The following is a 461373-nucleotide window of genomic DNA, read 5'->3' on the forward strand; positions in this document are numbered from 1 at the left end:
TAGCGCTGATCGCTGTGATAATCTTAAGCACATTTTGCAGCGCGCTGCCGATCGTGGCGACATTGCACACCATAAAATCACCCCACCGCTGGAAACCTTGCTGAGTGACCTGATCGGTCACTACATTTTAATCCACAACGAAGCCCCTCCAAAAGCACTGCAACGGGCATGGATTGATGACATTTTTCTGCCGCTTTTGGTTAGCGAATAGGCTGGGTGTGCGATGTGTCTGGGTACGGTTGAACCGTGAATGAAAACCCGAATTGTTGCATTAAAAGCAACAATATTTTGCTTTCAGCCCCTCTAATCAAAGTCTGCGCAATCCCTTAAACTGAAAGCATTAGGTCTTTAACTCAAGAGGTTGCACTATGAATCGCTCCGTAGAACACAGTATCCCTGGGCAAGCCACATCGGATGGAGCCGGCGTTAAGCTCACTCGGTTGTTGCAACACACATTGCAACAGCGTTTAGACCCTTTTTTAATGCTTGATGCCTTTGGCAGCGATAATCCCAATGATTATATTGCCGGGTTCCCTAATCACCCTCACCGCGGTTTTGAAACCATGACCTATATGCTCAAAGGTCGTATGCTGCATCAAGACAGCAGCGGTAACGAAGGGCTGCTTGAGGATGGGGGCATGCAATGGATGAGTGCAGCGCGTGGTGTGATCCACTCGGAAATCCCTCAACAAGAAAACGGCGTTATGGCGGGTTTTCAGCTTTGGGTTAATTTACCTGCGGCCCATAAAATGGATGACCCGTGGTATCGCGACTTTCAGCGCGACGATTTGCCTAGCTACAGCACTGAACACGGTGTAGAAGTGATTGTGTTAGCCGGACAAAGCCAAGACACAAACGGTGCGGTTACGCGTCCCATTACGCAGCCTTTAGTGCTCGACCTGCACCTACCTGCTCATGCCCCGTTTTCTCATCCTGTTCCCGTTACTCATAATGCTTTTTTGGTGGTTTACGAAGGCACGGTCACACTCAATGGTCAGGAGTTAACCCCTCACCACTTGGTCATTTTAGCTAATGACGGAGACCACGTGCAGTTACACGCATCCCAGGACGCAAAAGTGTTGCTGGTAGCGGGTCAGCCCCTTAACGAGCCCATTGTGCAATACGGGCCATTTGTCATGAACACCAATGAGCAAATCCAGCAAGCATTACACGACTTCAGAGCAGGTACGCTGACTCGTTAACTTCGGCTTGCTCCATAAAACCGACCCAGTGCTTGGCAGGGTTGATTTTTGGTTACACATTGAACTCTTTCTCTTTCCTGTTAGGCTAACTAGGTGAATTGATCTTCTTGTACTGATACTGTTGTCGCCTATGATTGACCCCAACGCCCCTAGCCCTACCGCCCAAGCCGCACTACAACAAAACGGCCCTGCTATTTTGCATTTTTTGCAGCAGTACCCGCCTTTTAACCAAATGGAAACACGTCATTTACTGCATTTGGTAGAACATGCTTGGCTACGGTTTTATCGTAAAGGCACGACCATTACCGACGCGAACAACGAGGCAGAACAATACTGGTTTCTGATTCGGCAAGGCTTAGTCCGAGGGGAACGGCCCAACACCCGTTATCCAGATAACACGGAACGCTTTTTACTTACCGTTGGAGACAGCTTTCCAATCGCGGCCATTCTAAGTCAACGCTCAACACGTACGACCTATACCGCCCATGAAGACTGTTTCTGCTTGGTATTAAATGCGGCTGACTTTGTGAAATTGCTACGTATTTCTGAGCCCTTACGCTCCTATGCGATACGGGGGTTTAGTAGCCTGCTTTCTGAACTACAGCAACAAGCTCAAGAGCGTGCTTCGGCCCATTTAGGCGCTGATTATTCTATTCACGATGCGTTGCACTCGTTAATTGTGCATCAGCCCATTAGCTGTTATGCCGATCAAAGCCTGCACGAAGTCCTACAAAGCATGCAACAACATCAAATTGGCAGCATGGTGATTGTGGATGCTGACCAAGCACCGCTTGGCATTTTTACCTTACGAGACTTACGTCGCGTCTTGGCAGCCGACCCAGACAACCTATTTGCGCCCATTGGCGATTTGATGGTGGCAGAGCCCTTAACCCTTCCCCCCAGTGCTAGCGCCTTTGACGCTGCCTTGTTAATGGCGCAGCACCATATTGGTCATCTTTGTGTGGTCGAGAACAAAAAGCTGATAGGTGTTGTGTCGGAGCGAGATTTATTTTCATTACAACGTGTTGATTTAGTGCATTTAGCCCGTTCATTACGTCAGGCACCCTCTATACGCGCCTTACAACAAATCCGCACTGATATTCACCATTTAGTGGATAGCATGTTGGCTCATGGTGCCGACGCTGACCAAATTACCCAGGTGATCACTCAGCTTAACGATCACACCACCTCACGCATTATTGAATTAGTTCTGCGCCAGCATGGCAACCCAGCGCTTGAGTTTAATTGGCTAGTTTTTGGTAGCGAGGCGCGCGGAGAACAAGCGTTAAGCACGGATCAAGACAATGGCATACTGTTTTTAGCCGATACTCCCGACCAAGCCGAACAACACCGTCAGACATTATTGCCTCTAGCCGCCGACATTAATCAGGCCCTAGACCAATGCGGTCTTAGTCTGTGTAAAGGCAATGTCATGGCCAGCAACCCCAAACTTTGTTTGTCCTTAGACGAGTGGCAGGAGCGCTTTGACAGTCTTCTTACCCACCCTGACCCTAAGCATTTGTTGCAAGCCTCGGTGTTTTTTGACCTGCGCCGTGTATGGGGGCCCGATCTAGGCTTCGAGTTATTTCATCAGCAGCTTTTAGCCAAAACAAAAAAAGACGCCCGTTTTTTACGTCGCTTAGCCAAAGCTGCCTTAAATTACCCTTCGGCACCCAGCCAACTACGCCGTTGGCTGGCTCGCACTGTAGGTGCCAGCACCGATACCCACCTTGAGTTAAAGCGGCATGGCTTGTCGCCATTTGTGGATGCAGCTCGGGTGCTCGCCTTATCCGCGCACATCTCCGAGGCCTCCACCCTGCTGCGTTTAGAGCGTTTGGCTGAAAAAGGAATTATCAGCGCTAAAGACGCCGAAGTCTGGTCTGATGCCTACAGATACCTGCAATTACTACGCCTACAATTGCATCAACGCCAAGAGGCTCATCAACAACCGCTAACAAACACCTTAGCTTTGGATGACTTAAACCAACTGCATAGTCGGATGCTACGGGAAGCGCTACGTCAGCTACGCTATCTACAAGCGTTTCTTACTTATCGTTATAGGCTGTAGTGATGCACTGCTCTTGGTGGCAATTCCTCAAGCGGTATTACACCGCCTTTCAATCACAACGCACTGGCTTTCACCCTGATCGCTATGCGCAACAAGTCTTGAATCAAGCCGCGCCGCTTATTCCTGCCGATCAGCCCCTTGGGCACCCCGCGATGGTCTTTGATTTAGAAACGACCGGATTAGACACGCGCACCGATACCGTCATTTCCATTGGGGCTGTGCGCTTAACGGAACAAGGTATTGCGCTGGGCAACAGTTTTTATCAAGTGTTAGACATACAGGTCGATTTACAGGGCGAAAGCCAATTGATTCATGGTTTAACCCAGAAAGACTTAGACAAAGGTTGTGATCCACGTCAAGCGCTATTTGATTTTTTTCACTACAGCCAAAATCACATCTGGCTCGCCTTTCATGCAGAGTTTGATCGACGTATGCTAAAAAATGCGGTGTTACAGCATTTAGGGCTTATTATTGACCCACAACCCATTGATATAGCGTATTTAGCGCCCTTGCTGTTTCCCGAGCTCGCCACCAGCCACAGCAACTTGGACGACTGGCTACAGGTGTTTAATTTGCCTATCTTAGCGCGCCACAATGCGGCTGCCGATGCCTTAGCCACCGCTGAGCTCCTTATGATATTGATAAATAAAGCCCAACAACTGGGCTTTAAAACATGGGGAGAACTACAAAATGCGTGCTTGCAACAACGACAGATCCAACGTTTTTTGAGCTAATCACTTAGGGTTTACATCCCCTAGCTAATCCTTTTATCCACGCTACCATAAAGAAGCAGTCTGTAGCAAAAGTTCATAGCCAATAAATGAATTACAAGGAAAAGGACATGCAACACATTAAAATCTCCCCTGGCAAAGCCTTAGCTGAACAAGCAGAAATCGGACACAATCGCTGGCATCCCGATATTCCCGAGCTCACTAGCGTGAAACCAGGCGAAGAAATTATTCTCGAATGTCTAGATTTTTTAGATGCACAAATTAAAGACAACGATAGCGCCAACGATGTGCGCGATGTCGACTTAACACGAGCTCACCCCCTTACAGGTCCTGTACACGTCGAAGGCGCCGAGCCCGGAGACATTCTCGTTGTTGATTTGCTCGATATTAATTATGTTACCCCCATTGGTTTTTCTGGCGTATTTGCCAAAAACAATGGGGGTTCTTTTTTAGTAGATCATTTTCCCGAAGCCGACAAAGCCATCTGGAATCTCAAGGGTAAATACGCCACTTCACGCCATATTCCAGGCGTGCGCATTGGTGCTATGTTGCACCCAGGGCTAATTGGCACGCTCCCCTCTCACGAGCTGCTGCGGGAATGGAACCGACGCGAAGACGTATTGGTAAAAAAAGGCCAAGCCAACCCTCCACACAAAGACACTGCCGTCCTACGTGGTGTATCAGGTGCCGACTTTGACCGTATGGCCTCAGAGGCTGCACGCACCGTACCGCCACGTGAACACGGCGGTAACCTTGATATTAAAAATCTCACGGTAGGCACGCGTATTTATTTCCCTGTGTATGTTAAAGGTGCAGGCCTTTCTTTAGGCGATCTGCACTTCTCACAGGGGGATGGCGAAATTTCATTCTGCGGTGCTATTGAAATGGACGGTGCAGCGCATTTAGGCTTTGACCTCATCAAAGGGGGAATGGCTAAATACGGTATTACTTCACCTATCTACGTGCCAGGCCGTCACGATGTGCGCTATGACCAGTGGCTAACCTTCACAGGCATTAGCGTAGAAAATGATGTAAACCATTATTTAGATGCTACGGTGGCTTACAAGCAAGCCTGCCTAGCGACGATTGATTACATTACTCGTGTCACTGAACTCAATGCTAGCCAAGCCTACATGCTGCTTACCGCAGCCCCCGTAGAAGGGCGTTACGGTGGGGTGGTTGACTTACCAAACGCCTCTGCTTCGCTGGCTTTGCCTACTGGCATTTTTGATACGAATATCTTGCCCCAAGGGGCATTGAACGAGGCGGCCCACTATGGTCGTCCTGGGGTGCGCTGCACACTAAGCTAACTTCTTTCTCCCTCAGGCCTGCCTAATAAGCAGGCCTAAGCTGTTTCATGCCCATTTACGATTATTTTTGTTCATCTTGTTTTGAAACTAGCAGCCGTTTTTTACCAATGGCACAACGACACGAGCCCAGCTCATGCCCGCATTGCACCAACGGTCAGCTCCAGCTACAAATTACGGCGCCTCGTAGTCTACAATTTAAAGACAGCCTTATGCGTGCGTTAACCCCTCAACAACAACTTGCTGGCACCCAAGCTCAGGGGCCTGGCATGCAATCAGGCATACGTAGCTCTGTACTACATAACTGCAAAGGTCCGTCCTGTTCAGTTTGCGCCACCGCCTAGCTTCCGACTCCTTTATAATTAATCCCAAATAAATAAAGGAGCGCCTATGTCTTTTGCTGCCGTACTGTTTGATTGCGATGGTGTGTTGGTTGATAGCGAGCCGATTAGTTTGGAAATCTTACGCAAAATGGTGGGCGATTTAGGGTGGCAGCTTAGCCCCAGTGAATGCAAACGCCTTTTTTTAGGTAAATCCACCAAAGAAGAAATTCAACTCATAGAAAACCATCTCAACATCAAAATCGATCACGAGTGGCAACAAGCCTTTATCTTGCGTCGCAACCAAGCCTTACGCCAGCACGTAGTCGCTACCCCAGGTATTTATGATTGCTTAAAAGCCATACGTAAACAGTGGCCATTACACGTCGCTTGTGTTTCCGCAGCAGAAAAAAACAAAATTATTCTTCAACTTGATAAAGTGGGCTTAACGGACTTTTTTGATGGGCATATTTTTAGCGGCACTCAAGTCCTACGCAATAAACCTTATCCCGATGTGTATATGGCTACAGCGCAGTCTTTAGGCGTAGAACCCAATCAATGCGCGATTATCGAAGACAGCGTCACAGGCATCACTGCTGGCATCAGTAGCGGTGCCACCGTATTTGCTTATTGCCCAGACGATGAAAACCCCACTCCCCTTCTCGAGGCTGGCGCTCAGCATTATTTTAGGGACATGCGGCTATTACCAGACATATTGCAGCACCACACTAGCAGTAACCCCTAAATAGCGTTTAAAATCTGCACTTTGATGCTTAGGCATTTTAACTAGCTCACGCTCATATCAGTGGCGTGGGCTTTTTTACTATTAAACAGGTCAGAAATGAGTCAGGGGTCCGTCCACTATCCGTGGTTTAAGCGTGAAGACATTGATGCTTTTTTTGCATTATTCCAAAACAACATTGCTAATTTCATTATTATTGCGCTGGCTATGCTTGGCATGGGCTTTAGCCAAGACATCGTCTTTGGTAAAGTCTTGCCGGGTGCAGCTGTCGCGGTCATGACAGGTAACTTTTACTACGCTTACATGGCTAAGCGTTTAGCGCAACGAGAACAACGTACGGATGTCACAGCGTTGTCATATGGGATTAGCACCCCCGTTATGTTCGTGTTTTTATTTGGCGTATTGCTACCAGCAAAAACCATTACGGGCGATGCAGACCTGGCTTGGAAAATCGCCGCTGGCGCTTGTTTTCTAAGCGGCATCATTGAAGTGCTGGTATCGTTAACCGGCCGTTGGATGCAACGAAATTTACCACGCGCAGCTATGTTAGGGGCTGTGGCAGGGGTCGCCATGACCTTTATTGGTGGTGAAATGCTCTTTAAGACGTTCGAAATGCCTCTTTTAGGGCTAGTGGTATTAGGCATTATTATCGTGGGCATTATCGGTCGTGTTGTTATGCCTTTTCGCCTATCCCCCACCTTTTTTGCCATTTTGATTGGTACCGTACTCGCCTATACCTTACGTCAGGCCGACCCCAATAATATTCACGAAGGTTTAGAGCACCTTGGCTTTTACCCACCCATGTTTACCATGGCTGCCTTTGAAGGTATGGGTTTACTCTTTACCAGTATGGTGGGCGTGCTTACCGTGGTCTTGCCTATCACTCTTTACAACGCCATCGAGACCATGAATAACGTGGAAACCATGAAAGTGTTGGGTGATGAGTATGATGTACGTGAGTGTCAGGCTGTAGACGGCATCGGTACGGCTTTGGGTGCTTTGTTTGGTGGCCTGTTCCCCACTACCGTCTATATTGCCTCAGCAAGCTCCAAGTGGATGAATGCTGGCCGAGGTTACAGTATTGCTAACGGCGTGGTTTACCTTTTAGCCACTACCTGTGGGTTAATTGCTGCGTTGGCTGCCATTATTCCTGTGGCCGTGGTGTCCCCGATTTTGGTTTTTGTGGGTATTTCCATGGTGGCAACGGCCTATCAAGCCAACGCCAAACGCTATTATCCCGCGGTGGCACTAGCGATGTTGCCTTATTTTGGTAACTACTTGATGACTCGTTTTGGCAATAAAGCCAGTGAGGTCGTAGAAGGCATTTCTTCAGGCATTGTGCCTTTAGGCCAAGGCGCTATGTTTACGGCCATGATGATTGGAGCCATGACGGTCTGCATTATTGATCACAACTTCCGTCGTGCCGCTGTGTTCAGTTTTATTACCGCTTTCTTGTCTTTTATCGGCTTAATTCATGCTCCGCACCTAGGGTGGAATGCCGCGCCTGACTTCACGCTAGGCTACATTATTCTTGGTGTGTTTTTCCTTTACTTTACGGTAGTTAAACCCACCATCTTGCCGGCCCCCCCTGCTCTCTTTAGTTTACGCAGTGACGATGATGACCACCCTCAAAGTTCGCCTCGTAAAGATTAATAGCTAATAAAAACGCCCTACTAGGGGCGTTTTTTGTGATGGCTTGAGTCACCACTAATCGGTTTCATCATCTAAATGCATCTTGTGCACGATCCGATGAATGAGTGGTGCAGCCACTACGCCGATAAGGGCAGCAAACAGCACCCCCACAAACAACCCATAAAAAGCAAAAAACAACTTGCCGCCGTAGCTTTCAGGGTGAAACGCTGTGCCCATACCCCCCATAATCATTGAGCTATTCAGCAGTGCATCGTGAAAGTGAATGCTTTCAAAATACATATGCCCTAAGGCCCCAATTACAATAGTAATAAAGCTAATTAAAAATGCGGCAGCGATATGCCAAAAGCAACGCATCATAAAGGCTTTCGTGCTGATAGGGGCTTCTTGTTTAGATTCGTACATGAGAAAAAAGAATGAAATACATCATAGACTAACGTTTACGTGTTTATACCCCACTACCCTCATGGGTTGAGGGCATGCTAACCGAGTGCGCCGACTCCGACGACGCTTGCTGCTCAAGCAGCGCGGCTAACTCATCAACAGCCAGCTCGCGGCGAGCGCTCGCTACGTGTTTATGATGCAGCGCCGACCATTCGGGAAAAGCCCGTGCTTGAGTTAGGACTTCGGGAAGCTCGCCAGAACGCCAATTAATGGGCGTAGCGTTTTTTTGTTCTGTAGCGTGTAAAGAGGTCTGTGCCCGAGAGATAGCAATGGGTGTTTGCGCTGCGTGACCGCGTTGGGCTAAGGCATTAATAAGGGCCGTTTCACGCAAGGCCAAAACGCGTATGACACTATCGTCTACCGTTAATTCAGACTCGCCACGCCATTTGTTAATTAGTCGTTGCCCCCATTTGTCTACCCCTTGCCATAACCCACCTGCTGCGGCCCCAATTAACGTGCCTGTGCCTAGGCTTAGCCCAGCAGTGAGTAAATCAAAGGTAGCACCCGCCATAGCGCCAGCAGCCACCCCTTTACCGACTTGGATGCCGAGCTCTTTCATGACCTCTGGGTGAAAAAGATCTGTTTCCCAACGGCAGCCCTCAAGAGCAATATCACTGGGTAGGTAATCACGCGTGGTGAAATTAAAGCGACGCAATAATGACTTCACACAGGCCTCTTCCCGCAAACGGATTGTTTCATGAAGGGCACGAACATTTTGTTCTAAGAGCTCACGTTGTGATGGGCTGACTAGACGTAGCGCCGTTACATCGATGAGAAGCTCAGCTAAAAGACGCCACGCGTCTTTGAGTCGTTGTTGACGTTGCTGCTCTACATCCGCACTTAGGCTATGCAATTGCTGACTGTGACGTGCGGGCACTAAAAGAGCGAGCTTTTCATACAACTGTGCTTCGCCGTTTAATGCGGGGGCTACGGTATCAAACTCTGCCAAAGCATGTAGGCCTAAGGCCGCTAAAGCCGCCCGCCACTCATCAATGCGTTGGTCGGGACTACGAGTAAAGTTCAGTACCGGCAAAATGGGCTTACCCGCCATCACTAAAATTTTCAGCTCATCTTTATGTTTAGCTAAAACCGGATCACGCACATCAACCACATACAACGCTACGTCGCTGTGCAGAAGCTGACGCAAAACACGGGCTTCTTGCTCAAAACGCTCTTGGGCTTCGGGAGCTTGCAAAAAACGCTCGATATACTGCGGCGGATCCATGCCGTCGTGCTCTAAGGCTAATCGCTGTAGATAATCAAACAACGCCATGCTGTCTTCCATGCCAGGCGTGTCAAAAAGCTCGATCAGCTCATTGGAAGACAATCGTAAGCGCACCCCTTCCACATGACGTGTGGTGCCAGGGCTATTACGTACCTCACCAAAATGCGTATCACGTGTGAGAGTACGTAGTAGCGAGGTTTTACCCGTATTCGTATGACCGACTACAGCGAGTCGAAGCGGAGCAAACTCAGGATTCATGGTGATTGTGTAACTCAAAGAACAACGTGTTTATGTCTGTGTACACCGATTCAAAATCTGCTTTTTGTAAACGGGTGCGCCAAGCGTCTAATCGATCAGGGCCTTGGTTTGCATTGATTAAATACACAGAGGCAAAGTCGCTATAACTGGCGAGCTCGGCTAACCATGCCATCACCCCTCGGTCAGGGGTTTGGGCGGCATCGACACATAACACCACATGGGCATAGTGATGATGCGTTAACTGGGTTAGCAACTGGGCGCGTTGTTCACGGCTATCAACCAAACCCGCATCCTCCCAACCACTAGGCAACTCAAAGGGTGGCCAAGGTTGATCAGAGGGCAGCTCTATACCTATAACCTGTGTTTTAGCTGTTAGAGCAGGGCGTTGGATGGGCTCGGGGGCAAGCGCCACCTGATCCGCCCCCGCCACGGCATCAACCCCTACATATTCAGCCACAGGCAATAAGCGTGGGCGTAACTCTATCAAGCCGACTTGATCCGTATGCACACGCACCTGCCGCAGGTTTTTGCTTAAGTACCCATAACAGACCCCCAGAGCGACTAGACGAGGCAGTACACCATATGCCACCACACACCCCACTAGCCAACTGGACCACTGCACCTGTACGGCACTAGGCACAACCTGTAAGCCATCGCTTAAACGAATCATCTCGGGGCTGGGTGTACTAAAGCCCAACCAACTAGGCAGCCAACCTAAAGCCTGTACCACTAAAACAAAACTATCGGCGCTTAGAAGTGTGGTTTCCCAGTTAAAGCTATAACGCTTTGCGGCGAGCAGCACCAACACCGTCGACAACATGGTCAATAAACCTAACACCCAAGCGGTGTGGTTGATTACGCTTAATAACCATTGTGCTAAACGCTGTTTGGTTAATACATTTAAATAGGCATTAAAAAGTAGTGCCTGGTCTGGGCCTTTGACAATACGCTGGCTCAGCCAAAGCCACAATTGACTGACCCCTATGCCTGCGCGCTGTTCTGATCGTGTGCTAAAAAGCAAAGCAACTAACCACACCACCAAACTAAAAGTGGGTAAGGCTAACAGTGTCACCATAGCCCAGAGCACATTGACGCGCCCATCTACTGCATTGAATGCACCAAATGCGGCGCCAGCCCCAAGCACCATAAAAAGGGCAAACACAAACCAGAGGCACCAACGCATAAAGCGCCAAAGGTGCTGCTGTTTTTGCGGCCATTGTTCGCGCTCACTTAATAGCTGTGCACGCAGCAGCATCCGGTCTTCGAGGCTACCGCCAGCCGCAATAACGCGCCGTACCTCGACTGCATCCTCAATAGGGCCCCATTGGCTTTCTTTTAAGCGCACAGCCTCTAACAGCCAATACGGCACTAAATCCGATGTTTTTTTCCACATAGTTACTTACATTATCACGGGCTCGTTGGGTAATACATTTTGGTCCGTATCTCCTAGGGGCGCGTGGGTTTTTAAAATCAGCTCTATCTCATCAACGGCAGCAAGTAAGCCTTCTATATAGTCACCTTGGGCAAAGCGGCGTTCTAAAGCGCTACAGACTTGATGCCAGGCGGCGTTGCTAGCACTAATGCCGCGGTCGGCAATAATTTCAATCGCACGCTGATCTAACGCAATGTAGAGTAATACCCCACTATTTAAGGGGGTATCCCATACACGTAATCGCCCATATACCTCTAGTGCACGTAAATGGGCATTAGGCTCGTGACTTGGCATCACGGCCTCAATGGCTAAAATTAGTTCGCCGGTGTGACTGGCCTCGCTATTTTTAATGCGTTCTGCCACATGTGCTAGGACCTCTTCGTCAAAATGACGCCGACGTAGCCATTGCCCCTCTAGGGCAGAATAACCCGTGATTTTTTTGAAGGTAGTTTTCATCGTTTATCCTTTTACCAACCACCAGAAGCGCCGCCGCCACCACTGCTACCACCGCCGCCGCCACCAAAGCCGCCACCACCAAAACCACCACCGCCGAAGCCACCACCACCGCGACCGCCCCCAAAGCCACCCAAGCCGCCGCCTAAGCCTCCTAAGGTTGCCCCACGTCTGGACGCACGGCCCGAGTTCCCTCGAGAACGTGGCCCCATAAATTTACCCACTAAGGACAACATAACAGCGGCCATCACACAAACCAATGAAATTAATACACTGCCAAACGCAAAGAAGGTAAAAATTCCCGTAATTAGTGCCGCTGCTAAAGGAGGTAATACCCATGCAAATAACACTAAGGGAAACAACACAAACAGTGGGGGTGAGTCCTCGTCGTCCCAGATGCCGTCTTGGGTAGGAGGCGGGGGCAAATCCTCGCCTTGAACCAAGGCAATGAGCTGGTCTACCCCTGCATTAATGCCCGCCACATAATCATTTTGTACAAAATAGGGGGTGATGTACTCACGAATGATGCGGCCTGCTTGCAAGTCAGTGACGGCGCCCTCTAGACCATACCCCACCTCTATGCGTAAACGCCTATCGTCTTTGGCGACCACCAATAAAATGCCGTCATCGACTTTTTTGCGCCCCACACGCCACGCATCGTAAACACGGCGCGTGTACTGATCGATGGCTTCGCCCTCGGTGGTGGGTACCATTAACACAAAAAGTTGCGCACCCTTGGTTTGCTCTAACTGTTGCAAGCGTTGGGTTAAGGCTTGTTTTTCCGCAGCAGAGAAAGTGCCTGTGGTATCTACCACCCAATTATCTAAGGTAGGGATAGATGGTGTTTGAGCCCAGGCCACACTGTTTACAAAAAAACAGCACACCAACATCCACAAAAACAGGCTGTGTTTAATGAACTGCTGTGCACGATTGCTTGGTAGATAATGACTCATACGCCCCTCTATGCCTGTGATAAGTACGTGTTACTGTGCAGGTTGACTTGTAGGTAAATCAAACCGTACCTCTGGGTTGCGAGTGATTTCCGATTCGCGATCTACCCCGTAGTTTTCCTTTACTTTATAGCCAAAAATTTTAGCGGTTATTAGCGTTGGGAACTGTCTTATGTACAAGTTGTATTCTTGAACGGCTTGAACAAAACGCCCGCGCTCGGTAGCAATACGGTTTTCTGTGCCCTCAAGCTGAGTCATTAAGTCACGCACTAGCCCATCGCTTTTTAGTTGGGGATAATTTTCCGACACCGCCATTAAACGCGATAAAGCAGAGGACAGCTCACCTTGCGCTTGAGAGAAACGACGCATTAACTCGGGGTTATCTAAATCGTCCACTTTCAAATTGATTTGACCCACTTTGGCTCTGGCCTCGGTCACATCTGTCAGTACCGTACGCTCGTTAATCATATAGGCATTGACAGAGCTAACTAGCTTTGGCACGAGGTCAGCACGACGCTCGTATTGGTTTAATGTTTGTGACCACGCCGCCTTTACTTGCTCATCAAGGCGTTGTATGTCGTTATAACCACAACCGGATAACAGCACCGCCGTGATGCTTAACCACAGCCAACGTAAGTAGGTTTTCATAATCGCTTCCTATAAAAACAGGCGTCTTTCTGACGCATATCATCAAAGTAGTGTTTAGATTAAACGCCTGACACAGGCTCATCAAGCCAAAAATTATTAAGATTATGTGAGTTTTTATCTAACTCTTAGCTATTTAACGCTATAATAGTTTTTTGCGTAACACACCAATCATTACGTTTCTCTAGCAGGTCTTACCCTGCATTGGCATCTTCGCCATCAACCTCATTCTGTCAGCCTAGATTGGTATTACCTTTTTAGTAATAGGCTAGTCGCTGGAAATACTTTGAACAACAACACTACTTTTGCCTCTTTAGCATTGGCAGAACCTTTATTGCGTGCCATTAAAGACAGCGGTTATACCACTCCTACTCCTATTCAAGCTCAAGCCATACCGCATGTGCTGCAGGGCGGTGATGTATTGGCTGCTGCGCAGACAGGAACCGGTAAAACAGCAGGTTTTACGCTTCCCATTTTGCACCAAATTTTAAGCAAACCCGTAAAAAAATTAGCGGCGGGTCGTCCTCGCGCTTTAATTCTAACGCCAACGCGTGAATTAGCTGCACAAGTCGAAGAATCCGTACGTTTGTATAGCCGTCACACCGCGGTCAGCTCATTGGTGTTATTTGGTGGGGTCAATATTAACCCCCAAACGAATGCTTTACGTAAGCCTATTGATATTGTCGTGGCAACCCCTGGCCGCTTATTAGACCACGTGGGTCAAAAAAACATTGATTTAAGCGGTGTCGAAACCATTGTGCTTGATGAAGCAGACCGCATGCTTGATATGGGGTTCATTCGTGACATTCGCCGCATTTTAAAACTCGTTCCTGAACAGCGCCAAAGCTTACTTTTCTCTGCAACGTTTTCTGACGAAATTCGCGCACTGGCTAAAAGCTCACTGCGCGATCCCGTTGAAATTTCTGTCACTCCACGTAACACTGCCTCTGAGCTCATCACCCAAGAAATGGTGCAAACAGAACAGCGTCATAAACGTGATTTGGTAAGCCACATTATTCGTCAAAGCGGTTGGCATCAGGTTTTAGTCTTTTGCCGCACTAAACACGGTGCAAACCGCTTAGCCGATAAACTCAGCAAAGACGGTTTAAGCGCGGCGGCGTTGCATGGCAACAAAAGCCAAGCTGCCCGTACGCGTGCCCTAGCTGGTTTTAAAAACGGCAAAGTCGCTGTGCTCGTGGCTACCGACATCGCCGCACGTGGTTTGGATATCGACCAGTTGCCCTATGTGATTAACTTTGAGTTACCCCAAGTGGCTGAGGATTACGTGCACCGTATTGGTCGTACAGGTCGTGCAGGCAGCGAAGGCCGTGCTATTTCATTGGTAGATACCTCTGAAACTCGTCTGCTTAAAGCCATTGAACGTTTAATTAAACGCCCTATTACGCCTATTACCATCGAGGGTTTCACCCCATCCAGTGAGCCCGAACCTGTTGCGCCTAGCCACCCTGCTGCCGACGCCACCCGTTCGCGTAACCGTCGCCCAAACACAGCCGGCACGTCCTCTAGAAGCAAATCTCGATCAGGCAATCGTTCAGCGCCTAAACGCAGCTCAAGCACTGCGCCTAGAAATTTACAGCCTATCGAATAACACCATTTATTTTGGTTACGCCTCATCCGTCATCACGGATGAGGCTTTTTTTTAGGCTGCCCGCTAAAAAGCCTAAGGCTTTTCCCTAAATTATCCCTTATTTTTCAATCACCTAAGGAAAAAGGCGGAGCTATTCACGCCATTTATCCTATATTGACGTCCGCCGATTGCCACTATTATCTCAGTGACTAAGTGTTGCTTTAGTATCCAACTGAATCAATTGAGGCGTCTTATGCGAGATCGGTTTCTTTTTGTAGCGTTGTGCTTTGTGCTTGGCACAAGCCATGCCGCCTCACCTTCTCAGACTGATTCCAGCAGCACCCCGACACTAACAGAAAAGAATCCACTGCCTACCGGCCCACAATCCCTTTTTGACGATCCGTTAAAAGGCATCTTGGTCAATCGTACTGTCACAGTACAAGGGCATGAGTTCTACCACTATTTTTCTATGTGGTGGCAGCACCATGATGCGGCGAGTCAGTATTCGCTATCTGTTTTTGAACGACCTTCAGCGCGCTGGGGAAGCGAGGTTTGGGTAGAACACAATCGCGTCATTATGTTTAAAACCTTTCTGCCTCCTGCTCGTTCACAAACCAAAAAAATTAGCGAACAAGCCGCTGCCATTGTGTTTGAAAACATTGAAAACAATGAGCTCGAAAAGAGCCTTTTTAGTAGCGATGATTTAGGACCGGAGGAGATGTAAATGAAGCGAAAGAGACACCTATATAGTGGGCTGGTAGCTGCCATAGCGAGCACGCTCTGTGTAGGCATTAGCCAAGGCAGTGAGCTCATCTATTACCCACTTAACCCTTCTTTTGGCGGTAGTCCATTAAATGGCGCTGTTCTTTTAAACTCTGCCCAAGCCACCAACAAACATAAAGATCCTGAGATGGATAAGGATCGCTATGGCATTGATGAAAAACCAGCCATTGATCAATTTAATGAAACGCTTGAGCGCACCATTATTTCTCGTTTGGCTGCTTCGGCCAGCTCTAAGATCGTGGACGAATTTGGTAATTTCATCCCGGGTACTATCGAAACACAAAACTTCACCATTAGTGTGTCAGACCCTGGCACCGGGTTATTGCAAATCACTACGACTGACCGTATTTCTGGCGGGATGACAGTCTTTGAGGTGAGTAAAAAATGACCTACCTCAGCCAACTAAAAACCGCCTCTCTCGCACGTTTCGTAGGATGCCTGTTTGCACTTTCTTTGGCTGGATGCGCTGTTGTCCAAGAGCCAGTTGAAGTGGACACCGCCGCTCAGTTAACCCCTCCTACTCCTTCTACTAACGACTTGCTTCGCATGCCACCGCCCAGAGGCAAAATTATTGCTGCCGTTTATGGGTTTAGGGATCAGACCGGCCAATACAAAGCCTCGCCTGATAGCTCTTTCTCGACCTTAGTCACCCAAGGGGCCACCTCTATGTTGATTAAAGCGCTGAAAGATTCAGGTTGGTATACGCCTGTAGAACGCGAAAGCCTACAAGAGCTGCTAACTGAACGGCGCATTGTACGTGCGTTAGATGGCTCTCAGCCTGATGAAGCCCCAGCTATTTACATCCCTCCGCTTACTCCAGCCTCAATTTTAATTGATGGAGGCATTATTTCTTATGAGAGTAATGTACGCACGGGGGGCGCCGGTGCACGCTTTTTAGGCATCGGACTCTCGACTCAATACCGTGTGGACCAAGTCACTATTAGTTTACGAAGCACCGATATCCGCACCGGACAAATTTTACAGTCTGTGTCCACCACTAAAACGATTTTTTCTTACGAAGTACGGCCTAGTGTTTTCAAATTCGTGAACTTTAAAGATTTACTTGAAATTGAAGCGGGACTAACGCGTAACGAGCCTGCCCAACTTGGTGTGAAAGAAGCCATTGAAGCGGCGGTGATTCATTTAACCGTTCAAGGGCTCAAAGACGGGAATTGGCAGCTCAATCAAGAAAAAGATTGGAGTTCCGATGTGATCCAGCGTTACCTCAAAAACGATGATGTTTATCCGCTGCAACCTATTTAACTGTTTATGTAGTACGCACCGTATGACGGAGACCATATGGTGCGCTTAATCTTAGTCTCTGCCTTAAGGAGATTCAAATGAAAATCAAACCTATTATTGCTGTATTAGGTCTAAGCGTTGCTTTCGGCTCTAGCGCATTTGCTACAACAACGGCTGAGGTGTTCCAAGACGGCACCAGTAACAATGCCTTTGTGGAACAAGTCAATAACCACAGTACGACGGCAACTATCGGTGTGAATGGGGTCAATAACAAAACCGATATTATGCAAGACCACAACACACGCGCTACAGGTAGTGCCTATGTGACTGGCTACGATAACAAAGCGTATATCACTCAGTCACGCAGCCATGGCGTTGATGGCACCATCTTGGTTGAGAACTGGGGCGCTGACAATAAAGCAGGAATCACTACCACTCAGGTTCAAAACGGTACGGCGAAGATTGTTATTACAGGCTTTGGTGATACCGCTTGGATTAAGCAAACCGATTACTACGGCAGCACATCTAGAAACCTAGATGCAGCCATCTATCAGAATTGGGGTGGCGATAATAACGCCTACATCAACCAACGTGGTCATAACCAAGACGCCACCATCGTGCAAGCCGGCTACAGCAATGATGCCAGTATTTCACAAAGCGGTCGTGGTCCAAAAAACGTAGCTAGCGTTAACCAAAATGGTTACTCAAACGAAGGCCACATTAAGCAACGCGGTAGCGATCTTCATGCATCTGTAACGCAACATGGTTCTAGCAACCATGCGTATGTGACTCAGCGCTAATACGTCTAAAACGCAGCAATGTACCTAGAGGGCGGCAGAGTTTGCCCTCTAGTATATGGCAGTTTCATGCTCTATGTTAAAAACCCTAAACCTTTGTTAATAAAGGTAAAATCAAATTTTAATCTATGGTATATTTTAGAAAAAAACTATTTAGTCATAAAGCCAATGCACCCCCTGTTTGTTTACTTATATTTCATAGCTCGTAAATACCCAAAGACATACCTAAATTATTCTTAAAAAAACTCAAAGATTTCACGCAGGTGAAATACCACCTAGAGGGGTTTGTTATGACCACGATTATCGTGCTTGATCCTCATCCTATCTTACGTTTGGGGTTAATCCAGTTCTTAAAAGAAAATTTCGAGGGGACAACAGTAAAAACAGACGACTACCATCTTCTTCCAGAACAAAAAAAAGCCTCGCCCTGCGATCTGATTGTTTACACCTTAGGTTCCGAAGCCAACCCCACTAACCAATTAACGCTGCTCTCTAAAACCTACACCCCACGTTTTATTCTTTTATTGACCGAAGGTCAGCCTAGTTTACCGCCCGGTACCTGCAAGACGTATCCTTTAGTACGCGGCCTTATCTGTAAAAACTCCACACCTGAAATTCTCCAAGCCTCTATTCGTCTCGTTTTAGCGGGGGGGACGTGTTTTCCTCATTTCAATCAAAGCGAATCTGCTGAATCAGTAATAGGCGAAAAAGTAGTGTGTACTAGCTCATGGGGTACACCGGCCCCTACTGCATTACCTTCTCAACTCTTACACAAAGAATCTCAACTTTTAGGGCTCACCATCAGGCAATACGAAGTCTTAGTGCTATTAGGCCAAGGCCTTCCTTTGAAAAGTATTGCTAAAGAGCTCGACATTTCAGTTGCCACAGCGAAGTCTCATACCGAAACCCTTTATCAACGTCTAAAGGTACACAATAGCAATGCTGCCGTTTATACTGCCATCGCTCGCGGCGCTACCCTGGGTTGGGGCCCCACCCAATAACCCTTCAGCGCTAAACCACTTCCCATCTTTTCCTTTTTTCATGCTCCCACTCGTTGGGAGCTTTATTTTTTCTAGCGTATAAAAATGTTTTTTGAAACATTTTTGTATCAATATATGACTATCGCGACAAAATTTCTAAATTATTGTTAACTTGTCCCGTTAACATACCTCTGTTTTATTAAAGCTTTTTTACAAGTATCAATTAAGAATGAAAAACCTATCTATACGTACAAAATTGGTGCTAGCGTCCATTTGTACCGTAGTTGTTGCAATGGCAGCCTTAGCTTTTGCAAATCACCAGTCAGCACAAAACGCTTTTATTAATGAAGCCCAAGATAAAACCAATTTGGTTATTGATGGTACGGTTCATCAAATTGACAGTTGGCTTCAAAACAAAAAAAATATTGTTAAAGCTTTAGCCCCAGCAGCCTCCAGCTATTATCCTTTAGCTGTTCTAGATCAAGCCCGGGAATCCGGTATGTTTATTTCTTCCTATATTGGTTGGGCTAATAAGCGTTTTGTCACGTCTCCTGCAACGCGTATGGATAGCAGTTATGATCCAACCAGTCGCCCTTGGTATTTAGATGCGGTAGCGGCTGAAACAGAAGTCCTCACTGATCCTTATGTCAACGCCAGTGATGACACCATTGTGGTCACTTTAGCGTCACCCATTAAAAACGACAAAGGCGAAATCGTTGCCGTAGCGGCTGCAGATATCGGCATGCAAGAAATTGTGGATCTAGTACGCACCACTCAGCCCACTCCCAATAGCTTTGCTATGCTAATAGATGGTCGTGGTCGCATCATTGCGCACCCAAACAATGCCCTCTCGTTGCAAACCTTTGCTGAGCATTACCCTAAAACCCATGACATAGGGCTAGGTAAGTTGGCCCAAGACCAGGTGTCGTTTCGAACCACAATCGATAATGTTCCTTTCTGGATTAATGCCCGTCAGGTTCCAGGCAGTAGCTGGAGCGTAGTGATAGCTACGCACCAAGGGGATGCCCTCGAAACCCTGAGCACCATGCGTAACCAAGCCATTTTGACTAGTTTGATTATGATTGCCTTGGCTGCGATATTGCTTTCCATAGTGACTCGTGTGCTATTACGCCGCTTAGGTCTGCTCCAAGAAGCTCTCGAAGACATTGCCTCAGGCGAAGGCGACTTAACGCGCCGTCTTGATGAAAGTGGTAACGATGAACTGGCTAAAGTGGGCCAATCTTTTAATGTTTTTGTGCGTAAGATCAGTGGGACCATCAGTAGTATCCGCATGACGGCTGAATCCGTTAATGTGGCTTCGGCGCAAATTGCCGCAGGCAACACCGACCTAGCCGCTCGCACTGAACAAGCCGCTGCAGCCATCCAAGAAACCGCCAGCTCCATGGAAGAGCTAGCAAGCACCGTACGTCAAACCGCTGACGCAGGTAATGTCGCCGATCAAATTGCGAATAACTCACGGGCTGCTGCCATCGAAGGGGGACAGTTGATGGTCGAGGTGGTCGATACCATGCAAGACATTAACAACAGCTCACAACGAATGAGCGACATTGTAGGCGTCATCGACTCGATTGCTTTCCAAACCAATATCCTGGCGTTAAATGCGGCGGTTGAGGCGGCTCGTGCTAACGAACATGGGCATGGTTTTGCGGTGGTCGCTGGCGAAGTGCGCTCACTGGCCCAACGCAGTGCGCAATCTGCCCGTGAAATTCGTGACCTCATTTTAGCTAACGTCGACCGCGTTAATGCCGGTAGCGAGCTAGTCCGTACCGCAGGGGGAGCAATGGATAAAATTGTGACTGAAGTCCAACATCTCTCTGACATTATTGGTGAAATCAAAGTCGCTGCAAATGAACAGAACTCGGGCATTAGTCAGGTGGGGGTAGCAATTAATCAGCTTGAAGTCACGACGCAACAAAACTCCGCTTTGGTAGCAGAGTCCGCTGCCGCCTCAGCCAGTTTAAGCGCACAAGCGAATGCGCTTTCTCAAGCCGTGTCTGGTTTTAGAACTGAATCCTAACCTCGCTTCCACTTTTGTTAGGGATTGAGTTCTGCCCAGTTTCTTCCCCCGAGGAAACTGGGCTTTTTCTTTGCCCTTGGCGTTGTCTTGCACAACTTACATTGTCAGGTGCGCTAATATCGGTGAAAATAGAGCGATTCAATTATTTTTAGCGCTCTGCTCGCTTATTTCATCTTTTTCACATATCCATGTCTAACGCCCTCATCACCAAAGAGGTGGCGAAACGCCGCACTTTTGCCATTATTTCTCACCCAGACGCGGGTAAAACCACACTTACAGAAAAACTCTTGTTGTTTGCGGGTGCGATTCAAATTGCAGGCAGCGTCAAGTCGCGTAAAGCCGAACGTCATGCGTCTTCTGACTGGATGGATATCGAAAAGCAACGCGGTATTTCTGTTGCTTCCTCTGTGATGCAAATGGAATACCGCGACTGCGTCATTAACTTGCTTGATACCCCAGGGCACCAAGACTTCTCTGAGGACACTTACCGTGTACTTACAGCAGTCGATGCGGCGCTCATGGTCATTGATGCAGCAAACGGGGTCGAGCCCCAAACCATTCGTTTATTACAGGTCTGTCGGGCGCGCAACACCCCCATTATCACCTTTATCAACAAGCTTGATCGCGAAGTTCAAGAGCCGCTCGATCTCTTAGCCGAAATCGAAGAACACTTAGGCATGGACGCCATCCCTTTCTCTTGGCCAGTTGGTATGGCACGTCGTTTTGCGGGTGTGTTTAATATTCCTAAAGACCAAATGCATGTGTTTGATAGTTCTGCTAAAGATCATCGTGCCGAAAACGAAGAGCTTATTCCGGGTCTGCACAACCCAGAAAATGAAGCACGTTTTGGTGCTGAGTTTAAAAAATCCCAAGAGGAAATTGAGCTTATCCAAGCCGCTACCCCGGACTTTGATCTCGATGCCTTTTTAGCAGGCAAGCAAACCCCTGTGTTTTTTGGTTCGGCCCTCAACAATTTTGGGGTCCAAGAGGTATTAGACGCACTGGTCGACATGGCACCCGCCCCTGGCCCACGCGAGTCTGTACAGCGCTTGGTACAGCCCACCGAGCCCAAATTCACCGGTATGGTGTTTAAAGTCCAAGCCAATATGGATCCGGCCCACCGCGACCGCGTCGCATTTGTGCGCGTTAGTTCAGGGCACTTTACACGAGGCATGCGTCTACGTGTGGCACGTACTAACAAAGAAATTCGCCCTAATAACGTGGTATCGTTTTTATCTCAGCGCCGCGACTTAGTGGATGAGGCTTTTGCTGGTGACATCATTGGTATTCCTAATCACGGCGTATTACAACTTGGCGATGTCTTAACTGAAGGCGAGGTGCTTCAATTTACTGGCTTGCCTTTTTTTGCCCCCGAACTGTTCCAAACAGTCGAAGTCAAAGACCCACTACGCACTAAACAGTTGCGCACGGGTTTAACTCAGCTCGGCGAAGAAGGTGCCATTCAGGTCTTTAGGCCTTATCTCACCAGTGGCAGCCTATTATTAGGTGCTGTCGGTCAGCTACAATTTGAAGTCGTCGCTGATCGCTTAAAACATGAATACGGTGTTGATGCACGCATGGCTTCGTCACGCTACAACTTAGCTCGCTGGGTTACCTCAACCAACCCTGCCGCATTGAAAAAGTTTATCGAGACTAATGCCGCTAATATTGCTTATGATGTGGTAGATGCCGTAGCATTTTTAGCCAGCTCACCCGCCCAATTACGGGTAGCCCAAGAACTGAATCCTGATGTAGAGTTTCATGACATGCGTGAACACAGCGGGCAACTCTTTGGCTAAAAAAAGTTACAAGACTTCCCAGCACTGTTGGATTCTGTCACATGCAACAGGACGCAATTCAGTACAATAGTCGTATTCATTTAATTTTCAGTACCAATCCCTATCTATGTCTTGGCGTATTCTTCTTGCCACCTTATTACTCGGTATAGCTGCCTCGGTGTGGGGTGGGTTTCAACTGGGTAACTGGCTTATTGAGCACGGTCCTCTTAAGTCCGACGTCTTTGACGCCTACAAAGACCTCTACACGGTGCCTACTCTGGATGCAGACGGTAAACCTTATGTGCCTTCTCCGCCGCAACCTTTGGTGAGTGGGCGTTTGGCCGTACCCGACGACATCACGCCTTTAGACTGGGAAATCAGCCAAGACACCAATTTGCTCTCCGAGCGCCCCCCTATTGCTTTAGCTACTGCCAACCAAGGATTTACTACGGGCAACTTTAACCGCACCGCCGTCAGTCCCAGTGGGCTTCAAGGCATCGCTCAAATCAATAACACGGGCTCTCAGCGCGGCCTAAGCAATAATCCCAACACCGATGTGCTGCAGCCCATTGATATGGATGCCCCGCCACCACCGCCATCTCAAGAGGTCCAAGTCAACAACCTGCCTGTGCAAAAAAACCCCAATTGGCAGGGGGACTTTCAACGCGAGTTGGCTATGTGCGACTCGAAAAGCTTTTTACAGACGCCTAGCTGTAAATGGGATGCACGTAATAAATACTGCGGCCCAAACAATGCATGGGGCAAGGTACCCAACTGCCCACCTAAAGCCTTTTAAAAACAAAAAACCCCAAAATAAATTTTTGGGGTTTTTTGATGGCAGCGCTTATTCGGAAGGGGTGCTGCTTTGACTTTGTAGGTAATTTTGCAAACCCATCTTTGCAACCAAGTCTTGTTGCGTTTCTAACCAATCGATGTGCTCTTCGGTGTCTTTTAGAATATGAAGCAGTAAATCGCGCGAGACAAAATCACCCACACTTTCACAATGTTTAATGCCTTCGACCACTGTATGGCGCGCCGCACTTTCTAGCGATAAATCACAAGCTAGAATTTCAGGTACGTCTTCGCCAATACGCAGTTTGTGTAGATCTTGGAGATTAGGCAGCCCATCAAGCATTAAAATGCGATCAATGAGTAAGTCGGCGTGTTTCATTTCGCCAATGGACTCGTCGTACTCGACCTTGCCAAGCTTATCAAAGCCCCAGTGATTCAGCATACGAGCATGCAAAAAATACTGGTTAATAGCCGTCAGTTCGTTTTTTAACTGCTGATTTAAATACGCTATGACCTGTTTATCGCCTTTCATGGTGACCTCCTTTGAACATAATTGACTCATTATAAAGCAGTCTAAAACACTACAAGCTAATGAGAACTAATATCAAGCGTTCTGGAGGTGTATTAGGCGACGATTACGAGTAAGCCACCGCGGCTGGTAACACTTGTGTGTCATTGGCAGCAGGCCGTTGCACGCGAGAAATCTCGGTAGCATGCAACACGTTGTCGCTAGCCATAGCAGGCAGTAAGCTCATTGCGCTTTCAGCACAACGGCCACAATTTGTTGCGACACCCAAATCAAACTGAAGGTCGGCAAGCGTGGTGGCCCCATTGGCTACTGCTTCTTTAATTTGACTGTCAGTAATTGCGTTACAGATACAAATATACATGAGAATCATTATCATTCATTCATCGAATCTCGACAATAGCACTTAATTTATCTATTTTCAAGCCCAAACCCATTTCCGCGCACTCTGGCTTAGAATAGGAGCTTTACTCCCAAATGTGAGGGTGAAAACACTACTGCTTTGCGTCGCATTTACCCTACAATAACCACTTCATTCATTCCAAGGCTTAGGTCAAAACCATGCAAAGTTTCTCCGTAGCTGATACTGACTCCAAAACTCATCACCCATTGCCTACGATTAAAGATCGAATCCACGTCCATAAAGCGGTCTTACGGCTTACCGCCCTTTATAAAGTGATTGCAATTAGTGTCTGTGCGGTCGTTGCCCTGGTTTGGTATGGCCTCGTACAACGCACGCTTACTTTTGGGGCCGAGCTCGATTATTCAGGTTTAGAAGCCTTGGGCTTAGACGGTGCTTTAATCAAGCAATACAATCCATTTTTCTGGTGGACCGTCATTGGCATTTGCTCGTTATTGGTGTTTTATTTGCTCTTTCATTTTGTGCAATACACCCGCCAACGAGCGAGCCAAAAGGTAGTTAGCGCCGATCAGCTTGAATCCCTTTTACAGCAACTTTCCCCCAGCGCTATTCATGTGTTGGGTTGGTGTTGGGAAAATCGGCGCTTTCCTATTACAGTCGGTGTTTTGCAACATACTCAACAACAACTTGCTGCAAACCGTTACTCGTTGATTTGTTTAGCAAAAGATCAGGAGCAGCAGTTACTTAAACCGCGTTCTAGTGCTCCAAGTAAAGCAGAGGCCTTGCATCATCTTTAATTTTGTGGTTTATTATCACTCATGTCTATTGCACGCACGCCCTCTCTTTGCAGTCTTTTAGCTGCCGGTTCACACCGTGGCATTTCTGCGCGTGCTTATGCAATCACTCTCTCTCTACTGCCACTTCTACTAGCGCCCGGTTGCCGGGCCTAGAGTCTAGTGGCAGTCCGGCAGCCATATACCCAGCCACCTATTTGAACGCCGTCACCGGCTTTTCAAGTGTTAATGTGGTTTAGGTGGCGGCGGAAAGTCTTACTTTTCTGTCCCACAGGTGTATACAATGATTTCAAACCCAGCCTCTAAATACGTGCCCTTTAGTCCTTTTACTAAAGACTTCTCTGAGCGCACTTGGCCCTCCAAACGTATTACCCACCCTCCTATCTGGATGAGCACCGACTTACGCGATGGCAACCAATCCTTGATTGAACCCATGAGTGTAGCGAGCAAATTACGTTTTTTTGATTTGCTTATCAAAATCGGCTTCAAAGAAATCGAAGTCGGTTTCCCCTCGGCTTCCCAGACTGACTTCGATTTTGTACGTAAACTGATTGATGAAAACCGCATCCCAGACGATGTCACCATCATTGGTTTGACTCAAGCTCGCCAAGATCTAATCGAGCGTACTGCCGAGGCCATGGCTGGCGCTAAAACCGCCATGATTCACTTGTATAACGCCTGCGCGCCTTCGTTTCGCCGCATTGTTTTTAATATGGAAAAAGACCAAATTAAAAACATTGCCGTGACCGGAACTCGCCTTGTAAAAGAGGCCATCAAAGCGTATCCAGAAACGAAATGGCGTTATCAGTATTCCCCCGAGGTCTTTAGCACCACCGAGCCCGAATTTGCTCTAGAGGTGTGTAATGCCGTAACAGCCGAATGGCAACCCACCCCCGAAGATCCGATCGTATTCAACTTGCCCGCCACCATCGAGGCCACCACACCCAATTTATATGCGGATCAAATTGAATGGATGCACAATAATCTCGATCGCCGTGACAGCATTATCTTAAGTTTGCACCCTCACAACGACCGTGGCACAGGTGTTGCCGCTGCTGAACTAGGGGTTATGGCCGGTGCAGATCGTGTCGAAGGATGTTTATTTGGCAATGGGGAACGCACAGGTAACGTCTGCTTGGTCACCTTAGCCCTCAATCTTTACACCCAAGGGGTGCATCCAGGCTTAGACTTTTCCGATATTGACGTCATCCGTCAAATTGCAGAGGAATGCAATCAGCTACCGGTCCACCCACGTCACCCTTATGCTGGCGATTTAGTCTTCACTGCGTTTTCCGGTTCTCATCAAGACGCCATCAAAAAAGGCTTTGCACAACGCAAGCCAGATACAGTTTGGGAAGTGCCTTACTTACCGATTGACCCCGCTGACTTAGGTCGTAGCTACGACGCCGTCATTCGTGTTAATAGCCAGTCAGGCAAAGGCGGGGTGTCGTACTTGCTAGAACAAGAACACGGCTTGGTGTTGCCGCGTCGTCTGCAAATTGAATTTAGCCGTGCCATTCAACGTGTCACCGATTCCACCGGCAAGGAAGTCAATCCAGAACAAGTGCACGATATTTTCGTTAAAGAATATTTGCAAACCGATGGCCCGTGGAAGCTAGTCAGCCATCAAATTACGAGCCAGCCTAAATCCGGCGATCAGGCCCAGCAGTTTGAGATCAGTATCAACATGACTAAAAACGGCGAGCCACAGCAGTTTACAGGAACAGGCGAAGGGGCGTTGGCCGCGTTTATTAGTGCGCTTGATTTACCTATTCGTATTATGGACTATACCGAACACGCGATCGGAAGCGGTACTGACACGCGTGCTGCCACCTACGTTGAAATGCGTATTGGTGAAAGCCCAAGTGGCTTCGGCGTGGGCATCCATCAGGACATTTTAACCTCGTCCTTTAAAGCGGTTCTTAGTGCATTAAACCGCCATGCCTTACAAAGCGAAGCCTAAAGGCTACGCATAGGCTGCCATGAAAACTGGGCGTAATGCCCAGTTTTTTTATCGGATAGCACGGAAAACCGCGCCGTTAAGGGTGGGGACGATGCCCTTGCTACCACGGTGAGTCTGCAGGCTCCCACATCACATCCACCCCTGCTTTTTCGGCCTCACGCAACATTTCAAATAAAGGAAAAGCCCGCTGTTTAAAGCCTACGGCTTGAACAATATTGAGCTTTTGTTTAGGCAGGTCTTCGTCCTCGCGCTCTTCAGGCTCGACCGCATTGTGCATGGCCTCTTTTAAATTCACTAGGGCTGCAGGTAGTTGAGCTACCGTAAAGACGCCCCGAGGCGGCACTTCATCATTATCAAAATGCTTACCCGCTGCAATAAGTACCGGTAATGCATCTTTAGCTAACATCAAAATTGAACCTGACGCTTTGGAAACAAATTTAATTAACATCTGGTTTCCCCTCTTAGATAATTAAAGCCTGATTGTGAATTTATACGCTTTTTCACTGGCACCATACCACTATAAATGAATAGTTGGCCCGAGAAAACGTATGCGCTATGTAATCTTACTACTGCTCGTCTTACCGCTCACCCTAATGGCCGAGCCCTTAAGCTGTAGCCCCCCGACATTACAATCCGTGTGCTCCACCCAAGATCTAAGCCCTGACTCGGGCTCTGGCTTGTTCAGCATGCCTTTGCTTGCTTTTAATCCTATCCACCTACGCGATGGCAACAAGTACCTAAAGGAAACCGATTATGTCCCCCACCCCGCTGCGCCCGACCTTGAATTAGTACGGTATTACGACTCAATGGCTACTCACTATAGCGCGTTCAGTAGCCACTGGCAGCTTTCTTATGATATTCGTTTAGTGGAGCATTCAGAGGCTCCCCACATCGTGCTGCCTAATGGCATGCGCCTCAATCTATCCTCTGCATCTGGGCGTTTGACTCAGGCAGGCCACCAACGTATTTGGCACACCTCCCATAACGAAACCTGGCATTTTGACCGATTTGGTTGGTTACAACGTATTCAGCGTCCTCATACGCCCCCTCTGCATATTTATCGCTATGCTCATGGCCCTCTGCTGCATCGCATTCACTTCATCGAGCAAAGCCAACAACGTTTAATTTTTAGCTATGACTCATCTCAGCCTGCTTTGGTTCAAAAGGTCCAAACACCTGTCGGCGTCATTCATTACGACTACCAGCCACTGCCTGACTCTACGCTTTATCAACTCTATCAGGTGCGTTTTCCCGATCAACGTCGTCTTTACTACCACTACGAAGCCCAATACCAAAGTCAAAATGCTGGCCTTATTACTGGGAAAAGCATTCAGCTCCATCCACATGCGCCGCCTCGTCGCGTTCGCAGCTGGGTCTACAACACGCGCAAGCAAGCTCATTTCATGATGGCTGAAACCCCGTCTCAGTGGATACGACTGCATTTTCCTAAGGCGACACACCCTCATAAAACCCATATTGATAGCCCTCAGGGCCGAACCACCGTGCATTTTTCCTCGCACGCTAGAGGCGAAATAGAACGTGTTACAGGGGCCTTATGTTGGGCTTGTCCCCCCACATTCACCCAACACCCTCACCAGATTCAATTGGCTCATGCTCGCTTTGACCGTCAACTCCGCTGGTGGGAGGGCAACCCGCTAGGGTGGCCACAGCTGCGCTTAGAGTACGATGCCCGCCACCGCTTAACCGCGTGGTCTAGTGCAACGCTTGGGCCTACTCAACTACGCTACGATAAACACGGGCGAGCTCAACAAATGCATTACCCAAATGGTGATCGTCAACAGGTGCATTACTCTCATAGTGGGGCCGTACAACGCATTGATTATTACTCAGGGCACGACACCATGCAGACCCATTTACGCCGTCCCCAACCGCATCATTTACAGCTGCAGCAACCTAATGAAAAGGAAAGCTTACATTATTTAGTGTCAGGGCAGCTGCAGCAGCGCCAAGTAGACCGTTTTTTTTACCCTCCTCACAGCACACAGCGCCACCATTGGCATTACAAGGATCAGTTTGATTACGATGCCAACCACCAATTGCGTAAACATCACCTACCCGAAGGCGGAGCCTTGTATTACGAATGGAAAGGCTCGACATTGCACCGTATCTACTGGCAGAACACGGCAGGCCAGCACCGATTAGTCGCCCAGGCCGTTGCAGGCGGTTTGGCTTACGGTAATGGTCTATTGCGCCTAGAGGTATCGACGCCACGCTTTCACTGGCTCAGCCATACCCACCCCGACGCCCTATGGTGGCAACAGCTGCTAGTTAAAAATCCGCACGGCCTAATCTCAGCGCAGCGTCTTCACGCCCCCGCTCACTCAACGGCTGCTCCTGTGCATCGGGTTTTTTCATATAATGCGCAGCACCAAATCCATCGTGATGAAACCACTTCCTTGCAGTGGCATGCCGATGGCAGCTTGTCCTCTTCATCTGTCATGCCATCACCCAAAATTCAACGGGATGCGTCCGGTTTAGCCACTCAATACCAAGATCAATCACGACACTACATACTGCGTTATAACCCCATGCGTAGACTAAATGTAGTACTTGAGCACAATAAAACTGTACAAAAAAACAGCTATAATTCGGCGGGTTTTAGGGTTTATACACAACATTATCCACAGGCGCTCCAACAGTTTTTTCTTTATCACGAAAAAAAACTGGTGGCCGAGTTTACGGCCCCCTTCGAGGCCAAACTCCCTGTACATGCGGCTCACCCTATCTCAAGACGTTACATCTATTGGCATGACCAGCCCGTGGGCTTAATCGACTACGATCTAAACCCCACCGGAGAGCTATTAGTTATGCACAGCGATCACCTCGGCGCAGTACACACGATCAGCGACCAAAAACAGCAGCTACGCTGGGCGGCCCAATACGACACCTTTGGCAGGCTGCAATCCAGTCAAGGGGATCTCAACTTACATTTACGCCGAGCCGGGCAATACTACGATCTCGCCACGGGGTGGCATGTGAACGGCGTACGCACTTACCTACCTCAACAGGGGCATTACCTCGAACCCGACCCGTTAGGCCCCAGCCCATTTAGCCAACTGTATGGGTATGCCAATCAGCAACCCCTTAACCACACGGATCCATGGGGACTCGTGCTGTTTGCATTTGATGGTACGCGCTACGATGAACGCAGTGGTGGTGTGATTCATCAGCTCCACACTCAAACCACCGAACCCAGCTTTTATGTAGGGGGTCCAGGCCAAGCCGATGAGCTCACATGGGACGCCATGGTGGCGTACTCAGCTGACCGCCTTATACAGCAACAATGGCAAAACCTACTCAACTACTTGAACTCTATCCCCCCTGCCACCGCCCCTATCCCCATCGATATTATTGGGTTTTCTCGGGGGGCAGCATTAGGACGGCATTTTGCGAACCAAATCATTCAGCACAGTCAAAATGGTTTTTTTAGTTATACCGATACCTATGGAATGCAGGTTCAAGCCTGCATTCAACCGCGGTTTATTGGGCTATTAGATAGTGTGGCGCAATTAGGTCTATTAGGTAGTCGCAATCATTTATATGAATTCAGTGTGGCGCCTATTTGGCAATGGGTGGTGCATGCGGTTGCTTTGCACGAATACCGCGCGCTTTTTCCTGCTTTATTGATGGGCTCTGGGGTAAATCGGCAGGAAATTGGTTTGGTGGGCGCGCACGGCGATCTGGGGGGTGGTTACGCTAACCCTTCCCCCGATACACTTCCCTTAAGTCAGATAAGTTTGGAATGGCTTTTATGGCACGCCCAGGCCCAAGGCTTGAGCTTTCGCCCACACCCCACCCCAAGCGCTGACTACAGTTACCTACACGACGAAAGCACCTTACTGTCCCAAGACCGTGCCGTGGAACATCACGACTTTGCTTTTACCCCTGACTTAGGGGTAGGCTATACGCAAGACTATCACCCCACGTTAGGGCGACGGGTGCGCCAAGAGGTCAAGGCTTTTCTCTCTTACGACCTAAGCCCCTCCGAGCGCCAATACAACCAAAGGGCTAAAGTCGACTTGCCGGCTTACTATCGTTGGTTAGATCAAACTTTAAACTGGTCTCCAGACTGACAATACGGCCAAAAAGAGAATTTCCCTGCATTTCACGTTATTATTAAGCCTTATTGTGTGGGCATCATTCCTGTGCACCAAGCCAGGCCTGCCCTAAATTTTCGCTTATCTTCACTCAAAATACTTATGCTTGCTCAGCAACAACAACAGCTCAGCGCCTTATTAACGGCTGCGGTTCAATCTATCCTTCCCGACGCGACGCCTACTATCACTCTAGAGCGCCCAAAGGTCGCTGCTCATGGTGACGTCGCAACAAACGTGGCGATGCAACTGGCTAAACCAGCTAAGCGCAACCCACGCGAGTTGGCCCAAGGCATTGTGGATTATATTTTGGCCGATAGCGCGGCACAGGCCCTGATTGAAAGTGCTGAAATTGCTGGCCCAGGCTTTATTAATTTTCGTTTAACTCACGCTGCGCACCAAGCCGTGTTGGCGCCCATTTTTACCGAGGGAGCTCAGTTTGGCGACACGTCTGCCAGTACCGAACCCCTTATGGTCGAGTTCGTCTCGGCCAACCCCACAGGGCCTCTGCATGTGGGGCATGCGCGTCAAGCAGCTTTAGGCGATGCGATTTGCCGTCTGTTTAGCAGCCAAGGCTATGCCGTTAGCCGCGAGTTCTATTACAACGATGCGGGTAATCAAATTGATAATCTCGCCATCAGTGTCCAAGCCCGTGCTAAAGGCCTAGACCCAGAGAGTCCCGATTTTCCTGCTGATGGCTACAAAGGCGACTATATTCTTGAAATCGCCAAAGACTTTTTGGCTAAAAAAACCGTAGCCGCTGCCGATGGCGACCCTGTCACCGCCACGGCGAATATCGACAGTCTTGATGACATTCGCCGTTTTGCTGTAGCCTATTTACGTAACGAGCAAGACCTAGACCTCAAAGCATTTAATCTTGTTTTTGATAACTACTACCTAGAAAGCTCGTTGTACACCGACGGTCGCGTTGACGACGTGGTCGCAGCCCTGACTGCTGCTGGGCACACCTATGAATCAGAAGGCGCCCTATGGCTACGCACGACAGAACTCAATACCGGAGACGATAAAGACCGCGTCATGCGTAAACGCGAAGGCGGCTATACCTATTTTGTACCCGATGTCGCGTATCACGTGTCGAAATGGCAGCGCGGTTTTAAGCACGCCATTAATATTCAAGGTACCGATCACCACGGCACCATTGCGCGTGTGCGCGCTGGCCTTCAAGGGCTAAACCTTGGCATTCCTGCCGACTATCCTGCGTATGTGTTACATAGCATGGTCAAAGTCATGCGGGGTGGCGAAGAGGTCAAAATCTCTAAACGAGCAGGCAGCTATGTGACGTTACGCGAGCTCGTCGATTGGGTCGGTTTGGACGCCGTCCGCTTTTTCTTAGTAAGCCGTCGTGCTGACTCTGAGTTTGTGTTTGATATTGATTTAGCCCTATCAAAAAGCGAAGAGAATCCGGTCTACTACATTCAGTACGCCCATGCCCGTACGCACTCCGTGCTTCGTCAGGTCGGCGCTACCCACGAACAACTTAGCCAAGCTGACTTTAATTTGTTAAACGCACCTAGCGAGCTCAAGCTGTTGCAACGTTTGGCTGAATACCCCGCTATGCTAAGCCAAGCCGCCAAAGACCTTGCCCCGCACCAGGTGGCTTTTTGGCTGCGTGACTGCGCTGCTGACTTCCACACCTGGTATAACAGCGAGCGCGTTATGGGCGATGACACACAGTTAAAACATGCTCGTGCCGCACTTGCCGCCGCTACGGCCCAAGTTATTGCTAACGGTCTAGCCAAGCTAGGGGTTAGCGCTCCCGATAAAATGTAGTGATAATCCTATGGCCACCCGACGTAAATCTTCTGCAAAATCAAAGCCCGGCGGCATGGTATCCGGCATTGTTATTGGTCTAGTCATTGGATTAGCTGCCGCGGTGGCTGTTGCCTTGTATGTTACTCAAGCGCCTATGCCCTTTATGGACAAGGCCAGCCGTGAAATAGAGCAAATTCTTTTGCCTGATGTGCAGCACGCCCCCGATCCTAATAGGGGGCTGTACGGCAGCGCCCCGGCACTCGAAGGGCCGTTATTTGGTGGCAAAGAAGCTCAAATTGCAGAACAGCTCGGCCCATTACGCGCTCCTACGGTACCGGCCCCCACCACCCCACAACCTACTACACCAGAGCCAGACTCGTTGGGCAGCCTAATTGCACAATTACCTAATCCCAATACGGCTCCGGCTCCCACTACAGCACCGCCTCTAGCTCCTCCTAAGCCTTCAGCACCGCAGGTCGCTGTCGCACCCACTACCTATTATTTACAGGCCGGAGCGTTTCGCTCTGCCAAGGATGCTGAGGCCATGCGCGCACGTATTCTGCTTTTAGGTATGGATGCCTCTGTTCAGTCTGCGCCTTATAATGACGGTACAATTAATCGTGTACGCGTGGGTCCTTTTTCTGGTGTAGACGATATGAATAAAGCACGCTCAGTGTTGGGGCGAGAAAAAATTGAAACTTCTGTAGTACGTCCCTAGTCATATAAAGACTTACTACTCGCAAGACAGGAACTCACTTATGTCGTATTTATCTTTTTTTGGTCGTTTAGCTGCTACGGCAACCTTAGCTGCTAGCGTTTTAATTAGTCCGCTGGCCTCCGCCCTAGAACCTGCCCCTAACTCCTACGTTACGTTAGGTCAGGCCGTGCCTTCTGATAGCGTCGGCAAGGTCGAGGTGCTCGAGTTTTTTGCGTATAGCTGCCCTCATTGTGCTGTCATGGAACCCTTAGTCGACAAATGGGCCTCTACTTTGGGTGATGATGTGGTGCTTAAACGGGTGCCCGTCGCGTTTAATGCTGGCATGGGAGACTTACAGCGTGCGTATTTTGTACTCGAGGCCTTAGATCGCCTTGATCTACACCCAAAACTCTTTGCCGCCATCCACCAAGAAAAACGTCCCGTCTTTGACAAAAAAGCGATTCGTAAGTGGGCAGAGTCAGAAGGTATAGAGGGTGCCGACTTTGACAGCGCTTTTGATTCATTTGGGGTGCAAACCAAAGCCAATCGTGCGAATGATTTAATTCGTCTTTATCAGATTCAAGGCACACCAAGCCTAGCCATTGGCGGAAAGTACGTCACATCGCCGGCCTATACCAATAGCTACGAAGACACGCTACGTGTAGCAGAGGCATTGATTAAACAAAGTCAAACCAACTAAGGCTATTTTTTAGATAGCATTCACACCAAAGCGGCTCGTAAAGCCGCTTTTTGTTTTTTTAGGCTGACAAAGCCCAAGCCTGGGTAAGATCAGCAATTAAATCTTCGGGCTGCTCTAAGCCGATATGCAAACGCACTAAGGGTGAGGTATGCCCTTGCCAATACGAATGATGCGTCAATGTTTTGGTGTCTACCAACTGCACTAAGCTTTCAAAACCACCCCAAGAAAAACCAATACCAAACAAACGCAGGCCATTCACAAAGCGCACAGCACGCTCTGGATCCGTCGCTAATTGCACAGACAGTACCCCATTAGAGCCGGTGGCATCACGCAACCAAAGGGCATGACCTGGGTCATTGGGCCATGCTGGATGATAAATTTGCTGCACCTCAGGCCATTGGGCTAAGGCTTCACAGACTTTGATTGCATTGGTGGCAGACTCGCGCATGCGAATCGGCAAGGTACGTACCCCCCGCAGCGCCAACCACACATCATCCGCACTGACTGAGTAACCCAACGCATAATGGCACTCTTGGAGATGAGCCACCAAGTCAGTACGAGCGGTTACCACTGCACCCATTAAAAAGTCAGAATGCCCGCCAATGTATTTAGTGGCTGAAATCACCGCCACATCAATACCTAAACGCAATGGCTGATAATGTAGACCTGAACCCCAGGTGTTGTCGGCTACGGTAATAAGTCCATGCTCTTTAGCGAATGCACTGAGTGCAGGCAGATCGAGCATCTGCAGTAACAAGGATCCAGGTGACTCGACATATAGCATCTTGGTATTAGAACGTAGCGCGGCCTGAAATGCCTCGACCGTGGGCTCACAATAACTAACCTCGACGCCTATTTTTTTCAAGTAACCACTGTCTAAGGCGCGCACCGGTGCATAAGCACTGTCAGCGACCAGAATGTGGTCACCGTGTTCAACAAAACTTAACACCCCTAAGCTAATAGCGGCCATACCTGAAGGCACTAAAAAAGCATGCTTACCGTCTTCGAGTTCACAAAATACGTCCTCGAGGGCGCGATGTGTGTCCATACCCGCACGGCCGTAAACTACGGAACGACCGCCCTGATGCTGATTACTCATCGCTTGCTCGAGATCAGCCAAAGACTTAAAACGCACGGTACTGGTACGCATTGAGGGCATGGCTACCGGGGCAGCGCCTGTGTTTGGATCAAAGTTTGCCTGACCGACATGCTGTAAAACGGTTTGTAAATGGTGTTTGTTCATGAGTTACCTAATTGTGGCATAAAATTTATACACCCCTTGACTGTCCACTTGACGCTGGAGCTGCCCCTGAAAGTAAAGGCAGTGCAAGTGGGCAATCGCCTCACCCATAGCAAAAGTGAGTTGATGCATATCTAACTGACGTTTAAATAATACGGGGATTAAATCGGCCGCGCTACAGCCATCGGGAGCTTGGCAAGCTGCTAGTGTCTCTGTTAGGCGTTCTGCATGGTGGTGATGCAAATACTGGACTCGTTCATGTAAGCCATAGAATGGCTTACCGTGTGATGGCAGTACGAGCGTATCAGAGGGCAAATCCAAGTAATACCCTAACGAGTCCAAATATAACGCAAGCGGATTAGCCTCAGGCTCATAAGCAAAGACACTTACATTAGTAGAAATGGTGGGCAACACCATATCACCTGACACTAAGCAATTTAACTCGGCACAATAAAGCGCTATATGCTCGGGCGCATGCCCCTGCCCAACAATACATCGCCAGGCTCTACCGCCGATCTGAATCACCTCATTATGCATAAGTCGATTGAACTGGGCAGGTAAGGGTAAAACCAGATCGCTGTAATAGCTGCTGCGTTGTTTTATTTGCGCTTGCGCATCAGGTGCAGTCAAGCCATGTCGCGCAAAATGCAAAGCAGCCGCCTCACCGCCGGTAGCACCAAGCGGCGTCTCTGCAGAGACCGGACGGCTCCATAAACAAGCCAACGCATAATCACTTAAGCTCATAAACAAAGGGGCCTGCCACCGCTCGCACAGCCACTGAGCTAGTCCCACATGGTCTGGATGCATGTGCGTCACCATCACCCGCAAAATGGGCAAGCCCTGTAACTGTTCAGCCTCAATGTGTCGCCATAGATGCTGTACTTCGGGACGAGCAATACCCGTATCCACCAGTGTCCAGCCTTTACGACCAGCGATCTCATCTTCAATTAACCAAAGGTTGATGTGATCAAGCGCAAAAGGCAAGGGCATGCGCAGCCAATACACACCGTCAGCGATGGCTTGCAACTGGCCCGGATCAGGCTTTACGTCGCCTAAGGGGTAGCTCACGTTATTCTTTGTTTTCATCTCCGTATTCTCCCTGCTTGTCGGATAAGGTTCGTCATGTTAGTTTACGTTAACGTCAACTACTTTTAAGCACTATGAGTCAAAGAACTTGGTCAATATCAGATTTAGCAAAAGAGTTTGATATTACCCCACGTACGCTGCGTTATTACGAGGATCACGGCATCCTTAGCCCCGAACGCATTGGCCTACAGCGGCTCTACCACCCCCGTGATAGAACTCGTTTAAAACTTGCATTACGCGGCAAGCGCATGGGCTTTAGTTTGGCCGATATCTGTACCCTTATTGATATGTACGATGGGCCCGGCAGCACCTACCCCCAGCTATTGCATTACCAAAAGGTGCTGACCTATTACCAAACTAAACTGCAAGACCAGCTTCAAGACCTACAACAGACCTTAGCAGAAATCGAAGTACAGCAGCAAAACTGTGAACATCTGCTGAACCAAACCCATTCCGATTAACACTTAGGCCTAGCTCACTTATCCTTTGCTAGCTCTCAATGGCTCAACTCATGCAGCCTTTTGGTTGGAGACGACTATGAATCTGCCCGGACTACACTTTGAATTCAGCGAAGAGCTGATTATGTTGCGCGATACGGTACGCCACTTTGCTGACAAGGAAATTGCTCCTTTGGCTCAGGAAGTCGACGCCTCAGATCAATTCCCCATGCAGCTTTGGCCAAAGCTTGGTGAACTGGGTGTTCTAGGCTTAACCGTCTCTGATGACTACGGTGGCGCTAATATGGGCTACTTGGCTCATATGATTGCCATGGAAGAAATTTCGCGTGCTAGCGCCTCGATTGGGCTGTCGTACGGTGCACACTCTAATCTTTGTGTTAACCAAATCTATCGCAACGGTACAGCCGAGCAAAAAGCCAAATACCTACCAGGCTTAATTGATGGCACCCAAATAGGGGCCTTAGCCATGAGTGAGACCGGGGCGGGCTCAGACGTGGTCAGCATGCGCCTACGTGCCGAAGACCACGGCGATCATTTTGTGCTTAATGGTCATAAAATGTGGATCACCAACGGCCCGGATGCCGACACCTTAGTGGTCTACGCCAAAACCGATCCCGAAGCGAATCAACGCGGCATTACCGCTTTTATTATTGAGAAAGGGTTTGAAGGGTTTTCCGTGGCTCAAAAACTCGACAAACTTGGTATGCGTGGTAGCCACACAGGCGAGCTGGTATTTGAAAACTGCAAGGTTCCCAAAGAAAACATCCTAGGAGAATTAAATGGGGGTGTGCGTGTTTTAATGAGCGGCCTTGATTATGAGCGCGCCGTTTTAGCGGGGGGCCCGTTGGGCATTATGCAAGCCGTGATGGAGGTGGTGACGCCCTATATCCATGAACGCAAACAATTTGGCCAAGCCATTGGCGAGTTTCAACTTATTCAAGCCAAAGTGGCCGATCTTTATACGATTCATCAAGCCAGTCGCGCGCTGTGCTATGCCGTTGGCAAACGCCTAGACGACCTCGGTTCTGATCACTTACGCTCTGTGCGTAAAGACTGCGCTGCGGCGATTTTATTCAGCGCTGAAAAAGCCACCTGGATGGCTGGGGAAGCCATTCAAATCTTAGGTGGCAACGGGTATATCAATGAATTTTCCACCGGCCGCCTCTGGCGTGATGCTAAGCTTTATGAGATTGGTGCTGGCACCAGCGAAATTCGCCGTATGTTAATTGGGCGCGAACTTTTCAATGAAACCGCTTAACTCATAAATCGCATGAAAACCATTCCTTTTGCCTCTGATCACTCTGTTATTGAACCCGTTTTACGGCCTACGCCTAGTGCAGAACATGTGGCTCAGTTAATTCTCCAAGGCTTCAACCGTCACTACGCCCTGTTTAGATACAGTGCGCAGCGTGCCAAAGTCTTGTTTGAGTCAGGCAATTGGGATGGTATTCAGCGTTTATCGCGCGAACGTATCGAGTATTACGACATGCGCGTACGCGAATGCGCGGCTATTTTACGCCCCACCTTAAAAAACACCACGCTCACCCCTAGTGCCGATGACAGTCAACTTAGCCCAGAACAGCAGCAATTTTGGCAACAAGTAAAAACGAAGTTTGCGCATGCGTTAGCTGGGCATAAGCAGCCCGAGTGTGCTGAAACGTTCTTTAACTCTGTATCGTGCCGTGTCTTAGCTCGTACGTACTTTAACAATGATTTTTTATTTGTACGTCCAGCAATTGCCACTGGTTACATCGACAGCGATCTGCCGTCTTACCGCTCGTATTATCCGCTCGAGTCCGGCCTCATTTCCACACTGACCAGTGTGATCGCTGATTTTGGTTTAGCTGCCCCCTTTGCCGACCTACCTAGCGATGTGCGTTTACTCGCCCGTCGTGTTGTCCAAGAGCTACGCAAACGCCTACCTAAAGACCCCGGCTTTCGTATTGGGCCAGACTGCCAAGTGCAGGTCTTAAACACCTTGTTTTTTCGTAACAAAGGCGCCTATATCGTGGGGCGATTCATTAATCACTCTACTATTCACCCGTTTTCTATTCCCTTAACGCATACGCCTAGTAATCACATTGAAATTGATGCGCTATTAGATAACATCGATGACATCAGTACGCTGTTCAGTTTTACACGTGCGTATTTTTTAGTGGATATGGATGTGCCTTCGGCCTATGTGCAGTTTCTGCAATCGTTATTACCACGCAAATCAGCGGCCGAGTTCTACAACGCCATTGGTCTACAAAAACAGGGGAAAAACCTGTTTTATCGTGATTTTCTGCATCATCTGGGGCACTCTTCCGATCAGTTTGAAATGGCTCCAGGCATAGAGGGAATGGTGATGACGGTTTTCGCGTTGCCGTCTTATCCCTATGTTTTTAAAATGATTCGTGATCACATCCGCAAAAAAGGCATGGATCACGCCACCGTTAAAAGTCGCTACCTGTTGGTAAAAAAACACGATCGTGCTGGTCGCATGGCGGACACCTGGGAGTATTCGCAAGTTGCGTTGCCTAAACGCCGCTTTTCACCGCAGCTGCTACAAGAGTTACGCACAGAGGTAGGGTCTCAGATCGAAGAAACAGGCGATCTCATTATCTTGCGCCATGTTTATATCGAACGACGCATGTTACCGCTTAATATATACCTAAGTCGTGCTTCCGAGCACAACGTAGAGGCAGCGATTAAACAGTATGGCGATGCCATCAAAGAGCTCGCTGCAAATAATATTTTTCCAGGGGATATGCTCTATAAAAACTTTGGGCTCACCCGTTTAGGCCGTTTGGTTTTTTATGATTACGATGAAATCCAAACCATGGCTGAAATGAATTTTCGTGTTATTCCGCCTGCCCCTAACGAAGAGGCAGAAATGGCAAGCGAGCCATGGTACCCCATTGCCGCAAACGATGTGTTTCCCGAAGAATTTCGTTGGTTTTTACTGGGTGACACACGAATCCGCACCGCTTTTATGAAGCACCACGCCGATTTACTTAGTGCCGACTGGTGGAACCAATGCAAACAGCGAGTCATTCAAGGTCGCCTAGAAAATATTTACCCTTATGATTTAACCAAACGTCTGCCCCACCGTCGGGTAGACCAATCCCTTACGGATTTACCGCATTAGGAGTCAAACATGTCAGATCCTGTTGTCATTCTGTCTGCTGTCCGTACCCCGATGGGTGCAATGACCGGCAGTCTCTCCGGTCTCGCGGCTCACGAGTTAGGTGCTGTTGCTATCAAGGCGGCATTAGAGCGTGCTGCCGTTAGCCCCGAGCTGGTTGACGAGGTGTTAATGGGTAACGTGCTTCAAGCCGGCCAAGGTCAAGCCCCTGCACGCCAAGCCGCCATTGGTGCTGGCTTACCCGCCAATGCCCCATGTACTACCGTACATAAAGTGTGTGGTTCGGGCCTAAAAGCTGCCATGCTTGCTCACGACATGCTTAAAGCTGGCAGTGCTCAAATCGTAGTAGCGGGCGGCCAAGAAAGCATGAGTAACGCCCCTTATTTGTTGCTAAAAGGGCGTCAAGGCTATCGCTACGGTCACTCCACCGTGTATGACCATATGGCATTAGACGGTCTCGAAGACGCATATCAAGGCACGGCGATGGGTGTGTTAGCGGAAAGCTGTGCTGAAAAATATGCTTTTACGCGCGAAGAGCAAGATGCATTTGCCTTGGAATCTTTACGACGCGCCCGCGAAGCCACAGAAAAAGGGCATTTCAAAGCAGAAATTGCACCGGTGACGATCAGCGGCCGTAAAGGCGATACCGTGGTGGACACAGACGAAGCCCCCACACGCGCGATGCCCGAAAAAATCCCAAGCTTGCGCCCCGCTTTTAAAAAAGACGGCACAATTACTGCGGCCAACGCGTCCTCGATTTCAGATGGTGCGGCGGCTTTGGTCATCACCTTGCAATCTGTGGCCGATGCCAACCAACTCAAGCCGATCGCTAAGATCGTGGGTCACACGCAATTTGCACACGAGCCAGAGTGGTTCACCACCGCCCCTGTCGGCGCCATGCAAACGCTCTTAGACAAACTCGGCTGGACAGTAGCTGACGTGGATCTATTTGAAATTAACGAAGCCTTTGCTGTGGTCACCATGGCCGCCATGAAAGAGCTCAATATTCCTCACGATAAAGTCAATATTTACGGCGGAGCCACTGCGTTGGGTCACCCCATTGGGGCCTCAGGGGCGCGTTTAGTGGCAACACTCATCAACGCACTGCAGCAAACCGGCGGCAAGCGTGGCATAGCTTCGCTATGTATTGGTGGCGGCGAAGCCGTCGCTTTAGCCGTAGAACTCGTCGACTAACTCTAGGTTGACGCTCTGTGTCATAGACCCGACAGGCCACAAGCCTGTCGGTACAAAATAGAATTAAATGGGGTGGCAACACAGACATGAGCATACTGAAAAGTAAAATCCAACCGCGTTCTGAGGGGTTCAAAGATAACGCACAATCTATGGCAGCGCTTATCCAAGAGCTACGCCATATCCGTCAGGAAATCGCCCAAGGAGGCAGTCCACAAGCACGCGAGCGCCATCAATCTCGTGGCAAACTACTACCTCGCGAACGCGTGGAACGCGTATTGGACCCAGGCAGTCCATTTCTAGAGCTTTCCCCTCTAGCCGCCTACAATCTCTATAACAACGAGGCTCCTGGTGCGGGGGTGATTACAGGTATCGGTCGTATCCATGGCAAGGAATGCATGATTGTGTGCAACGATGCCACCGTCAAAGGGGGCACCTACTACCCCATGACGGTAAAAAAGCACCTACGCGCCCAAGAAATAGCCCAAAAAAACCGCTTACCTTGTGTGTACTTAGTGGACTCAGGCGGCGCCAATCTCCCCAATCAGGACGAGGTCTTTCCCGACCGCGATCACTTTGGCCGTATTTTCTTTAATCAAGCCAACATGTCAGCCCAAGGTATTGCGCAAATTGCTGCTGTAATGGGTTCGTGTACGGCTGGGGGGGCATATGTGCCTGCCATGAGCGATGAGTCCATTATTGTGCGCGACCAAGGCACCATTTTTCTAGCCGGTCCGCCCTTGGTTAAAGCGGCGACGGGCGAAGAAGTCAGTGCGGAAGACTTAGGCGGCGGCGATGTCCATACACGACTTTCTGGCGTTGCCGACCATTTAGCGGAAAACGACGACCATGCGCTGCAGCTAGTCCGCGAAGCCGTCAGTCGCTTAACGCATCAAAAACAGTTTCCCTGGCCCCTTAAAGCCGTTAAAGAACCGCTTTATGATCCCGCTGAGCTCAATGGCATTATTCCCAATGACACGCGTAAACCCTACGATGTACGCGAAGTCATTGCGCGCTTGGTGGATGGGTCTGAGTTCGAGGAATTTAAAGCCCGTTTTGGCACAACCTTAGTCACTGGTTTTGCTCATTTACATGGTATGCCGATTGGCATTGTGGCCAATAACGGGGTGTTATTTTCCGAGGCAGCGCAAAAAGGCACGCACTTTATTGAGCTGTGTTGTCAGCGCAAAATTCCTCTGTTGTTTCTGCAAAACATCAGTGGCTTTATGGTGGGCAAAAAATACGAAAACGAAGGCATCGCTCGCCATGGCGCCAAAATGGTAACTGCTGTGTCTACTGCAGCCGTGCCTAAACTTACCGTTATTATTGGTGGCTCTTTTGGGGCGGGGAATTACGGTATGTGTGGTCGAGCTTACGACCCTCGCCTGCTCTTCATGTGGCCTAATGCACGCATTTCAGTCATGGGAGGCGAGCAAGCCGCTAGCGTTCTGGCCACTATCCGCCGTGACAACTTTGAAAAGTCGGGCCAACCCTGGTCAGCCGCAGAGGAAGAAGCCTTTAAGCAGCCAATACGAGATCAATACGAACACGAAGGCAGCCCCTACTATGCCTCAGCACGTTTATGGGACGATGGCATTATCGAGCCAGCCCAAACTCGACGTGTGCTTGCGTTAGCTTTATCTGCCACCTTGAACGCCCCCATCGAAGACACGCACTTCGGTGTGTTCCGTATGTAATCGGGAGCCTACCACCATGTTTGATACCGTTTTAATTGCTAACCGCGGCGAAATTGCCTGCCGTATCGCTGCCACGTGCCAGCGTTTGGGTATTCGTACCATCATGATTTACTCCAGCGCAGACGCAGAAGCCTTGCATGTCCAAGCGGGCGATGAGGCTATCTGGGTTGGAGAGGCCGAACCTCAACACAGTTATTTGAATATTGATGCCATTATTGCTGCAGCTAAACGCACGGGGGCGCAGGCCATTCATCCCGGCTATGGGTTTCTAGCAGAAAATGCTCAGTTTGCGCAGGCGTGTGCCGACAACAATATTGTGTTTATTGGCCCCTCTGCCGCTTCCATTACCGCTATGGGAAACAAGTCGGCGGCCAAAGCGCTCATGGAAGCCGCTCACGTGCCGCTGGTGCCAGGCTACCATGGCAACAATCAAGACCCAGCCTTTTTGCAAGCTGAAGCCGATGCCATGGGCTATCCCGTGCTCATTAAAGCCAGCGCTGGCGGCGGTGGTAAAGGCATGCGCATCGTGGAAAAGCCCGAGCAATTCCTAGAGGCCTTATCCTCATGCAAACGCGAAGCCAAAAGTAGCTTTAGCGATGACCATGTGCTCATCGAACGTTACTTACAAAAACCCCGCCATATTGAAATACAAGTTTTTGCAGACCAACAAGGTCAAACAGTGCATTTGTTTGAGCGTGATTGCTCAGTGCAACGTCGCCACCAGAAAGTCATCGAAGAAGCTCCTGCTCCCGGCATGACGCCCGAACGCCGTGCCGCCATGGGCGCTGCGGCTGTTGCCGCGGCCCAAGCCGTCAATTATGTCGGTGCAGGAACGGTAGAGTTCATCTGCGAAGGCGACGCGTTCTTCTTTATGGAGATGAATACGCGTCTCCAAGTCGAGCATCCCATTACAGAACTGATTACAGGTCATGACCTAGTTGAATGGCAGCTGCGTGTTGCTGCCGGACAGCCCTTGCCCGTACAACAAAATGACTTACACATCACGGGTCATGCCTTCGAGGCACGCATTTACGCCGAAAACCCAGAAAACCAATTTTTGCCCTCTATAGGACGCATTGAAAAACTCGTGTGGCCCGAGCACCAAAGTTTTACGCGCGCTGCCGTTCGGGTTGACAGTGGCATTCGGGAAGGCGACAGTATTAGCCCTTTTTATGACCCCATGATTGCCAAAGTCATTGTGCATGGGCCAACGCGCGCCGCTGCTCTGCAAAGCCTGCGCCAAGTGCTAGCCAAGTCTTATATTTCAGGGCTACACACTAACCTGCATTTCTTATATCGGTTGGCTAGTGATGCGGCATTTCAAGCCGGAGACGTCGATACTGGTTTTATTGAGCGACGTCACTCGCACTTGTTCCCAACCTCCACTACTGTGTCAGGCCACCATTTAGCCATTGGCCTCGCTGCTATATTGCATGGCTTTGGTCTTTCTCATAGCGAGCAGACCCCCTTGGCAGCCGACCCCTGGGCAGTGAACGATTACTGGCGTCAGAACGATCTGCTGGATCGTACTTTTGTATTCGAGGTCGATGGACGACCCTACACCGTACAGCTTCAACGCGAGCACAACACATGGCTTATGCAGCACGAAGGCGAGTCTGCTACGCTGCGCTGGCAAGCTCAACGCTTAGCTAATGGCACACTGGAGCTGAACGTCGTGTGGGGTGACCATAAAAAACAAGCCTACATCTACGGTCACTCTCCACAGTTCGAGATTCGTACTTCACAAGACCAGCTCTACCTTCACTATCAGGACCCTCTTGCATTAACTGAGCTTGAAAGTGAAGACCAAGGCGGCGGTCTCAGCGCACCGATGCCTGGCAAGGTATTATCCGTGGCCGTTGCACCGGGGGACACCGTTGCGGCAGGACAACTTCTGCTCGTATTAGAAGCGATGAAAATGGAGCATTCCATTACCGCTCCTTATGGGGGGGTTGTTACAGAGTTGTTTTTTAACTCCAACGATCAAGTCACTGAAGGGGCAGCGCTATTAGCCATCGAAAAAGACCCTAGCTAAATTTGCACCACGGCCTAAATCAGCGTAAAGTTGACTAAACCATTGGTAGGGTCATCGGTTGGCCGTGTATTTTTTTGATGGTAATACATTCATGTTTGATATTTTGGTTTACTTGTTTGAAACCTACTATACCCCTCAAGCTTGCCCCAAAGCAGAGGTTTTGGCCCACAAACTGGCTGCTGTCGGCTTTGAAGACGAGGAAATTAGCGAAGCCTTAAGCTGGTTACATGGTCTCAGTGAGTCCGCTGCATTGCACGAGCCACTGAACGAACCGCGTCATGCCCAGAGCACACGCATTTTTACCGAGTACGAACACCAAACCCTAGGCCAAGAAGCCATCGGTTTTATTTGTTTTCTAGACAATTCTGGTGTGCTACCCCCCGCGTTACGCGAGGTCATTATCGAGCGCGCCCAAGCGCTTAATGAGTCGCCGGTTTCGTTAACCAAAATTAAGATCGTTGCCTTAATGGTGTTATGGAACCACGAAGCAGAAATCGACCATTTAATTTTTGAAGAGTTAATCACCGACGACGAAGAACGCTGGTCCCATTAATTTCTACTTATTCCACTAGAGCGGCAGCCTTGCCGCTCTAGTGCGTTCTAAAACAAACTAAAACGGTTGAGCTTGCTCGTCTAATAGCTCATACAGCAAGGCATCAGCCTGTTTATTTACCTTAAACACCCCAAAACGTGCGTCCTCATAGATCTCGGCTTTGCCTTCAGGAAAAAACCACGCATCGACTCCGTTCGGTAACCAATTGCCATACTGATACTGTAAACGCAATGGCACGGCTTGTTCAGGAAGGTGCTCGGTCGATGTAGAGCGTACCCATGTCGACTGTGCTGCATCCCACGTCCACACATCGCCGTTAAGCGAGTTTTCAAGGCCTACAAGCTGCGCAGCGGCCTGAGGGTATGGCTGCACATAGGCAACCACCCGTGTAGCTGTCACATCCTCATTCTCTAGCATAAGGACTTCGCTTACCTGGTCACTTAGAGCAAAGCGCAAGGCCATGTAATCCCCTTGCATCAGTGAGCGTGGATCCACTGGGGCAAGCGCTAAAATAACGGTTTCCCCTTTAGCTAATAACTGCTCTTTGCGCACCACATCCGTGACAGTCACTGCCATAATAAGCAGCCAGCCTCCGTATAAAAACCAAGTACTCCATCGCGATGGCGTTAGCGTTGGCGCTGCCGGCGTCTCTGCCTGACCCGCTTGTTCGGAACGCACATTAAAAACTAATACCCCCGCGCCAATGGCGAGTAACGCCCCACCTCGAGCTAAATCCCACGCTTTCACTGTTAAGGGTAAAGAAAGCTGGTAGTAATGAAGACCTAATGCCGCGGCAAATAAAACTAACGCAAACCAAAACAGGCGGTTCTGTTTCCAGACGTAGCTGATTACCCAAAGGCTGAGCGCAAGATTAGCCATAGGGGCTTGTGGCAACCAATAGACACTGAGTACGGCGCTAGCTGCCATCACCATTACACAAAATAGTGTGGATTGAGTACGGTAGAGGCTTAGCCCCACACAAACAGGTACCCACCAGGCCACCGCTTGATTAAAGCCTGGTGCAACCGCCTCGATGGAAAAAATGCTAAGAATCAACCAAAATAACGTGGCCCACCACAAGGATTGCACCGCAGGTAACCAAGCGGGCTGCAGTAATAACGCCACGCTGCAAAGCACCCAGGCGCTGACTAACAACCAAAAAATAATGGCATCTTGCCCCCACCATACTAAGTCCAAATACCACATTAGGCCGTAAAGCGCGAACCCCCAGATGGCCACAGCGCAGCTTAATCGTACTAAATAATTGTCTTGGCTGACTCCATACAACATGGCCGATAACAGCGAGAACGCTACCACCCAAAACACGGTACTGCTTGGGTTCTCGACCAAAACAAGCCCCATGAATACGCAACAGCTTAGATATAAAAACAAAGGTAAGTCCCGCAGCCACACTGCGGCTTGAGGGCGACGTAACAATACCCCCATCACCACAAAGGCCACAGGGATAAACCCATACGCCAAAAGAGTCGGGTCAATGCTCCACGCGCCCAGTAATAGCCAAGCAAATAAGACCACTACGATAGCTTGCGCCAAAAGCACAAAACCTCGTAAAAACCAAGGCTCACGCCCCCGTTTCAACAAGGAAACCAATGACTCGTCCTGTGACGCTGACTCGGTATTTTGCGCTAGGCTGTGTTGCCACTGTTGGCGTAAATCACGAATTAATACGCCCGCAAGAATCAACATGGGCAAAAATAGCAGCTCGAGTACCCAGTCACTTTGCGTAAACGTCTCAATCAGCCAACCCAAAAATGATACAAAAAAAGCAGAGTAAAAAAGTGCTAGGCTCCATAAGGCGCGGCGTTGACGACTAAGATAACTGCTGACTCCCCACAGCAGCGTGGCCACTGTTAAAAACTCCCAACGGTAGGAGTTCTGTGTCATGCACCACACCACTGTGCTGCCCACAACCAAAAGCAAGCTCAGTCTAAAAATCAATTGGTGGGGGTCATCCATACGCGGTGAAAAAATACGGCTCACCCCTAACCAAAAAAGATTTAAGAGCACAAAGAAAAAGCCCACCCAATGCACGGCATACCAACGATACCAGTTCAAACCATAGGTCTCATCCATATACAAAAACAGAGCCAGGTTTGTCAAAAGCATGACAAGCAGTATGATAAATAAGGAACCAAGCCCAAAAGCCCATGGCACTAGCAAGAGCGCCCACAGCGCAAACAGCTGCCAAGGATCGGCTCCGGTTTGATAACTCTGCCCTATCAGAGCCAATAATCCGCCGACAGAGATGGCTGCTAATACATGGATTAGGCTTGATAAGCTATACGCTGACCGATACGGTTCTGGACGGTGCCACGCCAGCCACCCGGCACTGAGCACGAATACGGCTACAGTGACCTCTAATAAAGCAACACGCCCCGCTTTGGGCCAGCTAAGCCAGTTAGCAGCCACCGCCATAATCAGCGCACTGCCTAACAGCAAGGTGGCAACAATCATTGCACTACGCTGTAAAAACTGAGACCAGCTTGGCAGGCCAAGAATGGATGGATTTAACCCTTTTACTTGCATAAAGCCTCTTACCCCTCGTATGATCTGCGCTAAGAACGCAGACTTGCTATGACGGTACACTACATGACTAAAACTCTAATCATTGCCGAAAAACCCTCTGTAGCCCTAGATATTTCTAGAGCCTTAGGCGGCTTCACCCGTGAAGGGGATTTTTTTGAAAGCGAAAACTTTGTGCTTGCCGCCAGTATCGGCCACTTGCTTAGTTTAATCGCTCCTAATGACCCAGTGCGAGGTAAATGGAGTTTTACACACCTACCTGTCATTCCCGATCAGTTTGAGCTGAACCCATCGGATAAAAAATCAGCAGAACGCCTCAAGCTTTTAGTAAAACTGCTTAAGCGTAAAGACGTCAGCGCCGTCATCAACGCCTGTGATGCCGGACGTGAAGGGGAATTGATCTTCCGCTATATTATGCAGTTTGCGAAAGTTAACAAACCCGTAAAACGGTTGTGGCTTCGCTCCATGACCCGCGAAGCCATTCGCGAGGCGTTTAATAATTTGCGTGATGATGACGAGCTCAAGCCCCTAGAGGCAGCGGCTCGCTCGCGCGCCGAAGCGGACTGGTTGGTTGGCATCAATGGCACGCGTGCCATGACCGCTTTTAACAGCAAAGACGGTGGTTTTTTCAAAACACCAGTAGGCCGTGTGCAAACCCCTACCCTAACCATTGTGCACGAGCGTGAAGAAGCCATTCGTCAGTTTGTGTCACGTGATTACTGGGAGGTGCATGCCGATTTTGGCGCCGAAGCCGGCTCCTACAGCGGTCGGTGGTTCAATCCCCAATTCAAAAAAGACGAAGAGGATGCCGAAAAACGTGACTCGCGTGTTTGGACTGCTGCCGAGGCCGAAGCCATCGTGCAAGCATGTGCCCACCAGCCAGGCAGTGTTACCGAAGAATCCAAACCGTCTAAACAACAATCGCCAGCCCTATTTGATTTAACGACGCTGCAACGCGAGGCAAACTCACGTTTTGGTTTTTCAGCGAAAACCACACTATCACTTGCTCAAGCCCTGTACGAGCGTCATAAAGCCTTAACTTATCCACGTACTGACTCGCGCTATTTGCCCGAAGACTATTTGCAAACAGTCAAAGACACGATGCAAGCCTTAGCCGGAGCAGAAACCCCCGCGTGTGCCAGCGTACAACCTTTTGCTCAGCAGGTCGTAGCGCAAAGCTGGGTGAAACCCAACCGCCGTATTTTTGATGATAAAAAAGTATCTGATCACTTTGCCATCATTCCTACGCTGCAAATACCGCGTGAACTCAGTGATGCCGAATTCAAAATTTACGAATTAATCACACGACGCTTTTTAGCGATGTTCTTCCCCGCTGCCGAGTTTAGAGTCACCACACGTATTACTCAGGTGGGAGCGCATCACTTCAAAACCGAGGGCAAGGTATTAGTGAACCCGGGCTGGTTAAGCATTTATGGTCGTGAGGCGCAACAAGGCGATGACAGCCTAATTCCTGTGAGTCAAAACGAAACCGTCAGCACCGATGAGGTCGAGGCGCGCGCGCTAGCCACCAAGCCTCCTGCGCGCTTTACCGAGGCCACCTTACTATCAGCCATGGAAGGCGCCGGAAAACTCGTTGATGACGATGCGCTGCGAGAGGCGATGTCAGAGCGTGGTCTAGGTACCCCAGCAACGCGTGCAGCCATTATCGAGGGCTTGCTTAACGAGGGGTATCTACGTCGCGAAGGACGCGAGTTATTGCCTACTGCTAAAGCCAAGCAACTCATGACCTTGTTGTCGGGTTTAGGGGTCCACGAACTCACCTCGCCCGAGCTTACCGGCGAGTGGGAACACCGTCTCAAACAAATTGAACAAGGCCAGCTCGAACGCGAGGCCTTTATGTCCAAAATTCAAAGCATGACTGACACCATCGTTCGTCGTGCTAAAGAATACGAACGTGACACGGTGCCTGGCGACTACGTTACTCTACAGACTCCTTGTCCGGTCTGTGGAGGAGTAGTCAAAGAAAACTATCGTCGTTATGCTTGTACCGCGTGTGAGTTCTCTATTGGCAAGCACCCTGGTGGTAAAACATTAGAAATCCCAGAGGTAGAAGAACTGCTAGAGCACCGCACTATTGGGCCATTAACCGGCTTTATTAGCAAAATGGGGCGCCCTTTTGCCGCGATCCTCCGCATTAACGCTGAAAACAAGCTGGAGTTTGATTTTGGCCAAAATGACGACGAAGACGATGAGGAGGTCGACTTTAGCGGCCAAACGCCGGTCGGCCCTTGCCCTAAATGCCAAAGCGCTGTGTTTGAACACGGGATTCGTTACGTTTGTGAAAAAGCCGTGGGGCCAAATAAAGACTGTGACTTCCGCAGCAACAAAGTCATATTGCAACAAGAGATCGACCGCGAGCAAATGCAAAAGCTGCTTGTAGATGGCAAAACCGATTTACTTGAAAACTTTGTCTCCAACCGAACTAATCGCAAATTTAAAGCTTTTTTAACGCGCGACAACAAGGGCAAAGTGGCTTTTGAATTCGAGCCCAAGGCAACAAAATCGGCGAAAAAAGCTACCAAAAAAGTAGCAAAAAAAGCCGCTAAAGCGACCAAGGCAGCAAAGAAAACCACCAAAACAGCGGCGAAAAAAGCCGCGAAAAAGGCGGCAAAGAAAACTTCTTCTACCACCTCATCATAAAGGACACCCATGAGCCAAACACACAGCTCAGGCCCTTGGCACGAAGTGCGCCGTTCTAACTTACATGGGAACGGCGTCTTTGCTAAACGTTTTATTCCAAAGGGAACCTACATTTTGGAGTACGAGGGCGTACACCTCACCCCCGAAGAAGCGGACGCCCAAGAGCCCACTGATCCTAATGACCCCTTTCATACGTTCTTTTTTGCCATCAGCAGCGGCATGATCATTGATGGAGGCCAAGAGGGTAATGACTCACGGTTCATTAACCATTCGTGTGAGCCAAATTGCGAAGGCCATGAAAATGAGCAAGGCGATCGTGTCTTTATCGTGGCGCTGCGTGATCTTGAGGCCGGAGAGGAACTGCTGTATGACTATGCTTTAACCATTGATGACAAGATCACCAAAACCCTGCGCGAGCAGTATGCTTGCTTGTGTGGGGCGCCGTCTTGTCGTGGTACTATGCTTGCCTTGCCTAAAAAAACCAAAAAACAAAAGAAAAAAGCCAAGCTAAAAAAATGGATTAAGAAAACTATACGTAAAGAATTACGTAAAGAGTTGCGCAAAGCCCTCGCCGAAGAGCAACCAGACGCTTGATAATTTTACACTTTACGTAAAAAAACAAACCGCCTATGCAAAAGCCCCGTTTTCTAGCGAAAACGGGGCTTTTTTGTTGTTCATGGCTTATTGGAATGCGGTCTCAATAAAACTACGTAGTTTTCTTGAATGCAATCGTTCTGGCGGCATATCACGCACGAGTTCTAAGGCCCTAATCCCTATATGCAAGTGTTGCCCGACTTGAGTGCTATAAAATGCATTTGCCATACCAGGTAGTTTTAATTCCCCATGTAACGGCTTATCGGACACACATAATAAGGTGCCGTAGGGCACCCTAAACCTAAATCCATTGGCCGCAATCGTGGCTGACTCCATATCTAACGCAATAGCGCGAGATTGAGATAGTCGTTGCACTGGCTCGCTGTGATCCCGCAGCTCCCAATTTCTATTGTCAATTGACGCCACCGTGCCTGTACGCATGATCTTTTTTAGCTCCCACCCATCTAAGCCTGAAATGTCAGCGACGGCTTGCTCGAGCGCAACTTGAATTTCAGCCAAAGGAGGAATAGGTACCCAAGTGGGTAAATCTGCATCTAGCACTTTGTCATCACGCACATAGCCATGCGCCAACACATAATCCCCCAAGCGCTGCGTAGTGCGTAAACCAGCACAATGCCCCACCATAATCCAAGCGGAGGGACGCAATACGGCAATATGATCCGTAATGGTTTTAGCATTTGATGGGCCAACCCCGATGTTGATTAAGGTGATGCCACTGTGGTTTTCACGCAATAAATGGTAGGAGGGCATTTGCGGCAAACGATTCGGTGATGCCCCTGAAATATTTCCGGCCGTATCCGTGACCACGCTCCCTGGCTCTACCAGTGCGGTGTAGCCCCCTTTGCCTTCAGCCAACATTTGCTTGGCCCACTCACAAAACTCATCCACATAAAACTGATAGTTAGTAAACAATACATAGTTTTGAAAATGGGCGGGCTGTGTAGCGGTGTAGTGGCGTAATCGATGCAGAGAATAGTCCACCCGTGGGGCAGTAAAAGGCGCAAGCGGCAAGGCTTCGCTTTCTTTGGCCTGCCACGTTCCATTGACAATGGCATCATCCATATAGGCCAAATCCGGTACATCAAAATGATCGCGTAAGGTATGCCCAGTCGAGTCCGAATAATGCATCTTTTGGCCTTCTTTTTCCCCCAAGCAAAAATGCAAAGGAATCGGTTGGCTAGACTCGCCCACCTCTACCGCTACGCCATGGTTTTTAATCAGCAAACCTATTTGCTCAACAAAATATTCGAAAAACAAATCGGGTTGGGTCACAGTGGTAGCGTATAAACCTGGCTCAACAACGTGACCATAAGACAACCGACTGTCTACCTCTTGGTAGGTGCTGACCCGAATGCGTATGGCTGGGTAACACGCCCTAAAACGTTTATTTTCTGGAAAGCCCTGTTTTATACAAGCAAGAAACTGCTCTCGAATATAGGCTGTGTTTCTGAAATAGATCTCCATTAATCGCTCTGTGGCAGCCGTTGCGTCCATAAACCCTTCGTAAGGAATAGCGGGTGGTAAGCAAACCATGCTCTCTTTTTCGTTTAGCTCCTGCATATACTATCCTTTTTATGTGCAAACCTATAAAAACACAGATATATAAAACAAAAAGTTCTATTTTTTAAAAATTTAAACTTCACTCGATACTAAAAGTATGTTCTAAAGCAACCTAAATAGGTATTCAGCCCTTTGCTTTAGCTTGTCATAATAAATATAAAAAAAGCATAACAACACCGATTAATTATTTATAAATGAGAAAGGCAAACCATGACAAACCGTACGCAATGCCATCACCTCCAAGTCGATAACGAGCTCTACCAGTTTATTCAAAATGAAGCCCTCGTTGACTCTGGTTTAGACGCCGAAGCTTTTTGGGCTGGGTTCAGTGAACTGGTTCATGACCTCGCGCCTCAAAACCACGCCCTATTAGCCAAACGCGATCAACTTCAAGCTCAGCTAGATGACTGGCACAAAGCCAACCCGGGCCCTATCAGCGACATGCCAGCTTATAAAGCTTTTTTGAAAAAAATTGGTTATCTGGTTGATGCCCCTGAAACGGTTAAGGTAAACACTACTCATGTTGACTCTGCGATTACCGACCAAGCGGGCCCCCAGTTAGTCGTACCCATTACGAATGCACGGTATGCTTTGAACGCCGCCAATGCACGCTGGGGCAGCCTCTACGATGCGTTATATGGCACCGATGCCATTAGCGAAGACAATGGCGCTGAAAAAACCGCGCAATACAACCCTGTGCGTGGCCAACGCGTCATTGAGTTCGCACGCAACTTTTTAGACCAAAGCATTCCTTTGACAGAGGGCTCACACAACCAAAGCACCCATTATGCAATTCAAGGTAATGAGCTAGTTGTTAGCCTAGAAAACGGCCAACTGGCTCGATTACAAGACCCTGCTGCTTTACTTGGCTACAGAGGCTCAGCCGACCAGCCTGAAGCCTTGATTTTCAAACATCATGGCTTGCACTTTGAAATCCAAATTGACCCCAGCGACGCGATAGGAAAAACCGACCCTGCTGGGGTCAAAGATGTGCTGCTTGAGTCCGCCGTTACCACCATTATGGACTGCGAAGACTCGGTGGCTACTGTTGACGCTGCCGATAAAACCCATGCGTATCGCAACTGGCTCGGTCTTGTTACTGGCACCCTAACGGAAACCATTCAAAAAGGCGAGCACACGTTTACACGCAAACTGAATGCAGACCGCGAGTACACAGACCTTAACGGGCAAACTCAAAAACTGCCCGGCCGTTCGTTGATGTTTATCCGTAACGTAGGTCACTTAATGACCAATCCGGCTATTTTGGACCAACACGGCCAAGAAATTCCTGAGGGCATTTTAGATGCCGTCGTGACTAGTTTAATTGCCAAACGTGACTTAGATCTTAAGCTTAACTCGCAAAAAGGTTCTATTTACATTGTTAAGCCCAAAATGCACGGTCCCGAAGAAGCTGCCTTTGCTGACACGCTTTTTGCGCGCACCGAGGACCTGCTAAAGCTGCCCCGCAACACTCTAAAAATGGGCATTATGGATGAGGAGCGCCGCACCTCCATTAACCTTAAAGCCTCTATTGCAGCGGCCAACGAGCGCGTCGCTTTTATCAATACCGGTTTCTTGGATCGCACGGGCGATGAAATTCACTCATGCATGCATGCAGGGCCTGTGGTTCGTAAAAACGAGATGCGCAATTTATCGTGGCTACCAGCCTATGAGCGCAATAACGTTCAAGTGGGTTTAGCATGTGGCTTGCGGGGCAAAGCACAAATTGGTAAAGGCATGTGGGCCATGCCAGACCTGATGGCAGCTATGTTAGAACAAAAGATTAGTCACTTACAGGCTGGGGGTAATACCGCTTGGGTCCCCTCTCCTACGGCTGCTACTCTCCATGCTTTGCACTACCATCAACTTGATGTACAAGCCATTCAAAAAGGCCTAGAGCAAGAGCACGTTGAAGTCTTGGATGAGATCTTAACGATTCCTGTCGCCACTCAGACAAACTGGAGCGCCGAGGAAATCAAACAAGAACTCGATAACAACGTACAAGGCATTTTAGGCTATGTAGTACGCTGGATTGATCAGGGCGTTGGTTGCTCAAAAGTGCCAGATATTCATAACGTAGGCTTGATGGAAGATCGTGCCACCTTACGAATTTCCAGTCAGCACATTGCTAACTGGTTGCTGCATGGTGTGATTACCGCAGACCAAGTCGATGAAAGCCTACAGCGCATGGCCGCCATTGTTGATGGTCAAAACGCAGGAGATTCGCTTTACCAACCCATGGCTGGGCACTTTGATACGTCGTACGCATACAAAGCGGCACGAGACTTAATTTTCAAAGGCTTAGAACAACCAAATGGCTACACCGAGCCGCTCTTGCATCAGTGGCGTTTAGAGCTTAAGAAAACTCAATAATTGCGTGGCCGCTTGTCGGTGATTTGCCCCTAGGTTGCACCTAGGGGCTTTTTTTATTTCACAACTTTTGCGGGGAGCCAAGTGGAAAGTTCAGGTACTGCAGCAGTCAATACTAATACCGCACATACCGCTAGTAAAAAAGGAAAGACTGAGCGCACTAGAGAAGCCATTTTTACATTAGTTTGCCCCATTACTACAAATAAGCCGGGTCCTACTGGAGGCGTAATAACACCTATTGTGGTCGCAACTGCACAAATCACCCCAAATTGAATAGGATCTATGCCAAGTTGTGTAACTACGGGCATCAAGATAGGTACTAAAACGATTAGTACACTAATACTTTCTAAGAACAAGCCTAAAAAAATCATGAGACCGATTACTAATAGCATAAACACAAAAGGTGATTCGGTAATAGCTGTAATAGCTGCAACTAAGCGGTCAGGGATACCTTCAAAGGCCAACACCCAACTTAGAAAAGTCGCCACAGAAATTAATATGCTGATAGTTGCGGTCAATACACAAACAGACAGAAATATCTCGTATAAGTCACGAATTTTTATTTCTCTATAAATAAAACAAAGTAGAAAAGCAATTAGAGAGGCAACTGCTCCTGCTTCGGTTGGTGTCATTACACCAGCCGATATCCCTACTACTACCACTACTGGAATTAAGGCTGGCAAAATACCATCTAAAAGCGTTTTTATAACAGCTTGTCTGTGCTCTGAGGATGGCTTCGTAGTAGGCACCTTGTCACTTTTCAAAGTGTAAATAAACACCACAAAGCACAAAGCCAAAAAAATAGCTATGCCAGGCAAAATACCGGCAATAAATAAGGGCGCTATGGGTTGTACAGCGACTACCCCATAGATAATCATCAACATTGAAGGGGGAAAAATTGGCCCCAACAAACCACCTGAAACAGTGACAGCAGCAGAGAAGCTTTTGTCATAGCCTCTTTTTTCCATAGCTGGAACCATAATTCGGCTCATAACCCCAATCTGGGCAATAGCTGAACCTAAAATGGAAGCAGCCATGGCGTTAGTCAATAAGTTGGCATAGGCCATGCCGCCGCGCAACCGACCCACTAATAGCTCAGCAACAGCAATTAAGCGCTGTGTTAAGCCACCTTTATTCATGACCTCTCCAACTAATAAGAATAAAGGGATGGCTAATAAACTATTAATTTCTAGTGCTCCATAAAGCTGTAAAGGTATTGCATCAATTAAAATAGCTAAATCGCTACTTATCATAAAGATAATACCAGCAGCCAGTATCGCACCGAATATAGGGAAACCTGTTAACAATAAAATAAAGAAAAGAGCTACAGTAATCATGGCTATCCTTCTTTATTTTTATTAAAAAAACGATTGATTACTACGATAAATTGGTGCCAACATAAGCAGCTTAATGCCACAGGGAAAGCGGCATAGGTATACCAGCGCGGTAAACCTGTAGTGCCGCTTTTTTCCATCTGCACATCGGCTCTAAGCACCCACTCCCACGAATAAAAGCACAAACCTATCATTAAAATAAAAAACAAAATTCCTGTTATGATTTCTGCTATACGCTTTTTTTCACTTTTAATCTGAGAAAGCAAAAAATCAATACTAATATGCTGTTTTTGTTGCGTAATATATGAAATACCAAAAACCGTAATAAAAATAAGAAACTGTACCGATATTTCCTCGGCCCAAAAAATGGGCGAGCTAAAAAAATAGCGCAAAATAACTTGCGCGATCATAATGGTAGTCAAAGCTAAGCCGAAAAAAACTAGCAATGCTTTTTCTATACGAGAGATAAAGAAATCGATACGATTTAAGGCAGATAGCATTACTGCACCTCCTCGTTCACCTCGCCCCATTAAGGGGCGAGTTTATTGATAACACTACTGCTTTAATGCTTTAACTTGTTCATAAAACTGAGCACGCAGTTCATTGTCTTTTAAGTAATGTTGATTCACTTGTTCACCCACTTCCTTAAAGGGAGTCAGGTCAATTTCAATCACCTCTGCACCGTCCGCTTTGGCTATGGCTAAGTTTTCTTTATCAGCCTCAATAGCACGCTCAAAGCCCCACTCTTCTGCCTCTTTAATGGCTTCTAATAATAGGCTTTGCTTATCTTCATCTAAGCGATCCCAGTAGCGTTTTGAGACTACAATAACAGCAGGAAAAGCCATGTGGTTAGTAAAAGTCAAATAGGGGGCTTGTTGATGAAATTTCATCCCTACTAATGCATCCAAATCCACATCGACAGCATTTAGCAAATTAGTGGTTAAAGAAGGTGCCACCTCAGAAAGAGGCATTGCTGTAGGCGCGGCTCCATTTGCTGTCCACCAATCATTAAATATAGCGCTAGGGAAAGCGCGTATTTTTTGCCCCACTAAATCGCTAGGCGCTTTTACAGGCTTTGTCGAAAGAACATGACGCATCCCAGCAAATGCATAACCTACACCTATCATGCCATGGGCTTCTAGATTAGCTAACATTTGTTGTGCCGCCTCGAGTTGAGTTGCTTGGGTCGCATGTTTCACGTCATCAAACAGGTAAGGCATAGACCAACCGATTAATGTATCGTCACGATTAGTCAACGCGCCTAGCGTTAATACACCTATAGGCATTGCCCCAGACTGCAGCAGGTTAATCATTTGCGCTTCAGAACCCAGTTTGCTTAGAGGGCTCACTTCAACTTTCATTGAGCCGCCACTTTTTTCCTGTACATTTTGATTAATTCGTTCGGCTACTTGATGCCATACATGGCTAGGCGGTGTGACATGCCCTAGTTTTAATGTTTGTGCATGTGCAGGTGTTGTAAAAAATAAACTTGCACTTACCAAAGTAGCACTGAAAAAAGATAGTTTTTGTATAAATTGAATCATGTCTCCGTCCTTTAAACGTATTGATCTCATTGACTGATCACTGTGACAGTGTGCTAATCCAAACAACGTTCTGCTGTCCAGCCATATAACCACTCAAGCGAGTCATAAAACTGAGCCTGAGTTCTCCCTTGCCATAATGAGTTTCTTACTAAGCGCTCTACTCCTTTAGCATGATAAATACGCCCCATTTCCCGTGCAGAATACAATACACGGGCTGTACGCGGAATTCGTACTCGCTGGTAATCAGCAAATGCTTTTTCAAAATTAAAGTCGTGTTTGCGTACGGCGCGCCCAAGTGTCACCGCATCCTCTAGCGCCTGACAAGCACCTTGAGCTAAGTACTGGGTCATAGGGTGTGCCGCATCGCCTAAAATTGTGATTCGTCCCTGTCCCCAAGACTCAACTGGATCTCGATCAGCTGTGGCCCACCGGCGCCAAGAGTCAGGCTTATCGAGCATTTGACGCGGCAGCTCATGAATACCCTGAAAATATGACAAGACCTCTTCTTTACTGCCGTCTGTAACGCCCCATTGTTCTTGTTCTCGACTATGGAAAGTAACAACTAAGTTATATTGGCGTCCCCCGCGCAAAGGATAATGAACCAAATGGCAATGAGGACCAGCCCAAACAACAGGTGCATTTTGCTGTAGCGCAGTGGGCATGTTGTCTACATCCACCACAGCCCGATACACCACATGACCCGTTACTCGTACCGCATCCCCTAGGGTTTTGGCCCGCACAACAGAGCGCACCCCATCACAGCCAATCAAAGCAGCGGCATGGTGGGGTTTTCCGTGTTGGTCTATGGCTACGACACCGTTCTCATCCTGATAAATGTCACGCACTTCAGTAGAGGTTCTAAATGTGATATTAGGGTGGTTTTGTACCGCTTCCAAAATGGATAGATGAATGTCAGCACGATGAATAACCGCATACGGATTACCAAACCGCTCTCTGTAGGGAACACCCACATCAATCTCAGCGATAGGCTCTGTACTAATCGCATCCATTAGACGAAGCTGATCGGTAAAAACCGAGCGCGCTCGTGCTGTGTCTCCTACCCCTAATGCATCAAGTGCTGCAAACGCATTAGCGCCTAACTGAATTCCAGCGCCTATTTCTCCAATTTGACTGGCTTGTTCTAATACCTCGACCTGAAGCCCTTCAAGCGCTAAGGCTTGAGCTGCAGCTAAGCCACCAATGCCACCGCCAATGATCACTACCTTTTGATCTGTGCCGAATCTCATATGGCCTCCCTAGGTAATAAAATCAGGCTGCTCTTTAGGCTGAGCACGCTGAAACGCCTCATGCGTAATAGCCTGTTGATAAACAGATACTAAACGAGGAAAAGCGCTTAAATCACAACCCATGCGCTCGGCATTGGCTAACTGTGGCACTAAACAGCAATCAGCTAGAGTTGGCTGATTTCCAAAACACCAAATCCCATGCCCATGCGCTTCGAGTAAACGTTCTGCCATAGCTAAACCGTCTTGTACCCAATGGGCATACCACTCGTCTCTCTGTACGTCTGTGAGCTTTAACTCGCTTTGTAAGTAACGCAACACGCGTAAGTTATTAATAGGGTGGATATCACAGCTAATAACGGAGGCGAATTCAAGAATCCGGGCACGTTGTATTACATCATCAGGCAACAACCGATACGTATCCGGGTATTTTTGATCTAAGTAATCCAAAATAGCCATAGACTGCCCTAAAACAAAACCGGCGTCATCTAAGGCGGGCACTGCTGCTGATGGATTCACTTTTCTTACATATTCATCTGCACGATTTGCTAATGTTCGGATGTTGACACCCTCGTATGTGTATTCCAACCCTTTTAAAGCAAGAGCGATACGAACTCGATAAGAGGTAGAACTATTAAAAAAACTGTAGAGTTTCACGCTCTGTCTCCGTTTACTTAACATCTACAACTAAATTACCCAGCCCATCTACACCAACACGCATTTGCTGACCACGCTCTACAGGGCCAACCCCCTCTGGAGTACCGGTAAAAATTAAGTCACCTGGCTCAAGATGAAATAAGGTAGATAAATAAGCCACGGTTTCTGCTACAGACCAAATAAGTTTATTAATATCGCTACGTTGACGATCTACACCATCTACTGTTAGCCAAATTTCTCCTTGCTCTAAGTGACCAATCTCACTGGCTGGATAAATAGGGCCCATAGGTGCAGAGTGATCAAATGCTTTACCAATTTCCCATGGGCGTCCCATCTCGCGCATTTTCATTTGTAAGTCACGACGAGTCATGTCTAGACCAACGGCATATCCCCAGACATGGTCGAGCGCATCAGTCACAGCAATGTTGGATCCCGCCTTGCCGATAACCGCTACCAACTCGGCTTCATAATGCAAGTTTTTTGTTTCAGAGGGGTAAGGGAAAGCATAGCTCTCACCGTGTTGAACAGGAACAACGGCATCTGCCGGTTTACAAAAGAAAAAAGGCGGTTCACGGTTTGGATCAAAACCCATTTCAATCGCATGAGCAGCATAGTTTCGCCCAACACAATACACGCGGCGAACAGCTATTTTTTGATCGCTATTTACAACAGGAACGGCAACTACTGCTGGGGGAGTAAATACATAAGTCATTTTTTTCCTCTGTTTTAAATTTATTCACGCAACTCACGATGCAAATTCAAGGCTTGCTGTACAGGACGATCGGAATAACTAAAAAGCACAATGTCCTCTTGAGCCTCTAAGCGCACTGCGCTCCATGACGGCACCACAAATACATCACGCGGTGTAAATGAAAACACAGCATCATCGATATAGACCACGCCGGCTCCTTCCACCACAGTAAATACCGTGGCATCCGTACTTCTATAGGTGCGCCCTTTAAAGCCTTTAGGTAAATACTGCATAAAAGTTGCCATCGTAGGCATGGCAGAGCCCCCTGTAACAGGGTTGATATACTGCAACTTGGCACCATCCCAGTCATCCAGCGCTTCAAATCGGTATAACTGATCTAACGCCTCGCGTGTGCGGTCGTATGGATAACTAAAAATAGGAGAAGTTGGGTCAGAAGCCTGATGTCGCACAGGGGCCATGTTATGCCCAAACTGCGTAAAGCTGAGTCCCTCTGGACGCTCTATAGGTTGAGTAGCCTGTCCTAGATTCTCAGCAAAGCCAGCATCTAAGTGCATTAGTAAAGGAATATCTAACCCATCAAGCCAAACAACAGGTTCGCCTCCCTCTTCTAGACTAGGGTTGCCATGGTCATGCCACTTCCATGATGGCGTAATAATAAAATCGCCTGGGCTCATGGTAGTTCGTTCACCGTTTACCGCTGTCCATGCCCCCTTGCCTTCCATCACAAAACGTAACGCAGATTGGGTGTGGCGATGACTAGGCGCTATTTCACCAGGCAAAATAAGCTGCAAGCCTGCATAAAGTGTTGAGGTAATGCTGGACTTTCCAGTTAGACCTGGATTTTCTAAAACCAAAACGCGCCGTATGGCCTCTTCGGCTGTAATCAGTTCTCCGGCTTGCATTACATAGGGACGTAACGCTTCGTATTTCCACAACGTCGGTACTGCCTTGGAATGAGGCTGAGCAGGTACTAAATTGCTTAACGATAACCATAGAGGTGCCAAATTTTCTTTGGTTAGTAATTCATAATATTCCTGTCTAGATGTCATCATGCACCCCTCCTTATCGCCTTACGCTTACATTAAGTATGTCTTTATTTTTTATAGTATGCGTTGTTAGATATGACAGGTAAAATTATATTTTTAACACTGGTATAACATAATGATCATAGGTACAGATTGGACACAACGTTTACGATTACGCCATTTAGACATTATTTTGCACTTAGCACAGACAGGAAATATCAGTCACACAGCTCAGGCATTGAACATGACACAGCCCGGCATATCACGTTGGTTAAAAGAAATCGAAGAAGACATTGGCCTAGTATTGTTTGAGCGTCATGCTAGAGGCTTACGTCCTACAGAAAACGGGGCGGTGTTGGTTCAACATGCTCGACGTATTGTCGCCAACCTCAATTTAACTCGTGATGATTTACTAGCGCGTCAAAAAGAAGGAAGCGGACTCGTTAATGTCGGGAGTACAGGCGCAGCCACCGTAGAAACAGTGCCTATGGCTATCTTAGAGTTACTTACGACCTATCCTAAAACGCGTGTCTCTATTTTAGAAGGCACGATGGATCAACTTATTAAAAAATTGTATGCCGAAGAGCTAGATATCGTAGTAGGCCGCTCAGCTCCTGAACTAGTAAACGACGATATTGACTATGAAACACTATATATGGAGCCACTACAGTTTATTGCACGTCCACAGCACCCTCTAGCACAAAAAACCACCATACAATGGCAAGATGTCGCTCAGTACCGTTGGGTTATTTGGCCTAAAAATACGCCTATTCGACAAGACATAGAACGTGCTTTAGTCGCTGATAAGCAGTTTTTACCCCATGATTATCTTGAGTCTAATTCCACCTTGATGAATATCACTTTATTAAATAACAGTGATTACATTAGTGTGGCGTCAGCGCGTACAGCTAAACGACTCCACCATTTGAACGCCATTAGTATTCTCAACTTGCCACTTTCTGGTTTTGGATCGGTATCGATGTTTTGGCGTATTGACGCCACGAGTCGCCTTGCTGTTACTCAAACTATTCAAGCCCTACGCAATGTTAGTCAACAATACCAAGATCGACTCAACCTCAACCACAACACTTAAATGATTTGCCCCTAGGTTGCACCTAGGGGCTTTTTTTTATTTAATCCCATTAAAAAATGAGTTGCTCAAGCTCGTCTGGTTTTTCTAAGAGGGGAGCACTGGCTCCGTAATACACACTCTGACCTCGGTCTAGTACCAAGGCCTGCTCAGTAATAGATAAGGTCATCCGTGCATGTTGCTCTACCATAATGACGGTAAGCCCTTCTTCTTGGATAAGTCGTTTAATAACGGCCAGTAGCTCTTGGACGATAATTGGCGCTAGGCCTTCCATGGGTTCATCTAATAACAACAATGTCGGGTTGAGCATTAATGCCCGGGCAATAGCTACCATTTGCTGCTCGCCTCCAGACAGCTGATTCCCCATGTTTTGACTGCGTTCTTGCAAACGCGGAAATAACTGATAAATGGTAGATAGATTCCAACGCCCCGGTCGGGCAATCACCGTTAAATGTTCTTCAACAGTCAATGAAGGGAACATATAGCGTTCTTGAGGTACCCACCCTATGCCAAGCTCGGCCCGTTGATGTGTGGGTACATTTAACAGCGAACGGCCTTGCCAATGAATATGCCCTCCTTGATGAGTATTTAAACCCATTAGAGCTAAGAGTAAGGTAGATTTACCCACCCCATTGCGACCCAATAACGCCAAGCTTTGCCCTTCGGCTAGACTAAACGATACGCCCTCTAGAATACGGGACTGACCATAGCCGGCATACAATGACTCGACTTCCAGCCACGGCTTAGACATGACTTTCTCCTAGATAAACTTCTTTGACGCGGGGGTCGTTAGCAATTTGCTCTGGTGTGCCTTGGGCAAAGCACTGTCCCCCAACCAACACCGTAATAAAATCCGCAAACTGAAACACTAAGTTCATGTCGTGTTCGATAAACAATACCGTTACGTCCTTGGGCAAGGCTGCAATAACAGTAAAAAGTTCAGCGCTTTCCTGAGTAGGAATCCCAGCGGCGGGTTCATCTAATAAAAGGATTTTGGGTTTGGTGGCTAAGGCTAATGCGATTTCTAATAAACGCTGTTTACCATACGGCAGGGCTCGCGTTAGCTCATGGGCTTGCTGTGCTAACTGCAGGGTAGTTAATAACAGCATGGCCTCATCAAGCGCCGCATGATGAGCCGTGGCGGGCTTAAACCAATGACGGTACAACCCATCACGCTCGCTAATCACTAATAACACCGACTGCAAGACCGTTAAGCCCGCAAAGAGCGTGTTAATTTGAAAAGTGCGCGTCATGCCCAAGCGAACCCGTTGGTGCTGAGGCAATGCCGTAATATTTTGATCGCCTAAGAACACACTGCCAGTGGTAGGGCTTAAAACGCCGGTTAACAAGTTAATAAAGGTGGTCTTGCCTGCGCCGTTAGGGCCAATAATGGCGTGACGCGCCCCCGCATTAAAACGCAGGCTAAGGTTGGCATTCGCCTGAAACGTGCCCCATGTTTTACCTAAGTTTTCGGTATATAAATCGTGGCTCATCGTTGTTCCTTTGCCTTTTTAGCACGCCAGTTTTGATACACACCTATCATGCCGCCTCGTCCTACCATAACAATGATGACGAGCAATAAACCAATCCAAAACTGCCAATACACTGGGTTAATACTGGCCACTTTATCCTGGACCAAAACAAACACTCCAGCGCCTAATAATGCGCCATATAAATGCCCGGCTCCGCCTAAGACCAACATAATTAAGACATCGGCAGATCGATGAAAGCTAACGGCATCTAAGCCGACAAACTGAGTCGTTTGCGCCATTAATGCGCCAGCCAAACCAGCTAGGCCTGCACTGATGGTATAAACAGTGCGTAAGCGACGCTGGACTGACACCCCAATTGCGGGCATGCGGTTCACCCCTTCGCGGATGGCAATTAAGCTTAGGCCAAAGGTTGAGTTCACCAAACGCTGCAACAGCAAAAAACTGAGCAGTAACACCACATAGCTGTAGACAAATGCCGTTTTGCCTTCGAGATCAAACTCGAATAAGCCAAACAAAGGGCTCATGCTAATGCCCCATAAGCCATCAATGCCACCCGTAATACTGACGGCTTTGTTAGCAAACTCGTAAAGCATTAAACACATGCCTAAGGTAACCATCAGGCGAGTCAGGTCTTGACCTCGTACCACCAAAAAGCTGCTTATCCAGCCTGCCACAGCAGCTACCGCTACACCAATAGCCAGACCCGACAACGGTTCACCCCAGCCATGCATAGAAAGTAAGCCCGCACTGTAGGCACCCAGCCCAAAGAAGGCAGCATGACCTAAAGACACCACACCGGCATAGCCCAACAATAAGTCTAACGACAAGGCGAATAAGCCCAAAATCATGACTTGCACGGCTAATAGCAAATAGCCTGGTGCGAAAAAGAAAGCCAACCAAGGCAATAGCCAAAACACCACAGCCGCGACTTGACGCTGGGTACGAGGGCCGCGTAGAACGGATGCGTTTTTGAGAGAAGTGTTCATCTTAGCTCCGTCTTACAATCAACCCACGTGGGAATAACAACAATAAAACCACCATCAGGCCATAAATCATAAAGGCACCTATATTGGGTGCGTAGTATTTACCCGCCACGTCAAATATGCCCAATACCAAGGCCGCGACTAGGGGCCCACGTATTGTGCCTGCGCCACCGACAGCCACCACAATGAGAAAATACACCATATATTTCATTGGAAAACTTGGGTCTAATCCCAGCACATCTACCCCCAAGGCTCCGCCCAAACCGCCTAAACCAGAGCCCAAGGCAAAAGTTAGGCTAAAGACCTGATGCACATTAATACCTAAGCCTTTAGCTGCGACTTGGTTATCTACGGAAGCGCGTATTTTGGCGCCAAACCGCGTGCGTTCAATGAGCAGCCATAATGCCAAGGTGATCACGCACACCACCAGAATCAAAAAGACGCGGTACACCCCCACACTAAGCCCGGCTAGATGTAGCTGCCCCGTTAACCACTCGGGTAGCTGTACAGAGCGTTGGGTAGGCCCCCAGACAAAGGTAGCCATGGCAACAGCCATAAAGGTGAGCCCGATGGAAAACAGCACCTGATCTAAAGGGGTAGCCTGATAGAGACGCTGATACAGCGTGCGCTCCAATACCCAACCGATGGCTGCCGCAGCAATGAACACCAGAACCAATGCCAATAGAAAGGGCACCCCCAGCACACTCAATAGCTGAATAAACAGATAACCCCCGATCATGGCAAATGCCCCATGTGCTAAATTCACAAAGTTCATTAGCCCCATAGTGACCGATAGGCCCACACTCATTAAAAACAATAGGCTGCCGTAGGCAACCCCATCAAACAACACACCAGCCAAGTTCAACAGCATGGTTGAGCCTCTTTAGTATCAAAAACCATTATTATTTCTTTCATGCTCAGCACGAGTAGTAGGCGTCAAGACATCTACGCCTGCTACTCGTGTGTAGTGTTATCACTCTACGCCTGGGTCTTTAACCTGATCAATTTGGTCAAACTCAACGTTCCACACCTGATCGCCTACTTTCTCACCACGACGGATATAGACGTTTTGCACTACATCACGTGTTTCAGGATCGATAGAAATCGGACCGCGTACACTTTCCCATGACAAACCTTTCATGGCTTCTAACAAGGTAGGGCCTGTGCTGTCGCCTGCTGTTTTCTCTAGAGCTTGATAGATGAGGTGCATACCATCATAGGCGCCTACAGAATGGAAGTTAGGTCTGGATCCCCCTGTGAGCTCTTGGAACGCTTTCACATACTCTTTATTTTTTTCTGAATCATGAGCGGCTGAGTAGTGATGACTACTCACTACACCTAACGCGACCTCGCCAATGCTGCCCATTAAATCATCATCTAATACGTCTCCAGTACAGATGAGCTGGATACCGTCATCCGCTAGCCCACGCTCATGGAATTGTTTAATAAAAGCGGCACCTTCGCCAGAAGGAACAAAAACAAATAACACTTCGGGCTTGCTGTCTTTCACTCGCTTTAAAAAAGGCGAGTAATCGGGGTTCATTAAAGGGGCGCGTATACTTTCAAGAACCTCTCCACCTGATTCCACAAAATTCTTCACAAAGACCTTTTCTGCATCAATACCTGGACCATAATCGCTAACAAAGGTCATGGCTTTCTTTAACCCTTGTTGAGATGCCCATTCGCTTAAAGGTTGAGTAACCTGGGGTAAAGTGAAGCCAGTACGCACGACAAAAGGCGAACGCTCGACCACAGCCGAGGTGGCCGCGGCCATCACTACCATAGGCGTTTTCGACTGGGTCGCAATAGGCGCTGCAGCATAAGCCAATGGCGTTAACGCAAAACCAGCCAACACATCCACTTTGTCACGCGTTACCATTTCCTGAGCGATACGACGCGTGGCATCGGGGGCAACGCCGCCATCATCGCGTACAATCACTTGTACCTCACGCCCAGCAACGGTGGTGCCATGCTGTTTCTGGTACAGTTCAATCGCCGCAGCGACTTGCTTTCCTGTCGAAGCAAATTGCCCTGACATAGAAATAATGACCCCTACTTTCACGGGATCTTTAGAAGCAGCAAAGCTAGTGAACGGCAACATGCCGCTGGTTGCAGCTAGAGCCGCCCCTGTCAGCACAACTTGGCGTCTACGCTGATCAAACAATTTTGTCATGTGAGTCTCCTCTCCCCACGGGGATTTACAAATCTAAAACCAAATAAGCACTGCGGGCTCGCGAACAACACACAGCCATCTGATTATTCGCGGCTTTTTCTTCATCAGTCAAGTATACGTCTTGATGATTGATTTCCCCTTCTAATACACCTGTTAGGCATGTGCCGCAGACTCCCTCCTCACACGACACCGGTACAAAGACATCATGTGCCTCTAGAACCTGACTAATGGTCTGATCGGCCTCAACGATAAAACGCTGACCCGTGCTGGCAATACGTACCTCGAACGGCGCCGCGCCATGATCCAGCGCGACCTCATTGTTAAAGTATTCTCTGTGCACGCGCTCAGGCTCAATGTGAGCTAAGTCAGCCAGCTCAACGACTGCTTGGATCAATGAACTTGGCCCACACACATAGACATGAGTGGTCGTAGCAACTGACTGCAGTAATTGTGGTAATACTAAGGGCTTTTCTGCGTCATCGCTAAAATAAAAATGCACTTTCTCTGCAAAAGGACTAGCACATAACACATCATAAAAAGCCATGCGAGCCTGAGTACGCGCTACGTAATGCAAACTAAAATCGATGTGCTGTTGGTGCAAGTGTTGTGCCATCGCTAATAACGGGGTAATACCGATACCACCCGCAATCAACATAAACTGAGGCGCGTCCACCAACTCGAAATGATTACGTGGCGTACTAATTGTTAAGCGTTGCCCCTCTTGAATAAAGTGATGTACCCCCGCAGACCCACCTCTGGACGCTGGGTCTAACTGCACGGCTATCACATAGCGATGTGTTTCACGTGGATCATTCACCAAAGAGTATTGACGGACTATTTCCCCACCAGGCACATGCACATCAATATGCGCCCCCGCCGTAAAGGCAGGCAACGATTCTGTTTGAGCAGGATGTAGCTCTAGACAAAGGATGCCTTCGGCTTCGTGATAACGGCGGTGTACAACCACCTCTAGTGTTTCGCTCATTGCCGTTAACCTTGTGCCGATTGATTTTCTTGTTCAATTAATTTATCTAAAAGGCGGCGGGCTTGAACACCACCTGCATCAATATTAAGCATGAGCAACCGGCGTTCGGGGTGCTGTTCAAGGTTTTTTTGTTGTGCTTCGAGAATGGCTAAATCTTCGGCAAAAATTTTACCTTGACCGTCCCGGATACTGGCCGTGAGCTCTGCATCATCCGCTTTAAAATTACGTGCCATACCCCAAAAATACCAATGACTGTTTTCTGTTTCAGGTGTCATAAAATCGACCACGGTAGCGCGAACGCGTTGCTCAGCCGGTGCCTCTTGCTTTCCCGTTCCTGCTAAAGCCACGCCCACGTCAATTAACACATGAGCGGGCGCATGGAAGCAAGACACCTGCCATCGGTCTACTTTTTGATTAGGGTCTAAGCCTGCTGCTTCCATGGCTGCCTGCCAAAAAGGAGGAGCAATAATATCTTCCATGTAGCGACTGGTCTGCACCACCCCATCGACCACAGCAGTTTTCACTGGCGTTTCATCGATTTCCTCTTGACCAATACTGTCTGCATGCACATAGGTTTCATGGGTTAAGTCCATGAGGTTATCAATCATGAGACGATAGTTACTTTTTACATGGTATAGCCCGCCACCAAATGCCCAATCAGGGCTATTGGCCCAATGCAAATCAGGAATTAAGTCAGCATCAGCCAAGCTAGCATCGCCCGGCCAGACCCAAATAAAACCATGACGCTCGACCACAGGATAATGCTTAACACACGGAAACCCACCTACCCGCTGCATAGGCATAGAGACCACTTTGCCATCACAGCCCATGACCAAACCGTGGTAACCACAGACCAAATTACCGTCTTGGACGTAACCCATCGATAAGGCCGCCCCTCGATGCGGACAAAAATCCTCTACGGCAGCGACTACCCCTTCTTTGCCTCTGAAAAATGCTATTTTTTCATTACAAATCATGCGTCCAAGGGGGGAGTGCTCAATCTCGTCGGGTGTACAAGCCACATACCAGGTATTTTTAGGAAACATTTCTCGCCTCTTAATCTCATTAACACGTATTCAGCACACTCATGTTCAGCACACTGAATGTCTAAATAATAGCGTTATTCGGATTTTTGAAACCACTAAGGTTTACCCTTGAAAGATACCCACGAAAAAGCCTCGTTGCTCCGCAACGAGCAACGAGGCTTTAACTACTACCTATTAGGCAAAGAATCGCTTAAACCAGTAAAGGAGTGAGGAAAAAAGAGATCAATACCGCCGTGGTGATTCGCATAATCAAACCAATTACCGCTGCACCCATAGCTTCTTTTTCCGTGAGATCAGAGGCTTCCGCCCACACCACAGGAATTTGCCCAAAAATAGAAGAAAGCGGTAAACCCGATGAGGCCAACACAAACGACCCCACTACCAAGCGCGGATCCAAAGTGCTTGCTATGGCTTGTAATTTACCCATGGCTAAAGTAGGACTGACTAATACGGCTAATACCCCAGTCTCAGCGTGTATTCCCAGTACGGACAAGGTGCTTTGCAAAAACTGATCAATAGGCGCCCACACCCCCATATAGTCCAATAAACCGATAACACAGAACACCAAGGCAACGGCGGGAATGAGAATTAAAAATAACAGCTCTACCCCTTCACGTGCCGCTTTAAATAACATGGGCACGAACTCTGTATCCGGCGTGAACTTAGGAATAGCAATATCACTTAATGGTTTTACATCTTTGTAAACAAAGCGCGATAACAAGAATGGGGAAATTAATAAAGGCCCAAAAATAGCTACCATGACCACAGCAAAGACGTTGACCCCCGCAAATGATAGCGCCATCATACCCAACATAAAGGTGGAAAATGACTGCTGCGATTGCACCATAGTGGCGACTGCTATTTTTTGTTCCGCCTTGGTAGCCCCGGCTTTCTTTAACAGAGGGCCTGAGATGCGGCCTGCCGCATTGATATCCCCAAAAATGTTGTAAACGCTAGGCACAATGACGGCGGAGTTCACGCCTATCAGCCGCATGGAGGGTACAAAAATACGCATCATGGCGTCGGTAAACCCCAAGCGCTCTAACAGCCTGCCGATAATCACACTAATAATGACAGCAATGCCGACTTCACCCGTTAAAAACACATCAACTACAACAGGCTTAGTGGTCTTTAAGACTTTATCAAAAGCACCCGCTAAAGTGCCAGGGGAAATCAAAAGGGTTAATAAACCTAAAAGCAAAAAAAACAAACCTACTTTTTCTATGCGCGTATAAGCTCTACGGCTTTTAATTAACGCGGGGGATAGGACTCGGTTATGCATTATGTCTCCTCCTTGCCTATCAAAGACAGGCACTGATCAGGTTTCTACCCATCAGGTGCTCTTTTGAAAAGCGCTCAGCATAGTCTTGTAAGTGCTGATTACCTAAAGCACGCACGGGTGTGGATGTTACTCTATCTCTAAACACCACTACCTCTACGCCTTCTAATAATTGCTCTAAGGCGTAAGCCAAAGGCATGCCATTTTCAAGTATTTCCAATACATGGCTATTGCCCACTAAAAAATTCAGCCCTAAAGAGCGTGCTGCATCGATTAGCTCATGACCTGGATAAACACGACTAATTGACGCTAACACTGTATCCACATCCGGATTTTCTTTGATGGCTTGGTATAGGTTCTCTTTACTAAATCCAGTATGAGGAAATATGTGCAGCACTTTATTCACTGGACTATTTTCATTTCCAATGTGAATACGCCCTTTGGTTAACAAGCTCGCCTCATGAATATCGTCACACGCTTTCAAATCGCGCTCATAACTTAATAAGTCGTGTTCCAACTCTAGTCCCATATGGGCATCTAAACGACGCAGCATGTCGCCTAAGGTTTTCACCTCGGGAAACACCTCTCCCACAAACACCACATTGCCATGAACGCCTCCATAAGAAATATCACTCTTAACCACTTGGTGCCCATGCAAATAAGCAATTCCTGGATGCAAGCCATGAAACGCCTCGTGGCACTCTAAGGCAGAAATGCCATAAAGATCCAAGTAATCTTTTAAGGTCACGCCTCCACAACTAGCCGCATCAGCAATGGGGTGATGCGCGACGATAGCATCCACTCCGGTCGCGCCGGCTAACTCAATCCCCAACTCGGTCATCGTCATGCAAACAGCAATTTTTTTTATTTTTTGCTCTGGGTTCCCATGAATTAAACCGGGTATTTCCAGAATTTTTTTCCCATAAATGCCAGAGTCCTTCCACATCACAAAAGGATGGTTTTCTTGAGCCGCCTCCTCGACTGAATCCACCATTCGTCCACCTGTAATGACATTTAATGCCGCCATTAAATCATTTACTGTTGTCATTTCTGTCTCCAAAAAAAAACGCCGGTACTCCTTGGTTGAATAACCAAAGAAGTACCGGCGGATATAAGCTCTTTTTTATTAAGGCCTAAAAACCAGCCAACACATTAGGTATTGATTTAAGCTGTAATATAACTTTCAATACAGTCTTTTAGATAAATAACGGTTAATGAAAGCTCGGATCGAGTATCATAATCTTTAAATAAAGATAAAATATCAAACCCGTAATCATTTTCCAGCAATTTAATGAATTCTTTTTTAAAGGACTTTACCAAATAGTTATCAGCTAAATCACTAACAATAGCATTTTCTTTACTAAGATAATCAAGGGCTGCAACGCGCTTATGATTGGCAAGAATTAATATTTTATCTTGAACTATGTCTATTTTCAGACTAATTACACCACCTGAAAAAATAGCCATGTTTACGCGATTGTAGTCTCTTGTAAGAGCTTGTTTTAAAACACCTATACTAGAGAATCGATCCTCTTTCATAAAATATTACTCTTAGTTAATTTATACTTAAAACAAGCCACAGTCTCTTAACATCTCCTCCTATTGACTTATTTTAATTTTTTACAAAATTCTTGTAAGCCAAACCAGCAAGTACAATGTCTTCTAATGCCACTCCGACTGCTTTGTAAATCACCAATTCGTACGATTCACTTGGTAACATTTTATTTGCTAGCACCTCGCCAACCGTATGTAGCTTTTCGGAACTATGCACATGAGAAGATAAAATCAAATCGCCTGCTTCTTTTAGGCTTTGCTCTTTAGATTCCACCACAATCATGTCGGCTTTTTGAATTACCGAGTCACTCAGTTCACGCGTAGTCGGTAAGCTAGAACCTACAGCGGCAATAAATGTATTCGACTTTAACCCGTTGCCCATTATGAGCGGAGTAGTAGCTCGTGTAGCCGTAACGATAATATCGGCATCGACTATCGCTTGCTCTGCTGTAGACGAGATCACAGTAGTGCGCAACTGATCTTGTAGGCGTTCAATTTTTTCAGCATAAGGCTGTCGAGTCACAATCTCTATTTGCTCAAAGTTAAACGCCTCTGCCATTTGTATAACATGCTCTGTACCTTGTGTTCCTAGCCCAAACACAGCGAGCTTTTTGGGGTTTGCACAAGCAAACTGCTGCGCCATTAGTACTGAACAGGCTGCCGTGCGTTTTTTTGTAATTTGCTCGGCATCTAATACCGCAAGCACCGCGCCCGTTTCAGTAGAAAACAAGATAATGACAAAAGTGAACCTACCTTGGATAGTGGTATAAACCTTAGCCCCCGCCACGCCCTGATTAGGTAAAACTGCTGCTAAAGTAGACAGCTTTACCCCTTGCGCTTCGATCCGTTGCCGAGCTAACTGAGCCGCTTGCTGCTGCTCAAGCTCTATGAACGCAGTCGCTAATAGATGGCGATTCATGGCGTCATCAGCTAATAAGTGACGAATCTGGAGGTCGGTTAAGTGAATCATAAGCGCTAACTACCACTCCACCGTAATATTGCCATTTACAAAGGTTTGGCACGCCATTCTATAACCTTGTTCTATCTCCTCTGTGCTGAGGTGCTTTTTTTCTTTGCCTTTTAAGGCATCCGTGTTTTCCAACCCAGCCACAATATGGCATTTACATGTGCCACAAATGCCACCACCACATTTAAATGGAATACCGCCTCGTTCACGAATCGATACGCGCAACAGATTACTGTTTGCCGGAGCACTCACCTTAAAACCATCATTTGTTGCAAAGGTAATTTCAACCATTTTTTACTCTCACATTAAATCTGACAAGGAACCAGCTCGGCCTTTATTGAGCCAAATTTTGTCAGGCCTTCTAACTCTTTCAAGGCCTCTTGCTCGGTGTCGAACTTTTCCATTTGACGGGTGGGAATATTATTCACTGTGCCGCCTTCACCCTCTTCAGTAATAATGACGCGGGAATCGGGCTCAATACGCGCTATAGAAAAAATAGCTTTGGTTTGGTCGTAAAACTTATATTCATAAGCGCTTAATACCGTTGTTCCAGGCCCTGGTTCCGTTTTGTATTCACCCGGTTTACTTGTTAATACGATATACATGGCTTCTCCTAAACCAACTCATCCAGATCTTGTTCGATCTCAATGTCTTCGTTAATCCAAAGCTGGCACATCAAACGATATCCTTGCTCTAGACGCTCTTCACCTAACTGTTTTTTTTCTTTCCAGTTCGCTACAGGCAAGTGCTCTGCCCCGTTTACAATCCGGCAAGCGCATTTTGCACAGCGCCCCATACCGCAACCGTAACGTAGATGTGGAAAAGGGAACTGACGTATTCCCGCCCGGACAACTAAATTTGTGTTTTCTTTGACTTCGTCTTGAAAGACTTCGCCACCTTTATGAAACGTTACTAAGGGCATGAATTCACCTAAAATCAAAAATTCACTGGGTGGAGTTGACCGTCTTAACCCACGCTCGTGGCAGTTAACTGTTCAGCGTTTTAAACGTTTTCAGCTACCGCCTGTTCATGCTGAAACGTGAACGCATCAGCATAAATAAAATCACTCTCTGCCCCGATGGCTTTGAGCTTAGTTTGTGCATCCGCAATCATGGCTGGAGCCCCGCACAGATAAAAGGCAAACTCTGAACCATCAGGATGGTCGGCACATACGGCATCCTGTACATAACCTCTGCGTCCTGACCAACCCGCCTCGGGCTGTGACAGTACTGGAATAAAACTAAAGTCAGATAAACGCTCGGCCCATGCATTAAACTCATCTAGCTGATATAAATCATGCTCGGTACGCATCCCCCAATACAAATAAATAGGGGGGCAGTCAGCATCATCTAATAACGACTCCAAAATGGCGCGTATCGGTGCAATGCCTGTTCCTGTTGCCACAAACACCATGGGACGCCAATCACGAGCTCGGTAATAAAAGGTGCCTAAGGGCAGCTCAACCTGTAAGGACTGACCTACCGCTAGCTGTGGTAATTGGTGTTGGGTAAATACCCCTTGCTCGACTTCGCGAATAAAAAGTCGCAGCTCATTATTTTGCGCTGTAGCGGTTGCCATAGAAAAACTACGCGCCCGTCCATCCTCAAGCTGAATATTCAGATACTGCCCCGGCAAATACGTTGCACGGGCTAAGTCTTCACCATGCAAACGAAGCTCTCGTACTCCAGGACATAACTCACGCACTGAACTAACGCGTAACGATAGGGCATGAACTTCAGGCAAACTATCAATGTGGTTTGCCAAGCTAATTTTGAGATTAGAGCTCACTTGTGCCTGACAGGCGGCCGCAAAACCATCGGCGTGCTCCTCGTCACTTACACTCATCGGCAAAAAGTCATCCTCGTAATGCACTTGGCCTTCAACAACTTTTATTCGACACGTTCCACAGCCACCAAACTCGCAGTCGCTATAAATCCGTATGCCTTGACGAGAAGCGGCTTCAAGTAACTTTTCCTCAGGATTCACCTCAAACACGGCTCCTGTTTCGATTACCTCTACCTGATATGCCATGCCCTGCTCCTATTACTTTTTAATATCGGCTTGAACTAATACTTCAAAACCTTGGCTAGCTAACTCATCAGCTAATGCTTGCAAGCCGGCCACACCTGCCTTGGTATCTTGCTCTCCATTGCCACCACTTAGGCCTATGCCACCGATTACCTCGCCGTTCACCACAATTGGGTAACCCCCAACAAATGCGGCAAATTTGCCCTCAAAGCTTAGCTGTATCCCAAATGCCTCATTACCTGGTAGGGCTGGTCCATCAGGAGGAGTCGTGAACAAATGGGTAGAACGCTTATGAGCCGCGGCAGTAAAGGCTTTATTCCACGCAATTTGTGGTCCAGTAATACGAGCCCCATCCATGCGCTCCAACACAAGAGGGAACCCGCCTTCATCCACCACGCAAACCGTTTCTAACACACCAATTTCTTTAGACTTAGCAATTGCTGCGTCAACCATCAAACGTGCTTCTTTTTGCTCTAAACGTAAAATCTTTCTCATTGATTTATCCTTTTTTTAAGAGTTGGACCGCCATAGCGTGTGCTATTAAATACCTCGGTACACTGTTTTTATCTGGGTGTAAAACTCTAATCCGGCACGCCCTGATTCTCTAAAGGTAGACGTACTGGACTGTTTCAGCCCTCCAAACGGCGCATTAATTAAGTTGCCGGTTGTGGTTCGGTTAATCTTTACCGTGCCTGCCTCAATGTCATGCACAAATCGGTGTGCATATTTCGGGTTTTGCGTCACGATGGCCGCCGACAAACCGTATTCAGTGTCATTGGCTTTTGCCAGCGCATCCTCATAATCAGTGACTTCAATCACTGCCACGACGGGCCCAAAAATTTCTTCTTTGGCTATGCGCATGTCTTGCGTGACATCAGTGAAAACCGTGGGCAATACATAAAAGCCATTTTCAAATTCAGAACCTTCTGGGCAGGCTCCGCCACACAACAATGTCGCCTCTCGTTTACCTATCTCGATGTACTCTAAGATAGTGTTTAGTTGAGACTCTGTGGCAATAGGGCCTAAATCACGGTTTTCTATGCCTGGGCCTAGCGTTAAGGTGCGTACTTTTTCTACGAGTTTTTTAGTAAATTCCGCTTTGACTGCACTATGCACCAATACACGGCTCGTGCCTGTACAAGCTTGGCCGCTTAAATTAAAGCCACCCTGAACCACTAGGTTCACAGCCAGATCAAGATCAGCATCTTCCATCACAATCAGTGGGTTTTTGCCGCCTAGCTCCATTTGCAAACGTGTAGTCATCTTGGCGGCTTTAGCAATTTGCTCACCCGCTGCTGTAGAACCCGTGAACGAAATGGCTTTAACTGCGGGCGACTCGACTAAGGTGGGGCCGACAGCCGAAGCACGTCCTGTGATGAAATTTAAAACCCCAGGTGGTATGCCTGCCTCGTCAAAGGCTTTGGTTAAGTAATAACCAGTTAATGGTGTTTCAGAAGAAGGTTTAAACACCACGGTATTGCCTGTGATCAAAGCGGGGGCTATTTTTCTAGCTGGAATAGAAATAGGAAAATTCCAAGGCGCAATAACCGTAGCCACCCCTAATGGTTCACGTTGGGTGTAAACCATCATCTGCGCATCATCCTGAGGGAAAGTCTCACCGGTATAGGTTTGCCCCTCAATCGCATAAAATCGCAACGTTTGCGCAGAGCGTAAAACTTCGCCTTTACTTTGAGCTAAGGTTTTGCCCTCTTCACGGGTTAAACCTAGAGCTATTTCATCCACATGGGTCTCTAAATAGGCAGCGGCTTTTTCGATGATCTGTGCCCGTTTTGAAATAGGCGTGTTTTTCCAAGCTAAAAATGCGTTTTGTGCCGCCTGTACCGCCGCCGCTGCATCTTCAGCGGTCGAAGCTTGAAACTGCCCCACATTATCTGCGGTGTCTGCCGGGTTGCCATTCGGAGCCAAAGCCCCTGATTGACTGGCTACCCATGCCCCATTGATGTAATTGTGAAAGACTTGATCCGTAATTAAACTCACTCTACCCCCCCATCGAAGCTGTATAAATGCAGTAGGGTAGCCACCTACCCTACGTAGCTGGTCACTTAAGCCGCTACCTCTAACTCCTCGAGGCTGATGCTTTCTTTGGCATAGTCGTTATATAAAGCCGTGGTGTAAAGCAAGCGCATTTCGGCGCCAATTTCACAGATGCGTAAACAACGCTGTTGCAACTCGACCGTATTGGCATGCTCTAGCACGATTTGATAACCGCGCTCGCCGTGAATCTCATCGGACACAATATGTAAGTCAAAGAACTCGACTTCCTCATCCGTAAAGCCATAGGTTTCACGTAGGGTTGGGGTTTGTTTACGGTAAATAGAAGGCACTTGTGACTCTAAGCCCACCACTAAGCCTGCTACAGCCACGATCGGATCTTCACGCATAGCCACGCTATAGCACCACGCTTGCAAAGCACGAGTGGTGGGGCTCATGTTATCTGGGTTTTCAATGCGCTCTCGGGTGGTACCGCACGCCTCACCAAAGCGAATTAACAAATCGGTATGACGGTCGCCGCCTATTTCCTCTTCGTACATATTGGCTAGCAAGAAGTCTTTTGCTTCTTCGTACTCAGCCGGAGTACGAGCGTATAAATAGCCCAAGTAATCCGCAAACGGCCCTACATAGTGATAGTGGTTTTCAGCCCAACGCGCTAAATGTTCGCGGGTCAGTTTACCTGTGGCCCACGCAATACTAAAAGGAGACTTATTAGCACTTTTGCCCTGAATCGCTTTTTCTAGGGCTGCGCGAAACTCATCGCGATTTAATAATTTCTGTTCCATGACCATTCCTTATTTCTGTCGGTGTATAAGCAGATACTCCAAGCATTAATGATCTATACCTGAAGCATTGATTAAATTGTATACAATCTACAAAAATAAGAACTAGGTACTATCCCTAAAAAAATGGGACCATTCAGAGATGGTCCCATTTTGATTAAAAAACGAATTAACTAGATGATGTGATTTTTCACTAATGTAAAAACACAAGCGGGGCTTGGTCTATAAAAGCAAAGCCTGTGGCATTTACAGATCTATGCCATCAATTAATGTGCGTTTCACTGTGTGTAAATGCGTACGCATACACTCTGCTGCCTCTTGAGGAGCTCGTGCCTGAATTGCCTGCAAGATAGCTGCATGTTGTTCACTATAGAGCTGCTGATTTTTGGTGTTAAGCGTCTGCTGCCGCAGCCGCCCCCACTCTGTCTGAGAGCGAGCCACCGATAAAACACGGTAAAAGTATTGCAGCAATTGATTGTGCGTTGCATCGCCAATGCGCTGATGCAAGGCACTGTCCCAGTGCTCCCATTCGTGCGGGGTCTGCGCTTGACGACCACGTTCAATTAAATCCTGCATGCTATGGATATCTTGGGTCGAAGCATGCATGGCTGCAGTGGCGGCTATAGCAGGCTCAAGCACTAATCGCGCATTCATTAAGTCAATAGGACTACTACCTAAAATGACCGCATCAGGCACCGTAAAAGATTCTATTTGAGAAAGCGTTTTATCCTCTTGAGCTCGGGGTAGTTGGGGGGCGGGCTCCCCCCCAAGTGCACGGAGAGAACCCTGAAGAGAAGGATGATCTTGCACCACTGTGCCACGCCCAGGGGTACGCACAATGCGGCCTTGTGACTCTAGCTGATCCAGTGCATCTCTTATGACACGACGGCTTACTCCAAACTCGGCCGCTAGCTCACGCTCAGGCTTTAGTTTATCGCCCACAGGGGTTTGCGCTAGAAGCTCATTAAGTAGACCTAAGGCATAATCAGCGCGTCGAGGAGTTGAAGAGGAAGTTGTCATAAAAACCTAACGTAATGAAGTCTCAGTTAGAGCGCAGTAATCAACATATTTACCGCATTAAAAATTAAAAATCCTGCAAACGCATAGCGCAGGTATTTGGGATTAATCGTATGGGCAATTTTAGAGCCAATAGGAGCAAAATAACCCGTTACTGGGATAAGTATGGCAAACGCTAAAAGGTTGACGTAACCAATACTAAACGGAGGTAGATTGGGATCGCCAAACCCCGAAGCAAACGCCCCTATAGTGCCAGGCAATGCAATGATCAAACCTACCGCCGCCGCGGTTCCTACCGCACGACGAATAGGAAAACGGTAATAGGTCAACAAAGGCACACTAAGACTGCCACCACCAATGCCCATTATAGAAGACAAACTGGCAACAATAATGCCATATACGCCACGCAACACACCGCCAGGAAAGGTGGACTCAGAACCTTCTTCGTGTTGGGGCGAAAACAACATATATAAAGCTAACAAGAAAGTGACTGCTGAAAACACAAAAGTTAGGGTAAGGGATTTGATAGAACTAAAGAAAAGCATCCCTAAAATGGCACCAACAAACAACCAAGGTCCCCATCCTTTAAGCAGCTCGACATCCACAGCCCCTTTTTTATAATGCGCCCGTGAAGAAGACCAGGCCGTCACAATAATAGTAGACAACGAGGTACCAACTGCCAGATGCATTCGGACCTCGGGGCTCACATCCATGAGAGTAAAAAGATAAAACATGGCAGGAACCAGAACAATGCCGCCCCCGACCCCTAATAACCCTGCAATAATCCCTGCTATGACGCCTGCAACGAGCATCGATGCAGCAAATAACAAGGTGGTCTCCATCGTCATTTCCATTTGGTATCTCTGTATAGTTAAAAAACAAACCAATGATACCAAAAAGGATCAACGGAACCAACTATTTTTCTTTTGTCTCAAAATACGCCGCTGCAGCGTTGTGTACATGCTGCGTTGCTAAGAGATTCGCCAACTCGGCATTACCAGCAATAACGGCATTCAATATTTGGGCATGCTCTTCCCAGTTATTACGTACACGTTGAATATTGCTAGGGGCAAATAAAAGCGTCGTGCGGTCTCTGAAACTGTTCGTTAGCTCTGTGAGCACATGGTTCTGTGCCATCGTGCCTAAATGTTCGTGAAATAAAGTATTTAATTGTTTAAGTTCAGCCAAGTCTTCTTTAGCTAACGCATCTTGGCCACGTTGTAAAATGTCTTTAAGTGCGTCTATAGTGGCTTCGTCTCGGCGCATCGCTGCAAGACGTGCATTCAACCCCTCGAGAGCAGCACGCACCTCTGCCAAGTTTTTCGCTTGGTGATCGGACAAGACCGCTACCGAAGCACCTCGGCGCGGCTCGATAGTCACAATCCCTTCGGCAGAAAGTTCGCGAAGCGCTTCTCGAATAGGAATTCTTGAAACGCCTAAGTCTTCGGATAATTTGCCTTCAATTAAACGATCTCCGGGCCTATACACACCATTTAAAATGTCTTCACGAATGCGGTCGCGAACAACGGTAAATAAAGGAGCATGTTTTTGACCAAGTTTTATCACCGACGTGTTCATCATTATTTAATCCACCAAGCTTGAAGCCCTAGTCTTAATAGCCCAAGCAAAAATATCAGAGAAATTCTATTATAATACGTCTCATTTCTGTCTACTAAGTTAGCCACGCAATCAATGATTTCGCTATCAACATTACGCTGCTAATTCCACAAAACCATAATAAAAACAAGCGCACATTTTTAGGGCTTACTACATGCCTCGCTCGACCAGAAAGGTAAAACCCTAAAAACATGAAGGGCCACAAAACCAAACCTAACAATAAGTCTTTCCATGTAAAAAGCCCAGCCAAAGCTAAGCTAATAATCGAGAGAATTGACCCCACAAAGAGGGTACTGCCTAGCGAAGGACGCAGTTGTACGGGCTTTAGGCTTTGCATAGCGATAGCAATTGCAGGCGCTCCTACCGACGTCAATGTGCCCATCATGCCTGAAGCCACGCCTAAACCACAAACATTCACCGCATTGGCTCTTACTTTGATTCCTGAAGCGCTCAAGAGCACAGCAATAAAAATAAAACCGCCAAACCATAGGCCTAACCACTCTTTAGAGAGCTGCGTCATTCCTACTGCGGCTAAGACGGTACCAATGGTGCGACCAACTAGTGCCCAACTGACTACAGGTATGACGATTTCGTGCCGTTCTCGAATGGCGGCAAGAAAAGAAACGCTGCCTCCTAAGACCAATAAACAACCTGGTACCATCTCTGGCGCTAAAATTACCGCTATTGGCGCAGCGAGCATCGCAAAGCCTACGCCCCCTACCCCTTGTAAAAATGCGGCTGTCGCGATAACCACAGCCATGAATGCATAGTTAATCACATCCTCGCCCATCATCTGCATTAGTTCCATTTATCCGGATCCTTTAATCATAAATAAAAACCAAACCCAAAAAACGGTATGCATTCTATTGCAGGTTTTCCCTAGTTTTGGCTTAAATGACTTGGTCTCATTTCATATGACATATAGTATACAATCTACAACTAAAAAATATGAACTGTTTTCTGGAGTAGACAAATGCAAGCGGATGTCGTCTTAAATGCAGCCCACTGGGCTTATTTATTAGGCGTAGTGGTCATTATTATCACCATGATGCTACGTACTAATGTGGTCATTCCTTCAGTTATAGGGACGTTGGTCGTTATCACCGCCATCACAGGTAATCCTATCCAAGGCATTGTTGGCATTTTTTCTGCCAGTTTTGTTGCCGCTCAAGAGTTGTTTAATATTTTCCTCGTCATTACCTTCATGACAGCCTTATTGAACTCTTTAAAACGGATGGGAGCAGACGTCAAAATGGTGGCTCCTTTCAGAAAGGTCATGACGAATAGCCTGTCTTCATACATCATGATTGCTCTGGCTACTTATTTCATTTCCTTATTTTTCTGGCCTACGCCTGCCGTACCCCTTGTTTCTGCTATTTTACTGCCAGCCGCTATTGCAGCGGGCTTACCCCCTTTAACTGGAGCAATGGTAATCGCTATTTGCGGTCAAGGCATGGCGCTTTCCTCGGACTACATTATTGGTGTGGCCCCTGGTATTAGCGCTCGCTCAGCCGGTGCAGCTATTAGCGCTGCAGCCATTGCAGACAAAGCTCTTATTCTCTCCTGGATCACTGGCGCTACCGCTCTGCTTTTGGTCTATTTTTTAATGCGTAAGCATTTCAAAAAAGCAGACCCACAACTTTTAGATAATTGGATGACAACGGCTACAGGTACTTCCTTGGCCACGGAAGAGGAAAAAGTTTCTCATCAGGGCACACATCATAAAGCAGAAATAGCCCAGGGCACTTCAGCACCAGTTAAAGGCCAACATAGCCCTTTAACCACTCCAGAGGAAAAGAAGTCACGCATCTTAGCTGTGGTTACACCGATCGCTTTTCTCGCGACCATCGCCATTATGTTAGTCCCCCGCCTTATCCCAGGGCTCCCTACTCTGCAAGGTGGTGAAGCCGCTGGTTTAGTGGGAGGGGTGGCCTTTTTAGTAATGATGTTGGCTACCTACTTTGCCGTGGGTTGGAAACAAATGTTTGAGGTCTGTCCCGATCACCTAACTGATGGTTTTGTATTTGCTTTCCGCGCTATGGGCTCTGTGCTTCCTATTGCTGGTTTTTTCTTCTTGGGTGCGAGCGAGGCCACAGCCGCCATCTTAGGCATTCCTGCTAATGAAGCACCAAGCTTACTTTTTGAGCTTATTTCAGCAGGCCAAAACTACATCCCTGAAAACCATTTAATGGTTGCTTTTGGTGTGCTCTTGGTTGGTATGGTCTCTGGTATTGACGGTTCTGGTTTTTCAGGCTTGCCACTAACCGGCACACTATCTGGTGCCCTAGGCCCAGTGGTAGACATGCCTGTAGAAACCTTAGCTGCTATTGGTCAAATGGGGGCTATTTGGACAGGTGGCGGCACACTCATCGCTTGGTCTTCATTAATAGCCGTCGCTGGTTTTGCTCGGGTTCATATCCTTGACCTGGTACGAGGCCTGACTATACCTGTGCTTATTGGTTTAACGTTCTCCACTATCTGTGGTGTGCTCTTTCTCTAAGAAAAGAGGAAAAACACATGGTACATAGCAAAAAAGCATTAGGTAAACATTGGGCAGTCTCTACAGGCAATATGCTTGCTGCCCGCGCCGCACAAAAAATTCTTCTTAGAGGGGGAAGTGCCGTCGACGCAGCCATCACGGCGGATGCCGTAATGGGGGTGGTAGAACCCATGGCTACAAGTATCGGAGGTGATGTCTTAGCCATTATTACTCTGGCCGGAGAAGACCCAGTCGCTTATAACGGTACCGGTCGCTCACCTGCCCTACTTACGTCCAAGCTTGTTTCTGAGCTTCCCACTCAACGTATTCCCGAGCGACATCCATACAGCATTACTACCCCTGGCGCGGTAAAAGGGTGGCATGACTTACATCAGCGTTACGGTAAGCTAGATTGGGAAGATTTATTTATTGATGCCATCCACTATGCTCAGGAGGGCTTTGTGGTCGCCGAGGTAGCTGCCCGGGAATGGAAGCTATTCGACTTCGTTTTACACACCGATCCCCATTGCGCCCAACTTTATAAAGCAGGCCATGCTCCTCAAGCGGGGACAATTTTCAAAAACCCCGAGCTCGCTCGGACCTTGAGACGCATTGCTCATGAAGGCTGGCAAGCTTTTTATCAAGGTGAGATTCCACAGCGTACCGAGGTAGCCATGGTACAAGTCAACGGTTTATTACGAGCTGACGATTTTGAGCGCCATCAGGGCTATTTCTGTAAACCGCTCTGTTTAGCGCATGCTGATTATGCTTTTTACCAATGCCCACCTAATACCCATGGCTGTGCCATATTAGACGCATTAGCCAATACGTCTTGGCAGTCTAGCTCCTGTGCTACCTCTGATACGTTAGCGCTAATTGACGCGACTCAAGCCGCCTTGCGTGATGCAGCCAAAACAGTGCATGACAGTGGTGGTAACACCGTCTGTACTGTTATTGTCGATAATGATGGTAACGCTATCACTCTTATGTCTAGCATTTTTAAGCGATTTGGCTCGGGGTATGTGGTGCCAGGCGCTGGCTTTGTCCTCCAAAACCGTGGTTTTGGCTTTGCTGAAGTCGGACATATCAATGAAGCAGGCCCAAACAAACGCCCCTATCACACCGTAGTGCCAGGGGCAGTGACTAAGTCTGGTCTTTTTCATTTAGGGCTGGGCGTCGTGGGTGGCTTAATGCAGCCTCAAGGCCAAATACAAATTATGCACCAGCTTTTCAGAGAGGGAACCCCTTTAGATGAAGCTTTAGCTCATCCTCGTTGGCGCATTGAAGGCGATCACCTTGTCGCTTTAGAGCCCACCATGGATAGCTCGCTACAATTAAAAATTCGACAAGCCGGCTACAAAGAGCCACCTAAAGGTGTGGGTGACTTGGCTGGACGTAGCGATTTTGGTGGAGCCCAAGCCATCCAACGTTTAGCCAATAATGAGTTATGGGCGGTATCAGACCATAGAAAAGATGGCGCTGCCCTTGCTAACTAATTAAGCGTTTTTATACGCAAATAAGGAGCCAAATTGAAACAGACGGCGGATTTCTACTAACGAGGGGATATGTAATACTTTCATTTCTTTGCGTACTTGTTGACGCTGATCCATATAAACAGAAAGCATTTGACCAACCGTTACATTAGAACCGTACATTTCGTTCATGATAAACCTCATACAAACCGTGAAACATGTATTTAGTATACCAAAAAAGCAGATTGGTATCAGGGTTTCCCCTTGTTTGTTGTGATTAGTATACTTTTTAAGCGCTACAGATAATTTGTTTCACGTGAAGCAATAAAAAACCTCCGTATTACGGAGGTTTTTCTTGATACTAAGGGCTATTTCTTTGGAGGCTTAATTAATGGTGCTCGGCTTAAGGCGTTGTTAGCATCAACCATTTTTTGCAATAACACCATAAATTGCTGCGCTTCTTCGTTAGTTAAGCCTGTAAAAATACGGTTTTCTAAACGGTAGATGCCGTCTTTAGCCTGCTCTAAAAGATCTATACCCTCTGCGGTTAGATGTAACTTGCGTTGCCTACGATTCTCAGGGTCTATATGGCGTACAAGCAACCCTTTTTCCTCTAAGCGCAAAGCCACACTAGCCGCCGTAGAGGTATCTATGGCCACTAAACCAGCTAAAGTCACTTGATCAATACCACTATGCTCTTTAAGAATACGCAATACGGCATATTGAATAGGGGTAATGTGGTTACCTAGCTCATCATGAAAAATAGAAGCAGCGATTTGATGAGCACGACGAAGTAGGTGCCCTGGCTGCATATATAAATGAGTCAATTGATGACGCTCAATCTTTTCTTGGCTCATAATTACTCTAAAAAAAGCAGACTGACTAGCTAGTCAGTCTGCTATGACCTAGTTAGGCACGAACCTGAGCAATCAGCTCGTCAAGAATTTGCAAGCAAGTGTCTAAATCGGATTCGGATATATTAAGGGCTGGCATAAAGCGCAATAAGTTCGGACGGGGCGAGTTAAGCAACATGCCCTCTGGGTCTCGATCACGAGCAGCAGCCACGATAGCGGGACCATCCTCGTTATCTAAAATTAATGCACGAAGTAAGCCCTGACCGCGTTCGCCTTTGAAGCCCCATTTGTTACTTAGCGCAATTAGACCATCTGATAGCTGTTGAGCACGTTCGTTAACGGATTCCATAAAGCCGGGTGCGGTAAGCGTTTTCATCACCTCGACCCCTACTGCTGTCATCACGGGGTTGCCGTTGTACGTTCCGCCTTGGTCGCCATGCTCAAAACATGACACAGACTCTTTGGCACACAGCGCGGCCAATGGCACGCCCGCACCAATACCTTTTGCTAAGGTCATGATATCAGGCTCAATGCCAGAATGCTGGTAAGCGAACAATACGCCGGTACGCCCCATACCACTTTGTACCTCGTCCACTATCAGTAGAAGACCTTTTTCATCACACAATGCCCGTAAAGCTTGCATAAAAGCAGGGTCAGCAGGAATCACACCGCCTTCGCCTTGGATGGGCTCGAGCATAACCGCAACCGTCGTCTCATCAACTAGAGCACGGACGGAATCAATATCATTAAGTTTTGCCTTGGGAAAACCATCAACTTGTGGAGCAAAAATGGTATCCCAACCGGCTTTACCTGAGGCCGACATGGTCGCTAAAGTACGCCCATGAAAAGAATGGTCAAAAGTAATTATTTTAAATGCGCCCTTGCGGTTTTTTTGGCCCCACTTGCGGGCTAGCTTGATGGCGCCTTCGTTAGCCTCGCCCCCACTATTAGCAAAGAAAACCCGATCAAAACACGAGTTTTGAGTAATGAGCTTGGCCAGCTCCATCATGGGTGCGTTGTAAAACGCAGGTGAAGGGTTCATCAGTTCAGCGGCTTGTTTGCACATGGCCTCCACCACATTCTTGGGGCTGTGGCCCAACGTGTTAACCGCCCAACCTTGAATCATATCCAGGTATCGCTTGCCATTGTGATCTTCGAGCCAAGAACCCTGGCCGCGCACAAAAACCAAATCTGGACGAGAGGTAATTTCCATCAGTGCATTTGCACCAACCTGATCAAATTGCATAACAGCGAACCCTGTAAAAAAGAAAACGTACAAGCAGTAATGGCTTTATCAAATAATTTTAGCGCATCAGCTCTGCTTTTGTGTGCATCTACACCATTCCCTCTAAATTCAGCTGCTGAGGTGTGGTATCGAACACAAGACAATCGGCTTCGGCGATGAGTTTTGTAGCGCGCACCCCTACTAAGCGTAAGCGCCGATGACGGATATCGGTACGGCGCAAGTTTTGTCTAGCGGCGTGCAAAATCTCATCACTGTTTACCACGGGATGCTCTAGCGTGATGTCGCGCGTTAGTATCGTGAAATCATCGAAGCGAAGTTTAATCCCTATGGTTTGAGCCCTGAATGCTTTTTCGCGCAGGTCCTGCTCTAATTGCTGACAAATACGTTCTAAAAAAGCACTTAAGGTCTGGCGATCACGTTGTACGTGCAGATCTCGTTCGAACGTACGCTCTCGGCTCATGGATTTGGGATCAGCGCTTAGAATAACAGGTCGGTGATCAATGCCTTGAGCCACTTCTTTTAGCCACTGAGCATAACTAAGACCAAAGACTTCTTGTAATAGAGCCGGATCAGCACGAGCGATATCGCCAATGGTGTGAATGCCTAATTGAGTCAGCTTAACTTGTGACTTTGGGCCTATGCCATTCACCTTGGAAACCGGCAGAGGCCAGATCAACGCCTCGATGTCGCTCTCATCAATAATACAAAAACCATTCGGTTTATTTAAATCGGACGCTATTTTAGATAATAGTTTATTTGGGCTAATGCCTATGGAACACGTTAATTGGGTTGCCTCCCACACGGCTTTTTGTAATTGCTGCGCTAATTCATGGCTGCTTTGATTTAATTCCGTTAAATCGATATAGATTTCATCAATACCACGATTTTCTATTCGATTCGATAGCTGAGCCACCGCTTGTTTAAATAAGCGGGAATAATACCTATAGGCAGTAAAGTCTGCAGGCAACAAAATAGCATGGGGAGCCAGTTGGGCAGCCTTCATCAAGCCCATAGCGGAAAACACACCAAAGGCCCGCGCCTCGTAACTTGCGGTAGTCACAACGCCTCGGCCCGTGTAATCCCCTAAACGGGCATACTGCCATGTGCCATCCGCGCGTCGTTTAGGTGCGGGTATATTTCGTCCTCCCACCACTAATACCCTGCCACGTAATTCGGAATAACGTAACAAAGCAACGGACGCATAAAACGCATCCATATCTAGATGAGCAATTCGTCGAGGCATTTGACTATTTATTGATATTTCTAAGCTCCACTTTATTTTTATATCATCTATGCTTAAGATTGACGCCTATTCCAAGCCAAGGCACTATGAAAAAAACCACTCTCGCTTTAAAGGAGCAACCTTTATGCATAAAAAACTGATTATTGCAGCACTTACCGCCGCTTTATTTGTTCCTGCTTTAGGGCAGGCAAAAACACTGCGCTGGGCTAGCCAAGGGGACATTCTAACGCTAGACCCACACGCTCAAAACGAAGGCATGACCATTGCTGCGAGCAGTTATGTATACGAGCCCTTAGTCGACTACGACAAGGACTTTAATTTAGTGCCTTCGCTTGCCGTTGAATGGAAAGCCGACTCAGACACGGTTTGGCGCTTTAAGTTACGTGAAGGCGTAAAGTTCCATGATGGGGCAGACTTTACTGCCGATGACGTGGTCTTTTCCATTAACCGAGCCTTGGCACCGACCTCTAATTTTAAAGCCTATGTGAATGGTATCAAAGAGGTACGCAAAGTCGACGATCACACCGTAGAGATTGAAACCGAAGGGCCAAACCCGGTGTTATTGCGTCAGCTCACCAACGTTTTCATTATGAACAAAGCGTGGTCCGAAGCCAATAACGCCACCGCCCCCCAAGATTTTGCTAAGCAGCAAGAAACCTATTCTGCCCGTCACGCCAATGGTACTGGTGCTTATAAGTTAGATTCACGTGAAGTCGATATTCGTACTACTTATGTAGAAAACCCCGACTGGTGGGGCAAAGACGCCAAGCAAGGCAACGTAACCAAAATCGTCTACACCCCCATTAAACAAAACGCGACACGTACTGCGGCGCTCCTTTCTGGCGAAGTCGATTTTGTCCTTGATCCGCCCGCCCAAGATTTACAGCGCATTCAGCAGCAAGCCAAAGTGGTTGAAGGTAACGAGTACCGCACCATTTATATCGGGCTAGATCAAAAAAGCCCCGAGCTAAAATACAGCTCGGTAAAAGGTAAAAACCCTTTCGCTGACCAACGTGTGCGTGAGGCCCTTTATTTAGCCATTGACACAGAGGCCATCAAAAAAGCCGTTATGCGTGGCTCCTCCTCACCCACTGGCACGATGGTAGCGCCACAGGTACATGGTTGGACCGAAGAGCTGGCCAAGCGCCCTGCACCGGATCTAGAAAAAGCCAAAGCCCTCATTAAAGAAGCTGGCTACGAGCCAAACGAGATCAGCTTTACCCTCGACTGCCCGAATAACCGTTATATCAATGACGAAGCCATTTGTCAGGCTGTGGTGGGCATGTGGGCTCGAGCCGGGGTCAAAGCTTCCTTAAACGCCATGCCTCGCGCTACGTATTTTCCTAAAGTTCAATCGTATGACACCAGCGCTTACCTCTTTGGTTGGGGCGTACCTACCTTCGATGCCCTGTATACACTTCAAAGTCTAATGCACAGCAAAGGCGAAGGCGCTGACGGTTCGTTTAACTTTGGAAACTATGAAAACGCAGAAGTCGATGCGCTTATTGATCAAATCAAAACAGAAACTGACGAGGCCAAACGCACCGAAGCCATTCATAAAGTCTTAAAAATTCATGCCGATGAGGTAGGTCATTTACCTCTACACGACCAAGTTATCCCTTGGGCTATGGCTAAAAACGTGAACGTAGTGCACCGTGCAGACAACCGTCTCACCGCGCACTGGGTGACCATTGATTAATCACTAAAAGGATTGTGGGCTTAGGCTGATCGTCTAGGTCCACAAGTCGCCCCCATATGTTGGTATTTATTATTCGGCGCTTAGTTCAAGCTGTGCTGGTTATGCTAGCCGTCAGCTTATTAGCGTTTATTTTATTTAGGTATATTGGTGACCCTGTCACCATTATGTTGGGTCAAGACGCAACCGATGCCGATCGCGCTGCGTTGCGCACCAGTCTTGGTCTAGATCAATCGGCTTTTGTGCAGTTTTGGCATTTTGTACAAAATGCTGTACAGGGTGAGTTTGGGCTTTCCTTGCGCCAAGGACAAAGTGTATCTGAACTGCTCAAAGACCGCTTACCCGCAACGGTAGAGCTTTCTGTGGTGGCTGCCATCATGGCATTAGTGGTAGGTTTGCCTTTAGGGGTCTATACCGCTTTAAAACGAAATGGGTTTATTTCTCAAGCCATTCTTGCGTTCTCTTTACTGGGCATTTCTTTACCCACGTTTTTGATCGGAATTTTGCTCATACTCGTGATGTCGGTGCAACTGGGCTGGTTGCCTAGTTACGGGCGTGGCGAAGTCACCTATATAGGTTGGTGGAGCACCGGCTTATTCACCATTGATGGCTGGCGCCATCTTATTTTGCCCGCTATTACACTTTCACTGTTCCAGCTCACATTAATTCTGCGCTTAGTGCGTTCAGAAATGCTTGAGGTGCTACGTACCGATTACATTAAGTTTGCCCGAGCCCGCGGTCTCAGCCAACGCGCCATTCATTTTGGTCATGCGCTGAAAAATACGATGGTGCCTGTCATTACCATCACCGGTCTCCAGTTAGGCGGCATCATTGCGTTTGCCATCGTTACGGAAACGGTTTTCCAATGGCCCGGTATGGGTTTACTTTTTATCCAAGCCGTTCAGTTTGCGGATGTGCCCGTTATGGCTGCCTACCTTTGTTTAATTGCTTTGGTTTTTGTCTGTATTAACCTCATTGTGGACTTATTGTATTTTGCGGTCGACCCTCGTTTACGTATCAGCATGAACAGAGGAGCCCAATAATGAGCCGTTTAGCACAATTTTGGGATAGCGACTTGGCATGGTCATGGCGTCATTCACCGGTTGCCGTCTTTGCCACCTTAATGACCTTAGTACTGTTTGTCAGTGCATTTGGTGCGCCGTGGATTGCGCCACACAATCCGTTTGATTTGGCTTCAGTTAATCTTATCGATGCGCTGCTGCCTCCGGCTTGGGAGCAAAACGGTCTCAGTACCTATTTGCTTGGCACGGACAGTCAAGGGCGCGACCTATTCTCCTCGCTCATGTATGGCACCCGTATTTCTCTGATGATCGGGTTTGCTTCTGTCTTTTTATCGATGGTGGTGGGCATTGCACTAGGTCTTATTGCTGGCTATGCCGGTGGCCGTATCGATGCTTTTATTATGCGCGTTGCAGATGTGCAGCTCTCTTTTCCGGCCATCCTCATTGCGTTGCTTATTGATGGGGTTGCTCGTGCTGCCGTTCCCCAAAACCTATTAGATGTGATTGCTTTCCCCGTGTTGGTCGGGGCCATTGCGTTGGCCGGTTGGCCTCAATACGCCCGTACCGTTCGTGGTTCTACCTTAGTAGAAAAAAACAAAGAGTACGTCCAAGCCGCCAAGGTCATTGGGGTATCAGGCCCTAAAATCATGTTCAACCATGTTTTACCTAATGTATTGGGCCCGGTATTGGTACTGGCTACTGTGCATTTGGCTACCGCCATCATCACCGAAGCCACCTTATCCTTTTTAGGCGTTGGGGTACCACCCACTTCCCCTTCCTTAGGCACTCTTATACGAGTTGGCAATGACTTCCTTTTTTCTGGTGAATGGTGGATCACCATATTCCCCGGACTAGTGTTAATTCTGCTAGTTCTTTCTGTGAACTTACTCGGTGACTGGTTGCGCGATGCGCTCAACCCACGATTGAACTAATATGAGCGCCTTACTCGAAGTCAAACATCTAAACGTAGAGTTCCCCACCCGTCGTGGGGTACTGACGGCTTTAAACGACGTGTCTTTTCACATTAATAGCGGCGAGGTCTTAGGCGTAGTCGGCGAATCAGGCGCCGGCAAATCCCTAACAGGCAGCGCTATTATTCGCCTCCTTGACCCGCCAGGCCGTATTGCTGGTGGCGAAATTCACTTTAACGGCAAGCGCATTGATAATTTGCCCGAAGAGCAAATGCGTCAGCTACGAGGCAAAGAAATCGGAGCCATTTTCCAAGACCCTTTAACCTCGCTCAACCCTCTCTACACAGTAGGGCAGCAACTGGTGGAAACCATTCAAACCCACCTTAACCTCAGTCAAAAACAAGCTCAAGAACGTGCCATCGAGCTGCTTGAGTCCACTGGCATCCCTGCAGCCCGCGAACGTATTAACCACTATCCGCACCAGTTTTCTGGCGGCATGCGTCAGCGAGTAGTCATTGCATTGGCTTTAGCTGCCGAGCCAAAGCTTATTGTGGCGGATGAGCCCACTACGGCTTTAGACGTATCCATTCAAGCCCAAATCATTGACTTACTGAAAAAACTCTGCAAAGAACACGGTACCTCAGTGATGCTCATTACCCATGACATGGGTGTGATTGCAGAAACCGCAGATCGCGTCGCGGTCATGTATGCCGGTCGTATTATCGAGGTAGGCCCTGTACAAGACGTTATTCAGCGGCCCTTGCACCCTTATACCGCTGGGCTTATGCGTTCTATTCCCGACATTCACCGTAGCCTGTCACGTCTAGAGCAAATCCCCGGCAGCATGCCACGTTTACATGCCATTCCAGCTGGCTGTGCGTTTAATCCACGTTGCAAAGAAGTGATGCCACGCTGTAGGGTTGAACGCCCAGAGCTCATCACCATCAAAGATCGCCAAGTCGCCTGTTGGCTGCATGAAGGAGAGCCCGCATGAGCACCCCCTTAGTTGAAGTTAATGATGCTGCGCGCTATTTTGATGTATCGCCGTCTTGGTTAGACCGCGTTATTTATCGTAAACCGCGTGTGTTGCTGCATGCGGTAGATGGGGTAAGCTTCACTTTACATAAAGGCGAAACTTTAGCCCTTGTAGGTGAGTCCGGTTGTGGTAAATCCACCGTTGCGCGTCTGCTTGCTGGTTTATACGACTTAACGCGGGGTAGCATCCGTTTTGACGGTATGGACTTAACCTCCATGAATCCCAGTCAAAAGCAGGCTATGCGGCGTCGGCTTCAAATGATTTTCCAAGACCCCTATGCCAGTTTAAATCCCCGTTGGCGTGTAGGTCGAATTATTGCCGAGCCACTTAACACCCACACGCAACTTTCTGCTCCAGAGCAAGCCGACCGAGCTGGGCAGCTGCTTGAACAGGTTGGGTTAAACCCTTCGGATAAAAATCGCTATCCCCATCAATTTTCAGGCGGGCAGCGGCAACGTATTTCTATTGCTCGCGCCCTAGCACTTAATCCTGAATTTATTGTGTGCGATGAGCCTACCTCTGCCTTAGACGTATCGGTGCAGGCTCAGGTCTTAAACCTCATGAAAGACCTGCAAAGCACCTTAGGCCTTAGTTATTTATTTATTTCCCATAACTTAGCCGTTGTCCATCATGTAGCAGACCGCGTCGGTGTAATGTATTTAGGGCGCATTGTCGAAATAGCCGATCGTAATACCCTATTCACCACCCCACGGCACCCCTATACGCAAATGCTCTTGGGCGCTATTCCTGATATGACTGGCACAGGCAAAGCGCGCATTCCTGTGGCAGGCGAGGTACCCAACCCCTTAAATCCTCCCAGCGGTTGCACTTTTCATCCTCGCTGCCCTTTAGCTAATGATCGCTGTAGGCAGCAAAGACCCGAGCTGTTGCAGCAAGGCAAAACCCAAGTGGCTTGCCATGCTGTCGAAGAGGGACGCGATTAAAAAAAAGCACTATTGGAAATCCAATAGTGCTTTTTACATAGGTGGCTACGTAGCGATTACGAAGCAAACTGATTTAAATGGCACGACAAAATATCGGCTATGGCATGATCATTTAAGCCACGAGCACGTAAATCGGCAGCAAGGGCTTCTACATCTACATTGACGATTTGACGCTGCGCACCATTTGGGCGTTCTTCGCGTTTGATACGAAAATTATAAGGATGCTCTGGCGTTGCATACACCTGGTAGCTCATGACCTCGTCCACATTATTTTGCGCATCAAAGGTCAATACCACTGGCTCAATATCAAAGATTTGAGGGGTATCAATGTATTCGGTTGCACAAATAATGACTTGATCGCCTCGCTGACACGTACGTGCAGCCGCCCCATTTAAAATACAGCAACGAGAGCCAGGCTTGCCATAAATGACATAGGTAGAAATACGTGCACCGCTGTCTTTATTCCAAATATCCACGAACTCCATTGGCAAAATGCCCGCTTGTTCGCAAATTTCAGGGTCTAAGGTGATGGAGCCGTGATAATTTAAGTCAGCGCCGGTAATAGTAATACCGTGCAACTTGGCTCGAACAATTTTTTTCATGAAAAATACACTTAATAGATAAAAGCAGAATTTGCTTTAATTATACGAGCTTATGCAAACTCGACCTATGCTCGTTTAACTATTTCACCACATTCAGTCTGCGGCTTAGTTCTAAATAGTTAAACTGATTACCGTCCACCTCGTTGTTTTTAGCTCTATCCCCTATGACCCCTATACTTATCAGTGCCTGCCTAGTGGGCCAGCCTGTTCGCTACGATCACAGCCACAAACGGATTGATCATACGCTGCTTGAACGTTGGCGCGAAGAAGGCCGCTTAATTCCTATTTGCCCCGAGGTCGCTGCAGGCCTACCCACGCCACGCCCCCCTGCCGAAATACAAAACAAGCGCAGTGGCGAGGACATTTTGGCCTTTCAAGCACGCATTATAGATTCGCATCGCCACGATCTAACGGCGGAGTTTATAGCAGGGGCACAGTTAGCTCTTGAACTGGCTCAGCGCCATCAAGTGCCGTTAGCTATTCTTAAAGAGAATAGCCCTTCGTGTGGTAGCTCTCGTATTTACGATGGCTCATTTACAGGCACCACCCTTTCTGGCATGGGTGTAACCGCCGCTCTGTTAACTCGTCATCGTATTCGTGTGTTTAATGAAAACCAGCTTGAAGAAGCTGCCGCTTTTTTAGCCCATTACGACGCATAGAGTATTAGCTTGTTATATATGGGCTTACCGGAGGGCCTATGCCTGTCCATTCACAGGCAACAGCACCTACACGTGCCAACGCCTACGAATCGTTGCTTTTCAAAGGGTAAAAATGTACCCAATCATAGATTAGATATTTGCCTCTGTATCAAAAATAAAAGACACGCTATGCTTAGCAAATTGAATTTGGCTATTTTTATTGTATTAACCCCATGAATTACTTTGCACTTATTAATTATATTGCAGTGATGTCTGTAACCCCAGGGCCTAACAACCTTTTACTGACGGCTTCAGGGGTTAACTTTGGTTTAAGACGCACCTTGCCTATGTGTTTTGGGGTTAGCATAGGCTGTGCTATTCAATGCTTAATTGCCCTTAGCACCTTTCATCTTTTATTCAGCTGGATAGAAGAGCTTCGTTTTCCCTTAGCTCTCATTGGCTGCGGCTACTTATTATGGCTTTCTTGGGCTTTATATCGATCATCAACGACAGAAAGCAAATCTCAGCTGCAACAACCCATGGGCTTTTGGCAAATGGCCTTATTTCAGTGGGTCAACCCAAAGGCTTGGCTAATGGCTATTAATATTGCTATTTTGTTTAGCTCAACTACCGCTAGTTGGGGGCACTATGTCAGCATTGCCTTAATTAATGCTCTGGCCAACTTTCCATGTATCTTTATCTGGGCTGCACTGGGGTCCAAGCTAAAACGGTTTCTCCAAGAGCCTAAACGTCTGCAGCTTTTTAATGGTTGTATGGCGTTATTGATGACCTTTACCGCCCTGTGGCTGTTAGCTGATGAGGCCGTTTTCTTCCTCGACACTCACCCTATTATTGCAGCCAAGCTGGTTTATTAACGTCTTACTATGCCTAAAAGCAAAGCTTAATGCTTAGTTGATTCATCGGAATGTTCCATGTGAAACCTTGTTCTATAGCGCATATGACCCAAGAACAAGCCCGCTCTCACAATTAAAAACGGACCGCCTTTTAGCGGTCCGTTTTGTGTGTCTCTTTAATTCAAGCATCGAATTAATAGAGAAGTTCATCACAATTACACATCAATATTTCCAGCTTGCAGCGCATGCGTTTCAATAAAAGCACGACGTGGCTCGACATCATCGCCCATCAATGTAGTGAAAACTTGATCAGCAGCGATTGCGTCTTCAATTTGAACACGTAATAAACGGCGCACAGTAGGATCCATGGTGGTTTCCCAAAGCTGTTCAGGGTTCATTTCCCCCAAGCCTTTGTAACGCTGCTTGCTAACGCCACGCTCGGCCTCGGCACGTAACCAATGAACGGCATCACGGAAGTCCTCGATGGCTTGCTCTTTACGACGCTCGCCTTCGCCACGCATTACTTTAGCGCCCTCGCCTACTAAGCCTAAGAAGGTCTCGCCAGCACGCTTTAAGGCTAAGTAATCAGAGCTAAGAATAAAGGTTTTATCAAACACACTGACACGGATATTGCCATGATGCAATCGGCGCACTATAACTTGCCACGTTTCGGTGTTTTCGTTTAACTCTGCATCCACTTTTACCAGATGCGGATTGGCGGGATCCACCAAGACGTCGGCTAACGTCTGAGCCGATTGTTGAGCGGACTGCTCGGAGCTTAAGTCAATTTGTACCCCTTCGGCTACCGCTGATAAGGCCTCGCTATCAAATAAGCGCCCTAAACGGGCAATTACCTGATCCGCCAGCACATACTGACGAATTAATTCCTCTAGGGTTTCACCAGTGATGAGTTCTGCGCCCTCGCGTGGTAAAACTGCAGCGTCTTTGACGGCTAAGCCCAACATAAACTGAGCTTCTTCTGCATCGTCTTTAAGGTAGCGTTCATCGCGACCGACTTTGACTTTGTACAGAGGCGGTTGGGCAATGTAAATATAACCGCGCTCGACCAGCTCGGGCATTTGACGGTAGAACAAGGTCAATAAAAGTGTACGAATGTGCGCCCCATCTACGTCCGCATCCGTCATGATAATAATGCGGTGATAACGCAGTTTTTCTATATCGAAATCAGGACCAATACTGGTACCTAGCGCTGTAATCAACGTCGTAATTTGCTCACTTGCAATAAGGCGATCAAAACGGGCTTTTTCTACGTTTAACACCTTGCCGCGCAGGGGCAGGATGGCTTGAAACTTGCGGTCTCGGCCTTGTTTGGCTGAGCCACCCGCCGAGTCCCCTTCCACAATATAGAGTTCAGATTTAGCAGGATCTTTTTCCTGACAATCAGCAAGCTTGCCAGGCAAACCTGCACCTTCGAGCACACTTTTACGACGCGTGACCTCGCGCGCTTTACGAGCCGCCTCGCGAGCGCGAGCGGCCTCTACGATTTTATTACACACCGCACGTGCATCAGCGGGGTTTTCCAACAACCACGTTTCCAAAGTACGGCTTACGGCTTCTTCGACCGCAGGGCGAACCTCGCTAGAAACGAGCTTATCTTTAGTTTGGCTGCTGAATTTAGGCTCGGGCACTTTGACTGACAACACACATGCTAAGCCTTCGCGCATGTCGTCACCTGTGGTGTCGACTTTGGCACGTTTTGCAATGTCGTTGTCATTAATGTATTTGTTTAGCGCACGTGTCATGGCGGCACGTAGCCCTGTCAAGTGACTGCCCCCATCGCGTTGTGGAATGTTATTCGTAAAACACAGCACGTTTTCTGCGTAGCTGTCGTTCCATTGCATAGCAATCTCAACGCCAACTAAAGTACCACCTGCTTCGGACTCGGTTGTGACCGAGAATACATTCGGGTGCAAGACGGTTTTGCCTTTGTTGATGTATTCCACAAAGCCTTTTACACCGCCTAAAAAGGCAAAGTCTTCTTCTTTACCTTGGCGCTCATCGACTAAACGTACCTTAACGCCATTATTTAGAAAGGACAGTTCACGCAAGCGCTTAGCTAAAATTTCATAGTGATAATTAATATCAGTGAATATTTCGTAATCGGCTAAGTAACGTACCAATGTACCACTGTGATCGGTATCGCCGACCACAGCTAGAGGGGCCTCCCGCTCGCCCCGTACAAAGCGTAAAGAATGCTCTTTACCGTTGCGCCAAATCGTAAGCTCTAGCCACTCGGAAAGGGCGTTTACACATGAAACCCCTACCCCGTGCAGGCCACCAGACACCTTGTAGGAGTTTTGATCGAATTTCCCCCCTGCATGCAGTTCGGTCATTACGATCTCTGCGGCGCTACGCTGCTCTTCGTCATCACGGTGAATATCAGTAGGGATACCGCGACCATTATCACGTACAGAAATACTGTTATCCGCATGAATAGTGACCACAATATCATCACAATAGCCGGCTAACGCTTCGTCAATTGCGTTGTCAACGACCTCAAACACCATGTGATGTAAGCCAGTACCATCGGAGGTATCACCGATGTACATGCCGGGGCGTTTACGAACCGCCTCCAGCCCTTTAAGCATCTTAATTGAATCCGCACCGTAATCGGGTTGGTTCGTTGTAGTTTGATCTGACATGAATTTATATTACCTGTAGTGAGTCATGCAGCTAGAGCTGTTCTAGCTAAGCGTAGGCGTGTAAAGAAAACTTCTTTTTTAGATACGCATGGGCATAACTACATATTTGAAAGCATCTTCTTCGGGTAGAGTGACTAATACCGATGCATTAGAGTCTGGCTGTACTGACCAACGAATATCGGCTGTCTTTGTATTTGCCAGAACATCCAGTAAGTAACTGACGTTAAAGCCCACATCTAAGGACTCAAACGCGTAATCTACCTCGAGTTCTTCTCGAGCTTCTTCTTGCTCTGCATTCGATGCTGAAATTTTCATTTGGTTTTCACCTAACTGAATACGTACGCCACGTAATTTATCAGTGGTGAGAATGGCTGCGCGTTGTAGGCTGCCCTGTAAGGCTTCGCGATTTAGTACAAAATGGCGCGTATAAGAGGTGGGAATCACTCGGGTGTAATCAGGGAACTTGCCCTCGACCAGTTTGGTGATTAATTCGACCCCGTCAAAATTAAAGCGCATTTGACCGGCGGCAACTTCAACCTGTACAGGGGCATCGGTATCGTCAAGTAAGCGCTGCATTTCCAATACGGTTTTGCGCGGCACAATGACTTCGTGCTTGGCATCGATACTTTGCGCTTCGATGGCATGGTGAGCAAGGCGGTGGCCATCGGTAGCCACGGTACGTACCAAGCCAGGCTCAAACACAAAAAGCATACCATTTAAATAATAGCGGATATCTTGTTGTGCCATGGCAAAGTGCACAGAATTCAATAAATGCTTGAGTGACTTTTGCGCCAAAGCAAACGATACATCCCACTGATCAGGCTGAACAAGGGTAGGGAAATCATCCGCAGCCATAGTTTGTAAAGCAAAACGGCTACGCCCTGACTGCACTAAAAGCTTGTTGTCCTCTAGGGTTAAGGACACCTCACCACTGCCTGGCAAAGCACGCAAAATATCGAGTAGTTTACGTGCCGCCACTGTCGTTGAAAGCATAGCGTCGCCTACCCCAAAATCAGCATGGGTAGTAATTTGCACCTCGAGGTCTGTGGCAATAAAGGACACACGGTTGCCTTCTTTACGCAACAGGATATTTGCCAAAATAGGCAAGGTATGACGACGCTCAACAATGCCTACAACAGTGGTTAAAGGCTTAAGCAGCGCATCGCGCGAGGCTTTTACAAGTAGCATAGTTATCCTTTTAATGTTTGTTCTAACACATGAAGTGAGTGATTAAGTTCATTGTCTGAGCGACGCGCCTCAGCAATCTTACGCACAGCATGTAATACGGTGGTGTGGTCACGTCCACCAAACAAATCGCCAATTTCCGGTAAGCTTTTTTGGGTTAGCTCTTTAACCAAATACATTGCTATTTGTCTAGGTACGGCAATATTGGCTGGACGCCGTTTTGAATACATGTCCGAGACTTTTATTTTATAAAAATCGGCCACAGTCTTCTGAATATTTTCTACAGAGATCTGACCATTCGACATAGACAACAGATCTTTTAATGCGTCTTTACAAATGTCGACGGTTAACTCGGTTTGCTCATGGAAGCGAGCGTAAGCCGCTACGGTACGTAGAGCCCCTTCGAGTTCTCGTACATTGCTACGCAAATGCTTAGCAATAAAAAAGGCCACTTCCTTTGGCATAGTCATGCCGTCATTTTGAGCTTTACGTAAAAGGATGGCGACCCGCATTTCTAGCTCGGGAGGCTCGATGGCTACCGTTAAGCCCGAGTCAAAACGAGAAATCAAACGACTTTCTATATTAGAAAGCTCTTTGGGGTAGGTATCTGAGGTGATGATAATTTGCTTGCGTTGCGCCACCATGGCTTCGAACGCATAAAAGAATTCTTCTTGGGTGCGGTTTTTACCGGCAAAAAACTGAATATCATCAATCAACAGTAAGTCTAGCGAGTGATAGTACTGTTTAAACTCGTCAAACGCTTTGCGCTGGTAGGCTTTTACTACATCTGATACATATTGATCCGCATGCACATAACGGACTTTAACCCCTCGGCCTCGACTAATGAGGGCATTGCCTACCGCATGGATTAAATGCGTTTTGCCTAAGCCTACCCCGCCATACAAAAACAAAGGGTTATAAGACGTACCTGGGTTTTCAGCGACCTGGAGTGCTGCGGCGCGAGCCAACTGATTGGCTTTACCCGTGACAAAGTTATCAAAACTAAGATCGGGGTTTAAGCGCGATTGCTCAGAAGGCGCGGCATGCGACGGTGTAGTCACTGGACTAGGTGTAGTGTAAATAGTGGGGATCGCATTCTGTTGATCGAGCTCGACGCTGTGCTCGTGTTGTCGAGCCTGTTGTAAACCCTGCGCCGTCATCATAGGCTGAGGCGCGGCGGTAGACTGAGCAAGTTCGAGCTGAAGCTCTATAGGGCGTCCAAACCATTCGCTAGCGATGTCTTGAATACGATGTGAAAAATTTTTACGTACCCAATCCAGTTTAAAGCGATTAGGCGCAGACATCCGCAGCACGGCAGTATCCTCTTCGAACTCAATAGGCTCTAGAGGCTTAATCCACGCGCTGATTTGTTGAGGAGGGAGATCCTGCTCTAGACGTTGTACACAAGAAAGCCAAAAATCGTTCATTTTTTTCACTATAGTAAACCTTAATTCTACCCTTACTCCACAGACTTATCCACAACCCCTGTGTTTTTATCCACAGCCCCTAATATGTCTTCTTCCTCCGCAAATGTGTCGCTTTAAGGTAAAATGCGCACCAACCCTATTGTTTTGGCCTTTTACTATTGACTAATCTAGTAAAACTTGCTGAAATAATAGTCTTTTGTAGATTTTCTGTTGCCAGAAACCTAGTTTTGTCGTCAAACCGCTTTTAGATTGGCTTTTAAAGTATCTTTAAAGGTTTTACGCGAGGGGCTTAGGTTTGGTCTTTTAGGCGTTATCTGGCGGCACTTTTATTTGTGGACTAACCATGAAGCGCACATATCAACCATCAGTTACCCGTCGCAAACGCACGCACGGTTTTCGCTTACGTATGAAAACCCGTGGCGGCCGTGCCGTACTAAACGCTCGCCGTGCCAAAGGCCGCAAGCGTTTAGCTGTTTAATCGGCAGCAGGTGCCACTAGGCACATACTGGACAGGTCGCATCAACCTAAATGCGTACTGACTATCCAGCCTCTGCACGACTACATCGCCCCTCCGAATACGCCTCCGCCTTAAAAGGCAGACGTATAGCAAGAGGGGCTTTGTTTGTTGTCAACACACCACGTCAATCTTCAGCAAGCGCTGACTCTGCTCGGCTAGGTTTGATTATCCCTAAACGCCTTGCGACACGAGCTGTAACGCGTAACACCATTAAACGGGTAATACGCGAAGCCTTCCGTTTACAACGCCCTCTTTTACCTCCTAACGATTTTGTGGTTCGTTTGCACACTAAAGTGCCAGACGTATCATTAAGACAGCTACGTGTATTGGTGCGAACGGAAATAGACAGCTTGTTCCAAAAGGCCAGATAGTGAAAACCATCTTAATAGGTTGTGTACGTTTTTATCAAATAGCGATTAGCCCTTGGTTGGGCCGTAATTGCCGCTACTTGCCTACGTGTTCAGCCTATACTATCGAAGCCATTGAGGTACACGGTGTTGTACGTGGGGTTTGGTTAGGTATGAAACGTATTGGTTGCTGTCACCCTTGGGGTCGTAGTGGCTATGATCCTGTCCCACCGAAAAAACACTAACTCTATTCACCTTTACTTCCAAGCCCGCCTATAAAACTTGATTAACAGCGTTTTAAGTTTTTTGGCTCGCTTAACCTTTGTATAACAGGCGCTATGGACATTCGACGCACCATCCTCTGGATGATCTTTTCCTTTTCGCTCCTGCTACTTTGGAACAACTGGCAAGAGCACAACGGCAAACCTTCTTTATTTGCTAGCACTCCTGTTGACCAAGAGCAGTCGCAATCTACTACGGCCTCTACTGATATTTCTGTACCGCAAGCCGCGACACAGACCTCAGCCGCCCCCGAGTTGCCCGCTAGTCAACCTACGGCTTCTGAACTGATCACTGTTAGCTCAGACGTATTAAAGCTTGAGTTTGATACCGTAGGCGCACAGCTCGTGCATGCCGAACTACTCAAGTTTGCGGTTCCCGGAGAGCCTGATAAACATATGGTGCTGTTGGATGACTCCACGTCCTCAGTTTACCTAGCCCAAAGTGGCGTAATTGGTGCACCGGCAGGCCAAGCCTACCCCACTCACCTTACCCCATTTAGCTTACTGTCCCAGCAAAAGAATGCCTCTACCGGTGACCTAGAGATCGTATTCGAGGCTACCTCGGACGATGTACGTGTATTGAAAACCTACGTCATCACTCAGGGCAGTTATGACATCCGTGTGGCTACCCAAGTTGAAAACCTCGGTGCAACGGCTATCACCCCGTCCATTTATTTACAGCTGACTCGCGATGGTAACAACCCACCAGATACGTCCAGACTGTACCGTACCTTCACGGGCCCTGTGGTTTATTCTGAAGAAGACAAATTCCAAAAAATTGGTTTTTCAGATATCGATAAAAACAAAGCGAAATACACCACAGCCAGTCCTGATGGTTGGATTGGAATGGTTCAGCATTACTTTGCCACCGCTTGGGTACCCGCCCAGGGGGTTGAGCGCACCAACCAGGTGTTACGTGTAGCTGATAATCTTTATGCAGTCCGTACTATTTACCCCATCGGTACGATTGAGCCCCAGCAATCGGCAACAGTAGAAGCCGACCTATGGGTTGGTCCTCAAGACCAACAAGCCATGGCTCAAGTCGCTAAAGGTTTAGACCTCGTGGTTGACTATGGTTGGTTGACGATTTTATCCAAGCCTTTATTCGCTATTTTGACGTGGCTTCACGGCATTATTGGCAACTGGGGCTGGGCTATTGTGCTCTTAACGGTACTGATTAAGCTGGTGTTCTACCCCTTATCGGCTGCTAGCTACCGCTCAATGGCAAAAATGAAGCAAGTCACCCCACGTATGCAAGCCATTCGTGAAAAGTACAAAGAGGACCGGGTTAAGCAAAACACAGCCATGATGGAGCTCTACCGCAACGAGAAAATTAACCCTCTTGGCGGGTGTTTACCTATGGTGGTGCAGATCCCCGTATTTATCGCTCTCTATTGGGTGTTGTTAGGCAGTGTAGAGATGCGTGGTGCACCGTGGATCTTGTGGATTCATGACTTATCGGCTCGTGACCCATGGATGATCTTGCCAGCGATTATGATGCTTACTATGTTCTTGCAGATTCGCTTGAACCCTACGCCACCCGACCCCCTCCAAGCCAAGGTGATGATGCTCATGCCATTAGTGTTTGGTGGCATGATGTTCTTCTTCCCTGCCGGTCTGGTGTTGTACTGGGTAGTTAACAATGCGTTGTCCATTGCTCAGCAACAGTACATCACACGCAAAATAGCCAACGCCGCCGAAGAGAAAAAAATCGGCTAAGCGCATTTGCTGCATCAAAAAGCCTCTGTGTCTAAATCCAGCACAGAGGCTTTTTTTATGGCCTTGTTAACACTAAGGCTTCTGCTAAAAACACACCTAATGCTATGATGACGGTTCTTTACTCTTCCCGCTTTTTATGATGTAGGCTTAGGGTTTTGATAGCCACTACCGCCTCTTTCTTGCCTCTTTGATGTCTATGAGCAGCCCTTCTACTTCTACACCTATTGCCGCTATTACTACAGCCCCCGGTCGTGGCGGCATTGGCATTGTGCGCCTCTCTGGTTCCGACCTTAAGCCTTTTATACAGGCCTTTTTTCATCAAGACTTAAAGGCACGCCATGCGCACTACCTGCCCTTTAACGATGCTTCAGGCCAAGCCATCGACGAGGGCATTGCTTTGTTTTTCCCTGGGCCAAACTCATATACCGGTGAAGACGTACTTGAGCTACAAGGTCACGGCGGCACGGCAGTACTACGCCGAGTGCTAGCACGATGCTTTGAAGTGGGCAATGCACTGGGGCTACGTCATGCCACGCCCGGCGAATTTACCCAACGGGCTTTTCTTAACGACCGCCTCGACTTGGCTCAAGCCGAAGCGGTGGCAGACCTTATCGATGCCTCTTCCGAGGCCGCAGCCAAAGGGGCCATGGCCTCTTTAAGTGGCGCCTTTTCTCAGCAAATTAATGCATTAGCCGATCGCATTATTCACCTACGCATGTTGGTAGAGGCCACCTTAGATTTCCCCGAAGAGGAAATTGATTTTCTGGAAAAATACCAAGCAGCCGATCAATTACAAAGCATTAATGACGATTTGCAATTATTACGGCGCCAAGCAAAGCAGGGCCAAGTCATGCGAGACGGCATGCATGTAGTTTTAGCAGGGCAACCTAATGTGGGTAAATCCAGTCTTTTAAACGCTTTAGCAGGCGATGACATTGCCATTGTGACTGACATTGCCGGTACCACGCGCGATCGCGTGACGCAGCTGATTCATATCGAAGGCATCCCTATTCATATTGTGGATACCGCTGGGCTACGCGACACCGATGATACGGTAGAAAGTATTGGTATTCAGCGCAGTTGGCAAGAAATAGCCAAAGCGAATGTCATTCTGCATTTACTGGATGCGCGCCGACCAGACGACACCTCTGACCAGGCCATCATGTCCAAGCTACCCAGCACTACCCCTACCTTACAAATTCTTAATAAGACAGATTTACTGCCTGCCGAAGCCACGCAGCACAGTAATGATAATGAGAATCAATTACACATATCTGCGCATACTGGTCAAGGTCTAGATGAATTGCGTCAACGTTTATTACGTATAGCAGGTTGGTCTCCCCATACCGAATCACCATGGCTAGCACGTGAACGGCATCTTCATGCCTTAGAACGTTGCGATGCCCATCTCCAGATAGCCAGGTTTCACGCTCAACATGACGATCAAATTTTAGATTTGTTTGCAGAGGAGCTTCGTCTTGCTCATAATGAGCTTTGTGAAATCACAGGTGTTTTCACTAGCGATGACTTGCTTGGGGAAATATTTTCTAGCTTTTGCATAGGTAAATAAAAACAGCGTTCTGTTTCACGTGAAACACGTACCGCTGCACACACCGCACACACCATCAAACAAAAGCACGCTTTTGTACTGCTTTATTCGTGTTTACCCCTAGTCAAAAGAGTAATAAGGGTTTGCTGAACGAGAGCAACATGAATACGTTGCTCTTTACTAATGGCAAACACATCCACTTGCGTAATTGTTAAGGTACGCCCAGAGCGTATCACTTTACCTACTGCTTCTAAATAATCCCCTTGGGCAGGAGCCAGCAAGTTAATTTTAAACTCTACGGTCAACACTTCAGCCCCTTCCGGCATTAAGGTGTAGCCGGCATAACCGCCTGCCGAATCAGCCACAGCACTCGTGCCTCCAGCATGAAAATACCCATTTTGTTGCGTCACCTGTTGGCTAAATGGCATGTGTAAGATGACCTCGCCGGGTTTAACGTCAATTAACTCCACACTTAAATGGTGCATTAAACCTTGACGTTCAAAACTTTGTTTTACACGTTGGAAAAGTGGATTATCGTGAGCTAATGGCATAGGTCTCCCTTTTATTTATCTAATGACTCATTTTCTGAACGTACCACACATACTCTTTGCCGCGCACCGGGTCAAACCCCAATTCTTGGGTAATAAAAAAAGCGCACCGTTCGTGCGCTTCTGCAGATCAAAAAACCAAAACTAAACCACAGTTAACACCTCATCGACATCCAAACGAGGGTTTTGTGGAAAATTTCCTTCAGCTGGGTAACCTACTGCCACAAGCATCACAGGAATTTGATGAGGCCCTAAATCGAAAGCCTGAGTTACTAACTCTGGAACAAATCCACTCATTGGCCCTGATACTAAACCTTGTTCTTCTGCCGCTAGCATTAATGCCATTGCCGCCAGGGATGCAGAGCGAAAGGCTTCATTATGTTGTAGCGTTGGGTTGTTTTCATGTGAAGCCTCTACTTTAGATTTCCACACCGCGGCATTGTCCTCGCTTAGCCCGGCTTTGTCTTTGAGTACCTCTAATACCCGATCAAATTGCGTATGAGACTCTAGCTCACCGCAAATAATAAAAGTAACCGGCGCATCAAGCACTTTTTGTTGATGATAAGCAGCAGCATGAAGCTTTTGTTTTGCTTCCGGGCTTTGCACAGCAACAAAATGCCAATTTTGTAGGTTGAATGCCGTTGGCGCTAAGGTAGCCAGACGCACTAACTCTTGTATTTGCTCAGCGCTCAAAGTTTTATCAGGGTCAAAAAAATTGGTAGCGGCTCGGCGTTGTAGAGCTTCGGTGACAGTTAAACGCATTATTTCCTCGATTAAAAACAAAATAGCCAACTGTCATCATAAACCCAGTCTGCGCTCTGCCATGATTAACAACACAGAATTCTTAAGGCGGCAACAGGCGCGAATTGCGTTACTTTCACCACACGCCCCTTTAACTTTACCGTAAAAAGAATTATTCTCATTATCATTGCAAATCTTAATTACAAAAGCCGTTACTTATTATGCCCAACACATTTAGACCGCTGCCCTCACGTTCTTCTTTACTACTATTGCTGGTTTTAAACGCCTATACAACGATGGGCCTGGCTCAAGGGGTAACGAAATTAGAAACAGTAACGGTTAGCGCTGAGACCGAGTTAAAACAGGCCTTAGGGGCTTCAACTATTGACGCTAGCGATATTAGCAAAAGCCCACCTACCAATGATTTAGCTGATTTAATTCGTACCCAACCTGGTATTAACTTGACGGGCAACTCCAGTAGCGGCCAGCGTGGCAATAACAGACAAATTGATATTCGCGGCATGGGCCCAGAAAACACACTAATTCTGATTGACGGCAAGCCCGTTTCATCACGCAATGCGGTGCGGTTTGGTTGGCGCGGTGAACGCGATACCCGAGGCGATACGAATTGGGTTCCCGCCGAGCAGGTAGAGCGCATAGAAATTTTACGAGGCCCTTCTGCTGCTCGCTATGGCAATGGTGCCGCCGGTGGAGTGGTCAATATCATTACCAAACCCGTAACCGATGAGCTCACTGGTTCCGCTTCGGTTTATTATAAAAAACCGCAGCATCGTGACGAAGGGGCTACGCAACGCTTAGGCTTTAATCTATCTGGTCCTATTACAGAACAACTAGGGTTTAGACTCTACGGCAACCTAAATAAAACGAATGCCGATGCGTTTGATATCAATAAAAAATACGCATCAAGCCCTCGCTTAGGCTCCAATGCGGGGACCTATGCTGCAGGGCGCGAAGGCGTGCGTAACAAAGACCTAAGCGGCTTACTTTCATGGCAAGCCAACCCAGATCATCGTCTAGACCTAGAGGCTAATATAAGCCGCCAAGGCAACATTTATACGGGTGATACTCAAAACACCAACAACGATCGTGGCACAGCAGAACGTCCCGGTAAACAGCTAGTTGACTCACACCTCGGTGCAGAAACCAATCGTATTTATAGACAAAGCTATTCACTGACTCATCGCGGTAATTGGACTGACACAACAGATAGCCTGAGCTACATCCAATTTGAAAACACCCGCAACACGCGTTTAACTGAAGGTTTAGCGGGTGGAACAGAGGGGCTGTTTGATACAGGAAGCCATGCCAACATTGACCTAAAAACACTGACAGCCCACAGTGAAATAACGACGGAGGTCAACGCGTTTACTGTGCCACAGGTTGCTACCGTGGGACTAGAGTGGGTCAGCCAGCGTATCAATGATCAAGCCTCTGATTTAAAAAAGACCAACAACATCCAAGGACCTAATCCCACCTATAGCGGCAAAGAAAGCGCTCGTATTTTTTCTATTTTTGCTGAAAACAATATGTACGTGACCGATGACACAGTGCTGACTCCTGGCGTACGGTTTGATCACCACAGTAAACAAGGCACGAATATCAGCCCATCGCTGAACCTTTCTCAGGCTCTTTCGGATAATTGGACATTTAAAGCCGGTATAGCGCGCGCCTACAAGGCTCCTAACCTGTACCAGCTCAATGACGAATACACGCTCTACAGCCGTGGTTTAGGCTGCGCCGGCGGTGGTTCAGGCGGCGGGTGTTTTCTTATGGGTAACCCCAACTTAAAAGCGGAAAACAGCATCAATAAAGAGCTAGGCATTGAGTACCTAGCTGACTCAGGATTAAGCAGCAGCTTGACGTATTTCCGTAATGACTACAAAAACAAAGTAGAAGCCGGAAACACCCCTCTGCGCCAACACACCACCCAAGTAGGCGCCAATGCAGCCATTGCTGATGTATACCAATGGCAAAACGTGCCAAAAGCCGTTATTCAAGGTTTAGAGGGCAATGTGAGTGTGCCTTTTGGCGATGATGTCTGGTGGAATACAAACTTTACCTACATGCTAGAAAATAAAAACAAAAGACTGGTGATTACTTGTCAGTGATTCCGAAGTTTACGATTAACAGTAGTGTTGGCTGGCAAATCTCTTCGCAATGGTCTGTTTTGGGGCAGGTAACGGTATACGGTAAGCAAAAGCCTCAGAAGTACGACTATCAAGGCTTAGCCGTGACAGGCTCTGCTGCGGACCAGATCTCGCCTTATGCTCTATTTAATTTTAGTAGCCGCTATGTGGTCAACAAAAACCTTGAGTTCACTGCGGGGGTCGATAATCTATTTGATAAACGTTTATTCCGTGCAGGCAATGCTTCGGGTGTGAATACCAACCCAGGTAATCCCAATATGCTCGCTGGCGCAGGGGCCTACACCTACAATGAGCCCGGTCGAAGTTTCTTTATCGAGGCTCGTGCGCGCTTTTAAGCATTTATTAACTTAAGGTAATAAAAAAGGCAGAGGATTACTCTGCCTTTTTTTGCTTATATTTTGTGGCCCATGAGCTCACCTAACTGAATAGGTCGCTCTGGTTGCCAAGACGACTGAAATGCATAAGAGGCCTCGGGAAAAAGCATCACTACCGTAGAACCGAGTAAAAACTGCCCCATTTCTTGGCCCTGCTCTAAAACTAGGCTGCCGTCGTACTCCCATTTATGTACGCCATCTAAACGCGGATTATTTACCACGCCATGCCATGCGGTTTTCATGCTCCCTACGACCGTTGCACCCACTAACACCATAACAAAAGGACCACGCTCGCCTTCAAAAACACATACCACTCGTTCATTACGTGCAAAGAGCTGGTCAATAGTTCGAGCCGTTAAGGGATTAACTGAATACAGATCGCCAGGCACATATATCATTTTCTTCAAACGGCCCTGGCAGGGCATATGAATGCGATGATAGTCTTTAGGGCTTAAATAAAGCGTAGCAAATACACCATTTTCAAATTGACTGGCTAAAACAGAATCGCCACCTAATAATGCCGTTGTGGTAAAGGATTTGCCCTTGGCTTGAAATACTTGATCAACATTGATTGCGCCGAGTTGGCTAATAGCCCCATCAACCGGAGAAACCAAATCAGCACTAGCTATAGGGCGCACTGATTTTTTAATTTCTCGGGTAAAAAAATGATTAAATGAAGAATAGAAAGCAGGGTCTGATTCGACTGCTTCTGACATATTCACACCGTATCGTTTAATAAAGTATTTAATAAACGAGGTTGTTAAGCCACCACCTTTAGTATTGGCCAGTTTTCCTAAAAACTCTGTCAGCAAACGCTTAGGCATTGTGTGCTGAAAGAACATAAATAACTTATCTGACATAATTGGGCTCTAAATAAACCACCTGATCACGGCCGCTGTTTTTTGCTTGGTACAAGGCTTTATCGACGCGGCTAAGTGATAGGCTATAGTCAGGGTGACCATCAAATAAAGTCACCCCTATACTTGCTGTTAAATGCAGTTCTTTTTGATTTGCAGTCACAAACTTTTCTTCACGTATGGCGCGAGCAATATGGTTAGCCGTACGCAAAGCCCCTTCTTTATTCGTATCAACTAATAAAATTAAAAATTCTTCGCCACCTAAACGGAATACGTAATCCCCTGCTCTGCATCGGCTTAATAAGAGCTCGGATAATTGCTGCAAGACCAAATCGCCTGCCTCGTGGCCATAATTATCGTTAACACTTTTAAAATAATCTAAGTCAACAGCAACTAAAGCAAAACTACTGTTTCTTCTGCGTGCATAACCTACCTCTTTAGATAACACAACAGATAAATATTTTCGACTTAACAGACGCGTTAGCTCATCTCTACCGGCTTCAACTTCGTTATATTTATCAAATAAATGATTCATATTTATTTGAATATTTCTCGCTTCTGTTCGAATCCCCTTTAGCAATTCAATTTTATTATCCGTTTCATAAAATTGTGGCAAAATTTGCTCTATACGTCTCATGGCAGAAAATATAATCTCTGTCTCTGGCAAGCTCTCAAAAGCATGAGCCCCCTTATGAATAAACCATAAGCCAAAATCAGATTGTTTAATGCTTTGTAAGTTTTCAACGGGAGTACCAATTGTTAAATCAAACATGAGTTGGTTTTCCCAATCTAACAACGCTGATTTCTGCCGTCCTTTTTCCGCTGCAGCATTATGCACAGCCGAAAAAAGGCGATATGACTCCTCAGCACGAGACTTCCTATCATAGCTTTTCGCATAGGCTCGGCTCATGACTTCCATCGCGATATCAATAGAATCTGACACAAACTGAAACGCTTCTTTTGCAATGATGCAATCGACCCCTGGTTGGGCTTCCAGCAATAAAGCAAATTTCTTTTTTAAGGTGCGTGCACCTAGCAATACTAAATGTACAGGTAGGTCGATTCGTGCATGCACCTCGCCTACCCGGTGCTGCAACTCGACATTGGCCTCAAAATCCGTGGTCTCATCTACAGAAAAAACCTGTTGAATCCATTTCTGCATTGACCCCATTAAGCTAGTTTGCACCGCCTCATGTGATAAAAATAATTTAGCAGCGGGGTCAGTCAGCATCTGCTCATAGAAATAAGCCGCTAACTCTTGGGTATGAGTGAGCGCTAAGTGCTTAACTAGAGCACGGACCTCTATAGGAAACAACAATATAGAATTTCGCCATTCAGATGCTAAAAAAGCGATAGCAGAGTTCGGCATACAACCTCATATCAACGATTAGTTTGATGGCTTAGCAAACACTGCACAGTAAGCCATCCTAATTTTCTCATGGCTGGCTAAGCCTATTAGGTATTATAGGCGCCAGCGCACTTTTCGTACGGAATAAAACACGCATTCAACCTGCCCCCCCTCATAGAAAAAAAACAACAAATTCCTGAAGCCGTTTTTTCTCAGCCCTAAAAATATTTATCAAAAAAGAGGGTGCAAGGCTGTGGATAACATCTACGGCACGGGTTGTGGATAAACTGTGGATGCTTTCTGCATAACTTTGGGCTTATCCAAATCGGGAAAAGTTATCCACATTCCATACATTTCTACCCACATAGTTATCCAAAGGTTCAACTACTAGCTAAAACATTGATGCAACTAGGGTTTTTAGAGTTATCCCAGTTATCCACAGGCACCCATTACCAACAACAATAATATATATATAGTTATTAATAACAAGCTAACGACAACAGAGGGGTTTGGTTTTACCTACTTTGCAATTCGTTTCAACAAACCATGGGTTTTGTTAAACTAAAGCCGCATAGCGTTGTTTTAATCCTGTTTTCCTCTTTCTGCTTTTCTTTGACACAAGCAGCGAACTGTAGGACAATTTGGTTTATGCGTTTGCTATTATCTCTTTTTATTCGTTTAAAAAGTATGAATTCACCCGACTCAAAGCACTTTTATGTTTAACTTATCCACAATTTCAGACAAGCTTTAAAGGTTTTTTGTTGGTGTAAAGTTCCTTTTTAATCAATCACTTACGCATCTATTCTAGACTTTAGTTAAAAACTTAGCCTTATCGCGCTGCTTACTCCACAGAGTTATCCACAAGCCCTAGGTTTTTAACTCGTTCCATTTACCCGTCGCTGTGCGAAGAAAACGCTATTTATGGCGCATGCGCACTATAATAGTTTTTTTCGTTTTTTCTTAACTTAAACAATGAACTACACAGATTCGTTTGATGTAATCGTCGTAGGTGGTGGTCATGCTGGTACCGAAGCCGCTTTAGCTGCAGCACGTGCGGGTGCATCTACACTTTTGCTCACTCACAATATTGATACCCTAGGGCAAATGTCCTGCAATCCTTCTATTGGGGGTATTGGAAAGGGGCATTTGGTTAAAGAGATTGATGCCTTGGGTGGGGCAATGGCTTTAGCGACTGATCATGCTGGCATTCAATTCCGCATTCTTAATCAGTCTAAAGGCCCAGCAGTTCGTGCTACGCGTGCTCAAGCAGACCGCTCTTTGTATCGAGCAGCTATTCGACAAATTGTTCAACATCAACCAAATCTCACTGTATTTCAACAAGCTGTTGATGATCTTATTCTGGAAGGCGACCGAGTTGTCGGGGTAGTTACGCAAATAGGCTTACGTTTTGCTGCTAAAGCAGTAGTGTTAACGGTTGGTACCTTCCTTAATGGCCGTATTCATGTAGGGTTAGATAACTATTCAGGCGGCCGTGCAGGCGATCCTCCCTCCATTACCCTTGCTCAGCGTCTGAAAGAAATGGCACTGCCTCAAGGCCGTTTAAAAACGGGAACACCACCCCGTATCGACGCCAATACAATTGACTTCAGTCAGCTCGAAGAGCAACACGGTGATACGAATCCGGTTCCTGTTTTTTCCTATTTGGGGCGTGCTGCTATGCACCCCAAACAGTTGCCGTGTTGGATTACTCACACTAACGCCCGTACGCATGACATCATCCGTTCTGGCTTAGACCGTTCGCCTATGTACAGCGACCAAGGTACCATCGAGGGGGTAGGGCCGCGTTATTGTCCTTCTATTGAGGATAAAATCCATCGTTTTGCTGACAAAAGTAGTCATCAAGTATTTTTAGAGCCCGAGGGCTTAACTAGCACAGAGATCTATCCAAACGGCATCTCTACCAGTTTGCCCTACGATATTCAAATAGGTATTGTCCACAGCTTGCCAGGCTTGGAAAATGCTCGCATTGTTCGTCCAGGCTATGCGATTGAGTACGATTACTTTGATCCACGCGCACTTAAACCCACATTAGAAACCAAGTTTCTAAATGCTTTGTTTTTTGCGGGTCAGATTAACGGTACCACTGGCTATGAAGAGGCCGGCGCCCAGGGGTTACTCGCAGGGATTAACGCCGTCCGTTTAGTTCGAGATCAAGAGCAATGGTATCCAAAACGCAACGAAGCGTATTTGGGTGTATTAGTCGATGATTTAATCACTCGTGGTGTCACAGAGCCCTATCGCATGTTCACTTCACGTGCTGAATACCGATTATCACTACGAGAAGATAATGCCGATGTACGCTTAACAGAAATAGGGCGCCAGCTTGGCTTAGTGGATGATAAACGTTGGGATGCCTTTAATAGAAAACGCGATGCCGTAGAAGCAGAAATTGAACGATTAAAATCTACTTGGATAAATCCACGCCTTGTTTCACGTGAAACACAAGAAGCCGTATTAGGTCGAGGTATCGAGCGTGAATACCCTCTACATGACTTACTGAAACGCCCAGAAATTCATTATGAAGATCTTTTCAAACTGGTAAAAGCGGATGATAAAACACCGGTTTTAAGTGATCAAGGTCTGGATTCTGTCGTCACGGATCAAGTGGAAATAGAAGTCAAATACGCTGGATACGTAGCACGCCAACAGGTTGAAGTATCCAAACAGGCTGCACTCGAAGAAACCAAAATACCAGCTGGCTTTGATTATAGTAAGATATCGGGGTTGTCGAATGAGGTCGTGATCAAGCTCAAAGCCGCTGCACCAGAAACGGTGGGGCAAGCGAGCCGCATTTCTGGCGTGACGCCAGCAGCCACCTCTCTATTGCTTGTTTACTTAAAGCGTTTATCACCCCGAGGAAAGTAATGGACTTGAATAGCTATAGGCAGCGTTTGGTAAACGCTGCCCAAGCTTTAGGTGTGGAATTAACCTCTACTCAGGTAGAGGTTTTATTAAAATACCTACAGCAAATGCAGCGTTGGAATAAAACATATAATTTAACTGCTCTACGCGATCCTGAGCTAATGCTAGTTCAGCATATTTTTGACAGTTTAGCAGTCGTTCCTGCTATTCAAGCACTAGCACAAGCTAAGGCCGACTCAGCCTTAACCATTGTTGATGTAGGTTCAGGCGGTGGTTTACCAGGTGTTGTATTAGCGACGGCATGTTCCACGTGGAACATTCATTGTATTGACGCCGTAGAAAAGAAAATGGCTTTTGTACGACAAATGGCTGCCGTACTGACCCTGCCTAATTTAAAAGCGCATCATATCCGCATTGAGCAAGCAGAGAGTTTCAATGCAGATATTATTATTTCACGAGCATTTGCTTCATTGGTAGATTTTGTTAATTTGTCTGAAAAGCATTTAGCTGAGCAGGGGCAAATTATTGCTATGAAAGCAAAATACCCTGAAGAGGAAATACTAGATTTAGAGTCAAAAACAGACTGGCGTGTGGAATCTATATTAGAATTAACCGTGCCGGAATTAAATGCTGAACGTTGTCTAGTTTATTTAAAAAAAGGGTAGGGTATGAGCGCTAAAAAAGCCAGTCATGTGTTTTGTATTGCCAATCAAAAAGGCGGCGTAGGTAAGACCACCACTTCAGTCAACTTGGCTGCAGCCTTAAGTGCTTTAAAACAAAAAGTATTACTCATAGACCTAGACCCTCAAGGCAATGCCACCATGGGCAGTGGGGTAGATAAGCAAAATGTAGAGTTAAGTATTTATCAAGTCCTTATTGGGGCGAATACTATCGATGAATGCAAGCAGCGCTCTGAAGCTGGCGGTTACGATGTGCTTGCGGCAAACCGAGAGCTATCCGGTGCTGAAATCGACCTAATTCAAATGGATAGCCGAGAAATGCAATTAAAGCTAGCGCTAGAACAAAATGCTACCCATTACGACTTTGTATTAATTGACTGCCCACCCACTTTATCGCTACTAACGCTTAATGGTTTAGCCGCTGCTCAGGGGGTTATTATCCCCATGCAATGCGAGTACTTTGCGCTCGAGGGCTTATCTGACTTAGTTAATACTATCAAACGTGTCTATAGAAATATTAATAACGAATTAGAGCTAATCGGTTTGTTACGGGTCATGTTTGATCAACGCATTACATTGCAGCGCCAAGTTTCTGATCAAATTGAGCACCATTTTGGTGACAAAGTATTCGAAACAAAAATTCCCCGCAATGTTCGTCTTGCTGAGGCCCCTAGTCATGGGGTACCAGGTATTGTGTATGACAAAAATTCACGGGGTGCCAAAGCGTATATGGATTTTGGCCGTGAGTTAATCAAACGCTTGAAAGTGAAAAAGAAATAAAAAGGATCGGTTATGGCTACTACACGTAAACCTAAAGGATTAGGTCGCGGACTGGATGCACTGCTTGGCGAAGATGCAGATATCTTAGGGGACTTAGGCAAAGCCTCTGATATCCTCGAAGGGGTTAAACCCATTGCGATCAAACAAATTAAAGCCGGTAAATATCAGCCTCGCACGTTAATGGACGAGGGGGCTCTTAACGAGCTGGCCGACTCAATAAAAAGCCAAGGCTTAATGCAGCCTATCTTATTAAGACCAATAAAAAAAACCGGTCAGGTTAAATACGAAATCGTAGCAGGTGAACGCCGTTATCGTGCCGCACAAATTGCAGGCTTAAAAGAAATCTCTGCATTAGTACGCGATATTGAAGATAAAAATGCAGCGATTATGGCGCTCATAGAAAATATGCAGCGCGAAGACCTCAATCCTCTTGAGGAAGCCCAAGGGGTGAAGCGTTTAATCGATGAGTTCGGCTATACGCATGAACAGGCTGCCCAAGCCATAGGCCGTTCACGTTCAGCAACCAGTAATTTACTACGCTTAATTAATTTAGCTGAACCTGTACAAACCATGCTGTTAGCGGGTGATATTGATATGGGGCACGCTCGTGCTTTGCTAGCTGTTGAAGCCGCTGCGCAAATCATGCTGGCTAACGAAGTGATCGCGCGCCGTTTAACAGTACGTGAAACAGAACGTCTAGTGGCACGATTTTTAAATGGCGAGATTAACCTAGATAAAAATGCTGCGCCGCAGCAAAAAGAGAAAAACGCAGATGTTAAGCGCTTTGAAACCGTATTAGCGGATTACTTAGGTACATCGGTCAATATTAAAGCCAACGCAAAAAACAAAGGCTATTTGCAAATTGCTTTCCAGGATTGGGAGCATTTAAATGACTTACTTGAACGTCAAGGGTTATTAAAGCTCTTCGAGGAACAATAGCGCATTACCTATTAAAAAAACCTGCACGCGATAGCAGGTTTTTTTTAGCCTAAAAGTAGGGTAGATAAGCACAGCCTAATAAGAGCCAGTTAAGTTATATTATGCGCATCGGCACTACGCCGCAAAATACATTCAACCATAAAACAATGTAACTAAAAGTTACTTCAATTTTTCTTTGCTACCAGCTAAGAGGATGCGTATGTTTAAAGCAATAACTAATTTTTCTGTGCGCTTAGTCGAGCGTTATTTGCCGGACCCTTATATTTTTGTCATTTTACTAACGTTAATCGCAGGGGGAGCAGCGGCGTTTGTAGAACACAAAACGCCAATGGCGATTGTGAATATGTGGGGTGATGGCTTTTGGGGCTTGCTCGGCTTTACCATGCAAATGCTACTGGTGTTAGTTGCTGGCTATATGTTAGCCAGTACACCAGCGGTACGACGCATTTTGGCAGCCTTAGCGTCCTTACCCAAATCTGCGGGCGCTGCTATTATTTTGGTGACCCTAGTGGCCTTGGTGGCTGACTGGATCAACTGGGGCTTTGGTCTGGTTGTCAGCGCTTTATTTGCTAAAGAAATTGCCCGTAAAGTACGGGTAGACTATCGATTGCTCGTCGCTAGTGCCTATTCGGGTTTCATCGTTTGGCATGGTGGCTTGGCAGGCTCAGTGCCATTAACGATCGCGACCAAAGGCCATTTTCACGAAGATAAAATGGGCATCATTGGTACCGGTGATACGATTTTCTCTACATTTAACCTTTTACTAGTGGCTGCCATGTTTATTGTGGTGCCGTTAGTCAACCGGTTGATGATGCCTGACGAGAAAGACAGTGTATATATTGACCCTGCTTTATTAAAAGACCCTGAGCCAACCCGCTCTGATGCGGAACAAAACCGTCCTGCCGATAAACTTGAAAAAAGTTATGTGCTTTCCATGTTGATTGGGTTCGCAGGGCTCGCTTATTTGTTTAACTATTATATAGTGCGAGGGGCCGGTCTTAATCTAAACGTGATCAATTTTACCTTTTTGGTATTAGCGATTGTGCTGCATGGTAATGCACGTAACTTATTAAATGCTTTGGATGAAGCCATTAAAGGCGGCGCTGGGATTGTGATTCAATTCCCTTTTTACGCAGGCATTATGGCTATTATGGTGGACTCGGGTCTAGCGGCTACTTTATCTGATTGGCTTGTGTCATTCGCCACAGCACACACATTACCGTTTTGGACCTTTCTCAGCGCAGGCCTGGTTAATGTGTTTGTGCCATCAGGTGGCGGCCAGTGGGCAGTACAAAGTTCAGTGGTAATTTCAGCCGCCCAATCCTTGGATGCCGATGTGGCCCGAGTTGCCATGGCGGTTGCCTGGGGTGATGCATGGACAAACCTATTACAACCTTTCTGGGCACTGCCTGTGTTGGCCATTGCAGGCTTGAAAGCTAAAGACATCATGGGCTTTTGTTTAATCCAGCTTGTGGTGACTGGAATAATTATCTCTATAGGTTTAACTTACTTCTAAAAGCAGTAAACCCGATCACGTCGAAGCGGCTTAAAGCCGCTTCATTTTTTACTTGACACGGCTTTGAATTTTTGCAATAATCTATTTTTTGGTTGCTTTGAATATAGCAGCGACTAAATTTGCTTGACTAGTTCTTTTAACTCAAGCATAATCACAAATCTATATACGGTGGGATACCCAAGTGGCTAACGGGGGCAGACTGTAAATCTGTTGGCTTACGCCTACGTAGGTTCGAATCCTACTCCCACCACCAAATTCATATAGAGACACTGATTAGTGTTTCCGGGTAGAAGAATCGCCTGCGGGTGTAGCTCAATGGTAGAGCAGAAGCCTTCCAAGCTTAAGACGAGGGTTCGATTCCCTTCACCCGCTCCAAAATATATGTTGCCCATGTGGCTCAGGGGTAGAGCACTCCCTTGGTAAGGGAGAGGTCGCGCGTTCGATTCGCGCCATGGGCACCACACATCTCATTTCTTTCACGTCTTAATTCCTTTCAGGAGTCTGCCATGGCTAAAGGCAAGTTTGAACGGACGAAACCGCACGTCAACGTTGGTACTATTGGTCACGTTGATCACGGTAAAACCACATTAACCGCGGCTATTTGTACAGTTCTAGCCAAAGAATACGGCGGCGAAGCACGCGACTACGCACAAATTGACGCAGCTCCTGAAGAAAAAGCACGCGGTATCACTATTTCTACTTCACACGTAGAATACGAAACCCCTAACCGTCACTACGCACACGTAGACTGTCCTGGTCACGCTGACTATGTTAAAAACATGATCACCGGCGCAGCACAGATGGACGGCGCGATTTTGGTATGTTCCGCTGCTGATGGCCCCATGCCTCAGACACGCGAGCACATCTTGTTAAGCCGTCAGGTTGGCGTGCCTTACATTGTTGTGTTCTTGAACAAAGCCGATATGGTTGACGATGAAGAGTTGCTCGAGTTGGTAGAAATGGAAGTGCGCGAGCTACTTTCCAGCTACGATTTCCCTGGCGACGACACCCCAATCATCAAAGGTTCTGCCAAGCTAGCGCTTGAAGGCGACATGGGTCCTTTGGGTCACCCCGCTGTATTGGAATTGGCTGCTGCACTAGACAGCTACATCCCAACACCCGAGCGTGCGGTTGACGGTACCTTCTTGATGCCTGTTGAAGACGTGTTCTCCATCTCCGGTCGCGGTACTGTAGTAACTGGTCGTATCGAGCGTGGTGTGGTGAAAGTCGGCGAGGAAATCGAAATCGTTGGTATTCGTGACACCGTTAAGTCCACATGTACTGGTGTAGAGATGTTCCGCAAGTTGCTTGACCAAGGTGAAGCTGGCGATAACGTGGGTGTACTACTACGTGGTACCAAACGTGAAGACGTTGAGCGTGGCCAGGTTCTAGCGGCTCCCGGTTCGATCAAGCCTCACACCGACTTTGCGGCCGAGGTGTACATTCTGTCCAAAGAAGAGGGTGGTCGTCACACCCCATTCTTTAAAGGCTACCGTCCTCAGTTCTACTTCCGTACGACTGACGTCACCGGTACCATTGAGCTACCTGAAGACAAAGAAATGGTTCTACCTGGCGACAACGTTGCCATGAACGTTTCCTTGATCGCTCCTATCGCTATGGAAGAAGGTCTACGTTTCGCGATTCGCGAAGGTGGCCGTACCGTTGGCGCTGGCGTGGTAGCTAAAATCATCAAATAAACTAATTTTTAGTTTATGATGCGCTAAAAAGGCTTGGTCTTAGGACTCAAGCCTTTTTTGTTATGTGTTTAAGTAAACGGCAAGGTAACTATGCTGGCTTTTTGGATGCTGAAGGCCGCGTGCAAGGGGCTCTAAAATAAAGTAGAGCAAAATATAAAAATATAGGGTAAAATACCTTTTATTGCAGCAGCAGTTGGTTTTTGCCAAAAATAAACCACATTATTAATTAAAAAAATCAAAAAAAGCCTTGCGTTTAGTAAAAGGTTTTTGTATAATCGTTTTTTGTACTTGAAAAGTGAGTCTTTTTTCACTTTTAGGGTTTTAGGGGTATAGCTCAATTGGCAGAGCGTCGGTCTCCAAAACCGAAGGTTGAGGGTTCGATTCCTTCTGCCCCTGCCACTTCAGTCAATCGTCACCTACTGTGGCGTCCAATCGTCGAACTATGTCGAATACCAACGTTGAAACCGTTAACCGCGGCCCGGATCGTGTAAAGCTGGGCTTGGCAATCGTAGTGCTTGCCGCAGGGATTGTTGGTTACTCTTTGCTCGAAACGCAACCCGGAATTGTCCGGGTAGGTGTGTTTTTGGCGTCTGTGATTGCTGCAGCTTTTATTGCTTGGACCTCTGAAACAGGTAAACGAGCAGTGGGATACCTCAAAGATTCCTACTACGAAGTAAAGCGCGTTCACTGGCCCTCTCGCAAAGAAACCACTCAAATGACTGCTATTGTCTTCGCTTTTGTGGCGGTCATGGCTGTATTGCTGTGGGTCATCGACCGAGGACTAGAGTGGGTTATCTATGGTCTATTACTAGGCTGGAAATAAAGGGCACACATGAGCAAACGCTGGTATGTCGTACACGTTTATTCTGGTATGGAAAAAAGCGTGCAAAGGGCTTTGATCGAGCGCATTGAACGTGCTGAATTAGAAGACTCCTTTGGTCAAATTTTGATTCCATCCGAAGAAGTCGTCGAAGTAAAAAACGGTAAAAAATCTATTTCCCAACGTAGAATCTTTCCAGGTTACGTGCTGGTCGAGATGGATCTTACTGATGAAACATGGCACTTAGTGCGTAGCACAAACCGTGTTACTGGTTTCTTGGGTGGTTCTGGCAACCGTCCTACCCCAATCTCTCAACGAGAAGTGAACGAGATTCTTTCCCAAATGGAAGAGGGTACCGAGAAACCACGTCCAAAAATTTTGTTCGAAGTGGGCGAGATGGTTCGTGTCAAAGAAGGTCCTTTTGCGGATTTCAATGGCAACATCGAAGAAGTCAACTACGAAAAATCCAAGGTGCGTGTATCAGTGACTATTTTTGGTCGCTCCACCCCTGTGGAACTTGATTTTGATCAGGTCGAAAAGACCTAATTACTAACCCCCGGGGAGCCTAATTCTTTTATTAGGCGCTAACCCGCAAGGAGTCTTATCATGGCGAAGAAAATCGTCGGTTTTATCAAGCTGCAAGTACCAGCTGGTAAAGCTAACCCTTCCCCACCCATTGGCCCAGCTTTGGGTCAACGTGGTCTAAACATCATGGAATTCTGTAAAGCGTTTAACGCTCAAACCCAAGGCATGGAGCCCGGTTTGCCAATTCCAGTTGTAATTACCGCCTACGCAGATAAAAGTTTCACTTTTATCATGAAAACACCACCTGCAACGATCTTAATCAAGAAAGCTGTAGGTATCCAAAGCGGTTCTGCTCGTCCAAACCTAGATAAAGTAGGTACATTGACACGCGCTCAAGCTGAAGAAATCGCCAAAACCAAAGAACCCGACCTAACTGCCGCCGATATGGATGCAGCGGTTCGTACTATTGCCGGTACTGCTCGCAGTATGGGTATTAACGTAGAAGGGGTTTAAGAGTCATGGCTAAACTAAGCAAACGCGCAGCAGCTATCGCCGCTAAAATCGACCGTAATACATTTTATCCTGTTACTGAAGCTCTAACACTCGTTAAAGAGACAGCAACAGCTAAATTTGACGAATCCATCGACGTTGCCGTTCAGCTCGGTATTGATCCTCGTAAATCCGACCAATTGGTTCGTGGTTCAGTGGTTCTACCTGCTGGTACAGGTAAAACAGTACGTGTTGCTGTTTTCGCTCAAGGCGAAAAAGCCGAAGAAGCACGTGCAGCGGGCGCCGATATCGTTGGTATGGAAGACCTAGCAGAACAAATCAAAGCCGGTCAAATGGACTTTGATATTGTGATTGCTTCGCCTGACACCATGCGTATTGTTGGTACTTTAGGTCAGGTTCTCGGTCCTCGTGGCCTCATGCCAAACCCTAAAGTCGGTACTGTGACTCCTGATGTAGTAACAGCTATCAACAACGCCAAAGCGGGTCAGGTTCAATACCGTACAGATAAAGCCGGTATTATCCATGCCACTATTGGTCGCGCCTCGTTCAACGTTGAACAGTTGCAAGAAAACTTAGTCGCATTGGTAGATGCTCTAGCTAAAGCTCGTCCAGCTGCTGCTAAAGGTGTTTACATGCGTAAAGTCGCAGTATCTTCCACCATGGGTGGCGGTGCTCGCGTAGATATCGCTTCTTTACAAGTTTAATTTGTAAAGAAAACTAGTTACTTTGGGCTGCAGTACAACGTGTGTGTACTGTTGCTGTCAAAGACCGTTGGAGCTAATTCATTAGCTTAATTAAAGCTTCGGCTTTATCCAACGTAGACGGCGCCCAGGAAGATTTTCTTTCCAGAATCTCGACCAGGTGCGCCGCATTCGGTTGATGTAAGGAATCAGCCTTACATCTAGAAAGGAGTGTTCAACCGTGAGTCTCAATCGTCAAGAGAAAGCGTTAGTTATCGAAGAGGTTGCTGGTCAAGTCAGCAATGCACAATCGATCGTTATCGCGGAATATCGTGGTTTGGACGTGGCCTCCGTTACCGTATTGCGCAAACAAGCGCGTGAGTCGGGCGTGTACCTACGTGTTCTTAAAAACACGTTAGTTCGTCGCGCTATTGCTGATACTTCTTTTGATGGCTTATCCGACCAACTCGTTGGTCCACTAATGTACGCCATCAGTGAAGATCCAGTAGCTGCTGCGAAAACCCTCGCTGATTTCGCTAAAACCAATCCAAGCCTAGTCATTAAAGGCGGTGCTATGCCTAATAGCATCCTTGACGAAGCTGGCGTCAAAGCGTTGGCATCTATGCCTTCCCGCGACGAACTATTGGCGAAATTGCTTGGCACGATGCAAGCTCCTATCGCTCAATTTGTGCGTACGCTTAACGAAGTACCAACTAAATTTGTACGTGGCTTGGCTGCTGTACGCGATCAAAAAGAAAGCGCGTAATTACAAACACATTGGTAATTCGTTGTATCGGGTACCATTCCCAAACCTGGCATAAAAACTTTTTTATCTGGAATTTTGAAAATGACTAAAGATCAAATCCTCGAAGCTATCGCAAGCATGACAGTGCTAGAGCTATCCGAGCTAATCACTGAAATGGAAGACAAATTCGGTGTTTCCGCTGCTGCAGCTGCTGTTGCTGTTGCTGCTCCTGCTGCTGGTGGTGCTGCTGCCGCTGCTGAAGAAAAAACCGAGTTCACTGTTCACCTAGCTGAAGTTGGCGACAAGAAAGTTAACGTAATTAAAGCTGTTCGTGAAATCACTGGTCTAGGCCTAAAAGAAGCCAAAGACTTGGTTGACGGCGCTCCTAAAGACGTTAAAGAAGGCGTTTCCAAAGACGAAGCCGAAGAAGCTAAGAAAAAGCTTGAAGAGGCTGGTGCTAAAGTCGAGCTTAAGTAATCTCGATTTGATTGCCCGGGAAGCGCTAAATTTGCCTTCCCGGGCTTTTGCGTCTCCAGAAAACCTATAGATTCAACCCGTTCAACACCATGAGTTAGGTTTTCTAGAGTCGTAAACCGGGGTCGTGGTTGACGGCCCGTGTAACCCTTGAGTCGGAGTGCTCATGCCTTATTCGTACACCGAAAAAAAGCGCATACGCAAGAGCTTCGCCAAACGTGAAGACGTACAGCAGGTTCCTTATTTATTGGCAACACAGCTGGAGTCTTTCAAGACGTTCCTTCAACGTGACGTCTTACCTTCGGAACGTAAAAACGAAGGTCTGCAAGAAGCTTTTAATTCCATTTTCCCCATTGTAAGTCATAACCAAATGGCACGGCTAGAGTTTGTTAGCTACGTGCTTGGTGAGCCTGTTTTTGACGTGAAAGAATGTCAATTACGCGGCCTGACATACGCTTCACCTTTGCGTGCTAAGGTACGCTTGGTCCTAATGGATCGCGAGGTAAGCAAACCTACCGTCAAGGAAGTCAAAGAACAAGAAGTCTACATGGGCGAAATGCCTTTAATGACTGAAAACGGTTCTTTTGTCATCAACGGTACAGAGCGTGTAATCGTATCGCAATTACACCGCTCACCAGGTGTGTTCTTTGAACATGACCGTGGTAAGACACACAGCTCGGGGAAATTGCTGTTTTCTGCGCGCGTAATTCCTTACCGTGGCTCGTGGCTCGATTTTGAGTTCGATCCAAAAGATATTCTCTTTTTCCGTATTGACCGTCGCCGCAAGATGCCTGTATCCATCTTGCTTAAAGCGATTGGTATGACACCTGAAGCCATCTTGGCACACTTCTTTGAGTTTGATCACATCGATCTTCAAGACGATGGCGGTCGCTTGCAGTTTGTGTCCAAACGCTGGCGTGGTGAAGTGGCGAGCTTTGATATTAAAGATCGTGACGGCAACATCATCGTTGAAAAAGACAAACGTATTAACGCGCGTCATATTCGTCTCTTAGACGAAGCCAAAATCGATTACATCTCTATCCCTGAAGACACCTTGGTAGGTCGCACTTTAGCTAAAGACGTGGTGAACCCTGAAACAGGGGAAGTCATTGCCAAAGCCAACGATGAGCTGACTGAAACGATGTTGGTCGAGATGCGTGCCGCTAATATTCGTGAGATTGAAACCCTTTATATCAACGATCTTGATCAAGGTGGTTATATTTCTCTCACATTGCGCACGGATGATACTGCTGACCAAATGGCAGCACGTATTGCTATCTATCGCATGATGCGTCCGGGTGAGCCCCCTACCGAAGAAGCGGTAGAAGCTTTATTCCAGCGTTTATTCTATAGCGAAGAAACCTACGACTTGTCTCGTGTGGGTCGCATGAAAGTCAACAGCCGTTTAGGCCGTGGTGAAGACACGTCTGGTCCTATGACTCTAACAGACGAAGACATTGTTGACACAATCAAGCTGCTCGTCGACTTGCGTAACGGTATTGGCCAGATTGATGATATTGATCATCTGGGTAATCGTCGTGTGCGTTGTGTGGGTGAGTTGGCTGAAAACCAGTTCCGCGCGGGTCTAGTGCGTGTTGAGCGCGCTGTTAAAGAGCGTTTGGGTCAAGCAGAAAGTGAAAACTTAATGCCGCATGACCTCATCAACTCACGTCCTATTTCTGCTGCCATCAAAGAGTTCTTTGGTTCCAGCCAGCTATCGCAGTTTATGGATCAGACCAACCCCTTGTCCGAAATCACGCACAAACGTCGTGTATCGGCATTAGGTCCAGGTGGTTTGACACGCGAGCGTGCGGGCTTTGAGGTACGTGACGTACACCCAACGCACTACGGTCGTGTGTGCCCAATTGAAACGCCAGAGGGTCCAAACATTGGTTTGATTAACTCCATGGCCTTGTTTGCCCGCTTGAACGAATACGGTTTCCTAGAAACTCCTTATCGTAAAGTGGAAAACAAACAGGTGACCGAGGAAATTGTTTACCTCTCTGCGATCGAAGAAAGCCACTACATCATTGCTCAGGCTAACGCCGAGCTTGATGAAGACCATCGTTTTGTTGATGATCTGGTCGCGTGTCGTGAAGCAGGCGAAACCCTGATGACGTCACCTGACAACGTGCAGTACATGGACGTTGCTCCTTCACAGATTGTGTCTGTTGCCGCGTCGTTGATTCCGTTCCTCGAGCACGATGATGCGAACCGAGCCTTGATGGGTGCCAACATGCAGCGCCAAGCGGTGCCATGTTTACGTCCTGAAAAGCCCTTGGTGGGTACCGGTATCGAGCGCACAGTTGCGGTCGACTCAGGCACGACAGTACAAGCACGTCGCGGCGGTATTGTGGATCACGTGGATGCTGAGCGTGTAGTGATTCGTGTTAACGATGACGAAAACGTAGCCGGCGAAGTGGGTGTAGATATCTACAACCTAACCAAGTACACACGTTCTAACCAAAACACGAATATCAACCAACGTCCTATCGTAAAACGTGGCGATTTGGTGGCTCGTGGTGATGTATTGGCGGATGGTGCTTCTACCGATTTAGGCGAACTCGCCTTAGGTCAGAACATGATGATCGCCTTTATGCCTTGGAATGGTTATAACTTTGAAGACTCGATTTTGATCTCGGAAAAAGTCGTAGCAGATGATCGCTATACGTCCGTTCATATCGAAGAGCTAACCGTTGTAGCCCGTGATACAAAGCTAGGTGCTGAGGAAATCACACGTGATATCAGCAACTTATCTGAAACCCAACTCAACCGTCTTGATGACTCTGGCATTGTGTACATTGGTGCCGAAGTCCGCGCGGATGATGTTCTGGTAGGTAAGGTTACACCTAAGGGTGAAACACAACTGACACCCGAGGAAAAACTTTTACGTGCTATTTTTGGCGAGAAAGCCTCTGATGTAAAAGACACTTCCTTACGTGTGCCGTCCGGTATGGTGGGTACAGTTATTGATGTTCAGGTCTTCACACGTGAAGGCATTGAGCGTGATAAACGTGCACAGTCCATTATCGATGACGAGCTGCGTCGTTACCGCCAAGACCTAAACGATCAGCTACGTATTGTTGAAGACGATGCATTTGATCGTATTGCCAAGTTCCTAGACGGTAAAGAAGTAAACGGTGGTCCACGTCGTTTAGCCAAAGGTTCAGAGGTTTCGGCTGAGTACTTGGAAAGTCTTGATGACCGTTGGCAGTGGTTTGATATTCGCCTAGCGGATGAAGAACACGCTTTAGTCCTAGAGCAAACCAAAGACTCCCTCGAACACAAACGTCATCAATTTGACTTAGCGTTCGAAGAAAAGCGCAAGAAACTTACCCAAGGCGACGAGTTGCCTCCAGGTGTACTGAAAATGGTTAAGGTTTACTTAGCTGTTAAACGTCGCTTGCAGCCGGGTGATAAGATGGCCGGTCGTCATGGTAACAAAGGTGTAGTGTCTCGCATCACTCCCGTTGAAGACATGCCACACATGGCTGATGGTACCCCTGTGGACATCGTATTGAACCCATTAGGTGTTCCGTCTCGAATGAACGTGGGTCAGGTACTAGAGGTTCACTTAGGTTGGGCAGCTAAAGGTATTGGTCATCGCATTAATGAAATGATCGAACAAGAGCAAGGTGCTCAAGTTGCCGAAATTCGTGCTTATCTAGACAAGGTTTACAACACCACCGGTAAAAAAGCAGCTATTGTTGATTTAACCGATGCTGAAATTCTAGAAATGGCACAAAACCTACGTGCTGGTTTGCCTTTGGCTACGCCTGTATTTGATGGCGCAACCGAAGAGGAAATCAAGGTAATGCTAGAGCTAGCGTACCCGGATCCTATCGCCGAGAAACTACAACTAAGCGATGACCGGACACAGATTACCTTGTACGATGGACGTACAGGCGAGCAATTCGAGCGCCCTGTAACAGTGGGTTATATGCACTTCTTGAAACTTCATCACTTAGTCGATGACAAGATGCATGCTCGTTCTACTGGTCCATACTCCTTAGTGACACAGCAGCCGCTAGGTGGTAAAGCACAGTTCGGTGGTCAGCGTTTTGGTGAGATGGAGGTCTGGGCTCTAGAAGCTTACGGCGCCGCTTACACGCTGCAAGAGATGCTCACAGTGAAATCTGATGACATCGCAGGCCGTACTAAAGTTTATGAGAACATCGTCAAGGGTGATCACGTGATTGATGCTGGTATGCCAGAGTCATTCAACGTATTGGTCAAAGAAATTCGATCCTTGTCCCTTGACATGGATTTGGAGCGTAAATAATGAAAGCTCTATTAAATCTCTTTAAGCAAGTCAATCAGGAAGAGCAATTCGATGCCATTCGCATCGGGATTGCTTCTCCCGAGAAGATTCGTTCTTGGTCTTACGGCGAAGTCCGTAAGCCAGAAACGATTAACTACCGTACATTCAAACCCGAGCGCGATGGTTTATTCTGCGCCAAGATCTTTGGTCCAACCAAAGACTACGAATGTCTGTGTGGTAAATACAAACGCTTAAAGCATCGCGGTGTAATCTGCGAAAAATGTGGTGTTGAGGTCACTGTCTCTAAAGTGCGTCGTGAACGTATGGCGCACATCGAGCTTGCATGTCCTGTTGCCCATATTTGGTTTTTGAAGAGTCTGCCGTCCCGTCTCGGGATGGTGCTAGATATGACACTGCGTGATATCGAGCGCGTGTTGTATTTCGAAGCATGGTGTGTCATTGATCCAGGCATGACGCCACTAAAACGTGGCCAAATCATGTCAGACGATGACTACCTGAGCAAAACAGAAGAATACGGTGACGACTTCCACGCTTTGATGGGTGCTGAAGCCGTCCGTGAACTGTTGCGCACCATTGATATCGACCGCGAGGTTGAAACACTGCGTGCCGAGCTCAAAGCCACAGGTTCTGATGCCAAGATCAAAAAAATCTCTAAGCGCCTAAAAGTGCTAGAGGGTTTCCAGAAATCAGGGATTAAGCCTGACTGGATGATCCTAGAGGTTTTACCCGTATTACCACCCGAGTTGCGCCCCTTGGTGCCGCTCGATGGCGGTCGCTTTGCTACGTCTGATCTGAACGACCTCTACCGTCGTGTGATTAACCGCAACAACCGTCTAAAGCGTTTGCTCGAGCTAAAAGCACCCGACATTATCTTGCGCAACGAAAAGCGTATGTTGCAAGAGTCCGTCGACTCCTTACTCGATAATGGTCGTCGTGGTAAAGCCATGACTGGCGCTAATAAACGTCAGCTTAAATCCTTGGCCGATATGATCAAGGGTAAAAGCGGTCGTTTCCGTCAAAACTTGCTTGGTAAGCGCGTTGACTATTCCGGTCGCTCTGTGATCGTGGTGGGTCCGCAACTTAAACTACACGAGTGTGGTTTACCCAAGCTGATGGCGTTAGAGCTTTTCAAACCCTTTATTTTCAATCGTTTGGAAATGATGGGCTTGGCTACCACCATTAAGGCGGCTAAAAAGCTAGTTGAAAACCAAGAACCCGTGGTGTGGGATATCTTGGAAGAGGTCATTCGTGAACATCCTGTCATGCTTAACCGTGCGCCTACATTGCACCGTTTAGGTATTCAGGCGTTCGAGCCAGTGCTGATTGAAGGTAAAGCCATTCAATTGCACCCACTGGTTTGTGCTGCGTTTAACGCTGACTTTGACGGTGACCAAATGGCGGTACACGTACCGTTATCACTCGAAGCCCAGCTCGAAGCACGCACCTTGATGTTAGCTTCTAATAACGTACTGTTCCCAGCGAACGGCGAGCCTTCTATTGTTCCTTCACAGGATATCGTTTTAGGTTTGTATTATGCTACTCGTGCTCGTGTAAACGGCAAGGGCGAGGGCATGTTCTTTGCGGATGTCAGCGAAGTCCAACGTGCCTACGACAGTCACGAAGTGGAATTGCAAACACGCATTACGGTGCGTGTAGATGAATACCAAAAAAATGAACAGGGCGAGTGGCAAGGCTCTAAAAAGCGTGTAGAGACCACAGTAGGTCGTGCATTGCTTTCCGAGATTCTGCCTCATGGTTTCCCGTTCGAGTTGTTAAACCAAGCGCTGAAGAAAAAAGAAATTTCACGCTTAATTAACCACTCTTTCCGTCGTTGCGGTTTACGCGCTACGGTTATTTTTGCGGATAAGCTCATGCAGTCCGGTTTCAGCCTGGCAACACGTGGCGGTATTTCGATTGGCATGAATGACATGCTAGTGCCAGCCGCTAAAGTTGAAATTCTCGACAAAGCCGCGCTTGAAGTTAAAGAAATCGACAAGCAGTACTCCTCTGGTTTGGTTACGGCCCAAGAACGCTACAACAACGTGGTAGACATTTGGGGCAAGGCCAGTGACCAGGTAGGTAAAGCCATGATGGAACAATTGGCAACCGAACCCGTCGTCGACCGTCACGGTAATGAAACACGCCAAGAGTCCTTTAACTCCATCTACATGATGGCAGATTCAGGTGCTCGAGGTTCTGCTGCGCAGATTCGTCAGTTGGCAGGTATGCGTGGTCTGATGGCTAAGCCAGATGGCTCCATTATTGAAACACCTATTACCGCGAACTTCCGCGAAGGTCTAAACGTACTTCAGTACTTTATTTCCACTCACGGTGCCCGTAAAGGTCTAGCTGATACGGCGTTGAAGACAGCTAACTCCGGTTACTTGACTCGTCGTCTGGTTGACGTAACACAAGACTTGGTGATTACGGAAAACGATTGTGGTACGACCAGTGGTTACACCATGAAAGCAGTGCTTGATGGTGGTGAGGTGATTGAGCCATTGCGTGACCGTATTCTAGGTCGTGTAGCTGCCATTGATATCGTGAATCCTGACACCCAAGAAAGTGTTGTGGTTGCTGGCACATTGCTGGATGAAGATACCGTTGACTTAATTGATCAGCTAGGTATTGACGAGGTGAAAATCCGCACTCCATTGACATGTGAAACACGTCATGGTTTATGTGCACATTGTTATGGTCGCGATCTAGGTCGTGGTTCTTTAGTTAACCGAGGTGAAGCCGTTGGTGTGATTGCTGCGCAGTCCATCGGTGAGCCAGGTACTCAGTTAACGATGCGTACGTTCCACATTGGTGGTGCGGCATCTCGTGCTGCAACAACCAGTACGGTAGAGACCAAAACAGCGGGTCAAGTGGGCTTTGCGCTTGGTTTACGTTATGTGACCAACGCCAAAGGCGAGTGCATCGCCATTTCTCGTTCTGGCGAAATTATCATTTATGATGATAACCGCCGTGAACGTGAGCGCCACAAGATCCCATACGGTGCGACCATTGCTGTGAATGATGGCGAGTCCGTCAAAGCCGGTCAACGTGTGGCAAGTTGGGATCCATTAACTCGTCCAATCGTGTCTGAGTACACAGGTACCGTTCGCTTCGAAAACATCGAAGAGGGCGTCACCGTGGCCAGCCAAGTGGATGAGGTAACTGGGTTAACCACTTTGGTGGTGATCACTCCGAAGACACGTGGTGGTAAAACCGTAACCCGTCCTCAAATTAAACTCTTAAACGAGAAAGGCGAGGAAATCAAAATTGCGGGTACCGACCATATGGTAAATATCTCGTTCCCAGTGGGTGCGTTGATTACCGTACGTGACGGTCAACAGGTATCGGTGGGTGAAATTCTGGCACGTATTCCTCAGGAATCTCAGAAAACACGTGATATTACCGGGGGTCTACCACGCGTGGCAGAGCTCTTCGAAGCACGCTCACCTAAAGATGCAGGTTTGCTCGCTGAGGTTACTGGTACTGTTTCTTTCGGCAAGGACACCAAAGGTAAACAACGTCTGGTCATTACTGACTTTGATGGGGTAAGCCATGAGTTCCTCATTCCTAAAGAAAAACAAGTTCTGGTGCATGACGGCCAAGTCGTGAATAAAGGCGAAACCATCGTTGATGGTCCACCCGATCCTCACGATATCTTACGTCTGAAAGGCATCGAGCAGTTAGCTAGCTATGTGGTTAACGAAGTTCAAGACGTTTACCGGCTCCAAGGTGTGAAGATTAACGATAAGCATATTGAAGTGATTGTGCGTCAGATGCTGCGTCGTGTGAATATCACCAATGCCGGTGATACCGACTTCATTACCGGCGAGCAGGTTGAGCGCTCCGAACTCTTAAATGAGAACGATCGCGTAGAAGGCCAGAAAGGGATTCCCGCCACATACGAAAACGTATTGTTGGGTATTACTAAAGCTTCTCTATCGACCGACTCCTTTATTTCGGCAGCTTCTTTCCAAGAAACAACACGTGTTCTTACTGAAGCGGCGATTATGGGCAAACGAGATGAGTTACGTGGTCTGAAAGAAAACGTAATTGTGGGTCGCTTAATTCCTGCTGGTACAGGAATGGCTTACCACCAAGCTCGTCATGCTAAAGAAGAGTTTGAGATTGCAGAACGTCGTGCTGCACGTGAACAGGAAAACCCGTTCATGGAGACACCGTCCACAGAGGACAGTGATACAGCAGAATAAGACTCATGTCTGCGAAAAAAGGGCCGCACCCATACGGGGCGGCCCTTTTTTTACCCTTTTTGAGCGAAAAAAACCGCTGTTTAGGCGAGAGTAAAAGCGTGCACGGCAGAGCCGTCCTTTGTTTTAGCTCGAAGGTTCTATAACGGATCAGTCTGTGATTAAAGCGGGGTCTCGGCAGGAATTTCTATCGTAAAAACGGTACCCATATCCTCTACGCTGGCCACAGTGATTTTTCCAAAATGTCGGGCAATAACAGTATGCACAAAAGCTAAGCCTAAACCGCTTCCAGCCGGGTCATCAGATCGATAAGAATGAGCGCGCTTAAATGCTTGGAAAATAGTGGGTAAGTCTTTAGCGGGAATTCCCCAGCCCTCGTCACTGACAGTAATAATAATGCTGTGCTCAACTTGAAAGAGGTCACAGCGCACAGTGGTATGGGTGGGGCTGTATTTAATTGCGTTATCGATCAAATTGGCTAAGGCCCGTTTGAATAGTTTGGGAGCAATCGGCGCCCACAGTGTGTCTTCCGGCTCATCAAAGCGTACGGTAATGTGTTTTGTTTTGGCTCGGATCCAAGCCTCGTCGCAGATCTCAGCAATGACATCGTTCAAGCAGGTGGTCTCATACGATAACTCCATGGCCTCAACACGAGCTAAGTCCATAAAATCATCCACCAAATCCAATGTGCTTTTGGAATAGGTTTCTACTTTGCTCAATAACGTGCCAACATCTAAGTCTAGCTCATTGGCGCGTTGCATTTTGATGAGAGAGAGAATGGAATTTTGAGGCGCACGCATATCATGAGAAATAAAGCGCAGCGTTTCTTCGCGGCGTTGTTGCGCCTCACGCAGTAATTCAATGGCTTTATGCAAATGCGCTAAACGTTCTGGCAGTGAGTTAGGCCCTGAGCTAGCTTGAATGGCTTGACTAAGCACAGGGTCTTGTTTGCGCATTTCATAGAGCTCTTTATTGACGTAACGAATGACGGTTTCTTGACTACGCCAATACCAGACCGGATACGCTAATAGGGTGCCAATAATGGCGGCTGAAGGTGCTACCCAGTAATTAAAGATATTAAGTAACACCCAACTGCCGATGAAAATCCATAGTAAAACAATCACCGTACCAAAAATAGCACCGCGTGGAGGTAGGGAACGTAATACATAACAAATAAATAAAACAGGTAACACACTTAATAGGGCACTTAGCAAAGCGCCTGGGGTCTGAACCCAATTATTGTTTAATGTGCTTTCAAGGATATTGGCAAGTACTTCTACACCAGACATACTGGTATGACTGTGAGAAGACAATGGGGTGGGGTAATAGTCACCTAGCCCGCTGCTCCATGCCCCAACGATTACGTATTTGTCTTCAAACACCTGAGGCGCTATCTTGCCACTTAACACATCATAAAAAGAATACGTCTCAAAGGACCCCGCTGGTCCAATAAAAGGAATAAGGCGGTTAGAGCCAATAGGGTTGTTGACTACCCGTTTTAAGATAGCGGTTTCGTCTGCGGCCTCGAGTAGAGCCAAGGTGAAATGATACGGAGAAGACGGGAGTGTATCCTTGTATAAAAGTGCATTGCGCACCACCCCATCACGGCCTGGATAGATATTGATATAGCCAATCGCTGCTGCCGCCTCTGCCAACGACTCAATTGGCAGATAAACGTGAGTTTGTGCGGTATTCACCGTGCTAGCTAAGGCCACCCGCCCATGCTGGGCAATGCTATAGCTTAAAAAAGCCTCATCCTCGGGGAACATCGGATTATGATCTTGGAAGATAATATCCAAGCCCACCGCCTTGGCTAAGGACAAGTAATCCAACACTCGGGCGTATTCGCTACGACGCCATGGCCAATGGCCCATTTTTTCTAGGCTGTAATCATCAATAATAATGAGCACAGTATGGGTGGTAGTGCGATCTGGAGCGACAGGGCTTTTAGCTACCGAGGACTGATAATCATAAAAAACTAAGTCAAGGCGTTGTAGAGCGGCCTCTGTTTTAAACAGCGATAGAATGATGGTGAAGATGACCAACAAAATAGTCGTCCACCACCAATCGCGTTTAATTTGCCCTGCCAACAGATAAGATCGTGCTCGATCCGCTTCAACGGCAGGAAAGCGCCTAAACATAGGTTAATAAGTATTCAACAGAATAGGACTACCAAAACCACTGGTTACACTTGACCCGTCCGAGCTCACTAAAGTCAGTTGCCCTGGAAAAGTGGTAGTAGCGTCAAGCCCCATTAAGCCGTCTTTATCCACAGCGCGGATAAACGCATAGTGGTCTCCGGCACCAGAAGAGAGCAGAGGGATAAACGTTTGCGTGGCCGGTACCTCGTAATGCTTGACTAGCTGTGAACCTTCGGGGTCCAAACTGATTTGGACCACATAGTATTGAGCGCCCACGATAGGATCAAGAGAAACTTGCCAACCTTGGCGTCCCTGTTCCGGTGCGGTAATAGACGGAGCTGTCAGCAAAGGAACGATTTGACTTGTACCATCGGCCTGAATGCTGACACCTTGAGTTGCTTTTAAGTTTAGGTGTTGCTGTGTACTGGTGTCGTAGTGGGCTTTGCCACTAAGTAATTCCGTCATCGCAATGCCATGCGCGGTGTGAATACGTAGATCAGTACCACGCACCCCTGTTACGCTTAATGGGGTATGAATTTCAAAGCGGCCCACACCGGTGTGTTCGGGGGCCACACGGCTTTCTACCGTGCCAGCTTGTAGTTCCAAAATGGCATCAGTTAAACGCGCACGTTCAAACGCATTAAGCTGACGGATATGCAGTTGGCTATTGTTAGGTAATGAAAGCGTGCTTTGGTCTTCGAGTTTAAGAGTGGCAAACCCATTGGCACCAGTACGAATACTATCGCCTGCTTTTAATAACTGGGCCCTAGATGTAGGGCGTTCATTTACCCAGACACTGCCTTGCGTATGAGTAAGCTCTGCACCGGTTGCCACCACAGGGATCAACGGAAAAGGTATCTGAAGTTGCTTTCCAATGGGCAGCGCTAACTCATCGTGAACATTATTAATCTTTTGTAACTGACGCCATACTTCTGAGCGCGTAGTATAACGTGTAGCGAGTTCAGAAAGCGTGTCGCCAGGTTCAACAATATAGATAAAATTGTTGCCTATGGCACCGGCTGGTTCGGCATGTGAGTAGTTTGCACCAAGCAAGCCTAGGCTAATCAGCAGAGCAAAAAAAATGCGCTTGATCATAGTTAAGATGTGACGTCGTCAAGTAAAGACTCTAAACGATAGCCCAGAGCATACGAAGCATTGAGTTTGACGCCATTTTCTGGACGTAACGCTAGCTTGCGGCGAATGTTAGAAAGATGAGTATCTAAGGTACGTGAAGTCGCTGGAATTTCTCGATTCCATACCGCTGTACTTAATACATCTCGTGAAAAAAGCCGACCTGGGTTCCTAAATAATAAGAGGGCGAGCTCGTATTCTTTAGGGGCAAGAATAACCTCTTGACCGCGTAATAGAATCTTATTGTTAAAAGGGTCTATATGATAGACGCCAAAGTCAAAAGGGGCATTGCTTTGAGTAATAGGATTGACGCGCCGTAACAGAGCTTGGACACGGGCAACTAGTTCGCCTTCGCGGATAGGTTTATTCATGTAATCGTCTGCGCCGGCTTGTAAACCTTGGACTAAGTCCACTTCGTCCGAACGATTAGTTAAGAATAAAACGGGTAAAGCATAGCCTAAGTTATCACGTACCCAATGCAATACATCTAACCCACTCACATCGGGGACTTCCCAGTCCAACAGAAGCATGTCGAACTGATGTGGTTTGGTTAAGGCGGATAGCAATGACTTTCCGCTTGAAAACACAGTGCAGCTATAACCCGCTTTCGTTAAACTTTTTTGAATGACTTCAGCTTGAACGGGATCATCTTCTAGAGAGGCTATATTCATGGCAACCTTTAAATGCTCTAAATAGAGCTGGCTATAAAAGTAAATATATAAAGGGAATGCGCATAGATTACACTTGTTGCGCCATTAGCACCTAACAGAACCGTTTTTGAACAAAGTAAAAACGTGGCTTAAACCCTGCAAAACCTTGACTAGCTTGATTATTTGCGGTAAATTAAATGGCTTACTTTCAAGGATACTTTGCTGGTTACCTGATAAGTAAATAACTCTTTTACATGCAGAGCTCTAGTATCTCATAATTAAGAGTTATTCTTTAATGCTCGAATCCGCTCTTTTACGTTTACAGACTTCGTGTGGGCGGATATCGTGTATTTATTCCTCCCCAACACAATATGTACACACATGTTGTGCGGATGTTTATATTGTACGTAAAGGATACGTCGAGGTTATGCCAACTATTAGTCAACTCGTGCGCAAGCCACGTGGTCTAGCTCGTCCGGGTAGCAAAAGCCCCGCGCTAGAAAACTGCCCTCAGCGCCGTGGTGTATGTACTCGTGTTTACACCACCACTCCTAAAAAACCAAACTCTGCGCTACGTAAAGTAGCTAAAGTGCGTCTAACTAACGGTTACGAAGTTATTTCGTACATCGGTGGTGAAGGTCACAACTTGCAAGAGCACTCTGTAGTCCTAATCCGTGGCGGTCGTGTAAAAGACTTGCCTGGTGTGCGCTACCACATCGTTCGCGGTGCCCTTGACTTACAAGGTGTTAAAGACCGTAAACAAGCCCGTTCTAAATACGGTGCAAAACGCCCTAAATAATCATTTTTTAGTTTCCGCTGATCAATACGTGTATTGGTCACAGTCTGTGCAACCTGTGCACCATTAAAAGCCCAGGTATGTAAGCGATCACTTCTATACATAAGTGGTCAAGACCGTGAAACGGTTCAACTGAATAGTCACAAGGAAAATACAATGCCTCGCCGTCGCGAAGTACCCAAAAGAGAAATTCTACCTGACCCGAAATTTGGTAGCGTAGAGCTAGCTAAATTCATGAACGTGGTCATGTTATCCGGCAAAAAAGCTGTAGCCGAACGTATTGTTTACGGTGCATTCGATCATATCCAGGAAAAAACCGGCAAAGATCCGATCGAAGTATTTAATACAGCAATCAACAACATCAAGCCTGTCGTCGAAGTGAAAGGCCGCCGTGTTGGTGGTGCAAACTACCAGGTGCCTGTAGAAGTCCGCCCAGTACGTCGTTTGGCGTTAGCTATGCGCTGGTTGCGCGAAGCCGCTAAAAAGCGTAGCGAAAAATCCATGGATTTACGCTTAGCTGGCGAACTACTCGATGCTTTAGAAGGTCGTGGTGGTGCAATGAGAAAGCGTGAAGACACGCATCGAATGGCCGAAGCGAACAAAGCGTTTAGCCATTTCCGTTGGTAATCTAAGGACATAGATCATGGCCCGCAAAACCCCTATCGAGCGCTATCGTAATATTGGTATTTCAGCTCACATTGATGCTGGTAAAACCACTACGACTGAACGCATTTTGTTCTACACCGGTGTAAGCCATAAGCTAGGTGAAACCCACGAGGGTTCCGCCACTATGGACTGGATGGAACAAGAGCAAGAGCGCGGTATTACAATTACTTCGGCCGCTACTACTGCTTTCTGGAGCGGTATGGCTGGCAACTACCCAGAACACCGCGTCAATATTATTGACACTCCCGGGCACGTTGACTTTACCATCGAGGTAGAGCGCTCTATGCGTGTTCTCGACGGCGCGGTCATGGTGTACTGTTCTGTAGGTGGTGTTCAGCCTCAGTCTGAAACCGTATGGCGTCAAGCTAACAAATACAACGTACCCCGTTTGTTGTTCATCAACAAAATGGACCGTACGGGCGCTAACTTCTACAAAGTCGTAGAACAAGCCAAACTCCGCCTAAAAGCAAATCCTGTACCTGTAGTTCTACCTATCGGTGCCGAGGACCAGTTTAAAGGCGTGGTCGACTTGATCAAAATGAAAGCCATCATCTGGGAAGATGAAAACTATGGTATTAAATTTGAATACCAAGACATCCCAGCTGAGCTACAAGATGAAGCCGAAGAGTGGCGTGAAAAGCTAGTAGAAGCCGCAGCTGAAGCTAACGAAGAGCTCATGAACAAATACCTAGAGGAAGGCGAACTAACCGAAGCCGAAATCAACCAAGGTATTCGTTTACGTACCCTAGCTGGTGAAATTCAGCCAGTATTGTGTGGTACAGCCTTCAAAAACAAAGGTGTTCAGCGTATGCTTGACGCCGTTATCGACTACATGCCTTCTCCTGTAGATATTCCTGCAGTTCAAGGTCAAGACGACGACGGTAATGACATCTCACGCGAAGCCAGTGATGGTGCCCCAATGTCCGCATTAGCTTTCAAGCTAATGACTGACAACTTCGTGGGTCAGCTTACTTTCGTACGCGTGTACTCAGGCGTATTACGCTCTGGTGATACTGTTTATAACCCCATCAAAGGCAAACGCGAGCGTATTGGCCGTATTTTGCAGATGCACGCTAATAACCGCGCCGAGCTCAAAGAGCTAGTTGCAGGGGATATTGCTGCGGTAGTGGGTCTAAAAGACGTCACCACAGGTGAAACCCTATGTGATATGAGCAACCACATTGTTCTAGAGCGCATGGAGTTCCCAGAGCCTGTTATTTCTCAGGCTGTAGAACCAAAAACAAAATCCGACCAAGAAAAAATGGGTGTGGCCCTATCCCGTTTGGCACAAGAAGATCCGTCTTTCCGTGTGTCATCCGACGAAGAGTCTGGTCAAACCATTATTTCCGGTATGGGTGAGCTTCACCTCGAGGTTCTTGTTGACCGTATGCGTCGTGAGTTTGGTGTAGAAGCCAACATTGGTCAGCCACAAGTGGCTTACCGCGAGACCATTCGTTCTACATGTAACGAGGTTGAGGGTAAATTTGTACGTCAATCCGGTGGTCGCGGTCAGTACGGTCACGTTGTGCTCAAACTCGAGCCAATGGAACCCGGCAGTGGTTACCAGTTCGTTGATGAAATTAAAGGTGGTGTGGTTCCTCGTGAATACATCCCCGCCGTCGACAAAGGGATCCAAGAAACACTACACGCTGGTGTTTTAGCAGGTTACCCAGTTGTAGACGTTAAGGTTACGTTGTTCTTCGGTTCTTACCACGATGTGGACTCGAACGAGAACGCGTTCCGCATGGCTGCCTCAATGGGTTTCAAAGAGGGTATGCGTCGTGCAAACCCTGTCCTACTTGAGCCAACCATGGCCGTGGAAGTCGAAACACCTGAAGAATACGCCGGTACAGTGATGGGTGACCTATCATCTCGCCGTGGTATGGTTCAAGGTATGGAAGACATTCCAGGTGGTGGAAAAGTCATTAAAGCCGAGGTACCTTTGGCTGAGATGTTCGGTTACTCCACAAGCCTACGTTCACAAACACAAGGTCGCGCTACTTACAGCATGGAGTTCAAGCAATACGCTGAGACACCTAAGCACGTAGCAGACGAAGTCATTAGTGCTCGTAGCAAGTAAATCACAAACTATCTGCCCGTCAGATGATGGGCAGCTTTAAATTTTTTGTTTTCTGAAAACATTGATGGGATAAATCATGGCAAAAGGTAAGTTTGAACGGACTAAACCGCACGTCAACGTTGGTACCATTGGTCACGTTGACCACGGTAAAACTACATTAACTGCAGCTATTTGTACAGTTCTAGCCAAAGAATACGGCGGCGAAGCACGCGACTACGCACAAATTGACGCAGCTCCTGAAGAAAAAGCACGCGGTATCACTATTTCTACTTCACACGTAGAATACGAAACCCCTAACCGTCACTACGCACACGTAGACTGTCCTGGTCACGCTGACTATGTTAAAAACATGATCACCGGCGCAGCACAGATGGACGGCGCGATTTTGGTATGTTCCGCTGCTGATGGCCCCATGCCTCAGACACGCGAGCACATCTTGTTAAGCCGTCAGGTTGGCGTGCCTTACATTGTTGTGTTCTTGAACAAAGCCGATATGGTTGACGATGAAGAGTTGCTCGAGTTGGTAGAAATGGAAGTGCGCGAGCTACTTTCCAGCTACGATTTCCCTGGCGACGACACCCCAATCATCAAAGGTTCTGCCAAGCTAGCGCTTGAAGGCGACATGGGTCCTTTGGGTCACCCCGCTGTATTGGAATTGGCTGCTGCACTAGACAGCTACATCCCAACACCCGAGCGTGCGGTTGACGGTACCTTCTTGATGCCTGTTGAAGACGTGTTCTCCATCTCCGGTCGCGGTACTGTAGTAACTGGTCGTATCGAGCGTGGTGTGGTGAAAGTCGGCGAGGAAATCGAAATCGTTGGTATTCGTGACACCGTTAAGTCCACATGTACTGGTGTAGAGATGTTCCGCAAGTTGCTTGACCAAGGTGAAGCTGGCGATAACGTGGGTGTACTACTACGTGGTACCAAACGTGAAGACGTTGAGCGTGGCCAGGTTCTAGCGGCTCCCGGTTCGATCAAGCCTCACACCGACTTTGCGGCCGAGGTGTACATTCTGTCCAAAGAAGAGGGTGGTCGTCACACCCCATTCTTTAAAGGCTACCGTCCTCAGTTCTACTTCCGTACGACTGACGTCACCGGTACCATTGAGCTACCTGAAGACAAAGAAATGGTTCTACCTGGCGACAACGTTGCCATGAACGTTTCCTTGATCGCTCCTATCGCTATGGAAGAAGGTCTACGTTTCGCGATTCGCGAAGGTGGCCGTACCGTTGGCGCTGGCGTGGTAGCTAAAATCATCAAATAAACTAATTTTTAGTTTATGATGGCGGGGGGCTTTTCTCCCCCCGTTTATTTCGTTCTTTAGGAATCCACATGAAAAACCAGAAAATCCGCATTCGCTTAAAAGCGTTTGATTACAAACTCATCGATCAGTCCGCAGCCGAGATCGTGGATACGGCTAAGCGCACCGGTGCTGTAGTTCGTGGTCCTGTACCTCTACCTACACGTATTCGTCGCTACGACATTTTGAGCTCTCCTCACGTCAACAAAACAGCACGTGATCAGTTCGAAATTCGCACTCATCAGCGTCTAATGGACATCGTTGATCCAACTGATAAAACAGTTGATGCTTTGATGCGCTTAGATCTACCTGCTGGTGTAGATGTAGAAATCGCACTACAGTAAAAACATTTAACCGCGTAGTGATTACGAGGTTATTAAAAAACCGAATACTCAACAGTATTCGGTTTTTTTGCTTTCCTATGATTGAAGTAAGGTAGCAATTTCGGTTGCAGCCTGAGCCATAACAGGTCGATAGGAAAGAAGCTTACTTAAACTGGTCCGTGCGGTCACAGCATGGCAGGCAACGGTAGCTAATACTTTAGAAGAGTCTTTAGGATCATAAATAGGCACAGCAATAGCCGCCATGCCCGTCACAAACTCTTCATTATCTATTCCAAAACCCTGACGTTTACTGGTTTCGAGTTCGGTTTTTAAGACTGACACATCAGTGATCGAGTTTTTAGTAAACGCTTTTAATTCTAAACGATGCAAATACGCTTTTTGCTCTATCAAAGCAAGGTGCGCTAAAAAAAGCTTACCACTTGCCGTGCAGTGTAAGGGCACAGGCGTATTCGGTTGGACATACAGCTGGAGGCTCCAGGGCGCATCGCTTTCAACGCGCACTAAGTACCGAACAGAGTCCTCTGCCAAAATCGTTAAATTGCACGACTCATTGATCTTAGCAACAAGCTTTTTCAAAATAGCGCGTGCCGAACGACTAAAGCGTGTGGAATGCAGGGCGTTAGCACTGAGTCGTAAACTACGTGTTCCAATGGTATAGCCGAGCTGCTCAGGCAAGCGGATAATAAATTCAGCCTGACTCAGACTGTGTAAATGACGAATTAAACTACTTTTAGGAATACCGGTTGTGTGTATGAGTTCATTCAAGCTGAGCGGCTCGGAAGAGTTAGCTAAGGCCTCTACGATTAATAACGCACGTATGGGCCCATTATGGTGAAGCATGAGTCGTGTCTCCAATAGTTTTTATAATTGTCTCTAGCTTAACTTGAAAATGACACTGTTTTGAAACAGTTGGTTCCATTGATGGTTTTTTGCGCATAAACCCTATAGGTGTCAACCATCTAACTCCTTACATTAAAAATAATAATAAAGGAGACCGTTATGCAAGAGCAATACGATTACATTGTGGTGGGAGGCGGTTCGGCCGGGTGTGTGTTGGCCAATCGTTTAAGTGAAGATGGGCGCTTTTCAGTGTGCTTGATTGAGGCAGGCCCCGCCGATAAAAACATGTGGATTCATATCCCTATCGGTTATGGCAAAACCATGTTTAATAAAGATTTGAATTGGGGCTTTGAAACGGAAGCTGACCCGCATATGAATCAGCGTCAGTTTTACTGGCCTAGAGGTAAAACATTAGGCGGTTGTAGTTCCATCAACGGATTAATCTTTATCCGTGGTCAAAAGCAAGATTACGATCAGTGGGCAAGCTTGGGCAATCAAGGCTGGAGCTGGGAAGACTGCCTACCTTATTTTCGCAAATTAGAAAACAATGACTTACCAACCAGTGAAACGCGAGGCAAAGACGGCCCCTTAAGTGCGACTTCAATTCCTGCTAATCATGAATTAGTCGATGCGTTTATCGAGTCAGCTCAAATGGAGGGGATTCCTCGCGTTAACGATTTTAATTCAGGCGATCAGTTTGGCGTAGGGTATTACCAGCTCACAACTAAAAATGGCTTGCGCCAATCCACAGCGGTAGCGTATTTGCGCCCAGCACAGCAAAGACAAAACTTAACGATTAAAACGGAACACTTAGTGCACCGCGTATTGCTTGAAAATAATCGTGCAGTAGGTATTGAGCTAAGCCATAAAGGCAATGCAAAGCACACGATACGAGCCAAAAAAGAAGTGATTCTAAGCGCAGGGGCCATACAGAGTCCTCAGTTATTGTTGTTGTCTGGGATTGGGCCAGCCGAAGAGCTAATGAAAATGGGAATCCCTGTACAAAAAAACCTTAAAGGGGTGGCTGAAAACTTACAAGATCATTTGCAGTTGCGTCTGATTTATGAGGTAGCTAAACCCATCACCAATAACGATCAATTAAGAAACTTATGGGGCAAAAGCAAAATCGGCCTGCAATGGTTGTTGACACGATCTGGGCCATTAGCCATTGGCATTAACCAAGGGGGAGCTTTTTGTTATGCCTTGCCTGGTGAAGCAAAAACACCGGATGTGCAGTTTCATTTTGGCACACTTTCTGCCGATCAAGCCGGTGGCCAAGTTCATCCCTTTTCAGGTTGCACCATTTCGGTGTGCCAGCTTCGACCAGAGTCTCGAGGTTATATGCGTTTAAAGAGCACTGATCCGGCGCAGTCTATGGCCATTCACCCTAACTACCTCAGTACTGATCTCGACCGTAGAACAGCCATTGCCTCGGTGCGACTAGCGCGACGCATCGCCAGTACAGGGCCCTTAGGTGAGCTTTTAATTCGTGAGCACCGTCCAGGTTTAGACCAACAAAGTGACGAGGAGGTGTTGGAGTTTTGTCGTAATTATGGCGCTACGATTTTTCACCCCTCTGGCACGGCAAAGATGGGGTCAGCGCACGATGAAATGGCGGTGGTTGATGACAGGTTGCGAGTTCATGGCCTAGAGGGGTTACGCGTGGTGGATGCTTCCATTATGCCTACACTCGTCTCAGGTAATACCAACGTGCCTGTGGTGATGATTGCAGAAAAAGCCGCAACAATGATTTTAGAGGATCAAAAAAAACATCTTTCTCCTTCACCGGAATACAGCGCAGTAGCCTAATACAACACCTAGGAGACAAACCATGCAAGCAGAAAAGAAACAAGAGGTGCATCGCGTCATTCGCGCATCCGTCATTGGTGCCACCATCGAATGGTATGACTTTTTTCTATATGGAGTGATTGCAGGACTCGTTTTTAATAAGCTGTATTTTCCTTCGGATGATGCATTTGTTGGCACCATGTTGGCTTATGCCACTTTTGCGATTGGGTTTGTAGCAAGACCTCTAGGAGGTATTATCTTTGGCCATATTGGCGACCGTGTCAGTCGTAAGGGGGCCTTAATTGCTACGTTAATTTTGATGGGCACAGCCACGTTTGCGATTGGACTCATCCCTTCTTATGAAAGCATTGGGATTTGGGCGCCTATTTTATTACTTATATGTCGCATATTGCAGGGTATTGGGCTAGGGGGTGAGTGGGGCGGGGCTGTATTAATGGCCTATGAATACGCACCAAAAAATAAACGTGGCTTGTATGCTTCTTGGCCTCAGGTGGGTTTGGCCCTAGGTTTATGTTTGGCCTCTGGGGTAGTGGCGTTGTTGACTGCCCTGCTAAGTCCAGAAGATTTTTATGCTTGGGGTTGGCGCGTTGCCTTTTTACTTTCCGCTTTATTAGTTTTGCTAGGGCTTTATATCCGTGTCGCAGTAAAAGAAAGTCCAGAATTTGAAAAAATGAAGGCCAATAACGCAGAAAATAAACAGCCATTTTTAAGTATGCTGAAAAACTACCCGGGCAATATTTTACGCGGCATGGGGGCTCGTTATATTGATGGTGTGTTTTTCAATATTTTTGGTGTGTTTAGTATTAGCTATTTAAGTAATGATTTAGGCATGGATCGCACCACAGCATTAACAGGCGTATTAATTGCGTCCTTGGTGATGTGTTTTAGTATTCCATTGTTTGGCGCATTGTCCGATAAAGTCGGTCGTACTAAAACGTATTTTTGGGGTTCCCTAATTACCGGTGTCTCTGCTTTTCCTGCCCTGTATCTAATGACAGCAAATGTGGATAACATATTGATAGTTTGGTTATCCATTATTGTGCCTTTTGGCATCTTGTATGCGTCTGTGTATGGGCCAGAGGCAGCACTGTTTTGTGAACTGTTTGATACCGATGTGCGTTACACCGGTATTTCATTCGTGTATCAATTTTCGGGTATTTTTGCCTCTGGTATCACGCCGATGATTGCTACTGCACTATTGCACGCCAATGATAATCAACCTTGGTACGTTGCGGGCTATGTCAGCATCGTCGGTGTTATTTCCGCACTAAGCGCTTGGTCTATTAAACGTTCTAAAGATAAACAATCTATAGCACAAAGCGCCTATACTCAAAATCAACTGAAAGAAGCCTAAGTCATTGCTCAATCATAAAAAAACGAGGCTAATTGCCTCGTTTTTTGTCTAGGTTTAAAAAATTAGCCTTGATATAATTCGTGTGCGAATGAAATAAAATGCTTTGGCTTTTGCTAAAGAGAGCGCAATGCTTAATGATGTCGTTGATGCGCATACAAGGAGTTAGCATGGTCAGTCCAACACGAAATTATTTATTTTGTCATTTCAGGTGGGTGACACTAACTGTCTTGATAGGACTAGCGCTTTTTATAGGAAGATCGGCTCAGGCGGATACCACTTCCTCCGCGGTTTCTTTACCAACTTATGATTGCGGTACTGAACCGATTCGATTCGGTGATTTAGCGTGGGAAAGTGCCGCATTTTCCACATATTTGCTAACGACGATTCTAGAAAAAGGCTATGGGTGCCAGGTAGAGGTCGTACCAGGTAGTTCTGCAGCGCTAGAGGTGGCATTAACGCAAAACGACATTCAAGTGTTGGCTGAGCTCTGGGACGGTCGAACGGAAATCATCGAAAAAGGGATTAAGGCGGGACAAGTAAAAGTGGTGGGCGACACTCTGGAAGGGGGCGCTGAACAAGGGTGGTATGTACCTACGTACTTGATCCAAGGGGATGCGTCACAAGGCATAGAGCCAGTAGCGCCCGAGTTAAAAACGGTAGATCAACTAGTTGAATACGCCCCGCTTTTTAAAAGCCCTACTCAGTCAGATCAAGGGCGTTTTTACAACTGCCCCACAGGCTGGGTGTGTGAGACGACCAATACAGGCTTACTCAACGTACTTGGCCTCGACCACACCTATGAAAATTTTCGAGCAGGAACTGGCGCGGCTTTAGATGCGGCTATTAGTTCGGCCTACGAGCGTCGTGAGCCCATTTTATTTTATTACTGGCAGCCCGCAGGGTTAATGGCGAAATACGACTTCACCCGCCTAGAACAGTATCCCTTTGATCGCACATGTTGGGAAGCCATCGTAGCGCAGTCTGATCAGGCATGTAAGACTGACTTTTTAGTTTCTCATTTACGCATAGCGGTCTCCGAGCCATTTGTTCAAACGCACCCCTTATTAATCGATTTTTTTGAAAACTATTCATTGCCTGCTGCGACGGTGAACCAAGCCATATTAGATATGGCAGAACAAAAGTTAACCGGGCCTCAAGTGGCAGAGCGTTTTATGCAAGCGCACCCAGAGGTGTGGGCAGAATGGGTGCCCGATCCGGTTGCACAACGATTGCTCGCTCTCTATCACGATCCAATTGACACGGATCTCGCCATTGATGCCTCGTTTTTTCCTGATTGGTCCATGGCTAAATCAATTAATCATTACCTGACGGTGCTTGTGCGCAATACGGGTGATGCGTTTAGGTCGGTAAGTCATGTGTTATTGCAATCGGTGCTGCATCCCCTCGAGCGCTTATTTGTCAGTACGCCCCCCTGGTTAATGCTGGCCTTCATTGCCCTATTAAGCTGGCATGCCACACGTAAAGTGCAGATGGCACTGTTATTTAGTATGGGGTTTTTTCTGATAGGGGCGATGGGGTTATGGGGCAAACTACAGCAAACATTGGCGTTAGTGGTCGTGTCCACCGCCTTATCTATTGTCATAGGCATTCCCGTAGGCATTTTTGTGGCACGGGTACGAATCATACGACGCCTTGTGATGCCGTTACTCGACATGATGCAAACCATGCCCAGTTTCGTTTATTTGATACCCGTTCTTATGTTGTTTGGCTTAGGCAAAGTACCAGCGTTATTTGCAACCGTCATTTATGCGGTGCCTCCTCTCATCCGCCTAACTAGTTTAGGCATCCGACAAGTTGATCACGAACTGGTAGAGGCGGTGCAGTCATTTGGTGTCACACGCTGGCAGATGTTGACGCAGCTCAGTCTGCCTTTGGCTCGTCCCAGCATTATGGCTGGTATTAATCAAACAACCATGATGGCATTGTCTATGGTTGTGGTGGCTTCAATGATTGGTGCCCAAGGCTTAGGTGAAGATGTCTTAGCAGGAATTCAAACATTAGATATAGGACGGGGCTTACAAGCAGGTATAGCCATTGTGATTTTAGCCATCGTCATTGACCGCATTACCCAAGCGTATGGCAAACCGCACCGTGAACGTCGGCCTCAGACCAAGTAGGTAATCGCATGCAAAACAAAATTGAACTCCACCAGCTCATTAAAGTTTTTGGGCCCCAACCAGAAAAAGCCGTGCGTTTACTCGAACAAGGGCACAGCAAAACCGAGGTACAAGAGGCCACGGGGCTGAACATTGGCTTAGCAGGCGTAAGCGCTACGTTTAAGAAAGGTGAAATTTCTTGTGTTATGGGCCTGTCTGGTTCGGGCAAATCCACACTCGTGCGCCATATCAATCGTCTTATTGATCCCACCAAAGGCGAGGTGCGTGTCGATGGCGAAGACATCCTACAGTACTCACTAGAGCAATTACGCGAACTTCGACGTCAGAAAATGAGTATGGTTTTCCAAGGCTTTGCCTTATTGCCTCATTTAAATGTATTGCGCAATGTCGCACTGGGGTTAAAAGTCCGTCATGAGTCCAAACAAACCCAAGAGCAATTAGCTAAGCAGTGGGTAGATAAAGTGGGATTAGCCGGCTATGAATATCACTATCCCGATGAGTTATCCGGCGGTATGCGCCAACGTGTGGGTCTAGCTAGGGCATTAGCTACTGATAGCGAAATCGTGTTAATGGATGAGGCATTTTCTGCATTAGACCCACTAATCAAGCAGGAAATGCAAGATCAGTTAATAGACCTGCAGCAAAAGCTAAATAAAACCATTGTGTTTGTAACACATGACATTGATGAGGCCCTAAAGCTTGGACAGCATATTGTTATCTTGCGAGATGGTCGTGTTGAGCAGGCTGGCTCACCGCTAGATATTCAGCATTCGCCTGTAAACGACTATGTGGCGCATTTTTTGCCAAAACGTTAAGGTGGAAATACGGCCCTATTAATTTCGTAGTAATACTTTAAGCAAGCTATTACGCACAGATGTTAAATGCAGACGCATAGCCAAGGCGGCTTGCTCTGCATTACGGCTTTTAATCGCATCAATAATTTCCTGATGCTGGTGAATGTAATGAAGCCGTTTTTTTTCAGTCAATGTTTTCTTACGTAATTTACCCCATTCGGTAGACGTACGCGCATGCGTCAAGACATCGTAAAAGTGCTTAAGAATCGGGTTGTTGCTTGCCGCTCCTAAACTGTTGTGAAACAAAGCGTCCCATTTTTCCCATTCGGAATGCGTGGCTGCATCTAAGGTCTTATCAAAATATTGTTGAATACGAGCTAAGTCATACGGACTGGCATGGACCGCTGCCGCCGCGGCTAAAGCAGGCTCTAACATATAGCGTGCATCAAGAATTTCGAGTGGACTGGTGTGATGTAAAACACTCTGAATTAAAAACTCTTTGTTTTCTGGGTCGAGCACGATTGTGCCGCGACCAGGTACCCGTTCAATTTTCCCTTCTGACTCCAATACATACAGTGCCTCCCGTAATGCTCTACGGCTCGTATTTAGCATAAGGGCAAGTTCGCGCTCTGGTGTTAGCTTAGTACCGGGCGGATAGTCGGGACTTTCTAACAGGATGCGGAGAGTTTCGAGTACCTCTCCTGAGCGGCGAAGTGGGGAAGGCGGAGTATTCATATTTCAAAGTAATGACATCAAAGAGTACAGAGCAAAATGAGCGCTATAAACATCAGTTTAAGCTAAAGTTTTTAGCATTTGGTTTTGTAAAAACAAAAAAGATACCAATTTGGGCTTATGGTCTCAACGCCTGCGAAAAAACATAATGTTTTGTTTCGTTTTTAGGTGTTTTCACTGGTTTTTTGCCTTTTTTAGCAAAACCAGTTGTGTTGTTGGTTCGTAATGGTACGATTGGTTTGTTATCTAAAAATAAAATCAGGAGACAAGTTAATGAATCAATACAACCCTTATGGCGTATCTAGAGAACCTGTTTATGCCAATGGCGGCATGGTAGCAACCTCGCATCCCTTAGCGGCTGAGGCCGGTTTGGCTGTATTACGGCGTGGTGGAAATGCAATTGATGCTGCAATTGCGGCAGGGGCTGCTTTGGCTGTAGTTGAGCCTACGCAAAATGGGATTGGTGGCGATGCGTTTGCATTGGTTTGGGATGGTTCCAGTGTTCATGCCTTAAATGGTTCTGGTCGCTCATCCAGACACACCTCGTATGAAGCACTTGGTTTAAAGCACGGCGATACAGTAGGCCCCCTAGGATGGTCCGGAGTCACTGTCCCCGGTGGGCCAAGAGCCTGGGCAGCATTGCATGATCGCTTTGGTAAAACAGAGTTCCAAAGCTTATTTGACTCGGCCATTCATTATGCTCGTCACGGTTATCCTCTTTCTCCTGTTGTGGCCGAGTATTGGCGTCGTGCTAAAAAAATGATGGCAAATCGTACGGAGCCGCTTTATTCAGATTGGCATCGCACATTTCTACCCGAGGGGTTTGCGCCCGTGGCTGGGCAAATGTGGCGCCACGAAGGCTTGGCCCGTACGCTAGAGCGCTTGGCGCAGACAAAATGTGAAGATTTCTATGTGGGCGAGCTCGCACAAGCGATGACTTCGTTTGCTGAACAAACAGGGGGGCTAATTGATGCGGAGGATCTGGCTGCTTATCAGCCTGAATGGGTGGAACCGATTTCTGCTGAGTATCAAGGGTATACCGTTTGGGAGTTGCCTCCTAATAACCAAGCACTGGCAACGCTATTGGCGCTAACCATCTTAGATGAAATCGATTTAGGTGCACATAGAGAAGACGAGCGTGCTCTTCATTTGCAAATTGAAGCCATGAAGTTAGGGTTCATTGATGCCTTAGCACATGTGGGCGACGGCACAGACCCTTCTTTAGTACAGGCGCTTTTGGATAAGAATTACGCTACACAGAGGCGCGGTCTGATTACAGAGCAGGCCACTGAGCCTGTAGCGGGCTTGCCTGAACGAGGCAACACGGTTTATTTAGCCGTCGCCGACAAAGACGGGATGATGGTGAGTTTTATTCAATCCAACTATATGGGCTTTGGAAGTGGAATCGTTGTCCCTGATACAGGCATTGCTTTACATAACCGAGGACATAGTTTTAATACGACTCAAGGTCATCCTAACGAGGTCGGGCCGAATAAAAGACCCTATCACACGATCATGCCTGGCTTTTTGACTAAAGGGAAAGAAGCGGTAGGCCCCTTTGGTGTGATGGGGGCGTTTATGCAGCCTCAAGGCCATGTGCAAATGATTTTAAATACCATTCAACATCATATGCATCCTCAAGCGGCATTAGATGCACCGAGATGGCAATGGGTGAAAGGGAATACGGTACGTGTTGAGCAGTCCATGCCTAAACATGTAGTTCGTGCCTTATTGGCCCGTGGGCACGATATTGTGGTTGCGCCCGATGACACAGGGTTTGGACGAGGACAAATTATCTGGCGCATGAAGAATGGCGTTTATGTTGGAGGATCAGACGGCAGAGCAGATGGGCAAGTAGCAGCGTTTTAAGCAAACGAAATAACTCAAAACGGAGACATATCCAATGAAAAAAACGCATTCAAAAGGTTTAAGTTTTGCGGCAGCTGTTTTTTTAGCATATCAATGCATGAGTCCGGCCGTGGCGTCGGGGCCAATAGAACTGGTGGTGGCTTATTCTGCCGGCGGTGTGTCAGATTTAATGGGGCGAAATCTTGCTGTAAATGTTGAGTCTGGCTTAAATCAAAAAATGATTGTTCAAAACCGTCCTGGTGCAGCTGGTATGGTAGGCACCGACTTTGTATATAAAGCTAAGCCAGATGGTCAAACGGTTCTGTTAGCACGTATTGCAACCTTAGCTGTAGCACCTAACTTACAAAAAGTACCCTATGATCCCGCTGGGTTCACGCCATTAGGTTTGATTGCTACAGACCCTTTTGTGTGTGTAACAAGTGCACGTAAGGAGCTGAGCAACGTTGATGCGGTAAAAAAAGTGTTGGCAGAAAGACCTGGCACATTAACGTATAGCTCGTCAGGAGTGGGGTCGCTCAATCAATTTGCGGTGTTACGGTTTTTAGAGGCGCTGGGGGCGGAGCAACCTTTAAAGGCAGCCGCTCATATCCCTTCACAAGGTGAAGGACCTGCCTTAACCGCTGTTGCTGGAGGCCATATTGATCTGTTTTGCGGCAATGTGGGCCCGGTGATGCCGCAAGTACAAAGCGGAACAGTGAACGCTCTTTTTGTCACTTCCCAAGAGCGCATTCCGGGTTTAGATGACGTGCCCACTGCTCAAGAGATAGGTCTGGCCGAACTAGAAGAAATAGTTGGTTGGAGCGCCCTGATGGGGCCACCTAATATGGATGAGCAAACGGTGACTAAGTACGTCGCGGCTTTAGACAAAATGAAAAATGATGCGGCGTGGCAGCAGTTCATTAAGAAAATGGGGTCTGAACCCCGAGTTTTGAATCCTGCGGACACAGCCACTTTTATCTCGAATCAACAAGCACTTTATAAAGAGATGGCGTTAAGGATGGGTATAAAAAAATAAATCTAAAAAACCAAAATAGGAGGAGACCTATGAGAGATTTTTTAACCGGCTTATTTATTGGTGGGTTAGGGATTATGGCTTGGTTTTATGTAATCCCCGAAGGGGTGCAGCAATTTGCTGAACCCCCTAATCTTGCCTTATCTGCCACATTTTGGCCTTATGTTGTCGCTGCGTTATTCATCGGATTAGGGGGGAGCCTAGCCGTCCAAGGCGGTGTCAGCTTAAAACGGCAACGTTCTAATCCGACGTCGATGGTGCGCACCCCTTTGCCTAGAGACGTATTGTGGGCAGTTTTCTTTTTAGTGCCTTATTATTTTTTGGCTCAATCCATTGGGTTGCTCTTGGCATCCATGATTGCCTTTGCCGCTTATGCTTTATTAGCAGGTGAAAAAAGTTATAAAAAAGTTGCGTTGCTTTCCGTAGTGGTGCCCGCTTTTATCACCCTATTCTTTATTTACATCGCTCAAGTCCTGGTTCCGTTAGGTCCTATCGATGTGTTGTTTTCCTAAAGGAGAAAGCCAATGCAAGACATAGTCAGTGGACTCACTTTATTTGCAGACCCTTTTGGATTACTGGCTTTAGTGGTGGGGGTATTTATAGGAACAGTCATTGGCGCCATTCCTGGTTTAAGCACAGTCATGGCCATTTCCATTGCCTTACCTTTCACTTTTTCTCTAGAACCTATCGCTGGCTTGCTATTACTCGTTGGCGTTTACAAAGGAGGGATGTACGGAGGGGCGATCAGCGCAATTTTAATCAATACGCCAGGAACGCCTGCCGCTTCTTGCACCATGTTAGATGGTTATCCCATGGCGAAACAGGGGCGAGCACGTTCTGCCTTAGAGATGGCTTTATATGCTTCGTGCTTTGGAGACTTGGTCTCGACATTTGTTTTAATTTTAAGCGCGTCCTGGTTAGCAGGGTTTGCCTTAGATTTTGGCCCTTCAGAGTTATTCGCTTTAGTGGTGTTTGCTCTTGTTATTGTTGCTGGGGTGGCAGCGCAAGAAAAAGTGAAAGGCTTTTTGGCAATGGCAGTGGGCTTGGGGCTTGCTACTGTGGGCATGGATATGATTACAGGAGAGCAGCGTTTTGTCTTCAATGTCACCGAGTTAAATGCAGGCTTAAGCTTAGTTCCGGTGCTGATTGGCTTGTTTGCTTTACCTGAGGTTTTTGAAATGTATAGCGCTCAAGAAAAAAACAAACCCGCCGCTCCCCTAGGAGAGAACCGCTTAAGTGCAAAGGTGTTTTTTGGCTATTGGAAAACATTAGTGCGAAGCAGTGTGATTGGGGTGGTGTTAGGTGTGATTCCTGGTTTGGGCCCAACCCCAGCCGCCTTCTTTTCTTATGGCGAAGCCAAGCGTAAATCCAAAGACCCGGATAGTTTTGGTAAAGGCAATGTGGAAGGGGTTGCTGCAGCAGAAGCAGCAAATAGTGCGGTAGGTGGGGCGTCAATGGTGCCATTGCTGGCGTTGGGTATCCCTGCAGATGTCATCACCGCTGTCATCTTGGGCGCATTTATGATTCATGGGTTGCAGCCTGGGCCTCTTATGTTTCACACCAACATCAACATTATCTATGCCTTGTTTATGGGTATGTTAGTTGGGTCAATTTTGCTTTTTGTAATTGGCCGTTCCAGTATTCCTATCCTAGGTCGCCTCCTTAATATTAAGTCATCCCTGTTACTGCCTGGGGTCTTAGTGCTGTGTATGTTTGGCGCTTATGGGGTCAATAAAAGTATGTTTGATGTCATGGTGATGTTTGGGATGGGGGTACTCGGTTATGTAATGGTGCTCTTACGTTTTCCTCGTGCACCGCTACTAATAGGTTTTGTGCTTGGGCCACTCCTTGAAAACACATTCCGTCAGTCATTGTTGATGTCACATGGGCAATATGAGTTTTTTGTAAGCAGCCTCATTTCAAAAGTGTTCTGGGCATTTACAGCGCTCTACTTACTTTCTGCGCTTTATAAGCTTGTTAAACCTAAACCCAAGGCTTTAAGTGCAAATCTAAGCGTTGATACGCCAAGTCATTAAGACGTTGTATTTATGGGCGCTTGCTATGGTTTTTCTTGCTTGACTTTGCATAGACGTGTTATATTTATTAGCTTAACCAAGTTGCTGGTTAAAGTTAGAGTAGGTGTGCAATCTAATTTGCATGCGTAATCAAGTTAGCCCCGACCAATCGTAGTTGGGAATGGAGAATAAGATGTCGAACTCGACACCTGTGCCTGCCGCATGGCGGTTGGGCCTTGTTGGGCGCAAAGTCGGCATGACCCGTGTATTTACAGAAGACGGTGAATCCGTACCTGTAACTGTACTGGACGTGTCCAACAATCGCGTCACCCAAATCAAGACGCCCGAAGTCGATGGCTACGCTGCCGTACAGCTAGCTTATGGCTCTCGTCGTGCCTCCCGTGTGAACAAACCTGCTGCTGGTCATTATGCCAAAGCAGGCGTTGAAGCTGGAAGCATCCTTAAAGAATTCCGTCTAGATCCCGCTAAAGCAGCCGAACACAATCCTGGTGATGTGATCGCTATTGAAAGCGTATTCGAAGCCGGCCAAAAAGTTGACGTTACAGGTACCACCATTGGTAAAGGCTTTGCCGGTACTATCAAACGCCACCACTTCTCTGGTCAGCGTAACTCCCACGGTAACTCGATCTCCCACCGTGCCCCCGGTTCAATCGGTATGGCACAGGATCCAGGTCGTGTATTCCCTGGTAAAAAAATGGCCGGTCATTTGGGTGATGTTACCCGTACCGTTCAAAATCTAGATGTTGTGCGCGTTGACGTAGAACGTGGCCTTTTATTGGTTCGTGGCGCTGTCCCCGGTCATAAAAATGGCAACGTGGTTGTACGTCCCGCCATCAAAGGAGCCTAATCATGGAACTCAAGCTCCTGAATGATCAGGGTCAAGCTTCTACATTTGCTGCTTCAGACGTTGTCTTTGGCCGTGAATTCAACGAAGCCCTCGTTCACCAAATTGTTGTTGCTTACCAAGCAAACGCTCGTAGCGCAAACAGCAAGCAAAAAACACGTGCTGAAGTTAGCTACAGCACACGTAAGCCTTGGCGTCAAAAAGGCACTGGTCGCGCCCGTGCTGGTATGGCTTCCTCGCCCTTATGGCGTGGGGGTGGTCGTACATTCCCTAACTCGCCAGATCAAAATTACAGCCACAAAGTTAACAAAAAAATGTACCGCGCTGGTTTGCAGTCCATTTTTTCTCAGTTAGCTCGCGAAGGTCGTATTTCTGTAGTCGAGTCTTTCAACCTTGATGCACCTAAAACAAAATTAGCTGCAACCAAACTGAAAGATTTAGGCCTTGAGTCCGTGCTTATCATCACAGATAGCATTGATGAAAACGTCTACCTCGCTACACGTAACCTACCTCACGTAGCTGTGGTCGAACCGCGCGACGCCGATCCTTTATCTTTGATCCACTACAAAAATGTGTTGATCACTAAAGCGGCTGTTGCTCAAATCGAGGAGATGTTGGGATGAACGTCGAACGCTTATACCAAGTCATCCTAGCTCCAATCGTGACTGAAAAAGCCACGATGGTAGCGGAAAATAATCAGCAAATCGCTTTCCGCGTAGCACCTGATGCGACCAAACTTGAAGTTAAAGCAGCAGTTGAAATGTTGTTTAAAGTTGAAGTCGAGTCCGTGCAGGTTCTAAACCAAAACGGTAAAGCCAAGCGATTTGGTCGTTTCGAAGGTCGCCGCCGCAACGAGCGTAAAGCTTACGTTCGTATTAAAGACGGTCAGGAACTCGACTTTACGGAGATGAACTAATATGGCACTCGTAAAAGTTAAGCCCACGTCTGCAGGTCGTCGCGGCATGATTAAAGTAGTGCACTCCGAGCTCCATAAAGGCGCTCCGCATGCAGCACTACTAGAAAAGAAAAAGCGTAGCTCTGGCCGTAATAACAACGGTCATATCACCGTACGTCATCGTGGCGGTGGTCATAAACAGCACTATCGTATCGTTGATTTCCGTCGCAATAAAGATGGTATCCCAGCGAAAGTCGAGCGTTTAGAATACGATCCAAACCGTACAGCGCATATTGCATTATTGTGTTATGCAGACGGTGAGCGTCGTTACATTATCGCTCCTCGTGGTCTAGAAGTTGGTGCTACGCTCTTGTCCGGTCAGGATGCTCCTATCCGTGCTGGTAACACCTTACCTATTCGCAACATCCCAATCGGTGCAACTATTCACTGTATTGAAATGATGCCTGGTAAAGGTGCTCAACTAGCTCGTTCAGCAGGTACATCTGCCGTATTGCTAGCACGTGATGGTTCTTACGCTCAGGTACGTTTACGTTCTGGCGAAGTCCGTCGTGTTCATATTGACTGTCGTGCCACTATTGGTGCGGTCAGCAACGAAGATCACAGCTTGCGTCAAATTGGTAAAGCTGGTGCTATGCGCTGGCGCGGTGTCCGTCCAACTGTTCGTGGTGTAGCCATGAACCCGATCGATCACCCACACGGTGGTGGTGAGGGTAAAACAGGTGAAGGTCGTGAGCCCGTAAGTCCATGGGGTACACCTGCTAAAGGTTACCGCACACGTCGTAACAAACGCACAGACAATATGATTGTCTCGCGTCGCAAGCGTAAGTAAGGGGCGAACATAATGTCACGTTCGATTAAAAAAGGCCCATTTGTAGACGAGCACTTAATCAATAAGGTTGAGGCAGCTGTCGAGGGCAACGATAAACGTCCGATCAAAACTTGGTCGCGTCGTTCTACCATCCTGCCCGAATTCATCGGGCTGACGATTGCCGTGCACAATGGTCGTCAACATGTTCCCGTTTATATCAACGAGAACATGGTTGGCCACAAGCTCGGTGAATTCGCATTGACCCGCACCTTTAAGGGTCACATTGCGGACAAGAAGTCACGGAGATAAGCGATGGAAACCACAGCAAAAATTCGTGGAGTACGTATCTCTGCTCAGAAAGCACGCTTAGTCGCTGATATGATTCGCGGCAAGTCTGTAGAGCAGGCGTTAAATACGCTCACATTTACTCCCAAGAAAGCCGCTGGCATTATCAAAAAAGCGCTTGAGTCCGCTATTGCTAATGCTGAACATAACGATGGTGCCGACATCGATGAGTTGCGCGTTACTGCTATTCAAGTAGATAAAGCGCAATCTTTGAAACGTTTTTCCGCACGAGCCAAAGGCCGCGGTAACCGCATCGAAAAGCAAACCTGCCACATTGTGGTTAAGGTCGGCGCTTAAGGAGTCACAATGGGACAAAAAGTTAACCCAATTGGGTTCCGCCTCGCGGTTAACCGTAACTGGAATTCTCGCTGGTATGCTGATCACAACGATTTCAGCGGTATGCTAGCCGATGATATCCGCGTGCGTGAATACCTCAAAAAGAAGCTTAAAAATGCTTCTGTTGGTCGTATTGTCATCGAGCGTCCATCCAAAAACGCCCGCATTACTATTTACTCTGCCCGTCCAGGCGTCGTAATTGGTAAGCGTGGTGAGGATATCGAAAGCTTAAAAGTTGACCTACAGCGTTTAATGGGCGTGCCTGTGCACGTCAATATCGAAGAAATTCGTAAACCTGAAACCGATGCTCAGCTAATCGCTGACTCAATCGCTCAGCAGCTAGAAAAACGTATTATGTTCCGTCGCGCCATGAAACGTGCGATGCAAAACGCAATGCGTTTAGGTGCCCAAGGTATCAAAATTGCTAGCTCTGGTCGTTTGAATGGTATCGAGATTGCCCGTACCGAGTGGTACCGTGAAGGCCGTGTACCTCTACACACTTTGCGTGCTCACATCGATTACGCTACAGCAGAAGCTCACACCACATACGGTATTATCGGTATTAAAGTCTGGGTCTACAAAGGCGATATGTTGCCTAACGGCGAATTGCCTCAAGAGACAGCTGCCCCTGAAGAGCGTCGTCAGCGTCGCCCTCGCGGTGAGCGTCCTGAAGGCCGTCGCCCAGGTCGTGGTCGCGGTCCTCGCCGTGACGCAGCACCGGCGCCAGAAGGAGAATAATTATGTTGCAACCTTCTCGTAGAAAATATCGCAAAGAACACAAAGGTCGTAACACCGGTCTAGCGACTCGTGGTACTCAAGTGTCCTTTGGCGAATTTGGTTTGAAAGCGACAGGTCGTGGTCGTTTAACTGCTCGTCAGATCGAAGCAGCGCGTCGTGCGATTAACCGTCACATTAAACGTGGTGGCCGTATCTGGATTCGTGTCTTCCCTGACAAACCGATTTCCCAGAAACCTGCAGAGGTTCGTATGGGTAGTGGTAAGGGTAGTCCAGAGTTCTGGGTCGCTGAAATTCAACCCGGCAAAATGCTGTACGAAATGGAAGGCGTTAGCGAAGAACTCGCACGCGAAGCATTCCGTCTAGCTGCTGCCAAGTTACCATTTTCTACCACTTTCGTGGTACGAAACATTGGTGCTTAAGGAGATCACATGAAAGCCAGCGAACTCCGTTCTAAAGAAACCGCCGAGCTCAAAACTGAGCTTGAAAGTCTGCTGAAGGCTCAATTTAGCTTGCGTATGCAACAAGCCACTCAGCAGCTTTCCAACACCAGCCAGCTATCTAAAGTACGTCGCGACATCGCTCGCGTGCGCACCGTAATGGCTGAGAAAGCAGGAAAGTGATATGAGCGATACTCAAACTACACCCGTAGCAGAAAAGCGTCAGCGCCTATTACAGGGCCGCGTGGTCAGCACAAAAATGGATAAAACCGTTGTCGTTTACGTAGAACGTCACGTTAAGCATCCTTTGTATGGCAAGATCATCGTGCGCTCACGTAAATACCAAGCGCATGACGAGAATAACCAGTACAACGAAGGCGATATCGTAGAAATCGCTGAAGGCCGTCCAATCAGCCGTCACAAGTCATGGACTGTTGTGCGTTTGGTTACTCCTGCTCGCGTTATTTAATTCGTTAAATTAACGTTTTAGACTCCACGGGGTCTAAGCAAAAAACCCCAGCTGGTTCATCTAGCTGGGGTTTTTGTTTTGACTTTGTGTAGGCAAGCTAGTTACTGGGCTTGATGTTTTTTAAGTAGGCTTGCCATGTCAACAAAGCCTCTGGCCTCAGCGTGGTGTAAGGCGCTAATCCCATTTTTGTCTGGAATAGAGGCGTCCGCACCTGCCTCAAGCAAAGTCCTAACAATTTCAACTTGAGTAGGGCTGCCATCGCCTAAAATGACGGCTTCCATGAGTGCTGTCCACCCAAGACGATTGACGTGATTAATTGGGTAGTTAGGCGTATGAGCTAATAGCTTGACCACATCTAAATGGCCTTTTTCCGCGGCAGGGATAAGGGCTGTGCCCCCATACCGATTTAATACTGTAAAGTCGGCGCCATGACTTAATGCTTCGCGCACAATGGCAAGCATGCCTTCCGCGCCTGCATATAAAAAAGGGCTATTGGCTACGGCGTCTTGGGCGTTCACATCCGCCCCAGCTTGAATCAAAAGCAAAGCCAAATCGGTGTTGCCTTGGTAGACGGCGGCCATTAACGGCGTTTGTTGTTGTGCATTGCGCACTTCCAGATCAGGACGCTGATCTAGAATTTCTGTCACTGCTTTTTTGTTGTGCGTAGCGATGGCATCGAATAAAGGCATAGGCGTTTGTGCTGCACAGAGTAAAGGTAAGCTGATTAGCGCCCCGCCTATCCAGCGACGTGACGAAGTGACTCTAGATAACAAAGCAGGGCGCATGGTCAGACCTCGTTTAACGTTGAGTAATAAATTTGGTGACTAGGTAGCCATCAAAGGTTTCTGTACCGCCTTCGCTACCAATACCACTGTCTTTAATACCACCAAATGGGGTTTCTGCAATGGAAACACCAAAGTGGTTAATGCTTACCATGCCTGCTTGCAGTTCGTTAGACACGGTATGAGCCGTTTGTAGATTATTAGTAAATGCATAGGAGGCCAACCCAAAGGGGAGTGAGTTGGCGCGCTTTAATACGTCTGTGGTATCGCTAAACCGAGTTAATGGGGCAATAGGCCCGAATGGCTCTTCAGTCATAATCATGGCGTGATCCGGCACATCGGCAAGCACCGTCGGGCCATAAAAGTAACCTGTCCCTTCGGACTGGCTACCGCCTAATTCGAGACGACCCCCATGCGACAGTGCATCTTGAACAAAGTTATCCATGACGGCTAGACGTCTTTCATGAGCAAGCGGACCCATTTCGGTTTCAGCCTCTAGACCATTGCCGACATTCACGTTAGCTAGCACATTAATAAACGCATCTTTAAAGGGTTCGTAGATATCCTCATGAATATAAAAGCGAGTGGGCGAAATACATACCTGCCCTGCATTGCGGACCTTAAAGTAAGCCAACTGTTTAGCAACACGAGGAATATCAATATCTGGGAAAACCAAGACGGGTGAATGTCCACCTAGCTCCATCGTGACGGGTTTCATATGAGCGCCAGCCAGTGCAGCAAGTTGTTTGCCCACGGGTACGGAACCGGTAAAGGAAACCTTACGCACAATAGGAGAGCGAATCAGATAGTCAGACACCTCGGCGGGTACGCCCCACACCACATTTAAAACCCCTTTAGGTAAACCGGCTTCATGGAACATTTTTGCGATCGCCATGACCGCGCTGGGGGAGTCTTCGGGCCCTTTAATAATAATGGTGCAACCAGCGCCGATAGCGGCAGTAATTTTTCTGATGGCTTGGTTGAAAGGAAAGTTCCAAGGAGTAAACGCGGCACAGACACCGATAGGCTCGCGTACGACCATTTGACGTACTGCCGGGTTACGCGGTGGGATAATACGCCCGTAAATACGACGGCATTCCTCAGCATGCCAGTCAGCGTGTTCAGAGCAATTTATTACCTCGGCAACAGACTCAGCCAAAGGCTTTCCTTGATCAAGCGTAATATTTCTGCCGATTTCTTGAGCATTATCACGGCAAAGCTGTGCCACTTTACGTAAAATATCACTACGCTCGATAGGAGAGCTATGGCGCCACGACTCGAATGCCGTCTGAGCACTTTTTAGCGCTAAATCTAGGTCGTCTTGGGTAGCATGCGGTAGTTTGCCTAACTCTTCAAGTGTCGCTGGGTTTAAGACAGGTTCGGTTTTGCGACCTTGGCCTTCAATAAACTCGCCGTTAATAAAAAGGGAAAGGGTAGGGTACATCGTGGCGTCTCCTGTGTACTAAAAGCAGCAATTTAAAATAGCACTTCTTGCAAAAATAATTTTTCTAAACTGAGATTGTATTTAGCTAATTAAGCATACGTTGTTTAAATCATAAACCGTTACGATCTTTTCAGCATTAAGTCGGCGTTTAAATCTAATAGCTGTGCTAAGTAAACTGACAAAATCTATACTTTTTTATTCGCTGCTGCTAATGACCGTATAAAAAAATGAACAGACCTTTACTTAATCTTTCTTGGCGCGTGCCGTTAATTACTCCTATAAAAAGCACAGTGTAGTAGTTACTTAAAGGCGCTATAACGCTGGAGAATGACAAGATGGAGATCACTACTCAATAAGCTAGGCCAAAGCCTTTAATTTTTGACTGAGTTAATTGGTTAGGTAGTTCTATGTATTAGCTCTAAGCTTAGCTTTAGCATTTGTCAGATATATGTCGGCACTAATCCATTGATTTCTACAAGTCAGGTTAGCCACTGTTGCGAGTAAACAGTTAAAACACGTATAAGAGGGTTACACCCTAAGAATAAGTAAGGTTAAAACATGTCGTTATTAAAACAACTACTTATTAGTGTCAGTTTGGTTGTACTGATTATTTTAGGAGGCACAGTATGGCTAAATAGTAGCTCGGCCCAAGAGTACTTAAATACACAGCTTCAACACCAAACCGACTCAGCAGCCACGGCATTGGCTTTAGCTTTGGCTCAGCCTTCTAATCAAAATCCCATTGCACAAAAGATAGTGACTACGGCCTTATTTGATTCTGGCCAGTTTAAGCGTATTCAGTTGACCAGCCCCGAAGGCGCATCACAGATCTTGCATGAGGTCAGGGGATCGCAGGCTTTGCCAGACGTGCCGCAATGGTTTATGCGTTGGTTTCCTATAGTGGCAGCCGAGAGCTCAGCGCCAATTAATGATGGGCCGAGGCAAATTGGCCTGATCACATTACAAGCTGACGCGAACTATGCATGGGTTAGTTTGTGGCAAGGGCTTAGTCGACTAGCTATGATGATTTTAGTTGTTGGCATCGCGTGGGCTCTGTATGTATTTTATTTAATACGCCGATTACGCCGAGTTTTGCATAGCGAGGTGACGCAACCGCTTCATACGTTATCCCACGATACAGAAGCCGCTGTGGCACCGTTAAAAAAAGCTACGTTTGCAGAGCTATCAGAGGTAACCCGAGCGCTCGCGTCGGTACGTCAAAGCATCGCAGCAACCACAGAGGAACAGTCTGCGAAAATTGAATCGCTAGAAATAGAGTTAAACCAAGATACCGTTACGGGCCTAGTGAACCGTAAATACTTTATTAACGAGTTACGACGCCTCTTAGAAGATCAAAATGCTCAAGGAGGATGGCTGCTGTTATTTAGACAGCGTGACCTGGCTGACATTAATAAAGTCATGACACGAGCCAATGTCGATGAGTGGCTTTTAAGCCTAAGTCAACAATTACAAGACGTAATTGACCAAAGTGATTTGACCGCACCCATTACATTAGCGCGTTTAAATGGTTCAGATTTTGTGTTGTTAGTGCCGGACCCCGATGCAAGCGCATTACAGGCGTTAACCCAATCTGTTCAAGCCATCTTACGTCAACAGCGTATTCAGCTCCCCCATGGGGAATATTGTCGGTGGGCTTTAGCCCAAACTGACTATAGGCCAGGACAGTTTCTTACCCATGTGCTGGGGCGTCTTGATCAAGCGTTAATGCGAGCAGAAAGTGCAGGGCATGGCTCAATAGAAGTGCTCACAACCAGTCAAGCAGAGACCCTAGTGGACCAGCCCAAAGGTGGGGAAACGCAATGGCGAGCGTTATTACAAGATGCTTTAATAGAGCAACGATTAAGTCTGGAGTTAACAACGCTAGAGGGCGCAGCGTCACATTGGAAAAAAGCGGCGTTAGTGTTACATACCTCGACGACTACAGAGGAAACGCTTCAAGGCTATCAGTTTATGCCGGTGGCAACACGCTTGGGCTTGTCTGCAATGTGTGATGCCCGAGCCTTCGAGCTTGCTTTGCAACATATGAGCCAATACACGGCAGATCGCCTGATATTACGGGTCTCGTTGTCCTCCATCACACAGGCAGGGTTTAATAAGCAGATCGCTGCCAAGCTTGCGACTGTGCCTTTACAGCTTACCGAGCGCTTGGCCGTAGAGTTAGACGCCTATTCACTAACAAGTGAGCCAGTACAAGTTGGTGAGTTTTGTCACATGTTGGCGCAACACAACGTACACAGGGGCGTACGCCGCATTTTAATGCTTCCTAGAGTCGCTTTAATGCTGCGCGATTTGCATATTTCCTACGTGCATGTCGGTGCTAGCGATTGGCTCGAGCTTGAACGTAAAACAGGGGGTCTATTTATGTTGCGTAGCACTCTAGAAGTCTGTAGGGCTTTGGGTGTACTATTTGTTTTTGATGGGGATTTGACTCAGCTTTCCGAGTCAAGTCGCCAGATGTTGCAGGAATACGGCAAGTTAACATCAAGCCCCACATAAACACTTGCTTAATCTGTGTTTTTTGTTAAAATTGATGGCTTACTTGGCTTTTAATTAATAGAGCGAAGTAGACTAAACACATACGTTTTGTTTCTCGCAAGATTTCAACCCAGGGTTCGGCGCAAGCTACTACAACAATTGGTGTGGTTACCAACGTCGAATCTGACGGGCCCAAAACTGGTTGCGTTGCTTGGTAGGCTTTTTGTCCGTACCAGGTTGTGCAGTTAAGTTGGAACAGGAAAAATCATGATTCAAATGCAGACCACGCTGAATGTGGCCGACAACACTGGTGCGCGCTCCGTAATGTGCATCAAGGTGTTGGGTGGCTCCAAGCGCCGTTATGCCGCTATTGGTGACATCATCAAAGTCACCGTAAAAGAAGCGGCCCCGCGCGGACGCGTCAAAAAAGGCGAAATTTACAACGCTGTGGTAGTTCGCACTGCCAAGGGTGTTCGCCGCAAGGACGGTTCGCTAATTAAATTTGGTGGCAATGCCGCCGTTTTGCTTAACGCAAAACTAGAGCCAATTGGTACTCGTATTTTTGGACCCGTTACGCGTGAATTGCGTACCGAGAAGTTCATGAAGATCGTATCATTGGCACCTGAAGTGCTATAAGGAGCCTAGGATATGCAAAAAATCCGTAAAGGCGACGAAGTCATTGTGCTAGCCGGTCGCGATAAAACTCGCCGTGGCACCGTGTTAAACGTAGATGGCGACCGCGTTGTGGTTGAAGGCATCAATGTTGTTAAAAAACACGTGCGTCCAAACCCTATGGCTGGTGTACAAGGTGGCATCGTAGACAAAACCATGCCTATTCACATCTCTAACATAGCTTTGATTAACCCAGAAACCGATAAAGCTGATCGCGTTGGTTTTAGCGTTGTTGACGGTCGCAAAGTGCGTGTATATCGCTCCAACGGCAAAGTTGTGGGCGCTAAGGCATAAGGGACGAAATCATGGCACGTTTACAAGAATTCTACCGCGATAAAGTTGTAGCAGAATTACAAAAAGAATTCGGCTACGAAAGCATCATGCAAGTACCTCGCATCACCAAGATCACTTTGAACATGGGTGTATCCGAGGCAGTAGCAGATCGTAAAGTTATCGATCACGCGACTGAAGACATGGCGAAAATCGCAGGTCAAAAACCTATTATTACTAAAACACGCAAAGCGATTGCGGGTTTTAAAATCCGTGAAGACTACCCAATTGGCTGTAAAGTCACATTGCGTGGTCGCCGTATGTACGAGTTTTTGGATCGTCTCATCGCTGTGGCTCTCCCACGCGTTCGTGACTTCCGCGGTGTACCTGCTCGTGCGTTTGACGGCCACGGCAACTTCAACTTAGGCGTAAAAGAGCAAATCATTTTCCCTGAGATTGAATACGACAAAATTGATGCAGTTCGTGGTTTGAACATCAGTATTACCACTTCTGCCAAGACCGACGAAGAAGCCAAAGCGCTATTGAATGCGTTCAGCTTCCCGTTCCGTAACTAAGGGGCGATGACGTGGCAAAATTATCACTCATCAATCGCGATATCAAACGCGCAAAACTAGTCGAAAAATTTGCTGCTAAGCGTACTGCGCTAAAAGCAATCATTGACGACCAGTCTAAGTCCGACGAAGAACGTTATCAGGCACGCTTGGAACTACAAAAACTTCCACGTAATGCCAATCCAACACGTTTGCGTAATCGCTGCGTTGTTACAGGGCGTTCTCGCGGTGTATACAAACAATTCGGTTTAACTCGTCATAAGATCCGTGAAATGGCCCTAGCAGGCGAGATTCCCGGTATGACCAAGGCTAGCTGGTAGGAGAAAAAACATGAGCATGAGCGATCCAATCGCTGACATGTTGACCCGCGTTCGTAACGCACAAATGGTCAGCAAAAAGTCGGTATCCATGCCCTCCTCGAAGCTAAAAGCTGCGATTGCAGCTGTGCTAAAAGACGAAGGCTATATCGAAGATTTCCAAGTGTCCGGCGATAAAAAGCCAGAACTCGAAATCACTTTAAAATATTACGCTGGACAACCCGTAATCGAGCGTATCGATCGCGTGTCCCGTCCTGGTCTACGCATCTACAAAGGTAGCAACAGCATTCCTCAAGTCATGAACGGCTTGGGCGTAGCGATCGTATCCACCTCACGCGGTGTTATGACAGATCGTAAAGCACGTGCTGCTGGCGTGGGCGGCGAAGTCCTCTGCTACGTGGCATAAGGAGAACACAATGTCACGTATTGCTAAATACCCCGTCGCATTGCCAAATGGCGTTGAAACAACCATCGCTGAAGATCAAATCACTGTTAAAGGCCCCCGTGGTACTTTAGTGCAGCCTTTGACTGGCGATGTAACTATCGAGCTTAACGATGGTCAATTGACCTTTGTTGCAGCCAATGAAACCCGTCACGCTAATGCGATGTCTGGTACCGTACGTTCTTTAGTGAACAACATGGTAACTGGCGTTAGCACTGGCTTCACGCGCAAACTATTATTAGTTGGTGTGGGTTTCCGTGCTCAAGTACAAGGTAATGCTATCAAGCTTCAACTTGGTTTTTCTCATGACATCGTGCACGAGTTGCCCGCTGGTGTTACTGCCGAATGCCCAACCCCAACAGAAATTCTGTTGACTGGTGCAGACAAACAGGTAGTAGGTCAGTGTGCTGCTGAGATTCGCGCTTACCGTCGCCCAGAGCCTTACAAAGGCAAGGGTGTGCGTTACGCCGAAGAGCACGTGGCCTTGAAAGAAACCAAGAAGAAATAATCGCACAGGCAAGGACGAATTATGGACAAGAAACAATCTCGTTTGCGTCGTGCAGTGGCAACTCGCAAGAAAATTGCCGAGTTACGCGTACATCGCCTGGCGGTACACCGCACCAATCTGCACATTTACGCCAACATCATCTCGCCCGAAGGCGACCGCGTTTTGGTCAGCGCCTCCTCGGTGGAACCCGAAGTGCGCAAAGAGTTGGCCAATGGTGGCAACGTTGCTGCAGCGACGATTATCGGCAAACGTGTTGCCGAGAAAGCCAAAGCTGCTGGAATCGAAACAGTCGCTTTCGATCGTTCGGGCTTCCGTTATCATGGCCGCGTGAAAGCGTTGGCTGATGCCGCGCGTGAAGCCGGCTTGAAGTTCTAAGGAATGTCAAATGGCTAAAGCACAAGGCAGACAAAATGCCGAACAAGAGCGCGATGACGGCCTGCGTGAAAAAATGATCGCGGTTAACCGCGTCAGTAAAGTCGTCAAGGGTGGTCGCACCATGAGCTTCGCTGCACTAGCAGTAGTAGGCGACGGTGATGGCCGAATTGGTATGGGCAAAGGTAAAGCCCGTGAGGTACCCGTTGCTGTACAGAAAGCCATGGAACAAGCCCGTCGTGGTCTATTCCAAGTCGCTCTGAAAGACGGTACATTACATCACTCCGTAGTTGGTAAGCACGGTGCATCCACTGTTCTTATCTCCCCAGCAGCAGAAGGTACTGGTGTTATCGCCGGTGGTCCAATGCGTGCTATTTTCGAAGTAATGGGTGTACGTAACGTCGTAGCAAAGAGCTTAGGCTCCAGCAACCCGTACAACATGGTTCGCGCAACGTTAAACGGTTTGCGTGCTTGCTCCACACCGGCTGAAATTGCTGCTAAACGTGGCAAAACAGTTGAAGAAATTCTGGGGTAAATCATGGCACAGAAGCAAATCAAGGTAACACTCGTGCGCTCTGTTATCGGTACTAAGCAAGACCACCGCGATACTATTCGTGGTTTAGGTCTACGCCGTGTTAACAGCAGCCGCGTTCTGGTTGACACTCCCGAAGTACGTGGCATGATCCGTAAAGTGGATTATCTCGTCACCGTATCGGAAGCCTAAAGGAATCGGCATGTCGCAATTGCAATTAAACACCTTACAACCTGCAGCTGGCGCTAAACACGCTGCTCGCCGCGTTGGTCGCGGTTCGGGCTCCGGTTACGGCAAAACAGCAGGTCGTGGTCACAAAGGTCAGAAATCTCGTTCTGGTGGTTACCACAAAGTTGGCTTTGAAGGCGGTCAAATGCCTTTGCAGCGTCGTCTACCTAAGCGTGGTTTTACCGCTCCTGGTGGTCACTTGCACGCCGAAGTACGTTTATCCGACTTACAGCGTCTAGACGTTGAAGAAATCGATGTGAACGTATTAAAGCAGGCTGGCGTAGTTGGTCAGCTCGTGCGTTACGCAAAAGTCATTAAATCCGGCGAGCTGTCTCGTAAAGTCGTATTGAAAGGCTTGCGTGCAACAGCTGGTGCCCGTGCTGCTATTGAAGCCGCTGGCGGGTCTTTGGCTGAATAAAAGGGGTCACGGTGGCTAAAGCACAGGCAAAGGGTAAGACAGGTTCAGGTTACGCTGATTTAAAGCGGCGTATCGTATTCCTGCTGCTCGCGCTGGTTGTTTACCGCTTGGGTACACACATTCCCGTCCCAGGGATCAATCCAGACGCACTGTCTGAACTGTTCCAACAAAACCAGGGTGGTATTCTTGGTTTGTTCAACATGTTCTCCGGTGGTGCGTTGCAACGATTCTCCGTGTTTGCATTGGGGATCATGCCCTACATTTCTGCCTCTATTATTATGCAGTTAATGTCGGTGGTTGTGCCTACGCTCGAGGCAATCAAGAAAGAAGGTGAAGCGGGTCGTCGTAAGATCACCCAATACACTCGTTATGGCACAGTGTTTCTTGCACTATTCCAAGCTGTTGGAATCTCAGTTGCATTGGAATCCCAACCAGGGCTCGTCATTGATCCCGGTATGTTATTCCGATTCACTACAGTGGTGACACTAGTTACTGGAACAATGTTCCTAATGTGGCTAGGTGAACAAATCACTGAACGTGGTATAGGCAACGGTATTTCCATCATTATTTTTGCTGGGATTGTTGCAGGGCTACCAAGCGCTTTAGGCGGCTTGTTAGATCTAGTACGTACTGATTCAATGTCGATCATTTCTGCATTGTTCATTATTTTACTAGTCGCTGCAGTAACGTACTTTGTTGTATTTGTCGAGCGTGGACAGCGTCGTATCACGGTCAACTACGCGAAACGTCAGGTAGGTAACCGTATTTATGGCGGACAAAGCTCGCATTTGCCGCTGAAGCTTAATATGGCAGGGGTGATTCCTCCAATCTTCGCCTCCTCAATTATTTTGCTTCCAGCAACAATTGCCAGTTGGTTCTCCACTACACCGGGTCTGGGCTGGTTACGTGATTTGGAAGCTGCGCTTTCACCTCGTCAGCCTTTGTACATCACGCTGTTTTCAGCTTTGATTATATTGTTCTGTTTTTTCTACACCGCATTGGTTTTCAATAGCCGTGAAACAGCAGACAACTTGAAAAAAAGCGGTGCATTTGTACCTGGTATACGTCCCGGAGAGCAAACAGCTCGCTATATTGATCGGATCTTATCTCGCTTAACATTAGCAGGTTCTATCTACATCACTATAGTGTGTTTGGTTCCGGAGTTTCTGCAGATGCGCTGGAATGTACCGTTCTATTTTGGTGGTACTTCCTTGCTAATTATTGTTGTAGTTACGATGGACTTCATGTCACAAGCTCAGGCTTACGTGATGTCTCAACAATATGACTCGTTGCTTAAAAAGGCTAACTTTAAAGGCACGGGTTTGCCTATGCGATAAAAGAAAATGGCAAAGGACGACGTTATACAAATGCAAGGTGAGGTTGTAGAAAACCTCCCTAACGCAACTTTTCGTATCAAGCTAGAAAATGGCCATATGGTGTTAGGCTACGTTTCGGGCAAGATGCGTATGCATTACATCCGGATTCTGCCGGGCGACAAGGTCACAGTGGAGCTCACGCCCTATGATCTTAGCCGAGCTAGAATTGTATTCCGCTCTAAATAATAGCGGCCGGTTTAAGAAAACTAGGAGTCAACCATGAAGGTAATGGCATCAGTTAAGCGGATTTGCCGCAACTGCAAAATCATTAAACGTCATGGCGTGGTACGTGTAATCTGCACTGATCCCCGTCACAAGCAGCGTCAAGGCTGATACGCCGAAACGCAACCGATTTAACAAGGAACAACCATGGCCCGTATTGCTGGCATTAACATTCCGCCGCATCAACACGCCGAAATCGGTCTAACCGCGATTTTCGGTATCGGTCGTACTCGCGCTCGTCAAATTTGTGACGGTGCGGGCATTGAATACTCCAAAAAGATCAAAGATCTTACCGACGCCGAACTTGAAGTAATTCGCGAACAGATTTCGCAATTTAACGTTGAAGGCGATTTACGTCGTGAAGTCCAACTGTCAATCAAACGTTTGATCGACTTGGGCTGTTATCGTGGGATGCGCCACCGTCGCGGACTGCCTGTGCGCGGTCAGCGTACACGCACTAACGCACGTACCCGTAAGGGACCACGTCGCGCAGCGCAATCTCTGAAGAAATAATCGAGGAATAGAAGATGGCTAAAGCTTCTGGCGCATCGCGCGCTCGTAAGAGAATCAGAAAGAGCGTCTCCGACGGCATTGCGCACGTTCAGGCGACCTTTAACAACACAATCATCACTATCACCGATCGTCAAGGCAACACGTTGTCTTGGGCGACATCGGGTGGCGCAGGCTTTAAAGGCTCGCGTAAATCCACACCGTTTGCTGCACAGGTGGCTGCTGAACAAGCTGGCCGTACTGCAATGGAATACGGTATTAAAAACTTGGAAGTTCGCATCAAGGGCCCTGGCCCTGGCCGTGATTCGTCGGTTCGCGCGTTGAATGCATTAGGTATCAAAATTACCAGTATTGCAGACATTACGCCGATCCCACATAACGGCTGCCGTCCTCCCAAGCGTCGTCGCATCTAAGGGGAAGATAAGTGGCTCGTTATATTGGACCTAAATGTAAACTCTCACGTCGTGAGGGTACTGATCTATTCTTGAAAAGCGCTCGTCGCTCCTTGGACTCCAAATGTAAATTGGATTCACGTCCAGGTCAGCACGGTCGTACTTCAGGTGCTCGTACATCTGACTACGGTTTGCAGTTACGCGAAAAGCAAAAACTCAAACGTATGTACGGTGTACTAGAAAAACAATTCCGTCGTTACTTCGAAGAGGCTGAGCGCCGTCGTGGTAATACCGGTGAACTATTGATTCAATTGCTAGAATCACGTCTAGACAACGTGGTTTACCGCATGGGTTTTGGTTCCACACGTGCTGAAGCACGTCAGTTGGTAACTCACCGCGCAATTGAAATCAATGGTCGCACTGCCGACATCGCCTCCATGGCTGTTAAGCCTGGTGATGTGGTTGCCATCCGTGAAAAAGCACGTGGTCAGCTTCGCATTAAAGAAGCCCTAGACCTCGCTTCTAGCGTTGGTGTACCACAGTGGGTTGAAGTCGACGCCAGCAAACTAAGCGGTGTGTTCAAACAAGTCCCGGATCGCGCAGACGTGGCCCGTGATGTGAACGAATCCTTAGTTGTTGAGTTGTACTCACGCTAATTAACACGTACTCATCCAGTACTGGTTAAAACACACATGGTCCACTTTCAACCGAGAGTGGACCATGTTGTATTTCTATTGTTGTCTTATTCCATCAGCCTTATCGGTGTAACGAGCCGAGGGTATTGAAAAGGAAAAATCATGTCTCAAGCCTTTCTAAAGCCACGTTCCATTGAAGTCGAGGCCATCACTAAAAACCATGCTAAGGTCGTTATGGAGCCTTTCGAGCGCGGTTATGGTCACACACTAGGGAACGCATTGCGTCGCATTCTTTTGTCCTCCATGACAGGTTATGCGCCTACCGAAGTACAAATTACGGGTGTGGTACACGAGTACTCCACTATTTCCGGTGTGCGTGAAGACGTAGTTGACATCATGCTCAACCTAAAAGGCGTAATTTTTAAACTGCATGGCCGTGAAGAAGTTAACCTGACGGTAAACAAAACCGGCGCCGGTGAAGTGTTTGCTCGTGATATCGAGTTGCCTCATGATGTGGAAATCGTTAACCCCGATCACCACTTGGCCACACTAACCGAAGACGGCAAGCTAGAAATGCAAATTAAAGTCGAACAAGGTCGTGGTTATGTACCGGGTAACGTTCGTGCTTTGTCTGATGATCGTCAGCACACCATCGGTCGTATTATTCTTGATGCCTCTTTCAGTCCTGTACGTCGCGTTAGCTATGCCGTAGAAAACGCACGTGTAGAACAACGCACTGACTTGGATAAATTGGTTCTAGATATTGAAACCAATGGCGTTTTGACTCCCGAAGAAGCTGTGCGCCAAGCCGCACGTATTCTAATGGATCAAATCTCTGTGTTTGCTGCGTTAGAAAACGAAGAAGACACCTTCGAGACCACCGAACGTGCTGCGCCGCAAATTGATCCAGTTCTATTGCGTCCAGTAGACGATCTAGAGCTAACAGTTCGCTCTGCTAACTGCTTGAAAGCCGAAAATATTTACTACATTGGCGATCTCATTCAGCGCACAGAAAACGAATTGCTTAAAACTCCTAACTTGGGTCGTAAATCCCTCAATGAAATCAAAGAGGTATTGGCTGCACGCGGCTTGACGCTAGGTATGAAGCTAGAAAACTGGCCGCCTCTTGGTTTAGAGCGTCCATAATCCTGGTAGGCTGGCTGCAATCAGCCTATCTATGGACCTGTGTGCTCTGTTTTATTTTTCAGAGCGAAGAAGTTGGGTAGTGCATCGCTTTTTTGTGTTTTTCTCAACGCTGTCGAACGATTCAGCGCGGAGTGAACGAAGAGAGCGAGCACTGCCTAGTGAGACAGCGTTGACAAAAAACACAATTAGGAAGTCTGTTCCCGATTCGGTTTTGTACAACGCTTATCACCACTAATAACTAGTGGTTTTGCCAGAAATTCTGGTATAATTTTTTGTCTTTTGCCGCCGATTGGCCCGCAGCAATGCTGATAGAAGAGCCTAGGTGGGTGCGATATGCAGTTGTCGCACAACTAAGATTCATTTTTATTTATTAGGAAAAAATCATGCGTCATCGTAGTGGTTTACGTAAACTAAATCGTACCAGCAGCCATCGTTTGGCTATGTTCCGCAATATGTCTGTGTCTTTGATTGAGCACGAAGCCATCAAAACCACATTGCCTAAAGCCAAAGAGCTACGTCGTGTTATCGAGCCTTTGATCACTTTAGCCAAAGAGCCAACCGTTGCTAATCGTCGTCTTGCTTTTGCTCGTCTACGCGATCGTGATGCCGTAACGAAATTGTTCGACGTAATTGGCCCACGTTTCAAAGAGCGCAATGGTGGTTACACTCGCGTTCTAAAAATGGGTTTCCGTCAAGGTGACAACGCTCCTATGGCCTACATGGAACTCGTAGAGCGCACAGAGACAGAACAAGCTGCCGAGTAACTCTCGCCGTCTGCATAAAAAACCACTGCCTAGGCGGTGGTTTTTTTATTCTGCATAAAGCCAACTAGGATGAGTTATTGCAGAGGCCTAGTGGGCCTAATTAATGTAGGGCGGAAAGCGCTTGCATTAAATGCTGCTTGAACTGCTCAACGGCGGGGGCCAAGGTGCGTCCGTGTCGTTCATAGGTATAAAAACGTCGATACACCGCGGGGCTAAGCTCTTGCATAGTTAAACCGTAAACATCAACTAAAGACCGTGCATAGGGTAAACAAATAGTAAAGCCTAGCCCTGAGTTCACCATACTTAATGCCGTAGACATAAAGTTAACTTGAGCTGTAGGACGTAAATGAAACTCGGGGCCAAACTCTGTGCTGTCTAAATCACCAGAAAGTCGCTTTGTAAACTGACCTTGCAAGAGAATCAGAGGCTGATTCTCTAAGCATTGCCAGGTGATGGGCTGAGAGTGATCGAAAGAAGAGTTTTTTGGGCTAACCACACAAAATGCACTCTCAAATAAAAGAGTGGTCTCGATGTCAGCATGGTGATCACGCTCTGGGCTGATCCCTAAATCCACTTCATTTGACAGCACTTTGGTTTCCACTTGTTCTACACCACAATCAATAAGTTGCACGTGGATATCGGGATAACTCTGCTGAAATTCTGCAATACATTCAGGCAAAATAGTACAAGCAAGCAGTTGTGGGGCAGCGATACGCACCGTTCCTTTTTTAAGCGCTTTTAAGTTGGCGGCTTCGTCAAGCACGTTGCTTAAGTCAATTAAAATCTGATCAATATAGGGATACAGGTCTTGGCCCACATCGGATAACTTCACGTTGCGTGTGCTGCGGTCAAACAGTTGTAGCCCAAGGTTTAACTCCATTTGTTTAATTAAGCTGCTTAATGCAGACTGGGTAATAAACAGATTCTGTGCGGCTTGGGTAAAACTTTGCGTTTTCGCTAGCTCTACAAAAGCACGTAACTGTCGTAACCGTATTTTCATCCTGCGCCCCTTCATTTATTAATTTAATTAATAAATTAAACGAAAAAATCAATTTGAATAATAGATGGTTTTGGTTTGTAATGGGATGATTCGTTCTAATTTGTCGCAGCGATTGTCCGCTTTGCGACACTCAGCAAGGAGACAGCTGCCATGATTAGTAAAATTCATCACGTGGCATATCGCTGCAAAGATGCGTACGCTACAGCTAAATGGTACGAAAAAAACCTCGATATGAAATTGGTCTTAGCCATTGCCGAAGACCATGTGCCTTCTACCGGGGAATTCGATCCGTATATGCATATATTCTTGGATGCAGGCATGGGCAATGTCCTGGCTTTTTTCGAGCTACCTAATCAACCTGAAATGGGGCGTGATGAAAACACCCCTAAATGGACGCAACACTTAGCCTTGCAGGTTGACTCCATGGAAACGCTACTCGCTGCTAAAGAGCGTCTTACCGCAAATGGGGTCGAGGTATTAGGGCCAACCGATCATGCGCTGTTTCAGTCAATTTATTTCTTCGATCCAAATGGGCATCGCTTAGAGTTAGCCGTAAACACGCCTTTACCGGGTATGGATAAAGCGCTAGACGAAGTGAAGTGGGCCATGCTCGAGGAATGGAGTCAAACTAAACGAGCACCTACCCATGCAGCGTGGCTGCACGATGGTAGCTACAAGGAGATGTTTAAATGAAATTAGCCAGCTTAAAACAAGGCCGTGATGGCAGCTTGGTGGTTGTCAGCCGCGATTTAACCCGTTTTAAGGTGGTGGCAGACATTGCCCCAACCATGCAATACGCCTTAGACAATTGGGAACAGTGCGAGCCGCAGCTCAAAGCCGAATATGAAAAAATCAACGCGTCAGCCGACGACACGCAAGTCTTTGATGTAAACCTATTTCATTCTCCTTTGCCCCGCGCCTATCAATGGGTAGATGGGTCGGCCTACATTAACCACGTAGAGCTGGTCCGTAAAGCACGTAATGCCGAGGTACCCGAGTCTTTCTATCACGACCCGCTTATGTACCAAGGGGCGTCAGATTGCTTTATTGCGCCAACTGACGATGTGGTGGCGGATCCCGCGTGGGGTATCGACTTCGAGGCAGAGGTGGCGGTCATTACGGGCGACTTGCCGTTGGGCGCAACCGTAGAGCAAGCAGGCAAAGCCATTCGCTTAGTTATGTTGGTAAACGACGTTAGCATGCGTGGTTTGATTCCAGCCGAACTGGGCAAAGGGTTTGGTTTTCTACAAAGTAAACCAGCCAGTGCGTTTAGCCCCGTTGCCGTCACACCGGATGAGCTAGGCGATACATGGCAAGATCACAAAGTCCATTTGCCTTTATTGGTCGATTTAAACCACAAACCCTTTGGTAAGCCCAATGCCGGGGTAGACATGACGTTTAACTTTGCGCAGCTGGTGGCTCACGTAGCAAAAACCCGTACCGTGTGTGCAGGCACCATTGTTGGCTCGGGTACGGTTTCAAATAAACAAGGCAACTTGTGGGGCTCATCCATTGAAAACGGTGGGGTGGGGTATTGCTGCTTGGCCGAGGTGCGTATGTACGAAACCATCGAGCAAGGCAAGCCCGTAACGCCATTTATGCAGCCAGGCGATGTGATTCGCATAGAAATGAAAGACAAAAGTGGTGCAAGCGTTTTTGGGGTAATTGAAAATAAAATAAAGTTGTTTAAACCGTAGGCTACCTACGTTTATTTATAGGGTGGTGGAGACATGATTAAAAAAACGATACTCGCTCTAGCATGCGCCACAGCAGCGTTTACAGCCCATGCCGCAGAGACAGATAAATACGTATTAAAAGTCGCGCATTTTTGGCCATCGAGTGCATTGAGTCAACAAAAGGTTTTAGAGCCTTGGTGTGCCAAGCTTGCTCAGCAGTCTAACGACCGTTTGACATGTCAGATATATCCGGCCATGCAGTTAGGGGGTTCACCTCAACAGCTTATGCAGCAGGCGGCTGACGGAGTCGCTGATATTGTCTGGACCTTGCCGGGTTATACGGCAGGCCGCTTCCCTATTATTGAAGCGTTTGAATTACCCTTTATGACGCGTCAAGCCGAAGGCGCCAGTCGTGCTTTATGGGAATATTACGAACGCTATGCCCAAGATGAGTTTTCTTCGGTAAAGCCGTTAGCGTTTAATGTGCACGATGCTGGAATTATTCACAACAATAAACGTGAAATTAAAAAAATAGCAGACATGCGAGGGTTAAAAATGCGTGCGCCAACACGTCAAACTAACCTCATGCTAGCTAAATTGGGTGCCACACCTGTTTCTATTCCGCTGCCTCAAATGGCCGATGCTTTATCTAAAGGCGTGGTCGATGGCTATGTCTTGCCTTGGGAGGTCGTGCCAACCATGCGCTTGCACGAGCTAACCAAATACCACACGGAAATGAGCCCAGAGGCGCCAGCGTTCTATACCACCTTGTTTACGATTGCAATGAACAAGGATCGTTACAACAGCTTGCCTGCAGACTTACAAAAAGTCATTGACGACAATAGCGGTGCTGATTTTTCCGCATTCATCGGCAAGCAATGGGATGAGTCCGTAGGCCCTGCTCGCAAACAAGCCGAAGATCGGCAAAACACGTTTTATGCCATCCCTGCTGACCAAATGGCCGAATGGATTGCCGTAGGAGACAAAGTCGCCGAGGACTGGGTGAAAGACATGAACAAAAAAGGGCATAACGGGCAAGAAATGCTGGATACTGCCAAGTCGTTAATTGCTAAACATACTACAAACTAACTAGGCCTAGATCATGGCAGAAAGCGAATTGGAAGCCAGTGCTTGGGCTAAACCCACAGACCTGCTGGGTCGCTTTCTGTATGCGGTATCAGTAGGTCTAGCATTAGTCGGCGCTGCTATTTTGTTTATGGTGTGTGCATTATCTGCCTACAGCGTGCTTGGACGTTGGCTTTTTTCTGAGCCGGTGTTGGGCGACGTCGAGTTAGTGCAGATGGGCGCGGCACTTAGCATTGCAGCCTGTTTACCGTATGCGCAAATGCGCAATGCGCACATTATTGTCGACTTTTTTACACTGAAGGCACCCCCTGCCATCAAACGTGGCTTAGATATAGGGGCCGCCTTATTACTTGCTGTATGTGCCGCTGTTCTAGGGTGGCGCAGCGTGGTGGGCGGCATCGAGTCTTACCACTATGGGGAAAGCAGTATGATCCTAGCTTGGCCCTTGTGGTGGTCCTTTTTAATGCTTGGGCCCGGGTTTTTTCTCTTGAGTTTAACTTCGCTGTATACGGCAGGGCGATTAATCCACCCGCCAAAGGGGTCAGCATGAGCAGCGAGCTTTTAGGTTTTGTGGTGGGTGCCCTGGCGATAGGGCTGTTGGCTTTACGTGTGCATATTGGCATTGCGATGTTGGTTGCAGGCTCGTTGGGCTACGTGCTGCTGTCAGGTTGGACGCCTCTGCTTAGCACCTTTAAAAGCCTAGCCTATGCTCGGTTTTCTAGCTACGACCTGTCTGTGGTGCCTTTGTTTTTACTCATGGGTAATATTGCCTCGCATGGTGGGCTTTCACAGCGTCTTTTCCATGCAACCAGCACCTTTTTGGGCCATTACAAAGGCGGTCTAGCCATGAGCGCTATTGGGGCCTGTGCAGGCTTTGGCGCCATCTGTGGCTCATCGTTAGCGACGGCAGCCACAATGGGTCGTGTGGCGCTGCCTGAGCTGCGTAAACATAATTATTCATCTTCCTTAGCAACAGGAACCTTAGCGGCAGGGGGCACATTGGGTGTGCTTATTCCCCCTTCGGTAGCACTGGTCATCTACGCTATTTTGGCTGAGCAAAATGTGGCGGTAATGTTCATTGCCGCATTTGTGCCAGGTGTGATTGCGGTACTTGGCTATTTAATTGCTATTGCCTTGGTAGTACGACTCAAACCAGGCAGTGGGCCAGCCTCGGTACGCCAGCCTTGGCGCGTACGTTGGCACGCGCTTGGTCAGGTTTGGCCTATCTTAGCGGTCTTTGTAGTGGTGGTAGGCGGTATTTATGGCGGTGTGTTTACGCCAACCGAGGCGGCTGCGATAGGGGTGCTGGCAACGCTTGGTGTAGCGCTCATCTTAAAAGAGCTCAGCTTAAATGGGTTTATTACAGCAGTGCTTGGCGCAATGGAATCCACCGCGATGATCTTTCTGATTTTGATCGGGGCGGACGTGCTGAATTCTTTTTTGGCTTTATCTCAAATCTCGCAATTACTTGCTGAATTAGCCTTAACAAGTGGCTGGCCGCCGTTGGCGATTTTAGCGGCTATGATCATCACCTATGTGGTTTTAGGTTGCGTTATGGATAGCTTATCAATGATTTTGCTGACCATTCCTATTTTCTTTCCCATTATTATGGGCCTGGACTTTTGGGGGTTGGAATACACCGATAAGGCCGTCTGGTTTGGGATATTAGCGCTCATGGTCGTTGAAATAGGTTTAATTACGCCACCTGTGGGCATGAACGTTTTTATTATTAATAGTCTAGCTAAAGACATACCCATGAGCGAAACCTTTAAGGGGGTATTGCCCTTTTTAGGTTCTGATTTATTGCGTGTGGTGTTGCTGGTGTTCTTTCCTGGCTTAACTCTTTGGCTTGTGCACTGGCTTGGCTACTAAAAACCCACCGATTTACTAAAGGAAACAGAATGCAGTTATACACCTACTTTCGTAGTTCAGCCGCTTATCGTGTTCGTATTGTTTTAGGCTTAAAAGGGCTGGATTGGGAAGCCGTTCCTGTACACCTGCTACAGGATGGCGGCCAGCAACACAGTGCTGAGTACAAGACGGTGAACCCTGCAGGTTTAGTTCCAGCGTTTAAAGACGGCGAGGTCACGTTAAAACAGTCCTTAGCCATTATTGAGTACCTAGAGGAAACGTATCCGCAAGTGTCTGTTTTACCAGGCGATAACGTAGCGCGTGCTCATATTCGTGGCTTGGCTTATGACATTGCATGTGATATTCATCCAATCAATAACCTACGCATTTTAAAATACTTAGAAAATACCGTTGGTTTATCGGCCGAACAGCGTAAAGAGTGGTATTTACATTGGGTAGCATTGGGTCTAGAGGCTTTTGAGCAACAGCTAGTGGCGTATAATCAATCAGGGGTTTTTTGTTATGGCACCGTGCCTACCTTGGCAGATGCCTGTTTAATTCCCCAGGTCTTTAATGCACACCGATTTGGATACTGCACCGACCATTTACCGCGGGTGACTCAAGCGGTACAGGCTTGCTCGCAATTACCCGCTTTTATTCAAGCCGAGCCATCTAATCAACCTGATGCTGAATAATGCAATTTGAACCGTATTCTGATGAACAAATCGTTGTGGTCTTGTCTAATGCTCCAGATGAGTCCTTGGCAAAACGAATCGCTCACATCGTGGTCGAAGAAGGTTTAGCGGCGTGTGTGAACCTTGGGCGGCCTAGCTTGTCTATATACATGTGGCAAGGCACGCTCGAGGGGGCTGAAGAGATCCCTTTAACGTTTAAGACCACGGGTGCGCAGGTACTAGCGCTAATGGAGCGTATTAAATCTTTGCATCCGTATGATGTTCCCGAACTACTCGTACTGCCTGCAATTGCAGGCTTAGACTCGTATATTCAGTGGGTGAAAGAACAAACGTCAGCGTAGCCTTGGTTCAGTTCTAATCACTGTTAACCAAAGGATCGTCTATGTTGGGTACCTATCCCGCTCGCTCAGCCAAACACAGCTATTACGCGCTTGTGTTTGGGTTTTTTGTATTAGTATTGATGTGGTTTGGGGCCGCTGCAGCGCATGCTGAAGACGACTTCCTTGAACCCGAGCAAGCGTTTCAATTGCAGGTGGCCCAGCCTAGTCCTACTGAGCTCGATGTTTTTTTCGAGATTGCGCCTGCATATTATATGTACCAGGCGCGTTTTAGCTTTGCCCTGAACGGCACCCCTATTGCAAACGATCAAGTGCAATACCCCCCAGCCAAAGTTATTTTTGATCCTACCTTTGGTGAGGACATGGCGGTGTATCGCCAACAGGTCACGCTACGTGTCCCTTTGCCTGCAGGTCAGGGCGTTCCCGGTTTGCCTTTACAGTTTGACATCACTTACCAAGGCTGTGCAGATGCCGGACTGTGCTATTCACCTATTACGGAAACGGTGCCGTTAACTCCCGTAGCAGATGGCTACGAGGCCAAAGGGCAATGGGTGCAACCAGCGGTGCCTGCCCCATTAGATGATGTTATCGAGGTAAACAACGCCCAGTCGGTTAGCTTTACGGATGCGCTGCAGCTCAGTGATACCGGCATTGCCGGGTTTTTAGCCCAAGCCAGCTGGCCCCAAATGATGGCTTTGGCGTTTGTATTTGGGTTGTTTTTATCTTTCACTCCATGTGTGCTGCCCATGGTGCCGATTCTGCTTAGTATTATTGCAGGCCAACGCTCACAGACTGCGTTATCCAGGAAACGTGGCTTAGCATTGGCTGCGGTGTATGTGTTCGGCATGTCACTTGTGTATACCGCACTAGGGGTAGCGGCAGGCTTAGCGGGCGCCAGCTTAGCCGTATGGTTGCAAACGCCGTGGGTACTTAGTCTATTTGCCATTGTCTTAGCTGTCTTAGCTTTGTCTATGTTTGATGTCTACACCCTCCAAGTCCCCTCGACATGGCAATCCTCCTTACAAGGACGTTTAGCCAAAATCCCTGGTGGTAAATATGGGGGTGTTTTTGTGATGGGCATGGTATCGGCGCTGATTGTAGGCCCTTGTGTAGCAGCGCCTTTGGCGGGGGTATTGTTATTCATCTCTCAAACGGGGGATGTGGTGCTGGGTGGCGCAACATTGTTTGCCTTAGCGTGGGGTTCTGGAGCGCTCTTGTTGCTAGTGGGCGCCTCGTCTGGTGTGTTGCTTCCTAAAGCAGGGGGGTGGATGAATGGCATCAAGTACGCCTTTGGCATCCTACTTTTAGCGACAGCCTGGTGGATGGTGAACTCTGTTCTACCCACATGGGTACTCATGCTCGGTTGGGCGTTATTAGCTATGTGGAGCGCCGTGTTACTCGGTGCGTTTCGTGCGCTTGGGGGTGACAGCAGCGTATTGGCTCAATTTCTTAAAGCGGTGGGTGTATTAGTTGCTGTATGGGCGATTGCCTTAATTGTGGGGGTGGCTTCAGGCGGACGTAGCCTAACCCAACCGCTAGCCGGACTTGGTCTAGGGGCTACCACCACATCAACGGTGGCAGCGCCACGCTTTCAGGCAGTTACGTCTATGCAGCAGCTTGACGAGCTATTAGCCACCACAGATCGGCCTGTTATGCTGGATTTTTATGCGGACTGGTGTGTGTCTTGTATAGAAATGGAACAGTTCACGTTTACTCATCCTGATGTGGCCCAAAAGATGGAGCACATGCTTTTGTTACAGGCAGACGTAACCCAAAATACAGCGGCAGATCGTGAACTATTAAAACGATTTAATTTATTTGGGCCGCCCGGTATTATCTTTTTTAATGCGCAAGGCCAAGAGCAGCCCGACCCTCGGGTAGTTGGTTTTATGCCGGCAGAAGCTTTCGCTGCAGAGCTAGATAAAGTGTTGTAATCCTCCCTCCACGAAAAAGCCCTGCGTTTAAGGCAGGGCTTTTTGTATGGGTAGAAAGGGTTAGCTATTTGCTTTGAGCCATTTTGCGGCGTCAATAGCAAAATAGGTTAAGACCCCATCAGCGCCTGCGCGTTTAAAAGCAAGCAGGGCTTCCATCATGACTTTGTCGTGGTCAAGCCAACCATTTTGACTAGCGGCTTTAAGCATAGCGTATTCGCCACTGACCTGATAGGCAAAAGTCGGCATACCAAAAGCGTCTTTGACCTCGCGTACTACATCAAGGTAGGGCATACCAGGCTTTACCATTACCATGTCAGCGCCTTCGCGGATGTCTGCTGCGACCTCGCGTAAGGCCTCGAGACGGTTGGCCGGATCCATTTGATACGAGGCTTTGTCGGATTTGCCTAAATTAGAGGCTGAGCCAACGGCGTCACGGAAAGGACCATAGAAGGCGCTGGCGTATTTAGCTGAATACGCCATCAAGCGTGCATCAATAAATTGATTGTCATCCAGGACGCGACGAATTGCGCCCATGCGGCCGTCCATCATGTCGCTAGGTGCAATAATATCGACCCCAGCTTGGGCTTGCGTGAGAGCTTGTTTACACAACACCTCGACAGTGGGCTCGTTCAGCACATACCCGTTTTCATCAATGATGCCGTCTTGGCCGTGACTGGTGTAGGGGTCGAGCGCGACGTCAGTAAGAATACCGAGTTCAGGGAATTCTTTTTTGAGCAAAGCCACCGTGCGCGGTATCAGACCGTTAGGATTAGCGGCCTCTAGACCCTTAGGGCATTTCAGTTGAGCATCAATAGACGGAAACAGAGATAACACAGGAATGCCCAGTTTTACACACTCTTCGGCTATGGGAAGCAGCGTGTCGGGCGAGTAGCGATTGACGCCGGGCATGGAATCGACCGCCTCTTGGACGTTTTTACCATCACGAATAAAAACGGGGTAAATAAAGTCATTCACACTGACCGAGTTTTCACGAACCAGGCGACGAGTGAAATCATCGCGACGATTACGACGAGGACGGCTGTGCGGAAAATGAACGTCAGGTAGGAATTTTGTCATGGTACAAATTGTGGAGAAATCCAGTTCTCTATGTGTAGGGTGGCCTCTTCGAGACCGAGACGGTGCGTGGCAGAAAAGGGCAATGCATGAACTGCTCCGATTTCTTTAAGCTCTTTGCGAGCAGCAGCGACCGCTTGGATGCGTTTGCCATACGCGAACTTGTCGGCTTTAGTTAATAATACCAATACCGGACGCCCTGTGGGGGCAATCCAGTGCGCTAATTGCAGGTCAAGATCAGTCAACCCGCGGCGTATATCAATGACCAACACAATGCCCGCCAATGAAGTGCGTTCGCGTAAATAACTGCCTAACACCTGATCCCACTGTTGTTTTTCTTGGCGATTAACAGCTGCATAGCCGTAGCCGGGTAAATCGACTAAATACCCTAACTGACCGTCTTGGTCGAGTGGGTCAGGGATGCCAAATAGGTTAATTAAACGCGTGCGGCCAGGTGTTTTGCTGGAAAAAGCTAAGCGTCGTTGGTTTGTTAACACATTAATGGCAGAAGATTTTCCCGCGTTAGAGCGCCCTACAAAACACACCTCGGGTGGGCCTGATGGGGGTAATTGCGAAAGTTGCGCTGCTGAAATGGTGAAACGAGCGCGATGTAATATAGACATGGTGTAGCAATTTCCGTTTAATTTTGTAGCTCTATTGTATAATCACTGAGTTTAATACTGTATCGTCGTATTCTTAGCAAAAGATGCTTAGGTAGAATGCGACGGGTTTGGCGGCATAAGCCTCCATTGCTTATTCCAGTTGAATCGCGATTGTCGAGGACTACATGAAGCGCGTGCTATCAAAATTTATTATCACAAGCAGCCTAATAGCGGGTTGTTCCGTGCTGAATTTCGCTTATGCTGCCGAAGCAGCAAAGCCCGACTTACAAAAAGGCGAACAGCTTTATATTAATGGCAATATGTCTAAAGGTGTACTGGCCTGTGTAACGTGCCACGGCGAAGCCGGTAATAGTACCTTGAGTGCGAATCCTAACTTAGCCCATCAGCCTTTTGAGTATATCGTTAAACAACTTCACGATTTTAACTCCAGTAAAGAAGGTGTTCCGGCTCCGCGTTTAGGGGCAGGCGGTGCGCCTAGTGTTATGGCTAGCATTGCGGCTGGTATGACCGAGGAAGACATGCGTAACGTGGCCTTTTACCTAAGTCAACAAGACTTAGACCTAGAAAAAGCCGCCACAGCAACAAACCTAGAAAGCCTAGAGCGTGGCCAGAAAATTTGGCGCGGTGGGCTGCCCGAGCGCGGTGTGGCGGCCTGTGCGGCCTGTCATGCACCTAATGGTGCTGGTATTCCTGGTCAGTATCCTCGTCTTAGCGGACAGTTTCCTTCTTATATTGCCGAGCAATTGCGTTTATTCCGCAGTGGTGACCGCAATAACCAAGTCATGATGCACGAAATTGCTGACCGCATGAACGATAAAGACATCGATGCGGTAGCTGATTACGCAGCGGGTCTCCGTTAAAACGACAGCATAAACGGTTCAAGCTCATCTTGTTTTTTGTGCAAGATGAGCTTTGTTGTCTGTAAAAGTTAAGAAGGATGGAACTTTTGTCGCTGCTTGCTTTCTAACTCGGTTAGCGTTCCCTCTTCCTCATTTGTTTTAGAAGTTAATTTCGTGACTGAACCAATTACTCAACAACGAGCCAGTACCGCTGATATCACGGAACTGCTTGGTTCCATGCGCTTTGCGATTAGCCTGCTGGTTTTTATCTGTATCGCTAGCATTATTGGAACGGTCTTAGTTCAAAACGAGGCCCTCAATGTCTATACCGATCAATTTGGCCCTTTTTGGACCACATTATTCGATAAATTTACCATCTGGAACGTTTACAACAGTTGGTGGTTTCTCGTTATTATGGGCTTTTTGGTGGCCTCGACTACGCTATGCGTAATCCGTAATACGCCTAAGATGCTCCGCGAGTCGCGTACATTTCGTGAACATATTCGTGGTTCCAGTCTGCGCGCTTTCCCACATCGCATTGACATCAGCTCCAGCCACATACCCAAAGAAAATCTGCCAGCCATTGAGTCGTGGCTTAAAGCCCACAATTATGCTTTTAAAGTGCGAGAGGACGAGGACGGCAGTTACTTGGTGGCTGCTAAAAAAGGCGGCGCTAATCGCTTAGGCTATATTTTTGGTCATGTGGCTATCGTCGTAATTTGTATCGGCGGGATGCTAGATAGTGAGCTCCCGGTCCGTTTACAGGTTTGGTTTGGCAACAAGGCCGCTATTACAGAAAACATGTTTATTTCTGAGGTGCCGGAGTCTGGGCGCCTTAGTTTGGCTAATCCTAGCTTTCGCGCCAATATGTTGCTGCCAGACGACACGCGTTCTTCTAGCGCCATCATTAGCTATGGCGATGGGGTATTAATTCAACCCTTACCCTTTGTGTTGCATTTAAAACGCTTTTACATTGATTACTACTCTACAGGCATGCCCAGCAGCTTTAAGAGTGAGGTAGAAGTCATCGATGAAGAGCGCGGCGAGCGGTTTTCACAGTTAATTGAGGTGAACGAACCATTACGCTATCGTGGGGTAACGGTGTATCAGTCGGGGTTTGACGATGGGGGCAGTCGCTTGACCCTAAGCGCTTATCCTTTACAAGGCAAGGATTACGAGCCCGTACGTTTCAAAGCCACCGTAGGCGAAGGCCAATCTGTGATCTACAACAGCAGTGGCGAGAGCGTTAATGCGACGTTCACTGAGCTACGCGTCTTTAACGTCGAAGACTTAACCGACGGTGCGCCACAACCCAAAGCTTTCGTAGACCACGTTGCTGCCGTCTCTGGCAGTAATGTGCGACCTAAAGACAATCTCACAAACGTCGGGCCCAGTGTGCTCTACAGCCTAACCGATAAACAAGGGCAGTCGTTTGATTTTGTGAATTACATGGTCCCAATGACACTAGACGACTTCCCCGTGTTTTTATTAGGAATGCGTCGTAATCAGGCTGACTTCTTCCGTTACGTGCGTATCCCAGCCGATGCCAAAAACAGCATGGAAGAGTTCATGATGCTACGCGCTGCCACAGAAGACCCTGAAGCCTTGCGTTTGGCGGCCCAACGTTTTGCTCAGCGCAGTGGCCAGATTGAATCCAACTCGTTGATGGAAGTGGCCGCATTTAAAACCATTGAAACCTTTATGAAAAAAGGCTTTAACGGCATTATCGAGCCCGTACCCGAGCACGAGCGTGAACGCATTCTTAATTTAACTGTGCCTATGCTACAAATGACCTTGCTTGAGCTGCGCAACATTGCGCGCGAGAAACACGGTCTAGAGGCAGTGGATTACAGTGGTGAGCGGGGCGCTCATGAAGAGGAATGGGTGCAGTTAGCTTTGTTGGCTTTTGCCAATATGCCAGATTATCCGGCTCCTGTAGTATTTAAGTTAGATAGTTTTGATCAAGTGCAGGCCAGTGTGTTCCAGGTTTCACGCAGTCCTGGTATGTATATTGTGTATACCGGTAGCTTGTTCTTGGTAATCGGCGTTTTTGTGATGATTTATATACGCGATCGCCGTATTTGGGTGTGGGTCCGTCCAGGTGAAAAAGGCAGTTTGTTAACGGCTGCCATGACGTCGCAACGCCGAAATCTAGACTTCCAGCAGGAATTCCAACGCTTCCAACAGGCTTTTGAGCGCTTGTCCGAAAATAGAGGTAATGAACATGTCTAATCCAGCTGCTTCTTCTCCATCAATGTGGAGCGGGGATGACCAGCGCGCGCCAAGCGGGGACTCCCGGGGTGTACGAGGCCGTCCTACCATTAGTGATTTTATTTATTTCATCATCCTTGCGGTAGCGGCGGTGTATTGCTTAAACACCTACCCCGACCAAATGGATTATTACGAACGCATCATCTTAGTGGCTACTGTCCCTTTATTGGCATGGATGGGGTGGCTCTGGCGTCCTTTACGTACCATGACGATCGTAGTGGGTCTGGTTTCACTGTTTGCCATCTGGTTGTATGCGCCAGACGGTAATTTATTAAATGGTGATATTGACCGCTCTGAGTCGGTGTTTTTTTTACGTTATTTAATTTCTTCCCAATCTGCCATTTTATGGATGTGCGCCTTGTTTGTGTTGGCGACCATTATGTATTGGATAGGCATGGTCAGCCCAACAGCGGCCTGGATTGGTTCGGGCTTAACGTGGGCCGCGGTGTATGCCGGCGCCATTGGCTTATTGGTGCGCTGGCGCGAGGGCCATTTACTCGGCCCTGATATTGGCCACATACCGGTCAGTAATCTGTACGAGGTGTTTGTACTTTTTGCCTTAATGACGGCGTTGTTTTACCTGTATTACGAACGTCGCTACCACACTCGTGCTTTGGGTGGCTTTGTTTTGCTCGTTGTGTCATCGATTGTGGTGTTTTTGCTGTGGTATTCCTTTACACGCGATGCGCATCAAATCCAACCATTGGTGCCCGCACTCAAAAGCTGGTGGATGAAAATCCACGTGCCGGCTAATTTTATTGGATACGGTACCTTTTCCCTCGCAGCGATGGTGGGCTTAGCCTATTTAATCAAAGAAAATGGCGAGACACGGTCGTGGGCCAAGCTAAGCCCTGTGTTTATTTTAGGGGTGCTGTTATGCGCGGAACCCTTTATTTTTAGCTCTGGCAGATTCTCGGCCACGTGGATGATCTACTTTGGTATTAGCGCCATTATTGTGGGGCTGATCATGGCTTTCCGTGGCCCTATTTCCCGCCAGCTACCGTCACTAGAGATCCTCGATGACATTATGTACCGCGCCATTGCGGTCGGCTTTGCTTTCTTTACCATTGCGACTATTTTAGGGGCCTTGTGGGCTGCTGATGCGTGGGGCACCTATTGGCAGTGGGACCCTAAAGAAACCTGGGCTTTGATTGTCTGGTTAAACTACGCGGCTTGGTTGCATATGCGCTTTATGAAAGGCTTGCGTGGCACCTTTAGTGCGTACTGGGCATTGGTGGGCTTATTGATCACCAGTTTTGCTTTCTTGGGCGTCAATATGTTCTTGTCGGGTTTGCACTCGTACGGCGAGCTTTAAGAACGCAAAGCAGAAATAAAAAGGTGGCCTCAGAGCCACCTTTTTTCATGTTGCATCTCTTAGGTAAATCTTAGAGGCGGGGGTAGTCTTATTAAGGCGTTGGCTTAGCTAAAGAGAGGGGTAGTGGTTTTCGATAAAAGCCAGCGTATCCGTTCTGTTAATTAGCTCTATGACTGAACCCGCCTGAAGTATTTTTGTTGGGGAAACAGAGGGGCTAATCGCATAGCCCTGGGCATAATGCACACGCATAGCCGTTAAGATAGAGAGTGTTTCGGCGTCCTCAACCCATTCTGCTACGCATGACATACCCAAGTTATGCGCTAGCTCGACTAGCGTGCGCACAATCGCAATGTTGCTCTCTTTATGCAGCATGTCACGGATTAATGCGCCATCAATTTTAATCAGATTAGCAGGTAGCTCGCGTAGATAGCTAAATGACGTATAACCCGCCCCAAAGTCATCCAAAGCAATACGCACCCCTCTACTTTGTAGTTGAGACATAAACGCTCGAGTACGTGCTAAATCTTGTAGAGCAACCCCTTCAGTGATTTCGACACATAAGCGATTTAACTGCGCCTTGTATTGATCCAAAATAATGAATAAATCAGCAATAAATTTATCATTGTTCAAAGATGAACCGCTAAGATTAATCGTGACTAAATGCAGACTGTGCAGCTGATTTTGATGTTTGGCTAACCATTCTAAAGTCGTAACAAACACCCATTTATCAATAGTTGAAATCGTACCGTTTTCTTCAGCTGCTGTAATAAAACTGTGAATAGGAATGAGATCACCATTCCCACGACGTACTCGTAATAAAACCTCTACGTTGAGGCTATCTATGGGGTTGTTCAGGTTTAACAGGGGCTGCATTTCAATAAATAGCCCTTGGGTTAAGCCATTTTCTAAGCGCTGAAAAAGGGTAAGTTCTTCGGCATGGTATTGCATTTCTTTCGAGCCATGCTCATAAAGTACTAAGTCATTTTTAGTGCGACGCGCGGCGGTGCTGGCACTTTGAGCCATGCGTAATGCGGCGTGCTCATCCATATCTGAACCTAATTCAATTAAGCCCATGTAGACCTGCAATTTATAATGACGGGTCTCTGTTTCAATAGGTGTGTGGTTCAAGCTGTGAGTTAACTCTTGTGCAGTGGCATGCGCTTCCTCTGCTAGCGTATTTGGCATAATAAAAACGAAGTCATCATTACCAATACGTCCGAAAGCATAGCGATTGCGTAGCAAGGTATACAAGCGATCACTAATGCTATGTAAGAGCGCATCACTAGCAGCGTGACCGTGAGCACGGCTAACTTGGCTGATTTGACTAATTTCCAAATACGCCACAAAGCAAGGTTGGTGGTTGGATAAATGCGTCAGCGTGTAGTGCAAGGCTTTTTCTAAGCCATGCTGGTTTAACACCGTAGTTTGACGGGTCGTATGGGTATGGTCTACTTGTTCAGCCTGAGCCGCTAAGGGCTGAAGACTGACCAAAAAGTAAAAAGGGTGACGTTTAACAAAAAGCTGGAATGGATGGTGATAAAGGCGGTTCGGTGCAGACGGTAAGGGGGAGATTTCTATGGGCTTGCCTTGACGGGTACACTGCGCCAGAAATTTCCAGTTTTGCACAGGAAAAAGGTCTGTCCATTGGGTGGTTTGTGCTTGGATTAAATGCTGGCTAAGGCGCTGAAAGGCGCGATTGGCATACAAAATGAGGCCGTCTTGGTCGATACGAATCAGGGGTAAGGGGTATTGATGAAGTTGGCTATACAGTTCTGTATGCTGTTGTTTGTGTTGGCGTAAAAACTCTAAAAACCAAACCACCACCACGCTTTGACACAAAATAAAAAAGATAAAAGCTGTAAAAATACTAACTAATGGGTTTGCGCCTACTAACGCATTAAGCACATAAGCTAGCCCACCGCTTAACACAACACTGATTAATAAAACCTGCCACAGCAGCAATTGCCCAAGCTGACTGACTAAGCGCTGCAGGCTGAGCCATAGCGCTCCGCCTAGACCCAAGGGGATGGCAACGGTTATTAACGCGTTAAAAGGGCCCTGAAAAGGTAAGCAGGCTGCTATAAAGACGCTAATAGCGACCCCATTTAATAATCGATTCGTTAACGAGGCCGAGCTAAGACCAAGCGCAGTATGTAAAAGCTGGTGCGTCAGCAAAAAATACATGCCGATCGTTAGCTGATTAAAATAGTCTATGTGTTCAGGCGGTATGTACAGCTGCAGCCAAAACGCATCTTGGTGCAGAAAAATGCCCCCTAAGCGTAAGTTACACAGAACCCAAGCGCCCGACAATAAAAAGAAACTGTTGTGCTTATAAAACGCCAGCAGTGCAGCAAATAACGCCGTAGCCCATAAACCGCCCTCGATGAGGTGGTAATGATGGGAAGAAACGAGTGACCCGAAAAGTTCTTCTTGTAATGCCGGATTGGGGCTTAGAAAAAAAAGCCCAAGCAGTGACAGAAAGCCAATGAGACCCGGAATAAAACGAGTCGAAAGCTGATGGCTAATTGAGGCCAAAGACCATCGCTGAAAAAAAAGCACTGTCAAAGCGTACTACCCAAAAAAACAGCTCGGATTAGCTGCAGTTAATTCAAATCTTAAAGGAGTTAACATGCCCCCTATAGGGCTTAACGTTTATAACTGGATTTTCTTTAACGCGGGTTACGTAAAAACAGCCCATAATTGGGCTGTTTTTGGCTTAGTCGATTAAACGTTCGTGCTCGAACAAGCTGTGGAGCTCTTCACGAGGCCGGACCAGATGGACGGACTGGTTGTCTACGATGACCTCAGCCGCGCGGGGGCGTGTGTTGTATTGGCTGGCCATTGTAAAGGCGTAGGCACCTGCAGACATAACAGCGAGCAAATCATCTTGTTTTAACGCTAGGGCGCGGTCTTTGGCGAGCCAGTCGCCGCTTTCACAAATCGGGCCGACAATATCGTACTGGGCCGTTGCGGTACCGTCCGTGTGGGGACGTACCGATTCGACATCGTGCCAGGCATCGTAAAGCGTAGGACGAATGAGATCATTCATGGCCGCATCAACTACTGCGAAATGCTTGTCTTGGTTGGTTTTTAAGTATTCTACACGGGTAAGTAGTACACCGGCGTTACCTACCATAGAGCGACCTGGCTCAAGTACTAGTTGTAAATGCCCCAAATTTGCCTGGTCTAAAGCGCCAAATACAGCAGAAAGTAAATCAGAGGGGGTGGCTGGGGTTTCGTCGGTATAACGAATACCCAAGCCCCCACCGATGTCTAAATGGCTGAGCTCAATACCTTGGGCTTGTAGCTGATGTATGAGGGCAATGAGTTTATTGAGCGCGTCTAGATAAGGGCTAATTTCAGTGATTTGCGAACCGATGTGGCAGTCTAAACCCACAATGTTCAGGCTTGGCATTTGTTGTGCCTGGGCATAAATAGCCGGGGCAAGCGTAATATCTACCCCAAATTTATTGTCTTTAAGCCCTGTAGAAATATAGGGGTGAGTTTTTGCATCAACATCGGGATTGACGCGTAATGATATGGGCGCTTTTACCCCTTTTTCTGCGGCAATAGCGGCAATACGCTCGAGCTCGGCAACGGATTCCACATTAAAACATTTAATGTTGGCATCTAGCGCGGCCTCGATTTCCCAACGTTGTTTACCTACACCGGAAAAGACGACCTTGGCAGGATCGCCTTTTGCGGCAATGACTCGAGCTAATTCACCACCAGACACAATATCAAAGCCTGTGCCTAGACGAGCGAATTCATTCAAAATAGCCAGGTTGGAGTTTGCCTTCATGCCATAACAAACCAGCACATCTCTGCCTTGAGCGGCTTGGTGATAGCTATTCCATGCATCATGTAGCGCTTGGCGGGAATACACATACAGCGGAGTACCAAAGTCATGAGCAAGCTGCTCGAGCGATACGTTTTCAGCGTGCAAAACGCCGTCTTTATGTTGAAAATGCGTAGCTACAGTCATAGAAAGAAAAACATTCCATTAATTTTGTGAGACTGAGTCCGGCTTAGAAGGGGACTCAGGCAGGTACAGGGGGCCTTTATAGCCGCACCCTGCAGCCCCTACAAAAAGGGCAATCAATAATGATAAGGCGCTTAGCCGAGTTAGTACATAATTCATGATGGCGTTAAAAGGGGATTAGACCTGGCGTGTTAGACCGGTCAAGCGCTTCACCCCCTTGTTGAGGCTTTAGCTGCTGTAAGAGCTCGCCAATTTGGTCAGTGCCGCCTGCGGCATCATCGTTGTAGAGGCTGTCATCTAAAGCAGACGGTAGACCCACCCGCATAATAGCTTTGCTTGGGGGGAACTCGTTGTAATAGAAGTTACCATTGGATTGTTGCAGCCCAGACGGCACCGGGCCGAGCGGCTTTTGGGGTACGTCTTTTAGGGCGGTTTGCATGTAGTTGATCCAGATAGGCATAGAGAGGCCGCCTCCGGTTTCACCTGAGCCGAGGGAGCGTGGCTGGTCGAAGCCCATCCATGCAATACCGACTAGGTCAGGCGTATAGCCAGCAAACCACGCATCGTGCGAGTCATTCGTGGTACCGGTTTTACCCCCAATGTCATTACGCTTTAGCGTGGCAGAGGCACGTGCCCCTGTGCCAGAAGTGGCGACCCCGCGCAGCAGATTATTCATGAGGTAAGCGGTGCGTTCGTCAATAGCGCGTGCTTTACTATCGCCGGCAACCACTGGCTTGGCGCGCATAATGATTTCGTCTGAGCCATCGGTAATGTAATCAATCAGGTACGGTTGCACACGATAACCACCGTTCGCAAACACACTGTATGCGGAAGCCAGTTGTAATGGCGTGACGCTACCTGCCCCTAATGCCAAGGGTAGTACAGCAGGTTGACGTTCACGATCAAAACCAAATCGCACAATGTAATCCTGTACGTATTTGGGCCCAATGGCCTGCATGATGCGGATTGACACCATGTTTTTAGATCGATATAAGCCATTACGCAGGGTCAGCATGTTTTCATAGCGACCCCCGTAGTTTTTAGGATTCCAAGGCTTAGAGCCCGTTTGTGATGAAGACAGGCTAAAGGGTTGGTCAGAAATTAAGGTTTCCGGTGTTAAGCCTTTTTCCAATGCCGCTGCATAAATAAAGGGCTTGAAAGCAGAGCCGGGCTGACGCCAAGCTTGGGTGACGCGGTTGAATTTACCGTCAGAGAAGTGAAACCCGCCCACCATAGCGCGTATCGCCCCGTCTTGAGGACGCATGGAGACAAACGCGGCCTGAACGGCAGGCATGTTAATGACTTCCCAGTATTCGCCATTATTAAATAAATACACCACGGCACCACGATTGATGCGCTCTTTATCACTGGCATTGGCGGTAAGACCTCGAGCCACAATATTTAACGAACGTTTGTTGTCAATCACAATGGTTTCATCTGCGCTACGCACAGCAGTGATTTCAGTGGGGCTGGCTTTGAGCACCACCGCCGTGAGTAAGTCACCCAGATCAGGATGCTTGCGCTGAACCTCTGCCAAAATATCGCTTAGGGCTTCGGGGTCGTTTTCTACGCCTTCAGGCAGGTTAACGCGGCTTTCTGGGCCTGGGTAGCGGGCTCGGCGTGTGTATTGTAAAACAGCATCGCGTACGCTTTTGTAAGCGGCTTCTTGGTCTTTAGAGTTAATAGTGGTGTAGACATTAAACCCACGTGAGTAAATTCCGTCTTTATAAACACCATATAAAAGCTGACGGGCTAGTTCGGCGGCGTATTCGCCATGCACGCTGTAGCCGCCGGTAGGCATGCCTTCAGCAGTACGAATTTCAATGGTTTGCTCGAGGGCGGCCTGGTATTCGGGCTCGGTGATATAACCGAGACCAAGCATGCGGCGCAACACCACGACTTGTTGGCGTTTGGCTTCGTTGTAGTTAGCAATGGGGTTAAAACGCGAAGGAGCCCGAGGAATGCCTGCTAGCATTGCGGCTTCGGCCAAGGTAATCTCAGTAAGCGGTTTACCAAAATAAGCCCGTGAGGCTGCCGCAAACCCATATGCACGATGGCCTAAGAAAATCTGGTTCATGTAGAGATCAAGAATTTGATCTTTAGTGAGCATGGACTCGATTTTAAAGGTCAGCAGTAACTCGTAAAACTTGCGCGTATAGGTTTTCTCGGAGGATAAATAAAAGTTGCGTGCCAGTTGCATGGTGATGGTGCTGGCCCCTTGGCTTTTTGAGCCAGAGACAACGTTAGCCACAATAGCCCGGCCTATCCCTTTGATGTCGATACCGCTGTGTTGATAGAAGCGGTCGTCCTCGGCAGCTAAAAGTGCCGATTTCATGACATCTGGAATGTCCTCAAAGCGCATCACATTTCTGCGTTCCTCGCCGAACTCACCAATCAGAACTTTGTCTGCCGTGTAAATACGCAAAGGCACACGTGGTTTGTAGTCGGTCATTGCGCTAAGATCAGGAAGATTGGGCCAGGCTAATGCTAATGCTAAGGACACAACTAAGGCCCCACAGATGACTAAGCCTGTGCATAAAGCGGCGACTTTCATTAGAAAGCGGATGAGCCAAGAGCCAGCGACTGGCTTATTTGGTGAAGGTTGGGCAGTAGAACTCATTGTGGGGTATGGGTGCTAAATCGGAAAAGATTCAGGCATTGGGTTAAGAAAGCAAATAAATGGCAAACAAAAGCGAATAACTATACGTAGCTAATGAGATAATACACAAATGATAGACTTTTTATCCGCAGACCTCATGCAAAATGAAATTTTAACACCTCTTAGTCCTGAAGATTTACAGCAGCTAGTACAACCAGCCAACAAACCTATCTTTTTGGTTGGCATGATGGGTGCGGGCAAAACAACACTGGGTCGTCAACTCGCTCGTTATTTAAAACGTGACTTTTACGATTTAGACCAAGAGCTGATCGAACGGTGCGGAGTACCCGTAGCCACTATCTTTGACATAGAGGGTGAAGCCGGATTTCGCAAACGGGAAACCATGGAACTGGATATTTGTTCTCGTCGTCCTGCGACCGTGCTTGCTACCGGAGGCGGGGCGGTGTTGGCCGAAGCCAATCAAAACATGTTAAGCCAGCGCGGCACAGTCGTCTATTTACGCGCGAATGTGAATGAATTATATAGACGACTCGAGCGTGATAAAACCCGCCCATTATTACAAACTGCAAATCCACAACAGCGTATTGAAGAGCTATTACGACAGCGTGAGCCCATTTACGAGGCGCTTGCGGATGTCATTTTCGAGACGGGTTCTGCTCCTGTCCATACGGTTATTAAACAATTACTTAGTGTATTAAAAGAACAAGAGGTGATTTGAATGAGTGTAGTTCAGGTGCACACACCAGGGGGAAATTATCCTATTCACGTCGAGGCAGGGCGCTTAGACCAGTTACAGCAGTCTATTCCTGCAGATGCCACAACCTTAGCATTAATTACGAACCCCACGGTATTTGCGTTGTATGGGCAGCGAGTGTTAACTGCGCTTCAGGCCACTGGTAAAAAGGTAGTGCAAGTCCAAATACCTGATGGCGAAGCCTATAAAACGATGGCGACCCTCGAACAAATTTTTGACGCTTTGTTACAAAATCGTTTGGATCGCAAAGCCGTCATCGTAGCGTTAGGGGGTGGGGTAGTCGGCGACATCAGCGGTTTTGCTGCTGCCTGCTTTATGCGTGGGATTCGCTTTATTCAAGTGCCTACTACGTTGCTATCCCAGGTGGACTCCTCAGTCGGAGGCAAAACGGCAATTAACCACCCGCTAGGTAAAAATATGATTGGCGCGTTTTATCAGCCTATTGCCGTAGAAATAGACATCCATGTGCTAAAAACCTTACCAAAACGAGAAATTGCAGCCGGTCTAGCCGAAGTCATCAAGTACGGCATGATTACGGACGCGGATTTCTTGGATTGGTGTTTAGCGCATACAGAAGCACTAAACCAGTTGCGTGATGCCGAGCTACAGCAAGCTGTCAAACGCTCATGCGAGCTGAAAGCCTATGTGGTGTCGCAGGACGAGCGTGAGTCAGGTCTACGGGCCATTTTAAATTTTGGTCATACTTTCGGTCATGCGATTGAAGCCGGATTAGGGTATGGTGAATGGTTACACGGGGAAGCCGTAGGTTGTGGCATGGTGATGGCTGCCGAGCTTTCTGCCGAAGTCTGTGGTTTATCAGCCGAAAGCGTACAGAAAGTTCGCCAGTTGGTGCAAGCCATTGGCTGCCCAACCACGCCACCTCAGTGGGATCACGATAAGTGGATCGATTTAATGGGCTTAGACAAAAAAGCCGAAGGGGGGCAGTTACGCTTTGTGCTGTTGCCCGAGCTAGGCCGTAGTGTGGTTCAAGCCGTTGATGTGGCTACCGTGAAAAAGGTGTTAGCAAAATTCTAGGAGGTTTCTATGTTAGCCGCGTTTGCATGTCATGATGATCAAACCCAAGGACGTTTACATCCCGAGGCCGCTCCCGAGGGCCGAGGTCAGTTTCAACGTGATCGAGATCGTATTATTCATTGCAACGCGTTCAGGTTACTCGAATACAAAACCCAAGTATTTGTAAACCACGAGGGCGATTTATTTCGCACGCGTCTAACACATAGCCTAGAGGTCGCTCAGGTGGCGCGCTCCATTGCACGCCGCTTAGGTCTTAATGAGGATCTGATCGAAGCCATTTCCCTCGCGCACGATTTAGGGCACACGCCATTTGGTCATGTGGGCCAAGACGAGCTAAATGATTGCATGCACGAGCTAGCCCCCGAGGCAGGTGGCTTTGAACACAACCTGCAAAGCTTGCGCATTGTGGATCACATCGAAGAGCGCTACGCCGAGTTCAATGGTTTGAATTTGTGCTTTGAAACACGCGAAGGGATTTTAAAACACTGCAATGCTCGTCATGCTAGACAGCTAGGCGAGGTGGGGCGCCGTTTTATTGAGCGCACGCAGCCCTCATTAGAGGCGCAAATTGCTAACTTAGCGGACGAAATTGCCTATAACAATCACGATATCGACGATGGACTGCGCTCCGGTTTAATTCATATCGATCAATTGTTAGAGGTGACGGTATTTGCTCAGCATCACGAGCGTGTGCTAAAGCAGTACCCGCAGTTAGCCGCTAAGGGGGCAAGAAAGCGTTTAATTGGTGAAATCTTACGCCGCATGATTCATACCTTTGTGGTGGATTTAACCCAAGCCACCTTAGCAAATTTAGCGCAGCATAAACCGCGTTCTGTTGCTGAGTTGCGACAGTGTCCACGCATAGCGGCTTTTTCTCCTGAAATGCGGGCTCAAGCGGATGAGTTAAAGCGCTTTTTGCGTACGCATTTATATCAGCACCACAAGGTGCTGCGTATGTCCTTTAAAGCACGACGTACTGTACGCGAACTATTCCACGCTTTTTTATCCGACCCACGACTCTTGTCCGAGGAGCACCGACGCGACGATTTTAACGAGCAGGCTCGAGCTATTGCCGATTATGTATCGGGGATGACCGACCGCTACGCTATCAAAGAGCATCGCGAGCTCTATGCTGTCTAGGTCTAAACGATGGTTAAAGCGCCTAATTGGCTCTTTAACCTAATCCAAGTTAGACATGCTGTTTTAAGTAGTGCCCAGTGATACTGGCTGGGGCAGTGGCGATGGCCTCGGGGGTACCGGTGGCCACAATATGACCTCCTCGTGCTCCGCCCTCTGGGCCCACATCAATAATCCAGTCAGCAGTTTTAATCACATCAAGATTGTGTTCAATCACCACCACCGTATTGCCAGCATCCACCAACTGATTCAATACATTAAGCAACATAGCAATATCTTGAAAATGTAGGCCAGTGGTAGGCTCGTCTAAAATATAAAGCGTATTGCCGGTATTGCGTTTAGATAACTCTAAGGCAAGCTTAATACGCTGGGCTTCACCCCCAGACAGTGTCGTAGCGCTTTGGCCTAAACGAATATACGAAAGACCTACGTCCATCAATGTCTGTAGACGCCGCGCAATCTGTGGCACAGCTTGAAAGTAATCTAACGCTTGGCCTACCGTCAGATCCAACACTTCACTAATATTTTTGCCACGATAGTGAATTTCTAAGGTTTCGCGATTGTACCGACTGCCATGACACACATCACAGGGTACGTACACATCAGGTAAAAAGTGCATTTCTACTTTGATGACCCCATCGCCTTGGCAGGCCTCACAACGGCCACCTTTCACATTAAATGAAAAGCGTCCTGCATCGTAGCCCCGCACACGCGCCTCGGGTACCCCTGCAAACAGTTCACGGATTGGGCCAAACATGCCTGTATAGGTTGCTGGGTTGCTGCGCGGTGTACGTCCAATAGGACTTTGATCCACAGTAATGATTTTATCAATGTGCTCAAGCCCAGTTAAGCTTTCGTAAGGAGCGGGCTCACTCTGCGCCCGATGCAGCTGTTTTGCAATGGCTTTAGCCAGGGTGTGATTGATGAGCGTGGATTTCCCCGAGCCAGACACCCCGGTAATACACACAAAACGCTGCGTAGGAATCCGTAAGTTAACGTGTTTTAAGTTATTACCACTGGCGCCAAGTAATTCGATAGAGGGCTGGTCGTCCACAATAGGTCGACGTGGTGGAATAGGAATGGAAAGAGCGCCCGTTAAATACTGCCCTGTAGTGGATTTGGGGTCCGCCATAATATCAGCAGGTGTGCCCGACGCTATGACTTCGCCCCCAAGCTCGCCTGCACCGGGCCCCATATCAATAATAAAGTCAGCAAGACGAATCATGTCCTCGTCGTGCTCCACTACAATCACACTATTGCCTAAATCGCGTAACTGTTGCAGGGTTAAGATTAGCTTGTCGTTGTCGCGTTGGTGTAAACCAATAGAAGGCTCATCCAACACATACATGACACCCGTCAAGCCCGACCCAATTTGACTGGCTAGGCGTATGCGTTGGGCCTCGCCGCCAGAAATCGTATTCGCTCGCCGATCAAGAGATAAATAGCTTAGGCCCACGTTGTTCAGAAAGCGTAAGCGCGACTGAATTTCCTCGACAATACGGGCGGCAATTTCTTTTTTTGCACCGCTAAGCTCCAGCTGCTCGAACCACTCTAAACAGCCTTGGAGCGTAAAGTGCTCGACCTCATGGATGGCTTTAGCGTCGTTGTCGCCCAGCAACACATGGCGTGCAGCGGTATTTAAACGGGCGCCTTGGCAACTGGGGCACGTTTGAATGCGACGTAATTTGTTGAGCTCTTCTTTGACTGCACTGGAGTCTGTTTCTTCCCATCGACGCATTAAATTAGGAATCACCCCCTCAAACGGATGAAGCTTAGTGGTGGTTTGTCCTTTTTCAGTCAGATAGATAAAGGGAATAGCCTCGGTGCCAGAACCGTACAAGATCGCCTGTTGAATGTCTGCATCAAGAGATTCAAAACTGTCTTCAATATCAAAACCGTAATAGTTCGCCAGACTTTGCAGTAAATTAAAAGTGAATGCGTTGCGACGATCCCACCCTACAATTGCCCCACTGGCTAGGCTTAAGTCCGGTACGGCCACTACCAACTGAGGATCAAAGAATTCGGTTTCGCCCATGCCTGAGCAGGTTGGGCAGGCGCCTGCAGGATTATTAAAGCTAAATAAACGCGGCTCTAACTGTTCAATGTGATAGTCACAGAGCGGACACGCAAAATGCACACTAAAACTGGTGAGTTCCTCTGTGTCCATATTTAAGGCAAAGGCTTTGCCCTGGCTTTGGTGCGTGGCCGTTTCAAAGCTTTCAGCTAAACGCGCTGCGCTGTCAGGACGCACTCGCAGTCGATCAATCACCACTTCGAGGGACTGAATGGGCATATCCGTCAGTAGCGGTTCTCCGAGGTTGAGCATAACGCCATTGAGTCGAATACGCACAAACCCCTGAGATTGCAAGCTTTGTGCTATCTGGTTTAGGTCTTGGTGTTGCTCAAAGAAAATAGGCGCTAAAATAGCAATGCGTGTTTCGGCTGGCCAAGCCAAAACGGTATCTACCATTTGACTAATACTCTGTGCTTGCAGAGCTAACTGATGCGTAGGGCAGTGCGGCGTGCCCACCCGTGCATAGAGCAAACGTAGATAGTCATGAATTTCAGTGGTGGTGCCCACAGTAGAGCGTGGGTTGTGTCCGGCGGCTTTTTGCTCAATAGCAATAGCAGGCGACAAACCTTCAATTAAATCGACATCAGGCTTATCCATCAGTTGTAAAAACTGTCTGGCATAAGCAGATAAGCTCTCTACATAACGACGCTGGCCTTCGGCATACAACGTGTCAAAGGCTAAAGATGATTTACCCGAGCCGGACAAGCCAGTAATGACCACTAGCTTTTGTCGAGGTAAATCAATCGAAATGTTTTTTAAATTGTGCGTGCGCGCACCGCGAATACGTATTAGTTCCATTCGTTTTTTACGTGCTATGGTCTAGAGGCTAACCTACTACTATAGCGTGTACCGCCAATTAGTGCGCGGTTGAGTGGTCAGCTTTTTGTAAAGCGTTAACTATTGAGTCTTGCATGAGTTCGTCTAAAAATCAGGAAATGAGTAAAAAAATCGCCAAACGAGTGCAATTTACGCCTCAAGAACGCCGCTCTAGTGTTTTGCTAGCCATTTTGTTTTCCACACGCATGTTAGGGTTGTTTTTACTAACCCCTATTTTTGCGGTAGCAGCACAAAGTATTCCGGGCGGCAATAACGCCATGAAAGTTGGCATCGCTTTAGGCGCCTATGGGTTGACGCAAGCCATCATGCAAATACCGCTGGGGATGGCTTCAGATCGTTTTGGTCGCCGCCCCGTTATTGTGGCGGGTATGGTGCTGTTTATTATTGGGGGCGTGGTCAGTGCGCTAGCCCAGAGTGTAGATGGCATTATTGTAGGACGCGTGCTTCAGGGGTTAGGGGCTATTTCCGCTGCTATTACCGCCTGGGTGGCTGATGCAACGCGCCCCGAGGTGCGCACACGTGCGATGGCAATGGTGGGTTCTGCTATTGGTTTGTCCTTTGCTGTGTCATTGGTGCTGTCTCCCGTATTGGTGGGTCAATTTGGCTTGTCTGGCTTATTTTGGGCAATTAGCCTTTTAGGTTTTGTCTGTTTACTTATCGCTGCCTTTGGCATCGCGGAATACCCCAAAAGCGAAAGCCTTGTACAGGTATCAGCACGAGAAGTGCTGGGTCATAGCGATTTATTACGCTTAAATTTAGGTGTGTTTGCGTTGCACTTTATTTTAATGACCTTGTTTGTGGTCATTCCAACCACCTTATCTGAAGTCGGACAGTTAGATTCAGGCAGTCTATGGAAAGTCTATTTACCTGTGATCGTATTGTCTTTTGGTTTTATGATTCCTATGGTGATACGCACAGAGGTACGTAAAACACACACAAAAACCTTAACGCACTTGGTCTTTGCTTTGGCTTTAGTGATGACGGTAATGCCATGGGCAAGTCAGTCATTTTGGGGTGTCGTGGTTTGTTTGTTTTTATTCTTCTGTCTTTTTAATACCCTAGAAGCCCTACAGCCTTCACTCGTTTCACGCGTTGCTCCCGCTAATTACAAAGGCTTAGCCATGGGTTTTTATAACACGACGCAATCTTTAGGGGTGTTTGGTGGCGGGTTGGCGGGTGGGGTGATTGCTTCTACCGCAGGAATGCAATGGGCGCTTTGGTTAGGGGCAGCCCTAGCACTAGTGTGGTGGGGCAGTACTCGTCGCTTTACAGTGCAACTGTGAGTTAATTTCGTCAAGGCTAAAAGTAGCCACTAGGACTTCGTTTCTAAATCACCGATAATAGAACACATAGATATTTAAAGGAAAACAACATGGCCTCAGTAAACAAAGTAATTTTGGTAGGCAACTTGGGGCGCGACCCCGAGGTTCGCTATACCGCTAATGGCTCTGCAATGTGTAACCTCTCTATTGCGACTACATTTAATAGTCGTGATAGCCAAACCGGTGAGCGCCGTGAAGAAACCGAATGGCACCGCGTCGTTATGTTCAATCGACTGGCTGAAATTGCAGGCGAATACTTACGCAAAGGTCGTCCGGTTTATATCGAGGGTCGTCTACGTACCCGCAAATGGCAAGGCCAAGACGGCCAAGACCGCTACACCACAGAAATTCTTGCCGATCAAATGCAAATGCTAGGTGGGCGTGGCGATAGCGGCGGCGACTTTAGCGGTGGCGACTATGACAGCGACTTTAACCAATCCGCACCTCAACAGCAGCGCTCTGCCCCGGCACAACAACGTCCACCGCAGCAGCCAGCACCTCAACAACAGCGCTCTCAGCAAAACTATCAAGCATCGCCTATCGATAACATGGCGGATATGGATGACGATATCCCGTTTTAACTGCTCCACATAACGTGATACGTCCCTCGCTGAAACGACCAGATCTGCACTAAACAAAAAAGCCGCTTCCTTTGGGAAGACGGCTTTTTTGCTTTAGCGTGCGCGCATTGGCTTTACTGGCACTCGCTAGATATCAGGGGCAAGACGCTTTTTTGCCGTTAAGCCTACCGCTTACCAAAGCCGATTTTCTGCCAAGCGTTGCTTTTTCTGGGCTAAGGCTCTTTCAAATAGCTTCATGTACAACGGAGCTACCTGAGAAATATGATAGGACTGTCCTAATTCGGCGGCTGCCTTTCTGTAACGAATGCGCCGCTCCGTATCATTTTTCAATTCACGAATGGTGGCAATCCACTGGTCGTCGTCATCGGGCAGCAATACGCCATTGACATCGTTGGTAATGAGCTCTGGCACAAAGCCCCAGTTTGAGCCAATAACACAACTGCCTCGAGCTAATATTTCCATTAACCCCCAGTTGGCCACACCATATTTAAGCGGATAAAGGAACAGATCAACCTCTGAAATTGCTGCGCCAAATGCGTCATAAGGCAATTTGCCAGGGGCTTCGATCACACCGGCTGCCGCAGGGTAAACGCGCAATAAATGGTCTAAAAAGGTTTTGACTTTGGTTGGACTGTCTTCTGGCTCGTGTTGGTACTTGCGTTGTACCCATTGTTGTTCGTACCCGTAGGTAGAGGCGCTAGGGTCGCCGAGAGCCAAAAAACGCATGGCTTTGGCGTCGCCTTCGCGCACCAATCGATCAACTAAGCGTACAAAGGTTTCTAGTCCTTTAGAGCTTGATAAGTCACGCGCCGAAAAAGCCACCGTAAAGGGTCGATCGGGCGGCGGAGCAGTGACGGCCGTAGGCGGCGAGATATTAAACCCTTCAAACTGAACCGCGACACGATCCTGCAGGGCTTCAGGAAACATAGATCGCGCAAAGGCGCTGGGGGTAATGGTGAGATCACTGCATAACACTTGATGCATATTCAGCATTTCTGTATTGCGATCACCCATACGCTGTGCCGGATCCGGAGGATAAGCCGGGTCCCAACCATGCGTTCGATAGCTCGGAAATTCAATGTAGCTGACAATGGCAGCCTGTAGCTCACTATAGAGCCAATTGGGTGCGCCCCATAAAGAGTGACTGACCACAATATCAATCGGTCTACCTTGCTCTTTTTCAAATTGGTGTAGCGCTTTAATCAAGCCGCGTCCAATACGAGCCGATCGTTCGACTTTGCTTGAGTAGTAATAACCAATTTGACCCACAATGGGGCCATCAGGCTGAAAAGCGCGTAAATAATCGTCTTCATGGGCATGTCTTTTTACATGGCCTGGCGTAGTAAAGAACCACGTTTCCGCTACGTCCATCTCGCGCAAGTGACGGCATAACAACGTGTATTGGCTCGGGTACACAGCGCTAACAAAGACAATAAGGGGTTTATCTTTCATGGTGAAATGAGTAGAAGGCTAGTGAAATAAAATAACCGAGTGGCATCGGGTTGTTTTAGGCTTTTTAACTCAACGCTTTCCAGATGAGGGGGCGTTAAGGCTAAGTTACCATTTTGCCCCCTCTGCAGCACCCCATATTGTTTTCAAAAAGTTGCTATTTTTTTCTATATCTTTCTGTTGAGGTAGCTCAATGAGCTGAGGCCGTTGACGCTGTGACGGCCACTACCCTACGCAGACGAAAAAAAAGCCTCAATACGAGGCTTTTTTATTGCGCTGAATTATTTATAGGTCAATGCGCATTAAATCGGTGGCCAAACGCAATTCGCCTTTGTAGCCCTTGCGGATGTCACGTGCGACCTCGTCAAGACGCTCTGGCCCCATTAGCTCAACGGGTAAATGCATCCCCGCCGCCCGTTTAATAACCGGGCTCGTCGAGTCAAAGTGACCAAAGTGGGTGGCCACTAAACTTTTTACATTCGCTTTGGTAGCAATTTCACCGAGTTGTAAGGGGCTGGTGTGAGCAAAGGTTCCTACGCCGGATTTCGCGCGGTGCTCTAAGAACGACTCAGGGAAGGTGCACTCATGAATGAGTAGGTCGGCGTCTTGGGCTAAGCGGATCATGGAGTCACAAGGAGCGGTATCGCCACTAAATGCGATGACTTTACCTTCTGCCTCGAAGCGAATACCAAAACAATCCGTGATTTCGGTAGGAATATGGTCCACGATATCGCAGTAGACTTTGACATCCTCATCTTCGTACATCAAGCCGGGTGAAACCTCTGTGACGTCTGGACGTACCGCATCAATGTTCTTTTGACGCGCAGGAAAATCAGCACGAGCACGAATATCGATTTTGTAGGCGCCATTTTCAAATGAGTGATCGACGAAATCTTGTATGCCTTTAGGCCCGTACACTTTGAGTTTGTCTTTACGGTTAAAGACCCAGCTAGAAAGTACAAAGAAAGGCAAGCCACAAACGTGATCGTAGTGCAGGTGGCTAACAAACACCCAAGGCACATCTGCTGGGTTAATGTTGGCTTTGACCATTTGGCGGGTCGTGCCTTCACCACAGTCAAACAAGTAATTCTTGCCATTATCTAAAGTAATTAAAATAGCAGACTGTGCTCGATCTGGATCAGGTAACGCTGCTGAAGTGCCTAACATGGTGATTTTCATTGTGTATCTCCTAATTCTTATAAAGCTTATAAAGAGTTATAGTACGGTTTTTAGTACTTTTCAAGTGAAATAAATAAATAAATTTATAGCTTCCATAAAGGGAAAGCTAAATTCAGGCCGTAATGAAAAACAGCAATAGCAAAAAATGTGGTGCCAGTAGCAAGCAATACGCTGTCTTTTAATGAGTTGTTACGGTCGCCCAGTGCAGTGATCATGATCAAGGTAAAGGTGGCTGGCGCTAGTCCGCCATAGTGTCCTAAAACAATAAAAGCCAGCATGCCGCCTATAATCGCAGACCAAGGACGCACATAAGCTCGCAGAGTAAAACGAGGCGCAGCAGGCGAGACTGAGGTTTCCGGTACTAGCAATACAATGCCACCCAACGCGCTCAAGATGAGGCCCAATACAAAAGGAAAATAACCGGCATTCATGGATGACAAACTGCCTAGGCCATATTCTGCGCTTAAGAATGAAGTGCTTAAACCCAAAATAATCATAAAGGCAGCGGCGATAAAACGATGATGTTTCATGATGGTTTAGGAGGCAGAAAGAGTTGGCTCGGAAACAGGGTGAGGTTGGCTTTTAGCGCGTAGATGTGCTTTATAAAAACTGAGGCCCACCCAAAGCAGCAGTGCCACAATAATGCCTAAAAAAGTAGCACTTAGAGGGCGCGTAATAAAGACGCTAAGGTCGCCGCGAGACAGTTCAAGAGCACGTCTAAAGTTCTCCTCTAAAAGAGGACCTAAAATAAAGCCTAAAAGCATGGGTGCGGGAGGAATATGCAAACGACTAAGGAAAAAGGCCACTACCCCTAATGACAACGCTAAGCCCACATCAAACATAGCGTTGGTGGAGGCATAGGCTGCAATACAGATAAGAAAAATAACAATAGGGAAAATGAATCGATACGGTGCACTAAGCATACGCACCCAAATCCCAATTAAGGGAATATTTAAAAGCAACAGCATAAGATTGCCTACCCAAAAACTAATTACTAAACCCCAAAATAATTCGGGATGCTGGGTAATGAGCAAAGGGCCAGGGGTAATATCATGAATCATCAGCGCACCCATCATGAGCGCCATGACGGCGCCACCAGGAATGCCTAAAGTCAAAGTAGGGATAAAACTGGTGATGTCAGCCGAGCTATTGGCGGCTTCTGGACCAGATACACCCTGAATGGCGCCGTGACCGAACTGTGCTGGGTTTTTGGAAACATTTTTTTCAGTGGCATATGAAATAAAGGCGGCGAGTGCCCCGCCCATACCTGGTATAGCACCAATAAACGCGCCCAGTAGTGAGCCTCGTGCCATGGCACCCGCAGATTCTTTCATGTCTTGACGCGTGGGGCGCACTTGGCCTTTAGTAATGGCGGTTTTTTCTTTGGCCTGGGAAGGCAATAAACCTGCAGTGGCTAATACATCAGATACACCAAAAAATGCAAGAGCTAGGGCAACCAGCGGTACTCCATCGGCTAAATCAGGCAGATCAAAAGTAAAGCGCCACACACCCGAGTTCGGGTCAGTGCCTACACAGCCAAAAATTAGCCCAATTACTACCGCTGCAATGGCTCGTACTGCAGAGCCGGAGCTGAGTGTAGAGGCGGCTAACAGCCCCATTGCCATCAGTGAAAAGTATTCAGCCGGCCCAAAGGAGAAAGCCACTTGAGCCAACCAGGGACTGAAAGCTGTCATAAAAAGGGTGCCGATAGAGACCCCAAGAAAGGATGCAAACATAGCCATAAAAATGGCGGGTCCAGCTCGGCCTTTCTTGGCAAGGGGGTGTCCATCTAAGCACACAACGGCATGAGAAACCGTACCTGGAATATTAAGCAAAATCGAGGTGGTCGCGCCTCCAAAGCTGGTGCCGTAATAAATGCCTGCTAGCATCATCAGCGACCCAGTTGGATCCAGCCCGTAGGTGATAGGTAGCAACATAGCAATAGCAGCTAAAGCCCCTATGCCAGGTAACACCCCAATTAGATTCCCAACAAACACCCCAATAAAAGCATAAAGCAGGTTGCTAAAAGTCAGGGCAACAGAAAAACCTAAGAGTAAATTGTCTAACATAATGATCCCACATAGAAGGTAGGAGGCCTCGTTTAGAGGCCTCCTCGTAGGTGGATTAGTTAATTTGGACGTCTAAGTCGGAAATGACTTTTTCCCAATAAGGACTTTCTGTTTTGATAAGATTTTGCAGCGTTTCGTCTTGGCCTTCGCGCCACGTAATAATGCCCATCTTGCGCAAGCGTTCTACCGTGTCGGGATCAGACAAAGCGGTAACAAACGCATTTTGTAAAGTGGTAATAACAGGATCAGGCGTGTCTTTGGGTGCCGTGACGCCCCACCAATTACTGGCTTTGATGTGCCCTAAACCAATTTCCTCAAAGGTAGGTACGTCAGGTAGCTCAGCAACACGCTCTTTGGCGCCAATGGCAATGGCTTTGAGTTGACCTGTTTTCACGTATTGGTCGCCTAGGCCAATGCCACCAAGATAAAACTGCACATCATTAGCCAATAGACCTAGCACAGCAGGGGCAGCCCCTTTATAAGAAATATGATGCAAATCCCATTGTTGGTCGCGGTTAATGAGCTCAGCAACTAAATGGGGAGTGGTGCCTATGCTAGGTGAACCGTAGTTGAATTCCCCTTTTTTCGCCTTGGCGAGTGCTGAAAAAGACTCAAAGTCATTGGCTTCAAGGCTGCCATTAATGTAGATCACCGAAGGCACATCACCAAGCACTGCTACGGGTTTTAAATCCGTGGCCGGGTCTAAGCGCATGCTGGGGTAAAGGTATTGATTGGCGGTGTAATTATTTGCAGCCCCTAAAAGCAGGGTGTAGCCATCGGGCTTTGCCTTAGCGACGTATGCACTGGCAATATTGCCGCCGGCGCCAGGCTTGTTTTCCACAATAATGGGTTGGCCGAGCTGTTCGGAAAGCTGATCGGAAATAAGACGAATTAAGTTATCTCCAGTTCCGCCTGCACTGTAAGCCACAATGACGTGAACAGGACGTTCGGGCCAGTCGGTGGTTGCAAAAGCCGGGGGTAGGCTGCAACAGGCCATAAGCATGAGCAATTTTTTCCACATGGTTGTCTCCTTTGTGGTGGGGCATAAGATGGGCCTAGATCTACTAGGTAAACCGCTAACGCAGTGAGCAAGAGGATCAAACGATGTTATCCCCTATACAACACACCTGTTTTTTATATAAAGAAAGAGAGCGGATTACATAAATAGCTAGTTAGTCATAAAGTACTGTTTTTAATACTTTATGACTAAAGTTTCCTGACGTCAATGCACACTCTATCAAGACTAACCCCTACAAAGGTAGAGGGTTAGCTCATTTTAATATCTTGTTCGATGTAGACGCACGAGGCGCGATAGTGCAGTTGCGCTGCATAAAGGATGCGGCCGTCAGGGTCTTTAGCAATACGAATGGCTTTGATAAGGGGGGTGCCAATGTCCATTTGCAAATGGCCTGCTACCACAGCATCACTGGACTGGATCGTTAGGACTTGACGGGCAGAGCTAAGCTGATCGGCAAAATGACGTTGTAGCACGGTTAAGACGGCTTCTTTTTCAAACTCATCTCGGTGGGCCTCGTAGAGAGATTGCGCCACATAAGCGGTATTAAAACTGTAGGGCAAGCCGTCTCGTACATTAATGCGCGAGGTCCACCAATAGATGTCTGCGGCAGTGCCATCGTTGAGATCGCTAGGTAGGGCACTGCTTCCGTCACCTAAGTAATGAAATTGAACGTGTAGCTGTTCGATTTGTGCGATGAGTGCATTCCAATCGCTGGGCAACATTAACCAATGTTGCTTGCTGATATCAGCAATAACAAAGGTGCCACGTCCGCGCGTGCGCTCGATAAGCCCTTCGCGCTCTAGTTCGTCTAGAGCGGTACGAATGGTGGCCCGAGACACACCGTATTGATCTACTAACTGCGGTAAAGTGGGAAGCTGAGTGCCAACAGGCCACTCTCCTTTTTCCATGCGCGCCCGCAAGGTGTATTTAACCTTTAAAGAAAGAGGCAGGCGAGACGGTTTTTTCAGAGTAGAGTTAATGGTTTCTTGCATAGGTAAAAAGAAAGATAGGCGATGTTGTAGTGAATTTTTACTTATGTTTTAGTTATGATATAGGAAATCACAAATAGTGGGTGTATGGTGGAAGTCATACCCCTAGTCTAACGGAGAGGGGCCAGTAGAAGACAAATCAATTCACGAGGAGAGTTCTTATGCGTTCCATTTTATTGTGGTTAATTGGCGTTCCTATTCCTATTATTTTGTTGCTCTGGCTTTTTTGGGGTTAACGTATACCTACAAAAACAACTGTCTATTTTTCACCATAGCTTTTAGCAATAGTACTTGCTTAAAGTCTGCATATATGCGTTAATAGTAGGCTTAGTCTTTTTTGGCTAAGTCTACTATCTACATTTACAGCAAAATCGTTTTGCTGTCTTGTCATCGCGTTTTCTGACCCCCAAGCCTGCGGCATCTATATTGCCTTACGATTAGGTTGATTGGTCGGCCCGATGCTTTCCAATTAATCTATCGTCTTAGTGCCTTTTACTGCTCTAGACGTGTCTCTTGCTGTGCGTACAGCAAAGGTATGTTATGTCTTTTGAAACCCTAGGTTTGGCTGCTCCTTTATTATCTGCTTTACAGAAAGCGGGCTTTTCCGAGCCTACCTCTGTTCAGTCTTCCTCTATTCCTAAAGCCCTAGAAGGCCATGATTTAATGGTGTCGGCACAAACAGGTAGTGGAAAAACAGCAGCATTTATGCTGCCAGCGCTGAACAAAATTTTGGCTAATCCACCTAAACAACGTGGTGTATCCGTGTTGGTATTGGCTCCTACACGCGAGCTCGCCATGCAGGTGGGTGAAGCCGCTAAAACCTATGCCTCACAGTGTCGCGATTTACGAGTGGCGGTAGTGGTAGGTGGGATGCCTTATGGTGCCCAACTTAAAGCCTTATCCCGTCGTGTTGACGTATTAGTCGCCACGCCAGGTCGCTTAATGGACCACATCCAAGCTAAGCGCGTTAAGCTCAACACCGTTCACACTTTAGTTCTTGACGAAGCCGATCGTATGCTTGATATGGGCTTTATCGAAGACATTGAAAGCATCGTAGCACGCACGCCTTCTGATCGTCAGACATTGTTGTTCTCTGCCACCCTCGATGGCACAGTAGCCGATTTAGCTAGCCAAATGATGAGCAACCCCTTGTCCATCGAGGTGTCAGGTCATCGTGAAAAACACGCCAATATTACTCAAGCGTTGCTGTACGCAGATAACGCTGAGCATAAAATGCGTTTACTTGATCATTTGTTGCGTGACTCAAGCTTGGGCCAAGCTATTGTGTTCACCGCCACTAAGCGTGGTGCAGATGACCTAGCCGAGCATTTAGCAGATGAAGGCTTTGCGGCGGGTGCATTGCATGGCGATATGAACCAACGCCAACGAACACGCACATTAAGTTTGCTTCAAAAGGGTCGTTTACGTGTGTTGGTTGCCACTGACGTAGCGGCACGCGGTATTGATGTGCAAGGCATTAGCCATGCGATTAACTTCGATTTGCCCATGCAAGCCGAAGACTATACCCACCGTATTGGCCGTACAGGTCGGGCCGGTAAAGACGGCTTAGCCTTTACTTTAGCAAATGTATCTGAGCGTCACAAAGTGCGTCGCATCGAGCATTTTATTGGGCAGCCTATTCCTGTGGAAACCATTCCCGGTTTAGAACCCACTCGTGTAGCGCGTCCTACCTATAAAGCACGTAAAAGTAATGGTGGTGGTCGTCGTCCAGCCTTTAACAATGGCGCGCCGAAGAAATTTGGTGATGGCGAGTCTCGTGACACCCGTCCAAGCCGTCCAGTCCGTGCCGGTGAAGGGCCAGCCGCAGGGCGTGGTGACCAAGACAGCCGTAAGCCACGTCGTGGTGATCGCAGTGGTAAACCTTCTGCTCGTCCTACCGGTCGTCCAGGTAATTTTTCCGGAAAACCGCGTTCAGGTGGTCGTAGCTCCAGTCGTGCTGCTGCTCACTAATTACTGTTAGTAACCAAAAGGCCTCGTTAATTAACGAGGCCTTTTTTGTTGGGTTAGCGTATTAAATTAGGCAAACCAACGGCGAGCCAAGGCACAGTGAAAACTAACACCAGCACAAGAATTTCGATGACTAGGAATGGAACGGCAGCACGATAAATCTGTGGAAGTCGTATTGAGCTGGGGGCTACGCTTTGCATCACAATCAAGAGCAAGCCAAAAGGAGGTGTGAGTAAGCCGATTTCTAGCGCAATCAGAATCATCACTCCTAACCAGACAGGTTCGACCCCTGCAGCATGGGCTAACGGCATAAAAAACGGCAGAGCAATCATCATCATGCTGACTTGATCCAACACCATACCTAGCACCAGCAAGATCAGCAGCATGCTAATAACCAAAATAGCCGGGTTTAGTCCCATACTTTTAACTAAACCTAAAAAGCCAGCGCTGGCGCCAGAAAAACTGAGCAGCTGTGCAAAGGTCGTAGAGGCAGCGAGTATGAACAAAATAACGACCGACACCTTGGCGGTTTCAATGAGGCTAGTCCATAGCGCTTTCCATGTGAGCGCACGGTAAAAACAGGTAGCAATCACTGAAGCGGTTACCCCTATTGCTGCGGATTCAGTAGGCGAGGCCCAGCCAGCCAGCATAGAGCCGACTACGGCAATAAAAATACCTAATAAGGGCACAACATCAGAGAAAAAAGGTTTCCATTTTTCCCAGCCCTGTACTGGGTTCTCGTCCTCAGGGGTAGAAGGCGCATCTTGAGGGCGCAGACGGCTTCTAATAATGACATAGCCTAAAAAGCCCGCCGCCATGATTAACCCAGGTAAGATCCCTCCGATCAGGAGCCGTTCAATTGAGATTCCCGCTAAGCTGCCTAGCATCACGGCTAAGGCTGAAGGTGGGATCAACATGGCAATTCCACCTACTGCCATGATAGGCCCCATGGACATAGTGGGGTGGTAACCGCGGCGCTGCATTTCTGGCATCATCACGCCCCCCATCATGGCGGTATTCGCGATAGAAGAGCCAGATAGCGTGGCAAAAGTCGTGCCACCTAAAATGCTGACAATAGATAACTTGCCCGGCACACGTGAAATTAAGCGCTCGATAGCATTAATGGCTTTAAAGGCCAACCCGGTATGAAACAGCACCTCTCCCATCAAGACAAATAAAGGAATGGGCGTCAGCGCAAAGCTAGTCACTGATGACGTCGTGTTTCGAACCCATTGGGCTAAACCGGCCTCCTGACCTAAAAACACCCAAGCGCCAATCAAATTGACTGCTAAAAAAGCAAAAACGACAGGTGTGCCCATGGCCATAAAAAAGAACAGAGCCCCGAGCATTAATAAGAGTGCAGATTGCCATTCCATAATTAGACGACCTCTTTGCGTGAAAAGTCGTTATAGAGACGACGTAAAAACTCTACTGTTAATAAGGCAGAGCCAATTAAAAGCGGGATGCTAAGCCACCACTCGGGAAAGATAAGCTCTTTAAACACGACGCTGCCTTGGTGGTGCGAATCTTGTAAAACACTCCACGATTGCCAAGCCAAAACAGCGCAGACAAAAAAGCCTAATGCATTGCAAAACACGGCTAAAACGCGTTGTATGGGAGGCGGAAAAAGGTTGGCGACTACATCAATACGGATATGGCCGCCCTGATAGAGTAGCCAAGGTGCTGCAATAAACGTTGCTACCATCAGCATATATTCAGTGATTTCTACACTGGCGGGGATGAGATCAATATCTAGATTGCGTAGCAGTACGTCTAAGGTCACCAATACACTCATTAGGCCAAAGGTGATAGCAGAAAACGCCCCACAACACGACATCAATACGTGATAGGGGCCCGCTGCTCGGGGCGCAGGAAGAGACATGCTTTGTCCTTTCGGTAGAGTAATAAAAGGTCAAAAGGCATCTGCGACGTCGAAGATGCCTTAAGTGGAGCGTGATGCCATACAGGACTTAGTCACGGCCAAACAGTTTTTCTATATCGGCGGCATTATTTGGGCTAACTTTATGAATATTTTCCCAACCGGCGGTATAGGCTTTATTGAGCAGGTCGGTAGCGGCTGCCTCAGAAAGAGAAATCACTTCAATGCCTGCGTCTTCTTGACGTTTTTTCTCTTTTTCACCGCGTTCAAGTTCAGGTTGATTTAAGGACTCTACCCATTCCACTTGTTTTTGCAGAAAGGATTTTTGCTCGTCATTCAGCTTTTCCCAGCTGTTTTTATTGATAAAAAAGCTGACCTCAACGTTATAAAAGCCGGGTTCGACCCGGTATTTGGTTTTTTCCTGCCAGCCAAGGTCTAATAAGCCCACCGATGGCCAACCGTAGCCATCTACTACCCCGCGCTCTAAGGCGGTGTAGGTTTCACCGGGGGAGATTTGTAAAGCGGTGGCGCCTAAATTGCGTAATAATGCTAAATAAACGGGTGTGCTGCGGATCTTAAACCCTTTTAAATCAGCCTTATCGATGGGTTTATTGACGTATAGGTGGTACTGCAAGCCGTCAGTGACACGAGCTAGCCAAATCATATTGGATTTGTCTGTATGGATTTGATTCATTAGGTCGTAGCCGCCATTGGCACGCAGCTCATCCATACGGCGATCCGTGAGCGTCATAGCTAAGGCTTCGGGTACAAGGTTGGCGTGAAACACAGCGCTAGTATTAGCAAAATCAACCACACCAGACCGCACTGCATTACCCACTTCAAAAGTGGGTATGGCCTCTGGGCCGCCGATGACTTGAATCTGTAAAAGGCCTTTGCCTTCTTCGTTCACTTTTTCTACAAACTGTTCGAAGCGCTCGTTAAAAAAAGTGTCTTTGCCGAAAGCGGATACGGCTTTAAGCGTGGTTTGTTCCGCATTAGCGCCCCAGGCGCCAAAACACAATGCCAAGCCTAATAGCAATTTAGAGGTCTGTTTAAGCATGTCTCATCCTAATGGGGTGTAGGGATAACTATTAAGGGTAATATATTTAGTCTTAAATATATTACCTTTTAACTAAAGCTTTTTCTGCATAGGGTTTATACGAACTACGTAGAGGGTGCGTCGATAGAGGTGAGTGAGAGCAGACACACTATAATAGGAGCCTTCTGTACAGGGAATGGACTGAACTTATGACTATTTTTTTGGTGACAGGGCTGGCTTTTTTATTAACGGGATGTCAGCGCGCACCGTCGTTTAGTATTGGAGGGGCTTATTTCCCTGCTTGGCTAGTGTTTGCACTGGCTTCCGTTGTCGTGACCTTAGTGGTGCGAGGGGTGTTAATACGGCTCGGTGTGGACGATGCCTTGCGCTATAAGCCAGTACTCTACATTGGGCTGATGGTCATGTTTTGCTTGGCAGCGTTATTACTTTTTTTTGTATACTAACTAACCTTTATGACCGATACCGATTTAACCCAAGCGCCTCATGCCGCTCAAAGTAAAAAAACACTAGCGCTCGTGCTTGTTGTGGTGGTGCTTATGGTGGTTGCTGTTTTAGCCTACATCAATTGGCAAAAAACCCACCTCAACCCCATGTCAGAAGACGCGACTATTACTACCGAAGGGGTGCAAATTGTCAGCGCTGTGCCAGGTCGTATCAACGAGTTGCTCATCGAAGAAGGGCAATATGTCGAAAAGGGGCAACTCTTGCTCACCCTTGATCCCGAGGTATATGAGCTGCGTGTAGCGCAAGCTAAAGCAGAGTTGGCGCTTGCAGAGGCATTACTTGATTCCAAGCAGCGTGTCGTGTTGGCGCAGTCGCATAATGCCACCATCACGAACGAGCAAATAGACCGCGCTCAAGCCAATTTAGCCTTGGCAAAGCAAACCCAAGCCCGCTTAGCTACCTTAGCCCCCAAAGGGTATGTACCCAAGCAGCAGTTAGACGAAGCCACAACGGTACGCCGCGATGCAGAGATTTCATTGCGCCAAGCCCTAGAGCAAGCAGATGCTGCCCAGGCGCTGGTAGACAACACGGATGCAGAATTGGCAATGGTGGAAATGCGCAAAGCAGGTCTAGCGATGGCAGAGCGTGCGCTACGCGATACCCGATTGTACGCACCCCATTCAGGTCGTGTAGTGGGGCTCAACATGATGACAGGCGAGCACTTAATGCCAGAAATGAGTGTGTTTACTCTCCTAAGCACCGAGCACTGGTATGCGGCGGCCATGTACAAAGAAAACACCTTATCGACCATCCAACCCGGTCAGTGTGCCGATGTGTATGTAATGAGTAATCCGCAGGTACGGATTCAAGGCAAAGTGCAAAGCATTGGTTGGGGCGTCACTGCCACCGATATGATTGAGTTACCCCGCCAAGTCCCTTATGTACAAAAATCCATGAACTGGGTACGCGTAGCACAGCGCTTTCCCGTGCGCATTCAACTAGAAATGACCCCCGAGCTCGAACCCTATGTACGTAAAGGGGTTTCGACGACTACCATTATTCATAGTGGATCGCAGTGTGAATAAGACAGAGACGCTTTGGCAACGGGTATGGCATGATTTGCAGCCGTACGAAGGGCGTTGGTCGCAAACGTGGCGTATTGCGTTGTTGTGTATGGTGACCGCAGCGGTCTCCATCACTTATGGCATTCCCGAGGCGTCAATCAGTTGTTATGTGCTGTTTTTTGTGATGAAGTCTGACGCTGCCGAGTCATCCGTCATGGCATTGGCTTTGGTCGTGTTGGTCAGTTTGATCGTGGCGGCATTGATTGGGTTAATTCAAATTACTATCGATTCGCCTGTAACACGTATCATTTGGCTGTTAGGTAGCTCGGTGGTTTTCATGTTTTTAGGGGTTAGCAGCGCACTGGGGCCATTGGGCGGCATCATCGCTTTAGTGATAGCTTTTGTGTTGACCCTGCTTTCCTATATCCCTATTGGCGAGCTAGCGACACGGGCCGTTTTGTATGCGTGGTTAATGGTAGCCATGCCGATGGGCTTACTGCTGATTGCATCGCTACTCATCGGTCGCAATCCGCGCACGTTGCTCTTGCAGGAAATGGCGACTCGCCTCGAGTACGCGGCGGAGATCTTGCAGCAGGGCAGCGCTTGCTCTGAACAAGCCCACGAAAACGTATTAACAGGCATTGCTCAACAACAAAAGCGCGTGCGGTGGGTGGCTTTGTTTCATTTAGCCCCTCGATATTGGCAGCCTTGGTATGCGCATGCGGTCCTACAAAGCTATGGCGTCTTGCTGGCCGCTTATCGTTGGGCTCAATCCCAACCCCAGCCCACTGAGCATACCCATCGTTTGGCACAGTCTTGTCGCCAAGCCGCCCAGCAGCTGCGCCAGCAACAGCGCCCCCATCAACTGGGCTTAACAGAGCTTGGGCCGTTTGCCTCTGCGCACCTTAATACCGTAAGTAATCTATTGCAGCAGCTTGCTGATACCGCAAGCCCAGAGCGCATTCCTAAAGACAAAACGTCTTTTTTTGTGGCGGATGCCTTTAGTAATCCGGCTTATGTGCGTATTGCGCTGCAAACCACTTTAGCGGCTTTATTGTGTTATTTGTTTTACAGCGCAGCACAGTGGGATGGCATTCATACAGCACTTATTACCTGTTATATCGTAGGCTTAAGCAACACGGGTGAAACCTTACATAAAATGCTCTTACGCATTATTGGGTGTTTAATTGGTGTAGCCATAACAGTCGTGTATTGGTACGTGTTTATCCCTCATATCACCTCCATCGGTGCCTTAATGCTTGCCGTGTTTTTGGTGTGTTTACTGGCGGCATGGGTGGTGTTAGGGTCAGAGCGCATTTCCTATGCAGGTCTACAAATTGCCTTTGCTTTTTTATTAATCAATTTGACTGCCGGTGGCCCCAGTGTGGATATGGACATGGCACGTGACCGAATTATAGGTATTTTGTTAGGCAATATCATGATGTACGGGTTTTTTACCTATCTGTGGCCAAATAGCATTATGCAGTTTGTGCAAAAAAATCTGAATCAAGCAAACGAAGCCTTGCAGCAGCAGGATCAGGCGCCAACGTTAACAGCGGCCATATGGCACGCTGCTAATGCGGCCCAAGCGCTTGAAACGGCGCGCTATCAACTGGATTTAGCGCATTTAGAACCTAAATCACTACGCGCTACCCCTGAAGAACTTCAAGCACAACGTGCACAGTGGCAAGCTACCCAACACCGGTTATTCAGCTAAGGCGTCGGCGCTTTCTATTTGCCCCATCATAAAAGCCAAATGAGAGGAAGCAATGAGTACGGCCGCATGTGCAGTGGCATGGGCTTGAGCCGCTTCAAGCAAGGCATTCGAGGTTTCTGTAGCTAACATCATGCTCGTTAAGCCCACCTCGTAAGATTCTTGAGCAGCGCTATGAGTTATTTGCGTGGCCTCAAGCAGCGCTTGCGAGGCCTCGTACGCTTCGATGGCTGTGCGTAGTGCATTAGCCGCAATATGAATTTCTCGCCAGGCTGCATGTTGCGTTTGCTCGAAAATATCCCGAGCTGCTTGGGCCTTAGATTGCGCAGCGTAAAGCCGTTGGCGACGTAAACCCCCATCATAGAGCGGCACAGTCATGCCCAAAAATACCGCATTGCCTTTGACTGTAGGGCTAGTTTGAAGCGCATTATTAAAATTTAATGATGCACTGCCTGTAGCGGCAACGGCAAGTAAGCCCACCGCTGGACGGTAATCGGCTTTGACTAACTCGACGCCCTGTTCCGCGGCACGCGCAGCGGCATCGGCGGCCAATAAATCAGGGCGGTAGGCTAACGCCGCCTGAAGTGCTTCCTCTGAAGGTAACTGTTTCAAAGCAGGCAAAGGGCGCTCAGCACTGCTTTGCACTTGAATGGATGTATTAGGCGGTAGCCCCATTGCCCCCAGTAGCGCATTGTAGTGATCGCGTTCAGCCCCTTGTTTTTGTACCCATAGCAAACGGGCTTGAGCCTGGAGTTGTTTGGCTTGTGCTATGTCAATGCGCGTTCCTACACCCGAATCAAAGCGAGCTTGCGCCGCCTCTACTAAGGCGCCTGATTGAGTAAAGTGGGCCTGAGCTAACCGTGTTTTTTGTCGAGCGGCATCGTATTCAAAATACGTGCGCGCCACATTGAAAATAATAAGCTGATGGGCGGTAGTAAATTTTGCATGTTGGGCTGCACTCAGCTCTACAGCTGCTTTGTGCGCGGCATCTCGTCGGCCAAAGTCAAACAATAGCCAAGACAGAGTCAGTGCCGGCACCACCCCATGAGCCGTGTTTTTAGATCGAGTTTCTATATCTAATAAATGCGCCAGCTCGATGTTGTGTTGGTTATGAAAAGATTGCCTACCCGCAATAACACTGGCGGTGATGCTAGGCAGGTACGTGGCCTTTACCATACCAGCAGCCAGGGCAGCCTGTTCGGCTTCTTGCCAAGCGACTCGAGTAGCTGGATTATGCAGTTGGGCTACATGGATGAGTTCAGCTAAGGTGTATTCATGGTGGGCATCAATGGCTTCAATAGGCCGAATCTGAGCAAATTGAGGGTGTGGAGCTTGGGTGATCTCAGGTGTAAGGGGAGCAACTGAGGCCCGGCTGGACGATGGGTTGTCGAGATGAGCACAGCCGGTAACCAAACCAATACCAAGTAGAAACAGAAGTTTTGGACCCATTGATAACGCCTTAAAATAAGAGCAACCAGACAGAAAATGCACATAAGCAGCGAGATGGCATTTTAGCTTAACAGTGTTGCCGACGGGCGTTCACCATAGCGTTGTTGGTAGTCTTTAGCAAATAGCCCCAAATGGCTAAAGCCGCACTGCATAGCTAACTGCGTGACGGTGTGCTGGGTGGGGTCGGCCTGTAACAGCAAAGCACGCACTTGTTCTAGACGGCGCTGTTTCACAAATTGCATGGGGCTTTGCCCCACATACTCGTTAAAGCCCGCATAGAGAGATCGAGTGCTCATACCTACCGCGGTGGCAATACGCGGCACAGTTAAGGGTTGCGCCAGATGCTCATCAATAAAGGCTTTGGCTTGCTTGATGGCTTGGGGAGTAATAGGGGCAAGAGAGAGCGGCTTAGGGGGCTGGTCGTGACCCCATAAATCAAGCAAATGGGCTAAGAAAATATCCTCTAAGCGCTGCGCGCTTGTGGGCTGATCAAACAACGAGCCTTGGCTGCTTTCCTGAAATAGCCATTGCATTAAATGCCAGATGCTTTGCCCGACTGGGGTGTTAAGGGCATGAAGCACAGTAAAGTGAAGCGCGCTCTGCAAGGGGCGTTGATAGTGGTGAAGATAAAACTGCTCTAAGCTGGGCTTGCAAATACGGATAAATAATTTATTGGCTTTTTGACTGTGCTCCATGCTGAACTCATCATCTGGGTTAAGCATCGAGGCGCAGTCTTGATGGGATTCAAACTGCTTTTTACCAAGCTGAATGCGCTCATGGCCTTGAATAGGGATTTGTAGTAAATAGAAGCCTTGCAAAGGCTCGGGGGCTATATGCACATCCGCCCCATAGCGCAACCGCCCGAACCCAAGGCGAGAGCTAGCGCGGTAATATAATTCGGTATTTAAACGCTGCTTGGCAGATAAATGAAGTTGGTGTGGGCAAAGAATGTGCGCAATATGCTGCTGTACCTGATCTAAATTAGTAGAACGAAGCTGGTCATACTGGTGAAGTAAATGCTGCATAACACGTCCAAAAACACAAATTCGGGGATTAGCGCTTTTTTATTATTCATTATTCCTGAGCTAATCAGCTTTAAGCATAAAACAGCCGAAGTCGCTTGCAGTACTCTGGTTTTCACTGATAAAAAAAACTGCAGTATTAAGATAGCGCTGCAGTATTGAGATAGCGGGGTCTACTGTGGCAAACCTAGAATAAGGCCATTATTCGTTTGCTATGCCACACCAAAAGGAGACAAAAATGAGACCCAACCGCTTACTGACCAGTAATCACTTTTTGCTAGGTACCTTTGCTTCTAACTGCGGGGGCGGCATGACCGTATCGCAGCTGCCTGATCGGTGGCAGGCTACATGGGAAAATAACTTGGCACTCGCACGTATGCTGGACGAGGCCGATATTGATTTTATGCTGCCTATTGCCCGGTGGGTCGGTTACCGAGGAGAAACCGACTTTCATGGCTATGTGCTTGAAACCATGACGTGGGCGGCAGCCTTATTAGCGCATACAAAGCAAATTAATGTGTTTGCCACGATTCACACCGTCGCCAATCACCCTGTGGTGGTAGCAAAACAAATTGCCACCTTAGCGCAGATAAGTCAAAACCGCGTAGGGCTAAATATTGTGGCGGGCTGGAATAAGCCAGAGTATGAGGCGTTGGGCTTAAGCTTGCCCGATGACCATGAAACCCGCTATGCCTATGCGCAAGAGTGGTTTGATGTGATCCGCCAGTTGTGGGATCATGAGGGGCGCTTTGATTGGCCGGGCACTTATTTTAAGCTGAAACAGGTGCATGGCACACCACGTCCTGATTTTCACCCACCCATTTTTAATGCTGCCGGGTCGGGACAAGGGCGCGAATTCGCTAGCCGCAATGCCAACTTTTTGTTTACGCCAGCCATGGAGCTAGAGCGCTCTCGTAAAGAGGTGCACGAGCTCAAAGCCCAAGCCACAGCGGCAGGCCGGAACGTGGATGTGATGACTTTCTCCCATGTCATTTGCAGGCCCACTCAAGCCGAAGCCGAAGCAGAATGGCAATATATCCTAGAGAATGCGGATAGGGGTGCAGTTGATAACTTAGTCAATTTGCAGTTTGCCCATGCCCATTCTTTTCCGCATGAACTCTTGGCTCAAATTCGAGAGCGCATGACGGTGGGGCATGGCGGTTTTCCGTTGGTGGGCACACCTGAAAAAGTCGCCGACTTAATTTGTGCTCTACACGAGGCAGGTTTTCGTGGTACAACGTTGTCGTTTTTTGATTATGTTAAAGAATTCCCTTACTTCAGAGATGAAGTATTGCCTCTGTTAAAAGCGCGGGGCATCCGTTAAATTTACCTGCTAGAGCCAAGCTCTAGCTTTATGAATCAACAGGTTGTTTATGAGCTCTACCCATTCACTGGCGGTAAGCAGTACTGATTATAAAAAAGCAATGCGTCATTTGGCGGGCACCCCTTGCATTATTACGGCCTCGCACCAAGGACAGCGCTCGGGTTTAACGGCTTCGTCGGTTACTTCTGTAGCCATTGACCCAGCCGAGCTTCTGGTCTGTATTAAACAAACGGCATCAGCATGGCCGCTAATAGAACAAAGCGGTTATTTTGGGGTCAGTATCTTAAATTACAGCCAACGACATGTAGCAGAACGCTTTGCGGGGGTGGGTGGACTGCGCGCCGAACAGCGTTACGACGGGTCAGAGTGGATTGAACACAACGGCGTGTGGCTCTTGGCACAGGCACCCGCCGCATTGGTCTGCAAAGTCTCTGAAATTATTGTGCGCCATAGCCATGCCATGGTATTGGGCGCCGTAGAGTATGTGCACTTAACCGATTCGACTGACCCCGCTTTGCTGTATTGGCAGGGTCAGTTCGTGTCATTACCGTGATAACCATTGCATCAGCTCTAGACTGAGCTGATCAGTGGCCTCACCAAAGGCTGCAACCAGTTGTACTGCCTCTTTGCCTTGGGCCGGGCGGGTGACGTGAAACCGTTGCGAACGCAAGATAGAGGCGGTGTTGCTATCCACCAATTTGGCATCAATCTGCACGTGGACTACAGGCTGACCGTTATCAAACTGCACCTGAAAGCGCTGAATATAGGTCTCAAGAGCCAAGTCTGATCGTAAAGCCGCATCACCACTAATCGCATCAAATAATTGCGTTTCAGTAAACGCATTGACCAACCGTTCGCGTAACAGCGTTGGCACGTTGTCAGCCCAAAGCGTACCTTTATAAATTTGAATCTCTGTGTGCTCGGGCTGAATTAAAATATAGTTACTGCTAATCAGTCGATTGCCCTGTGGCACGGCCACAAATAACACGCCCTTTTGTGCCGTCGTTGCCATAGAGAGCGCGGAGGAGGGTAGGTTGAACCGAGTTTGGGGGTCTGACTTGGGCAAAATAGAGCACCCTGACGTGAAACCCAACACCACCAAAGCGGCTCCTAGTAAATAGTGACGCCAGCGCTGCTTCATGGCTGAAACTCCTGTAGTTTTTCTCCACCTAAAAGATACTCAGTGGGGTTGTTTTGTAGTTCTTGCGTAATATGTTTGATATTTAAAAGCGTTTGACGCAGCTCGGTCATGGCTGGAGCCAACTGGGCAAAGCCTTGCGAACCTTGTGTGATTGAACCACTGTTTGACTGAATCAGGTCTTGAATTTGTTGAGCCGCTTGGGCGAGGTGATCAATAGCTTGGTTAGCCTTAGCAAAAGCCTGAGGACCATCAGTATTGATGAGTTTACGCGTATCCGCAATGATACCGCCTGCTTCGATGGTGGTTTTTTTGAGTTCCGCTAATAGGTCAGGTAGGTCATTAGAGCCCTCAGCTAAATGCTGCAACAAGCTTTCAAGCTCCGCTAAGCTGGAATTAATGCGTTTCGCATTATCGGAAGATAAAAATGCATTGGCATTAATTAATAGTTCCGAGATATTAGTCATCAGCTCTTCCCCGCCTGCCATTAGGCTCGCAATCGGTGAAGGTGTCGCATAAATAATAGCAGGCTGGGTGTCTGTGGACTCAAGCGGTTGGCTGTTAGGTGAGCCGGCTTGCAGCTCAATCACAGATGTACCGGTAATGCCCGTCAGAGCCAAACGGGCCTTGGTGTCCTCTTTGATAGGAATGGTTTCTTGGATACTGACGTCCACCAACACACGACGAATGTCGTTTGGGTCTAAGCTTAGTTTGGTGACCTCGCCAATGCGAATGCCATTGAACTGTACCGCACTACCACGGCTTAGACCGCGTACGGCTTCGGTAAACACAATGATGTAGTCTTTGGTTTTATTTTCGCTACCGGCCTTGGTCAGCCATAAAGAAAATAAAATAGCACAAGTGGCTACAACCAGAGTAAAAACGCCAATCAGAATATGATGCGCGCGCGGTTCCATTACGAATTCTCCTGACGTCGTGTTTGAGCTTGTTGGGCAGCACGCCCTCGGGGCCCTTGAAAATAGTCTTGAACCCACGGATCATCAAAGTGCTCTACCACTTCAATACGATCATTAATAATGACGCGCTTTTGAGAAAGCACGGCAACCCGATCACAGATAGTGTAGAGCGTATCTAAATCGTGAGTCACTAAAAATACAGTCAGCCCTAGTGCATCTCTGAGCGTTAAGATGAGCTCATCAAACTCGTTGGCGCCGATCGGGTCTAACCCGGCTGTGGGTTCATCTAAAAAAAGTATCTCTGGGTCCAAAGCTAAGGCTCGAGCCAAGGCAGCGCGTTTAATCATGCCACCAGATAGCTCAGAGGGGTATTTATCCGCTGCCAATGCCGGCAGGCCAGCCAGAGCAATCTTAATGCGAGCTAAGTCTTCGGCGTTACTGCGGTCCATTTTCATAATTTCAATGAGCGGTACCGCAATATTCTCGATCACAGTCAAAGAAGAAAACAACGCGCCTTGTTGAAATAAGACCCCAAAGCGACGCTCTACTAAGGAACGCTCATCGGAGTTCAATTCGGCGAGGTTTTGACCAAATACAGTGACTTGACCTGACGTAGGAGGGCGCAGACCTAAAATTGAGCGTAACAGGACGGATTTTCCTGTGCCGGAGCCACCGACTACCCCCACGATCTCGCCGCTGTATAAATCGAGGTCTAGGTGCTCGTGCACCACATGACTACCAAAACTGTTTTCTAAGTCGCGGACTTGAATAATAGGGTCGCCTTTTTGACGTTCCTGTTGTGCTTTGATACGAGCGTCGCGCGTTGTTTGGGTTGCGTTCGTCATTTTTACCAGCCCATTTCCATGTAATACAAAGCGGCAATGGCATCCAGCACAATCACAATGAAAATGGAATGCACCACAGCCGCCGTGGTGTGTTCCCCCACCGATTGAGCGCTGCCCGACACTTTAAACCCTTGTAAGCATCCAATGACGGCAATTAAAAATGCGAATAAAGGGGCTTTGGCCATGCCCACAAAAAAATTAGTAATAGTTAGGTCTTCTTGAAAGAGACTAAGAAACATAGTGGGTGAAATATTAAGCACCCAGTAACAGACGAGCGCGCCACCAATAATGCCGGACACCATACCGATAAATGTCAACAGGGGTAAGGAAATCAATAAGGCAAAAACACGAGGAATAACGAGGATGGTGATGGGATCTAGGCCTTGGGCACGCAAGGCATCGATTTCTTCGTTGGCCTTCATGGAGCCCAATTGGGCGGTAAAAGCACTCGCAGTTCGACCAGCCATTAAAATAGCCGTCAGCAATACGGCAAACTCGCGCATAAAAGAAAAGCCCACCAAGTCAACGGTGTACAACGTGGCGCCAAAATCTTTTAAAATGGTGGAGCCTAAAAAAGCAATAACGGCGCCCACTAAAAAAGTTAACAACGCAATAATAGGTACGGCATTTAAGCCGGTTTCCTCTACCTGTTGCACTAATGCATTCCAGCGCCATTGAGAAGGGTGTAAAGCAACCTTAGCCATGCTTTGTAGTGTCAGCCCGATAAACCCTAACAGCTCGACTGCATTTTTACCAAAGCTTTGAATTGACGAACCTATATTGCCGAAAAACTGAGCTAGCGTTGAGACTTTTTTCAGGATAGGTGGTGGCCCCGCTTCGATAATAGCGTTAGCGACGGTTTTTAACAGCGCCTTGCGCTCATCAGAAAGATGGTCCGCCTCGTCCAAAAGCTGGATTAAGGTGTCGGCTCCTACTAAGCGACATAGCTGCCCAGCACCTGCGGTATCAATGGACTGCAACTTAGAGAAGTCCAGTCGCTTGGTGGAGGTGACGGCATCTTGATGTTGACGGACGGCGTGTTGTAAATCGTTGTAATGGCGTAGCACCCATTCTCCCTCGATAGAGAGAGTCGTATCTGTGTCACGTAAATAAATGGAATGAGTCTGGGTCATGAAACCAAAGTCTACCCTAAAAAGAGTCAAACAACGATTGGCGTTAAGGGGTTTAAATTTACCGTAACTGGCAACTAGGCTGCAACACGAACTTGATTACGCCCTGATTGCTTGGCTGCATAAAGCATTTCATCTGCGACACGGAATACCGTTTCTGTGCTTTGCCCATGTAAAGGCCACGCTGCTACCCCACAAGAAATACTTAACTGGTTAATGGTAGGGAAAACATGCTCTTCAACCATTAAGCGCAAGCGTTCAGCAATAGCATAGGCTTCGTCCAAGCCACAGTTAGGCAGAAGGATGAGAAACTCTTCGCCGCCTAGCCGTATACAGTAATCATTGGATCGAGCATTCGAACGCATTAATGTGGCTAATTCTTTAAGCACTTGATCTCCTGCTTGATGCCCGTACGTGTCGTTAACTTCTTTAAAATGATCAATGTCGACGGCAACGAGAGAAAAAGGAGCTTCTTCGGTAGTGAGGTGACTAATAATGGCCTCGAGCGCACGACGATTGTTTAACCCTGTAAGCATATCTGTACGTGTATCGATGCGCAGTTGACCCACCTGCTCATGCACACTACGTAAGCCCATCAAAAACGCTTTTTTAAGCTCATTGGCCTCAAAATACCAAGTGTTGATTTTTTCCACGCGATTGACCGTTACGGTTTGTTTCATGTTTTTGGCTTGTGTAGCAAGCTGTCGCAAAGGATTCGAGATCAACCACGCCAACACCCAGATAACAATCAAAACCGTAAGAGTAATGGGTAGGCTTCTCACAAAGACCTTCAGCATTAAGCCTTCGTGCGCTTGAATGGCGCTTTTTAGGGGACGTTGTGACAACACGAGCCAATTGGCCACAGGAATAAAAGCAAAACCTCCCAGCATTTCCTTGCCCTGAGAGTTAACGAACCTCTGATTGCCATTTTTCTCAGCAAAGAAATGATCAATTAACGGATTTTTTGCGACCTGACCAATTAAATTTTCATTGGGGTGATATAAAAAACGCTTTTGACTATCGACCACGTAGGTAAAGGAATCATCTTTTTGATAATGAATGCCAAGTATGTTTTTGAGTAAGTAGTTGTCTTTTAAATGGATAGCGGCTGCGACAAAACCTAAATAGGTGTCTTTGGAATCAAAAATAGGGCTAGAAATAGTAATAATTAATTTATTCAGGGTGGACTCATACGGTGTGGTAATTACCGGCTTGCGAGATAGTAAAGAGGCCTGCATGCCGACCGAGTTAATCGTTTGGTTGGCCAACTCGATGACATTGTGCGAAGTCGCCCTGATCAGCCCATCGTCGTTAGCAATAATCACTGAGTTGAACGCATTGCTTTGCTCGGCTAGACGTTGTGCCTCTTGTTTAAGAAACTTAGGATTCAACCATTTTTTGCCTAATTGATCGGCAGAGTATTTCAATTCAGATTGAGCTCTATCTAAAAATAAGGTCGCACTGGCTGCTAATTTGGCCGCATAGGCTTGGTTGTTTTCAAGACTGCTATGAATTAAAGCTTCTTTTTGGACCTTTGAACCCACTAGAAACATATTAAATACGGAAATTAACGCGCTCAAAAAAGCTAAAACAATAATTAATTGTCGTAGGTTTGAACGGACTAAAAAGGGCATGTTATTAGGGTCCTTAGCCTTACTACTTGGTTTTTTTAAATTAATAATAATACAAAGCACTTAAAACTTAAAACGTCTGCTCTAGCTTTAACACATAACTGCGGGCTTTGCTTTATTTGCTTGAAACTAGGGTTTACACTGGCTGTCTACGACCTGTGCTTTTAAAGTGGTGGGTTTAAACTGTTTTGTACGTTTTGGACTTGGTTTTTCTCTTTTTGTTCTATAGGAACCCTCATGTTTGAACATGTAGCCCCCTACGCTGGCGACCCTATTTTCCGTATTGCTGCACAGTATCAGGCAGATCAACGTGAAAATAAAGTCAACCTTACCATTGGTTTGTATTTTGAAGACGATGGAAGCGTGCCCTTATTAGCGTGTACCCAAACTGCAGAGCAACGTTGGGCATCACAAAAGCAACCTCGCATTTATACGCCTATGGAAGGCCTAGCGTCATACCGCAATGCCGTGCAACGTCTCGTGTTCGGTGCAGAGCACGAAGCCTATCAAAGCCAACGCATTGCTACCATTCAAACGTTAGGGGGCACAGGTGCGTTGAAAGTAGGCGGTGACTTGCTGCACGAAGCGTATCCTGACAGTCAAATGTGGATCAGTGACCCCGCTTGGGACAACCACCACGCCATTTTTGGAGGCTGTGGCATTAAAACCAACAAATACCGGTATTTCGATGCTACCACGCAAGCGGTAGATTTCGAAGGCATGATGGACGACCTAAGTCAGTTGCCCGCACACAGTTTTGTCTTGTTGCACCCGTGCTGCCATAACCCGACAGGGGCTGATTTATCGCCCGCGCAGTGGCAAGCGCTAATTACCTTGATTAAGTCGCATCAACTTATTCCGTTTTTGGACATGGCGTATCAGGGCTTTGGACAGGGCTTAGACGAGGACGCCTATGCCGTACGGGCCATGGCCGAAGCCGGCGTGCATTTTTTAGTGGCTAACTCTTTTTCTAAAAACTTTTCCTATTATGCGGAACGCTGTGGTGCGTTGTCGATAGTTTGTGCAGACAAAACCGAGGCCGAACTCACCATCGGCAAGCTTAATGCATGGGTGCGTAAAAATTACTCTAATCCACCTATTCATGGGGCCGCAGCCATTGCTTTAGTCTTGACCGACCCCGAGCTATTTCAAAGTTGGGTAAATGATGTCGATGCTATGCGCGCTCGTATTCATGCTATGCGCCATGCGGTGCATCAGCATCTTGCTCGTTTAGCACCCCAGTACGATGCCGATTACATGATCAAGCAACAAGGAATGTTTAGCTATACAGGCCTCAGTCTAGAGCAAATTTTGCGTTTACGCGAAGAGTTTGGTGTGTATATGCTGGATTCCGGCCGTATTAGTGTACCGGGGCTTACCACAAAAAATGTAGCGTATTACGCCCAGTCCTTAGCTGCTGTGGTTAATCCCGATTAGTGCACACGCCCTTTATACTAATAACAACATAGCCCATTCACTTATTGCATGGTGTGGTTGGCTCAGGCCAGTTTGTAAAAAGGGCTGTTAAATTAGCCTAAGCCTACAAACTGGCTTTTTAGTTATCAGCTCAAGTGGCATGATTAGGCTCTAAAATTACCTTGGTAACGCAATGCGTTCTTGATTCATCGCAATGGACTAGGCTCAAGTCATCATGCCTAACGGCATGACTGGTCTAGCCGTTGCTCTTGGTCTAAGAGAAGACACATGAAGATTTCATATATTGGGTTTGGCGAGGCCGCACGGGCCTTTACAGATAGTTTGGTACAGCAGAACTTTAAGGGCTTTATCGCCGCGTACGATATACGTCAAGACGAGGAAATGCGTCAAGCGGCAGCACAACGTGGTCTCGCTTTTGAGGCCGACGTGGCACAGGCCGTAAAAGACGCGGATTGGATTATTAGCGCTGTTACCGCAGATCAAAGCTTGCACGCGGCAGAGGCGGCGCTCGATGCATTACAACCTGGTCAAGTATTTATTGATATTAATTCTGTGTCACCAGGCCGTAAGCAAAAAACAGCCGCGCTTGTGGCTGAAAAAGGTGCCCAATATTTAGATATGGCAGTGATGGCGCCTGTACACCCCAGAGGACACGCTACTCCGGTCTTGCTTGCCGGTGAACAGGCTCTTGCCATTGCGCCTATGTTGGAAAAACTCGGCTTTCAACTCGAAGTGGTAGGGGATCAGCCAGGTGAGGCCACTGCTATCAAAATGGTACGCTCTATGTTTGTTAAGGGTTTAGAAGCCTTAACTGTTGAGACAGCCCTAGCGGCCTCTGCGACGGGATGTTTTGATCGCGTAATTGGTTCTTTAGCCGATACGTTCCCAGGTTTAGGATGGCCTCAAAACGTGAACTACATGTTTGAACGTACCTTGCATCATGGTTTACGCCGTGCGGCCGAAATGCGTGAGGTCGCTGCTACCTATGACGAGCTAGGCTTTACCGGTGCCTTGGCCGATAAGATTGCTGACGTACAGGAAAAAATGGGCCAGTTGCCTGTAAACGATTTAAGCAATGCCCCTCTTGGCGAGGCAGTCAATCAAATTGTCGATTTACGTTTGAAAGAAAATTGATCTTTTAAAGGGGTAGCTTTCAACCTAAACGCTTAATCTGCCCCACCACAAAACGATGAAAATCACGCGCTTGAGCCTTGTTAAACACATGCGGTTGCCATGTCATCACATAGGGCCAATCTAGCTCCAAGCTCATGGCCTCAAACGGGGCGCACAATTGACCCGACTCGAGCTCAGCGCGTACATACGAATACTGAGCTAACGCCACCCCTAATCCTTGTCGGACAGCATGCAAGGCCTGGTGCGATAAGCTAAAGCTTTGCCAAGCGGGTGGGGTAAACGCGGCCACAGTGGGTGCATAGTGGGCAAACCAGTCGCGCCAGCCGGGGGGCGAGCTAAAACGTGGTTGCCAATCAACGGTAATCAACGGCATGTGTTGCAAGTCTTTGGGTTGTAGCACAGTAAAACGTTCTAAGAGTTGCGGGTGGCATACAGGCAACACCTTATCTGTGAACAGCTCTAAGGCATGCAGACTTTGCGGTACAGATTGCGCATAGGTGAAACGAAAATCAACGCGTTCACTCGCATAATCAGGTTCATGATGTGAGCCCTGAAAATGCATATTTACTAAAGACGCTTGTTGCTGCTGCCATGGTGCAATTCGTGGAATCAGCCACTCATTTAAAAAAGAGGGCAGTGCACTAATATGCAATGTTCTATTTTGTTGGTCTAGCAGCAATTGATTTTGAGCTTCGCGTAATAACTCAAAGGCTTCCGAGCAACGTTGATGAAAATCTAAGCCAGCCGCAGTCAGCCGTAAACGTCGACCCTCTTTAAAAAAAAGGGCCGCGTTTAATTCGCTTTCAAGCAATTGAAGTTGTTGGCTGACGGCTCCCGTACTGATCCCCAGGCGCTTAGCCGCATCTTGAATATTTTGGCTATGGCCGACCGTTTCAAAAATTTGTAAGGCGCGTAGCGGTGGTAAAGCACTCATTCACCGTCTCCTTTCAATAGCTTAGAAAAACTTAATGAAAAAGAAGATTACGTTAGTTAATCTTGTTTTACTATAAGTCTATCGTATCTTTTTTGGTGATGACTCTCATGTTCTTAGAAAATGCTTGGTATGTCGCCGCGCTTTCGGCTGACGTTAGTCGTACTCCTTTTGCCGTAAAGATGGTCAATCACGATGTGGTGCTGTATAGAAAGCAAGACGGCGACGTGGTGGCATTGGAAGACTCCTGTCCACACCGTCGTTTGCCCTTATCTAAAGGCCGTGTTGTAGATGACACCCTAGAGTGTGGTTATCATGGCTTACGCTTTGATTGTTCTGGCGCCTGTGTAGAGGCGCCTGGCACAAAGCATATCCCTATGGCTGCTGTAGTACGTCAGTATCCTGCAGTAGAAAAATACGGCATGGTTTGGGTATGGATGGGCGATAGCGCTTTAGCTAACACGGCTGACATAATTGAAATTAAAGAGTGGGATGATCCAAATTGGGGGGTAAACCGTGGTGATGCCATGGAGGTCGCCTGCAACTACCTGTATATTACCGATAACTTATTGGATCCATCCCATGTCACTTGGGTTCACCAAAGCTCCTTCGGTAGCAGTGATCTCGTCGGTATTCCTTTAGAGGTCACCGAGGCCGATAGCGGTATTACCGTGTGGCGCTGGTTACGTGATATTGAAGTTGCGCCGTTTTACAAAAAATTCGTTAAGTTCAGTGGCAACTGCGACCGTAAGCAACAGTACGAAATGCGCTACCCAGCGCATGCTGTCATCCGCGCTGTGTTTACCCCTGCAGGCACAGGCAGTGACGAGGGCGAGTTCCATCCAGATGTGTTTTTAATGGATTCGTATAATTTCCTTACCCCTATCGATGAAAAAACCACGCGCTACTTCTGGTTCCAACTACGTAACTTCAGCCCCAATGACGAAGCCGTTTCTCAGATCTTTAACGAAGACGTGCGTGCTGCATTTAATGAAGACAAAGAAATCCTAGAGGCAGTGCAAATCGGCATGGATGAGCATGGAACGAAATTGCATTTGGCAGCGGATAAAGGGTCGTTGTTGTTCAGACGTCGCATGAGCGCCAAGATTGAAGCAGAAAACGCAGCGAACGATGCCTAACTCCTGTGTAGTAGGGGTCTAAGATAGCCAAATGCCGTCTAATGGCGTTTGGCTATTCACGCTAAGCGCGTAATACTGTAATCTAGAGCATATCGTTGCTATCTATTGCTGTAATTACTCTTTTTATCAGGGTCATCGTCATATCATGGATTCTCATACCCCTTTTACTTTTTCCAATCGCGCTAATCAGCTTACTAGTTCGGCTATCCGAGAAATCCTAAAGGTCACTACTCGACCAGAAATTATTTCTTTTGCGGGTGGTTTGCCCTCAGCCGATGGCTTCCCTGTGGCAGAGTTGCGTCAGGCGTTTGATGTGGTCTTGGAAAAACAAGGGAAAGTGGGCCTACAGTACGGCCCTACCGAAGGCTACGGGCCCTTACGTGAATGGGTAGCCCGTCAAAAAAGCTCGGCCGATGTCACCATCAGTCCCAATGAAGTGCTTATCGTTTCAGGCTCTCAACAAGCCCTCGACATGCTAGGCAAACTTTTTATTGATCCTGGCAGCAAGGTCTTAGTCGAGTCTCCTTCTTATTTGGGTGCATTGCAGTCGTTTTCCATGTACGAGCCCACCTACGTTCCCATTGATACTGACGAGGGCGGCTTAATTCCTGCCGAGGTTTCCTCTGCTAAAGCCGAAGGCGCACGCTTTATTTATGCCTTACCCAACTTCCAAAACCCAACAGGGCGCACACTTAGCAATGAGCGTCGTCAAGATCTGGTCGAGCGTTGTGCCGCCGCCCATATTCCTGTGGTCGAAGACGATCCCTACGGCGAATTACGTTACGAAGGTAGCCCGCAACCCAGCTTATTGCACTTAGGCCGTAAAGCCGGTGCTACGGTTATCCATTTGGGTACTTTTTCTAAAGTATTGGCTCCCGGCCTACGCTTAGGTTATATCGTAGCACCGCCGGCCATTATCGATAAGCTCATCCAAATCAAACAAGCAACAGACTTACACTCATCTACCATTACCCAAATGGCTATTTACGAAGCCATTAAAGACAACTTCCTCGAAAAGCATCTGCCTATGGTGCGCGATCTCTACATGCGTCAGTGTCATTACATGCTTGATGCCATGCAAGAGTATTTCCCAGCCGAGGTCGAGTGGACACGACCCGAGGGCGGTATGTTCTTGTGGGTGACTTTGCCAAAACACATGGACGCCCAAGACCTACTCAGTAAAGCCATCGAGCGCAATGTTGCCTTTGTGCCTGGCGAGCCTTTTTACGCAACAAGCGATGCAAAAGCGAACACTTTCCGTCTTAGCTTTGTGACGGTCACCGAAGACCGCATTCGCGAAGGCATTGCTATCTTAGGCAAGCTCATTCGCGAACAAATGTAATGACGATGCGTTAACTCAACTTCTACAGCCGTGCGTGTCACGGCTGTTTGTCTTTACGTAATCCTTTCTTATGCAACATACCTCATCCACCACACGGCCAGATTTGACTGATATGCGCCCCGACGATTGGGTCGCTCGGTATTTACCTGATTCGTGGGGGCCGTATGCCCGTTTGTGCCGTTTAGATCGTCCTGTGGGTACATGGCTGACCCTGCTGCCCTGTATTGCTGCGCTTATCCAAGCAGCAGGGGGGTGGCCTGATGTCTGGCGCTTGTTGATTTTTTCATTTGGTGCCTTGTTAATGCGAGGCGTCGGCTGCTGCTTTAACGATATTTTTGATCGTGATTTTGATCATCAGGTCGAGCGCACCCGTTTTAGACCCTTGACCAGCGGGCAACTTAGCTTACGTAATGCATTGATCTTCGTCTTTGTGCAGCTCATGATTGGCGCATTGCTATTACTGGCTATAAATGAATTCAGTCGTTGGTTAGCCTTGCTGTTGGTGCCGTTTATCGTGGTGTATCCCTTATGTAAACGCTTTACGCACTGGCCCCAAGCCGTACTAGGCATTGCGTTTAATTGGGGTATGTTAATGGCATGGTCAGACACACAAAACGCCTTGCCTTTGGCTGCTATTGCCATGTGGTTAGGGGCGGTCACGTGGCAGATTGCTTACGATGCCATTTACGGTTATATCGACATGGAAGACGACCTCAAACTCGGGTTAAAGTCTGCCGCCATCCGCTTTGGTGACCAAGGCAAGCAATGGCTAGGGGGCTTTTATGCTGTCACGATGGTGCTCTGGCTTTGGGCGGGATACGCCATGGGCATGAGCTGGGCCTACTTTGTGGTCATGGCGGCCATTGGCATGCATTTAGCATGGCAAATTAAGCAATTCGATCCTCAAAGGCGCGAACTGGGGTTGCCTTTATTCAGAGCCAACATGACAGTAGGGGTTTTATTGGTTGTTGCCGCTTTAGGTGGCACATTACTGTAAAACTTGGCTTTAAAAGTAGGCGCAAACGCATAGACGTGTAAAATAGCGCCAGTTTTACTGTTTTAGCTGTGACATAAGAGTTAGATTTTCCGCTTACACTCTAAGCGTCATAAAAAAAGAAGGTAGATTATGCCAACCACAATGGAAATTCTTGCAACCGTTCTGTTTGCAATAGCTATTGTTCATACTTTTTCAGTGCCTGTGTTTGCCCGTTTAGCAAACAAAGGGGGGGCACATTCGGGTCTGTGGCATTTATTGTCCGAAGTCGAAGCCGTTTTCGGGGTATGGGCATTTGTTCTAGTCGTCTTGGTGGCGGCCTTTATTGGTTTAAATCAAGCCGTTGAATACATGGACACGCGCAATTTCACCGAGCCAGCCTTTGTGTTTGCAATTATGGTGGTAGCCGCTAGCCGTCCGATTTTGGAAATGGTGTCAAGCCTAGTCAAAGTCATTGCGCGCATCATGCCATTGCGCAACGAATACGCCATGTTTTTTGTCACCATGTCCTTTGTGCCTTTGGCCGGCTCGCTCATTACCGAACCCGCCGCCATGACCTTAGCGGCATTATTGCTTCGCGATCAATACTTTAAACGTAGTGGCCGAGCGGGCTTTAAATACCTTACGCTAGGTGTGCTGTTTGTTAATATTTCTATTGGTGGTGTGTTAACTGCCTATGCAGCGCCTCCCGTCTTGATGGTGGCTCAAACCTTTGGTTGGGATACCCCCTTTATGGCGACCCACTTTGGGTGGCGTGCTGCTGTGGCGGTATTTATCAATGCTGGGTTATTAACCCTAATCTGTCGTTGTGCCTTAACCGAAGCCCCAGAGTCAGTGCCCGAGCAAACAGCCAGCGCTCGCCCTAACGTTCCTTTAGTGGTGATGGCGATCCATTTAGTCTTTTTGTTATGTATTGTCTTGGCTTCGCACCATCCCATTATTTTCTTGGGCTTGCTCATGATGTTCATTGGGTACTCAACCGCCTATAGTCAGTATCAAAATCCATTAATGATCCGCGAAGGGCTGATGGTGGGTTTCTTCTTGGCTGGCTTAGTGGTGCTTGGTGGCTTACAAAAATGGTGGCTTCAAGACCTACTCGGTGGCCTGTCTCCCTACGCCTTGTTTGCGGGCTCGACCGCCTTAACAGCGATTACAGATAATGCCGCTCTAACGTACCTGGGTTCATTAGTCGAAGGAACGAGCGATCTATGGCGCTATATGTTGGTGGCTGGTGCCGTCACAGGGGGTGGGTTAACGGTTATTGCGAATGCGCCTAACCCGGCTGGCTTTTCCATCTTAAAAAGCACATTCCCCGATGGGGCCATTTCGCCTTTACGCTTGCTTTTAGCCGCTGCTGTCCCCACATTGATTGCAGCCGTTATGTTCTTATTACCCACCTCTTTTGTTTAAAAGACAGGGTTTGCGCGCCGTAACGCTATACGTAACGGGCGCAAACACGTTAAAATTAAAGAATGTGAGTTTGTTATATTAATTATTGATTTATAGGATTGATTAGGTCGTGCCTATTTATGCTTATAAATGCAGTGACTGTGGTCACGAGCAGGATGTTCTACAAAAGATGTCTGATCCTGTATTAACACAGTGTCCAACGTGTCATCAGCCTACTTACGAAAAACAAATCACTGCTGCCGGTTTTCAGCTTAAAGGCGACGGATGGTATGTGACCGATTTTCGCGATGGCCCCAAATCGTCAGGGGGTGCTGCATCGGGTTCTGCAGACTAATATCCAAGGGCGCTTAGCGCCCTTTTCATCCTATATATTTTTAACGTTTACTGGAGTCATCCTAGATGCGTACCTGCTACACCGGCGATTTAAACACCCAATACTTGGGTCAAACCGTCACATTATTTGGTTGGGTGCACCGCCGACGCGATCATGGTGGTGTGATTTTTATTGACTTAAGAGACCGTGCAGGGCTCGCACAAGTGGTGGTCAATCCGGAAAATGCCGACATGTTTGCAGCCGCTGAGCGCATTCGCAACGAATTCTGTTTGCGTATCACAGGCGAAGTACGCGAGCGTCCCGAAGGCACAGTGAACCCCGATTTGCCCTCAGGTCAGGTCGAAGTCGTTTGTACTGAAATCGAAATTCTTAATCCGTCAGTCACACCCGCGTTCCAGCTTGACGACGATAATTTGTCCGAAACCACACGTCTTACGCACCGTGTCTTAGACTTACGCCGCCCACAAATGCAAAAAAACCTGATGCTGCGTCATCAAGTTACTCGTGCTGTGCGTGGCTACCTCGATGACCTCGGTTTTATCGACGTAGAAACGCCTATGCTCACCAAAAGCACGCCCGAGGGTGCACGCGACTACCTCGTGCCATCCCGGGTGAATGCTGGCGAGTTCTTTGCTTTACCCCAATCCCCCCAGCTTTTTAAACAAATGCTGATGGTGTCTGGGTTTGATCGTTACTACCAAATCACAAAATGCTTTCGCGACGAAGACCTACGTGCTGACCGTCAGCCCGAGTTCACTCAAATCGATTGCGAGGTTTCCTTCCTAAATGAAGTTGAAATCCGTGCCATTTTCGAAGACATGGTTCGGCATGTGTTCAAAAATGTGCTTCAGGTAGAGCTTCCCAATCCATTTCCTACCATGACGTGGCAGGAAGCCATGCACCGTTTTGGCTCTGACAAGCCCGATTTACGCGTAAACCTAGAATTTACTGACGTGGCTGATTTAATGGCCGACGTGGATTTCAAAGTGTTTTCTGCACCGGCTAACGATCCTAATAGCCGCGTGGTTGCATTACGCGTACCTGGCGGTGGCGAGCTAACACGTAGCGAAATTGATGCCTACACGAAATTTGTAGGCATTTATGGCGCTAAAGGCTTAGCCTACATCAAAGTCAACGACCATACCGATATCCCTGGTGGCTTACAGTCGCCCATTGTGAAAAACATTCACGAAGCCGCCCTAAAGCAGCTTATCGAGCGTACTGGTGCTCAAGACGGCGATTTAATTTTCTTTGGCGCCGACAAGAAAAACGTAGTGAATGATGCCATTGGCGCATTACGCATTAAAATTGGTCACAGCGAACTCGGCCGTAAAAATGGCTTGTTCGAAGCCGGTTGGAAGCCCCTTTGGGTGGTTGACTTCCCCATGTTCGAATACGATGCCGAAGACAAACGTTACGTGGCAGCCCACCACCCATTTACCAGCCCCAAAGACGGGCATGAAGACCTACTTGAAACCGAACCACAGCGTGTTTTGGCCAAAGCCTATGATATGGTGTTAAATGGTTGGGAAATGGGGGGCGGTTCTGTACGTATTCACCGCGCCGATGTACAAAGCAAGGTATTTGCTGCGCTAGGTATTGATGCCGACGAGGCACGTGAAAAGTTTGGCTTCCTGCTTGACGCGTTGCAATACGGTGCGCCACCTCATGGTGGTGTTGCGTTTGGTTTAGACCGCATGGTTACCATGATGGCAGGGGCCGATTCCATTCGTGATGTCATTGCATTCCCTAAAACGCAGCGTGCCCAGTGCTTACTCACTCAAGCTCCATCCGCCGTAGATGAAAAACAGCTCAAAGAGTTGCATATTCGTTTACGTCCTACGGAGCCTAAACCTACCGTCTAAGGAGAGCGCGTGTCCATTGTTCGAGTAATCAGTTACAACATTCACAAGGGAAGGTCTGCCACAGGCAATCGCGAATCCCTTGCCGATCTAAAGCTCAGTTTATATAAACTAGCGCCCGATCTCTTGTTTCTCCAAGAGGTGCAGGGGCGTAACGAACTACGAGGAACACTGGACGCGCAGCACGAGTCCTTAGCTGCGGCCCTCAGCATGCAGCCTGTCTATGGCTGCAATGCGATCCGCGAACACACCGATCATGGCAATGCGTTGCTGTCGTGCTATCCCATTCTGAAATACGAAAACCAAGATGTCTCAGACCATCGTCTCGAGCAACGCGGCCTATTGCATGTAGTGGTTGAAATTAACAACCAAGCGGTGCATTGCATTGTGGTGCATTTAGGTCTGTTTGGCTCAGGCAGAACGCGTCAAACCCAAGCCTTATTAGAGCGCATCAAGGAAATGGTACCTAGCGATGCACCCTTGATTATCGCAGGCGACTTTAACGACTGGTCTAATAAATTAGCGCCTTTATTTGTCGAGCAACTGAACCTTTACGAGGTGTTTGCATTCTCGCCCGATGGCGATCAGCGCAAGCGCTTTAAATTAAAAAAACCATTAAATTGGATGCGTCAACAGGGCTTTGACAGTCATCAAACTGCGAGGCCTATTGTTCCAGAGATCAGCGCCACAGGTGGGGCACGTATGGTGCCGCCTCCGCGCACCTTTCCGGCTGTGTTTCCCTGGCTACGCCTTGATCGTATTTATCAACGTGGTTTTGCCGTGCGCAGTGCACGGGTACTTAGCGGCACGCCTTGGACTCAAATTTCAGACCATGCGCCTATCGTAGCCGAGCTAGAGCTGCCTTAACTACATCATCATTTAGCAAATCTAAACTATATAGTGATTTGTTTTGAGCGGTTGTTCGCTATGATGACAGCAACCCTAGGCTGTGTTGGTCTACAGCAAACAGCTATGGATGCTTGCTAGATTGACTATAAGCCTCTAGTTTCAGATAACACACAGTATGGGGACAATAAAAACACTAAAGCTAAGGCCTCTCTATTGTCAGCTTCGCCTGTGTTCTACCAAGGTTTTAATCGTAAAGCCTTGTGTAATAGGGGGGATAGTGCAGTGTACTAGACTGTACAGCCTACAATTTTAATTTATGAACGACAGTGCTAACACCACACTGTCGCTTTTGACGTTTACCACATGGGGGGATATATGATTAAAACCAAAGCAGCGGTTGCCTGGAAAGCGGGCGCGCCCTTAACAATTGAAGATGTCATGCTTGATGCGCCCAAGTTTGGCGAGGTAGTGGTCGAGGTAAAAGCAACCGGTCTCTGCCATACAGACTTGTATACATTGTCAGGGGCTGACCCTGAAGGCTTGTTCCCAGCTATTCTTGGCCACGAGGGGGCTGGGGTGGTGGTCGAGGTCGGACCAGGCGTCACCAACTTAAAGCCCGGCGATCATGTGATTCCTCTTTACACCCCCGAATGTCGTCAGTGTAAATCGTGCTTATCCCAAAAGACCAACTTGTGTACAGCCATTCGCGCTACCCAAGGTAAAGGGGTGATGCCTGACGGCACCTCACGCTTTAGTATTGATGGCCAACCTATTCACCATTACATGGGAACGTCTACCTTTGCTAACCACATCGTAGTGCCAGAAATTGCCCTAGCAAAAATTCGCGACGATGCTCCGTTCGACAAGGTCTGTTATATCGGCTGTGGGGTTACCACGGGTTTAGGTGCTGTTTTGTTCACCGCCAACGTAGAGGCAGGGGCAAACGTCGTCGTGTTTGGGTTAGGTGGGATTGGTCTAAACGTCATTCAGGGCGCCAAAATGGTTGGTGCAGACAAGATTATTGGTGTTGACCTTAACCCAGATCGCGAGGAAATGGCTCGCAAGTTTGGTATGACTCACTTTGTAAACCCCAACGAGGTGGAAAATGTGGTGGATCACATTATTCAGCTAACAGATGGTGGTGCCGATTACTCTTTCGAGTGTGTAGGTAATACCGATGTGATGCGTCAAGCCCTTGAGTGTTGTCACCGTGGTTGGGGTCAGTCCATTATTATTGGTGTGGCCGAAGCCGGCAAAGAAATCTCCACTCGTCCTTTCCAATTAGTCACAGGACGCGTTTGGAAAGGCTCTGCTTTTGGGGGCGCACGCGGCCGTACTGATGTACCGAAAATTGTAGATTGGTACATGGATGGCAAAATTAATATTGACGATTTAATCACGCACCACCTTCGCTTAGATCAAATCAACGAAGGCTTTGAAATGATGAAGCGCGGCGAGTCCATTCGTTCTGTGGTGATGTTCTAAGGAGGTTTTAATGACTGTGAGTTTAGAGTTAGTCAGCGAGCACCGTTGTCATGGTGGCTGGCAGCGCTATTACCAGCATCAATCTGAAACCATTGGGTTACCGATGAAGTTTTCGGTGTTTTTACCCGAACACACCGAAGCCACTTCGGCCAAGTCCGAGTCAGGGCAGCCAATGGGGGCCATTAAACGCCCCGTATTAATTTATTTGGCTGGCTTGACCTGCACCGAAGACACCTTTACAACCAAAGCGTGTGCGCAGCAATATGCTGCCGAGCATGGCCTGATTTTGGTTGCTCCCGATACCAGTCCTCGTGGTGCAGGCGCACCGGGCGAAGACGACAACTGGGATTTCGGTACCGGCGCAGGCTTTTATGTGGATGCGACCACGCCAGATTTCGCCCAGCATTATCGTATGGAGTCCTATGTCACAGACGAGCTATTTCGTATCGTCACGACGGAGCTTCCCGGTGATGCCGAACGGGTAGGTATTTTTGGTCACTCAATGGGTGGGCATGGGGCATTAGTTTTAGCTCTACGCCATCAGGATAAGTTCAAGTCAGTGTCTGCATTTGCACCGATTGCGGCGCCTACACAATGCCCTTGGGGTGAAAAAGCCTTCACAGGGTATTTGGGCACAGATCGAGAGCTCTGGAAAGAACACGATGCCAGCGACTTAATGCAAGCTCAGACTACAGTGCCATACCCACAAGGCATTTTAGTCGATCAAGGCTTAGCGGATCAGTTCCTCGAACGCGAATTGCATCCGCATTTGTTCGAGGCAGCTTGTGCTCAGGTAGGGCAGCCATTAACACTGCGCCGTCACGAGGGCTATGACCACGGGTACTTTTTCATTATGACCTTTATTAAAGATCATATTGAGCACCACGCCCAGCAGTTAATGGCCTAGTTACCTAGGTTTACCCATAAAGCCGAACCACTGGTTCGGCTTTTTTGTTCATAAAAAGCCACATGCATGCAAAATAACAAAAGATGTAAAAAAACATAAAATTTGGCTTAAAAGGGAACTTTATGCGCGTTTTTTGCTCAAATACAGTGTAAATTGGTTTTAGTAATGAGTATTAGCACTCACCACAATACAATGCTAAAATCGTAATGTTAGACAATTATTATTTGGTGTGTTATTTGAAATCAACTCATCATTTTATAGGAAACGATATGACCCAAGGTACAACCACATTGGCTCTACCGAATCAACAACTGGCAGCAGCGGTATCTAACCCCGGCGCGTTGGGTACCATCGAAGCCTATATTACGGCAGTAAATCAACAGCCCATGCTCAGCGCAGAGCTAGAACAAGACTTAGGCCGTCGTCTCCAAAAAGACGGCGACCTCGACGCGGCTCGCCAGCTGATCATGTCGCACTTACGTTTGGTGGTGTCAATTGCGCGTCAATACCTTGGATACGGCCTTCCCCATGCAGACCTCATCCAAGAGGGCAATATTGGCCTCATGAAAGCAGTTAAGCGTTTTGACCCAGATCGTGGTGTACGATTGGTGTCTTTTGCAGTGCACTGGATCAAAGCCGAAATTCACGAGTACGTCATTCGCAATTGGCGTTTAGTTAAAGTAGCAACCACTAAAGCCCAACGTAAACTGTTTTTTAACTTGCGTCGTATGTCGCCCGAAGACGGGCAAACGCTAGACCCTGAACAAGTCGATAGCATCGCACGCGAGCTAAACGTTCGACCCCAAGACGTAGCCGAAATGGAGCTACGCATGTCGGGTGCGGAAATGGCTCTCGAGGCCCCTTACGGCAATGACGATGACGATGCCGTTTTTGCCCCTATTTCTTACTTATCCGATGAAGGCGAACTCGAGCCTTCCAATGTCTTAGCACAACGCGCTCAAGTCCAATTACAAGGCCCAGGCCTAGAAACCGCCTTGGCTCGTCTAGACGATCGTTCTAAACATATTATTGAATCCCGCTGGCTTCAAGACGACCGCGGTCCTACCTTGCACGAGCTGGCTGCCGAATACGGGGTCTCAGCCGAGCGTATCCGACAAATTGAAACCGCTGCCCTGAAAAAGTTACGTGGTTTTCTCGAGGCCCAGGTTGCCTAATAAATGGCTTTACAAAGCGTTTCATTTCTTTTTTGGAACTCTTTTTATTTCCACTAGACTAATTACTACCGACTACTAGTTAAACCCCTTGTAGCTGTAAGCCTAGTAGTTGGTAGCCTGTCTTGGCTTCTCCTTACCCAAGAGTCAGGCGTTGAATGTGCCCCAACATTCAAAGATTTGCCCTCCCTCCCCGGGAGGGTTTTTTTTAGTGTATGTATTAGGCTTGGGCGCCTAATTGTTGCATGGCCTGAGCCACCAGATCATTTACCTCTGATAAAAGATGAGATTGGCGTGCGGGACTCAGTAAGGTTTCGCGGCTGTAAACTAAATACGGGTAGCCCGTCACCATCAAACCATGACGCAGTGGCGTTAATTCTTGGGCGTCACGCTGTTCTAACTGCAGTAAGGGTTCAGGGACATAGCCCCATCCTAGCCCATCGCGAATTGCATCCCTAACTAACTCAAAACTACTCAGGGCGATGCGCTCACTACCCACATGCTCCATATGAAAGCGTTCTTGATTAGAGCTATCCATATAGGTTATTTGCGCTAATGAACGTAAATCCCTGTCTGTTACGTGTTGCAAAAGGCTTAAGGGGTGATTATGCGCAATCATCATGCGCATGGTAATTCTGCCTACAATCCGTCTATATAGTCCTTCAGCCGGGTCGTAGAGGTTTTCTGTTAGGCCATAGGCAATGTCAAGCTGCTGTTGTCGTACCAGGTCGGGTAATTCATCGGAGGAGGCAAAACGCATGCTTAGACTTAAATGGGGATAGCGCTGGCGTAATTGCAGAATAATTTGCCGCCAAAAGGTTTCTGAAAGGGCATCGTCTCGACCAATGCGTAATTCTTGGCGCTGCGAGTGATCCCCAATTAAACAGCGTTGTTTTATTCCCAAATGCAGGCTAAGTAGACGGTGGCAATCCTCAAGAATACTTTCCCCTAGAGCGGATAATTCCAAACTGTTTCCAGTGCGATCAAACAACGCGACCCCAAGCTCGTCCTCTAGGGCGGCGATGGCCATGCTCACTGTGCTGCGCTGGCGCCCTAGGCTAGCAGCGGCTTTAACAATCGACCCCAACCGTGCTGTTTCTACAAAATATTCTATATGCTCAATACGCATAGCCTACCTTTAGTGACAATTTATTTGATGCTCAGAGATTTTATCAAATAATAAAAATCTTTTAGCATAGATATATGTTCATTTTATGGAGCGTTCTGTAGTCGGACGTTTTTTATGCATTGGGTCTTTTTGACGCTAGCTATTGTAGGTGAGGTCTTAGGCACCTCGTTAATGAAAGTTTTTAGTAGTGAAGGGCATGTCCTAATGGGTACCCTTATCGCTATGTCTACAGTAGGTATTTCTTACTTACTACTCAGTCAAGCCACACGACGGATCTCCGTTACCTTTGCTAATGCCGCCTGGGAAGGTCTAGGCATGGTACTTATCACTGGCGTTTCTTTTCTTTGGCTCCAAGAGCAAATTTCCCCCTTACAGTTAGTTGGCATTGTGCTGTCATTGATAGGCATTATGGTGGTGCACCATGGCTATCACCAAGCAGATGAGGCAGTACAGGAGGCGGTGTGAGTCTCTACGTTGCCTACTTGCTCGGCTCCGTCGTGCTCGATATTTTGGCTAATATGGCGTTAAGCGTCTCAGATGGCTTTAAGAAAAAGCGTTGGGGTGTGCTGGCTGTGGTGTTAATTATGGCCGCCTTTGCGTTTCTGGCGCTCGCTGTTCAGGGTATGCCTTTAATTGTGGCGTACACCGTGTGGGGGGTGTTGTCGATTGCTGGCACGGCGGTTGCGACCTGGTTTTTTTTAGGTCAACCTATGAATCGCACCATTGTATTGGGGCTGGCGATTTTGATTCTAGCTGTGGTGTTGATGCAGGCTTAACTCACTATAACCACAGGTACTCATGGTTTTAAGGTCTTTCTGTGCGTTAAGGGCTGGCCTGTATTAAAATACAGCTTGTTTTCATTAATGCGTATTGGTTAAGGGCCGCCCATGTCAACGTCTCAGCAAACCGCTTCGTGGTCTGAGCTATTTTCTGGTAAAAATGGTATTCGTGCCGTCGCTTTATGTGGCGGTGTGGTGGTGCATGCTATTAATGTGTATATCGTTACCACCATTATGCCTTCAGTCGTCCAAGACTTAGGTGGGCTTGAGTACTATGCATGGAATACCACGCTTTTCATAGCCGCCTCGATTTTAGGCTCAGCCTTGTCTTCAAGTGCTATTGCGCGCTTGGGCTTACGTAGTTCATACCTCAGCGCCATTTTAATTTTTATTCTTGGTTCGATGGGCGCAGCCATGACTCCCTCTATGACCTTACTGCTGGTTGCACGTACTATACAAGGTCTAGGTGGTGGGTTGTTATTAGGGCTTAGCTTTGCTTCCGTGCGTATGGTGTTCGCGCCGCGATTCTGGCCGCGCACCATGGCACTTATTTCCAGTATGTGGGGGGTAGCTACGTTGGCTGGCCCCGCAGTAGGGGGCATTTTTGCAGAAAGTGGGGCGTGGCGCTTGGCTTTTTGGTCTACGGTTCCGGTAGCGGTGGGCGTGGCTTTACTGGTTAACTCACAACTCAAAACAAAGCAAGAGCAGCGTGAGTCGCGCCTTGTACAGACACCTATTTTAAAAATTGTATTACTTACCTTATCGGTGTTGGTGCTGTCCTTTGGCAGTTTAACGACCTCTTGGCCCTTGATGATGCTGTGCTTGGTGGTAGTCGTTAGCATTATATACGGCATCGCGCGCGATGATTTAAACGGCAATAACCCATTATTTCCTTCGGGCACCTACTCCTTAAAACAGCCGCTAGGTAGTTTATACGCGGGCATTGGCTTAATGAGTATCGGGGTCACTAGCGAAGTCTTTATTCCGTATTTTTTACAGCATATTCACGGTATTCGTCCCTTTGCGGCGGGCTACATGACAGCACTGATGTCAGCGGGGTGGACGACCGGCTCTATTTTAATGTCAGGCCGTAGTCGTCAGTTTGCGAACAAGTTGTTGATTATTTCGCCGCTGCTTTCCGCCTTATGTTTGGCTATCTTAGGGGTGCTAATGCCTTGGCAGGCGCTCAGCCTACATCACCATATGACATGGGTGATGTTCATTCCTTTATTTGGTGTGGGGCTAGGGGTGGGGATGATTTGGCCGCATCTATCGACCCGAGTTTTCTTATCTACCCAACCGGGGCAGGAAAACATGGCCTCAGCGGCCATCACCACATTGCAAATGTATGCCATGTCTATTGGTGCTGCTTTAGCTGGCATGATCACGACATCGGCAGGGTTTAATACCGGCACGCTAGCGGGTGCTCAGCGCTCGGCATCGTGGTTACTGTTGTGTTTTGCTTTAATGCCAATTATTTTTGTATGCGTGTCTAAAGCGGCCCGTCAGGCTGGACAGCCCACCGAGCCGCCTGCCGATGCCTAAAGCGCTTTAGGTAAACGAAACAGTTCAGGGTCAGGGCCCAAACGGCCTTGTTCCTGATCTAATGCGGCAATAGCAGCCATGTCGTGCGCATCCAAGCGAAAATTCAATACATCAAAATTACTACGGATGCGTTCAGGACTAACGCTTTTACTAATCACCATATTGCCCAGCTCTAGTTGCCAGCGCAGCATAATCTGGCCGACATTTCGTTGGTGCTTTTGGGCAATTTCCGTTAAAGTCGGGTTATCCCAGAGCGTACCTAATCCCATTGGGCTCCAGGCTTGTGTTTGAATTTGGTGACTCGCATTATATTCACGCATGGCGTGCTGTTGAAAACCAGGGTGTAACTCAATTTGGTTAACCACCGGTTTTTCACCCGTTTCTTTGATCAATGTATCTAAGTGATTAGCGTTGAAATTACACACACCAATGTGTTTAATTAACCCTTCATCACGCAGCTGCCTAAGTGTTTCCCATGTTTCTACGAACAGATTGTTTTTTGGCACGGGCCAGTGGATCAAATACATATCGACGTAGTCCAAATTCAGGCGCTCTAGGCTATTAAAAAAAGCAACGCGAGTCGCTTCAGAGCCATGGCTGTCGTTCCAGACTTTGGTGGTGACAAAATAGTCTTGTCTAGTCAGTCCACTCGTAGCTAGGCCAGCGCCCACGCCTTGTTCATTTTCATAAATCGCAGCGGTGTCAATTAAACGGTAGCCCGTTTCCAGCGCCGCTTGTACGGCATCCGCCGTTTGCTCGTTAGGAATTTGCCAAACACCAAAACCTAACTGAGGCGCAGAGTGACCGTTATAAAAGTGAACTAAAGGGCTAAGTTGCATAAAAAAGCTCCAGTTTGTTTTTTGTTTTCGTTTATTAAAGAGGGTTGGAATGAGTGTACATAGTGAAGTCAAACGCCGTAGCGTACCCGAACTTATGGCGTATAAGGGCAATAAAAAAATTGTTTGTTTAACCGCGTATATTGCCCCTATTGCGCGCTTGATTGATCCGGCTTTGGATTTGATTTTAGTCGGTGACTCGACCGCTATGGTCGGCTATGGCATGCCTGATACCTTAAGCATTACTCTACAACAAATGGCCGATCACGGTGCAGCAGTCGTGAATGCGACTCAGCAAGCCTGTGTCGTCATTGATATGCCCTTTGGCAGCTATCAGGTGTCACCACAGCAGGCATTTGAAAATGCAGCCTTTTTACTATCGCGCAGTAGAGCATCAGCAGTGAAAATAGAAGGGGGCATTGCTCTCGCTGATACGACGCGTTTCTTGGTTGAGCGCGGTGTACCGGTGCTAGCACACGTGGGGTTAATGCCTCAGTATGTGAACACGATGGGCGGGTTTAAAGCCCAAGGCATGAACGACGAGGCCGCGCAACGTATTTTAGACGATGCCAAAGCCCATCAGGCTGCAGGGGCTTTTGCTGTAGTACTTGAAGGGGTGGCCGAATCACTCGGACGCCGTATTACCGAAGAGTTAGAAATACCCACCATTGGCATTGGCGCATCGCCAGCGTGTGATGGTCAGGTGTTAGTAACCGAAGACATACTAGGGCTTAGTGGCGGGCGTATCCCACGTTTTGCAAAGCCCTACGCAGACGTAGGCGCTGTTATCCAAGAAGCCGCCCAGCGCTATGCCGACGAGGTGCGTGGGGGTCAGTTTCCTGGCCTAGAACATTGTTTTGGGGTAAAGCGCAACGCTTAAGATGACCCTGCCAGAACCGATTTCTGTACGGTTAAACGTATTTTTTGACATCCTCCCCGCCCTGAACGGCGGGGTTTTCCGCGCGATTTGATAAATCAACTGCACGGAAAAAGCAAAAAACTGCCTCAAGACTTTGTAAATCAAAGGGTTGAGGCAGTTTTTTTATTTTTTCTTGGGCGAAATGCATAGGGTAACTCCCCCGTTCGTTTCCGTAGTTAAGGTGTAATATTAAAACAACTTATAGTAAGACGGCGAAACTCGTCGCTACCCAAGGAGAACATAATGCGTAAATATTTTACCCAATACATGCGTGCTAAAGGCACAACCTTAACCCTAGGCGCTGCGCTATGTTCCATGATGTTGGCGCCTTTACCTGTCGCTGCCCAACAAAAATTTGTCAGTATTGGTACAGGGGGGGTAACCGGCGTTTACTATGCCGCCGGGGGCGCAATTTGTCGTCTAGTTAACAAAGACCGCGCCGACCATGGCGTGCGCTGCTCGGTCGAGTCCACGGGTGGCTCTGTTTTCAACGTCAACACCATCAAAGCTGGCGAGCTTGATCTGGGTGTAGTGCAATCCGATGTCGGTTACAACGCCTATAATGGCGAGGGTCAGTTTACGGACTCAGGAGCATACAAAAAATTACGTTCGGTGTTCTCTATCCATCCCGAGCCCTTTACAGTGGTGGCGGGTAAAGACAGTGGGGTAAAACAATTTACTGACCTAAAAGGCAAACGATTTAACGTGGGCAACCCCGGTTCGGGCACCCGCGCCTCTATGGAGCAGCTGTTAGCTGCTATGGGCACAGACAATAGTTTTTTCTCCTTGGCTTCCGAGCTACGCCCTGACGAGCACGGTCAGGCTCTGTGCGATGGCAAAATTGACGGGTTCTTTTATGGGGTAGGTCACCCATCGGCTAACATCCAAGACCCCACCACCACATGTGGCGCCAAAATTGTGCCATTAACAGGTGAAGCCGTGGATGGTCTTGTCGAAAAGTATCCCTATTACGCCAAAGTTGAAATTCCCGGTGGTTTGTACCCCGGCAATCCAGACAATGTTCCTACCTATGGGGTACTAGCTACTTTTGTTACATCCGAAGACGTTGACGATGCCGTGGTCTACGAGGTAGTTAAAGCTGTCTTTAATAACTTTGAAGACTTCAAACGTTTACACCCTGCGTTGAGTCACTTGGTCAAAGAAGACATGGTAAAAAATGGTTTGTCTGCGCCGTTACATCCTGGCGCCGAAAAATTCTACAAAGAGCAAGGTCTACTCTAATGCCATTTAGTGCGCGCTTTGGCATAGCCTTCTGCTAAAGCTTCAGCGCCAACCTCAAGTCGCTAGCGGGCTGCCCTAAAAAGGCAGCCCGTATTACCTAGCCGTGCGTCTAACTGTTTAAAGGATGTACTATGAGCACCACGCCTATCGAACACGAACTGCAACAGCTGGTCGAGGAAGTTGACCGCGGCGGCCGCACAACAACAGGTGTATTTGGCGCCATTGTTTTTGCTGTGGCGTTATGTTGGGCATTTTTTCAGTTGTGGTATGCATCTCCGCTTCCTTTTACTTTTCATTTCGCTATTTTTAACGATACCGAAGCCAGAGCACTGCATCTAGGTATCGCCATGTTTTTGGCTTACGTGGCTTTTCCTGCTAGTAAAAAATCCAATCGTGAACGCATTCCGATCTATGATTGGATTTTGGCTTTACTAGCAGGGTTTTGTGGTGCTTATTTATTCTTATTTTATAAAGATCTGGCCTTGCGCCCAGGTATTCCCACCACCACGGATGTAGTCACTGCCAGTATTGGGTTGATGTTGTTGCTCGAGGCCACTCGCCGCGCTTTGGGGGCACCTATGACGGCACTGGGTGCTGTGGTTATTTTATATGTGTTTTTGGGGCCGTGGTTACCCGACGCCTTGGCGCACCGCGGTGCATCGATAGAACGCTTGGCGTCGCATATGTGGCTAACCACCGAAGGGGTATTTGGCGTTGCACTGGGTGTCTCGGTGTCTTATATCTTTATTTTTGTCATGTTGGGCTCTCTGCTAGACCGTTGTGGGGCGGGTAACTACATGATGCAAGTCTCTTTTTCACTGTTGGGGCATTTACGTGGCGGGCCAGCAAAGGTGGCGGTCATGTCGTCAGCGGTTAACGGAATGGTGTCGGCTTCGTCAACCGCAAACGTAGTGACCACAGGTATTTTCACTATCCCCCTCATGAAACGTGCTGGCTATGGCGGGGTGCGAGCCGGCGCGATCGAAACAGCGGCATCGGCCGATGGTCAGATTATGCCTCCTGTCATGGGGGCTGCTGCTTTTTTGATGATTGAATACGTAGGCATTCCGTACACGGAAATTATTAAACATGCTTTGCTACCGGCTATGTTGTCGTACATCTCTCTGTTTTATATTGTGCACTTAGAGGCCTTAAAACTAGGGATACAGCCCATGCTAGGGGTAGCCAAAGAGCGCACCTTATTGCAAAAGATAAGTCGTATAGGTATGGGCGTTTCGGGTACAGCGATAGTTATTGCTTTGGTCTACTGGGTAGGGGTGGGAGCACAGCAGTTGGTACCACAGTATGCATTCGGTATTTTGGTTAGTTTGTTGGTGGTGCTGTATGTGGGTTTGGTAGGTATGGCTTCACGCTACGATGACTTACCTGAAACTGTCAGTGTGACGGATCCAGTGCGTCCCGAGGTATGGGCTACCGTGCGCACCGGTTTGTTTTTCTTGATCCCCATCGGGATTTTAGTATGGAGTCTTACCATCGAGCGCCTTTCGCCTGGCCTATCGGCATTTTGGGCGGTGGTCGCTATGATTGTGCTCATGTTCACACGCAAACCGCTACAGGCTTTTTTCCGTAAACAATCTATACGTGCCCCCTTAGTCGAAGGCTTCAAAGACACTTTTGGTGGTTTACAAGCAGGGGCCCGAAACATGATTGGTATTGCCCTAGCATGTGGTACTGCAGGGTTAATTGTGGGTGCTATTACCCTAACGGGGTTAGGGCTACGCATGACAGCTTTTGTCGAGCTGGTCTCCATGGGTAATGTGCTCATTATGCTGGGCTTTACGGCAGTAGTATGTTTGGTCTTAGGTTTAGGTATGCCGACCACCGCTAACTATATATTGATGGCGACTTTAATGGCGCCTGTAGTGGTCGAGCTAGGTGCGCAAAATGGGCTGGTTATTCCACTTATTGCCGTACATATGTTTGTGTTCTATTACGGCCTAATGGCCGATATTACGCCACCGGTGGGGTTGGCAACGTTTGCTGCAGCAGCCATTGCAGGCGAAGACCCCTTACGCATTGGCATACAGGGCTTTAAATACGCCATTCGTACCGCGGTGCTGCCCTTTATGTTTGTATTTAACCCATTACTCTTGTTGATAGGCATTGACGGCCCCTTCGAGTTAATTGTGGTGGTGGCGGGTGCTATTGTGGGTTCATTGGCTTTTGCTGCTGCCACTATGGGGTGGATGCGTGTACGCTCAACCGCTTTAGAAATTATTGTGTGTTTACTCGTCACCTTTATGATGTTTCGCCCCGATTGGTTTATGGATTATATTGCACCCAAATACACGGCAGTACCCGCTTCGCAGATCTATGAGGTAGCGGCAAATCTTAAACCAGGCGACCCCATAGTAGTTAAAATCGAGGGGATGAATATCGAGGGCGATGAGCTAAGTAAAACAGTAGCCGTACCGCTTGGGGCACTGCCTGGGGATGCTGCGGATTTACGTGGCCCTGAGGCCGGACGTAAACGCCTCTCTGATATGGGAGTGGGTATAATGACGTTGGGCGATAGGGTGCAAATTTCAAATGTTGGCTTTGGTAGCCAAGCACGTCGCTCAGGATGGGAACAAGGGTGGGATGTGGTCTCGGTACAAAAACCCAATCCTGATCGTCCTTCTGAGTATTTACTCTTTCTTCCGGCTTTATTCTTGATAGGCTTTGTTTGGTGGCGTCAGGGCATTCGTTTACGCACTGAACCCCAACCTATTTTACAGCCGGGACAGTCGGTGTAGTTAAATTGGGGCTGTATGAAAAACGCGGTAAAGCAAAACACAGAGGGGCTATTAGCCCCTCTGCCTATTAAAAACGGGGTAGCTCCAAGTCGCGTCTGGCTACCACTTGGTCAGTGGGCTACTATAGGCGCTTTTTTATTCGAGCGCTTTGCGCATGTCGCTGCTGCCGATTTGCGTCAACGCTTAGCACAAGGTGATATTGTCACAAGCTCGGGGCAGCCCGTCTGTGAGCACCATCCTTATCAAGCCAACCAGTGGTTATGGTATTACCGAGCCGTTCCCAACGAGGTCCTTGTTCCCTTTGAGATGCCTATTTTGTATGCCGACAAGCACCTTATTGCTGTGGATAAGCCGCATTTTTTAGCCTCTACGCCTGGTGGACAGTACCTAACACAGACAGCACTAGTCCGAGTCCGCCAGCACTTCAACGAGGCGCAGATTACGCCTTTGCATCGTCTAGATCGAGAAACAGCTGGGGTTTTATTATTTTGTCGTACGCCGAGTTTACGTGGGGCTTACCAACGTTTATTCCAAGAGCAAAAAATTTATAAGCAATACGAGGCAATTGCTGCTACCCATCCGACTTGGCAGTTTCCCCTGTGTTATCAAAGTCGGTTGATTGCTCCTAAAGGGCAGTTTTTAATGCAAGAGGCTAAAGGCCCCCCTAATAGTCAAACCCAAATTGCTGTAGCCCAGTCTTGGCACGACGAGCAAATAGGGCCGTTATCACACTATATTTTGCATCCTATGACGGGGCGCAAGCACCAACTACGTATGCATTTGCTAGGCATGGGTATCCCTATCTTGAATGATAGTTATTACCCTCCTGGCCAAGCTTTTTTGGCACCTGATGATTTCTCGCGGCCATTGCAATTGTTAGCGCGTTCTATTGCGTTTATTGATCCGGTTAGCCAGCAACAGCGTCAGTTTTGTAGTCAACAATGCTTAAGCTATTTACCCAAAACATGATGGCCCATTTTTCGTCATTCTTTTTCTTTAGGAGCTTGCTATGTCTAGCTTAAAACGCATTGCTATTGTGACTACAGGGGGCACGATTGCAGCGAGTGCATCTACCCAAACTACCTTAGGGGACTATCAGGTAGATCAGTCAGCCCAACAGTTGATTCGGGCCGTGCCCGAGCTAGAGCAGTTGGCGCATATCGAGGTACATGAGGTGTGTCATATCGATAGCCGTAATATGACTTTTGTGCTTCAGCACCAGCTCATCACTCAAGTGCAGCACGTAATAGCGCGTGATGACATAGATGGAGTGGTAATTACTCATGGTACCGATACCTTAGAGGAAACCGCGCTGCTATTGCAGTGGTGTTTAAAAAGCACCAAACCGGTGGTGATGACGGGGGCGATGCGCCCAGCATCGGCCCTAAGCGCCGACGGCGCATTAAACTTATTTAATGCAGTGCTTGTGGCTAGCCACCCCGAAGCCCATGGTGTTGGGGTCTTGGTGTTGTTAAATGACACCCTGCATAGTGCTCGCTTTGTCCAAAAAACCCATACTTCGGTGCCTGATGCATTTAGTTCGCCTGCAATGGGCCCCGTGGGCTTGGTCAGTCAAGGCAATGTATATATTAATGCCCTGCCATGTCGGCCATTTGGGGTTCAGAGCACGTTGCATCTACCGGCACAGCCTCAGTTACCTCAAGTCGATATTGTGATGGATTACGTGGGTGCCCAGCCTAGTCTGTACAAAGCCTGTGCACAAGGGGGAAGCCGGGCCGTGGTAATTGCTACCTTGGGGAATGGCAGCTTAAGTCCTGCCGCACGCGAGGGCGCGTTGTACTGTTATGAACACCATGTAGTATGTGTACGAGCTAGTCGTATTTTGAATGGTGCGGTTAGCCCTTCTGAGCAAGATGCACAGTTTCATACCTTGCCGGCGCACCAGTTGCACGCGGTAGCAGCGCGAACGCTTGTTGCATTGGCTTTGGCGCAGCAGGCTAGCCGAGATGAGCTAGCGTATTACTTGCGCTATTATTAAAACGCTATGATTGAGCAGGGTGTTAACCGCGTTTGTGCATAAGCTGGCGTTCAACCACATGCACAATAGCTAACAAACTGAAATTAATAGCCAAGTACAACAAACCTGCAATCACAAAGGTTTCAACAATGGCATAGTTTTGACTCATAATACGGCGAGCATAGCCGGTGAGCTCAAGCACCGCAATGGTCGAGGCCAAGCTCGTGCCTTTGATACAAATTACGATTTCATTGCTGTAGGCTGGCAAGGCTTGTCGAATTGCAAGAGGTAAACGAACGCGTTTAAAGCATTGCCAAGCGCTCATGCCAATGGCTTGGGCTGCCTCGATTTGGCCTTTAGGTACGGACTGAAAGCCACCGCGGAATACTTCGCCTACATAGGCCCCACTATTTAGGGCAATAGCCAAAATAGCAGTGCGGGTGCCATCACTAAATAGCCACCAGAGCCATGGAACGTGTTTAACCCAGCCAATCATGCCCACCCCGTAATACAGCAAAAAAAGCTGCACCAATAAAGGTGTGCCTCGAAAAATGGTACTGTAAACAAAGGCAAAGTTGGAAAAAAGACGATTAGGCGAAAGACGCATTAAGGCTAAGGTGACACCCACCAGTAAAGAGAGTCCAATGCCCCATAGACCGATATAAAGCGTCAGCCCAAAGCCTTTCCAAAGGACGCTAACCGTGTGACTGAATTCGTCCCAGCTCATCATACGACGGCCCTCATGCCTTTACCTGAATGGCGCTCAGCCACAACAAAGAGAGCTTGGCTACCTATACCAATCATAAAAAACAAAAAGCCAGCAATTAAATACATGGCAAGGGGTTCGCGCATAGCGGCAGCACCCAGTTGCGCGGCACGCATAATTTCAACTAAGCCGACTAATGAAATCAATGCGGTGTCCTTAAGTGCGGTTTGCCAGACGTTATTACACCCTGGCAAGGCATACCACACCATTTGCGGCAAGGTAATACGACGTAAACGCATGAAGGGAGACATACCAATGGCCTTGGCCGCCTCGATTTGGCCTTCGGGAATCGTTTGCAAAGCGCCGCGAAATACCTCTACGCTATACGAGCCTGCAATTAAGCCGATGGCTAAGATGCCAATGGCAGCCGGAAACCACTTGTTGATCAGGTCTTCGGCTTGAAGCCATGCACCCAAATCTGCCATCGAGTGCACTGAGCCAAAAAAAAGCAAATAAATAATAAGCAGTTCGGGGATACTACGCGTAATCGTCGTATAAAGGCTGACAAGCCCGCTAAGCCACCGCGGGCCGTACAGCTTGATGCTGGCACCGGCAACGCCGATGATGACACCTAACGCCATCCCAAAGACCGAAATAAATAAGGTCATGGAAAGGCCACGCAAAAACATCCATCCCCAGCCTTCGTTGAAGATGCGTAATAAGGTTTCCAGCATCGTAATGGGCTATTTAGTGATTATTTGCAAGCGTCGTAGTTGGTAATATCGATATCAAACCACTTTTGGCTAGCAGTTTTGATCGTGCCGTCTTCGATAAGTTTGCACAAAGCAGCATCGACTTTTTCTTTTAGGTCAGTTTTATCTTTGTGAATACCAATGGCAATACCATAGCCTAGAACCTCGGGGTCTGAGGAACCTTTAATGACTGTTTCTGTTAGAGCAAAGTCATTGTTATTCATTTGCTTTAGGAAGCGAGACTGAGAGGTAAGATCCGCAAACGTGCCGTCTAAACGACCCGCATCCAGGTCAATTTGCATTTGATCCAGTGTCTCGTAGTCTTTGATAGTGACTTTAGGGGCAACTTTGGCTAAAAATGCGCCGTGGGTAGTGCCGCCCTGAACACCAATGGTTTTGCCTTCGAGGCTATCGTAAATAGCATCGGCCGAACCAGCTTTGATACCGTCGGCGTCGTTTTTAAGGATAAAAATGGCGTCTTCTACGGCATAAGGCAAGCTGAAGTTGATGCGTTTGGCGCGCTCAGGGGTGTATGACATACCTGAGATAATTAAGTCAAAGCGGTTGGCGCTTAGCGAGGGGATAAGGCTGTCGAAGGACTGCACGGTAAACTGACAGTCAGCATCCAGTTGCTTACAGAGGGCTGCACCCACATCGGCGTCAAAACCAGTGACCGTACCCGCAGCATCCACCATAGACCAAGGGGGGTAGCCGCCTTCGGTACCAATTTTATAAGATGTGGCCGCCAAGGTCGCGACACTAAACAGGGCTAAACCTGCCCCGATTAGGGTTTTTTTGATATTCATTTAGATCTCCTAAACCTAAGCCAAAGGTTGTAAAAACTGTTGTAGACGCGCCGATTGAGGGTTGCCAAAGAGATCTGCAGGCGCACCAGTCTCTTCGCATATGCCGTTGTGCATAAAAATAGCATGGTTTGAGACCTCGCGAGCAAACTGCATCTCGTGGGTGACCAGAATCATGGTTCGGCCTTCTTCGGCAAGCTGACGAATCACGCGTAGCACCTCGCCCACCATTTCTGGATCCAGAGCAGAAGTGGGTTCGTCAAAGAGCATCACATCAGGATCCATCGCCAGCGCACGTGCAATAGCAACGCGCTGTTGTTGTCCACCGGAAAGTTCAGACGGATAGGCGTCGGCCTTGTGAGCAAGACCGACTTTAGCGAGTAGGTGTAAAGCGTATTCGGTAGCTTGAGCCTTGGCAATTTTTTTTACATGCACGGGGCCTTCGATCACATTGTGCAGTACAGAGCGATGCGACCAAAGATTAAAATTTTGAAACACCATGCCTAAACGGGCACGAACCTGCTCAAGAAGCTTTGGATCTGAGCTGACCATTTGGCCATTGCGCTTGGCGCGTGTACGTAAGACGTCTTTACCAATTTGGACCTCACCCTGATCTGGGATGACGAGATGATTGATACAGCGTAGTAGCGTGCTTTTTCCGGAACCGGAAGCACCAATAATAGAAAGCACATCTCCTTGGTGAGCATGAAACGAGATGCCTTTAAGGACCTCGACGTCGCCAAAGGCTTTATGGATATTACGTACCTGCACAGCGCAAGCAGCAGAATCAGTTGAAACGGTCACTGTTTTGGCCGCGGTTTAGAGTTAAAAGACACATTATAAACAGCTTTAGAACTAAAACCGCCTTCTTGTCGGGATTATCCCGACAAGAGGGCGGTTTTTGATGCGTTATGACGCAGTAGAGGGCTTAGGGGTATAAGCCACGTAGCTCACGAGCCTCTAGGATACGGCTACAGGCCGAAATAAAAGCGGCAGTGCGCAAGGTGACGTTGTGTTGTTTAGCAACGGCTGCGGTGGCTTGATAAGCCTCGCGCATCATTTTGCCCAAACGCTCGTTAATCACGTCTTCCTCCCAGAAATAACTGGAGAAGTTTTGCGCCCACTCGAAGTAGCTAACGGTCACACCACCGGCATTCGCAATCACATCGGGGATGACGAGGATGCCTTTGCTGGCCAGAATATCGTCCGCCTCGGGAGTAGTAGGGCCATTGGCACCCTCAATAACAATTTTTGTGCGTAAACGGTCGGCATTGTTTGCGGTGATTTGGTTTTCCAAAGCCGCAGGAATAAGAATGTCTGACTCTAATTCCCAGAATTCGTCTGCACTGATGATTTCGCCAGCATTACTGCCGACCAAACCAACTTTTGGGTTATTGCTCGCTAAAATGGTAGGAACATCTAGACCATTTTCAGCATAAATGCTGGCGGTGTGGTCTTGAAGGGCGATGACTTTAGCACCGGCTTCGTGGAATAAGAGCGCAGCAATGCCGCCCACATTACCACAGCCCTGAACAACAACGCGAGCACCGGTTAGATCCAAACCTAATTCACGCGCTGCTTCAACGCCTACTGTGAATACACCACGGCCTGTGGCTTCGACCCGACCTAGGCTGCCGCCTAAAGAAATCGGTTTGCCAGTAACAACGCCGGTGGCTAGGTGACCTGTCTTCATGGCATAGGTGTCCATCATCCATGCCATGGTTTGACCATTTGTATTAACATCTGGAGCTGGAATGTCCTGATCGGGTCCGATAATCAGACTTATTTCACTGATGTATCGGCGAGTGACACGTTCTAACTCCTTTTGAGAGTAGTTGCGAGGGTTGATACGAATACCACCTTTTGCGCCTCCGAAAGGCACATTTACGGCAGCACACTTAACAGACATCCAGGCAGATAAGGCCATGACTTCTGATAAGGTGACATCTTGGTGATAACGTACGCCCCCTTTTCCGGGACCGCGTGCCATATTGTGTTGGACGCGGTAACCTTCGAAATGAGCAATCGTTCCGTTATCGAGTTCTACGGGAACATCGACGGTCAAAATACGTTTAGGACGTTTAAGGGTTTCAACCCACTTCCCCAGCTTACCCAAATAGGGAGTCACACGCTCCACCTGTTCTAAATAAATGCCCCAAGGACCAAGATCGTCGGGGTTTAAGTAAGTAGGTAGATCGTGTTGAGTTGGCTGATTCATTAATCAATCCTCTTGCGGTTATGCGGAGGTCTACGGGAAGCAAAAAACAACCACGGCAATAAGACCCATTCAGCAAAGTTGGGTCTACGAGTTGTGTGGTGTATCGCCTTAAAGAGAATGCTGTTACTACTGAACAGCAAAAATAAATTTAACGTTAATTAAGCATGATTGTCACGTTTTATTGATACTTCAGGCCTAAAAAAACGCTATTTTTTTGTACATAAGGCGCAAATTGTAGTGTGTGTCGCTGTTATGTCAAGTTTGAGCATAACCTAAAAATGCCTGTAACACAGCAAATCTAGGGTTAAGCAGGTGTTAATCGTTTGGATGATCCCAAATGGGCTTAACGATCAGCAGGGCTTTGGTAAAATAGATGTTTTAGCTTTAGATAGGGCAGTCATGCAGCAGCAATTACAGGCGATTCAGCAGCGCATCGTACAGGCGTGTGATCAAGCCGGACGCGATGCTTCAACCGTCCGACTATTACCCGTCAGTAAAACCTTTAGTCATGACCGCGTACAGCAGGCCATCGATTTAGGTCTGCGCCGTTTTGGGGAAAGTCGCGCTCAAGACTTACGTGAACGCGTCAGCCACTTCACTCGCTCTGATGTAGATTGGGTAATGATTGGGCATGTTCAAACCAATAAAGCCAAAGAGATTGCGCGCTATGCCAGCGAACTACAGTCATTAGACCGGCTGGCTTTGGCTCAGGCCCTACAGCAACGGCTCGAGCTCGAGCAGCGTAGCTTAAGGGTCTTTATTCAAGTCAAAACAGCACGTGAGGCCAGCAAATCTGGGCTAGAGCCCGCTGAGCTATTGGGTTTTTTAACGCAAATTAAGTCATGCCATCGGCTGCAGCCGGTAGGTTTAATGACCATGGCCACCCAAACCAACGACGCGAACGAGGTACGACGTTGTTTTGCTCAGCTAAGGCAGCTCCGTGATCAGGCCTTGGCACAAGGACATGCTAATATCCAGCGCTTATCAATGGGTATGAGTAGCGATTTCGAGTTGGCTATTGCCGAAGGCGCCACAGATATACGTGTTGGCTCGGCTTTGTTTGGTGAACGCGATAACCCATAAGATAGTTAGATGTGACGCCGATGAGCTAAAGCTATTTGTGCAAACGCTACCTGTAGCTCGGGGCTTGCGCCCTGAAATACGATAGGGCGCCCGCGCTTAGTAAAACAAATTAAACGCTTTGAGAAAAAAAGTGGCACAAATTTGGCGAACTTTAGATCTTGCCAAAGTAGCTCGCGTTTAAGAATCCATTCCTGTTGGATGCCTGCCGTCGTAATAGTGGTTTGGCCTACTAGCATAAAATAAGCCACCACAATCATGCCACAAAAGGCGAGCACCACGCAGGCAATAATACTAGTGGCGACTTGATCGCCATAGTGCGTTGCAATAAAACCTAGACGCAGCCCGATCAGTGCAATAACTGCCCAAGCCATCAGTGCAATGGGTTTAGGCCAAGAACGCCCGCGTATAGGTAAATTGAGACTAAGTAAAAGCTGTTGCTGTTCAGGGCTTAGGGCTGGGTTCATAAACTAGGTGTTTTTTAAATATAATGCACGGCCTGCACGGCTGTTGGTGGGTTTGCCGATTTGTTCGGAAATCCAGGCACCTGTTTGTACCAAGTCGTCTAGGTTTATACCTGTGTGAATGCCCATACCGTGCAGCATGTAGACTACGTCTTCGGTGGCAACGTTGCCTGTGGCGCCTTTTGCATAAGGGCAGCCCCCCAAGCCTGCTACTGAGCTATGGAAAATATGGACGCCAACGTCAAGGGCGGCTAGGATATTGGCCAGCGCTTGACCATAGGTGTCATGAAAATGCCCAGCGATGCGATCTAAAGGGATAATTTCAGCGACCGCTTGCAGTAAACGCGCTGTTTTAAGAGGCGTGCCTACCCCAATGGTATCGGCAATGTCGAATTCCTGAACGCCTAAGTCTTGCATACGTTTTACGACATCTACTACTGTTGCAATGGCGGTTTCCCCCTGATAGGGGCACCCTAATGCGCAGCTGATACTACCACGCAATCGAATCTTTGCGGCGTGCGCGGCTTGGGCAACAGGAATAAAACGCTCGATGGACTCAGCAATACTGCAATTAATATTTCGCTGTGAAAAGGCTTCGCTAGCGGCACCAAAAATAACTACCTCGTTAGCGCCTGCCGCTAAGGCAGCCTCGAAGCCGCGCAGATTGGGAGTGAGCGCTGAATACACCACCCCATCAAGGCGCTCTATGCCTGCCATGACTTGGTCGCCATCTGCCATTTGGGGCACCCATTTAGGCGATACAAAAGAAGCCGCCTCTACGTTTTGAAAACCCGCGCGCGCCAAGCGATTGACGAGCTCTATTTTTGTGGCGGTGGGTACAAAATTTTTCTCGTTTTGAAGACCGTCGCGCGGCGCGACCTCGACAAGTTTAACGGCTTTGGGATAATGCATGGGGTCTCCTAGGTGCGTAAATAGCGTCCATCAGCCTGTGCAATGACCAGATCCATGAGCTCTAGCTGCACCAGAGCGCTAGCCACTAGCGTAGCGCTTAGACCGCTGCGCTGATGAATGACATCAAGGCTGGCTGGGTCAAACCCCATCGCTGTGAGCACTTGCTGCTGCTCTGGAGCAAGAGACTCAGGGAGAGGGCGGGTGGTGCTTTTCGCTAAAGGTTTTGATGGCGGACGTAGATGGTGTCCTAATTCTTCGAGTATATGTTCTGCTGATTCTACCAGTTTTGCCCCTTGTCGGATCAATTGGTGACAGCCCTTGTGTAGAGGGGAATGAATAGAACCAGGAATAGCAAAGACCTCGCGTCCTACCTCGCCTGCAAACCGTGCGGTAGTTAACGAGCCGCTTTTTAATGCGGCCTCGACCACAATAACGCCGCGAGAAAGGGCAGCCACTAAACGGTTACGACGCACAAAATGAAAGGGCAACGCTTTAGTAGTGAGGGGAAATTCAGAAACTAAGAGGCCTTGTTCTGCAATGAGGTGAGCCAGAGCACGGTTTCGAGCGGGGTAAACCAAGTCCATGCCCGTTCCCAATACCGCAATGGTACTGTTGGCTTGTTGCGCGGCCAAAGCGCCCCGATGGGCCGCCGTATCGATACCAGTCGCTAGCCCGCTGATAATGCACCAGCCTTGATCGGCCAAAAATTGGGCAAAGTGATACGCGTTTTCTAGACCAGGAGAAGTGGCATTGCGCGAGCCTACAATAGCCAAAGCTTGGTGATTAAGCTGACTGAGATTGCCTTTGGCATACAGGATAAGGGGTGGGTCGGCCAGTTCGAGCAAGGTCTTTGGGTAATGGGCATCCGCCAGACACAGAATATGTTGGTCTGAAGCCTGAGCCCATTCCAGTGTGGCTTGAATTTGGGCCTCGAGTTCGGCGCTGGGCGCACTTCGTAGCTGCGTGGCTAAGGAAGTGTCGATATAGCGACTAAGTGTGCTGATGGATTGGTGGTAAAGGTGGGGCGGCAAACCAAAATTAGCTAACAGCAGACGGGCTGTATGAGCAGTCAGGTTGGGCTCTAGGGATAGGCGTACCCACGCATAGAGTTCGGAGGGGGGGATTCGGGGCGTCGTCATAGTTAAATTGTACGATTGATTGGTTAAGCACGGGTAGCGTGACAAGTACGTATGAGCCATTCATCCCGTTTCTTTACGTATGGCTAAAGACCAAATCGCGGCTTTATCTCAATACACTCATTGTCGCTAAATGCCACGTTCAAGAGCGGGCATTTTTAGGCAAAGTCTACAGAGTGTATTAAAATGAAGGTATTCTTATTTATTTGGGGTGGTGTGGTGTTAGTTTTACTAAATAAGCCAAATCACTCAGGTTATTATGGCGCTATTACCTATACTTCAATACCCAGACGAGCGTTTGCACACGGTAGCTAAACCGGTGGAACAGGTAGACGACCGCATTCGTCAACTAGTCAAAGACATGGCAGAAACCATGTACGATGCCCCTGGGGTCGGCTTAGCCGCCACTCAGGTCGATGTGCACGAGCGGGTTGTAGTCATCGATGTATCCGAGCAGGGCGACGAGCTTTTAGTCCTCATTAACCCTGAAATCACATGGTACAGCGAGGAAACTAAAATCCACGAGGAAGGCTGTTTATCTGTCGCTGGCATTTACGACAAAGTAGAACGCGCCTCGGAAATTAAAGTCAAAGCTTTAAATGAAAAAGGCGAAAGCTACGAGTTTCATGCGGCAGGTTTATTAGCAGTGTGTGTACAGCATGAACTCGACCATCTTGATGGCAAAGTCTTTGTTGAGCACCTTTCCATCTTGAAACAAACCCGAATTTTAACGCGGTTACGTAAACAGCAGCGCGAGGCACGCAAGGCCGAAGCAAAGGTATCGGTATGACCTTAAAGGTGGTATTTGCGGGTACGCCCGAGTTTGCGCAGTTAGCGTTACAGGCCATTTTAACAGCGGGCTATACGGTGCCGTTGGTATTAACCCAACCCGATCGTCCTTCGGGGCGCGGCATGAAATTGCGTCCGTCGCCCGTAAAGCAGGCCGCCTTAGAGGCGGGCATCCCCGTGGCCCAACCCCTTAGTCTGCGTCTAGATGGCAAGCATCCCAACGATGCAGCGGCGGTACAGCAGCAATTACAGGCCATTCAGCCTGATATCATGGTGGTGGCCGCCTATGGGCTAATTTTGCCGCAGTGGGTACTCGATTTACCACGTCTTGGTTGTGTAAATATTCATGCCAGTCTTTTACCGCGCTGGCGTGGGGCGGCGCCCATTCAGCGTGCCATTGATGCTGGCGACGCCGAAACCGGCATTACGATTATGCAAATGGACGCGGGCTTAGACACCGGCGATATGTTGGCTGTACATACCTTAGCGATTACGGCTGACCACACCGGGGGAAGCTTACACGATGACTTAGCCCAGTTGGGGGCGCAGGCCATTGTACACGCCCTTAATAAGCTAGAAACCACCGGTTTAGCTGCCGTGCCACAGCCTTCACAAGGCGTGACCTACGCAGAAAAGCTGCATAAATCCGAATCAGCCCTCGATTTCAATTTGCCCGCTAGCCAGTTAGCACGTCGAGTGCGTGCGTTCAACCCGGTCCCTAGCTGTACGATGCTGCTGCCAGGCCTAGAACAACCCGTCAAAGTATGGCAGGCTCAGGCCCTAGACCAGCCTAGCACTGCTGTGCCGGGTACGGTTTTGGCGGTCAGCGTAGACGGCATAGACGTTGCCACAGGCAAGGGCGTATTACGCTTGCTCGAGCTTCAGCGCGCTGGTAGCCGTAGGCAGCCGGTAGCTACCTTCATTCAGGGGTGGCAACTGCCTGCTTAGCGCGTTGCTGTTGGCGCCACTCGATATAACCAATCGCGGCGCCACTGCCACCCACAATAGCAATACCTAGCCAGCTTAATGCATCGGGAAATTGCCCCCATACTAACCAGCCCAAGCCCGCAGCGCTAATAATCTGCGTGTAAACAAAGGGGGCTAATACCGAGGCAGGGGCGCGTTGATAGGCTTGGATTTGCAATAAATGCCCCAAAGCACCAAAGACGCCCGTGGCCATTAACACCGCCCATTCTTTGGGGCCAAAGGTCGCAAATATAGGCCACACCTCGGGCAAAATAAATGGCATTAATAACGAGGTCAAGACGGTGCCCACCGAGCCGCTCCAGATTAAGGTCGTGAATGCGTCTTCGGCCGCCAAACGACGCGTCACAATATACTGTGTCGCAAACAGGATGGCAGTAATCAACCCAAACATGACCCCAAGCGGATGTAAACCCGAGCTAGGACGAATAATAAGCAATACGCCTAAAAAGCCAACGCCTGCTGCCACCCAACGTGAAAGCCGTGAAGGCTCTTTGAGTAACCAGGGTGCAACTGACAGCACGAGCAAGGGCGCTAGGAAATTAATGGCCGTTGCCTCAGCCTGAGGCAAATAGCGTAAAGCAGAGAAAAAAGACAGCGTGGCAAACAACATAATCAGGCCACGTAAGACCTGATCGTGAGGGCGATGGGCTTTGAATACCTTGATGCCTCGCATGGGAAGCACCACGGCTAACACCAAAAACCAATGGATCATATAACGTGCCCAGCACATGACCAGCAAGGGCAGTCCAGCCGCCATAATCCACTTGCCACTAGCGTCTAATGACGACAGCGCCCAAGTAGAAAGAATTAATAGAACAATTCCAACAATAGGGCGCTGCGGCGTAGACATAAAAAATGCCTTAAAGAAAGGATTAAGAGTGAAGTAGGTGCTCGATAGTATGGCCTACATTCAGCAATTGTGCATCATGGTGGGCTGGAGCAGCGACCATTAGGCCGACTGGCGCTGTACCTTGGGTATGACAAGGAATGGACAACGCACACCCATCTAGAAAGTTAACTATAGCAGGGTTGCGTAAAATTAGACCATTAGCGCGGAAATAGGCTTCCTCATCTGCCAATTCGTCGATGGTGGGTGGCAGCAAAGGCGTCGTTGGCATAAGCATGGCATCATAAGGTGCTAACAGGCTTTCCATTTGGGCAATCCAGTGTTGCCGCGTTTGCTCGAGCTCAATGTAATCCGCCGCCGTTTGGCTTTTACCACGCAAAATGCGCGAGGCCACACGCGGATCGTACAGCGCTTCATCCGTTTCCATCTGTTTTTGATGGTAGAACCAAGCCTCTGCACACACCAAGCCGCCGGTGCGATTGATATAAGGTAATTGGTCTAGCTCTGGGATTTCTCGTTCATCGATGCTTACCCCGTGTTTTTTTAGCTTATCCAGTGCCGCAATAAAGTCGGTTTTGACCTTTTCATCGGCCTGACTCAACACGTAGTTAGTCGGTACCACAAAACGTAATTGGGTCGGGTCCATGCGGATGAGCTCGGGCTCGGGCTCGCCACTTAATACGGCATCGACTAGCGCACAACACTCTACCGACAAACCAAGCGGGCCGCTTGAGTCTAGAGAGTGCGACAAAGGCATCACACCTGCACTGGGAATACGCTCAGCAGTGGGTTTAAAGCCAGTAATACCGCAAAAAGCGGAAGGAATACGAATGGAGCCACCGGTATCTGTACCTATGGCAGCGACGGCCATGCCGTCTGCGACCGACACGCCTGCACCGGAAGAGGAACCGCCCGGAATACGGCCGTGCTCTCTGTCCCAGGGGGCACGGGGGGTTCCGTAGTGCGGGTTGATACCTAATCCGGAAAAAGCAAACTCTGTCATATTGGTGCGACCAATAATCACAGCGCCGGCTTCTTGGAGGCGGTGGACGAGTGTGGCGTTTTCTGTAGCGGCGGGCGCGTCTTTAAGTAGAGCAGAGGCCCCACGGGTGACGTCACCTTTGTAATCAAAAAGATCTTTGATAGAGATAGGGATGCCTTCTAGAGCCGAACGGCTTAGACCGGCTTCACGTAAAATGTCGGAAGCTTTAGCAGCTGCTAAGGCTTGTTCTTTATAGACAGAGATAAAGGTGGTTGCACCTTCGCCAGCTGGGTCGGCAATGCGTGATAGCGCCTGCTGGGTTAGCAAAACGGCTGTGGTTTCCCCGGCATCTAGAGCGTGTTGTAGCTCACGAATACGTGCAAAAGAGGTCGACATGATGGAATCCCTATGAGTAAACAATCTAATTAAGCGATTTCAGGCAAGAACTCAATATCGTACGTATGACGGATACTGCGCTCAAGCCGAGGATCGTAAAGCTCCATCGTAAACTGAGCCGCTGGACGAATTGAGCCGATAGTAGCGACTGTACCGCACGTCATAGCTGTTTGGTTTGGTAAATGATCCTGACCAAAATGCTTTTTAATTAAGTCGATGGGGTGCAATAAAGTAGCTACCGCACCGTCTTGATAGGCGACTTCTTGACCTTCTTCAAGGATCCAAGCACGTAGTATCAGCTCATCCCAATGAGCAGCCACATCGCTATAACGCCATGCCTGTTGGGCCGTAGGTTTTACACAAATTTGCTTAGACAGGGCAACGCTGTGTGCCTCTAGGGCGCGATCAGTATGATCAGAGGCCAGGCTAACGCATAACTCGTTGTTATGGTTAAACACCAGTACCTCGGCCTCGCCTGAGCTATGTGGGCCCACCACCTGAACACGTGAGCTCTGAACAAGTTGGTTTGTGGCAATACGATAGTACAACGGTACATCGCTAGGACGAGGCACACCCAATTCAGCGAGCTCTAAAATATGATGCTCAATTGCATCACGGTCGCGACCAGCCCAGCCAGCCACAATACAGTGGTCTACACTGACTTGAATGGACTCATTGCTACCATCTGCGCCGACAAGATCAAAATTTAACAACATGGAAAACTACCTTTAACCAAATATTTGCGGTAACCAAAGGGCGACGTCAGGGAATACCGCAAGGATAAACACCATTCCCAAGAGCATCAGTACAAAAGGCAGACTACCCAACATGACATCGTTCATGCTGCCCGTAGTGCGTAAGCTTTGAACCACAAACAAGTTCAAACCCACGGGTGGAGTGATTAAGGCCACTTCAACCAGAATAATAATGACAATGCCTAGCCAGACTGGATCAAAGCCCAATGCAATCATGACAGGTGCCACGATAGGAATGGTAGTGATCATCATGGATAAGGTTTCCATGAAACAGCCTAACACTAAGTAAAAGACGACTAACACTAAAAGCATCATCATGGGCGAAACGCCTAGCTCTGTGATGGCCTGAGTAATCGCATTAGTTAGACCAATACCCGACATGATGAAGTTTAAGAACGCGGCGCCAATGACGATTAGCATGATCATTGCTGTGGATTTCATTGTGCCTTCGAAGCACGTCAACAGCATTTTCACAGACAAGCGACGGCTAAACGCAGCAAGAATTAAGGCTCCGATCACGCCTAAGGCAGCGGCCTCGGTGGGGGTGGCTACCCCTGCATAGATTGAGCCGACCACTAAAAAGAAAATGAGCAGCGGCGGAATTAAATGCACCAAACTGGTTAGGCGTGCAGACCACGAAGCACTGATTTTTTTACCACCCCAAGCGGGTTTAACCATACATGCTAAAGCAATGACGGCCATAAATAGCAGCGCCATACCTAAACCCGGCACAATGCCAGCGAGGTAGAGCTTGGGTACAGAGGTATTCGTTAACACACCATAAATAACAAGGTTAATTGAAGGGGGAATTAAAATACCGAGCGTTCCACCTGCTGCCAAGCTACCTAAAAATAACGGCTCGTTGTAGTTTTGTTTTTTGACTTGAGGTAAGGCAACCGTACCTACCGTGGCAGCAGTGGCCACACTAGAGCCAGAAGTAGCAGCGAATAAGGCGCTTGCGCCAATATTAGCGTGCATTAAACCGCCGGGTAACCAAGACAACCATAGGCTCATTGCGTTGTACATGCGTTCAGCTAATCCCGAGCGCAGGAGAATCTCTCCCAACATAATGAATAAAGGTACCGCGACCAAAAGAAATTCATTGCTTGTACCCCATGCCACTTCACCCATAGCGCGGCTAAGAGGTAAAAACGAGTACAAAGGGTCAAGAATTAGGCCAAGTACGCCCAAGGCGGCGCCCACAGGAATGCTAACGCCAATTAAAACAAGCAGTAGGGTCAGAGAGGTGGCAATCATTGCTGCTCCATTTGCACAATACGTTTACCGGCTTCGGCTTCTTCGCTGGCTTCTTCTTTGGCGGTTCGCATGCCGCAGATAGCGCGGACTTGCTCAATGTCTCCGGTGACCAGAGCTAAGGAGGCACGTAACAGCATTAATGCCAACACCACACATAACCAAACTAAGCCGGCAACCCACAGCATTTGAGGGATCCAGAGTGGCGTGCCCAACAGCGTATTTGCTGTCGAGTGGCTATTCCATGACATACCCGCGACTTCGGCAGCGTAGCGAGTGAGGTACACAATAAACACCGCTAACACCACTAAGGCTAGCCAATCGCAAAAAGCGGCTAAACGGGCAGGTAGATGCTGATAAATCGCATCAATACGAATATTGGCACGATCCAGTGTGGCAAAAGATAGCGCCCATGAAATGCTAATGGCAAATGCGTAACCGGACAGTTCGTCAGAGCCACCTAAAGGCGCATTAAATAATTTACGGCTTAATACATCCGCCGTAATGTACAAAGCACTCAATAAGGTCAGAGAGCCTGCTACCCAAATGGCAAAACGAGACAACGTGGTAGCGCCATTGAGCAGTCGTCCCAACAAGGATGTAGGAGTAGGAGTCGTCATGGGTCACACCTAGGGAAAAGAGGCGTTTGACTTGATGAAATCAAACGCCCGGTTAGAGCTGAGTTACAGCCTAACCTTAAAAGAAGAACTAATTAGCTGCGTCAAACAACACCGGTGCAACTAGAACGTTAAAGCTTTCTACACAGTCAGTAGAGCAACGAGCTGCCCAAGCAGGAATCACGGTTTTATCCATGACTTCTTGCAGAACACGACGGTCCTCATCAGTAGGCTCAACTAATTTCATCTTGCCTTTAGGCTCTAGCGTACAAGCGTCTGCACCCGTATTACAGTCATACCCTTGTTGGGTTTCGGCTGCGGCTGCATCCCAAATGTTATCCACGAGAGTTTTTACGTTTTCTTCGAGGAAGGTTTGAACTTTGGGATCAAGTTTGTTCCAGAACGCTTTGTTAGCGACGATTAGCTGTTGGTTCCAGTTGATAGGTAAGGCGTACAGGTGATCGCTGACCTCGTACCATTTGGCTGAGTAACCGGATAATGAACCCGTGATCGCGCAATCCACCACACCGTTTTGCAATGCAGGCACCACTTCGCCGAATGGGATAGTCACACTGCTGCCACCAAAGGCTTGAACAAATTCGGCCTGAGTGCGGCTGCTGGTACGGACTTTCTTGCCTTTTAGGTCATTAAGACCAGTAAAACTGCCTTTGCAAAACAGAACCTGAGCCGGGTACGTAGAAATGCCTAACAACTTGGCATTGTTAGCATCATAGTGCTTTTCGTAAACGGGCAAAAAGGCTTCAGTTACCGCACGTGCGGTCTCAATATCGGGAGCTAAACCCGCCAAATCGATGGCTTCGTTAATGGGGTTGTCGGTTGCAAAGTAAGCAAGGGTGGCGCTACCAATCGGGATCACGCCTTGGCTGACTAGGCGTAATACCTCGGGGCCTTTTAGACCCATTTCGTTATAGCCCTTAATGTCTACAGTGATTTTACCGTCAGACAACTCAGGAATGGTTTTTGACCAGAAAGGGAGCTCGCCATTTTGGTACGCTGTTAGGTTGCTTAAGCCACCTACCACGTTCAATTTGGTTTGGGGGAGGTCGGTAACGACCTCTTGTGCCTGCGCGTTCAGTGCAGTAAAACCCATCAATAGGGATGCAGCGAATAAACGTTTCATACGGAGTCTCCTGTATATAAGCCCATAACTAAGCCATATAGAAACAATTGAATGTAATTAGACAGAATTGCACCGTATTCGCTGCCTACTGTCCAATTGTATGTTTAGATGCAGGGCTATAAGAAAATCTTATACTTAATAAGTAAAGTCCTCGGCGATATGTTGAGCTAAGCGTGCCACAGTACGAGCCGCATGACTGTCTGGTGACTTCAACCAATGCGCATAAAACTCTAACGCCGGAAGAGGCTGATCGACGTCCAAAAGACGCAGTTTCCCTTGGGATAATAGGTCTTCTACCAGCACTTTAGCGAGCAGGCTAACCCCCATTCCACGCGAGGTCATGTGGATAATTGTACTAAGTGAAGCGCTCCCATAAATGCGTGGTGACGGGACTTTTGCATCCCGCAAAATGTGGGTAACAATACGGTAGGGCAAACTCCCAACAGGATATGTGATTACAGGGTAAACCCCTAGGTCTGACATACGCAATTGACGCTTAGGTAGCTTCAAATTTGGGCTAGCTACCCAAGCCAAAGCGTACTCGCCAATAGGCATGTATTCAGTATTGTTATCCGTTTCTTTTCCTACAAAAAAAGCCAGATCTAGTTGATAGTTCAAGAGTTTTTCTTTCAGGACTTGGCTTGTATCCACATGAATTTCAATATTCAAAGCAGGATATTGCAAATAAAGCTGTTCAATTAACAAAGGAAGCCAAGTATGTACCAAGGTTTCAGCCACACCAAGGTGAAAGGTGCCTTGAATAACGCTAGTGCTTTGTGCCACATGCAGCATCTCATTGCGTTGATCTAGCAAGCGCTGTGCATGGGGCAGAAGTTCATGGCCTTTATCGGTTAGCTTGATACCACGCGCACCTCGGTCAAATACACGTGTTGATAGCTCGCGCTCAAAACTTGCAATGCGTTGGGAAATGGATGGCTGAGTGGTATTCAGTTTTTCAGCGGCAGCGCTGAAGCCACCTAATTCAGCGACCCAAATAAAGGCCTCAATTTGTTTAAAATCAATCATTAAGCGGCTTCTGCAAAAAGGAGTAAAAAAGAGCGGGGAGGCGAGAACAAAAACACAGTAAACATTCTACAAACAGAATAACTAGCAATCAGTGTGAGTTGAGTTACTATAGCTCTACAAAAAAGCGAGCGTTATTTAGGCCCACCCAAGATAAACGGTTATGAGTAAAAAAATATTAATAGTACGCACGTCTTCGTTAGGGGACTTAGTGCATATGTTGCCTGCTATTACGGACATAAAAACGAGGTTCCCTGACGCGCAAATCGATTGGGTTGTCGAAGAGTCTTTTGCCCAAATCCCAGCGTGGCACCCTGCCATACACGAGGTCATACCGGTCGCACATCGACGTTGGCGTAAACAGTGGTGGTCCGCTCAATCTAAAAAAGAACGTCACGCTTTCAAAGAACGCCTAACTCAAACGCAGTATGATGTTGTGTTAGACATGCAGGCCTTGTTAAAGACAGTATGGATCACGCGGCTAGCAAAAGGGGTAAAACATGGTTTAGACTGGAAGTCAGCACGAGAACCTTTGTGTTCCTTGTTTTATGACGTAAAACACCGCGTCGAGTTCTGGCAACCCGCCATCACACGGCAACGTTTATTAGCCTCCTTGGCGTTTGATTACCCCTGCACGGGGGCGCCAAACTATGGTTTACAAGGTATCACCCATGCCGTCGCGGTAGAACCTGTAGCGATGATTATGCCATCAGCCAGCCGTGATGATAAATTGTGGCCCGAAACGTCTTGGCACCAAGTGTTTGATTTTTTACAAAAAAGTGGTCTGGGTTTACGTCTCCTAGCCGGAAATGAGCACGAGGCTGAGCGCGCTCGACAACTACTAATAGGCCGTGAAAATGCGGTGGTTTTACCACGAATGGGGTTAACCGAAGTCGCGCATGAGCTTGCTAAAGCTCGCATTATGGTAGGCTTAGATAGTGGACTGACGCATTTATCAGCCGCACTAGAGCGTCCCACTATTGGCATTTATAAAGCTTCTACGCCTGTTCGCACACCTTTAATAAGCAGCGCCTATACCGCTAGCTTAGGGGACAGAGGCCAAGAACCCAGTGCTGAAGTTGTGCTAAGCGCAATCCAACAAGCTTTTAGCTTGGGATAACAGTACAATATATGTTTGTTGTTTGAAGGTTTTGTACGTTTGAGTCGTTTTATATATACCGTGTTGCTGCGTTTGATTTCACCCATTTTATTAGGGTGGATGTATTTACGCGCGCGTCGGTCTGGGGGGCAGTGGCAGGTATTTAGCCCACTACGGTTTGGTTACTATGGTAAAACCCCCAGCCCAACCCAACCTGTAATTGTTGTGCATGCTGTCAGTTTAGGTGAAATGAGAGCCGCTCAACCACTAGTACAAGCCCTATTAGACGCAGGACACCAGGTCTTATTAACGCATTTGACGTATACCGGCTATGCCGAAGGGCAACGTGCATTTAATAAAGCCTTGGCCGAAGGCCACTTGCAACAACAATGGCTGCCTTACGATTTCCCCGGTGCCGCCCGTCGCTTTTACGCACACTATCAGCCCAAGCTATTCATCGTCATTGAACGCGAAGTCTGGCCTAACCTTATGCATCAGGCGTATCGCGCCGATATCCCTTCCTTTCTCGTCAGCGCCCGATTCTCGGCGCGCTCTTTACGTAAATCTCTACGTATAGGCCTGCTGATGCGTCAAACATTAGGTTATTTCACTGCTATTTATGCACAGACCTACCAAGACGCTGTGCGTCTTGAACTTGCTGGGGGTAAAGGCGTACGCGTATCGGGCAATTTCAAGTTTGATGTGCAGCTCTCCCAAGACCAAGTAGAGCGCGGCAAACAATTCGCCAACTCACTAGGACGCAAGATAGTTGTCATTGCCAGTACCCGCGAAGGGGAAGATCAGCTATTTATTGATGCCATGCGTCGCTATATTCGCCGTGAACACAGCATGGATCTAGATAGTCAGCAGCGCACTTTGTTTTACTTAATCCCGCGCCATCCTCAGCGCTTCGAATCGGCTGCCATTTTACTTGAAGCCGAAGGCTGGAATGTGATTCGTCGCACAGAGTTGATGACCACTGGCGATTGCACGAGCAGTTCATTAGCTTGTTGTAAAAATGCTGACGTCGTCTTGGGGGACTCATTAGGTGAAATGCCGTGGTATTACGCCCAAGCTCAAGTGGCTATTATTGGCGGCAGCTTTGCGCAGTTAGGCGGCCAAAATTTTATTGAAGCCTGCGCCTTAGGCGTACCGGTTATTGTAGGCCCACATACCCGAAATTTTGAGCAAGCTGTTAACGATGCCCTAAGTGAAGGGGCGGCAGTGCGTGTGACCAATGCAGAGGCTGCGCTAAAACAAGCTATGCATTTACTTGATGACAGCAATCAACGCCAAACTATGTCAGATGCTGCGTCTTTTTGGGTACGTAAACACACTGGGTCGGTGGATCGCGTAATGACGGGTGTAAAAGAGGTATTAAAAAAGCAGTACGTGCGCAACGACCACCGTTAAATCAAACGCTTTACCCTGCGATAGACAACAAAAAACCCGCCTAAGCGGGTTTTTTGACTCGTGCAAAAATTAAACTTTTTGTACGGATTTAGCTTGTGGACCTTTTTGGCCTTGGGCTGGCTCGAAAGAAACACGTTGGTTTTCTTCTAGAGATTTGTAGCCTGAACCAAGAATGTCGGAGTGGTGAACGAAAAGATCTTTGCCGCCGTTTTCAGGAGAAATGAAGCCAAAGCCTTTTTCGTTGTTGAACCATTTTACGGTGCCGTATTCTGTTTGCATGATATGCGATTCCTTAAATAAATGAGCAATGTGCCCTAAGTAACAGATTTTCAAGGGACAAAATTATGCAATCCAATTTACTAAGACAGCAAACAGTATTGAGCGAACTTCGACGAACTTGATAACCTACGCCTATACTTTAGACTGTTTTATATCATGACGTCAAGATAATTTATTAAGGGTTTATGCTAGGGTAATAAGTTTATATTTATTGGAATTAAGGCCAGAGAAGGTTACAAAATATAAGAAGATATTTTTTTGGCGGCATTAATTAAATAAGGGATGACTTCAGCCTCGTATTTTTTTCTGTCCAAGGAGTAAGCAGGGTGACTAACGGACAGAACATAAGGGATAGAGCCATTGAAAGGGTGGATAATAGGGGACGCACTAGCAACCATTGTATTTTTAAATTGTTGCCAGCTCGTCAAGGATTCTGAGTTTCTGGCTTTTTCAACTTTAAGCAATAATTCATCCAAATTCTTAGGCGTACTTTCTGAAAAGAGTTTCCATTCCTTAACTGTCTTATATCGTTCTATTATTTCATTATTATTTAAACCAGATAATAAAAATTGTCCAATAACCGTAGCGTGGGCAGGCCAACGAGTACCTATCAAAATATTAGAGGTGAAAGCCCCTAGAGCTTGAATATTTTGAATATAAACAATGTCAGTTTGATCCAACACAGATAGATGCACAGCCGTATGCGTTTGGTCGCGTAGCTGTTTCATAATTGGTACAGCCTGTTCTGTAATGTCGATGCTAGCTAAGGCACTGTAGCCAAGCTGCAAGGCTTTGATATTAAGCGTGTAGGTTTTTTGCTCATTGCGATTGAGATAGCCGCAATATTCTAAAGTTTGTACCAAACGAAATGCGCTTGAGCGATTGATTTCTAGAGATTGAGCAATTTCTGACAGGGCTAGTTCGGTTTTTGTTGGGCTGAATAACTCTAGGATCTTTAGGCCACGGATTAAGGCGGGTACAAGATATTTTTCGTTTTCGTTTGTACTCATTTTGATGCAGCTCACCTTTTAATTACCAAATAGATACAGCATTAATGAATCCCATTATAGCGGTCTTTTGTTCCCTAAAAATTCCACTTCGTATGCCTTTATACGCCGTGGTTCTGACGCCATAGTCCACACGATTCTCTTGCTCTTGTGTTGTATAGACCCCTACTTACCCCTCTTAAGTAGGGGTTTTTTCCTATGTGCAAGATAAATAATCCAAGCTTAAATGAAGTTGTTTTGTATATTAAACTATGTTTTGCAGGTAAAACAAGGGGGTTGGGATGAATTGGTTTAAGGTGTGTGGGATTCATGAAGTCTCGGAAGATATGCCCAAAGCCATTGAAATAAAAGGCAACCAAGTGGGAATTTTTAAGGTTGATGAGGATTTCTTTGCTATAGAAAACGTTTGTCCTCACGCCTTTGCCCTCTTAACCGATGGTTTTATTGAAGATGAGAAAGTGGAGTGTCCCTTACATGAAGCTATTTTCGATATCAAAACGGGTGTGCTTGAAAGTGGGCCAGGATGCAGAAATTTGCATATTTATCCCACTAAAGTAGAAGGCGAAGAGATTTTGATTCAGTGCGAAACAAACTAAAGAGGCAAAGAAATGGAATACAACACAAAACTTCAGTCTTGGGTTCATGCGATTCCCAGCACTGAAGCAGGGATCAACAACATTCAAAAACCTGGAGTAGTAGAGCACATTGTTTGGCAAAACCGCTCACATGCGCCTACCGAGTATGAAAAGCAGCTTGCAGATCATTTAATAAAAGCGTTTAAGCAGGGTGCAACAGAGTTAGATGACATTGTGAGTTGTTTAAACGAGCAAGGTTTATTGCTAGAGACGGGAGAAAAGTGGACAACGGCTAACTTTCAGGCAGAAATGGCTCGACTCGGTTATTAAAAGAGGGATGAAATGAAAGATTTTACTTCAGCAGATGAGTATCTAGAGTATGGGTTACGAGATTTGTGGTACCCCGTTTTAGCAAGTTGGGAGGTAGCCTCTAACCCAGTGGGTATTACTCGCTTAGGGGAAAATATTGTCGTTTGGCGTGATAGCCAAGGCAAGGTTCATGCCTTAGAAGACCGATGTCCACATCGTGGGGCGCGCCTTTCATTGGGGTGGAATTTAGGGGACCGAGTAGCGTGTTGGTACCACGGGGTCGAAGTAGGCGGCGATGGAGTGGTTGCCGATGTGCCTGCTGTTGAGTCCTGTCCCTTAGAAGGCATGAAATGTGTGAAGTCCTATCATGCACAAGAGCTAAATGGAGCCATTTTTCTTTGGTTTGGCGTCAATGCCGATCAAGAGCCCACACCTCTACAGCTTCCTGAGCAATTAAGCAGTGATGAGTGGAGCAGTTTTTTGTGTAGAGCGGATTGGGGCGTGAATTATATGTACGCCGTTGATAATGTGATGGATCCTATGCATGGCACCTATTTGCACAGTCAGTCTCACTCAATGTATCAAGGTGACCGTGTTGCGAATATGAGCTTACGTCCTACTGAAGAGGGGTTTGTATTTGAGAAAGAAGGCCAGGCGCGCATCAACTTTGACTGGGTTGAATACGGTCAAACAGGCGGTGCTTGGCTGCGCCTATCCATTCCTTATCAGCAGCAGTTTGGGCCTGGCGGCGACTTTTTCATTATTGGTTTTGCTACGCCCATCGATAAAGACAACACCCGCGTGTTTTTTTGGCGCTGTCGAAAAGTGAGTGGTTGGCAACGTCATGTATGGCGCTTTATGTACCGGACTCATTTAGAGAAATTGCATTGGGATGTGCTTGAACAAGACCGCATCATATTAGAAAACATGGCACCCAATGCCAAAGAGCATGAGTTCTTGTACCAACATGATGTGGGTTTAGCACGGTTGCGTAGACAGTTTAAAAAAGCGGCTCAAACTCAGTTTAAAACCCTGCAAGAGCAAAAAACCGTTGCCGAGGCTTAACGCAGGGGGTGTCAATGAGTTCAATTAGCACGCTACTTTCTAATAAAAAAATAGTCATTACCGGTGCTGCACGCGGCTTAGGGGCTGATTTTGCCCAAGCCGCTTTGGCTGCAGGGGCTGAGGTTTTATTAGCGGATATTTTAACTGACCGCTTAATGGCATTCGTTCAAGAGCTTCGCCAACAAGGCCTAAATGCTCATGGTCTTTCCGTAGATATTAGTCAACAGGAGTCCATTGCGGGCTTAGGGCACTGGATACAGGAGCACTGGGGGCATGTGGATGGGCTAGTGAACTGTGCCGCTTTGGCTACGGGAGTGGGCGGTAAAACCTTAGAGCACTACTCCCCCGACCTGTGGGACCAAGTCATGTTGGTAAACGTCAAAGGAACTTGGTTAGTGACGCAAGCGGTACTGCCTTATATGAAGCAAGCAGATCAAGGCAGCATCGTGAACATAGCCTCAGATACTGCTTTGTGGGGTGCCCCCAAACTCATGGCGTATGTGGCAAGCAAAGGAGCCATTGTTGCCATGACACGCTCTATGGCCCGAGAACTAGGCGAGCACAACATTCGTGTTAATACGATTTCACCCGGCTTAACGCTAGTAGAGGCCACAGAGTATGTGCCTGAAGAACGTCACCATCAATATGTATCAGGTCGAGCCTTACAGCGGGCTCAATATCCGAACGATATTAATGGCACCGCTTTGTACTTATTGTCTGATCTCTCGTCGTTTGTTTCAGGTCAAAACATACCTGTAAATGGCGGTTTCGTCTTTAACTAACCGCTTGAGTAAGGTTATTTAGCATGATTAATGGACTCAAAAACTTAACTTTTGGCGTAGAAGACTTAAATAAAGCCAAAGACTATTTGTTTGATTTTGGTTTGGATGCTGCTGCAGAGCAATACGCCGACTCGTTACATTATGCCTTGCCTAACGGCAGCACAGTGCAGGTGTTTGAGTCTGATCATCCTGATTTACCTCCTGCTTTTGAAAGCGGGTCCACATTACGAGAGGTGACTTGGGCAGTAAACCGACCTCAGGATTTGCAGCAATTAGCACTTAATCTACAAGGTCAGCCGGGATACGCCTTCGATGGCACTGTGCTGCGTTGCATAGACCCGAATGGAATGAGCTTGCGGTTTGAGGTGGCCCAATTGGGCATAGCAACTCAGGCTTTAAGCCCAGCAATAAACCAATATGGCCACATACAACGGGTAAATGAAGCCAGTCCGGTTTATGAAAAAGCCAATCCAGTGGCCATAGGACATGTGGTGTTTTTTACCCCTGACTTAGAAGCAGTACAAGCGTTTTATGAAGAAAAACTAGGTTTTTATTTATCAGATGCCTATACAGATCGTGGAGCGTTCTTGCGCTGTAGCGCTCAAGGATGGCACCACGACCTATTTTTACTGAAGCTGCCTAATCGAGAGCAAGCAGGATTAAATCATGTGGCCTTTGTGGTGCGTGATATCCATGAGGTTATTGGGGGCGGGCTCAATATGAACAAAAACCGGTGGGATTCGTTTATTGGGCCGGGACGTCATCCTGTTTCTTCAGCCTATTTTTGGTATATCCATTCTCCTCTAGGCGGTGCATTTGAATACTACACCAACGATGATTATCTCACCGCAGCCTGGCAGCCTCGACACTTTGATTATGCCTTAGAGCTCTTTACAGAATGGGCGATTGATAAAGGTATTGATCCCACTACTCGACGTCAGATTAGCTCACAGTAAAGGAGAGGCCATGGAAACTATTGTGGTTATTGGTGGAGGGCAAGCTGCAGCAGTAGCGGCTTTTACCTTAAGGCAAGAGGGCTATCGCGGTGCTTTGCATATTATTTCGGATGAGAAAAATATATTTTACGAACGCCCACCGCTTTCAAAGCAAAACCTGTTAGCCCCCACAGAGCTAAGCGCCATCCAATTTTATACCCCCGATGTGATAGCTGGGTTAATGATTGATTGGCATTTGGGGCGTAGAGCAGTAGACCTAAATACCCAAGCTAAAGTGGTACGTCTTTGTAATGGCGATCAGTTGGCTTATGACAAGCTATTACTAGCAACTGGTAGCAGTGCGCGGATTATTAATCCGGCTTGGCTGCAACTCGAAAATGTGCATGAGCTGCGCTCTTTTCTACATAGCCATCGACTACGTGAGTGTTTGGAACAAAGCCAACGCTTAGTAGTAATTGGTGGAGGGTGGATTGGCTTAGAGGTAGCGGCCTCAGCACGCCAGCGTGGCTTAGCAGTGACGGTCTTAGAGCGTGGTGAACAAGTGTGCGGGCGTAGCGTGACATCAGAGGTTGCGCAGTTTTTGCAAAATCTACACCAAAGTGAAGGCGTTGAAATCCTAACGCATTGCGGAGCCATTGAATTAGCCCAAGGCGACTCCCAAACAGTGCAAGTGTTTATAGAGAACGAGCTTTATTCTACGGCGGATGCCGTATTGATTGCTGCAGGAGCTCAATTAAACACGGAGCTGGCTTGTGTTGCAGGTCTTGAGGTCCAAGGAGCAGTAGTGGTCAATGAGTATTGCCAAACCTCCGAACCAGATATCTATGCCGCAGGCGATGTGGCTATTCATCCTGCTTTGGGGATCAGCATGCAGTCATGGGCCCATGCTCAGAACCAAGGGGCAACCGCCGCTAAGCATATGGTAGGCAAAGAAGAGCCTTATCAAGACATTCCTTGGTTATGGTCTGACCAATATGACTGCAATATCCAGATGTTAGGTACACCTTCTCCTTCCTTGTCTTGCGTTATGCGCGAAAGCGGCGCACGCCAAAAAACATTCTTCTATTTTGATGAAAATAAAGTGCTTCGTTACGTCGTTGCCGTTAACGATGCCAAAAATATCAAAATAGCTAAACGCTGGATGCAACGTCAGGTAACCGTTACGCCTGAGCAAGTGGCAGATCTAAACATCAATTTAATGACAATAAAGTAAAAGCACCTTGAGGAGTCAGGAGACATGGAGACAGTGAATACAGGCTTAGCCCACAGTGCACCGCCTAAAAGTATGGTTAAGCATTGGACACCAGCAGTGGTGCTCATGTTTTGTGTGGTATTGGCTTTTTTTGACAAGATTAGTATCGCAGTGCTGTTTGCCGACCCAACCTTCCAAAACACAATGGGCATAGCTCAGGATAGAGCCAAAGCAGGGTGGTTGATGACAAGCTTTCTATTAGCTTATGGGTTTTCATCAATTTTCCTTAGCTTTTTGGGCGATATTTTTAACCCTAAACGGGTGTTGTTTTGGAGCGTAGTGAGCTGGGGCGTATTAATGCTCATTATGGGGGTCACCTATACCTACGAGGGAATGCTTATAAATCGCATACTGTTAGGTATAGCAGAAGGTCCTTTATTTGCTTTGTGCTATAGCATCGTAAAGCAGCGATTTACAGAAAAAGAGCAAGCGCGAGCTTCGACGATGTTTATTTTAGGAACACCAATAGGGGCAGCACTAGGTTTCCCAATTACCGCATATGTCTTACAAAATCACGACTGGCACACAACCTTTTATGTAATGGGTGTGTTGACCTTAATCATGGCAATTTTTGTAGTGATTGGCCTTAAAGACGTAGTAATTACAAAAGACCGTCGTCAGCAAAAAGCAGATCATAAAACCAACTTTAAAGTGCTTGCCTCTAACCCTGGCTTTTGGATTATCTGTATTTTCAACATCTCCCTAATGACTTATCTGTGGGGCTTGAATAGCTGGATTCCTACCTATCTTATTGAAGAGAAAAATTTCAATCTGAAATCCTTCGGCATGCTGTCGTCTATTCCCTTTATCAGCATGCTTGTAGGGGAAGTAGTTGGTGCTTTTTATTCCGACAAGGTGTTTCATCAGTCCCGTGCCAAACAAGTTTTTCTCGGGCTGTTTGTAGCTGGCATTGCTATGTATGTGATGACCTTGGCAAGTGGCGTTTGGATGGTGATTTTAGCCATGTCTGTTAGCTCCATGTTCTGGGGAGTCGCCGTTTCCGCCGTCTTCCCCTTATTAGGTCAAGTAAGCACCAAAGAAGCAGCAACGACGGCAGGCGGAATTTTTAATGGCTTAGGAAATTTCGGTAGTGCTTTGGCACCCGTATTGATTGGTTACATCGTCACGTTTACTGGTGACTTCAACAACGGCATTTACTTTTTAGCTTTAGTTGCTGTGGTTGGTTCACTGATGTTGGTGGCTTTGATTAAACGTTATTAATTCATCGTTTGTATAGTAAAGGAGTGCTGTTATGAGTCATACATTTCCAGGTTGGGTCCGCAAAGAATCCCAGTCATTAGAAGACTGGATGGCTACACGTATTGCTCGATTTGAAACGCGTCGTTATGACTTTGATGCATTAAAGTTTCAGGCTGATTTTGATCCTAAGTACCGCCGTGCCCAGATGCGTTATATGGGAACAGGAGCAACAGGAGTAGCAACCGACTCCAATACCGTCCCAGCAGAAAACTTTACTTTTTCTACTATGGTCTTGCCTGCTCAATGCGAAGGCCCATTGCATATCCATAACGATGTAGAAGAAGTGTTTTTTATGTTGCGAGGTTCTATTGAGCTGACTTTAGAGGACAACGGAGAAACCTACACTACCGTCTTGAAAGAGCGGGATTTGATTTCAATTCCTCCCGGTATTTATCGTGGTTTATATAACCCCACACAAGAAGATGCATTGATGTGTGTGATGCTAGGTACCAATAAGCCAGAAATACCTACGTATCCTGAAACGCACCCGCTTTCTAAAGTAAAGCGCAACGCTTAGCTGTATTGGAGTGAGTAAAGCCGATGTTAGACCAAATCGAATCCCTATATAGACAATCCAATCATGGCTTAAGTTATATCGATAATCAGGCCGAAGCAGACGTTTATGTATTACTGCATGGGATTAGCTCTGGGGCAAAGTCTTGGGTCAAGCAGTTTGTGACCTTAAAAAAATCCTGTCGGCTTATTGCTTGGGATGCACCTGGCTATGGCAAAAGTGCTGGGTTATTAACCAGCACGCCTACTGCACAGGATTATGCGCTACAGATTAAGCAGCTGTTGGATGAGCTAGAGATTCGCACACCTGTCACAGTAGTGGGGCACTCATTGGGGGCTATGATGGCCGCAGCTTTTGCCAAGCTGTACCCAGAGCAAACTAAAAAACTCGTTTTAGTGAATCCGGCTCAAGGCTATGGGGGCCATGCCAGTACAGACCAAGAACGGGTGTACCGTATGCGCCCAGAGCTACTTAAACGCTTAGGGCCAGCAGGCATGGCTAAAGAGCGCGGGCCACGTTTACTGGCTCAACCTACGCCCCTTAATTTAGAGGTGGTGCAGGCGGTTTCTGCCGGGCTAACGCAACAGGGTCTAACTCAGGCGTCGTACTTACTCGCTTATGACAGCATTGATTGGTATTTGAATTCTTTATCAATGCCTATCCCACTTTGTTACGGAGAAAAAGACAGCATCACTCCTCCTGAGGGTATGTTTGATTTAAAGCAGAAATACTCAAATTTAGAGTTAATTCCTCTCGCCGCAGCGGGACATTTGGCCTATTTGGATCAACCAGCGCTTTTTAATCAACAGGTATTTCAAATCTAAACAGTAGCAAACAGAGAGTGTTAACTATGGGTTTTTTAGTTCGTAATCAAGTGGCTATTGTCACGGGCGGCTCATCGGGTATTGGCTTAGAAACAGTTAAGTTGCTTTTAGCTCAGGGCGCAAAAGTGGCGTGGTGTGGGCGTAATCCAGAACGACTACAACAATCCTTAGAGCAAATGCAAAAGCTCTACCCCGAGGCCGAATGCTTTACAGCTGTTTGTGATGTGCTCAAGCGCGAAGAAGTCCAACAGTTTGTTACCCAAGTCAACGAGCATTTTGGTCAAATCGATATGCTTATCAATAATGCAGGACAGGGCTTAGTTTCCAACTTTGACAGTACGGCAGACGAGCAATGGATTACAGAAGTGGAGTTGAAATATTTTAGTGTTTTGAACCCAATTAAAGCGGCTTTACCTTTTTTGAAAAAGTCAGCGAACGGTTCCATAACAAATATTAATTCCTTGTTGGCGCTTAAACCAGAACCTCATATGATCGCCACTTCTGCTGCGCGCGCCGGACTACTAAATCTAACCAAATCCTTAGCAAAAGAGTTTGCTAGTCAAACCATACGGGTGAATTCAGTGCTGATAGGTATGGTGGAGTCAGGGCAATGGCGTCGGCGTTACGAGCAGCGTTCAGACCGATCTAAAACATGGGAACAATGGATTCAGGGCATAGCGAATGATCGAGGCATTCCCATGGGACGCTTAGGCTTACCTCATGAGGCGGCTCAGGCTTTGGTGTTTTTAGCCTCGCCGCTAGCTTCTTATACCACGGGTGCGGTAGTAGATGTATCCGGCGGTTTTAGCCAAGAAATTTAAAGGGGTGTTATGAAAACAGTAGTTTTTATTGGCTATGGCGCGATGGCCCAAACCGTGCATCGGTTATTACCGCAAGGCGTTCGATTGGGTGGGGTGGTTGTGCCTTCTGCTGCGGTAGCAGAGATAAAAAATAAGCTTGATACCAGTGTCGAAGTCGTAAGTGCGATAGCAGAGCTTCAGCTTGAGCCTGACTTAGTGGTAGAGATGGCAGGGCAAGCAGGACTAAAAGAGCATGCAGGCGCGGTGTTAGAGCGATGCTGGCGTTTAGCGGTGATCTCTGTGGGCGCATTAGCTGATGCAGATTTGCTGGACTCATTACAACGCGTAGCCGAACAACACCAAGCACAAATACAGTTATTACCAGGGGCCGTGGCAGGTATGGACGGCTTGAGGGCAGCCCGAGCTTTAGGTTTAGAGCAGGTCACCTATCAAGGGCGCAAACCCCCAACGGGTTGGAAAGGTAGCTATGCCGAACAACAAGTGGATTTAGATACCCTAACCGAAGCGACTGTATTTTTTACCGGTACAGCACGGGAAGCGGCACAGTTGTTCCCTGCCAATGCCAATGTAGCCGCCACTATTGGTTTAGCTGGGATAGGCATGGATGCGACGCAGGTTCAGCTTATTGCTGACCCAGCGGTGCAGCGTAATACCCACACCATTTATGCCAAAGGCGATTTTGGTGAAATGACCGTGCAGATGAAAGGTATTGCTTTGGCCGATAACCCTAAAACCTCCACTCTAGCAGCGTTAAGCATTGTACGTGCCATTGAACAGATCAATCAGGTGTGGGTGATTTAGCTATACCAAAGGGAAAGTATGAAAAAGATTTTTTTAGCCGGAGAGTGGGTGTTAGGACAGGGAAAGCCTACGGTAAGTTATTTCCCCGCGGATGGCACTAAAAATGATGAGTTCTCCACCGCTAGCGTAGAGCAAGTGGATGAGGCGGTGCGTAAAGCGCATCAAGCTTGGCAGCAGCCTGAGTGGCGCTTTAGTTTGCCGTCACAACGGGCTCGCGTGTTATGGAAAGTGGCCGAGCTGATCGAGGCACGTGTTGAGGAGTTAGCAGCATTACAAACCCGAGACAACGGCAAGCCATTGAGTGAAACTAGAGGCTTAGTCATGAGTGCGGCCCAAACAGCACGTTATATGGCCTCTGTATTGGATACATTAGATGAGGAGTTAACGAATCAGCGCGCTAGCGATACGTTAACGCTAAGTGTTTACGAGCCTTTAGGGGTGGTGGCAGCCATTACCCCATGGAATTCGCCAATCGCGTCAGAGATGCAAAAAATTGCTCCTGCCCTAGCTGGTGGTAACGCCATTGTATTAAAGCCAGCCGAACTGACCTCCTTAGTCGCTTTGCGATTAGCAGAGTTATTCGAAGAAGCTGGCTTACCCAAAGGCTTGCTGAGCATATTGCCTGGCAAAGGCTCAGTGGTCGGTAATGCATTAGTTCAGCACCACTTGGTACGCAAAATTTCTTTTACTGGAGGCACCAATACGGGTAAGCAGCTTGCCCATGTTGCCGCCGAGCGTCTGATTAGCACTTCGTTAGAGTTGGGCGGCAAATCACCTACAGTGGTTTTGGAAGATGCCGACCTAGAGCTGGCAGTAAACGGCGTTATTTATGGCATTTTTAGCTCGGCAGGTCAGGCGTGTATTGCTGGATCGCGTTTATTTGTGCATCAGTCTCGCTATGACGAGTTTGTAGCTCGCTTGGTAGAAAAAACAAACCGTTTACGCGTGGGTCATCCTGAAGACCCTGCGACTCAAGTGGGCCCGCTCATTGATGAAAACCACTTACGCGGTGTGGACGCCTATGTACAGCAAGCCAAAGCAGAAGGGGGGCAGGTAGTAACCGGAGGGCACCGTGTAACAGGCAATGGCTTAGACCAAGGTAGTTATTACGCCCCAACAGTTATTACGGGTTTATCCAATAGCGCTACGGTTTGCCAAGAGGAAATTTTTGGTCCGGTATTAGTGGTGATGCCCTTTGAGTCTGAACAAGAGCTGGTAAGTGTAGCGAACCAGAGTGTCTATGGCTTAGCAGCAGGTATATGGACAGAAAATTACCGTAAAGCTTGGCAGCTAGCACGCTTACTAGATGTGGGTACTGTGTGGATTAACACCTATAAGAAATTTTCTATTTCTACCCCCTTTGGTGGCTTCAAACAAAGTGGTGTAGGCAGAGAAAAAGGCCGGCACAGTATTTTGTCCTATATGCAGCAAAAAAGTATTTATATTGGTTTAGACAGTACCCCCAACCCATGGTGTGAAGGGTAATCAAGGAGAAAAAGATGACTAAAGTCACTGTTGGAGAGGCAATCGTACGCGTGCTAGAGGCACATCAGGTAAAAAATATGCATGGCGTGATTTCCATTCATAACTTACCTATTGCCGATGCGGTGGGACGCCGTGAAAAAATGCATTTTGTTTGCGCCCGCGGTGAAGCGGGGGCAGTGTCAATGGCCGATGCAGAAGCACGTTTTACAGGTTTGGGGGTGGCTTTAACCAGTACCGGCGCAGGCGCTGGCAATGCGGTGGGTTCGTTAATTGAAGCCTTTAATGCCAGTAGCCCCGTTTTGCATTTAACCGGTCAGGTAGAACGAGAATACTTAGACCGCGACGTGAGCTTCATTCATGAGGCCAAGGATCAATTGAATTTTTTACGAGCTGCTAGCAAAGCGGCATTTCGTGTTATGAGTCCTGAGCATGCAGTGGGTGTAGTACGTGAAGCCATACGTGTCGCCACTACTGTACCAATGGGGCCTGTCAGTGTAGAGATCCCCATCGATGTGCAGGCGGCCGAAATAGATCTGCCTAGAGATTTAACCCCGGTGGCTCCATTAGCATTGCCTCAGCCTTCAGCAGCAGAGATCACAGCTTTAGTGGAGGCGCTAAAAGCCGCCAAACGACCTATATTTTGGGTGGGAGGGGGCGCCTTGGGCGCAGGCGCAGAGGTGCAAGCTTTTGCTGATTTGGGCATACCTGTTGTGTCCTCAACGCACGGCAGAGGCATCTTGGACGATGCTCATCCACGCAGTTTGGGGGCATTTCATAACTCAGAGCAGGTAGAGCGTTTATTGGCTGAGGCTGATCTCTTGGTTATCGTAGGCTCTAGATTACGCAGTAATGAAACCAAAACCTACAGTATCGAATTGGCACCGCATCGAATCCAAATAGATGCTACCCCGATGGCGCAACAGCGTAATTACCCAGTGAGCCATTTTATTTGTGCAGACAGTCAGTACTTATTGCACCAAGCCCTAACACAACTTGAGGGGCACACATGGGTAGACGCGCAGTACGATCAACAGATTAGCGCGGCAAAGCAAGATGCGGTTCGTGCGTTAAGCGAGCAAATAGGCGTCTATGCAGATCTATGCTTTGCTTTACGAGAGGCGTTGCCTTCGGACAGTATTTTAGTACGCGATATCACCATGTCTGGCAGCACTTGGGGCAGCCGACTTTTCCCTGTAAGCAAGCCTTTACAAAACATTCACTCCTTAGCCGGTGCTATTGGCTTGGGGCTAGCTCATGGCATAGGTACAGCTATAGCAAACCCCGATAAAAAAGTGGTTGCTTTAGTGGGTGATGGGGGGCTGATGCTAGGTTTAGGCGAAATAGCCACGTTAGTTCAAGAAAAAAGCAATATGATATTGTTAGTAATGAATGACGGCGGCTATGGGGTAATGCGAGGCATTCAACGTCGCTATTTTGATGACCGACAATACTTTAATGAGCTACATACACCTAGTTATAAAAAAATAGGCGAGGCGATGCAATGCCCAAGTTTTGAAGTAAAAAGCCTAGATGAATTTAAAGCAGTAATTGCTGAGGCGGTAGCCATCAATGGGCCTGCTGTTATTGAGGTTGACATGGCAGCGTTAGGACCTTTAAATTTTTCTGGGCCACCTCAGAAAAAGTTGTATTAAGCCTATTTTTAAACTAAATAACCCTCAACAACAGTTTGAGGGTTATTTGTTTGTTAAATAGTCAAAAAGCAACTTGGCGCTAACAGACAAATCTTTTTTAGTTCGGATCCCTATCGCTAGTTGTCGTTGCGCCCAATCGTCTTTTAGTTCAATAAAATGCGTATCGGGTATCTGAAAAATTTGGGTGCTTTGCCTAGGCATTACGCCAATTCCCATACCTGCATTGACCAATAGTGCCATGGTTTCGTAACTATCAATCTCGGCACGCACCTTTATGTGTTGATTGACTTCCATTGCCGCTTTGGTAATTTGGTAATTAATTTGCGTACCACTACGTAATACAATTTGCTCATAATCTAAGCACTGTTTGAAATATAAACTGTTGTATTGAGTTAATGGATGGTTAGTTGGCACTAATAAACCCAACACGTCTTTTCTGAAAAAATAGCTCTCTATTTTTGCATCGTGCGGCAGGGCGGAATAAATGCCAATGTCAGCTTTGCCTTTCTCTATATCGTAAACAATATTCTGGCTGTTTTTTTCTTCTATTTTTAAATGAATAGTGGGGTACTTTTGTATAAAGTCAGATAATAAGTCGGGCAGGTTTTGGGAAAGAGCAGAGATATTGGCCAGAATATGAATATGGCTTTGGCGTTCTTGGGAAAAATCATGCAGGTGATCTTTTAAAGCCTGGGCATTTTGTAATAGGTTACGAGCCCGATACAGCAGCTCAAGACCCGCTTCGGTGGGGGCGACCCCTTTATTAGTGCGATGTAATAGCTGAATATTCAGTTGGGTTTCGAGCTCGCTGATACGGCGGCTGACAGCCGCCGAGGCAATGTGCTCTTTATGGGCGGCTTGGCTAATCGTACCTTCTTCTATTACTCGTACAAATAGTTTTAAGCTCATTAAGTCTAAGGTCATAGCGGTCTTCAGAGATTGCCTAGTGATATGTTTTCGCCTTGAATGACCAGGCGCTGCGCGCATTTTAGTTAATTATATACCGTAGCGTAGGGTGAGCTCATACCCTACTACGCATACAAAAAAGCGGCCTTTAAAAGGCCGCTTTGCGAACGCACTAGCTGATAACTAGGCTTAGATGCTGGTTTTGCCAGACAACAAGAAGCCGGCGTCAGGCACACGAGTTTCCAGCCCCAATGTTTTCAACATTTGGTATACGGTGGCAACAGAGGCGGATAAAACCGGTTTACCAATCATGTCTTCAGCACGTTGAATAGCTGGCAAGGAAGGCATTTGTACACACGCGGATAACACCACGGCGTCGACGCCCTCGTGATCCAAGCGCTGAACGTGCTCAAGCAGATTTTCTGGGTTAAGCAGACCGACCTCTAGGTTGTCAGAAACCTCTAGGCTGATGGAGTCTTTGACCTCGATGCCTTCGGCTTCGATGTATTCGACAACGCGCTGGGTTAATGGCTTCATGTAGGGGGTGATAACTGACACTTTTTTAATGCCAAACTCTTTCATGCTGTCGACCAATGCACCCGCTGAGCTAAGTACAGGAATATCCACGCCTGTGGATTTCACAGCCGCCTCTAGGCGTTCCTGAGACTGACGGTGGTAACCATTACCCTGAGCCATAATGGCGACTAAGCAGGCGTAGGCCATGACGTCACAGCGTGCATCGGCGAGTTCCACCACACAACGGTCGCTGGCGGCATCCATGGCTTTAAGCTCTTCGGGTGTCACATTCATCATGCGCATGCGTGAGGAGTGAAACGTAAAGCGATCAGCAGGGTTAGCAGCCATGCGTGCATTAAGCATCGCTGGGATTTCGGTTTCCATAGTTGTGTTAGAACTAGGAACGATTTGACCAATGCGGTAAGTTTTCATGTCTCCACCTACAAAAATAAAGAATAACGATAGTTTAATCCATGTACAGCAATGCGTAAAATGCTGATTGATCATACTGCCATCGCATTTTGCGATGGCTAGGGTTTGTTGTTAATAAAGCCTTTGACTACCGTTAGAGCAATAATTTTCAGGTCAAGCCATAATGACCAGTTATTGATATACCACAGATCGTATTCCACCCGTTTCTCCATTTTCTCTAGGGTGTCGGTCTCGCCGCGCAAGCCATTAATTTGCGCCCAACCTGTGATACCGGGCTTAACCTTATGCCGACGCATATAGGTTTCAATCATGTCTTTGTAGTATTCATTATGGGCAAGTGCATGAGGGCGGGGCCCAACAATAGACATACGACCTTGCAGTACATTGTAAAACTGGGGCAGTTCGTCCAGACTGGTTTTACGTAAAAACGCCCCCAAGCGAGTGATACGAGGGTCATTCGCAGAGGCTTGGGTTACGGTACCGTCTTGTTCGTTATGCACTTCCATCGAGCGGAATTTATAGACTTTAAAAGGTTTGCCATTAATACCGGTACGCTGCTGTTTAAACAATACTGGGCCGGGCGAGGTGAGACGGATTGCTAAATAAATCAGCAAGCACACTGGCAAAATGATCAGGCCAATCAGAGAGCTCATGACAATGTCGAAGCCGCGTTTAATTAAACGATGGCCTCCATCCATGGGGCTGCAGCTGATATCAATGCTATAAAGCCCTGCTATATGACTAATTCGGTGATTAAGTAATGCCAGATTAGTCAGATCAGGAAAGAAACGAATATCAGCGGTTTGATGCCTACAGGTGTGCAAAATGGCAGTGATTTTGTCGGCTTCGGCTAACGAGAGACAAATCCAGATCTCGTGAGGTGGATGAGCGCTAATGGTTTGTTGAATGTCAGCGAGAAAATCCGCGTTATTGGCTGTGCTAATGGTTGAACGGATAGAGTAGCCAGCGCGGGGTAAATTGTCTGAGGTATTAAAAATAGGATGACGACTTTGGTCATCACTGATCACTAAGACATTTTTCTGGTTACGACCCCGAGCACGTATTTGCCCAAGTGCAAAATACACCAGCAGTCTAAAGATAAAAAGAAACCCAAAACTGATAAACAGCGTGGAGGACATCCACTGTCTAGAAAAATAATGAGCTAGTTGCGTACCAATCGCAATAAAAGACAGCACAAGCAAGGCCGATAGCCATGCCATGGTTAATCGTTTAAACGGTTGCCAGAAGGTTTGTCCACGCCATGAACTATAAGCGCGGGTGACGATTTGGCTCAAAATAATGAGAAGCGCAAAGACCAACGAAGCCAATAAATAAGAATCATTCATGGACCACGTACCAAAGCGCCACCAATAACTGAGGTAAGCGGCGCCCAGCAGCAGGGCTAAATCCATTAACCCTGCAGCGAAAGCCACAGGATAACGCTCTGCAAAAATAGAGGGCGGCTGGTTATAGTTATGCAAATTCGTTCTCAACGATCAAAGCAGAGGGAACTACGGTTCGATATCGTTAGGGCTAACGGTGTCGTAGGGGTTAAATTCAGTTAACAGCTCTTCGTAGTCATGCAGTATTTGTTCCCATGTGAACTGCTCTGCATGACGGAGTCGGGCGGCTTTTTTCATGGCTTGGGCACGCTCGGGGTTAGCTAATAGCTCGGAAAGTAACTGCGCAAAGCCAGTGGTGTCTTTGAAAAACACAGCGGCTTCGGAGCCAGTGACCCAACGGTTAAAGTCATTGTCATGGGCAATCACGGGGTTGCCAGCAGCTAGCGCTTCGACCAAAGAAGGGTTCGTGCCCCCGACTTGGTGGCCGTGTATATATAAATAGCTATGATAGCGTAGAGCGGCAAGTGTCGATTTGTCATAGATTGCACCTAAAAATTGCACCTCGGCACTGCCTGAAGCCAACACGCGCTGGTGGTAGGGGTTATCGGCTTTAAAATCGCCTAATACCACCAAGCGATGTCCGCGTGGTTCTCGGCTAAACCCTTGGACAATTTCCAAAATCGAGTTTTCAGGCTCGGGGCGCGCAATAACCGTGGAAAACTTTCCCGGTTCTAGCCCTAGCTCGCGAATAGGTGCTGCGCTGGCATCTATTAACGCATCAGCGCCGTAAGGGATGACAGTAATGTCAGACTCTTTGGCCGAGCGCTGGGCTAAATGCGCAGCAATGGCTGGGTGATCGGCAATAAGATGCGTGCCTGACCAACACGCAATGCGCTCGTTGATACGTAGCCACAACTTGGCAAAAGGCCCCCATTTGGCGCGCTCGTATTCAATACCATCCATATTGAATAAATTAGGCTTGCCGCGCACACGTTGTACTAAATTAAATAGGGCACTGTTATAGCCTAAGGTTAAGCCAAGAGCGGGCTGTTTACGGGCATGGAGTGCGGCTTTTAAGTCAAAAATTAAGGTGCCCAGCGGGCCGGCTTGTTTTACAGGAATATGAACACGACGCACACGGCCCCACATCGTTTCATAGGGCACCGTACGATTCCAGTCCTCTTGGCAGTAAACGGTAACGCTCCACCCTTTTTGAACTAAATGGGTGGACAGTTTCTCAGCAAAGGTCTCAAAGCCACCATGTTGAGCAGGAACCCCGCGAGTTCCTAAGATTAAAAGTCGTTTATGCATAGGACAGGAAAAGTTATTTATAAAAAAAACGCTGTAGATTAAGTTTTAGCTTGCGCCACACCACAGCAAAAAAGCTGACTGGCTGCTGTAAATAGTGCGCTGCGGCTTGGCTACGTCGGCTAATCGCTACCAATTGAGTGAGCTTGCGTCTGGCATACGCATAGTTAAACGAATGAGCCGCCTCTACATTACGCCCGTGTTGTCTATACAGCACGGTAGGTTCGGCTAAGGCGACCGCATGCCCAGACTGACTGACTGCAATCGCAATCCAATGATCATGAAAGAGTTTCAAGTGCACGGGAATAGGTAAAACAGCTGTAACCGCGGCACGGTTTATCAAAATCGTACAGCCTGTAACCATATTTTGCACTAATAGATCGCGCCAGTCATTGATCCAAGTCGGGTTTAGCTTTTGTAATGCCCAAAATGAGTCCGCAATCAGGTTGAGCTCAGCGTCAACGACGCGCAAATCGCTACAAACAAGGAAAGGAGCCGGGCTAAACTGGCGCTCTAAAGACTGCATAGCCACTAATTGGATACGTAACTTATGGGCTAGCCAGATATCGTCCTGATCAGCCAACGCCACATAAGGGGCAGTGCTTAATGCCAAAAGTTGGGCAAAGTTTTCGGTCACATTGCCTTTGCCTTCGGTGCGTTCAAATAAATCAATATGACGCCGAGCGGGCAGCGGCTGGGTCATTAGCTGCTGGACGATGGCTACGGTCGCGTCGGTAGAACCATCGTCTCGAACCAGAATACGAATGGGCCCTGCGTAATCCTGCTCTAGGATGGATTCGATCTGCGCTTTAATATAGCGCTCGCCATTAAAGGCGGCCAAAACCACGTCAATAGCAGGGTAGTCTTTGGGCATGGATTAAATGCGTTCTAAGCGATAGTTGCCACTGAGCACGTCTTGCCACCAAGTTTCGTTATCGAGGTACCATTGCACGGTTTTGCGTAAGCCGGACTCGAAAGTTTCGGCAGGGCGCCAACCCAGTTCACGTTCAATTTTGGCCGCATCAATGGCATACCGCACATCGTGGCCAGGGCGGTCTGTGACAAAAGTGATGAGGTCGGCGTAATGACGGGTTTGCCCGTTTTCTGTCCAAGGATGCAGCTCGTCTAACAGTGCACAGATTTCCTTGACCACATCAATATTGGCTTTTTCATTGTGACCACCAATGTTGTAGGTTTCCCCCACGACGCCTTCGGTGGCGACTTTTACCAGTGCGCGTGCGTGGTCTTCTACATAGAGCCAGTCGCGAATCTGTTGCCCATTGCCATACACGGGTAATGGCTTGTGGGCCAAAGCGCTTAAGATCATGTGTGGAATGAGTTTTTCTGGGAAGTGGTAGGGGCCGTAGTTGTTGGAGCAGTTTGTAATGACCACTGGCAAGCCATAGGTACGGTTCCAGGCGCGAACTAGGTGGTCAGAGCTGGCTTTGGATGCCGAGTAAGGCGAGCTAGGCGCATAGGGGGTGGTTTCAGTAAACAAGTCATCTGTACCGTCTAAATCGCCATAGACCTCATCGGTGGAAATATGGTGAAAGCGGAAGGCGTCTTTTTTGGTGGCATCTAGACCAGACCAATAGGCCCGTGCTGCCTCGAGCAATTGGTAGGTGCCTACAATATTGGTCTGAATAAACTCGCCAGGGCCATGAATAGAGCGGTCTACATGGGACTCCGCTGCTAAATGCATAACAATATCAGGTTGAAACTCATTGAAAATACTTTTTAATGCATCGGAATCACAAATAGTATGATGATAGAATTGGTAGCGCTCGGATTTTGACGCATCACCGAGCGAGGCTAAATTGCCTGCATAGCTTAAAACATCAAGGTTTGCGACCTGAAAAGAGGTGTCGTAAATAAGATGGCGTATTACTGCTGAACCAATAAATCCGGCCCCGCCGGTAACAAGTATGCGCATAGAAAATCCAATGTTGTTTAAGATGCAAACAGATGAATCGTACCAAAACCTGCGTGGTATACTGAACAGCTTTTTGATACAAATAGATAATTGCGTAAAATCGTTACGCGTGTTTTAGGTTAAATAATGAAGCCTACCCGTCGAACAGAGCTGGCACAGGTCGTTTTCCAGTTTAGAAAAACCTTTTACAGCTTAGCCGCCTTTAGTTGCGTTATTAACGTTCTTGGCTTAACCCCATCATTATATATGCTCCAAGTCTATGATCGGGTATTAACCAGTCGTAATGAAACGACGCTGTTAATGTTGACCTTGTTGGTTGCGGGCTTGTATCTGCTTTCTGCCGCGCTCGAGTTTGCACGTTCATCGGTGTTGATTCGCGTGGGCAATCGCCTCGATATGATGCTGAATCAACGCGTGTTTAATGCCGCCTTCGAGCGCAATTTAAAAATGGCGGGGGGCAACCCCTCGCAGGCCTTAAACGATCTCACCAATGTGCGTCAATTCCTGACGGGCAACGCCTTATTTGCCTTTTTTGACACCCCCTGGACCCCTATTTACATGGCGGTGGGCTTTATGGTTCACCCCCTGCTGGGCGGTATTATGCTGGGCGGTTCGGTGGTGTTGGTGTTTTTGGCTTACTTAAATAATATCAGCACCCAAAAACCATTGGCCGAGGCCAACAAAGCGGCTATTGGTGCAGCCCATTTTGCCGACAACCATTTACGCAACGCCGAGGTCATCGAGTCCATGGGCATGCTGCCGGGGTTGCGAGCACGGTGGATGAAGCAGCACGAGCGCGTCCTCTCTTTGCAAACTCTGGCTTCAGATCGTGGCGCTCGACTCAGCACATTGACGCGTTTTGTGCGTATGTTTTTACAGTCGCTTATTTTAGGTGCAGGGGCCTTATTGGTTATTGCAGGCGATATTACTGCTGGCATGATGATTGTGTGTTCAATCTTGATGGGTAAAGCACTTAGCCCCGTGGAACAGGTCATCGGGTCATGGAAAACCATGCTGTCTGCCAAAGAGTCTTACGCGCGCCTAGAAGAAATGCTTGGAAACGCACCACCCCGTGGCGAAACCTTAAGTTTACCTAAGCCCAATGGCCAGGTCGTGGTTGAAAACTTAATTGCCGGGGCGCCTGGTCAACAGGTGGCTATTTTGCGCGGTGTTAATTTCACAGCCAATGCGGGTGATGTGGTGGGCGTCATTGGCCCTTCTGCTTCGGGTAAATCGACTTTAGCTCGGCTATTGGTTGGGGTGTGGGGCGCGCGCGCCGGCAGTGTGCGGCTCGACGGTGCCGACATTTATCAGTGGAATAAAGACGAGCTTGGCCCGCATATGGGGTACTTGCCCCAAGACATCGAGCTGTTCGATGGCACCATTGCGGAAAATATTGCGCGCTTTGGCGAGTTGGATTCGGCCAAAATCATTCAGGCCGCTCAAAGTGCTGGGGTGCACGAGATGATTCTACGGTTCCCCCAGGGCTATGACACCCCCTTAGGTATAGGCGGTATCGCTTTGTCAGGCGGTCAAAAGCAGCGTATTGGCTTGGCACGAGCCATCTATGGCAATCCCGCTTTAGTGGTGCTGGACGAGCCCAATTCCAACTTAGACGATGTAGGGGAAGCCGCATTGGTGGCGACCATCAATCAGTTAAAGCAGCAGGGCACCACCGTTATTCTTATTACGCATCGCATGAATATTTTGCAGGTAGTGGACAAGCTTTTGGTTATGCGCGAAGGGTCGGTCACTCTGTTTGGCCCTCGTAAAGATGTGCTATTGGCGTTACAGCAACAGCAGACTCAAGCTCAGTCTCCCAAACAAGTCCACTAGTAGAAGGCACACCCAAAATGATGAAATGGCTCAAGCAAAAAACCTCTACCCCCGATGAGTCCACATTAGGCGTAGATACCAATGCACGTTCCCCATTGCGTTGGGGGTTGATGGTGTTATTAATTGGTTTTGGTGGCTTTGCGCTATGGGCCGCTTTTGCGCCGTTAGACGCAGGGGTAACGGCCGAGGCTCAGGTACAGGTATTTGGTAACCGTAAAGCCGTGCAACACCTAGAGGGTGGAACCATTGATGAAATCCTCGTCAAAGAGGGCGACAAGGTCGAGTCAGGGCAACCGTTAATCCGCCTTAATCGAACCCGTGCTGTCTCTGAGCAAGCCATCGTCAGCACTCAGTACATTATGGCCAAAACCATCGAGGCCCGTTTAGTTGCCGAACGCGATCACGAGCCCTCAATACACTATGCGCCCGAACTTGTTGGTTTGTATGGCAATGACCCGCGCTTTCTTGACGCAAAACGCGTACAAGACCAATTGTTTGAAACGCGGCGCAACGCACTCAAAGGCGAAATTGAAATCTTGCGCGAGAATTTACGCGGTGCTGAGCAACAGCTACGTGGGTTAAACGAGGTTCAAAAAAACCGCCAAGCCCAAATTAGCTTTGTGAACCAAGAGCTAAACGGGGTGCGCGAGCTAGCCAAAGAGGGCTACTTGCCTCGTAACCGCATGCTCAACCTAGAGCGTGATGCGGCTCAATTGCAGGCCGCTCTGTCTAATGATGTGGTCGAAGCCGGTCGTGCGCGTAACCAAATCGCAGAACTAAAATTACGCATATTACAGCGCGAACAAGACTTCCAAAAAGAAGTCCAGTCGCAGTTGTCAGAGGTACAAAAAGAGGCCACGTCCTTGGGCGAACGTCTAGAGGCCTTAAATTACACCGTTCGAGAAACGGAAATACGCGCTCCCATTGCGGGCTTTGTGCAAAATGTCACCGTGCATACGATTGGCGGCGTAATTGGGTCGGGTACGCAGTTGATGGAAATTGTGCCCGAGGACGAGCGCTTTATTATTCAAGCTCAGATTCCGGTGTTCAGTATTGATAAAGTCACACCGGGGCTCGAGGTGGAAATCACCTTTCCTGCCTTTAATCATGCGCGCACCCCCAATATCCCTGGCCGCGTCCTCACCGTCTCTGCGGACCGCATTACCGATCAGCACACGGGAATGCCGTATTATTTAGCCCAAATAGAGGTCACGGACGAGGGCATGGAGCTCTTGCGTTTTAATAATATTCGTCCAGGTATGCCCGCTGCGGTATTAATTCGCACCGGCGAGCGCACCATGCTGAGCTATCTGCTCAAGCCATTTCTCGAGCGTTTAGATAAATCCTTTACCGAAGAGTAATCCTATGATGTGGCGGCAGCTATCGACTTTCTTCTTTGTCATGAGCGCTTCTGTAGCCTCCGCGCAACCCATTAGTCTGGCCAGCGCATGGCAAGCCGCGCAAACGCAAGACCCAACGCTCCAAGCCGCTATCTCAGAGCGCGAAGCGGGCCAAACCGAGCGGGCACTGGGTCGAGCTGCCCTGTTGCCCCAGATTAGCGCCAACTTAGGGCGTACACGTATTCATGGTCATCTGGAAACACCCGATGCGCAAGACAACATCGTGCGCCAAGACCTCGATTACACCTCGAAAGTGAATGAAATTAATCTACAACAGAGCCTCTTTGACTGGGGGCGTATCACGGGTTACAGACAAGGCCATGCCAGAGCAGATCAGGCTTTAGCCACTTTTGATGTGCAGGCTAATGACGCCTCAGAGCGTTTAATCAATCGGTATTTTCAGCTTTTATTGGCTCAGCAGCAGCTCAGCCTTTCTGCCCAAAATGTACAAGCCAGTGATCAACATATAGAAATCGCTCAGCATCATTTCCGCAGTGGCGAAGGCACCATTACCGAAGTACACGAAGCCCAAGCGCGACGTGATATTGCTTATGCTCAATGGCTCAATGCCCAAGACAACCTAACTGTAGCTCGACGTGAGCTACAGGAAATGATTGGTGTAGAACCAGAGCAAGTACTGGGGCTACACGAAAAAATTAATCCTGTAGGCCTCGAGCCTCATGACTTAGCCAGTTGGATGCAAATGGCCTTAACACGCAATGCGCAAATTCGTGTCGCGACAGAAAATTTGCGTGTCAGTGCTTTGGAAATCCAACGGGCTTTCAGTGGTCATTTACCTACTGCAACCTTGACCGGTAGCTTGCGTAAAACCACCGCTGAAAGCATTTCAACACGCAATCAAGACTCATCCACGCGCTCTCTAGGTATTTCCATCCAAGTGCCCGTATTTGCTGGTGGGGCAACCCAGGCCCAAGTGCGCCAAGCTCAATATGGGCGTGATCGCTCTTCTCACGAACTCGATGCCACCCGCGAGGAAATTGCCGTAGAGGTAACGCGCCAATACCAAGGCGTACTCAGCGGTGCGCAAAAAATAAACGCCTATCAAAAAGCAGTGCAGTCTAACGAATTAGCGCTTAAGGCCGCCGAACGGGGGTATCAAGGCGGCGTCCGTAGCATCAGTGATATTTTAGATGCCCAAGATCGCTTGTATCAGTCACAGCTTGACCTGACACGGACACGACTTGAATACGTGATGGCACGCTTGATGCTTGCTGCAGTGGCTGATGGGCTGACTGGCTCGTTGATTGAACAAACCACCCAGCAGTTTTTTAGCCACAAGCCCATCCCGGTAAAACTGTAACGTTTCAGCTGCTCGTTTATCGGATTGCGCGGAAAACCCCGCCGTTCAGGGCGGGGATAGAGAGCGCGGACACGCTAGGGGCCTGTTCATTTTTTTGCCGTTGTCGTCCATTCCTTAAAAGACATGGCGGCTTGATCTTTAGCCGATAACTTGGGTTCAGCGCCGTTTAGGTGCCAATCAATGCCTAAATCGGGGTCATCCCACGCAATAGAGCACTCAAACTGCGGCGCATAGTAGTCGGTGGTTTTATAAAGAAACTCTGCACTGTCAGACAGCACCACAAAACCGTGGGCCAGACCTTCGGGCACCCAAAGTTGGTGTTTATTTTCAGCCGATAAGATCGCGCCGACCCACTGACCGTAGGTGGGCGAATCGGGACGCGTATCCACGGCCACATCAAACACCTCGCCCTGCACCACGCGCACCAGTTTGCCTTGGGCTTGTTGGGTTTGCAGATGCAAACCACGCAGTACATGTTGGGCCGACTTAGAGTGGTTGTCTTGGACAAATTGCACTGAACGCCCAATGGCTTGTTCAAACTGTTGATGATTAAAGCTTTCAAAGAAAAAGCCGCGTTCATCACCAAATACGGTGGGCTCAATTAAAAAGACGTCAGGAATAGCTAAAGCGGTCGCTTTCATAATAAAACCTTCAAATAGATCAATGCAGAGCAAGGGCAGCACCATCATGCTGCCCCTAACTAATTAGAGTAGGTCGAGCAAATATTGCCCATAGCCATTTTTAGCTAAAGGCTCAGCCAACCGTTGCAGCTGCTCTTTGTTAATCCAACCTTGGCGGAAGGCGATTTCCTCGGGACAGGACACTTTTAAACCCTGACGACTTTCAATCGTAGCAATAAACTGACTGGCATCCAGTAACGAGTCGTGCGTACCCGTATCTAGCCATGCGTACCCACGCCCCATACGTTCTACGTGTAATTGGTCTTGGGCGAGGTAGAGTTTGTTGAGGTCAGTGATTTCAAGCTCGCCACGGGCGGAAGGTTTTAAATCACGCACGAGATCAACCACCTGATTATCGTAAAAATACAAACCGGTGACCGCATAATGGGATTTAGGCTGAGCAGGCTTTTCCTCGAGAGACAGCACCTTGCCGTGGGTGTCAAACTCGGCCACACCATAGCGTTCTGGGTCGTGCACATGGTAGGCAAACACCGTTGCCCCTTGAGTGCGTTGTTTTGCGCTATCTAAAAGCTGATGGAACTGATGACCATAAAAAATGTTGTCACCCAATACCAGCGCCGAAGGGTTATTGCCGACGAAGTCAGCGCCAATGGTGTAAGCCTGTGCCAAACCGTCTGGGCTAGGTTGTACCGCATAATTAAGATTGAGCCCCCACTGACTGCCATCGCCTAAAAGCTGTTCAAAACGTGGCGTGTCTTGGGGGGTAGAGATAATTAAGATGTCTTTTATGCCCGCTAACATTAAGGTAGAAAGGGGATAATAGATCATGGGCTTGTCATACACTGGCAACAGCTGTTTGCTGATGGCTAGCGTAGCAGGATGCAGACGAGTTCCTGAACCGCCTGCTAAAATAATACCTTTGTATGTCATGTTTTTGCTTTGAATAGGTAACGATTATAAGTGAGCTAACTGAGCCAGTTGTGCGACGGCGCGCTTGGCATGCAGCGGCCATGCCGGCAGCTCGATAGCTAAGGCACGCTCGATTTTAGAACTATCTAAATAGGAAAAAGCAGGCCGTTTTGCGGGGGTGGGGTACTGGGCGCTGGGTATTGCCAAGACCTGCTCTGGTTTGACGCGCACAGGAATGCCTTGTGCGACCATTTGCTCGACAATAAACTGGGCAAAACCATGCCAACTGGTCTGATCTTTAGCCGTTAAATGATACAGGCCCGATTCCAGTTGCGACCGCTGATGCGCCCAAATAGCCAAGGCCGTTAGATCGGCCAGCATTTCTGCCGAGGTAGGGGTGCCAAATTGGTCATCGACCACGGTCAGCTGGTCGCGTTGCTGCGCCAGACGCATCATCGTGCGCATGAAGTTATTGCCATGACCGGCATACACCCAACTAGTACGAAAAATTAAATGATCGCAACCGCTTTCCATAATATGGGTTTCACCAGCCAGTTTGCTGTGCCCATAGACGTTTTGGGGGTTGGGTTGGTCGGTTTCTTGGTAGGGCTGTGACTGGTCACCCGCAAACACGTAATCAGTGGAATAGTGCACTAACAGCGCATCATGGTTTTTGGCGTAACCCGCCATGACCTCGACGGCTTTAGCGTTCACACAAAAAGCGCGCTCGGAGTCGGTCTCGGCCTTGTCCACGGCCGTATAGGCCGCTGCGTTCACGATTATTTTTGGTTTGACTTGCTTTAGGGTGTGGTGAATTTGCTCAAGCTGGCCCAAGTCAGCTTGGCTGCGATTGACCGCATGCAGAGAAGCCAAAGGCAGCAAACTACGCTGAAGCTCGGTACCGACTTGGCCATCTTTACCAAAAATTAATACAGAAGCCATTGTTTACCACTCCAAGAAGAGAAATCACGGTTAATTTTAGCTTATTTTAATCCACCCTACGCGCACGGGCATGGTGTGAGCATACAACATGGCCGTACGTTTGGCTTTGGTATTTAGGTAGTAGCGCCTAAGTGGCGGTGGTATGATGGCTTCTTTGCTTAATTTGTCTCTTATCCGCTCGCCTTTATGCGCTCCCATCGTTTGGTTGATCAATTCTTACGTCCTTTGGTGGCAAAACGTGTCGTAAACCTTTTGCTATGCCTTGGCGTAGCAACCGGTGTTACCGCCCACGCTGCATCGTCTCAGGTACAACGAGTGGGTGCTCATCTTGGAACGCAATTAACCACTAAGGCGTCTAGCGTTGAAATACTGGACCTGTACAGCGTATGGCTATTAGGTTTCACGCGTTCCCCCTACGCCAAAATAGCGCTTAGCCGTTATGCAGAGCACCAAGAACAACGCGCCATTAGCCGTGCTGGTTTGTTGCCTGCTATGAATGCCAGCTACAGCCGCAGTCGAGTCCATGGCTGGCGCCAATACCCTGGGCGTTTTGGGCAAGTGTCTCGGTCTGATTTGCGCTACGACTCAAGCAGTTTTTCTATGCAGTTGCAGCAACCGCTATTGAATTACGCCAGCTACGCCGAATACCAACGGGGTAAAGCTGTGGCGGAATTTGGGGCCACACAGTTGGGGGTAGACCAAGAAAAGCTCAGCCTGCAATTAACGCAAATCTATTTTAAAACGCTATTGGCTTACGAGGACTGGCGCATGCAACACGAGCGCCTTCAGTTTTTAACGGAACGCCTCGACACTTTTAAAGCCTTGGCGCGTCTAGATAATGCAACGCAATTAGAGGTCGAGGAAACCGCTGCACGCTTGGCCGTAGCCGAGGCAGAGCTTCTCGTCGCTGCCGATACGTTACGGGAAAATACCTTACAACTGGCTTCCTATTTAGGCTCATGGCCCCAATGGTTGCGGCAATTGCAGCCCACTTGGCATTATGCACCGCTTGAACAAACTAGAGCGCAGCTGCTAGAGCAAGGTAGGCAACACAATCGATCCGTACAGTTAGTGCAAAAAGAGATTGCTATTTACCAAGCTCGCTTAGAGGCAGCCCGAAGCCAGTATTTTCCTACTGTTAGTCTGGGCCTTAGCTTCAATAAAGCCAATAGCGAAGACCTGGCTACCCTAAGCCAACGCACCAATACGGTAGCGGTAGGCCTCAATGTGGCTATTCCATTATTTAGTGGCGGCTATACCCGTGCTGCGACCAGCCAAGCGCGTTTCCAGTTAACTAGCGTAGAAAATCGTTATCGAGCCGTGCTAGCAAAAACAGAAGCCGACATTCAAAAGCAATTTGGCTTATACACCAGCGGTGCGGCTCGGGTGGCTTCATTACAAAAAGCCGTGGAGTCAAGCCGACTGAGCTTAGATTCCATGCTTAAAAGCTTTAGCGTGGGTGCAGCCAATAACCTAGATGTATTGAATGCCCAAGACCAGCTGGTAGCTACCCATTACGAGTATTACCAAGCACGACTAGACGTGTTGCTGGCCCAACTGCAACTGCAGGCGTTAGTGGGCGAACCGTTGCACCAAGCGGTACAAACGATGTCGAATCAGTATTTTGACGGCGAGGTAGTCGCCTTGCCTAACCCCTTGCGCTTTGAGGCCGAGACGACGCGGGCCTGGACCCTAACCCCGCCGCGGGCACCGACAGGGGGGTAGGGGTACGCCTAATTATCGCCTAGCGTAAGAAACGACGAATTTTTGCCTTTAGCTCGGGGGAAAGGGTGCGTTGCGCCCATGCATTAAGACGAGGGTATTTATGCAAAATAGCGGCGACCTGAGCATGGCGAGCGCTGACTTGGGGCTGAGTATCCAACGCAGCGGGTGCCACGGCAGCACGTTTTCCTAGCCACTCTTGAAAACCGGGGTCGGAATAAGGCGTAGGAAAGCGTTTTGGTAAATCGGCCTCTTCGCGGTACTGGTGACGCCAAGGACGCTCGATACGGCTGCCGTCCGCAAAAAAATCATACGGGCTAGGACGCTTGCCCAAGCGCTCTTGACCATTGCGAGCTTGTTCCGCTACGTACCAATTGCTCATGTCCCGTAAAACAGGGTCATTCGGCGCGTGTTTTTGCAACATGAGCTCGTGCGTACCAATGTCAAAGCCTGAGAAATGGAAAAAACGCAGGGGCTGATCGCCATTGACCCAATAGTTCTGTTGGGCGTCGCGGCTAATTTGGCGATAGTATAAGTTCCACGTTGCCATGTTGTAGCCCGGATGGCGCAACACATGCATATCAGTAAAGAAACACGGCGCTAAATCGACCCAGCGTTGGTCAGTAAATAGACCTTTAGGCCCGTCGTCATAGCACCAGTCTAAACAGCGTGCGCCCCACCAATCAATGAACTCCAAGCCCTGACCATAGGTGGCAATGCCTAAAAAGCCTAAATTAAATACCCCATGACGCAACGAGCCAAGCATTTCGCCATCTAACAAATCATCCGTATCCGTTGCTGGCACCGTGACGTGCGGTGTCACCACCACAGGTTGAGTTTTAAGGATCTCGTAGAGCTCCTCCATGGGGCTATACAACACCGTATCAGGATCCAGGTACACCACCGTTTCTGGCTGGTGTTTGGCAATAATATGTTTAAACGCCCACGGCTTCACAGCCGTACACAGCTCAACCACGGCGTGCTTGAAAATCCAGCTTTCTAAGGACGCGACGGGTAAGTTTAAATCGGCAATCGTCAGCACCTCATCAAATGCCGAGTAATCAATATCTGCGGCTTTGTCGTCCGACAGCATACAGGTGACATGCGCCTGATCGCCATAAACACGGCGAATAGATTGAGCCAAAGTGATCGCTTTGGGAAGATAAGCGTTATTTACTGAGGTGAGAAAATAGTACATGCCGAAAAAGTAAAAGAAGAGAGTTAACGACCTAGTTTACGCCGTATTTTGCGTAAAAAACCACCTACACCTAAGGTATCGGCCCAATGAATCAAATGCTGACGTAGGTGATAAGTAGAGCGTTGTAGCTGGCCTTGTTTTAAAAGTTCAATTTCTTTGCGTAGCGCAGACACCTCTGCCATGAGCTTAATGTTTTGCTCTTTGAGCATAACGGGGTCTGTGGTGCTCCACTGTGAAGACATGGCTTGTACATGCTGTTGGTAGTACAAGTCTTCTTCGGTTTGAACTGTCGTGTCTACATACCAAGGCAAATGGTGCGCACTAAGCGGCGGTGCCGTGCGAATAGAACGCCACCATTTGGGGTCATCCGGAGTAATTCCCGGCTTGTAATACGCAAAAGTGGTATCAATAGCCGCCTCGAATAACGTGCCGTCCTCGAGGGGGTGCTCCCAGAAAGGCGTTTCCCATTCGATCACTTGTTGCTTGTGGGCATAATGCGCAGGCAAGTCATCAATATGCAACGACAACCCGACCTTAGTGAAATTTTTATAGCGCGCCAAAATAGCGGCTAAACGCTCGACCACATCGGCTGGGCAGTTTTTGCTAGGTAGCACATCGCAGTCATTCAGCACAAAAGGTTGATGCTGAATAATGTGATCAAACTGGCCTGATTTCCACAAGACTAAATGCCCATGATTTTCTTGCATCGTATGCACATGATGCGGGCTTGCTGCCAAATAATCTAATAAAGGGGGATAGGTGGACGCGTTATCAATAAGGTGTATGTTTTTATAGCCAGCTTGCTCTAGCCAGCTCACCACAGGGCGCAAGGCCTCGAGGCGATTGAATACAATGATAAATATAGGCGTTTGAAAAAAGTCGATGGAAGCCACAGCCTATTGTCCTGATAGTGTTAAGCCATACGATTGAACCAGAGCCCCAAAAACGCGCTCAAGCTGATGTTCTAAGGTGTTTTCCACCTCGGCTTGATCGGTGGGGCTAAAGTCATCGAACGTAATACCCGCATCAATAAAGCGCTGTAGCACTTGACCTCGAATCCAAAACATGGTGCCTCCGAAAAACTCGGGGTGCGTGGCAATGTGCAGACGTTGACACAAAGCCGCATAGGCGTTTCGATTGGCGTCCGGTGCCGAGCATAAGAATTGACGTGCGCCAATCATACCCAACTCTGGGTCAGAAATAAATCGGCGTAATGTCTGCTCTGTAATCGTCGCGTTGCCTGCAATAGGAGCAATAAGCTTACGACGCCAGTCATCGCCATCCACAATATCGTTTCCAAATAGCTGACGGATCACGGCCAAATAACTGGCGGCATTCTGGCTGCGCTTGGTATGAAGTTTCAACACCACATCGTAGCTAGGCAAATTGAACTGATGAATGACCTCGATGAACGGGCCCACATCTTTGCCTTGATTCGGAAGTTGAATCACCTCGATACGGGCTAGATGGCCTAGGTACTCGTGAGCCAACGCACGCAGAGCCGTAGGCTCGTGTGGCGTCGTGATAAAGACCTCGGCCTGAGCCGGCAGGGTAGCGGCCGCTTGTAGCAACTCGGGCGCAATGTCTTCGTAATACACATGCAAATGCGCGGCAACACGTAAGTCATCCATAGACGGTTTAATGGGCGCACAGGCGGCCACAGCAGATGGTGGCATAGTCGGGTTTGGCAGACTTTGGGTTGATTGGCGCCGTTTCCACCAACGCCAGGCGCGCATGGCAAGATAAAGCGGTGAAAAACGTAATCGATGCAGATCACGTTGTGCATGATGGAGCATGGAGCGCGTTTGATGCAGCTCCAACCGAGTCTGTTCAAGTGTCTCGAGTGTGGCGCCCAATTCGGCATGCGTGGCATCGTAGGCTTTAGAGGTGTTTTCATAGGCGTTTAAGGCCTGTTGCCACCCCGCATGGGCTTTATGTACCTCTGGCTCCCAGGCGGCGTCGCGTGCAGCGGCAATCTGCGTCACCTGTTGTTGGCGGATCAGTTTGTAATGGCGACGTAAGCCCGCCAAGGCAGCCGCAGGCACGCCATGAGCCGTCTGCAAACTGCGTAACACCAGATGGTTGGCTTCGATGGCGGAAACGGGCAAACCACCCAAGATGGTATTTTTGCCGTGTAGGCGGTATTCCCACAGCACCCAATCAAAGCGCCACTGAAACGCCTTTGGGTTAGCTAAATAGGCCCGCAACACATAATCCCAATCCATGTTGTAGCGTAAAGGCCGAATAGGGCCAAGAGCGTCAAACAGGGTTTTTCTAAAAAAGAAATTGCTGGTGGAAACCGTAACATTGCGCTCAAGTAACGCCGCCCATAGCCCGTCGCTTTGGGCTCGCGACACCATGCGTTGGTATTCAAGCAACCACGGGTCGTCTGTAATGGGTTGGCTGTCGGCATCAATTAAACGCAAACCCGTAGCAATAAAATCGACGTGTTCCGTAGTCGCCAGCTCGACCAAACGAGCTAAACGTTCGGGTACGTAGCGATCATCGGAATTTAAAATACACAGAAACTCCCCTTGGGCTAGGGCCAGCCCTCGGTTAATCGCGGCATGGGCACCTTGATTGGCTTGGTGATACGCACGAATGCGTGAATCGTTGGCGGCTGCCGCCTGAATCATGGCCCACGAGTCATCTTTGGAGCCATCATCAATAATAATGAGCTCTAAATTCGAGTACGTTTGACCCAGCACGCTTTGGATGGTTTGCGGCAAAAAACGACCGTGATTATACGAAGGAATAATAACGCTAACTAAAGGGCGCATGGTCATATTAAGAGCTCGTTCCGCGTAGACGCTGTTGAACCCGCTGCCATAAGGACGGGCTAGGCGTGTCATCGATCACAACGGGCCGTTTGGCACGCATAATAATTTGATACGGCTGGCCTGGCGTATTGTGCTGAAAAAGGGTGTAGATCTCGGGGGGGAGCTGTTCCCAGTATTTAGCAAACTCGGGGTGAAAAGGCCCCGTATCAATGGTTTCTATGTGATCGACCTCTAGGCCGACGCGCTCCAGCATACGTTGTAGGGTAGCGGCAGTAAAAAAGTGAATATGGGTACGGTCTAACAATCCGGTTTCGGCATAATTAAACTCGCCACACCATAGCTGGGCTAACACCCCATTATGAGCAATATTGGGTACAGACACCACCACATGGCCGGTTGGGCTTAGGTAATGCAGCGCCTCGCGCAAGCGGGCTTCGGGATCACGCAAATGCTCGAGCACATCCGCAAAGACCAGCACCTCAAAGGACTGATCCAACGCACGGAGGCTATCGGCTTGGTCTAAGTCGGTAATCACCACCTCTTTACAAAAAGCACGCGCTAATTGGGCTGCGTCGGGATTGAACTCTACCCCTGTCACCGTACAGTGGTAGTGGTGCGCCAAGACCTTAGACATAGCGCCGGCAGCGCAGCCTAGCTCTAGCACCTGCTTGTGCTCACCCACTAGGCGACAGACACGGGCTGCCGTGCTGTCATCGTTAGGGTCAAAAGCGTAGTCATACTTGAGTGCGTCTGTCATGCTTGAACTCGTAATTCAATGTGGCGCATTGGAATTCCCACCAACCCGGTGGCGTGGGCGCTGCTATGGGATTGAAACAGCAACGCATCATGAATCCAGTGATGTTGAACGTGATCTTCTTGGGTGCCGTCTGCGATGGCAACGGCAATCGAGTAATCGCCTTGGGGCAAAATTGGCATAGGGAACTCGAACACCGCCTGCAAAAGCTGGCCTTCGGCCACGGCCTTAGGCTGATCGCGGTAACTAATATAGGTATTGTCGCCAAATAGCGTTTGACCGAGTCTATCTTTGACATAAAAGCCCACAATAGGGCGATCCAAATCGTGCGAGACTTGAATCTGAACAACCAAACGCACCGCTTCGCCTCCGACCACCCAATGCAAAGCCTGCCCGGTCAGGTCTTCAAGGTGGACCTCGGCGATACGGGCTGAGCCCTGCCCAAAACCGGCCTGATTCGCATCAAAACGAAAAATTTCCAAATCATTACGCAATTGGCTGTGATTAATGAGATCGCGGCGTTGGTCTATCCACTCCTCGACCGGCACAATGGGGGCCAAGGCGCGCGGTTCGTTCGAGTTTTGGCTGCCAAACAACATGGCTAAGTAATCCTCGCAAACGGACTTGGCATCGCCTACCGCACGCATTTCGCCTTGGTGTAACCACACAGCGCGATCGCATAGATTGGTCACGGCTGCGCTGTCATGGCTGACAAATAAAATAGTGCCGTGTTCTTTAAACTGCCGTAAAAAACGCATGCATTTTTGCGTAAAAAGCGCGTCTCCTACTGCTAGTGCCTCGTCAATAATCAAAATATCGGCATCGACGTGCGCAATCACGGCAAAGGCCAACCGCACATACATACCCGACGAATAGGTTTTAACCGGCTGATCAATAAACGCCCCAATTTCCGCAAAGGCTAAAATGGCCTCTAGGCGGGCATCCATCTCGGCGGTGGATAAACCCAAAATCGCCCCATTTAAATACACGTTTTCGCGGCCCGTAAACTCGGGATTAAAGCCGGCGCCTAACTCTAATAGCGCAGCAACCCGACCGTGCACCTGAATTTCACCAGCAGATGGCGCTAAGGTACCGCAAATCATTTGCAATAAGGTGGACTTCCCCGACCCATTGCGCCCAATAATGCCCACGGTTTCCCCGCGCTTGACGGTGAAATCAATATCGCGCAGGGCATCAAAAGGGGTGTAGTAAGTTTTTTTTCTAAACAACGCTTGCAGTAATCGGTCTTTAGGACGTTTAAACAATCGAAACTGCTTGCTTACGTTTTTGACTTCAATAGCCAGATCAGAGCACATCAGCAAACCCTTTACGCATTTTTTGGAAAGCCCAGATACCTAAGGCACCTATTGCGAGTGCGCCTACTGTATAGAGGCCTAATAAGCCCCAGTTGGGGGCGAGGCCGTCTAATAGTACAGCACGACTTTGCTCAATAATCAGTGTCAGAGGGTTAACCATAAAAACGGTTTGTAAGCGCTCGGGCAGCATCGAGGCCGGGTAAAAAACCGGCGATAAAAACAAGAGCAAAGTGGTGACTAAGCCCATGATCTGACCAATATCGCGCAAATACACGCCTAGCCCCGCTAATAAATAACTAATGCCCGCCAAGAACACAATATAGGGCGCCACGATAAACGGCAGGTACAGCAAACCCACCACAGGCAGGCTTTTTTTCACCACACTATAAAACACCACCAGCACTAATAAACTAATAGCAAAGTGGAATAGGGCAGAAAGCAGGTTGACCAATGGCAGTACCTGCAAAGGGAACACCACCCGTTTGACATAACTGGCATTGCTAGCAATTAAAACAGGGGCACGGTTTAAGCACTCGGCTGCTACGCCGTGAATGGTTAAGCCCACAAACAACTGCAGGGCGTACTCAACGGGGCCGCCTGTTTGACCCCAGCGCGCTTGGAAAATACCGCTAAACACAGCGGTATAGACTGACAACAACAGAATAGGAGTAATCAACGCCCACAACAGCCCGCCCGCCGAGCCTTTATAGCGCGTTAAAATATCACGCCACGCTAAACGCTGGATAAGCGAACGGTGTACCCAAAGAGACCGCAAAGTAAACAGCATGGATCGGAAGTGCTCCAAAGTAAAAGTGTATCTGCGTCAGTAAAGCGCCAGTTTAAAGTGCTTTGGGGCTTTTGCCCAGTGTAGCGCATCGGCTATTTTGTTGTGTAGGAGCTACAGAAAATCCGTCAAATGCGCGCGGAACCCCACTGTCATAAAAGTTGGTAAAGAATGTGCGGTATGGTAAGAAGATGTTGGTAAGTAAGGCCCGTTTCCCGTCATTTTTATTGACAAGACCCGGGTGGTCGCTTATTCTTGCCACCAATGTTACTGATAGCCGGACGCCGACGGAAACAGACGCGCGTCAGACGACCCAGGCTCATAGAGGCATCAGCAACATCCATCGATGGGTGTAATCCCGTAACATTAAAGGAAGACAATTTCATGGCAAACGCATTTTTTAACGCCAACTATTATTTGGCTAAAAACCCTGACCTAGTTCGTGCTGGTCTACACACTGAAGAGCAGTTGTGGAGCCACTACGTAAACTACGGCGCTCAAGAAAACTTTGAGAATAAAAACGCAGACCGTAATCCTAACGCATGGTTCGATGTGAACTACTACTTGGGTAGCTATCCAGACCTAGTCGCTGCTGGCGTAACCGCAGCTCAGGCATTGGATCACTATTTCACCTACGGTATTAACGAAGGTCGTCAGTTTAGCGCGGATGTCCGTACTTCTGAGTTTAATGCTGACACTTACGCTGCTGCAAACGCCGACGTACGCGAAGCCCTAGGCATCGAAGAAGACGCCGAGCTAACCGCTCAAGACAAAGCAAACTTGCTTAAACACTACTTGGCATGGGGCTATGCCGAAAACCGCGAAGGCGCTGGTAATATTGCAGGTGAAGTGAATGCTTTGAATAATGTGACTGTAGAAGATAAAGTTACAAAAGGCACGATCGGTAACGACCTGTTTGTAGTTAAGCAAGATCTTGCTGCTGATGCTGTAATTGATGGTTTAGGCGGCGCTGATACTGTTCAATTTACTGCTGATGTAACAGAAAAGATTGGGGAAGATGGCAAGGATCAGTCTTTAACCTTGCGTAATGTAGAAAACGTTGTAGTGAAAGGTAAGACTGTAACAGCTACCGTAGAGTCCAAGCTAGACAGCTTGAAACTCGAAGGTGAGGCTAACGCAACCCTAAACTTTGCCGCTGCAGCTGTAGCTGGTTCTGATGACGTACTAAACGTATCAGCTAAAGACACTGGTGCAGAGCTAACCGTAAACGGTTTCGAGACTGTAAACGTGGCTTTGGGTGGCGAGTTTGATGGCATCTTTAATTTAAACGCTAACAAATCAGCCGGTTCTAGCCAGACAGTTAAACTAACTGGTGGTGGCAAAGAAGGTACTGTTAGCTTGAGTTTTGAGAATACGAATTCTAGCAAATTAACAGACCTAACCATTGATGGTTCTGGTTTAGCTACTGGTTTAAGTGGTGTAACACTAGGCGAACAAGCTGAAGGCATTAAAAACGTAGTAGTTAAAGGCAGTACTTCTGCTGCAAACAACTTCGACGTAACAGTTAATGCTGAAAAACAGTCTCTAACTGTTATCGGCGGCGACAAAGATGATACGTTCAACGCTACTGACGCTATTGAAACTTTCACTGGTGGTAAAGGTGATGACACCTTTAAATTTGACGCTGGCTCATCAGTAGTAACTAAGAAAACAGTAGACAACAAAGCAGTCATCAACGGTGTTGACACCATTACTGACTTCAAGAAAGGCGATGCGCTAGATTTAGGTGGGGCAGCATTCAGCAAGCTAACTCTAGAAACTGGTGAAGAAGCTGGTCTGAAAACGCTAGAAGATTGGGTATTAAGAGCTGATACTGCTAGCTTTAACTTCGGCGGTGATGCTTATATCGTTGTAGCTGCAGCTACAGGTGACGATGCTACTACAGCTTCTTTAGTAAAACTAGCCGGTGTTGATGTGAATAAGTTAGGTGTAGATGCTGACACAGGTGCGATTGCTTTTGCCTAAGCAACACCTCTAATTAGCTTCTAACTAGCTATTAAAACCCCCGATTTATCGGGGGTTTTTTGTTGCCTACTCAAAATGGCCTTTTGCTTCAATACGGGTTTTTGCCCCGCGTAATTGTGTAGTTGTGCTGTTTTTGTCCTAGCTCTAGTATGTGCAGACGCCCTTTATATCAGCTATTTTTGGAGGATTGTGATGAGCGTTCATCCTTTTTTTCATGCGTCGTATTATTTGGCTTCTCATGTTGATTTAGTCGTAGCGGGACTGCATAGCCCAGAGCAATTATGGCAGCACTATGTGGACTACGGTGCCCACGAGCAACGTAAACCCAATGCATGGTTTGATGCCGACTATTATCTGCAACACAACCCCGATTTGGTTGCCGCCGGCTTAACGGGGCATCAGGCGCTGCAGCATTTTTATAGCTATGGCTTGTATGAAAGCAGTCGCCTCAATACCTTTAGCCGTAGTATCAAGCAGCAAGACTTCACGGCCAGCGACTACGCTGCCGAGCCCAGCAATGCCGATCTATTAACTGCTTTTGCCATTGATGACCCTACCCAGCTGAGTGCGCTGCAAACCGCTCAGCTATTTGGGCATTATTTGGCGTGGGGGTTTGCCGAAGGGCGTTTAGGCGCTGGCCCTATTGCAGAGCAGGTGAAAAAAGTGAATGTGTTGCCGTTTGCCAGCGAGGGCACGGTGTTTGACGACGAGATCCATTGGTCTTATGCCCACATGGGTTTGTGGAACGCGGGTCTAATTAACGGCCTAGGCGGGTGGGATACGTTGGTGTTAGGCCCCGGCGTCATCACTCACACCCATGAAAACGCGCTACAGGTGACCCATATTGAACAGATCACCATCGAGGGCAGTGTAGAACAAGAGTTCTATCAATTGGGGGCATTTATCTACAGTCACACCCCTGTGCAACGCATCAGTCTGCAGCCAGCGGCAGGGCAACAAGGCACTGATTTTCCTGTGCAGTTACGTGTCGATGCACAGGCCGTAGCGCAGGCCCATGACACCTTAGTTTTGGACATCACCAACCCTGGTCAACATCAGGGTATTAGCTTCAGTACCCACGGCTACGAGCAGCTCACAGTGCACCTAGGCGATCAGGTGCAACAACTAGCCGTTTTACAGGTAGATCGTACCCAGGGCGACACCTTTAGTGTGCACTTTAGTGGGGGCAGTGCGGCAGGGGTAGACGTAGGCTTAATTACCAACCAAGCCTCGCCCACTGTACAGCAGTTAATCATTGATTTTTATGATCTGCAGGGCTTGCTACGCGTAGGGCAATGGGACGAGCTGCATCATGTGCAATCTGTGCAGGTACAAGGCAGCCATACCGTCGCCAATGACTTTGCAGGGCTGGGGCTAACGCTGACCGCACAGCACGACCTAACGCTAGTGGGCGGCAAGGCTAACGATGTATTGACGGCGACGGTGGCTCTGGATCGGTTAACAGGTCAGGGTGGGCAGGATATTTTCGACTTTAGCGTACCGGGTACTGCCACAGTGCGCGTGAGTAACCACCTGGATCAAACTCAAATTCAGGCCATAGACACCATTACCGATTTTAAAAAAGGCGACGGTTTACGCGTAGAGCAGTTACAGTTGCTCACCCTCAAAACAGGCGAGGAGGCCGCCCTCAGCACCCTCGAGGACTGGGTGGGAATGGCGCGCCACCAAGGGGATGCGTTCAATTACAACGGCGATGCCTATGTGGTGCTGCGCCCAGCGCAGTCAGCGGATCTCGACCAGTTAGAGCTGGTGAAATTAGCCGGCGTGAACGTAATGCGTTTCTTTGATGCGCAGGACAATGCGGCGTGGGATGAGTCCTTGCAAGCCTTTACATGGGTAACCTAATCCCACTTTTTCCATACGTTTTGCAATGGTATTGCAGAATTTTTCTTAATGTCGGAAGTCGTTAGAAGGGGTAAAGCCTTGTAAAAGTGCTCGTCGGCACTCAATGGATTCGCTACGGTGTAAATGTCTTTCTTTACAAGGGTCCTTCTGTCGCTGACGCGCGGGACAGAAGGACTGACATTACCCGTTTTATTGAAGAGGAATGTGATATGGCTATTAATCCATTTTTTAATGCTGAGTTATATTTAAGCCGTAACCCTGACTTAATCCGAGCAGGTTTGCATACCGATGAGCAATTATGGGATCACTATGTGCAGTATGGTGCATTCGAGAGTACAGCTAGCGATGTCCGTGCACCCAATAGTTGGTTCGATGTGAACTACTACCTCGCTAACTACCCCGATCTAGGTGAAAATGGCGTCACCGCTGCGACCGCCCTAGACCATTACCGTCATTACGGTGTGAATGAAGGCCGCAGTTTTAACCCTAACCCTATGTTGGCTCCCGATAACTTTGATGCGGATGGTTATGCTGCAGCGAATAAGGATTTACGTGAAGCCTTTGGCATCGAAGAAGACAGCGAGCTAACCGACCAACAAAAATCGGATCTGCTTGCTCACTTTTTAGCCTACGGCTACAAAGAAGACCGCCCCGGTGTGAACGAGAACTTTGCTGACCACGTGTTGGCGGATAATGCCGTTGATGTGGATGCTTACTTTGCCGATAACGCGAACGCCAAAGCCGTGCAAGGCACAATTGGTGATGACTCCTTTACCGTTAATGGCGATGTGGCAGGTAAAACCATTGATGGCCTAGGTGGCGATGATACCGTACACCTACACAAGGACGCTACCACGGGCACCGTAGAGGGTGATGACGCACTACACCTACGTAATGTGGAAAACGTCATGGTACATGGCGAGGCAGAAATTCATTCCGAGCAACTGCTTGATATTGAGCTAGCCAAAGGCGCAACCCGCCTAAACGTTGACTTTGCTGCCGATGCGGTAGCCGGTAGCGACGATGAGCTAGACGTTAAGGTGGCAGCTAACGAGGCTGCGCTTACCGTTAACGGCATTGAAAATCTCGACATTACTGCAACAGGGGCTGTCTCGGCGCTGACGGTAACAGCGAACGAGGCACGGGGGCAGACCATGGAGGTCGAGCTAGAGGGCGGCAGTAAAGATGGCTTTGCTTTCACCTTTGAAACAGCGGGTTCCGCCGCATTGACCGAGCTAACGATTGACGGTTCTGGCTTGAACGGCGCACTGGACTTAAGCTTTGGCGGCGACCAAGAAGTGCTAAATGTGAAAAACCTCGTGGTAAAAGGTAGCTCTACTGCTGCTGAGCAGGATTTTACTGGTCTAGCTGCCGCAGTGACAGGCACGGCTGCGAATGGTTTTGCGGTCACTGTCGAAGGGGGCGAGGGGAACGATACCTTTGCAGCGTCCACAGCCATTGACCACTTCACCGGTGGTAAGGGTGAAAACACCTTTACGTTTAGCGCAGGTAATTCGGCTGTTCAGGTCAGCAATGGCAAAGTACAAGCCATGGATACCATCACTGACTTTGGTGCCAAAGACACCCTAGAGGGCGTGGCTGGTTTAAACATTGTGACCGAGACCGGCACTACGCCTGAGGGCATTACCCTCGAGGAGCTAGCCACTACTCTAGATACAGGTAGCGTCTTTGACTTTAATGATGACACCTATGTTCTAGTAAATGGCGATGCCGATCTAGCGAACGTAGAGTTGGTGAAGCTTGCTGGTGTAGATGTAGAGAAACTGCAAGTCGGTGAGAATGGCGAGCTTGCCTTTGCCTAATTGGCGGTTTTTTTAGCCTCAGAAACCCACTGCTACAGTGGGTTTCTGTGTTTTTAGCGCACCCATAACAGCAGGAAAAACCGGCTAAAACTTTGCCGTAATTTGCTGCTTTCCCAGCTACGCATTTAGCGTTACTCTTATAGACAGTTCACTTGATTCATTTTTAAAGGTCTTCGCATGTCATCTGCTATTTTTCCAGTCAGTATTTCACGTCATCAGTCCTTAGCCTGGGGCAATTTTAGCTCGTATGAGTTCGCCGCAGCAGACACGGTATGTCCGGTAGTGATGGCCGAAATGGCAAAAGCGGCTTGCGAGTTACCCCTAGCATTTATTGCCCGCGACGACGGCTTTATGCCCGTGGCAGTGTTGGGCTTAACCGCTGACAAAAATGCCTTTGTGGGCGCCAACGGCCTGTGGGAAGGCTCCTATGTGCCTGCACAATACCGTGGCTATCCTTTTTTAATTGCTCGCTCCGCCGAAGGCGAGCAGTTGTTCTGTGTAGACGAACAAAGCGGCTTGGTGGGCGCTCAGCTGGATCAAGCTTTTTTTGATCAAGACAACAACCTCAGCCCCGAGCTGCAACGCATTTTCGATTTTTGGGCCCGCCTAGAGGCCGATCGAATTCAAACTCTACGCTTAACCGCCGTCCTACAGCAATACGAGTTAATCGAGCCGTGGGAAATTACGGTGGAAAACGAGGAAGGCGGCAGCTACCAATTAACAGGTTTATACCGCATTAATGAAACGCGCTTAAACGAGCTGTCCGACGAGCTCTTTGCCCAAGTCCGTGCGCAGGGTGCCTTGCCAATGATTTACTGCCAATTGTTTTCTATGCAGCATCTACAGTCCGTGGCTCGAAAAGCCGCACAGCGTCTAAGCGAGGGCGAGTCTCAAGTCAGCCTAACCGATGCCAAAGGCGAGCTAGATTTAGAGTTTCTAAATCAAGATAGCACCATTAATTTTGGTGGGCTCTAAGTTAAAAGAATGGGTTTATTTTTAAACCCATTCTTTTTATGCGCATTTTGCTTTTTTAGTTTATGTTTGGATCCGTTATGAGTTCTAGTTATCCGTTAAGCCATCAAATTTCCATTGCATTTAGCGAGCTAGAGGATCGGCTCGTGATTCGATCCCAAAACACCAATGGGCAAATGGTGTGGTTGTTGCTAACTCGGCGCATGACCTTGGTTTTATTAAAACAACTTTTAGAGCAGTTGCATCGCATCAGCCATTTAGAACAAACCCCAGCGCAATATTGGCTTGAGACTCTACAGATGGATCACAGTCAAGCCATGCAAGCTAAACGCGAGACCGATGAAAAAGCCTTAGCGTACAGTGGCCCTTTACCCGCCAAATCAACGCTGAATCCCAGCCAGAAACCTCCTCAAGACCCGGCTAAGGCGGCCACGCCTAGTGCGACGTCTGGACAACGTCAATTGTTTTTAGCCAGTCATTTACAGTTAGAAAAATACCCAAAATACGTATTGTTGGCCTTTAAGGGGCTTGCCATGCCCCAAGCCATGGTCACCCCCAGCCGTCATGTGCCGGTGTTTGCATTACGTTTAGATCGCGATCATTTACACCAGTTAATTCGATTGCTTATTGCCAAAGCACAAGAGGCACATTGGCATTTGCCCGTGGAAATTCCGTGGCTCAAAGCGCCCGAAGCACAAGAAACCAGCTTAGCGTTACAGTTATTGCATTAATACGACAGCATTCAAAAAGCATGGATTCGAGTTTGAGTGAGGTATAGTATTGCTTTGCTTTGTTCTGTCACTACTTTGAGCTGAGAAAACGTTGAGTGTAAAGCTATCTCCCACTGGCAAAACGCATCCTAAATACCGGCCAGACATTGATGGTTTACGAACTATCGCGGTTGTAAGTGTTTTAATTTTCCACGGCTTTCCCGAATTCCTTCCTGGGGGGTTTGTGGGGGTAGATATTTTCTTTGTCATTAGTGGTTTTTTAATCAGCTCGATTATTATTCGCAGCCTACAGCTTGGGCAATTTAGTATTTGGCATTTTTACGAACGCCGTATTCGTCGTTTATTTCCCGTCTTACTCGTTGTATTGGTATTTAGCTTGGGTTTAGGGTGGTTGGTGCTGTCCCCCCTAGAGCTGCAATCGTTAGCAAAGCACACCGTTGGGGGCGCGGCATTTGTTTCTAATCTTTTATTAGCCGCAGACAGCGGGTATTTTAGTGATGTGAGCGATACCAACCCGCTTTTGCATTTATGGTCATTAGGCATAGAGGAACAATTTTATTTGCTTTGGCCATTGGTGCTTTGGTTTTTTTATTGGCGTAAATGGCCATTATGGTTAGCCATTATTCTTTGTATTAGCACTTCGTTTGCTTATAGTCATTATCTGACTTTAGGCAATCTTAAACTCGCTTTTTATAATCCCTTTTCACGTTTCTGGGAAATGTTAGCCGGTGCTGCTTTAGCCTGGTGGTCTATTAAGAAAACGCAAAATCAATTATCAACAGCTGCTGCAACGCATTGGCGTCATCAGGTGCTGTCCTTTGCCGGTCTTGTTTTTTTTCTTATTGCCTTAGCTAATTTAAATCCACAAAGTGTGTTTCCCGGATGGCGAGCTATTTGGCCTGTGCTTTCTGCTATGTGTTTTATTGCAGCGGGTCCGTATGCTTTTTTTAACCGCTATGTGTTATCTAGACCGTTGATGGTTTGGATTGGGTTAATTAGTTATCCCTTGTATTTGTGGCACTGGCCCCTGTTAGCGTATTTTCATAATTTCAGCTATTTAGTCGAGGCCCATTGGCATCCATTATTTATTAGCGGGTTGTTAGGGTTAAGCGTCGTTCTGGCATGGCTCTCTTATCGTTTTGTAGAGGAGCCTTTGCGCGGGGGTCACTCTGGCCGCCTCAAGTTAATCGCTTTGTGCGGCGCAATGATTGCCATCGCGGTAGTGGCCAGCGGTATTTGGTTAGCCAAAGGCATGCCAAAGCGCTTTGCGCCCGAGGTACGTGATGTAGTGTCTATGGACTTGCGCACTCCCGAATGGTTAAGCTCATTGCGCGAGGGTCAATGCCATAATATGGTCTATCGCGATCCTCAACTGAATGCTGAGCAATGTTTAACTGATGTCTCTGCGAGTGTGGTGTTGTGGGGGGACTCACAAGCTGCCTCGCTTTATCAGGCTTTGCAAGAGTGGGGGCAAACGCAGGGTGTACAAATCGGTCAATTAACCGTAGATGCGACTGCTCCGTATTTCAATGCGGATCGCAAAAATAATATGGGTTGGGATTACAACAGTATATCTGAGCGGGCATTAGAGCAGCTCAGGCAGCGACCGCCAGCAATACTGATGTTGCATGCGTTTTGGGTAGCTCATAGTGGGACGCCCGAGGTCATGCAGCAGCAGCTGCAGACTACCATAGAAAAAATTCGCCATGATTTACCCAAAACAGAGATTGTTATCCTCGGTCCGGTGCCCAATTGGAAAAAACCTACGGGCCAAAATACCTTTAATTATTTTGCGCTTCGGGGCAGTGTAGTCCCCCCGTTTACAAGTTTTGGCTTATTAAGCAGCGCGCAGTTTTTTGATGGGCGTATTCGAGATCATTGGAAAGAACAACCACGCGTGCATTACATTTCTGCTACCGACTACCTTTGTGATACAGAACAGGGTTGTTTGATCCGCTTGCCCGATCAAAACTTTAAGCCAGATGCCATGGCCTATGTGGATGATTCTCATCTATCTACGGCAGCGGCACGGTTTTTAGTACAAAAAATAGCGCCTCAGTTAGAAGCGCTGTTGCCTTAGTTTAAACACCAAAGGCATGGTGCTTTAGGTGGGCTTAATCGCTTAGTTTCACCAAGCCTGTCTTAAATGCCTGCCCGCGTTCAATATATGTTTGCGCGTTTTTTTGCATCGCGGCCAGGTCGTCCTCAGTCAAGGTGCGCACCGCCTTTGCTGGGCTACCTAAAATCAGAGAGCGGGGCGGGAATACTTTGTTTTCTGTGACTAAAGCACCCGCACCCACAAGGGACTCAGCCCCAATCACGGCACCATTTAGTACTACCGCTTGGATTCCAATTAAGCAGTTGTCCTCGATCGTACAACCATGCAGCATGGCTTGGTGTCCAATGGTGACATTTTTACCGACGGTTAAGGGGTAGCCTGGGTCGGTATGAAAGACGGCGCCCTCTTGGGCATTGCTGCCGTCGCCTAAAACGATGGGCTCGTTATCACCGCGCAATATTGCACCAGGCCAAACACTGGTGTGTTGCCCTAGGTGTACGTCGCCAATGACTACGGCTTCGGGGGCCACGTAGGCGGAATCAGCGATGGTAGGTTTTTTATTTTGAAATTGATAAATAGTCATTGTTCCTCCTTCATAAGATCAATCCATCATACCGCGTATTGAAAACGGCACGAAGTCTGTCGTTATGCGCAACACAGTAACAACTTGCTTAGCTTTAAGGGTGCAGCGCTAAACTTGCTTACATAAAGTAAGCTTAGGAATATGTACAGTTGGGGCAGTTTTTCTTATGATGAAAGAGTAGTCTTTTTTTGTTGACTAGGAGGTTATATATGTTCGCGAAATTCACTTTTGCCGCTGCTTTAGCCGTTGCCAGTGTACCGGCTGCGATGGCAGCTGATTGCAGCTTCGATCTCGAAGGCAATGATGCGATGCAGTTTAGCGCTCAGGAAATTATCGTAGATAAAACATGCGATGAGTTCACCATTAACCTAAAACACACGGGTACCTTGCCCGTCGCCAGTATGGGCCACAACGTAGTTATTTCTAAAAAAGCCGACGAGCAAGCCATTGCTAATGATGGGATTGCCGCGGGCTTGGACAATGACTATGTCAAGCCTGATGACGAGCGTGTCGTGGCTCATTCAGATGTAATTGGTGGGGGCGAAGACACCTCTGTTACGTTCAAGGTTGCCGATTTAAAAGAGGGTGAGGACTACGGTTTCTTCTGCTCTTTCCCTGGTCATTTGGCCTTGATGAAAGGCGACCTTAAAGTCCAATAACCTGTTTTATTGGGTGTGTTCAAGCCGACTTGGGCCGATGTACCGGCTCAAGTCGGTTTTTTGTATGCGCCATGCAGGCTATAGGCTCAGTATTTGCTAGGGGATGCATAGGTCGAATCACTAAAGGAGTCTGTTATGCCTGCTGTTTCTAAAGCCCAACAAAAAGCTGCCGGAGCCGCGTTATCAGCCAAACGCAAAGAAACCAAAGTCAGTGAGCTCAAAGGGGCGGCTAAATCCATGTATGAATCCATGACAGAAAAAGAGCTAGAGGATTTTGCTGCTACGTCTCGTAAGAAGCTGCCTGAACACAAGGACAGTGAGTAAATTTTTTATTGAGTCCAACGGCTAATTGACAGTAAAATCAGCCAATTAGCTTTAGCGGTAGGTGGCCATTTAGGTATTAATGGGGCTGCGCTCTAGTCGCAGCATCAACACAGTCTACCGATGCAAAGCGTTATAGCTGTCCAAGGACTCCGGATGAAAGAAATTATTGAAGGCTTTTTAAAGTTTCAAAAAGAAGCCTATCCCCAGCGCGAGCATTTGTTTAAAAATCTTGCTACCAATCAAAACCCCCGTGCGTTGTTTATTTCCTGTTCTGATAGCCGTATCGTGCCAGAGCTCGTTACACAACGCGAGCCAGGTGATATTTTCGTTATCCGTAACGCAGGCAATATAGTGCCTTCGTATGGCCCAGAGCCAGGCGGGGTGTCTGCCTCGGTAGAGTACGCTGTTTCCAAGCTAGGTGTGCGTGATTTAGTGATTTGTGGTCACTCTGATTGTGGCGCTATGACGGCTATTGCGGCGTGCCAGTGCCTAGATCACATGCCTGCAGTTAAACATTGGCTACGTTACGCGGATTCGGCCCGCCTGGTCAACGAGGCGCGCCCTCATGCCAATGAACAAGAGCGTATTGCTTCGATGGTACGAGAAAATGTGATTGCACAATTAGCCAATGTGCAAACGCACCCATCGGTACGTTTGGCTTTAGCTGAAAATAAACTCAGCCTGCATGGCTGGGTATTTGATATTGAATCAGGCACGATCGAAGCCTATGATGGCGCAACGCGTCGCTTTGTGCCGTTGGCTGCATCCCCCGATGTGGTAGCCGCTCCCGTGGTTTGGTAGTTCAACGGCTTATTTGACTGGTTGTGTTTACAACGTAGAGTCATAAAAAAAGAGTCCTGTATTTGCAGGACTCTTTTTGTTGCCTGTGGAGGTTAGGCAAGTTGCAGTTGTTGCTTGGTTTGTGCCAAGGAACGCTCGCTTTGAGCATGATAAAGCGCTTGCTCATCATGCACTTTACAGCCTAGGTCACGCTCGAATACCTGTTGATTCGATAGTTGAGCATATTCTGTTGTGGTGCCATCGCCTAAGTTCGATTGAAAAATGCCTGCTGCACTAACAGGTAGGAAGTCTTCGTACACAATGCCATCAATACGCACATCGCCATTTGCAATCAGCATGTCTAGCGTGGTGTTGACTGGAAACTGACCGGCCTTGGCTAAGCCCTGTTCGGTGGGGCTGTAGGTAACATGAATTAAGCCCTGTTGGTACAAGCTGAGTAAATCATCGGGAAAAGCCTCAAAATGGCGCTCTAAGACCTCGTAGTAGTGATCTGCATTGGCCTCGGTAGTGGGGCCGTTCATTTCAGCCCGTGCCGCTTGCAACAGCTGGTCGTACAGGTCGCGTCCTTTAGGGGTAAGCGCTGTACCGCGTTGTTCGATTTCCCCAAAGCGAGCGGTATGGCTACCCCGCTCTGTGTCGTGCTGGTCGCTGTAGCGCACGCTTTCCTCGAGTGCTTTAAAGCTGGTTTGGCGCAATAAAATCGGTTGTTGACGACGCGGTGGCCCTTCAATAACCGCTTTAGGGCTAATGCCACGTTTAGGCATTTCCGCTTGGGCCGCATCAATGTCTAGGGTACGTGGTGTCAGGTGGTTAATATGTGGGCCTTTAAAGGCCACCACATCGGCAATTAGACGGTGCTGGTCGTGCAAGCTTTGGTATTGGGCGCTGCTAACTGTGGCTTCGCTGTGCCATCTAAAGGTTTCCAGGGCTTCGGTCACAAACTGCTCGGCTTGCTCGGCGGTTAAACCACCGTTTTTTTCATGCTGTTCAATCAGCTCAAGTGCGGCCGGAGTGAAAATTTGACGGCGAGCTAGGATCTCGTTGGCCTCGTCACGCAAGGTGGGGTTGTCAATAAGCTCTAGGCGTAACAACGAGGTGAAAACGCGAAACGGGCTTTGACGTAAATCGGCCTCGTGCAAAGCACGGAATGCGGTGGAGTGCACCGGTACCCCAGCAGGAGCAAGATCGTAATACCCCACTGGCTCCATTCCCATGACCGCAAACAGGCGGCGCAGGGTATGAAGCTCGTGCGCCGTGCCCACGCGGATAGCGCCATGACGCTCTTCATCCAGTCGCTCTAGCTCGTGCGTGGTACGCAAGTGCTGTTCGAGCTGAGGGTCTTGTTCTAAGCAGTGCTGATTCACCTGTGCAACGAGATCAAGCAGCTCACCATAGAGAGGCACCTCGTTTTTGTACATGGTCGACATGGCCGCAGAGAATAAGGCTCGGATTTGGCTTGGAGCCATAAAGGGGGTAGATGCCATCAACTGTCTCCTATTTTCTGGCTTGGGAGTAATAGTGCTGTTGCAACACATGCAACGGATGTTTGATTGTGAGCTGGCTAAAGCGCTGAACCTGACTGCGACAGGAGTAACCGGTAGCCAGTAAGCGTCCACTGCCGCCATGACGCGCCACAATGCGCTGCCATGACTGACCATAAATAGTGGCAGAGGTGGCTTGGTGTTGGGTTTCATGCCCATACGTGCCTGCCATACCGCAGCAACCACTGGCGACATTGACTAAGTTCAAACCCAGCAAAGCAAAGACGTCTTTCCATAACGCGGCGGCTTTAGGAGCGGTGGTTTTTTCTGTGCAATGGCCGACTAAATAATAGGTATTGTCCAGGGTGGTGTCGTTTTGGACATGACTTAGGTCTTGGTGTTGGAGCCACTGGTGTAGCCATTCCTGAGGTAACAGCACGTTAGGTGCTGTCATATCGGGTTCGAGGGCTTGGCGGTACTCCTGACGGTAAACTAAGGTCATGGCGGGGTCTAAACCCACTAATGGCACCCCTTCGACGCTTAGCTCGTTAAGCAGTTGGGCGTGACGCTGGGCTTGCTGCTTAAACCGGTTTAAAAAGCCGTGGACTTGAAGCGGTTTGCCATTGGGCATAAAGGGCACAATATAAACCTGCACCTGTAAATGCTGCAGTAAGGCAAGCCATTCTTCCCACAGTGGGGTTTCAAAGTAGCGCGTAAAGGCGTCTTGCACCAAAATCAGACTGTTTTGTTTTTGCGCGGGGCTAAGCGCCTTTAAGGCCTCTGGCGTAGCGACCTGCACCCCGTAGCGCTCTAGCAAAGGCTGCCACGCTGTGGCGCTAAGCAAAGGGATATCGCTTAGGCCTACGGTTTTGCTGACAAGGCTTTGAATTGGTTTAAGACGCATGAGGCCGTTGTACAGCGCTGGCACTTTGGCTGCATGGGGCAACACATATTCCAAAGAGCCCACCGCATAGTCTTTTAGTGGACGTACATAACGGCTGTGATACAAGTATAAAAATCTAGCCTTAAAGTCGGGAACGTTCACTTTGACGGGGCATTGGCCCGCACAGGATTTACACGATAAGCAGCCCTCTAGAGCCTCGTACACCTGATGGGAGTAGTCGTCTTTTTTACTACGGGGGTGTTGCAAGCTGGATTGCAGCTTGTGGAAGCCCTGTTTAATATGTGCCAACACGCCGCTGGGGGCCTGGTAGGTGCTAAGGTCTAGCCCTTGGTTGTTTTGCAAGCGTAGCCATTCGCGTACTGCCGAGGCACGGCCTTTGGGTGAATGCAGGCGATCGCGGGTGGCTTTCCACGAGGGGCACATGGCGTCGTCCGTATCGTAGTTATAACAAGCCCCATTGCCATTACAGTAGACGGCGCTATTGAATAGTTTCCAATCAGAAAAGCGTATTTGGCGATCAAAGTCGCCACGGAAATCCACCTGATCGACGGCTAAGAGCTGCGCATTGGGGGTGGTGCTGGGGGTTGCAATTTTGCCTGGGTTGAGCTGATTGTAGGGGTCAAACAGGGCTTTGATTTGCTGCAGTACCGGGTATAAATCACCAAAAAATTTGGGTGCGTAGCCCGAGCGTAGACCTTTACCGTGCTCGCCCCATAATACGCCCCCGTATTTATGCACTAGCTCTACGACTTTGTCGGTAATAGGGCGGATCATCGCGGCTTGGGCAGGGTCTTTCATATCAAGTGCTGGGCGTACATGCAGCACACCAGCGTCTACGTGACCAAACATGCCATACGATAAATTGGCCTCGTCTAATACCGCACGGAACTCAGCAATAAAATCTGCCAAATTTTCGGGTGGTACGGCGGTGTCCTCGACAAAAGGTTGGGGACGTATTTCGCCATCTACGTTGCCCAGCAAGCCCACGGAGCGTTTGCGCATACCGTATACGGTGTTAACGGCCTTGGCGCCGTAAGCGACGGTATGCCCTAGGCGCACTACACTGGTGTCGCTTTCCAAGTGTTTAATAAAAGCTGCCACTGTATGCTGCAGCGCATCGATATCGTTACCGGCAAACTCAATTAGATTAATACCCAAGGTGGGCGTACCGTCGGCGTTGTCAGGGAAGTACTCTGCCACACTGTGCCAAATGATGTCATTTTGTGCCAAGCCCAAGACCTTGGAGTCTACGGTTTCAATAGAAAGTGGCTTTAATGCCATTAAGGCTTTGGCATCACGTAAAGCAGCCTCGAAGTCGGCATAGCGCACATTGACCAAAATCTGTTCGGTAGGGATGGGCAGCACATTGAGTTTGGCCTCGGCAATAAAGCCGAGCGAGCCTTCGGCACCACAAAGTAGGTTGTTTAGGTTGAACGAATCGCCCTCTTTGATGTGGGGTAAGTCGTAACCTGTTAAGCAACGGTTTAAGGGTGGAAATGTGTCTTGAATAGCTTGAGCATGAGTGGTGACCAGCTCGTCGATAGTCTGATACAGCGGGCCAACCAATGGGTCGGCTTTAAAGGCTGGTAGCTCGTCAATAGACAGTGGGTGGGTATCCAATACCTGCCCACCTAGCAGCACGGTTTTAAGCCCTAGCACGTGATCGCGGGTTTTACCGTAAGTGCAACTGCCTTGCCCACTGGCATCGGTGTTGATCATGCCGCCGATAGTGGCTCGGTTTGAGGTAGAGAGCTCGGGGGCAAAAAACAAACCATAGGGCTTCAGCGCCGCATTCAGCTGATCTTTCACTACGCCGGGCTGCACCACGGCGGTGCGGGCGCGCGCATCAATATGAAGAATCTGATTCATATGACGCGACATGTCGACAATAATGCCGTCAGTGAGTGACTGCCCATTGGTGCCTGTACCACCGCCTCGTGCGGTCAGCACAATACTGCGGTATTTATCGCTGCCCGCTAACCGGCTAATACAAATCAAGTCCTCGGTATGACGAGGAAACACACAGGCCTGGGGCAAGCGCTGATAGACCGAGTTATCGGTGGCAAAAACAACACGTTTGGCTAAGTCGCGTTCGATATCGCCTTGGAAGCCTTGGGCGGCTAAAGCGGCTAAAAACTCGTTATATAACGAATTTTCTTGAACTCGGTGTACGGGCAAAAAAGCAATGTGTTCCATCGTGTCCTGGCAGTTAGCAAGCAGAGTAAAAAGCACCCTGCAAAATAAATTGGCATGGGTAAAAACCCATCAAGCAGCATGCGCGATGCGCCTACCCTCCATCAAAACAAACTTTGCGTAGGGAATCAAGCGAATAAAAACCCGTAACGCATTCCATTTGGTCATGTATGCAGCCGCTGAGCGTCGTAAAGAGCAGACATTTTTTTCCCATTAAGGGTACATGATGGGCTTTGTTTACGCCGAGAAAACGGTCGTCAATAAAAAAAAGGAGTCAGCCTAAGACCTTGATACAACGTTGGGTTAGCCGTTTTAGCTAAGAGGCTAATTCCTATAAAAGCGTAAATAATGATACAGTTTATGTTGCTGCCCTTTTTGGCTTTTTTTGGCTCATTTTTTCATGTCTACCGCATCTCAGCCTGCTTTAGCTCAGGTTTTATTGGCCTCTGCTCGTCATATTCACGAGGTTCTTACCGGCTCGTCATTAACAGACTGTTTGGCACGCACACCCTCGACTGTGCGCGCTGCCGCCCAAGCCCATAGTTTTTATACGCTGCGCCATTTGGGTTTGGCCCAAGAGCTACGTCGTTTATTGGTGCCGCGTCAGCCTAAAGACCCCATCGCAGACGCCTTATTGATGCAAGCCTTGTTGCTCGTCGATGTGGCGGTGCGTTTTCAGGCCGACCGCGAGGCGTTTATTGATCGCCCTGAAACCCCTATTTATTCAGTGCATACGGTGGTCGATCAAGCCGTAGAGGCCGCGCAATCACAGCGTCAGTTGCGCCCCTTTAAAAACCTATTAAACGCTGTACTGCGTCGCTTTATCCGCGAGCGCGAGACCTTGCTTGAGCAAGCATTAAAAGCCCCGGTGGCTCGTTGGAATCATCCTACGTGGTGGGTTCAGCGGTTAAAAAAGGCGTATCCCTCCGACTGGCAGCGTATTTTGGAAACAGCAGCCATTCCCGCGCCCTTAACCTTACGTGTGAATCAACGTCGGTGTTCCGTGGCACGTTTACTGGCTTTATTAGAACAAGCGCAGATTTCGGCTTGGTCCCCGGGTCATGAGACCGTTATTCTTGAACAAGCCCGACCTGTGCAGCACATTCCTGCTTTTGATTTGGGGTGGTGGTCTGTCCAAGACAGTTCAGCACAAATAGCCGGACGCTTATTGCCTGTGACAGATGGGATGCGGGTGTTAGACGCGTGCGCTGCGCCTGGGGGTAAAACTGCCCATCTGCTCGAGCGTGCTGATATTCATTTAGTGGCTTTAGATGTAGACGCTAAACGACTCGAACGCGTCAGTGAAAATATCCAGCGTTTGGGTCTAGATGGTGACCATGTGCACCTTCGTGCGGCACCGGCCCAAGACCTTGATACGTGGTGGGATGGCGTACCGTTTGACGCCATTTTAGCTGATGTGCCATGTACGGCAGCTGGGATTGTACGCCGTCATCCCGACATTCGGTGGTTACGACGCGAGTCCGATATCCACGCTACGTCGGCGCTGCAACAGCAGATCCTTAAGGCATTGTGGGGCACGTTAAAGCCCGAGGGCCATTTGCTGTATGTGACGTGCTCGATTTTCCCCGAAGAAGGTCAACAGCAACTGGATCAATTTTTGACAGAGCATGCGGATGCAGTACTATTACCCGAGTCCCCCCTTCAAGTGTTGTCGTCTCTAGAGACACGTGACCACCCCGGGGGCGATGGGTTTTTCTACGCGCTGCTCCAAAAAAGTGCTCACTAAGGTAAACCAACAATGCGCGAATTACGTTTTTCTATACACGTGATAGTGGCTTGTTTTATCGTTTTGATGACAGGGTTCACGGTAGCAAATGCGGATGACACAACCCAGCTTGGTGGGGCCGAGCAGGTCATTGTGGTCGAGCCGTATATCGAGGACGGCAAGCTATATATTAATGCTGATATCGATTTTGAACTTTCAGACGACTTACGTCAGGCCGCTTTAAAAGGGGTGCCTTTACACTTTACTGCCGATGTGGAAATTAATCGGGCACGTTGGTGGTGGTTTGATAAGACGGAAATTAAAGAAAGCCAAACTTGGCGTGTGGTGTATAACGCCTTAACGCGCCAATGGCGTGTGGGGGCTGGCGATTTGCTTTGGCCCGAGTCGTCTTTAAAAGATGCGCTGTATCCTATGCAACATATTCGGCAATGGCCGGTGGCTTATGCCATTGATTTAGATCCTACTAAAACATACGAGGGGCGCTTGCGTTTGCGCCTAGATACTTCTCTTTTAACCCGTCCGCTTCAGGTTGATGCTTTGAATGGGCGCTCGTGGTCCTTAGCAACCCCATGGAAAAATTTCAGTTTCTCCGTCGACGCGCTCCAGCCGTAGTACGCTGGTCGCTGCGCTTCGCTTTAGTTGTTGCCGTTGTCAGTGCCATTGCTTTGTTGGGCATGCTGGTTTGGTCCACGGTGAATGCGTCCCGTTTTGCGCAGTATTACGAGGTGTTGTTGGGGTTAAATATCGTCTTAGCGCTGGCGCTCATCTTTTGGGTGTTGATCCTAACGGTACGCCTCTGGCGTCAAATACGCCGTCGCCAGTTCGGGGCAAAAATGACGGCGCGCTTTGCCTGGTATTTCACCTTGATTGGTATTATTCCTGGGGCGTTAATTTACGTTTTATCCGTTCATTTTTTATCTAAATCCATCGAATCCTGGTTTAATGTGCGTGTGGATTCAGCCCTAGAGTCTGGGCTAAATTTAGGTCGAGCCGCCCTAGACCAGCAATTAGATGAAGTCAAAAAACAAGCCAATCAACTGGTGGCAGGCTTAGATGAATCACCCAATGGCAGTGCAATGGTATTGAGCACCCTGCGTCAAAATTATGACCTGAACGAGGTCATGGTATTTACCTCTGGTGGGCGCTTGTTGGCCTTTTCCAGTTCGGATTACGCGTTGCTGCTGCCCGATTTACCGCCGCCTCAAGTTATTAATCAATTACGGGTAGGGCATGAGTACGCGGCGGTCGAGGTCGATGAAGCCAGCCCTGATGAAATGGGTCTACGCTTGCGTGTTATTTTGCCGCTGATCTCTAATGAAAGTAGTTTAACGCAATACGGGGTGAACCCAGACAAACGCTGGTTGCAGGTAATTCAGCCTGTGCCAGAAAAATTAGCGCGTCATGCCAATTTAATTCAACAAGGCTACAACGACTACCAAGAGCTCGGCCTGTCTCGCGTGGGCTTACGCAAGCTCTATAGCCTGACTTTGACCTTGGCCTTGGTGTTGGCGGTGTTTGCAGCGGTAGTGACTGCTTTTGCGTTGTCGCGCCGCCTGGTACGCCCCTTGCTGACTTTGGCAGGGGGCACCCAAGCTGTTGGGGTGGGGGACTACCGCCCCTTGCCGGAAATGGCGTCTTCCGCCGACGAGGTAGGGCAATTGACGCGTTCTTTTAACGCCATGACGCGCCAGCTCGAAGAGGCGCGGCGCATGGTGGAAAATAACAAGCGCCAGCTGGAGCGCTCCAATGTGTATTTGGAGTCGGTGCTAAGCCATCTTTCGACTGGAGTGTTGGTGTTTGATGAGAACTTTAGCCTAACTCGCTTTAACGAAGGCGCACAGCGTATTTTGCAAATTGATTTGCTCGATCTGATGGGGCACCGTCTTGATGAGTTTGAGCCAATTCAAGCATTTGCCACCCACATTCGGAATGCATTTGCATCCCATGTGGCGGTCGAGTCTGAGCGTGAACATTGGCAGCAGCAGTTTGAAATCGAGCTACGCACGGCCTACGATGTAGAGCCCACTATTATTACACTGTTAGCACGAGGTACAGCTTTGGTAGTGGATGGGCAACGCAATGGCTATTTGGTAGTATTTGATGACATTAGTGATGTGATTTCTGTGAATCGCTTAGCCGCATGGGGCGAAGTGGCTCGTCGTTTGGCTCATGAAATAAAAAATCCTTTAACGCCCATTCAGCTTTCGGCTGAACGTCTCGCTTTAAAATTAGTCGATAAGCTAGATGAAAAAGATGCGGCAATGCTAACCCGAGCTACCAACACCATTGTGAACCAAGTGGCCTCGCTTAAACAGATGGTCGAGGACTTCCGCGAATACGCTCGTACTCCACCAGCTCAAATGCAGCCTATTGATTTAAATGCATTAATTTCTGAAATAGCCAGTTTGTATGGCTGGGACCCGGTCACACAAACTAGCGTTGACCCGCAACGTATTCCTTTGCAGATTAGCTTGTACGAGGGCTTGCCCTTGCTCGAAGGCGATCCAACGCAACTACGCCAAATCATCCATAATTTGCTTAGTAACGCTACAGATGCACTGGAACACGATAAATCGCAAGAAAATCCCTGTATAGTAGTGCGTACTAGCCTTGCCCACGTAGATAACAATCAATCTCAACCCGCAGTACGATTAGTGATGACCGACAATGGCCCTGGTTTTGACGATGCGATTTTGGCTCGGGTGTTCGAACCTTACATTACCACCAAATCCACGGGCACCGGCCTAGGGCTTGCTATAGTAAAGAAAATTATTGAAGAACATGGCGGTAAAATAGATTTAGCGAATCGCCAAGAAGGCGGCGCACGAATTTCAATGTTATTTATGCGCCTAGCCAATACGACGCAAACATTGCATAATAAATCCGACGGCAATCATAATGCCTAAAAAGAACGTTAGGGACGGTTTATGGCCAGAATTCTGGTAGTTGATGACGAAATCGGTATCCGTGAACTCTTATCGGAAATCTTATACGACGAGGGTCACTCCGTAGAGGTGGCAGAAAACGCAGCTCAAGCACGAGAAGCGCGTTTACGGGCTCGCCCAGATTTAGTGTTACTTGATATCTGGATGCCCGACACCGACGGAGTCAGCTTACTCAAAGAGTGGGCAGCCCGCGGCTTATTAGATATGCCGGTAATTATGATGAGTGGTCATGCCACTGTCGATACCGCCATGGAAGCCACCCGTATTGGGGCGGTGGACTTCTTGGAAAAACCCATTGCAATGCAAAAGCTACTCGAGGCCGTGGCTTCGGGGCTAGAGCGCACTGTGGTGGTTCCCAAAAATGTGGTGCAAAACGCCGCTCGCACTAGCGCCACGACACCCGCCATGGCTCAGGCTGCACCCGCTCAGCCTCAAGATGAGTCCTATCTGGGTTCCATTTCGCTCGATTTACCGTTACGCGAAGCCCGTGATGAATTCGAACGCATTTATTTTGAATACCATTTGGCCCGCGAAAACTACAGCATGACCCGAGTTTCTGAACGCACTGGTCTCGAGCGCACGCATTTATATCGCAAACTAAAACAACTGGGTATAGACGCGTCGGCACGACGCCGTCAGCAGTCGTCTTAGGGTTTGCGTTTAATACTGCTAAGCGGTATGCGCACTTCGTTGCCATGCTGCTGGGCAGTGGTTCGCCATGCATGGCCATAGGCGACTTCGACGGTTAAATGGATTTTGCCATCCATTTGCCGCTGGCTTTCTAGTGCTTGAATCAAGCGTTGCAGTGCCGCCCGTGTCACAGGGCGCCGTTGGGGGTGGGGGTTGCCCCCCAGATGGTACACGTCTTTAAGCAATTTCTGCGCAGACCCATACGTTAGGGTCAGGGTTTCTTGGTCCATGACTGGGTCAGTAAAACCGTGCTGCAACAGCATATCGCCATAATCATGCATATCCACAAAATCAAGCAGGGCCGTGTTTAGCTCGGCCTGAGCCACTGCCTGTCTAAGCTCAATAAAACTGGCGGGCCCAAAGGTAGAAAACATCAATAAGCGTTCCGGACGTAAAAGTCGGCGCCATTCATTGATGACCTGTTCTGGGTCGGGGTGCCAGTGCAAAGCCAAATTAGACCAAATTAAATCAAAGGAAGCCGGGGCTAGGTGGGTTTGAGCCAGGTCGGCTTCTACGAATACAGGGGCATTGGACTCTTTTTTTCGGAGCCGCTGCCATAAACTAGGGCTTTGGCCATGGCGCTGCGTTGCCGTGGCTAATAAGGCTGGGCTGTGATCCACCCCTATGTATTTCATATCCACGTATTTCGCCCGTAATGGGTCTATAGCATGACCTGCGCCACACCCTGCATCTAAAATGTCAGTGGGTTGTAATGTCATGTAGCTAAGCCGTGACAGCATACGTTGGGCAACTTCGCCGTATAAAAACTGCGCGGCATCGAGCGGCGCACGTCGGTTGAATTGCAGTTGAACGTGACGGGCATTGATAGGGCGAGACGGGGTCATGAAAAGCAGTACCTAGGAAAATTTACAGCCAGTATGTCTGTCTATTATGGCTGATTTCCCTATAGGAGGCGACTGCATGCTGCGCATGACCTACACCCACACGTTGCGTTTACTGTGTCAAACCCGCTGTTTGCTTTGCACTTTACCGTTAGGCGGATCCGGCCACGGGCTTAGGCGACCGCGTAGTTTGTGTGCAGATTGCCGCACGGATTGGCTAGGCGGTCACAAAGCCGTGCGCTGGCGCTGCCAACGGTGTAAAGTAGCGGTTTTGGGCGAAGGTGTGCCATTGCAGTTAGACTGCACGGCGTGTCGAGATCGGCCTTTAGCGCTCACGCATTTAGCCGTGGCTTTTGATTATGCTGCCCCCGTTGACAGTCTGGTGTGGCGATTAAAAAGTTTACGGCAGTTTCGTCTTGCCCCTTTTTTGGCCGAGCTCATGCTAGAAATAGTTAGGGCTGAAGCCTGGGCTTTGCCTGCCGATACCTGGGTGGCGGCGATTCCATCGCGGCGCCAAGCGCTGTGCAAACGAGGGTTTAATCCCGCGGCCGAGCTAGCGCGCTATGTGGCCTTAGGCCTAGGGCTGCGTTGGTGTCCTACTGTTATGGCATTGGCGCAGGCGGAACAGGTTCAGGCGCAAAAACACCGTACCCAACTTCAGCGTTGGCAGTATGCCCAACGTGCTTTTCAGTGGTGCTCTACGACCACACCTAAGACTTTGCTTGTCGTTGATGATGTGTTGACCACCGGTAGCACGTTGCATGGGGCAGCCTTATGCGCACAGGCGCAGGGCGTACGCCAAGTCTATGGTTTGGCCTTGGCACGAACCCCGTGGCTTAACAACTAAAAATCATGTTTCATATCGTTCTGGTTTCACCCGAAATTCCTCCCAATACGGGCAATATCATCCGTCTTGCTGCGAACACTGGCGCTCATTTGCATTTAGTCGAGCCGCTTGGTTTCAGGCTAGAGGACAGCAAACTAAAACGCGCTGGGCTCGACTATCACGAGTGGGCACACATGCAAATCCACCCCGACTTAGCTACAGCGTTAGCGCAAATTGGTGCCGCGCCAGAGCGGTGCTTTGCGATGACCACCAAAGGGTCCAGCTTAATTGGCCATCATTCCTTTTTGCCGGGTGACGTGTTTGTGTTTGGTTGTGAAACCGCCGGATTAAAGCCAGAGCAGGTAGCGCTGTTTGATGTAGGTCAACGATTGCGTCTGCCAATGATGCCAGGGCAGCGCAGCCTGAACTTGTCGAATGCAGTGGCTGTGACCGTGTTCGAGGCATGGCGCCAAAGTGACTACGCAGGCGGCGGTTAAGCCTTATCACCATGCTTTGCAAGGCGCTATTTTTTGGTGTGCGCAAGCCCATTATGACCCAATAACGCAAAGCGCTATGAAAACGCATAACTGTTAGTACATTTATAGAGTTTTTCCTTTAGTTTTTTTTGCAGACAATGAAGCCATCTATCTATATCACTGCAATTCTGTAGCGGAGGAAAACATGCGTACGCAAGTCGCTATTATTGGAGCCGGTCCGTCTGGCTTGTTGCTTGGTCAAATTTTGTCCAGAAATGGTATCGACAACATTATTTTAGAGCGTCAAACAGGCGAGTACGTATTAGGTCGTATTCGCGCTGGCGTGCTTGAGAGCGTCACTATTGATGGCTTAAAGCGTGCTGGTGTGACCGAGAACCTAGAAAAGCACGGTTTGATTCATGACGGGTGCGAACTGGTGTTCAACGATGTGTCTTACCGCGTGGACTTTGAGAAACAGGTCGGCCGCCATGTTGTGGTGTATGGACAAACCGAAGTCACCCGCGACCTAATGGCCGCACGTGAAGCCATTGGGGCCACCACCATTTATGAAGCCAAAGACGTAGCTTTGCACGATGTAGACACAGCGAAGCCATATGTCACTTACACCAAAGATGGCCAAGAGCACCGTCTAGACTGCGATTACGTGGCCGGCTGTGATGGCTTCCACGGCGTTTCACGCAAAACCATCCCTGCTGATATTTTAAAAACCTACGAGCGTGTGTATCCATTTGGTTGGTTAGGCTTGATGGCTGATACACCACCTGTGTCTGATGAGTTGATTTATCTAAAACACGAGCGTGGTTTTGTGCTGTGTAGCCAGCGCTCTAAAACACGCAGTCGCTATTACTTGCAGGTACCGCTGACCGACAAAGTAGAAGACTGGAGCGATGAGCGTTTCTGGGACGAGTTGCGCACTCGTCTTGGGCCAGAGCGTTCGGCTAACCTCGTCACAGGGCCAAGCATCGAAAAAAGCATTGCCCCATTACGCAGTTTTGTGGCCGAGCCCATGCGCTACCATAACTTGTTCCTAGCAGGAGATGCTGCGCACATCGTGCCACCAACGGGTGCTAAAGGGCTTAACTTAGCCGCTAGCGACGTCTTGTACTTATCCGATGCATTAATCGATTTCTATAAAAATAACGATACTACCGGTATCGAGGGCTACTCTGAGCGCTGTTTAAAACGTATTTGGGGCGCTGAGCGGTTCTCTTGGTATATGACCAATATGCTGCACACTTTCCCTGACCACGATGCTTGGGACAAAAAAATGCAAAAAGCCGAGTTCATGCAGTTATTAAACTCGGAAAATGGGGCGCGCTTATTAGCTGAGAATTATGTAGGGTTACCTTACTAATTTAGCGCTAGTTCGACTCATAATAAGGGCAGGGAGCTCGGTCAGTTGGCTTGGCTCCCTCTTACTCTATTAGACTCCTACACGGAGCATAGACTTTGCTCTTGTTGCTAAGGCCGTAAAAACAGGTCGCAGCAAGGGCTAGGCAAGACACCATAGTATGCTCAAGACACGTATTATGGCTTTGAGGTGGTCAATAGCGGGCTAGCCATAGCTAGCCCATTTATTATTGATGTTGGGTGATGAACTCAAAGTAAACGGGAGATAAACTGTGAACACAGTAAAGTTACTCATTGATGGTCAAATGCGTGATGCCGTCGATCAAAAGACATTTACGCGTATGAACCCCATTACCGGCGAGGTAGCCACCGTGGCGGCAGCGGCACAGCCCGCCGATGTCCAAGCTGCCATCGAGTCGGCAGAAAAAGCCTTTCCTATTTGGTCTAAATTAGGGCCTACAGAGCGTCGCAAACGTTTACTTAAAGCGGCAGACCTTATGGATCAGCGCGCCCAAGAGTTTGTGCTGACCGCGCGTCAGGAAACGGGGTCCACCAACTCGTGGTATGGCTTTAACGTGCACCTGTCAGCAAATATTCTGCGCGAAGCCGCTGCGATGACCACTCAAATTGATGGTTCGATTATTCCATCTGATTTACCCGGCAGCTTGTCCATGGGCTTTCGTGTTCCATGTGGCGTGATCTTAAGTATTGCACCGTGGAACGCCCCAGTTATCTTAGCCACCCGTGCTATTGCTATGCCATTGGCTTGCGGCAATACTGTGATTCTTAAAGCCTCCGAGCTGTGTCCTGCTACCCAGACCCTAATTGGCGAGGTGTTAAATGATGCAGGCATTGGCGCTGGGGTCGTTAATGTGATTACCAATGCCCCCGAAGACGCCCCCGCTGTAGTCGAGCAATTGATTGCGCACCCAGCGGTCAAACGCGTCAATTTCACCGGCTCCACCAAAGTCGGTCGAATCATTGCCGGAACGGCCGCTAAATACTTAAAACCGGTATTGCTTGAGCTAGGTGGAAAAGCACCTGTGATTGTGTGCGAGGATGCCGATTTAGATCAAGCTGTCGAAGGGGTCGCTTTTGGTGCCTTCTTTAACCAGGGGCAGATTTGTATGTCCACAGAGCGTCTTTTGGTGCATCAGAACATTGCCGATGCATTCCTAGAAAAGCTTGTGGCCAAAATTCAGCGCATTAAAGTGGGCTCGCCAGACCTCGAGGACACAACCTTTGCTTACCTAGAAAGCCCACAGTCTGTACAACGCATTACTGCTCTGGTCGAAGACGCGGTGTCTAAGGGGGCTACGTTGCCGGTACCATTACAAACGGACGGTGCGCTCATGCACCCGCTGATTGTGAATGGTATTACCCCCGACATGAAGCTGTACGCCGAGGAATCCTTTGGCCCAGTAGCGACCATGACCACCTTTGCCTCTGACGAGGAAGCGATACGCTTAGCCAATGACACGGTGTACGGCTTGTCTGCGGCCGTTTTCACCCAAAATATCAATAAAGGCCTAGAGTTAGCCAAGCAAATTGACAGTGGTATTTGTCATATTAACGGGCCCACCGTCCATGATGAGGCCCAAGCCCCATTTGGTGGCTCTAAAGACAGTGGCTATGGCCGTTTTGGTAGCAAGTCTGCCATCAATGAGTTCACTGAAATGCGTTGGGTAACTATCCAAACTACCCCACGCCAGTACCCCATCTAAGCGCTGGTGTTACCCCACGACACCCGTGGGGTAATTTTTAGAAAAGTGTTGGTCGCATAGCTGAATCAATATATCGACCAGCTTGCGTTGCAGTTTGGTTTGTAGACGTTTGGATGAATACGCCAAGTATAACCGGTTCACTAAACAAGGGTTTTCAATAGGCACAGCCCTTAATAAACTGCGGTCAGGGATAAAATCTAAGACTGAGCGCGATAAAATAGCCGCCCCCATTCCTACCCCTAAAAGCTGCGTAATCACCCCCACACTGTTAATTTCCAACTCGATTTGGGGTTTTAAATCCAGTTTGAGCATTTCCTGCTCTAGCAACGAGCGAAACGTATTGGAGTCGCTGGGCATAATCAGCGGAATATCAGCCAGCTCTCGTAACGAAATCGACTCACGACCTTGGATATACGGACTGTGTTTATCGCAAATTAAATACAGGGCCTCTTTGGCGAGTAAACGCGTTTCTAGGTTTTCTGTTGAAGTCGGGTTGTAGAGTAAGCCAATATTTAAACGACCTAGGTGCAGCCCTTCTTCGATATTAAACGTGAGTGCCTCGGTAAGAGTAAGCCGCGCATCGGGGAAGTCGCGTTTAAAAATACGCACTAAGTCCAAGGAAATAGTACGAGCCACGGTGGGCGGCAGACCTAAATTAATATGACCGGTGAGTTTGCCTTCAGATAGGCTTAGGTCTTCTTGGGCTTGGTCCAGTTGTTGCAAGATAATGCGGCTGTGCGCTAAGAGCGTGCGACCAGCATCGGTAAGCACCACGCCGCGGCCATGACGAATAAGCAGGTTTTGGTGCAGCTCTGTTTCGAGTTTACGAATCTGACGGCTTAGCACAGGTTGGGCGACATGCGTGACCTCGGCGGCTCGCGTATAGCTACCCAACTCTGCGACTTGAGTAAAGTATTTAAGCTGTTTGAGATCCATGGTGTAGTCCTGTAGTGGCTTTAAGCCGTTATGCTGATTTGACATAGCTAATAGATGGATTTGGTGCTTTTATCTTTTAGATTGCTTACTACAATAGCTAAATAAACAATAAGTTAGACTAAAAGACAACGGGTTGCGTGTCTTAGGGTCAGTACACGACGGAGTAATCTATGGCTAGTCAAACAGGCATTCCTTGTATTGTGATGCGAGGCGGAACGTCTAAAGGGCCGTTCTTTTATGCAAAGGATTTACCCCAAGACACCCACACTCGAGATCAAGTGCTGCTTTCTATTTTGGGGTCGCCGCATCGACGTCAAATTGATGGCATTGGGGGCGCGCATGCATTGACTAGCAAAGTAGGCATTGTCGACATTTGTGAAACGGGCGAGGCCGATCTGACCTTTTTGTTTGCGCAGTTGCAGCCAGAAAAGGACACGGTAGATACCACACCAAACTGCGGCAATATGTTGGCCGCCGTGGTGCCTTTTGCCCTAGAAAAAGGCTTGATTACTCCCCAAGGAGATACTACCACAGTCAAAGTCTTAACTCTAAATACCAACATGGTCAGCGAGATCGAGGTACAAACCCCCAACGGTGAAATCACTTACGAGGGTGACGCAACGATTAACGGCGCACCGGGCAGTAGTGCGCCCATTACCATTAACTTTTTAGATGTGGCTGGCTCGGTATGTGGTGCGTTGTTGCCTACCGGCAATGTGGTGGACGAGTTCACCATTGATGGGTTTGGTACGCTGCAGGCAACGTGCATTGACAACGGTATGCCCATGATTCTAGTGCGCGCCGAAGACGTGCATCGTACTGCCTACGAGTCCGTCGACGAGCTGAACCAAGACACCGAGCTCAAAGACCTGGTTGAAAAGCTGCGCCTAGAGGCCTCAAAAAAGATGGGCTTGGGCGATGTCAGCGCTAAAAATTTCCCCAAAATGTGTTTGTTGAATCGGCCTGTGCATGGCGGCGCTATTCATACCCGTTGTTATATTCCTCATGTGTGTCATGAGTCCATCGGGGTATTGGCTGCGGTGACAGTCGCCACTGCCTGTGTGTTGCCGGGTACCGTGGCCGATGGTCTCACCCAAAAAGGCTCAGGCTTAAAACAAACCCTTTCTATCGAACACCCTAGCGGCGAATTCTCGGTGGCGCTAGAGCTCAACCCGGAAAACCCAACCGAGGTGGTTAAATCCGCTTTATTGCGTACCGCTCGAGCGTTGATGGCGGGCGAGGCCTACGTGCCCAGCGCCATTCTTAAGTAGCCATTACCTCATTACTTTTAGTCCTCGACCGCCATCTTTGGCCATCGAGGCGTTATTTAGTGCCAGAATGTCAGGAACCCTGATGTGCTAAGGGTTTGTATGCCATTTTGGCATAGCTCATATATAGCAAATCGACTGTTTTAAACAAAAAGCGATAGCGATAATAGTTGAAATGCGTCAATGTCATTACAGTAACTACAAGGGAATAGGCATGAGTTTAATTATCGATTGTCACGGCCATTACACCACAGCTCCCCAAGCGCTAGAAGACTGGCGAAACAAGCAAATTGCAGCCTTTGATGGCAAAGGCCCCAAGCCCAGTGCTTCGGATTTAGCCATCAGTGACGATGAAATTCGTGAGTCTATAGAAAACAATCAATTGCGTTTAATGAACGAGCGCGGCATTGATTTAACTTTATTCTCACCCCGAGCCAGCTTTATGGCCCATCATATTGGTGATTTCGAAGTCTCTGCCGCCTGGACCGCCATTTGTAATGAGATGTGCTATCGCGTTTCTCAGTTGTTCCCAGACCGCTTTGTACCCGTCGCTATGTTGCCACAGTCGCCGGGTGTGGCCATTGAAACGTGTATTCCCGAGCTAGAGCGTTGCGTGAATGAGTTTGGCAACGTAGGTGTAAACCTAAATCCTGACCCCTCTGGTGGTCATTGGACTTCGCCCCCATTAACCGATCGTTATTGGTATCCCCTATACGAAAAACTGGTCGAGTACGACTTACCGGCGATGGTACACGTTAGCACCAGCTGCAAAGAGTGTTTCCACACCACGGGCGATCATTACTTAAACGCTGACACCACTGCTTTTATGCAGTTGCTAAAGGGCGATTTGTTTAAGGATTTCCCCGAGCTACGTTTGATTGTGCCACATGGTGGCGGTGCTGCCCCTTACCACTGGGGACGTTTCCGTGGCTTGGCCATGATGTTGAAAAAGCCCGAGCTAGAGCAGCATTTATTAAACAACATCTTCTTTGACACATGCGTGTATCATCAGCCTGGTATTGATTTGCTATTAGATGTGATTCCGCATGACAACGTGCTGTTTGCGTCAGAGATGATTGGTGCGGTACGTACTATCGACCCCACCACAGGGTTTTATTTTGACGACACCAAGCGCTATATCGAAGCCAGTGCTTTGTCTGCGCAGCAACGTCACAACGTATACGAGGGCAATGCCCGTCGCGTATTCCCACGTTTAGATCAGCAACTCAAACAACAAGGACGCTAGGCATGACGCAGTTAAACGAGCTAGGTATAGTAAAACAATCCATCGAACGCGCTGATGCCGATGCGGTGGCACGCTTGTCTAAATTTGGTGTGGCAACCATCCACGAGGCCATGGGTCGCGTAGGCTTAATGAAGCCCTACATGCGTCCTATTTACTCGGGTGCTAAAATGTGTGGTACTGCTGTGACGGTCTTATTGCAACCCGGCGATAACTGGATGATGCATGTGGTGGCCGAACAGCTACAGCCCGGCGATGTGGTTATTGCAGCGTGCACCAGCGAGTGCACAGACGGTTTTTTTGGCGACCTTCTTGCGACCTCTTTCATGGCGCGTGGTGCCAAAGGTCTGATTATTGATGGCGGTGTGCGCGACGTAGAAGACCTCCAGAAAATGGGTTTCCCTGTTTTTAGCAAAGCCATTTCAGCTAAAGGTACGATTAAAGCTACCCTAGGCTCAGTCAATATTCCTGTTGTATGTGCTGGTGCAGCCGTCACACCGGGCGATGTGGTGATTGCCGATGCAGATGGTGTGGTGGTGGTGCCCAAAGCCGTGGCGGCATTGGTAGCCGATGCGGCCCAAAAGCGCGAAGACAACGAAGGTGAAAAACGTCAAAAACTGGCCGATGGCGTATTGGGTTTAGACATGTATAACATGCGTGAACCCTTAGCTAAAGCCGGCTTGAAATACATCGACTAAAATAAAAAACAGGTAGGTGCAACATGGAATTTGAAGTGACTCCAGGCTGGTTGGCGTTTTACCCTAACCCTAGCAAACCAAAATTTGTCATGCCAGCCGGTGCAGTGGATGCTCACTGTCATGTGTTTGGCCCAGGGGCGCAGTTTCCTTATGCGCCCGAACGTAAATACACCCCGTGTGATGCCAGCAAAGAGCAATTATTTGCCTTGCGTGATCACCTAGGTTTTAGTCGAAATGTCATAGTACAAGCGACTTGTCATGGTAAAGACAACCGCGCATTGGTTGATGCGTTGTTGTCCTCCAATGGCATGGCGCGCGGAGTGGTTACGTTGTCCTCTGACGTGACCGAGGCCGAGCTACAACAGTTACACGAGGCCGGCGTGCGTGGCGTTCGGTTTAACTTTGTAAAACGCTTGGTCGATTTCACTCCCAAAGAGGAACTGCTAAAGGTCGCACAGAAAATTGCGCCTTTAGGGTGGCATGTGGTGGTGTACTTCGAGGCACAAGATTTACCTGAACTTTGGGATTTCTTCACCGAGCTCCCAACCACCGTGGTAGTGGATCACATGGGGCGTCCTGATGTATCCAAACCCGTAGACGGTGAAGAGTTCAATTTGTTTGTGCGCTTAATGCAAGAACACCCCAACATCTGGTCAAAGCTTTCATGCCCCGAGCGTTTAAGCAAAACAGGGCCAGCGGCATTAAATGGTGAGCAACATGCGTACCAAGACGTCGTGCCTTTTGCACGTCGTCTGATGCAAGAATTCCCGGATCGTGTGCTGTTCGGCACCGATTGGCCGCATCCTAACCTTAAAGACCATATGCCTGATGATGGACTATTGGTTGATTATGTCGTTCAGATCGCGCCAACTGCAGACGAGCAGCAGGCATTGCTGGTGGATAACCCCATGCGTCTGTATTGGCCCGAAGAATTACGTTCAGAATAAAGGAGAGCATAGTGGCACTGGATAAACCCTATAAAGACATTCCAGGAACGATTATTTTTGATGCCGAGCAATCGCGTAAAGGCTATCACTTAAATCAGTTCTGCATGTCTTTGATGAAAGCGGAAAACCGCGAGCGCTTTAAAGCGGATGAAGTGGCTTACTTAAACGAGTGGCCCATGACCCCTGAACAAAAGCAGGCGGTCTTAGATCGTGACCTAAACCGTTGTATGGAATTAGGTGGCAACATTTACTTTCTGGCCAAAATCGGTGCAACCGATGGCAAGTCGTTCCAGCAAATGGCTGGCAGCATGACCGGTATGACCGAAGAAGCTTACCGCGACATGATGGTCAATGGTGGCCGATCACCAGACGGTAATCGCTATTTACACGAACAAAGTGACAAAAAATAAGGGTTGAGTCATGGCAAAAATTAAACATTCTGTTTATACCTCCCATGTTCCTGCGATTGGGGCCGCACTGGATTTAGGCAAAGACCAAGAGCCGTATTGGAAAAAGGTTTTTGATGGTTATGAGTTTTCCAAGCAGTGGGAAAAAGAGAATAAGCCGGATGTCATCATTTTGGTTTATAACGATCATGCCAATAACTTTAGCTTGGATTTAATCCCTACCTTTGCGTTGGGTACGGGTGCATGGTTTGAGACCAGCGACGAAGGTTGGGGCAAACGTCCTGTGCCAGATGTAGAAGGGCATCCCGAGCTAGCCGCTCATATTGCCCATTCCGTCATTCAAGATGGCTTTGATTTAACCCTATGCAACAAAATGGAAGTGGACCACGGTTTAACGGTTCCCCTTTCCCTTATGTTTGGTCAGCCCGAGCAGTGGCCATGCCCTGTGATCCCTCTGCATGTCAACGTGGTGCAGTATCCTGTGCCTTCTGGGCAGCGTTGTTTGGATCTAGGCCGAGCCATTCGCCGCGCGGTGGACTCATTTGATCAAGACCTGAACGTACAAATTTGGGGCACAGGTGGCATGAGTCACCAGCTTCAAGGTCCTCGTGCCGGTTTGATCAACGCCGAATGGGATAACCAGTTTTTAGACCGTCTAGTCGAGGAGCCCGAAGAGTTAGCCCAGGTATCCCACGTCGAGTACGTGCGCGAGGCCGGTTCCGAGGGCATCGAGCTCGTCATGTGGCTGATTGCACGCGGTGCTATGGATGCAGATGTCGATGTATTACACCGTTTCTATCATGTTCCCGCTTCAAATACAGCCGTTGGCCATTTGATTCTAGAAAACAAAGACTAAGGCCTTGGGCCGTGTTTTTCTAACTCCAAATTGAAATGGAACACGTATGAAAAAAGTTAAAATTGCTCTAGTCGGTGCGGGTGCATTCGGGATTAAACACTTAGATGGGTTGGCGCGTATTCCCGAGGCCGAGGTCACCTATGTGGTGTCTAGCTCCAAGGAAAAAGCCCAAGAGGTCGCCGATAAGTACGGCGTACCTAATGCATCTGGCAACCTCGAAGACGCCCTAAATAGCGTCGATGTGGACGCTGTTATTTTGTGTACACCAACGCAAATGCACGCTTCGCAAACCTTGGCTTGCTTGAAAGCCGGCAAGCACGTGCAGGTTGAAATTCCTTTGGCAGACAATTTAGCTGATGCCGAAGAGGTGGTGGCTTTACAAAAGGAAACGGGCTTGGTTGCGATGGTAGGGCATACGCGTCGCTTTAACCCCAGTCACCAATGGGTGCACAACAAAATTAAAGCAGGCGAGCTTGCTATCCAACAAATGGATGTGCAAACGTATTTTTTCCGTCGCACCAATACCAATGCGCTAGGCAAGCCACGTTCGTGGACTGACCATTTGCTGTGGCACCATGCCGCACACACTGTGGATTTATTCCAGTACCAAACGGGTTCAAAAGTGGTAAAGGCTAATGCGATCCAAGGCCCTATTCACCCCGAGCTCGGTATTGCAATGGACATGTCCATTCAGTTGTTGACGGAAAGTGGGGCGGTATGTACGTTATCCTTGTCTTTCAATAACGAGGGGCCGTTTGGCACGTTCTTCCGTTATATTTGTGATAATGGTACATATTTAGCGCGTTACGACGATTTGTTCACCGGCAAAGACGAAGCCATTGATGTGTCTAAAGTAGACGTCTCTATGGACGGTATCGAGCTACAAGACCGTGAGTTCATTGCTGCCATCCTCGAAGGGCGCGAGCCCAACTCTAGTGTGGCATCTGTGTTTGAGTGTTATCGCACTTTGCACGACCTAGAGCAGCAATTAGTGTAATTCCCTTGTTCCCCTAGTTCTGAACTGAGCTAGGGGAATGCCGTTAACGGAGTCAATCAATGACCAGAACCATTGCCAATGAATCGGTGTTTCCTATTGGGCTAGGTTGTATGAACCTAAGCCATGCCTATGGCGAGCCGCTGTCTGAGGACGCTGGTGTGCGTTTGCTACAAAAAGCCCTAGAGCTAGGCATCAATCATTTTGATACAGCAACATTATATGGTTTTGGTAAAAACGAACGCCTAGTCGGCTCCGTGCTCAAGTCACACCGCCAACAGATTTTTTTAGCGAGTAAATGCGGGATGGCAGGGGTAGACGGCAAACGAGTGATTGATGGCCGTCCAGAAACCATCAAGGCCCAATGCGAGGCCTCATTACAGCGATTACAAACCGACGTGATCGACTTGTATTACTTGCATCGTTGGGATAAATCCGTGCCCATTGAAGACAGTGTGGGCGCGTTGGCTGATTTAGTGGCAGAGGGGAAAATCCGTTTTATTGGGTTGTCTGAAGTCTCGGGTGCCACCATTCGTAAAGCCCACCAGGTCCATCCTATTACAGCAGTACAAAACGAATACTCCTTATGGTCACGCAATGCCGAGCACGGTGCTTTAGCGGCATGTGAAGACATTGGTGCTAATCTAGTGGCTTTTAGTCCGTTAGCACGAGGTTTTTTAACTGGCAAATTACGTCACCTTGATGCCTTGGTTAAAAATGACATTCGACTAAATATGCCACGTTTTCAAGAGCCTAACTTTAGTCATAACTTGAAAGCGTTGCAGGAATTTGAGGCTTTGGCGCTTCAGGTTGGCTGTACGCCTGCCCAATTAGCCTTAGCCTGGTTGCTTGCCCAAAGCCCGAACGTAATACCTATTCCGGGCACTCGTTCTGTTGACCACTTAACTGAAAATAGTCAGGCTGCGCACGTGCAGCTCAGCAGTACAGTGGTGGCTCAGGCTGGAAGACTGATCAACCAGCACACCATTGCTGGAAATCGTTATCCTGAGGCAACCCTGAAAGAGATCGATACTGAGGAAATCTAATCGATAAATCGTGGTTTATATGTATCAAAATATGAGCAATGTATGTGTTCATACACAAGCTCAACTGTTGCCTTATCACTCTTTTTGACCCTTTCATTAACCTTAGGTATTTAGTTATAAAAATACTTTTGGAGACTAAAGCTATGCGAGTTAAACCTATTTTATCTGCTTTGTTTGTAGCAGCAGCGTCTTTGTCCGCACTAAGCGTTCAAGCCGAAACCATCACTTTGAAAGTGGCTCACTTTTTGCCCCCAAGCGCGCCTGGTCACACCAAGTTTATTGCGCCGTGGTGTGAAAAAATCGAGCAAGAATCCAAAGGTGAGCTTAAGTGTCAGATTTATCCTGCTATGCAGCTAGGTGGCACGCCTCCCCAGCTTTTCAACCAGGCCCGTGATGGCGTCGCTGATATCGTTTGGACCTTGCCAGGTTACACCGCCGGTCGTTTCCCTGTGACAGAGATTTTTGAATTACCGTTCATGACGACAACGCATTCTCCTTCATCCATGGCGATGTGGGATTTTGTGAGTGAAAACGCTATGGACGAATACAAGGGCGTAAAATTGATTGGTGCATGGGTAAACGGTGCCAACCAACTGCATATGCGCGATAAACCTATTCGTACCTTGGATGACTTAAAAGGCCTAAAAGTCCGTGCGCCATCCCGTTTAGGAAACCGCCTTTTAGCTACCTTGGGCGCTACACCCGTTGGTATGCCTGTGCCTCAAATGGCAGAAAGCTTATCTAAGGGTGTGATTGACGGTGCTTTAGTGCCTTGGGAGGTTTTACCTGCCACCAAAGCACATGAATTGACCAAATACCACACAGACACTGCTCCTGGCCGCGCCATGACCACAGCTACGATGGTGTACGTGATGAACGAAAAACGTTACAACAGCTTGCCAGATCACCTTAAAAAAGTGATTGATGACAACAGCGGTCGTGAGGTGTCAGGTTGGATTGCATCTCAGTACCAAGCCGCTGACGCTGCCGGTCGTGAAGCCGCTGAAAGCCGTGGTAACGAAGTGATTGTGCTATCTGCTGATGAAACCGCAAAATGGGAGGCTGCCTCCACATCCGTTGTTGATGAGTGGGTAAAAGACATCACAAGCAAAGGAAAAGACGGTCAGAAGATGGTTGATGAAGCGCGTGCTTTAGTTAAGAAATACACTGAAGCGGCGAATTAATTCCTTTAACCTTATATCGCATTGGATCTTGGGCGTGGTTGCCCAAGGTCTGCGTGACTAGCATTATTATGTCGACTTCAGAAACCCACACCGCTCCAGGCCCAGTTGGGGCCTTTATAGACCGCCTCTGTATTGTTTTAGCCTATATCGGGGGGGCTCTTTTTATTACCGAAGCCGTCATGTCGGTGATTAGCGTAATAGGGCGTACCTTTTTTTCTATGCCTATTCCTGGTGACTACGAACTGATTCAAGTGCTCTCTGCAGTAGGTATCACGATGTGCATGCCTTATTGTCAATTACGCCATGGTCATGTTTTTGTCGACTTCTTTACGCTTTGGGCGCCTCAGACTTTAAAGCGCTATTTGGATTCATTTGCCTGTCTGCTTTTGGCCTTATGTGCCTTTTTATTAGCATGGCGTAGCTGGGAAGGCATGATGGATATGCATGAGTATCAAGAAAGCTCCATGGTGCTTGGCTTGCCTATTTGGTGGGGCTATTTACCTATTGTTCCTTCGTTTATTATTTTTGGCATTGCAGCTCTTTACACCATGACATTTGGTTGGCAAAAGAACGCCTCTGACGAAGAGGTATTGGTATGACAGGTACTACCATTGGGCTCATCATCACTGGGCTCTTATTGTTTCTTTTAGTGATTCGCGTCCACATCGGTGTCGCCATGTTTTTGGCTGGCGCGATTGGCTACGCCTGGGTCAGCGGCTTAGATCCCCTGATGGCTCACTTAAAACATGCCGTTTACGGACGTTTTTCTGTTTACGACTTGTCAGTCGTACCCTTATTTTTACTGATGGGGCAATTTGCAACACAGGGTGGTTTGTCACGCGCTTTATTTAATGCCGCTAATTCATTTATTGGGCATTGGCGAGGCGGGATGGCCATGGCAGGTATTGCCTCATGTGCCGGCTTTGGTGCAATCAGTGGCTCGTCTTTAGCCACCGCTGCTACTATGTCACACGTTGTCTTACCCGAATTACGACGCCATAACTACGCGCCCAGCCTAGCTGGGGCCTCGTTAGCCGTAGGGGGCACGCTGGGTATGTTAATTCCTCCTTCGGTGCCATTGGTTATTTATGCCATTTTGGCGCAACAAAATATTGCCAAGCTCTTTATGGCCGCATTTTTGCCCGGCATTATTGCGGTAGTTGGGTATATTGTGGTGGTGGGGTTGGTCTGTTGGATACGTCCTGATCTGGCCGGCCCACGTGTAGAGCGGCATACCTGGGGGCGTCGACTAAAAACCCTCGCATCGACTTGGCCTGTGCTGCTTATTTTTGGTGTGGTCATTTTCGGTATTTATGCGGGCTTATTCACCCCTACCGAGGCCGCCGCAGTGGGCGCAGTCGCAACAGGAGTCACCGCCTGGCGTTCTGGTGGGCTACGCAATGGTGGGCTACAGCGCAGTATTTTAGGTACTGCTGTTGGCACCGGCATGATGTTTTTGATCCTGGTCGGCGCTGACATGCTGAATGCATTTTTAGCTGTAAGCCAAATTCCAGCGAATTTTGTGATTTGGGTCGAGTCATTAGGCCTAAGCCCCCTAAGCGTTTTGTTCGCTATTATTGTTGTGTATATTTTGTTGGGCTGTGTCATGGACAGTTTGTCTATGATCCTGCTCACTATCCCGATTTTCTTGCCTTTAATTTTAGGTATGGATTTCTGGGGCTTAGGGATGGATGAAAAAGCCATTTGGTTTGGTGTGCTGGCCTTAGTGGTAATGGAAATCGGCTTAATTACACCGCCCGTTGGAATGAACGTCTTTATTATTCATAATATTGCGCGTGATATTTCAGCAGGTACGATTTTCCGTGGTGTGATGCCTTTCTTGACGTGGGATGTTCTACGTATCGTATTGTTGGCCTTATTCCCTAGCTTATCCTTGGTTCTTGTACGTACTTTCGGAGGCTAATTGCTAACGTTTGTCCGTCATCGGCCTTGAAACCCCTCTGCATTGGCATGAGGGGTTTTTTTATGGCGATTGTAGTTAGGGGGTAAACAGATTTTTTGCTGCGCTTTCATAATCAGCCACTCGCTAGGCAGTGCTCACTCGCTGAACCGCTCATAGCTGGTTATGATGCACGTCTAAGAGAGGATGTGGCTTAGCATAAAACTTAATTTCTGCTGGTGGTATCCAGTTATCTTTACAAACACCCACCTTAAAGCAGTCATCTCTAAAGCAACTAAATCTAAAGCCATCGTCTTAATCCGCCTTAACTGATTTCAGCCTAGCTCAGCATCACGATCGAACGGTTCAGCGCGGAGCGAACGCCAGTGAGCGAGCACTGCCTAGTGAGAGCGTGATGCTGAGGGGGGCTGCGGGAGCAACTAAGCGCTTTGTGCTGAGGGAATGCAGGAGTAACTAAGCGTCTTGTGCTAAAGGGAAATGCAGGAGTAACAAAAAACGTACTTTGCCTTTGAAAAATGCGATCATGGATTAAAACGTATTCTTTTGGACGCGCTTTCATAATCAGCCATTCGCTAGGCAGTGCTCACTCGCTGGCGCTCGCTCCGCGCTGAATCGCTCATAGCTGGTTATGACGCGCGTCTAAGAGAGGATGCGGGTTAGGCTGGGTGTCTTTTACCTGCTTTCATAGCACACAAAAAGAGCCACAACAATGGTGGTTGTGGCTCAGTGACCTTTGGCGTAGCTAAGCAGGCATAGAACGTTTAATCTAGTGTTAGATTTAGACGCTCAATCACGGCATCCCAGCGTTCTTTTTCAGATTCGATCAAACCGGTCATGTCTTCAGGGCTAGAAGAAACCGGGGTGAAGTATAAAGCACGGATTTTTTCTTGAACATCAGGGCGTGCAATAACTTCTTGGGTTAATTGATTTAGACGCTGGACGATCTCATCAGGGGTGCCGGTGGGAACAAAAAGTGCATCCCAGGAAATCGCCTCAAAGCCTTTGTATTTCTCGTCGGCGGCAATCGGAGCCAGGCCAGGGATTAAATCACTTTCCTCTAGGCTAGTGACAGCCAAAGCGCGAATTTTGCCAGAGTTAACTTGGGGCATGGCGATGCCAGGTACCATGAAAGCAGCGTCAATATCGCCTGCAATGACCCCTGCAATAATTTGAGGGAAACCGCTATAAGGAATGTGCGCAAGCTCGATATCGGCCTCATGTTCAAGCATAGCCATGCTTAAATGAGAAGCACTACCTGCCCCGACAGAGCCGTAATTTAACTTACCTTTTTCTTTCTTAGCTAAATCAATGAATTGATCAATGTTTTCAGCGGGAGAGTTAGCGGGCACGATCAATACATTAGGGCTAGTGCCAACCAAGGAAATAGGTTGTAGATCTTTAAGTGGATCGTAGCCAAGCGTGTTTTTGTATAAAGTGGGCGCGGTAACCATGGGGCCATTGATAGTTAAAAGCAGAGTGTAACCATCTGGTTTAGCTTGGCTCACATAACGCGTGCCGATATTGCCCCCTGCACCGGGTTTGTTCTCGATGATGATGGTTTGACCCAGCTCTTTAGACATTGGCTCGGCCAACGTGCGTGCCAAAATGTCAGGCGAAGAACCTGCTGGGAAAGGCACCACCATTTGAATGGTTTTAGTCGGCCAGTCGGCTGCAGTCGCTACGGAATTTAGCGATAAACAAAGCATAGCGCTGCCCAGTACGGCCAGCATTTTTTTAGGTAAGTGAGTAAGCATATTTAATTTTTTTACAGTGAGGTTTCTAAACGAGGATCGCGCGCAAGGAGTTGCTGCACTGCTTGGTATGGAGCTAAACCATTAAATAGTACATCACAAACAGCCGATGTGATGGGGGCTTGTATTTGGTGGTGTAAAGCCAGTGTATGTGCAGCTTGAGCACAGCGCACGCCTTCAGCGGTTAACCCAGAGGCTAAAATCGCATCCAGAGACTGCCCTTGAGCTAAAGCTAAACCCACCTGACGGTTTCTAGAGAGGTCGCCTGTGGTCGTAAGGACCAAGTCTCCTAGACCCGTTAAGCCGGTAAACGTTGCTGCTTCGCCACCTAAAGCGACCCCTAAACGCTGCATTTCGGCTAGGCCACGTGTGATGAGCGCTGCCCGTGCATTCGTACCTAGCTGAAGTCCATCTGCTATACCACACGCAATAGCAATAATGTTTTTTAACGCGCCACCAATTTCCACGCCCATCAAATCCGTGCTGCTGTAGATGCGGGCGCTGTGACCATGAAAAATGTCTACGGTCGTTTGACACAAGACGTGTGAGTGACTGGCTACCGTCAACCCAAAGGGCAGCCCTTTAGCCACCTCTAGAGCAAAAGACGGGCCCGACAGCGTGCCAGTGTGCAGCCACGGGGCGTTACGAAGATGGTGATCGGTAATCTGATGAGGCAGCTGCCCTGTTACAGGATCAAAGCCCTTGCTTGTGCGTAAAAGAAAAAGCGGATGACGACGTGTTGCCGGTAGGGTAGCGTTGATGCGTTGACAAAGCTCTGCTAGACCAGCTAGGGGCACACCTAAAATAATTAAGCCAGCTTGCGTGTCGTTTCCTAATGCGTGGGCTAGGGCTTGCTCAAAATCGATTGTTGCCTGTAACTGCGTAGGCAGGTGAATGCCAGGTAAGTAGTGCGGAAGTTGATGCTGTTCGTTAATTTGTGCGGCGCTATGAGCACTGCGTGCCCAAATTGTTGTTGAGGCACGCTGACTGGCGAGCGCCGCTAAAGCGGTGCCCCAACTGCCTGCGCCAAGTACGGATACGGGTACAGAAGATAGGGCAGGCGCTGGCATTACTGAACCTGTTCGGTTGCGGCCGTACCGGCTTGTTCCGCAGCACGTTGCTCGTACAGGGCTTGGAAGTTAACTTCGCTTAGGTGCAGAGCTGGCAAGGAGGTGCGGTTGATCGCATCAGCAATGGTGGCACGCAGGTAGGGGTACAACATAGTTGGACACACAATACCAATAAGCGGATCCATTTGCTCGGCAGGAATATTGTCGATTTCAAAAATACCGGCTTGAGTGGCTTCAACCAAGTAAAGCACTTTGTCTTCAATGCGGGTGGTAACGGTAGCGGTGACGGCGGACTCGAAGACAGTTTGTGCTAAACGCTGAGCGCTAACGTTAATTTCTACTGATACAGTAGGGGCCTCTTGCTCTAGAAAAATTTCAGGTGCGTTGGGCATTTCTAGCGATAGGTCTTTAACGTAGGTGCGCTGTAAGCTGAATACGGGCGAGGCGTTTTGTTCTGTAGAGCCTGCGTTTTGGTTTTCTTGGTTCTCTGCCATGAGACATTCCTTTAGGGGTAGAAAGTGATAAGGTTAACTAGGCCGTTATGCTGAAAGCAGGGGGACTAGGCCACCTGCTTGATCTAATGCGGCTAAATCGTCGTAACCACCAATATGTTTATCATCTATGTAAATTTGTGGCACGGTACGACGCTTGGTGCGCTCCATCATAATGTCACGCTGAGCAGGATCTTTATCAATAAAGATTTTTTCGATCTCTGTCACACCACGTTGTTTTAACAACATTTCTGCACGGGTGCAAAAGGGGCAAACCACAGTGCAATACATTGTAACTTTAGCCATGAGTCATGCCTTTTAGTGAGTAAAGTTATGATTTTTTAAGAGGTAAGCCGGCTTGAGTCCAAGCCATAAGGCCGCCCTCTAGAACGGAAACATCATTAAAGCCTTGTTTGCGCAATGTCGCCACTTGACGAGAGGCATTGCGTCCAGAATCGCACACTAAGATAATGGGCTTATCTTTAGCAATTTTTTCGGTCTTGCTGACGAGGTCGGCCGCCGTAATATGACGTGATTGCGCAATGTGACCTGCTTTATAACTGTCGCCTGCGCGTATATCGATTAAAATTGCATTTTGCTGATTAATTTTTTGAGTCGCTTGGCTTGGAGATAGAAACTGGCCTCCGCGTTTAGAGAGGCTAGGGAACATCAACATCATGCCGGAAATAAAGGCCACCACGAGTATCAGCAGATTGTTGGTATCGGTTAAAAAGTCCACGATGCGTCCTGTGTAAAACTTAGTTTAGATTAAAAGTGTTAAAGGGCTGTTTCGACTAATTATAATGGACAAAAATTTTGCAACCTAAAGGCTATTTTTACCATGTATAAACTTGTATTGATGCGCCACGGCGAGAGCCAGTGGAACCTAGAAAATCGTTTCACCGGCTGGACAGATGTTGATTTGACCGAAGCGGGTCGTGAACAAGCCAAACAAGCCGGAGAGCTCTTAAAAGCCAACGGGTTTTCTTTTGATATCGCATTTAGCTCCGTATTAAAACGTGCAATCCGTACATTATGGATTGTTTTAGATACCATGGATAGCGTTCATATCCCTGTAGGCAAAACCTGGCGCTTAAACGAGCGTCATTATGGTACTTTACAAGGCTTAAATAAAGCAGAAACCGCAGAAAAGTATGGTGACGAGCAAGTCATGATCTGGCGTCGTGCCTATGCCATTGGCCCTGACCCAGTCGCTGAAGACGATCCACGTCACCCCAAGAACGACCCACGCTATGCCAACTTAAAGCCCGAGCAACTGCCTGCTACCGAGTGCCTAGAGCAAACGGTTGAGCGCGTCGTCCCTTTCTGGAACGATAGCATTGCTCCAGCCATTCGCTCAGGCCGCAATGTCTTAATTACAGCACATGGTAATAGCTTGCGTGCGTTGATCAAACATTTGGATAACATCTCCGAAGAAGACATTGTGCATTTGAACCTGCCTACTGGTCAGCCCTTGGTATACGAGTTAGATGAAAACTTAAAACCCATTCGCCATTACTTTTTAGGCGATGAGGACGCGATCAAGGCCCAAATGGCCGCAGTCGCTAATCAAGGCAAGGCCAAATAAACAAAACCATGAAAAAAATGATGCGTGTTGGGTTGGCATGTGTGCTGATGGTCTGTGGCCAGAGCTTGCTATGGGCCCAAGCCAACCTAAGCGCGCAGCAAGCTGAAGCTCAAAAGCAACGTGCTGAGCTTCAGCAGCGTATTAACCAATTGCAAAAGCATATTGAGTCCACGCAAACCAACAAGAAAGACGCCACGCATGCATTACGAGATGTAGAGACGCGTATTTCCAGCACCGACCGCGAGCTCAACGCCTTACAGCAGCGTCAAAAACAAGTGCAAACACATTTGGCTGATTTGCAAGCTCAAATTACCGCGCAGCAGCAGCAACAAAACGAGGGGCAGGCCCAACTAGCAGAGCAGTTACGTAGCCAGTATGCAAACGGCTTATCCCCTTGGACGGCATTACTCTCAGGCAATGACCCCCAAGAAATTCAGCGCGAGCTGGGATATTTGGGGTATGTAAATCAAGCTCAAGCCAATCAGGTACGGCAACTCCAAAAAGGCCTCGAGCGTTTGCAGCAGCTGAAGGCGGCTGTACAGAAAAACGAAACAGAACTCGTGCAGCTAACGCAAAAAACTGAAGCACAAAAACAACAGTTGCAAAGTCAACAGGCCGAGCGAGAGCAGGTCTTAAAAAACATTGAGACCGAGCTGGCTGCCCAACAAAAACAGGCTCAGCACTTAGCCACTAACGACGCTCGACTAGGTCAGTTGATCACCGGCTTAGAAAAAGAAATTGCGCGTCAGGCCGAGTTACGCCGTTTAGCCGAAGAGCGCCGACGCGCCGAGGAAGCGCGCCGTAAAGCCGAAGAGGCGCGTCGTTTGGCCGAACAAAAGCGTCTTGCTGAGGCACAACGACAGCAAGCGCTGAAAGCAGAGCAGCAGCGCATTGCGGAAGCAAAAGCACAGGCTGAACAATTGCGTCAGCAGCAGGAACAAGCGCAACAATCTCAAAACGAGACCGATTTGGTCGCTTTACGCCAAGCACAGCTCAAGCGCGATAAACAACTGGCTGCAGAGCGTGAGGCCGCCCGCAAAGAAGAAGCGCGTTGGCATGCTCTAGCCCACACGCCCGCGCAACCAGCAGAGCCCGAGCCAAAGCCGGTTCGAGTAGAGCCAAAAGTACAAGCCCCCACCGAGCCCCCAAATGGCTTTAAGGGCTTAAAAAAAGGTGCGCCACCGCCTGTGCGTGGCGAGCAACTCGGCATGTTTGGTGGCGAGCGTCCCGACGGTGGTACTTGGCGCGGTATTGTATTGCGCGCTGCCGCGGGCACTCCGGTTAAAGCCATTGCCCCAGGACGTGTGGTTTTTGCTAATTGGATGTCAGGATTTGGTAACTTATTAATTGTGGATCACGGCGAAGGTTTCCTAAGTGTTTATGGTAATAACCAAAGCGTGTTAAAACAGGTAGGGGATATCGTCTCGACTGGCGACGCAATTGCTAGAGTAGGGGCAACGGGTGGACAGGTCGATCCGGGCGTTTATATTGAAATACGCCATCATGGTCAACCGGTAAACCCACAACTTTGGCTACGCAATTAAAGAGCGAACTGTCTATAATTCCGCTATAGTGCGCTATATAGGCGTGATTTCAATTTAGATAAATAGGACTTTGTGCATGGGCACTCGTAGGCTAAACCGTATAGGATTACTAGTACTTGGTGGAGTAGGTGGCGTATTAGCGAGCTTAGCGATCAATGCTGTCGCTCAACGAGGCGAGCCTTTACCCTTGCGTGAACTGCAGCAGTTTGCCAATGTGTATTCTGCAATTAAAAGCAGCTACGTCGAGCCACTGGGTGACGAAGCGTTAATTAACGAAGCCATTAAAGGCCTATTTAACGAGCTAGACCCTCATTCGTCTTATCTTGACGCTGATGCGTTTAAAGACATGGAGTCCATGACCCAAGGCGGTTTTGGCGGGTTAGGTATTGAAATTGGTCATGAAAATGGCTATCCCACGGTTATTTCACCTATCGAAGACACACCAGCTGCCAAGGCCGGTATTCTGGCTGGGGACGTGATCGTAGGCATAGACGGCAAATCCACCAAAGACATGCCATTAAACGATGCGGTCAAAATGATGCGTGGTCAGCCTAACACCTCAATCGAACTGGAAATCCAGCGTGGCGACCAAAAGCCGTTTAAAGTAACTATTGTGCGTGACCACATTAAAGTACAAAGTGTACGTGGCAAGCGCTTAGATGACGATTTGCTCTATGTGCGTATTTCCCAATTCCAAGAGCGCACAGCTGCCGATTTAGTGCGTCAGCTTCAAACCCTAAGCAATGGTCAAGCCCCTCGCGGCTTGGTGCTCGACTTGCGTAACGACCCCGGTGGATTGCTAGATAGCGCTATTGGCGTGTCCTCGGCTTTCTTAAACAGTGGCGATTTGGTGGTTTCAACCAAGGGTCGTATTCCTTCATCCAATCGTGAGTACTACGTTAAGCCCATCACTCAGGTTCTAGGCAGCAACGATCGTCAAATGCTCGAGCAAATGGATTGGCTCAAACAGATTCCGATTGTGGTGTTAATTAATGCGGGTTCGGCATCGGCTTCTGAAATTGTTGCTGGCGCGCTACAGGATCACGGTCGTGCCACGGTAATGGGTACACGCAGTTTTGGTAAGGGCTCTGTACAAAGCGTGTTGCCGCTTAGTGCCGAGGCAGGCATTAAGCTGACCACAGCACTCTATTACACACCCAGTGGTAAATCCATCCAGGTCACTGGGGTCGAGCCCGATGTCTATGTAGATGATACGCCTAATGGCAACTTGTTCCGTATTCCGCGCGAGGCAGACCTACAGCGTCACTTAAACAATGCGGTGGTCGAGGACGAATCTACCCTTGGTGCAGATGAGACCTACGTTAAAGACCCAAAAATGTTTGAGTTTGGGGGCGAGGACGACTTCCAACTGCGTCAGGCTATCAACCACCTAGAGGGACGGCCTGTTAAAAAAACAGACCCCACTCTGGTTCAAGCGGATTCAGAAAACGCGACAGCACAGTCAGCAGAGGCTGAAAAAAAAAGCCCAGTAAAAGCGACTAATACCCAAGAGGTACAGCGTTTCCGTATCACTCCTGAAGGTGTGCAACCGATTCAAAAATAAAAGGCCGTATGTCGTTAGATGATGCACAACTCATGCGCTATGCTCGTCATATTTTATTGGACGAGTATGGCATTGAGGCTCAAGAAAAAGTGTCAGCTGCCAAAGTTCTCATCGTAGGCGCTGGCGGCTTAGGTTCTCCTGCTGCGTATTATTTAGCTGCTGCGGGGGTGGGTCACATCACCCTCGTCGATGATGATGAGGTCGATCTCAGTAATTTACAGCGTCAAATATTGCATAATTCCGAACGGGTTGGGGTAAACAAGGCGCAGTCGGGGCAGCAAACTTTGCAGGCGTTAAATCCGCTAATCATCATCGAGCCATTGGCGCAGCGGTTGTCTGATGCCGATCTGGATCGCTTAATGCCGCAGCACGATGTGGTGCTGGACTGCACAGATAATTTCGCTACGCGCCATGCGATTAATCGCGCTGCCGTTCGTCATCGTGTACCCATTGTTTCGGGCGCGGGTATTCGTTTTGCGGGGCAAATCAGTGTGTACGACCTGCGTGACGACCAGGCGCCTTGCTATCACTGCCTTTTTCCAGAGGCTGATGATGTTCAAGAGCTGCGTTGCGCTACCACCGGGGTGTTAGGGCCATTAGTGGGCATGGTGGGCTGCATTCAAGCCGCCGAGGCATTAAAAGTGATTGGCGGCTTCGGAGAACCGCTCGTAGGGCGCCTATTAAGCGTTGATGCGTTGACAATGCAGTGGCATACCGTGCGTTTCCGTAAAGACCCAAAGTGCAGCGTGTGTGGGTCTACTACTTAGTTTTTAAATAGATAATTAGTGAAACGGCTGCGATGCAATGAGATCACGGCCGTTTTTTTGTGCATGCTGAACCTGATGGTGTTAGAACCACCCGCCACGCTTAGGCTTTTTTCAGAAACTCGGACTTTAACTCGTAGGGGGTGCCGTTAATGCGACAGGCAATATCGTGGTCGCCTTCAATAATACGAATGCCGCGTACTTTGGTGCCTTTTTTGAGATTAGTGGATGAGCCTTTTACTTTTAAGTCTTTGATAAGCAACACATCGTCACCGTCTTGAAGCGGAGTGCCATTGCTATCACGCACTATCGGTGAGTCTTCTGCCTGAGTTTCAGCCTGCATTGGCCATTCGTGAGCACAATCGGGACAAATGTAATGGTCTTGGTCGGGGTAGGTGTGTTCCATACCGCATTGAGGGCAAGCAGGAATTGTATTCATAGGTACCTTTTGGCTTTTAAGCGAAATTAGATGTAATTAAATAAAAAATCGCATCAATTCTACTCTTTTTTTGAACTAGAGGCGAAATCAGGCTGACGCCGAGGCAAGCGTTTAAAAGAGAAAAAAGATAAAGCCGTTAATAGCCCCATGACGATAAACCCCCAAAACAAATCATTTTGATTTACGCTGATGTTACCGTGCAGCTGCATACTGATATTTAATGTGATGGCTGCGCAAGCCACTCCTAAACTGATACCTAGCTGTTGGGCCATGGCTGCAAACGAGCTAGCACGGCTCATGGCATTTTGGCTAAGGTCAACATAAGTCAGGGTATTGACGGCAGTAAATTGCAGAGACCTAAATAAACCACCTATAGCCAAGACCAATGAAATCACCCATAAAGATGTTTGCTCGTTAAATACGGCACAAACTGCGATAAAAAGCCCCGTCAGCAAAGCGTTATACATCAGCACAGTGCGATAGCCAAAACGGCGAATAATGGCTGGCGCTAGCGGCTTGATGACTAATGCCCCGACAGCGCTGGTAAATGTGACCAAACCGGCGGTCATGGGGCTTAGCCCAAAACCTAACTGCAATAAAATAGCTAGCATAAAGGGTACTGACCCCAAGGCAAAGCGACATAAGTTGCCCCCTAGAATTGAGACCGCAAAGCTGCGCGTTTTTAGTAGGGACAGGTCTAAAATGGGAAAAGCGGTATGGCGTGCATGCCAGATATACCACAGCGCAGTTATGAGGCCAGTGCTAAGCAATAAGGCAAGCTGACGCGGCGTGAATTCGCTGTGTCCAAAAGACTCAAAGCTAATCACTAAGCAAGCCAGAGCCGTAGCACTAAGAATAAAACCAAACCAATCCAACGGTGGCTTGTCGGCAATGACGTCTACGCGTATAAATTTTAAAATAAGGAAAATGCCCAGTATGCCTACGGGAACATTCATTAAGAAGATCCAGTGCCAGCTCATGTAGGTAACAAAAAAACCACCTACTGGTGGCCCAATAATTGGCCCAAGTAACGCCGGCAGACTTAACACAGCCATTGCCCCCAGCAGTTCGTCTTTAGGCACACGGCGCAGCATAATAATGCGTCCAACCGGCACCATCATGGCACCAGCGACCCCCTGCACAATGCGTGCGGCAATCAGTTGCGGTAGTGTTTGTGACGCCGCGCAAGCCACAGAGCTAAGCGTAAAGAGTAAAACAGCGGCAATAAAAACCCGTCGCGCCCCAAAACGATCTGCGGCCCAGCCACTGATAGGAACAAATACCGCCACCGCCAATAAATAACTGGTGATAATGGTGTTCATGCGCACTACATCGGTGCCTAAAGCTTGGGCCATCATGGGCAGCGCAGTGGCGACCACTGTTGCATCAAGCATTTGCATAAATAAGGCACAGCCAACGATATACGGAATAATACGTATGGCTTGGCGTTCACGGGCAGATAATTGGGAGATAGATTGTGAGGGAAGCTGTTCGGTTGGCATAGGATTGCAGTACACTGTGCGTATGTTCAATTTTTTCTTTACACCCCATTATGGCAAAGAATTACGAATCTGATATCACCCAGTTCCTAAACAATTTCAAAAAGCAGCATCCCGAGACCGATGCAAAGCAACGCGAGGGACGGGGCCGTTTATGGGACAAACCCATTGATCAAGAGGCTCAAGCCGACTACAAAGCTGCTAATGTGCCCCAAGATCCTTATGTGTATTACCAAAATCCCTAAGCTCAACGTGTTTTAAGGGGTGGACGATCTTTTGGACACCTCAGTGCTAGAACCCGAGACTTCCTTAGCGCCTAAGGAAGCGTTTGCGCGTTTGTATGGCGAGCCATTATTTAGTCTCCCGCACGACCTCTATATCCCCCCTCAGGCCTTAGAAGTCATTTTACATAGCTTCGAAGGGCCACTTGATCTCTTGCTGTATTTAATTCGCAAGCAGAACTTAGATGTGCTGGATATTCCCATGGCGCAGGTCACAGAGCAATACCTCAGTTATGTCGAGCAAATTCGTCAAACGAATCTAGAGTTAGCGGGCGAGTATTTATTAATGGCGGCGCTCTTAATTGAGATTAAGTCGCGCATGTTGCTGCCTGTTAAAAAGGCGGATACCGGCGAGGAAGTGGAAGACCCACGGGCCGAGTTAGTGCGCCGCTTGCTGGCCTACGAGCAAATGAAGCGAGCCGCTCTAGCACTGGAAGACCTGCCACGGGTAGAGCGTGATTTCGAACTCAGTGCTGTACAGGTTGATTTGCACATCGAAGAGGTGTTCCCCGATGTGTGTGCCGACGATTTGCGTGAAGCTTGGTTAGGTATTTTGCAACGCGCTAAACTTCATCAATCTCATACGATCACCCGCGAGCAGCTTTCTGTGCGCGATCACATGAGTCAAATTTTACGCCGCTTGTCTAACCATGAGTTTTTAGAGTTTAATCAGTTGTTTGATGATGTCTTAGGGCAAGCAATTACCGACGCAGCGGCGGTAGTGGTTGTGCACTTTTTAGCTATGCTAGAGCTAGCAAAAGAGTCTCTGGTTGCACTCACCCAAGCCGAGCCCTATGCGCCCATTTACTTACGGTTAGCGTATACGCAACCTACTGTTACCGCTTAATTTTTTCCATCGGAGTTCCGAGTGAAGGTTGTACATACTATTCAAGAGTTACGTGATCAGTTACAAGGACAGTCGCGAATTGCCTTTGTGCCCACTATGGGAAATTTGCACGAGGGTCATTTAGCTCTGATGAAGTTGGCCCGTCAGCACGGCGATCCCGTCGTTGCCAGTATCTTTGTAAACCCATTACAGTTTGGGCCTAACGAAGACTTTGCCGAGTACCCCCGCACATTGGCTCAAGACATAGAAAAAATGGAAAAAGCACGGGACGTGTATGTATTGTTTGCGCCGTCTGAAAAGGAAATGTACCCCGAGCCGCAAAGCTTTACGATGCAACCTCCTACCGATTTAGGTAACATTTTAGAGGGTAAGGTGCGCCCTGGGTTTTTTGATGGGGTCAGTACCGTCGTCATGAAACTGTTTTCCTGTGTGCAGCCTCGGGTGGCGGTATTTGGGAAAAAAGATTACCAACAATTAATGGTAGTGCGTAAGATGTGCCGTCAGTTTCAACTGCCCGTTGAAATTTTAGCGCACGAAACGGTACGAGAAACTGACGGCTTAGCCATGTCATCCCGCAACCGCTACCTCAGTGCCCAAGAGCGTGCTCAAGCCCCCGAGCTCTATGCATGTTTACAGGCTGTGCGTGCCCAAATTTTAGCGGGGCAAACGGATATTGCCGCCATTGAGGCCGATGCAGTCAAACAGCTCGAACAGCAAGGCTGGTCAGTCGATTACCTGTCGTTACGTCGCCAAAGTGATTTATTAAGCCCAACTGTCACTCAGGTAGTCGAGGGCGAGCCACTCGTCGCCTTAGGTGCAGCCCGTCTTGGGCAAACACGCTTAATCGATAATTTAGAGGTCTAAGCGCGAGCTATCCTTCAATACGGGTTTATACGCCCTAATAATTGGGGGCTTACCAATAAAAAAACTCCTCCTTAAAATACCCAATGCTAGGGATTAAGGAGGAGTTTTTTATGTTTGCCGCTGTTTTAGTGAGTGCTCTTACCCCAATGGAAAAGCAGGTATCCACTGAAATTGTGTTGGGTAAAGCAAATAAACGCATTGCTGGTGATTTATTTGTTTCGCAACGTACAGTGGAAGCGCATCGCGCAAACTTATTTCAAAAGCTTCGCGTGCGCAATGCGCTAGAGCTAGTGCAGTTGCTTGAGGTCAGTCGCTCGCGGCTAGATCAAGGGCGACAGGCAGGGCCGGTCTGGTTCTGTAGCTCGTCAATGCCGTCAATATCTTGTTGTCTGCTTAAGTGAGTCTCTAGGGTAGGGGTTACGTAGTTAAACACATTAACGCGCAACTGCTGGTCGTGGACAAAACTGAGGTCAGCTAAGACGGTTTGCTGTTGGGTTTCTAAAAGAATCCGTGTTGGTTCCCTGCCTATTTGGTGCCAACAGCCTTGGGCTACTGCAGCGTTAGGTGTGGTGGCAGAAATTTCCGTGGCCCGCATGCGCCACATACCGCTGGGGCTGAGTGTGACCGTAAATTGGACGGGTGAACAGTTAACCTGTGTGGCCGCGCACGAAATGGTACCTAAAAAGGTTTTGGCTTCGTACAGTTCACGAATGCCGCCTTTAGGCAAGGCAGCGGCGTGTGTTACCCCCCCTTTGTCGCCAAAGCCAATGGCGACTTGAGACGAGCCTTTGTTTTTAGAGCCATCACGTTGACCCCGTGCTTTTTCTTGGGCATCGCTAAGGGTGCTAGCGCGTCCTGAATGCTCTTGAACAGGGGTTTGGGCACAGCCGGCAACAAGCCCTATCAGCAACACAGCAGAAAGCGTAGCCAGAGGACGAGTGATGCGTAGTTTCATCAGAAAGCTCCTTGGGGAACAAAAGGGTAAAGTATGTATTTCAATGCATTATATATTGGCTTAGGAACCTTGCTACTGACGCATATGTCTTTGACGGTCATTCCGTATTATGCAGCTCAGGTTCACGCTGGCGCCTGGGCTGACGAAACGCTATGGTGGCATTGCGTACACCATGCGCCTACTCCAGTCATTACTGTCCAGTATATAGGCACTGCTTTAGGTTTTGGGTTGTTTTGGGCCTTGTCTTATCTACACCTACTTCAAATTAACGGGGTGTGGTCTTATTCCATTCATGATTTATTCATCTGGCTTGGCTTATTGTGGTTGCTGGCTCGTACGGATCACGCCTGTTTGTTGTTACCTGATGTATTTACCCAGGCCTTATTATGGTGGGGTTTAATTCAGCTCAGCGTAAAAACGCCCGAGCTGCTTAGCTCTACTCTCTGGGCGATGGCTGGCGTGTATTTGTGCGGTCGTTTGATTCAGTTCTTTGGAAAATTATGGTTTGCTTTGCCCCTAGTTGGGCTGGGTAATGTTAAATTATTGGTTGCAATCACACCTTGGCTAGGCAGCAGTGCGCTGTTATATGTGCTGTGTCTAGCGTGTGTCCTATGTTTTTTAAGTCAAGCCTACCAGCAGCGCTCTTGGCGTCCTAAAGGCGCTTGTGCGTTTGGCCCCTATTTGGTTAGTGCGGCTTGGTTGGTGTGGTGGTGTCCGCATCCATTTGTTTTATAACGATTTTACATCTATGACTCAGAAACGACTAAAAGTCGGCCTAACGGGGGGTATTGGCTCAGGCAAGTCTTTTGTGGCGACGCTACTAGAACAATGGGGCGCCACCACGGTAGATACCGATCTAATTGCTCATCAAATAACCGCGCCTCAGGGGGCGGCCATTGAGCCCATTCGTCAGCACTTTGGCGATCAGTTTATTACTGAAAAAGGGGCGATGTGTCGCGACCAAATGCGCGAGTTGGTTTTTAGTCAGCCTGAACAACGCGAAGTCTTGCAGGCGATTTTGCACCCTTTGATTAGAGATCTTACATTTAGACAAGTACAGCAAGCTCAAGGTTGTTATGTTGTAGTGGTTATACCTTTACTTGTCGAGTCTAAGCACTGGATCTCTCAGCTGGATCGGGTTTGTGTCGTCGATTGCGACGAGGCCACCCAAATTGCTCGGGTTCAGCAACGTAGTGGGCTGACGGTGGCTCAAATCAAGCGTATCATGGACGCTCAGGCCACCAGAACGCAGCGTCTTGCTGTGGCAGATGATGTCATCCTGAATGACGCGCACACCACACTTGCGCAACTTACCGAACGTACCCAATTAAAGCATCAGCTATGGCTCGGCTTGTAAGCTAATTTTGCCAAACAAAACATGAATCAATTTAGGGTTTTTATTGCGTGATTTTATACGAATACCCCTGTAACGAACGAGTACGCACTTTTTTACGTGTCGAGTCTTTATTTAAACGTTTGTTTTACTTCACCGAAGGTGCAGACAGTTATATGCACCAGGTTGCCATTGCTACGTTGTTTGACTTGTTGGATGTGACCGAACGCTCTGACTTGCGTGGTATGGTTCTACAAGATCTCGAGCGTCAGCGTGCGGCCTTAGCCGCATTGCGCGAGCACCCCCAAGTATCGGCTGACATGCTAGATAAAATGCTAGCTGAAATTCACGATATTTCTAGTGCTTTAGCCAGTCAAGGTCGCAGTGGCCAAGAGCTACGAAATAACGAATGGTTATCTAGCTTACGTGGCCGATTAGTGGTGCCCGGTGGATACTCGCCAGTAGACATGCCATCTTTTTATGGTTGGCAAATGCAAAGTGTGGCCAAACGTCAGTCCGATATTGCGGGCTGGTCGGCGTGCTTTATGCCGTTGTTTAACGCCCTCAGCCTAATTTTGCGTATTTTACGTGGGGCGGGTGACACGACCGAGCAAGTAGCCACCGATGGCTCGTATCAAGAAATGCTAGGCGGCAAAAGCTTTCAGCTTTTACGCGTCTGGGTAAATGAAAAATACGAAGTGTTTCCAGAAATGAGCGCCAATAAGTATGTGATTTTAGTGCGCTTTTCTCGTCATGACGGTGAACAAAAGCCCTTGACCGTCAAAGAAAACATTTCCTTTACTATTGCACGTTGTAATGTGGGCTAATTATGGCTGGAGAATTCATACATGACAGAAAAAAATGACCACGTTTCCCCAAAGCCAGCACGACGCTGGCTTTGGGTTTTGGTAGTTGTAGTAGTGGTCGCAGGTTGGTATGGATGGTCGCAGTATAAATCAACAGACTCTAGCTCAAACGCCCGTGCAGCCGTAACGCTGCGCGGTCAAAAAACCCCTGTCCGTACGGCTGATGTCAGTATGGGTGTGGTCGAGGAACGTCTCCAAGCCGTCGGCACGGTCCAAGCCTTTAATACCGTGGTCGTGCGCAGTCGTGTCGAAGGCGAGCTGATAAAACTGAATTTTAAAGACGGTCAGTTTGTCCAAGCTGGGGCAGTGTTAGCTGAAATTGATCCACGACCGTATCAGGCTAAGCTTGATCAGGCGCAGGGCCAATTGCGCCAAATTCAAGCGCAATTAACGCAAGCTAAATCCGATTTAGCTCGTTACACTCAGCTTGAAAAACAGCAGTCCATTGCCAAACAACAAGTCGATTCACAGCGGGCTTTAGTCAATCAGCTCGAAGGGTCTGTGACCTCGGCCCAAGCTGCCGTAGACGATGCACAGTTGCAGTTAGGCTATACCCAAATGACGGCCCCGATTAACGGTCGTTTAGGCTTACGTAATCTGGACGAGGGCAATTTAATTTCTGCAGCCAATACAGATGGGCTTGTGGTTATCACACAAACCCAACCCATTGCGGTCAGTTTTGCCCTACCCGAAAACGACTTACAGCGCTTACTCGAACGCTTACAGCTTGAGAGTGAGCTAAGCGTTTATGTTAGCGATCGCCAAAACAAATTGGTCAGTTCAGGCTCTATTTTGGCAGTAGACAATCAAATTAATCTTGATACCGGTACGATTCGTGTTAAAGCCTCAATGCCTAATCTAGATAACCGATTATTTCCTAATCAGTTTGTGAGTGTCAGTGTGCTATTAGCTAACCACAACGGTTTAGTCGTACCTAGCGAGGCCATCCAAACGGGTTCGATTGGCGATTTTGTGTACGTGGTATCTGATGACAATCAGGTCGCCATTCGCAAAGTCACGGTAGGGCTCACCACCGATGAACGTAGCCTTATTACTGCAGGGCTAGAACAAGGTGAAAAAGTCGTTGTCGAAGGCACCGATCGTTTGCGTGAGGGCAGCCAAGTCGAGCCCATTAACGGTACAGTCAACGGTCGGAACGGGGGTGGTAGCGGCCGCACTCCTAGCGCTTCTTAAGCATAAGGTACTGCAGCGGTGACGATTTCTAGGATATTTATTCTGCGACCTGTGGCGACCACCCTGGCGATGGTAGCCCTCTTGTTAGCGGGTTTACTGGGTTATAAAAGCTTACCTGTGGCAGCCTTGCCGCAGGTCGATTACCCCACTATCCAGGTTGTCACCTTATACCCAGGTGCCAGCCCTAGTGTCATGGCCTCTTTGGTGACCTCGCCGCTAGAGCGACAATTCGGACAAATGCCCGGCCTAGCGCAAATGAGCTCAAGCAGCTCGGGCGGGGCGTCACGCATTACCTTGCAGTTTGATCTGGGTTTGTCATTGGCGATTGCCGAGCAAGAAGTCCAAGCGGCTATTAATGCGGCATCGACTATGTTGCCCTCTGATTTACCGTCACCACCGCTGTACAACAAGGTGAACCCTGCCGATCAACCGGTCATTAGTTTGGCTGTTACGTCGCCGACTCTGCCTCTACCTCAAGTCCGTGATCTTATTGATTTGCGTGTGGCCCAAAAGCTGTCTCAAGTGTCGGGGGTGGGTTTGGTGAGTATAGCGGGAGGGCAGCGCCCCGCCGTGCGCATTCAAGTCAATCCCGAAGCCCTAGCGGCACGAAATGTGGCGTTGTCTGCGGTACGACAGGCTGTAATAGGGGCAAACGTCAATCAGCCCAAAGGCAGTTTAGATGGGCCCAAACGATCCACTACCATCAGTGCTAACGAACAGTTGCGTTCTGTTGAGGACTACGAAAATTTAATTATTCAGTACGTGAACGAGGCACCACTGCGTTTAGGTGATATTGCTACGGTGGTTCAAGACGCCGAAGACTTACGCCAAGCAGCATGGATAGGTACTGAGCCCGCTATTTTGTTAAATATTCAACGTCAGCCCGGTGCGAACGTCATTGAGGTGGCTGAAAGCATTAAACAACAACTCGATAGCTTGCAACGTTCATTGCCGACGGGGGTGGATATTCAAGTCGCCACAGATCGCACCCTCACGATCCGAGACTCCGTAAAACAAGTGCAAATTGAAATGCTGATGGCTATCGCCCTAGTGGTGTTGGTGACTTTCGTCTTTTTACGTACTTGGACTGCGACCTTTATTCCCTCTGTGGTGGTGCCTTTATCCATTGCTGGTACCTTTGCGATTATGTTTTTGTGGGGGTTCAGCATTAATAACCTAACCCTCATGGCCTTAACCATAGCCACAGGGTTTGTGGTTGACGATGCCATTGTGATGATTGAAAACATTGCGCGCTACATCGAAGAAGGAATGCAGCCTTTGCAGGCGGCGCTAAAAGGGGCGCAGCAAATCACTTTCACATTGATTTCATTAACGGTGTCGTTAATTGCGGTGTTGATCCCGTTGCTTTTTATGTCCGATGTCATTGGGCGTTTATTCCAAGAGTTCGCCATTACATTGGCCATTGCTATTTCATTGTCGTTGTTTATTTCGCTAAGCCTAACACCGATGATGTGCGCGCTGTATTTACGCGCTCCCGCCGACCAACCCCAACAGCAAGGGCGATTCGTTCAGTGGTCTGACCGTACAATGCACGCTTTAACTCGCTCGTACGAGCGCGGCTTGCAGTGGGTATTAAAGCGTCAAACCTTAACGTTGTGGGTGGCCGTAGCCACCTTAGTGTTAACGGGCGGTATGTACTTGCTGGTGCCTAAAGGGTTTTTCCCACAGCAAGACACGGGCATGATTCAAGCCATTACTGAAGGGCCTCAGGCGGCGTCTTTTAGTGCTATGTCACGGTTGCAAACTCAGGCAGCGGAAACCATTCTGACCCACCCCGACGTAGCAGCCGTCACGTCGTTTATTGGGGTGGACGGCAGCAATGCCACCCTCAATACAGGGCGTATGCAAATTGCCTTAAAACCGCATGCGCAGCGTCGCTTGGTGGCCTCGGCCGTCATCGAGCAGCTTGCTGCCAGTTTCGCACCGCAACCTGACTTTCGGCTCTATTTTCAACCCGTACAAGAGCTAACCGTTGATGATCAAATTAGTCGCACCGCCTATCAAATGGCGTTGTCGGATCCCGATCCAACAGTATTAAATGAATGGACCCCTTTGTGGGCCGAGCAACTGCAACAATTACCGCAGTTGGCGGAGGTAGCCACCGATTTACAAATGCGTGGTCAACAAGTCATTGTGAATGTGGATCGTGACGCTGCCGCCCGCTTAGGGATCAGCAAAGCCACCATTGATGATGTATTGTATGACGCATTTGGTCAGCGCCTGATCTCTACCATTTATACTCAATCGGCTCAATATCGTGTGGTGCTCGAGGTAGCCCCCGAATTTAGGCAGTCGCCAGATAGCTTGCAGTCTATTTATTTACCTACGCGCAGTGGTCAAGTGGTGCCATTGGCTACGGTAGCGCGCATGCAGTTAGCTCCTGTCGAGCTTTCTATTGATCGTTTGGATCAGTTCCCTGCGACTCAATTGTCGTTTAATGTGGCGTCAGGCTACTCCCTTTCTGATGCGGTAGATGCGATTCAGCAAAGTGCTATCGAGGCGCAGTTGCCCGAGTCCTCCGAGTTGCGCTTTTTAGGGGCGGCGCAGGCTTTTGAGGCGTCTCTATCCAGTACCTTATGGTTGATGTTAGCGGCGGTGCTCACCATGTATATTGTGTTGGGCGTTTTATATGAAAGCTATATTCATCCCGTCACTATTTTGTCGACGTTGCCTTCGGCTACCATTGGAGCCCTAGCCGCTTTGCTTTTAACCGGACGCGAGCTCGACATGGTGGGCGTAATTGGCATTATTTTGCTGATTGGTATTGTCAAGAAAAACGCCATTATGATGATTGACTTTGCTTTAGTGGCACAACGTCAAGACAAGCTGCCCGCCCATACAGCTATTTATCAAGCGGCCCTTTTGCGTTTTCGTCCTATTTTAATGACCACGTTTGCTGCTTTATTTAGCGCCATCCCTTTGATGCTCGCGACCGGAGCCGGTGCAGAGATGCGTCAACCGCTAGGCTTAGTGATGGTAGGTGGTTTAATTTGTAGTCAGTTGCTGACGTTATTTACTACCCCTGTGATCTATTTGTTTTTTGATCGCTGGGCGCAGCGCTGGCAGGCCTATAAGCAGAGCCGAGCATGAAACGCTGGTTAACGCTTTTTATTATGCGTCCTGTAGCAACCACGTTGTTGTGTATTGCTATGGTGTTCAGCGGTCTTTTAGCGCTCAGTCAGCTGCCTGTGGCTCCCTTGCCGCAAATGGATTTCCCTATGATTTCGGTCAGCGCTAATTTGCCTGGGGCGAGTCCAGAAACCATGGCATCAAGTGTGGCTACCCCCTTAGAGCAGGCGCTGGGGGCGATCTCGGGGCTTAGCGAAATGAGCTCCCGTAGCTCAGAAGGCTCTACACGTATTACTTTGATGTTTGATCTAGAGCGCGACATTAACGAGGCCGCTCGCGATGTGCAAGGGGCCATTAATCAAGCCATGCCCATGATGCCTTCGGGCATGCGTGGCGTACCTTCTTACTTTAAAGTGAATCCCAGCGCAGCGCCCATCATGGTCTTAGCCATGACCTCGCCTGTTGCTACACAAGGGCAGCTTTACGATATGGCTACCACCATCGTAGCCCAGAAATTGGCACAAGTGCGCGGGGTAGGTCAGGTAGATGTAGGTGGTGGTTCCTTACCCGCGGTGCGTATTAGTGTGAATCCTCAGGCCTTAGCAGTAGCTGGTCTGGCCTTAGATGACATACGTACGGCTCTAAATGGGGCTAACCCATTGCGGCCTAATGGCTATGTAGAAAATGACGATGAACAATGGTGGCTCAGCACCAATCGGCAAATGAACCAAGCACAGCAAATCGCGCCATTAATTATCGGATGGAACGAGGACAGTGCAATTCGCTTACAGGATGTCGCGACGGTTGAGGATTCGGTCGAAGACATTAATAACTTAGGTTATGTGAACAATCAAGAAGCCGTTTTGTTAATTGTGCGGCGTCAAGCCGATGCCAATATTATTGAAACAGTGGAAGACATTCGCGCACGTATTCCACAGCTCGAGGCCATGCTGCCTTCAGATGTACGTTTACAGGTGGCTCAAGATCGTACCCCCAGTATTCGTGCTACCTTAACCGAAGCGCAAACCACCTTATTCATTGCCGTCGGGCTCGTGGTGCTGGTAGTACTTCTGTTTTTACGAGACTGGCGCGCCGCGTTAATTCCTGCTGTGGCGGTGCCGGCCTCGTTGATTAGTACCTTTGCGTTAATGTATTTTTTTGGTTTTACCTTAAATACCATTTCGTTGATGGCGTTGATTGTGGCAACGGGTTTTGTGGTGGACGATGCTATTGTGGTGTTGGAAAGCATTATGCGCTACTTAGAGCAAGGTCTTAGCCCATTGCGGGCCGCTGCGCGTGGCGTACGTACGGTCGGATTTACTGTTACCGCCATGAGCCTCTCATTAGTGGCGGTGTTTATCCCGTTGTGGTTAGTGGGCGGCTTAGTAGGGCGGTTATTTAAAGAGTTTGCTGTGACCTTATCGGTAGCGGTCATGATTTCATGGTTGATTTCGCTTATGCTGACGCCCATGATGGCCGCTAGGCTTTTGCGTTCGCGTCCGCATGGGGTGGCTGACCGTGCCACCTATGCCTTAGAGCGGGTCTTGCTTCGATGCGGAGCCTACTGCAGTGCCGTGTATAAAATCACTTTAACGTGGGCATTACGTTACCGCTTTTTGACCCTATTATCTTTATTGGCAACCATTGCTTTAAATGGCTATTTATACGCTACGGTACCCAAAGGCTTGTTTCCCCAGCAAGACACCGGCCAGCTCATGGGGTTCTTTAGAACGGACCGAGGCATGTCCTTTGAGGCCATGAAGCCCAAGCTGGATGCGTTTCGTCAAATTATTCAGGCGGATCCCGCTGTACAAAACGTTGCTGTGTTTGCAGGTGGGCGGGGCGGAAGCAATTCCTCGACGATTCTGGTCGAGCTTGTGCCGTTAGATCAGCGTGATGTGAGCGCCCTTGAGGTTGTTGCGCGGTTACGCAACCAGCTTCAGTCCGAGCCAGGTGCGCGCTTATTTCTGACGCCTCAGCAAGATATTTTTGTGGGGGGTGGCCTTGGGCGCTCTGGTTCCTATAGCTATAGCTTATTAGGCAGTGAGCTATCGGTGCTCAAAGAGTGGCAGCCCAAGGTGCAACGAGCAATGGCGGCTTTGCCCGAGCTAACGGACGTAGATGCAGACTCTGAAGACAAAGGGGCGCGCATCGAGCTGGTGATTGATAGGGAAAAGGCCACCTCGTTAGGTATTGATATGGCGTTGGTAGCGTCCACGTTAAACAGCGCTTTTAGTCAGCGCCAAGTAGGAGTCGTGTATGGGCGCTTAAACCAATATTACATTGTGATGGGGGTAGAGAAACGGTTTTCTCAAGATATCGAGGCGCTACAGCAGCTCGAGGTCGTAACGCACGAAGGCAAGCGTATCCCGTTGTCTGTCTTCACTCATTTTGAGCACGGTAATGCACCGCTCAGTGTGAGTCACCAAGGTCTATTCATTGCAGAAAGTGTGTCATTTGGTCTTGCCGATGGGGTGTCGTTGGATCAGGCCGTACGTGCGATTGATGAGGCCATGGCGCGCATTAGCTTACCTACTCATCAGATTCAGGCGGGTTACGAAGGCTCGGCACGAATGATGCAACAAGCTATTGCGCAACAGCCCATGCTGATCTTGGCCGCTTTAGCCGTGATGTACATTGTTTTGGGGATGCTGTATGAGAGCTATATGCACCCTCTGACCATTCTTTCTACCTTGCCATCTGCCGGAATTGGGGCGTTATTAGCCTTAAAGCTCGTTAATGAAGAGTTCTCTATTATTGCCATGATTGGTGTGTTTTTATTGATTGGTATCGTCAAGAAAAACGCCATTATGATGGTGGATTATGCGTTGCATGCACAGCGAGACAAAGGCTTAGCTGTGACCGAGGCGGCTTTTGAAGCCTGCATGGTGCGTTTTCGCCCCATTATGATGACCACTATTTCAGCCATTTTAGGTGCGGTGCCATTAATTATTGCCACCGGGCCAGGGGTGGAAATGCGTCAACCTTTAGGCCTAACCATTGTGGGGGGGTTGATCGTCAGCCAGCTTCTTACGCTTTACACCACGCCGGTGGTGTATATCTATCTAGAGCGCATTGCGCAGTTTTTCCGACCAACAAAAAAGGCCACAGTATGAAAAAATGGGCAGGGGTGTTGTTAAGTCTGGGTGCGATAACAGGGTGTGCTGTCGGTCCTGATTATCAAACCATTGAGACGCCTTTAAGCGTAGATTATGCCTATCGCGAGCAGGCTACAGATAGCGCATGGTTTCAAATCGACCCCAAGCACATTCCCGTCTCACAACCGTGGTGGCAACTTTTTCAGGAACCCACGCTTAATATCTGGATGACCCAGTTACACAGCGCAAACCTCGATTTAGCACAAGCTGAAGCGCGGTATAGGCAAGCCCAAGCCGCTTTGCAACAGACACAGGCGGGGTTTTTTCCGACGGTGGGCTCTCAAGCCTCCTCACAACGTTCAGGTTCAGGGCAAACCAGCCCGACTGACCAATATTCCCTCAGTGCTAATGTCAGCTGGGAGCTAGACGTGTGGGGGCGTGTTCGTCGCTCGGTCGAGGCCGGCACGGCACAACAACAAGCCAGTGCGGCAGATACCGATGCGGTACGCCTGAGTCTCGAGTCCACTTTGGCGCAAAGCTACTTTCAAGCTAAAAATATCCGTGCTAGCCAACAGCTTTACGAACAAACCCTTGCCGCCTATGAACGTAGCTTGCAAATGACGCGAAATCGTTTAGAGGCAGGCTTAATTTCGCCTGCGGATGTGGCGGCGGCGGAAACGCAATTAGAAAATGCACGTACCCAAGCCTTAGCACTAGAGCGCCAGTGGTTTTTATTACGAAACGCGATGGCTGTGTTGGTAGGAAAGGCTCCGGCCGAGTTTGAGCTGAGCGCTGAGGCGGATTTGGGGGTACTGCCATCTGTGCCGGTAGGGTTGCCTGCTCAGTTACTGGTGCGCCGCCCCGATGTGATAGCGGCTGAACGCCGTGTTGCGGCGGCTAATGCACAAATCGGCGTGGCAACCGCGGCTTGGTTCCCTAACCTTACCCTTTCGGCTCAGGGCGGGTATCGCAGTGGTTCTTGGTCGGATTGGATCAGTGCGCCAGCGCGATTTTGGTCCTTAGGTCCGGCTTTGGCTTTGACCTTATTTGATGGGGGCGCGCGTTCGGCTCGCATTCGCGAGGCCGAAGCCACTTACGATGTTCAAGCGGCCACCTATAAGAAAACGGCCTTAGATGCTTTGCGCGAGGTAGAGGATGCGCTGGTGCAGACACACGGGTTACGCCAAGAGGTGCAAAGCCAAGAGCGTGTTGTGGCCGCCGCACAGCAGTCCTTGCAACTGACGCGCAATCAATACGAGGCGGGGCTCATTGATTATTTGTCTGTGGTTCAAGTTGAAACCAATGCCTTATCTGCTCAGCGCGCCTTATTAAACCTCCAAAGTGAGCTTTATATCAGCGCCATACGCTTAATCACCGCCCTAGGTGGTCGTTGGGATTAAGGAGTTTTCCTAGTTTTTATTTCGTTGTATTTGCTCTATTGTATTCACGTGTATCTTTTTACACCTAAAAGCTTTAGTTTTAAAGCTTATACAACTAAATAATATGGAGACTGCTTTATCATGCCAATTAAAGCACTACGCTTAAGCATGGGACTAACGGTGTCGGCGATCGCAATGAGCTTGCTTGCAGGGTGTGCGACCCCCACGACGTCAGTACAAAAAGACGTAACAATTAAACGGGATCAGTACGGGGTACCGCATGTGTACGCAGCCGATACCTATGGCGTGTTTTATGGGTATGGCTATGCCATTGCAACCGATCGTTTATTTCAGATGGAAATGGCAAAGCGCACGGGGTGGGGCACGGTAGCCGAGGTATTAGGACCTGATTACCTAGAAACAGATAAGGCCACCCATAGCCGCTTTGACCCGGCGGATATTCAGCGTCAAGTTCAAGCCTTGTCTCCAGAAGATTACGCTATTTTTTCAGGCTACGCAGCGGGCTTTAGTCAGCGCGTAAAAGAAGTATTAACCAAACCTAATCAGTTGTTGCCGCAGGAATTCAGCGAGTATGGCTTCTTGCCTTCTGAGTGGGTCGCCGAAGATATTGCTATGGTGTGGGTGGGCTTAATTTTAAATCGTTTTTTTGCATCCAGCTCCGAAGTGACCAATTTGCAGTTATTGCAGCAGTTGCAGCACGATCAGGGCGCAAAGCGAGGGCAACAGCTTTATGACCAATTGAAGTGGTTAAATGACCCGGCTGCCCCAGTGATTATTCCAGAGCGTCTGCACAGTGCAGCCCAGCCCACCGCCGTGGATTATTTACAGCCATTATCAGAACAGGGTGCTACGCATTATCACCACGCCGCCCGCTTAGCGCTGGGCGATGGCGTGATGAACGGCGTGCCAACCGCAAGCAATGCATGGGTTATGAGTGCAGCTAAAACCCAAGAGGCAGTGCCAGTGCTCTACAATGGCCCGCAACAGGGGTGGTACACGCCTGCGATAACCTATGGAATTGGTTTGCATGGGGCAGGTTATGATCTTACTGGCATCACAGCTGTAGGTCTTCCTGCTATTTTATTTGGTACCAATGGCCAAATTGCTTGGGGTTCTACCGTTGGCTCTTTAGATACCAATGATGTGTATCAATTGCAATTAAACCCCGATAATCCGCTAGAGTACTGGTACAAAGGGGCGTACAGGCCACTAGAACATAAGGCAATACGTATTGCAGTGAAAGGCCAAGATCCCGTAGAGCTTGATGTGTACAAAAGCGAGCAGGGCTATGTCAGTGCATGGGATACAGCGAACCATACCGCGTATGCTAATAGACGCAGCTGGGAAGGGGTTGAAATAGAGACCTTGTTAGGGTGGGCCGAGGCCGCTAAAGCCAGTAATTGGGATGAGTTCATGCAACAGGCCCAGCGCGTTGCCGCGTCCATTACGTGGTTTTATGCCGATGCTAATAATACGATTGGCGCAGCGGGATTAGGTCGTTTACCTATTCGTCCTGAAACCCAGTCTATTCAATTTCCGGCTAAAGGCGATGGCTCGATGGAATGGCTAGGCTTTCACCCCTTTAGTCAAAATCCAAAAACCTTGAACCCAAGTCAAGGATTCATTGCCAGTTGGAATAATAAAATTTCTGCTGATTTACTGGCGGACTCGTCCAATTTTTCGGCTGTAGACCGAGTCAATGAGCTGTTAGCGCCATTAACGGCCCGAGCTCAGTTGAGCCAAGAGGAAATTTGGGCTGTAAATCAACAAGGCGCCTGGGCTGATTTGCATGCGCGGTATTTTATGCCTTATATCGTAGCAGCGGCACAGCAACCCCAAGCCAGTCAGCGTGTGAAGCAATTAGCTTCGGAATTAGCCGCTTGGAACTACACTTTAAAACCCAATGCCCAACAAACGCACTACGAGGGTGTAGCACCCGCCGTATTACGTGCTTGGCTAGAGCAGTTAACGGAATTAGTTTTAGCTCCTAATCTGCCTGCTTCTGTTTTACGTACGTATCAAGTCCCGTTTTATGTGGGCGCTAATGACCCACGTAGTGCCCAGCCTGCCGCTGCCAGCAAGTTGCTTTGGAATGCACTACAACAAGACCAAAGCTCCGTGCCCCAAACCATTGATTTCTTACGAGGACGTTCTGCCTCTGAGGTGTCATTGCAGGCTTTAGAGCGCGCCGTGCAGCAGCTCAGTGCTAAGCACGGCACAAACTCTGATCAATGGCGTGTACCGGTACCGACCATGCTGTTTTCCCATAAAAATGCGGTGGGGGTGCCATGGGGATCTGCCACACATGAACAATCCATTCCTGTGTATGGCAACAGCGGCAGTGCGAATTTCATGGTGATATTAGATAAAGCACAGTTCCGTATGTGCTCTGTGATTGCGCCAGGGCAAAGTGGCTTTGTGCATCCAGATGGGCAAGTAGACCCCCATTACGCCGATCAGTTGGCGCTGTATGCAAACTATCAATGCAAAAACGATGCCGTGGGGCCTGATCAAATTGAACAAGCCACTACGAGTATCACCACATTAAGTTATTAATCAGGTAGGCGTGCAAGGCGATTTAGTCGCCTTGCATCCATAGCTCTAAGCCTTCGACCCACTCGGCAGCGGGCAACCCGTAAGCCATGGTGATTTGGGTGGCGCGCTCGTAAAGCGCTTCAAAGTCAACCGAAGGGGCCTCTTTAAAGGCAATGGCCACAATATTGCCATCGTGCGATTCTGGCAGCCAGGCTACCGCAGCAAAAGTTTGCTGTAATAAATGCACATGACGAGCATGCACGTATTGGTTGCCTAATAGATTAATCGTTAAGATCCCTTGTTCTGATAGCACACGGGCACAAGACTGATAAAAAGCAAGGCTTTCAATAGCAGGGTGATCGGCCTGCGCGCTGTACAAATCAACTTGTAAAATATCAATAGATGCCCCCTTCGTTTGGGATAACTGTTGATGGGCATCATTCACTATCACATGTAATCGATCGTTGTCATCAGGTAGATGAAATAGTTCCCTACAGGCGCGTACTACATCAGGATTCAGCTCTACGGCACTCACCAAACTATATGGATAATGCTGATAACAAAATTTAGTGAGTGAACCGGCGCCCAGTCCTAGCTGCATAATGTGCTCGGGCTGATCCATAAACAGTTGCCACATCATCATTTGCTGAATATAAAGCAACTCTAACTGGTCGGGTTGATCCAGACGCATAGCGCCCTGAACCCAAGGTGATCCTAAGTGCAAATAGCGCACCCCTTCGTGTTCGGAAATTGTGACTTTATCCATTATGAGTTACTGTTTTCAAACAAGTTGCCGAATGCCTGCAATACCTTGCGCGCCATGGTGTTGGGCGGTGGCTAAGGTAGTGGGGTTTTGTCCACCAATTGCATAAACAGGTCGGCCTGCTAGCGCTGCTAGCTGAGTAAATGTGTTCCATCCTAATGCAGCTTGGTTCGGATGGGAAGGCGTAGGAAGCACATGGCCCAACACCACAAAGTCCGTATTGAGCTGTTGAGCGAGCTCCATGTCGGTAGCAGAATGAGTGGACATGGCCAAAAGCTGGTCGGCGCGCACTAAAGCGCTACGGTGTTGGGCCACTAAGCGTTGTGCATCATGGCTGCGTAAATGCAGTCCGTCGGTATAGGGCAGCCAATCGATACTGTGTACGCTATTTAATAAACAGCGCGCTTGGTAGCGTTTACATAAAGCCACGGTCTGTTTTAAGGCGTGCAGTAAATCTAGGGATTGCGGGCGATGCTGCTCCCATTCTGGCTCGCGAAACTGCACCAATTTAACGCCTTGTTCTAGCGCCCGCTCTAGGCGGCTTAACCAAGCATCCACCCCTAAGGCTGAGCCAATTTGGCTTAATAAATAGTGGGTAGGCAGCGTTAGCCACTTTAAAACAGGAAACGTAGCAGGAAGAATGGGGCCAACACCTAACGGGATAGCAGCAGAGGGGTCACACCAAGCTAAATGTTGATTTTCTTGGGGAATAGGGGTGCCTTCCCATTGGGTTACCAAACAAAAATGCAGTTCCACGGTAGACCGCGGGTAGTGATGAATATAACGCACCCATGGGCGGACTTTGGTCGCGGTAATACCTATTTCCTCTTGCAGTTCGCGTACTAGCGCATCGTGTACGCTTTCCTCGGGCTCAATTTTACCGCCAGGTAATTCCCACCAATGGGGCCAAGGTTTGTCTGCTGGACGGCTACCTAATAAGACAGCGCCACACGGTTGCACAATGACCCCTACGGCTACCCGTACATAGGGTTTAGTTGACATGATTAGCTACCCAGTCTCTGGCAAATTGTTGGGCGACTCGACCAGAGCGCGAGCCACGATGCAATGCCCACTGCAAGGCTTCACGGCGTGCATTTTCCACTTGATCTGAAGGGCAACCTAAGGCTTTGAGCCAGTAGTACACAATATCCAAATAGTCGTCTTGTTTAAACTGATAAAACGATAACCAAATACCAAAGCGTTCAGACAATGACACCTTTTCTTCGACGGCTTCGCCATAATGGAGCTCGCCAGTCGCTGGGGTAGTGGTGGCTAAATTGTCTGCGGCGTATTCAGGCATAAGATGACGGCGATTCGATGTGGCATAGATTAATAGGTTATCGCTAGGCGCGGCAATGGAGCCATCAAGCACGGACTTTAATGCTTTATAGCCTGCTTCGCCATCCTCGAAAGACAAATCATCACTAAATACAATAAAACGTTCGGGACGATCTGCGATCAAAGCAATGATATCCGGTAAGTCACCCATGTCGGCTTTATCGATTTCAATGAGCCGCAGACCTTGATCCGCAAATTGATTCAGCATGGCTTTAACAAGCGAGCTTTTGCCGGTGCCGCGCGCGCCCGTCATGAGCACGTTATTGGCTGGTTTGCCTGCTATAAAATGGGCGGTGTTGCGCAGCAACGTATTTTTTTGTTGTTCTATGTGCTGTAAGTCGTCGGGGTGAATAGTGGCAATGTGCTGTACCGCGTCTAACCAACCCCGCGCCCCACGACGACGCCATATAAACGCAGAGGCATTCCAGTCAATACTTGGCGGAGCAGGGGGTAAGTAAGCTTCAAGCTGCTCTAATACACGTTCGGCACGTTGTAATAACTGGGTTAAATCGTAATTCAAAATCTTCTCCACTGGGTAAACTCTAGATGTATTATTAAAGGTTGCGTGGTTTTTATGTCGTCAGCGGGTTTAGTTTAGTGACAAATTCGGCTTAAACGCCACAACACCGTATAATTATCCCTTTAGCCTTGGATTTTTTCCAAGCAGGAATTTTTTTCGTTCGGAATACGCTTTGAATCTCCCAAATCTAATGAGCCCCATCGCTGATGATATGAAAGCCCTGGATCAGGTAATCCGGGGTCGTCTGAATTCAGAGGTTGTTTTAATACGTACCATTGGGGAATATATTGTGGGCGCGGGTGGCAAAAGAATGCGACCCGCTTTGTTATTACTTGTTGCTAAAGCCTTAGGGTACCAAGGCAATTACCACCATACCTTAGCCGGTGTGGTCGAGTTTATTCATACGGCTACCTTATTGCATGATGATGTGGTGGACGAATCCGACCTACGTCGTGGTCGCAGTACGGCTAATGCGGTATTTGGTAATGCCGCCAGTGTACTCGTTGGCGATTACCTCTACTCACGCTCTTTTGAAATGATGGTGGAAACCAACTCCATGCGCGCTATGGCAGTGCTGTCCGAGGCCACGACCGTCATTGCCGAAGGCGAGGTCTTGCAACTGCTAAATGTCCATGATCCTGATGTCTCCGAAGACCGCTACATGCAAGTCGTGCGCTACAAAACGGCCAAGCTCTTCGAGGCTGCGGCACAGGTAGGGGCTATTTTGGCACAGGCCGAGCCTGCACTAGAGGACGCAGCAGCGGCTTTCGGGCGTCATTTGGGTACGGCCTTTCAGTTGATTGATGACGTGCTCGATTACAGCGGCGATGCCGAAGCCCTAGGGAAAAATGTGGGCGACGACTTACGCGAAGGCAAACCAACCCTGCCCTTAATTCGTGTCATGCAAGTAGGCACCCCCGAAGAACAACAGTTAATTAAATCAGCAATTGAAACGGGCGATGCGGATTTTTCCAAGGTAGCGGCTGCTATTGCGAATACGGATGCCGTCGCCTATACCCGTCAGGTGGCTGATGCAGAAATCGATCTGGCGCTTTCTGCTATTCACGCTTTTCCCGACAGCGAGTTCAAACAAACCTTAGTGGGTTTTTGTACCGCCGCTGTACAGCGTGATCATTAATTTTTTTCATTATTATGCAGCGAGTCTTCGGTATTGTTGGGCGATCAGGCAGTGGGAAAACCACCCTGATCGAAGCCATGATCCCTTGGTTTAAACAACAAGGGCTACACGTGGCGGTTATTAAACACAGTCATCATAATCTTCAATTCGAGCCCCCTCACAAAGACAGTTCTCGTTTTCGCTCTGCCGGGGCACTCGAGGTAGTGGTGGCATCGCCATACCATTACGCTCTCTTTCACAATCTTGAACACCAAGATGAGCCCATGCTGCGCGACCTCGTTGCACGCCTGCAACCCGATGTAGATGTGGTGTTAGTCGAAGGCTATCGACAAGCCGCCATTCCCCGTCTAGAGGTGTATCGACCTTCACGCGGCATAGAGCCTGTTTATCCTCATACCGAGCAAGTCGTAGCGTTGGTTAGTGACGAAGACCTGTCCGCTCATGACTTGCCTTGTTTAGATTTAAACCAGCCGCAACGCGTGGCGGAATTTATATTGCATTTTCTACAGCCTCAATCCTTGCCTGCGCTAGATAAGTAAAGCGATTGCTTTTTACAAAGTCTTACTAAATAGCCCCTGAACCACCTTGAGTCTGCACCGAGAGTAGGCGATATATGGATGAACCCAACGCTAGATTATTTGCGGTTTTCCCCTATAATTGACCCCTTTTAAAACAAAAACTTACCTAGGTGTCTTATGCTTATAGAGCTAGATATTGCACAAACGGTCGGTGTGGCTGCCGTATTTTTAGTGATTGGTGAGCTAATCAAAAGAAACGTTCCGCTACTCGAGCGTTATTTTATTCCCAGCCCCATTATCGGCGGCTTAGTGTTTTCACTCATCACGCTGTATGGCTATCAAACGCAAAGCTTTTCTATCGAGCTTTACGACAACATGCGTGCGTTTTTGCTCATGGCCTTTTTTACTACGATTGGTTTTTCAGCCAGTTTTGAAATGTTAAAAAAAGGCGGAGTGGCAGTCGCCATTTTTTTATTCACAGCGGTGCTTTTACTCAGCATACAGAATCTGGTCGGCGTCAGTCTTGCTTCATTAATGGGTGAAAGCCCTTTGCTTGGTTTGATTGCTGGGTCAATTACCTTAACAGGCGGTCATGGCACCGCGGCTGCCTTTGCGCCACTCTTAGAACAAAAAGGGGTGGTCGGCGCCATGCCAGCGGCTATTGCCGCAGCGACGTGGGGTTTGGTTGCCGGTTGCGTGATCGGTGGCCCCTTAGGCTCTCGGTTAATGAAACGCCATCACCTCAAAGGGCGTCCTTTTACTTCTACTCATCCGGCTCACGACCTAGAACCTGATCCCGTCACCGTTAGCTCTGATCCTACCGTCCACACCAACTCTAAACCTTTGCTTCCTATATCATTGTATTCCGTGGTGTTATTAACCGTATCAATGGGCTTGGGTGCGTCGATTATTGATTGGTTACAAGACAGTGGTATTACCTTGCCAGGGTATTTAGGGGCCATGGTCATTGCGGCCATTATTCGTAATGTGATTGATTGGAAAGGGTTTCGCTTTCCTGAGCAAGAGTTTGACATCATTGGCTCGATCTCTTTGGGCTTTTTCCTAGTGATGGCGTTGATGTCCATGAAGCTTTGGGAACTAGCCGATGTGGCGGGGCCGCTGTTAGTTATTTTAGTGGCACAGACAGCCTTGATGTTTTTCTTTGCGATGTTTGTGACTTTCCGTTTGATGGGTAAAGACTACGATGCGGCAGTCATCGCTACAGGGCATTGTGGTTTTGGCATGGGGGCAACACCAAACGCTATGGCGAACATGCAATCGTTTACTGCAGTAAATGGCCCATCGCCTAAAGCTTTCTTTGTGATCCCCTTGGTTGGTTCGCTATTCATTGATTTCTTTAACGCGGTCATTATCACGGTTTTTATGAGCATTTTCTCTTAAGAACTGTCTCTAAAAGCTCGACACCTCTACCCCAAAAGTACGCTGTGCTTTTGGGGTTTTGTTTATCTATATCAAAGAATCAAAATAGCTTGAGGCATAAAATAAGTCCATTGTGTGTCACTTGTAATTTTTGCTTAACGAAAATGTAAGTGTTTTATGTAGTGGTTTTATTTTGTATAAGGTAGGCGGGTTATGTTTAACCGTTTTAGTTTGACGCGGCGCTTTTGGCTGATTGCGCTGGTGTATTGGGTTGTGTTTGCGCTGACTATCGTGGTGGCGAGTAAAGGACTCATGCAAGCGCGTGACAGTCTGCATCACATTCACGATGAGCGCATGACGGCGGTCGAAGCCCTAAACTCCATGAAGCATAATTTGCTGCAAACCCGTCTTAATATTTTACTGGGGTTTCAACACGACCCTGATAGTGCATTGTATGAATTGCATGATCATCCTGTGACAATGCATTTGGACGACATTAAGAAAAATATGGCGGCGAATAAATCAAGCCGAGAAGATCTATATAACCGTACCGTGTCTATTGATGAACAAGCGGTATTAAACCGCCTTTTTACTGCGCAAGATGCGTGGCGTACTGTATTAGTTCAAACAATCGAGCAGGTTGAGCAAGGTGATTTTAGCCCTCAGGTGATGCAGCAGTTTTTACTGGCAGGTCGCACGCAGGGGGCAGAAGTCGTTCATCAAATTAATGCCGCTATCGAATATCAGACGGCGCAAGCCAATCAAGAAGCCCAACTGGCCGACCAGCGCTATTTTTACGCCAAGCTGCTATTTGCCCTGATTATAGTAGTGGGGGTGTTGCCTATTACCTGGTTTATGGTGTTGACCTTACGTCGTATGATGCGAGGGTTTGGCATAGCAAATCAAACCGCTCAGGCAATTGCTAGCGGTAATCTAACCCAGTCGATTCATGCTGATGGTGCCGATGAAATTACCGAGCTATTAACTCAAATGGAGCAAATGCAGCGTCAGTTACGGCAGTTGCTCTCTGGCATTAATGACAACGTGAGCACCATTGTGGATGTAGCCAACCAAGTGGCTGATGGCTCGTTGCAATTGTCATCGCGTACCGATCAACAAGCGGCCTCTCTAGAGCAAACCTCGGCCGCCACCGAGGAGCTAAACAGCACGGTGCATCAAAATGCGGCCAATGCACGCGAGGCCGAGATGATGGCAGATCAAGCCGAGCAGGTGGCACGCCGCGGAGGTCAAGCTGTTAGTAATGTGGTGCAGACCATGAGTGAAATTAATCAGGCGTCACAACGTATTGTGGAAATCGTAGGCATTATTGATAGCATCGCGTTTCAGACCAATATTTTGGCCTTAAATGCAGCGGTTGAGGCCGCACGGGCGGGCGAACAAGGTCGAGGCTTTGCAGTGGTGGCCTCTGAGGTACGGGCATTAGCGCAACGGTCGGCCTCTGCCGCACAAGAGGTGCGCACCTTAATTGATAGTTCGGTGCAGATTGTGGATAGTGGCAATGTTCAGGTGTCTGAAGCGGGTGCGACGATGCAAGAAATCGTTGCCAATAACGAACGCATGATGGTACTGATTCGCGAGATTGCTGCTGCCAGCCAAGAGCAGTCCGTCGGCCTAAATCAAATTAATCAAGCGATTAACTTAATGGACGACGCAACCCATCAAAACGTCACGCTGGTAGAACAAACTACCAGCGCGTCGCATGTGTTGCGGGTTCAGGCCGATGAGTTAGCCACCGGGGTCGCTGCGTTTAGACTAGAAGACGCACTCCAGATGCCTACAAATCGAACACTTTCCCTGGGTTAAGGATGCCGTTTGGGTCTAAGGTGCGCTTTAACGAGCGCATCAAGGCCAATTCACTTTCTGTGCGGCTGTAATGCAACCAAGGCTTTTTATGTAAGCCAATACCGTGTTCAGCCGACACCGAGCCCTGATAACGCTGAGCGATTTCATAGCACTGTTTTTCAATCGCGTATTCGATCGCCTTGTCATTGTTGGGAACTGGGCCCACCGATAGGTGGATATTGCCATCGCCAACGTGACCAAAAAATAAGGCATTTACGTCGGGATAAGACACGCTTAATGCCTGCTTTAGCTCCTCGACAGCCTGACCAATACGAGAAATAGGGAATGAGATGTCAAAATTAATAATAGGGGCGTAGTGTGGCAAGAGCTCTGATACGGCATCACGTAAAGCCCATAAGTCATTGGTATCGCCTTGCGACTGAGCAATCACCGCATCCCATACCCAACCCTCCGTAAAGGCATGTTCTAAGACCGCTTCGAATTGCGCCTCGGTGGCTTGGGGGTCGGCGGATTGCATGTCCATTAACACATAGATTGGGTAGGTCGCGGGTAAGGGTGCGCGCTTGCCCCCTACCGTGGTGGCGGCGCTATAGTAGTCTTGCCACATGACTTCAAACGCGCTGACTAAACCGGAAAGCGCTTGTTGGCTGTAGCGTAATAATTGCGTCACTGCATTAAAGTCGGACAAGGCCAGCAGGGCCGTATTGGCGCCGTTTACTTTGGGGTGCAATTTGACGACGACCTTCGTAATTACCCCTAATGTGCCTTCGGATCCAATAAATAAATGCTTAAGATCAAAGGCGGCATTGTTTTTAGCCATTTTGTTAAGCATAGAGAGCACAGTACCGTCTGCTTGGACGACCTCTAGCCCCAAGACTAAATCCCGAGCCATACCATAACGAATCACACGGTTACCGCCTGCGTTGGTGGCGACGTTGCCACCAATCTGGCACGAGCCACGTGCCCCAAGGTCTAAAGCAAATAAAAAGCCGGCGTCATCGGCAACGGTCTGTAAGACTTCCAATGGGGTACCAGCCCAAGCAGTAAGGGTGGCAGAGTCTGCATCCAGCTCGATGACACCATTTAAATGATCTAGGGATAAGGCCACGGCAGTGCCGCGTACGGTGGCTCCACCCGCTAAGCCAGTCATGCCCCCTTGTGGCACCACCGCACAGCCTAAGCGGTTACACAGAGCCAGAATCTGACTGACTTCTTCGGTGGTTTTAGGCCGTAACACGGCAATAGGCAAGTCGCCTGCCTCGCCACTCCAGTCAGTGGCATAGGTATGACACACATCGCGATCGGTGATGATTTGATTGGGTGCCAAAAACGTAGCAAGTTCGTGTAGAAGTGTGGTGTCTGCCATGATGCTAGATTGCCTTATAGGTACAAGTAATTAACGAGGAGTTAAATCATAATCCACGACTAAGGGCGCGTGGTCACTGTAACGTTCTTCTTTATACACCCAGGCTTCTTTGGCTTTAGCTGCTATGCCTGGCGTAGCGATTTGATAATCAATCCGCCAACCTGTGTTATTAGCCCAAGCTTGGCCGCGGTTGCTCCACCAGGTATAGCATTCATGGGTGTGATCGGGGTAGAGCGAACGGTAAACGTCTACCCAACCCATTTCGTCCAGTATCTTGGTCATCCAAGCGCGTTCTTCGGGTAGGAAGCCAGAGTTTTTTTGATTACCGCGCCAATTTTTTAAATCGATTTCCTGGTGTGCAATATTCCAATCGCCACAAATAACGTATTCGCGACCCGTCGCACGGTGATCGTCCATATACGTCTGCAGCCAGTGCTCGAAACGTGCTAGGAACCGATACTTGGCGTCTTGGCGGGCGTCGCCGCTAGTGCCAGAGGGCAAATAAGCACTAATCACCGTTAGGTCGTCGTAGTCGGCACGGATAATGCGACCCTCGGGGTCAAACTCGTCGCACTCCATACCCAAGTGCACCGTGTGGGGTGCTTCTTTTACATACAGGCCTACGCCACTGTAGCCGGCTTTTTGGGCAAGGTTAAAGTGGCCCGTATAGCCCTCAGGGTGACGCATGGGCTCTTTTAGGTCTTTGTCTTGAATGCGCACCTCTTGTAAGCACACAAGATCAGGTTGATGGGTGGAAAGCCACTCGGCAAAGCCTTTACGGTAGGCCGCGCGGATCCCATTCATGTTTAAGCTACAAATACGGAACACAGATCAAACTCTTTGATAATGAATAAACACAGGCTAGGTGTGATTTAGCCAAAACGATAACTGGCATTCATAATACCTGTAGGACTGCGACTAGACAAAATACGTGTGACGGCATCGTGCTCGTCACTTGCCCCCAGTACAACAAATAACGGCACGAGGTGATCTTCACGGGCGTGCGCAATACGGGCGGCAGGAGCCAAGCTCCATTGCTCTATATGGTGTAGTCGATCGGCATAATCCGGTGTCTGCACTAAGGCTTGTTCTAACCAGTTATCAAAGGCAACCGATGGCGCGGCTCCTTCAGTGCCCATCAAGCGCAAATTGTGATAGCTTGCGCCGCTGCCTAGAATTAATACCCCTTGCTCGCGCAAGGAACGCAGCGCTTGTCCCAATTGCACATGCAAGGCTGGGTCATAGCTGGCATCAATAGAAAGCTGGATCATCGGGACGGTTGCGTCGGGATACATAACAAAAGCCGGCACAAAGGCCCCGTGATCGAAACCGCGTTCCGTATCTAATTGCGCCTGACCGCCAGCATCAAGGATCAATTTTTTTACGTGTTGGGCTAAATCAGGATTTCCTGGAGCAGGATAGCGCACTTGATAGGTATGCTCTGGAAAATTGTAGTAGTCATAGTACATGTCTGGGTTAGGGTTGGCTTGTACTAAAAAGGTACTGTTCTCACTTTCCCAGTGCGCCGACACCATCAGAATAGCCGTCGGGGTAGTAGGAAGCTGTTGCGGTAATTCTTGGAGGCAGCGCAACAGGGCCGTATCGTAACGGGTGCTGCCTTCCATCCATGGCCAGGGGCCGCCGCCATGTGAAAGATAAAAAACGGGCATTTTCATAATAAAAACCTATAGATAGAATAATGAGTACGACAACTAACAGCGCAAACGCTTTGCTTTCATGAAATAATAGTCACGTTTATTTTGGCTAGATATTGGAATTAGATTATGTCCTCACAACGTCATGAATTTGTACGCTTTGCTCTAGAACAAGGCGTGTTGCGCTTTGGTGAATTCAAAGTCAAATCGGGTCGCATTAGCCCCTATTTTTTTAATGCAGGTTTATTTAATAGTGGTGCCTCGGTGGGGGCGCTGGCTCAGTTTTATGCCCAAGCCCTTATCGATTCGGGCGTCGAGTTCGACATGCTATTTGGGCCAGCTTATAAAGGGATTCCCCTGTCTACGGCCACTGCCATCGCCTTGGCCCAACACCCTGATTTAGCCAAAGACGATGTGCCTTTTGCCTTTAACCGCAAAGAGGCCAAAGCCCATGGCGAAGGCGGTACGCTGGTGGGGGCACCGTTGCAGGGTAAGGTCATTATTATTGATGACGTCATCACTGCAGGCACTTCTGTACGGGAGTCAGTGGAAATCATTCGAGCCGCTGGCGCAGAGCCTGCTGGTGTACTGATTGCACTTGATCGCATGGAACGCGCAGGGGCTGACGACCAACTGTCTGCACTGTCTGCGGTACAAGAGGTAAGTAACACCTACAACATGCCGGTAATTAGTATCGCATCGCTTAACGATATTATGGCGTATTTAGCGGACAATTCAGAATTAGCCGCGCATCAACAATCAGTGGCCGCCTATCGCCATCAATATGGGATTTAGACGTAAACAGCTGTTGCATATGCCTTTAGGTTATTAGCTTATGTCATTGTCAAGACGTCTTGTTCATGTCAATGACAGTTAAGTAACATTCTGTATTTTTTAGCTAGGCTCGTGTATCTGTTTGTGACAAAACCTGCTGTGATAGCCGGTTTGGGTGTTAATATATAAGTAGCAGTGTCTATTGACTTATTCGTCTCACCCTTTCTACGGGTGCCTAGTGGTGCAAAGCCCTCCAGTCAATAGACGCGCTAAGACTACACACAGACTTTCAGCTATTCACAGGTAGCTGAAAACATTACCTAAATACAGAACATAAAGGTGAATCATATGGCAAAAGGTCTTCCTATGACACGACGCCAGCTATTGTCTATGATCGGTTACGCAGCGGGTGCTTCCGTTATGTACCAATCCATGACGAGCTTAGGTTATGCAGCAGAGTCCTCCTATACAGGCCCTGTACAACTCAAAGGAAAGCCTAAAAAAGGCACATCCGTAGTGGTGCTAGGTGCAGGTTTGGCCGGTATGGTTGCAGCGCTAGAGCTACGCAACGCGGGCTATAACGTAAAGATTTTGGAATACCAAAATCGCGCTGGCGGCCGTAATATTTCGTGGCGCCGTGGCGTGGAACACGTCGAGCTGGGCGGCGAAAAGCAGGTATGTGAGTTTGACGAGGGTCAATACTTCAACCCCGGCCCATGGCGTATTCCTTTCCATCATCATGCCGTGCTTGATTACTGTAAACGTCTCGGCGTGAAAATGGAGCCGTTCCTCGAGTTAAACTTCAACTCGCTTTTACACTCGACTACTGCGTTCGACGGCAAGCCACAAAAGTATTCCCATATTTTGTCTGACTACCGCGGCGGTGTTACCGAGCTACTTGCGAAAGCGGTTAACGCAGGCGCCCTAGACCAAGAAGTCACTACCGAAGACAAAGAGGTCCTATTGGCCTCCTTGAAAAACCACGGTGCATTAGACAGTGAATACCGTTACGTTAAAGGCCCAGACACCAGCTTACGTCGTGGCTACAAAAAAGCCCCAGGGGGCGGTTTAGATGCTCGCCCCGAGTACTCCGAGCCCATCAAGTTCAGCGATGTAGTGAACTCAAAACTTTGGGCTAATATGGAAGTCCACTTCCTCGAGGAATTCCAAAGCACCATGTTCCAGCCCGTAGGTGGTATGGATCAAATCGGCCAAGCTTTCTACCGCGAATTAAAAGACATCGTTCAGTTAAATGCTAAAGTCGTCGAAATTAAACAAGACGACACCGGCGTTACCGTTCACTACACCGATACCAATGGTGGCGATGAGGTGAAAACAGAGCGTGCTGATTTCTGCGTGAACACCATTCCCTTGTCAGTGCTTAGCCAAATCCCAATGAATGTCGGTCGCCCTATGCAAGACGCGATCAACGCTGTGCCTTATGGCCCTTCCATCAAGGTAGGTACACAGTACAAGCGTCGTTTCTGGGAACAAGACGAACACATCTATGGCGGGATCAGCTACACCGATTTACCCATTACCCAAATTTCCTACCCAAGCGCTGGTGCAGATCTCTTCAGCGATGGCAAAGGCGTCTTGTTGAACGGGTATATGTTCGGCTTAGATGCATTGAAATTTGGCTCTATGCCCGTCAAAGAGCGTATTGCTAAAGCGCTCGAGTACAGTGCTCAGTTGCACCCCCAAATCAAAGAAGAAGCCGAAACCAGTATGGTTATGTCCTGGAGCCGCGTGCCTTGGACCTTAGGTTGCTTTGGTGTATGGACCGACAAAAAACGCGAACAGCACTACGACAACCTATGCCGTATGGATGGTCGTATCGTCCTGGCTGGTGAGCACGCTTCTTATATTCCTGCATGGCAGGAAGGTGCTGTGCTTTCTGGTATTGCTGCGATCGAGCAGCTCCATGAAAAAGCAATGGCGAAATAAGGAGTCTCACCATGAAAAAAACACTAGTATCTTTAGCAGCAGCTGCGGCCCTGTCCGTAGTGTCTGCCGTTAGTTTTGCTGATAGCGCCGTGATGACTGATGTCACCGAAGGCGCTCAAATGAAAACAGGTAAAGAAATCTACACTCAAATCTGTGCCGCGTGTCACATGGCAGACGGCTCGGGTGGCGAGGGCGCAGGTAAATTTCCTGCTTTCAAAAACAATATGCGTTTGATAGCTGCTCAATACCCCATGCACATTGTGCTTTATGGTCAAAAAGGGATGCCAGGTTTTGGTAAATACTTCTCCGACGAGCAAGTCGCAGAGGTAGTTAATTACTTACGCACCAATTTCGGCAACCAATTCGAAGCCGATGTAAAACCTGAAGATGTAGCTAAACTACGCAGTGATGATGTCGCTGATTACGGTGATTTGTTCTAAGGAGATTTTTATGCGCTTTGCGTTGAAAACCGCAGGTTTAGTCGTTGGAGCTTTATTAGCCCTAAATGTAAATGCCGAAGAAATCAAACGCGTGCCTGCGCCTAACGATTTCCCTATTGCGACGTCGGTTTCATTGCCTGCAGAGGTAAAGCTTCACTACCTTAGTGGAACTGTACCTAGCAAAGGCGAGGACGGCACCTACGGTGACACCCAAGCTCAAACTGAAAGCGTCTTAAAAAGCATCGAAGCCAATCTCAAATCCATGGGCTTAACCATGGGTGATGTGGTGAAGATGCAGGTTTTTCTTGTTGCCGACCCAAACAAAGGCAACAAAATGGACTTTGACGGTTTTATGAAGGGTTACAGCAAGTTTTTTGGTACCGAGGCTCAGCCTAACCTACCTACACGCTCCGCGATGCAGGTAGCAGGTCTAGTCTTGCCCGAATGGCTAGTTGAAATTGAGGTCGTCGCAGCAACTACCAAGTAATTGAGGTTTACCTCATCACATGGGTAGTCTAGCTGCCCTAAACAAAACCCCCGCTACCTAGCACTAGGAGCGGGGGTTTTGCATTGGCTCGGGTCAAGACGATTAGTCGAGTTTGGCCTTGAGCATGTCGGTGACTTGCTGCGGGTTGGCCTTGCCGCGAGCTGCTTTCATGACTTGGCCCACTAGAGAATTAAAGGCTTTGTCACGACCGGCTCGATACTGCTCAACAATCGCTGGGTTGGCGGCAATTACCTCATCTACCATTGCTTCGATAGCGCCTGTGTCGCTAATTTGTTTTAAGCCGCGCTTTTCAATGATTTGGTCTGCATCGGCCTCGTGCTCACCGTCCCACATGGCCGCAAAAACCTCTCGTGCCATTTTGTTGGAAATGGTGTTGTCTGCAATACGCGCAATCAGTTTAGCCAATTGCTGAGGTTGGATTTTTGATTGGGTGATGTCGAGTTCTTCGCGGTTTAGCACAGCGTTAAGATCGGTGATGATCCAGTTAGCTGCTAGCTTGGCGTGCTGATGATTGAGTGCTGCCACGGTGTTTTCAAAAAACGTAGCAATTTCACGCGATACAGTCAGTTGATTGGCATCATAAGCCCCTAAACCTAGCTCGCTTTCAAAACGCGCCCGTTTTTGCGCAGGCAGTTCGGGCATATCGGCTTTGACTTGGGCAATCCAGTCGGGGCCAATGTATAAAGGCGCTTGGTCGGGGTCAGAGAAGTAACGGTAATCGTTTGCGTCTTCTTTGGTGCGCATACTACGTGTTTCATCCAGATCGGCATCGTATAGACGCGTTTCTTGAGTGACTTTACCGCCGTCTTCGATCAGCTCAATCTGACGGCGTGCCTCGTAGTTAATGGCACGCTCGAGGAAGCGGAACGAGTTAATGTTTTTAAGCTCACAACGTGTACCGAGTTCTGTTTGGCCTTTAGGACGTACAGACACGTTTGCATCACAACGGAAAGAGCCTTCTTGCATGTTGCCATCGCAAATGCCTAGCCACACCACTAAGGAATGGAGGGCGCGAGCATACGCTACAGCCTCGGCAGCCGAGCGCATCTCTGGTTCGGAAACGATTTCAAGCAACGGTGTGCCAGCACGGTTCAAATCAATACCGGTTGAGGATTCCCCATGCGGCCCAGTGAAGTTTTCATGCAACGACTTGCCCGCGTCTTCCTCGAGGTGGGCACGGGTAAGGTTAACGGTGTGCTCGGTTTCACCCACAAAAAAGTGAATTTTACCGCCCTGAACCACAGGCAAATCAAATTGACTAGTTTGGTAGTTTTTGGGTAGGTCGGGGTAAAAGTAGTTTTTACGCGCAAACACAGAGTAAGGGGTGATGGTGGCGTCTACCGCTAAAGCAAAGCGAATGGCCTTATCTGCGGCAGCACCATTAAATACCGGTAGTGTGCCTGGCAAAGCCATATCAATGGCAGACGCTTGCGTATTGGGTTCGGCACCAAAAGCCGTACTACTGGCTGAAAAAATTTTTGATTTTGTTGATAGTTGGGCGTGAGTTTCCAGCCCAATCACAATTTCCCATTCCATTATTTTGTTCCTGCAATGCGTTGATGCCAATCGCTGTGTTGTTGAAAGCGATCTGCGATAGCGAGAAGCTGACCTTCGTTAAAATAATTGCCAATCAGTTGCAAGCCAATCGGAAGGTGTTGAGCTGTAAAGCCGCATGGGTGCGACATGGCAGGGAGCCCCGCTAAATTAGCGCACAAAGTAAAAACGTCTTCGCGCCAATCGGCAGTCGGGTCAGCGTCTTGGTGGTCTAAAGACTGCGCTGGCTTGGTAGTCACCGGACCCATGATGACATCGCACTGCTCGAAAGCAGATTGAAAATCGTTAGCAATTAAGCGGCGTACACGTTGTGCTTGGAGATAGTAGGCGTCGTAATAACCTTCGCAAAGCACATAGGTGCCGGTCAAAATGCGGCGCACGACCTCGGGACCAAAGGCTTCGGTACGACTATTGCTGATCATGCTTTGTAGATCGTGATAGGTGTCAGAACGATGACCAAAACGAACGCCATCAAAGCGTGATAGGTTGCTTGAGGCCTCGGCGGGCGTGATAACGTAATACGCGGGTACCGCCTGCTGAGTGCGTGGTAACGAAACCTCTACGCGTGTGGCACCCAAGGATTCGTAAAGAGCTAGCGCGCTTTCAATGGCGGCGATGCTATCCGCATCGGACAGTCTGGTGAAAAACTCGGTAGGCACGCCAATACGTAGGCCTTTTAAGGGCTGGTCGCCGTGAGCATCGAACTGATCACTATGAGCCGTGAATTGATCACGTACGCGGACGCCAGTATTTTTTTGCTTGCCGCACTGCTCGAGGCTGGTGGGGTCGTTGGTATCAAAGCCTGACATTACCTCTAAGAGAGCCAGTGCGTCTTTAGCGCTACGTGCTAAGGGGCCGGCCTGATCCATACTAGAAGCGTAGGCAATGACGCCATAGCGTGACACCGTGCCATACGTGGGCTTGATGCCAGTAATACCACAATGGGCTGCGGGTTGACGAATGGAGCCGCCTGTATCCGAGCCGGTTGCTGCCATAATTAAACCCGCGGCCACTGCGGCCGCTGACCCACCCGATGAGCCACCCGGGGTACGGGACAGATTCCATGGGTTTTTTGTTGGACCGAAATACGAGCTGGTACTGTCAGAGCCCATGGCAAACTCGTCACAGTTGAGTTTACCTAAAGAGACGGCACCGGCTTGCTGTAACTGGGTCACTAGGGTGGCATCAAAGGGGCTAACGTAATTCGCCAACATTTTACTGGCTGCTGTCGTACGCCAGTGCTGCGTCACAATGACATCTTTGTGAGCAATAGGAATACCGGTTAAGGGCGTGGCTTTACCGGATTGGAGTAACGCATCCGCGTGGTCGGCTTGGGCTAGACTGAGGTCGGCATCGACTTGAATAAATGCATTGAGCTGGCTTTGAGCAATAGCATTAAGCGCGTCTTGAGTCAGCTCGCGTGCGCTGGTTTTACCAGCACGTAATGCCGCTCCCATCGTGGCAATGTCAGAAAACTGGGTAAAGAAAGACATAATTGGGTACTTATTCGATAACAGTGGGAACGAGGAAAAGCCCATCGGAGAGGGCGGGAGCGTTGCTCATGAGCGCATCGCGCTCTGCCGTGGTATTGGTAGGAGCAGGCTCGTCAGCGCGTAAGCGCAAATGCAGGTCTTGAATGACGGCCAAAGGCTGTACCAAAGGCTCTATGCCCGCTGTATCAACGTCTTGAAGTTCATGAATAAGCTCAAGAATTTGGGTGAAGTCTTGTTCGGCTTGGGCTGTTTGCTCTGGTGTTAGCGCAATATGTGCGAGCTGTGCAATATGTGCGACATCTTGCTGTGTGATTGCCATAAAAAGGTCCCAGTGTCAGTATCAATATAAAAAAATCGTGTGATAGCCCCATTTTGGAGCTATTTTATTTAAAAATATAGCCTAACAGATGTTTTAGGCTGTAAAACTGTCTGAATAGACTTAAATTATAAGTTATCATTGACTGTTTCATTGTTAGGTTGTTGTGAGTTCGCTAGCAGGGATGTTTTTAGCCCGGTTTCTGGTTACAAAACGCGGCGTCGAACCGACACCTGTTTATACCAATTCTTCATAGACACATTGCGCACCCATGTTCGGATTCCTACGCAGTTATTTCTCTAGCGACATGGCTATTGATCTAGGTACAGCTAACACCCTGATTTATGTGCGGGGCAAAGGCATTGTACTGGACGAGCCATCTGTTGTAGCCATTCGCCACGATGGCGGGTCAAATGGCAAAAAAATTATCCAAGCGGTTGGTCACGAGGCCAAACAAATGCTTGGTCGTGTGCCTGGCAACATCGAAGCCATTCGCCCCATGAAAGACGGGGTCATTGCCGATTTCACGGTCACGGAACAAATGCTTAAGCAATTTATCCGGATGGTGCATCCGCGCAGTATGTTTGCACCTAGCCCCCGTATTATTGTGTGTGTGCCATGTGGCTCAACGCAGGTGGAACGTCGCGCAATTCGTGAGTCTGCGCTGGGTGCAGGGGCAAGTCAGGTATACCTTATCGAAGAGCCCATGGCGGCGGCTATTGGCGCAGGGTTGGCGGTGTCCGATGCAAGTGGATCTATGGTGGTAGACATTGGTGGCGGTACCACAGAAGTCGCAGTCATTTCCCTAGGTGGAATGGTCTATAAAGGCTCGGTGCGCGTGGGTGGCGATAAATTTGACGAAGCAATTATCAACTATATTCGTCGTAATTACGGTATGCTTATCGGTGAGCCTACTGCCGAGCGCATTAAAAAGGAAATTGGTTCTGCTTTCCCGGGTACAGAAATTCGCGAAATTGAAGTCAAGGGCCGCAACCTATCCGAAGGGGTGCCACGCAGCTTTACGGTTTCCTCCAATGAAATTCTCGAGTCCCTCACCGATCCGCTGAACCAAATCGTATCAGCCGTTAAAACCGGCCTAGAGCAAACCCCTCCTGAATTGGGTGCCGATATCACCGAAAAAGGGATTGCCCTGACAGGTGGCGGGGCGTTAGTCCACGACTTAGACCGTTTGCTCCAAGAGGAAACCGGTTTGCCTGTGGTAGTGGCCGACGATCCACTCACCTGCGTAGTACGTGGGTGTGGCGAGGCGCTTGAACATCTAGAGAAATTAGGCGCAGTTTTTATTCACGATTAATCCTTGCTTCCAGCTTAACTAGTGCCAGCTTTGGTCCTTTGAGCTGGCGCTGCTTATGACCATTCATGCAAGAGCAACGTACCCTAAGGCTATTTAAACGAGGTCCGGCTGCGGAGGTTCGTTTGGCCCTTTTTGTCTTATTATCAGTGGTCTTATTGATTACTGATGCCCGTTGGACGGTACTCGAGCCAGCGCGCCAAGCCTTGTCTTTAGTGATTTACCCTTTTCAACGTGCTGTGATGGCTCCCGCTAATGTGGTGCAATACGTTGACACGTGGATGAATGCGACGGCCCTCGTACACAGCGAAAAAGAAGCCCTGCAACGCCAGCGTATAGAGCTGGCGCAGTTATCCACGCATGCGGCTCAGCTCGCTGCAGAAAATGAACAGTTGCGTCGTTTATTACAAGTGGCTGATACCGTTACTCAACCAGCCGTCGCGGTCGAGGTGTTTTACGAGCCGCCCAATGCATTCAATCGCCGCTTAGTGTTTAACAAGGGCTCAGCCCAAGGCATTCGTGCAGGTATGCCTGTTATTGACGAAGGCGGCGTGGTCGGCCAAGTCGTGCGGGTCACACCGTATACGGCCGAGGCAGCACTCATTACGGATGATAAAGTCTCTATTCCTGTTCAGGTGCTACGTAATGGCTTACGTTTGGTGGCATTTGGGGGTCATGCTGCGTCAAAAATTGAAGCGCGTTATTTGACTAACGAAGTCGATTTGCAAGTGGGTGACATTCTCATTACCAGTGGTATTGGTGGGTTATTTCCGGCAGGGCTACCGGTGGCCGAGGTGGAAAGCTTAGAGTTTGACCCCGCCACGGGGTTTGCCGTCGCGGTGGGGCAGCCCTTGTCGCATCCCGAGCGCTATCAGCATTTTCTTGTTCTTTTAGTCGAAGAGCCCAACCTACAGCTCCAAGACAGCGCTTTACTTCATGAATAATAAACCGTATTACTCTCGTACGACCCAAGCGTTTGAACGCAACCGTTCTCTAAGCTCGCTGCAACCGATTGATAGCTCGCCATTCAAACCTGTCTCAAGCCTATGGATGGTGTGGGGCACTATTTTTTTGATGTGGTTAGCTTCGCTGTTACCGTGGCGTCTTTGGCCGATGGCGCCCGATTTACTGCTGTTAGTGTTGTGTTTTTGGGCGCTGCATGAGCCGCGTCGGGTATCGATGATAACGGGGTTTTTATTAGGCCTGCTGCTTGATGTGCACGGCGGAGCCCTTTTGGGCGAGCATGCGTTAAGTTATGTATTAGCTATGTATGGCATTGGGGTATTGCAGCGCCGTCTATTAATGTTTAATCCTTTAGTGCAGCTGGTACATTTATTTCCTATTTGGTTGGTTGCTTTGGCTATTCCTCGCTTTGCGCACGCCTGGTTTGTGGGTGAGTGGGCAGGGTGGGAATGGGTCTGGTCAGCGGTCTTAATGGCGGCACTCTGGCCCATCGTGGATTTTCTTTTATTATTGCCCCATCGTCGTTTAGATGATGCGGATGAAAGCAGCACATAGCGTGTATTAGTATGTTTGAGTTTAAAAAGACATCACAACTGTTGCGTCGTCGTACATTTGTGCGCTCGGCAGTAGCAGGCGTAGCTGTCATTTTGCTCTTAAGTGTATTGATGGGGCGCTTGTGGTATTTGCAGGTGGTGCGCTACGAAGGTTTAGCGGCTCGTGCCGATCAAAACCGAATTGCTGTCGTACCGATTCCCCCACGACGTGGTGAGGTTTCCGATCGTAACGGAGTGGTGCTAGCACGCAATTATCGCGATTACACCTTGATGGTTACCCCCGCTCAAGTCGAAGGCCCTATCGACGAGCTGCTTGATGAACTCTCTGCGTTAATTTATATCTCTCCGCGGGAGCGCCGCCGTTTTTTACAAACCATTGGACAAAGCAGTCGCTATACCCCGACGCTGTTGCGTAATAGCTTAAATGAAATCGAAGCCTCTTGGTTTGCGGCCCATTCATTTAAATTTCCCGGTGTGAAGCTTCAGGCGCGTTGGGTAAGAGAATACCCCCAAGGCGAGTCAGCAGCGCATGTAATTGGTTATGTCGGTCGTATTTCCCAGGCCGATGAGCAACAACTTGAAGAGGAGGGCCGTCTGGGCAATTACCGTGGCACCGCTATCATCGGTAAAAAAGGCATAGAAAAAACGTGGGAAGATGTTCTGCACGGTCAGACCGGAGTCGAGGAGGTCGAGGTTACAGCATCAGGACGACCTGTACGGGTATTAAGCCGTGTAGACCCAGTGCCAGGGGCGGATTTACAGCTTTCTATTGATATTGAATTGCAAAAGGTAGCAGAGGCACAGTTTAAAAACCGGCGTGGTGCGCTAGTTGCTATCGAGCCCAAGACAGGCGACGTATTGGCTTTTGTCTCTGCACCTTCGTTTGATCCTAATTTATTTGTAGATGGTATTGACGTAGAAAACTGGCGCAAGCTTAACGAGTCGCCGGATCACCCCTTAATTAACCGTCCTTTATTCGGCACCTATCCTATTGGCTCCACCTATAAGCCCTTTGTGGCTTTAGCCGCGCTAGAAATGGGAAAACGAACCGCCAAGGAAAAGCTCCCTGATCCTGGTTATTTTGAGTTTGGTGGTCAACGTTTCCGTAATGCCGGCGGAGCCGCCTACGGTTGGACCGATATGCATCGTGCGTTAGTGGTGTCTTCCGATACCTATTTTTATTCACTAGGCCCTGAAATTGGGGTTGATGCACTGCATGATTTCAGTAAGCAGTTTGGCTTTGGTCAGCTTACCGGCATTGACCTCGAAGGCGAGCGGCGTGGCATTTTGCCTTCACGCGAATGGAAGCGTAAAGCTTATAAAAACCCGTCTCAGCAACGTTGGTACGCGGGCGAAACGGTGTCGGTCGTGGTTGGTCAAGGCTACAACTCCTTTACACTTCTACAATTAGCCCAAGCCACCGCTGTGTTAGCTAACGATGGCGTGTATATGAAACCGCATTTGGTTAGCCAAATTATTGATCCTGCTTCTGGGGCGAAAACACCTACCGTGACGGCTCCTTCGCATGTGATTCCTTTAAAACAAGACAATATTGATGTGGTGAAAAAAGCGCTGATTGATGTCACGCGCAGTGGCACGGCGCGCCGCGCATTCACTGACGCCGCCTACCAAGCCGCTGGTAAGACGGGAACAGCCCAGGTCTTTAGCTTACGCGGCGCTAAATACAATGCCAGTGCCATTGACGAGCGTTTACGTGATCATGCTTTGTTTATGGCGTATGCACCCGCGGACGACCCTAAAATTGCCATTGGTTTAATTGTAGAAAACGCGGGCTGGGGGGCGACCATCGCTGCACCCGTTGCGCGCTCTGTGTTTGATTATTGGCTTGTCGACAGAGGGCATATTTACCCATGAAACTTATTTGGCAGGGCGTTCTTAAGGCCTTTAACTCTCTCGATTGGCCATTATTAATTCTTCTTAGCTTGATGGCCATCCTAGGCTTAACGGTCATGCACTCAGCGGTAGGGAGCACCGACTGGCGCTTCGCCGAGCAGTCCAAGCACTTTTTCGTCGCCTTCATCATTATGTGGGCGGTGGCTTGTATCCCACCCCCGTGGATCATGCGCTTAGCCCCTTATGTGTATGTGTTGGCACTGGTGTTGCTGCTTGGGGTGGAGTTTTTTGGTGAAACAAGCAAAGGGGCAACCCGCTGGCTAAATTTAGGTTTTACGCGCATTCAGCCATCAGAAATGCTGAAGATTACGGTGCCTATTACCTTGGCTTGGTACTTTCATAAGCGTCAAAGTACCCACTTAGGCTTTTTAGACTTTATTGTGGCGGCTTTGTTATTAGCCATTCCGTTTCTATTGATTGTGCGTCAGCCCGATCTGGGTACGGCATTACTGGTATTAGCTGCCGGTTTCTTTGTCATGTATTTTGCGGGGCTGTCATTTAAGTTGCTTGTGCCGGCCACGCTCTTGGTCTTGATTGGCTTAGGGTTGATTCTTTACTACGAAGATACCTTGTGTGCGCCTGATTTTGACTGGGTAGTATTGCGTGACTACCAAAAACACCGCGTATGCACCTTACTAAACCCCGGCTTGGATCCTCTAGGCAAAGGCTTTCACACCATCCAATCCATGATAGCGGTAGGCTCGGGCGGTATTTATGGCAAAGGCTATATGTTGGGCACGCAGTCGCGGTTAGATTTTATTCCCGAGCGCACCACTGACTTTATCTTTGCCGTGTTTGCCGAGGAGTTTGGGCTGTACGGTGGCATTATGCTTTTGGTTTTGTATGCACTGATTATTTTGCGTGGTCTGGCCATTGCCATGCATGCAAAAAGCCAGTACAGCCGATTGGTAGCCGGCTCTTTGTCGCTCATGCTATTTACCTATGTGTTTGTGAATGTAGGCATGGTGACAGGCGTCTTACCTGTGGTGGGGGTGCCACTGCCTTTTATGAGCTATGGTGGCACAGCCTTGCTGACTTTAGGTGTGGCATGCGGCATGTTGATGGGCATTAGCCGTTATCGCCCATCACAGAAAAGCGGTCATGCCTAGTAGCGCCCATTATGGCTTAGGGTGTGAAATCAAAAGCCAAAGCCGCTAGTAGCTTGCTGACAGGGGCTGGTAGCGCCGCCGTCGCCAGTTGTTCGCTTGCTAACCAACGCTCGTCTGGCTTGGGCTCATAGAAAGCCATCGGTTTGTGCACTAACCACGGCGTAATATGCAATTTAAAATGACTGAACACATGCGTTAGCTCAGCCATCTTTTGGGCTTGCTGCAACGATGTGCCATGGTGTGTCAAAAACTGCGCTAAATCAGCCTCTGTTTCAAATTGAGGTAGGCTTAGCATGCCACCCCAGATGCCTTGGTCTGGGCGTTGCTCAACCAGTATTTGGTTCCCTTGTTGCCAGATCAGCATATGACACGAACGTTCGGCTTGTTGGGTACGTGGTTTGGGGGTGGGTAGTTCGCCTTGGGCTTGATGCGCTAAGGCATAGCACCCTTGCTGTAACGGGCAGCGCTGGCAGTCAGGCTGGCCTCGGGTACAAATTTGTGCACCTAAATCCATTTGGCCTTGGGTGTAGGCGCGCATATTTAGCTTAGCTGGTGCCTGTTCGAGCGCTTGGTGCGCTAAATGCCATAGCTGTTTTTCCGTCGCGCGCAGATGCGTAGGCCCATATACCCCAAAGTAACGACAAAATACTCGCTTGACATTGCCATCCATAATGGCCGCGCGCTCGCCAACAGAAAATGCCGCAATGGCTGCTGCGGTAGAGGGGCCAATGCCAGGCAAGGTGACTAATACACGGCTGTCCGTAGGAAACTGGCCGTCATGGTGCTGCTGTATCGTTTGGGCGCACCGATGCAAATTACGGGCTCGTGCATAGTACCCCAACCCAGCCCAATAAGGCATCACCTCGTCTTGGTGCGCAGCGGCTAAATCCTGCACCGTAGGAAATCGGGTTAAAAACCGTTCATAGTAATCAAGCACCGTACTCACTTGTGTTTGCTGCAGCATAATTTCTGACAGCCAAATTCGGTAGGGGTCCGTCGTGTTTTGCCAAGGTAAATGGTGACGGCCATGAGACACTTGCCAGTCAACGATGCGTTGCGCAAAAGTAGAAAGTAAATCAGACATTAAAACGTAGAGTGACGGGTGACAGACCAGCGCGCTGCTGTGGCGGTAATCACCATAATAAGTAAACTGACAAAAAGTAAGTCGGCGGCATCAGGTAGAGCCAGGTAAACCTGCGTATCGTAACTGAGTGCTAAGCGATTGAGGGCCGTCGCCAGTGGGCTAATTGCAATACGCGCCAAGGCGATGGCCAGTAAACAAGAAAGCCCACCACTAATGGCGCCTACATATAAAAAAGGACGACGTACAAAACTCTCTGTGGCACCGACAAGGCGCGCCACCGCAATTTCTTGGCGCTGGTTCAATGCTTGTAAACGAATGGTATTAAAGACCGTAGCCACTACAATAATGACCACACTTAAACTTAATACCAGCAGGGCTAAACGCCCAAAATTAAGCAAAGCCTCTAGGCGATTGAGCCAGTCCGTGTCTAACTGTATTTGATCTACCCCCTCTAGGGTTTTTAATTCGCTGGCTAATTGCGTAGCGGTAGCCGTTTGTGTGGGGCTAGCAGCCAGACGAATAACAAAACTATCAGGCAACGGATTGTGAGGTAAGGCCGATAGCGCATCGGCCCACGCTGGGTCTTTTTTTAGGCGTGTGGCGGCCTGATCTTTGGTGATAAATTGTAATTGTTCAATCTGTGCGCTGTGATTATTTTCAATCGCAGAGCGCAGCTGCTGAACCTGGTCTTCCTTTAGCTCTGGCTTGAGATATACCGTCATTTCAGTGGCTAAAGGAATAGAGGCGACGACAGGTTGCGCAGAGACAAGAATCGCCCAGCTAATAATAGGTAGACAAAGCGCTAACGCTACGACAGTAATATTGCTAAACGACGAGAAGGGCTGCGTCAAAAGACGTAGCAGGGCCACTCTAAAAGCGTATTGATGTTGTCTAAGCCAGCTTTTCATAAAGATGTAGTTATCGTAGAAAGGTTAGAGTGGGGTGCCTGCTAGATCGGTAAAGCGCCCAGACTCAAGCAAAAGAGTGCGTTGGGCATAGTGTGACATCAGTTGCCTATCGTGCGAGGCAATTAATGTGGTGACCCCGACTCGGTTAAAATCTTTAAATACGTCCATAATGCGTTTTGCACTTTCGGCATCTAAATTAGCCGTGGGCTCGTCAGCAATAACAATGGCTGGTTTGTTAACGATAGCGCGGGCAATAGCCAAACGTTGTTGTTCGCCCCCCGACATTTCAATAGGAAACTGGTCTTCTTTTCCAGCTAAGCCGACTTTTTCCATGGCGGCTCGCGCCCGACGAAAAGCAATAGAGCGCTCTAGGCCTAGGACCTCTAGGGGCAGCATAACATTATGAATCGCCCGACGATCGTGCAATAAATGCACGTCTTGAAGAATTAAACCAATAGCGCGTCGAATATAAGGGTGCGCCCGCGCAGGGAGTTGGTCAATGCGGTTGCCTTTTACATGCACAGCACCTCGGGTAGGGTGTTCCAGTGCCCCGATTAACCGCAATAAGGTGGATTTTCCTGCGCCCGATGCACCGGATACAAACACAAATTCACCGGGTTGGATATGGAAGTTAATGTCGGCTAAGATATTTGGCCCGCGACCATATGACTTAAAGACGTGTTTAAATTCAATCATAGAATTTGCGTGAAAAATGGGTGCGAAGAAGTCTTCCTATTATGCCGCAAAGCGTAGGCCTAAGGCATTTTCTCTGTGCAAAAGAAGCAAAAAACAGTATCTCAGACTATGATATAAGCAGGTTCAGTGCAAACGTATTGTTAACATTTGTGAAAAGCCTCGCAAACAAAAGAATCTGTAACAATAAATCGGCGCTGATGCCCACGACATCGGTTACATTTTAGTGGTTCGCTAAACTACAAGGAGTTGCATTATGAATATGCTAAAACTAACAAAAATGGCTGCTAGTGTAGGTGTGGTCGCCATGTTGGCTGGGTGTGTTACCACTGATTCTCAGGGTGGTCGTGCTGCAATTGGTACAGGCGCAGGCGCTGCACTAGGTGCTGGTTTAGGTGTGCTTATTGGCGATAGCAGCAAAGCCGCTGCTATTGGGGCGGGTATTGGCGCCGTAGCAGGTGGTATTGTGGGCTACAACTGGAAAGGCATCAAAGAGGACGTCCAACAGTCGGGTGCAACCAGTCTTGGTGTAGACGTCACTGAAATGCCAGACGGAAGCCTACGCGTTAATATCCCAAGCAACGTCTCGTTTGATTCCAATAAAGCCGTGTTAAAGCCAGAGCTATTGCCTGTGTTAGATAGTGTGGCTCGTGCCTTGGTTCAGCATCCAGAGCTGCGTGCTAAAGCGGTAGGTCATACCGACAGTACAGGCGGAGCCGATTTAAATCAGCGTCTGTCTAATGAGCGAGCCTATGCCGTCACCAACTACCTAAGCCAGCGTGGGGTACAGGGCAGTCATTTAATGGCCGAAGGTCGTGGTCCTAATGCACCTATCGCAGACAACAGCACGCCAGCTGGCCGTGCGATGAACCGTCGTGTCGAGTTGTATTTATACGCTGTTCAGCAGTAATTAATAGACGACTGCTAGCGCAAAAGAAAAGACTAAGTGTGATTAAACACTTAGTCTTTTTTTGTGGCTTGTTTTGAAACAGGTACCGTGGATAACCTAGTTAGCGTTAGGCTTCATGGTAAAGCTTAGCGCCCGTTTTCACAAACTCGATGGATTTTTCCTCCATGCCTTTTTGTAAGGCAGAGCTTTCGTCTAAGCCGTGTTCTTTAGCGTAGTCGCGCACGTCTTGCGAGATCTTCATGCTGCAGAATTTAGGCCCACACATAGAGCAGAAATGCGCGACTTTCATGGAGTCTTTAGGTAAGGTTTCGTCATGGAAAGCACGTGCTGTATCGGGATCTAAGCCTAGATTGAACTGGTCTTCCCAACGGAACTCGAAGCGAGCTTTGGACAAGGCATTATCACGGATCGCTGCCGCCGGATGGCCTTTGGCTAAGTCTGCCGCATGCGCGGCAATTTTGTAGGTGATAATTCCGTCTTTAACGTCTTTTTTGTTGGGTAGGCCTAGGTGTTCCTTAGGGGTGACATAACACAGCATAGCCGTACCATACCAACCGATCATGGCGGCGCCAATGCCCGAGGTAATGTGATCGTACCCAGGAGCAATGTCTGTAGTCAGCGGGCCTAAGGTATAAAAGGGCGCTTCGTGACAGTGCTTGAGCTGCATGTCCATGTTTTCTTTGATGAGGTGCATAGGAACGTGGCCGGGGCCTTCGATCATGACCTGTACATCGTGTTTCCATGCAATTTGTGTTAGTTCGCCTAGGGTTTTAAGTTCGGCAAACTGGGCTTCATCGTTCGCGTCATAGCCAGAACCCGGGCGTAGACCGTCCCCTAACGAGAAGCTCACGTCATAGGCTTTCATGATTTCACAGATTTCCTCAAAGTGTTCATAGAGGAAACTTTCTTTGTGATGTGCTAAACACCATTTAGCCATAATCGAGCCACCGCGCGACACAATACCTGTCATTCGGTTGGCTGTCATGGGTACATAAGCCAAACGCACCCCAGCATGAATAGTAAAGTAATCCACGCCTTGTTCCGCTTGCTCGATTAAGGTGTCGCGGAAGATTTCCCAAGTGAGGTCTTCGGCTACGCCATTCACTTTCTCTAGGGCTTGATAAATGGGGACGGTTCCTACCGGTACAGGTGAGTTACGGACGATCCATTCACGCGTTTCATGGATGTTTTTGCCCGTGGACAAATCCATAATGGTATCGCCACCCCAACGAATGGCCCACGTCATTTTTTCCACTTCGTCGTGAATAGTAGAGCCTAGTGCGGAGTTACCGATATTTGCGTTAATTTTGACCAAGAAATTGCGCCCAATAATCATGGGTTCAATTTCAGGGTGGTTGATGTTGGCCGGTAAGATGGCGCGGCCTTCAGCAATTTCTTTGCGCACAAACTCGGGCGTAATCACGTCTGGTATGTTTGCACCAAAGCCTTGTCCGGGGTGCGAACGCGTCAGGCGTGCCGCCATGCGTTCACCCTCGGGGCCGCTATTGCGTAAGGTCTTGATGTAGTGCTCGCGACGCAAGTTTTCACGGATTGCCACAAATTCCATTTCTGGCGTAATAATGCCTTGGCGGGCATAGTGCATCTGCGTGACATTTTTACCTGCTTTAGCGCGGCGAGGCTGACGATTTAGCTCGAAGCGCATGGCCTCTAGGGCCTCGTCAGTTTGACGCGCACGACCGTATTCACTGCTTAAGCCAGTGAGGACTTCGGTGTCGTTACGCTCGTCAATCCATTGGGCACGCAGCGCTGGCAGACCTTTGCGAATGTCAATTTGGCTGGTGGGATCGGTATAAGGACCACTGGTGTCGTAGACGGTAATAGGCGGATTTTTTTCATCGCCAAAAATACCGCCGGTGTCACTTTGAGAGATTTCACGAAATGGCACACGAATATCAGGTCGGGAACCGACTTCGTAGACTTTGCGTGAATTAGGTAAGGGTTTAACAGCTGCAGCATCAACCGTTGCGGTGTGTGCTGAGAATTCTGGGTTTTTAGTCAAGATTCGCTCCAAAATAAATCAATGGAGCCGAAGGGGAGGAATGTGAAGTCGCCTAGATACTAGGCTGTGACACGCTCCCAGCATCGGCATTATCCGTACTGGTACGAAGGGTTTATCTCAACCGAATGCCCGAACGTAAAATATCGTCAGGCAGGCAGTACCCCCGCGTGCAAACAAGTATATAGGATTTAACTGAGTCTTTTAGATAACCTAGGGATAACCCTCTTAAACGCAAACCAGTGCTTATTTATTTTTTTCTGGCGACCACGATAGCAAAAGTGCTCTGATGACATTTTCTACCGTGTTAAGCTGGGCTTCAGAAAGTTGCAACAATTCATCAGGACTTACCCCTGAAAACGGCCAACTATGGCTGTAATTAGCTGCTGCTTCTTGTAGAGTAGAGAAGATAGGCCCAGTGCCTTGCTCTAGCCATGCAGGGCTAACTTTTAATACCTTTGCAAGCTGCAGTAAATTGCGAGCATGCAGACGCGTCCCAGTTTCATAGCTAGCAATCGTGCTCTGAGACAAGCCGCATAGCGTTGCTAATTTACTTTGGGTATGGCCGCGTAATTGGCGAGCATAAAGGAGACGTTCAGCAAAGGTATTCACGCCTCTATTGAACGATCTATTCACACTACATTGGTAATAATCATTATCCCTTTTGTGATGATAGAATAGCGGTTAGTTATCGATGTAACAGCGTCGTTCTTTTCGTAATAAAAGGATAGGAAATGCTTGCACAATCCGCCCCCACTATTATTTGGTACCAACCGCTGCAATCTGCGCGTAGTTCTGTGCTCCAAAGTCGCCAAGGCGAGCTACGCACTGCCGGCTTCGAGGTAATTACCTGTACTGAGCCTAGATCGTTTTATCCTGCTGCCACAAAAGCTTTCCTTTCAGCGCGTGCTCAAGAACCAGTCCTATTCATGATTTCAGGTTTAGAAAGTGAAAGTTTGGCAGCCATTTCGCGTTTACGCATGCACAGTGGCTATTTGCCCATCATGATCGAGCTACCTGCGTTTAATGAAGAGCAGGCTCTACACGCGCTCTATAGCGGAGCCGATGACTATTGCGTTAATGAAACCAGCACGGCACTGTGGGTAGCAAAAATAGAATGCTTATTACGGCGAGTCCGTTTGCCCCAAAGCCAAACAGAAACGTATCCCGTTCCTACGCCTACGCATCCCATTACGGAAAGCAAGACAGTACAATGGAGCCTAACAGATGACGGCTGGACATTAGTGAGTCCAGAGGGGTTAAAATTGGTATTAACCACCACAGAACGCCAGTTTTTATCTACGTTGTGTAGCCAGCCTGATCGGCGCGCTAGCCACGATCAATTACTCGAATCCATCAGTGAAAAAAATCCACCCGAATCAGACGCTGTATCGGGACATAACCGATTAGGCGTGGTGATCAGTCGCTTAAAGCGTAAAGCGACCTCTGAAGGTCTCACCTTGCCTATTCGTTCTATTTATAAATGGGGCTATATGTTTGGCGCCCCAATTCAAGTGCTTTAACGGCTATTGATAACGGCTTAAATTTAGGTCGTCAACGCGTATTTCTGGCTCGTTGCCAGAGATAATATCTGCAATTAAACGTGCACTGCCTGTGCTCATGGTCCAGCCTAATGTGCCATGACCTGTGTTTAAGTACAAATTTTTTGCCGGGCCTTTACCAATAATAGGCACACTATCAGGGGTTTTAGGGCGTAAACCAGTCCAGAAATTCACATCGGTTTTCTCGTGACTGGCTTTAGGAAAGAGGTCGTTTAATACCATCAATAGGGTAGCTTGGCGTTTTGGGTTTAAGGTTTTATCAAAACCAGCCACTTCGGCCATGCCGCCTACTCGGATACGGTTATCAAAACGAGTCAATGCGATTTTATAACTTTCATCAAGCAGTGTAGATTGCGGAGCAAAATCAGGGTCGGCAATGGGTACGGTAATGGAATAGCCTTTTAGGGGGTAAACCGGAATGGGGGCAATATTACGTAATAACGGTCTAGACCAAGACCCTAAACAAACCAAATACGCATCGGCGGTAATCAGCTGATTATTACTTATTACACCTGTAATACTATCGCCTTGGCGTTGAATTTGCTGAATGGACTCATTAAACCTGAACTCAACCCCCAGCTCTTCAGCCATTTTGGTTAGGGCAAGGGTAAATAAACGACAATCACCCGTTTCATCATCGGGCGAGCGCAGGCCGCCAACGAATTTTTCTTTGACTAGCTCTAGTGCGGGCTCGGCACTGGAAAGCTGGTCGCGACCTAACAGCTGAAAGGCTACCCCCATTTCTTGCAGTACACGCATGTCTGCTTCGGACGCTGCCATTTGTTCGTCAGTACGAAACAGTTGTAAGGTGCCTTTTTGCCGTGCTTCGTATTGAATGTGTGTGTCTTCCCGTAGCTTAGCTAAGCATTTGCGACTGTAGTCAGCCACACGAACCATGCGTTCCTTGTTGATTTTGTAATGAGCCGGCGTACAGTTTGCCCACATTTTTAGCATCCATTGCAGCTGATACAGACTACCATCGGGTTTGAAGCTAAAAGGGGGATGTTCAGCAAATAACCATTTTGCTGCTTTCAACGGGATACCTGGGGCTGCCCAGGGTGAGGCATAACCAAAGGAAACCTGCCCAGCATTGCCAAAGCTGGTTTCCATGGCAGAGCCTTCTAAACGATCGATAACGGTGACGCTGTGGCCTTGTTTGGCTAAATAGTAGGCGCTACAGACCCCTGCAACGCCAGCGCCTAGCACAAGCACTTTCATGATTTTTCCTTAGTGATAAGGCTTTACTTTGAGTAGTTGACGACCATGTTGTCGCGATGAATAAGTTCGGCATCTGACATAGAGCCAAGCAAGTCAGCAATGGCATGACTGGGTGACCCCATGATGCGCCGTGTATCTGCACTGGAATAATTAATGAGACCACGGCTATGTTCTACGCCGGCTTCATCAATACATGCTACAACATCCCCTCGGTTGAAGTCACCTATGACGTCAGTGACACCAATAGCCAGAAGGCTTTTATGGTCTTCTTTGAGCGCTTTCACTGCCCCTGCATCTAAACGGACTTTGCCGCGTACACGCAAATGGCTTGAGAGCCATCGTTGACGCGCACTTTGAACGGGTAGTTCGGCACGTAGCTCGGTGCCTATGCATTCGCCTTTGGCCAAACGCACTAAGACGTTGGGTTCATGGCCGGACGCAATCACCGTATCACCACCACTATTTGCAGCACGCTTTGCAGCCAGAACTTTGGTGATCATGCCACCGGTGCCAATGCTTGACCCTGCGCCACCTGCCATTTCCTCGAGGGCAGGATCACCCGCTTGGGCGTGCGAGATGAATTGAGCATCAGGATTTGAACGCGGATCGGCACTATACAACCCAGACTGGTCGGTAAGGATAATTAGCGAGTCGCCTTCGATAAGATTAGTCACCAAAGCACCTAAGGTGTCATTGTCGCCCAAGCGAATTTCATCCGTAATGACCGTATCGTTTTCATTCACAATGGGTACCACGCCTAAGTTTAGAAGCGTATACAGCGTACTACGTGCATTGAGATAACGGGTGCGGTCTGCCAGGTCTTCGTGAGTGAGTAACACCTGTGCGGTACGGATACCGTGCTCAGCAAAAGCCACCTCGTAGGCTTGGATTAAACCCATTTGTCCCACGGCCGCCGCCGCTTGCAGTTCGTGCATGGCCTTGGGGCGACGCGGCCAACCTAAACGCACAATCCCTTCGGCAATGGCGCCACTGGAAACCAAAACCACTTGTTTGCCTTGTTGATGCAATTGTGCAATTTGTGCAGACCATTCTTTGACTGCTGTCCGGTCAATGCCTTTACCTTGGTTGGTAACCAAAGAGGAGCCGACTTTTACTACTAAGCGTTGGGAGTCAGCAACTACCGATGTTGTCGCGTGAGACATAAATGAACCATTAAAAGTAAAGCGAGATCAATGTATGAGTTAAACCTCTATGATAATCCCGCTTTTTCATATTGTGCTGAGCTTTTACTCGCTTTGGTCAATGTTTTGACGATTTGGTTTAAACCGAGGGTCGTCAGGCTCGAAATCGGCGTGGGCCTCGTCCAATAAACGCTGCTCTTCAGCTTGTTGTTGATCAAGCCAGCTTTGAATTTTTAATACCAAAGCCTGAGTGCCTTGACCGGTGAGGGCAGACATTTCAAAGACAGGGCCTGTCCAGTTAAGCCGTTCGCATAGAACTGCTTTAAATGCACTGGGGTCTTCGAGCATGTCGATTTTATTTAGCGCTAACCAGCGCGGCTTTTTATAGAGGTCGGGGTTGTAGAGACGTAATTCCTCGACGATAGTTTCAATTTCCTCGACAGCTTTTTCGACCACATCGACCTCAGGGTCTAGATTGCTGACATCAACTATGTGCAATAGCAGACGTGTGCGTGACAGGTGTCTGAGAAACAGATGACCTAAACCGGCACCCTCGGATGCGCCTGAGATCAGCCCGGGCAAATCCGCAATGACAAAACTGTGCGCGGCTGAGCTACGCACCACACCTAAGTTAGGATGCAGGGTAGTAAACGGGTAGTCAGCAATACGAGGGCGCGCATTGGAAACCTGACTAATAAAAGTGGATTTTCCGGCATTCGGTAAGCCAAGCAGACCCACGTCAGCTAACACTTTAAGCTCGAGACGGAGCTTGCGTTGTTCCCCTTCAGTACCGTTGGTGTATTGCCGTGGCGCACGGTTAATACTGCTTTTGAAGTGCAAGTTACCCAGACCACCTTGACCGCCCTGTGCCAGCGTCACTTGCTGGTCGTGATGGTCTAAGTCAAACAGAAGCTCGCCAGTATCGGCATCATAAATGGTAGTCCCTACTGGAAAGCGCAGCACAATGTCTTCCCCTGCTGCACCGTACTGGTCAGAGCCACGACCGTGCTCACCGTTGCGGCCTTTATGAAGGCGCGCATAACGGTAATCAATCAGTGTGTTGACGTTACGATCAGCAATCGCAAAGACTGACCCACCTCGACCGCCATCGCCGCCATCTGGGCCGCCTTTAGGAATAAATTTTTCGCGTCTAAAAGAAGCAGCACCGTTGCCTCCTTTTCCGCCCTGTACTTCAATGGTGGCTTCGTCTACAAATTTCATATTCTTTCCATTAATAGTCGCTGGTGCTGACGGTTGAGCTATGGGCCAACACGTGAGCAATAAAGCGTTCATTTTGTAAGTCTAATACCGCCCCATCGAATTCTCTAAAGCATAAGGTAGCCACGTGGTCGCCAGCTAACCAACCCCCTAAGATCATATTGGGACGATCCGCGACCTGATATGGTGGGCAGTATTGTTGATACACCATGGGCTCTGCGCCATAGTGACCGTCTGTTTGTGTCACCACAGTTTGGTTTTGCACAATTTGGATATTTTGACTTAGTCTACCAATAACTGGCTTAACCACGTAATCTAAGTGGTGGGTAATAAAATAATCGGGACTGAGTTCGGTATGTAAATGAGGCACATGAGCCCAACGCTCAGCAAAATCTGGGTCTTCGGCAAATAAAAAACTGGCCCACGCCATTAGCCCTTTATGCGACATAAACCAACGCCATGCCGGCTCAAAAAAGGACACGTTTTTATACCAGTGGGGCCAATGAGCTAATACATCGCGGCCTGAGGTCCACATTTCCTCCCATGGCAACAACATAAACACAGCGTCAGGAGGGGTTGCAACACCATCAATACGAAAGGGTTTTTCAATATCTAATAAGGTGTGGTTTAGGCTTTCAATGGTAGTGAAATAGACCTGCGCGCCGACTGCGTCAAAGACTTGAGCAATGGTTTCTGATGTGGTGCTGTCTTCAATATAACTCACATCACACACGACGGCGACGGTTTTACCCGCCAAGGCACGAAAGCGACCTTGCGTCATGTCCCACCAATCATTGGCTTGATGCTCGGCTTGGCCCAGTCCGGTCGCAATCGTATTTTGTAAGTTAATGGACTCGAACAGCATGACCGGTGTATCACCATTCAATTCATACACCCCCAGTACATCGCCTGTGGCGGGGTCGACGACGGCGTCTAAACGTCCATAGATGGCGCTTGAGGCAGGAGCAAAGGCCGCTACGTTTTGGTTGTGGTCCACAAAAGTGGCCTTGGCATAATCCACAAAGGCCCCAAAGCCCACGTCACGAGCCGCCGAACAGTCAAACCAATACCGTAACTGATCAATGGGCAAGTCAAAAGCGTGTTTGAGCGCATCCTTTAGCATTTGGTGGTACTGGCTAAGCTCGTGTTGAATGGACTCAGCCTTGTCTGTTTGCACCACATAGACAGGAAGATGGGCTTGGTTTTCTATAAAGAAAGAAAAGCATTCTTTCATGTCTTGGTGTAGCTCATCCTGATGGTTATAGAGCGTTTGACAAAAAGGAAGCTCAGACGCAATCAGTTCATCTAGCTGTAGAGGGACGGCTGCGTAAGTAAGGGAAATAGCGCTCATCACATATCAAAAAGAATTAACCGCCGTTGCTGTAACCACTAGAGCGTACGCCTGAGCTATTAAAAGTGCCCCCCTGGCTTTGCCCAACGGGCGGGCGCGCGTTAGCAGGACTGCGGTTTAAGGTGTTGGTGTTCGATGGGGTTCGACGTAACTGTTGTGCGCGTGTTGCACTGTTGGCTCGATATGCTGAGCTTTGCATGCGCTTTTCGCGCTCGTGGGCTTCGCGTGTCATTTGGGTGCTTTTGCCAGCACCTGAAAACGCGTTGCTAAGCAAGTAGCCAGCCAGCATTCCACCTAGCATAGGGGCAATGGCAGAGCTCCAATCAAAACCGGATGAGGCTTCTGGGTTGTCTGCTTTTGCTTTGGCCTCGGCCTCTTGCATGGTGGTGTTGATCACGTCGGCGGGGGCTTCCCATGTTTCAATGAGGCCTGATTCGGTGACGCGCGAGACCACCATCGTGCGTTGCTGATTTTCATCGAGCTTAAAATACACATCGATCACACTGGGATCGGTGCTTTTTAGTTTTTCAAGCAAAATACGCGTGGTTTCTTGTTCAGCATTAAGCTGATCAAGCACCTGTTTAGCAGCCTCGGTATCTTGGGCAATCGCAGGAAGCGGCGTGGCACTAAGCCAAGCGCTAGTGGCAATAAGACCTAATAAAGCGGGTTTTTTAAACATAGTTGCTCGTACTTTACAATAAAAAAACTGCACCTCTGATACGGAACCAAGTCCCACAGATGAGTGCAGTTTTTAGTTTCGGTAAAAACCGAAGGGCTTATTCAGCGGCGACTACAGAAACTGTACGCTTTTTTAGCGCGCCTTGGATGCTGAATTTAACGTGACCGTCTACTAGGGAGTAGAGTGTGTGGTCTTTACCCATGCCCACGTTCGTGCCGGGGTGGAATTCAGTACCACGCTGACGCACGATGATGGAGCCTGCATTGATGGCTTGGCCACCGTAAACTTTGACGCCTAGACGTTTAGCCTGTGAGTCGCGTCCGTTTCGCGTAGAGCCGCCGCCTTTCTTCTGTGCCATGTTATTGCACTCCTATTGGTTATACCCGTCGTACCAATTAAGCGTTAACTGCTTCGATACGGATTTCGGTGTAGTTTTGACGATGACCTTGGGTGCGACGATAGCCCTTGCGACGGCGCATTTTGAAGATCTTGATCTTGTCGTGACGGCCTTGCGCAAGAACAGTAGCAGTAACCTTGGCACCATCAACGAAAGGAACACCAATTTTAAGGGTGTCGCCTTCGCCTACGGATAGAACCTGGTCTAGCGAAATTTCTTGCCCAATGTCTGCCGGTATCTGTTCTATTTTCAATTTTTGGCCAACGGCAACACGATACTGTTTGCCGCCGGTTTTTATAACCGCGTACATAGGGATTTCCTATAAAAAACGATAAATCGTCAATTAATTAAATAGTCAAAATTAGCCTAAATAAAGATAGACTAACAAAGCATTATAAAGCGTTCAAAACAAGTAAAGCAAGCCTAGCGCGGGCTTTACGCACAAATACCAACACTACCAGAGATCGTCACTAGAGACGTTTAGATGTAACCGATTGAATCGGCGTAAGCCTTAAAACTGGCTATTTACCTAGCCAACGTACGTTTTGATTACATTTGCAATGATTTTGCCATGGTTATTTTGAGAGATGTGCGTAAGGTAGAAACTGTGATCAAAACCAATGAAAACCAAGTTGGCTCAGTTTTATACACACCGCAGTAGGAGTGATTATGAATAAAGATATCTTGGAAGGTAAGTGGAAACAACTCAAGGGTAAAGCCCAAGAGAAATGGGGCAAAATCACCCACGATGAGTTGGATCAAGTGAATGGAAATTTACGGCAGTTAGCTGGCTTGGTGCAAGAGCGCTATGGTAAGACCCGCGAGGCCGCTGAAGATGAAGTAAAGCGTTTTTACGATGATAATCCTTAAGGATCTACGCGGTTAGAAATAATTCACATTTAAGCAATTCCCAACCGTCCGCCTACAGGCGTTCTACCTAGGAGAGAAATTATGTTGCATTACGCTTTAATATTTTTTATTGTCGCTATTATTGCCGCTGTTTTAGGTTTTGGTGGTATTGCCGCCGGTGCAGCGTCCATAGCCAAGGTGCTATTTTTCGTCTTTATTGTGCTGGCAGTGCTCAGTTTACTGCGTGGCTTAATGAGTAAGTAGCAGTCGGTTGTCTCCGTAGTTTTGAGAGTGATGTAGGTATTTATAGCCCGCCTTTGGCGGGTTTTTTTTGTGTATCACTACCGTTATTCAGCTAACTCACACCCTAAACGGGGCGTGAAAGACTAAAAGGGATTGGAGCGCAATGTCCCAATCCCCTGGCTTTAGGCTAACCAACGTTTACGGCGTCGATAATGTTTGACGTTGTGGTAGTCCACCCGATCTGATCCCCCCAGATAAAACTCTTGGACGTCGGGGTTTTCTTTAAGCACCGCGGCCTCGCCGCTCATCACCACATGACCATTTTCAATGAGATAAGCGTGATCCACAAATTCCAGCGCGGCGGCGGCGTTTTGTTCGACTAACAGCACACTCATCTTGTTTTCTTGGTTGATCTTACGAATAATGCCAAAAATTTCTTGGACTAAACGTGGCGATAAGCCTAGGCTGGGCTCATCTAACATAAGCAGTTTGGGCTCGGTCATCAAAGCCCGCCCAATAGCCAGCATTTGTTGCTCTCCCCCAGACAAATAGCCGGCTTTGGTTTTTTGAAATTGGGTAAGACGCGGGAAATAGTCATACACCATATCGCGCAATTGCTGAAGACGTGCCCGAGAGCCTCCGCTGCGGTAGGCGGCTAATAAATTATCATCCGGTGTTAAATGGCCAAAGATACGGCGTCCTTCCATGACATGGACTAAACCCATTCCAACACGCTTGGGGGCACCATAAGGCAGGATGTTCTCGCCTAAAAACTCGATGGAACCCCGAGTAACCTCACCACGCTCTGGGGCAAGCAGCCCACTGATGGATTTGAGCGTGGTGCTTTTACCTGCGCCGTTAGAGCCGAGTAGGGCAATCATGCCCCCTTCGGCCACATGAAGTGAGACACCGCGAATGGCTAAGAACACTTTGTCATATACCACTTCGACGTTGCTCAGTTTTAGCATCAGCGACCCTCCTTAAAGGCAGCTGCATCTTGGCGAATGGATTCCCATACAATGTCTTGGTAGGGGTTACCCCAGTCGTTTAAGGGCGCCCACTTTTCGCCATCCCAGTGCGAAACCCGACCAAAGCCACCGCCTTGGTGATCTTCGGTGCTAAAGCTTAGCGGTGGGAGTAAACCTTTGGCGTCATAGTCTTTAATCATTTCAAAGCCTTGACGTAGTTTGTCACCGTCTAAAGGTGGGCCAAATTTCTCTAGGGCTAAACGAGCGGCCTCGACAGAAACAGCCATGGTGGCAACCCCTACGTTGTAATAGGTGCGGCCAACGTTTTCTTTAGGTCCAGAACCATGACCAGGTTCAATCACTTTGGTGATGATTTCTTGGATTAGCTCAGAGTCTGTGCCGCTTGCTGTTCCTTCAAATTTGCGAATCCCTTTAGCGGTATCTTTACCCACAGACTCCATATCGGCTTCAGCAAGCCAAACGACTGAGTGAATTTTTTCTGGCGCAATACCATTGCGAATGGCTTCGCGAACGGATACCGCTTGACCACCGCCTGCGCCCCAAATAATGACTTGATCAGGACGGAAGCGGCGTACCTCTGACCACGTGGACGACTGCTCGTTGCCTGGGCTGGCATAAGGGAAGGTGCGCAGGGTGAAGTCCAGTTTTCCGGCTAATTTTTCTAAGACGGGAATGGGCTCACGACCAAAGGGGGAGTCAATATAAACATGCGCGACTTTTTTGCCTTTTAGCCCGCCTTCGTGTTGTTCCATATAGTCAATTAAGGTGGCAGCTTGAGACCAATACGTTGACATCACAGGAAAGACATAGGGGAAGGTCTCGCCATCGCTGGCGTCGCCACGACCGTGGAAAGCGGTGATCATGACCACCTTGTCATCCAAGACCCGATTCACCATAGCGCGCGCAACAGGGGTGCTTAGGAAGTCAAATAAAATGGCACCATCACGCTGTGCACGGTTGTAGGCTTCAATTCCGCGCTGAGGTTGGTTTCCTGTGTCTGAGGAGGTGTATTCGATTTTCTGCCCTTCAATGCCCCCTGCATCGTTAATCATGCGTAAGTAGTCTTTTTGCCCTTGGGCGTACTCATTGGTTAAGAAGGTATAGACCGCCGTGTAATCAAGAGGTGCTGCGAACTTGATGGCGTCATTAGCATGGGCAACCCCAAAACTCATGGCGCTAGCGACTAAAGCGGCACCAAAGGCCAATTTGCGCATGGAATGTCTCATCGTAGTCTCCTAAATAGAGTGGTATGACTGTTTATGATTACAGCTTAGAGTGACGGAAAGGCCAGACCAACAGATAGTTTCTGATGTTGTCGTAAATCTTTCCTAAACCCAGAGGTTCAAACAACAAGAATCCAACAATTAATGCCCCGTAAATCATGAGAGGAATATGAGCTAATAAATTGGTGGACACATCAAGCCAGCCCATGCCGGACAGCATAATGACGGCGTTGGTTAATAAAATAGGAACAAGCAGTACAAAGCCTGCGCCTAAGTAGGCGCCCAGCACACTACCTAAACCACCCACTAACACCATGGCGACAAGCTGAACCGAAATGTTGAAGTTAAATTGCTCGGGTGTCACGGCTTGGTAATAGCAAAAGGCCAAAATGGCACCGGTGACCCCACCTAAAAAAGAACTCGTGAAAAAGGCAACTAGTTTAAAGCGCACTACGTTGATGCCGATGACAGCGGCCGCATAGTCCTTGTCACGTACGGCAACTAAAGCGCGCCCGATACTGGAGCGTTTAATATTAAGAATTAATAAGGTAATAAACACTACCCAAAGTAAGGCTAAGTAATACCGAGCCATGTCGGACTTGAGGGCCACAAATAAAAAAGTAGTGGCTGGGGTTTGCAACGTAGCCTGAGCGCCTCCGCTAATGATGGGAACGTTAACAATGGTCCAGTCCACTAGGTACTGCATGGCCAAGGTGGCCATGACGAGGTATAAGCCTTTAACACGCAAGGCGGCTGCCCCAAAGATACTACCGATCAAGGCTGACATAAAACCCGCACCCAATAACGCCAGTTCTAACGGTACGCCGGCACGGGTGAGGTGAATACTCGTATAAGCCCCAATCGCCATCACCGAAGCAAAACCAAAGTGCAGTTGACCTGCTATGCCCATCAACAACGTTAATGAAAGCGCGGCGGCACTGAGGATAAGCCACGGCATAATGTAGCTAGAAAGATAAAAGTTGCTAAAAATGAAAGGGGCGGCTAAGCCTAGGACTAGCAGAAAGTAGATCTGATACCGATCTGCCGGAATAGGCCACAATTGACGGGCGGTTTGGTAACGTGTGTGATAAATACCAGATAAGCGATAAAACATAGTTACACCCTCTCGATGTCTTCACGGCCCAAAATGCCATAAGGACGGAACATAATAGTGAATAGGATAATGAGTGAGGTCACTACATCTCGTGTGCCACCACCGGCAAATTCATCAATATAGCCAGGGATTACACTGCCTAAGATACCCACAATCAGACCACCGATAAGTACACCTAAGACACTATCAAGCCCGCCTAAAATCACCACCGCAATGGCAGGGAAAAGTAATTCAGAGAGGGTCCAGTCCACGCCTTGTACAGACCCCCACACCACACCTGCCGCTAAGGCCGAAATGCCAGCGATCCCCCAGGAAATCCCAATGGCGCGTTCTACAGAAATGCCCACGGACCAGCTAGAAATGTGGTCATCCGACACAGCGCGGAGCTTGGTGCCTAAACGGGTGCGGAAAAATAACCCCGATGCTGCAATGAGCAACAGGGCAATAATGCCGCCTAGTAAGTAAACACGGTTAATAAAAACGTCGCCAATAATAATAGGCGCTAGTGACAGGCCAATATCGAGTTGTTTAGGGGCAGCGCCTAAAAAACCTGGGCCAAAGCCACGTAAAAAAATTTCTAATCCTAGGGTTAACATCACAATCATGATGATGGGTTGCCCTACCATTTTGCGTAATAGGAAACGTTCGGCCAGCATGCCGAATGCAAACATAACGACAGCGCCCAGCACAATAGCAAGGGCCATGGGAACCCCGTTGCTGTTCAGGATCCAGACCACATAGGCGGCTGACATGACCATTGCACCTTGCGCTAAGTTAGGCACCCCAGCGGACTTGTAAATGAGAACCACACCCAAGGCGACTAAGCTATACATCAAACCCGTTAGTGCGCCATTAATAAACAGTTCGAGGAAATATGCCATGCTTAATTCCTTTTTTCAGTGGTGTTATGAATACGTAATGTGCGTTTGAGCACACCTGTTTCACCGGTTTCATACACAATAGGGGCTTCGAAGTCGATGTCATCGTGATTGTTATACATGGCTTCAATAATGGCGCCGTAGGTTTGATCAATCACATTACGACGTAGCTTGCGGGTGCGAGTGACCTCGCCATCGTTGGCATCAAATTCTTTGTGTAGGTTAACAAAGCGCTGGATGCGCAAGGGCTCGGGTAAAAGTTGATTCACTTTTTCAATTTGTTCGCGGATCATTTCGTAGGTTTTGGGGTGCTGAGACAGCTCGGCATAGGACGAGTAAGGCACATTGTTTTCTGTAGCCCAATGGCCTACCGCCTGAAAATCAATACAAATAATGACGTTTAAGTGATCACGGTCTTTACCCAATATGCAAGCGTCTTTAATGTAATGACTAAACTGCAAACGGTTTTCAATATAGGTGGGAATAAAGCGTTCCCTTTGCGCGGTATAAACCACCTCTGAAACACGCCCCAATACAACCAGTTGGCCGTCGTCCTCTAGGTAACCGGCATCGCCTGTGTGCATCCAACCATCACGTAAAGTTTCAGCGGTGTCTTCGGGCTTGTTGTAGTAGCCATCAAAGACATTATCGCCACGCATCAGGATTTCCCCGTCATCATTAATTTTGATCTCAACCCCTGGGAAAGGACGGCCCACCGCATGCAGTTTGACTTCATCAGCGGACTGCGCCGCCGCTAAGGCGCAGTTTTCTGTTTGCCCATAGAACTGTCTAAGATTGAGGCCCAATGCACGGAAAAATAAGAAGACTTCTTCGCCAATGGCTTCGCCTGCGGTATACGGGCGCTCTACACGTGACAAGCCTAGACGGTCTTTGATGGGGTTATAAATAAGTTGGCTACCCACCCAATACCACATTTTTTGGCCTACAGAGGGGTGTTTGCCCTGCAAGCGTTGTCGTTCCAGCTGTAAGGCAAAATCCATGAAGTGATGGTAGATTTTTTGCTTGAACGGCGACGATTCATCAATCCCTACTTGAATACGGGTAAGCATCGTAGACCAAGCGCGGGGCGAGCAGAAATAAAGCGTCGGCGCAATTTCACGTAAATCATTTTGTGAGGTTTCTTGGCGTTCAGGAATATTCACCACAAATCGCAAGGCTAAAGCGGCACCAATAGAGAAAATAAAATCCCCTACCCACGCTATAGGCAAGTAGGCCATATGCACCTCGCCTTCAGTGAAATAGCCCGCATTGGCCGCGTTACGCACCCCATATAAGATATGGCCATGCTTTAACGGAATGCCTTTGGGCACACCCGTTGTGCCTGATGAGTGCAGTAAGGCCGCCACATCGTGAATGGAAGGGCGTGCCAAAAGTTCGGCGTGTAGATTTGGCGTTTGCGCTAAACGGCTTTGCCCCATTTCTACTACATCGTCAAACGCAATCGTTAAGGGATGCGCTTGTTGATCTAAACCACGCCGATCGTCGTAAATGACTTTTGCTATGGACGAGTTAAGCCCCTGCAGTTCGACCACATGCAGCAGTTTATCCACCTGCTCTTGATCCTCGGCCACCGCAAAGCGAATGCTTTCACGCTGAATTTGACCTGATAGTTCTTCGGGAGTGGTATCGGGATAGGCGGGCGATGGAATAGCACCAACAGCAATGGCGCCCAGCATGGCAAAATACAAAGCAGGGCGGTTGTCGCCCAAAATAAGAATTAAGTCATCCGCTTGCACCCCAAGCTGCTCTAGGCCAGCTGCAAAGCCCAGCACGTGATCTAAGTACTGCTGCCAGGTGTATTCCTGCCAAATTCCATGGTCGCGCTCACGCATAGCGACTTGATTGGGGTAATGGTTGGCGTTGTACGCCAACAAGGTAAGGAGGTTGTCTTCGTCTTGCCAATGCGGATGAAGCTGACGGGATTGTTCACGGGCATTAAGCGCTTGCATGGTCTACCCTCCCAATATAGGCGGCTACAACGGTGGGGTCACTAATTGCCTCAAGGGGCAAGCCTTCTTTGATTTTTTCACCGTTATTCAGTACGACTAAGCGGTCACAGATAGCAGTGACCACATCCATGTGATGCTCAATCAGCAAGATCGTCAGGCCCAAGGCCTCTTTGGCATCTAAAATAAAGCGAACCATGTACTCTTTTTCTTCTTGGTTCATGCCTGCCATCGGCTCGTCGAGAATTAAAAACGTGGGTTCTGCCACTAAAGCACGTGCTAATTCCACGCGTTTTTGGGTGCCCAGTGGAATGACATCGACGAGTTCATCGCGCACGTCTTCAAGCTGGAGCAAATCAATAATTTCTTCGACTTTATGGCGGTTTAGGATTTCTTCTTTTTGAGCTAAGCCCCAATAAAACATCGCGCTAATAATGCTGGGCTTCATAAAGTTATGGCGGCCTAGCAAAATATTGTCGAGCACGCTCATTCCCTTAAAGAGCGCCACGTTTTGAAAGGTACGTGCTATGCCCAACTGCGCAATTTCATGGGGCCGCATACGTTGTATCGGTTGCCCCCGATACATGATTTCCCCTTCTTGAGGTGGAAAAAAACCCGTAATGGCATTCACGGTAGTGGTTTTACCCGAACCGTTAGGGCCGACCAGACCGAGGGTTTCTCCTTTGCGTATTTCCATCGTCACATGTTTGACGGCATGCAAGCCCCCAAACCAGCGGCTAATGTTATGGCACGCTAAAACTACCTCGTCTGGATTCGGCGTTGACGTTAACGTTGACGTTAAGCCCATGTTGTCTCCCTATAAGCAGTGCTTTAAGGCGCACTGTCTAGTCGTTGATATCGTTTATAGACCGAGTTTTATGATGGCATCTGCGACAAGCAGTTCTTTGGTTGATTGATGTTCTGCGCTAGGAAAGTCGGTATAGCACAGGACATAACGCGGAATTTTGTAATGCGCGATTTGACCCTGGCAGTACTGACGTAAGCGGTCCGCATCTAGGCTGTGACCGTCTTGTAGGCGCACGGCCACGCAGAGCTCTTGGCCCATGCGTTGATCGGGTACACCAAAGAGAATGAGTTCATCTATGGCTGGGTGATGGCGTAAAAAGCTGTGGACTTCAGCCAAATAAATATTTTCCCCGCCCCGGATAATCATGTCTTTTATATTGCCAACGATTTGACAGTAGCCTTGGTCATCGAATTGAGCCAGATCACCTGTATAGAGCCAACCGTCTTTGATGACCTGTTGTGTTAGGTCGTCGCGTTGCCAGTAACCGGCCATGACGTGATAACCACGCACACAAAGTTGACCCACGGTGCCGATAGGCACGATGTCATCGTGTTCATCAAGCAACTGTGCCTCGATATGGGGTTGAACCTGGCCTACGGTGCTGACGCGCAGCTGAAGCGGGTCGGAACGAGCCGTCATAAACGAAATAGGGGATGATTCGGTCATGCCGTAACCAATAAGCACCTCGGGCATATGCAGTTCTGTGGTGACACGCTGCATGACATCAATTGGGCAAGGAGCGCCCGCCATAATACCCGTGCGCAAGGAACTGACATCGGTTGTAGCACGCTGAGGGTGGTCAAGCAGACTGAGAAACATAGCGGGAACGCCATATAAGGCGGTGCACCGTTGGGACTGGATAGCAGCTAGAACCCGCGCTGGGTCAAAGGCCTCGTCGGGGTAAATCATAGTGGCCCCATGGGCAATACATGCCATATTGCCCATGACCATACCAAAACAATGGAAAAGCGGTACGGGAATGCAAACCCTATCGTTGGGCGTGTACTGCATTTGTTGACCAATAAAAAAACCATTATTCAGTAAATTGAAATGCGTCAGGGTAACGGGGGCGGCAAAGGTGCCCAGTGCGCTACTGAATTGAATGTTGCACGGGTCGTGGGCCTGAATCTGGCTTTGAGCTTGTGCGAGCCGTTCGGGGTTGAGCTGTGTGCCTTTGGCTTTTAGTTGGGCAAAGCTGAGCATGCCGCTGGGGGCTGGGTCTTCGATTTGAATAAGGTAGCGCAAGCTAGGAATGGCTTGAGCATGGAGTTCGGAGGCATGATGATGCGCAAGCTCGGGTAAAAGGGCTTGCAGCATTTCAGTGTAATGACTGCTTTTGAATTGAGTTTGAAATACCAAGCCTTTGGCTTGTACCGCATTGAGCTGTTCGGTGAGCTCTGAAGGGCGGGCAGAAGGATTGATGTTAACGAGAATAATGCCGGTTTTAGCACAGGCCAGCTGTGTTACTAGCCATGTGCTACTGGTATTTGCCCAGATTGCTAGGCGATCGCCGGGCTCTAGTCCTATAGCCAATAGCCCGGCTGCGGCCTGTTCAACTTGTGTATGAAGTTCTTGCCAGGTCCAGTGAATGGTTTCCGCACAACTAACAAGAGCATCGTGATTCGCGTGGGTTTTTACGACTCGGTCAAAATAATCACCAATGGTTTCATGGGTGAGTGCAACTTCGGTACTGCCGCGTACATAGCTCTTGCGACTCATTCGTCTCCTCCTGCTACAAATACTACGGGTAGGGAATTGCAGTCTTCCCTACCGCGTTTGGCACTAGGGAAGCCTATTTAGTTAAGTCTTTAGGGTATCAAGTTATTTCATTATTGGTAAAAGGGGATAATACTGATGGGGTTTAAGCCTGTTGACAATTAAGAACGGTAGTCTGCATTAATAGATACATAGTCATGAGAAAAGTCGCAGGTATAGACCGTTTCCGTATGTTCGCCTCGTCCTAAGGAAACACGAACTAGAATTTCGCTTTGCTCCATCACACGTTTGCCGTCTGCCTCGAGGTAATCAGGGTTACGTCCGCCATCAATGGCCACCAAGACATCACCTAACCACAAGCGAATTAGGTTCACATCTAAGTCGTGCACCCCAGCATAACCAATCGCTGCCAAGATACGCCCTAGGTTGGGGTCTGAGGCATAAAAAGCGGTTTTAACTAGCGGAGAGTGCGCAATCGAATAAGCCACTTTACGGGCTTCTTCGGAGCTACGAGCGGCCTCGACGGTAATGGTCATGAACTTGGTGGCGCCTTCGCCATCACGGACAATTTTCTGCGCGAGATCAATAGCGGCTTCGCGTAGAGCATTAAATACAGGCGTGTAATGGGGGCTGGCAACGCTATCGATATGCAGCCCGCTTTGACCTGTGGCCGCAATAATGAATGAGTCATTGGTTGAGGTGTCGCCATCAATCGTGATGCGGTTAAAAGACTTGTTTGCTATTTCACGCGTCATGTCTTGAAGCAGCTCGGGGGCAATGCCTACATCAGTCGCAAGAAAACCAAGCATAGTCGCCATGTTGGGGCGGATCATACCCGCGCCTTTGCTGATGCCGGTAATCGTAATGGTTTTGTTTGCTAGGTTAAGCTGTTGGGAATGCAGTTTTGGCTGGGTATCGGTGGTCATGATACTGTGCGCCGCATTAAACCAGTTGTTGTCTTGAAGGTCGCTAACGGCGGCAGGCAAGGCAGCCAGCAGCTTAGGCATAGGTAGGGGCTCAAGAATAACACCCGTCGAAAAGGGCAGAATTTGAGCTGGGCGTAGATGTAAGAGCTTGGCCAGCTCGTTGCACGTTTGATTGGCATCAGCCAAGCCAGGTTCGCCTGTGCCTGCATTGGCATTGCCTGTATTGATAACAAGCGCGCGTACATCGGACTCGGTGGCAAGGTGCGCCTCGCAAACCTGAACTGGGGCGGCTTTAAAGCGATTAGTGGTAAATACCCCAGCAATGGAAGTATTAGGAACAAAAGTAAAGACCGTTAGGTCTTTGTTGCCTGCTTTACGAATTCCAGCTGAGGCGATACCAATTTGGACGCCTTGAACAGCATGAATATCGGATTGAGCCGGAATAGTAAGATTAACAGCCATAAGCACACCTAATTGGAAGCGTTAAAGATGATGTAAATTCTTATATTACCGTGCTTTTGCTGGATTGATTAGTGGCTAGGCTGGCTAAAGTCTTGTGAGTGTTTTTTTAGTTCTTCAAGCGAGCTCATCATGGCGTCAATTTGGGCCTCGGACAATTTGCCAAAGACAGAACAGACCCATTCATTGTGCGCGTTGCTCAGGGCTTGTAGGTGCTTTTGACCTTTAGAGGTTAGCTTTAACAATGCACTACGGCGATCACGGGGTAGTTGCACACGTTGTACTAGACCCTCTTTAACGAGCTGGTCAGCAATGCCAGTGATATTGCCGTTTGTTACCATCATATGGCGTGATAAATCACTCATTTTGATGCCCTGAGGAAATTGCTCTAGCTGAGCCATGACTTCGTAGCGCGGCAAGGTGGTGTTGAACTCGCGCCGTAAGCGGCTGCGAATTTCATTCTCTATGAGGCGTCCGCAGCTAAGGTAACGCAACCAAGTGCGCAAATGATGGCAAGCGCTTGGTTTAAGACGGCCTTCCAGATCGGGTAGATCAGGTTGGGTCGATGCAAAAGGTAAATCGTTTAGTAACATAGCAATGCCCTAAGAGGATTTGAATAGACATAATCAGGGTCTATTTGATTCTAGGTGGGCATGCTATGTCGTGCTTTGCGAATAATCAAAGATTAAAGCAATGCTAGTTTTTCACTTTCTTAAAGGCGCGGTCAGCGGCCTCGAGGGTGGCTTGGATGATGTCATCGGTATGCGCACCCGAGGTGAAAGAGGCCTCGAAAGCAGAAGGCGCCCAATACACGCCCTCGTCAAGCATGGCATGGAAAAACTGCTTGAACAGGTCGATACGGCTAGCAGCCACCTCTGTATACGTAGTGGGTACAGAAGCGCTGAAATAGAGACCTAGCATGCCACCTACCGAGTCAGTACAGAAAGGGATAGCGTGGTGGCGTGCTACCTCTTGAAGGCCATCAGCCAGTTTTTTGGTTTGTTGGGCTAACTGAGTATAAAACGCGTCGTTATCCAATAGCTTTAAGGTTACTAACCCAGCTGCTACGGCGACGGGGTTGCCAGATAACGTACCGGCCTGATAAACATTTCCTAGCGGCGCAATGCAATCCATGATGTCGGCGCGGCCACCAAAAGCCCCTACGGGCATGCCGCCCCCAATGACTTTAGCCAGTGTGGTTAAGTCGGGGGTGATGCCACTAAGGCCTTGTACACCTTGGGGGCCTGCTCTGAAACCGGTCATGACCTCGTCAAAGATCAAGACAGCATCATGCGCCGTGCATACTTCGCGCAAGCCTTCGAGAAAACCAGATACCGGTTTAATTAGGTTCATATTACCGGCAATAGGCTCGACAATCACACAGGCAATGTCGTCACCGTGCTCGGCAAATGCCGCTTTCACGGCGTCTAGGTTATTAAAGTCCAATACGAGCGTATGACGAATAAAGTCCTCGGGCACACCGGCCGAAGTGGGGTTGCCAAAGGTCAACAGCCCAGAGCCAGCTTTCACTAAAAGACTGTCAGCGTGACCGTGGTAACACCCTTCAAATTTAATGATTTTATTGCGGCCGGTATAGCCACGTGCTAAGCGAATAGCGCTCATAGTGGCTTCGGTGCCAGAGCTGACCAAGCGTACTTTTTCCATTGAGGGGAGGCGTTGGCTGATGAGCTCGGCCAGTTCAATTTCGCCTTCGGTAGGAGCGCCAAAAGACAAACCATTGACGGCTGCGTCTTGGACGGCTTTCACCACCTCGGGGTGTGCATGGCCTAAAATGGCAGGGCCCCAGGAGCCCACGTAATCAATATACTGTTTACCTTCGGCGTCCCAGACGTAGGCCCCTTGGGCGCGCGCAATAAAACGGGGCGTGCCGCCAACTGACCCAAAAGCGCGCACGGGGGAGTTAACTCCGCCAGGGATATGTTGGGATGCACGAGCAAATAGCTCTTGATTATTAGACATAAAAAATCCTGTGAATCATAAAGTAAAAAGACGGCTGAAGGCACGCGCTTCGGCATACACATCGGGCGCTTCGAATAGACTGCTAATAACAGCAATACTATCTACGCCAGCATCAATAAGGGGGGCAGCGTTGCTGGAGGTGATGCCACCGATGGCGACTACGGCAGCGCGCGTGTAGTCGCCATAGTGTTCGCATAAAGCACGGCCTTGACGCAAGATATCGAGGGTGGCACGCGGTGCGTGTGGCTTCACTAAAGAGGGGTAAACCGCCCCAAATGCCACATAGTCCACCCCAAGTTGCAAGGCTTTTTCGGCTAAGGCGGGTTGGTCATAGCAGGTACTGCCAAGCCACTGGTTAGTATGTAGGCCAGCTTTAGCAGCGTTTAGTTCCCCGTCATCTTTGCCTAGATGGGCACCGGCGGCATGTAAATCGCGCGCAACCTGCCAATCGTCGTTAATAATTAAAGGGAGTTCCAATTGCGCACATACACGTTGTACGGCGTGGCGTTGGGCCTGATGCTGTTCTGCATCTGCGAGTTTACGGCGCCACTGTAATACCACCATGCCCCCCTCGTGGGCGGCTTGGATAGCATCTAATAAGCGTGGCGTGTCATCCCATTCAGGAGTAATGCCATATAAACCGCGTGGAAAACGTAAAGGTAAGCTCATCGTGTTCTCGGTTAGGATACGACGTGTCGTAGGATACGACTACCCATCCCGGCTTGAAATGCGTGCTCGGCGGCCTTATCTGTATAAATGATGGCGTTGGCACAAGCACTGCGAGTGTCTAGCCCTTGGGCTAAATACGCACTAATCAGTGTACTCAGTAGCCCTTCTGTGTCTTGAAGACGCGCAGGCGCTACAGGGCTTTGCCACTCGTGCAGTAAGCCGTCTTGGCTATAAAGCTGATGCGTCACATAGCCTGGGTCGGTAGCCGGCGAGGTGTAAAACACCGTCTCTGCACCGAAGTCTAGCAGACTGCTAATGGGGTTATCGGTTTCTGCGAGTAAGCCATCGGCTTGCCATTGTGCCAGTAAAGTATGATCTGCTACGACGACTTGGGTTTGCGGCAGCACAAGCTGAAAAATAGCATCAGCAATTTCATCGGTTTCAGCATCGTTACTAAGAATGTCCTCGTCGGGAATAGACTGCAGGTGTAAGACCAGCGGTAATTCCGTATAATCAGCAGCGATTTGTGCTAAAACACTGGCAGCGTCAATGGAATACAATGGACCTGCCTTGATGCTGTGGACGCTCATGTCTTCGAGCAGACAGCGCATCTGGTCATACATGACGTCGGGTGCGCTGAGTGTGATCAGTTCGGTATGGGTCGTGTCTTGCACATGAGTTGCCGTTACAATGCTTAGCGCATGGCAGCCCACGGCAGCACAGCTGACAGCATCAGCAGGTAAATACATAGAGCCAGTAGGATCTAACGGAGCAAAAACCAAGACTACAGGCGGTGGGGTTGCGGTCATAGCGGCAGTGTCAAAGAAAAAATGCGAGACAATATGTCGTAAATGGATAAATGAACAGGTGTTAAATTCTGTTTATTTTCAGTAATATCAACCCATTTTAATAGATTGCTCGCCCTAAAGGGCAATCGTGGTTTTTTTAGTGAGTATTTTATGAGTACATGGATGTGTTTAATTTGTGGTTGGATCTATGACGAGGAAGCAGGTTTGCCCGAAGAAGGCATTGCTCCTGGTACAAAATGGGAAGACGTGCCGCCTAACTGGGTCTGTCCAGAATGCGGTGCACGTAAAGAAGATTTTGAAATGATCGAGGTATAACCCGAAGCCATGTCTCTAGTGATTGGGTTCCCACTTTGCCTAACAACTCAAGGAGATTCTGATGACTACACTTACCCCTAACGCATCCCAAGCCCCGCGAGTTGACTTTACCAATCAGTTATTGATTGCCATGCCGGGCATGGTGGGTGGAAGTTTAGCGGATACGGTTATTTATATCTGCGAACACAACGAGCAGGGCGCATTGGGCGTTGTGATCAACCGCCCTACCGATCTCACTCTAGGGGATCTATTGCAGCGTATTGATTTAGACCTGTCCTTAGAAATAGGGGTGCGCCAAAATGCGCCCGTGTTCTTTGGCGGTCCAGTACAAACGGATCGTGGCTTTGTGTTGCATACACCCGTTGGCGATTACAGCTCAAGCATTAGTATGGGCTCCGAGGTGGCGCTAACGACATCACGCGATGTGCTCCAAGAGGTAGCGATTGGTAGTGGTCCAGATCAATTATTGGTCACTTTGGGCTACGCAGGGTGGTCAGCCGGGCAGCTCGAAGAGGAAATGGCTGGTGGGGCTTGGCTTCATGTCGATGCTAATCTCGACATTTTATTCTCTACGCCTGCCGCCGAGCGTTATCAGGCTGCCTTAGGCCAATTAGGGATTGATCCCATTATGCTGACCGGAGCCTCCGGTCATGCCTGATGCAGATCACACCTTGCTTTGCTTTGATTACGGCTTAAAAAAGATTGGGGTGGCGATTGGCAACACTTTAACCGGTCTGGCACGTCCCTTGACTATTTTACGACCTGTGACCAAAGCAGAGCGCTTTACTCAAATCGAAGCCTTACTTAACGAGTGGCAGCCCGATGCGCTAGTTGTGGGCTTGCCTTTGACGCTGACAGGCGAAGAACAATATGCCTCGTTACGCTGTCGCCGTTTTGCTAATCAGCTGCACGGCCGTTACGCGCTAACAGTGCATTTAGTGGATGAGCGCGGCTCTAGTCTCGAGGCACAAGCGCTATTGGCCAATAATGACGATGATGATGCCGTTGCGGCAGCCGTGATCTTACAACGTTGGCTAGATCACCACGAATGAGAAGCCTGCTTCGTTTTAGTTGGCGTGCGCTAGCGCTGAGTCTATGGGTGCTTTTAGGGCTAGTGATTTTGGGCTTGCTATTTCCTCTGTGGACGCAAGCGCGTCGTCAAACTGTTCATGCATGGTGGTCTAAGTGGTTACTCGTGTGGTGCGGTGTACAGGTTGACTATATGGGCCAGCCCGAGCTTCATCAACCCATCTTGTTTGTTATAAACCATGTGTCTTGGTTAGATATTTTTGTTGTTAACCAAAAACGTGCCACTTCTTTTATTGCTAAAAGTGACATACGAAGCTGGCCCTTTGTGGGGTGGTTAGTCACAGGGGCTGGCACGCTCTATATAGAACGGGGCCAGCGTCATGCAATCAAACACGTAGCAGCACAAATGCAACAGCGCTTTGCGCAGCAACAGGCAGTCGGCCTATTTCCCGAGGGCACAACCTCTGACGGCTTCACCGTCAGGCCTTTTCACGCCAGCTTATTTGAAACGGCTCTTAGAACCCAAGTTGATATTCAACCCGTCGCTTTGCGCTTTTTTGATGGGAATCACCGTAGTGATCGGGTTGCCTTTGTGGGTGAGCAAAGTTTATGGCGCAACGGCTGGTTGTTATTATCGCAGCCAGGCGTGCGCATCGAATGTGTGTTTTTGCCGCCACTGCGCCATACGCAGAATCAAGCGCAAGGCCGAGCCGCCACCGCGCAGCAGGCCTATGATTTGTTATTGGCTCAGGTCGAAAAAGGGCTTAATGCGCCATCTCGATTTTCTACTTGAACCAATTTGCGATCACGCAAACGCATCGCCGTTAATTGCCCGCCCCAGAGGCAACCCGTGTCAAGCCCGACCACGTCGGCTTGCATATATAAGCCTAACGTCGACCAATGACCAAAGACCACAGGGGTTTCAATGCAACGTGCTGGCATCGCAAACCAAGGTGTTAGGTCAGTGGTATTGGGGGCGCCAGAGTATTTACTTAGCCCGCCATGCGCATCAAAGAAACGCAAGCGTGTCAGAATATTCACGACTAAACGCTCTGTATCTGTATCAGACAAATCAGTACGCCACTGGTTGGGCTCATTTCCAAATAAGGTCTGAATATGCTGCTGCCAATCGGGGGCTTGTAAGCGCTGCTCGATACGTTTAGCTAAGGCTAAGGTTTGGTTAAGCGTCCACGTGGGATGCAACCCCGCATGCACAATGACATGCCCCACTTGGTGCAAGGCTAAAGGTTGATGCCGTAACCAGTCAATTAACGCGGGCCCAGAAGGCGATTCAAGAATAGGGGTTAAGGTGTCGTGAGTGCCCTGTTTACGTACCCCAGCGGCAACGGCTAGCAGGTGAATATCATGATTACCTAGAACCACTTGAGCGCGGTCACCTAAGTCATGAACGAGTGTGAGCACCTCGAGTGAACCTGGCCCACGGTTGACCAGATCCCCAACAAAAATATAGTGCGCATCAGGCTGTTGTAGCTCGGGTTGAGCGAGCAGGTGCTGCAAACTGCGAATGCAGCCTTGGACATCGCCAATAACCCAGTAGTCAGGCGTGGACATTAGGCCTCCCTATGAAAATGGCGTGCCCAGCGGTGGGCGTTTTCAATGATCAGCAAGGCCCCAAGCGCCACAATTAACGCAAAAACGCTAGGCAATAGTGCCGTGAGCCAAGGCTGCCAGTTAGTCAGCATGCCCAGGTTGAGGGCGAGCTGGTTTGCCATAAAAAAACCTACCCCAATTAAAATACCCAAAAAGATTTTAGTCCCTACACCGCCATGGCGTGTCTGCATAAAGCTAATGGGCGCGGCAATGGTAATCATCACTAACAAGGTAAAGGGGTAAGCCAACTTACGCCATAGTGCTACGGTTTGCCGTTCCGTTTCCAGTTGATTGGCTTTTAAGTACGCAATGTAGTCAATAAGATCTGTGGCGGCCATGCGCTCTGGTGTCAACACGCGCACTAAAAGACGTTCTGCGCTTAAACTGGTTTCTAGTTCAAGTTGATCCGTATGTTCAAGGGTGATGATGGGGGCAGAAGGAGTTGTGCCGGCTTCTAGGGCTTGGAGCGCATCGGGGTTGATAACAGACCGTTGCACTTCCTTAAGCAATAGGTGGTTGGGTGTGAATTCGCCCATGGCCGCTTGGGTATAGCTTTGTAAATGTTGGTCGGCATCAAACTCGTAGACGTGCACTTGCTCTACCTGAGACGTGCCTCGTAAGTGCGTAATATTAATAAGACGCGTTTGATCATTAGCCCCATTTTCTTTAAACCAATAGCCGCTATTTAAACGGCCACCGCCTGCCTTGCCCAACAGTTTTAGACTGCTTTCACTGGCTTGGATTTCAGCGCGTGGTGTGATGTATTCAGAAAGTACAAGCGCCCCTATCATTAAAGGTATGGTGATGATCCATAGGCTGACTAAAAGCTGTAAACCACTGACGCCTGATACACGTAAAATAACCAGTTCGTTACGTTGCGCTAAACCTGCTAAAGCCAGTACGGCGCCGATTAATAGACCAATCGGTAGTAACTCGTAAAGTTGGGTAGGTAGGTTAAGTAATTGTAAATACAATAAACTGCCCAAGCTTAGGCTGGCACTGAGTTTATCTAGCTCTTCGATTAGGTTAAAAAAGCTAAACAAGCCTAATAAGGCCAACAGCACAACAGCGCTAGAGCGATAAATTTCAGTGGCTAAGTAGCGACGAGCAAGGCGCATAAATGTAAATATTAAGGGGCATTCACCAAACGCATGCGCTGCACAATGGTATGAGTACGGCGCTGTAAGTACGAGGTGTTGCCTTTTTTGTCATAAAAAACAGGGTTAGGCAGCATGGCTGCAAGACGAGCGGCTTGGGCAGGGCTGAGTTGCTTAGCGGAGCGCTTAAAATAGCGCTGTGCAGCGGCTTGAGCCCCAAACTCGGAACTACCCCACTGCGCCACATTTAAATATAACTCGAGAATACGTTGTTTAGACATGACTTGCTCAAGCATAACGCTAATAATAAGTTCTTGGCCTTTACGTGTGTAACTGCGTTTATTGGATAAAAATAAGTTTTTTGCAAGTTGCTGCGTAATGGTTGACCCCCCACGGCGTCGCTCTGAGCCTTGCGCAGCTTGCTGTTGATTGTAATGCCACGCTTTACGAATGGCTTCCCATTCCACGCCCCTGTGGACGAGAAAATTGGCGTCCTCTGAGCTGATGACAGCTCGTTTTAAGTTCGAGCTGATCTGATCGTAATCGAGCCACGTGTACTGCAGCTGGGCATCTGGATTTTCTCGTTTGAGGTCTCTTAAGGTTTCGCGCATGACAGCAGTGGAGCTGGGGTTATAAAAGTTAAACCACACCACACGCACCAAAAAGCTGAACTGATACAAAAAAACGAGCAGCAGACTCACCGCGATGACGATGAGTACGCGCTTGAACATGTGGGGAGCTTGCCGTTTTATAGCCACTGTTAGCGTAAGCTAGCCAGCACTGGCTCTAACTCGGGTTCGTATCCATGCCAAATAAAAAAACTAGCGGCCGCTTGACCCACGAGCATGCCAAGTCCATCAGCACAGTGGCTCGCGCCAGCTTGTTGGCATTGCTGTAGGAATGGGGTGGGCTCATTGCCATAAACCATATCGTACGCCAACCCATTGTCGCTAAACACAGGAGCTGTGTGCAGTGGACTTTGTTGGTGTAGGCCACTGGAAGTGGCGTTAATGACAATATCCCAAGTGCCTTCGATGTGGTTCAAGTCGCCGCTATCGATACGCGTGGTCGTCGCCAATGGCTCGGGTTGTGCGGCCAGCTCATGCACGACATCTAGCGCTTTTTGCGTTGTGCGATTAATGATGCGTAAGTGAGAGGGCTGTGCTGAAAGTAAGGGAAGCACTACACCGCGTGCTGCGCCGCCAGCCCCTATTAATAAGATGCGTTTATTTTTTGGGTCAAACCCTAAGCGAATTAAATCGTTAAGCAAGCCAACACCGTCGGTATTGCAGCCATGCAAGACATGGTTGTCCATCCAAAGGGTATTGACTGCGCCGGCTAACTCGGCACGGGGGCTGCGCACCTGCGCCATGGAAAAGGCAAGCTCTTTAAAGGGAACGGTAATGTTTAGCCCCTTACCACCTTGGGCAAAAAAACCGCGTACATGATCACTAAAATCATTGGGATCCGCCAAAATACGATCATAATGCAACGCTAAATCACATTGCTTTGCAAAAGCCTGATGAATTTCAGGGGAGCGACTATGGGCGATAGGGTTGCCTACCACAGCGCAACGAATAAGTGTATTGGAAGTCATAGTAGTCAGTCGGTTTTTAAATTGCCTTTGGTGAAACGCCAGCTTCGCGTGATCGCTAAAATATCGGTTTGAGCACGCATTTCAGCAGAAAAAGCAGGGTAAGGGGCCGCTAATCGTACTATACGTTGAGCAGCGACGTTAAATATTGGGTTTTGTGCAGGCTGGTGAATGTCTATTTTGACTAGATTGCCTGTTTGATCAATGTACACCGTCATTTGCAAGGCGTCAGATAACTGGCCTTTGGCTTGGTCGGGGTAGTGTTCTGTACCCAAGTGTTCTATTTTGGCACGCCAAGCTTCGACGTAGGCGGCAAAAGCAGAAGCCTTAGCGGATGGCGCTTCAAAGTGAACCCGCGGTTTGGCATTGTACTGATTCAGCTTATCTTTTAACGCATGAAGCTCAAGAGCTAGCTGCAATTGCTCGGTCGATGGCTCTTGGTCGAATTCAGCATTTGGACTTTGGTCGGCCTTAGGAATGGCCTGTTGCGCTTGCCATTCCGCCTCGAGCTGCATCAGACGTTGCTGCTGCTCTGCTTCGGCTTGGCGTAGACGCTCTTGCAAAGCATGCAGCACTAGTGAGTCAGGGCTAGGCACCGCTTGACCCGTAAAAGGGGCAGAGGTGACTTGATCGTCGTCGGCGCTGCCGCCACCTACCGCATGCCACTGCGCCAATAGCACAGCTTCAAGGTCTGTGGCCTCGGTTTGGTAATTAATTAAGGTAATTTCTGGTTCGAGGGTTTCAGAACGAACAGTAGGCGCCTCAGGCCAAAAATACACCAGAGCAAGCCCGTGCAGCAGCAGTGATAAAAACACCGCTAGCCACAAGTGATCGTTACGAGATAAAAAACGGGGCTTGCTCATGGGATTAAACGCTTGGGCTGGTGGCTTCCTCGTTAGGGGTCACAACGTCTCGGAGGCGAGCCTCTATAGTTAGCTCTAGTTCATTAAAACTCAAGAGGTCAATAATAAGTTTTTGGCCGCGCTCAAATTCGCCGATGCCGGGTAAGCGCATCACAAAAGGAGCCAGGTCAAAACGGACCAGATCCTCTTTGATAAGCGTCACTGGCATTTGAGTAATGCCTTGTTGTTGCAACCAACGTAGCACCCAATAGCGCTCAATTTGATTTTGGAAATCATTCCATGTGCTGTACTGAGCTTCAAAAGCACTAATGATACTGTACAGATCGGACTCTTTAGGCTTGAAGGGCGCAACCAACCGCGCAGACACCCCATGTTCGGCAGCAGCAAGGATTTGCCATTGATTCACTAAGTCCACATAGCGGCGCAAAGGAGAGGTAGACCAAGCGTACTGAGGCACCCCAATGCTGTCGTGGGGCAAGGCGTGAGTCGACATGCGGGTACGCATATTTTGTTGTGAGCGATAAATGCCCGGCACATCGTGTTGAGCTAATAACCCGCCCCAGATGTTATTGGCCAAGATCATCATTTCTGCTGTGATCAGGCCCACAGGGGCATTGCGTACGCGTGGAATTAAGCTCACGATGCTATCCGGGTCATCGGGCGCTCCGGCGAGCTCGAACAAAAACTCAACACGATTATTATTTTCTGGCTTGCCGCGCACCTGTTCACGTTGTTGGCTTAAAAATTGGCTGACCTGCCACAAAGGGCGTAACCAACCCCCATAGGGCAATGCGATGCTTGGGTCATTGAGCGCTTCTACTGTGACGAATGGATCAAGCTGATGTTGACGTAGATTTTCTTTGACACAAATACGCTCTAGGACGGTACGCGTGTGTGTAATGGTTTGGGATTGCAGATCGACATCAACATATAGGGATAAGGCAGGACGCTCGATGCCCTCGTCTAAGGAAAAAGCACGGATGACGGCTTCGGGCAACATGGGAACTTTCTGCCCAGGGGTGTATAAGGTGGATAAGCGCTTACGTGCAATCGCGTCGAGTTCATTGTCACGCTGTACGGCTAAACCCGGCGTGGCAATATGCACACCTACCCGCCACTGATGCGGAGCAAGCTCTTGGATAGATAAGGCATCATCGATTTCTGTAGTGCCTGCATCATCAATGGAGTAGGCCGTGACGGCAGCAACCGGTAAATCAGTACCCCACTCAGTGCCTAACTCAATATCTGGAAAATCCGTACCGCGGGGGAAATGCTGCGAGAAAAACCGATGGCGGTGCAAAGCCAAGGGACTGGACCATGCATTGAGATCCAGTAATAGCTGTTCAGGGCTGCAGTTAAGCTCTTTCACAGCGGCGTCAAAGGCTTTCCATTCGAGGCTGTTTTTATCCGGATTGCTTAATAAACTATTGGCAGCAGCGGCAATTGGGGCCGGCAGTTCGCCAGCTATCATGGCCGCGGTCCATTGTTCTTGCTGTGCGGCTTGTTCACGCTTTTTTTCTATCGCCGCTAAGGCCGCCTCGAGGATTTCAGGTGGTGCACTACGATACAGTCCTTTACCTCGACGGTGAAAGTATGCAGGCGCCCCGTGTAACGCTAGAATCAAGGCCGTCTTTTCTACTGCGCTAGGCGGATGTCCAAAGTAATCCTCAGCAAAATCCACCGCGTTGAACTCGTCCTGAGGGGCACATTCCCATAAGAACTGAATATCCAGGTCGGCAGCGAGCTGTTCGGCTTGCTCTAACAAAGCAGCCGGCTCTGGTTGCGCGAATTCGAAAAACACGTTGTTTTTACGAATTTTGCTGCGTTTTCCTGTTGCGGATTCAACCTGCATGGTGGTGTCTGCATCAGAAAATATTTTTTCAGCTTTAAATTTACCGCTGTCTTCAAAAAGGACGTACATAAGAGTTCTTGAGGTAAAACAAATAATGAGAGGTGGGCTTAGGCGTTAATAAAGTGTAAAACAGGCGCTAGATAAAGTTCAAAATCGGCCATGCCGTGATCGCTACCAAAAATAAGCAAACCTTGGCTGCCTTCATAAAATGCCACCATTTCGTGGCTATTTAGCACTTCGTCATCCCGAGACGCGATTAAAAAATAGCGCTGCGGTTGAGTGCAGGAAGAAGGGGCCATGGCGTGTAGCTCGTCGACATACTCAGGTAGAAATTCGAAGGGCTGATCTGAATGATACATGGTGTGTGAACCGACTTGGGTAGCCAGGTCGCGAGCAGCGTGCACAGCAGGATTAAGCACCACGGCTTTACACTGCCATTGCTCTGCTAAAACATGGGCATAATACCCCCCTAGCGATGAGCCAATAATAACGAGCTCAGTAGAGGGATCATTAAGCTGGGCAGCTTGAATGAGTTCATTACATAGCGCAATGGCGGCAGCGGGGCTGGCGGGCAATTGCGGGCAGCACCACCGCGAGGCTAACTGATGCTCAGCCACGACACGCTCAAGCACTTGTGCTTTAAATGAACGGGGCGATGACTTAAAGCCATGCAAATACAGAATCATGCGTGCTCCACATTAAAGCGTTGGGCTAAGCCACGTAAAATATGCTCGTGAATGCCCCCAAAGCTACCATTGCTCATGACGACAATGTGATCATTAGGCTGAGCAAATTGCACAATGGCTTGGGTGAGCTCAGTGAGGTCATCTTTAATCGTGATGGCCTCGGCTAAGGGGGCAAAGGTGCGTTGGGCATCCCACGTCAGAGCATGTTTGCCACTGGGTTCACTGTAGCAGAAAGTGTGGTGTGCTTGGCGTAATGCTTCGGGCAAGCGAGCGGCCATCGCACCCATTTTCATGGTGTTTGAGCGCGGCTCCAGCACGGCTAGGATGCGCTCGTTTTGGGGTAAATGTTTAGCTAGCCCCTCTAAGGTCAAGGCAATTGCCGTCGGGTGATGCGCAAAATCATCATAAACGTGAATACCTGCACGCGTACCGCGTAGCTCCATGCGTCGTTTAATGCCTTTAAAGGCACTGAGCGCAGCACAACTCTGCGCTGGGGTAACTCCTACATGCTGAGCCGCCGCAATCGCGGCCAAAGCGTTTAAGCGATTGTGTTCACCGCTTAGGCCCCAGTGAATATCACCCTGGTGGGTGCTTTGATAGTAAACAGAGAGCTGTCCGGGTGCGTTTTGGGTAGCATGCCAACCCGAGGAGTCTTCTAGGGTTTGCACGGGCGTCCAACAACCGCGCTCTAGTACGCGATCTAAAGCGTCTGCGTGATGAGGACGAATCACCAGGCCATTGGCGGGAATAGTACGAACGAGGTGGTGAAACTGGGTTTCTATGGCGGTTAAATCGGCAAAAATATCAGCGTGATCAAACTCTAGGTTGTTCAAAATAGCAGTACGGGGGCGGTAATGCACAAATTTGGAACGCTTATCAAAAAAAGCCGTGTCGTATTCATCAGCCTCGATAACAAATAAAGAGTGCTCGGCATTAAATCGTGCCGACACGCCTAGATCCGGTGCGACGCCACCAATTAAAAAGTTAGGTTGGCGTTGGTTGTATTCCAAGATCCAAGCTAGCATTGAGCTGGTAGAGGTTTTACCATGCGTACCGGCTACGGCTAACACATGTTGGGAGCGCAAAATGGATTCACCCAACCACTGGGGGCCAGACGTGTAAGGTAGCCCTTGGTCCAAAATGGCTTCCATCAAGGGATTCCCACGGCTAACCACATTGCCGACGACAAATAAATCGGGCTTCAGCGCTAGTTGCTCTACTCCGTAGCCCTCGATGAGCTCAATACCTTGCTCCTCAAGCTGAGTGCTCATAGGAGGGTAAACACCGGTATCACACCCGGTAACGGTATGACCGGCCGCCCGGGCAATGAGGGCGAGCCCGCCCATAAATGTTCCACAAATACCTAAGATATGAATGTGCATAAATCCTCCAGTTGCCCTCATTTTAGACAAGATTTGCGTTCATGCTGCAAAAAAGGAACCATTTGCGCATGGTAGGCTTCTAAAATAAAGAGTCATTGCACAAAGAGGAAAGAATGAAATTGCGTCAAATGGGGTTAGCGGGCTTATTTGGGCTGATAGGTTGGGTTGGCTCAGCGTGGGCCGAACCCCAAGTGTTTGCCATTGAAGCCGACGACTTAACAGGGCAAACTATAAATCTCGCCCCTTACCAAGGCAAAGCGTTAGTGCTTAATTTCTGGGCGACATGGTGTCCGCCATGTGTCAAAGAAATGCCCGAGCTCGAGGCTCTGAGTCAGGCGCATCCCGAGGTGCAATTTGTGGGCTTAGCCATTGATACGCAGCGTAACGTTAAACGTTTTCTAGAAAAAGTACCGGTTAACTACGCCATTTATGTCACCGGACATCGTGGGGTGCAAATCATGAAGAATTTAGGTAACAAGGCCGGTGGCATTCCCTTTACTCTGGTTTTGAATGCTGATGGCTCAATCGCCGAACAGGTGTTGGGGCAAATCGATTCTGCTCAACTTGATCAAATTTTAATCAAGTTGAAAAATTAAGTGTGGGTAACAGCAATAGCGTCTATTTTCGATTAAACTAAGTCACCTTATGCCTTATTTTATTGCGAAGCGCCTTGTTTTTATGGACAAACAGGGCGTTTTGGCGTAAAAAGGCGGTCTAGAATCATAATTTTATTTAGCAATGGCACGTAACATTCTGGTTATACATGGCCCTAACTTGAACTTGCTTGGTACGCGCGAGCCTCATATTTATGGTGCGCAGACACTCGATGATGTAAATCAGCATTTAGTGCAACTGGCTACCCAGCTGAAAGTGAAATGTGATACCTATCAAAACAACTCTGAGGGGAAGCTCGTGGATAGAATTCACGCCGCAGCCCAAGAGCAGGTTGATTACATTATCATCAACGCCGGCGCCTATACCCATACCAGTGTTGCTATTCGTGATGCGCTCGCGGGCGTCGCTATCCCTTTCATCGAAGTACATCTTTCCAATGTGCATCGTCGAGAGCCCTTTCGTCATCATTCGTATTTGTCTGATATAGCGCAAGGGGTGGTGGTAGGACTAGGCGCTTACGGCTATGAAGTAGCATTACGTTACGCCGTCGCTGCTTAATTTTTATCCAATTTTAACAACACCCAAGCCCGTATTTATTTAAAGACGGCAGCGGTGTGGCAGGAAACATGCATGGATCTGAGAAAACTTAAAACCTTAATTGACCTCGTCGCAGAGTCTGATATTTCTGAACTCGAAGTCACCGAGGGGGATGGCAAGGTCAGAATTGTTAAGTCGGCACCTGCTGCACCTCAACAAATGGTATATGCCGCAGCTCCCGTTGGCACTGCACCTGCCGCTGCTCCCGTAGCGGCTGCTGCCCCCGCAGCAGAGGAAACCCCTGCAGTGCCAAATGGCCATGTGGTGACAGCCCCCATGGTAGGTACTTTCTATCGTGCTCCTAATCCGGGCGCGGCTCCGTTTGTAGAGGTAGGCCAAAGCGTTGCCGAAGGCGATGCGCTATGTATTATCGAAGCGATGAAGCTGCTAAACGAAATCGAAGCAGATAAAGCGGGCGTCATCAAAGAAATTCTTGTTGAAAATGGCGCTCCCGTTGAATACGGTCAGCCTTTGTTTGTGATTGGCTAATTTCATGTTTGAAAAGATCCTTATCGCTAACCGGGGAGAAATTGCCCTACGCATCCAGCGCGCTTGTCGCGAAATGGGTATTAAAACCGTAGTCGTGCATTCCGAGGCAGATCGCGACGCTAAATACGTACGTTTGGCTGACGAGTCCGTCTGCATCGGTCCTGCCAATCCCCGTGAAAGTTACTTAAATATGCCTGCTATTATCGCAGCCGCCGAAGTCACCGATGCCGAGGCTATTCACCCTGGCTACGGGTTCTTGGCGGAAAATGCGGATTTTGCAGATCGTGTCGAAAAAAGTGGTTTTGTGTTTATCGGGCCTCGCGCCGAGACCATTCGCCTCATGGGCGATAAGGTCACCGCTAAAAAAACCATGATCGAAGCGGGGGTGCCAGTGGTGCCAGGGTCAGCCGGTGCACTGCCTGATAATCCCGAGGAAATTCTTCAAATTGCACGCGATGTTGGCTACCCCGTTATTGTGAAAGCATCGGGTGGCGGTGGCGGTCGAGGCATGCGCGTGGTGTATGCCGAAGGTGCGTTGCTTAATGCCGTGGCCATGACGCGTGCCGAGGCAGAGGTGGCTTTTGGCAACCCAGACCTCTACATGGAAAAATACCTCCAAAACCCCCGTCACATTGAAATTCAGGTTTTAGCGGATGGCGATCGTCACGCTGTATGGCTAGGCGAACGCGATTGCTCTATGCAACGTCGCCACCAAAAGGTCATCGAAGAAGCCCCCGCGCCAGGTATCCCCCGTAAGCAGCTCGATCGTATTGGCGAGCGTTGTGTCGAGGCATGTCGCAAACTCAAATACCGCGGTGCAGGTACTTTCGAGTTCTTATATGAAAACGGCGAGTTTTATTTCATTGAAATGAACACCCGTATTCAGGTGGAACACACCATTACCGAAATGATCACCGGTATCGACTTGATTCAACAGCAAATTCTTATTGCTGCGGGCGAAAAGTTCACGTTGCGTCAAAAAGACATTGAGTTCCGAGGTCATTCTATCGAATGCCGTATTAACGCCGAAGACCCCTATAAATTTATTCCTAGTCCTGGCTTGGTGTCGAAATGGCATACGCCTGGTGGTCCTGGGGTACGTATTGATTCCCATGTGTTTGCCGGCTATGTGGTGCCATCGAATTACGACTCCATGATTGGTAAACTCATCACCTACGGTGCGACCCGCGAGCAAGCCATTGCACGTATGGATATTGCCTTGTCAGAAATGGTGGTCGAGGGCATTAACACCAATGTCTTGCTGCACCGCGAGCTTATGCAAGATGCCGTATTCAAAGAAGGCGGTTTCAGTATTCACTATCTGGAAGAAAAACTTGCAAAACGCCCTTAAGCGTTAAGTCACGGTAAAATAAAAAGCAGGGGGGAACCTCTGCTTTTATTTTTTGGAAATCACTATGCGTGAAATTGTATTTTTATGTGCTGAGCAACAAGCTGAGCACTTATCCGATGTGTTGTTAGATTTGGGTGTGTTGTCGGTGTCAGTCGAGGATGCAAATGAAAACACAGAGCAAGAGCGCCCTTTGTACGGCGAGCCAGGGCTAGAACCTGAAGTCTTAGCCTGGGATCGTAATCGGGTTGTGGCCTTATTGCCTGAACAGATGCAGCCAGAGCAGTTGGTTCAAGACTTACGAGACCAACAACTCATTACCCTAGAGGATACGGATTGGTCTGTGCGCGAGGTACCCGATAACGATTGGGTACGTTTAACACAGTCTCAGTTTGGCCCGATTGAGGTCGGCCACAAAGTGCTGATTGTTCCTAGTTGGCATGCCGAGGATGACATCATTCATCAAGCCCACGATCAAAACAAAGTGTGCATTCAATTAGATCCGGGCTTGGCCTTTGGTACAGGTAGTCACCCCACAACGCACTTATGCTTAGAGTGGTTGGCCGACCATTTGCAAGCAGGGCAAACCGTGTTGGATTACGGTTGCGGTTCAGGTATTTTAGCTATTGCTGCGCAAAAACTCGGCTCAGCACGTACCGATGCGGTCGACGTAGACGAGCAAGCCGTGTTGTCAACACGTTCTAATGCCACCAATAACCAGGTTTCAGTCAATGCGTTATTACCAAATCAATTAAGCGAAGGCCAGTACGATGTGGTGGTAGCCAATATTCTTTCTAATCCACTGAAAATGCTCGCCCCGATGCTAGCGGCCCGAGTAAAATCAGGTGGGTATTTGGTGTTGGCGGGCATTTTTGAATGGCAAATCGACGAAATGCGCGATGCGTACAGCGACTACTTAAGCCTACAGCCTTGGCGAGACCGTGAAGGTTGGGTTTGCTTAGTTGCTCATAAAACTAACTAATCCAGCTCCTAGGTGAATGTGATGATTGAGCTAACGACCCAGTGTCCTCAATGTCAGCATCAGTTCGATGTGACCTTAGAGCAGTTGCAGCAACGCAAAGGCTTGCTGCGTTGCCCTCGTTGTGCGCAAATTTTTGATGCCTATGAATGTGCTGTGGCTAAAGCTCAAACAGCGCCTTCTGTGTCTTCCATTACTGAACCGGTTATTCCGGCTCCAACGCCTAGCCCTACACCTGGTTCATCAAAACCCCCCTCATTTTCTATTTCTGCTGCTACGAGTGACAGTGAAAGTGAGTCTCAATCACATTTTATTAGCCAGCCTGTCTCTGCACCGATTGCAGAAGGGCCACAGATAAAAACCCGAGCGCAAACGGCGGCGGCTATACGTAGCTCACAACCTATTCAAAGTGCGGCCGAGTCCGATGAGGACATACGCGTTTATTTAAACCGAGACGGACGTTCAGAGCCGCGTTGGCAAGTGCAACCTGATACGACTGTACCCCATTTTTCTGCTGAGCCACGTCGGGTTGTGGCCCTAGACGAGTCTTCCAGCACCGATTACGGGTGGTCGCGTCCTCTTTGGGTTTTGTTGGTGTGGGTGCTCGTGGTGATGACAGCGCTGCAATTGTTGTATGTGTATCGTGCCCAAATAGCCAATACCGTTAGTTTTACGCGGCCTGTATTGCAACGGTTATGTGATGGTCTTGGGTGTAGCATTCCTTATATGCGAACCGTAGAGGCCATAGAAATTAGACAGTCTTCGTTGCAACAACAGCCTAATTTTGAACAAAAAGGGCAATACGCGTATTTATTGCAATTACAGCTTAAAAATACCTTGGCGTGGGCCCAAGAGTGGCCGACATTGGTTGTCAGTTTTACGGATGCGTCGGCGGCGGCGTTGGCCACCTTGCCCATCGAGCCCCAGCAGTATTTAGCCCCAAGCCAGCGTCAGCGCCCCTTTGAGCCAGGTGCACAGCTGACGATTCGTCTGCCGGTATTATTACCCAATAAAAAAATCAACGGTTTTACCGTAGAGAAATACTATCCCTAAAAAGGTGTTTTCATGTCTAAACGTATTTTAGTCTGTGGTTCGGTTGCCTTTGACTATATTGCAGTCTTTGAGGGTAATTTCAAAGACCACATTCTAATCGATAAAGAACGCTCGCTAAGCGTGTCTTTTTTTACGCCGTCACTTAATAAGTTTTATGGGGGCTGTGCGGGAAATATTGCCTACAACCTCAACCTGTTGGGTAGTCATGCTGTACCCGTCGTGACGCTAGGCAGTGACGGCACGGATTATCTCCAGCGCTTTCACGAGCTAGGTATTGATACCAGCGCCGTCAAGGTGCTTGACGATTACTTGTCAGCACAATGCTTTATCACGACCGATCTTGAAAGTAATCAGGTCACTTCTTTTCACCCTGGCGCCATGATTAAATCCGCGGACAACGACATTTCGGGTATGGAGGCGGTGTATGGCATTGTGGCGCCGGATGCAAAAGAAGCCATGTTTGCGCATGCCGAGCGCTTGCATGCTCAAGGCATTCCGTTTATTTTTGACTTAGGTCAGGCTATGCCGTTATTTGAAAAAGAAGACTTAGAGCGCATGATTGACATGTGCACGATTCTGACCTCAAATGACTACGAGGCCAGCGTAATCAGTCAACGCGTTGGCGCCGACCTTTCAAGCTTGGCAGCTCAAGTGCAAGCGTTGATTGTCACCGAAGGTGAAAAAGGGGCCACCCTTTATACCGACGGGCAAACGCATTCCATCGCCGCCTTACCCGCCGCCGAAGTGGTGGATCCCACTGGCTGCGGTGATGCGCACCGCGCTGGGTTGTTACACGGCCTTACACAAGGATGGTCAATTTACGAGTCTGCGTGTTTAGGAAGCGTGATGGGTGGGATTAAAATTGCGTATCAGGGTACGCAAACTCACGCCCCCACAAAACAAGATATTCAGCAGCTGCTAGCAAAACATTATGGTGTAAACAAAACCATTTAATGGTGGTGTAGGCTGAGGTATTAACGGAGTCACTATGAAAACAATTACTCAATTCAACGCATGTAGATTGGCCTTAACGAGTATTGCGGTTGCCTCAGCCGTACTTATTACCGGTTGTGCAGGTCAGTCCGCATCCAGCTCAGTCTATAGTTATGGACAGGCTCAAAATGAACAAATTGTTCGTTTAGGTACGGTTCAATCCGTTCGCTACGTCACGATTCAATCTGACAAAGCATCGGGCTTTGGTGCGGCTTCTGGGGCTGCTTTGGGTGGTGTCGCAGGCAGCACCATTGGCGGTGGCCGTGGTAATGTACTAGCGACCATCGGAGGGGTGATCTTAGGCGGTTTAGCAGGCAACGCCATAGAAAATCAAACCGATAAAAAACAAGGTCTAGAAATCACCGTCCAAATGGACAACGGTGAAACACGCGCTATCGCCCAAGAGGCGGATGTGATGTTTAGTGCAGGCCAACGAGTACGAGTACTCAGTGGTAATGGTCCTACACGCGTCACCCCCCTCTAAGCCATAGCGGCTAGCCAATGAAAATGCCCTGGGTGTTTATAAAACACCCAGGGCATTTCTGTGTAACGCACTTAAAGGTAAATGATGCTTTTTAAAAAGCAATGAGAGCAAAATTAAGGCGCTGCACCACCATATTTAATACTTGGATAATTAACAGTACCAATAACGGCGAAAAGTCGATGGCACCCGTATTGGGTAAGCGTTTGCGAACGGGCTCCATAATAGGACGAGTAAGCGCTAGCAAAAGCGGCATAGCAGGGGCGTTGGGGTTAACCCATGACAAAATGACTTGAATTAAAATCAGCCATAAGGTGATATTTAATGCCCATTTAATGACGGTAAGTAGCGCAGCCAAAGCCAGTTTAGGTAATAGCTCTAGCGGTAAACCGACGCCAGCCAAAAGCAACCAACCCCCAAGCAATGAGACAAAAGCGCATAGCCACGCAGCAATGAGGCTTGAGCTATCGATATGGCGACTATTTTTTACTAGCTTGTGTATAGGGAGCACAGCCCAGTCAGTGACACGAAAGATAGCCTGAGAGTAAGGGTTAAACGGTGGCATGCGAATAAAAAACAACCACGCTCGAAGCAAAAATGCAGCACCCAGTAGTGACAGGCCAACTTGCAAAATAAAAGATAAGATATCTGTAAACATAGAGCGGTTAAGTGGCTATTGTTCGTCTGCGTTATCGTAGGGGTAAGGCCAGTTACCGGCAGGGTTCGGTTCTGTATGGATGGGTTGAGCAGGCTGGGTGGCAGTAAAAGCCATAATTCATATCCTTAGTTAAGCAAACAATAAAGGCATGGGCCTAGCGCCCATGCCTAAAAGTCTAACCCAAGCCCAGCAGGCTGCAAAGCCTTGATATTTAATTAAGAAATACGCCTTTAGCAATAAGCTGGGCCTGTTCTTTGCGTGCTTGTTCAACTGCAGCGTGCTTAACGGGGCCAAAGCCACGGATACGTTGGGGGATTTTCACATACTGCAACGCCAGGTCAAAGTGATCAGCGGTTAAATGGTGGCTTAGCAACTCGAGCTGGTGCATGAACTGGTCGCGTAATTCGCGTTCCATTTTACGCTCGGCTTGATACCCAAATAGGTCAAATGCTGTACCACGAAGGGCTTTGCCCTTAGCTAAGCCAGGCATAAATTTAAGCATCCAGCCACCCAGTTGGCGTTTTAAAGGGCGTCCCGTACTACCTAAACGGCTGATCCAGGGCGGCGCCATATGAAAGTTCACCTCAAAGCCTGCTTCAAATTGCTGTTGCAATTGCTCCATAAAAGCCGGCTCGCTGTAGAGACGTGCCACTTCGTATTCATCTTTATACGCCATCAGTTTATATAAGCTGTGGGCGGCTTCTAGGCTGAGCTGTTCAGAGCCGGGCTGTAGGCGTTGCTCTGCTTGGCTCAGTTTTTGAATCAGTTGCGTGAACTGTTTGGCATAAGCAGCATTCTGATAAGCCGTTAAGCGCGGCACATACACCTCTAAGGCGGCATGCAAGCTTTGTGGGCGTTGTGTGGTGGGACGTTGATGTTGGGCAATTAAGGCAGTGATTTTTTCTGGTGCCGCCATCCAGACCCGCCCGGCATCAAAAGCTAATTGGTTCGCCGTAACAGCGACGCCATTTAACTCGATAGCACGATACAAAGCGGTCAAGCTAATGGGAATGGCCCCCTGTTGCCATGCCATACCAAGCATCATCATATTAGAAAGAATGCTGTCACCGAATAGTTGCTCTGCCAGATAATGGGCGTCCACATGATGGCTATTTTGCTGTCCACTGGTGCCAACTAATTGCTCCACTAATGCTGCACGCGGCAGTTTCACATCGGGTTGACGTGTAAATTCAGAGGTCGGAGCAAGGTATTCATTAATAAAGACCTGAGTCTTTTGGGGGGCAATACACTGGGCTGCGGCTGCATTACTGGCCGCAACACTATCACAGAGAATAGCCACGTCAGCTTGGTGCGTATCAATACGAACGGTGCCAGCACTTTGCGAGTCTGCAGAAAGACGAACATGGCTGATCACGGTGCCGCCTTTTTGCGCTAAGCCGGTCATATCTAATACTGACGAACCGCGGTTTTCTAAGTGCGCAGCCATGGCGACGATGGCGCCAATGGTAATAACTCCTGTGCCGCCAATGCCAGCCACAATTAAATTACAGGCGGTGGGAGCCCCTTGGCTACGCACTGTATTCTGCAAGGCCTCAGCAAAATGCTTTTGCAAGGTTGTGCTGTCAAGGCCAGCCGCTTTTTTGGGCTCGGCACCCAGTACAGAAACAAAACTAGGGCAGAACCCTTCTACACAGCTAAAGTCTTTATTACAGCTGGATTGATCAATAGCGCGTTTACGACCGAGTTCCGTTTCGAGCGGCACAATAGACAAGCAGTTCGACTGCACACCACAGTCGCCACATCCCTCACAGACTTCTGGGTTAATGAAAATGCGCCGCTGTGGGTTGGGAAAGTCGTTTTTCTTGCGACGTCGGCGTTTTTCCGCTGCACAGGTCTGATCGTGAATTAAGACAGTCACCCCGGGTATATCTCGCAGTTCCCGTTGCACTCGATCCAGCTCACGGCGGTGCAAAACCTCAATGCCTGCGGGTAAGCTAACCCCTTTGTAGCGTTCGGGCTCATCCGTTGTGATCACGACTTTCTTCACCCCCTCGCCGAGGACTTGTTGGCAAATCCGAGGAACTGAAATAGGCCCGTCTACTGGCTGGCCTCCTGTCATGGCAACCGCATCATTAAATAAGATTTTATAGGTGATGTTGGCTTGGGCAGCTACCGCTTGACGTATGGCCAAATAACCCGAGTGAAAATACGTGCCTTCACCCATATTTTGGAAAATATGGGCTTGATTCATGAAGGCAGAAGCGCCGATCCAGTCGGTGCCTTCACCCCCCATTTGAGTAAGCCCTTGTGTATCTCGGTCCATCCACGATGCCATGTAGTGGCAGCCCACGCCGGCGAGCGCTTTGCTGCCTTCAGGCACTTTAGTAGAACTGTTGTGGGGACAGCCAGAACAAAAATAAGGACGACGGGTTAGGCCAAAACTATCTAACGCCTTGACTGTAGGTAAAACACAGGGGGTGGCAGAAGGAACAGCGGAGAGCAGGTTAAGGTCGTTAAGCCAGCTTAGCAGCGCTTGTTCTATAGCGGATGGGCTAAGCTGACCATAGCGTGAAATTAGCTCATGGTGTTGGCTGTTCTTCTTGCCTTGCACCCCAATAGTTAACCCGGCATCAAACAGCAAATTTTTGATTTGGGCTTCGACAAAGTCGTCTTTTTCCTCGATGACTAATAAATAATCCAAGTCACGGGCAAAGGCCAGAAAGCCTTCGGTTTCAATTGGCCAGATTAAGCCTAGCTTATAGTGGCGTATTGCCGGTAAGGCTTGTATTTTTTGGGCGTTTTCTATGGCTTCAAGCGTATCTACCGTGCTTTTTCCAGTCGTCACAATGCCTATTTTAGCTTGGGGGGCAGGGTCAATGAGTTTATCTAAGGGGTAGACACGAGCGAACTCGTGTACGGCCACCAAACGACTTTCTATGTTGTTTTCAATATGCGGCGTTAGAAAGGGCTTGGCATCGTAACTGCGTGCATGGGGTGACGGGGTCAACGCCAAGTCAAATTGAGGCACATCCATAATAGTAAAAGCTCGACCACTTTCTACCGTTTCTGTGATGGCCTTAAAGCCGACCCAAGCACCCGAATAACGCGATAGGGCCCAGCCCCATAAGCCAAAGTACTCGTATTCTTCTACAGAGCTAGGGTGAATGATAGGCATACGCAAATGACGTAACGCATGCTCACTGCTGTGGGGAATGGACGACGAAACCCCCACGTGGTCATCGCCCACTACCACCAGTACCCCACCTTTATGACTTGCTCCGGCCGCATGACCATGGTGCAAAGCATCACAGGCTCGGTCTACCCCTGGACCCTTGCCATACCACATGCCAAATACCCCATCGACCTCTTTGTTGGGATGCGTGTCTAACTGCTGGGTTCCCATCATCATGGTTGCAGCCAGGTCTTCGTTAATTGCGGGCTGAAAACGGATACGCGCTTTTTCCAGTTCCTTAGCATGGCGCCACATCGTCGAGTCCACGCCGCCTAATGGGGAGCCTCGATAGCCGGACACAAAGCCAGCGGTATTTAAGCCCGCCGCTTGATCGCGACGCGCCTGGCTTAAGAGCATGCGTAGTAACGCCTGAGTGCCAGTAAGAAAAATACGGCCTGACTCAGCGCTAATATTGTCGTTAAGTTGGTAATCTAAATTTAAATTATTACGCATGATAAAACCTCCATGATGATAGCTACCATCTTAAGTAGAAACCCGGGGTTTTTCTTTGCGTTGTTATTGCGTAAATTCCCCTATAAACGAAATAAACATTTCAATATGGGTGAATAATGGACGCAATTAATTTAAAAATACTAGATCATCTGCAAAAAGAGGGGCGAGCCTCAGCACAACAGGTCTCTGAGCAAGTCGGGTTATCCGTAGCACCTGTATGGCGGCGTATCAAAGCCTTAGAGGAACAAAAGGTGATTACCGGCTATCACGCCGTGGTGGATCGTAATAAAGTCGGCTTGCAAAGCTGCATGTTTGCACAAATTAGTTTAGATAGGCATTCGGCCACTATGGTGGATAATTTCATTCAAGCAGTACGTGAAACCCCTGAAATTATGGCGTGTTATGCCGTAACTGGAGACGCTGACTTTTTGTTAAAAATTGTGGTGTCGAGCCCAGAAAGCTACGACGACTTTATGCATCGTTTTTTCTTTAATTTACCCGGCGTTAGGCAAACCCGTACGATAGTGGTGTTGAAGGAGATCAAAAATCAATTACAGTTACCTTTGTTTTAGATTAACTGCATAGAGCGATGAAAAGCTAGGGTAAAATCGCTGGTACTTAATACATTTTACGAGGACATGCTGTATGAAGCCGTTTCGTTTTTGGCGAGTGATCGGGGTGATGGTTTTAGGTAGTGGTTTGGCTGCGTGTACCTCCTTTCCTCCCCCGCCTGCCGCCCCTGAGCCCCAAAAAAAACCTGTTTGTGAGTCGGTTTCAGCTGAAGACCCGTTGGTAGGCAACTGGCTCAGCAAACGTCAAGAAAAAGGGGTAGCTGGCGAGCTCCGGACCTTATTCACTTTACAAGCAGATGGGCGTATGTTGTATACCGAACAAATCAAACGCCCCAGACAGCCTTCGCAGGGGCTCAGTGAAAGTGGTTGTTGGTGGCGCGATGGTGACCAGCTGGTATTGAAAACCCTCGAGTCCAATGGCTCGCCTGTAGACACCGATGACCCTATTTATGAAAACCGTTACAGTGTGTCGCACAGCAGTACAGACAAGCTACGGTTACAAGGCGCTGATGGGGTGCAGCACAATACCACTCGAACATCGCCGGGGTATCGCCTGCCGTTTTAATCGAAAGTAAATGCCTTTAGGGGCGCGTCGGCCTGAGCTCGACGCGCCGGTATTACACAAGCCTAGTCAAGTTGTGCCAAACGGCTTAGCACTGTGTTTTTGCCTAACAAGGCCAATACGGCATCGATAGCGGGGGTTTGTTTTTGCCCTGTTACCGCTACGCGTAGTGGAATACCTAATTGCGGCATTTTGGCTTGGTGTGCCCCAAGTGTTTCTTTAATGACAGCACTAAGCGTCGCGGTGTTCCAGTCGTCAAGCTGTGCCGCACGCTGAGCAAAATCCTGCACTAAAGCCCGGGCGCTGTCCGTCAGGACTTCGTCTTGCAGTTCGGCAGGCGCTGCCTGGAATTCACTGCAAAACATCATGGCGCCTTGGGCTAAGTCATTTAGCGTTTCGGCACGGCCTTTTAGTAGCTCCATGACGGCACTTAGGTCGGTGGCACTTGGGTTACCGCCTAATTTTTTAATGCGTGGTGCAACCCGTTCGGCTAGGTCCGCATTATCACGTTGCTTGATGTAATGGGCGTTGACCCAATTGAGTTTTTTAGGATCCCATTGTGAGGCTGAGCGGCTGAGGTTTTTGGTATCAAACCATTCGACAAACTGCTCGACTGAGAAAATCTCGTCATCGCCGTGGCTCCAGCCAAGGCGAGCTAAATAATTCAGCATGGCCTCGGGTAAATAGCCCTGCAGGTCGTAATCCAGAATGCTCACGGCACCGTGACGTTTAGACAGTTTTTCCCCATCGGGCCCTAGGATCATAGGTACGTGGCCATACACAGGAACCGTTGCCCCTAAGGCTTCGAGAATGACAATTTGGCGCGGGGTATTGTTCACATGGTCGTCGCCCCGAATCACGTGGGTAATGGCCATATCCCAGTCGTCCACAACCACACAAAAGTTATAGGTAGGGGTGCCGTCGGCGCGAGCAATAATGAGATCATCGAGTTCATCGTTAGCGATCGTAATACGACCTTTAACCATATCATCCCAGCTTGTTACACCGGTTTGTGGGCTTTTAAAACGCACCACAGGTTGGCGATCAGTAGGGATAGCAGGCAGCGTTTTACCTTGTTCAGGACGCCATGTGCCGTCATAACGGGGTTTTAAACCTAATGCGCGTGCTTTTTCGCGCATGGCCTCGACCTCTTGGGGGGTACTGTAGCAGTAATAGGCGTGACCTGACTCCAGGAGTTGTGCTATCACTTCTTTATGACGCGCATTGCGCTGCATTTGATAAAACGGGCCTTCGTCGGCCTGCATCCCTAGCCAATCCATGCCCTCTAAAATAGCTTGTACTGCCTCGGGGGTAGAGCGTTCTAGATCGGTGTCTTCAATACGCAGTACAAAAACACCGTTGTGATGACGTGCGAATGCCCATGAAAACAATGCGGTACGAGCCCCACCTAAATGCAAATAGCCGGTTGGTGAGGGAGCAAAGCGGGTACGGATAGTAGTAGTCATAAACTCATAGCAATCAAAAGAAGAGAATGCCCGTTAACGCGGACAAATTTCCTTTATTTTAATAGACTGAACGTAATTGCGCAGAACAAACTGAAAAAGAAAATCACCCCGAGGTTGCCAAGATGATAGTACGCCATCGTTTAGCCGCTTTATTTGAGCCCCAATCCGTCATTACCGTCGTCAGCCCTGATGCCCGATGTCATTTGCAGTTTGATGCGACAGTGACCTTGCACCATGTGGTCTATGATCCCCATCAAGCGTGGCCCAGTAAAGATGGGGGAGAGACGCGATGGGATTTAGCGGTGGTATGCGTACCGGCGGATCAACTGCTCGATGTGCTCCAGCATTTGTCTGCATGGCGTCCTCGCGCTTTGAGTTTATTGACCCACTCCTCTAGTCAACCCTATGACGCGCAGCTTATTGCTTCACTAACAACCTGGGCTCAGGCACAGCACTGCTTAGTATTAGGGCCACGTTCATTTGGTTTAATGCGTCCAGGGGGAAAACTAAATGCCAGTATTCATCCTGTCGCCCCTCAAGCAGGCAAAATTGCTGTGGTGTCGCAGTCGCGCACCATTGCCACCGCTCTGCTCGATTGGAATGAAAATGCCCAAGTGGGGTTTTCAACTGTGGTGGATTTGGGCGAGGAAATGGATGTGGATTTGGCGGCTGTGTTGGATTATTTAGCCGTTGATGCCCAAACCGATAGTATTGTGTTGTATTTACACAGCCACCCTATGGCTAGGCGGTTTGCCAGTGCGATTTATGCGGCGTCCGCCGCCAAACCAATTATTGTATTGAAAGCGGGCGGTATCCATGAAGGGCCAGCGTTGCGCGCACGCGAGGAAGTCTTCAGTGCCTTAATGCGTCGGGTGGGCGCCATCCGCGTCCGTTATCTGATGCAGCTCTATGCGGCCCTTAAAGTATTAAGTCTAAAACGTCGCGTTAAAGGTTCACGCATTGCTATTGTTTCCAATGGCGATGGGGTGGCGCAACTGGCTGTCGATATTATGCGTCATGGCACGATCGTAGAACTCGCCACGCTCAGCACCAAAACCCGCCATGCTCTAGAGCGTATGGCCTTGCCCACAGACCGTTTGCAAAATCCGATTGCTCGCTATGCGCCATGGACAACGGACTACATAGAGCAAGTCATCGAAAGTTTAGCGGTAGACGAGCAAGTAGATGGTATTTTGGTATTGATCGCCCCCGATCCTTATGCCGATCTCAGCCAAATTGCTGACTCTATTTTGAAAATGAGTACCACGCTTTATAAGCCGTTAATGAGCTGCTTTGTGGGTGAGGCCTCAATGCGACCTTTACGTCACCGTTTAGAGCAGGCGGGTATACCCGCCATGCGCACACCGGATGCCGCCATCGACGCGATTAATACGTTGGCTTCCTACTACCATAACCAACGCCTAGCTCAGCAAATATTGCCCGCCGAATCATTAGGTCGTCCGGCACAGCTGCGTGCCGCCCGAGCCTTAATTACGGCCTTACAGCAACAAGGGGTGCGTTATATGGACGAGGCAGATTGCGCACAACTATTGGGGTATTTTCAAATTCCTATACAAACGCAGGCGCTACCCCAAACCTTGCCCAGTCTGGCCCCCACCAGTGTGCATAGTTATACCGATGAACACTATGGGCCATATATTGTTTTTGGGGCGGCTCAAAGCCAATTACAGTTTCTCAATAGCCGCACGTCTGTTGCTTTGCCACCATTAAACCGGTACCTGGCGCGTCATTTGATTGAGCGGGCTCCAATCTGGCAAGAGCGTCTTGGTGCTGAGGCGGGCGGCGCTATTTATGCCCAACTGCAACAAGCCCTAGAGCGTTTATCTGAATTAGTCAGCGAAATCCCCGCTGTGAAAGGCGTGCATATAGACCCACTTTGGCTTAGTCCTAGCGGCTTGTATGCCTCGCAGTTAGTGATTGAGCTGCATGCACAGGCCGTCACTACAATGCCTGAGCACACCGGTTACTCACATATGGCTATTCATCCATATCCGCGTTATTTGGTGCAGCAGCATCACTTTAGTTCTGGGCAAAGATGGGCGCTACGTCCTATACGCCCCGAAGACGCCCAAGCCTTACAAGAATTCGTACGCAATCTGTCCGAAGAGAGCCGCTATATGCGTTTTGTGTCGATGATGCGCGAACTTTCTGCCTCTATGCTAAGTCGCTACACACGTATTGATTACGATCGTGAGCTTGCTTTAGTGGCTACGATTCCACATCACACTTCAAACAAAGACGAGGGCGATCAAGTCATTGCCTTTGCCCATTATTTACGCAACCGAGACGGCGTAGGGGCAGAATATGCATTGGTAGTAGCGGATGATTGGCAGCGCCATGGGCTAGGCGTACAAATGATGCGGGCATTAATTCAGGCCGCTACGCATCAAGGGCTGAGTTATATAGACGGTTATGTGCTTGCTTCAAACTATGCCATGCTTGGGCTATTAAAGCATTTAGGCTTTAAAGACGACATGGATAAATACGACCCAAGCCTGCGCCGTGTGTGGTTAGAGCTGCCGCAACAAGCTAGTTAGCTTTTGCGGCGGCCTATTATTTCACCAACACTTTTTTCAAAAAATCACCTATCGCACTGACCTCGTCGGGGTGCACAGAATGAGGCATAGGATAGGTGTGCCACTCAATGTCGTAACCCAATTCACCCAATAGCGCCTTGGATTCCTGCGCACGTTCGATGGGGACCACTGGGTCTTGTGTGCCATGGGCCATGAAAATAGGCGTGGTGGCATTAGCGGGATGGCGTTCGGTGCTGGTCTTGCCCGCCAAGGGTAAATAGCCCGATAGACACACCATGCCGGCTAATTGTTCCTCTAGGCGTAAGCCTGTTTGCAACGTCATCGCACTGCCCTGAGAGAAGCCTGCCAACACAATACGTTCAGTCGGAATACCGCGCGCATTTTCGCGGGCAATTAAGGCCTGAACTAAAAGTTGAGAGTCCCGTAGCCCTTTTTCATCCTCGTGTCGTACCAAGTCCATCATGTAAATGTCGTACCAAGCTCGCATTGCCATGCCATTGTTAATAGTAATAGGCATGACGGGGGCGTGAGGGAAAATAAAGCGAATAGGGATATCATCTATACCTAGCTCAGGAACAATAGGGGCAAAATCATTACCATCTGCCCCTAAACCATGTAACCAAATAACGGCAAACTGCGGGTTGGTTGAGGTTGAAATCTCAATGCATTCTAATTCTGTGCTCATGAACGGTCTGATTGCTCCACAATAGATTTAATGGCTTGAAAAAGTTGGCGGTACTGCTTGCGCTGAGGCTCTTTGCCTTCGGGAAGCTGCTCGTTTTGTTGGCTTTCCTTGCGAGCGCTACGAACCAGACTACGAAACGCCTGAGGGTCGGCGGGGTTAAATTCCTCAAAAAATAAGGTCAAGGCAGCATCGTCGCGCATCAGCACATCGCGCAAGGCCTCGAGTCGGTGCATGGCTTTAGCTTGTTCCTTAGAGCCGTTCTCCCAAATGTCTAGTTGGTGGCGAATGGCATCGGCGTCTTCAAAGCGCATGAGCTTGCCCACATATTGGAGTTGACGGCGTTTACCTTCACGTGCGGTAATACGTTGAGCTTCTTTGATGGCGGCTAACAGGGTATCGTTTAGGTTGAGCTTGTTTAGTTTGTCATTAGAAAGCTCTACCAATTGCTTGCCTAGATCCTGCAAGGCATGCATATCGCGCTTTACTTGTGACTTGCTAGGGCCGGAATAGCCGTTTTCATCGGGTTCTAAGTAATTTTCGGTCATAATAAATAGAGTATCAGCGGTGTAGTTCGCTTCATTTTAAAGAGTATCCATGAGTCAGTCTTCTATTTCTTCTTTGCCCATATCGGAAAACCAATCGCGATTTTGTCAGTTGGTGGATGATGTATTAAAACATGCCAAGCAGTTAGGTGCGTCAGACGCCGCCGTAGAAATTGCAGAAAATCAGGGCTTATCAGTCGCTGTGCGGCAGCAAGACGTGGAAACCATAGAACAAACTCGTGATCGTTCTTTAAGTGTAACGGTTTTTGCAGGCAACAAACGCGGCTCTGCCTCTACCTCGGATTTTTCAGTTAAAGCACTCCAAGACACGGTAGCAGCCGCTTGGCATATTGCTCGTTACACAGCAGAAGACGCGATGGCAGACCTTCCTGATACGGACGATTTAGCACTGCATTATCCTGATTTGGCCTTGTATAGCCCATGGCCCATTGATGCTCAGCATGCTGCGCGCCTCGCCTTACGCGCTGAACGCGCGGCCTTGCATTACAGTCCGTTAATCACCAATAGTGATGGCGCCGCCTTGGACACAAATGTTGGCCATTTTGTCTTGGCAAATAGTCGAGGGTTTTTAGGTGGCTACCCCTACAGTCGCTATAGTATTTCCGCCAGTCCCATTGCGGGCGAGGGCAACGCCATGCAGCGCGATTATTGGTATAGTGTCGCTCGTAAGCCACGGCTATTAGCCAGCCCCGAGGAAGTAGGGCGTATTGCCGCTCAAAAAACCTTAGCACGTTTGCATGCCAAACGTATTAAAACAGGTCATTACCCTGTGCTATTTGATGCCACACTAGCCGCTGGGTTGCTCGGTTCTTTTGTGCGTGCAGCCAGCGGTGGGGCATTGTATAGAAAAACATCATTTTTACTTGATCAATTAGGCCAATCCGTCTTTGCGCCGCATATCCAAATTATAGAAAAGCCGCATATTTTAGCTGGCTTAGGCAGTGCGCCCTTTGATGCAGAAGGCGTAAAAACAACCGATCGCGTTGTGGTGGATCAAGGGGTGTTAAACGGTTATTTTCTGTCTACGTATACGGCCCGAAAATTGGGCATGCGCACCACAGGGAATGCCGGCGGTGCGCATAACCTCACGTTACGCTCGAGCCAAACCGATACCACGGATGACCTAACACAAATGCTAAAAAAACTAGGTACCGGTCTGTATGTGACCGAGCTTATTGGCCAAGGCATTAATTACGTAAGCGGCGACTATTCACGCGGGGCCTTTGGATTTTGGGTAGAAAATGGTGAAATTCAACATGCCGTAGAGGAAATCACCATTGCTGGTAACTTAGCGCACATGTTCAAGCACATGGTGGCAGTGGGCGCAGATGAAGTGATCCGCGGGGGTAAACGGACTGGCTCTATTTTGATAGAAAATATGGCGGTGGCGGGCAGCTAGCACAGTGGGGCTGATAATGCTCAGCCTTCTGGCTATTCCTAATAACACTCTGAATACCTGCGGTGTATGATATGGTTGCGACCAGTATATTTTGGTCATCTTTTTAATTGAACGTCATGGAGGTTCCACGCGATGCAGCGTCGTTCATTTTTGAAAAAAGCCGGTTTGACTGCTGTGGCGGGTTCTGCTGTCGTTGCAGCCCCAGCAATTGCTGAAAGCCTGCCAAAGCTAAATTGGAAAATGACGTCCACTTACGGGCCGTCATTACCAGCACTCTTTTCCACGGCAGAGCTTTTCGTCAAGATGCTAACTGAAATCTCTGACGGAAACTTCAATGTGCGTCTATACCCTGTAGGCGAAATTGTGCCGGGTTTCGAGGTCATGGACGCCGTAGAAAACCGCACCGTAGAAATGGGGCAAACTGCTTCTTACTACTTTTATGGTAAAGATCCGTCGTTCAGTTTTGATACAGCTGTTCCTTTTGGTTTAAACTCACGCCAAATGAATGCCTGGATGTACGAGGGCGATGGCATGAAGCTCATGCGCGAGCTCTTTGCGACGCGTAATATTGTTAACTTCCCCTTTGGTAATACGGGTACCCAAATGGGCGGCTGGTATCGCAAGGAAATTAACTCCGTCGACGACCTAAAAGGTTTGAAAATGCGCACAGCTGGCTTTGCTGGCGAAGTCTTAGCGCGTATGGGCGTCGTGCCTCAACAGGTTCCCCCCGGGGACATCTACCCCTCTTTAGAAAAGGGTACCTTGGATGCTGTCGAGTTCGTTGGTCCAGTAGACGACGAAAAGCTCGGCCTGCAGAAAGTCGCCAAGTATTACTATTATCCTGGTTGGTGGGAAGGGTCTGCTCAGGTATCGCTATACGTCAACCAAGACGCATTTAACGAGCTACCTAAAGCTTATCAAAACATGGTGGCGACAGCGGCACGTGCCGCATCCGATAATATGTTAGCCATTTACGACTCCCAAAGCCCAGGGGCGCTGCGTCGTTTAATTGCAGGGGGCGCGGTACTAAAAGCCTTCCCCCGAGACGTTATGGATGCCTCCTTCAAAACCTCTAACGAACTCTACAAAGAGTTCTGCGAGAAAGACGAGCGCTTCAAGCGCATCCACGACAACTACATGGCCTTCCGTGACGAGCTAGTACCTTGGTTCCGTGTGGCCGAAGGTTCCTACGACAATTACCTAGGTATTGCCCTAGCAAACCGCGGTAAATAAGCCTATTTGTCGCATAAAAGCCCCCTTTGCTTGGCTTTGGGGGCTTTTTTTCTTTGAAAAAAAGGCATTTGTGGTAGAATCTTAGGGTTTAGTCTATTTGTTATTAGTACGGGCGAAAAATAACGCCTTGGCTTATAGGCTAATTTTTATTTTATGGCGAATAGCCTTTTTATTTAGGAACCTATCATGAAGACCTTTGTGGCCAAGCCGCATGAAGTCCGTCGTGAGTGGTTTGTGATTGATGCCAAGGACAAAGTCCTCGGTCGTGTGGCCAGCGAAGTTGCACGCCGCCTACGTGGTAAACACAAACCCGAATACACTCCGCACGTTGACACTGGCGATTACATTGTTGTTATTAACGCAGCTGATATCCGCGTTACCGGTAACAAACTCCAAGACAAAAAATACTACCGTCATACAGGTTATGTAGGTGGTATTAAAGAGACCAACTTTGAAACCATGCAACAGCGTTTCCCTGGCCGTGCTTTAGAAAAAGCCGTCAAAGGTATGCTCCCTAAAGGCCCATTGGGTTACGCCATGGCCAAGAAACTCAAGGTTTACGCTGGCGAAGAGCATCCGCACTCCGCCCAACAGCCTAAACCACTGGAAATCTAAGGACAGGTCATGATCGGTAATTGGAATTACGGTACCGGCCGCCGCAAATCTTCGGTGGCACGTGTATTTATCAAAAAAGGTACGGGCGCTATTGTTGTTAATGGCAAGCCTGTAGACGAATACTTCGCTCGTGAAACAGGCCGCATGATTGTGCGTCAGCCTTTGGCTCTCACCGAGCACCTCGAGTCATTTGATATCAAGGTAAACGTACACGGCGGCGGCGAAAGCGGCCAAGCAGGTGCGGTACGCCACGGTATCACTCGTGCTTTGATCGACTTCGACGAAACACTTAAGCCCGCGCTAAAACAAGCCGGTCTAGTGACTCGCGATGCTCGTGAAGTCGAGCGTAAGAAAGTGGGTTTCCACAAAGCGCGTCGTCGCAAACAGTTCAGCAAACGCTAATTGTTTTGCGTCACCCTTGTGGTGCCTCAAAAACCCCCAGCTACGGCTGGGGGTTTTTTTATTCGTATGAACTCGTCCTAATTCCCACAAAAAACGCTATTTCATTTATGATAAGTAGATTCTTATCTTGTTTTTTTGCTACACATAAAGGGGCCTTATGTCTACGTCAACACATGCCAAGCCAATTCGAGTCGGTATTGTGGGTGCAACCGGTTACACCGGTGTGGAATTACTGCGGTTACTCGCTCAACACCCACAGGCGCAAGTCGTGGCCGTTACCTCGCGTCAGGAATCCGGTATGCCCGTAGCCGACATGTTTCCTAGTTTGCGTGGTCATGTGGATGCGGTTTTTCAAACGCCCGACGAGGCTCAGCTTGACCAGTGCGATGTGGTTTTCTTTGCTACACCGCACGGCGTGGCCATGAACGAGGCCCAGGCCTTATTAGACAAAGGTGTCAAGGTCATTGATTTGGCCGCTGATTTTCGCTTGCAGGACACAAAGGTGTTCGAAAAATGGTACAAAATGCCCCACGCCTGCCCCGACATCTTGGCGCAATCGGTGTACGGTTTGGTCGAAATCAATCGTGAAAAAATCGCCAAGGCTCAGGTAGTGGGCAACCCCGGCTGTTATCCTGTTACCGTGTTACTAGGTACAGCGCCATTATGGGGCCACAGCACGCCACTAGTAGAAGCCCGTGTGGTAGCGGATTGTAAATCCGGTGTGTCGGGTGCCGGCCGCAAAGCCGCTGTGGGCAGCTTATTTTCCGAGGCCAGCGATAATTTTAAAGCCTATGGTGTAGGTGGGCATCGTCATCACCCCGAAATTTCTGCCCAACTTAAACTCTTAAACCAAGGTCAGGATATCGACCTCACTTTTGTGCCGCATTTAGTCCCCATGATTCGCGGTATGTTCTCTACCTTGTATGTGCGTATTACTCCCGAAGGCATGGACACAGACTTTCAGGCCCTCTACGAGCAGTTTTACGCTAATGAATACTTTGTGGATGTATTGCCTGCAGGGGTTATACCTGAAACCCGTTCAGTACGTGCTTCTAATAAAATCCGTATTGCTATCCAACGCCATGGCGACCAACTCATCATCATGGCTGCCCAAGACAATTTGGTAAAGGGTGCGTCGGGGCAGGCGGTGCAAAATATGAATTTAATGTTTGGTTTACCCGAACAAACTGGGCTCGAACACGTCGCGATTTTGCCTTAATTGTGTAACAACACCAAAAAGAGGGAACTGGTTTTTATTTATTTTGTCAAATAAATATGACAACACCTACCTCTACACCCACATTACGTTGGGGTTGGCTGCTCATAGCGGTGCTGGTGGGCCTGCTCATTGGGGCGGGCTCTGCTTGGTATTGGCAGCAGCAGCGCTTAGATTCTCTTAGACAGGTCCATAGCCAATGGCTAGGTGCCCAAGAGCAACTGCAGCAGGCGCAGTTGCAAAACCAAAGCCTGCACACCCAGCTGACCTTAGAGCAAGCCACCCAAGACGCATTGCAGCAACGCCTCACGGAAAACCAACGCGAGCTAGGCCGTCTTCAAGAACAACTAGCTTTTTACGAGCATCTGTTACCTTTATCCGGTGCAGGCCCTGTCCAGGTGCGTGGTCTAGATCTAGAGCCCCAGGCCGAGACCTTACGATACAAGCTGCTTTTACAGCGTCCTGCAGCACTGCCGCGCTTTAATGGGCACATACAATTTACGGCTCATGGGCATCTAAACGGAGATTCAGTTAACATAGTGTTAACTACTGCCGGCGAGGAACCCAGCACAACGGCTGATATTGAGTTTGATCAGTTTTTACGCACAACGGGTTTATTAGCGGTTCCAGATGGCCTGCGCATCGAGGCGGTCACTTTACATATCTACCAAGGCAAGCAGTTGCGTGCCACCCACAAAATTGATCTAGTGCCTAGTTCTGCTGCGGCAGCAGATGATTAAGGCTTAAACTACTAGAGTTACCTATTTATTCGTTGTAGGAGTTTCTTATGAATACCCTAACTGAAACGGTCGATCTACAGGCTCCGCCAGCTCCCTTGAGCTTTACTGATCCCGCTGTTGAAAAAGTACGCGAGCTATTGCTCGAGGAAGGCAATCCCGATCTAAAACTACGTGTTTTCGTACAAGGCGGTGGTTGTTCCGGTTTCCAGTATGGTTTTACTTTTGATGACGTCACGGATGATGACGATACCGTTATTGAAAAAGGCGGGGTGCAGTTACTGGTTGACCCCATGAGCTTTCAATATCTGGTTGGCGCGGAAATTGACTTTAAAGATGACCTAGAAGGCGCTCAGTTTGTTATCCGTAATCCAAATGCTAGCACCACATGTGGTTGCGGCTCATCTTTTACGGTGTAACCACTACGCTTTATACCAAGCCCCAAGCAAGCGGCTATGGGTAGCCCCCGTTACCGCTGGGTGGCTAGCAGGAATATCATGCTGATACGCATAGGCCAGCCAAGCAAACGCAGCGGCTTCGACCTCTTGGGCGCCAATCCCAAACCCGTCACTGATGTAGACGGGTTTTTTTATTTCTTGAGCCAATAGGTCAAGTAAATGGCAATTATAGGCGCCACCCCCACACACAATCAGTTCAGTGCTGTCGGCAGCATAGTCACGAATCGCGTATGCAATACTACGGGCAGTAAACAAGGCTAATGTGGCTTGTACCGTAGCAGGGCTAAGGTCAGGATAATAAGCCAGATGTTGGGCGAGCCAAGCCGAATTAAATAAATCACGTCCTGTAGACTTAGGCGGTGGCTGATGCAGCCAGCTTTCACTTAATAGGCGGTCAAGCAAACCCGAATGAGGGCGGGCTGAGGCGGCCCATTGGCCTGCAGCGTCATAACGTTGACCTAAATGGGTATCAATCCATTCATCCATTAGTGCATTGGCAGGGCCTGTATCAAACCCGATTGCGGGTTGGCCGGGCCGTAGAATGCTGATATTAGCCATGCCGCCCAGATTCAGCACCACGCGAGCTTGAGCGCTGCTAAAGATAGCCTGATGGAAAAGGGGGACTAAAGGCGCACCTTGGCCCCCAGCGGCTAAGTCTCGACTACGAAAATCAGCAATCACATCAATCCCAGTGAGCTCTGCCAATAAGGCCGGGGCATTTAATTGCCAACTATAGCCGAGCTCTGGTGCATGCCGCACCGTTTGACCATGGACCCCAATGGCTTGAATCGCCGCTGGGGTTAAGCCGTTTTCTTGTAATAGCTTTGTGCAGCTTGTGGCGTATAGACGCACCAAAGCTTGGGCAGCCAAGGCCGCCCGATGCAGTTCGTTGTGGCCCGCCCTATTTAGCGCTAACAGTTCAGCACGTAATGAGGCGGGCATACTTAATGCAGTATGTGCGAGTACCTTTACCGAGTTCACCGCAGAGATACGGCACAGGGCGGCATCTACACCATCGGTACTGGTACCGGACATTAAGCCGATATACAGCATGTTTAGCTAGAGGTAGGATTAGTCATCTAAGGAGGCGACTAACGGTTGGTCTAGCCCTTTAAGTAAAGCCAGTTGGGAGCGGTATTGCAGTGCAGTGGCCTTGAAAGCGGCTTGCTGCTTGGCATCTAATACGCGCGCAACGGGTAGCTCTACGGAAAGCGGATCGACTGGCTTGTTATTAATGCGAAACTCGTAATGCAAATGCGGCCCGGTTGCCCAACCCGTTGACCCGACATGGCCAATTAATTGACCTTGGGAAACGGTGTCACCGCGTTTTAAGCCCGCTGCAAATTTACTTTGGTGGGCATATAACGTGCTGAAACCACTGTGATGCTCGATCACGATGGTTTTACCGTAGCCGTTTTGATTACCAATAAAGGTAACGACACCGTCGCCGGTAGCATGAATGGGGGTGCCGGTGGGGGCCGCATAGTCAACACCATTATGGTTGCGCCAGTTGCCATGAATGGGATGACGGCGACCACCAAAAGTGGAGCTGATACGAGTAAATTTCAACGCGTTGCGTAAAAACGTACCTTGGGAGCTTTGACCAGTAAAATCATAGTAAGAGCCGGACTGGCCGTCTGGGGTGAACCATAAGGCGTCATGCGTTTTACCCTGATTTTCAAACTCTAAAGCTAGAATTTTTCCTGCGCCGACTTGTTGACCGTTGTAGCTGTGGGTCTCGTACACCAGTCTAAAGCGATCACCTTTGCGTAGGTCTTTCATGAAGTCCATTTTAGAGCTTAGGATCTCTGGGATTTGCAGCGCAATAGAGTCTGGGATATTTGCGGCATCTGTGGCCCCAAATAACGAGGAGTTAATGGTGCCCTCTGCCATTTGAATGTGAGTCGAGGTAGCCATGGACTGCTCGGTAGCGATATAGCTACCTTGGCCGTCTGGGCGCACCTCAAGCCATTTGGAAACGGCTTGCCCTTTGTCATTGTCAGTGGGAGTGTGATGATAGCGAAGCCACAGTAAGTCGTTGTCATCCGTTAAGGCGACTTGAAGGCTGCGTCCGGGGTAGAGCTTATAAATAGAACGAGCATTTTTATCATGAGTAAGAAATGCTTGTAGACCGGGAGCAGTGACTTGAAGCCGTTGTAGTAACGCCGCGAGGGTATCACCACGACGAATGCGTGTTTCTTGGATGTAAGGCTCAGTGTTCTTTAGACCCAGGGGCGTAACGCCTGCAGGCAACTCAAGAGCTTGAGTAGCCTGAAAAATAGTGGGTTCTTCGGTGGGTTCAACCACGGCAATTGCCGCGGCCCCTGCAAATAAACCGAAGGCAAGAACCAGTAGAGTCTTTGTTACGATTCGACTTTTCTTTGGGCTGGTGTGCTGGGGAGCGGTAGACGTGCCGTCATTCCCTTTGTTAAGCATGTGACCAAAACCTTGTACGATGTTAGGTTTAGATTGACCTTTCCGTGTAGGAATACACAGAACGGTTTACAATCTAAACGGATAAGCCAAAAATGAGAAAAAACGTTTCTAGGCAGAAGCTGTATTCTGCGCAAACGTTTTTGATAAGATGCGTGTTGAGCCAGAGGCGCACGAAGGTGCAGTTTTTGGGCCCAAGCGTTATCCTAGCTTATTTACGCCGGTTTTTCGACCCTTTTAAGAAAAGTTTTAATCAGGTCTACTTATGTCAGTACAAGACGCTCCCATTACTCCAGCAGTAGAGGCCGATTTAGCCATCGTTAAACGTGGCTGCGACGAGCTACTCGTGGAGTCTGAGTTTGCTCGTAAACTCGCACGTAGCCATGCTACAGGCCAGCCTTTACGCATTAAATTAGGCTTAGATCCTACGGCGCCCGATATTCATTTGGGTCATACCGTAGTACTAAATAAAATGCGTCAGCTCCAAGACTTAGGTCATCAAGTTGTTTTTTTAATTGGTGATTTCACGTCCACTATTGGTGATCCTAGCGGTCGCAACACAACGCGTCCCCCTTTGACGCCCGAGCAAGTCAAGGCCAATGCCCAAACGTATTGTGATCAGGCAAGT

General features: G+C 48.5%; 435 protein-coding genes, 4 tRNA genes and 1 pseudogene (2 of these 440 cut by a window edge). 258 read left to right on the top strand and 182 right to left on the bottom strand.

Translation table 11 applies throughout. The features are described from left to right. The 8 genes from GGR41_RS07415 to GGR41_RS07450 all read left to right on the top strand — a co-directional run. Window positions 1-211, top strand: the 3' end of a protein-coding gene (locus GGR41_RS07415; protein WP_167661326.1) for a TetR/AcrR family transcriptional regulator. Its footprint begins 377 nt before the window's first position; the window shows 211 of its 588 coding nt (coding positions 378-588); the start codon falls outside the window, past its left edge; the stop codon is at window positions 209-211. A gap of 157 nt (window positions 212-368) precedes the next feature. Beyond that, window positions 369-1202: a pirin family protein gene (locus tag GGR41_RS07420; RefSeq protein WP_167661327.1), complete on the top strand. Its 834-nt coding sequence runs from the start codon at window positions 369-371 to the stop codon at window positions 1200-1202. Between the two features lie 130 nt (window positions 1203-1332). Then, a complete protein-coding gene (locus GGR41_RS07425) occupies window positions 1333-3270 on the top strand; it encodes a DUF294 nucleotidyltransferase-like domain-containing protein (RefSeq protein ID WP_167661328.1) in 1938 nt (645 codons plus the stop codon). Between the two features lie 2 nt (window positions 3271-3272). Then, complete coding sequence (locus GGR41_RS07430; RefSeq protein WP_167661329.1) at window positions 3273-4004, top strand: 3'-5' exonuclease; 732 nt, start codon at window positions 3273-3275, stop codon at window positions 4002-4004. 107 nt (window positions 4005-4111) lie between these two features. Beyond that, window positions 4112-5311 (top strand): formamidase, encoded by a 1200-nt coding sequence (gene fmdA / locus GGR41_RS07435; protein WP_167661330.1) that lies wholly within the window; start codon window positions 4112-4114, stop codon window positions 5309-5311. 47 nt (window positions 5312-5358) lie between these two features. Beyond that, a complete protein-coding gene (locus tag GGR41_RS07440) occupies window positions 5359-5652 on the top strand; it encodes an FmdB family zinc ribbon protein (protein ID WP_167661331.1) in 294 nt (97 codons plus the stop codon). A 46-nt stretch (window positions 5653-5698) separates the two neighbouring features. Further along, a complete protein-coding gene (locus tag GGR41_RS07445; RefSeq protein WP_167661332.1) occupies window positions 5699-6373 on the top strand; it encodes an HAD family hydrolase in 675 nt (224 codons plus the stop codon). Between the two features lie 96 nt (window positions 6374-6469). Continuing rightward, complete coding sequence (locus GGR41_RS07450; protein ID WP_209279780.1) at window positions 6470-8023, top strand: permease family protein; 1554 nt, start codon at window positions 6470-6472, stop codon at window positions 8021-8023. 54 nt (window positions 8024-8077) lie between these two features. Here the strand turns inward: GGR41_RS07450 and GGR41_RS07455 are convergent, their stop codons facing one another. Genes GGR41_RS07455 through GGR41_RS07480 form a run of 6 tightly spaced genes read right to left on the bottom strand, consistent with a single transcriptional unit; the run spans window position 8078 to window position 13430 of the window. Next, complete coding sequence (locus GGR41_RS07455; protein ID WP_167661333.1) at window positions 8078-8425, bottom strand: hypothetical protein; 348 nt, start codon at window positions 8423-8425, stop codon at window positions 8078-8080. A 43-nt stretch (window positions 8426-8468) separates the two neighbouring features. After that, complete coding sequence (locus GGR41_RS07460) at window positions 8469-9947, bottom strand: DUF3482 domain-containing protein (protein WP_167661685.1); 1479 nt, start codon at window positions 9945-9947, stop codon at window positions 8469-8471. Further along, window positions 9937-11340 (bottom strand): DUF2868 domain-containing protein, encoded by a 1404-nt coding sequence (locus tag GGR41_RS07465; RefSeq protein ID WP_167661334.1) that lies wholly within the window; start codon window positions 11338-11340, stop codon window positions 9937-9939. The genes GGR41_RS07460 and GGR41_RS07465 overlap by 11 nt, the downstream gene beginning before the upstream one ends. Window positions 11341-11346: 6 nt before the next feature. Beyond that, on the bottom strand, window positions 11347-11835 hold the full coding sequence (locus GGR41_RS07470; protein ID WP_167661335.1) for a TPM domain-containing protein: 489 nt from the start codon (window positions 11833-11835) through the stop codon (window positions 11347-11349). A gap of 11 nt (window positions 11836-11846) precedes the next feature. Next, window positions 11847-12785 carry a TPM domain-containing protein gene (locus GGR41_RS07475; protein WP_229711222.1) on the bottom strand — a complete coding sequence of 313 codons (939 nt, stop codon included), beginning with the start codon at window positions 12783-12785 and terminating at the stop codon, window positions 11847-11849. 30 nt (window positions 12786-12815) lie between these two features. Continuing rightward, window positions 12816-13430 carry a LemA family protein gene (locus tag GGR41_RS07480; RefSeq protein ID WP_167661336.1) on the bottom strand — a complete coding sequence of 205 codons (615 nt, stop codon included), beginning with the start codon at window positions 13428-13430 and terminating at the stop codon, window positions 12816-12818. 283 nt (window positions 13431-13713) lie between these two features. Here GGR41_RS07480 and GGR41_RS07485 point away from each other — a divergent pair, with 283 nt between their 5' ends. The 9 genes from GGR41_RS07485 (at window position 13714) to GGR41_RS07525 (ending at window position 23429) form a co-directional block, all read left to right on the top strand. Further along, window positions 13714-15036 carry a DEAD/DEAH box helicase gene (locus GGR41_RS07485; protein ID WP_167661337.1) on the top strand — a complete coding sequence of 441 codons (1323 nt, stop codon included), beginning with the start codon at window positions 13714-13716 and terminating at the stop codon, window positions 15034-15036. Window positions 15037-15268: 232 nt separating this feature from the next. After that, on the top strand, window positions 15269-15739 hold the full coding sequence (locus tag GGR41_RS07490) for a curli production assembly/transport protein CsgE (RefSeq protein ID WP_167661338.1): 471 nt from the start codon (window positions 15269-15271) through the stop codon (window positions 15737-15739). Further along, window positions 15740-16186 carry a curli assembly protein CsgF gene (locus tag GGR41_RS07495; RefSeq protein ID WP_167661339.1) on the top strand — a complete coding sequence of 149 codons (447 nt, stop codon included), beginning with the start codon at window positions 15740-15742 and terminating at the stop codon, window positions 16184-16186. It abuts the gene before it with no gap. Beyond that, window positions 16183-17061 carry a CsgG/HfaB family protein gene (locus GGR41_RS07500; RefSeq protein ID WP_167661340.1) on the top strand — a complete coding sequence of 293 codons (879 nt, stop codon included), beginning with the start codon at window positions 16183-16185 and terminating at the stop codon, window positions 17059-17061. The genes GGR41_RS07495 and GGR41_RS07500 overlap by 4 nt, the downstream gene beginning before the upstream one ends. A gap of 77 nt (window positions 17062-17138) precedes the next feature. After that, complete coding sequence (locus GGR41_RS07505) at window positions 17139-17840, top strand: hypothetical protein (RefSeq protein WP_167661341.1); 702 nt, start codon at window positions 17139-17141, stop codon at window positions 17838-17840. Window positions 17841-18127: 287 nt separating this feature from the next. Then, window positions 18128-18838, top strand: coding sequence for a response regulator transcription factor (locus GGR41_RS07510; RefSeq protein ID WP_167661342.1), 711 nt, complete (start codon window positions 18128-18130; stop codon window positions 18836-18838). A 208-nt stretch (window positions 18839-19046) separates the two neighbouring features. Next, window positions 19047-20855 carry a methyl-accepting chemotaxis protein gene (locus GGR41_RS07515; RefSeq protein ID WP_167661343.1) on the top strand — a complete coding sequence of 603 codons (1809 nt, stop codon included), beginning with the start codon at window positions 19047-19049 and terminating at the stop codon, window positions 20853-20855. Between the two features lie 188 nt (window positions 20856-21043). Then, window positions 21044-22654: a peptide chain release factor 3 gene (locus GGR41_RS07520; RefSeq protein WP_077734182.1), complete on the top strand. Its 1611-nt coding sequence runs from the start codon at window positions 21044-21046 to the stop codon at window positions 22652-22654. Window positions 22655-22760: 106 nt separating this feature from the next. Continuing rightward, window positions 22761-23429, top strand: coding sequence for a hypothetical protein (locus tag GGR41_RS07525; protein WP_167661344.1), 669 nt, complete (start codon window positions 22761-22763; stop codon window positions 23427-23429). A 48-nt stretch (window positions 23430-23477) separates the two neighbouring features. Here GGR41_RS07525 and bfr read toward each other — a convergent pair whose 3' ends face one another. Then, complete coding sequence (gene bfr, locus GGR41_RS07530) at window positions 23478-23957, bottom strand: bacterioferritin (RefSeq protein ID WP_167661687.1); 480 nt, start codon at window positions 23955-23957, stop codon at window positions 23478-23480. Between the two features lie 103 nt (window positions 23958-24060). Further along, window positions 24061-24324, bottom strand: coding sequence for a (2Fe-2S)-binding protein (locus GGR41_RS07535; protein WP_373868050.1), 264 nt, complete (start codon window positions 24322-24324; stop codon window positions 24061-24063). A gap of 188 nt (window positions 24325-24512) precedes the next feature. Here GGR41_RS07535 and GGR41_RS07540 point away from each other — a divergent pair, with 188 nt between their 5' ends. Together GGR41_RS07540 and leuA are read left to right on the top strand one after the other, a co-directional pair. Then, on the top strand, window positions 24513-25109 hold the full coding sequence (locus GGR41_RS07540; RefSeq protein ID WP_167661345.1) for a hypothetical protein: 597 nt from the start codon (window positions 24513-24515) through the stop codon (window positions 25107-25109). 280 nt (window positions 25110-25389) lie between these two features. Next, window positions 25390-27069 carry a 2-isopropylmalate synthase gene (gene leuA, locus GGR41_RS07545; RefSeq protein ID WP_167661346.1) on the top strand — a complete coding sequence of 560 codons (1680 nt, stop codon included), beginning with the start codon at window positions 25390-25392 and terminating at the stop codon, window positions 27067-27069. A 100-nt stretch (window positions 27070-27169) separates the two neighbouring features. Here the strand turns inward: leuA and GGR41_RS07550 are convergent, their stop codons facing one another. Next, window positions 27170-27517 (bottom strand): DUF1840 domain-containing protein, encoded by a 348-nt coding sequence (locus GGR41_RS07550; protein WP_167661347.1) that lies wholly within the window; start codon window positions 27515-27517, stop codon window positions 27170-27172. Window positions 27518-27617: 100 nt separating this feature from the next. Between GGR41_RS07550 and GGR41_RS07555 the strand changes: the two genes are divergently transcribed. From GGR41_RS07555 to GGR41_RS07570, 4 genes are all read left to right on the top strand, one after another. Then, window positions 27618-31163 (top strand): RHS repeat-associated core domain-containing protein, encoded by a 3546-nt coding sequence (locus GGR41_RS07555; protein ID WP_167661348.1) that lies wholly within the window; start codon window positions 27618-27620, stop codon window positions 31161-31163. Window positions 31164-31289: 126 nt separating this feature from the next. Continuing rightward, on the top strand, window positions 31290-32975 hold the full coding sequence (gene argS / locus GGR41_RS07560) for an arginine--tRNA ligase (protein ID WP_167661349.1): 1686 nt from the start codon (window positions 31290-31292) through the stop codon (window positions 32973-32975). Window positions 32976-32985: 10 nt separating this feature from the next. After that, window positions 32986-33675 (top strand): SPOR domain-containing protein, encoded by a 690-nt coding sequence (locus GGR41_RS07565; protein ID WP_167661350.1) that lies wholly within the window; start codon window positions 32986-32988, stop codon window positions 33673-33675. A gap of 40 nt (window positions 33676-33715) precedes the next feature. Then, entirely contained in the window at window positions 33716-34354 is a 639-nt protein-coding gene (locus tag GGR41_RS07570; protein WP_077734173.1) for a thiol:disulfide interchange protein DsbA/DsbL, read from the top strand. Window positions 34355-34412: 58 nt separating this feature from the next. Here GGR41_RS07570 and GGR41_RS07575 read toward each other — a convergent pair whose 3' ends face one another. Together GGR41_RS07575 and GGR41_RS07580 are read right to left on the bottom strand one after the other, a co-directional pair. Continuing rightward, window positions 34413-35597, bottom strand: coding sequence for a trans-sulfuration enzyme family protein (locus tag GGR41_RS07575; RefSeq protein ID WP_167661351.1), 1185 nt, complete (start codon window positions 35595-35597; stop codon window positions 34413-34415). A 3-nt stretch (window positions 35598-35600) separates the two neighbouring features. Continuing rightward, window positions 35601-36680 (bottom strand): MBL fold metallo-hydrolase, encoded by a 1080-nt coding sequence (locus GGR41_RS07580; RefSeq protein ID WP_167661352.1) that lies wholly within the window; start codon window positions 36678-36680, stop codon window positions 35601-35603. Between the two features lie 74 nt (window positions 36681-36754). Between GGR41_RS07580 and GGR41_RS07585 the strand changes: the two genes are divergently transcribed. The 7 genes from GGR41_RS07585 (at window position 36755) to GGR41_RS07615 (ending at window position 45741) form a co-directional block, all read left to right on the top strand. Further along, the gene (locus tag GGR41_RS07585) at window positions 36755-37141 is read left to right on the top strand and encodes a MerR family transcriptional regulator (RefSeq protein ID WP_077734170.1); all 387 of its coding nucleotides are present in this window, start codon (window positions 36755-36757) and stop codon (window positions 37139-37141) included. A gap of 76 nt (window positions 37142-37217) precedes the next feature. Further along, a complete protein-coding gene (locus tag GGR41_RS07590; RefSeq protein ID WP_167661353.1) occupies window positions 37218-38396 on the top strand; it encodes an isovaleryl-CoA dehydrogenase in 1179 nt (392 codons plus the stop codon). 12 nt (window positions 38397-38408) lie between these two features. Next, window positions 38409-40268, top strand: a complete 1860-nt coding sequence (gene aceK, locus GGR41_RS07595; protein WP_167661354.1) for a bifunctional isocitrate dehydrogenase kinase/phosphatase — start codon at window positions 38409-38411, stop codon at window positions 40266-40268. A 9-nt stretch (window positions 40269-40277) separates the two neighbouring features. Continuing rightward, a complete protein-coding gene (locus GGR41_RS07600; protein WP_167661355.1) occupies window positions 40278-41459 on the top strand; it encodes an acetyl-CoA C-acyltransferase in 1182 nt (393 codons plus the stop codon). A gap of 86 nt (window positions 41460-41545) precedes the next feature. Continuing rightward, window positions 41546-43153, top strand: a complete 1608-nt coding sequence (locus GGR41_RS07605) for a carboxyl transferase domain-containing protein (RefSeq protein ID WP_167661356.1) — start codon at window positions 41546-41548, stop codon at window positions 43151-43153. A gap of 16 nt (window positions 43154-43169) precedes the next feature. Further along, window positions 43170-45188, top strand: coding sequence for an acetyl/propionyl/methylcrotonyl-CoA carboxylase subunit alpha (locus GGR41_RS07610; protein WP_167661357.1), 2019 nt, complete (start codon window positions 43170-43172; stop codon window positions 45186-45188). 91 nt (window positions 45189-45279) lie between these two features. After that, window positions 45280-45741: a Smg family protein gene (locus tag GGR41_RS07615; protein WP_167661358.1), complete on the top strand. Its 462-nt coding sequence runs from the start codon at window positions 45280-45282 to the stop codon at window positions 45739-45741. A gap of 57 nt (window positions 45742-45798) precedes the next feature. Here the strand turns inward: GGR41_RS07615 and GGR41_RS07620 are convergent, their stop codons facing one another. Continuing rightward, entirely contained in the window at window positions 45799-48288 is a 2490-nt protein-coding gene (locus tag GGR41_RS07620) for a GDYXXLXY domain-containing protein (RefSeq protein WP_167661359.1), read from the bottom strand. A gap of 63 nt (window positions 48289-48351) precedes the next feature. Here GGR41_RS07620 and GGR41_RS07625 point away from each other — a divergent pair, with 63 nt between their 5' ends. Both GGR41_RS07625 and GGR41_RS07630 read left to right on the top strand, forming a co-directional pair. Next, window positions 48352-50946 (top strand): DNA topoisomerase III, encoded by a 2595-nt coding sequence (locus GGR41_RS07625; RefSeq protein ID WP_167661360.1) that lies wholly within the window; start codon window positions 48352-48354, stop codon window positions 50944-50946. Between the two features lie 9 nt (window positions 50947-50955). Further along, on the top strand, window positions 50956-51540 hold the full coding sequence (locus GGR41_RS07630; protein ID WP_167661361.1) for an SET domain-containing protein: 585 nt from the start codon (window positions 50956-50958) through the stop codon (window positions 51538-51540). An 87-nt stretch (window positions 51541-51627) separates the two neighbouring features. Here GGR41_RS07630 and GGR41_RS07635 read toward each other — a convergent pair whose 3' ends face one another. Further along, on the bottom strand, window positions 51628-53121 hold the full coding sequence (locus GGR41_RS07635) for an AMP nucleosidase (RefSeq protein ID WP_167661362.1): 1494 nt from the start codon (window positions 53119-53121) through the stop codon (window positions 51628-51630). Between the two features lie 210 nt (window positions 53122-53331). Here GGR41_RS07635 and GGR41_RS07640 point away from each other — a divergent pair, with 210 nt between their 5' ends. Further along, on the top strand, window positions 53332-55494 hold the full coding sequence (locus GGR41_RS07640; protein ID WP_167661363.1) for a malate synthase G: 2163 nt from the start codon (window positions 53332-53334) through the stop codon (window positions 55492-55494). A gap of 53 nt (window positions 55495-55547) precedes the next feature. Here the strand turns inward: GGR41_RS07640 and GGR41_RS07645 are convergent, their stop codons facing one another. From GGR41_RS07645 to gtdA, 7 genes are read right to left on the bottom strand one after another with little or no spacing between them, the layout of a single operon-like run. Next, window positions 55548-56828 (bottom strand): TRAP transporter large permease, encoded by a 1281-nt coding sequence (locus GGR41_RS07645; protein WP_167661364.1) that lies wholly within the window; start codon window positions 56826-56828, stop codon window positions 55548-55550. A gap of 2 nt (window positions 56829-56830) precedes the next feature. Beyond that, complete coding sequence (locus tag GGR41_RS07650; protein WP_167661365.1) at window positions 56831-57325, bottom strand: TRAP transporter small permease; 495 nt, start codon at window positions 57323-57325, stop codon at window positions 56831-56833. 54 nt (window positions 57326-57379) lie between these two features. Then, window positions 57380-58369 (bottom strand): TRAP transporter substrate-binding protein, encoded by a 990-nt coding sequence (locus GGR41_RS07655; protein WP_167661366.1) that lies wholly within the window; start codon window positions 58367-58369, stop codon window positions 57380-57382. A 53-nt stretch (window positions 58370-58422) separates the two neighbouring features. Then, window positions 58423-59616 carry a 3-hydroxybenzoate 6-monooxygenase gene (locus tag GGR41_RS07660; protein ID WP_167661367.1) on the bottom strand — a complete coding sequence of 398 codons (1194 nt, stop codon included), beginning with the start codon at window positions 59614-59616 and terminating at the stop codon, window positions 58423-58425. A gap of 9 nt (window positions 59617-59625) precedes the next feature. Next, a complete protein-coding gene (gene maiA, locus GGR41_RS07665; protein WP_167661368.1) occupies window positions 59626-60270 on the bottom strand; it encodes a maleylacetoacetate isomerase in 645 nt (214 codons plus the stop codon). 13 nt (window positions 60271-60283) lie between these two features. Then, window positions 60284-60982, bottom strand: coding sequence for a fumarylacetoacetate hydrolase family protein (locus tag GGR41_RS07670; protein ID WP_167661369.1), 699 nt, complete (start codon window positions 60980-60982; stop codon window positions 60284-60286). A 20-nt stretch (window positions 60983-61002) separates the two neighbouring features. Beyond that, window positions 61003-62034: a gentisate 1,2-dioxygenase gene (gene gtdA / locus GGR41_RS07675; protein ID WP_167661370.1), complete on the bottom strand. Its 1032-nt coding sequence runs from the start codon at window positions 62032-62034 to the stop codon at window positions 61003-61005. Between the two features lie 109 nt (window positions 62035-62143). On the opposite strand from gtdA, the gene GGR41_RS07680 reads away from it, so the two are divergent. Further along, on the top strand, window positions 62144-63100 hold the full coding sequence (locus tag GGR41_RS07680) for a LysR family transcriptional regulator (protein WP_167661371.1): 957 nt from the start codon (window positions 62144-62146) through the stop codon (window positions 63098-63100). Between the two features lie 49 nt (window positions 63101-63149). Here GGR41_RS07680 and GGR41_RS07685 read toward each other — a convergent pair whose 3' ends face one another. From GGR41_RS07685 to GGR41_RS07790, 22 genes are all read right to left on the bottom strand, one after another. Continuing rightward, entirely contained in the window at window positions 63150-63848 is a 699-nt protein-coding gene (locus GGR41_RS07685; RefSeq protein WP_167661372.1) for an ABC transporter ATP-binding protein, read from the bottom strand. Beyond that, complete coding sequence (locus GGR41_RS07690; RefSeq protein ID WP_077734161.1) at window positions 63841-64590, bottom strand: ABC transporter ATP-binding protein; 750 nt, start codon at window positions 64588-64590, stop codon at window positions 63841-63843. The genes GGR41_RS07685 and GGR41_RS07690 overlap by 8 nt, the downstream gene beginning before the upstream one ends. Next, window positions 64587-65576, bottom strand: a complete 990-nt coding sequence (locus GGR41_RS07695) for a branched-chain amino acid ABC transporter permease (RefSeq protein WP_167661373.1) — start codon at window positions 65574-65576, stop codon at window positions 64587-64589. Before GGR41_RS07695 ends, GGR41_RS07690 begins: the two co-directional genes overlap by 4 nt. A gap of 1 nt (window position 65577) precedes the next feature. Next, entirely contained in the window at window positions 65578-66444 is an 867-nt protein-coding gene (locus tag GGR41_RS07700) for a branched-chain amino acid ABC transporter permease (RefSeq protein WP_167661374.1), read from the bottom strand. Between the two features lie 102 nt (window positions 66445-66546). Continuing rightward, window positions 66547-67746 (bottom strand): ABC transporter substrate-binding protein, encoded by a 1200-nt coding sequence (locus GGR41_RS07705; RefSeq protein WP_167661375.1) that lies wholly within the window; start codon window positions 67744-67746, stop codon window positions 66547-66549. Between the two features lie 25 nt (window positions 67747-67771). Further along, window positions 67772-68731: a PDR/VanB family oxidoreductase gene (locus GGR41_RS07710; protein ID WP_167661376.1), complete on the bottom strand. Its 960-nt coding sequence runs from the start codon at window positions 68729-68731 to the stop codon at window positions 67772-67774. A 5-nt stretch (window positions 68732-68736) separates the two neighbouring features. Further along, entirely contained in the window at window positions 68737-69777 is a 1041-nt protein-coding gene (locus tag GGR41_RS07715) for an aromatic ring-hydroxylating dioxygenase subunit alpha (protein ID WP_077734157.1), read from the bottom strand. Window positions 69778-69967: 190 nt separating this feature from the next. Beyond that, window positions 69968-71059: a hypothetical protein gene (locus tag GGR41_RS07720; protein ID WP_167661377.1), complete on the bottom strand. Its 1092-nt coding sequence runs from the start codon at window positions 71057-71059 to the stop codon at window positions 69968-69970. Window positions 71060-71078: 19 nt separating this feature from the next. Continuing rightward, entirely contained in the window at window positions 71079-72104 is a 1026-nt protein-coding gene (locus GGR41_RS07725) for a Nif3-like dinuclear metal center hexameric protein (protein ID WP_167661378.1), read from the bottom strand. A gap of 116 nt (window positions 72105-72220) precedes the next feature. Continuing rightward, on the bottom strand, window positions 72221-72595 hold the full coding sequence (locus GGR41_RS07730) for a PH domain-containing protein (protein ID WP_077734155.1): 375 nt from the start codon (window positions 72593-72595) through the stop codon (window positions 72221-72223). A gap of 73 nt (window positions 72596-72668) precedes the next feature. Next, on the bottom strand, window positions 72669-73580 hold the full coding sequence (locus GGR41_RS07735; RefSeq protein ID WP_167661379.1) for an ornithine cyclodeaminase family protein: 912 nt from the start codon (window positions 73578-73580) through the stop codon (window positions 72669-72671). 9 nt (window positions 73581-73589) lie between these two features. Beyond that, complete coding sequence (locus GGR41_RS07740) at window positions 73590-73868, bottom strand: 2Fe-2S iron-sulfur cluster-binding protein (protein ID WP_077734153.1); 279 nt, start codon at window positions 73866-73868, stop codon at window positions 73590-73592. A gap of 14 nt (window positions 73869-73882) precedes the next feature. Continuing rightward, on the bottom strand, window positions 73883-74182 hold the full coding sequence (locus GGR41_RS07745; RefSeq protein WP_077734152.1) for a ferredoxin: 300 nt from the start codon (window positions 74180-74182) through the stop codon (window positions 73883-73885). A gap of 8 nt (window positions 74183-74190) precedes the next feature. Beyond that, window positions 74191-74499: a 2Fe-2S iron-sulfur cluster-binding protein gene (locus GGR41_RS07750; RefSeq protein ID WP_077734151.1), complete on the bottom strand. Its 309-nt coding sequence runs from the start codon at window positions 74497-74499 to the stop codon at window positions 74191-74193. A gap of 80 nt (window positions 74500-74579) precedes the next feature. Further along, window positions 74580-75608 carry a 2Fe-2S iron-sulfur cluster-binding protein gene (locus GGR41_RS07755; RefSeq protein ID WP_167661380.1) on the bottom strand — a complete coding sequence of 343 codons (1029 nt, stop codon included), beginning with the start codon at window positions 75606-75608 and terminating at the stop codon, window positions 74580-74582. Window positions 75609-75620: 12 nt separating this feature from the next. Next, complete coding sequence (locus tag GGR41_RS07760) at window positions 75621-76100, bottom strand: GlcG/HbpS family heme-binding protein (protein WP_167661381.1); 480 nt, start codon at window positions 76098-76100, stop codon at window positions 75621-75623. Between the two features lie 45 nt (window positions 76101-76145). After that, window positions 76146-77603 (bottom strand): aldehyde dehydrogenase family protein, encoded by a 1458-nt coding sequence (locus tag GGR41_RS07765; RefSeq protein WP_167661382.1) that lies wholly within the window; start codon window positions 77601-77603, stop codon window positions 76146-76148. Between the two features lie 65 nt (window positions 77604-77668). Continuing rightward, window positions 77669-78403 carry an iron-containing redox enzyme family protein gene (locus GGR41_RS07770; RefSeq protein ID WP_077734148.1) on the bottom strand — a complete coding sequence of 245 codons (735 nt, stop codon included), beginning with the start codon at window positions 78401-78403 and terminating at the stop codon, window positions 77669-77671. Window positions 78404-78646: 243 nt separating this feature from the next. Continuing rightward, complete coding sequence (locus tag GGR41_RS07775) at window positions 78647-79420, bottom strand: FadR/GntR family transcriptional regulator (RefSeq protein ID WP_167661383.1); 774 nt, start codon at window positions 79418-79420, stop codon at window positions 78647-78649. A 26-nt stretch (window positions 79421-79446) separates the two neighbouring features. Then, a complete protein-coding gene (locus GGR41_RS07780; protein ID WP_167661384.1) occupies window positions 79447-80271 on the bottom strand; it encodes a sulfite exporter TauE/SafE family protein in 825 nt (274 codons plus the stop codon). Between the two features lie 61 nt (window positions 80272-80332). Next, the gene (locus GGR41_RS07785) at window positions 80333-80998 is read right to left on the bottom strand and encodes a GntR family transcriptional regulator (RefSeq protein WP_077734145.1); all 666 of its coding nucleotides are present in this window, start codon (window positions 80996-80998) and stop codon (window positions 80333-80335) included. Window positions 80999-81089: 91 nt separating this feature from the next. Continuing rightward, on the bottom strand, window positions 81090-81842 hold the full coding sequence (locus GGR41_RS07790; RefSeq protein ID WP_229711223.1) for a sulfite exporter TauE/SafE family protein: 753 nt from the start codon (window positions 81840-81842) through the stop codon (window positions 81090-81092). A 165-nt stretch (window positions 81843-82007) separates the two neighbouring features. Here GGR41_RS07790 and GGR41_RS07795 point away from each other — a divergent pair, with 165 nt between their 5' ends. Continuing rightward, window positions 82008-83534, top strand: a complete 1527-nt coding sequence (locus tag GGR41_RS07795) for a hypothetical protein (protein ID WP_167661385.1) — start codon at window positions 82008-82010, stop codon at window positions 83532-83534. Between the two features lie 17 nt (window positions 83535-83551). After that, on the top strand, window positions 83552-85009 hold the full coding sequence (locus tag GGR41_RS07800; RefSeq protein ID WP_167661386.1) for a gamma-glutamyltransferase family protein: 1458 nt from the start codon (window positions 83552-83554) through the stop codon (window positions 85007-85009). Here the strand turns inward: GGR41_RS07800 and GGR41_RS07805 are convergent, their stop codons facing one another. From GGR41_RS07805 to dinB, 4 genes are all read right to left on the bottom strand, one after another. Beyond that, window positions 85010-85177 (bottom strand): hypothetical protein, encoded by a 168-nt coding sequence (locus GGR41_RS07805; protein ID WP_159436846.1) that lies wholly within the window; start codon window positions 85175-85177, stop codon window positions 85010-85012. A 176-nt stretch (window positions 85178-85353) separates the two neighbouring features. Further along, window positions 85354-85842, bottom strand: a complete 489-nt coding sequence (locus GGR41_RS07810) for a MarR family winged helix-turn-helix transcriptional regulator (RefSeq protein ID WP_167661387.1) — start codon at window positions 85840-85842, stop codon at window positions 85354-85356. Window positions 85843-85894: 52 nt separating this feature from the next. After that, on the bottom strand, window positions 85895-87085 hold the full coding sequence (locus GGR41_RS07815; RefSeq protein WP_167661388.1) for an acetylornithine transaminase: 1191 nt from the start codon (window positions 87083-87085) through the stop codon (window positions 85895-85897). An 88-nt stretch (window positions 87086-87173) separates the two neighbouring features. Then, window positions 87174-88328: a DNA polymerase IV gene (dinB, locus tag GGR41_RS07820; protein WP_188372622.1), complete on the bottom strand. Its 1155-nt coding sequence runs from the start codon at window positions 88326-88328 to the stop codon at window positions 87174-87176. A gap of 124 nt (window positions 88329-88452) precedes the next feature. Between dinB and GGR41_RS07825 the strand changes: the two genes are divergently transcribed. From GGR41_RS07825 to GGR41_RS07845, 5 genes are read left to right on the top strand one after another with little or no spacing between them, the layout of a single operon-like run. Further along, on the top strand, window positions 88453-90027 hold the full coding sequence (locus GGR41_RS07825) for an ABC transporter substrate-binding protein (protein ID WP_167661389.1): 1575 nt from the start codon (window positions 88453-88455) through the stop codon (window positions 90025-90027). A 56-nt stretch (window positions 90028-90083) separates the two neighbouring features. Beyond that, window positions 90084-91067: an ABC transporter permease gene (locus tag GGR41_RS07830; RefSeq protein WP_167661390.1), complete on the top strand. Its 984-nt coding sequence runs from the start codon at window positions 90084-90086 to the stop codon at window positions 91065-91067. Continuing rightward, window positions 91067-91978: an ABC transporter permease gene (locus tag GGR41_RS07835; protein WP_167661391.1), complete on the top strand. Its 912-nt coding sequence runs from the start codon at window positions 91067-91069 to the stop codon at window positions 91976-91978. Before GGR41_RS07830 ends, GGR41_RS07835 begins: the two co-directional genes overlap by 1 nt. Window position 91979: 1 nt before the next feature. Further along, a complete protein-coding gene (locus GGR41_RS07840) occupies window positions 91980-92951 on the top strand; it encodes an ABC transporter ATP-binding protein (RefSeq protein WP_077734138.1) in 972 nt (323 codons plus the stop codon). Beyond that, the gene (locus GGR41_RS07845) at window positions 92948-93937 is read left to right on the top strand and encodes an ABC transporter ATP-binding protein (protein WP_077734137.1); all 990 of its coding nucleotides are present in this window, start codon (window positions 92948-92950) and stop codon (window positions 93935-93937) included. The genes GGR41_RS07840 and GGR41_RS07845 overlap by 4 nt, the downstream gene beginning before the upstream one ends. Before the next feature lie 56 nt (window positions 93938-93993). Here GGR41_RS07845 and panD read toward each other — a convergent pair whose 3' ends face one another. Next, a complete protein-coding gene (gene panD / locus GGR41_RS07850) occupies window positions 93994-94539 on the bottom strand; it encodes an aspartate 1-decarboxylase (protein WP_077734136.1) in 546 nt (181 codons plus the stop codon). A gap of 164 nt (window positions 94540-94703) precedes the next feature. Between panD and GGR41_RS07855 the strand changes: the two genes are divergently transcribed. Then, entirely contained in the window at window positions 94704-95198 is a 495-nt protein-coding gene (locus GGR41_RS07855; protein ID WP_167661392.1) for a 2-thiouracil desulfurase family protein, read from the top strand. 248 nt (window positions 95199-95446) lie between these two features. Further along, window positions 95447-96052, top strand: a complete 606-nt coding sequence (locus tag GGR41_RS07860; RefSeq protein ID WP_209279782.1) for a LysE family translocator — start codon at window positions 95447-95449, stop codon at window positions 96050-96052. Window positions 96053-96246: 194 nt separating this feature from the next. On the opposite strand, the gene gyrB is transcribed toward GGR41_RS07860, so the two are convergent. The 3 genes from gyrB to dnaA all read right to left on the bottom strand — a co-directional run bounded on the left by gyrB (window position 96247) and on the right by dnaA (window position 101306). Continuing rightward, entirely contained in the window at window positions 96247-98694 is a 2448-nt protein-coding gene (gyrB, locus tag GGR41_RS07865) for a DNA topoisomerase (ATP-hydrolyzing) subunit B (RefSeq protein ID WP_167661394.1), read from the bottom strand. Window positions 98695-98772: 78 nt separating this feature from the next. After that, window positions 98773-99882, bottom strand: a complete 1110-nt coding sequence (gene dnaN, locus GGR41_RS07870) for a DNA polymerase III subunit beta (protein WP_167661395.1) — start codon at window positions 99880-99882, stop codon at window positions 98773-98775. A gap of 2 nt (window positions 99883-99884) precedes the next feature. After that, window positions 99885-101306 carry a chromosomal replication initiator protein DnaA gene (gene dnaA / locus GGR41_RS07875; RefSeq protein WP_167661396.1) on the bottom strand — a complete coding sequence of 474 codons (1422 nt, stop codon included), beginning with the start codon at window positions 101304-101306 and terminating at the stop codon, window positions 99885-99887. 343 nt (window positions 101307-101649) lie between these two features. Between dnaA and rpmH the strand changes: the two genes are divergently transcribed. The 5 genes from rpmH (at window position 101650) to mnmE (ending at window position 105740) form a co-directional block, all read left to right on the top strand. Beyond that, a complete protein-coding gene (rpmH, locus tag GGR41_RS07880) occupies window positions 101650-101784 on the top strand; it encodes a 50S ribosomal protein L34 (protein WP_077734131.1) in 135 nt (44 codons plus the stop codon). A 50-nt stretch (window positions 101785-101834) separates the two neighbouring features. Next, a complete protein-coding gene (rnpA, locus tag GGR41_RS07885) occupies window positions 101835-102194 on the top strand; it encodes a ribonuclease P protein component (RefSeq protein ID WP_167661397.1) in 360 nt (119 codons plus the stop codon). Next, window positions 102191-102415, top strand: coding sequence for a membrane protein insertion efficiency factor YidD (gene yidD, locus GGR41_RS07890; protein ID WP_216819645.1), 225 nt, complete (start codon window positions 102191-102193; stop codon window positions 102413-102415). The genes rnpA and yidD overlap by 4 nt, the downstream gene beginning before the upstream one ends. A 93-nt stretch (window positions 102416-102508) precedes the next feature. Then, window positions 102509-104170 (top strand): membrane protein insertase YidC, encoded by a 1662-nt coding sequence (yidC, locus tag GGR41_RS07895; protein WP_167661398.1) that lies wholly within the window; start codon window positions 102509-102511, stop codon window positions 104168-104170. Window positions 104171-104366: 196 nt separating this feature from the next. Next, on the top strand, window positions 104367-105740 hold the full coding sequence (mnmE, locus tag GGR41_RS07900) for a tRNA uridine-5-carboxymethylaminomethyl(34) synthesis GTPase MnmE (RefSeq protein WP_167661399.1): 1374 nt from the start codon (window positions 104367-104369) through the stop codon (window positions 105738-105740). Between the two features lie 83 nt (window positions 105741-105823). On the opposite strand, the gene GGR41_RS07905 is transcribed toward mnmE, so the two are convergent. Both GGR41_RS07905 and GGR41_RS07910 read right to left on the bottom strand, forming a co-directional pair. Further along, window positions 105824-106270, bottom strand: coding sequence for a PaaI family thioesterase (locus tag GGR41_RS07905; protein WP_167661400.1), 447 nt, complete (start codon window positions 106268-106270; stop codon window positions 105824-105826). Between the two features lie 141 nt (window positions 106271-106411). Continuing rightward, a complete protein-coding gene (locus tag GGR41_RS07910) occupies window positions 106412-107029 on the bottom strand; it encodes a nitroreductase family protein (protein ID WP_167661401.1) in 618 nt (205 codons plus the stop codon). Window positions 107030-107229: 200 nt separating this feature from the next. Here GGR41_RS07910 and GGR41_RS07915 point away from each other — a divergent pair, with 200 nt between their 5' ends. Further along, complete coding sequence (locus GGR41_RS07915; protein WP_276509349.1) at window positions 107230-109137, top strand: FepA family TonB-dependent siderophore receptor; 1908 nt, start codon at window positions 107230-107232, stop codon at window positions 109135-109137. Continuing rightward, entirely contained in the window at window positions 109134-109511 is a 378-nt protein-coding gene (locus GGR41_RS13185; protein WP_276529469.1) for a TonB-dependent receptor, read from the top strand. The genes GGR41_RS07915 and GGR41_RS13185 overlap by 4 nt, the downstream gene beginning before the upstream one ends. Before the next feature lie 56 nt (window positions 109512-109567). Here the strand turns inward: GGR41_RS13185 and asd are convergent, their stop codons facing one another. Both asd and GGR41_RS07925 read right to left on the bottom strand, forming a co-directional pair. Next, window positions 109568-110410 carry an archaetidylserine decarboxylase gene (gene asd, locus GGR41_RS07920; protein ID WP_167661402.1) on the bottom strand — a complete coding sequence of 281 codons (843 nt, stop codon included), beginning with the start codon at window positions 110408-110410 and terminating at the stop codon, window positions 109568-109570. Further along, on the bottom strand, window positions 110400-111776 hold the full coding sequence (locus GGR41_RS07925) for a diguanylate cyclase (RefSeq protein ID WP_167661403.1): 1377 nt from the start codon (window positions 111774-111776) through the stop codon (window positions 110400-110402). Before GGR41_RS07925 ends, asd begins: the two co-directional genes overlap by 11 nt. Before the next feature lie 951 nt (window positions 111777-112727). On the opposite strand from GGR41_RS07925, the gene mnmG reads away from it, so the two are divergent. The 18 genes from mnmG to rpoC all read left to right on the top strand — a co-directional run bounded on the left by mnmG (window position 112728) and on the right by rpoC (window position 132494). Next, complete coding sequence (gene mnmG / locus GGR41_RS07930; RefSeq protein WP_167661404.1) at window positions 112728-114641, top strand: tRNA uridine-5-carboxymethylaminomethyl(34) synthesis enzyme MnmG; 1914 nt, start codon at window positions 112728-112730, stop codon at window positions 114639-114641. Next, window positions 114641-115303: a 16S rRNA (guanine(527)-N(7))-methyltransferase RsmG gene (rsmG, locus tag GGR41_RS07935; RefSeq protein WP_167661405.1), complete on the top strand. Its 663-nt coding sequence runs from the start codon at window positions 114641-114643 to the stop codon at window positions 115301-115303. The genes mnmG and rsmG overlap by 1 nt, the downstream gene beginning before the upstream one ends. Before the next feature lie 3 nt (window positions 115304-115306). Further along, entirely contained in the window at window positions 115307-116098 is a 792-nt protein-coding gene (locus tag GGR41_RS07940) for a ParA family protein (RefSeq protein WP_077734119.1), read from the top strand. A gap of 12 nt (window positions 116099-116110) precedes the next feature. Continuing rightward, window positions 116111-117037, top strand: coding sequence for a ParB/RepB/Spo0J family partition protein (locus tag GGR41_RS07945; protein WP_167661406.1), 927 nt, complete (start codon window positions 116111-116113; stop codon window positions 117035-117037). A 199-nt stretch (window positions 117038-117236) separates the two neighbouring features. Then, window positions 117237-118553 (top strand): short-chain fatty acid transporter, encoded by a 1317-nt coding sequence (locus GGR41_RS07950; protein ID WP_167661407.1) that lies wholly within the window; start codon window positions 117237-117239, stop codon window positions 118551-118553. 167 nt (window positions 118554-118720) lie between these two features. Continuing rightward, window positions 118721-118806, top strand: a tRNA-Tyr gene (locus tag GGR41_RS07955). A 48-nt stretch (window positions 118807-118854) separates the two neighbouring features. Beyond that, window positions 118855-118928: transfer RNA gene (locus GGR41_RS07960), tRNA-Gly, on the top strand. Between the two features lie 11 nt (window positions 118929-118939). Then, a tRNA-Thr gene (locus GGR41_RS07965) sits at window positions 118940-119014 on the top strand. Between the two features lie 45 nt (window positions 119015-119059). Beyond that, window positions 119060-120250 carry an elongation factor Tu gene (tuf, locus tag GGR41_RS07970; protein ID WP_077734101.1) on the top strand — a complete coding sequence of 397 codons (1191 nt, stop codon included), beginning with the start codon at window positions 119060-119062 and terminating at the stop codon, window positions 120248-120250. A gap of 323 nt (window positions 120251-120573) precedes the next feature. Further along, window positions 120574-120649, top strand: a tRNA-Trp gene (locus GGR41_RS07975). A gap of 43 nt (window positions 120650-120692) precedes the next feature. Further along, the gene (secE, locus tag GGR41_RS07980) at window positions 120693-121073 is read left to right on the top strand and encodes a preprotein translocase subunit SecE (protein ID WP_077734115.1); all 381 of its coding nucleotides are present in this window, start codon (window positions 120693-120695) and stop codon (window positions 121071-121073) included. Between the two features lie 9 nt (window positions 121074-121082). Continuing rightward, complete coding sequence (nusG, locus tag GGR41_RS07985; RefSeq protein WP_077734114.1) at window positions 121083-121616, top strand: transcription termination/antitermination protein NusG; 534 nt, start codon at window positions 121083-121085, stop codon at window positions 121614-121616. Between the two features lie 60 nt (window positions 121617-121676). After that, window positions 121677-122108 carry a 50S ribosomal protein L11 gene (gene rplK / locus GGR41_RS07990; protein WP_077734113.1) on the top strand — a complete coding sequence of 144 codons (432 nt, stop codon included), beginning with the start codon at window positions 121677-121679 and terminating at the stop codon, window positions 122106-122108. Between the two features lie 5 nt (window positions 122109-122113). Beyond that, window positions 122114-122809, top strand: coding sequence for a 50S ribosomal protein L1 (gene rplA / locus GGR41_RS07995; protein WP_077734112.1), 696 nt, complete (start codon window positions 122114-122116; stop codon window positions 122807-122809). A gap of 217 nt (window positions 122810-123026) precedes the next feature. Beyond that, the gene (gene rplJ, locus GGR41_RS08000; RefSeq protein WP_077734111.1) at window positions 123027-123551 is read left to right on the top strand and encodes a 50S ribosomal protein L10; all 525 of its coding nucleotides are present in this window, start codon (window positions 123027-123029) and stop codon (window positions 123549-123551) included. Between the two features lie 81 nt (window positions 123552-123632). Then, window positions 123633-124007 carry a 50S ribosomal protein L7/L12 gene (rplL, locus tag GGR41_RS08005; RefSeq protein WP_371019236.1) on the top strand — a complete coding sequence of 125 codons (375 nt, stop codon included), beginning with the start codon at window positions 123633-123635 and terminating at the stop codon, window positions 124005-124007. A gap of 163 nt (window positions 124008-124170) precedes the next feature. Then, entirely contained in the window at window positions 124171-128286 is a 4116-nt protein-coding gene (gene rpoB / locus GGR41_RS08010) for a DNA-directed RNA polymerase subunit beta (protein WP_167661408.1), read from the top strand. Then, a complete protein-coding gene (rpoC, locus tag GGR41_RS08015) occupies window positions 128286-132494 on the top strand; it encodes a DNA-directed RNA polymerase subunit beta' (RefSeq protein WP_077734108.1) in 4209 nt (1402 codons plus the stop codon). Before rpoB ends, rpoC begins: the two co-directional genes overlap by 1 nt. 158 nt (window positions 132495-132652) lie before the next feature. Here rpoC and GGR41_RS08020 read toward each other — a convergent pair whose 3' ends face one another. From GGR41_RS08020 to GGR41_RS08030, 3 genes are read right to left on the bottom strand one after another with little or no spacing between them, the layout of a single operon-like run. After that, window positions 132653-134632, bottom strand: a complete 1980-nt coding sequence (locus GGR41_RS08020; protein WP_167661409.1) for a CHASE2 domain-containing protein — start codon at window positions 134630-134632, stop codon at window positions 132653-132655. 3 nt (window positions 134633-134635) lie between these two features. Then, window positions 134636-135727 carry a FecR domain-containing protein gene (locus tag GGR41_RS08025; protein ID WP_167661410.1) on the bottom strand — a complete coding sequence of 364 codons (1092 nt, stop codon included), beginning with the start codon at window positions 135725-135727 and terminating at the stop codon, window positions 134636-134638. 2 nt (window positions 135728-135729) lie between these two features. Beyond that, window positions 135730-136434 (bottom strand): response regulator transcription factor, encoded by a 705-nt coding sequence (locus GGR41_RS08030; protein WP_167661411.1) that lies wholly within the window; start codon window positions 136432-136434, stop codon window positions 135730-135732. Window positions 136435-136840: 406 nt separating this feature from the next. Between GGR41_RS08030 and rpsL the strand changes: the two genes are divergently transcribed. From rpsL to rpsJ, 5 genes are all read left to right on the top strand, one after another. After that, the gene (rpsL, locus tag GGR41_RS08035) at window positions 136841-137212 is read left to right on the top strand and encodes a 30S ribosomal protein S12 (RefSeq protein ID WP_077734104.1); all 372 of its coding nucleotides are present in this window, start codon (window positions 136841-136843) and stop codon (window positions 137210-137212) included. 153 nt (window positions 137213-137365) lie between these two features. Further along, window positions 137366-137836, top strand: a complete 471-nt coding sequence (rpsG, locus tag GGR41_RS08040) for a 30S ribosomal protein S7 (protein WP_077734103.1) — start codon at window positions 137366-137368, stop codon at window positions 137834-137836. 16 nt (window positions 137837-137852) lie between these two features. After that, window positions 137853-139955, top strand: a complete 2103-nt coding sequence (gene fusA, locus GGR41_RS08045) for an elongation factor G (protein ID WP_167661412.1) — start codon at window positions 137853-137855, stop codon at window positions 139953-139955. Between the two features lie 76 nt (window positions 139956-140031). Next, the gene (gene tuf, locus GGR41_RS08050) at window positions 140032-141222 is read left to right on the top strand and encodes an elongation factor Tu (RefSeq protein WP_077734101.1); all 1191 of its coding nucleotides are present in this window, start codon (window positions 140032-140034) and stop codon (window positions 141220-141222) included. Between the two features lie 68 nt (window positions 141223-141290). Continuing rightward, entirely contained in the window at window positions 141291-141602 is a 312-nt protein-coding gene (rpsJ, locus tag GGR41_RS08055; RefSeq protein ID WP_077734100.1) for a 30S ribosomal protein S10, read from the top strand. Window positions 141603-141677: 75 nt separating this feature from the next. On the opposite strand, the gene GGR41_RS08060 is transcribed toward rpsJ, so the two are convergent. Continuing rightward, window positions 141678-142442: an IclR family transcriptional regulator gene (locus tag GGR41_RS08060; protein WP_077734099.1), complete on the bottom strand. Its 765-nt coding sequence runs from the start codon at window positions 142440-142442 to the stop codon at window positions 141678-141680. 159 nt (window positions 142443-142601) lie between these two features. On the opposite strand from GGR41_RS08060, the gene GGR41_RS08065 reads away from it, so the two are divergent. From GGR41_RS08065 to GGR41_RS08080, 4 genes are all read left to right on the top strand, one after another. Further along, on the top strand, window positions 142602-144251 hold the full coding sequence (locus GGR41_RS08065; RefSeq protein WP_167661413.1) for a GMC family oxidoreductase: 1650 nt from the start codon (window positions 142602-142604) through the stop codon (window positions 144249-144251). A gap of 22 nt (window positions 144252-144273) precedes the next feature. Continuing rightward, complete coding sequence (locus GGR41_RS08070; protein WP_167661414.1) at window positions 144274-145605, top strand: MFS transporter; 1332 nt, start codon at window positions 144274-144276, stop codon at window positions 145603-145605. 167 nt (window positions 145606-145772) lie between these two features. Then, window positions 145773-147743 (top strand): glycine betaine ABC transporter substrate-binding protein, encoded by a 1971-nt coding sequence (locus GGR41_RS13350; protein WP_167661415.1) that lies wholly within the window; start codon window positions 145773-145775, stop codon window positions 147741-147743. 8 nt (window positions 147744-147751) lie between these two features. Continuing rightward, window positions 147752-148558: a quaternary amine ABC transporter ATP-binding protein gene (locus tag GGR41_RS08080; protein ID WP_077734098.1), complete on the top strand. Its 807-nt coding sequence runs from the start codon at window positions 147752-147754 to the stop codon at window positions 148556-148558. A gap of 18 nt (window positions 148559-148576) precedes the next feature. On the opposite strand, the gene GGR41_RS08085 is transcribed toward GGR41_RS08080, so the two are convergent. Further along, on the bottom strand, window positions 148577-149272 hold the full coding sequence (locus tag GGR41_RS08085) for a FadR/GntR family transcriptional regulator (RefSeq protein WP_167661416.1): 696 nt from the start codon (window positions 149270-149272) through the stop codon (window positions 148577-148579). Window positions 149273-149542: 270 nt separating this feature from the next. Between GGR41_RS08085 and GGR41_RS08090 the strand changes: the two genes are divergently transcribed. The 14 genes from GGR41_RS08090 (at window position 149543) to rpsQ (ending at window position 159079) form a co-directional block, all read left to right on the top strand. Next, on the top strand, window positions 149543-151138 hold the full coding sequence (locus GGR41_RS08090; protein WP_209279783.1) for a gamma-glutamyltransferase family protein: 1596 nt from the start codon (window positions 149543-149545) through the stop codon (window positions 151136-151138). A 97-nt stretch (window positions 151139-151235) separates the two neighbouring features. Continuing rightward, complete coding sequence (locus GGR41_RS08095; RefSeq protein WP_167661418.1) at window positions 151236-152153, top strand: Bug family tripartite tricarboxylate transporter substrate binding protein; 918 nt, start codon at window positions 151236-151238, stop codon at window positions 152151-152153. A gap of 29 nt (window positions 152154-152182) precedes the next feature. Then, window positions 152183-152662 (top strand): tripartite tricarboxylate transporter TctB family protein, encoded by a 480-nt coding sequence (locus GGR41_RS08100; protein WP_167661419.1) that lies wholly within the window; start codon window positions 152183-152185, stop codon window positions 152660-152662. Between the two features lie 12 nt (window positions 152663-152674). Further along, window positions 152675-154186, top strand: coding sequence for a tripartite tricarboxylate transporter permease (locus GGR41_RS08105; RefSeq protein ID WP_077734093.1), 1512 nt, complete (start codon window positions 152675-152677; stop codon window positions 154184-154186). 172 nt (window positions 154187-154358) lie between these two features. Further along, the gene (gene rplC / locus GGR41_RS08110) at window positions 154359-155033 is read left to right on the top strand and encodes a 50S ribosomal protein L3 (RefSeq protein WP_167661420.1); all 675 of its coding nucleotides are present in this window, start codon (window positions 154359-154361) and stop codon (window positions 155031-155033) included. Between the two features lie 2 nt (window positions 155034-155035). Continuing rightward, window positions 155036-155653, top strand: coding sequence for a 50S ribosomal protein L4 (gene rplD, locus GGR41_RS08115; protein ID WP_077734092.1), 618 nt, complete (start codon window positions 155036-155038; stop codon window positions 155651-155653). Next, window positions 155650-155946: a 50S ribosomal protein L23 gene (rplW, locus tag GGR41_RS08120; RefSeq protein WP_077734091.1), complete on the top strand. Its 297-nt coding sequence runs from the start codon at window positions 155650-155652 to the stop codon at window positions 155944-155946. Before rplD ends, rplW begins: the two co-directional genes overlap by 4 nt. Window position 155947: 1 nt before the next feature. Continuing rightward, complete coding sequence (rplB, locus tag GGR41_RS08125; RefSeq protein WP_167661421.1) at window positions 155948-156775, top strand: 50S ribosomal protein L2; 828 nt, start codon at window positions 155948-155950, stop codon at window positions 156773-156775. 12 nt (window positions 156776-156787) lie between these two features. Beyond that, window positions 156788-157063: a 30S ribosomal protein S19 gene (gene rpsS, locus GGR41_RS08130; protein WP_077734090.1), complete on the top strand. Its 276-nt coding sequence runs from the start codon at window positions 156788-156790 to the stop codon at window positions 157061-157063. Between the two features lie 3 nt (window positions 157064-157066). Continuing rightward, window positions 157067-157396 (top strand): 50S ribosomal protein L22, encoded by a 330-nt coding sequence (gene rplV / locus GGR41_RS08135; RefSeq protein WP_077734089.1) that lies wholly within the window; start codon window positions 157067-157069, stop codon window positions 157394-157396. 9 nt (window positions 157397-157405) lie between these two features. Then, the gene (gene rpsC, locus GGR41_RS08140) at window positions 157406-158173 is read left to right on the top strand and encodes a 30S ribosomal protein S3 (protein ID WP_077734088.1); all 768 of its coding nucleotides are present in this window, start codon (window positions 157406-157408) and stop codon (window positions 158171-158173) included. A gap of 2 nt (window positions 158174-158175) precedes the next feature. After that, window positions 158176-158592 carry a 50S ribosomal protein L16 gene (rplP, locus tag GGR41_RS08145; protein ID WP_077734087.1) on the top strand — a complete coding sequence of 139 codons (417 nt, stop codon included), beginning with the start codon at window positions 158176-158178 and terminating at the stop codon, window positions 158590-158592. Between the two features lie 9 nt (window positions 158593-158601). Continuing rightward, window positions 158602-158793: a 50S ribosomal protein L29 gene (rpmC, locus tag GGR41_RS08150; RefSeq protein ID WP_077734086.1), complete on the top strand. Its 192-nt coding sequence runs from the start codon at window positions 158602-158604 to the stop codon at window positions 158791-158793. A gap of 1 nt (window position 158794) precedes the next feature. Then, complete coding sequence (gene rpsQ / locus GGR41_RS08155) at window positions 158795-159079, top strand: 30S ribosomal protein S17 (RefSeq protein ID WP_077734085.1); 285 nt, start codon at window positions 158795-158797, stop codon at window positions 159077-159079. Window positions 159080-159180: 101 nt separating this feature from the next. Here rpsQ and GGR41_RS08160 read toward each other — a convergent pair whose 3' ends face one another. Both GGR41_RS08160 and GGR41_RS08165 read right to left on the bottom strand, forming a co-directional pair. Further along, the gene (locus GGR41_RS08160; protein WP_188372602.1) at window positions 159181-159864 is read right to left on the bottom strand and encodes an ankyrin repeat domain-containing protein; all 684 of its coding nucleotides are present in this window, start codon (window positions 159862-159864) and stop codon (window positions 159181-159183) included. A 13-nt stretch (window positions 159865-159877) separates the two neighbouring features. Beyond that, window positions 159878-161305: an NAD-dependent succinate-semialdehyde dehydrogenase gene (locus GGR41_RS08165; protein ID WP_167661422.1), complete on the bottom strand. Its 1428-nt coding sequence runs from the start codon at window positions 161303-161305 to the stop codon at window positions 159878-159880. 558 nt (window positions 161306-161863) lie between these two features. On the opposite strand from GGR41_RS08165, the gene GGR41_RS08170 reads away from it, so the two are divergent. The 19 genes from GGR41_RS08170 (at window position 161864) to rplQ (ending at window position 173177) form a co-directional block, all read left to right on the top strand. Next, window positions 161864-163822: a LapD/MoxY N-terminal periplasmic domain-containing protein gene (locus tag GGR41_RS08170; protein ID WP_167661423.1), complete on the top strand. Its 1959-nt coding sequence runs from the start codon at window positions 161864-161866 to the stop codon at window positions 163820-163822. 246 nt (window positions 163823-164068) lie between these two features. Next, the gene (gene rplN, locus GGR41_RS08175; RefSeq protein WP_077734081.1) at window positions 164069-164437 is read left to right on the top strand and encodes a 50S ribosomal protein L14; all 369 of its coding nucleotides are present in this window, start codon (window positions 164069-164071) and stop codon (window positions 164435-164437) included. Between the two features lie 12 nt (window positions 164438-164449). Next, window positions 164450-164767 (top strand): 50S ribosomal protein L24, encoded by a 318-nt coding sequence (rplX, locus tag GGR41_RS08180; RefSeq protein ID WP_077734080.1) that lies wholly within the window; start codon window positions 164450-164452, stop codon window positions 164765-164767. Window positions 164768-164778: 11 nt separating this feature from the next. Beyond that, window positions 164779-165318, top strand: a complete 540-nt coding sequence (rplE, locus tag GGR41_RS08185; RefSeq protein WP_077734079.1) for a 50S ribosomal protein L5 — start codon at window positions 164779-164781, stop codon at window positions 165316-165318. 11 nt (window positions 165319-165329) lie between these two features. Further along, window positions 165330-165635: a 30S ribosomal protein S14 gene (rpsN, locus tag GGR41_RS08190; RefSeq protein ID WP_077734078.1), complete on the top strand. Its 306-nt coding sequence runs from the start codon at window positions 165330-165332 to the stop codon at window positions 165633-165635. A gap of 10 nt (window positions 165636-165645) precedes the next feature. Continuing rightward, on the top strand, window positions 165646-166038 hold the full coding sequence (gene rpsH / locus GGR41_RS08195; RefSeq protein ID WP_077734077.1) for a 30S ribosomal protein S8: 393 nt from the start codon (window positions 165646-165648) through the stop codon (window positions 166036-166038). A gap of 10 nt (window positions 166039-166048) precedes the next feature. Beyond that, window positions 166049-166582, top strand: coding sequence for a 50S ribosomal protein L6 (gene rplF / locus GGR41_RS08200; RefSeq protein WP_077734076.1), 534 nt, complete (start codon window positions 166049-166051; stop codon window positions 166580-166582). A 21-nt stretch (window positions 166583-166603) separates the two neighbouring features. Continuing rightward, window positions 166604-166957 carry a 50S ribosomal protein L18 gene (gene rplR / locus GGR41_RS08205; RefSeq protein WP_077734075.1) on the top strand — a complete coding sequence of 118 codons (354 nt, stop codon included), beginning with the start codon at window positions 166604-166606 and terminating at the stop codon, window positions 166955-166957. A gap of 10 nt (window positions 166958-166967) precedes the next feature. After that, window positions 166968-167489, top strand: coding sequence for a 30S ribosomal protein S5 (gene rpsE / locus GGR41_RS08210; RefSeq protein WP_077734074.1), 522 nt, complete (start codon window positions 166968-166970; stop codon window positions 167487-167489). 3 nt (window positions 167490-167492) lie between these two features. Further along, window positions 167493-167678, top strand: a complete 186-nt coding sequence (rpmD, locus tag GGR41_RS08215) for a 50S ribosomal protein L30 (protein WP_077734073.1) — start codon at window positions 167493-167495, stop codon at window positions 167676-167678. Window positions 167679-167688: 10 nt separating this feature from the next. Continuing rightward, window positions 167689-168132: a 50S ribosomal protein L15 gene (gene rplO / locus GGR41_RS08220; protein WP_077734072.1), complete on the top strand. Its 444-nt coding sequence runs from the start codon at window positions 167689-167691 to the stop codon at window positions 168130-168132. 11 nt (window positions 168133-168143) lie between these two features. Further along, window positions 168144-169469 carry a preprotein translocase subunit SecY gene (gene secY / locus GGR41_RS08225; RefSeq protein ID WP_077734071.1) on the top strand — a complete coding sequence of 442 codons (1326 nt, stop codon included), beginning with the start codon at window positions 168144-168146 and terminating at the stop codon, window positions 169467-169469. A gap of 6 nt (window positions 169470-169475) precedes the next feature. Next, entirely contained in the window at window positions 169476-169694 is a 219-nt protein-coding gene (gene infA, locus GGR41_RS08230) for a translation initiation factor IF-1 (protein ID WP_077734070.1), read from the top strand. Window positions 169695-169727: 33 nt separating this feature from the next. Further along, window positions 169728-169841, top strand: coding sequence for a 50S ribosomal protein L36 (gene rpmJ, locus GGR41_RS08235; protein ID WP_003805360.1), 114 nt, complete (start codon window positions 169728-169730; stop codon window positions 169839-169841). Window positions 169842-169877: 36 nt separating this feature from the next. Further along, the gene (gene rpsM / locus GGR41_RS08240) at window positions 169878-170243 is read left to right on the top strand and encodes a 30S ribosomal protein S13 (protein WP_077734069.1); all 366 of its coding nucleotides are present in this window, start codon (window positions 169878-169880) and stop codon (window positions 170241-170243) included. A gap of 14 nt (window positions 170244-170257) precedes the next feature. Continuing rightward, window positions 170258-170653, top strand: coding sequence for a 30S ribosomal protein S11 (gene rpsK, locus GGR41_RS08245; protein WP_077734068.1), 396 nt, complete (start codon window positions 170258-170260; stop codon window positions 170651-170653). Window positions 170654-170664: 11 nt separating this feature from the next. Continuing rightward, window positions 170665-171288 carry a 30S ribosomal protein S4 gene (rpsD, locus tag GGR41_RS08250; RefSeq protein WP_077734067.1) on the top strand — a complete coding sequence of 208 codons (624 nt, stop codon included), beginning with the start codon at window positions 170665-170667 and terminating at the stop codon, window positions 171286-171288. Window positions 171289-171426: 138 nt separating this feature from the next. Further along, window positions 171427-172413, top strand: a complete 987-nt coding sequence (locus GGR41_RS08255) for a DNA-directed RNA polymerase subunit alpha (RefSeq protein ID WP_149026115.1) — start codon at window positions 171427-171429, stop codon at window positions 172411-172413. Window positions 172414-172796: 383 nt separating this feature from the next. Beyond that, window positions 172797-173177: a 50S ribosomal protein L17 gene (gene rplQ / locus GGR41_RS08260; protein WP_167661424.1), complete on the top strand. Its 381-nt coding sequence runs from the start codon at window positions 172797-172799 to the stop codon at window positions 173175-173177. 100 nt (window positions 173178-173277) lie between these two features. Here the strand turns inward: rplQ and GGR41_RS08265 are convergent, their stop codons facing one another. Next, a complete protein-coding gene (locus GGR41_RS08265) occupies window positions 173278-174177 on the bottom strand; it encodes a LysR family transcriptional regulator (protein WP_167661425.1) in 900 nt (299 codons plus the stop codon). A gap of 150 nt (window positions 174178-174327) precedes the next feature. On the opposite strand from GGR41_RS08265, the gene GGR41_RS08270 reads away from it, so the two are divergent. Genes GGR41_RS08270 through dsbD form a run of 8 tightly spaced genes read left to right on the top strand, consistent with a single transcriptional unit; the run spans window position 174328 to window position 181757 of the window. Next, entirely contained in the window at window positions 174328-174870 is a 543-nt protein-coding gene (locus GGR41_RS08270) for a VOC family protein (RefSeq protein ID WP_077734063.1), read from the top strand. Next, window positions 174867-175874 carry a fumarylacetoacetate hydrolase family protein gene (locus tag GGR41_RS08275; protein WP_167661426.1) on the top strand — a complete coding sequence of 336 codons (1008 nt, stop codon included), beginning with the start codon at window positions 174867-174869 and terminating at the stop codon, window positions 175872-175874. The genes GGR41_RS08270 and GGR41_RS08275 overlap by 4 nt, the downstream gene beginning before the upstream one ends. Before the next feature lie 33 nt (window positions 175875-175907). Beyond that, window positions 175908-176942: a TRAP transporter substrate-binding protein gene (locus tag GGR41_RS08280; RefSeq protein WP_167661427.1), complete on the top strand. Its 1035-nt coding sequence runs from the start codon at window positions 175908-175910 to the stop codon at window positions 176940-176942. A 13-nt stretch (window positions 176943-176955) separates the two neighbouring features. Further along, entirely contained in the window at window positions 176956-177489 is a 534-nt protein-coding gene (locus GGR41_RS08285) for a TRAP transporter small permease (RefSeq protein ID WP_167661428.1), read from the top strand. Next, on the top strand, window positions 177486-178811 hold the full coding sequence (locus GGR41_RS08290) for a TRAP transporter large permease (protein WP_167661429.1): 1326 nt from the start codon (window positions 177486-177488) through the stop codon (window positions 178809-178811). Before GGR41_RS08285 ends, GGR41_RS08290 begins: the two co-directional genes overlap by 4 nt. Before the next feature lie 29 nt (window positions 178812-178840). Beyond that, complete coding sequence (maiA, locus tag GGR41_RS08295; protein ID WP_167661430.1) at window positions 178841-179485, top strand: maleylacetoacetate isomerase; 645 nt, start codon at window positions 178841-178843, stop codon at window positions 179483-179485. Continuing rightward, window positions 179485-179826 carry a divalent-cation tolerance protein CutA gene (cutA, locus tag GGR41_RS08300; protein WP_167661431.1) on the top strand — a complete coding sequence of 114 codons (342 nt, stop codon included), beginning with the start codon at window positions 179485-179487 and terminating at the stop codon, window positions 179824-179826. Before maiA (GGR41_RS08295) ends, cutA begins: the two co-directional genes overlap by 1 nt. A gap of 41 nt (window positions 179827-179867) precedes the next feature. Continuing rightward, window positions 179868-181757: a protein-disulfide reductase DsbD gene (dsbD, locus tag GGR41_RS08305; RefSeq protein ID WP_167661432.1), complete on the top strand. Its 1890-nt coding sequence runs from the start codon at window positions 179868-179870 to the stop codon at window positions 181755-181757. Window positions 181758-181817: 60 nt separating this feature from the next. Here the strand turns inward: dsbD and hemB are convergent, their stop codons facing one another. Continuing rightward, window positions 181818-182834, bottom strand: coding sequence for a porphobilinogen synthase (gene hemB / locus GGR41_RS08310; protein WP_167661433.1), 1017 nt, complete (start codon window positions 182832-182834; stop codon window positions 181818-181820). Beyond that, window positions 182831-183454 carry a ribosome biogenesis GTP-binding protein YihA/YsxC gene (yihA, locus tag GGR41_RS08315; RefSeq protein WP_167661434.1) on the bottom strand — a complete coding sequence of 208 codons (624 nt, stop codon included), beginning with the start codon at window positions 183452-183454 and terminating at the stop codon, window positions 182831-182833. Before yihA ends, hemB begins: the two co-directional genes overlap by 4 nt. Window positions 183455-183618: 164 nt before the next feature. On the opposite strand from yihA, the gene GGR41_RS08320 reads away from it, so the two are divergent. From GGR41_RS08320 to ccsB, 3 genes are all read left to right on the top strand, one after another. Then, on the top strand, window positions 183619-184314 hold the full coding sequence (locus GGR41_RS08320; protein WP_077734056.1) for a c-type cytochrome: 696 nt from the start codon (window positions 183619-183621) through the stop codon (window positions 184312-184314). Between the two features lie 216 nt (window positions 184315-184530). Further along, window positions 184531-186525, top strand: coding sequence for a cytochrome c biogenesis protein ResB (locus GGR41_RS08325; protein WP_167661691.1), 1995 nt, complete (start codon window positions 184531-184533; stop codon window positions 186523-186525). Continuing rightward, window positions 186518-187879 carry a c-type cytochrome biogenesis protein CcsB gene (ccsB, locus tag GGR41_RS08330; protein ID WP_167661435.1) on the top strand — a complete coding sequence of 454 codons (1362 nt, stop codon included), beginning with the start codon at window positions 186518-186520 and terminating at the stop codon, window positions 187877-187879. Before GGR41_RS08325 ends, ccsB begins: the two co-directional genes overlap by 8 nt. 108 nt (window positions 187880-187987) lie before the next feature. On the opposite strand, the gene GGR41_RS08335 is transcribed toward ccsB, so the two are convergent. The 4 genes from GGR41_RS08335 to GGR41_RS08345 all read right to left on the bottom strand — a co-directional run bounded on the left by GGR41_RS08335 (window position 187988) and on the right by GGR41_RS08345 (window position 194481). Continuing rightward, window positions 187988-190414: an EAL domain-containing protein gene (locus tag GGR41_RS08335; protein ID WP_167661436.1), complete on the bottom strand. Its 2427-nt coding sequence runs from the start codon at window positions 190412-190414 to the stop codon at window positions 187988-187990. Window positions 190415-190595: 181 nt separating this feature from the next. Continuing rightward, window positions 190596-191864, bottom strand: coding sequence for a diaminopimelate decarboxylase (gene lysA, locus GGR41_RS08340; RefSeq protein ID WP_167661437.1), 1269 nt, complete (start codon window positions 191862-191864; stop codon window positions 190596-190598). An 18-nt stretch (window positions 191865-191882) separates the two neighbouring features. Continuing rightward, window positions 191883-192020, bottom strand: a complete 138-nt coding sequence (gene lptM / locus GGR41_RS13325) for an LPS translocon maturation chaperone LptM (protein WP_420873523.1) — start codon at window positions 192018-192020, stop codon at window positions 191883-191885. Between the two features lie 7 nt (window positions 192021-192027). After that, the gene (locus GGR41_RS08345) at window positions 192028-194481 is read right to left on the bottom strand and encodes a penicillin-binding protein 1A (protein ID WP_167661438.1); all 2454 of its coding nucleotides are present in this window, start codon (window positions 194479-194481) and stop codon (window positions 192028-192030) included. Between the two features lie 136 nt (window positions 194482-194617). Here GGR41_RS08345 and GGR41_RS08350 point away from each other — a divergent pair, with 136 nt between their 5' ends. From GGR41_RS08350 to GGR41_RS08360, 3 genes are read left to right on the top strand one after another with little or no spacing between them, the layout of a single operon-like run. Next, window positions 194618-195199, top strand: a complete 582-nt coding sequence (locus GGR41_RS08350; RefSeq protein WP_229711129.1) for a shikimate kinase — start codon at window positions 194618-194620, stop codon at window positions 195197-195199. Beyond that, a complete protein-coding gene (gene aroB, locus GGR41_RS08355) occupies window positions 195200-196270 on the top strand; it encodes a 3-dehydroquinate synthase (protein WP_167661439.1) in 1071 nt (356 codons plus the stop codon). Window positions 196271-196279: 9 nt separating this feature from the next. Beyond that, complete coding sequence (locus tag GGR41_RS08360) at window positions 196280-197410, top strand: deoxyguanosinetriphosphate triphosphohydrolase (RefSeq protein WP_077734052.1); 1131 nt, start codon at window positions 196280-196282, stop codon at window positions 197408-197410. Window positions 197411-197459: 49 nt separating this feature from the next. On the opposite strand, the gene uvrA is transcribed toward GGR41_RS08360, so the two are convergent. Then, window positions 197460-200279, bottom strand: coding sequence for an excinuclease ABC subunit UvrA (uvrA, locus tag GGR41_RS08365; protein WP_167661440.1), 2820 nt, complete (start codon window positions 200277-200279; stop codon window positions 197460-197462). Between the two features lie 113 nt (window positions 200280-200392). Between uvrA and GGR41_RS08370 the strand changes: the two genes are divergently transcribed. After that, window positions 200393-201601 (top strand): MFS transporter, encoded by a 1209-nt coding sequence (locus GGR41_RS08370; protein ID WP_229711128.1) that lies wholly within the window; start codon window positions 200393-200395, stop codon window positions 201599-201601. An 89-nt stretch (window positions 201602-201690) separates the two neighbouring features. Beyond that, the gene (gene ssb / locus GGR41_RS08375) at window positions 201691-202221 is read left to right on the top strand and encodes a single-stranded DNA-binding protein (RefSeq protein ID WP_167661441.1); all 531 of its coding nucleotides are present in this window, start codon (window positions 201691-201693) and stop codon (window positions 202219-202221) included. Between the two features lie 171 nt (window positions 202222-202392). Here the strand turns inward: ssb and GGR41_RS08380 are convergent, their stop codons facing one another. The 6 genes from GGR41_RS08380 to GGR41_RS08405 form a co-directional block, all read right to left on the bottom strand. Continuing rightward, a complete protein-coding gene (locus GGR41_RS08380) occupies window positions 202393-203673 on the bottom strand; it encodes a glycosyltransferase (RefSeq protein ID WP_167661442.1) in 1281 nt (426 codons plus the stop codon). A gap of 282 nt (window positions 203674-203955) precedes the next feature. After that, the gene (locus GGR41_RS08385) at window positions 203956-204849 is read right to left on the bottom strand and encodes an MBL fold metallo-hydrolase (protein ID WP_167661443.1); all 894 of its coding nucleotides are present in this window, start codon (window positions 204847-204849) and stop codon (window positions 203956-203958) included. Window positions 204850-204932: 83 nt separating this feature from the next. Then, a complete protein-coding gene (locus tag GGR41_RS08390) occupies window positions 204933-205379 on the bottom strand; it encodes a tripartite tricarboxylate transporter TctB family protein (protein ID WP_167661444.1) in 447 nt (148 codons plus the stop codon). Window positions 205380-205385: 6 nt separating this feature from the next. Next, the gene (locus GGR41_RS08395) at window positions 205386-206918 is read right to left on the bottom strand and encodes a tripartite tricarboxylate transporter permease (protein WP_209279784.1); all 1533 of its coding nucleotides are present in this window, start codon (window positions 206916-206918) and stop codon (window positions 205386-205388) included. A 55-nt stretch (window positions 206919-206973) separates the two neighbouring features. Beyond that, complete coding sequence (locus GGR41_RS08400) at window positions 206974-207939, bottom strand: Bug family tripartite tricarboxylate transporter substrate binding protein (protein ID WP_167661445.1); 966 nt, start codon at window positions 207937-207939, stop codon at window positions 206974-206976. 245 nt (window positions 207940-208184) lie between these two features. Continuing rightward, window positions 208185-208928 (bottom strand): GntR family transcriptional regulator, encoded by a 744-nt coding sequence (locus GGR41_RS08405; protein ID WP_167661446.1) that lies wholly within the window; start codon window positions 208926-208928, stop codon window positions 208185-208187. Window positions 208929-209465: 537 nt separating this feature from the next. Between GGR41_RS08405 and GGR41_RS08410 the strand changes: the two genes are divergently transcribed. Next, window positions 209466-210896: a DEAD/DEAH box helicase gene (locus GGR41_RS08410; protein ID WP_167661447.1), complete on the top strand. Its 1431-nt coding sequence runs from the start codon at window positions 209466-209468 to the stop codon at window positions 210894-210896. 53 nt (window positions 210897-210949) lie between these two features. On the opposite strand, the gene GGR41_RS08415 is transcribed toward GGR41_RS08410, so the two are convergent. The 3 genes from GGR41_RS08415 to dctP form a co-directional block, all read right to left on the bottom strand. Beyond that, window positions 210950-212269: a TRAP transporter large permease gene (locus GGR41_RS08415; protein WP_167661448.1), complete on the bottom strand. Its 1320-nt coding sequence runs from the start codon at window positions 212267-212269 to the stop codon at window positions 210950-210952. Between the two features lie 2 nt (window positions 212270-212271). Beyond that, window positions 212272-212775 (bottom strand): TRAP transporter small permease, encoded by a 504-nt coding sequence (locus GGR41_RS08420; protein ID WP_167661449.1) that lies wholly within the window; start codon window positions 212773-212775, stop codon window positions 212272-212274. A gap of 88 nt (window positions 212776-212863) precedes the next feature. Next, window positions 212864-213832 carry a TRAP transporter substrate-binding protein DctP gene (gene dctP, locus GGR41_RS08425; protein WP_167661450.1) on the bottom strand — a complete coding sequence of 323 codons (969 nt, stop codon included), beginning with the start codon at window positions 213830-213832 and terminating at the stop codon, window positions 212864-212866. Between the two features lie 188 nt (window positions 213833-214020). On the opposite strand from dctP, the gene GGR41_RS08430 reads away from it, so the two are divergent. Genes GGR41_RS08430 through GGR41_RS08440 form a run of 3 tightly spaced genes read left to right on the top strand, consistent with a single transcriptional unit; the run spans window position 214021 to window position 217057 of the window. Beyond that, window positions 214021-214275 carry a YtcA family lipoprotein gene (locus GGR41_RS08430; protein ID WP_209279785.1) on the top strand — a complete coding sequence of 85 codons (255 nt, stop codon included), beginning with the start codon at window positions 214021-214023 and terminating at the stop codon, window positions 214273-214275. 9 nt (window positions 214276-214284) lie between these two features. Then, the gene (gene mdtN / locus GGR41_RS08435; RefSeq protein ID WP_167661451.1) at window positions 214285-215361 is read left to right on the top strand and encodes a multidrug transporter subunit MdtN; all 1077 of its coding nucleotides are present in this window, start codon (window positions 214285-214287) and stop codon (window positions 215359-215361) included. Continuing rightward, window positions 215354-217057: an FUSC family protein gene (locus tag GGR41_RS08440; RefSeq protein ID WP_167661452.1), complete on the top strand. Its 1704-nt coding sequence runs from the start codon at window positions 215354-215356 to the stop codon at window positions 217055-217057. The genes mdtN and GGR41_RS08440 overlap by 8 nt, the downstream gene beginning before the upstream one ends. Here GGR41_RS08440 and GGR41_RS08445 read toward each other — a convergent pair. Further along, window positions 217046-218503, bottom strand: coding sequence for a TolC family protein (locus GGR41_RS08445; RefSeq protein WP_167661453.1), 1458 nt, complete (start codon window positions 218501-218503; stop codon window positions 217046-217048). The two genes, GGR41_RS08440 and GGR41_RS08445, sit on opposite strands and share 12 nt — an antisense overlap. Before the next feature lie 62 nt (window positions 218504-218565). Next, the gene (locus GGR41_RS08450; protein ID WP_167661454.1) at window positions 218566-219528 is read right to left on the bottom strand and encodes an AraC family transcriptional regulator; all 963 of its coding nucleotides are present in this window, start codon (window positions 219526-219528) and stop codon (window positions 218566-218568) included. Window positions 219529-219763: 235 nt separating this feature from the next. Here GGR41_RS08450 and GGR41_RS08455 point away from each other — a divergent pair, with 235 nt between their 5' ends. Further along, entirely contained in the window at window positions 219764-220849 is a 1086-nt protein-coding gene (locus tag GGR41_RS08455) for an LLM class flavin-dependent oxidoreductase (protein ID WP_167661455.1), read from the top strand. A gap of 49 nt (window positions 220850-220898) precedes the next feature. After that, window positions 220899-221402, top strand: coding sequence for a flavin reductase family protein (locus GGR41_RS08460; protein WP_077734042.1), 504 nt, complete (start codon window positions 220899-220901; stop codon window positions 221400-221402). Here GGR41_RS08460 and GGR41_RS08465 read toward each other — a convergent pair. The 5 genes from GGR41_RS08465 to GGR41_RS08485 form a co-directional block, all read right to left on the bottom strand. After that, the gene (locus tag GGR41_RS08465; protein ID WP_167661456.1) at window positions 221394-221990 is read right to left on the bottom strand and encodes an ABC-type transport auxiliary lipoprotein family protein; all 597 of its coding nucleotides are present in this window, start codon (window positions 221988-221990) and stop codon (window positions 221394-221396) included. The two genes, GGR41_RS08460 and GGR41_RS08465, sit on opposite strands and share 9 nt — an antisense overlap. After that, window positions 221987-222904, bottom strand: coding sequence for an MlaD family protein (locus GGR41_RS08470; protein WP_167661457.1), 918 nt, complete (start codon window positions 222902-222904; stop codon window positions 221987-221989). Before GGR41_RS08470 ends, GGR41_RS08465 begins: the two co-directional genes overlap by 4 nt. After that, window positions 222904-223749, bottom strand: a complete 846-nt coding sequence (locus GGR41_RS08475; RefSeq protein ID WP_077734039.1) for an ABC transporter ATP-binding protein — start codon at window positions 223747-223749, stop codon at window positions 222904-222906. Before GGR41_RS08475 ends, GGR41_RS08470 begins: the two co-directional genes overlap by 1 nt. 2 nt (window positions 223750-223751) lie before the next feature. Beyond that, complete coding sequence (locus tag GGR41_RS08480) at window positions 223752-224882, bottom strand: MlaE family ABC transporter permease (RefSeq protein ID WP_167661458.1); 1131 nt, start codon at window positions 224880-224882, stop codon at window positions 223752-223754. A 74-nt stretch (window positions 224883-224956) separates the two neighbouring features. Next, entirely contained in the window at window positions 224957-226513 is a 1557-nt protein-coding gene (locus tag GGR41_RS08485) for a sensor domain-containing diguanylate cyclase (protein WP_167661459.1), read from the bottom strand. A 234-nt stretch (window positions 226514-226747) separates the two neighbouring features. On the opposite strand from GGR41_RS08485, the gene GGR41_RS08490 reads away from it, so the two are divergent. Together GGR41_RS08490 and GGR41_RS08495 are read left to right on the top strand one after the other, a co-directional pair. Beyond that, entirely contained in the window at window positions 226748-227947 is a 1200-nt protein-coding gene (locus GGR41_RS08490) for an amino acid aminotransferase (protein WP_167661460.1), read from the top strand. 267 nt (window positions 227948-228214) lie between these two features. Then, on the top strand, window positions 228215-229081 hold the full coding sequence (locus GGR41_RS08495) for an NAD(P)-dependent oxidoreductase (RefSeq protein WP_167661461.1): 867 nt from the start codon (window positions 228215-228217) through the stop codon (window positions 229079-229081). Between the two features lie 19 nt (window positions 229082-229100). Here the strand turns inward: GGR41_RS08495 and GGR41_RS08500 are convergent, their stop codons facing one another. After that, entirely contained in the window at window positions 229101-230015 is a 915-nt protein-coding gene (locus GGR41_RS08500; RefSeq protein WP_167661462.1) for a LysR substrate-binding domain-containing protein, read from the bottom strand. A gap of 98 nt (window positions 230016-230113) precedes the next feature. Here GGR41_RS08500 and GGR41_RS08505 point away from each other — a divergent pair, with 98 nt between their 5' ends. The 10 genes and pseudogenes from GGR41_RS08505 to rpoH all read left to right on the top strand — a co-directional run bounded on the left by GGR41_RS08505 (window position 230114) and on the right by rpoH (window position 241509). Next, the gene (locus tag GGR41_RS08505) at window positions 230114-231151 is read left to right on the top strand and encodes an aromatic ring-hydroxylating dioxygenase subunit alpha (RefSeq protein ID WP_244951453.1); all 1038 of its coding nucleotides are present in this window, start codon (window positions 230114-230116) and stop codon (window positions 231149-231151) included. A gap of 145 nt (window positions 231152-231296) precedes the next feature. Continuing rightward, entirely contained in the window at window positions 231297-232493 is a 1197-nt protein-coding gene (locus tag GGR41_RS08510; RefSeq protein WP_077734032.1) for an aminotransferase-like domain-containing protein, read from the top strand. Window positions 232494-232563: 70 nt separating this feature from the next. Next, on the top strand, window positions 232564-233490 hold the full coding sequence (ubiA, locus tag GGR41_RS08515) for a 4-hydroxybenzoate octaprenyltransferase (RefSeq protein WP_167661463.1): 927 nt from the start codon (window positions 232564-232566) through the stop codon (window positions 233488-233490). A gap of 129 nt (window positions 233491-233619) precedes the next feature. Continuing rightward, window positions 233620-234897, top strand: a complete 1278-nt coding sequence (locus GGR41_RS08520; protein ID WP_167661464.1) for a putative Na+/H+ antiporter — start codon at window positions 233620-233622, stop codon at window positions 234895-234897. A 109-nt stretch (window positions 234898-235006) separates the two neighbouring features. Then, a pseudogene (locus GGR41_RS08525) lies at window positions 235007-235225 on the top strand (FmdB family zinc ribbon protein); the annotation flags it as partial. 71 nt (window positions 235226-235296) lie between these two features. Beyond that, the gene (gene aspS / locus GGR41_RS08530) at window positions 235297-237096 is read left to right on the top strand and encodes an aspartate--tRNA ligase (protein WP_167661465.1); all 1800 of its coding nucleotides are present in this window, start codon (window positions 235297-235299) and stop codon (window positions 237094-237096) included. 9 nt (window positions 237097-237105) lie between these two features. Beyond that, complete coding sequence (locus GGR41_RS08535; RefSeq protein WP_167661466.1) at window positions 237106-237960, top strand: endonuclease/exonuclease/phosphatase family protein; 855 nt, start codon at window positions 237106-237108, stop codon at window positions 237958-237960. Window positions 237961-238320: 360 nt separating this feature from the next. Continuing rightward, complete coding sequence (locus GGR41_RS08540; protein ID WP_077734997.1) at window positions 238321-239427, top strand: S-(hydroxymethyl)glutathione dehydrogenase/class III alcohol dehydrogenase; 1107 nt, start codon at window positions 238321-238323, stop codon at window positions 239425-239427. Window positions 239428-239437: 10 nt separating this feature from the next. Continuing rightward, window positions 239438-240334, top strand: a complete 897-nt coding sequence (fghA, locus tag GGR41_RS08545) for an S-formylglutathione hydrolase (protein WP_167661467.1) — start codon at window positions 239438-239440, stop codon at window positions 240332-240334. 269 nt (window positions 240335-240603) lie between these two features. Then, the gene (gene rpoH, locus GGR41_RS08550) at window positions 240604-241509 is read left to right on the top strand and encodes an RNA polymerase sigma factor RpoH (RefSeq protein WP_077734021.1); all 906 of its coding nucleotides are present in this window, start codon (window positions 240604-240606) and stop codon (window positions 241507-241509) included. Between the two features lie 217 nt (window positions 241510-241726). On the opposite strand, the gene GGR41_RS08555 is transcribed toward rpoH, so the two are convergent. Continuing rightward, window positions 241727-242635, bottom strand: a complete 909-nt coding sequence (locus GGR41_RS08555) for a LysR family transcriptional regulator (protein WP_077734020.1) — start codon at window positions 242633-242635, stop codon at window positions 241727-241729. A 114-nt stretch (window positions 242636-242749) separates the two neighbouring features. Between GGR41_RS08555 and GGR41_RS08560 the strand changes: the two genes are divergently transcribed. The 3 genes from GGR41_RS08560 to GGR41_RS08570 all read left to right on the top strand — a co-directional run bounded on the left by GGR41_RS08560 (window position 242750) and on the right by GGR41_RS08570 (window position 244959). Continuing rightward, the gene (locus GGR41_RS08560) at window positions 242750-243100 is read left to right on the top strand and encodes a DMT family transporter (RefSeq protein ID WP_167661468.1); all 351 of its coding nucleotides are present in this window, start codon (window positions 242750-242752) and stop codon (window positions 243098-243100) included. After that, entirely contained in the window at window positions 243097-243411 is a 315-nt protein-coding gene (locus GGR41_RS08565) for an SMR family transporter (protein WP_167661469.1), read from the top strand. The genes GGR41_RS08560 and GGR41_RS08565 overlap by 4 nt, the downstream gene beginning before the upstream one ends. Window positions 243412-243522: 111 nt before the next feature. After that, the gene (locus tag GGR41_RS08570) at window positions 243523-244959 is read left to right on the top strand and encodes an MFS transporter (protein ID WP_167661470.1); all 1437 of its coding nucleotides are present in this window, start codon (window positions 243523-243525) and stop codon (window positions 244957-244959) included. Here GGR41_RS08570 and GGR41_RS08575 read toward each other — a convergent pair. After that, window positions 244956-245798, bottom strand: coding sequence for an aldo/keto reductase (locus GGR41_RS08575; RefSeq protein ID WP_167661471.1), 843 nt, complete (start codon window positions 245796-245798; stop codon window positions 244956-244958). The two genes, GGR41_RS08570 and GGR41_RS08575, sit on opposite strands and share 4 nt — an antisense overlap. A gap of 49 nt (window positions 245799-245847) precedes the next feature. On the opposite strand from GGR41_RS08575, the gene panB reads away from it, so the two are divergent. Beyond that, a complete protein-coding gene (gene panB, locus GGR41_RS08580) occupies window positions 245848-246675 on the top strand; it encodes a 3-methyl-2-oxobutanoate hydroxymethyltransferase (protein ID WP_167661472.1) in 828 nt (275 codons plus the stop codon). 31 nt (window positions 246676-246706) lie between these two features. On the opposite strand, the gene GGR41_RS08585 is transcribed toward panB, so the two are convergent. Then, window positions 246707-246862, bottom strand: a complete 156-nt coding sequence (locus GGR41_RS08585) for a hypothetical protein (protein WP_167661473.1) — start codon at window positions 246860-246862, stop codon at window positions 246707-246709. Window positions 246863-246981: 119 nt separating this feature from the next. On the opposite strand from GGR41_RS08585, the gene GGR41_RS08590 reads away from it, so the two are divergent. The 4 genes from GGR41_RS08590 to GGR41_RS08605 all read left to right on the top strand — a co-directional run bounded on the left by GGR41_RS08590 (window position 246982) and on the right by GGR41_RS08605 (window position 252711). After that, a complete protein-coding gene (locus GGR41_RS08590; RefSeq protein WP_167661696.1) occupies window positions 246982-247956 on the top strand; it encodes a TAXI family TRAP transporter solute-binding subunit in 975 nt (324 codons plus the stop codon). A 131-nt stretch (window positions 247957-248087) separates the two neighbouring features. Then, entirely contained in the window at window positions 248088-250712 is a 2625-nt protein-coding gene (locus tag GGR41_RS08595; protein WP_167661474.1) for a TRAP transporter permease, read from the top strand. Window positions 250713-250727: 15 nt separating this feature from the next. Beyond that, window positions 250728-251681, top strand: a complete 954-nt coding sequence (locus tag GGR41_RS08600; RefSeq protein ID WP_167661475.1) for a pseudouridine synthase — start codon at window positions 250728-250730, stop codon at window positions 251679-251681. 40 nt (window positions 251682-251721) lie between these two features. Then, the gene (locus GGR41_RS08605) at window positions 251722-252711 is read left to right on the top strand and encodes an asparaginase (protein WP_167661476.1); all 990 of its coding nucleotides are present in this window, start codon (window positions 251722-251724) and stop codon (window positions 252709-252711) included. A 22-nt stretch (window positions 252712-252733) separates the two neighbouring features. Here the strand turns inward: GGR41_RS08605 and GGR41_RS08610 are convergent, their stop codons facing one another. The 5 genes from GGR41_RS08610 to GGR41_RS08630 all read right to left on the bottom strand — a co-directional run bounded on the left by GGR41_RS08610 (window position 252734) and on the right by GGR41_RS08630 (window position 257169). Beyond that, window positions 252734-253420, bottom strand: a complete 687-nt coding sequence (locus GGR41_RS08610) for an ABC transporter permease (protein WP_167661477.1) — start codon at window positions 253418-253420, stop codon at window positions 252734-252736. Continuing rightward, window positions 253417-254130 (bottom strand): ABC transporter permease, encoded by a 714-nt coding sequence (locus GGR41_RS08615; protein WP_167661478.1) that lies wholly within the window; start codon window positions 254128-254130, stop codon window positions 253417-253419. The genes GGR41_RS08610 and GGR41_RS08615 overlap by 4 nt, the downstream gene beginning before the upstream one ends. A 20-nt stretch (window positions 254131-254150) precedes the next feature. Next, window positions 254151-254954 (bottom strand): transporter substrate-binding domain-containing protein, encoded by an 804-nt coding sequence (locus GGR41_RS08620; RefSeq protein ID WP_167661479.1) that lies wholly within the window; start codon window positions 254952-254954, stop codon window positions 254151-254153. Window positions 254955-254969: 15 nt separating this feature from the next. Next, the gene (locus tag GGR41_RS08625) at window positions 254970-255755 is read right to left on the bottom strand and encodes an ABC transporter ATP-binding protein (RefSeq protein ID WP_167661480.1); all 786 of its coding nucleotides are present in this window, start codon (window positions 255753-255755) and stop codon (window positions 254970-254972) included. 124 nt (window positions 255756-255879) lie between these two features. After that, complete coding sequence (locus GGR41_RS08630; protein ID WP_167661481.1) at window positions 255880-257169, bottom strand: Glu/Leu/Phe/Val family dehydrogenase; 1290 nt, start codon at window positions 257167-257169, stop codon at window positions 255880-255882. Between the two features lie 399 nt (window positions 257170-257568). On the opposite strand from GGR41_RS08630, the gene GGR41_RS08635 reads away from it, so the two are divergent. Then, a complete protein-coding gene (locus tag GGR41_RS08635; protein WP_167661697.1) occupies window positions 257569-258252 on the top strand; it encodes a YggS family pyridoxal phosphate-dependent enzyme in 684 nt (227 codons plus the stop codon). Between the two features lie 5 nt (window positions 258253-258257). Here GGR41_RS08635 and GGR41_RS08640 read toward each other — a convergent pair whose 3' ends face one another. From GGR41_RS08640 to dprA, 3 genes are read right to left on the bottom strand one after another with little or no spacing between them, the layout of a single operon-like run. Beyond that, on the bottom strand, window positions 258258-258716 hold the full coding sequence (locus GGR41_RS08640; RefSeq protein ID WP_167661482.1) for a hypothetical protein: 459 nt from the start codon (window positions 258714-258716) through the stop codon (window positions 258258-258260). A 3-nt stretch (window positions 258717-258719) separates the two neighbouring features. Then, window positions 258720-259625 (bottom strand): hydroxymethylglutaryl-CoA lyase, encoded by a 906-nt coding sequence (locus GGR41_RS08645; protein WP_167661483.1) that lies wholly within the window; start codon window positions 259623-259625, stop codon window positions 258720-258722. An 8-nt stretch (window positions 259626-259633) separates the two neighbouring features. Further along, window positions 259634-260764 carry a DNA-processing protein DprA gene (gene dprA, locus GGR41_RS08650; RefSeq protein WP_167661484.1) on the bottom strand — a complete coding sequence of 377 codons (1131 nt, stop codon included), beginning with the start codon at window positions 260762-260764 and terminating at the stop codon, window positions 259634-259636. A gap of 256 nt (window positions 260765-261020) precedes the next feature. Here dprA and def point away from each other — a divergent pair, with 256 nt between their 5' ends. Beyond that, a complete protein-coding gene (gene def, locus GGR41_RS08655; protein ID WP_167661485.1) occupies window positions 261021-261551 on the top strand; it encodes a peptide deformylase in 531 nt (176 codons plus the stop codon). After that, entirely contained in the window at window positions 261548-262498 is a 951-nt protein-coding gene (gene fmt / locus GGR41_RS08660) for a methionyl-tRNA formyltransferase (protein ID WP_167661486.1), read from the top strand. Before def ends, fmt begins: the two co-directional genes overlap by 4 nt. Here the strand turns inward: fmt and GGR41_RS08665 are convergent. The 7 genes from GGR41_RS08665 to GGR41_RS08695 form a co-directional block, all read right to left on the bottom strand. Next, entirely contained in the window at window positions 262470-263387 is a 918-nt protein-coding gene (locus GGR41_RS08665; protein WP_167661487.1) for a DMT family transporter, read from the bottom strand. The genes fmt and GGR41_RS08665 overlap by 29 nt on opposite strands. Window positions 263388-263409: 22 nt before the next feature. Beyond that, entirely contained in the window at window positions 263410-264762 is a 1353-nt protein-coding gene (locus GGR41_RS08670; protein ID WP_167661488.1) for an amidase, read from the bottom strand. A gap of 29 nt (window positions 264763-264791) precedes the next feature. Further along, a complete protein-coding gene (locus GGR41_RS08675) occupies window positions 264792-265478 on the bottom strand; it encodes a DUF2848 domain-containing protein (RefSeq protein WP_167661489.1) in 687 nt (228 codons plus the stop codon). 12 nt (window positions 265479-265490) lie between these two features. After that, on the bottom strand, window positions 265491-266774 hold the full coding sequence (locus GGR41_RS08680) for a TRAP transporter large permease (RefSeq protein ID WP_167661490.1): 1284 nt from the start codon (window positions 266772-266774) through the stop codon (window positions 265491-265493). Then, window positions 266771-267391 (bottom strand): TRAP transporter small permease subunit, encoded by a 621-nt coding sequence (locus tag GGR41_RS08685; protein WP_167661491.1) that lies wholly within the window; start codon window positions 267389-267391, stop codon window positions 266771-266773. Before GGR41_RS08685 ends, GGR41_RS08680 begins: the two co-directional genes overlap by 4 nt. Before the next feature lie 88 nt (window positions 267392-267479). Next, complete coding sequence (locus GGR41_RS08690) at window positions 267480-268529, bottom strand: TRAP transporter substrate-binding protein (RefSeq protein WP_167661492.1); 1050 nt, start codon at window positions 268527-268529, stop codon at window positions 267480-267482. 135 nt (window positions 268530-268664) lie between these two features. After that, window positions 268665-269555 (bottom strand): LysR family transcriptional regulator, encoded by an 891-nt coding sequence (locus GGR41_RS08695; RefSeq protein ID WP_167661493.1) that lies wholly within the window; start codon window positions 269553-269555, stop codon window positions 268665-268667. Between the two features lie 160 nt (window positions 269556-269715). Here GGR41_RS08695 and waaC point away from each other — a divergent pair, with 160 nt between their 5' ends. Together waaC and GGR41_RS08705 are read left to right on the top strand one after the other, a co-directional pair. Next, complete coding sequence (waaC, locus tag GGR41_RS08700; protein ID WP_167661494.1) at window positions 269716-270672, top strand: lipopolysaccharide heptosyltransferase I; 957 nt, start codon at window positions 269716-269718, stop codon at window positions 270670-270672. A gap of 39 nt (window positions 270673-270711) precedes the next feature. Next, window positions 270712-272064, top strand: coding sequence for a 3-deoxy-D-manno-octulosonic acid transferase (locus tag GGR41_RS08705; protein WP_167661495.1), 1353 nt, complete (start codon window positions 270712-270714; stop codon window positions 272062-272064). A gap of 69 nt (window positions 272065-272133) precedes the next feature. On the opposite strand, the gene GGR41_RS08710 is transcribed toward GGR41_RS08705, so the two are convergent. Both GGR41_RS08710 and GGR41_RS08715 read right to left on the bottom strand, forming a co-directional pair. Beyond that, window positions 272134-272343 (bottom strand): cold-shock protein, encoded by a 210-nt coding sequence (locus GGR41_RS08710; RefSeq protein ID WP_167661496.1) that lies wholly within the window; start codon window positions 272341-272343, stop codon window positions 272134-272136. A gap of 233 nt (window positions 272344-272576) precedes the next feature. Next, window positions 272577-273353 (bottom strand): IclR family transcriptional regulator, encoded by a 777-nt coding sequence (locus GGR41_RS08715; RefSeq protein WP_167661497.1) that lies wholly within the window; start codon window positions 273351-273353, stop codon window positions 272577-272579. 278 nt (window positions 273354-273631) lie between these two features. Here GGR41_RS08715 and GGR41_RS08720 point away from each other — a divergent pair, with 278 nt between their 5' ends. From GGR41_RS08720 to GGR41_RS08780, 13 genes are read left to right on the top strand one after another with little or no spacing between them, the layout of a single operon-like run. Continuing rightward, window positions 273632-273946, top strand: coding sequence for a non-heme iron oxygenase ferredoxin subunit (locus tag GGR41_RS08720; protein WP_077733997.1), 315 nt, complete (start codon window positions 273632-273634; stop codon window positions 273944-273946). A gap of 12 nt (window positions 273947-273958) precedes the next feature. Next, the gene (locus GGR41_RS08725; RefSeq protein ID WP_077733996.1) at window positions 273959-274255 is read left to right on the top strand and encodes a recombinase-like helix-turn-helix domain-containing protein; all 297 of its coding nucleotides are present in this window, start codon (window positions 273959-273961) and stop codon (window positions 274253-274255) included. Between the two features lie 12 nt (window positions 274256-274267). Continuing rightward, window positions 274268-275299, top strand: a complete 1032-nt coding sequence (locus GGR41_RS08730; protein ID WP_167661498.1) for an aromatic ring-hydroxylating oxygenase subunit alpha — start codon at window positions 274268-274270, stop codon at window positions 275297-275299. A gap of 8 nt (window positions 275300-275307) precedes the next feature. Then, window positions 275308-276081, top strand: coding sequence for an SDR family oxidoreductase (locus GGR41_RS08735; RefSeq protein ID WP_373868045.1), 774 nt, complete (start codon window positions 275308-275310; stop codon window positions 276079-276081). 23 nt (window positions 276082-276104) lie between these two features. After that, the gene (locus GGR41_RS08740) at window positions 276105-277037 is read left to right on the top strand and encodes a VOC family protein (protein ID WP_167661500.1); all 933 of its coding nucleotides are present in this window, start codon (window positions 276105-276107) and stop codon (window positions 277035-277037) included. Window positions 277038-277047: 10 nt separating this feature from the next. Then, complete coding sequence (locus GGR41_RS08745; RefSeq protein WP_167661501.1) at window positions 277048-278250, top strand: NAD(P)/FAD-dependent oxidoreductase; 1203 nt, start codon at window positions 277048-277050, stop codon at window positions 278248-278250. 24 nt (window positions 278251-278274) lie between these two features. Further along, entirely contained in the window at window positions 278275-279510 is a 1236-nt protein-coding gene (locus GGR41_RS08750) for an MFS transporter (protein WP_167661502.1), read from the top strand. 31 nt (window positions 279511-279541) lie between these two features. Next, on the top strand, window positions 279542-280066 hold the full coding sequence (locus GGR41_RS08755) for a cupin domain-containing protein (RefSeq protein WP_167661503.1): 525 nt from the start codon (window positions 279542-279544) through the stop codon (window positions 280064-280066). A gap of 23 nt (window positions 280067-280089) precedes the next feature. Next, a complete protein-coding gene (locus GGR41_RS08760; RefSeq protein WP_167661504.1) occupies window positions 280090-280887 on the top strand; it encodes an alpha/beta fold hydrolase in 798 nt (265 codons plus the stop codon). Window positions 280888-280913: 26 nt separating this feature from the next. Further along, the gene (locus tag GGR41_RS08765; protein WP_167661505.1) at window positions 280914-281708 is read left to right on the top strand and encodes an SDR family oxidoreductase; all 795 of its coding nucleotides are present in this window, start codon (window positions 280914-280916) and stop codon (window positions 281706-281708) included. Between the two features lie 9 nt (window positions 281709-281717). Then, window positions 281718-282509, top strand: coding sequence for an aspartate dehydrogenase (locus tag GGR41_RS08770; RefSeq protein WP_167661506.1), 792 nt, complete (start codon window positions 281718-281720; stop codon window positions 282507-282509). A gap of 18 nt (window positions 282510-282527) precedes the next feature. Further along, window positions 282528-283994, top strand: coding sequence for an aldehyde dehydrogenase (locus GGR41_RS08775; RefSeq protein ID WP_167661507.1), 1467 nt, complete (start codon window positions 282528-282530; stop codon window positions 283992-283994). A 14-nt stretch (window positions 283995-284008) separates the two neighbouring features. Continuing rightward, a complete protein-coding gene (locus GGR41_RS08780; protein WP_167661508.1) occupies window positions 284009-285646 on the top strand; it encodes a thiamine pyrophosphate-binding protein in 1638 nt (545 codons plus the stop codon). A gap of 42 nt (window positions 285647-285688) precedes the next feature. On the opposite strand, the gene GGR41_RS08785 is transcribed toward GGR41_RS08780, so the two are convergent. From GGR41_RS08785 to rfbB, 6 genes are all read right to left on the bottom strand, one after another. Then, the gene (locus GGR41_RS08785) at window positions 285689-286570 is read right to left on the bottom strand and encodes a LysR family transcriptional regulator (protein WP_167661509.1); all 882 of its coding nucleotides are present in this window, start codon (window positions 286568-286570) and stop codon (window positions 285689-285691) included. A 171-nt stretch (window positions 286571-286741) separates the two neighbouring features. Next, the gene (locus tag GGR41_RS08790; protein ID WP_167661510.1) at window positions 286742-287500 is read right to left on the bottom strand and encodes a maleate cis-trans isomerase family protein; all 759 of its coding nucleotides are present in this window, start codon (window positions 287498-287500) and stop codon (window positions 286742-286744) included. 98 nt (window positions 287501-287598) lie between these two features. Beyond that, window positions 287599-288981: an undecaprenyl-phosphate glucose phosphotransferase gene (locus GGR41_RS08795; RefSeq protein ID WP_276509352.1), complete on the bottom strand. Its 1383-nt coding sequence runs from the start codon at window positions 288979-288981 to the stop codon at window positions 287599-287601. 30 nt (window positions 288982-289011) lie between these two features. Further along, entirely contained in the window at window positions 289012-290154 is a 1143-nt protein-coding gene (locus tag GGR41_RS08800; protein WP_167661511.1) for a DUF1972 domain-containing protein, read from the bottom strand. A 13-nt stretch (window positions 290155-290167) separates the two neighbouring features. Beyond that, complete coding sequence (locus GGR41_RS08805; RefSeq protein ID WP_167661512.1) at window positions 290168-291025, bottom strand: glycosyltransferase family 2 protein; 858 nt, start codon at window positions 291023-291025, stop codon at window positions 290168-290170. A gap of 3 nt (window positions 291026-291028) precedes the next feature. Continuing rightward, window positions 291029-292084 carry a dTDP-glucose 4,6-dehydratase gene (rfbB, locus tag GGR41_RS08810; RefSeq protein ID WP_167661513.1) on the bottom strand — a complete coding sequence of 352 codons (1056 nt, stop codon included), beginning with the start codon at window positions 292082-292084 and terminating at the stop codon, window positions 291029-291031. Between the two features lie 126 nt (window positions 292085-292210). Between rfbB and GGR41_RS08815 the strand changes: the two genes are divergently transcribed. The 3 genes from GGR41_RS08815 to GGR41_RS08825 are packed head-to-tail and all read left to right on the top strand — an operon-like array spanning window position 292211 to window position 296641. Beyond that, on the top strand, window positions 292211-293920 hold the full coding sequence (locus GGR41_RS08815; protein WP_167661514.1) for a type I secretion system permease/ATPase: 1710 nt from the start codon (window positions 292211-292213) through the stop codon (window positions 293918-293920). A 17-nt stretch (window positions 293921-293937) separates the two neighbouring features. Beyond that, window positions 293938-295281, top strand: a complete 1344-nt coding sequence (locus tag GGR41_RS08820) for an HlyD family type I secretion periplasmic adaptor subunit (protein ID WP_209279787.1) — start codon at window positions 293938-293940, stop codon at window positions 295279-295281. Window positions 295282-295321: 40 nt separating this feature from the next. Continuing rightward, window positions 295322-296641, top strand: coding sequence for a TolC family outer membrane protein (locus GGR41_RS08825; RefSeq protein ID WP_167661515.1), 1320 nt, complete (start codon window positions 295322-295324; stop codon window positions 296639-296641). Between the two features lie 86 nt (window positions 296642-296727). Here the strand turns inward: GGR41_RS08825 and rfbC are convergent, their stop codons facing one another. The 3 genes from rfbC to rfbD all read right to left on the bottom strand — a co-directional run bounded on the left by rfbC (window position 296728) and on the right by rfbD (window position 299133). Beyond that, window positions 296728-297282, bottom strand: a complete 555-nt coding sequence (gene rfbC, locus GGR41_RS08830; protein ID WP_167661700.1) for a dTDP-4-dehydrorhamnose 3,5-epimerase — start codon at window positions 297280-297282, stop codon at window positions 296728-296730. Window positions 297283-297345: 63 nt separating this feature from the next. After that, window positions 297346-298212 carry a glucose-1-phosphate thymidylyltransferase RfbA gene (rfbA, locus tag GGR41_RS08835; RefSeq protein WP_167661516.1) on the bottom strand — a complete coding sequence of 289 codons (867 nt, stop codon included), beginning with the start codon at window positions 298210-298212 and terminating at the stop codon, window positions 297346-297348. 24 nt (window positions 298213-298236) lie between these two features. Continuing rightward, window positions 298237-299133, bottom strand: coding sequence for a dTDP-4-dehydrorhamnose reductase (gene rfbD, locus GGR41_RS08840; RefSeq protein WP_167661517.1), 897 nt, complete (start codon window positions 299131-299133; stop codon window positions 298237-298239). A gap of 186 nt (window positions 299134-299319) precedes the next feature. On the opposite strand from rfbD, the gene GGR41_RS08845 reads away from it, so the two are divergent. Next, window positions 299320-300858, top strand: coding sequence for a TolC family protein (locus GGR41_RS08845; RefSeq protein WP_167661518.1), 1539 nt, complete (start codon window positions 299320-299322; stop codon window positions 300856-300858). A gap of 19 nt (window positions 300859-300877) precedes the next feature. Here the strand turns inward: GGR41_RS08845 and GGR41_RS08850 are convergent, their stop codons facing one another. The 6 genes from GGR41_RS08850 to GGR41_RS08875 are packed head-to-tail and all read right to left on the bottom strand — an operon-like array spanning window position 300878 to window position 307690. After that, complete coding sequence (locus GGR41_RS08850) at window positions 300878-302053, bottom strand: glycosyl transferase (protein WP_167661519.1); 1176 nt, start codon at window positions 302051-302053, stop codon at window positions 300878-300880. Between the two features lie 23 nt (window positions 302054-302076). Continuing rightward, window positions 302077-302946 (bottom strand): glycosyltransferase family 2 protein, encoded by an 870-nt coding sequence (locus GGR41_RS08855; RefSeq protein ID WP_167661520.1) that lies wholly within the window; start codon window positions 302944-302946, stop codon window positions 302077-302079. A gap of 3 nt (window positions 302947-302949) precedes the next feature. After that, window positions 302950-304839 carry a glycosyltransferase gene (locus GGR41_RS08860; protein ID WP_167661521.1) on the bottom strand — a complete coding sequence of 630 codons (1890 nt, stop codon included), beginning with the start codon at window positions 304837-304839 and terminating at the stop codon, window positions 302950-302952. Window position 304840: 1 nt separating this feature from the next. Continuing rightward, a complete protein-coding gene (locus GGR41_RS08865; protein ID WP_167661522.1) occupies window positions 304841-305590 on the bottom strand; it encodes a class I SAM-dependent methyltransferase in 750 nt (249 codons plus the stop codon). Continuing rightward, window positions 305587-306903: an ABC transporter ATP-binding protein gene (locus tag GGR41_RS08870; RefSeq protein WP_167661523.1), complete on the bottom strand. Its 1317-nt coding sequence runs from the start codon at window positions 306901-306903 to the stop codon at window positions 305587-305589. The genes GGR41_RS08865 and GGR41_RS08870 overlap by 4 nt, the downstream gene beginning before the upstream one ends. Continuing rightward, window positions 306893-307690 carry an ABC transporter permease gene (locus GGR41_RS08875; protein WP_167661524.1) on the bottom strand — a complete coding sequence of 266 codons (798 nt, stop codon included), beginning with the start codon at window positions 307688-307690 and terminating at the stop codon, window positions 306893-306895. The genes GGR41_RS08870 and GGR41_RS08875 overlap by 11 nt, the downstream gene beginning before the upstream one ends. Before the next feature lie 381 nt (window positions 307691-308071). Between GGR41_RS08875 and GGR41_RS08880 the strand changes: the two genes are divergently transcribed. The 6 genes from GGR41_RS08880 to GGR41_RS08905 all read left to right on the top strand — a co-directional run bounded on the left by GGR41_RS08880 (window position 308072) and on the right by GGR41_RS08905 (window position 317145). Then, complete coding sequence (locus GGR41_RS08880; RefSeq protein ID WP_167661525.1) at window positions 308072-309673, top strand: hypothetical protein; 1602 nt, start codon at window positions 308072-308074, stop codon at window positions 309671-309673. 192 nt (window positions 309674-309865) lie between these two features. Beyond that, window positions 309866-311539, top strand: coding sequence for a calcium-binding protein (locus GGR41_RS08885; RefSeq protein ID WP_167661526.1), 1674 nt, complete (start codon window positions 309866-309868; stop codon window positions 311537-311539). 209 nt (window positions 311540-311748) lie between these two features. Further along, complete coding sequence (locus tag GGR41_RS08890) at window positions 311749-313362, top strand: hypothetical protein (RefSeq protein ID WP_167661527.1); 1614 nt, start codon at window positions 311749-311751, stop codon at window positions 313360-313362. A 177-nt stretch (window positions 313363-313539) separates the two neighbouring features. Next, window positions 313540-314337, top strand: a complete 798-nt coding sequence (locus tag GGR41_RS08895) for a SapC family protein (protein ID WP_167661528.1) — start codon at window positions 313540-313542, stop codon at window positions 314335-314337. A 77-nt stretch (window positions 314338-314414) separates the two neighbouring features. Further along, window positions 314415-315065, top strand: coding sequence for a hypothetical protein (locus tag GGR41_RS08900; protein WP_167661529.1), 651 nt, complete (start codon window positions 314415-314417; stop codon window positions 315063-315065). A 91-nt stretch (window positions 315066-315156) separates the two neighbouring features. Then, window positions 315157-317145, top strand: a complete 1989-nt coding sequence (locus GGR41_RS08905) for an acyltransferase family protein (RefSeq protein ID WP_167661530.1) — start codon at window positions 315157-315159, stop codon at window positions 317143-317145. A 34-nt stretch (window positions 317146-317179) separates the two neighbouring features. On the opposite strand, the gene GGR41_RS08910 is transcribed toward GGR41_RS08905, so the two are convergent. Further along, the gene (locus GGR41_RS08910; protein WP_167661531.1) at window positions 317180-317707 is read right to left on the bottom strand and encodes a gamma carbonic anhydrase family protein; all 528 of its coding nucleotides are present in this window, start codon (window positions 317705-317707) and stop codon (window positions 317180-317182) included. Between the two features lie 209 nt (window positions 317708-317916). Between GGR41_RS08910 and azu the strand changes: the two genes are divergently transcribed. The 3 genes from azu to GGR41_RS08925 all read left to right on the top strand — a co-directional run bounded on the left by azu (window position 317917) and on the right by GGR41_RS08925 (window position 319491). Further along, the gene (azu, locus tag GGR41_RS08915; protein ID WP_167661532.1) at window positions 317917-318366 is read left to right on the top strand and encodes an azurin; all 450 of its coding nucleotides are present in this window, start codon (window positions 317917-317919) and stop codon (window positions 318364-318366) included. Between the two features lie 135 nt (window positions 318367-318501). Further along, window positions 318502-318690 carry a DUF3008 family protein gene (locus GGR41_RS08920; RefSeq protein WP_167661533.1) on the top strand — a complete coding sequence of 63 codons (189 nt, stop codon included), beginning with the start codon at window positions 318502-318504 and terminating at the stop codon, window positions 318688-318690. Window positions 318691-318843: 153 nt separating this feature from the next. Beyond that, the gene (locus tag GGR41_RS08925) at window positions 318844-319491 is read left to right on the top strand and encodes a carbonic anhydrase (protein ID WP_167661534.1); all 648 of its coding nucleotides are present in this window, start codon (window positions 318844-318846) and stop codon (window positions 319489-319491) included. A 92-nt stretch (window positions 319492-319583) separates the two neighbouring features. Here GGR41_RS08925 and hglS read toward each other — a convergent pair whose 3' ends face one another. Both hglS and ydiJ read right to left on the bottom strand, forming a co-directional pair. Next, complete coding sequence (gene hglS, locus GGR41_RS08930) at window positions 319584-320975, bottom strand: 2-oxoadipate dioxygenase/decarboxylase HglS (RefSeq protein WP_167661535.1); 1392 nt, start codon at window positions 320973-320975, stop codon at window positions 319584-319586. A 10-nt stretch (window positions 320976-320985) separates the two neighbouring features. Further along, window positions 320986-324072, bottom strand: a complete 3087-nt coding sequence (gene ydiJ / locus GGR41_RS08935) for a D-2-hydroxyglutarate dehydrogenase YdiJ (RefSeq protein ID WP_167661536.1) — start codon at window positions 324070-324072, stop codon at window positions 320986-320988. A 397-nt stretch (window positions 324073-324469) separates the two neighbouring features. On the opposite strand from ydiJ, the gene rsmB reads away from it, so the two are divergent. The 4 genes from rsmB to GGR41_RS08955 all read left to right on the top strand — a co-directional run bounded on the left by rsmB (window position 324470) and on the right by GGR41_RS08955 (window position 329412). Further along, window positions 324470-325816 carry a 16S rRNA (cytosine(967)-C(5))-methyltransferase RsmB gene (gene rsmB / locus GGR41_RS08940; protein ID WP_167661537.1) on the top strand — a complete coding sequence of 449 codons (1347 nt, stop codon included), beginning with the start codon at window positions 324470-324472 and terminating at the stop codon, window positions 325814-325816. Between the two features lie 66 nt (window positions 325817-325882). Continuing rightward, window positions 325883-326428: a DUF4390 domain-containing protein gene (locus tag GGR41_RS08945; RefSeq protein ID WP_167661701.1), complete on the top strand. Its 546-nt coding sequence runs from the start codon at window positions 325883-325885 to the stop codon at window positions 326426-326428. Then, window positions 326386-328722, top strand: coding sequence for a sensor histidine kinase (locus GGR41_RS08950; protein WP_167661538.1), 2337 nt, complete (start codon window positions 326386-326388; stop codon window positions 328720-328722). The genes GGR41_RS08945 and GGR41_RS08950 overlap by 43 nt, the downstream gene beginning before the upstream one ends. Before the next feature lie 21 nt (window positions 328723-328743). After that, entirely contained in the window at window positions 328744-329412 is a 669-nt protein-coding gene (locus GGR41_RS08955; RefSeq protein ID WP_167661539.1) for a response regulator, read from the top strand. On the opposite strand, the gene GGR41_RS08960 is transcribed toward GGR41_RS08955, so the two are convergent. After that, window positions 329409-330296 (bottom strand): methyltransferase domain-containing protein, encoded by an 888-nt coding sequence (locus GGR41_RS08960; RefSeq protein ID WP_167661540.1) that lies wholly within the window; start codon window positions 330294-330296, stop codon window positions 329409-329411. The two genes, GGR41_RS08955 and GGR41_RS08960, sit on opposite strands and share 4 nt — an antisense overlap. A 46-nt stretch (window positions 330297-330342) precedes the next feature. Here GGR41_RS08960 and GGR41_RS08965 point away from each other — a divergent pair, with 46 nt between their 5' ends. The 4 genes from GGR41_RS08965 to GGR41_RS08980 all read left to right on the top strand — a co-directional run bounded on the left by GGR41_RS08965 (window position 330343) and on the right by GGR41_RS08980 (window position 334690). After that, window positions 330343-331140 (top strand): ComF family protein, encoded by a 798-nt coding sequence (locus GGR41_RS08965; RefSeq protein WP_167661541.1) that lies wholly within the window; start codon window positions 330343-330345, stop codon window positions 331138-331140. A gap of 5 nt (window positions 331141-331145) precedes the next feature. Further along, entirely contained in the window at window positions 331146-331616 is a 471-nt protein-coding gene (locus GGR41_RS08970) for a tRNA (cytidine(34)-2'-O)-methyltransferase (RefSeq protein WP_077733953.1), read from the top strand. Between the two features lie 184 nt (window positions 331617-331800). Next, on the top strand, window positions 331801-332970 hold the full coding sequence (pobA, locus tag GGR41_RS08975; RefSeq protein ID WP_167661542.1) for a 4-hydroxybenzoate 3-monooxygenase: 1170 nt from the start codon (window positions 331801-331803) through the stop codon (window positions 332968-332970). Window positions 332971-333238: 268 nt separating this feature from the next. Beyond that, window positions 333239-334690: an aldehyde dehydrogenase gene (locus GGR41_RS08980; RefSeq protein WP_167661543.1), complete on the top strand. Its 1452-nt coding sequence runs from the start codon at window positions 333239-333241 to the stop codon at window positions 334688-334690. A gap of 9 nt (window positions 334691-334699) precedes the next feature. On the opposite strand, the gene GGR41_RS08985 is transcribed toward GGR41_RS08980, so the two are convergent. Beyond that, the gene (locus GGR41_RS08985) at window positions 334700-335671 is read right to left on the bottom strand and encodes a LysR family transcriptional regulator (protein WP_244951454.1); all 972 of its coding nucleotides are present in this window, start codon (window positions 335669-335671) and stop codon (window positions 334700-334702) included. A 125-nt stretch (window positions 335672-335796) separates the two neighbouring features. On the opposite strand from GGR41_RS08985, the gene GGR41_RS08990 reads away from it, so the two are divergent. From GGR41_RS08990 to GGR41_RS09040, 11 genes are all read left to right on the top strand, one after another. Then, window positions 335797-336897, top strand: coding sequence for a 4-oxalomesaconate tautomerase (locus tag GGR41_RS08990; RefSeq protein WP_167661544.1), 1101 nt, complete (start codon window positions 335797-335799; stop codon window positions 336895-336897). Window positions 336898-337108: 211 nt separating this feature from the next. Beyond that, window positions 337109-338140, top strand: a complete 1032-nt coding sequence (locus tag GGR41_RS08995; protein ID WP_167661545.1) for an amidohydrolase family protein — start codon at window positions 337109-337111, stop codon at window positions 338138-338140. 2 nt (window positions 338141-338142) lie between these two features. Continuing rightward, window positions 338143-338835 carry a 4-carboxy-4-hydroxy-2-oxoadipate aldolase/oxaloacetate decarboxylase gene (gene ligK / locus GGR41_RS09000; protein ID WP_167661546.1) on the top strand — a complete coding sequence of 231 codons (693 nt, stop codon included), beginning with the start codon at window positions 338143-338145 and terminating at the stop codon, window positions 338833-338835. A 23-nt stretch (window positions 338836-338858) separates the two neighbouring features. After that, on the top strand, window positions 338859-339782 hold the full coding sequence (locus tag GGR41_RS09005; protein ID WP_167661547.1) for an amidohydrolase family protein: 924 nt from the start codon (window positions 338859-338861) through the stop codon (window positions 339780-339782). Between the two features lie 11 nt (window positions 339783-339793). Beyond that, window positions 339794-340192, top strand: a complete 399-nt coding sequence (ligA, locus tag GGR41_RS09010) for a protocatechuate 4,5-dioxygenase subunit alpha (RefSeq protein ID WP_077733948.1) — start codon at window positions 339794-339796, stop codon at window positions 340190-340192. Between the two features lie 10 nt (window positions 340193-340202). After that, window positions 340203-341045 carry a class III extradiol dioxygenase subunit beta gene (locus tag GGR41_RS09015; RefSeq protein ID WP_167661548.1) on the top strand — a complete coding sequence of 281 codons (843 nt, stop codon included), beginning with the start codon at window positions 340203-340205 and terminating at the stop codon, window positions 341043-341045. 46 nt (window positions 341046-341091) lie between these two features. Then, on the top strand, window positions 341092-342042 hold the full coding sequence (locus GGR41_RS09020; RefSeq protein ID WP_167661549.1) for a Gfo/Idh/MocA family oxidoreductase: 951 nt from the start codon (window positions 341092-341094) through the stop codon (window positions 342040-342042). A gap of 59 nt (window positions 342043-342101) precedes the next feature. Continuing rightward, complete coding sequence (locus GGR41_RS09025) at window positions 342102-343085, top strand: aldo/keto reductase (RefSeq protein ID WP_167661550.1); 984 nt, start codon at window positions 342102-342104, stop codon at window positions 343083-343085. Between the two features lie 143 nt (window positions 343086-343228). Then, complete coding sequence (locus GGR41_RS09030; RefSeq protein WP_167661551.1) at window positions 343229-344269, top strand: TRAP transporter substrate-binding protein; 1041 nt, start codon at window positions 343229-343231, stop codon at window positions 344267-344269. Between the two features lie 68 nt (window positions 344270-344337). After that, the gene (locus GGR41_RS09035) at window positions 344338-344868 is read left to right on the top strand and encodes a TRAP transporter small permease (RefSeq protein WP_167661552.1); all 531 of its coding nucleotides are present in this window, start codon (window positions 344338-344340) and stop codon (window positions 344866-344868) included. Further along, window positions 344865-346193, top strand: a complete 1329-nt coding sequence (locus GGR41_RS09040; RefSeq protein ID WP_167661553.1) for a TRAP transporter large permease — start codon at window positions 344865-344867, stop codon at window positions 346191-346193. Before GGR41_RS09035 ends, GGR41_RS09040 begins: the two co-directional genes overlap by 4 nt. Window positions 346194-346951: 758 nt before the next feature. Here GGR41_RS09040 and GGR41_RS09045 read toward each other — a convergent pair. The 5 genes from GGR41_RS09045 to GGR41_RS09065 are packed head-to-tail and all read right to left on the bottom strand — an operon-like array spanning window position 346952 to window position 350241. Next, on the bottom strand, window positions 346952-347944 hold the full coding sequence (locus GGR41_RS09045; RefSeq protein WP_167661554.1) for a Bug family tripartite tricarboxylate transporter substrate binding protein: 993 nt from the start codon (window positions 347942-347944) through the stop codon (window positions 346952-346954). 11 nt (window positions 347945-347955) lie between these two features. Beyond that, window positions 347956-349011 (bottom strand): NAD(P)H-dependent glycerol-3-phosphate dehydrogenase, encoded by a 1056-nt coding sequence (locus GGR41_RS09050; protein ID WP_167661555.1) that lies wholly within the window; start codon window positions 349009-349011, stop codon window positions 347956-347958. Next, window positions 349011-349505 carry a protein-export chaperone SecB gene (secB, locus tag GGR41_RS09055; RefSeq protein ID WP_077733942.1) on the bottom strand — a complete coding sequence of 165 codons (495 nt, stop codon included), beginning with the start codon at window positions 349503-349505 and terminating at the stop codon, window positions 349011-349013. Before secB ends, GGR41_RS09050 begins: the two co-directional genes overlap by 1 nt. Before the next feature lie 45 nt (window positions 349506-349550). Further along, window positions 349551-349808, bottom strand: a complete 258-nt coding sequence (grxC, locus tag GGR41_RS09060) for a glutaredoxin 3 (RefSeq protein ID WP_167661556.1) — start codon at window positions 349806-349808, stop codon at window positions 349551-349553. Between the two features lie 25 nt (window positions 349809-349833). After that, window positions 349834-350241, bottom strand: a complete 408-nt coding sequence (locus tag GGR41_RS09065; RefSeq protein WP_167661557.1) for a rhodanese-like domain-containing protein — start codon at window positions 350239-350241, stop codon at window positions 349834-349836. A gap of 102 nt (window positions 350242-350343) precedes the next feature. On the opposite strand from GGR41_RS09065, the gene gpmA reads away from it, so the two are divergent. The 4 genes from gpmA (at window position 350344) to GGR41_RS09085 (ending at window position 354965) form a co-directional block, all read left to right on the top strand. Beyond that, entirely contained in the window at window positions 350344-351090 is a 747-nt protein-coding gene (gene gpmA / locus GGR41_RS09070; RefSeq protein ID WP_167661558.1) for a 2,3-diphosphoglycerate-dependent phosphoglycerate mutase, read from the top strand. Window positions 351091-351098: 8 nt separating this feature from the next. Next, window positions 351099-352634, top strand: a complete 1536-nt coding sequence (locus GGR41_RS09075; protein ID WP_229711122.1) for a murein hydrolase activator EnvC family protein — start codon at window positions 351099-351101, stop codon at window positions 352632-352634. Between the two features lie 76 nt (window positions 352635-352710). After that, a complete protein-coding gene (locus GGR41_RS09080; protein WP_167661559.1) occupies window positions 352711-354198 on the top strand; it encodes a S41 family peptidase in 1488 nt (495 codons plus the stop codon). 8 nt (window positions 354199-354206) lie between these two features. Next, a complete protein-coding gene (locus GGR41_RS09085) occupies window positions 354207-354965 on the top strand; it encodes a HesA/MoeB/ThiF family protein (RefSeq protein WP_167661560.1) in 759 nt (252 codons plus the stop codon). 100 nt (window positions 354966-355065) lie between these two features. On the opposite strand, the gene GGR41_RS09090 is transcribed toward GGR41_RS09085, so the two are convergent. Both GGR41_RS09090 and GGR41_RS09095 read right to left on the bottom strand, forming a co-directional pair. Then, the gene (locus tag GGR41_RS09090) at window positions 355066-355401 is read right to left on the bottom strand and encodes a zinc ribbon domain-containing protein YjdM (protein ID WP_167661561.1); all 336 of its coding nucleotides are present in this window, start codon (window positions 355399-355401) and stop codon (window positions 355066-355068) included. 59 nt (window positions 355402-355460) lie between these two features. Next, window positions 355461-356903 (bottom strand): DHA2 family efflux MFS transporter permease subunit, encoded by a 1443-nt coding sequence (locus tag GGR41_RS09095; protein WP_167661704.1) that lies wholly within the window; start codon window positions 356901-356903, stop codon window positions 355461-355463. A gap of 50 nt (window positions 356904-356953) precedes the next feature. Between GGR41_RS09095 and GGR41_RS09100 the strand changes: the two genes are divergently transcribed. The 4 genes from GGR41_RS09100 (at window position 356954) to GGR41_RS09115 (ending at window position 359293) form a co-directional block, all read left to right on the top strand. Continuing rightward, window positions 356954-357145 carry a DUF3460 family protein gene (locus GGR41_RS09100; protein WP_077733938.1) on the top strand — a complete coding sequence of 64 codons (192 nt, stop codon included), beginning with the start codon at window positions 356954-356956 and terminating at the stop codon, window positions 357143-357145. A gap of 31 nt (window positions 357146-357176) precedes the next feature. After that, window positions 357177-358028 carry a segregation and condensation protein A gene (locus GGR41_RS09105; RefSeq protein ID WP_209279789.1) on the top strand — a complete coding sequence of 284 codons (852 nt, stop codon included), beginning with the start codon at window positions 357177-357179 and terminating at the stop codon, window positions 358026-358028. A 21-nt stretch (window positions 358029-358049) separates the two neighbouring features. Then, on the top strand, window positions 358050-358892 hold the full coding sequence (panC, locus tag GGR41_RS09110) for a pantoate--beta-alanine ligase (RefSeq protein ID WP_167661563.1): 843 nt from the start codon (window positions 358050-358052) through the stop codon (window positions 358890-358892). Between the two features lie 146 nt (window positions 358893-359038). Next, on the top strand, window positions 359039-359293 hold the full coding sequence (locus GGR41_RS09115) for a LuxR C-terminal-related transcriptional regulator (protein WP_229711135.1): 255 nt from the start codon (window positions 359039-359041) through the stop codon (window positions 359291-359293). Here GGR41_RS09115 and GGR41_RS09120 read toward each other — a convergent pair. Continuing rightward, a complete protein-coding gene (locus GGR41_RS09120) occupies window positions 359218-359847 on the bottom strand; it encodes a hypothetical protein (RefSeq protein WP_167661564.1) in 630 nt (209 codons plus the stop codon). The genes GGR41_RS09115 and GGR41_RS09120 overlap by 76 nt on opposite strands. A gap of 33 nt (window positions 359848-359880) precedes the next feature. Between GGR41_RS09120 and GGR41_RS09125 the strand changes: the two genes are divergently transcribed. From GGR41_RS09125 to GGR41_RS09160, 8 genes are all read left to right on the top strand, one after another. Continuing rightward, the gene (locus GGR41_RS09125) at window positions 359881-360582 is read left to right on the top strand and encodes a prepilin peptidase (protein ID WP_167661565.1); all 702 of its coding nucleotides are present in this window, start codon (window positions 359881-359883) and stop codon (window positions 360580-360582) included. 13 nt (window positions 360583-360595) lie between these two features. Next, the gene (gene coaE, locus GGR41_RS09130; protein ID WP_167661566.1) at window positions 360596-361204 is read left to right on the top strand and encodes a dephospho-CoA kinase; all 609 of its coding nucleotides are present in this window, start codon (window positions 360596-360598) and stop codon (window positions 361202-361204) included. Window positions 361205-361251: 47 nt separating this feature from the next. Further along, window positions 361252-362007 carry a cell division protein ZapD gene (gene zapD, locus GGR41_RS09135; protein ID WP_167661567.1) on the top strand — a complete coding sequence of 252 codons (756 nt, stop codon included), beginning with the start codon at window positions 361252-361254 and terminating at the stop codon, window positions 362005-362007. A 21-nt stretch (window positions 362008-362028) separates the two neighbouring features. Further along, entirely contained in the window at window positions 362029-363240 is a 1212-nt protein-coding gene (locus GGR41_RS09140; RefSeq protein WP_167661568.1) for an efflux RND transporter periplasmic adaptor subunit, read from the top strand. 18 nt (window positions 363241-363258) lie between these two features. After that, a complete protein-coding gene (locus GGR41_RS09145) occupies window positions 363259-366351 on the top strand; it encodes a multidrug efflux RND transporter permease subunit (protein ID WP_167661569.1) in 3093 nt (1030 codons plus the stop codon). Continuing rightward, the gene (locus tag GGR41_RS09150; RefSeq protein WP_167661570.1) at window positions 366348-369446 is read left to right on the top strand and encodes an efflux RND transporter permease subunit; all 3099 of its coding nucleotides are present in this window, start codon (window positions 366348-366350) and stop codon (window positions 369444-369446) included. Before GGR41_RS09145 ends, GGR41_RS09150 begins: the two co-directional genes overlap by 4 nt. Next, window positions 369443-370828: an efflux transporter outer membrane subunit gene (locus GGR41_RS09155; RefSeq protein WP_167661571.1), complete on the top strand. Its 1386-nt coding sequence runs from the start codon at window positions 369443-369445 to the stop codon at window positions 370826-370828. Before GGR41_RS09150 ends, GGR41_RS09155 begins: the two co-directional genes overlap by 4 nt. 120 nt (window positions 370829-370948) lie before the next feature. Then, entirely contained in the window at window positions 370949-373384 is a 2436-nt protein-coding gene (locus GGR41_RS09160; protein ID WP_167661572.1) for a penicillin acylase family protein, read from the top strand. Window positions 373385-373406: 22 nt separating this feature from the next. Here GGR41_RS09160 and GGR41_RS09165 read toward each other — a convergent pair whose 3' ends face one another. Genes GGR41_RS09165 through GGR41_RS09175 form a run of 3 tightly spaced genes read right to left on the bottom strand, consistent with a single transcriptional unit; the run spans window position 373407 to window position 375987 of the window. Continuing rightward, window positions 373407-374129, bottom strand: coding sequence for a spermine/spermidine synthase domain-containing protein (locus tag GGR41_RS09165; protein WP_077733927.1), 723 nt, complete (start codon window positions 374127-374129; stop codon window positions 373407-373409). Window positions 374130-374144: 15 nt separating this feature from the next. Next, entirely contained in the window at window positions 374145-375128 is a 984-nt protein-coding gene (locus tag GGR41_RS09170) for a Nudix family hydrolase (RefSeq protein ID WP_167661573.1), read from the bottom strand. Continuing rightward, window positions 375118-375987, bottom strand: a complete 870-nt coding sequence (locus tag GGR41_RS09175) for an ATP-binding protein (RefSeq protein WP_167661705.1) — start codon at window positions 375985-375987, stop codon at window positions 375118-375120. The genes GGR41_RS09170 and GGR41_RS09175 overlap by 11 nt, the downstream gene beginning before the upstream one ends. 169 nt (window positions 375988-376156) lie before the next feature. On the opposite strand from GGR41_RS09175, the gene ispB reads away from it, so the two are divergent. The 4 genes from ispB to GGR41_RS09195 all read left to right on the top strand — a co-directional run bounded on the left by ispB (window position 376157) and on the right by GGR41_RS09195 (window position 380844). After that, the gene (ispB, locus tag GGR41_RS09180; protein ID WP_167661574.1) at window positions 376157-377122 is read left to right on the top strand and encodes an octaprenyl diphosphate synthase; all 966 of its coding nucleotides are present in this window, start codon (window positions 376157-376159) and stop codon (window positions 377120-377122) included. Between the two features lie 14 nt (window positions 377123-377136). Next, a complete protein-coding gene (gene mobB, locus GGR41_RS09185; protein ID WP_167661575.1) occupies window positions 377137-377661 on the top strand; it encodes a molybdopterin-guanine dinucleotide biosynthesis protein B in 525 nt (174 codons plus the stop codon). A gap of 156 nt (window positions 377662-377817) precedes the next feature. Next, complete coding sequence (gene gltS, locus GGR41_RS09190) at window positions 377818-379041, top strand: sodium/glutamate symporter (RefSeq protein ID WP_167661576.1); 1224 nt, start codon at window positions 377818-377820, stop codon at window positions 379039-379041. Window positions 379042-379233: 192 nt separating this feature from the next. Continuing rightward, a complete protein-coding gene (locus GGR41_RS09195; protein WP_167661577.1) occupies window positions 379234-380844 on the top strand; it encodes a methyl-accepting chemotaxis protein in 1611 nt (536 codons plus the stop codon). On the opposite strand, the gene GGR41_RS09200 is transcribed toward GGR41_RS09195, so the two are convergent. From GGR41_RS09200 to GGR41_RS09210, 3 genes are read right to left on the bottom strand one after another with little or no spacing between them, the layout of a single operon-like run. Continuing rightward, a complete protein-coding gene (locus tag GGR41_RS09200) occupies window positions 380816-382210 on the bottom strand; it encodes an FAD-binding oxidoreductase (RefSeq protein ID WP_167661578.1) in 1395 nt (464 codons plus the stop codon). The two genes, GGR41_RS09195 and GGR41_RS09200, sit on opposite strands and share 29 nt — an antisense overlap. Window positions 382211-382240: 30 nt before the next feature. Beyond that, window positions 382241-383038 (bottom strand): exodeoxyribonuclease III, encoded by a 798-nt coding sequence (locus GGR41_RS09205; protein WP_167661579.1) that lies wholly within the window; start codon window positions 383036-383038, stop codon window positions 382241-382243. Window positions 383039-383082: 44 nt separating this feature from the next. Then, window positions 383083-383886: a DODA-type extradiol aromatic ring-opening family dioxygenase gene (locus GGR41_RS09210; RefSeq protein WP_167661580.1), complete on the bottom strand. Its 804-nt coding sequence runs from the start codon at window positions 383884-383886 to the stop codon at window positions 383083-383085. Window positions 383887-383994: 108 nt separating this feature from the next. On the opposite strand from GGR41_RS09210, the gene pyrE reads away from it, so the two are divergent. From pyrE to GGR41_RS09230, 4 genes are all read left to right on the top strand, one after another. After that, window positions 383995-384660, top strand: a complete 666-nt coding sequence (gene pyrE / locus GGR41_RS09215; protein WP_167661581.1) for an orotate phosphoribosyltransferase — start codon at window positions 383995-383997, stop codon at window positions 384658-384660. A gap of 327 nt (window positions 384661-384987) precedes the next feature. Next, a complete protein-coding gene (locus GGR41_RS09220) occupies window positions 384988-386586 on the top strand; it encodes a flavin monoamine oxidase family protein (protein ID WP_229711118.1) in 1599 nt (532 codons plus the stop codon). A gap of 11 nt (window positions 386587-386597) precedes the next feature. Continuing rightward, the gene (locus GGR41_RS09225) at window positions 386598-387026 is read left to right on the top strand and encodes a c-type cytochrome (protein ID WP_167661582.1); all 429 of its coding nucleotides are present in this window, start codon (window positions 386598-386600) and stop codon (window positions 387024-387026) included. A 10-nt stretch (window positions 387027-387036) separates the two neighbouring features. Further along, window positions 387037-387513: a RidA family protein gene (locus tag GGR41_RS09230; protein ID WP_188372598.1), complete on the top strand. Its 477-nt coding sequence runs from the start codon at window positions 387037-387039 to the stop codon at window positions 387511-387513. A gap of 102 nt (window positions 387514-387615) precedes the next feature. Here the strand turns inward: GGR41_RS09230 and gatB are convergent, their stop codons facing one another. Genes gatB through gatC form a run of 3 tightly spaced genes read right to left on the bottom strand, consistent with a single transcriptional unit; the run spans window position 387616 to window position 390900 of the window. Next, a complete protein-coding gene (gatB, locus tag GGR41_RS09235) occupies window positions 387616-389070 on the bottom strand; it encodes an Asp-tRNA(Asn)/Glu-tRNA(Gln) amidotransferase subunit GatB (RefSeq protein WP_167661583.1) in 1455 nt (484 codons plus the stop codon). Further along, entirely contained in the window at window positions 389070-390581 is a 1512-nt protein-coding gene (gene gatA / locus GGR41_RS09240) for an Asp-tRNA(Asn)/Glu-tRNA(Gln) amidotransferase subunit GatA (protein ID WP_167661584.1), read from the bottom strand. Before gatA ends, gatB begins: the two co-directional genes overlap by 1 nt. A 10-nt stretch (window positions 390582-390591) precedes the next feature. Next, complete coding sequence (gene gatC / locus GGR41_RS09245; RefSeq protein ID WP_077733915.1) at window positions 390592-390900, bottom strand: Asp-tRNA(Asn)/Glu-tRNA(Gln) amidotransferase subunit GatC; 309 nt, start codon at window positions 390898-390900, stop codon at window positions 390592-390594. A gap of 268 nt (window positions 390901-391168) precedes the next feature. Here gatC and GGR41_RS09250 point away from each other — a divergent pair, with 268 nt between their 5' ends. From GGR41_RS09250 to rodA, 5 genes are all read left to right on the top strand, one after another. Beyond that, entirely contained in the window at window positions 391169-392212 is a 1044-nt protein-coding gene (locus GGR41_RS09250; RefSeq protein WP_167661585.1) for a rod shape-determining protein, read from the top strand. Window positions 392213-392277: 65 nt separating this feature from the next. Continuing rightward, window positions 392278-393153, top strand: coding sequence for a rod shape-determining protein MreC (mreC, locus tag GGR41_RS09255; RefSeq protein ID WP_077733914.1), 876 nt, complete (start codon window positions 392278-392280; stop codon window positions 393151-393153). Next, a complete protein-coding gene (gene mreD, locus GGR41_RS09260; RefSeq protein ID WP_167661586.1) occupies window positions 393146-393727 on the top strand; it encodes a rod shape-determining protein MreD in 582 nt (193 codons plus the stop codon). Before mreC ends, mreD begins: the two co-directional genes overlap by 8 nt. Before the next feature lie 11 nt (window positions 393728-393738). Further along, window positions 393739-395601: a penicillin-binding protein 2 gene (mrdA, locus tag GGR41_RS09265; RefSeq protein ID WP_167661587.1), complete on the top strand. Its 1863-nt coding sequence runs from the start codon at window positions 393739-393741 to the stop codon at window positions 395599-395601. Then, window positions 395598-396749, top strand: a complete 1152-nt coding sequence (gene rodA, locus GGR41_RS09270; protein ID WP_167661588.1) for a rod shape-determining protein RodA — start codon at window positions 395598-395600, stop codon at window positions 396747-396749. Before mrdA ends, rodA begins: the two co-directional genes overlap by 4 nt. A gap of 16 nt (window positions 396750-396765) precedes the next feature. Here the strand turns inward: rodA and mutY are convergent, their stop codons facing one another. From mutY to GGR41_RS09285, 3 genes are read right to left on the bottom strand one after another with little or no spacing between them, the layout of a single operon-like run. Then, window positions 396766-397833 (bottom strand): A/G-specific adenine glycosylase, encoded by a 1068-nt coding sequence (mutY, locus tag GGR41_RS09275; RefSeq protein WP_167661589.1) that lies wholly within the window; start codon window positions 397831-397833, stop codon window positions 396766-396768. Continuing rightward, window positions 397833-398741, bottom strand: coding sequence for a cell division protein FtsX (locus GGR41_RS09280; protein ID WP_167661590.1), 909 nt, complete (start codon window positions 398739-398741; stop codon window positions 397833-397835). Before GGR41_RS09280 ends, mutY begins: the two co-directional genes overlap by 1 nt. A 24-nt stretch (window positions 398742-398765) precedes the next feature. Beyond that, window positions 398766-399437: a cell division ATP-binding protein FtsE gene (locus GGR41_RS09285; protein ID WP_167661591.1), complete on the bottom strand. Its 672-nt coding sequence runs from the start codon at window positions 399435-399437 to the stop codon at window positions 398766-398768. A gap of 253 nt (window positions 399438-399690) precedes the next feature. Between GGR41_RS09285 and GGR41_RS09290 the strand changes: the two genes are divergently transcribed. Next, a complete protein-coding gene (locus tag GGR41_RS09290) occupies window positions 399691-400344 on the top strand; it encodes a YiaD family glycine zipper/OmpA-like lipoprotein (RefSeq protein WP_477529322.1) in 654 nt (217 codons plus the stop codon). A gap of 106 nt (window positions 400345-400450) precedes the next feature. Here the strand turns inward: GGR41_RS09290 and thiC are convergent, their stop codons facing one another. Then, the gene (gene thiC / locus GGR41_RS09295; protein WP_167661592.1) at window positions 400451-402364 is read right to left on the bottom strand and encodes a phosphomethylpyrimidine synthase ThiC; all 1914 of its coding nucleotides are present in this window, start codon (window positions 402362-402364) and stop codon (window positions 400451-400453) included. A gap of 243 nt (window positions 402365-402607) precedes the next feature. Continuing rightward, window positions 402608-402997: a helix-turn-helix domain-containing protein gene (locus tag GGR41_RS09300; protein ID WP_167661593.1), complete on the bottom strand. Its 390-nt coding sequence runs from the start codon at window positions 402995-402997 to the stop codon at window positions 402608-402610. 98 nt (window positions 402998-403095) lie between these two features. Here GGR41_RS09300 and GGR41_RS09305 point away from each other — a divergent pair, with 98 nt between their 5' ends. Further along, entirely contained in the window at window positions 403096-403884 is a 789-nt protein-coding gene (locus GGR41_RS09305; protein ID WP_167661594.1) for a response regulator transcription factor, read from the top strand. A gap of 3 nt (window positions 403885-403887) precedes the next feature. Here GGR41_RS09305 and GGR41_RS09310 read toward each other — a convergent pair whose 3' ends face one another. From GGR41_RS09310 to rplU, 7 genes are all read right to left on the bottom strand, one after another. Next, window positions 403888-405141: a D-amino acid dehydrogenase gene (locus GGR41_RS09310; protein ID WP_167661595.1), complete on the bottom strand. Its 1254-nt coding sequence runs from the start codon at window positions 405139-405141 to the stop codon at window positions 403888-403890. 23 nt (window positions 405142-405164) lie between these two features. Next, entirely contained in the window at window positions 405165-406304 is a 1140-nt protein-coding gene (proB, locus tag GGR41_RS09315) for a glutamate 5-kinase (protein ID WP_167661596.1), read from the bottom strand. An 84-nt stretch (window positions 406305-406388) separates the two neighbouring features. After that, a complete protein-coding gene (obgE, locus tag GGR41_RS09320) occupies window positions 406389-407504 on the bottom strand; it encodes a GTPase ObgE (RefSeq protein WP_167661597.1) in 1116 nt (371 codons plus the stop codon). Window positions 407505-407514: 10 nt separating this feature from the next. After that, window positions 407515-408852, bottom strand: coding sequence for a glutathionylspermidine synthase family protein (locus tag GGR41_RS09325; RefSeq protein WP_167661598.1), 1338 nt, complete (start codon window positions 408850-408852; stop codon window positions 407515-407517). A gap of 16 nt (window positions 408853-408868) precedes the next feature. After that, window positions 408869-409531 (bottom strand): hypothetical protein, encoded by a 663-nt coding sequence (locus tag GGR41_RS09330; RefSeq protein WP_167661599.1) that lies wholly within the window; start codon window positions 409529-409531, stop codon window positions 408869-408871. Between the two features lie 97 nt (window positions 409532-409628). After that, complete coding sequence (rpmA, locus tag GGR41_RS09335) at window positions 409629-409889, bottom strand: 50S ribosomal protein L27 (protein WP_077733902.1); 261 nt, start codon at window positions 409887-409889, stop codon at window positions 409629-409631. A 37-nt stretch (window positions 409890-409926) separates the two neighbouring features. Next, window positions 409927-410238: a 50S ribosomal protein L21 gene (gene rplU / locus GGR41_RS09340; RefSeq protein WP_167661600.1), complete on the bottom strand. Its 312-nt coding sequence runs from the start codon at window positions 410236-410238 to the stop codon at window positions 409927-409929. Window positions 410239-410597: 359 nt separating this feature from the next. Between rplU and GGR41_RS09345 the strand changes: the two genes are divergently transcribed. Both GGR41_RS09345 and GGR41_RS09350 read left to right on the top strand, forming a co-directional pair. Further along, the gene (locus tag GGR41_RS09345; RefSeq protein ID WP_077733900.1) at window positions 410598-410798 is read left to right on the top strand and encodes a CsbD family protein; all 201 of its coding nucleotides are present in this window, start codon (window positions 410598-410600) and stop codon (window positions 410796-410798) included. 81 nt (window positions 410799-410879) lie between these two features. Beyond that, on the top strand, window positions 410880-411041 hold the full coding sequence (locus tag GGR41_RS09350; RefSeq protein WP_167661601.1) for a DUF1328 domain-containing protein: 162 nt from the start codon (window positions 410880-410882) through the stop codon (window positions 411039-411041). A gap of 161 nt (window positions 411042-411202) precedes the next feature. Here GGR41_RS09350 and GGR41_RS09355 read toward each other — a convergent pair whose 3' ends face one another. The 12 genes from GGR41_RS09355 to GGR41_RS09410 form a co-directional block, all read right to left on the bottom strand. Beyond that, window positions 411203-411988 carry an ABC transporter ATP-binding protein gene (locus GGR41_RS09355; protein ID WP_167661602.1) on the bottom strand — a complete coding sequence of 262 codons (786 nt, stop codon included), beginning with the start codon at window positions 411986-411988 and terminating at the stop codon, window positions 411203-411205. After that, the gene (locus GGR41_RS09360) at window positions 411988-413235 is read right to left on the bottom strand and encodes an ABC transporter substrate-binding protein (RefSeq protein ID WP_167661603.1); all 1248 of its coding nucleotides are present in this window, start codon (window positions 413233-413235) and stop codon (window positions 411988-411990) included. The genes GGR41_RS09355 and GGR41_RS09360 overlap by 1 nt, the downstream gene beginning before the upstream one ends. A gap of 37 nt (window positions 413236-413272) precedes the next feature. Then, window positions 413273-414346 carry a branched-chain amino acid ABC transporter permease gene (locus tag GGR41_RS09365; protein WP_167661604.1) on the bottom strand — a complete coding sequence of 358 codons (1074 nt, stop codon included), beginning with the start codon at window positions 414344-414346 and terminating at the stop codon, window positions 413273-413275. A gap of 2 nt (window positions 414347-414348) precedes the next feature. Beyond that, window positions 414349-415227 (bottom strand): branched-chain amino acid ABC transporter permease, encoded by an 879-nt coding sequence (locus GGR41_RS09370; RefSeq protein ID WP_167661605.1) that lies wholly within the window; start codon window positions 415225-415227, stop codon window positions 414349-414351. A 2-nt stretch (window positions 415228-415229) separates the two neighbouring features. Beyond that, window positions 415230-417194, bottom strand: coding sequence for an AMP-dependent synthetase/ligase (locus GGR41_RS09375; protein ID WP_167661606.1), 1965 nt, complete (start codon window positions 417192-417194; stop codon window positions 415230-415232). After that, window positions 417181-417999, bottom strand: a complete 819-nt coding sequence (locus tag GGR41_RS09380) for an ABC transporter ATP-binding protein (protein ID WP_077733894.1) — start codon at window positions 417997-417999, stop codon at window positions 417181-417183. Before GGR41_RS09380 ends, GGR41_RS09375 begins: the two co-directional genes overlap by 14 nt. Before the next feature lie 54 nt (window positions 418000-418053). Then, window positions 418054-419718, bottom strand: a complete 1665-nt coding sequence (locus GGR41_RS09385) for an AMP-binding protein (RefSeq protein WP_167661607.1) — start codon at window positions 419716-419718, stop codon at window positions 418054-418056. Between the two features lie 158 nt (window positions 419719-419876). Beyond that, window positions 419877-421103 carry a bifunctional glutamate N-acetyltransferase/amino-acid acetyltransferase ArgJ gene (argJ, locus tag GGR41_RS09390; protein ID WP_077733893.1) on the bottom strand — a complete coding sequence of 409 codons (1227 nt, stop codon included), beginning with the start codon at window positions 421101-421103 and terminating at the stop codon, window positions 419877-419879. Window positions 421104-421171: 68 nt separating this feature from the next. Next, the gene (locus GGR41_RS09395; protein WP_167661608.1) at window positions 421172-421693 is read right to left on the bottom strand and encodes a MarR family winged helix-turn-helix transcriptional regulator; all 522 of its coding nucleotides are present in this window, start codon (window positions 421691-421693) and stop codon (window positions 421172-421174) included. A 103-nt stretch (window positions 421694-421796) separates the two neighbouring features. Next, window positions 421797-423080, bottom strand: coding sequence for a glutamate-1-semialdehyde 2,1-aminomutase (hemL, locus tag GGR41_RS09400; protein ID WP_167661609.1), 1284 nt, complete (start codon window positions 423078-423080; stop codon window positions 421797-421799). A gap of 15 nt (window positions 423081-423095) precedes the next feature. Then, window positions 423096-423749, bottom strand: coding sequence for a thiamine phosphate synthase (gene thiE / locus GGR41_RS09405; protein WP_167661610.1), 654 nt, complete (start codon window positions 423747-423749; stop codon window positions 423096-423098). An 11-nt stretch (window positions 423750-423760) separates the two neighbouring features. Then, a complete protein-coding gene (locus GGR41_RS09410; protein ID WP_167661611.1) occupies window positions 423761-424558 on the bottom strand; it encodes a bifunctional hydroxymethylpyrimidine kinase/phosphomethylpyrimidine kinase in 798 nt (265 codons plus the stop codon). Window positions 424559-424708: 150 nt separating this feature from the next. On the opposite strand from GGR41_RS09410, the gene GGR41_RS09415 reads away from it, so the two are divergent. The 4 genes from GGR41_RS09415 to GGR41_RS09430 all read left to right on the top strand — a co-directional run bounded on the left by GGR41_RS09415 (window position 424709) and on the right by GGR41_RS09430 (window position 426695). After that, window positions 424709-424873 carry a rubredoxin gene (locus tag GGR41_RS09415; RefSeq protein WP_077733889.1) on the top strand — a complete coding sequence of 55 codons (165 nt, stop codon included), beginning with the start codon at window positions 424709-424711 and terminating at the stop codon, window positions 424871-424873. 61 nt (window positions 424874-424934) lie between these two features. After that, on the top strand, window positions 424935-425531 hold the full coding sequence (locus GGR41_RS09420) for a YqgE/AlgH family protein (protein WP_077733888.1): 597 nt from the start codon (window positions 424935-424937) through the stop codon (window positions 425529-425531). Beyond that, window positions 425524-425925: a Holliday junction resolvase RuvX gene (gene ruvX / locus GGR41_RS09425; RefSeq protein ID WP_077733887.1), complete on the top strand. Its 402-nt coding sequence runs from the start codon at window positions 425524-425526 to the stop codon at window positions 425923-425925. The genes GGR41_RS09420 and ruvX overlap by 8 nt, the downstream gene beginning before the upstream one ends. After that, a complete protein-coding gene (locus GGR41_RS09430) occupies window positions 425922-426695 on the top strand; it encodes a lysophospholipid acyltransferase family protein (RefSeq protein ID WP_167661612.1) in 774 nt (257 codons plus the stop codon). The genes ruvX and GGR41_RS09430 overlap by 4 nt, the downstream gene beginning before the upstream one ends. Here the strand turns inward: GGR41_RS09430 and GGR41_RS09435 are convergent. The 8 genes from GGR41_RS09435 to mpl are packed head-to-tail and all read right to left on the bottom strand — an operon-like array spanning window position 426650 to window position 434987. Continuing rightward, window positions 426650-427474 (bottom strand): symmetrical bis(5'-nucleosyl)-tetraphosphatase, encoded by an 825-nt coding sequence (locus tag GGR41_RS09435; RefSeq protein WP_167661613.1) that lies wholly within the window; start codon window positions 427472-427474, stop codon window positions 426650-426652. The two genes, GGR41_RS09430 and GGR41_RS09435, sit on opposite strands and share 46 nt — an antisense overlap. After that, complete coding sequence (lptG, locus tag GGR41_RS09440; protein WP_167661614.1) at window positions 427474-428631, bottom strand: LPS export ABC transporter permease LptG; 1158 nt, start codon at window positions 428629-428631, stop codon at window positions 427474-427476. The genes GGR41_RS09435 and lptG overlap by 1 nt, the downstream gene beginning before the upstream one ends. A gap of 11 nt (window positions 428632-428642) precedes the next feature. Continuing rightward, the gene (mtgA, locus tag GGR41_RS09445; RefSeq protein ID WP_167661615.1) at window positions 428643-429341 is read right to left on the bottom strand and encodes a monofunctional biosynthetic peptidoglycan transglycosylase; all 699 of its coding nucleotides are present in this window, start codon (window positions 429339-429341) and stop codon (window positions 428643-428645) included. Between the two features lie 29 nt (window positions 429342-429370). Then, on the bottom strand, window positions 429371-430207 hold the full coding sequence (gene aroE, locus GGR41_RS09450) for a shikimate dehydrogenase (RefSeq protein ID WP_167661616.1): 837 nt from the start codon (window positions 430205-430207) through the stop codon (window positions 429371-429373). A gap of 5 nt (window positions 430208-430212) precedes the next feature. Then, on the bottom strand, window positions 430213-431067 hold the full coding sequence (locus GGR41_RS09455; protein ID WP_167661617.1) for an energy transducer TonB: 855 nt from the start codon (window positions 431065-431067) through the stop codon (window positions 430213-430215). A gap of 4 nt (window positions 431068-431071) precedes the next feature. Then, window positions 431072-432988, bottom strand: a complete 1917-nt coding sequence (locus tag GGR41_RS09460) for a ribonuclease catalytic domain-containing protein (RefSeq protein WP_167661618.1) — start codon at window positions 432986-432988, stop codon at window positions 431072-431074. A 38-nt stretch (window positions 432989-433026) separates the two neighbouring features. Then, complete coding sequence (locus GGR41_RS09465) at window positions 433027-433605, bottom strand: YqiA/YcfP family alpha/beta fold hydrolase (protein WP_167661619.1); 579 nt, start codon at window positions 433603-433605, stop codon at window positions 433027-433029. Next, window positions 433602-434987, bottom strand: coding sequence for a UDP-N-acetylmuramate:L-alanyl-gamma-D-glutamyl-meso-diaminopimelate ligase (mpl, locus tag GGR41_RS09470; RefSeq protein ID WP_167661620.1), 1386 nt, complete (start codon window positions 434985-434987; stop codon window positions 433602-433604). The genes GGR41_RS09465 and mpl overlap by 4 nt, the downstream gene beginning before the upstream one ends. Window positions 434988-435100: 113 nt before the next feature. Between mpl and GGR41_RS09475 the strand changes: the two genes are divergently transcribed. The 8 genes from GGR41_RS09475 to GGR41_RS09510 all read left to right on the top strand — a co-directional run bounded on the left by GGR41_RS09475 (window position 435101) and on the right by GGR41_RS09510 (window position 441545). Next, complete coding sequence (locus GGR41_RS09475) at window positions 435101-435583, top strand: TlpA family protein disulfide reductase (RefSeq protein WP_167661621.1); 483 nt, start codon at window positions 435101-435103, stop codon at window positions 435581-435583. 142 nt (window positions 435584-435725) lie between these two features. Then, the gene (gene aroQ, locus GGR41_RS09480; protein WP_167661622.1) at window positions 435726-436160 is read left to right on the top strand and encodes a type II 3-dehydroquinate dehydratase; all 435 of its coding nucleotides are present in this window, start codon (window positions 435726-435728) and stop codon (window positions 436158-436160) included. A 72-nt stretch (window positions 436161-436232) separates the two neighbouring features. Next, the gene (accB, locus tag GGR41_RS09485) at window positions 436233-436688 is read left to right on the top strand and encodes an acetyl-CoA carboxylase biotin carboxyl carrier protein (protein ID WP_077733877.1); all 456 of its coding nucleotides are present in this window, start codon (window positions 436233-436235) and stop codon (window positions 436686-436688) included. 4 nt (window positions 436689-436692) lie between these two features. After that, window positions 436693-438039 carry an acetyl-CoA carboxylase biotin carboxylase subunit gene (accC, locus tag GGR41_RS09490; protein ID WP_167661623.1) on the top strand — a complete coding sequence of 449 codons (1347 nt, stop codon included), beginning with the start codon at window positions 436693-436695 and terminating at the stop codon, window positions 438037-438039. A 64-nt stretch (window positions 438040-438103) separates the two neighbouring features. After that, window positions 438104-439018 (top strand): 50S ribosomal protein L11 methyltransferase, encoded by a 915-nt coding sequence (gene prmA, locus GGR41_RS09495; RefSeq protein WP_167661624.1) that lies wholly within the window; start codon window positions 438104-438106, stop codon window positions 439016-439018. Between the two features lie 21 nt (window positions 439019-439039). Next, complete coding sequence (locus GGR41_RS09500) at window positions 439040-440068, top strand: zinc-ribbon and DUF3426 domain-containing protein (protein WP_167661625.1); 1029 nt, start codon at window positions 439040-439042, stop codon at window positions 440066-440068. Window positions 440069-440080: 12 nt separating this feature from the next. Further along, entirely contained in the window at window positions 440081-441022 is a 942-nt protein-coding gene (locus GGR41_RS09505) for a carbohydrate kinase family protein (RefSeq protein WP_167661626.1), read from the top strand. A gap of 34 nt (window positions 441023-441056) precedes the next feature. Continuing rightward, window positions 441057-441545 (top strand): outer membrane lipoprotein, encoded by a 489-nt coding sequence (locus GGR41_RS09510; protein WP_167661627.1) that lies wholly within the window; start codon window positions 441057-441059, stop codon window positions 441543-441545. A 91-nt stretch (window positions 441546-441636) separates the two neighbouring features. On the opposite strand, the gene GGR41_RS09515 is transcribed toward GGR41_RS09510, so the two are convergent. Further along, entirely contained in the window at window positions 441637-442200 is a 564-nt protein-coding gene (locus GGR41_RS09515) for a YggT family protein (protein ID WP_167661628.1), read from the bottom strand. Window positions 442201-442411: 211 nt separating this feature from the next. After that, window positions 442412-445846: an indolepyruvate ferredoxin oxidoreductase family protein gene (locus tag GGR41_RS09520; protein ID WP_167661629.1), complete on the bottom strand. Its 3435-nt coding sequence runs from the start codon at window positions 445844-445846 to the stop codon at window positions 442412-442414. A 116-nt stretch (window positions 445847-445962) separates the two neighbouring features. On the opposite strand from GGR41_RS09520, the gene GGR41_RS09525 reads away from it, so the two are divergent. Together GGR41_RS09525 and GGR41_RS09530 are read left to right on the top strand one after the other, a co-directional pair. Continuing rightward, window positions 445963-446418 carry an Lrp/AsnC family transcriptional regulator gene (locus tag GGR41_RS09525; protein ID WP_077733870.1) on the top strand — a complete coding sequence of 152 codons (456 nt, stop codon included), beginning with the start codon at window positions 445963-445965 and terminating at the stop codon, window positions 446416-446418. 73 nt (window positions 446419-446491) lie between these two features. Then, window positions 446492-446983 (top strand): hypothetical protein, encoded by a 492-nt coding sequence (locus GGR41_RS09530; protein WP_077733869.1) that lies wholly within the window; start codon window positions 446492-446494, stop codon window positions 446981-446983. Window positions 446984-447045: 62 nt separating this feature from the next. On the opposite strand, the gene gltX is transcribed toward GGR41_RS09530, so the two are convergent. After that, window positions 447046-448446 carry a glutamate--tRNA ligase gene (gene gltX / locus GGR41_RS09535; RefSeq protein WP_167661630.1) on the bottom strand — a complete coding sequence of 467 codons (1401 nt, stop codon included), beginning with the start codon at window positions 448444-448446 and terminating at the stop codon, window positions 447046-447048. A gap of 122 nt (window positions 448447-448568) precedes the next feature. Between gltX and GGR41_RS09540 the strand changes: the two genes are divergently transcribed. Next, on the top strand, window positions 448569-451004 hold the full coding sequence (locus tag GGR41_RS09540) for a bifunctional acetate--CoA ligase family protein/GNAT family N-acetyltransferase (protein WP_167661631.1): 2436 nt from the start codon (window positions 448569-448571) through the stop codon (window positions 451002-451004). A 16-nt stretch (window positions 451005-451020) separates the two neighbouring features. On the opposite strand, the gene GGR41_RS09545 is transcribed toward GGR41_RS09540, so the two are convergent. Further along, a complete protein-coding gene (locus tag GGR41_RS09545) occupies window positions 451021-451689 on the bottom strand; it encodes an alpha/beta hydrolase (protein ID WP_167661632.1) in 669 nt (222 codons plus the stop codon). Next, entirely contained in the window at window positions 451686-452234 is a 549-nt protein-coding gene (yjgA, locus tag GGR41_RS09550; RefSeq protein WP_077733865.1) for a ribosome biogenesis factor YjgA, read from the bottom strand. Before yjgA ends, GGR41_RS09545 begins: the two co-directional genes overlap by 4 nt. Before the next feature lie 49 nt (window positions 452235-452283). Between yjgA and pmbA the strand changes: the two genes are divergently transcribed. The 7 genes from pmbA to erpA all read left to right on the top strand — a co-directional run bounded on the left by pmbA (window position 452284) and on the right by erpA (window position 458273). Beyond that, on the top strand, window positions 452284-453651 hold the full coding sequence (pmbA, locus tag GGR41_RS09555) for a metalloprotease PmbA (RefSeq protein WP_167661633.1): 1368 nt from the start codon (window positions 452284-452286) through the stop codon (window positions 453649-453651). A gap of 132 nt (window positions 453652-453783) precedes the next feature. Further along, window positions 453784-454884: a TRAP transporter substrate-binding protein gene (locus tag GGR41_RS09560; protein WP_167661634.1), complete on the top strand. Its 1101-nt coding sequence runs from the start codon at window positions 453784-453786 to the stop codon at window positions 454882-454884. A 186-nt stretch (window positions 454885-455070) separates the two neighbouring features. Continuing rightward, entirely contained in the window at window positions 455071-455499 is a 429-nt protein-coding gene (gene rplM / locus GGR41_RS09565) for a 50S ribosomal protein L13 (protein ID WP_077733862.1), read from the top strand. Between the two features lie 9 nt (window positions 455500-455508). Beyond that, window positions 455509-455901, top strand: coding sequence for a 30S ribosomal protein S9 (rpsI, locus tag GGR41_RS09570; RefSeq protein ID WP_077733861.1), 393 nt, complete (start codon window positions 455509-455511; stop codon window positions 455899-455901). Between the two features lie 157 nt (window positions 455902-456058). Next, window positions 456059-457120 carry an N-acetyl-gamma-glutamyl-phosphate reductase gene (gene argC, locus GGR41_RS09575; RefSeq protein ID WP_077733860.1) on the top strand — a complete coding sequence of 354 codons (1062 nt, stop codon included), beginning with the start codon at window positions 456059-456061 and terminating at the stop codon, window positions 457118-457120. 56 nt (window positions 457121-457176) lie between these two features. Beyond that, a complete protein-coding gene (locus GGR41_RS09580; protein WP_167661635.1) occupies window positions 457177-457857 on the top strand; it encodes a DUF6776 family protein in 681 nt (226 codons plus the stop codon). A 47-nt stretch (window positions 457858-457904) separates the two neighbouring features. Further along, entirely contained in the window at window positions 457905-458273 is a 369-nt protein-coding gene (gene erpA / locus GGR41_RS09585) for an iron-sulfur cluster insertion protein ErpA (protein ID WP_077733858.1), read from the top strand. 3 nt (window positions 458274-458276) lie between these two features. Here the strand turns inward: erpA and GGR41_RS09590 are convergent, their stop codons facing one another. Then, the gene (locus GGR41_RS09590) at window positions 458277-459365 is read right to left on the bottom strand and encodes an anhydro-N-acetylmuramic acid kinase (RefSeq protein ID WP_167661636.1); all 1089 of its coding nucleotides are present in this window, start codon (window positions 459363-459365) and stop codon (window positions 458277-458279) included. A gap of 18 nt (window positions 459366-459383) precedes the next feature. Further along, window positions 459384-460748 (bottom strand): M23 family metallopeptidase, encoded by a 1365-nt coding sequence (locus GGR41_RS09595; RefSeq protein WP_167661637.1) that lies wholly within the window; start codon window positions 460746-460748, stop codon window positions 459384-459386. A 262-nt stretch (window positions 460749-461010) separates the two neighbouring features. Between GGR41_RS09595 and tyrS the strand changes: the two genes are divergently transcribed. Then, window positions 461011-461373, top strand: partial view of a tyrosine--tRNA ligase gene (gene tyrS, locus GGR41_RS09600; RefSeq protein ID WP_167661638.1) — the beginning only. 864 nt of this gene lie beyond the right edge of the window; 363 of the gene's 1227 nt are visible here — the first part of the coding sequence; the start codon lies at window positions 461011-461013; the stop codon falls past the right edge of the window.

Origin of the sequence: Paenalcaligenes hominis (assembly GCF_011927625.1) — a bacterium.
Classification (GTDB): Bacteria; Pseudomonadota; Gammaproteobacteria; order Burkholderiales; family Burkholderiaceae_B; genus Paenalcaligenes; species Paenalcaligenes hominis.

Coding starts and splice junctions, on each gene's coding strand:
- GGR41_RS07420 (WP_167661327.1), top strand. CDS start 369: ATGAATCGCTCCGTAGAACACAGTATCCCTGGGCAAGCCACATCGGAT.
- GGR41_RS07425 (WP_167661328.1), top strand. CDS start 1,333: ATGATTGACCCCAACGCCCCTAGCCCTACCGCCCAAGCCGCACTACAA.
- GGR41_RS07430 (WP_167661329.1), top strand. CDS start 3,273: ATGCACTGCTCTTGGTGGCAATTCCTCAAGCGGTATTACACCGCCTTT.
- fmdA (WP_167661330.1), top strand. CDS start 4,112: ATGCAACACATTAAAATCTCCCCTGGCAAAGCCTTAGCTGAACAAGCA.
- GGR41_RS07440 (WP_167661331.1), top strand. CDS start 5,359: ATGCCCATTTACGATTATTTTTGTTCATCTTGTTTTGAAACTAGCAGC.
- GGR41_RS07445 (WP_167661332.1), top strand. CDS start 5,699: ATGTCTTTTGCTGCCGTACTGTTTGATTGCGATGGTGTGTTGGTTGAT.
- GGR41_RS07450 (WP_209279780.1), top strand. CDS start 6,470: ATGAGTCAGGGGTCCGTCCACTATCCGTGGTTTAAGCGTGAAGACATT.
- GGR41_RS07455 (WP_167661333.1), bottom strand. CDS start 8,425: ATGTACGAATCTAAACAAGAAGCCCCTATCAGCACGAAAGCCTTTATG.
- GGR41_RS07460 (WP_167661685.1), bottom strand. CDS start 9,947: ATGAATCCTGAGTTTGCTCCGCTTCGACTCGCTGTAGTCGGTCATACG.
- GGR41_RS07465 (WP_167661334.1), bottom strand. CDS start 11,340: ATGTGGAAAAAAACATCGGATTTAGTGCCGTATTGGCTGTTAGAGGCT.
- GGR41_RS07470 (WP_167661335.1), bottom strand. CDS start 11,835: ATGAAAACTACCTTCAAAAAAATCACGGGTTATTCTGCCCTAGAGGGG.
- GGR41_RS07475 (WP_229711222.1), bottom strand. CDS start 12,785: ATGAGTCATTATCTACCAAGCAATCGTGCACAGCAGTTCATTAAACAC.
- GGR41_RS07480 (WP_167661336.1), bottom strand. CDS start 13,430: ATGAAAACCTACTTACGTTGGCTGTGGTTAAGCATCACGGCGGTGCTG.
- GGR41_RS07490 (WP_167661338.1), top strand. CDS start 15,269: ATGCGAGATCGGTTTCTTTTTGTAGCGTTGTGCTTTGTGCTTGGCACA.
- GGR41_RS07495 (WP_167661339.1), top strand. CDS start 15,740: ATGAAGCGAAAGAGACACCTATATAGTGGGCTGGTAGCTGCCATAGCG.
- GGR41_RS07500 (WP_167661340.1), top strand. CDS start 16,183: ATGACCTACCTCAGCCAACTAAAAACCGCCTCTCTCGCACGTTTCGTA.
- GGR41_RS07505 (WP_167661341.1), top strand. CDS start 17,139: ATGAAAATCAAACCTATTATTGCTGTATTAGGTCTAAGCGTTGCTTTC.
- GGR41_RS07510 (WP_167661342.1), top strand. CDS start 18,128: ATGACCACGATTATCGTGCTTGATCCTCATCCTATCTTACGTTTGGGG.
- GGR41_RS07515 (WP_167661343.1), top strand. CDS start 19,047: ATGAAAAACCTATCTATACGTACAAAATTGGTGCTAGCGTCCATTTGT.
- GGR41_RS07520 (WP_077734182.1), top strand. CDS start 21,044: ATGTCTAACGCCCTCATCACCAAAGAGGTGGCGAAACGCCGCACTTTT.
- GGR41_RS07525 (WP_167661344.1), top strand. CDS start 22,761: ATGTCTTGGCGTATTCTTCTTGCCACCTTATTACTCGGTATAGCTGCC.
- bfr (WP_167661687.1), bottom strand. CDS start 23,957: ATGAAAGGCGATAAACAGGTCATAGCGTATTTAAATCAGCAGTTAAAA.
- GGR41_RS07535 (WP_373868050.1), bottom strand. CDS start 24,324: ATGATTCTCATGTATATTTGTATCTGTAACGCAATTACTGACAGTCAA.
- GGR41_RS07540 (WP_167661345.1), top strand. CDS start 24,513: ATGCAAAGTTTCTCCGTAGCTGATACTGACTCCAAAACTCATCACCCA.
- leuA (WP_167661346.1), top strand. CDS start 25,390: ATGATTTCAAACCCAGCCTCTAAATACGTGCCCTTTAGTCCTTTTACT.
- GGR41_RS07550 (WP_167661347.1), bottom strand. CDS start 27,517: ATGTTAATTAAATTTGTTTCCAAAGCGTCAGGTTCAATTTTGATGTTA.
- GGR41_RS07555 (WP_167661348.1), top strand. CDS start 27,618: ATGCGCTATGTAATCTTACTACTGCTCGTCTTACCGCTCACCCTAATG.
- argS (WP_167661349.1), top strand. CDS start 31,290: ATGCTTGCTCAGCAACAACAACAGCTCAGCGCCTTATTAACGGCTGCG.
- GGR41_RS07565 (WP_167661350.1), top strand. CDS start 32,986: ATGGCCACCCGACGTAAATCTTCTGCAAAATCAAAGCCCGGCGGCATG.
- GGR41_RS07570 (WP_077734173.1), top strand. CDS start 33,716: ATGTCGTATTTATCTTTTTTTGGTCGTTTAGCTGCTACGGCAACCTTA.
- GGR41_RS07575 (WP_167661351.1), bottom strand. CDS start 35,597: ATGAACAAACACCATTTACAAACCGTTTTACAGCATGTCGGTCAGGCA.
- GGR41_RS07580 (WP_167661352.1), bottom strand. CDS start 36,680: ATGAAAACAAAGAATAACGTGAGCTACCCCTTAGGCGACGTAAAGCCT.
- GGR41_RS07585 (WP_077734170.1), top strand. CDS start 36,755: ATGAGTCAAAGAACTTGGTCAATATCAGATTTAGCAAAAGAGTTTGAT.
- GGR41_RS07590 (WP_167661353.1), top strand. CDS start 37,218: ATGAATCTGCCCGGACTACACTTTGAATTCAGCGAAGAGCTGATTATG.
- aceK (WP_167661354.1), top strand. CDS start 38,409: ATGAAAACCATTCCTTTTGCCTCTGATCACTCTGTTATTGAACCCGTT.
- GGR41_RS07600 (WP_167661355.1), top strand. CDS start 40,278: ATGTCAGATCCTGTTGTCATTCTGTCTGCTGTCCGTACCCCGATGGGT.
- GGR41_RS07605 (WP_167661356.1), top strand. CDS start 41,546: ATGAGCATACTGAAAAGTAAAATCCAACCGCGTTCTGAGGGGTTCAAA.
- GGR41_RS07610 (WP_167661357.1), top strand. CDS start 43,170: ATGTTTGATACCGTTTTAATTGCTAACCGCGGCGAAATTGCCTGCCGT.
- GGR41_RS07615 (WP_167661358.1), top strand. CDS start 45,280: ATGTTTGATATTTTGGTTTACTTGTTTGAAACCTACTATACCCCTCAA.
- GGR41_RS07620 (WP_167661359.1), bottom strand. CDS start 48,288: ATGCAAGTAAAAGGGTTAAATCCATCCATTCTTGGCCTGCCAAGCTGG.
- GGR41_RS07625 (WP_167661360.1), top strand. CDS start 48,352: ATGACTAAAACTCTAATCATTGCCGAAAAACCCTCTGTAGCCCTAGAT.
- GGR41_RS07630 (WP_167661361.1), top strand. CDS start 50,956: ATGAGCCAAACACACAGCTCAGGCCCTTGGCACGAAGTGCGCCGTTCT.
- GGR41_RS07635 (WP_167661362.1), bottom strand. CDS start 53,121: ATGCAGGAGCTAAACGAAAAAGAGAGCATGGTTTGCTTACCACCCGCT.
- GGR41_RS07640 (WP_167661363.1), top strand. CDS start 53,332: ATGACAAACCGTACGCAATGCCATCACCTCCAAGTCGATAACGAGCTC.
- GGR41_RS07645 (WP_167661364.1), bottom strand. CDS start 56,828: ATGATTACTGTAGCTCTTTTCTTTATTTTATTGTTAACAGGTTTCCCT.
- GGR41_RS07650 (WP_167661365.1), bottom strand. CDS start 57,325: ATGCTATCTGCCTTAAATCGTATCGATTTCTTTATCTCTCGTATAGAA.
- GGR41_RS07655 (WP_167661366.1), bottom strand. CDS start 58,369: ATGATTCAATTTATACAAAAACTATCTTTTTTCAGTGCTACTTTGGTA.
- GGR41_RS07660 (WP_167661367.1), bottom strand. CDS start 59,616: ATGAGATTCGGCACAGATCAAAAGGTAGTGATCATTGGCGGTGGCATT.
- GGR41_RS07670 (WP_167661369.1), bottom strand. CDS start 60,982: ATGACTTATGTATTTACTCCCCCAGCAGTAGTTGCCGTTCCTGTTGTA.
- gtdA (WP_167661370.1), bottom strand. CDS start 62,034: ATGATGACATCTAGACAGGAATATTATGAATTACTAACCAAAGAAAAT.
- GGR41_RS07680 (WP_167661371.1), top strand. CDS start 62,144: ATGATCATAGGTACAGATTGGACACAACGTTTACGATTACGCCATTTA.
- GGR41_RS07685 (WP_167661372.1), bottom strand. CDS start 63,848: ATGTCTAAGCCGTGGCTGGAAGTCGAGTCATTGTATGCCGGCTATGGT.
- GGR41_RS07690 (WP_077734161.1), bottom strand. CDS start 64,590: ATGAGCCACGATTTATATACCGAAAACTTAGGTAAAACATGGGGCACG.
- GGR41_RS07695 (WP_167661373.1), bottom strand. CDS start 65,576: ATGAACACTTCTCTCAAAAACGCATCCGTTCTACGCGGCCCTCGTACC.
- GGR41_RS07700 (WP_167661374.1), bottom strand. CDS start 66,444: ATGCTGTTGAACTTGGCTGGTGTGTTGTTTGATGGGGTTGCCTACGGC.
- GGR41_RS07705 (WP_167661375.1), bottom strand. CDS start 67,746: ATGACAAAATTGTTTGATCAGCGTAGACGCCAAGTTGTGCTGACAGGG.
- GGR41_RS07710 (WP_167661376.1), bottom strand. CDS start 68,731: ATGAGCGAAACACTAGAGGTGGTTGTACACCGCCGTTATCACGAAGCC.
- GGR41_RS07715 (WP_077734157.1), bottom strand. CDS start 69,777: ATGTTTCCTAAAAATACCTGGTATGTGGCTTGTACACCCGACGAGATT.
- GGR41_RS07720 (WP_167661377.1), bottom strand. CDS start 71,059: ATGCATAACCGAGTCCTATCCCCCGCGTTAATTAAAAGCCGTAGAGCT.
- GGR41_RS07725 (WP_167661378.1), bottom strand. CDS start 72,104: ATGACAACAGTAAATGATTTAATGGCGGCATTAAATGTCATTACAGGT.
- GGR41_RS07730 (WP_077734155.1), bottom strand. CDS start 72,595: ATGAAAGAGGATCGATTCTCTAGTATAGGTGTTTTAAAACAAGCTCTT.
- GGR41_RS07735 (WP_167661379.1), bottom strand. CDS start 73,580: ATGATTCACTTAACCGACCTCCAGATTCGTCACTTATTAGCTGATGAC.
- GGR41_RS07740 (WP_077734153.1), bottom strand. CDS start 73,868: ATGGTTGAAATTACCTTTGCAACAAATGATGGTTTTAAGGTGAGTGCT.
- GGR41_RS07745 (WP_077734152.1), bottom strand. CDS start 74,182: ATGTATATCGTATTAACAAGTAAACCGGGTGAATACAAAACGGAACCA.
- GGR41_RS07750 (WP_077734151.1), bottom strand. CDS start 74,499: ATGCCCTTAGTAACGTTTCATAAAGGTGGCGAAGTCTTTCAAGACGAA.
- GGR41_RS07755 (WP_167661380.1), bottom strand. CDS start 75,608: ATGGCATATCAGGTAGAGGTAATCGAAACAGGAGCCGTGTTTGAGGTG.
- GGR41_RS07760 (WP_167661381.1), bottom strand. CDS start 76,100: ATGAGAAAGATTTTACGTTTAGAGCAAAAAGAAGCACGTTTGATGGTT.
- GGR41_RS07770 (WP_077734148.1), bottom strand. CDS start 78,403: ATGGAACAGAAATTATTAAATCGCGATGAGTTTCGCGCAGCCCTAGAA.
- GGR41_RS07775 (WP_167661383.1), bottom strand. CDS start 79,420: ATGACAACTTCCTCTTCAACTCCTCGACGCGCTGATTATGCCTTAGGT.
- GGR41_RS07780 (WP_167661384.1), bottom strand. CDS start 80,271: ATGGAAATGACGATGGAGACCACCTTGTTATTTGCTGCATCGATGCTC.
- GGR41_RS07785 (WP_077734145.1), bottom strand. CDS start 80,998: ATGATGAACACGTCGGTGATAAAACTTGGTCAAAAACATGCTCCTTTA.
- GGR41_RS07790 (WP_229711223.1), bottom strand. CDS start 81,842: ATGGAACTAATGCAGATGATGGGCGAGGATGTGATTAACTATGCATTC.
- GGR41_RS07795 (WP_167661385.1), top strand. CDS start 82,008: ATGCAAGCGGATGTCGTCTTAAATGCAGCCCACTGGGCTTATTTATTA.
- GGR41_RS07800 (WP_167661386.1), top strand. CDS start 83,552: ATGGTACATAGCAAAAAAGCATTAGGTAAACATTGGGCAGTCTCTACA.
- GGR41_RS07805 (WP_159436846.1), bottom strand. CDS start 85,177: ATGAACGAAATGTACGGTTCTAATGTAACGGTTGGTCAAATGCTTTCT.
- GGR41_RS07810 (WP_167661387.1), bottom strand. CDS start 85,842: ATGAGCCAAGAAAAGATTGAGCGTCATCAATTGACTCATTTATATATG.
- GGR41_RS07815 (WP_167661388.1), bottom strand. CDS start 87,085: ATGCAATTTGATCAGGTTGGTGCAAATGCACTGATGGAAATTACCTCT.
- dinB (WP_188372622.1), bottom strand. CDS start 88,328: ATGCCTCGACGAATTGCTCATCTAGATATGGATGCGTTTTATGCGTCC.
- GGR41_RS07825 (WP_167661389.1), top strand. CDS start 88,453: ATGCATAAAAAACTGATTATTGCAGCACTTACCGCCGCTTTATTTGTT.
- GGR41_RS07830 (WP_167661390.1), top strand. CDS start 90,084: ATGTTGGTATTTATTATTCGGCGCTTAGTTCAAGCTGTGCTGGTTATG.
- GGR41_RS07835 (WP_167661391.1), top strand. CDS start 91,067: ATGAGCCGTTTAGCACAATTTTGGGATAGCGACTTGGCATGGTCATGG.
- GGR41_RS07840 (WP_077734138.1), top strand. CDS start 91,980: ATGAGCGCCTTACTCGAAGTCAAACATCTAAACGTAGAGTTCCCCACC.
- GGR41_RS07845 (WP_077734137.1), top strand. CDS start 92,948: ATGAGCACCCCCTTAGTTGAAGTTAATGATGCTGCGCGCTATTTTGAT.
- panD (WP_077734136.1), bottom strand. CDS start 94,539: ATGAAAAAAATTGTTCGAGCCAAGTTGCACGGTATTACTATTACCGGC.
- GGR41_RS07855 (WP_167661392.1), top strand. CDS start 94,704: ATGACCCCTATACTTATCAGTGCCTGCCTAGTGGGCCAGCCTGTTCGC.
- GGR41_RS07860 (WP_209279782.1), top strand. CDS start 95,447: ATGTCTGTAACCCCAGGGCCTAACAACCTTTTACTGACGGCTTCAGGG.
- gyrB (WP_167661394.1), bottom strand. CDS start 98,694: ATGTCAGATCAAACTACAACGAACCAACCCGATTACGGTGCGGATTCA.
- dnaN (WP_167661395.1), bottom strand. CDS start 99,882: ATGCTACTTGTAAAAGCCTCGCGCGATGCGCTGCTTAAGCCTTTAACC.
- dnaA (WP_167661396.1), bottom strand. CDS start 101,306: ATGAACGATTTTTGGCTTTCTTGTGTACAACGTCTAGAGCAGGATCTC.
- rpmH (WP_077734131.1), top strand. CDS start 101,650: ATGAAGCGCACATATCAACCATCAGTTACCCGTCGCAAACGCACGCAC.
- rnpA (WP_167661397.1), top strand. CDS start 101,835: ATGCGTACTGACTATCCAGCCTCTGCACGACTACATCGCCCCTCCGAA.
- yidC (WP_167661398.1), top strand. CDS start 102,509: ATGGACATTCGACGCACCATCCTCTGGATGATCTTTTCCTTTTCGCTC.
- mnmE (WP_167661399.1), top strand. CDS start 104,367: ATGAGCAGCCCTTCTACTTCTACACCTATTGCCGCTATTACTACAGCC.
- GGR41_RS07905 (WP_167661400.1), bottom strand. CDS start 106,270: ATGCCATTAGCTCACGATAATCCACTTTTCCAACGTGTAAAACAAAGT.
- GGR41_RS07910 (WP_167661401.1), bottom strand. CDS start 107,029: ATGCGTTTAACTGTCACCGAAGCTCTACAACGCCGAGCCGCTACCAAT.
- GGR41_RS07915 (WP_276509349.1), top strand. CDS start 107,230: ATGCCCAACACATTTAGACCGCTGCCCTCACGTTCTTCTTTACTACTA.
- asd (WP_167661402.1), bottom strand. CDS start 110,410: ATGTCAGATAAGTTATTTATGTTCTTTCAGCACACAATGCCTAAGCGT.
- GGR41_RS07925 (WP_167661403.1), bottom strand. CDS start 111,776: ATGCCGAACTCTGCTATCGCTTTTTTAGCATCTGAATGGCGAAATTCT.
- mnmG (WP_167661404.1), top strand. CDS start 112,728: ATGAACTACACAGATTCGTTTGATGTAATCGTCGTAGGTGGTGGTCAT.
- rsmG (WP_167661405.1), top strand. CDS start 114,641: ATGGACTTGAATAGCTATAGGCAGCGTTTGGTAAACGCTGCCCAAGCT.
- GGR41_RS07940 (WP_077734119.1), top strand. CDS start 115,307: ATGAGCGCTAAAAAAGCCAGTCATGTGTTTTGTATTGCCAATCAAAAA.
- GGR41_RS07945 (WP_167661406.1), top strand. CDS start 116,111: ATGGCTACTACACGTAAACCTAAAGGATTAGGTCGCGGACTGGATGCA.
- GGR41_RS07950 (WP_167661407.1), top strand. CDS start 117,237: ATGTTTAAAGCAATAACTAATTTTTCTGTGCGCTTAGTCGAGCGTTAT.
- tuf (WP_077734101.1), top strand. CDS start 119,060: ATGGCTAAAGGCAAGTTTGAACGGACGAAACCGCACGTCAACGTTGGT.
- secE (WP_077734115.1), top strand. CDS start 120,693: ATGTCGAATACCAACGTTGAAACCGTTAACCGCGGCCCGGATCGTGTA.
- nusG (WP_077734114.1), top strand. CDS start 121,083: ATGAGCAAACGCTGGTATGTCGTACACGTTTATTCTGGTATGGAAAAA.
- rplK (WP_077734113.1), top strand. CDS start 121,677: ATGGCGAAGAAAATCGTCGGTTTTATCAAGCTGCAAGTACCAGCTGGT.
- rplA (WP_077734112.1), top strand. CDS start 122,114: ATGGCTAAACTAAGCAAACGCGCAGCAGCTATCGCCGCTAAAATCGAC.
- rplL (WP_371019236.1), top strand. CDS start 123,633: ATGACTAAAGATCAAATCCTCGAAGCTATCGCAAGCATGACAGTGCTA.
- rpoB (WP_167661408.1), top strand. CDS start 124,171: ATGCCTTATTCGTACACCGAAAAAAAGCGCATACGCAAGAGCTTCGCC.
- rpoC (WP_077734108.1), top strand. CDS start 128,286: ATGAAAGCTCTATTAAATCTCTTTAAGCAAGTCAATCAGGAAGAGCAA.
- GGR41_RS08020 (WP_167661409.1), bottom strand. CDS start 134,632: ATGTTTAGGCGCTTTCCTGCCGTTGAAGCGGATCGAGCACGATCTTAT.
- GGR41_RS08025 (WP_167661410.1), bottom strand. CDS start 135,727: ATGATCAAGCGCATTTTTTTTGCTCTGCTGATTAGCCTAGGCTTGCTT.
- GGR41_RS08030 (WP_167661411.1), bottom strand. CDS start 136,434: ATGAATATAGCCTCTCTAGAAGATGATCCCGTTCAAGCTGAAGTCATT.
- rpsL (WP_077734104.1), top strand. CDS start 136,841: ATGCCAACTATTAGTCAACTCGTGCGCAAGCCACGTGGTCTAGCTCGT.
- rpsG (WP_077734103.1), top strand. CDS start 137,366: ATGCCTCGCCGTCGCGAAGTACCCAAAAGAGAAATTCTACCTGACCCG.
- fusA (WP_167661412.1), top strand. CDS start 137,853: ATGGCCCGCAAAACCCCTATCGAGCGCTATCGTAATATTGGTATTTCA.
- tuf (WP_077734101.1), top strand. CDS start 140,032: ATGGCAAAAGGTAAGTTTGAACGGACTAAACCGCACGTCAACGTTGGT.
- rpsJ (WP_077734100.1), top strand. CDS start 141,291: ATGAAAAACCAGAAAATCCGCATTCGCTTAAAAGCGTTTGATTACAAA.
- GGR41_RS08060 (WP_077734099.1), bottom strand. CDS start 142,442: ATGCTTCACCATAATGGGCCCATACGTGCGTTATTAATCGTAGAGGCC.
- GGR41_RS08065 (WP_167661413.1), top strand. CDS start 142,602: ATGCAAGAGCAATACGATTACATTGTGGTGGGAGGCGGTTCGGCCGGG.
- GGR41_RS08070 (WP_167661414.1), top strand. CDS start 144,274: ATGCAAGCAGAAAAGAAACAAGAGGTGCATCGCGTCATTCGCGCATCC.
- GGR41_RS13350 (WP_167661415.1), top strand. CDS start 145,773: ATGGTCAGTCCAACACGAAATTATTTATTTTGTCATTTCAGGTGGGTG.
- GGR41_RS08080 (WP_077734098.1), top strand. CDS start 147,752: ATGCAAAACAAAATTGAACTCCACCAGCTCATTAAAGTTTTTGGGCCC.
- GGR41_RS08085 (WP_167661416.1), bottom strand. CDS start 149,272: ATGAATACTCCGCCTTCCCCACTTCGCCGCTCAGGAGAGGTACTCGAA.
- GGR41_RS08090 (WP_209279783.1), top strand. CDS start 149,543: ATGAATCAATACAACCCTTATGGCGTATCTAGAGAACCTGTTTATGCC.
- GGR41_RS08095 (WP_167661418.1), top strand. CDS start 151,236: ATGAGTCCGGCCGTGGCGTCGGGGCCAATAGAACTGGTGGTGGCTTAT.
- GGR41_RS08100 (WP_167661419.1), top strand. CDS start 152,183: ATGAGAGATTTTTTAACCGGCTTATTTATTGGTGGGTTAGGGATTATG.
- GGR41_RS08105 (WP_077734093.1), top strand. CDS start 152,675: ATGCAAGACATAGTCAGTGGACTCACTTTATTTGCAGACCCTTTTGGA.
- rplC (WP_167661420.1), top strand. CDS start 154,359: ATGTCGAACTCGACACCTGTGCCTGCCGCATGGCGGTTGGGCCTTGTT.
- rplD (WP_077734092.1), top strand. CDS start 155,036: ATGGAACTCAAGCTCCTGAATGATCAGGGTCAAGCTTCTACATTTGCT.
- rplW (WP_077734091.1), top strand. CDS start 155,650: ATGAACGTCGAACGCTTATACCAAGTCATCCTAGCTCCAATCGTGACT.
- rplB (WP_167661421.1), top strand. CDS start 155,948: ATGGCACTCGTAAAAGTTAAGCCCACGTCTGCAGGTCGTCGCGGCATG.
- rpsS (WP_077734090.1), top strand. CDS start 156,788: ATGTCACGTTCGATTAAAAAAGGCCCATTTGTAGACGAGCACTTAATC.
- rplV (WP_077734089.1), top strand. CDS start 157,067: ATGGAAACCACAGCAAAAATTCGTGGAGTACGTATCTCTGCTCAGAAA.
- rpsC (WP_077734088.1), top strand. CDS start 157,406: ATGGGACAAAAAGTTAACCCAATTGGGTTCCGCCTCGCGGTTAACCGT.
- rplP (WP_077734087.1), top strand. CDS start 158,176: ATGTTGCAACCTTCTCGTAGAAAATATCGCAAAGAACACAAAGGTCGT.
- rpmC (WP_077734086.1), top strand. CDS start 158,602: ATGAAAGCCAGCGAACTCCGTTCTAAAGAAACCGCCGAGCTCAAAACT.
- rpsQ (WP_077734085.1), top strand. CDS start 158,795: ATGAGCGATACTCAAACTACACCCGTAGCAGAAAAGCGTCAGCGCCTA.
- GGR41_RS08160 (WP_188372602.1), bottom strand. CDS start 159,864: ATGCGCCCTGCTTTGTTATCTAGAGTCACTTCGTCACGTCGCTGGATA.
- GGR41_RS08165 (WP_167661422.1), bottom strand. CDS start 161,305: ATGTACCCTACCCTTTCCCTTTTTATTAACGGCGAGTTTATTGAAGGC.
- GGR41_RS08170 (WP_167661423.1), top strand. CDS start 161,864: ATGTCGTTATTAAAACAACTACTTATTAGTGTCAGTTTGGTTGTACTG.
- rplN (WP_077734081.1), top strand. CDS start 164,069: ATGATTCAAATGCAGACCACGCTGAATGTGGCCGACAACACTGGTGCG.
- rplX (WP_077734080.1), top strand. CDS start 164,450: ATGCAAAAAATCCGTAAAGGCGACGAAGTCATTGTGCTAGCCGGTCGC.
- rplE (WP_077734079.1), top strand. CDS start 164,779: ATGGCACGTTTACAAGAATTCTACCGCGATAAAGTTGTAGCAGAATTA.
- rpsH (WP_077734077.1), top strand. CDS start 165,646: ATGAGCATGAGCGATCCAATCGCTGACATGTTGACCCGCGTTCGTAAC.
- rplF (WP_077734076.1), top strand. CDS start 166,049: ATGTCACGTATTGCTAAATACCCCGTCGCATTGCCAAATGGCGTTGAA.
- rplR (WP_077734075.1), top strand. CDS start 166,604: ATGGACAAGAAACAATCTCGTTTGCGTCGTGCAGTGGCAACTCGCAAG.
- rpsE (WP_077734074.1), top strand. CDS start 166,968: ATGGCTAAAGCACAAGGCAGACAAAATGCCGAACAAGAGCGCGATGAC.
- rpmD (WP_077734073.1), top strand. CDS start 167,493: ATGGCACAGAAGCAAATCAAGGTAACACTCGTGCGCTCTGTTATCGGT.
- rplO (WP_077734072.1), top strand. CDS start 167,689: ATGTCGCAATTGCAATTAAACACCTTACAACCTGCAGCTGGCGCTAAA.
- infA (WP_077734070.1), top strand. CDS start 169,476: ATGGCAAAGGACGACGTTATACAAATGCAAGGTGAGGTTGTAGAAAAC.
- rpmJ (WP_003805360.1), top strand. CDS start 169,728: ATGAAGGTAATGGCATCAGTTAAGCGGATTTGCCGCAACTGCAAAATC.
- rpsM (WP_077734069.1), top strand. CDS start 169,878: ATGGCCCGTATTGCTGGCATTAACATTCCGCCGCATCAACACGCCGAA.
- rpsK (WP_077734068.1), top strand. CDS start 170,258: ATGGCTAAAGCTTCTGGCGCATCGCGCGCTCGTAAGAGAATCAGAAAG.
- rplQ (WP_167661424.1), top strand. CDS start 172,797: ATGCGTCATCGTAGTGGTTTACGTAAACTAAATCGTACCAGCAGCCAT.
- GGR41_RS08265 (WP_167661425.1), bottom strand. CDS start 174,177: ATGAAAATACGGTTACGACAGTTACGTGCTTTTGTAGAGCTAGCGAAA.
- GGR41_RS08270 (WP_077734063.1), top strand. CDS start 174,328: ATGATTAGTAAAATTCATCACGTGGCATATCGCTGCAAAGATGCGTAC.
- GGR41_RS08275 (WP_167661426.1), top strand. CDS start 174,867: ATGAAATTAGCCAGCTTAAAACAAGGCCGTGATGGCAGCTTGGTGGTT.
- GGR41_RS08280 (WP_167661427.1), top strand. CDS start 175,908: ATGATTAAAAAAACGATACTCGCTCTAGCATGCGCCACAGCAGCGTTT.
- GGR41_RS08285 (WP_167661428.1), top strand. CDS start 176,956: ATGGCAGAAAGCGAATTGGAAGCCAGTGCTTGGGCTAAACCCACAGAC.
- GGR41_RS08290 (WP_167661429.1), top strand. CDS start 177,486: ATGAGCAGCGAGCTTTTAGGTTTTGTGGTGGGTGCCCTGGCGATAGGG.
- maiA (WP_167661430.1), top strand. CDS start 178,841: ATGCAGTTATACACCTACTTTCGTAGTTCAGCCGCTTATCGTGTTCGT.
- cutA (WP_167661431.1), top strand. CDS start 179,485: ATGCAATTTGAACCGTATTCTGATGAACAAATCGTTGTGGTCTTGTCT.
- dsbD (WP_167661432.1), top strand. CDS start 179,868: ATGTTGGGTACCTATCCCGCTCGCTCAGCCAAACACAGCTATTACGCG.
- hemB (WP_167661433.1), bottom strand. CDS start 182,834: ATGACAAAATTCCTACCTGACGTTCATTTTCCGCACAGCCGTCCTCGT.
- yihA (WP_167661434.1), bottom strand. CDS start 183,454: ATGTCTATATTACATCGCGCTCGTTTCACCATTTCAGCAGCGCAACTT.
- GGR41_RS08320 (WP_077734056.1), top strand. CDS start 183,619: ATGAAGCGCGTGCTATCAAAATTTATTATCACAAGCAGCCTAATAGCG.
- GGR41_RS08325 (WP_167661691.1), top strand. CDS start 184,531: ATGCGCTTTGCGATTAGCCTGCTGGTTTTTATCTGTATCGCTAGCATT.
- ccsB (WP_167661435.1), top strand. CDS start 186,518: ATGTCTAATCCAGCTGCTTCTTCTCCATCAATGTGGAGCGGGGATGAC.
- lysA (WP_167661437.1), bottom strand. CDS start 191,864: ATGACTGTAGCTACGCATTTTCAACATAAAGACGGCGTTTTGCACGCT.
- lptM (WP_420873523.1), bottom strand. CDS start 192,020: ATGAATTATGTACTAACTCGGCTAAGCGCCTTATCATTATTGATTGCC.
- GGR41_RS08345 (WP_167661438.1), bottom strand. CDS start 194,481: ATGAGTTCTACTGCCCAACCTTCACCAAATAAGCCAGTCGCTGGCTCT.
- GGR41_RS08350 (WP_229711129.1), top strand. CDS start 194,618: ATGCAAAATGAAATTTTAACACCTCTTAGTCCTGAAGATTTACAGCAG.
- aroB (WP_167661439.1), top strand. CDS start 195,200: ATGAGTGTAGTTCAGGTGCACACACCAGGGGGAAATTATCCTATTCAC.
- GGR41_RS08360 (WP_077734052.1), top strand. CDS start 196,280: ATGTTAGCCGCGTTTGCATGTCATGATGATCAAACCCAAGGACGTTTA.
- uvrA (WP_167661440.1), bottom strand. CDS start 200,279: ATGGAACTAATACGTATTCGCGGTGCGCGCACGCACAATTTAAAAAAC.
- GGR41_RS08370 (WP_229711128.1), top strand. CDS start 200,393: ATGAGTTCGTCTAAAAATCAGGAAATGAGTAAAAAAATCGCCAAACGA.
- ssb (WP_167661441.1), top strand. CDS start 201,691: ATGGCCTCAGTAAACAAAGTAATTTTGGTAGGCAACTTGGGGCGCGAC.
- GGR41_RS08380 (WP_167661442.1), bottom strand. CDS start 203,673: ATGAAAGATAAACCCCTTATTGTCTTTGTTAGCGCTGTGTACCCGAGC.
- GGR41_RS08385 (WP_167661443.1), bottom strand. CDS start 204,849: ATGAAAATCACCATGTTAGGCACTTCAGCAGCGTTACCTGATCCAGAT.
- GGR41_RS08390 (WP_167661444.1), bottom strand. CDS start 205,379: ATGAAACATCATCGTTTTATCGCCGCTGCCTTTATGATTATTTTGGGT.
- GGR41_RS08395 (WP_209279784.1), bottom strand. CDS start 206,918: ATGTTAGACAATTTACTCTTAGGTTTTTCTGTTGCCCTGACTTTTAGC.
- GGR41_RS08400 (WP_167661445.1), bottom strand. CDS start 207,939: ATGTGGAAAAAATTGCTCATGCTTATGGCCTGTTGCAGCCTACCCCCG.
- GGR41_RS08405 (WP_167661446.1), bottom strand. CDS start 208,928: ATGCAAGAAACCATTAACTCTACTCTGAAAAAACCGTCTCGCCTGCCT.
- GGR41_RS08410 (WP_167661447.1), top strand. CDS start 209,466: ATGTCTTTTGAAACCCTAGGTTTGGCTGCTCCTTTATTATCTGCTTTA.
- GGR41_RS08415 (WP_167661448.1), bottom strand. CDS start 212,269: ATGGAATGGCAATCTGCACTCTTATTAATGCTCGGGGCTCTGTTCTTT.
- GGR41_RS08420 (WP_167661449.1), bottom strand. CDS start 212,775: ATGTCTCTTCCTGCGCCCCGAGCAGCGGGCCCCTATCACGTATTGATG.
- dctP (WP_167661450.1), bottom strand. CDS start 213,832: ATGCTTAAACAGACCTCTAAATTGCTATTAGGCTTGGCATTGTGTTTT.
- GGR41_RS08430 (WP_209279785.1), top strand. CDS start 214,021: ATGACTATTTTTTTGGTGACAGGGCTGGCTTTTTTATTAACGGGATGT.
- mdtN (WP_167661451.1), top strand. CDS start 214,285: ATGACCGATACCGATTTAACCCAAGCGCCTCATGCCGCTCAAAGTAAA.
- GGR41_RS08445 (WP_167661453.1), bottom strand. CDS start 218,503: ATGGGTCCAAAACTTCTGTTTCTACTTGGTATTGGTTTGGTTACCGGC.
- GGR41_RS08450 (WP_167661454.1), bottom strand. CDS start 219,528: ATGCAGCATTTACTTCACCAGTATGACCAGCTTCGTTCTACTAATTTA.
- GGR41_RS08455 (WP_167661455.1), top strand. CDS start 219,764: ATGAGACCCAACCGCTTACTGACCAGTAATCACTTTTTGCTAGGTACC.
- GGR41_RS08460 (WP_077734042.1), top strand. CDS start 220,899: ATGAGCTCTACCCATTCACTGGCGGTAAGCAGTACTGATTATAAAAAA.
- GGR41_RS08465 (WP_167661456.1), bottom strand. CDS start 221,990: ATGAAGCAGCGCTGGCGTCACTATTTACTAGGAGCCGCTTTGGTGGTG.
- GGR41_RS08470 (WP_167661457.1), bottom strand. CDS start 222,904: ATGGAACCGCGCGCGCATCATATTCTGATTGGCGTTTTTACTCTGGTT.
- GGR41_RS08475 (WP_077734039.1), bottom strand. CDS start 223,749: ATGACGAACGCAACCCAAACAACGCGCGACGCTCGTATCAAAGCACAA.
- GGR41_RS08480 (WP_167661458.1), bottom strand. CDS start 224,882: ATGACCCAGACTCATTCCATTTATTTACGTGACACAGATACGACTCTC.
- GGR41_RS08485 (WP_167661459.1), bottom strand. CDS start 226,513: ATGCCCTTTTTAGTCCGTTCAAACCTACGACAATTAATTATTGTTTTA.
- GGR41_RS08490 (WP_167661460.1), top strand. CDS start 226,748: ATGTTTGAACATGTAGCCCCCTACGCTGGCGACCCTATTTTCCGTATT.
- GGR41_RS08495 (WP_167661461.1), top strand. CDS start 228,215: ATGAAGATTTCATATATTGGGTTTGGCGAGGCCGCACGGGCCTTTACA.
- GGR41_RS08500 (WP_167661462.1), bottom strand. CDS start 230,015: ATGAGTGCTTTACCACCGCTACGCGCCTTACAAATTTTTGAAACGGTC.
- GGR41_RS08505 (WP_244951453.1), top strand. CDS start 230,114: ATGACTCTCATGTTCTTAGAAAATGCTTGGTATGTCGCCGCGCTTTCG.
- GGR41_RS08510 (WP_077734032.1), top strand. CDS start 231,297: ATGGATTCTCATACCCCTTTTACTTTTTCCAATCGCGCTAATCAGCTT.
- ubiA (WP_167661463.1), top strand. CDS start 232,564: ATGCAACATACCTCATCCACCACACGGCCAGATTTGACTGATATGCGC.
- GGR41_RS08520 (WP_167661464.1), top strand. CDS start 233,620: ATGCCAACCACAATGGAAATTCTTGCAACCGTTCTGTTTGCAATAGCT.
- aspS (WP_167661465.1), top strand. CDS start 235,297: ATGCGTACCTGCTACACCGGCGATTTAAACACCCAATACTTGGGTCAA.
- fghA (WP_167661467.1), top strand. CDS start 239,438: ATGACTGTGAGTTTAGAGTTAGTCAGCGAGCACCGTTGTCATGGTGGC.
- rpoH (WP_077734021.1), top strand. CDS start 240,604: ATGACCCAAGGTACAACCACATTGGCTCTACCGAATCAACAACTGGCA.
- GGR41_RS08555 (WP_077734020.1), bottom strand. CDS start 242,635: ATGCGTATTGAGCATATAGAATATTTTGTAGAAACAGCACGGTTGGGG.
- GGR41_RS08560 (WP_167661468.1), top strand. CDS start 242,750: ATGCATTGGGTCTTTTTGACGCTAGCTATTGTAGGTGAGGTCTTAGGC.
- GGR41_RS08570 (WP_167661470.1), top strand. CDS start 243,523: ATGTCAACGTCTCAGCAAACCGCTTCGTGGTCTGAGCTATTTTCTGGT.
- GGR41_RS08575 (WP_167661471.1), bottom strand. CDS start 245,798: ATGCAACTTAGCCCTTTAGTTCACTTTTATAACGGTCACTCTGCGCCT.
- panB (WP_167661472.1), top strand. CDS start 245,848: ATGAGTGTACATAGTGAAGTCAAACGCCGTAGCGTACCCGAACTTATG.
- GGR41_RS08585 (WP_167661473.1), bottom strand. CDS start 246,862: ATGCATTTCGCCCAAGAAAAAATAAAAAAACTGCCTCAACCCTTTGAT.
- GGR41_RS08590 (WP_167661696.1), top strand. CDS start 246,982: ATGCGTGCTAAAGGCACAACCTTAACCCTAGGCGCTGCGCTATGTTCC.
- GGR41_RS08595 (WP_167661474.1), top strand. CDS start 248,088: ATGAGCACCACGCCTATCGAACACGAACTGCAACAGCTGGTCGAGGAA.
- GGR41_RS08600 (WP_167661475.1), top strand. CDS start 250,728: ATGAAAAACGCGGTAAAGCAAAACACAGAGGGGCTATTAGCCCCTCTG.
- GGR41_RS08605 (WP_167661476.1), top strand. CDS start 251,722: ATGTCTAGCTTAAAACGCATTGCTATTGTGACTACAGGGGGCACGATT.
- GGR41_RS08610 (WP_167661477.1), bottom strand. CDS start 253,420: ATGATGAGCTGGGACGAATTCAGTCACACGGTTAGCGTCCTTTGGAAA.
- GGR41_RS08615 (WP_167661478.1), bottom strand. CDS start 254,130: ATGCTGGAAACCTTATTACGCATCTTCAACGAAGGCTGGGGATGGATG.
- GGR41_RS08620 (WP_167661479.1), bottom strand. CDS start 254,954: ATGAATATCAAAAAAACCCTAATCGGGGCAGGTTTAGCCCTGTTTAGT.
- GGR41_RS08630 (WP_167661481.1), bottom strand. CDS start 257,169: ATGAATCAGCCAACTCAACACGATCTACCTACTTACTTAAACCCCGAC.
- GGR41_RS08635 (WP_167661697.1), top strand. CDS start 257,569: ATGCAGCAGCAATTACAGGCGATTCAGCAGCGCATCGTACAGGCGTGT.
- GGR41_RS08640 (WP_167661482.1), bottom strand. CDS start 258,716: ATGAACCCAGCCCTAAGCCCTGAACAGCAACAGCTTTTACTTAGTCTC.
- GGR41_RS08645 (WP_167661483.1), bottom strand. CDS start 259,625: ATGCATTATCCCAAAGCCGTTAAACTTGTCGAGGTCGCGCCGCGCGAC.
- dprA (WP_167661484.1), bottom strand. CDS start 260,764: ATGACGACGCCCCGAATCCCCCCCTCCGAACTCTATGCGTGGGTACGC.
- def (WP_167661485.1), top strand. CDS start 261,021: ATGGCGCTATTACCTATACTTCAATACCCAGACGAGCGTTTGCACACG.
- fmt (WP_167661486.1), top strand. CDS start 261,548: ATGACCTTAAAGGTGGTATTTGCGGGTACGCCCGAGTTTGCGCAGTTA.
- GGR41_RS08665 (WP_167661487.1), bottom strand. CDS start 263,387: ATGTCTACGCCGCAGCGCCCTATTGTTGGAATTGTTCTATTAATTCTT.
- GGR41_RS08670 (WP_167661488.1), bottom strand. CDS start 264,762: ATGTCGACCTCTTTTGCACGTATTCGTGAGCTACAACACGCTCTAGAT.
- GGR41_RS08675 (WP_167661489.1), bottom strand. CDS start 265,478: ATGTTGTTAAATTTTGATCTTGTCGGCGCAGATGGTAGCAATGAGTCC.
- GGR41_RS08680 (WP_167661490.1), bottom strand. CDS start 266,774: ATGATTGCCACCTCTCTGACCCTACTGCTTGTTTTAATTGGCGTTAGC.
- GGR41_RS08685 (WP_167661491.1), bottom strand. CDS start 267,391: ATGACGACTCCTACTCCTACATCCTTGTTGGGACGACTGCTCAATGGC.
- GGR41_RS08690 (WP_167661492.1), bottom strand. CDS start 268,529: ATGAAACGTTTATTCGCTGCATCCCTATTGATGGGTTTTACTGCACTG.
- GGR41_RS08695 (WP_167661493.1), bottom strand. CDS start 269,555: ATGATTGATTTTAAACAAATTGAGGCCTTTATTTGGGTCGCTGAATTA.
- waaC (WP_167661494.1), top strand. CDS start 269,716: ATGAGTAAAAAAATATTAATAGTACGCACGTCTTCGTTAGGGGACTTA.
- GGR41_RS08710 (WP_167661496.1), bottom strand. CDS start 272,343: ATGCAAACAGAATACGGCACCGTAAAATGGTTCAACAACGAAAAAGGC.
- GGR41_RS08715 (WP_167661497.1), bottom strand. CDS start 273,353: ATGAGTACAAACGAAAACGAAAAATATCTTGTACCCGCCTTAATCCGT.
- GGR41_RS08720 (WP_077733997.1), top strand. CDS start 273,632: ATGAATTGGTTTAAGGTGTGTGGGATTCATGAAGTCTCGGAAGATATG.
- GGR41_RS08725 (WP_077733996.1), top strand. CDS start 273,959: ATGGAATACAACACAAAACTTCAGTCTTGGGTTCATGCGATTCCCAGC.
- GGR41_RS08730 (WP_167661498.1), top strand. CDS start 274,268: ATGAAAGATTTTACTTCAGCAGATGAGTATCTAGAGTATGGGTTACGA.
- GGR41_RS08740 (WP_167661500.1), top strand. CDS start 276,105: ATGATTAATGGACTCAAAAACTTAACTTTTGGCGTAGAAGACTTAAAT.
- GGR41_RS08745 (WP_167661501.1), top strand. CDS start 277,048: ATGGAAACTATTGTGGTTATTGGTGGAGGGCAAGCTGCAGCAGTAGCG.
- GGR41_RS08750 (WP_167661502.1), top strand. CDS start 278,275: ATGGAGACAGTGAATACAGGCTTAGCCCACAGTGCACCGCCTAAAAGT.
- GGR41_RS08755 (WP_167661503.1), top strand. CDS start 279,542: ATGAGTCATACATTTCCAGGTTGGGTCCGCAAAGAATCCCAGTCATTA.
- GGR41_RS08760 (WP_167661504.1), top strand. CDS start 280,090: ATGTTAGACCAAATCGAATCCCTATATAGACAATCCAATCATGGCTTA.
- GGR41_RS08765 (WP_167661505.1), top strand. CDS start 280,914: ATGGGTTTTTTAGTTCGTAATCAAGTGGCTATTGTCACGGGCGGCTCA.
- GGR41_RS08770 (WP_167661506.1), top strand. CDS start 281,718: ATGAAAACAGTAGTTTTTATTGGCTATGGCGCGATGGCCCAAACCGTG.
- GGR41_RS08775 (WP_167661507.1), top strand. CDS start 282,528: ATGAAAAAGATTTTTTTAGCCGGAGAGTGGGTGTTAGGACAGGGAAAG.
- GGR41_RS08780 (WP_167661508.1), top strand. CDS start 284,009: ATGACTAAAGTCACTGTTGGAGAGGCAATCGTACGCGTGCTAGAGGCA.
- GGR41_RS08785 (WP_167661509.1), bottom strand. CDS start 286,570: ATGACCTTAGACTTAATGAGCTTAAAACTATTTGTACGAGTAATAGAA.
- GGR41_RS08790 (WP_167661510.1), bottom strand. CDS start 287,500: ATGAAAACTTACCGCATTGGTCAAATCGTTCCTAGTTCTAACACAACT.
- GGR41_RS08800 (WP_167661511.1), bottom strand. CDS start 290,154: ATGCATAAACGACTTTTAATCTTAGGAACTCGCGGGGTTCCTGCTCAA.
- GGR41_RS08805 (WP_167661512.1), bottom strand. CDS start 291,025: ATGCCCAAAGACTACCCTGCTATTGACGTGGTTTTGGCCGCCTTTAAT.
- rfbB (WP_167661513.1), bottom strand. CDS start 292,084: ATGCGCATACTTGTTACCGGCGGGGCCGGATTTATTGGTTCAGCAGTA.
- GGR41_RS08815 (WP_167661514.1), top strand. CDS start 292,211: ATGAAGCCTACCCGTCGAACAGAGCTGGCACAGGTCGTTTTCCAGTTT.
- GGR41_RS08820 (WP_209279787.1), top strand. CDS start 293,938: ATGATGAAATGGCTCAAGCAAAAAACCTCTACCCCCGATGAGTCCACA.
- GGR41_RS08825 (WP_167661515.1), top strand. CDS start 295,322: ATGAGCGCTTCTGTAGCCTCCGCGCAACCCATTAGTCTGGCCAGCGCA.
- rfbC (WP_167661700.1), bottom strand. CDS start 297,282: ATGAAAGCGACCGCTTTAGCTATTCCTGACGTCTTTTTAATTGAGCCC.
- rfbA (WP_167661516.1), bottom strand. CDS start 298,212: ATGACATACAAAGGTATTATTTTAGCAGGCGGTTCAGGAACTCGTCTG.
- rfbD (WP_167661517.1), bottom strand. CDS start 299,133: ATGGCTTCTGTATTAATTTTTGGTAAAGATGGCCAAGTCGGTACCGAG.
- GGR41_RS08845 (WP_167661518.1), top strand. CDS start 299,320: ATGCGCTCCCATCGTTTGGTTGATCAATTCTTACGTCCTTTGGTGGCA.
- GGR41_RS08850 (WP_167661519.1), bottom strand. CDS start 302,053: ATGTACTATTTTCTCACCTCAGTAAATAACGCTTATCTTCCCAAAGCG.
- GGR41_RS08860 (WP_167661521.1), bottom strand. CDS start 304,839: ATGACCATGCGCCCTTTAGTTAGCGTTATTATTCCTTCGTATAATCAC.
- GGR41_RS08865 (WP_167661522.1), bottom strand. CDS start 305,590: ATGACAGACGCACTCAAGTATGACTACGCTTTTGACCCTAACGATGAC.
- GGR41_RS08870 (WP_167661523.1), bottom strand. CDS start 306,903: ATGTGCTCTGATCTGGCTATTGAAGTCAAAAACGTAAGCAAGCAGTTT.
- GGR41_RS08875 (WP_167661524.1), bottom strand. CDS start 307,690: ATGCTGTTTACTTTGCGGTCTCTTTGGGTACACCGTTCGCTTATCCAG.
- GGR41_RS08880 (WP_167661525.1), top strand. CDS start 308,072: ATGGCAAACGCATTTTTTAACGCCAACTATTATTTGGCTAAAAACCCT.
- GGR41_RS08885 (WP_167661526.1), top strand. CDS start 309,866: ATGAGCGTTCATCCTTTTTTTCATGCGTCGTATTATTTGGCTTCTCAT.
- GGR41_RS08890 (WP_167661527.1), top strand. CDS start 311,749: ATGGCTATTAATCCATTTTTTAATGCTGAGTTATATTTAAGCCGTAAC.
- GGR41_RS08895 (WP_167661528.1), top strand. CDS start 313,540: ATGTCATCTGCTATTTTTCCAGTCAGTATTTCACGTCATCAGTCCTTA.
- GGR41_RS08900 (WP_167661529.1), top strand. CDS start 314,415: ATGAGTTCTAGTTATCCGTTAAGCCATCAAATTTCCATTGCATTTAGC.
- GGR41_RS08910 (WP_167661531.1), bottom strand. CDS start 317,707: ATGACTATTTATCAATTTCAAAATAAAAAACCTACCATCGCTGATTCC.
- azu (WP_167661532.1), top strand. CDS start 317,917: ATGTTCGCGAAATTCACTTTTGCCGCTGCTTTAGCCGTTGCCAGTGTA.
- GGR41_RS08920 (WP_167661533.1), top strand. CDS start 318,502: ATGCCTGCTGTTTCTAAAGCCCAACAAAAAGCTGCCGGAGCCGCGTTA.
- GGR41_RS08925 (WP_167661534.1), top strand. CDS start 318,844: ATGAAAGAAATTATTGAAGGCTTTTTAAAGTTTCAAAAAGAAGCCTAT.
- hglS (WP_167661535.1), bottom strand. CDS start 320,975: ATGGCATCTACCCCCTTTATGGCTCCAAGCCAAATCCGAGCCTTATTC.
- ydiJ (WP_167661536.1), bottom strand. CDS start 324,072: ATGGAACACATTGCTTTTTTGCCCGTACACCGAGTTCAAGAAAATTCG.
- rsmB (WP_167661537.1), top strand. CDS start 324,470: ATGTCTACCGCATCTCAGCCTGCTTTAGCTCAGGTTTTATTGGCCTCT.
- GGR41_RS08945 (WP_167661701.1), top strand. CDS start 325,883: ATGACAGGGTTCACGGTAGCAAATGCGGATGACACAACCCAGCTTGGT.
- GGR41_RS08950 (WP_167661538.1), top strand. CDS start 326,386: ATGGAAAAATTTCAGTTTCTCCGTCGACGCGCTCCAGCCGTAGTACGC.
- GGR41_RS08955 (WP_167661539.1), top strand. CDS start 328,744: ATGGCCAGAATTCTGGTAGTTGATGACGAAATCGGTATCCGTGAACTC.
- GGR41_RS08960 (WP_167661540.1), bottom strand. CDS start 330,296: ATGACCCCGTCTCGCCCTATCAATGCCCGTCACGTTCAACTGCAATTC.
- GGR41_RS08965 (WP_167661541.1), top strand. CDS start 330,343: ATGGCTGATTTCCCTATAGGAGGCGACTGCATGCTGCGCATGACCTAC.
- GGR41_RS08970 (WP_077733953.1), top strand. CDS start 331,146: ATGTTTCATATCGTTCTGGTTTCACCCGAAATTCCTCCCAATACGGGC.
- pobA (WP_167661542.1), top strand. CDS start 331,801: ATGCGTACGCAAGTCGCTATTATTGGAGCCGGTCCGTCTGGCTTGTTG.
- GGR41_RS08985 (WP_244951454.1), bottom strand. CDS start 335,671: ATGTCAAATCAGCATAACGGCTTAAAGCCACTACAGGACTACACCATG.
- GGR41_RS08990 (WP_167661544.1), top strand. CDS start 335,797: ATGGCTAGTCAAACAGGCATTCCTTGTATTGTGATGCGAGGCGGAACG.
- GGR41_RS08995 (WP_167661545.1), top strand. CDS start 337,109: ATGAGTTTAATTATCGATTGTCACGGCCATTACACCACAGCTCCCCAA.
- ligK (WP_167661546.1), top strand. CDS start 338,143: ATGACGCAGTTAAACGAGCTAGGTATAGTAAAACAATCCATCGAACGC.
- GGR41_RS09005 (WP_167661547.1), top strand. CDS start 338,859: ATGGAATTTGAAGTGACTCCAGGCTGGTTGGCGTTTTACCCTAACCCT.
- GGR41_RS09015 (WP_167661548.1), top strand. CDS start 340,203: ATGGCAAAAATTAAACATTCTGTTTATACCTCCCATGTTCCTGCGATT.
- GGR41_RS09020 (WP_167661549.1), top strand. CDS start 341,092: ATGAAAAAAGTTAAAATTGCTCTAGTCGGTGCGGGTGCATTCGGGATT.
- GGR41_RS09025 (WP_167661550.1), top strand. CDS start 342,102: ATGACCAGAACCATTGCCAATGAATCGGTGTTTCCTATTGGGCTAGGT.
- GGR41_RS09030 (WP_167661551.1), top strand. CDS start 343,229: ATGCGAGTTAAACCTATTTTATCTGCTTTGTTTGTAGCAGCAGCGTCT.
- GGR41_RS09035 (WP_167661552.1), top strand. CDS start 344,338: ATGTCGACTTCAGAAACCCACACCGCTCCAGGCCCAGTTGGGGCCTTT.
- GGR41_RS09040 (WP_167661553.1), top strand. CDS start 344,865: ATGACAGGTACTACCATTGGGCTCATCATCACTGGGCTCTTATTGTTT.
- GGR41_RS09045 (WP_167661554.1), bottom strand. CDS start 347,944: ATGCTTACTCACTTACCTAAAAAAATGCTGGCCGTACTGGGCAGCGCT.
- GGR41_RS09050 (WP_167661555.1), bottom strand. CDS start 349,011: ATGCCAGCGCCTGCCCTATCTTCTGTACCCGTATCCGTACTTGGCGCA.
- secB (WP_077733942.1), bottom strand. CDS start 349,505: ATGGCAGAGAACCAAGAAAACCAAAACGCAGGCTCTACAGAACAAAAC.
- grxC (WP_167661556.1), bottom strand. CDS start 349,808: ATGGCTAAAGTTACAATGTATTGCACTGTGGTTTGCCCCTTTTGCACC.
- gpmA (WP_167661558.1), top strand. CDS start 350,344: ATGTATAAACTTGTATTGATGCGCCACGGCGAGAGCCAGTGGAACCTA.
- GGR41_RS09075 (WP_229711122.1), top strand. CDS start 351,099: ATGAAAAAAATGATGCGTGTTGGGTTGGCATGTGTGCTGATGGTCTGT.
- GGR41_RS09080 (WP_167661559.1), top strand. CDS start 352,711: ATGGGCACTCGTAGGCTAAACCGTATAGGATTACTAGTACTTGGTGGA.
- GGR41_RS09085 (WP_167661560.1), top strand. CDS start 354,207: ATGTCGTTAGATGATGCACAACTCATGCGCTATGCTCGTCATATTTTA.
- GGR41_RS09090 (WP_167661561.1), bottom strand. CDS start 355,401: ATGAATACAATTCCTGCTTGCCCTCAATGCGGTATGGAACACACCTAC.
- GGR41_RS09095 (WP_167661704.1), bottom strand. CDS start 356,903: ATGCCAACCGAACAGCTTCCCTCACAATCTATCTCCCAATTATCTGCC.
- GGR41_RS09100 (WP_077733938.1), top strand. CDS start 356,954: ATGGCAAAGAATTACGAATCTGATATCACCCAGTTCCTAAACAATTTC.
- GGR41_RS09115 (WP_229711135.1), top strand. CDS start 359,039: ATGGAAAAGCAGGTATCCACTGAAATTGTGTTGGGTAAAGCAAATAAA.
- GGR41_RS09120 (WP_167661564.1), bottom strand. CDS start 359,847: ATGAAACTACGCATCACTCGTCCTCTGGCTACGCTTTCTGCTGTGTTG.
- GGR41_RS09125 (WP_167661565.1), top strand. CDS start 359,881: ATGTATTTCAATGCATTATATATTGGCTTAGGAACCTTGCTACTGACG.
- coaE (WP_167661566.1), top strand. CDS start 360,596: ATGACTCAGAAACGACTAAAAGTCGGCCTAACGGGGGGTATTGGCTCA.
- GGR41_RS09140 (WP_167661568.1), top strand. CDS start 362,029: ATGACAGAAAAAAATGACCACGTTTCCCCAAAGCCAGCACGACGCTGG.
- GGR41_RS09150 (WP_167661570.1), top strand. CDS start 366,348: ATGAAACGCTGGTTAACGCTTTTTATTATGCGTCCTGTAGCAACCACG.
- GGR41_RS09155 (WP_167661571.1), top strand. CDS start 369,443: ATGAAAAAATGGGCAGGGGTGTTGTTAAGTCTGGGTGCGATAACAGGG.
- GGR41_RS09160 (WP_167661572.1), top strand. CDS start 370,949: ATGCCAATTAAAGCACTACGCTTAAGCATGGGACTAACGGTGTCGGCG.
- GGR41_RS09165 (WP_077733927.1), bottom strand. CDS start 374,129: ATGGATAAAGTCACAATTTCCGAACACGAAGGGGTGCGCTATTTGCAC.
- GGR41_RS09170 (WP_167661573.1), bottom strand. CDS start 375,128: ATGTCAACTAAACCCTATGTACGGGTAGCCGTAGGGGTCATTGTGCAA.
- mobB (WP_167661575.1), top strand. CDS start 377,137: ATGCAGCGAGTCTTCGGTATTGTTGGGCGATCAGGCAGTGGGAAAACC.
- gltS (WP_167661576.1), top strand. CDS start 377,818: ATGCTTATAGAGCTAGATATTGCACAAACGGTCGGTGTGGCTGCCGTA.
- GGR41_RS09195 (WP_167661577.1), top strand. CDS start 379,234: ATGTTTAACCGTTTTAGTTTGACGCGGCGCTTTTGGCTGATTGCGCTG.
- GGR41_RS09200 (WP_167661578.1), bottom strand. CDS start 382,210: ATGGCAGACACCACACTTCTACACGAACTTGCTACGTTTTTGGCACCC.
- GGR41_RS09210 (WP_167661580.1), bottom strand. CDS start 383,886: ATGAAAATGCCCGTTTTTTATCTTTCACATGGCGGCGGCCCCTGGCCA.
- pyrE (WP_167661581.1), top strand. CDS start 383,995: ATGTCCTCACAACGTCATGAATTTGTACGCTTTGCTCTAGAACAAGGC.
- GGR41_RS09220 (WP_229711118.1), top strand. CDS start 384,988: ATGGCAAAAGGTCTTCCTATGACACGACGCCAGCTATTGTCTATGATC.
- GGR41_RS09225 (WP_167661582.1), top strand. CDS start 386,598: ATGAAAAAAACACTAGTATCTTTAGCAGCAGCTGCGGCCCTGTCCGTA.
- GGR41_RS09230 (WP_188372598.1), top strand. CDS start 387,037: ATGCGCTTTGCGTTGAAAACCGCAGGTTTAGTCGTTGGAGCTTTATTA.
- gatB (WP_167661583.1), bottom strand. CDS start 389,070: ATGGAATGGGAAATTGTGATTGGGCTGGAAACTCACGCCCAACTATCA.
- gatA (WP_167661584.1), bottom strand. CDS start 390,581: ATGTCTTTCTTTACCCAGTTTTCTGACATTGCCACGATGGGAGCGGCA.
- gatC (WP_077733915.1), bottom strand. CDS start 390,900: ATGGCAATCACACAGCAAGATGTCGCACATATTGCACAGCTCGCACAT.
- GGR41_RS09250 (WP_167661585.1), top strand. CDS start 391,169: ATGTTCGGATTCCTACGCAGTTATTTCTCTAGCGACATGGCTATTGAT.
- mreC (WP_077733914.1), top strand. CDS start 392,278: ATGCAAGAGCAACGTACCCTAAGGCTATTTAAACGAGGTCCGGCTGCG.
- mreD (WP_167661586.1), top strand. CDS start 393,146: ATGAATAATAAACCGTATTACTCTCGTACGACCCAAGCGTTTGAACGC.
- mrdA (WP_167661587.1), top strand. CDS start 393,739: ATGTTTGAGTTTAAAAAGACATCACAACTGTTGCGTCGTCGTACATTT.
- rodA (WP_167661588.1), top strand. CDS start 395,598: ATGAAACTTATTTGGCAGGGCGTTCTTAAGGCCTTTAACTCTCTCGAT.
- mutY (WP_167661589.1), bottom strand. CDS start 397,833: ATGTCTGATTTACTTTCTACTTTTGCGCAACGCATCGTTGACTGGCAA.
- GGR41_RS09280 (WP_167661590.1), bottom strand. CDS start 398,741: ATGAAAAGCTGGCTTAGACAACATCAATACGCTTTTAGAGTGGCCCTG.
- GGR41_RS09285 (WP_167661591.1), bottom strand. CDS start 399,437: ATGATTGAATTTAAACACGTCTTTAAGTCATATGGTCGCGGGCCAAAT.
- GGR41_RS09290 (WP_477529322.1), top strand. CDS start 399,691: ATGAATATGCTAAAACTAACAAAAATGGCTGCTAGTGTAGGTGTGGTC.
- GGR41_RS09305 (WP_167661594.1), top strand. CDS start 403,096: ATGCTTGCACAATCCGCCCCCACTATTATTTGGTACCAACCGCTGCAA.
- GGR41_RS09310 (WP_167661595.1), bottom strand. CDS start 405,141: ATGAAAGTGCTTGTGCTAGGCGCTGGCGTTGCAGGGGTCTGTAGCGCC.
- proB (WP_167661596.1), bottom strand. CDS start 406,304: ATGTCTCACGCGACAACATCGGTAGTTGCTGACTCCCAACGCTTAGTA.
- obgE (WP_167661597.1), bottom strand. CDS start 407,504: ATGAAATTTGTAGACGAAGCCACCATTGAAGTACAGGGCGGAAAAGGA.
- GGR41_RS09325 (WP_167661598.1), bottom strand. CDS start 408,852: ATGAGCGCTATTTCCCTTACTTACGCAGCCGTCCCTCTACAGCTAGAT.
- GGR41_RS09330 (WP_167661599.1), bottom strand. CDS start 409,531: ATGTTTAAAAAACCCGCTTTATTAGGTCTTATTGCCACTAGCGCTTGG.
- rpmA (WP_077733902.1), bottom strand. CDS start 409,889: ATGGCACAGAAGAAAGGCGGCGGCTCTACGCGAAACGGACGCGACTCA.
- rplU (WP_167661600.1), bottom strand. CDS start 410,238: ATGTACGCGGTTATAAAAACCGGCGGCAAACAGTATCGTGTTGCCGTT.
- GGR41_RS09345 (WP_077733900.1), top strand. CDS start 410,598: ATGAATAAAGATATCTTGGAAGGTAAGTGGAAACAACTCAAGGGTAAA.
- GGR41_RS09350 (WP_167661601.1), top strand. CDS start 410,880: ATGTTGCATTACGCTTTAATATTTTTTATTGTCGCTATTATTGCCGCT.
- GGR41_RS09355 (WP_167661602.1), bottom strand. CDS start 411,988: ATGCTAAAACTGAGCAACGTCGAAGTGGTATATGACAAAGTGTTCTTA.
- GGR41_RS09360 (WP_167661603.1), bottom strand. CDS start 413,235: ATGAGACATTCCATGCGCAAATTGGCCTTTGGTGCCGCTTTAGTCGCT.
- GGR41_RS09365 (WP_167661604.1), bottom strand. CDS start 414,346: ATGTTTTATCGCTTATCTGGTATTTATCACACACGTTACCAAACCGCC.
- GGR41_RS09370 (WP_167661605.1), bottom strand. CDS start 415,227: ATGGCATATTTCCTCGAACTGTTTATTAATGGCGCACTAACGGGTTTG.
- GGR41_RS09375 (WP_167661606.1), bottom strand. CDS start 417,194: ATGCAAGCGCTTAATGCCCGTGAACAATCCCGTCAGCTTCATCCGCAT.
- GGR41_RS09380 (WP_077733894.1), bottom strand. CDS start 417,999: ATGGGCTTAACGTCAACGTTAACGTCAACGCCGAATCCAGACGAGGTA.
- GGR41_RS09385 (WP_167661607.1), bottom strand. CDS start 419,718: ATGAGTCGCAAGAGCTATGTACGCGGCAGTACCGAAGTTGCACTCACC.
- argJ (WP_077733893.1), bottom strand. CDS start 421,103: ATGGCTGTTAATCTTACTATTCCGGCTCAATCCGATATTCATGCTGTT.
- GGR41_RS09395 (WP_167661608.1), bottom strand. CDS start 421,693: ATGTTACTAAACGATTTACCTTTTGCATCGACCCAACCTGATCTACCC.
- hemL (WP_167661609.1), bottom strand. CDS start 423,080: ATGTCTAATAATCAAGAGCTATTTGCTCGTGCATCCCAACATATCCCT.
- thiE (WP_167661610.1), bottom strand. CDS start 423,749: ATGAGCTTACCTTTACGTTTTCCACGCGGTTTATATGGCATTACTCCT.
- GGR41_RS09410 (WP_167661611.1), bottom strand. CDS start 424,558: ATGACCGCAACCCCACCGCCTGTAGTCTTGGTTTTTGCTCCGTTAGAT.
- GGR41_RS09415 (WP_077733889.1), top strand. CDS start 424,709: ATGAGTACATGGATGTGTTTAATTTGTGGTTGGATCTATGACGAGGAA.
- GGR41_RS09420 (WP_077733888.1), top strand. CDS start 424,935: ATGACTACACTTACCCCTAACGCATCCCAAGCCCCGCGAGTTGACTTT.
- ruvX (WP_077733887.1), top strand. CDS start 425,524: ATGCCTGATGCAGATCACACCTTGCTTTGCTTTGATTACGGCTTAAAA.
- GGR41_RS09430 (WP_167661612.1), top strand. CDS start 425,922: ATGAGAAGCCTGCTTCGTTTTAGTTGGCGTGCGCTAGCGCTGAGTCTA.
- GGR41_RS09435 (WP_167661613.1), bottom strand. CDS start 427,474: ATGTCCACGCCTGACTACTGGGTTATTGGCGATGTCCAAGGCTGCATT.
- lptG (WP_167661614.1), bottom strand. CDS start 428,631: ATGCGCCTTGCTCGTCGCTACTTAGCCACTGAAATTTATCGCTCTAGC.
- mtgA (WP_167661615.1), bottom strand. CDS start 429,341: ATGTTCAAGCGCGTACTCATCGTCATCGCGGTGAGTCTGCTGCTCGTT.
- aroE (WP_167661616.1), bottom strand. CDS start 430,207: ATGACTTCCAATACACTTATTCGTTGCGCTGTGGTAGGCAACCCTATC.
- GGR41_RS09455 (WP_167661617.1), bottom strand. CDS start 431,067: ATGAGCAAGCCCCGTTTTTTATCTCGTAACGATCACTTGTGGCTAGCG.
- GGR41_RS09460 (WP_167661618.1), bottom strand. CDS start 432,988: ATGTACGTCCTTTTTGAAGACAGCGGTAAATTTAAAGCTGAAAAAATA.
- GGR41_RS09465 (WP_167661619.1), bottom strand. CDS start 433,605: ATGATTCTGTATTTGCATGGCTTTAAGTCATCGCCCCGTTCATTTAAA.
- mpl (WP_167661620.1), bottom strand. CDS start 434,987: ATGCACATTCATATCTTAGGTATTTGTGGAACATTTATGGGCGGGCTC.
- GGR41_RS09475 (WP_167661621.1), top strand. CDS start 435,101: ATGAAATTGCGTCAAATGGGGTTAGCGGGCTTATTTGGGCTGATAGGT.
- aroQ (WP_167661622.1), top strand. CDS start 435,726: ATGGCACGTAACATTCTGGTTATACATGGCCCTAACTTGAACTTGCTT.
- accB (WP_077733877.1), top strand. CDS start 436,233: ATGGATCTGAGAAAACTTAAAACCTTAATTGACCTCGTCGCAGAGTCT.
- accC (WP_167661623.1), top strand. CDS start 436,693: ATGTTTGAAAAGATCCTTATCGCTAACCGGGGAGAAATTGCCCTACGC.
- prmA (WP_167661624.1), top strand. CDS start 438,104: ATGCGTGAAATTGTATTTTTATGTGCTGAGCAACAAGCTGAGCACTTA.
- GGR41_RS09500 (WP_167661625.1), top strand. CDS start 439,040: ATGATTGAGCTAACGACCCAGTGTCCTCAATGTCAGCATCAGTTCGAT.
- GGR41_RS09505 (WP_167661626.1), top strand. CDS start 440,081: ATGTCTAAACGTATTTTAGTCTGTGGTTCGGTTGCCTTTGACTATATT.
- GGR41_RS09510 (WP_167661627.1), top strand. CDS start 441,057: ATGAAAACAATTACTCAATTCAACGCATGTAGATTGGCCTTAACGAGT.
- GGR41_RS09515 (WP_167661628.1), bottom strand. CDS start 442,200: ATGTTTACAGATATCTTATCTTTTATTTTGCAAGTTGGCCTGTCACTA.
- GGR41_RS09520 (WP_167661629.1), bottom strand. CDS start 445,846: ATGCGTAATAATTTAAATTTAGATTACCAACTTAACGACAATATTAGC.
- GGR41_RS09525 (WP_077733870.1), top strand. CDS start 445,963: ATGGACGCAATTAATTTAAAAATACTAGATCATCTGCAAAAAGAGGGG.
- GGR41_RS09530 (WP_077733869.1), top strand. CDS start 446,492: ATGAAGCCGTTTCGTTTTTGGCGAGTGATCGGGGTGATGGTTTTAGGT.
- gltX (WP_167661630.1), bottom strand. CDS start 448,446: ATGACTACTACTATCCGTACCCGCTTTGCTCCCTCACCAACCGGCTAT.
- GGR41_RS09540 (WP_167661631.1), top strand. CDS start 448,569: ATGATAGTACGCCATCGTTTAGCCGCTTTATTTGAGCCCCAATCCGTC.
- GGR41_RS09545 (WP_167661632.1), bottom strand. CDS start 451,689: ATGAGCACAGAATTAGAATGCATTGAGATTTCAACCTCAACCAACCCG.
- yjgA (WP_077733865.1), bottom strand. CDS start 452,234: ATGACCGAAAATTACTTAGAACCCGATGAAAACGGCTATTCCGGCCCT.
- pmbA (WP_167661633.1), top strand. CDS start 452,284: ATGAGTCAGTCTTCTATTTCTTCTTTGCCCATATCGGAAAACCAATCG.
- GGR41_RS09560 (WP_167661634.1), top strand. CDS start 453,784: ATGCAGCGTCGTTCATTTTTGAAAAAAGCCGGTTTGACTGCTGTGGCG.
- rplM (WP_077733862.1), top strand. CDS start 455,071: ATGAAGACCTTTGTGGCCAAGCCGCATGAAGTCCGTCGTGAGTGGTTT.
- rpsI (WP_077733861.1), top strand. CDS start 455,509: ATGATCGGTAATTGGAATTACGGTACCGGCCGCCGCAAATCTTCGGTG.
- argC (WP_077733860.1), top strand. CDS start 456,059: ATGTCTACGTCAACACATGCCAAGCCAATTCGAGTCGGTATTGTGGGT.
- GGR41_RS09580 (WP_167661635.1), top strand. CDS start 457,177: ATGACAACACCTACCTCTACACCCACATTACGTTGGGGTTGGCTGCTC.
- erpA (WP_077733858.1), top strand. CDS start 457,905: ATGAATACCCTAACTGAAACGGTCGATCTACAGGCTCCGCCAGCTCCC.
- GGR41_RS09590 (WP_167661636.1), bottom strand. CDS start 459,365: ATGCTGTATATCGGCTTAATGTCCGGTACCAGTACCGATGGTGTAGAT.
- GGR41_RS09595 (WP_167661637.1), bottom strand. CDS start 460,748: ATGCTTAACAAAGGGAATGACGGCACGTCTACCGCTCCCCAGCACACC.